Source organism: Methylobacterium sp. Leaf112 (assembly GCF_001423295.1).
In the GTDB taxonomy this organism is placed as follows: Bacteria; Pseudomonadota; Alphaproteobacteria; order Rhizobiales; family Beijerinckiaceae; genus Methylobacterium.
Window position 1 is genome coordinate 1 of sequence record NZ_LMNG01000001.1, and the last position, 450,386, is coordinate 450,386.

Here is a 450,386-nt window from a genome sequence, read left to right on the forward strand (position 1 = left end):
GACCCATAAATTTGGCTTGTCAGGAGTGTCCGTGATTCCTTTGTGACGAAGGAGGATCGGATGGACGAGTTTTGGCTGACGGACGCACAGTTTGCGAAGATTGAGCCGCACTTGCCGACAGATACGCGGGGCAAGGAGCGCGTCGATGACCGTCGGGTGATCAGCGGCATCATCCACGTGCTGAGGTCGGGCGGGCGTTGGGCGGATGCGCCGCGCGAGATCTATGGTCCGAGGAAGACGCTCTACAATCGCTTCGTGCGGTGGGCGGCCAAGGGGGTCTGGACCGATCTGTTCGAGACCCTGGCCAAGGCTGGCGGGCCACCCTCGCAGGTTCTCATCGATTCCTCGGCCGTGAAGGCGCATCGCTGCGCATCCGGCGGAAAGGGGGGGAGCACAATCAGGCCATCGGCCGTTCGCGGGGCGGGCGCACGACCAAAATCCATGCGCTCACCGACCGGTTCTGCCGCCCGCTCGCCTTCCTGCTGACGGGTGGACAGGTCGCGGATTGCAAGGCAGGAGCCTTGCTCCTCGAGCGCTCGCCCCGGTGCCGCATCCTGCTTGCCGACAAAGGCTACGACAGCGACGCCATCCGCCGGCAGATCGAGGCGACGGGAGCCGCCCCCAACATCCCGCCGAAATCCAATCGGCGCTGGAAGCCGTGCTTCTCGCCAGTCCTCTACAAAGGCCGCAACGCCATCGAGCGCATGTTCGGGCGCATCAAGGACTTCCGTCGCGTTGCCACGCGATACGACAGGCTCGCAACCAACTATCTCGCCGCCGTCTCCATCGCAGCGACCGTCAGTTATTGGTTATGAGTCCAGAGCCTANCGTCGCGTTGCCACGCGATACGACAGGCTCGCAACCAACTATCTCGCCGCCGTCTCCATCGCAGCGACCGTCAGTTATTGGTTATGAGTCCAGAGCCTAGGACGGGGGCTGCCGTCGCGCCGCCGCGCGCCTGTACACGCTCGGGGACAGGTCGTAGCGCTCTTTAAAGCGACGCGAGAAATGGGCCTGGTCCGCAAAACCGCAACCGTAGGCGATGGCCCCGATCGACACCGGAAGGCCGCCCGGATCGCTCAAGCGGGCCGCGGCCACCTCCAGGCGGCGTTGCCAGATCCAGTCGGAGATGTTGCGGCCGCGCTCGTGAAACAACTCCTGGAGTCGCCGGAGGGATACGCCCATGGCCAGCGCCAACTCCGCCGGCGTCAAGGTCTGCTCTCCGAGATGCGCCTCGACATACGCCTTCGCGCGTTGAACCAGGACCGTTCCGTAGAGGGGCTTCGGCGTTTCGAGGGCCATGCGTTCGGCGATGCTGGCCACCAGGAGATCGACACCGATGGAGGACATCCGCGCCGCCGTATCGGGCGTGAGCGTGTGTTGCTGGGTGATCAATTGCTTGAAGAAGCTGACCGCGAGGGTCGTGCTGGCCAAGCCGGCATCGATCCTGAGGGCGCTGTAGAGGATCGCGGGTCCGAGCAGGTTCTCGATGCGATCGCGATTGATCTCGACCACGAGCGACTGGGTCGGCGCTTTGAAATCCAGGCGAACCGGCTGTGATCGGTCGACGATGACGATGTCGCCCGGGTTGTGGATCAGGGACCGGTCGTTCTGCGCGCTCGCCGCTGTCCCGGACAAGCGTATCGTCGCCGAGAGGGTATGCTGCTTGCCGTGCCGCCTGATGTTCGTCGGCGTCACGTCCGTCGTCAGGGCTCCGAACGTCGATCGGGTGATGAGGACACCCCCCATGTCCGCCGCTTCGAGCGTGCCCTCGAACGGACCGTCCCCACTCTTCCGGGCCTCGCTCGGGATCAGGCGCTCGTAGGAAACGTCGCGCCAGAGGTCGAATTTGCGATGGAGCGGGACGTTCTTCGTCGTGACCAAGAGCTTCATGCCCAGGCTCCACAGCCGTTTTCCGATCCAAGACTATCCCGTGTCCCGCGCCGGGAAAACGCGGGTCGGTCGATGCTCGTGCGCCGACTGCGACGGCCTTGTTGAGCTACGAGATCGATTCGATGGAACGACGGCGGTCGGATGGATCCGCTCCCACCGTCGAGTCCCTCCGAGATCGGCAGGCTTTTTGGGGATCGGCAGGCTTTTTCGGGATCGGCAGGCTTTTTTGGGATCGGGATGCCCCTCGGGGATCGCAGCGGCTCCCGGCCGAGAGGAGCGCGCACGGAGGCTGGTCCACGCGCGTCCGGACGATGACCGTATGTCCGACCTCGCGCACCGGCAGCGTTGGTCCATCCGCTCGTGGACCGAACCGTCGGTTCTCGCCCCTGGCTGTGTCAAAACGCCGATGATGGTAGCTTTCTCCTGGTCGACCGGAGGCTGGCATGGGACGGTTTGTTGTCGGTGCCGAGCGCGATCAGACGACGCTGTTTCCGCCGTGTCTTGAAGACTGGATCGCCGAGAACAACCCGGTCCGCGTGGTCGATGCCTTCGTGGATGCGCTGGGTCTTGGTGCGCTCGGCTTCGCGGGCGTCGATGCGGCACGGACGGGACGACCGGGCTACCATCCCGCAGCCCTCCTGAAGCTCTATGTCTACGGCTATCTCAACCGGGTCCCGTCGAGCCGGCGTCCGGAGCGCGAAGCGGGCCGCAACGTCGAGGTCATGTGGCTGACGGGTCAGCTGTCGCCCGATCACAAGGCCATTGCCGAGTGCCGCCGTCAGAACGGACCGACCATCGGGCGTGCCTGTGCCCGTTTCGTCGCCTTGTGCCGCGAGATGGGCCTTCTGACGGGAACGCGCGTCGCGATCGACGGCTCGAAGTTCAAGGCGGTCAACAACCGCGACCGCAATTTCACACAAGGCAAGCTCGACCGGCGTCGCAGCAGATCGAGGAGAGCGTGTCGCGCTACCTCTCGCAGCTCGACACGGCCGATCGTCAGGATCCCACACCTGAACTGGCCGCCAAGGTGGTGCGGCTGAAGGAGAAGATCGCCCGCCTCGGGCAGGAGATGAAGCGGTTGGCCAGCCTGGAGGAGCAGGTGAAGGCGGCGCCCGACCGGCAGATCTCGCTGACCGATCCCGACGCGCGATCGATGGCAACCAGCGGGCGCGGGTCGGGCATGCCCACCGTTGCACCACGGTGGAGAAGGGTCTGACGCTGCATCGTCACTGGACGAATGCTTGCTCGGCCTGCCCGATGAAGACGGACTGTACGAATGGCAATGAGCGCCGGGTGACGCGCTGGGAGCACGAGGACGTGCTGGAGACGGTGCAGCGCCGCTTGGACGGCGACCCGCTGGCCATGCGGGTCCGGCGCGAGACGGTCGAGCATCCCTTCGGCGCGCTCAAAGCGCGAATGGGGGCCACGCACTTCCTGACCAAGACGCTGCCGCGCGTCTCGACCGAGATGGCGCTCCAGGTCCTGGCCTACAATCTGACGCGGGTTCTCAACATCATGGGAAGCCGGAAGCTCCTGGCGGCGATCCCCACCTGAGCGGGGGCTTGGATCGCTCGCCGAAGAGGCCGAGAGACCGCCCAGGAAACCTTTTCCACCAAGAACTGGCCGTCTCCCGACCGTAAGAACCTGTTCGACGCGATGAACAGCCCGTTCTCGCGAGACCGGGACGTCTCCCGATCGCAAAAGCCCCAATCCCCGAGTTTTGAAACGGCCTGGACCAGACCGAGATGAAGGATTGGACTTGTTGATCGTGAGCGACACAGCGCTTGCCCACGACACCAGCCTGGCACGGATCGCGGGGACCGGCGAACCGGAGTGAGACTACAGCGTTCGATAACGGTCTCGGCTTTGCTCGCTTCCTCGGCTGGCTACCGAGGCGCGCAGCGGTCGATGAACGCTCCCCCGGTTCGGCATGGTATCGGCGTCTCTTGGTTTCCAACGCAAAGCCTGCGCGACTTTGCTATCTTGGCTTGTGGTCGATCATGCTGGTCGACGGAGAAAGGGGAGCGAGATGCCATAAGAAAAGGCTTTGGCACGAGCGACGGCAAGGACGGGAACCTCGGTCGATTTCGCGGGGACGTGGGTGAACGAAGGGGGTTCGGAAGTCGTCCTTGTTCAGACGAACGATGCGCTTTCCGGCACATATGAGAGCGCCGTCAGCAGCGGAGGTATAAAGGCCGCCGGTACCCTCGTCGGCTATGTCGATGGAGACTTGATCGCCTTCACCGTGCACTGGGAGGCCTTTCAGGCGATCACTTCCTGGGTGGGGCAGCTTCTTCCGAACGCGCCAAGGGAGACAATCAAAACGCTTTGGCAGATGACCAAGCAGGTCGACTCCGGCGAGGAATGGGCATCGATCAACGCGGGATCGGACACTTTCACTCGCAGATGACCGTTGCCGGGATCCGGGCGGTGTTCAGGCGCCGCACATCTTATCAGGAGCCTGTTTGAGGTCCTCCGCCGGTCGTCCCCATCTGTCTCGTGTGCAAACACGACGTCCGCCTGGCGGGGTGGAGTGGAGAGCAGATGTGGGTGGACCCACATCGGACGCGTCACGAGACGTGCCTGAAGGACATATCGCCCGGCATCTGCGGACGGGTGGCGCCCGGCGAGGGTTGCCGGCTGGCTTTCCGCCTTGGCGCACGGTCTATGGCTGGTTCCGGCGCTGGACCGACAAAGGCCTGTTCGAGGCGCTGATGCGGGCTCTCGCCCGCCGCCAGCGACGGCGCTGCGGACGCCGCCCGGAGCCGCGGCCGGCGATCGTCGACACCCAAAGCGTCAAGTGCCTCGGTGTGCGCGGGCGGCGCGGCTACGATGGGGCCAAGAGTGGTGCCAAGAGTGGGGGGCAAGAGAGTGGTGCAACCGGCACGCCATGCGCCATCGCGTCGTCAAGAAGCAGCCGGACCAGAAGGGCCTCGTCGTGCGGGAGCGGCGCTGGGTGGTCGAGCGCAGCTTCGGCTGGATGAGCCATCGGGGCGGCTTGCACCGCGAGCGCGCCGGTCGGCCCGATGTCGCAACAGGGCGTCTTGCCTGCGCCGCCAGCCTCATGGCCGCCAACGCCCTCAACAATCCAGCCTGACAATAAGATCTCAAACAGGCTCAGAGGTGAAATATTCTCGTTTAAACAACCCTAGAGAAATTTTTGCGGGCGTGCGGGTGAGCTCTCGGAACATCCAAGCCCATGCGAACCGAGCCCGATGCGAACCGAGCCCGATGCGAACCGAGCCCATCGGAGACGGAAGCGGGAGCGGAGACTCCGGGCCGGTCGCGCGACGTGGGTGCCTGGCCTCGCGCCGTGGACCGGTCGGCCCCGATCCGTCGGTTCGAAATCGCCGCGCCCAGCTGCGAGAGCCGTTCCCGCCCATGCAGCGACGGCCAAGTCGCATTCGTGCCAGGCGGCGGCGATGGGGTTTCGATACTCTTGGGGCGTGAAGCGGCCGAACGCCTTGCCGATGTCTGCCTGGCGGTCGGGGACGGTGCGGGCCGCCGCGCTGCGCCGCAGGGCCTTGAGCTCGGCGAACGTCGGCTCGATCGGATCGAGGTCCGGGTTGCAGGCGGGAAGGGCGCGGATCCGTGCGCCGGCCGCCTCGCTGGCCTCACGCACGCCGACCACCTCGTGGACGTTCAGGTTGTCGAGGATGACGGTATCGCCCGGCTTCAGCACCGGAACCAGCGTGTCGGTCGTTGAGCGCGGAAGCGCGCGCCGTTCGTGGACCCGTCGAACAGGGCGATGGCGGTGGGGCCGCTGCTGCGCAAAGCGGCGGTGACGGTGACGGTGACGGTGATGGTGATGGTCTTGTCGTGATGGGATGATCGCCCCGACGGCGTCGATGGGCCGAAGTGGTGGTGGTGTGAACCACCCGAGGGCGGCGTTCGTGCCAGGGGTCGGCACCATCGGCCTGGATCTGGCCAAGAAGGTCTCATGACGGCATCGAGCATGCCTCCGCCCGTCAACGCATCACCCGTAATACCCTCGGGCGCGGCTCTAGGGACCGCCCCCGCTCCTGTCGTTGGCATGCGGATATCGTATTCAGGGCAGCCGCCAGCGTGTCCGATGCCGCAGCGCTCTCTTTCGGAGGGCGATACGGGCCTCCGCCCGACCAATATCATGACCGGACCGAGACTTCGCATGCGAGAAGCGCTTGCTTGTTGCATTCGATACCGAACCGATAGATGCAGTTTAGCCGAACCATGGCGTCGAAATACGACCCTTTGGCGGACATATGGCCATCTAAATCCTGTTTGTCTTGCAGGCTTTTTCAGAATCCCCTCGTTTGGATATTTGCTTTTATTAAGGAACGATTTAACTGCTTGCGGTAACGTTTCCGTATGACCGCTTCGACAGGTCAGCCGGAAAGTCCTTGCTCATGAGAACCTTCAGCAATCTCAGCCTGCTGACGAAGATCGCTCTTCCCTTGGCGATCATGGCCGTGGTCGCGGCCGGGCTCGTCGCCTATGCCCGCTCGGCCCTGATCTCCCTCGCCGGGCAGACCCACCAGATCGCGCAGGTCCAGGCCGCACGGCAGGCCCACATCCTGACCATGCAGGTCGCCATGACCGAGGCCGCGGTGCAGAACCGCAACACGCTGGTCGAGACCGATCTCTCCAAGATGAGCGGCTATCAGGCCAAGCAGGCCGCGGCCATCAAGGCGAGCCACGCGGCCCTGGACCGCCTGGTGGCCCTCGAGGATTCGGCGGAGCGGACGGCGGCGAACAAGAGCCTGCGCGCTGGCCTGGACGCCTACTATGCTGTCCTCGAACGGTCCACCAACCACGGCGTGAAGGGCGAGTCGGCCCAGGGGATGAAGATCTCCCAGGAGGAGGCCGCGCCGCGCCGCACGAAGCTTCGCGAGGAGGCCCAGTCCCGGAGTGGCGTCATCGAGCAGCAGCTCGCGGTGGCCTCCGGTGAGGCGGAGCGCCTCGCGGCCACGTCGACCACCCTGCTGATCGTGTCGGCCGCCTTCGGCCTGCTGGCAGCCATGGGTCTCGCCGCCGCCATCGTCGTGATGGGGGTGTCGCGTCCGATCGGCCGCATGACCGCCGCCATGGACCGGCTCGCCCGGGGCGATCTCGCCATCGCGGTCGAGGGTGTGGAGCGCAAGGACGAGATCGGCCTGCTGGCGCGCTCCCTCGAAGTGTTCAAGGTCAACGCCGTGACGGCCCGGCGCCTCGCGGCCGAGCAGGAGGTCGAGAACGCCGCCAAGATGCGCCGCGCCGAGATCCTCGACGGCCTGACCAAGCGCTTCGAATCCGACGTCTCGGTCCTGACCCAGGGCCTGGCGGGTGCGGCCACCGAGATGGAGGCCACGGCTCAGTCCATGTCCGCCACCGCCGAGCAGGCGATCCAGCAGGCGGTGTCCGTGGCGGGCGCGGCCGAGCAGACCTCCGCCAACGTCCAGACCGTGGCAGCGGCCAGCGAGGAGATGTCGGCCTCGATCCAGGAGATCGTCGGGCAGGTGAGCCAGTCCTCGACCTACGCCGACCAGGCCGTGGCGGATACCCGCCGGACCGAGGCCACCGTGCAGCGGCTCGCCGTCGTCGCCGACAGCATCACCGACGTGGTCGCCATGATCCAGACCATCGCGGGCCAGACCAACCTCCTGGCGCTCAACGCCACCATCGAGGCGGCGCGGGCCGGCGAGGCCGGACGGGGCTTTGCCGTGGTCGCCACCGAAGTGAAGGAACTCGCCGGTCAGACGGCGCGGGCCACCGAGGACATCCGCCTGAAGATCGGCGAGATCCAGGGTGCGACGGGCGAGGTCGTCAGCGACATCGGGCGCATCGGCAAGACCATCGCCGACATGTCCAGCTTCTCCTCCGGCATCGCCGCGGCGATGGAGGAACAGGGCGCCGCCACCCAGGAAATCGCCCGCAACGTGCAGGAGGCCGCCCAGGGCACCCGCAACGTGACGAACAACATCGAGCATGTCCGCATGGGCGCCGGAACCACGAGTGCGGCCGCCACCCAGGTGCTCGGCGCGGCCCGGGAACTGTCGCGCTACTCCGAGAGCCTCAGCGGGGAGGTGACGCGTTTCCTCGCGGGCGTGAAGGCGGCCTGAACCCGTCCGGCGGCCCGCACCGTAACCCGACCCCGAACGTTGAAAAGGCGGCCGATCCGGCCGCCTTTACCATGGGTCGCGGGCTCGCCGAGCCCAACCTCGCCGAGCCCAACCTGTCTGAGCCTACGCGGCCTTGCGGCCGGTCTTGCCCTTGGTCGCCTTCGGGGCGGCATCCGCGTCCTCGCCGTCCTCTCCCTCGCCGGTGTCGGCTTCGGAGTTGAGGGTCTCGGCGATCTTCGACAGGAGGGCGTCGGCCTTCTTCTCCTCCTGCAGGGTCTCGTCGAGGAGGGCGGCGGCGTCCGCGTGGCCGAGCTGGGCCGCCCAGGTCTTCAGGGTGCCGTAGCGGGCGATCTCGTAATGCTCCACCGCCTGGGCGCAGGCCGCCAGCACCGCGTCGGCGGCCGGGCTGTCGCCGAAATCGTCCATGTCCTCCTCCATCTCGGAGGTGATGCCCTGCATCGCCTCACAGGTCTTGGCGCGGGCCGGCTTGCCGATGATCTCGAACACCTGTTGCAGGCGCTCCACCTGGCCAGCGCTCTCCTCCGCATGGGTCTCGAACGCCTGGCGCAGCTCGTCGTGCTCGACCGCCTTGGCCGCCTTCTTGAGCGCCTTCACGGACTGCTTCTCGGCGTAATAGACGTCCTTCAGGGTCTCGTAGAAGGCATCGTTCAGGGTCTTCACCTTGGTCGCCATGGATCGATTCCTTGCCTGTTCGGGGGGCCGCCGAGCGTGCGCTGGACACGGTGTTCGGCGGTTCGTGGGCAGGCAACGCGTCCCTCCCACGTCGGCTCCCGGCGATATTTTCGGCCTGTGGAGGAACCGGGACGGGGCTTGGCCGCCCCCGGCGAACGATCGTGGCCTCGTGGACCCGTGAAGGCATCCCAGCCGGCCATCCCTGTGCTATGAGGCCCGGGATGGCCGGTCCGAAATACCCCCTCGCGCGCATCGCGACGAACGCAGGCGCCTTCCCTGCGCCGGTCCCCGGCGTGGTACGGACAGGTATGGCCGGACGGGCCCGGACCGCGTGCCCGGTGAGACTTCAGCCCCTGGCGAGCCCGTGACGGATCTCCCCCCGCTCGCTGCCGATCCGGACCGCCTCGCGGCCCTGGAGGCCCACGGCATCCTGGATACGCCGCCCGAGCGGGGCTTCGACGGCATCGTGCTCCTGGCCCGCACCCTGTGCGCCGCGCCCGTGGCCCTCGTCAGTCTGGTGGCCGCCGACCGGCAATGGTTCAAGGCCCGCTCCGGCTTCGCCCCCTGCGAGACCGACTTGAACGCGTCCGTCTGCGCCCATGTCCTCGGGCGCGGCGACCTTCTCGTCATCCCCGACCTGACCCTCGACCCCCGCACCCGCGACAACCCCCTCGTCACCGGCGCACCGGCGATCCGGTTCTATGCCGGCGCGCCCCTGACCACGCCCGACGGCCACACCCTCGGGTCCCTGTGCGTCATCGACGAGGTCGCGCGCCCGGAGGGACTCACGGCCGAGCAGGCCGAAGCCCTCACGGCCCTGGCCGAGCAGGTGATGAGCCAGCTCGACCTGCGCCGGGCCGTGATGGAGCGCGACGCGGCCCTGACGGGCGAGCGGCGCGGACAGGCTCAGGCGGTGGCCGACGCCGCGCGCCTCGAGGCGATGATCGCCACCCAGCAGGTCGTGGCGTCCGCGACCTCCGACCTCGACACGGTGTTCCGGGCCGTGGTCGATGCCGCCCTGTCGATCATCGACCGCGCCGACAGCGCGGTCGTCACCCTGCGCGACGGCGACGACCTCGTCTGCCGCGCCGGCGCCGGGCGGGCGGGCGGATGGATCGGCCGGCGCATGCCCATGGCGGACACGCCGTCGGGCCGGGCCTTCACGGACGAGAGGCTGTTCGTCGGCACCACCGGCGCGCCGGGGACCGACCCGGACCGCCCGCCCCCGGCCGTCGTCGCGGTCCCGGTGCAGCGCCACGGCCTCGCCGTGGGCATCCTGGAGATCCGCTCGGAAGCAGACGGTCCCTTCGGCCCGCGCGACATCCTCATGGCCCAGATGCTGGCGGGGCTCGCCGGGTCGGCCTTCGGCGACGTCGCCGAGGCCGAGACCCGGCAGGCGCTCCGCGAGGCCGAGAACCGCTACAAGGCGATCTTCGACAGCGCCATCGACTTCGCCATCGTGGCCGCCGATTCCGACGGGCGGATCACCGACTGGAACACCGGCGCCGAGCAGATCATCGGCTGGTCGGCCGACGAGGTGAAGGGCCGGCTCCTCGACACCTTCTTCACCCCCGAGGACCAACGCGACGGCGTGCCCGAGCGCGAGGCGCGCATCGCCCTCGCCGCCGGCTCGTCGTCTGACGTGCGCTGGCACCAGCGCCGCGACGGCGGGCGGTTCTGGGCGGTGGGCCGCATGATGACCCTGCGCCACGAGGACGACAGCGTCCGGGGCTTCCTCAAGATCCTGCAGGACCGCACCACGGAGCGGCGACGCGAGCAGCGCCTCGACCTCCTGAGCCGGGCCTCCGCCGCGCTGCTGGCCGCCGCGGACCCGACCGCCGAGCTCCTGCCAATCCTGGAGGAAGGGGCCGAAACCCTCGGGTTCGACCAGAGCTACACCTGGACCCTGGTGCCGAACCGCGCCGAACTGCACCTCGCCCAGGCGCTGGGCGTCGCGCCCGAGGCGCGGGCCGCCCTGAACCGCGCCCCCTTCGACGAACCGCTCTGCGGAATCGTGGCCGGGACCGGCCGGCCGCTGATCCTGTCCGGCCTGCAGGCGGACGGCACGGCGCGCTACCGCAGCGCGCGCGAGGCCGGCATCGACGCCTATGCGAGCTTTCCCATCACCGGGCGCGGGGGCCTCGCCGGCGTGATCTCGTTCGCGCGCCGCGACGCGCCCGACTTCGACCGCGAGGCGCTGCAATTCTTCGCCACCCTCGCGCGCTTCCTCTCCGTCGCCCGCGAGCGCCTCGACGACGAGGCGGCCCTGCGCGAGAGCGATGCGCGCTCGCGGCGCGCCCAGCAGGCCGGCGGCATCGGCACGTTCGAGGCGGATGTTGGCGCCGAATCCATCGTGGTCTCGGCCGAGTTCTGCCGGCTGTTCGGCCTGGCCGACGCGCGGACCTGTCCGGTCGCGGTCATCGAGGGGCTGATCCTGCCGGAGGATTCCCACCTGCGCGCGGAGGCCGCCCGCCGCGCCACCGGTACCGCCCTGCCCGAGATCGAGTATCGCATCCGCCGCGCCGACGACGGCGCGATCCGCTGGATCGCCCGGCGGGCCGAATTCGCCCGCGACGCCGCCGGCCGGGTCTCGAGCCTGTTCGGCACCGTCTCGGACGTCACCGACCAGCGCGCGGCCCGCGACCGCATCGAGGCGCTCCTCGACCTCGGCGACCGCCTGGGCGAGGCGACGAGCGCCGCCGTGGCCGTCACCATCGCGGCCGATGTCCTGGGGCGGACCCTGGGCGCCGGCCGCGCCGCCTACGGCACCCTCGATGCCGGGCGGGAAACCTTCACGGTGACGGGGGACTGGGCCGCGCCCGGTCTCTCCAGCCTCCGGGGCACCTACCCGCTGGCGGACCTACCGCGCACCGTCGAGCGGCTGCGCACCGGGCGGGCCGTCGTCTGCGCCGATGTCCTGGCGGAGGTCCGCCTCGCCGACGATGCCGCGGCCTACCGCGCCCTCGGCGTGCGCGGGCAGATCATGGTCCCGCTCCTCAAGGCCGGGGCCCTCGTCGGCCTCATCCTCGTGCACGAGGCCGCCCCCCGGGTGTGGAGCATCGAGGAGGTGGCGTTCACCCGCGGCGTCGCCGACCGGACCTACGCGGCGCTGGCCCGCCTCAAGGCCGAGGAACAGCAGGACCTCGTCAACCACGAACTCTCGCACCGCATGAAGAACCTCCTGGCGATGGTGCAGTCCATCGCCACGCAGACCCTGCGCAACGCCACCCACGTGGACGAGGCCAAGGACGTGCTCGCCGGGCGCCTCATCGCCCTCGGCCGCGCCCACGACCTCCTCATGGGGGCGGCACTCACCAGCACCCGCATCGAGCCCGTGGTCCAGGGCGCCCTGCAGGTCCATCAGGACGGGCTGGCGCGGTTCCGGGTCTCCGGCCCCAGCCTCGAGATCGGGGCGGACCGGGCCGTCTCCCTCGCGCTGATGCTGCACGAACTCGCCACCAACGCGGCGAAGTACGGCGCCCTCTCGACGGATTCCGGGCACGTGGCGGTGACCTGGGACATCCTGGAGAAGACCCCGGAGGAGACCCCGGGGGACACGACCGGGCCGGAGCTGCGCCTCGCCTGGATCGAGTCCGGCGGGCCCCCCGTAGTGCCGCCTACCCGCAAGGGCTTCGGCTCGCGCTTCATCGAACGCGGCCTCGTCTCGCAGGTCGGCGGCACCCTGTCCCTGGAGTACCGGCCCGAGGGCGTGGCCTGCATCCTCGTCGCACCGCTCGCGGCCTTCGCGGGCGAGCCGCAGGCCTGAGGGCGGCGCGCGGGTCCACGAGGCATGCGTTCCGGGGGGCTGCCTGGCTTGGCGCCGATAGTGCATCCCGTCGGCCACCGAACCACACCCCGCCGGGACCCATGACCGACCCTCACCCGTCCCGCCTGCCCGCGCTCCCCCTCTCGGCCGTCCCCGTTCGCGGGGCGCGGCGTTGAGCGAGCTCGACGATTGGGCCGAGCGCCGGCGGCTGGCCGAGCAGGGGCGCGGCGAGCGGGCCTGGTCCCTGTGGGGCCCCTACCTCGCCGAGCGCCAATGGGGCACCGTGCGCGAGGATTACAGCCGCGACGGCAACGCCTGGCGCTCCCTGCCGCACGACGAGGCGCGCTCCCGCGCCTACCGCTGGGGCGAGGATGGCCTGGCCGGGATCTGCGACGAGCGCGGGCAGCTCTGCCTGTCCCTCGCCCTGTGGAACGGGCGCGACCACATCCTGAAGGAGCGCCTGTTCGGCCTCACCAACGAGGAGGGCAACCACGGCGAGGACGTGAAGGAGGTCTACCATTACCTCGACGCGGTCCCGAGCCACGCCTACCTCAAGGTGCTCTACCGCTACCCGCAAGGGCCCTACCCGTACGACCACCTCGTGGCGGAGGGCCGGCGGCGCGGCCGCGACGAGCCCGAATACGAGATCGAGGACACGGGCATCTTCGACGGGATGCGGTTCTTCGACGTCACGGTCGAGTACGCCAAGGAGGATTTCGACGACATCCACGCGGTGATCACGGCGGTCAATCGCGGGCCCGAGGCCGCAGACCTCCACCTCGTCCCGCAGGCGTGGTTCCGCAACACCTGGTCATGGCGCGAAGGATCGCGGGGCGAGGATGCGCGTCCGCGCCTCGCGAGGGCGGCCGATGGCGGGATCCTCGCCACCCATCCGCGCCTCGGGGCCTACCGCCTCGCCTTCGACGGCGAACCGGAGGTGCTGTTCTGCGAGAACGACACCAATCTGCGCCTGCACGGCTGGAAGCCCGACGCCACCGGCCCGTTCAAGGACGGCCTGCACGCGGCGATCGTCGACGGCGACGAATCGGCGATCCGCCGTGACGGCGGGACCAAGCTCGGCCTGCACTACGCCCTGCGGCTGGAGCCCGGCGAGGCGAAGCGCGTCACTCTTCGGCTCTCGGCCGGCCGGCGCCAGCGCCCCGTCGACCACGAGGGCGCCATTCTCCACCGCCGGGTGGTGGAAGCCAACGCGTTCTACGACGGCCTGCAGGACGGCATCGCGGACGCGGATTCCCGCACGATCTTCCGGCAGGCCGCCGCTGGCCTGATCTGGTCGAAGCAGCTCTATTCCTACGATGTCCGCCTGTGGCTCCAGGGCGACCCGCTCCAGCCGACGCCGCCGCGCGAGCGCAAGGGCGAGGGCGGCCGCAACACCAACTGGCGCCACTTCGCCGGGGCCGACGTGCTCTCCATGCCCGACACCTGGGAATACCCGTGGTTCGCCGCCTGGGATCTCGCCTTCCACTGCCTGCCCCTGGCGCTGCTCGACCCGGATTTCGCCAAGAAGCAACTCCTGCTGCTCACCCGCGAATGGTACATGCACCCCAACGGCCAGCTGCCGGCCTACGAGTGGGAATTCGGCGACGCCAACCCGCCGGTCCATGCCTGGGCAAGCTTCCGGGTGTTCGAGATCGACCGCGCCCGGCGCGGCGGGCGCGGCGACATCGCCTTCCTCGAGGGCGTCTTCCACAAGCTGCTCATCAACTTCACCTGGTGGGTCAACCGCAAGGACGCCGACGGCCGCAACGTGTTCCAGGGCGGGTTCCTCGGCCTCGACAATGTCGGGGTGTTCGACCGCTCGCGCCCGCCGCCCGGCTTCGGCCGCATCCACCAGGCCGACGGCACCGCCTGGATGGCGATGTACGCCCTCAACATGATGCGCATCGCCCTCGAACTCGCGCTCCACAACGACGTGTACGAAAGCACCGCGTCGAAGTTCTTCGAGCACTTCCTCCTCATCGCCGAGGCCATGACCGACATGGGCGGCGAGGGCTTCGGCCTGTGGGACGAGGAAGACGAATTCTACTACGACGAGGTCGACATCCCGGGCGGGGGCATGCTCCCCCTGCGGGTGCGCTCCGTCGTCGGCCTCGTGCCGCTCTTCGCCGTCGAGGTGATCGAGCCGGCGATGCTCCAGCGCCTGCCGGATTTCGCCCGGCGGATGAACTGGGTGCTGGAGAACCGTCCGCACCTCGCCTGCCTCGTCTCGCGCTGGACCGAGGGCGGGGTCGGCGACCGCAAGCTCCTGTCGCTCCTGCGCGGCCACCGGATGAAGGCGCTCCTGCGGCGCATGCTCGACGAGGCCGAGTTCCTGTCGGACCACGGCATCCGCTCCCTGTCGAAGGCCCACCGCGACCGGCCCTACGCGCTCAACGAGTTCGGCGCCTCGTTCACGGTCCGCTACGACCCGGCCGATTCGACCTCGAACATCTTCGGCGGCAATTCCAACTGGCGCGGGCCCGTGTGGATGCCAATGAACTACCTCATCATCGAGGCCCTGCGCCGCTTCCACGCCTATTACGGCGACGATTTTCTGGTCGAGTACCCCACCGGGTCGGGCACCTCGCTGACCTTGGCGGCCATCGCCGACGCCCTGGAAGACCGGCTCATCGCCCTGTTCGCCAAGGATTCCGACGGGCGCCGGCCGATCTTCGGGAACCGCGAACCGATCCCGACGGCGCCGGGCGAGGACGACGCGCTCCTGTTCCACGAGTTCTTCGACGGCGACACCGGCCGGGGCCTCGGCGCCTCCCACCAGACCGGCTGGACGGCGCTCATCCTCAACCTGCTCCACCACCGGGCGGGCCGGCCGGGCGCGGGGGACGGCGCCTTGCCATAAGGGCCTTGCGCGAGGATCCCGCCGTGACGAGCCCGTGACGCCCGGAGGCGGGCGTCACGGGCCGCGGGCTCAGGCGGCCGTCGCGGCCGTCGCGGTGGGGGCGATGCCGGGGCCGGCGGGCGCGTCCGCGGGCACGCCGTCCGGTTCCATCTCGCCCTGCCACTGCGCCACCGCCGCGGTGGCGAGACCGTTGCCCAGGACGTTGGTGACCGTGCGGCCCATGTCGAGGATCTGGTCGACGCCCATGATGAGCAGGATGCCGGCCGCCGGCAGGCCGAACATCGGCACGGTGGCGGCCACCACCACCAGGGAGGCGCGCGGCACCCCGGCGATGCCCTTGCTCGTGACCATCATCACCAGCAGCATGGTGAACTGCTCGGCGACGCTGAGTTCGATGCCGTAGGCCTGGGCGATGAACAGCGCCGCCATGGCCTGGTACATCATCGAGCCGTCGAGGTTGAACGAGTAGCCGAGCGGCAGCACGAACCCGGTGACGCGGCTCTTCACGCCGAACTTCTCCAGCACCTCGATGGTGCGGGGGAAGGCGGCCTCGCTGCTGGCCGTGGAGAAGGCGACGATCATCGGCGAGCGCAGGAGGTCGAGGAGGCGCACCACGCCGCCGCCGAGCGCCAGCCAGCCGGCGCCGATCAGCACCGCCCACAGCACGGCGAGGCCGAGATAGAAGCTGCCGATGAACTTGCCGTAATCGACGAGCACGCCGAGGCCCTGCACCGTGACCACAGCGGCGATGGCGGCGAAGACCGCGAGGGGCGCCAGCTTCATCACCGTGTCGGTGACGGCGAACATCACCCGGGCGAGCCCGTCGATTAGGTGGATCATCGGCTCGGCATAGCGCCGGTCGATGACGCTGAGACCCGAGCCGAAGAAGATCGAGAACACGAGGATCTGCAGCACCTCGTTGGTGGCCATGGCCGAGACGATGCTCGTCGGGAACACGTGGGTGAGGAAGTCGCGGACGTTGAGGGAGGCGGCCTTGAGGCCGGTCTGGGCCGCAGCGTCCGGCAGGGGCAGGTTCAGGCCCGCCCCCGGCTGGAACAGGTTGGCGACGAGGAAGCCGAGGGACAGGGACACCACGGAGGCCGTGAGGAACCAGGCCATCGCGAGCGCCGCGACCCGGCCCACGGTCCGGGTGTCGCCGAAGCTCGCGATGCCCGACACGATGGTGGCGAAGACGAGCGGCGCGATGATCATCTTGATGAGGCGCAGGAAGATGTCCGTCACCAGGGTGAAGGAGCCGGCGATCTCTTTCGCCGCCTCCGGGCTCGCCGCCTGCCCGTGCAGCACCGCGCCGACGAGGATGCCGAGCGCGAGCCCGATGCCGGTGTAGAGGGTGAGCCGGCCCGATCTGGCCGCCGTGTCGCCGCTGGCTGTGCTGCTCTTCTTCATGATGTCCTCCCCCTTGGATACGTGTGCGGCCCGGCCTTCGCGGCCGGGCGCGCGTATGGGTCATGGTGTGCGGGTCATGGTGTGCGGGTCATGGCGTGACCCGGATCTCTGGATGCCTTCTCCGGCGTCGAGCCGGATCGGCTCCCTCAGAACGCAGTGATGTCCTGCGGCCGGATCAGCCGGTCGGGCTGGAGCACGGCGTCGAGGTGCTCGCGCGCCATCAGCCCCTTCTCGAGCACGAGTTCGTAGACGCCGCGCCCGGTGGCGTGGGCCTCCAGGGCGACGGCGGTGGCGTTGCGGTAGCCGATATAGGGGTTGAGCGCCGTCACGATGCCGATGGATTGCTCCACCGAGGCGCGCAGGCGCTCGCGGTTGGCGGTGACGCCCCGGATGCAGTTCACGTCGAGGGTCCGGCAGGCGGCCTCCAGGTGGGTGAGGCTGCGAAACAGGCTGTAGGCGATGATCGGCTCGAAGGCGTTGAGCTGGAGCTGTCCGGCCTCGGCCGCGAACGAGATGGTGACGTCGTTGCCGATGACCTCGAAGGCGACTTGGTTGACCACTTCGGGGATCACCGGGTTGACCTTGCCGGGCATGATCGACGAGCCGGCCTGGCGCGCCGGCAGGTTGATCTCGCCGAAGCCCGCGCGCGGGCCGCTGGAGAGCAGGCGCAGGTCGTTGCAGGTCTTGGAGAGCTTCACGGCGACCCGCTTCAGCACGCCGGAGAGCTGCACGAAGGCGCCGCAATCCTGGGTCGCCTCGACGAGGTCCTCCGCCGTGACGAGGGCGATGCCGGTGATCTCGGACAGGCGCGCGCAGACGAGGGCCGCGTAGCGCGGATGGGCGGTGATGCCGGTGCCGATGGCGGTGGCGCCCATGTTGATCTCGCGGATGAGGAGGGCGGCCTCGGCCAGCCGCGCCTCGTCCTCGCGCAGCATCAGCGCGTAGGTGCCGAACTCCTGGCCCAGCGTCATCGGCACCGCGTCCTGCAGCTGGGTGCGGCCCATCTTGAGGACATCCGAGAACTCCGCGGACTTGGCCGAGAAGCTGCCGCGCAGGTCCGCCATGGCGGCGACGAGGCGGCGGATGCCCCCGGCCGCCGCGATCTTCAGGGCGGTGGGGTACACGTCGTTGGTGCTCTGCCCCATGTTGACGTGTTCGTTGGGGTGCAGGTGGGCGTAGGCGCCGCGCGGGTGGCCCAGCAGCTCCAGGGCCCGGTTGGCGATGACCTCGTTGGCGTTCATGTTGGTGGAAGTGCCGGCCCCGCCCTGGATCAGGTCGACCACGAACTGGTCGTGCAGGGCGCCGGCGCGGATCTCCTCGCAGGCCGCCACGATGGCGTTCATTCGGGCCTCGTCCAGGAGGCCGAGTTCGCGGTTGGCCAGCGCCGCCGCCTGCTTGATGGCGGCCAGAGCCACGATGAGATCGGGGCAGGTCGCCAGGGTCTGGCCGCTGATGGGGAAGTTCTCGACGGCCCGCAGGGTGTGGATGCCGTAATAGGCCGCCTCCGGCACCGTGCGGTCGCCGAGAAGGTCATGCTCGCTGCGGGTCGATGGGCTGGTCACGGTGTTCTCCTGGCAAAGGGCGGGCGAGGGGCTGGCAAGGATCTGGGATGTGCGGCCGCGATCCGGCGCGTGGGGACGCGGCGGGTATGCGGACGCGGCGGCGGAGCCGCAGGGGCGGCGCGCCGGTGGCTTCGTGGGGATGAGGGCTTCGTGAAGTCCGATGCGGTCGGGCGCCCTTCGCCCCGAAGCGGGGCGGGCGGCGTTCGCCGATCGACAAGGGGGATAGTCCCGTCCCCCGGCGCCGGCCAATGCTAAGTTCGCGCCGAACTATTCGGCAAGTGCATAGTTTGGCTCATCCAGGGCGGCGGCGGCCCAGACCTGGTCGAGGAACGGTCGCGCCCGGCCGGCACTGCGATAGAGGCGGATCTCCATCAGCATCTCGGGGCTGACGACGCCGAGGGCGCCGTGACCGATCTCGCTCGCCACGAGGCTGCGGGGCAGCCACGCCACGCCGTGGCGGCCGAGCGCCATGGATTTCAGCGCCTCCGCCATGGAATTCTCGTTGGTGTGGGCCGGGTAGGTGGCCGGCGCGCCGCCCTTGGCCTGGGCGATGGCGGCGAGGCGCCCGAGGAACGAGCCGCGGGAGTATTGCAGCAGGGGCAGGCGCCCGTCGGCATCGGGTTCGAGGCCCGGCGCGGCGACGGCCACGAGGCTGTCGCGCCCGATGACCCGGCAGGGATGGCGCTCGGGATCGACGGGGATCGGCACGCTCGGGTGGTGGTAGGTGAGGAGCAGATCGTAGCCGCCCTCCACCAGGGCCTGGACACAGATGTTGAAATTGTCGGGCAGCACCCGGCTCGCCATGGGCCCGAGCACCCCCTGGATGCCCGTGAGCCAGCGCGGCAGCACCGACAGGCACAGGGAATGCAGAGCCGCGATGGTGACGACGGGCAGGTGCGAGCGCTCGCCCCGGGCCTGGAAATCGGCGCGGCTCTGGGAGAGCAGGCGCACCACCTCCTCGGCGGTCTCGACGAACTGGCGGCCATCCGCCGTCAGGGTGATGGGGTAGGTGCTGCGGTCCAGCAGCACCGTGCCGAGCCAGACCTCCAGGGAGCGGATACGCCGGCTGAACGCCGATTGGGTGACGCAGCGCAGTTCCGCCGAGCGGGAGAAGCTGCGCGTCTCGGACAGGCTGAGGAAATCCTCGACCCACTTCAGTTCCATGATGCGCTTTCCGCCCCGCCGCCCGGCCGCCGCCGTTGGGACGGCGACAGTCTCGCATCGCCGACGCGTCCGGGGCAATCGCGGGTCCCGCCTGGCCCAACGGGTGGACGGAAGGTGAACGTCTCGGTAACCGTTCCGGCTTAACCCCGATCGGACCCCCTCCCACGAAGGCCGAGACCCGACGATGACGAGAGACCAGCTCGCCGCCGAACTGACGCGGATCGCCAAGCTCCAGCTCAGCGACATCACCCGGGCGGTCAAGAACGGCGAGAAATCCATCGCCCTCAACGAGGTGACGGATCTGGCCCGGCGCCTTCACCTCCTGTCCGACGCCGTCGCGGGCCGCCCGGCGGTGGCGCCCGGGGCCCAGGCTCCGGCGACGCAAGCCTCCGTGGTCCAGACCCCTGTGGTTCAGACGGGCGCGGCTTCGGCGCCGGCCGCCCATCCGTGAGCGACGGGTCGGCAGGTTCCAGCGCGACAGGTTCCGGCGCGACAGGTTCAGGCTCGATCTGGCGCGACACCCGCAACGCACGGTCCCGGGCACGCCTCGACCGGGCTTTACCCGCGATCTTCCCCGTCCCGGTGCTGCAGCACGCCCTGTCGCGGCCGCTCCTGCCGCCGACGCCGCGTCTGGCCGTCGAGAGCTACTGGCGCGCCCACATCCTGCGGGCCGACCGTCTCGCCCGGGCGCTCGCCGCCCGCTCCGGCGCGCCCGAGGGCTGGACCTGGCGCCTCGGCACCGAGCCGGGCCTCGCCGCGAGCTTCCGCCTGCCGCCCTCGCCCTACCGTGAGCCCGCCCACACGCGGGGCCGCGGCCATTGCTGCCTGTGCGGCCAGCCGGTGTTCCGCTTCGGCTGGCACAAGGATCTGTGGGGAACCGGCACGCCGAACAAGAACGCGGCCTGGCATTCGGCCTGCGTCACCGCGTGGAAGCTGTGGTGCGCCCCCGCCGAGCAGGTGACGGTGCTGAAACGCCACCAGCGCCACCGCTGCACCGAATCCGGCAAGCGCCTGTTCAAGACCGCCGAGGTCGATCACCGAGTGCCGCTCTACCGGGTCTGGCGCGAGCACCGCACCGCGCCCTGGCCCGAACTCCTCGGCTACTGGGGCGCCCCCAACCTTCAGGTGGTGAACCGCGTGGTCCACGTCGCCAAATGCAGCGCCGAGGCCGGCGAGCGCGCCGCCCGCCGCCGGGCCGAGGCTGTCCCGTCCGCCTTCCCCGCCTCCGCGTTCGGCGAGACCGATTTCGCCAGGGTCGATGCCCACGTGATCCAACCGGAGGAATACGACGAACGTCCCGAGCTGACCGACGCCATGATGGAGCGGGCCGATCGATCCGATGGCCCCATTCTGGTCCGCCGGGGGCGGGCACCGAAGCCGGCTCCCAAGCGATAGGTGCGTCTTCTCAGAAGAACGCCTCCTCTCAGAAGAACGCCTGCAGCCCCGTCTGCGCCCGGCCGAGGATCAGGGCGTGGACGTCGTGGGTGCCCTCGTAGGTGTTGACCGTCTCGAGGTTCTGGGCGTGGCGCATGACGTGGTATTCGCCCATGATGCCGTTGCCGCCGTGCATGTCCCGGGCGGTGCGGGCGATGTCGAGGGCCTTGCCGCAATTGTTGCGCTTGATCAGGGAGATCATCTCCGGCGCCATCCGACCCTCGTCCATGAGGCGGCCGACGCGCAAGGACGCCTGGAGCCCGAGCGCGATCTCCGTCTGCATGTCGGCGAGTTTCTTCTGGACGAGCTGGGTCTGGGCGAGCGGCCGGCCGAACTGCTTACGTTCCAGGGTGTAGCCCCGCGCCCGGTGCCAGCAATCTTCGGCCGCGCCCATCACCCCCCAGGAGATGCCGTAGCGCGCCCGGTTGAGGCAGCCGAACGGCCCCTTCAGGCCGGAGACGTCGGGGAGCAGCGCCTCCTCGGGCACCTCGACCCCCGCCATGACGATCTCGCCCGTGGTCGAGGCGCGCAGGGAGAGCTTGCCGTGGAGCGTCGGGGTCGAGAGGCCGGCCATGCCCCGCTCCAGCACGAAGCCCCGGATGGCGCCGTCGTGCCGGTCGGATTTCGCCCAGACCACGAACACGTCGGCGAAGGGCGCGTTGGAGATCCACATCTTGGCGCCGGTGATCCGGTAGCCGCCGTCGATGGCCTCCGCCCGCGTCGTCATGCCGGCGGGGTCGGAGCCCGCATCGGGCTCGGTGAGGCCGAAGCAGCCGATCCATTCGCCGGACGCGAGCTTCGGCAGGTACTTTTGGCACTGCGCCTCGGAGCCGTAGGCGTGGATCGGGTACATCACCAGGGAGGATTGCACGCTCATCATCGAGCGGTAGCCGGAATCGACCCGCTCCACGGCCCGGGCCACGAGGCCGTAGGCGACGTAGGACGCGGCGGCGCAGCCGTACTCCTCCGGCAGGGTCAGGCCGAGGAGGCCGACGCTGCCCATGGCCCGGAACAGGTCGGGGTCGGTCCGCTCCTCGGCGTAGGCCGCGACGATGCCGGGCAGCAGACGCTCCTGCGCGAAGGTCTCGGCCGTGTCGCGGATGGCGCGCTCGTCGTCGGTCAGCTGGTCGTCGAGGAGGAAGGGATCGTCCCAGACGAATCCGGCGGCGCGCAGGGGAGTGGCGATGGGCGCGTTCATGGAAGCTTCCTCGAACCTGTTGCGGCCGGTCGTGCCGGCCGTCGTTTGGATGCGAGCATGGACCCGGAGGGTCGGTCCCGTCCAGCCGGTCAGGCCCGCCCGAGGAGCGTCAGCCAGAGCACGGTGGTGAGGGGGGCGAGGAGGGTCGAGACGAGGACGGAGGCCGCGACCAGGCCGGTCTCGGCCTTGTAGCGCACGGCGAGCAGGTAGGCGTTGATGCCCACCGGCATGGCGGCGAACAGGGTGGCGACGCCCGCATAGGCCGGCGGCATGGAGAACAGCTTGGTGGCGAGCAGCCACACCGCGAGGGGATGCACCACGAGCTTGAGGACCGCGATGACGAGGGCGCCGGGCAGGTCGAACAGCACCTTGTAGCGGGTCAGGCCGGCGCCCAGCGCCACGAGGGCGCAGGTGGAGGCGGTGGAGCCGAACCCGTCGATGAGCGAACGGGCGACGCCGGTGGGCACCACGCCGCCGAGGCGCAGGGCCATGCCGATGCCGAGGGACACGAAGATCGGGTTCTTGACGAGCACCAAGCCGAGGCCGCGCAGGCGCTGGACCAGGGTGCGGTCACCCTCGGCCTCGATGAGGAAGGTGGCGCAGCCCATCATCAGGGGGAGATGCACGGCCAGCAGCAGGAACAGCGGGAACGCGCCTTCCTCGCCATAGGCCTGCAGGATGGTCGGCACGCCGACGAAGATGGTGTTCGACTGGCTCGCGGCGAACCCGTGCAGCACCGCGCCCTGGCGGCCGATGCCCTTGCGCCGGGTGGCGATGAGGGAGCCGGCGAGCCACGACACCGCCGCCCCGCCGAAATACGCGATCCAGTACGACCACGTCACCTCGCCTGTGAGCCCCGGCCGGGTGAGGGTGCCGATGATGAGGGCCGGCACCGCGATGGCGAACACGTATTCCGAGAGGCCGTCGCTGACCCGCTCGGACAGGAGGCCGGCGAGTGCCGCGCCCCAGCCGATCACGATGATCCCGAAGACCGGGGCGATGATGCTGACGGCGTTCATGAGAGCTCGGTGGGGCATGCGGGAGCGGGACGGGCGGGAGCGGTTTCGGTGTCCCCGCATCCTTAACACGGCGCGTCGCCCGGATGGATCGCCGGGGCGCATCGGGTTCCGATTGAGCGCAACCACCCGGCGACCGGTTCCGGCGCCGGGACGCTCCGCGGGCGTTTTCCCAGGACCCTGCTCGTCCTTCGGTAAAGCCGCGGCGTCGATGCGGCGTAAAAATGAGGCGGGAGGCAAGCACGGATCCGGTCGAAGCCGTCGTCGGCCGGTCGCTCGCAGGACGGAACACGGCTGCCGGTCTGTGCTCCGGAAACCAGGGCGCGATCAAATGCCTGGCAAGGTGCCTGGCAAGACTGTTCCGGTGCGCGACGACGACAGGGATCGGGCCGGAAACGAGGTGTGCGTGCCGTGCGCGGCATATGGTTTACGAAATCTTAGCGTCTATCCGGGTCTGCCTTGTGGATGTTTCCTTAATGCCACACGAACGTCGCAAGTCCCTCCTGGGCAAGGGTTCTGTCTAAAAAATGTGCAACTGCATAAAGGATGACTTTGGCTTGGCCGGCATTCTTTGAGAACCTCCAATCAACGGAACAACCCAACAAGAAGAGACTTGATATGGCCCGCCGCAGCGCGCTCCTCGGACTGACGACCCTCCTCCTGTCGTCGACCTACCTTCAGGCGGCCGATCTGTCGGTGAAGGCCCCGGTGCCCGTCGTCCCGGCGTCGTGCAAGGCCGAGATTACGTTCCCGTCCTACGGCGGCATCATCAAGCAGAACCCCAACCCGGCCTGCCTCACCATCGGCGGCCTCGGCGACATCTACTTCGGCGGCGCGGTGACGGGCTACGCCTACACCCAGACCAACCAGTTCGCCTTCTCGGCCGTGCCCCAGATCGCCAGCGATCGCGCCGGCCGCGTCGATTTCTCGAACCTGATGGGCACCATCCAGAAGGCCGACGGCCCGTTCCAGTTCTACGCTGCGTTCGGCGCCTACACGATCCCGGGCCTCGGCCTGCCGATCCTCAGCGCCTTCGACCAGACCAACCTGCTCTACTCTCCGATCCCGATCGTGTTCGGCAAGTACGTCTTCAACGACAACTGGTCGATCCAGGGCGGTCGCATGCCGACCCTCATCGGCTCGGAGCTGCCCTTCACCTTCCAGAACCTGAACATCTCCCGCGGTCTGCTGTTCAACCAGGAGAACGTGATCAACCAGGGCGTTCAGGTGAACTACAGCGACGGCCCGTGGTCGGCCTCCTTCGCCGCCACGGACGGCTTCTATTCGGGTGAGATCAACTGGGTCACGGGCGCCATCGTCTACAAAATCGACGCCGCCAACACGATCGGCATCAACGGCGGGACGCACTTCAACAACTTCAACTCGGCCCTGCAGAACCCGCGCTTCCAGTTCGCCACGCCGCTCTCGGTGCAGAACAGCTCGATCGTCAGCGCCAACTACACCTACGCCGACGGCCCCGTCATCGTGACGCCGTACGTCCAGTATACCAACGTCGAGAGGAACGCCGTCCTCGGCCTCGGCGGTGCCGAGACCATCGGCGGCGCGATCCTCGCCAGCTACGCCTTCACCGACAACTTCGCCCTCGCCGGTCGTTTCGAGTATATCAGCCAGAGCGGCAACAGCGCGAGCCCCTTCGGCCTCGGCCAGACCACCTCCGTCCTCTACGGACCGGGCAGCTCGGCGCTCTCCTTCACCGTGACCCCGACCTTCACCTTCGACCGCTACTTCCTGCGCGGCGAGTTCTCGACGGTGCAGCTCTACGACATCACGCCCGGCCTCGGCTTCGGCCGCACCGGCCTGAAGACCTCGCAGGAGCGCTACATGATCGAGACCGGCATCACCTTCTGATCGCCGCACTTTCCGATCGCTGCCTCCGCGCGACATGCCATCGAGCCCCCTCTCCGGAGGGGGCTTTTTTCGTTGGCGAACGGCCCGGCCAAACCGACCGGCCAAGCCGCCTCATCCGTCGTGACCCGCCACTTCGATCCGCGCCTTCAGGATCTCCAGAAGCGCCCGGTCGCGGCGGGCCTCCAGCTCCGGAAGGGTCCGCCCGGCGGCCTCGGCCTCGACCCCCGCGATGATGCGCGCCTTCACGGCCGCGTCGAGGTTGGGCGTTCCGAGGCTCGCCCAGCGCCGCTCCTGGCTGGCCCCGAGATGGTCGAGGTAGTGCCGGATACCGCCCGCGCCCCCGCCGAGATGGTAGGTCATGTGCGGCCCCATGGTGGCCCAGCGCAGGCCCGGCCCGTTGCACAGGGCGGCGTCGATGTCGGTGACGCTGGCCACCCCCTCGGCCACGAGGTGCACCGCCTCGCGGTAGAGCGCCGAGGCGAGGCGGTTGGCGATGTGGCCCGGCATCTCGCGCCGCAGGATCACCGGACGGCGCCCGAGCCGCGCATAGAACGCCGCCGCCCGGGCCGCGACGGCGTCGTCCCCCGCCACGATCTCCACCAGGGGCACGAGGTGGGGCGGATGGAACGGGTGGGCGACGAGCACGCGCTCCGGGGTCGCGCACTCGGCCACGATGGCGCTGCGCAGCATCGCCGAGGTGCTCGACGCGATGAGGATGCCCGGGGCCGCATGCGCGTCGATCTCGGTGAGCACGGCGCGCTTCACCGCCAACTCCTCGGGGGCGTTCTCCTGAACGAACCGCGCATCCGCCACCGCGTCGGCCAACCGGTCGTGCGGCACGAGGCGGCCGGCACCAGTCAGCCCGAGTTCGGCGAGCTGGGCCCGCGCCCGCGCCACCGCCGGCCCGAGGCGATCCATGAAATCCGGGGCCGGATCGTAGGCCGCCACGTCGAGGCCGTGGGCGAGGAACAGGGCCGCCCAGCTCGCCCCGAGGGTGCCGCAACCGATCACGGCGACGGGGCCGTTTTCATCCGTATAGACCTCTGTCAATTCGTCGCCCTCCGCGGCTTTACTTTCGGCTTTGGGCACGCCTTATTCAATCCATCACGGTTCGTTGAAGGACCGGACGCGGGCGAGAACGACCCGCGACGTGGAGGAAACCGATGTTCATGCGCAATGCGGCGGCGCGGGCCGCCCTGCTGATCCTGGCGGCCGTCTCCGCCACCGCGGCGCGGGCCGACGACGTGGTGCGCCTCGGCAATCTGAAGTTCGCCCATTACGGCGCCGTCTCCTACATGAAGGAGCTCGCCCCGAAATTCGGCCTGAAGATCGACGAGCGCGTCTTCGCCAAGGGCGCCGACATCTACCCCGCCATGGCGGTGGACCAGATCGACATCTCGGCCTCCGGCGCAGACGGGGCGGTGGCGGCCCGCGGCAACGGGGTGAAGCTCTACGTGGTGGCGGGCTTCGCGGACGGCGGCGTCCGCATCCTCAAGCGGCCGGACCTCGACGCGGTGAAGACCCTGAAGGACGTGAAGGGCCTCAAGGTCGCCTCCGTCCGGGGTGGCACCCAGGATCTCATGCTGCTCGCCGAACTCGACAAGCACGGGATGACCTGGGGCGAGCGCCCGGGCAAGGACGTGCAGTTGATCTACTTCAACAACTACGCCGACCTGAACCAGGCGCTGGCGCAGAAATACGTCGACGTGATCTGCCAGAGCGAGCCGCAATCGACGCAAGCCATCAGCGCCGGCTACGCGACGGAGGTGGTGAAACCCTACGACACCCCCATCGGCCGGCCCGTGCGCCCCCTGGTGATGACCGAGAAGATGTACAACGAGCGCCCCGAGGTCGCCGGCCGCGTCCTCAAGCTGTTCGTGGCCGCCACCAAGGCCTTCATCGACGATCCGGCCTTGGCCGAGAAGTACGTCCGCGAGACGGTGTTCAAGGGCCAGCTCACGGCCCAGGACTTTCGCGATGGCATGGCCAACGCGAAGTACACCTACGACGTGCCGGCCGGGCACATGCAGATCACCACCGACACCATGATGAAGTACGGCCTCGGCAAGATGGTCAATCCGCCGAAATCCGACGCCGAGTGGGTGAAGACCGACCTGCTCGAGAAGGCCAAAGCCGAACTCGTGGCCCGCTGAGGCCGCCATGCACCGGCTGCGCGGCGCCATCGTTCCCATCGCCCTCCTGGTCCTGTGGGAGATCCTGAGCCGTCTCGGCGTGTTCTCCGCCGTAGTGCTGCCGCCGCCGAGTTCGGTGGCGGTCAAGTGGGTGTCCGGCATGGTCCCGGCCCTGCCGCACGATCCGGCGCAGGAGAGCTACCTCTCCTGGCTGTTCTCCGGCGAGATGCCCCACGACGCGGTGGCGAGCCTCGCCCGGGTGCTCACGGGCTTCTGCATCGGTGCCGGTCTCGCCGTGCCCGTCGGCCTGCTGCTGGGCACCAGCGACCGGCTGTTCTCCCTGTTCAACCCCTTGCTCGAGATCCTGCGGCCGATCCCGCCCATCGCGTACATTCCGCTGGCCATCGTGTGGTTCGGCCTCGGCAACCCGCCGGCCCTGTTCCTCATCGCGCTCGGCACGTTCTTTCCCGTGCTGGTCAACACCATCGCGGGGGTGCGGCAGGTGGATTCCATCTACATCCGCGCGGCCCGCAACCTCGGGGCGAAGCCGTGGACGATGTTCCGCCGGGTGATCCTGCCGGCGGCGAGCCCGTTCGTGCTCGCCGGCATGCGCATCGGCATCGGCACAGCCTTCATCGTGGTGATCGTCGCCGAGATGATCGCCGTCTCGGACGGCCTCGGCTACCGCATCCTGGAAGCGCGCGAGTACATGTGGTCCGACAAGATCATCGGCGGCATGCTCACCATCGGCATCCTGGGCCTCATCATCGACGGGGCGATGTCGCGCCTCAACGACCACCTGCTGCGCTGGCATCGCGGCCTCGAGCGCTGAACCCCCGGACCCCCAGCATGCAGGCAGAAATCGTCGTCGCCCACGCCAGCAAGGTGTTCGGCAGCGGGCCCGGGGCGGTGACCGCCCTCGAGGACATCAGCGCCACGGTGCCGGAGGGCCAGTTCCTGTGCCTGCTCGGCCCCTCGGGCTGCGGCAAGTCCACCCTGCTCAACGCCATCGCGGGCTTCGCCCCACTGAGCGGGGGCCGCATCACCCTCGGCGGCCGCCCGGTGACCGAGCCGGGGCCCGACCGGGGGATGGTGTTCCAGGAATACGCCCTGTTCCCGTGGATGAACGTGGAGGACAACGTCCGCTTCGGCCTCGACATCAAGGGCGTGCCGAAGGCCGACGCCACCGTGACGGTGGACCGCATCGTCGCGACCCTCGGCCTCTCGGACTTCCGCAAGCGCTACCCGAAGGACCTGTCGGGCGGCATGCGCCAGCGCGTCGCCATCGCGCGCATCCTCGCCCTCGATCCCCCGGTGATGCTCATGGACGAGCCGTTCGGGGCCCTCGACGCCCTGACCCGGCGCACCCTGCAGGACGAACTCCTGCGCATCTGGGCCGAGTTCGAGAAGACCATCGTGTTCGTCACCCACTCCATCGAGGAGGCGCTCTACCTCGCCGACCGCATCCTGGTGATGACCTACCGCCCCGGCCGCCTGAAGCGCGACATCGCCGTGCCCCTGCCCCGCCCCCGCGACACGGCGGCGCCCGAGTTCAACGCCCTCAAGCGCGAACTCGCCACCCTGGTGATGGAGGAGCAGACCCGCTTCACCCAGGCCGAACGCCACGGCACGACCGTCGACTGAGGCCCCCGGCGCCCGCCCCGGAGCCGACGCAAAAACTCTCCCGAAACCCGCTGGACAGGCCGCCGAACCCTCTCTATACCCCCGCTCCACAGGCGGTGCCGCGAAAGCGAACCGCCCGCTGCCCAGGTAGCTCAGTTGGTAGAGCATGCGACTGAAAATCGCAGTGTCGGCGGTTCGACTCCGTCCCTGGGCACCATTCGTTTTTCTAGAGTTCCCAAGACTTTACAGCCTTTTTCCTCTATGCCCGCATCGGGCTGTGAGGTGAGGGGCAAACGGGTGCGAAACGCGCCAGTCGCGCGGTGTTAGCGGTCCCTGTATCGGCCGCGCTTTCCCGACTTCCGAGCGTCCATCCATACAGCGCGCTGAGCTGTGTTTCGACGTGCAACTTTGACCCCCGCAAGGCGATCCCACTCGGCTCCGGCCGCTTCCGAGCGGCCACGCGGTGCAGTTGGGGCGACCGATTGCGGCACCAGTCTCAGCCCGCTCATTGCGCACTGGCCTGCGTCGTCGATGCCTGAATTTCGAGATGGCGACGGCGCCCGGACAGCTCTCGGAACGCCTCGACGGTCCAGACCAGCGCTTCGTGACGGAGGCGGTGTGCCGTGGTCGGGTCCGGCCGCCATGGGACCCAGAACAGGGCGCGTTCCTGAGCCACCAAGCCGCCGGCCTGAAGGAATTCGGACCCGCCGATGTCCTTCCTCTGGCCCCACATCGACAAGGGCCGCGGCGTCGTGCGCCACGCCCTCTACCCGGCCGAACCGTGGCTGCGTGGGTGAGCGCTGCTCGACTTCCCCGACCCACCGCGCCGTGCCGGTTCGCTTGAAGCTGTAGAGGCCACCGGCGGACATCGAGCCGACGCGTGCGGCCGCAGGGACAGGGTTCATCCGCACCGAGGAGCGGAGCCTTTCATTGCCCCGCTCGGGCGGGGCGAGGAAGCCGCCGCCCGGAGCATCCGCCACGTGAAGCCTCTTCACCTCCTCGGACGGCAAGCTGTCCCGCCCGCCGCACACAGAACCGAAGAACGCCCTTTGCTCGCCGGTGAACGGCTTTGGGCCCTCCGCGAGAGGATGGCCGCGAGCACGACGTGGGCATAGTGCCCGGGTCGTGCTGGAGCGGTGTCCGATCGGCTTGAATCGATCTGGGCTTCGAGGGCGCCGCAGATGTGATTCGAAATGGGACTTTCCGCGGAGGAGCGCCGGATGCCCCCAGCCCTGTCAGGCTCGTGTTCCTGGACGAGCCCGCGACCAACACGAAAAAGGCACTAGCACTCCCTGGACACTTGGATGTCAGGGAGCAGCCGGGAGCGGCGTCGGCATCGTGTGCACCGGACGGGCCGGATCAGAGCGGTTTTCGAGCGCATTGCGACGGGTTTGGGTGTGAGCGTTGACGGGCAAGGAATGAGCCGGTGCCGTCGCGGTTATCCGTGGACCGGGGGGACGTGTCGCGGCCTTTGTGGCCGAGGGTTGCGTCCTGCCCTCAGGCCGCGGCCCGGTTCGGGGGCAGCATGATCGCGCTCGACAAGAGCGAGCGTGTGTCCCATCCGTCGGGCAAGCAGCGAAGCCCTGCCTAGCGGTAATCGGTGGGCGCGAGGCCGTGGCGGGCGATCTTGTCGTAGAGGGTCTTGCGCGGGGTCCCGAGGGATTCGGCGGCCAGGCGCACGTCGCCGCCGGCCATGAACAGCTCCTCGCGGATGAGGCCCCGTTCGAACCGGTCGACCTGCTCGGCCAGGGTCCCGGCGGCGGCGGCCCCGGGGGGCGCGGTCTCGGCCCGACCGAGGCCCAGCGCGTGCCGCTCGGCGAAGTGGCCGAGTTCGCGCACGTTGCCGGGCCAGTCGTGGCGGCGCAGGTGGTCGCGCACGTCCGGCGTGATCGGCGGCACCTCACGGCCGAAGCGCGCCGCCGCCCGCCGCAGGAATTCCTGGAACAGCAGCATCACGTCCTCGCGTCGGTCGCGTAAGGGCGGGATCGGGATCGTGATGACGTTGAGGCGGTGGTAGAGGTCGTCGCGGAACGTGCCCTGCGCCGCCGCCTGGCCGAGGTCGACCTTGGTGGCCGCCACCACCCGCATGTCGATGGCCCGGACCTCGTTGGTGCCGAGCGGCTCCACCGACCGCTCCTGCAGGACCCGCAGGAGCTTCACCTGCAGGTTCAGCGGCATGCTCTCGATCTCGTCGAGGAACAGGGTGCCCCCTTGCGCGTGCTCGATGCGCCCGACCCGGCGCTTGAGGGCGCCGGTGAACGCCCCGGCTTCGTGGCCGAACAGCTCGCTCTCCACCACGCTGTCGGGTAGCGCCCCGCAATTCATGGCGACGAAGTTGCGCCGCGCCCGCCGGCTCCAGCGGTGCAGGGCGCTCGCCACCACCTCCTTGCCCGAGCCCGTCTCGCCGAACACGAGCACGTCGACATCGGCGTTCGCCACCTCGCGCACGAGGCTGCGCAGGCGCACCATCTCGGGCGAGATCCCGAGAAACGCCGGGTCCTCTTCCACCGCCGCGTCGAGGCGGGCGCGCAGGGCCCGGTTCTCCAGCACCAGGCGGCGCCGCTCCAGGGCGCGGCGCGCCGACGCCATGAGGGCCTCGGCCGGATAGGGCTTGGCGAGAAAGTCGTAGGCACCGTCGCGCATGGCGCCGACCGCCATGCGGATGTCGCCGTGGCCGGTGATGAGGATGACGGGGAGATCCGGATCGAGGCCGCGCAGGCGCGCGAACAGGGCGACGCCGTCGAGGTCCGGCAGGCGCACGTCGGTCACCACGAGGCCCGGCGGGTCGGCCATGATCGCGGCGAGCGCCGGCCCGGCGGCCCCGAAGGTCTCGACGATGAACCCGTCGAGTTCGAGGCTCTGGCGGTTGGCCCGGCAGACATCCGCCTCGTCGTCGATGAAGACCACCCGCTCGGGCGACGGCCGCTCCTGCGCTGGTTCGCTCAACGTCCCGCCCCCCGGTGTCCAGCCGCCTTCGGCTCCGCCCTCCCATTCGCCCGGGCGAGGTCCAGATTCGCCAAGGCGAGGTCCATGCGGAAGACGGCGCCGCCCGCCGGATCGTCGCCCGCCGTCAGGCTGCCCCCGCAATCCTCGACGATGCCGCGGGCGATGGCGAGGCCGAGGCCGAGGCCATCGGATTTCGTGGTGAAGAAGGCATCGAACACCTGCGCGCGCAAGGCCTCGGGCAGGCCCGGACCGGTGTCGTGCACCGCGATTCCGACGCGGTCGCCCTCTTGTGTCACCCGCAGGGTCACCTTCGGATCGGGGCGTCCGGCGACGGCGTCGAGGGCGTTCTGCAGCAGATTGACCAGAACCTGTTCGAGGCGCGGTCCGTCGCCGAGCACGTGGAGCCCGGCGGACGGGGCGTCGACCACCAGGGGCACGCCGGCGGCCTGGGCGCGGCCCTCCACCAGTTCGAGGCCGTTGCGCAGGATGGCGTCGAGGGCGACGGGCTCGCGCTTGGGCGAGGCGCGCCGGGCGAAGCCCTTGAGCTGGCGGGTGAGGCCGCCGATGCGGTCCGTGAGGCGGCCGATGGCGATGGTGTTCTCGGAGGCCTCCGTGGTGCGGCCGCGCTGCATCAGGATCGCGGCGTTGTCGGCGTAGGAGCGGATGGCGGCGAGCGGCTGGTTGATCTCGTGGGCCATGCTGGCGGCGAACTGGCCGAGCGCCGCGAGCCGGCCGGCCTGCGCGAGTTCGCGGCCGAGGCGCTCGCGCTCGGCTTCGGCGCGTTCGCGTTCGGCCTCCACCCGCTCGCGCTCGGCCTCGGCGCGCCGGCGCTCCTCGATCTCGAGGCGCAGCATCCGGTTGGCGTCCGTGAGTTCCTGGGTCCGCTCGCGCACGCAGCCTTCGAGTTCCTCGCGCCGGGCCGCCGCTTCGGCGAGGCGCCAGCGCTCGCGTCGCCGCCGGCCCGCCAGGGTGGTGAGCCCGAGGCAGGCGAGACCGGTGATGAGGGCGGCGATGATCCAGGCCTGTGCCCGCTCCCGCTCCAGGGCGCCGCCCGTGGGCGTAAGGGTGTGCAGGCGCCAGTCCGTTCCGGGGATCGCCGCATCGAGTGCGAGCGCCGCGCGCGCGGGCGCCGCCCCCTGGCCCACCCGCACGAGGTCGTGGGCGCCCGGGACGGGATGCAGCGGCATCTCGCCCAAGGGAGCCGCGCCGAATTCCAGGGCCTCGCGGATGCGGCGGCGCTCGGCCTCGTCGATGCGCCGCAGGGTGGAGAAGTGCCAGGTGGGATCGCTCGCGACGAGGACGATGCCCCGGGCATCGGCGACGAACACCCCGTCGCCGCCCGCCCGCCACGCGGCCTCGATCTCGTCGAACTCGATCTTGACCACCACGACGCCGCCGGCCCCGGCGATCCTGCGCGAGAGGTAGAGCCCAGCCCGGCCGCTGACGGTGCCGAGGGCGAACTGCGAGCCGGCGCCCGTGGCCACGGCCTGCCGGAAATAGGGCCGGAAGGCGTAGTCCCGGCCGATGAAGCTGCGCTCGGCCTCGGCGTTGCTCGCCGCCACGGTGATGCCGTCGGGGCGGATCACGTAGATCACCGCGGCACCCGTGGCGGCCGCAACCTGGGCGAGGCGCCGGTTCACCCGCTCGACCAGGTCCCGTGGCGGGGATTCGCCCGCGACCGCCGCCATCTCCGGGTCGGATGCGAGGGCGAGGGGCAGGGAGGCTTGCTTCTGCATCTCGGCGCGCAGGGCCGCGACCTGGAGAGCGAGGGCGGTGTGGGCCGTGCGGTGCAGATCGGACAGCGCCCAGCGCTCCGCCGCCCGTCCGGCGATCCAGGCCGCCAGTAGCATCATGGCGAGGCTCGCCGCCAGAACGAGGCTGCCGCGCCGCGCCGCATCGGGGCCGGCGAAATCGGGGCGGGCCGTCCTCATGACGTGCGGGGCGGCACGCAGGGGCGTGCGGAATCCCGCACCGGTTTCACCAGCCGCGTGCGGGTTCTCGGATCGGGCCTCGAAGAGGGCGGACGATGCATCGGAAAAATAAGCTTTCGATCAAGGTGTTAACGAAAAGTTCCATCGGTTCCGCCGCTGGCACGCCGGTTGCCATTCACTGAGGGAAGCGCAGGTCTGCATCCCTTGCAGGGCTGGGTGCCGGAGGGGAAGCCCGCCGGCCAACATCAAGATCGGACGGAACGGGGGAAGCCCCGGTCCCAACCGGCAGGATCGACAACACCAACCGGGAGAACGCCCTCATGGCCACCGTACCGCTGCCGCTCAACGCTCCGCACGACCCACCCAAGCCCAAGCCGATCTACCGGACCCTGTATTTCCAGGTCCTGGTCGCCGTGGCCATCGGCATCACGCTCGGTCACTTCTACCCGCAGGTCGGTGCGGACATGAAGCCGCTCGGCGACGCCTTCATCAAGCTCGTCAAGATGATCATCGCGCCGGTGATCTTCCTCACCGTGGTCTCCGGCATCGCCGGCATGACCAACCTCGAGAAGGTCGGCCGCGTCGGCGGCAAGGCGCTCATCTACTTCATCACCTTCTCGACCCTCGCCCTGATCGTCGGCCTGATCGTCGCGAACCTCGTCCAGCCGGGCGCGGGCATGCACATCGATCCGAAGTCGCTCGATCCCAAGGCGATCGCGATGTACGCCGACAAGGCGAAGACGCAGACGATCACCGACTTCCTCATGAACATCATCCCGTCCACGGCGGTGGGTGCGTTCGCGGGCGGCGAGATCCTTCAGGTGCTGTTCTTCTCGGTGCTGTTCGGCTTCGGCCTCGCCTTCCTGGGCGACCGCGGCAAGCCGGTGCTCGACATCATCAAGGTGCTGTCGGAAGCCATCTTCGGCGTCGTCAACATCATCATGAAGGTCGCTCCCATCGGCGCCTTCGGTGCCATGGCCTTCACCATCGGCAAGTACGGCATCGCCTCGCTCGCCAACCTCGCCTACCTCGTCGGCGCCTTCTACTTGACGTCCGCCATCTTCGTGCTCGGCGTCCTCGGCCTCGTCGCCCGCTACAACGGCTTCTCGATCATCAAGCTCATCCGCTACATCAAGGAAGAACTGCTGCTCGTGCTCGGCACCTCGTCGTCCGAGTCGGCCCTGCCCTCGCTGCTGGTGAAGATGGAGCGCGCCGGCTGCTCGAAGCCCGTCGTCGGCCTCGTGGTCCCCACCGGCTACTCGTTCAACCTCGACGGCACCAACATCTACATGACCATGGCGGCGCTCTTCATCGCGCAGGCCACGGACACGCCGCTGACCTACGGCGAGCAGGGCCTGCTGCTCCTCGTGGCGATGCTCTCCTCCAAGGGGGCCGCCGGCGTCACCGGCTCGGGCTTCATCACCCTGGCGGCGACCCTCGCGGTGGTGCCCTCGGTTCCCGTGGTCGGCATGGCGCTGATCCTCGGCGTGGACCGCTTCATGTCCGAGTGCCGTGCGCTCACCAACTTCATCGGCAACGCGGTGGCCTGCATCGTCGTCGCCCGCTGGGAAGGTGAAGTCGACGAGGTCAAGCTCGCGGCGGCGCTCGGCGGCAACCCGATGCCCCTCGACTCCGAACTCCCGGCGGCCGCGGGCCTTCAGCCCGCCGTCTGATCCCGACGCCCACATCCGGGCCTCGACCCTCCGGCGCCCCGCGCCGGAGGGTTTTTTCATGGGCGTCCCAGGCCCGAACGCTCCGAACGCCGCGCGCCCGCGTCTTCGCCACCCGGCATGGCCACGCAAGCATGGCCGCGCCGGTGTGGCGAAGCCGGCCCTCGGCCCGGGCGTGGTCGCCCGTTACGGCCAAAGCCTGTCGCCGTGCGGGGCCGATCCTCCGTTCGCGCCGTCGCGAGGTCGCCGCCGGTCTCGACGCCTGGGCGGCGGGACATTACGGCCGCCCGGGAAACCTTCGCGCCGACGCACGCGGCGTCCGTCCGGCTTCGGCTTCTCCGCCCGATCCCCGCGCACGGGATGGGATCCGAGGCAGCGCCAGCACAGGGCCGTATCGCCTCGTACTATCCTATCGTTCTACATTTTAGAACTACTTCAATATTCGGAATAGATTTGTTTTATTGTCAGATATTGGGATATCATCGGATATAGCCGAAGGATAGTTCCATTGACATACGTACTTGTATTAAATCTCATCGGAGGCAAACGGAATATTGGTTCCCGACGACGCTTGGCAGGCATGTTGTCGGGAAGCATAAGTCTCTTTTGCTTCAATTCTGCCTTGGCACAGGGACTATCCGGCAAACCGAGCCGGGCGGATCTCGGCGATACCGCCCTCGAGGAGATCCACGTGGCCGGGCAAAGCCCGAACGGGATCGGCTACCAGACGAAACGCTCCACCTTCGGCGCGGGCTCCGACACCTCGTTCCTGGATACGCCCACCAATGTCGCCGTCGTGCCGAACGCCGTCCTGCGCGACCAGCGGGTGCTGTCCCTCGACGAGGCGCTCCGGAACGTCAGCAACGTGGTGCAGACCAATAGCCTCGGGGGGACGCAGGAAGCGGTGGTCCGGCGCGGCTTCGGGTTCTCCCGCGACAGTTCCATCCTGCGTGACGGGCGCCGCACGGTTCTGCAGCAGAACTTCAGCCACGCCATCGAGCGCGTCGAAGTCCTGAAGGGGCCGGCCTCGCTGCTCTATGGCATCTCGGAGCCCGGCGGCCTCATCAACCTCGTCTCCAAGCGGCCGGAATTCACCCAACGGGGCTCCCTCGACCTGACCGGCACGAGCTTCGGCGGCGGTCTCGTCCAGACCGATCTCACCGGGCCGATCGCGGGCACCAACCTCGCCTACAGGGTCGTGGGGGACTTCCAGGACTATGAATACTGGCGCAACTTCGGCCGGATCCAGCGGCAGGTGGTGGCCCCGTCGGTCACTTGGCGTGGCGACGACACCACCGTGACGGCGGGCTACGAGTTCGCGCACTACACCATCCCGTTCGACCGGGGCACCACCTTCGATCCACGCACCGGGCGCCCCCTGCGGGTGCCGCGCGACCGCCGTTTCGACGAGCGCGTGAGCCGGGTCGACGCCACGAGCCATCTCGCTTCCATCGATGTCGACCACCGGTTCAACGACGACTGGAAGCTGCATTTCGGCTACAGTCATTCCCATCTCGGCTACGACGACAACCAGATCCGCCCGGTTTCCTACAATTCGGATACCGGTATCCTCACGCGGCGGGCGGATGCGACGCGCGGGGGCGATTTCAACGCGAACATCGCGCGCCTCGACCTGACGGGACGGTTCGATACCTTCGGGTTGCGCAACGACCTCCTGGCCGGCGTGATGCACGAGCGGATCGACTACTACCGGCGCACCACCGTGCGCGGGCCGAACGTGAGCGGCTTCAACCCGTTCAACCCGGTCTACGGTCTGCTCGGCCCCTCGGACCGGATCTCGCTCGCGGCCAGCAACAACCGCGATCGGCTCAGCAACACCAGCCTGTACGTGCAGGATTCGCTCCACCTCACCGACCGGCTGATCCTGGTGGGCGGGGTCGGCGTCCAGATCTACGATCAGCTGGCCTTCGCGGGGCACCCGGCCGTCATCTCGACGGCGATCGACGGTGTGAAGCCGGTGCCGCGCGCCGGCCTCGTCTACAAACTCGCGCCCAATCTTTCGGTCTACGGCAGCTACACGCGATCCTTCCGTCCGAACGTCACCGACCTCGACGTCACCGGTGCGCTGCTGCCGGAGGAGGGCGAAGCCTACGAGGTCGGCGTCAAGGCGGATATCGCCGAGGGGCTCACGGTCACGGGTGCGATGTTCGACGCCGAGAAGAGCAACGTGCTGATCACCCAGGTCATCGATGGCACGCGCTTCGCCTCCACCGCCGGCCGGGTCCGCTCGCGCGGCTTCGAGCTCGATTTCGCGGGTCAGATCTTCCCGGACTGGGCCGTGATCGGCAGCTACGGCTTCACCCAGGCCGTGGTCACCGAGGACCCGGTCCTCGTCGGCAGGGAATTGCAGAACACCCCGCGGGTCACGGCCTCGCTGTTCCTCACCCATCAGCTCGGTGCCGTGGCCGAGGCGACGGAGTTCGGCTCGACCCGCCTCGGCCCGGGTTTCCTCGAAGTCGGTGTCGGTACCCGCTACGTCGGCGCACGGCCGGGCGACGCCGCCAACACCTTCAGCCTGCCGAACTACGTGGTCAGCGATGCCTTCCTGGCCTACCGGACCCAGGTGAACGGCCTGCCGACCACCCTGCAGCTCAACCTGAAGAACCTCTTCGACGAAACCTACTACGCCTCCTCCGGGGCCAGCCCCTTGCTGGTGGCGGTGGGTGAGCCGTTCCAGGCCCTCGTCACCGCCCGCGTCGCCTGGTGAGATCGGCTCCGGCGTTTCGGGTCCGGTGCGGATTCGAAACGCCGCACGGACGGGTCGGACGGGCCGCGCGGCGGAACCGGCGATTCCAGGGGGGCGTTCCCGATGCGTCCCCTCCCGGCTCAACGGACCCCACCCGCATGCATCCGGCACGCCGCCTCGTCCTCTGTCTCGCCCTCACGGCTCCGGTGCCGGCCTTCGCCCAGGCCCTCCAGAACCCCGGCACCGCCACCGTCACGGCGCATGTGGTGAAGGCCGCGCCCCTGGCGGCGACGCCCGAGCGCATCGCGGCCCTCAAGTTGCCCCCGGGGTTCCGCATCGAGGCCTTCGCCACGGGCCTCGGCGCCCCGCGCGTCATCGTGGTGGCGCCGGACGGCGCCCTCTACGTCAGCGACCGGGACGCCGGCACGGTCACCCGCATCGACCTCGCCGACGGCACCAAGCGCCGTGTGGTCCTGGAGAAGGCCGACGTGCACGGCCTCGCGATCCATGACGGGCGGCTCTTCTTCGTGACGGTGAAGCAGATCTTCTCCGCCCCCCTGAAGCCCGACGGCAGCCTTGGCCCCGAGACAGCGCTGGTCTCGGACCTGCCGGACGCCGGCCAGCACCCCAACCGCACCATCCGCTTCGGGCCGGACGGGTGGCTCTATGCCAGCCTCGGCTCCACCTGCAACGAGTGCGAGGAGCGCAACCCCGAGAACGCCACCCTGGTGCGAATGCGGCCCGACGGCACCGGCCGGGAGACCGTCGCCTCGGGCCTGCGCAACACCATCGGGTTCGATTGGCAGCCCCGCACCGGCACGCTCTACGGCTGGGACGACGGCGTCGACTGGCTCGGCGACGACGCCACGCCGGAGGAGTTCAACCGGATCGAGCCGGGCAAGAAGTACGGCTGGCCCTACATCTTCGGCGACGGGATCAAGAACCTCTACCGCGAGGTCCCGAATAGCTCCCTGGAGCAATGGGACAGGGACAGCGCCCGCCCGGTCCTCACCTGGACGGCGCATGCCTCGTCCATGCAGTTCGTGTTCTACGACGGCGCGCAGTTTCCCGCCGACTACAAGGGCGACGGCTTCGTCACCATGCACGGCTCGTGGAACCGCAAGCCGCCGAGCGGGTACGAGGTCCTGCGCGTGCGCTTCGAGAACGGCGCGCCGAAATCCATCGAGCCCTTCGTGTCCGGTTTCCTGACCGAGGGCGGCCCGAGCGGCTGGCAGCGCTTCGCCCGGCCCTTCGGCCTCGCGGTGGCCGGGGACGGCAGCCTCTACCTCGGCGACGACCAGAACGGCGTGATCTACCGGATCAGCCACCCCGGTTGAGGCGCCGATCCCGTTCTACAGGCGGACGGTGCCCGCGCGGATCGCCCCGAACAGGGCCGGATCGAGGGGGCGGTAGCCGCCCTCGCGGTCGAGGTAGAGCGGATCGGCGATCCGGGCCGGGTCGAAGCCCTCGGCCGCCAGCACGGTCTTCTTCTGCTTGAAGGTCTCCGTGTGGGCGAAATCGGCCACGATCCGCAGCACCAGGGGCCGGGCATAGGCCGGCAGGCGTGCGGTCAGGGCGGCGTGCAGGGCGGCGAGGTCGAAGCCAGGCCCGATGGTCAGGGCGGCCATGCCGGCACGCCCTTCCGCACCCGGCACGGCGACGCCGTAGACGCTGGCCTCGATCACGCCGGGGCAGTGGCCCAGGGCCTCGGCCACCTCGGTGGTGGCGACGTTCTCGCCCTTCCAGCGGAAGGTGTCGCCGATCCGGTCGACGAAGTAGAAGAACCCCTGGGCGTCCCGGCGCATGAGGTCGCCGGTCCGCATCCAGGCGTCCCCGGGGGCGAGCACGTCGCGTAGGATCTTGGCGCTGGTCTCGCCCGCGCTCGTGTAGCCCTCGAAGCTGTGCTCGGCCTTGGCCGAGAGCCGGCCCAGGAGCTCGCCCGCCTCGTCGGGCCCGGCCGGCACGCAGCGCCCGGCGGCGTCGCGCAGGGGCAGTCCCGTCTCGACGTCGTGCCGCACGATGAGGGCGGGCGAGCGCCGGGCGAGGAAGGGCGGCACGCGGCCAACGGCGCCGGGCTTGCCCTCGACGTTGTAGAGCGAGACCGTCCCTTCCGTGGCCGCGTAGAATTCGAGGATGCGCGGCACGGCGAAGCGCTCCGAAAAGCGCGTCCACACGTCCGGCCGCATCCCGTTGCCGGTGCACAGACGCAGGGTGTGGCGGCCCTCGAACGGGTCGGGCGGGGCCGCCGCGAGGTAGCGGCACAATTCGCCGATATACTGGAACAGGGTGCACCGGGTCTCGACGACGTCGCGCCAGAAGCGGCTCGCCGAGAACTTCTCCCGGATCACCACCGCGCCGCCGCCGACGAGCACGCTGCCGGGCGCCACCACGCCGCCGACGCTGTGGTAGAGCGGCAGGCAATTGTACATCCGGTCGTCGGGCGTCGGGTCGACGAGGCCGGCGAACCAGTGGGTCCACATCATCACGCGGTGGTGGCTCACCCGCGCGGCCTTCGGCAGGCCGGTGGTGCCGGAGGTGTAGATGAGCAGGGCCTCGTCGCGGACGCCGACGGCGGGGGCTTCGCCGGGTTCGAGGGGGGCACCGGACAGCGTTTCGGACTCTTCCGCGAGGGACCCCGCCCCCGGTCCCTGCCACAGGATCGCGGGCGCCGCCTCCAGATGCGGCGCGGCGCTCGCCCAGGCCGCGGCCAGAGCCGTCTCGACGATGGCGAGGCGGGGGGCCGCCACCGTGACGCAATGGGCGAGGCCGCGATCGCGCAGGTTGGTGTTGAGCAGGGCGACGCGCACGCCGACGCGGGTCAGGCCGAGCCAGATCGCGAGGTAATCCGGCCGGTTGGTCATGAGCAGGGCGACGGTCTCGCCCTTGGCGAGGCCCCGGCCGAGGGCCCAGCGGGCGTAGCGGTTCTGGCGTGCCGCGAGGTCCGCGTGGCTCAGGGTCTCGTCGGTGCCGATCAGCGCCGGCGCGGCGCCGTAACGCGCGGCGAGTTCGTCGACGACGCGCGGGAAGGTGCGCTCGGGCTCGGCCTCGATGCGCGCCGTGCGGGCGAGGGCCGCGACCCAGCCGGACGTGGCCGAGGGCGGGCGGGGCGCAGGCGCAAGCGGGATGGCGGCCGACGGAGGCTGCGGCGCGGCGCCGGACCTCATCGGACAGCCCGGCTGTCGGCGCGGTGGCGGGCGACGTAGGCGACCCAGTTGCGGAACAATCGGTCCGCGTCGTCCGGCCAGGCGGGGGGGCGGAGCGGCGTGTCGGCGAGGTTCGGAAACGCCGCGAACAGGTCCGGCCGGCGTTCGGCCGCGGCCCGGCGGGCGAAAGCGTCGAGGCGGGCGGCGGCGGCGTCCGAGAAGTAGTTCTCCGGCAGGGCGGGCAGGGTGGCGCGCTGGCCGTCGAGGAAGCGGAAGACATCGCGGCGGTACTCGCGCGCGAGGCTCGCGGTGTCGTATTCGGGATGGCCCTGGAGGAACACCAGCAGGCTGCCGGCCTCGCGCACGAACAGGTCGACCCCGATGGCGTCTGAGCGCCGCAGCACGGTGTAGCCCGCCGCCACGAGCTCGTCCTCCGGCAGGTCGTTCCAGCGCGAATGCGGCACCGCGACGGAGTCCGGCAGGCCCGCGAGCAGGGGATGGGGCGTGCACGCGCACGGGTAGACGCCGGAGAGCTTGGCGGTGCGGGGGCGGCGCCGGATGCCGTCGCGGTGGAGCACCGCCGCGTGCGAGGCGAGGCAGGAGAACAGGGTCGAGACCGTGTTCTCCGCCGCCCAATCCACCACGGCGCTCAAGGGAGCGTAGAACGGCTCGTCCTCGAGATGCGGGGCGACGGGCTCGCACCCCGTCACCACGAGGGCGTCGAGCCCCGCCCCGGGGAGCGCGCGATGGGATTCGTAGTGGGCCCGCGCGTGCGCCGCCGCGAGGCCCGCGCGGGGGAGGTCGCGGAACGCGAACAGACTGAGCATCGCCTGCGGGCCGACGAGGCGCCGGAACTGCCGCTCGGTCTGGAGGAAGGCGGCGTCCGGCATGTTGTTGAGGAGGCCGATCCGCAGGGGCGGCACGGGGACCGCCCGCGACGGCATGTCCGCGCGGAGCCCCGAACCGTCGCCCGGGCGGGAGGAGGGGACTTCGGAAGGAGCGTGATCCAGCATCGCGACGGCAACTCCGGGGCGAACGGTGAGGGGCGCTCAGGCCGCGTGGGCGAGGGCGGTCGCGGCCCGGAGCGCCTGATCGAGATCGGCGGCGATGTCGTCGATGTGCTCGATGCCGACGCTGATGCGGATCATCTCGGGGAACACGCCGGCCGTGCGCTGCTCCTCCGGCGTCATCTGCCGGTGGGTGGTCGAGGCCGGGTGGCAGGCAAGCGACTTGGCGTCGCCGATGTTGACGAGGCGTTTGACCAGCCTGAGGGCGTCGTAGAACGCCTTGCCGGCCGTGAAGCCGCCGTGCAGCCCGAAGGTGAGCAGGGACGAGCCCTCGCCGCCGAGGTACTTCCGCGCCATGGCGTGGTGCGGGCTCTCGGGGAAGCCGGCGTAGTTCACCCAGGCGACGCCCGGATGGGCGCGCAGGAATTCGGCGACCTTGCGGCCGTTGGCGACGTGGCGCTCCACGCGCAGGGCCACGGTCTCGATGCCCTGGAGCAGCAGGAACGCGGAGAGCGCCGGCAGCACGGCGCCGGTGGTGCGCTGGTAGACGCTGCGGGCGCGGGCGACGAAGGCGCCCTTGCCGAAATGCGTCGCGTAGACGAGGCCGTGATAGGACACGTCCGGCACCGAGAACATCGGGAACCGCTCCGCCTGCGCCGCCCAGTCGAACCGGCCGGAATCGACGATGATGCCGCCCATGGTGGTGCCGTGGCCGCCCATGAACTTCGTCAGCGAGGCAATGACGATGTCGGCGCCGTGATCGATGGGGCGCAGGAGGATCGGCGTCGCCACGGTGTTGTCGACCACCAGGGGCACGCCCCGGGCATGCGCGACGGCGGCCAGCGCCTCGATATCGCAGATGTTGCCGGCGGGGTTGCCGATGGATTCGCAGTAGACCGCACGGGTGTCGTCGTCGATGAGCTTGGCGATCTCGGCCGGATCGTCGCTCGCGGCGAAGCGGCACTGGATGCCCTGGCGCGGCAGCACGTGGGCCAGCAGCGTGTGCGTGGTCCCGTAGAGCTGGGGCACGGAGACGATGTTGCCGCCGTGGTCGGCCAGCGTCGCGAGGGCGTAGTGCAGGGCGGCCTGGCCCGAGGCCACGGCCAAAGCCGCGTGCCCGCCCTCGAGTTCGGCCACGCGCTTCTCCAGCACGGCCACCGTCGGGTTGGCGATGCGGCTGTAGCGGTAGCCCTCCTCTTCGAGGTTGAACAGCGCCGCGCCGTGATCGGCGCTGTCGAAGCTGTAGGCCACGCTCTGGTAGATCGGGACCGCCACGGCATGCGTGGTCGGATCGTGATCGAAGCCGGCATGGACGGCGATGGTTTCACTGCGCATGGAGCGTGTCCGTCTCGGCACGATGAGCTCGGCGACCTCACAGCAAGGTGCAGGCCAAGCTTTTGCGCGTCGAATCGGGACATATCATTGACAAAGACGATGAACGGAAACGCGTCGAAGACTTGGTTAAATCTTCCTTCTCGCATGAGGCGCGTTCGCCGATCCGCGACGACCCGCCGGCCGCCGACTCGCGGGGGCCTGTCGTCCTTCCGGATTCGACCGTCCCGTGTCGGAACGGTCCCGATGGGGCGAGAGTCTTGATTTGCGACAACTGCGACCGGTCATGGTTTAAGCTTTGCGATCTCTGTTCATCCATTAAGTATCCGGCGAATGCGGACTTGCCGTGGCGTGGAACTATGGCATTTGCTTTCGCAACAGCCTCGTGACGATCACGAGTGCCGATCCGATCGTGGTGTGGGAGAGCGCGTGTGGCGACGAAACCGATCATTCCGTCCGTGACGTCCGTGGAGCTGCGGGCGGCCCCCATCGAGCCGGGCTGGATCCGGGTGGGCAACCCGCTCGCCCGCAACGCCACCCTGTCGCGCAGCGCCGACGGTCTCGCCAGCACCCTGGTCTGGGATTGCACCGCCGGCGAGTTCGAGTGGATCTACGACATCGACGAGACCATCTACTTCCTCGAAGGCTCGGCGACGATCTCGGACGGTCACAATCCGGCCAAGACCTACGGGCCGGGCGACGTGCTGTTCCTGCCCCACGGTTCGGTGTGCCACTGGCACGTCGAGACTTACGTCAAGAAGGTCGCGTTCTGCCGCCGGACCCTGCCGCGGCCCGCCGCCTTCGTGATCCGGGCGTTCGACCGCCTCGTCAGGATGATGAAGGGCTCCTCCGGCGGCTTCCAGGTCGGCCCCGCCAAGGCCGCCTGAGAACGCCGCCCCATCCCGCCTTCCCAGCCCGCCCGAGACCCCGAGCCATGACGGCGCCCGATCCCGACACCCGGACCCATTTCGAGGAGACCTGGACCTACTTCGAGGAGGCCTGGCATCCCGGCAACGTCCGCATGATGGGGCCGCGCACGCATGGGGCGTGGCTCGGGTCGACGGTGTTCGACGGCGCGCGCGCCTTCGAGGGCGTGGCGCCCGACCTCGACCTCCACCTCGAACGGGTCAACCGCTCGGCGGTGGCCCTCGGGCTGAAGCCCAAGGTCGCGGTCGAACGCTGGGACGAACTGGTGCGGGAGGGATTGGCGCGGTTCCCGCACGATGCGGAACTCTACATCCGGCCGATGTACTGGGCCGAACTCGGATTCGCCGGCGGCGTGCGCTTCGACCCCGAGTCCACCAACTGGTGCCTGTCGCTCTACCACGCGCCGATGCCGGTGCCGACGGGCGTGCGGGCGACCCTCTCGCCGTTCCGCCGGCCGTCCATCGAGGTGGCGCCGGTGGATGCCAAGGCCGGCTGCCTCTATCCCAACGGCGCGCGGGCGCTGATGGAGGCGCAGGCGCGGGGCTTCGGCAATTGCCTCATGCGGGACGGGCTCGGCAATATCGCGGAATTCGCCAACGCCAACGCGTTCCTCGCCCGGGACGGCGTGGTGCACACGCCGGTGCCCAACGGCACGTTCCTCGCCGGCATCACCCGGGCCCGGGTGATCGCGCTCCTGCGGGCGGACGGCGTCACCGTGGTGGAGCGGACCCTGTCGTACGACGATTTCCTCGCCGCCGACGAGGTGTTCACGTCGGGCAACTTCGCCAAGGTCGCCCCCGTCACCGGCCTCGACGAGGTCCGCTTCGAGCCAGGCTCCGTGTTCCGCCGCGCCCGCGCCCTCTACTGGGACTTCGCCCACGGGCGCCGGTAGGCGGCGCGCCTCACCCGGCCGCCAACGCCTTCTCGCGAATCGCCGTGAGACTCAGGCCCGGAGAGATCGCGTCCGTCGCGATCTTGAGGTGGACGATGGCCGGCTGGCCCGAGGCGAGGGCCGCCGCGAACGCCGCCGGAAAGTCCTCCGTGCGCTCCACCGTGACGCCGAACCCGCCGAACGCGCGGGCATAGGCGGCGAAGTCCGGGTTGCGCAGGTCGGTGGCCGAGACCCGGCCGGGGAAATCCCGCTCCTGGTGCATGCGGATGGTGCCGTAGCTAGCGTTGTCGCAGACGATGCAGACGAGGGGCAGGTCGTACTGCACGGCAGTGGCGAATTCCTGCCCGGTCATCAGGAAGTCGCCGTCGCCCGCCAGCGCGATCACCGTGCGGTCGGGGTAGAGCCGCTTGATCGCCACCGCCGCCGGGACGCCGTAGCCCATGGAGCCCGAGGTCGGGGCGAAATGCGTGGCCGGGCGCCGGAAGCGGTAGAAGCGGTGGATCCAGGCGGCGTAGTTGCCGGCGCCGTTGCACAGGATCGCGTCCGCGGGCAGCGTTTCGCGCAGGTGCACCATCACGGCGCCGAGGTTCACGGCGCCGGGCTGCGGCGTCGCCGCCTCGCTCCACTCGAGGTACTCCGCGTGCCCGGCCCGGGTCTGGGCCACCCAGGAAGGGGGGGCTGCGGGCGCGGCGAGGCGCGCCAGGGCGGCGGCCATCCGGGTGGGCGCGGCGTTGATGGCGAGGTGCGGGACGTAGACCCGGCCGAGTTCCTCCGGGCCCGGATGCACGTGGACGAGACGGGTGGCGGGATTCGGGATGGCGAGGAGATCGTAGCCCTGGCTCGGGACCTCGCCGAGGCGCCCGCCCACCACGATCAGAAGATCGGCCGCCCGGGCGCGCGCGACGAGTTTCGGGTTGGCCGCCAACCCGAGATCGCCCGCATAGGCGGGGTGGAGCGGATCGAACAGCGGCAGGCGGCGGTAGCTCGTGGCGACGGGCAGGTCGAACCGGTCGGCGAAGGCGTGGATGTCGCGATACGCCGCCTCGCTCCAGCGGCTGCCGCCGAGCAGCAGGAACGGGCGCTCGGCCTGGGCCAGCAGCTGCGCGAGACGCTCCATCTCCTCCGCGCCCGGCGCCGCTTCGACGGCGACCCAGGGGGCGGCGAGCGGCCCGGTCGCCGTGTCCTTCAGCATGTCCTTGGGCAGGGCGAGAACCACCGGACCGGGCCGGCCGCCGGTGGCGGCGTGGAAGGCGCGCGAGACGTATTCGGGCACACGGGCCGCGTCGTCGATCTCGGCGGCCCATTTCGCGATCGGACCGAAGGCGGCGCGGTAGTCGATCTCCTGCCACGCCTCGCGGTCGCGCAAGGCCCGCTCGATCTGGCCGACGAACAGGATCATCGGCGTCGAGTCCTGCTGGGCCACGTGGATGCCCGCCGAGGCGTTGGTGGCGCCGGGGCCGCGGGTCACGAAGCACACGCCCGGCCGGCCCGTCGCCTTGCCGTAGGCCTCCGCCATCATCGCCACGCCGCCCTCCTGGCGACAGACCGTGACCTGGATGCGCGATTCGTAGAGGGCGTCGAGGACCGGCAGGAAGCTCTCGCCCGGCACGGTGAAGACGTGGTCGACGCCGTTGACGGCGAGCTGGTCGACCAGGGCCCGGGCGGCGGACCGGGGGGACGCGTCTGAGATGGGGGTGGGCATGCGGCAATCCGGATCGCGAGCGACGGCGTCGCGTGGGGGCGGGTTCGGTGGCGGGCGCAGCCGCGACGTCGCACCGGCCGAGGTTCGGCGTGGCTCTCGTGGCGATGCCCGCGTCCGGGCGGAACGTCGGTCTCCGATCGATTTGCCGATCCTAGAGAGGCATCCTTAAAGATTTTCGCCGGTGGTGGAGCCGATGAGACCCGCGCCGAGTCCCGCGCCAAGATTCGCGCGTACGACCCGCGAGCCCACGCGAACCGTTGCATCATGATCCGAGCGTTGAAATCCGCTTTGCCGACTCGACGCGCGCCCCGTGCGGCCGGCAGCCCCGTGGGCGAGACGGCCGCGCCGCCGGTCGCGCGGGGCGGGTTCGGCGGCCGGTTCGCCGTGATCCTGTCGGGCGAGCTGATCCAGAGCCTGTTCCACTTCGCCCTGAACATCGCCCTGGTGCGGATCCTGAGCCAGCACGATTACGGGCTGTTCGCCATCGTGTTCACCGGGGGCGCCGTGGGGCTCGCCTATATCCGGGCCCTCGTCGCCGTCCCGGCGACCCTGCACATCGCCCGCAGCCTCGGCCGGCCGGCTGAGCGCGGCTACGACGTGGTGTTCGGCTCGGGCGCCCTGGCGCTCTGCCTCGGCATGGCCGCCCTGGCGCTGGCGCTCCTCATCCCCGTCATGGGGGTCGCCGGGGCGCTGGGCGCCGGCGCGTTCGTCGCCCTCTACGCGTTCCGCAGCTACCTGCGCCTCGTGCTGCTCGCCCGGAAATCCGCCCGGATCGCGGGGATGAGCGACGGAGTCTATGCGAGCGTCGGCCTGACCCTGACCCTCGCCATCCTGTACGCGGGTGATGCGTCCGCCCTCGATCACGCCTTCCTGGCCCTCGCCTTCGCCCATGCCTGCGGAATCGTGGTCTCCTACGTCGCCCTGCGTCAGCCCCTCCGGATCACCCTGCGCCGGTCCCTGTGGCGGCGCTACGTCGGCCTCTGGCGGACGCTGCTGTGGTCGCTGACCGGGGTCACCAGCATGATCGTCCAGGGCCAGGGCCTGACCCTGGCCTTCGCCGCCATCGTCGGCCCGGCGGCCTACGCGCCGATCGCCGCCACCCTGGTGCTGTTCGCCCCCCTGCGCATCCCCACCAACGCCCTGGTCAACATGGTCCTGGCGGAGGTGACCGGGCTGCTCGCCACCGGGCAGGCCAGGCAGGCCGACCGGATCGTCGTCCGCTCGACGGCGGTGATCGCGCTCGGCTGCCTCGTCTACGGCGCGGCCATGTGGTTCGCCCTGCCGCTCATCGAGCAGGTTCTCTTCAAGGGGCGGTTCGGCCAGGAGCCGATGGCCTGGATCGGGCTCGGAATCTGGGCCGTGACGACGATCTCCCTGCTCTACGCGATTCCGCGCACCTACCTCGAAGCCTCGGCCGCGTTCCGCTCCATCGCCTGGGGCGCCATCGGCGCCGCCCTGCTCGGGTTCTCCATCATGATCCCGATGCTGCTGAGCCTGCCGTCGCACACGGCGCTGCTGGGTCTGATCGCCTCCGAACTCGCCAGCTGCCTGTGGTACGTCCTCAACTTCCGCCGCCTCGCACGCCGCGCCGACGGTGCCGTGCTGGCCGCCGCCGCCATCGTGTCGGAGGCGGAGGCGCCCCGCGAGGGCGATCCGGCGGCCCCCGCGCGGACGGGGCTTCGGAACGGGCGCGCGCCCGTGCGGACCTGAACGGGTAGCCAGCGCGACGAAATGGGGTATGCCGCACGACGAATCCGGATGAGGCGCGCGGCGATTTTCCCATGTGACGCGGGCGCCGGCCCCTGAAACAGAGTGAGTCCGTCGCGCCGCGCGGCGACCGGGGGATCGCGTCTCCCGGGCCGGCGGCGGATGAACAGAGAGCGGGCGCGGTGCCCGGGCAGGAGAGCACATTGAGCAGTCCGGTCCGAGACGTCCCGCCGCTCGCCGGCGCCGCGCTGATGAAGCGGGCCATGCGGCGCCTCGCCGGCGGCGTCGTGGTGGTGACGGCGGGCTCCGGCGAGGAGCGCGTCGGCCTGACGGCGACCTCGGCGGTCTCGCTCTCCGTCGAGCCGCCGACCATGCTGGTCTGCATCAACCGGGCGGTCTCGGCGTGGCCCGTCATCGCGCGCCGGCGGCACTTCTGCATCAACATCCTGGGGGCCGGGCACCAGGCGGTGGCCGAGCGCTTCGCCGGAATCGGCGGCCTCAAGGGCGCGGCCCGCTACGCCGATGCCGATTGGGTCGCCATGCCGTCGGGGGCCTCTGGCCTCGCCGGGGCACAGGCCATCCTCGACTGCACCCTCGACGAGGTGATCGAGCGCCACAGCCACGCGATCCTGCTCGGTGCCGTGGGCGAGGTGCGGATCGCGAACGAGGACGCGGACGCGCTGGTCTACCGGCTCGGCCGCTTCGGCAGCCTGCCGCTGGCCTGATCCAGCGGGGCGCCGCCTTCGAGAACCCCGCGGAAGCACGCCACCATGCCGGCGGCCGAGGCCGCCTCGGCGAAGACGTTGGCGTAGCGCGCCCGCGCGGCCCGGGGAAAACCGACCCAGGCCTCGGGCTCGCTCACCAGGAATGCGAGGCGTTTGGCGAGGGCGGCGGCGTCGCCCGGCGGAACGAGCCAGCCGGTGACCCCGTCCTCCACCACTTCCGGCAGGCCGCCGATGTCCGAGACCACGGGCGGAATGCCGGAGGCCATGGCCTCGATGGCGACCCGGCCCAGGGATTCCGGCAGCCGCGAGGGCACGGCGACGATGTCGGCCCAGGCGAAATGCTCCGCCGGGTCCGGCGTGAACGCCAGCCGCTCGACGGTCCGCGCGAGGCCGGCTTCCGCGATGCGCGCCGCGAGGGCGTGCTCCCGCGCCTCATCCTCGAAGGCGCTGCCGACGATCCGCACCGCGATCCGGTCGCGGGTTCCCCGGGGCAAGCGCGCGAGGGCCTCGACCATGACGTCCTGGCCCTTGATCCGGCTGATCCGGCCCAGCATCAGCACGCGCAAGGGGCGGTCGCCCCGATACGTCGCGGCCTTCGGCCGGCCGGGATCGGCGATGCCGTTGTAGACCACGGTCCCCGGGCGGCCGGGCGGGGGGGCGAAGGCGGCTTGCGTCGCCCGCGAATTGAAGATGACGCCGCAGCCGGCCCACCCGATCAGTCCGCGCAGCACGGTCCGCACCAGGCCCTGCGGGATCTCGTGGACGTGGACGAGGCAGCGTCGGCGGAAGAACCGGGCCGCCAGCAGATAGTCGGTGACCACGGAGGTGTTGACGTAGGTGAGGTCGCTGCGCGCCATCCGCCGCATCGCGCGGCCAACGGCCACCGGCAGGGTCAGGAGACCCAGGGTCGCGAGCCGTGGCAGGTCGCGGCGGCGCAGGATCCACAGGGGCTCGACGTGGATGCGGCTCGCCAGGGGCTCCAGGGCGACGACGATCGGGCCGTGACGCGGCAGGACCACGTCGATGACGGCGTCCGGCCACGTCGCCCGCATCACCCGGACCGTCTCGATGAAGCTGCGGTCGGACCCGTAGAGTTCGAACCCCTGGTGAACGCACGTGATACGCATGGGGGAGCTCTTCCCGGGATGCCGAGGATCGTTTCCGACACGGATCGTTTCCGACATCGTGCGTCGCCGGAGAGATCAGGACAGACCTCGTTGGATCGGTCTCTATGGATCCTTTGTTAAAGAATGACACAGCACGGTGCCGTGAGGGCATGCCCGCGCACAGACGGCGGTCGATCGTGCAACCCCGGCACGATCCTGCAAATCCGGCAAAGGTGACATTCCATGACCACCCCGCCCGCTCCCGCGCTCCTGATACTCGGAACGCGCGGACTCCCGGCCGATCACGGTGGCTTCGAGACGTTTGCCGAGCGCCTGGCCCTGTTCCTCGTCGCGCGCGGCTGGTCCGTCGGCGTCTACTGCCAGGACGAGGTCGAGACGGTGACCGAGCGGTTCCGCAGCGAGACGTGGCGCGGCATCGAGCTCATCCACGTGCAGGTCGCCACCCGCGGCCCCAAGGCGACCCTCGACTTCGACTACCGATGCGTCCGCCACGCGGCCGAGCGCGACGCGGTCAGCCTGGTGCTGGGCTACAACGGCGCCGTGTTCCTGCCGCTCCTGCGCCTCGCCGGGCGCCGCATCATCACGAACATGGACGGCATCGAGTGGCGCCGGCCGAAATGGTCCCTGCCCGTGCGGGCCTGGTTCTGGGTCAACGAGTGGATCGCCGCCTGGTCGTCGCACCACCTCGTCGCCGACCATCCGGCCATCGCCGACCATGTCGCCACCCGCCGGTCGCGCAGTGCGATCAGCACCATCCCGTATGGGGGCGACCCCGTGACCGACGCTCCGCGCGCGCCGCTGGCCGCCTTCGGGGTCGAGCCCGGACGCTTCCTCGTCTCGATCTGCCGGATCGAACCCGACAACAACATCCTTACCATCGTCGAGGCGTTCTCGCGCAAGCGTCGGGACGCCAAGCTCGTGGTGGTCGGGGAGCTGCGCGACGACAATCCCTATCACCGGCGGATCCGGGCCGCGGCGAGCGCCGACGTGGTGTTCCCGGGGGCGATCTACGAGGCCGGGATCGTCGGTGCCCTGCGCTTCCACGCCCGGGCCTACCTGCACGGGCACACGGTGGGGGGCACCAACCCGTCCCTTGTCGAGGCCCTCTGGGCCGGCAGCGCCATCATCGCCCACGACAATCCGTTCAACCGCGTCACCGCCGGCGCGGACCAGAGCTACTTTCGCGATGCCGACGGGTGCGAGGCCGAGATCACCCGTCTCCTTGATGACGACGCGGCCCTGGACCGGGCACGGGCGGGGGCGCGCCGCCAGGCCCTGAACTTCACGTGGACGGACATTCTCGAAGCCTACGAGACCATGATCCGCCAGGTCGGCGCGCCGCATGTGCCCGTCCGCTCCGCCGAGGTCGCCGCCGCACGCCTCGGCTCCGGTGCGTCGCGGACCTCCGTCTAGGTCCGCGGGAGAATCGGGGCCGATGACCGGGCGCGTGCCGCCCACCCGGCGCGGCGTGATCGCCGCCGGACTCGCGGCTGGCGGCCTCGCCGGACACCCCATGCCGGCGGCCCTGGGGCGGGAGCCCGTGCGAGCCAGACCGGTCTCGCCCGGGCCTGCTGCGCCGAGGGAGACCCCGTCGGCGAAGCCCGTCGTCCTGCGTCGCGGAATCAACCTCTGGCCGTGGTTCTCCCTCACCCGTGAGTACCCGGCCCCGCGCACGGACTACGCCTGGCCGGCCTTCGATCCGGACCGCCCGGTCCCGACCCGGGCGGACCTCGCCGGCCTCGCGCATGCGGGCTTCGACTTCGTGCGCCTGCCCATCGATCCTGGACCGTTCCTGTTCTTCACGGGCCGGACCCGCGCCGTGTTGTTCGGCATGCTCGACGCCGCCGTCGCGATGGCCCTGGCGGAGGGACTCACCGTGGTCCTCAACCTCCACGCCAACGCGGCGACGCATCACTACACGCCGGAGGCCCTGTACGGCGGCCCCGACGCGCCCCTGCTCGACGCCTACCGCGACCTCGTGGCGGAACTCGCCCGCGCCCTCGCGCGCCACCCGCAGGGCCGGGTCGCCCTGGAGCCCGTGAACGAGCCGCCCCAGGCCTGCGGCGCGGAGGCGTGGGGGCGCATCCAGGCCGGCCTCCTCGGCGCTGCGCGGGCCGCCGCGCCCGCCCTGACCCTCGTCGCCACCGGCGCCTGCGGGAGCCTGGTCGACGGGCTCACCGCCCTCGATCCGGCCGCCCTGACGGCGTTCCGGCCCCTGCTCTACACCTTCCACTTCTACGAGCCCTACCTGTTCAGCCACCAGGGCGCGCCCTGGATGGACGAGCCGGTCTACCGCGCCCTCAACGCCGTGCCGTGGCCGGCCTCCGCCGGCCGCCTCGACGCGACCCTCGCGGCCGTTCGCCGCCGCATGGCGGGCGATGCCGCGCTCCCGGCCGCCCGCAAGGCAACGGCCTACGCCGAGACCGAACTCAAGCTCGCGGAGTACTTCGCCGCCCGGCCCGATCGCGGCTTCCTCGACCGGGGGCTCGCCCCGGTGCGGGCCTGGGCCCTGCGCCACGGCATCCCGACGGGCGAAATCCTCCTGGGCGAGTTCGGGGCCCTGCGCAGCGATCACCGCTACGTCGCCTCGGGGGCGGCCGACCGGGCGCGCTACGTCGGCGACGTGCGCCGGAGCGCAGAGGCGGCGGGCTTCCCCTGGGCGTTCTGGAACCTGTTCGACGGCATGGGCCTCGTGCAGGGCGAGACGCGGAGCCTCGATCCGGCGCTCCTCGGCGCCCTCGGCCTCCCCGCTCCACCCGCGGGGGCTCCATCCGGGGCATCGCCATCCGGGACATCGCCATCCGGGACCTCTTCGCCCTGACGCGAGCCTATCCGGCGCGGCGCGAAGCCGGCGTCGGCCGGTACAGGGCGACGAGGAGGATGGCGAACTTCGCCATCAGGGTGGTCTTGCCCCCGAGGCTCTCGTAGGTGTTCACGAGGAACACGAAGGCGATCATCGGCATGGCGATGCCTGGGCGGCATCGGCGCGCGAGCTCCACCAGGAACAGCGCGACGGCCACGGTGAGCAGGGCGGTCATGATCGCGCCCTGGTAGAGGACGATCCGCACGATGGGGTTCTCGAGCCCCAGGGCGAGGCCGTTGATGCGGCGCAGGCTGTCGATGATGGTCGGGTCCGGGCCGACCACGAGTTCGCGCCAGGACAGACGGTTGAACAGCTCGACGACGAGGACGCGGGCGTTGGCGCTGCCGCCGTCGTCGACGAAGCGCCCGATGAGGGCGTCGAAGAAGCCGAGGCCGACGAGGCCGGCCAGGGCCAGGGCGAACAGCGGCATGGCGAAGGCGGCCCCCGCGACGGCGAGCAGCGGGATGCGCCCGCGCGTCACGGCCCGGATCAGTCCGCGGCCGGCCAGGACGCCGCCGAGGGCCAGGGTGACGACGATGGCCGAGCGTCCCCCGAAGGTGACGAGGGCGACGGTCTGCAACCCGAGCATGGCGAGGCGCCGCAGGGCATCGAGCGACCCGCCGCCCGCCGCCAGGGCGATCACGTAGCAGGCCGTGAGCGTCGCGCTGGTCAGGGGGTGGCCCTGCAGGGCCACCGAGCGGGTGTCGTTCTCGAGAAGCAGGCCGTCGAGGCGGAACGGGAAGAACGGCCCGCCGACGACGAATTCGACGAGGCCGAGGCTCGCATTCGCGGCCATCAGCACGTGCACCAGGGTCTCCAGCCGGGCGAGGCTGCGCCCGTCGCAGCCGCCGAGAAGAATCAACGTCAGGCTCGGCAGCAGGAACGTGTCGATGGCGCCGGCGATGCCCGCGCCGCCGCGCAGGCTGATCTGGAGGGCGAGGGCGGTGCCCATGAGGCCGAGGAACGCGCTCGCCGGCCTGTGCTCCAGGATCGTGACCGCGTTGGCCACGGGATTGCCGGCACGCAGGAGCGTCCACGCGAGGAGCAGGACGGCGGCGTAGGTGGCCGGATGGATCTTCTGGACGGGCGAGCCGGTGAGGCCGTCGTAATTGATGCCGGCGATGGTCCAGAGCATTCCGCCCGAGAGGCAGAAGACCAGAACCGTCAGGACCGCGACGGCAGGGTCCGGAAGGGCCCGGAGGCGCGCGCGGGCGCCGGGGCTCCAGCCGGGGCTCCCGCCCCGCCCGGCGACCTCGCCGCGTAACCCCTCGCGGCTCGACATTCAGGCCCGGTCGTCGATGAGCAGGGCGCCGAAGGCCGGTCGCCCCATGGCCGCGGCGACCCGGTCGAGGTCGACGAGGTCCGCCTGCAGGGTGCGTCCGGCCCGGGCCACGACCACGAGCCGGTCCGCCGCGCCGACCACGGCGCCGAGGCGCGTGTTGGAGGAGAGGATGCCGCAATCGATCAGCACGAGATCGAAGCGCTCGCCGACCTCGTTGAGGAATGCCTCGACCTTGGCGCGGTCGAAGGTTCCCCGCGTCGCCCTGTTGCCGTTGCCGATCCCGAGCCAGCACGCGCCGGTGGCCGCATCCGTGGAGACCACGGTGTAGAGGCCCTTCTCGCCCCTCAGCACGTCGAGGAGCCCGCTCCTGCCGCGGCTTCGGCCGCCGAGATCGGCCTCGATGGTGAGGACCCGGTCTCCCTGTGCCGCCGCCGTGGCCGACAGGACTTCGATCACGGCCTTCTGCGCTGCGCCGTCTCCCGCACCGGCCGCCACGGCGACGATGAGGGCGCGCTCCATGCCGTTCTGCCCGATGCTCCTCGGAGTCATGCCTTTCGGATTCACGCTCGTCTGAACCCTACCGTGGCTGCGCAGGGTGTCGAGGGCGACGGTGGCCTCCTTCTGACAGGCAGCGGAGTCGGACGCGGGCGCGGGCGGGAACGTCGCCAGCACGGGCGCCTTCAGGAGCCGCTCGAACTGCCGGGCGGAGAGCAGCGTCGGCCGGCGGTACTCGCTCACCATCGCGACGCCGACCCCGACGCCGAGGCCGCCGACGAAACCGGCCGCCAGGAGGAAGCCGCGCAGGGGCCAGCTGCGTTCCTCCGGCGGCAGGCCCCAGGAGATCACGCGCGTGTTGGCGGTATCGATGGTGGCCTGCTCGGCGATCTCCCGGGAGCGCACGAGATAGGTGTCGTAGACCGACCGGCTCGCCTGGACCGTGCGCTCGAGTTCGCGCAGCTGCACCGCGGCCTTGCTGGTCTGGACCGATTCGCCGCGCAGGGTCTCGAGGTTGTCCGTGAGCAGGCGCTCGGCGGCCCGGGCGCGCTGGACGTCGATCTCGGCCGCCTTGGTGATCCGGGCGAGCTCGGCATCGATGAGACGCTTGACGTCCCCCATCTGGGTGCGGATGGCGGCCATGTAGGGATGGCGCTGGCCGAGCTGCGTGCGCAGGTCGCCCTCCTTGGCGGCGAGCTCGGCGTATTGCGCGCGCAGGCGCTCGACGGTGGGCGACCGGATCGCCTCCGGCAAGGTGCTGGTGTCGAAGGCCGCGCCCCGCGCCGTGGCGATGTTCTGCAGCTTGCTCTTCGCCTCGGCCGTGCGGTCGCGGGCGGCGACGAGGCGGGCGTTGCTGTCGGTCAGCTGCTGCTCGCTGACGAGGCGGCCGCTCGACGAGATCAGCCCGTTCGCCGCCTTGAACGCTTCGAGGCGCCGTTCGGCCGCGCCGACGTCGGCGCGCAGGCCCTCGAGACGGTCGCGCAGCTCGCCGGCGGCCCGCTTGGCCCCGTTGGAGCGGGCCTCGGCCTGGTCGGCGAGGTACGCGCGCGCGATGGCGTTGGCGATGTCGGCGGCCTTGTCGGGGGTCGACGCCGTCACGACGATGTCGACCACGAACACCTTGTCGGCCCGCTTCACCGCGAGCTTGCGCCGAAGCTTCTGCAGGGCGAGGGTCTTGTGGTTGCGCAGGGTCGGTTCGGAGGGGCCGAGGAGCGTATCCTTCAGGCTCTGCACGGTCCGCTGCACCAGGCCCGCCGCCGGCGCGCCGAATTCGGGATCGTCCTCCAGGCCCACCTCCGCGATGGCGCGCAGGAGCACCGCGTCGGACTCGATGACCCTGACCTGGCTCTCCACGATGGTGACGCCGCCATCCGCCGCGGCGGCGCTCTCGTTGAGGTCGTGGTTGACCACCTGCCGGTTGCGCGGATCGATGAGGAGCTGCGAATTCGCGGAGTACAGCGGCGTCGCGAGGAGGCCGTACACCAGGGCGGCGACGGTGAAGGCCGCCGTCGTCGCGAGCACGATCCAGCGGCGGCGCACCACGATGCGCCAGAGGTCGCCGATGTCGGCCGCGGTGTCCTTGCCCACGGTCTCGGGCCGGTCGGCGACGTAGGGCATCAGCACGGCCGCGCGGCCCGCGTCGCGCTCGGCCGGTCGGACGCTTGGCCACTGATGGTTCACAGGCGGAACTCCATGCATGCGTCCGCGACCCGGCCCATACTCCGCGCGAAGGAGGTCAAACGTCGGTGAAGGCCCGACCCGGAGCGGGCCCGGCTCCCGCCCGTGCCCAGAGTTAATCGATCGATGCTTAATTGATCGTCACGTCCCGCGCCCGTTTCGTCGGCGGGGCGTGAAGAATTGGGGAAGACTTCAGCCGGAAAGGGAAAGTTTACTTCGTCTCCGCAGGCTCGTCACGGGCCGCCGGCGATCCGGCCCTCGGCCCATCCCGCCGAGGATCGCCCGTACCCCGCCCGTCGATGCGCCCGGTCGCGCGGTGGACCGGGATGCCCCGGCAGCGGAAGTGACGACGATGCGAAACCTGGTGTGCCTTCGAGATCCATCGGGCCTTCGAAATTCGTCGGGCCTTCGAGACCCGATCCGCCTGCGGGATCCGTCGTGCTCGTAAGGCTCTGCCTCGACGGGCGCGGCCCCCGCGGGTGGCACGCCGCCCTGGTCGCGCGCCTCGGTGCCCGGCCGGGCTGCCGCGTCGTGGTCGATGCCCGCTCGCGCGTGGCCGCGTGGCCCGCCAACGCCGACCGGCTGTTCCGGATCGAGACCCTGTTTCACGGCCTGCCGCCGGGCGGTCCCGCCGCCCGCCTAAACGAGGCCGAGGCGGCGGCTCTGCCGTGGCTGGCCTCGGCCGACCGTGCGGCCGTGCGGCCCGACTGCGTCATCGATCTAGGCGGCGATTGCGATGCGCCCGACGGCGTCCCGGTCTGGCGCCTCCTCTACGACGGACAACCCGGCGAGGCGGCGCTTCTGGCGAGCCTGCTCGCCGGCCGCGTGCCGGTCGCGAGCCTCGTCGCGGATGGCCGCGTCCTCTGCGAGGCGCGCCTCGGCACGGAAGTGCGGGGCGTCGTCCGCACCACCTTCGAGGACGGGCTCGCCCGGACGGTGACGATGATCGCCGCCGCCTTCGTGGGGGGCGCGGCGCCGATCCCCGCCGGTTCGCCGCCGCCCGCGTCCGGGGCGGGTCTCGGCGCCCGCGACCTCGCCCGGCGCGCGGCCCGCATCGCCGTGGGCAGCGCGGTGCGGCGCCTCTATCACCTCGGCTACCGCGCCCCGCATTGGCGCATCGGCTGGCGACGCCTCGACGGACCGGACCTCGTCGCCCTGGGCCGCCACCCGGATTCGGGCTGGCACGAACTCCCCGACGACGGACGACGCTTCTATGCCGATCCCTTCCCCATCGTGCACGCGGGCCGGTGCTGGCTGTTCGTGGAGGAGTACGATCACGCCTCGGCCAAGGGCGTGATCTCCGCGGTGGCCTTCGACGAGACCGGGCCCGTCGGCACGCCCGTCCGGGTGCTGGAGACCGCCCACCACCTGTCGTATCCGTTCGTCTTCGCGCGCGACGGCGCCGTCTGGATGGTGCCCGAGTGCTGCGCCGCCGGCACCATCGACCTCTACCGCGCGACGGACTTCCCCGGCGGCTGGGTCAAGGAGGCGACCCTCGTCGCCGACGTCGCGGCGAGCGACCCGACCCTGTTCGAGCACGATGGCCGCTGGTGGCTGTTCGCCACCGTGCGCGAGGCGCCGGCGGCGGCCCCCCTCGGGCACGGCTCGTTCTCCGACGCGCTCTACCTCTGGAGCGCGCCGGATTTCCGCGGACCATGGGCGCCGCACCGGGCGAACCCGGTCCTCGTCGACACCGCCGCCGCGCGGCCCGCCGGCCGCGTCGTGGTGCATGACGGGCAGGCGGTGCGCCCGGTCCAGGATTGCAGCCGCGGTTACGGCTGGGCCCTCGGACTCATGCGGATCGACCGCCTCGACGAGGACGGCTTCGCCCAGAGCTTCCTGTCGCGGATCGAGGCGGGCCCCCTCTGGCCGGGCTCGCGGCTGCACTCGCTCAACGCCGCCGGCGGCTTCGAATTCATCGACGGCTCCGCCCGGGCCCCGCGCGTCTCGCCCCGCCGGATGGTGAAGCGCGTCCGTCCCCGGAGCGCGTGAGGCTCAGGCGGTGCTGCCGGCATCCACGGTGAGAACCGTGCCGGTGACGTTGCGGGCCTTCTCCGACATCAGGTAGGCGACGGCGTTGGCCACATCCTCCGGGTCGGCGAGGCGGCGCAGGGCGGCGCGGTTGGCCACCCGCCCGCGCTCGGCCGCGTCCATCCCCTCGGTCAGCGCCGTCTCGACGAAGCCCGGTGCCACGGCGTTCACCGTGACCCCGAGCCGGCCGACTTCCCGTGCGAGTGAGCGGGTGAAGCCGATGGAGGCGGCCTTGGTGGCGGCGTAGACCGAGAGCGCGTTGTAGCCCGTGAAGGCGATGATCGAGCTCACGTTCACGATGCGCCCGGCGCCCGCCGCCATCATCCCCCGCACCACGTATTTGGTGAGCAGCATCGGCGCCACGGTGTTGATGTGCACGAGGTCTTGGATCTCGCGGTCGGGCATGGTGGCGAGCAGCCCGGGCGTGCCGATGGCCGCGTTGTTGACGAGCCCGTAGATCGGGCCGTGCGCGGCGCGGATGCCCCGCACCAGGGGCTGCAGCGCCTCGGTCTGCCCGAGATCGCAGGCCGAGAAGTGCATCGCCCCGTCCGGGGCCGCCCGCGCCGCGGCCTCGAACGCCTCCGAGGGGCGGCGCGCGACGGCCACCACCCGGAAGCCCTCCGCCGCCAGGCCGGTGGCGATGGAAAGCCCGATGCCCCGGCTCCCGCCCGTGACGATGACGGTGCGCCGCTGGGTCGGGGTCGGTTCGGTCGGATTCGGCCCGGTCACGAGACGCCCCGCAGGAGCTTGCCGCCGGCCGAGATCGGCAGGGCGGGCACGAACTTCACGCTGACCGGGACCTTGTGCTTGGCCAGATGCGGCCGGCAATGGGCGATGATCGCCTGTTTGAGGCCGGCCGGATCGTCCGGTGCGCCGCCATCCTCCCGCAGGACGATCTCGGCCTCGACCACGGCGCCGAGGATCGGGTTCGGCCGCGGCCGGACCCGGGACATGGACACGCGGGGGTGGCTGTTGAGGATGGACTCGACCTCCTCGGGCTGAACCTTGGCGCCGCCGACGTTGATGATGCCGCTGCGCCGGCCGAGGAAGTGGTAGCGCGCGCCGCGCAATTCCACGAGATCGCCGCTGTCGACGAACCCGTCCGCGTCGGTCAGCGCGGCGGCGTCGGCGCCGAGATAGCGCCGGCCCGTGCGCTGCGAGCGGATCTGGAGGGTCCCCTCGCGCACCACGATCTCGATGCCCGTGCGCGCGCCGACGAACCCGGCGGGAAACCCCTCGCGGCCGTCCTCGACGGTGAAGCCGACGCCGCCCTCCGTCGAGGCGTAGGCGTGGGCGATGCGCGCCTCAGGAAAGGCGGCGCGCATCTGGTCGAGGATCGCCTGGTCGGCGATCTCGCCGGAGAGGCGGGCGTAGCGCGGCGCGAGGCGGTCGAGGGCCGTGCTCATGAGGGCGAGGCGCCAGTGCGAGGGCGTGCCGAGGATGTGGGTGACCCCGGCCTCGGCCACTCGCACGAGGTAGTCGCGGACCGGCTCGTCCGCCTCCGACAGGACGAGGGGCGTCGGCCCGAGGATCGCCCGCAGGAACACCTGGAGGCCGCCGTAGCGGCGGATGTCGTAGAACGTGCTCCAGACCGTGCCGGGCTCGGGCGTCGCCGCGACGTTGATCCCGCCCGCGAGGCCCTCGAGGGTGTGGACCACGAGTTTCGGCGCACCCGTGGTGCCCGAGGTGGCGAGCACCCATTCGGTCGGGCGGGGGGCCGGGAGCGGAGCGGCCAGGGCCGCCTCCGTGGCCTCCACGCAGGGCAGCCCGTTCAGCGCCACCCGGAACGGACAGGCCGCGTCCGTGACGCAGAGGTCGATCTCGGCGGTGGCGAGGATCTGTGCCGCTTCCTCTCCCGTGAGGCCCGGAGGGGCCAGCACCATCCGGCCCACCAGCCCGTCGAGGGCGAGCATCGCCAGGGCGGCGTTCATCTGGCCGCCCGTGGCGACGAGGACCGCGCGCCCGGCGAGGCGCTCCGTGAGGTCGGTCCGGGTCTGGGACGCGATCAGGGCGGGAAGCGACCGGCGCGCGGTTCGGTCCGAGAGGAACAAGCCGTCGAGGCTGCCCGCGCGCGTCAGGCGGTCACGCAGGGTCATCGGCTCAGGCCGCGGCCGCGACGGCGGCGCGCTCGTAGAGTGCCACGAGGTCGCCCAGCGTCACCGGTAGGTCGGCGACCTCCAGGGTGCTGAACGGGTCGACGCCGACGAGATCCTCCATGCGGGCGACCAGCAGGGCGAAGCACAGGGAATCGAACGGCGTGTCGAGGAGCACGAGGTCGTCGGTCAGCGGCGGCATCGCCTTGTCGTGATCGCGGGTGATGGCTTCGATTTCGGAAACGAGGGTGGAACGAACGCTCATGATGCTCTCCGGTGCGGGGATTGGGGGATGGTTCGGGCCGGATCGCCGCGCAGATGAGCGCCGAATGCGGCACCGATCTCCGCGAGGATCGGGCGCGCCGTGGGGATGAGGCGGCCGAGACCGTAGAAGTAGTGGATCATGCCCGCGTGGCAGGTGTGGACCACGGGGATGCGGGCCTCCGCGAGACGGGCCGCGTAGGCGGCGCCGTCGTCGCGCATGATGTCGTGGGACGCCGTGTGGATGTGGGCCGGGGGCAGGCCCGTCAGGTCCGGCTCGCGCCCGGGCGAGACGCGGGGATCCGCCACGACGTCCGCGACGCCGCAGGCGGCGATGTCGTGGCGCACGGTCTCGGCGTCGAGGAAGTGGCCGGTGGCGAAGGCGCGGTGGGACTCCGTCGCGCAGGTGAGATCGAGGACCGGGCAGATCAGGAGCTGACCGGCGATGGCCGCGCGGCCGCGCAACATCTGGGTCGTCCGCGCGGCGAGACCCGCGCCGGCCGAATCCCCGCCGATCCCGAGGCGGCTCGCGTCGAGGCCGAAGGCTTCCGCCGCCTGCGCCACGTGGGCGAACGCCGCCACCGCATCCTCGATGGCGGCGGGGTAGGGGTGCTCCGGGGCGAGACGATAGGCGATGGCGACGACGCGGCAATCGGCCGAGTCCGCGAGGATCCGACAGATGGCGTCGTGGGTGTCGAGGTCCCCCGACACCAGGCCGCCGCCGTGGAAGAACACGAGCCCCGGCCCCGTCTCCCCGGCGTCGCGGGGCGCGTAGGCCCGCGCGGCGCACGGCCCCGACGGGAGATCGAGCACGAGATCCCGCGCCGCGACGGCGACGGGCGTCGCGCCCGCGAGCTGGGCCAGCACCTGCTGGCCCTTGCGTCGTTCGGCGACGCCGCGCGCGCCAGTGCCGCCGAGCGCCATCATGTCGAGGAACCGCCGCACGGCGGGGTCGAGGCCCATCACGCTCGCCTTCGATCGGGTTCGGTTCAGAGCGACAGGGCCGCCCGCACGGAGACCGGCCAATCGGCGATGGCCGCGCCGTGAGTCGCGAACATCGCCACGGCGAGGCGGTCCATGCCGAAGGCGACGCAGCCCGTATGGGCCGGCTCGCCGTCGGCGTGGCGCAGATCCCAGGTCGTGCCGAAATGCTCGCGGTGATAGTTGAAGCTCATGCAGGCGGTGCCGGCGGCCTCGCCGCGCAGCGGGATCAGCAGCTCGAACTTCAGGGCGGCCTCGAGCTGGCTGAACGCCTTGATCTGGCCGAGCCGCCCGAAGAACGGGTCGCTCGCCTGCTCGATCACGTAGGGCAGGCCGAGTTCGTCGGCGATCGCCGTGGCGCGGCCGATCCAGCGCTCGCGGAATTCAGCGACCTGATCGGGCGTGCCGATGACGACGTATTCGCGCATCCGGAACGACTGGAGCCGGTCGAGGTGCGGGGAGGGCTCGCGGCGGAAGCAGTCGCAGGCGACGTCGAAGCGATAGCCCGCCGCCGGCACGGCGCCGCGCGCGGCCGCGATGGGATAGACCGGGTAGCAGGCCGCCGGGGTGAGCACGAGGTCGGCGGTCTCCAGGCCGCTGGTCCAGTCGCCGCCCTTCGCCTGGAGATCGGCCTTGGCGAGGATCTCCTGTTCGGTTCCCTCCAGGCACGAGACGCAGCCGAGCAGGTTCGGGAAGCTCTTGAGGTAGCCGTGCCGCTCCAGATGCGCCCGGCTCATCACCGGCGGGAACCGGAACACCTCGGTGTCCGCCTCGCGCTTGGACGAAATCAGCGCGGTCAGGGCCTCCACCACCGATTCGTAGGCGCCGGTCCGGGCGTAGACGCCCTGCGCGTCCATGGGCCGGAACATCGTGTCGAACAGGGCGTCGAGGGGATCCGTGGCCGGGGGCGAGGCCGGGGCGCGGCCGACATTCATGTTCATGGGACTCGACTTTCGCGAAAGGCGGATTCGGCGGGAGGGCGACGGGTCTCGACGATCAGTCGCGCAGGGAGGCGGCGACGGGCGCCATCAGGGTGGCGGTGGCGAGGTTGGCGACGATGCGGTCGTTGTGGATCATGATCGGCGCGGACAGCACGTCGCGCAGGTGCCGGCCGATGGCGAAGTCGCCGTCCTCCCGGTAGCCGGCGAGGCCGTTGGCCCGCATGGCGCTCATCACCGTCGAGACGGCGAGTTCCGAGACCTCGACCTTGAGCATCGTGATGGCGGTCTGGAAATCCAGGGCCGAGAGGGCGGCGGGATCGCCGGTGGCGGCCTCGAACCGGTCGAGGCTCTGGCCGATGAGCGCGCGGGCCTGCTTCAGGCCGGACACGGCGCGGGTGTAGTGCAGGGCGCCGGGCGGGGCGACGCCGCCGGCCCCCCGCATGGCCGTGCGGGTGAAGGCCTGGGCCTTGTCGACGGCCCCGGCCGCGATGCCCGTCCAGGCGCTCGACCACAGGATGTGGGAGACCGGCGTCATGGTCTGGCTGTGGACGTCGGCGTAGCGGGCGGCGAGCACCTGCTCGGCCCGGCCGCGGGCGAGGAGGCGGAACCCGCTGCTGCAGGTGCCGCGCATGCCGAGCGTCTGCCAGCCGCCGAGGCGTTCCAGGGTGTAATCGGCCTTCAGGAAGACGCACAGCACCTGGTCCGACGCGGCGGCCTCGTCCGTCCGGCGCGCGACGGTGACGATGCCGTCGGCCTGCGCTCCGTAGGAGATCACCGTAGCGGCGCGGTCGAGGACGATGTCCTCGCCGTCCCGCGCCACTGCGGCCGCCGAGACACGGACGTTGCCGCCGTTGTTTCCCTCGGTGGTGGAGGACGCCATGAGCAGCTGCTCGCTGGCGATGCGGCGCATCACCGCCTCGACCCAGGCCGCGCCGCGGCCGTGGCGGACGAGGCAGGCCACCTTGGTCTGGTGCATGGCGAAGATCATCGCCGTGGAGGCGCAGGCGCGTCCGAGGGTGTAGCAGATGTCGGCGAGCGCCTGCATCGAGGCGCCCTCGCCACCGAGATCGATGGGGATCGCCGCACCGAGCAGGCGGTGCGTCCGCATGGCGTCCCGGGCTTCGTCCGGAAAGCGGCCCTCGCGGTCCACCGCCTCCGCGTGGGCGGCGGCCACGGCCGCCACGGCGGCGGCCCGGGCCTGCAGATCGGCGGCCTCGCCCACGGCCCCGGCGGACATCGCTCCTTGCTGGATCGTCATGGTCATCCTCGAAAGCATTCCGCTTCCGAGCCTTCCGCCCGCAAGCATTCCGGTTCAGTCACGGCACGTGCCACGGAACCCGAGGGCCCAACGTGCTGTCCGGCACGGGATGCAGCAATATAGGGAAGACATTAAGGCGCGCTTATTTGTGGAAGCGAAATCGGAACCCTGAGGATATGATTAAAATTAACGCCAATAACGCTCGGATTCGACCGAACGTTGACCGGCGCTGGGCGGCGATCCAAAGATGCTGGACGACCGTCGCGGTTGCGTGGCCTCTGTGCGCGGACCCGGCTTCAACATGGACGCATCGTCATGAGCCCTGCTTTGGATACCATTAACTATACAGATCGGACCATGTACCTCGCCAAGGGTATCCTGGCGCAGCAGTCGCAGGCGCGGGATTTCCAGCCCGAAGACCCCCTCGTCGACGTGGGGCTCTCGTCCCTCGACCTCGTCAACCTGATGATCGCCGTCGAGGCGGAGTTCGACATCATGATCCCGCCGGCGCAGCTGAACCCGAAGAATTTCTACTCCGTCGGGTCCATCGCCCGCATGATCGAGACGGTCAGCGCCCGCGCCTGATCCCGGCGCTTCCCGGGGCCGGTCCTTCCGTCATTGCGCGAGGTCGCCGACGCTGAGGATCGCGCTCATCACCGAGATGATCAGGCCGCCGATGAGGCCGCCGATGGTAACGGTGACGAGGGGCGTCAGCAGGGCCAGCAATCGGTCGATCTGCTCGCGGGTCCGGGTCTCGTGCATCTCGGCGGCGTGGAGCAGTACGGTGCCGAGGCGGTTCACCTGCTCGCCGCTGGCGATGAGGTTGAGGGTGGAGGCGGCGTAGGGGCGCAAGCCCGCGAGGCCGGAGGCGAGGCTGCCGCCCTCGCTCAGGCGGCGCGAGGCCTGGGCCAGGGACTCGCGAAACAGGCCGTTGCGCGCCAGCGGCCGGGTGGCCGCCACAGCGTCGGGAATCTGCACCTCCGCTTCGAGGAGCGTCCCGAGCACCCGACAGATGCGGCCGAGTTCGGCGCCGACCACGATCTCCCGCACGATGGGCAGGCTCAGGGCCGTCCGCGAGCGGAAGGCCGCGAAGGCGGGATTCGCCCAGAACTTCGCCAGCAGCGCCCCCGTCACGAACACGCCGCCGAGGAGGACGGGCCACCACGCGGCCAGGGCGTCGCCGAGGGCGGACGCGGCGCGGATCGCCAGGGGCGCGGGCTTGCCGGTGCCGTCGAACAGGGGGGCCAGGGCCGGCACCAGAACGCCGATCACCATGGCCAGCGTGCCGATCGCCATGAGAATGAGGATCGCCGGGTAGACCATCGACGAGGTGAGGTGGCGGCGCACGGCGTCGCGCCGCTCCAGGGACGCCGTGAGGCTGGAGAGGACGCCCACCAGGGTGCCGGTCGCCTCGCCGGCCCGCACGGCGTCGATCATGTCGGGCGGGAAGGCCTGCGGGTGCGCGCTCATCGCCCGCGACAGCGCGGCGCCGGCCATCACCCGCTCGAGGAGATCGGACAGGACGGGGCGGAGCGCCCCGCTCGCCTGCCGCTCCACGAGGCGCAGGGCCCGGTCGACGGTGAGGCCGGCACCCAGCAGGGTCCCGAATTCCTTGAGGAAGCCGATGCGGCCGGCATCGTTGATGCGGTCGCGCCCGAACAGGTCGCGGCGCCAGAACGGAACGCCTCCGGCGGCGGCCGGCGCGATCTCGAACACCTGCAGGCCGTCGTTGCGCAGGGCGGACACCGCGCGCTCGCGGCCCTCCGCCTCGATCCGGCCCGTGCGCAGGCGCCCGTCGGGGGCGTAGGCCTTGTAGGCGAAGGCCGGCATCAGACCAGCCCCTCGAACACGCGGCCGATCTCGTCGAGGGTGGTCTCGCCGGACATCACGCGGGCGCGGGCGGTCTCCGCCAGGGTGGCCATGCCGGAGGCGCGGGCCTGCGCCACGAGGCGCTGCTCGTCGGCGCCCTCCGCGATGAGGGTGCGCAGGGGGGTGTCGAGGGTCATGATCTCGGAGACCACCATGCGGCCGCGATAGCCGGTGCCGTTGCAGGCCGCGCAGCCCCGGGCCCGCTTCAGGGTCGGGGGCGCGGCGGTGTCGAGGCCGAGCCGCAGGCAGGCCTCGGGCGAAGCCGGCTCGTCCGCCGCGCAATCGGCGCAGACCCGGCGCACGAGGCGCTGGGCGATGACGCCGTTCAGGGTCGCGGCGATGAGGAAGCGCTCGACGCCCATGTCCACGAGGCGCGTGACCGTGGCGGGGGCCGAGTTGGTGTGGAGGGTCGAGATCACGAGGTGGCCGGTGAGCGCGGCCTGCACGGCGATGCGGGCCGTCTCGCCGTCACGGATCTCCCCGACCATGACCACGTCGGGGTCCTGGCGCAGGATCGAGCGCAGGGCCGCCGCGAAGTCGAGGCCGATGCCCGGATGGGCCTGGACCTGGTTGATCCCGGCCATCCGGTACTCCACCGGGTCCTCCACGGTGACGACCTTGAGGTGCGCGCCGCTGATGGCGCGCAGGGCCGCGTAGAGGGTCGTGGTCTTGCCGCTGCCGGTGGGGCCGGTGACGAGGACGAGGCCGTTCGGCCGCGCCGTCATGGCGCCGATCTCGGCGATGGCGGCGGCGTCGAAGCCGAGGCCGGAGAAATCGTCGACCCGGCGCGAGCCGTCGAGGACGCGCATCACCACGCTCTCCCCGTGCGCGGTGGGCAGGGTCGAGACGCGGATGTCGATGTCGTGGCCGCGATCGGGCACCTGCATGCGCCCGTCCTGGGGCAGGCGCCGCTCGGCGATGTTGAGGCCGGCCAGGATCTTCACCCGCGTGGTGAGGGCGAGCTGGACGGATTTCGGCAGGCGCTCGGATTCGACGAGCACCCCGTCGACCCGGTAGCGCACCCGCACGTCCGTCTCCTCGGCCTCCACGTGGATGTCGGAGGCGCCGCGCGCGAACGCGTCGCGCACGAGGCGGGCGACGAGGCGCACGATGGGGGCTTGGCTCGCCACATCCTGCAGCCGGGCGAGGTCGTCGTCGAGGCCGGCCTCGGAATCCGGGGCGGCGTCGCCGTAGACGGCGCGATGGACGCGCTCGAAGGCGGCCGGTCCGACGATGCACAGGCGCACCCGCCGCTCGGTGAGATGCTCCAGGGCCAGCGCGATCTCGCTGTCGAACACGTCGACGGCCGCGACGACGAGCTCGTCCCCGTCGACCGCGATGGGCAACGCCCGGACGCGGGCGCAATAGTCGGCGCCGATCTCCGCCGGCAGGACGGGGGCGGCCGGCACCTCCTCGTCGCGCAGGAACGGCAGGCCCGTCGAGGCGGCGAGCGCCGAGACCAGGGTGGCCTCGTGGACGAGGCCGAGTTCGGTGAGCAGGATCGGAACCGGGCGCCGCCCCGGCAGGTCGAGGGCGGCGAACGCCCGCTCCAGGCCGGCGGCATCGAGCACCTGCATCTCGGCGAGGTCCGCGACGAACGCCCGGGCCGCATCCCGGGCCGCATCCCGGGCGTCGCGTTCGGGCGCCCGCCGGTCGGGCCGGGCGCGCCTCGGGCGGCGCTTTCCGGCCCAGATGTTCAGCATGACGAATGTCCGTTCTCGGGTGCCCCGGAGGAGGAGCCGTCGTGAGTCGCTCTTAAGCCGATAGAAACCGACGTTGGGTTAACAACGTGTCTCCCGGAGCGGCCCCTCGCTTGCGGATGCGATCGAAGGCGCGGTTCATGGAGGCGGATCTCATGGACACGGTGACGCCCTCCGCACCCCTGCGGGCCGCCGGGTCGTCCGGCCGCCTCCCGGGGATCCGGGGCCGGCTCGCCGGCTGGGCCGCCCGCGCGGGCTTCGCCGAGGTCCGGTCGGACCGGCCCACGACGGGGATCCTCCTCAGTCCCGAACCCGGCGGCCGCACCCTCCTGCTCACCGACCGGCGCGGGCCGGAGCCCCGCACCTATCGCCTCGACACGGACGCGGACGACTTCGCCGAGCGCCTGAGCGCGATCCGGGGCGGCGGCCGGGGGCTCGGCGCCAAGATCCTCCTCGATCCGGCGCAGTGCTTCGTCCGCACCCTGACCCTGCCGACGGCGTCCCTGCCGCGCATGCGCGAGGTGCTGGTGCAGGAACTCGAGGCGGCGACCCCATTCCGGGCCGAGGGCGTTTACAGCGACTGGTACGTCGAGGGCGAGGACGCCGCGACGCGGACCCTGCGCGTCCGCCACGTCGTCATCAAGCGCGCGCGGCTCGATCCGCTGCTGGCCGCCATGGGCCGGGCCGGCCTCGTGCCGGGTCCGGTCGCCGTCGGGCGCGCGGAGACGACCGCCATGCCGGTGGACCTCCTGTCGGGGGGGCGTCGGGCGATCCCGCCGCTGCTGCGCGGGCTCGGCCTCGGCGACCTCGCGCTCCTGGCCCTCGCGGGCCTGTTGCTGCTCGGCAGCCTCGTTCTCGTGCGGGACCATCGCGGCGCGACGCTGGCCGCCCTCGACGATGCGATCCTGGACGCGCGGGGAGCCCCGTCCCTGCGCCGGGCCCCGCTTCCCGCCGGCGCCGCCGCGATCCTGGCGGGTACGGCGGCTCGGCCGTCCCTCGCCCCGGTCTGGAGCGCCGTCGCCGACGCCCTGCCCGATGCGGTCTCGGCCGAAGCCCTGCGCCTCGACGCGCAGGGGTTGACCCTGACGCTGCTGGTCCGGGACGCGACCGATCCGCTGCCCCGCCTGGCGGCCCTTCCGGGCTTCGGGCCCGCCGCGGTGCTGGACGCGCCCGAGGCTTCGGGCGCGCCGCGCCGGCTGACCGTGCGGCTTCCCCACCGGGCTCCGGAGCCGATGCCATGATCGCCGCCCTGTCCGATCGCGTCTCCGGCTGGATGCCGCGCGCGCCCGTCCTCCTCGCCCTCGGGGCCCTCGCGGTCCTGGGGCTCGCCGTCGCCGGGCCGGTCTCCGAGATCCGCGAACTCGGGAACGGGATCGCCGAGGCCCGCGACCGCCTGGCCCGCACCCGTGCGGCCGCCGCCCGGCCGGTCCCGTCGACGCCCTTCTCCGGGGTCGATGCGGACGCCGTGTCCGCCGCGTTCCGTGCCCGGATCGAGACCGCCATCGCCGGCCGCGCCGTCATCCTGGAGGATGTCACCGTGGTCCCGGATCCGGATCAGGTGCGGTTGCCGTTCCTGAACGCGGCCCTGCGCGGGACGGCCGAGGGGCTGCACGGCGTCCTGGCGGAGCTGGACGGGGGGCTTCCGCGCGTGCGCACCGAGACGGCGGAGATCGCGGTCGCGAGCCCGGCCGATGCGGACGAGGAGCGGCCGACCCTCCTGCGCCTGTCGCTGACCGTGCGTGGGCTGCTCGCGCCCGCCGACGCGCCGCCCCGGCCGGAGACGGGCCGATGAGGGCGCGCCTCGCCCCCCTGGCGTCGGCGCTGGCCGCGAGCCGTCCCGTCCCCCGGGCGCTCGCGGGCCTCGCGGGCCTCGCCGTGCTGGCCGCATGGGTCTGGCCCGCCGCCACCCTAGACGCCGGGCCCGTGGCAGCGCCCGCCGCGCCGGTCCGCCTCGCCGACAGCGGCGGCGCGCTCCATCGCCCGCTCTTCGATCCCGACCGCCGGGCCTGGACCGCGCGGGGTTCCCTGGCGGACCTCAGCCCCGCGACGCCGATCCGCTCCGTGCTCCGGGTGCGCGGCATCCTCATGAGCGACGGCAGCGGACGCGCCCTCATCGAGGAGGAGGGGGCGGGCCTTCCCGTCTGGCTCGCCCCCGGCGAGGGCCGCGCCGGGTGGGTTCTCGCCGCCGTGCAGGCCGAGCGCGTCACCGTGCGCCAGGACGGCCGCACCTACGATCTCGCGTTCCTCGGGGAGCCCGCGACGCTGCAGCCGCCGCGCCGCCGGCGGGCGCTGGACCGGGCGCCGCCCGAGGCCGTCGTGCTGGCCGAACCGGCACCGGCCGCACCGTCGTGGGTCGAGCCGCCCGCCCTCCGGCTCGCCCCCGAGGCGGTGCCGGCGCGCGTGCGCACGATCCCGATCACGCCGCCCCGGCCCTGATCCGCACCGGGGGGCGCCGCTCCGCCCGATCCCGGGTCAGTCGACCATCCGGCGCAGGAAGCCGGGGGGGCCGGCCGGTGCGGCGGCCATGGGCATCGGCGCTGGCACGGGGCGCACCGGCATCATGGTCCGGAGCTGGGCCCGGAAATCCTGGCTGATCCGGTCGGCATCGACGGTGCCGCGGATCACCCGCGGGCGGATGAAGATGATGAGTTCCGTGCGGATGCGGCTGTCGATGCGGTTGCGGAAGGCCGGCCCGATCAGCGGCAGGTCGCCCAGCACCGGCAGGCTTTCGTTGGTGATCAGGGCCCGCTCCTGCACCAGGCCGCCGATGGCGAGGCTGTGCCCGTCGTGGACCGCGATGCTGGTGGCGACCCGGCGCTGGCGGATGGTCGGCGAGTTGATGGTCGAGGTGGTGGTCGGCACCACGTCGCTGACCTCCTGGTTGATGTCGAGGACGACGAGGCCGTTCTTGTTCACCCGCGGCGTGACCGAGAGGATCACGCCGGTGTCCTTCATCTCGATCTGGTTGAGGATCGGGGCGTTGCCCGCGAGCGCGCTCTGGCCCGTCTGCTTCACGATGGGCACCTGATCGCCGATCTGGAGCTTGGCCGTGCGGTTGTCGAGGACGGTGATGTTGGGCGACGAGATGACGTTGACGCGGGTGATGCCCTGCAGGGCGTTGAGCACCACGCTGAAGTCGGGGTTGTTGAACAGGTAGTTGAAGCCCGTGACGCCGCGCGTCGCCGCCGCGATGAGCCCAGCGGTGCCGCCCGTCGCGGCGCTCGCCGCACCGATGGTCGCCGCCTGGGTGAGGTTGAAGCGCGAACCCTGGTTCTTGAGGAACCACTGCACGCCGAACTGGAGCTCGTTGTTGAGGGTGACCTCGGCGATCACCGTCTCGAGGAGAACCTGGGTCGGCATCGCGTCGAGGCTGGCGAGGATGCGCAGGAGCTTGTCGTACTGAGTGCGGGTGGCCGAGATCACGAGGCTGTTGTTGGCATCGTCGGCGACGACGCCGATGATGGCCCCCGCATGCGCCGCCTGACCCGCGTAGCCGGCCCCCCCGCCGTAGCCCCCCTCGTGTCCGGCGGCACCGAAGACGCCGCCCCCGGTCGCGGGCGAGCCGCCCCAGGCTTCGCCGCCACCGCCGCCGAAACCGGCCGCAGCCGCACCGCCGCCGAAACCTCCCGCACCCGTGGCGGTGGCACCGATGCCGCCCGCTCCGGCCCCGCCCGCCTCGCCGCCGAAGCCGCCGGCTCCCGACGCACCGCCGGCCCCGGGAAAGCCCGCGCCCGCCCCTCCGAAACCGGACGCGCCGGCACCTGCCGCGCCGAAGCCCGCCGCGCCGAGACCGGCGGCGCCAAGACCCGGTGCTCCGAGCCCCGGTGCTCCGAGCCCCGGTGCCCCGAGACCCGCCCCGCCGTAACCGCCGCCTCCGCCCCCATAGGCGCCGAGCCCGCCATAGGCCGCACCGCCATAGCCCCCGCCGCCGTAGCCGCCCGCGTTCGCCCCGCCCCCCATCTCGGCGGCGATGACACCCTGCAGCACGGCGGCCAACTCCTTGGCCGAGCGATTCTGGATGCGATAGACGAAGAGCTGGCGCTCCCGGTCGGCGGCGACGGATTCGAGGCGCGCCGCCCAGTCCCGCGCGCGGTCGAGATAGGCCGCGCGGGTGCTGATCACCAGGACCGCGCCCAGCGCCTCGTTGGGAACGAACCGGATGATGTCGCCGGTGCCGGCGGTCTCGCCGCCGAAGATCTGGGTGAGGTTGCGCGCCATCGCGGCCGGATTCGCGCTGCGGACGGGCAGGATCGCCGTCGACATCCCGCGCATCCAGTCGACGTCGAACACGCTGATGGTCTGGCGCAGGGCCTCGATCTGGGCGGCGTCCCCCGACAGGATGAGGAGGTTGCGGACGCGGTCGACCCGCAGGACCACGTCGCGGGGCGCCACCGAGGAAAGGATCGCCTGCATCTCCGCGGCGGCGATCCAGCGGAGCGGCACGGCCTGGGCGCCGCCGCCGGCGGCCCCGAGCCCCTGCACCGGCACGGCGCCGGTGGCAGGCCCCGCCGGTACGATCTGCGCCGTGGTGCCCCGGCGGCGCAGGGTGAGGTTGCGGCTCGACAGCGCGCTCTCGAACATCCGCAGGAGGATCTCGCGGCGCACGGGCCCGGCCGTCTGCAGGGTGATGGTGCCGGAGGCGCGCTCGTCGAGGGTATAACCCCAGCCGAGGGCATCCGTGAGGACCGCCTTGGCGGCGACGGCGATGGGCACCTCGACGAGGTTCAGGCTGACGACGCCGGGGCGGAACTCCACCGCCTGTTCGGGTACGCCGCCGATGAACTGGTCGGTCCCCCGCCGCGACACCGACTCGGCCGGCGGAACCGGGCGGCCATAGACGGCATCGGGCTCGGCCGCCGTCGCGACGCCAAGGCCGAGGGCCGAGGCGCCGAACGCCAGGAGGAGACCGAGGGATGCCGGGATTCCCATGACCGTTCGTGCCTGCTCCCCATTCCCGGGTTGATCCTCCGGCGGTTATGGGGTGGGCTTCATTAAGAGACCGTTTACCACGATCGAACCATTCGCGGCCGAAGCTGGATTTCGTAACGATTGAATAACCACGCGCTATTCCAGAAACATCCGAACTTCGTGAAGATCTGCGATGAAGAAGGGGGGCGCGGTTCGGTGCGCATCGCCGCTCCGCCAGTCCTCGCCTGTCGGGGGCGTGATGGGTCTGGACCGCAACCGGGTCCGTTGCTCCGGGACGATGCGCCGAAGCTCTGTGTTCCCGGTGTCTGGGTCGCAGGCTGTCTTGTCGAGACCGCGCGAGATCCCCGATGCTTCGCCTTTCTTGGGAATCATGTCTGCCGCCCGGTCGTGCGCCGTCCCGTCGCGAGCGCCCGCGAGGAGCGGGTGTTCAGAACCGCGTCGTCAGGGCGGTGAGCCAGGCGGGCGAGGCGTCGACGAGGGCGGTCTCCAGGGCCTTGTCGAGGCCCGTCAGGATGGCGAGGCCGGTCGCTGCCAGGATCAGCCCAAGAACCGCCTTCAGACCCTGGCCCAGGCCCATCATCCGGCCGCGCCAGCGCAGCAGCGTCGCCCGCGACAGGGTGCCGAGGACGACGAGGGGCAGCCCGGCCCCGAGGCCGAACGTCACCATGGTCAGGGCCACGGCGGCGAGGTCGCGGCCCTGCGCCGCCAGCAGGGAGGCGGCCCCGAGGGTCGGGCCGACGCAGGGGCTCCAGACCGCGCCGAGCAACAGGCCGACGCCGAACTGTCCGCCGAGGCCCGTGGAGGACACGCCGCCGAATCGCGCCTGGACCCGGTCGCTCAACGGGCCGGCGGCGACGGCGAGGCGCGTCTGGGCGGCGGGCAGCATCAGGACGAGGCCGAAACCGACCAGCAGCAGGGCGGCGCCCTTGCGGAACACATCCGTATCGAGGCCGAGTCCGAAGCCGATGGTGGCGACGAACAGCCCGATGGCGACGAACGCGAGGGCGAGGCCGCCCGCGAGCGCCACGGGCCCGTAGCGGTGCTCCGAACTCGCCGCGCCGAGGACGAGGGGCAGCAGCGGCAGCACGCAGGGCGAGAGCACCGACAGGAGTCCGGCGAGGAAGGCGAGGCCGAGGGAGGTGCCCATGGGTCGCCTTACGCGTCTCTCACGGAACGCCCGCCGCACCGAAGCGGGATCCCGGGGCGATCGCGCGGATTGTCGGGCACGCCTAGAGTGCCTTTTCCACCAGGCCCTCGATCCATTCGGGCTGGGTCTCGCCCACCGAGCGCCCGGTCTCGGTCTCGCCCTTGAAGACGATCAGCGTGCTCTGCATGCGGGCATCGAAGCGGCGCAGCACATCCTTGCGGCTGTCGAAATCGACATCGAAGATCACGAGGTCCTTGAAGCGCGGGTCCTGTGCGAGCTTGGCGAGGATCGGCTTCTGCGTCTTGCAGATCGGGCACCACGGGGCGCTGACCTCGACGAGGATCGGCCGACCGGCCTTCTGAGCCGCCGCGAAGGCGCCGGCCTCGAAGGGCATGGGGTCGGCCTGCGCGGGCATCGCCAGGACGGCCAGGGGCAGGAAGGCGGCGAGGCCGAGGAGTGCGCGGCGCATCATCATGGGGGTGTCCTCCGCTGAGCCGTCGTCCCACGTTCCTGCGGCGCGGCCCTTGAGACAGGCTTACGGGATCGCGCCGCGCCTGTCTGCGACGGAGCACGGCGGCCCCGAAATCTTGATCGGGGTTACATTCGAGGGAGCGGCGACCCGTTCAATCCGGCTGGGGGGCATCCTGAACCTTCCGGACCCGGGCGGGCAATTCGCGCAGAAGCGCCGTGCGCCGGAACGGCGTCAGCTTTATCCAGGCGCGGATCTCCGGGATCGTCCGACCGCATCCCACGCACCAGCCGGTCCGACCGTCGAAGCGGCAGACGGCGATACAGGGATCGTTCTTGCGCATGGTACCGGCCTCCCGCCCGGGGCGATGCGTGCCCCGCGCCCGGTCATACGGCATCATGCACGGATGCGCGCGGCCCCTGCGGATCGGACCGACCACCACACGCGACCGCTGCGGTGCCAAAGCGCTCTCCGCCGAAGTGGATGCCGGTTCGGCGAAAAGAGCGCGGCATGACAAAGGCCTCGCTCGAGATGTGTCCCGACCCAACGTGGTCGGGCGCAGCTCTAGGTCTGGCCGCGGAGTTGTATCGTGATTTCGATCCGATCAATGGTAGTGTAGCGGCTGTTCGAAATCGTACACGAGGTATTAATCGAAACCTGATGGATGTGTCCGGAGATCGATCAGGACTCGAGCGATGTCTCTTACACGTCGATTTCTCGGCGACAGGCGCGGCAATATCGCGGTCATCTTCGGACTCAGCTTTCTCCCGCTGATGTTCCTGGCCGGAACCGGCATCGACTACGGGCGCGCTTCGTCCATGCGCGCCCGGTTGCAGAACGCCGTCGACGGGACCGCCCTGAGCCTGTGCCAGACCGGCACGGCCACGACCAGCGCCGCCCTCGAGGATCAGGCGACGAAGCTCATCGCGTCCTACATGCCGGGGGCGACGTTGGAGACGCCGCTGGCCATCGGCGCCAATCCGCGCACGATCCTGGTCAAGGCCAGCGCCACCTACCGGACCGCCTTCGCCAGCCTCCTGCGCATCAACACCATCGATGTCGGTGCGGCGTCGCAATGCGCGACTCCCATGGCGCAGACCTTCGAGATCGCCATCGCCCTCGATACGACGGGCTCGATGGACGTGGCGGGCGGCTCGGGCACCAAGATGTCGGCGGCTCAGGACGCCGCCAAGAAGTTCATCGACTACGTCTACACCAAGCCGGCCTTCAGCCCGCAGACCCGGATCTCCATCGTTCCCTTCGCCGGAGGGGTGGCGGTGGACCCCAAGACCTACGGGTCGACGACGCCCTGGATCGATGGAGCCGCGAAGTCGGCCTATCACTGGACCAACGTCGACTTTTCCGCGGCCAGCAGCACCGTCAAGACGGCGATCAGGAGCCGGTTCGATATCTTCGATCAGCTCAGGAAACTCGATTCCAGCTGGGGTTGGGCTGGCTGCCTCGAGACGTTGCCCTACCCCCTCAACGTCCAGGATTCGGCCCCCACCTTGGACGACCCCAACAGTTATTTCGTGCCGATGTTCGCCCCGGACGAACCCGGCGGTGACACGACGGGCAAGGTGACCCTCAGTGTCCTTTCCAAGAGTCCCGACACGAAGAACAGCTACACGGGGCTTCCGCTGCAAGCGCAAACTTACATCAATAGCTATCTCGACGATAATACGAACGAGCCGAGTTGCGCCTTCAAAGCGATGACTCTGACCGAGGCGGAGATGCGTGTCTGCAAATACTACAAGCCGGTGTGGTCCGCCTCCACCTCGAAGAACGTGCTGCAACTGCCCAATGGCCCGAACAACGGTTGCACGAGCAAGCCGCTTCAAACCCTGACCAACGAGACGGGGAAGCTCAAGACCCTCATCGACAGTCTGATCGCCAGCGGCAGTACGAACATCTTCGAAGGGTTCATGTGGGCTTGGCGGACGATCTCCCCAACCAGCGTCTTCGGTCAGGCGACGGCCTACAGCGACACGAGCGTTCGGAAGGTCATCGTTCTCATGACCGACGGCGAGAACTCATGGTACCCGAATTCCGCGTTCGATCTCACAAACATGCATAACTCCATCTTCAGTCCGTTCAGCTACATGATCAACGCCAACGGAACCAAGGTGTCGGGAAGCCCAGGGCTGCCGAGCCGTCTCACGTCCGGGACGGGGACGCCAACGACGTTGGCTCAGGCCCGGGCCGCCCTCGATGCCCTCACGCGCGAGGCCTGCACCAACGCCAAGGCGCGCAACATCGCCGTGTTCACCATCGGCTTCAGCGTGCCGAACGATCCCATCGACCAGGCGGGCATCAATCTGCTGCGGGACTGCGCGACGGTTCCGGCCCAGGCCTACGTCGCCAACTCGTCCACCGCCCTGATCGCGGCCTTCGACGACATCGCCAAGAGCATCGGCAAACTGCGCATCGTGCGCTGACCCGGCGGGCGGACCGCGCCTCTCAGTTCGCGGTCGCCGGACAGGCGACGCCGGCGGGCAGGACGACCTCGTCGTCGGCGCCGCCGGTGACCGCCTTGCCCTGGCGGGTCGGCCAGACGACCGTGTCCTCCAGGGGGAACTCGGCGGTGCTCGCCCGGGTGAAGCTGACGTACGCGGCGCCCAGAACCGGTGTGTAGGGCGTCGTGACCTGGGCGACGACGAGGCGCATGCCGTGGCGGCTGTAGCTCGCCGGGATGGTCAGGCTCGCGGGGGCGAGGCCGACGGGCCATTTGGCGGTGGCCGGGGATGCGTCGCTCGAGCAGATCCGCACCGTCCGCGTCGTGCCCTGCATGTAGATGCCGATGGCCGCGACCCGGATGACGGCCTTCGTCGCGTCGAACGGACTGTAGACGAGCTTCGAGGCCGCCAGGATGCTGTCCATGGTCGTGCGCGTCATGGGTGAGGTCGTGTCGCCGAGGGACGTGAGGTCGGCAACGGTCCGGGTCAGCAGGGTGGTGCGCCGCTGGGCCATGGTGCCGCGGGCCAGCTCGGCGCTGCCGACATAAACCAGCAGCAGCACCGGGGCGATGAGGGCGAACTCGACGGCCGCCACGCCGTCCCGGGCCCGCCGGAAGCGGCCGAAGGCGCCCGGGGCCGGCCAGTCGGTGGCGGGAAGAGACGCGCCGGAAACGCGGCTCGGGGGCAGGGGGCTGCGCAGCATCCTCGGGCCTAGAACGGTTCCGTGCGAAAGACCTGGACGGAGTGCAGCAGGCGCGAGCCGTCCGCGAAACTCTGGGTGATGGGGAACATCAGTGTGAAGCTCGGGTACTTCACGGCCGCCTGCACCACCACGATGGTGCTCGCCTGGGCGTTCGCGTAGGCCGTGCCGAACCCCGTCGACCAGTCCCGGGTCGACGGATCGACGGGATTGGTGCTCGTACCCGCGGTCATGGATGCGTAGACCCGCACCTCCAGCTTCACGTCCGCGCACCGGAACAGGGTCAGGCGCTCGGCCCCGTTCACCTGGCACAGCTTCTGGCGCAGGTTCTCCAAGATCGTCGCCGGGTCGGTGACGCCGGAATTAGCACTCTGGAACTGTCCCGTCTGGATCGTGCGCGTCGCGTCCGCGAGGGCGTCGTCGAGGGTCTGGCTCGCCCAGAACATCATCGACATGTCGATGATGCCGGTGATCAGGGCGAGGAACGGAAACGCCAGGATGGCGAACTCCACCGCCGTGGCACCCGCGCGGGCATGCCGGAACCGGCTGACCAGCGTATGCGGCGTGAGGGCCCGGCTGGGAAGGTGAGGCGAGGGGACCATGGGGCGACGGGGCTTCGGGCTCGCACCGCGATCCGGTGCGCACGCTCTTCCTGCCCTCCTGCTCCTTTCGAACCCCTTGCATTCCGCGCCTGCCGGGCAGCATCGCACAAGGTTGTCTGCGCGAAGCGCGGCCCGCCCGCTGGAAACGGAGGGAGACGACCCGGATCACGACGTCGTCGCGCTCCGCATCCGGTGCGGATCTTACGCCGATCATCATGAAATCGTCGGTCCGAACGTGTCAGGTCGGCCGTACCGGGGACCGATCGCGGGCCTCGAGACCGCGCAACACCTTGTCGAGGGTGAGAGGGTAGTCGCGAATACGGACGCCGGTGGCATTGTAGACGGCGTTGGCGAGGGCCGCCCCGGCGCCGCAGATGCCGAGTTCGCCCAGCCCCTTGCTCTTCAGCGGGTTGGCCTTGTCGTCGAGTTCGGGGAGAAACACCGCGTCGATGGCGGGAATGTCCGCATGGGCCGGCACGTGATACTCGGCGAGATCGTGGTTGACGAAGTGGCCCGTGCGCGAGTCGATCACCACCTCCTCCATCAGGGCGGCGCCGACGCCGAACACCATCCCGCCGATGGCCTGCGAGCGCGCGGTTTTCCGGTTGAGGATGCGCCCCCCGGTGAACACGCCGAGCATCCGGCGCAGGCGCACCTCGCCCGTATCGGCATCGACGCCGACTTCGGCGAAATGCGCGCCGTAGGAATATTGCGAGAACGCCTCGGTCATGGCGCCGGGCTTGATCTCCCCCGTGGCCTCGATGTCCCCGGCGCGTCCGGCGATGTCGGCCAGGCTCTCCGAACGGTTTCCGGAGACGACGCGCCCGTCCGCGAAGCGCGCTTCCTCCGGGCCGAGTTCGGCCGCCGCGACGATCTTCGCCCGCAGAGCCTCGCAGGCGACGTAGAGGGCCGACCCGGCGCTGCCCGCGCCGAACGAGCCGCCGGAACCGGCGGCTTTCGGAAGGCGCGTGTCGCCGAGTTCGACGTGAACCCGCTCCACCGGCAGGCCGAGCATATCGCCGGCGATCTGTGCCAGGATCGTGTAGGTGCCGGTGCCGATATCGGTCATCGCCATGCGGACCGTGACGGAGCCGTCGCCTTCGAGGCGGATGGCGGCCGACGAGGGCCTGAGCGGGTTGAGGCGGGCGGCCGCCGACACGCCCAGGCCGACGAGCCACTGCCCCTCCCGCGTCGTGCCGGCCGCGCGACGCTTGTCCCATCCGAAGCGCGCGGCGCCTTCGCGCAGGCACGGCACGAGTTGGCGGGTGGAGAACGGCACCCCCTTCTCCGGGTCCTGGGTCGGCTCGTTGCGGATGCGCAGCTCGATGGGATCGATGCGAAGGCGCTCGGCGAGTTCGTCCATGGCGCATTCCAGCGCCAGCATGCCCACCGCCTCGCCCGGCGCCCGCATGGCCGAGGCGAGCGGCAAGTTGAGGGTGGCGAGCCGGTGCTTCGTCATCCGGTTCGACGCGGCGTAGAGGGAGCGCGTGGCATTGGCCGAGGTCTCGTAGAACCCGTCACCCGGCGTGGTGTCCGACCAGGATTCGTGCCCGATGGCAACTAGCCGGCCGTCCGGTTCGGCGCCGAGGCGCAGGCGCTGGATCGTGTCCGAGCGCCGGGTGGTGACGTGGAATTCCTGCTGGCGCGTGAGGGCCACCTTCACCGGCCGGCCCACCGCCTTCGAGCCGAGGGCGGCGAAGATCGCGTCGGCTTGGGGCTGGAGCTTGCCGCCGAAACCGCCGCCGATGTAGCGGCTCACCAGTCGCACGTTCTCCGGCGGCAGGCCGAACACCGATGCGAGGGAGGCCTGGCCGCGGTTCAGCATCTGGTTCGACGTGAACAGGGTGACGTGGTCGCCCTCCCACGACGCGATGGTGGCATGCGGCTCCATCATCGCGTGGGTCTGGACCGGTGTGGTGTATTCGACGTCGACTTGCACGGGCGCTCCCGCAAAGGCGCCCTCGAAATCGCCCAGCGCCGAATCCGGCGGACTCTGCAGCTGCTTCGGGATCACGGCACCCGCTATGCCGGCCCGCAGGCTATAGGCGCCGGTCTCCCGCGCGTACTCGGCCCTGATCGTAGCGGCGGCGGCGCGCGCCTGCTCGAAGGTCTCGGCCACCACGAAAGCGATGGGTTGGCCATGATGCCGGATCTCGGGTCCGGCCAGGACCGGAGCAACCTGCTCCTTCTTCTCGCCCTGGGGCGGCACGTTCTCGTGGGTCATCACGTGGAGCACGCCCGGCATTGCCTCGGCCGCCCGCACGTCGAGCCGGCGGATCCGACCCTTGGCGATGCCGGCCTCCACGAGGGCGCCGTAGGCCGGGTTCTTCAATTCGCGCGTCTCGTAGGCGTAGGGCGCCGCGCCCGTCACCTTCAGACGACCCTCGATCCGGTCGATGGGCTTGCCCAGCAGGCCGTCGGGCCTGTCGTCGAGGGGCGTGTGGCCGATCGGCTGGTTCATGTCCATCGGACGATTCCTGACTCTTCTGGGATTGGGCGTCGCGGGAGGCTCGAAGGGTCTTAAGCCCTGAGCGCCTCGGCCACGACGGCGCGCAGGGTCCGGCGGGTGAGCGGGATCTTGAAGTCGTTGCCGCCCTGGCCCTTGGCCCCCGCCAGGACCGCATCGGCGGCCGCGTCCGGATCGCCGTTGGAGGCGACGAGGGCCGCCTCGGCCGCCGGGCCCCGCCAGGGCTTGTGAGCGAGGCCGCCGAAGGCGAGGCGGGCGGCGCGGATCCGGCCATCGGCGTTCTTGTCGATCACCGCCGCCACGGAGATCACCGCGAAGGCGTAGGAGGCCCGGTCGCGGACCTTGCGGTAGAGATGCGTGCCGGCCACGGGCTTGCCGAGGGTCACGGCGGTGACGAGCTCGCCCGGCCGCAGCGCCGTCTCGATCTCGGGCGTGTCGCCGGGCAGGCGATGGAAGTCGGCGAGCGGGATCGTCCGCTCCGTGCCCTTGGCGTCGACGGTCTCGACAGTTGCGTCGAGGGCCCGCATCGCCACCGCCATGTCGGACGGGTTGGTGGCGATGCAGGCCTCGCTCGCGCCGAGCACGGCATGGATGCGGGTGAAGCCGCCGATGGCGGCGCAGCCGGAACCGGGAGCCCGTTTGTTGCAGGCCTGCGCGGTGTCGTAGAAGTACGGGCACCGGGTCCGCTGGAGCAGATTGCCGGCGGTGGTCGCCTTGTTGCGCAACTGCCCGGAGGCACCGGCCAGCAGCGCCCGCGACAGCACCGCGTAATCCCTGCGGATGCGGGGATGGGCGGCGAGATCGGCATTGCGCACCAGGGCGCCGACGCGCACGCCGCCGTCACCGGTCTCCGTGACCTCCGCGAGGCCGAGCCGGTTCACGTCGACGAGGTGAGCCGGTGTCTCGACCTGCAGCTTCATCAGATCGAGCAGGTTGGTGCCGCCGGCGATGAAGCGGGTGTTCGGTTGCGCGGCCGCCATCTCGGCCGCTTCCGCCACGGTCTTCGGTCGGGCGTACGTGAAGGCTTTCATCGGCGCGGTACCCGTTCTGGTGGGGTCCTGTGGACAAGATACCCGTCCGTCCGAATCCCGAAGGGACAGCAAGGGGATGGGACGGGACGGTGTTTCCCGTGAAACACTCCGTTAACTCAGCCGCTGCGGCCTCCGGCGTCGACGATGGCCGCGACGATGTTCGGGTAGGCGCTGCACCGGCACAGATTGCCGCTCATGCGCTCGCGAATCTCGGCCTCGGTGAGTTGCGGGGCGGCCAGGAGGTCGGCGCTGGCGTGGCTCGGCCATCCGGCCTCGACTTCGGTCAGCATGCCCTTGGCCGAGCAGATCTGTCCCGGCGTACAGTAGCCGCACTGGTAGCCGTCATGATCGAGGAAGGCCGCCTGGAGCGGGTGCAGGGTGTCGCCCTTGGCCAACCCCTCGATGGTCTCGATGGCGTCGCCTTCGTGCATGGCGGCCAGGGTCAGGCAGGCATTGATGCGGCGTCCGTCGACCAGCACCGTACAGGCCCCGCACTGGCCGTGATCGCAGCCTTTCTTGGTCCCGGTGAGATCGAGGTGCTCGCGCAGGGCGTCGAGGAGGGTGGTGCGGGTGTCGAGGACGAGGTCGCGCGCCTCGCCGTTGATGGTCAGGCGCACCGGCAGAGTCTGCGGGGCCGGGTCGCCGGGGGCCGGCGCGAGGGCGGCGAGACCCGGCCGGACGGTGCCGAACCCGGCGACCCCGAAGGCCGCGAGGGCGGCGGCCCCCTCCATGACCCTGCGGCGGCTCGGTCCAAGCCCTGAGCCAAGCCCTGAGCCAAGTCCTTCCCCGAGCCCCGTCTCAAGTCCTGTCCCATGCGGGACGGGCCGACGTGACCCGATCTCGCGGGCGGTCTCGTCGCTCATGCGCTGGTCCCCTGCATTCTCGCGATCGATCGCCCGGCCAATCCGAAGCCCGCACGGACAAGGGGGCGACCAGTCTGGAACCGATACGAAGTCTGGAACCGAACGCGCCGGGGGCGCCGTCCGATCCCGTTCCGCCGGCGCCAGTTGAAATAGGGCCGGGGCGCCCGCGCGGATCGGAATATGGGGACCGAGGATTCCGGACGTCCCGGCCCGGCGACCGGCCTCACCGGACACCCGACCCTACGCCACCCTGCCGAATGGGCGCGAAAAAGCCCGTTCGCGCAGGCGGGCGACGCCGGCGTACGCCCTCGGCGTCTCAGAACGACAGCTTCATGCCCGCCACCACCGTGCGCGGCGCGCCGGCATAGACCGAACCGGTGATGCCCGCGAGGACACCGGCACCGTTGAGACCGCCGGTCCCGGCGTTCAGGCTGTTCGCGAGGTTCTGGACCGACGACGCGTAGGTGCGGTCCAGAAGGTTGCGTGCCTCGACGTAGAGGTTGAGACGCCGGGCGTAGCCGCCGGTCAGGTCGGTAACGTAGTGGACGTTGGCGTTGACGAGGGCGTAGCCCGGGGCTTTGAGCAGGTTGGCGTTGTCGACGAAGAAATCGTCCTGCGCCACCACCTCGACGAAGCCGCCGAGTCCCGAGAGGGGGCCGCCGACCTGCTCGTAGCCGAGGCGGGCGAGGAGCTGGTGGGCGGGCACGCCCGGGATGAGCTTGCCGGCCCGGTCGAACCGCGCGGTGAAGCTTCCCCCGCTCAGCTGCTCGACGTAGCGGGTGTAGAACTGATCGTCGAAGGTGTAGGCGAGGGTGGCGCGCCAGCCCGGGCTGAAGGCCCAGTCCGCCGCGACCTCGATGCCGCGGTGCTCGGAGGCCGGGGCGTTGAAGGTGTAGGCCAGAAGCCCGGCGCCGGGCGATTGCGAGACCAGTTCGTTGCGGAAGAACTCATAGAAGCCGGTGAGGCTGAAGCGCAGGCCCTCCCACGGGGTCCAGTCGGCGCCGAGATCGAAGCCGAGGTTCTGCTGGGTCTGCAGCTGGGTGTTGTTGCCCGGCACTCCGGCCGGCGTCACGAACAGGCTGCCGGCGGCCGGGGCGGTGTAGCCCGTGGCGGCCCGGCCGCGGAACGCCCATTCGGCGCTCGGCCGGTAGACCAGGGCGAGCTCCGGCGCGACGTTGAGGAAGCTGCGGTCGGCCAGGGCCGGACTCGTGGTCCGCCCGGCCGCCGAGTAGGCGTAGGCGAGGTTGCGCCCGGTGATCCAGGTGTTCTCGGCGCTGATCCCGACCACGCCGGTCCAGGTGTCCGACAGGGCGACCTCCGTCCGCGCCCGGCCGCCGAGGTTCGACTGGACGGCGAACTGATCGCCGATGAGGGCGCCGAGCGTCGGCCCCGCGAACGGTGTCAGGTTGAAGGTGGTGGCGTGGGAATCGAGGGCGCTGAAGGAGAGCGCCGCGTAGCTCACCGCCGGCAGACCGAACAGCTCCGAGCGGTGGGTGATGTCGCTCATCGCGTTGTAGGACGGCACGCTGCCGCGCCCGGAGCTCGTGAAGAACGCTTGGTTGATGTTGCGTTCGTCGAAGCCGACCTGGGTCCGCCACGTGGTCTGGGCGTCGATGTCGTGCTCCCAGCGCGCGGCCACGATGGTGCGCCGGTCCTTGCGCTCCAGCCCGACCTCCGTCGCCGTCACGGGGGAGGTGGCGCCGAAGGCGCCGTTGCGGAAGAAGCTGTAGGTGGTGCAGCCCGAAGCCGCAGTGGCGGACGAGGCGCAGCCGCGCTGGTACGGGTTGATCCGGTACTGGTTCAGGGAGGCGCGCGCGGCGATGTCGGCGTGGAGCTCGTTGTTGATCACCTTCAGGGTGAAGCGGTTGTCGGGCGTCGGGGTGTAGCTCGCCAGCAGGTTGACGGTCTGCGTGTCGTAGGACGAATGGTCCTGGTAGCCGTTGGCGCGGACGTCGCTGGCGAACAGGCTGATCTCCACCGGGCCGCTGACGCCGCCGACGGTGAAGTAGTGGCTGAGATATCCGAAGCTGCCGGCATCGACGCCGACCTCGTAGCCCAAGATCTTCCCGTCCGAGATCTCCCGTCCCGTGCGGGTGCGGAACGCCAGCGCTCCGCCCGTGGCGTAATTGCCGAACAGCGCCGATTGCGGACCCCGGAACACGTCGATGCGGGAATAGGCGCGCGGGTCGACGAGATCGAACCGCGAGAAACCGTCCGGCTGGGTCAGCACGAAACCGTCCTCGAGGACGACCATGTTGCGGGTGACCCCGGTGGAGCGGGCGTTGTTGCCGCGTACGGAGATGATCACGTCGCGGGCGCCGTTGCCCTGGCGCACGGTGACGCCGGGGCTGTCGAGCAGCACCGAGCCGATGTTCGTCGCCGGTCGGTTGGCGATGGTGCTGTCCCGCCCGACGGCGGTGACGATCTGGCCGACGGGATTCTCGATGACGCTCGCGGCCGAACCCGGCAGGGCGGCGACGCCGAATCCGGTGCGTCCGGTCGGCCGCCCGGTGCCGTCGCCGACGACGGAGACCTCGTCGAGGGTGACGCTGGGCGCGACCTGCGCCTGCGCGGCGGCGGGAACGGATGCGGCGGGCAGGCAGGCGGCGGGCAGGCCCGCGGCGGGGAGGAGGAGGGCGGCGAGGCGCCGTCGTGCGGGAGAGAACAGCAACATGGGAAAACGCGTCCGATCGGTCGAAGGGGGAGGGGCGACGGGATCAGGACGGGAGGGGCGGGGCCCGGGGCTGGCCGGCGGGCCGGGGCCGGCGGAGGGAGGGGATCGGGGGCGGTGTCGCCCAGGCGACCGCGTGCCACCGGGCGGTGCGGGCCACCCGTGGGCCGGTCGGGACGAGGGGCGCGAGGGCGATGCCGGTGCAGAACGGGCAGGCCGCACAGGGGCCCGGCATCCCGTCCTCCGCCGCGACGGCGGCTTCGATGCCATGGCCGCAGATGATCGCGTGGGCCAGGGGATCGGGCGGGGGCAGGCGCAGGGCCGCCCCCGGCGCCAGGGCCTGCAGCCAGAGGGCCAGAACGAGAAGGACGGTTCCGAGGCGGTCCCGGAGGGCGCGGGAAGACACGGGCGACGCGCCCGGTAAGCGTCGGCTTCAGGCCGCGATCCGCCCGGCGAGGGCACGGCCGCCGCAATCGAGGAGGATCATCGCCAGGATCGCCGCGCCCGTGAGCGGGAACAGGGCGCCGAGGCCGAGAACCAGGAGCGTGACCCCGGCGACGACGCGGGGCGCACGCGGCCAGGGCGGGATGCCGAGACTCCCCGAGGGTCGGCGCTTCCACCACATCACCCCGGCGGTGACGCTCAGGAGGAGGCCGGCGAGGCAGACAGCGAGCATGAGGAGCTGGTTGAGCCGGCCGAAGGTCTCGCCCTTGTGCAGGCCGATGCCCCACTGGATCGCCCGGCCGACGATGCCGATCTCGGAAAAGCGCACGTCGACGAGGGCCTGGCCGGTGTACTGGTCGAGGGAGATCATGCGCTGGCGGGTGACGTCGCGCGGGTAGGCGGCGGCGGCGTAGACGCCGGTCTCGCCCACCGGCAGGGCGAGTTCGTAGCCCGCCGGCATGCCGCGCTCCACGAGGATCGCCGCCGCCCGGTCGAGGCCGATGGACTGGCCGGGGGCCGGCCGCGACAGGGGCACGGGCGCGTCCTCAAGGGCCCAGCCGGCGGTGGTGAGGGCGTCGCCCATGGGGACCGTCGACACCGGCACCCGCGCCCAGAGGGCGCTCGGCTGGCCGAGGCCGGCGGCGTTGGACAGCGCCCGCAGCTGCTGGCCCCAGACGATGGACCAGGGCAGGCCGGTGAGCGCCAGGAACAGCAGGCCGCCTCCGGCCACAAAGCCCGTCACCGCGTGGAGATCGCGCCACCACACCCGGCGGCGCGGCGTACCCCGGACGCCGACGACCCCGCCGGACTGGCCGCGCGGCCACCACAGGTAGGTGCCGGTGATCACGAGCACGACCAGGAAGCCCGCCACCACCTCGACGATCCCGTTGGCCACCGGCCCGAAATACGACAGGCTGTGCAGGCGCCGGATCACCGCCATCACGTCGCCATCCGCCGCGACGTGGCCGACGATGTCGCCGTTGCGCGGGTCGAGGGAGACCAGGGTCCTGGCCCCGTCCTTCACCAGGGTGACCACCGCCGGGGATGTCGGGCCGGCCGGGTCGAGGTAGGTGAGGGGGGTGGCGTCCGGCACCGCCTGGCTCGCCACGTAGACGAGGCGGTCCGGGCCCAGCGACACTCCGTCCGAGGCCGGGACGACGAAGCGCCGGGTGAACAGGGCGACGTTGATCTCGTCCTTGAACAGGTAGAGCGCCCCCGTGGTCGAGAGCAGGATCAGGAACGGCAGGCAGATCAGCCCGGCATAGAAGTGCCAGCGCCACACGGCGCGGTAGACCGCCTCGCGGGAGAGGCGAATGGGCGCGGCGAACGGCGCGGCGGCGGCGGTGAGGGAGGAGGGCATGGTCGTCCTTGACGGTCGCGAGCGCTCGGGGCCGCGCCTCGCGGGCACGGCCGATCCATCGAACCCGTCCGGTCTGGCGGACGGTCGGTCGGGGATCGGGGCGCCGGCCGCACCGAAGCTCGGCGGCGGACGAAGGGCGCCCTCAGGCGACGGGCGGTGCCCGCGGTTGTGCGTCTCGTTCGGGGGGCGCCCGGGGCTGCGCGGCCGCGTGCGGGCGCCACGCCACGGCGACGCGGCGCCGGCTTGGCCAGACGACGCCGGTGGGCACGAGTGACGGCAGGTCGAGGCTCGCCACGGCCTGGGCCGCCGTACAGCAGGACACGTGCACGTGGACGGGAGCGGGCGCGTCCGGCCCGGCCTCGCCCGCCTCGTGCAGGCACAGGGCGGGGTCCACCCCGGGGGGCGACAGGGGCACGGCGGTCCCCAGGATGGCCTGCAGGCACAGGGCGTAGAGCGCGATCACGGCGATGATCGCGCGGCGGCTCGCTCCCCTGGGCCGATCTGCCTGCATGGAAGCGGGTAAAGGCGAGGCCCGCCGCCCCGTCAATGCCTGTCCGGGGAGCGGAGGCCGGGCGCGACGTTTTTCATCGGGGCTGTGGCCCGCACGCGTCGGGTCGGGCGGGACCAAACCGGCCCAGCGGCGTTGGGGCCAGGATGACTCAGACGATGACCCAGACCCCGAACCTTCCCGCACCCCTGACCGATGGCGAACCGCGCCTCGGCTTCTGCTGCAAGTTCATCCTCGAAGCCCCGCCGGAGAGCTTCAAGACCCTGAAGGCCGCCCGCGAGGCGGCCCTGGAGATGAACCTCAGCCACGTCACCATGGCCAACCTCACGCGCCTCGCGCCTGCGGACCGCCGAGCGAAGCTGGAGGATCTGGCCCGCCACAACCTCGGCGCCCTGGAGCGGCAGATCGCCTGGGTCGCCGCGCGTCCGCCCCTCGAGCGGCTGCTGCGCATGGCGAGCAACGTGCTCCCCGGCTACACGCACCCGGTGGCGAGCGACATCTACGCCGAGCCGGGCCTGCGCGCCCTGATCGAGCCGGGGCTCGCCCGCATCGGCGATCTCGCCCGGGCAGCCGGCGTGCGCCTCAGCTTCCATCCCGGTCAGTTCTGCGTCATCGCCTCGCGCAACCCGTCCGCGCAGGCGAACGGCATCGCCGAGTTCGAGTATCACGCCGAGGTGATGGCGCTGATGGGGTACGGCTCCGGGTGGCACCCGCATGGGGCGCACATCAACATCCATGTCGGCGCCCGCGACCCCGGCGTCGAGGGGTTCCGTGCCAGTCTGCCCCTGCTCTCGCAAACGGCGCGCGACCTCATCACCGTCGAAAACGACGAGAATGCCTTCGGCCTCGACACGGTGCTGCAACTCGCCGACGTCGTGCCGGTGGTGCTCGACCTCCATCACCACTGGGTCGAGAGTGGCGGCGCCTACATCGAGCCCGAGGATCCGCGCATCGCGCGGGTGCGCGATTCGTGGCGCGGCGTGCGCCCCATCGCGCATATCAGCGTCTCGCGGGAGAATCTCCTGGCGGGCACCGACCCCGAGGCCGCACCCGATTTCGTCGCGCTCTCGGCTGCGGGTCATTCCCGCCGCGACCTCGCGGCCCATTCGGACATGATGTGGAACCGCGCCGTCAACGCCCTCGTCGGCCGGCACCTCGCCTGGGCGGATTTCGAGATCGAGGCGAAATCGAAGAATCTCGCCTCCGGTCAGATCGCCGCGCAGGTCGCCCCCGGCCTCGCTTCCGCGACGAAGGCGGCGGCCTGAGCCCCATCGAGTGAGTTCCGTGGAGCAGGAGCTGCGCGAGCCCCCGGTCCTGCCGGGCGAGGTGACGCGGGACGAGGTCCGCATCGGCTGGCTGCGCCAGCAGATCGGTCGCCTGCGCAAGCGTATGCCCTTGCGCCGGCGCCTCGTCGGCGGGGCCGCGCACGGGCTGATGTCGGCGTCCGCCGCCCTCATCGCCTACATGCCGACCCAGGCGCTGAACCTCCGCGAGGGATTCTGGAGCGCCATCACGGCCATCGCGGTGGTGCAGACGGAGTTCCGCGCCACCCGCACCATGGCCCGCGACCAGTTCCTGGGCGCAGCCACGGGCGGCCTCATCGGTCTTGGCGTGCTCAGTACCGTGGGTCAGGACCTCGTCGCCTACGCGGTCGCCGTCATCCTCTCGCTCACCGCGTGCTGGCTCCTCAACGTCGCGAGCGCCGGGCGCCTCGCCGGCATCACCGCCACCATCATCCTGCTCGTGCCCCATGTCGGCACCGCCCAGCAGATGTTCGGCTCACGCCTCCTCGAGGTCGGTTGGGGCGTTACCGTCGCCATCGCGGTGGGCTGGGTGGCGACACGGATGATGCGCCATCCCGAGGATGGGGCCTGACCGCAAAGGATTGGTTTACCATTCCGGCACAGGATCGCGCCGTGCCGGCTCCCGATGCTGCCGGCGGCCGGCGGCTGCTCCTTCGAGCGCCCAGGCCTCACGGAGAGCGCTCACCATGATGTCCCGCGCGGAACGCACGCCTCTCACCGATTGGTGGTGGACCGTCGATCGCGGCCTGCTGGCGGGCCTCGGCGCCCTCATGGTGGCCGGCCTCGTCTTCCTCATGGGCGGCGGTCCGCCGGTGGCCGAGAAGATCGGCCTGCCGACCTTCCACTTCCTCAACCGGCAGGCGCTCTATCTCGCGCCGACCCTGCTGATCATCGTGGCCGTGTCGTTCCTGTCCCTGCGCCACATCCGGCGCGTGGCCCTGGCGACGTGGCTCATGGGCGTGGTCCTGTGCGTGCTCGCCGGCAAGTTCGGGCCGGAGATCAAGGGCGCGCATCGCTGGATCCAGTTCGGCCCCTTCGGCCTGCAGCCGTCGGAATTCGTCAAGCCCGCCTTCGTGGTGGTGGCCGCCTGGGCCTTCTCGGAGGGCGCTCAGCGCCGCGACATGCCGGGCGGCCTGCTGGCGATCCTGCTCCTGCCCATCACCATCGTGCCCCTCGTGCTCCAGCCGGATTTCGGCCAGACCATGCTCATCACCATCGTGTGGTGCGCGCTGTTCTTCGTGGCCGGCCTGCACTGGTTCTGGGTCGCGGGCCTCGGCATCGCCGGACTGCTCGGCGTCGGCGTCGCCTACCGCTTCCTGTACCACGTGCGCGAGCGCATCGACCGGTTCATGAACACCGAGTCCGGCGACAACTTCCAGGGCTTCTGGGCGCACGAATCGTTCAACGCCGGCGGCTGGCTCGGCGTCGGGCCGGGCGAGGGCCTGGCCAAGCGCCACCTGCCCGACGCGCACACCGACTTCCTGTTCTCGGTGATCGGCGAGGAGTTCGGCGTCCTCGTCTGCCTCGGCCTCGTGTCGCTGTTCGCCTACCTGGTCATGCGCGGCCTGAAACTCGCCCGGCGCACGGACGACACCTTTTCTCGCCTGGCGATCACGGGTCTGGTCACCCTGTTCGGGCTCCAGGCCTGCATCAACATGGCGGTGAACGTCCAGCTGATGCCCGCCAAGGGCATGACCCTGCCGTTCGTCTCCTACGGCGGCTCGTCGATGCTGTCCCTGGCCCTCGGAATGGGCTTCCTCGTCGCCTTGACCCGCAAGCGCCCGCGCACCACCACCCTGAGCCAGAAGCCGCCGGGGACCGCCCCGGCGACCGTCGCCGGAGTGATGCGTTGACCGTCGCCACCGCTACCATCCTCCTGTGTGCCGGCGGCACGGGCGGGCACCTGTTTCCGGCCGAGAGCCTCGCCCACGTCCTGCGCGCGCGCGGGATGCGGGTGGTGCTCGCCACCGACGCGCGGGTCGATTCCATCGCTACGGGGTTTCCGGCCTCCGAGATCGTCACCATCGCGTCGGCCACGCCTTCGGGCCGGTCCCCGGTGAAGCGCGGCCTCGCCCTCCTCACCCTGGGGCGCGGCTTCGGCGTCGCCGCGCGGCAGATCAAGCGCCTCGATCCCGCCGCCATCGTGGGCTTCGGCGGCTACCCCACGGTGCCGCCCATGCTCGCCGGGCAGATCCTGCGGGTGCCGACAGTTCTGCACGAGCAGAACGCCGTCATGGGCCGGGCCAACGCCTTCCTGGCCCGCGGCGCGCGGGCCATCGCCACGGGCTTCCGGGAGGTCCGCGGCGTGCCCCTCAAGGCGCTGGCGCCCCGCACCCACACGGGCAATCCCCTGCGCCCGGCGGTGATCGCGGCCGCGGCCACGCCCTATCCCTCCGTCGGGCCAGGCGACCCCCTCCACCTCCTCGTCTTCGGCGGCAGCCAGGGCGCGCGGGTGATGGGCGAGGTGGTGCCCAAAGCCATCGCGATCCTGCCGGCGGACCTGCGTGCCCGCCTCCACCTCGTCCAGCAGGTGCGGGCCGAGGATCTCACGGCGGTGCAGAACCTCTATCTCGGCCTCGGCCTCGGCGGTTTCGAGGCGGCGCCCTTCTTCAAGGACCTGCCGGCCCGCATGGCCGCCGCCCACCTCGTCGTCGGGCGGTCCGGCGCCTCCACGGTCTCGGAACTCGCCGCCATCGGCCGGCCGTCGATCCTGGTGCCGCTCCCCGGGGCGCTGGATCAGGATCAGGCCGCCAACGCCGCGACCCTGGCCTCCATCGGCGCGGCCCTGGCGATTCCCCAGAGCCAGTTCACGCCCGATCGCCTCGCGGCCGAACTCGTGGACCGCTTCACGGAGGGCGGGAAATTGACCGCGGCGGCGGCAGCGGCCAAAAGCGCGGGCATCCACGACGCCGCCGAACGCCTCGCCGACATCGTCGTCGCCACGGCCGCCCGCACCTGATCTTCCCCTCCATGGGCGCCGCCTCGGGTGCGCCCGGCCTGGACTGGTTCATCCCATGAAGCTGCCCGACAAGCTCGGCCCCATCCACTTCATCGGCATCGGCGGCATCGGCATGTCCGGCATCGCCGAGGTGATGATGAACCTCGGCTACACCGTCCAGGGCTCCGACGCCTCGGACAACGCCAACGTCCGACGTTTGGCCGAGAAAGGCATCCGCACCTTCGTCGGCCACAGCGCCTCGAACGTGGAGGACGCCGCCCTCGTGGTCGTCTCCACGGCGATCCAGCGCGACAACCCCGAACTCGTCGCCGCCCGCGAGCGCCGCCTGCCGGTGGTGCGCCGGGCCGAGATGCTGGCCGAGCTCATGCGCTTCAAGTCGTGCGTCGCCATCGCGGGCACCCACGGCAAGACCACCACGACGTCCCTGGTCGCGACCCTGCTCGACGCCGGCAACATGGACCCCACGGTCATCAACGGCGGCATCATCAACGCCTACGGCACCAACGCCCGCATGGGCGAGGGCGAGTGGATGGTGGTGGAGGCCGACGAATCCGACGGCACCTTCCTCAAGCTGCCGGCCGATGTCGCCATCGTCACCAACATCGACCCCGAGCACCTCGACCATTTCGGCTCGTTCGACGCGGTCAAGGACGCGTTCCGGCGCTTCATCGACAACATCCCGTTCTACGGCTTCGCCGTGATGTGCATCGACCACCCGGTGGTGCAGGACCTCGTCGGGCACATCGAGGACCGCCGTATCATCACCTACGGCGAGAACCCGCAGGCCGATGTGCGCCTCATCGACATCGACCTGCGTGGCGGCCAGAGCAAGTTTCGGGTGATGATCCGCGACCGGCGGCCGGGCTTCCGCATCGAGATGGAGGACCTCGTCCTGCCGATGCCGGGCAAGCACAACGCCCTCAACGCCACGGCGGCGCTCGCCGTCGCGCACGAGCTCGGCGTCGAGCCGGAGGCGATCCGCAAGGCGCTCGCCGGCTTCGGCGGGGTCAAGCGCCGCTTCACCAAGACCGGCGAGTGGAACGGCGCCCTGATCTTCGACGATTACGGACACCATCCCGTGGAGATCAAGGCGGTGCTCAAGGCCGCCCGCGCCTCCACGGACGGCAACGTGGTGGCCATCGTCCAGCCCCACCGCTACACCCGGCTGGCCTCCCTGTTCGACGATTTCTGCACCTGCTTCAACGACGCCGACACGGTGATCGTCGCCCCCGTCTACGCCGCCGGGGAACCCTCCATCGAAGGCATGGACCGCGACGGCCTCGTCGCGGGCCTCAAATCGCGCGGCCACCGCGATGCCATCGCCCTGGACCGCTCCGAGGATCTCGCCGGCATCGTCGCCGGGCGGGCGAAGGCGGGCGACTACGTCGTGTGCCTGGGCGCGGGCAACATCACCCAATGGGCCTACGCCCTGCCGGGCGAGCTGGCGGCGCTCGGGGGGGTGGCGGGGTGACAGACGCTCACGCGGCCTTGGCGTCCGGCAGAAGATCGTCCGGATCGACGCCGAGCACTGCGGCGAGAGATCGGTAGTCCGTGGTGTCGCCCGCGTATGCGCCTTGCTCCATCGCCGCGAGATCAGGCTCCGTGATGCCGGCCCGTTCGGCCAGCGCCGCCGCAGCCATGCCGCGGCGCTCGCGCCAGAAAACGAGGGGCGTCGGCGCCGCGCGCAGGGCATCGAGGTCGGCCTCGCGTAACAGCTCGTCGGCGCCTGTATCGAGCCGCGTCCGCGAAGCGGCGAGGTTGCGTGTATCCGACGCGTCCTCGGCCAGGGCGACGAGGCGTTCGAACTCGGCTTCGGGAAGAATGACGATCGCTTCGCCGGCCGGCGTTCTCGTGCGGACGGTGGTCATGTCGCTGGTCCTAATCGTAGATCGACCCACGCGGTCCGACATCATGCACAATGACCCGATCGGGCTCGCTCGTGAAAATCACCCGCCAATCGCCGACGCGGCGGCGACAGCCGTCCTGACCTTTCAGGGCCTTGATGTTGTTGACCAGGGCGTCCGGATCTTCGGCGAGTTGGCGCAGTTTGGCGCGGATCAGGGCCTCCGTCGTCGCCGGCATCCGGCTCAGGGCACAGGCCGCCGGGCGGGTGAAAACGATCGCCCTGTCCATGCCCCCACCCGCCCATCGGCTCTGCAATTTCTAATTGATTATGCCGAAAGGCACCAGCACCCATGACCGCCTTCCCCGATCTCACCCCCGCCTTCCCCGATCTCACCCCCGCCATCCGCGCGGCCGCGCCCGCCCTGCGCGGGCGCCTCATCGCCAACCAGCCCCTGTCCGACCTGACCTGGTTCCGGGTCGGCGGGCCGGCGCAGGTGCTGTTCACCCCGGCCGATGCGGAGGATCTCGCCGCCCTGCTGGCCGGCCTCGACCCGGAGATCCCCGTCACGGTGATCGGCCTCGGCTCGAACCTCATCGTGCGCGACGGCGGCGTGCCGGGCGTGGTGGTGCGCCTCGGCGGCAAGGCCTTCGGGTCGGTCGCGATCGACGGCGATCACCTGCGCGTCGGTACCGCCGTGCCCGACATGCGCCTCGCCAAGGCGGCGGCGGAAGCCGGCCTCGACGGGCTCGCGTTTTTCCGCGGCATCCCCGGCTCCATCGGCGGGGCGCTCCGCATGAATGCCGGGGCCCATGGCGGCGAGACCACGGACGTGCTGATCGTTGCCGAGGGCGTCGACCGGAAGGGCGACCGGCGGACGTTCGGCCACGCCGAGATGGGGTTCGCCTACCGCCACAGCGGGGCCCCCGACGACGTGATCTTCACCCATGCCGTGTTCCGGGGCCGTCCGGGTGATCGCGAAAGCATCGAGGCCGAGATGGATCGGGTCACGGCGGCGCGCGAGGCCGCCCAGCCCATCCGCGAGCGCACCGGCGGCTCGACCTTCAAGAACCCGCCCGGCGGCAAGGCCTGGCAGCTCGTCGACGCCGCCGGCTGCCGGGGCCTGCGGGTCGGCGGTGCCGAGGTCTCGCCCATGCACTGCAACTTCCTGATCAACCGCGATGGCGCCACGGCGGCCGACATCGAGGGCCTCGGCGAGGAGGTGCGCCGGCGCGTGCGCGAGACCAGCGGCGTCGACCTACATTGGGAGATCAAGCGCATCGGCCTCGACGCCTCTGCTGTAAGTCGGTAAGTCGTAAGGACGCTTCTGGAGTACAGCCATGGCCCACGCCGTTCGAACCGCCTATTCCAAGGTTTCCGTGAAAAGCCAGACGGTCCTGCCCGCCGAGGTTCGCGCCAAGCTCGGGATCGCGCCCGGAGACCGCCTTCGCTATGTGCTGACGGCCGATGGGATCCGGATCGAGAAGGCGCAGCCGGAGGTTGAGGACCCGTTCGTGACCTTCACGGAATGGGCGAGCCCCATCGACGACGAAGACTATGCCAACCTCTGACCGTCAGGCGCTCGTCGCCGGCACCGTCATTGTCGTGCCTTTTCCATACTCCGATCGTCTCGCGGAAAAGCGCCGCCCGGCCGTCGTTATCTCCGGTCCCGCCGTGGCCGAGGCCGGCTTCGTTTGGATCGCCATGATCACCAGCGCACGCCATGCGAACAGGGCGGGAGACCTTCCGATTTCGGACCTCGAAGCTGCCGGTCTCGAAACCGCTTCGATGGTGCGCCCGTCCAAGATTGCCTGCATCGAGCCGTCGCGCATCCTGCGCCGGATCGGCGCCTTGCCGGTCCATGCCGCCGAGGCGGTCTTTGACGCCGTCCGCAGTCGGATTGGTCCCGTCTGATCCCTTGTCCTGTCCGCATCCGCCTTCCGGAGCCTCCCATGTCCCAGCACGTCGCCGTCCTCATGGGCGGGTGGTCCTCCGAGCGCCCGGTCTCGCTCAATTCCGGCAACGCCTGCGCCGAGGCCCTGGAGGGCCGCGGCTACCGGGTGACCCGCGTCGATGTCGGACCGGACATCGCCACGGTGCTCACCCACCTCAAGCCCGACGTCGCCTTCAACGCCCTGCACGGGCCGGCGGGCGAGGACGGCACGATCCAGGGCCTGCTGGAGCTGCTGCGCATTCCCTACACCCACTCGGGCGTGCTCGCCTCGGCGCTCGCCATGCACAAGGAACGTGCCAAAACGATCATGCGGGCGGCCGGTGTGAGCGTTCCCGAGGGCCGCGTCGTTAACCGTCATGCAGCCGCGAAGTCACACCTGCTGACGCCGCCCTACGTGCTCAAGCCGGTGGCCGAGGGCTCGTCCATGGGCGTCGTCATCGTGCGCGACGCGAGCGCCCCGCCGCCCCGGGACGTCGGCCGGGCGGATTGGGGCTACGGCGATGATATCCTTATCGAAACCTACGTCGCCGGACGCGAGCTGACCTGCGCGGTGATGGGCGACAAGGCCCTCGGGGTGATCGAGATCAAGACCGCCTCGGGGGACTGGTACGACTACGATGCGAAGTACGCCGAAGGGGGGTCGATCCACGTCCTCCCGGCAGAAATTAAACCAAATCTTTACCAGCGTGTCCAAGAGTTGTCGTTAACGGCGCATCAAGCACTCGGGTGCCGGGGCATCAGCCGTGCGGACCTCCGCTTCGACGACACACCGGGTGGAACCGGTGCCCTCGTCGTCCTGGAGGTCAACACGCAACCCGGCATGACGAAGACGAGCCTTGTGCCGGAGATCGCAGCCCACGCTGGTCATAGTTTCGGTGAGCTCGTCCAATGGATGGTGGAGGACGCAACGTTGGGCCGCTGAGCGGGTCGGGTCATTCCGGCGGCGCAGGCTTCGCCCCGGCCCGCGCCCTGCGCGACGCCGTGACCGCACGCCTGCGGCGCCTGGGTCCGGGCCGCCGCTCGCGCCTCGCTCTGCCCATCGAGCGGCGCATCCCGCGCCACCTCGGCACCCTGGCCATGTCCGTGTCCTTCGCCGCCCTGGCGCTGACGGGCTTCGTCGCCAGCGGCCGCTACGAGCGCTTCGTCCTCGAGAACGGCCGCCCCTTCGACATTCTCGCGCGCCTGGCCGGCTTCGGCGTCGAGCGCGTCACCATCGCGGGGATCGCTCGCCTCTATGAGCGCGAAGTGCTCCAGGCCGCCGGCATCGACGGCCACTCGTCGGTGGTGTTCCTCGACGTCAACGAGGTCCGCGACCGGCTGATGCAGGTGCCCCTCATCGCCAGCGCCTCCGTGCGCAAGGTGTACCCGAACGAGATCGTCATCACCCAGGTCGAGCGCGAGCCCGCCGCCCTGTGGCAGCGCAACGGAATCATCTCGGTCATCGCCGCCGACGGCAAGGTGATCGACGAGATGCGGGACGACCGCTACGCCGCGCTCCCCCTCGTGGTGGGGGAGGGCGCCAACGAGCGCCTCAAGGATTACCTCGCCCTCATCGAGGCCGCCGGCACCCTCGCCGAGCGGGTTAAGGCCGGAACCTACGTCTCCGGCCGGCGCTGGACGCTCAAGCTCGACGGCGTCGACATCCGCCTGCCCGAGACCGGGGCGGCGGACGCGCTCGCCCGCCTCGTTCGCCTCGAGCGCGACGCCCGCATCCTCGAGAAGGACATCATCGCGGTGGACCTGCGCATGCCCGACCGGGTGGTGGTGCGGCTCACCGAGGAAGCCGCCGCCGCCCGCGCGGAATCCCAGAAGAAGCCCAAGGCCAAGGGAGCCGCCACGTGACCCGCGACATGAGCCGCACGATCCGTCCGGCGCATCCCGCGTCCACGCCGACTGTCCCCGCGTTCCCGGCCCGGTAGCACCATGCACCACCAGCACGGCCTCACCCCGCGGCTCAAGCCGCTCTCCGCCCGGCGGAGCACCACCCTCTCGGTGCTCGACATCGGGACGAGCAAGATCGTCTGCCTCATCGCCGAGCTTCAGCCGGCCGAGGCGCTCTCGACCCTGCGCGGTCGCACCCACTTCGCCCGCATCATCGGCATCGGCCACCAGCGCTCGCAGGGGCTGAAGGGCGGCGCCATCGTCGATCTCGAAGCCGCCGAGGGCGCCATCCGCCAGGCGGTCCACGCCGCCGAGCGCATGGCCAAGGTCGAGGTGCAGTCCGTCATCGTCAACATGTCGGGCGGCCGCATCGGCTCCCAGCATTTCGAGGCCCGCATCAACACCCGCACGGGCACCGTCACGGGGACGGACGTGGAGCGCGTGCTGGAGACGGCCTCCGCCCACGGCGTCAGCCCCGGCCGGGCCGTGCTCCACGCCCTGCCCACGGGCTACGCCATCGACGGCCAGGGCGCGGTCATCGACCCGTCGGGCATGATGGGCGACGCGCTGGGCGTCGATCTCCACGTGGTCACCGGCGAGGCCGCCGCCGCCCGCAACCTCATGCTGGCGGTGGAGCATTGCCACCTCGGCGTCGAGGCGGTCATCGCCACCCCCTACGCCGCGGGCCTGTCGGCGCTCGTCGACGACGAGGCCGAGATGGGCGTCTGCGTCGTCGACATGGGCGGCGGCACCACCAGCGTCGGCGTGTTCTCCGGCGGCCACCTCGTCCATGTCGACGCCATCGCGGTCGGCGGCCACCACGTCACCATGGACATCGCCCGCGGCCTCTCCACCCGGGTCGCGGCCGCCGAGCGCCTGAAGACCCTCTACGGCTCGGCGCTTCCCACGGCGTCGGACGACCGCGACATGATCGCGATCCACGGGGTCGGCGAGGACGAGGGCGACGCCCCCACCCACGTGCCGCGCTCGCAGCTCGTGCGGATCATCCGCCCGCGCGTCGAGGAGGTCCTCGAACTCGTGCGGGACCGCCTGCGCAACGCAGGCTTCTCGGCCCAGGCCGGGCGCCGGGTGGTGCTCACGGGCGGGGCGAGCCAGCTCGTCGGCCTGCCGGAAGTCGCCCGCCGGGTGATGGAGGGGCAGGTCCGCATCGGCCGGCCGCTCGGCATCCGCGGCCTCCCCGAGGCCGCCAAGGGACCCGCCTTCTCGGCGGCGGTGGGGCTCCTGGTCTACCCGCAGGTGGCCCACGCGGAGCACTTCGAACCCCGTGGGCACGGCGCCTTCGCGGGCACCGGAACGGACGGCTACTTCTCGCGCGTCGGACGCTGGCTCCGCGAGAGTTTCTAGAGGAACGACCGCCGTCGCGCCCCAAACCCCCGGCATCGGGGGTGGGCGCGAACGGCCAGACGAGAATCGGCGCCTCCCTCCATCGAGGCGTCAAATGAAACGTGAAAGGCACGAGAGGCTCGACACCCATGGCCATCAGTCTGCAGGCACCTGACATCCGGGAACTGAAGCCCCGCATCACCGTCTTCGGCGTCGGTGGAGCCGGCGGCAACGCCGTCAACAACATGATCGAATCCGGCCTGCTCGGCTGCGAGTTCGTCGTCGCCAACACGGATGCCCAGGCCCTCACCTCCTCCAAGGCCGAGCGCGTGATCCAGATGGGTCTCGGCGTGACGCAGGGGCTCGGCGCCGGCTCGCACCCGGAGGTCGGCTCGGCCGCCGCCGACGAGGTCATCGACGAGATCCGCGACCAGCTGTCCGGCGCCCACATGTGCTTCATCACCGCCGGCATGGGCGGCGGCACCGGCACCGGTGCGGCCCCCGTCATCGCCCGCGCGGCCCGCGACATGGGCATCCTCACCGTCGGCGTCGTCACCAAGCCCTTCCAGTTCGAGGGCGTGCGCCGGATGCGCACGGCGGAGGCCGGCATCCAGGAGCTCCAGGCCGCCGTCGACACGCTCATCGTGATCCCGAACCAGAACCTGTTCCGGGTCGCCAACGAGAAGACCACCTTCGCCGACGCCTTCGCCATGGCCGACCAGGTGCTCTACTCGGGCGTCGCCTGCATCACCGACCTCATGGTCAAGGAAGGCCTCATCAACCTCGACTTCGCCGACGTCCGCGCGATCATGCGCGGCATGGGCAAGGCCATGATGGGCACCGGCGAGGCCTCCGGTGAGAACCGCGCCAACCGGGCGGCGGAAGCGGCCATCGCCAACCCGCTCCTCGACGACGTGTCGATGAAGGGCGCCCGCGGCCTGCTGATCTCCATCACGGGCGGCAACGACCTCACCCTCTACGAGCTCGACGAGGCCGCCACCCGCATCCGCGAGGAGGTCGACTCGGACGCCAACATCATCCTCGGCGCCACCTTCGACGAGAGCCTCGACGGCATCATCCGCGTCTCCGTGGTCGCCACCGGCATCGAGCCGGCCCTGATCACGGCCCATTCGCAGAACAACCCCGAGATCCAGCAGACCGAGCAGCGGATCGCCGAGGTGGCCGAGCGGCTTCGGGCGGAAGCGAGGGCCCGGGCGGCGCAGCCCGCCACCACCTTTCGCGCCCCCGGACAAGACCAGCCCCTGACCGCTCCCGCGGCCGCCCCGGTCGTCGCCCCCGTCGCTCCGGCGCCGGTCCAGGCTCCGCGCCCCGCCCTGCCGGAGGCCATGGCCCCCGTCGAGCCGGTACGGATGGAGATGGCCCCCGTCATCCGCGACGAGGTCGTGCTGACCCAGACCCAGCCCCGCGCCGCCATGGCGTACGAGCCGGCCCCTCTGCCGCTGCCGGAGCCGGCTCCCCTCCAGGCCGCCGGCCCGTTCGTGCCGCCGCGCCCGGCCGTTGCCGTCGCCCGCGCGCCGCGCATGCCGCAGATCCAGGACCTGCCGATGCCGGCCCAGGCCCAGCTCCGCGCCAGCCGCGGCGAAGAGCCGGCGGAGCCCGCCGCCGATACCAAGCGGATGACGCTCCTGCGCCGCCTCGCCACCGTCGGCTTCGGCGGACGCCGCGAGGAGGCCGAGGCCGCCCCCGTGCCGGTGCCGGTGCGCGCTCCGGCCAGCCCGGTGCCGCAGGCCCCCGCCGATTACGCCAAGCGGGCGCCCGCGCCCGTCGCCCAGGGCTACCGCCCGGCCCAGGGCAACCTCGACCCGCAGGGCCGGGTACAGGCCCCGCAGGCCCGGATGATGGACGACGATCAGCTCGAGATCCCGGCCTTCCTCCGTCGCCAGGCCAACTGAACGCCCCGGACGGGGCCCATCTCCGTCCGGCCTGATGTGTTTTTGCAACGCACCCGGGGTCTTGCGACCTCGGGTGACGTGTGTGGTCAAGCGATTGATTGCGCAGAGGTTTTTCGATCGCTCTCCAAACGCTGCATTGTAACACAGCGTAAGAATCCGTGATTTGGTCCCGGTTTGGGGCGGGGCTATACGAATTTTGGAACGAAAAGCGCGGCGGTTTCGCCGCCCGCGCTCGCGGGGCTTCAAGCAGCGGACGGATCACGGGAACGACTTGCCTCCCTCGAAGGAGGCCTGCGTTCGATCACGGCCGAGGGCTATGGAATGCGAACGAACCATCAAACGACACTCAAGGCACCGGCCACCCTCAGGGGGATCGGCGTGCATTCCGGGAACCCGGCGGAGATCACCCTCCACCCCGTGCCGGCGAACCACGGAATCGCGTTCCTCCGCACCGGCATGCCCACCGGCAACGATCGCCTCATCAAAGCCCACCACGCCTGCGTGTCCGCCACCGAACTCTGCACCGTCATCGGCGATGTCCAGACGGGCGCCGTGGCCACCATCGAGCACCTGATGTCCGCCCTCTACGGGCTCGGGCTCGACAACGTCCTCGTCGAGATCGACGGCCCCGAGATGCCGATCCTCGACGGCAGCGCCCGTCCCTTCGTGCAGGCCATCGACGCCGTCGGCCTCACCACCTGCGGCGCCGCCCGGCGCTGGATCAAGGTGCTGCGCCCCGTCCGCATCGAGGTGGACCGCGCCTTCGCCGAGCTCCGCCCCATCGACCGCGGCTTCCGCCTCGACGTGGAGATCGATTTCGAGAACCCGGTGATCGGCCGCAGCCGCAAGGCCATGGACCTCACCCCCTCCGCCTATCGCCGCGAGATCGCGGGCGCGCGCACCTTCGGGATGATGCGCGACGTCGAACGCTACTGGAAGGCCGGGTTTGCCCTGGGCGCCTCCCTCGAGAACACCGTCGCGGTGGGCGAGACGGCGGTCGTGAACCCCGAGGGCCTGCGCTACGCCGACGAGTTCGTCCGCCACAAGTTCCTCGACGCCGTCGGAGACCTCGCGCTTGCCGGCCTGCCGCTCCAGGGCGCCTACCGCTCCTATTGCGGCGGCCACCGCATGAACGTCGGCGTGCTGACCGCCCTGTTCTCCGACCGGGCCAACTACGCCATCGTCGAAGCCGCCAGCCCGCGCCGCGAGACCAGCCTCGCCGAATTCGGCAACAGCCTCGGCCTCGCCGCCTTCGCGGGCGAACTCTGACAGCGGGACCTGTAGCGGGCCTGCAACATCCGGTCCGCAAATCGGTGGGCTCAGGGCACAGGCCGGGCCGGCCGCCGTTTTCACGCCCAAATCGCGCGCCACGGTGAATCGTCCGTGAAACGGGGCAAGGTCCGCTGGGCAACGCAGCCGGACCGTGGCATCACGCCGTCAGCCACGCGACCGACACCTGTGATGGCTTGACGACGCGCGTCCCGAGCGGGCCGCCTGTTGGGGGAAGTACCTGAATGCGCCTCACTCATCCGAACCGCGGTGCGATGGCGGCCGTGCTTCTCACGCTCTGCGGCGTGGGCCTCGGCGGCTGCGACGCCCTCGATTCGATCAACCCCTTCGCCGAGAAGTACAAGCCGGAAGTCGTGCCGGATGTTCCCGCCGACAAGCTCTACAGCGACGGCCTGGCGCGGATGGAGGACAAGGACTACGAGGGCGCCTCGAAGAAATTCGGCGAGCTCGACAAGGCCTACAGCTATTCCGACTGGTCGCGCCGCGCGCTGCTGATGACGGCCTACTCGAACTACGAGGGCCAGAAGTACGACGACGCTATCTCGGCCTCGAAGCGCTACCTCCAGCGCCACCCGGCGAGCAAGGACGCGGCCTACGCCCAGTACCTGATGGCGATGTCGCACTACAAGCAGATCCCCGACGTGACCCGCGATCAGGATCGCTCGGAGAAGGCGCTCGCCGGACTGCAGGAGCTCGTCCAGAAGTATCCGACCTCGGAATACGCGACCGACGCCAAGGCCAAGATCCAGATCACCCGCGACCAGCTCGCCGGCAAGGAGATGGAGGTCGGCCGCTTCTACCTCGAGCGTCGCAACTTCCCCGCCGCCATCAACCGCTTCCGCGATGTGGTGAGCAAGTACCAGACGACCCGCCACGCGGAGGAAGCGCTGGAGCGCCTCGTCGAGGCCTATATGGCGCTCGGCATCACCGCCGAGGCGCAGACAGCCGCCGCCGTGCTGGGCCACAACTTCCCCGACAGCCCCTGGTACAAGGACGCCTTCGCGCTCCTGCAGAACGGCGGCCTGGAGCCGCGCGAGGAAAAGTCCTCGTGGCTGAGCAAAGTCTATCGCGGCGTCGTCGGCCGGACCGCCGAAGCGCAGTGATCCGGCCTGGCGGCCCCACCCGGGGCCGTCGTTCTGCGGAGCGCGTGCGTCCCCGCCGCCGGAGGCGGGTGATTTCGTCCCGCCCCGAATCCCGCTAAGAGATCCTCACACATGGCTCCCGCACCCGTCGCTGCGGGGGAGAATGCCTCCAGGGCGTTTCGTGAGGCACCCAGACGTGGCCACCGTTTTCAACAGGGCCGAATCCGCGGCATGCTGAGCCAGCTCGCGATCCGCGACATCGTCCTCATCGACAAGCTCGACCTGAACTTTCGCGAGGGCCTCAGCGTCCTGACCGGCGAGACGGGGGCGGGCAAGTCGATCTTGCTCGACGCCTTCGCCCTGGCGCTCGGCGGGCGCGGCGACGGCCGGCTCGTGCGCCACGGCGAGGCGCAGGGCGCCGTGACCGCCGTGTTCGACATCGGCCTCGACCACCCCGCCCGGGCGCTGGCCGCGCAGGCCGACCTCGACACCGAGGGCGATCTCATCCTGCGCCGCATCCAGATGGCCGACGGCCGCACCCGGGCCTTCGTCAACGACCAGCCCGTGGGCGTGCAGGTCCTGCGCGCCATCGGCCTCGCCCTCGTGGAGATTCACGGCCAGCACGACGATCGCGCGCTCGCCGATCCGGGGACGCATCGCGCCATCCTCGACGCCTTCGGTGGCCTCCAGGCGCCCCTCGGTCAGGTGAGCGACGCCGCCAAGCGCGTGCGCGCCGCCCGCGCCAGCCTCGCCGAGCACCGGGCCCGGGTGGAGGCCGCGCGCAAGGAGGTCGACTTCCTGCGCCACGCCGTGGACGAGCTGGAGACCCTCGATCCGAAGGCCGGGGAGGAGACGGCCCTGGCCGAGCGCCGCACGGTGATGCAGCAGGGCGAGAAGGTCGCCCGTGAACTCAACGAGGCCATCGAGGCGTCGGGTGGTCCGGGCGTCGCCCACCTCTCCTCCGCCCTGCGCAAGCTCGAGCGTCGGGCCGGACAGTTGCCCGCCCTGGTCGAGCCCTGCGTCGCCGCCCTCGATGCCGCCCTGACGGCCCTCGACGAGGCCCATACGGTTCTGGACGCCGCCTTGCGCGAGGCCGAGTTCGACCCGCGCGAGTTGGAGCGGGTCGAGGAGCGGCTGTTCGCGCTCCGCGCCGCATCGCGAAAGTACGACGTGCCCGTGGACGATCTCGCGGCGCTGCGCGAGCGCTACGCGTCGGACGTCGCTGCCATCGATGCCGGCGAGGAGGCCCTCGGCGGCCTGGAAAAGACCCTGGCGGGGGCCGAGGCCGCCTACGCCAAGGCGGCGACGAAGCTCACCGAAGGGCGCCGCAGGGCGGCCAAGGCCCTCGACGCGGCGGTGAAGGGCGAGTTGCCGCCGCTCAAGCTCGAACGCGCCCGCTTCATCACCGAGATCAGCACCGACCCGGACTCGCGGGATGCCGCGGGCTACGACCGCGTCGAGTTCTGGGCGCAGACCAATCCCGGTACCCGGCCCGGGCCGATGATGAAGGTCGCGTCCGGCGGCGAGCTGTCGCGCTTCATGCTCGCCCTCAAGGTCGTGCTCGCCGACAAGGGCTCGGCGCCGACCCTGATCTTCGACGAGATCGACACCGGCGTCGGCGGGGCCGTGGCCGACGCCATCGGCGCCCGCCTGGGGCGCCTCGCCACCCGGGTTCAGGTGGTGGCCGTCACCCACGCGCCTCAGGTGGCCGCCCGGGCCGAGACCCATTTCCTCATCGCCAAGGACCCGGTGAAGGGCAGCGACCGCGTCGCCACCCGGGTCGCGTCCCTGGCCGCCCCGGCCCGGCGCGAGGAGATCGCCCGGATGCTCGCCGGCGCCACCGTGACCGACGAGGCCCGCGCCGCGGCCGCCCGCCTGCTTCAATCGGCGGATGCGTGATGCACCTGGGACACGGACAGCGTTAAGATTTTGTTTACCATGATCGCGGACTCTCACGTGGTGACGGGCACGCGCCTGATTCGGCGTCGGCGTTGAACATCGCTCGAGACGAGGGACTGCGACGTGGACCAGAGAATCACCGGAATGGGCATGGACCACGAACACGACGGGGACGCGCATCCCACGCTGACCGACGAGACGCGCTACCGCCTCGGCAACGCCCTGCGCTCCCTCTACGAGGAGACCTGCGACACGCTGCCGATCCCCGACAGCCAGATCGACCTCCTGCTGCGACTGCGCCACAAGGAGCGCGACCGCCGCCGGATGGACTGAACGCCCCCGGACTGCGCGGGCCTACCAGCGCCGCGCGCCCGGCTGTCGCCGATATTCCGCCGCCCGGATCAGGGTGAGCACCCGATCGAGGTCGAGCAGGGCTTCGCGCTCCTCGGTGCCGGCCTGCGCGATCGCCTCCGCATTCGTACCGAATTGCTGCTGCTGCTGAACGAGGACGAGCCTGCGCTCGAGGGCCTCGCGCTGCACGTGGAGGTCGAGGAACGCGCCCTCGCCCGGATCGCCCACCGGATCGCCGCCCGACGGCGCCTCTTCGCGGTCCGCTTCGTTCATCGCCATCGTTTCCCCCGAGCCGCATCGTGCCACCACACGGCGCCAAGACACGGTGCTGAGCGCAGGTGTTGCCAACGCACGAAGTCCAAGGACCGTGCCATTCGGCCGCGCCACCGCGGGGAATGGGCGGGCGCTGTCATCCGTATGTCACGTCGTGGTCATAGAGCCGCACCATCGGGCGGCTAACGGGTCGTGGCGGATCGAGGGCGCGCGGATCGCGCGGGCCCTTCGGTCCCCCCTCCCGCTCGACAGACACGGAGAGCCTCGTGAAACCCTTCGCCTACGCGCTTGCCCTCGGGCTCGCGACCGCCCAGCTCGCCACCTCCGCCCTGGCTGCCGACATCACGGGTGCTGGCGCAACCTTCCCGTTCCCGGTCTATTCCAAGTGGGCCGAGGCCTACCGCAAGGAAAGCGGCATGGGCCTGAACTACCAGTCCATCGGCTCGGGCGGCGGCATCAAGCAGATCCAGGCCAAGACCGTCGATTTCGGCGCCACCGACGCGCCCCTGAAGGGACCGGCCCTCGAGAAGGACGGCCTCGTCCAGTTCCCCACCGTGATGGGCGGCGTCGTCCCCGTGGTGAACATCCCGGGCATCGAGCCGGGCAAGCTCAAGCTCACCGGCGAGATCGTCGCCGACATCTATGCCGGCAAGATCGCCAAGTGGTCGGATGCCCGCATCGCCAAGCTCAACGAAGGCGTGAAGCTCCCCGACGCCAACATCACCCCGGTCTACCGCTCGGATGCGTCCGGCACGACCAACATCTTCACCACCTACCTCTCCCAGGTCTCCGAGCCCTGGAAGAAGGAGTTCGGTGCCGCCACCACGGTGAGCTGGCCCGTGGGCCAGGGCGGCAAGGGCAACGAGGGCGTCACCGCCACCGTCAAGCAGGTCCCCAACGCCATCGGCTACGTCGAGTCCGCCTACGCCAAGCAGAACAAGCTCAGCCACACCCTGCTCCAGAACAAGGCCGGCAAGTTCCCGCAGCCCGACGACAAGGCGTTCCAGGCCGCAGCCGCCAGCGCCGACTGGAAGTCCGCCCCCGGTTTCGGCATCTCGCTGACCGACCAGGCCGGCGAGGACGCCTGGCCGATCACCGCCGCGACCTTCATCCTCGTCTACCGCGAGCCGGCCGACGCGGCCAAGACCGCGGACGTGCTCAAGTTCTTCGACTGGGCCTACAAGAACGGCGACAAGCTCGCCGTCGACCTCGACTACGTGCCGCTGCCCGACAACGTCGTCGGCCTGATCCACGAGGCCTGGAAGACCATCAAGACCAAGGATGGCAAGCCCGTCTACAACGACTGAGCCCTCCTCCACGGAGGATAGGTGATCCATCGACGGGCCCGGTGCATGCGCCGGGCCCGTCCCATGGGCGAAAGTGGGCCCGGCGACGGTGGGCTCGCGTCGGGGCACGCCGCGCTGTAGACGCCGCAGAGAGAAGAGACGATTTCGGATGGGCGCCTTGACTGAACAGATCTCCCTGACGCGGACCGCCGCTCCGGCCCGGCGCAAGCCCGGCGGCCTCGGCGACACCCTGTTTCGGACCGCCTCCTACGCCTCGGCGATCCTCGTCCTCCTCGTTCTCTTCGGCATCCTCGCCTCCATCGCGTATGGCGGCTGGCCGGCCTTCGCCGAGTTCGGCCCCGGCTTCATCACCTCGAGCGCCTGGAACATCGGCCAGGAGCAATACGGTGCCTTCGTCGCCATCGTGGGCACCCTGGCCTCGGCGATCCTCGCTCTCCTCATCGGCGTGCCGCTGTCCCTCGGCATCGCCATCTACCTGACGCAGCTCTGCCCCGGCTGGGCGCGCAAGCCCGTGGCGATGACCATCGAGCTCCTCGCCTCGGTGCCGAGCATCATCTACGGCATGTGGGGCCTGTTCATCTTCGCGCCCCTGTTCGCCCGCTTCGTGCAGATGCCGGTGTCGAACCTCGTGGAGGGGATGCCCATCGTCGGCACCCTGTTCTACGCCCGCGTGCCCTCGGGCGTCGGCATCCTCACCGCCGGCATCATCCTCGCCATCATGATCGTGCCGTTCGTGGCCTCGATCACCCGCGACATGCTCGACCAGATCCCGACGGTGCTGCGCGAGAGCGCCTACGGCATCGGCTGCACCACCTGGGAGGTGGTGCGCCACGTCCTCGTGCCCCAGGCCTCGGTCTCGATCATCGGCGCGATCATGCTCGGCCTCGGCCGCGCCCTCGGCGAGACCATGGCGGTGACCTTCGTCATCGGCAACGCCAACCGCCTCTCGGCCTCGGTGTTCGATCCGGGCTCCACCATCGCGTCCCGCATCGCCAACGAGTTCAACGAGGCCGACGGCCTGCAGCTGAACTCCCTGATGGCGCTCGGCTGCATCCTGTTCGTCATCACCTTCCTCGTCCTGATCGTCGCCCGCCTGCTCGTCCGGCGCGTGAAGGTCGCTTGAGTCCGGCCGGAGACACCACCATGGACGCGCTCAACACCGTCACCGCCGCGCCGCCCCTCCAGGCGAGCCGGGTCCGCTCGGGACGCCGGGTCGCCGACAAGCTGCTCATCGGCGCCAGCACGGTCGCGACCCTCATCGGCATCCTCGTGCTCGGCTCGATCCTGGCCATGCTGATCATCGAGGGCGTGAAGGGGTTCTCGCCGCTCCTCTTCACCGAGCCGACGCCCGGGCCCGGCTCCGAGGGCGGCGGCATCGCCAACGCGATCCTCGGCAGTCTGGTGATGACCTTCCTGGGCATCCTGGTCGCGACGCCGGTGGGCGTCATGGCCGGCACCTTCCTCGCGGAGTACGGCCGCAACTCGAAGCTCGCCGACCTCATCCGCTTCCTCAACGACATCCTGCTCTCGGCACCCTCCATCCTCATCGGCCTGTTCGTCTACACCCTGATGGTGCGGCCCATGGGGAGCTACTCGGGCTGGGCCGGCGCCGTGGCGCTCGCCATCATCGCCACCCCGGTCATCGTCCGCACCACCGAGGACATGCTGCGCCTCGTGCCCTCGACCCTGCGCGAGGCCGGCGCGGCGCTCGGGGCCCCGCCCTCCAAGGTGATCACCGCCATCACGTGGCGCGGGGCCTCCGCCGGCATCGTCACCGGCATCATCCTGGCGCTCGCCCGCATCGCCGGCGAGACCGCGCCGCTCCTGTTCACGGCGCTCAACAACAACAGCTGGTTCTCACCCAACCTCATGGGCGGCGTGCCGAACCTGCCGGTGATGATCTACCAGTTCGCCCTCTCGCCCTACGGCAACTGGCAGCAACTCGCCTGGGCCGGCGCCCTCCTGATCACCGTCACGATCCTCGCCCTCTCGATCGTGGCCCGCTTCGTCATCAAGAGCGAGCGCGCGCGCTGATCCGCGCCCCGTTCGCCCCGCCCCCGTTCGACCTGAAGGACCCGCAACCGATGAACGCCGCCAACGGGATCACCTCCGCGCAGCTCACCGGCCGCCACAAGGCGGACGAGAGTTCCCCCGTCCGCATCGCCGTGAAGGATCTGAACTTCTACTACGGCACCTTCCACGGCCTGAAATCCGTGAACCTCAACTTCCACGACCGGCAGGTCACCGCACTCATCGGTCCGTCGGGCTGCGGGAAATCGACCCTGCTGCGCACCTTCAACCGCATCTACAGCCTCTACCCCGACCAGCGCGCCGAAGGGGAGATCCTGCTCGACGGCCAGAACGTCCTCGACGCCAGGGTCGACCTGAACGAGCTGCGCTCGCGCATCGGCATGGTGTTCCAGAAGCCGACGCCGTTCCCGATGTCGATCTACGACAACGTCGCCTTCGGCCTGCGCCTCTACGAGAAGCTGCCGAAAGCCGACCTCGACGTGCGCGTGGAGGAGTCCCTGCGCAAGGCTGCCCTGTGGGACGAGGTGAAGGACAAGCTCAAGCAGTCCGGCATGGGCCTCTCGGGCGGCCAGCAGCAGCGCCTGTGCATCGCCCGCACGGTGGCGCAGCGCCCCGAGGTGATCCTGTTCGACGAGCCGACCTCGGCCCTCGACCCGATCTCGACGGGCCGCATCGAAGAGCTCATCGAGCAGCTGCGGTCCGAATTCACCATCGTCATCGTCACGCACAACATGCAGCAGGCGGCGCGCATCTCGCAGTTCACGGCGTTCATGTATCTCGGCGAACTCGTCGAGTTCGGTCCGACCACGCGGATCTTCATGAACCCCGAGAAGCGCCAGACCCAGGACTACATCACCGGCCGCTTCGGCTGATTTCTTGGGAGAGGGGGCGGCCCCTCCGCCGCAGCCCGCCCCACCCCGCCCTGTGGCAGGTTTCCCCGAACGAGACCTGACCGAGGAGTGCGACATGCCCGACCACATCGTCAGTTCCTACGACACCGACCTCGAAGACCTGCGCCGGTCCATCTCCGAGATGGGCGGCATCGCCGAGAAGATGATGACGGAGGCGAGCGACGCCCTCGTGCGCCGCGACGTGCCCCTGGCCCAGGCGGTCATCGCCGCCGATCACCGCCTCGACACCCTGCAGCGCGAGATCGAGGAGCGCTCGATCCTGCTCATCGCCCGGCGCCAGCCCATGGCCATCGACCTGCGCGAGACCGTGTCGGCGATCCGGGTCTCGAACGACCTCGAGCGCATCGGCGATCTCGCCAAGAACGTCGCCAAGCGCGTGGTGGCGATCGCGGACCAGATCCAGCCGCAAAAGATCGTCATCGGCGTCCAGCACATGAGCGACCTGGTGCAGGAGCAGCTCAAGGACGTCCTCGACGCCTATGCCAGCCGCGACACCAAGGCGGCCCTCGACGTGTGGGAGCGCGACGACGCCATCGACGCCCTGTACAACTCGCTGTTTCGCGAGCTCCTGACCTACATGATGGAGGATCCGCGCAACATCTCGTTCTGTACGCACCTGCTGTTCGTCGCCAAGAACATCGAGCGTATCGGCGACCACACCACCAACATCGCCGAGACGATTCACTACCTCGTCACCGGCGCCAACAGCCTGGCGGAGAGCGATCGTCCCAAGAACGACGCCTCGAACTACGCCACGGTGGACATGCCGCCCCTCGGCCTGACCACGGGGGCCTGAGGGGAGCCCTCGTCGAGGGCGCGAAAGACCAAGGGTTCGAGCCCTGCCCGCCCCGCCATGGGTCGGGCAGGGTTCCGGGCCGCATGAGCGGGCGGTTGTGATGAGTACGCGGATCCTCATCGTCGAGGACGAGGAGGCCCTGACCCTCCTGTTGCGCTATAATCTCGAGGCCGAAGGGTTCGAGGTCGATTCCGCCGCGCGCGGCGACGAGGCCGACCTGCGGATGCAGGAGCAGGTGCCCGACCTCGTGCTGCTCGACTGGATGCTGCCCGGCCTGTCGGGGATCGAGCTGTGCCGCCGGATCCGGGCGCGCCGGGAGACCGAGCGCCTGCCGGTGATCATGCTGACGGCCCGGGGCGAGGAGGGCGACCGCATCCGTGGCCTCGGCACCGGGGCCGACGACTATATCGTCAAGCCGTTCTCCGTGCCGGAACTGCTCGCCCGCGTGCGCGCGCTCCTGCGCCGGGCCAAGCCGGCCCACGTGGCCAACCTGCTGGTGGCCGGCGACATCGAGCTCGACCGTCTCAGCCACCGCATCCGCCGCGAGGGCCGCGAGATCCATCTCGGTCCGACGGAGTTCAAGCTCCTCGAATTCCTCATGCGCAGTCCCGGGCGCGTGTTCTCGCGCGAGCAGCTGCTCGACGGCGTCTGGGGGCACGACGTCTACATCGACGAGCGTACCGTGGACGTGCACGTCGGGCGTTTGCGCAAGGCCCTGAACCGGCCCCGGCAGAGCGACCCGATCCGCACGGTCCGGGGCTCGGGCTACTCGTTCGACGAGATGTTCGCCGGCACCGAGTGACGCGCCGGCCGCAAGCGCGGAGCGTGACCCGCTCGGATTCCCGGCGGCACGACGATCGCGATCGCCTCAGCGAAATCCGCCGACCCTGCGGTCGCGCTTGCGCTCGGCCGCCGGCTGGTAGGCGATCTGGGCGTGGTGGGTGCAGTAGGGCAGGCCGGTGATGGCGCGGTCGCCGCAATAGTGGAAATCGGGCGACGTCGGGTCCCCGAGGGGCCAGCGACACATGGATTCGCGCAGATCCATGATCGTGACCCTGCGCGAGGCCGCCAAGCCCACGGCCTCGATCCGGGCCACGGGCACCGGCGCGGCGCGCGTATCCGCGGGAGCGGGCTGCATCGCGACGACGGATCCGGCCTCGACCGCCGCGGTTCCGGACGGTTCGCTGTCCCGGCCCACGGTCCCGAGCATGGGGGCATCGATGCCGAGCCCTTGGATTTCGGTGTCCCGATGCCCGGTCTCGTGGTCCGCGGATTCCGGTTGTCCGGGCTCCTGGCCCGCGCCCTCGCGGGCCGGCTTCTTGCGGGGGAGGGTGTCGGGCCCTTTCGCCACGCGGCCGGACAGGCCGAGACGATGGACCTTGCCGATGACGGCGTTGCGGGTCACGCCACCGAGTTGCGTGGCGACCTGGCTCGCGCTCAGGCCGTCCTGCCACAGGCGACGCAGGAGATCGACGCGCTCGTCCGACCAGCTCGGAACCGTTTCGGTCATCGCCCCCTCCGACATCGTGCACCGATCACCGCATGTATCACGGGCGCGAAGGACCGGCGGCGGAGCTCCGCAGCGTAAGGTCCCGGGACCGGACAGGTGACGTTCGCCTCGGGCTCTCTTCGGCGACGGTCGAACCGTACAGGAGCGCCCGAGTCCGAGGCAAGAGCGGCCTTGACCGCGTCCGGGCGGGCGACGGGGTTTTCACCGTCAAAGCCAAGTTGGCAAACCCAGGTTTGCAAGGACGAGTTCGCAAAGCCGTGCCCGGCTCTCTCCGCCGCGAGGGACTCGCATTGCCGGTGGGTGACGGGCGGCCTATCTGACGGGCAGTCCATGCGTGCCGAACGGTGCGCCGGTCCGACCCCGCCAACCCCCCGGCAGGAGACTTCATGCGTCTGTCCCGCGCCACGGCCTGCCTCATCCTGTCCGCCAGCGGGGCGTCGGCCGCCGAGCCCGTGCCCCTCGCCAGCCACCGCGCGGTCTACGACCTGTCGCTCGCCCAGAGCGGCGGCACCCGGGCGGTGGAGAGCGCGCGCGGGCGCATCGTCATCGATTTCTCGGGCGACGCCTGCAAGGGCTACACGATGCAGACCCGGCAGGTGACGGTGCTGGAAAGCGGCGAGACCGGCAGCCGCACCTCGGACCTGCGCAACACCACCTTCGAGAGCGCCGACGGGCGCAGCTACCGCTTCAAGGTCAGCACTTTGCTCAACGGCACGCCCGGCCAATCCGTGGACGGCACCGCCGAGACGGTGGCCGATGCCCTCAAGGTTCGCCTGAAGGAGCCCAAGCGCGACGGGTTCCAGGCGAGCGGAGAGGTGCTGTTCCCGACGGTCCACATGCGCCGCCTCATCGCGGCGGCGCGCGAGGGCCGGACGACCCTCTCGGTGAAGGTCTACGACGGCACCGACGACGGCCGGAAGGTCTACGACACCCTGGCGGTGATCGGGCGCCCGGCCACGACCGCTTCCGTCAAGGAAGGGGCGCCTCAGGAGGAAGCCGCGGGCGAGGGCGCCGCGAAGCCGAAAGCCGACCGCGACAAGCCCCTGCGCGAGGGGGAGATGGCGGGCATGACCCACTGGCCGGTGACCCTGAGCTACTTCACCGCCGGCGAAGGCGAGCGCACGCCGATCTACGTGCTGACCTTCGACCTCTACGAGAACGGCGTCAGCGGCAACCTGCGCCTCGATTACGGGGAATTCGCCGTGGCGGGCAATCTCAGCCGCCTCGACAAGCTCCCGGCCGCCACCGACTGCAAGTCCTAGAGCACTCTCCGCCGAAGTGGATGCCGGTTCGGCGCAAAAGAGCGCGGCAAAGCGAAGGCCTCGCGATGTGGCCCGACCCAACGCGGTCGGGCGCAGCGCGAGGGCATCGGCTCCCGGAGCGGCGTCGATCCGCCGGCAGGGCGGATGATGCGGAGGCGCCCCTCTCACCGCGACGGGAGTGGCCCGTCCACCGCTCCGATCGATCGGTCGGGCGGACCTGCCTCGAATGGGCGGACGCGGGGCTCCGTCAGACGTCGTCGCCCCGCGTCCCCTGATCCGAAAATCCGTCGTCGAACTCCATGGGCGAGAGTCGGCCCCAGGCCGCCGCGATCCGCTCGGGCGGCACCGCCAGGGCCTCCGCCGCGGCCATCAGGGTGGCTTCGTCGCCCATGACGTGGTCGAGGAGCCCGGCCAGGAATCCGGCATCCTGCGCGCTCGCCCGCAGGGTGTCGGGGGTCACGCCGGTGGCGTTGAGGAAGGGGTAGAGCCGCTCGTCGTCCGTGGCCATCCAGGCGAGGATCGCCAGGGCGAGGCGCTCGGCCGAATCACGGTCATTGGCGGATTTGCGTTTCGTCAACATGTATCCGTTACATCTCATTGCGCGGGCCATGCCTCGAAGAACAATGAGCCGCTCGAACGCCGGGAACAATGGGCCATGACAAAGACGGTGCTCATCGTCGAGGACAACGAGCTGAACATGAAGCTCTTCAACGACCTGTTGGAAGGGCACGGCTACGCAACGCTCAAGACCGCCAACGGGATCGAGGCCATCGAACTCGCCCGCGCCCACCGGCCCGATCTCATCCTGATGGACATCCAGCTTCCCGAGGTCTCCGGCCTCGAAGTCACGAAGTGGCTGAAGGAGGACGACGACCTCAAGTCGATCCCGGTCATCGCCATCACGGCCTTCGCCATGAAGGGCGACGAGGAGCGCATCCGCGAGGGGGGCTGCGAGGCCTACCTGTCGAAGCCGATCTCGGTCGCCAAGTTCCTCGCCACCGTCCGTCAATATCTCGGTGACGGCAAGTCGTCGTGACCCGGCATATCCGTCTGATCGGGCGTGTCCCCTTCGATCCGAACGCGTGAGGACAGATGTCGGCCCGGATCCTGATCGTCGATGATCTCTTCCCCAACGTGAAGCTCCTGGAGACCAAGCTCTCCCTGGAGTATTTCGACGTGCTGGCGGCCATGAACGGCCCGGATGCCTTGGCGATCTGCGCCAAGGGTCTGTGCGACCTCGTCCTCCTCGACGTGATGATGCCCGGCATGGACGGGTTCGAGGTGTGTCGCCGGCTCAAGAACGACCCCAACACCGCCCATCTGCCCGTGGTGATGGTCACCGCCCTCGACCAGCCCTCCGACCGCCTGCGCGGCCTCGATGCCGGCGCCGACGACTTCCTGACCAAGCCCATCGACGACATCGCCCTGTTCGCCCGCGTGCGCAGCCTCGTGCGGCTGAAGGCGGTGACGGACGAGCTGCGCAGCCGCGCCCTGGCCTCCCGGGATTTCGGCATGGGCGACCCCCTGGCGCTCGCCACCGCCGAGACCGGGCAGAACGCCACGATCCTGCTGGTGGAGGACCGCGCGAGTTCCGCCGACCGCCTCGCGACGGCGCTCGGCCAGCACCACAGCGTCACCGTCGAGGCCGATCCGCACAAGGCCCTGGTGCTGGCCACCGAGGGCGGTTTCGACCTCGCCCTCGTCAGCCTCGATCTCGCCGATTTCGATGGCCTGCGCCTGTGCAGCCAGCTACGGTCCCTCGACCGGACCCGGGCCATGCCGGTGGTGATGATCGCCGAGCCGCACGACAAGGCGCGCGTGGTGCGGGGCCTCGATTTCGGCGTGCACGACTACCTCATGCGCCCCGTCGACCGGAACGAGCTCGTGGCCCGCGTCCGCACGCAGGTGCGCCGCCGCCGCTTCTCCGACACCCTGCGGGGCGCCGTCCAGGCCTCCATGGAACTGGCGATCATGGACGGGCTCACGGGCCTGCACAACCGGCGCTACCTCGACAGTCATCTCGGTGCCCTGTTCGCCGAGGCAGCGCTGCGCGGCCGCCCGGTGGCGACGCTTATGCTCGACATCGACCGGTTCAAGACCATTAACGACACCTGGGGCCACGAGGCCGGCGACGAGGTGCTGCGCGCCTTCGCCGATCGCATCCGCACGCACACGCGGGGCATCGACATCGTCTCCCGCTACGGCGGCGAGGAGGTGGTGATCATCCTGCCCGACGCCGAGGCACCCGAGGCTCACGCCATCGCCGAGCGCATCCGCGAGCGGATCGAGGCCGTGCCGTTCTCGATCCAGCGCGACACCCGGGCCATCGGCGTCACCGTGTCCATCGGCGTGTCCTGGCGCCGGCCCGAGGACGTGGGACCGGCCGACATGCTCAAGCGCGCGGACCTCGCCCTCTACCGGGCCAAGAATGCCGGCCGCAACCGCGTCGAGGCGGCGGCGGCCTGAGCCTCAGCCCGTCTCGGCCCCGCCTTCCTGCAGCCACCCCTCGCGCAACCAGGTCACGGCGCCCCCGAGACCGGCGACCCACCAGGCCTGCCATGCGCCGTGCTCGACGAAGGCGACCGCCGCCGCCGCGCCGAGGAGGCCGAGCGCCGTCACCGCCTGGAAGCGGGGCATCGCCGCGATGGCGCGGAGCGTCAGGAACAGGAGGGCCGCCATCAGTCCGGCTCCGATGACCCCGAGTTCGGCCCAGACCTGCAGGAAACTGTTGTGCGGATGGCCCACCGCCAGCATCCGGTGCCATTCCGGCGCGATGCCGTCGGCCGCGGGCGTCCAGGCGAAGCGCCCGGCCGTGCCGTAGCCGGCCCCGCGCCACGGATCGGCGGCCACCGCCGCGCCGAAGCTCCGCGCGATGGCGACGCGCGCCCGCGAACTGCTCTGGACGAGGCGCTCATGGGCCGCCTCCGGCATCAGGCGATGGAGGAGATCGCCCTCCACGGGGCTGAGCGCCACCGCCAGCGCCAAAGCGACCCCGGCGAGGCCGAGGCCGGCACGCCGGGGCAGGCCCCACGCCGCCAGGGCCATGCCGGTGCCGGCGAGGAGCCCGAGGGCGGCGGCGCCGCTCACGGAGCGCAGGATCGCGACGGCGGACACGACCCCGATGAGACCGGCCGTCAGCCGGTGCCCCCTGCGCAGGAGCAGGGCGACGAAGGGGCCGGCGACCAGCAGGATCGTCAGGGCCGGGCGGTTGTAGATGAAGTAGGCCACCCGCGTGCCCAGCGCCTTGCGGAGAGCGAGGTCGGTCGCGAGGTCCGCCACGAGAACGAGCCCGGCGAGGCTCAGCATCCAGGCGGCGGCCATGGCCGTCCCGGGCGGCATCCTGCCCGGTGCGAGGCGGGCCAGCAGGTAGGCGGCCAGGAGGGTGGGCCCGAACTCGCCGGTCGTGCGCCAGGACAGGGCGGGAAACGGGCTCCAGGCGATGGAGACGAGGCACCAGCCGAGGAAGGCGAGGGCTGTGAGCCCCGCTCCCGTGCGCAAGGGGGCCGCGAGGGTGGTCCAGGCGGCGCGCCGATCCTCGATCAGGGTGGCGGCGAGAAAGAGGAGCGCGGCAAGCCCGATCACCGCCGGGCTCGAGCGGTTGGCCGCCACCATCGCCAGGGGGAGGGCGGCCAGGGCGAGGGCTCCGGTGCCGCGCAGGCGCTCGCCGAGGGACATGCGCGGGGACATGCGCGGGAAGAAGCCTGATCGCACCGCGGCGCCGAGGCGCCTTACTGAAGCTGGTGGCCGCGCTTCACCATCTCGGCCCGCACGCGCACCATGACGTATTCGGAGACCTCCTGGGTCCAGCCCTGCATGGCCTGGACGATGCCGTCGAGAACCTGGGGCTGGGTCTCGACGTAGCGCTTGCCGGCGGGCGACCGGAAGAAGGTGGCGATGTCGGAGAGTTCGGCCTCGGTGAGGCGGGTGGCGTAGATGCGCGCCGCAGTGTCGATCATCGCCTGCTTCTGCAACTCCATCTCGGGCTGGAGACCGACCAGCACCTCGTCGAGGTCCTTGCCGAGTTCGGGCCGCGTCACGGCGTTCTGCCGGATCTGCTCGCTGAAGGCCGGGATGATGGAATCGAACGAACGGGCGATGCCCGAACTCAGCATCACCTCGCGGGCCAGCGCCATGTGCGACGGGGCGAAGGCCGGGGCCTGGTTGTTCGCCGCCGGGGGCGCGGGCTTGGCCGGCGTGGCCTTCTGCGGGGCGGCCGGCTTCTGCGGCGCCTGGGCGTGGACCGCCGGGGCGATCAGGAGCGCGGCGCCCGCCAGTGCGGCGCGCAGGGCGTGGGAGCTGGAGGCCAGGGGGCGAAACATGGAGGAGGCTCCGGGAAGTCTTCGACGATGCGGGTCGGGCGAGGGATCGGGCGAGGGATCGGGGATGGGTCAGACGGCGCCGAGGCAGGTCACGTGCGCCGTGCCGTCCCGCGCCTCGGCCAGGATCGCCCCCGTGGCGAGGCCGAGGAACAGGCCGTGCTCGACCACGCCGGGCACCGCCCACAGGGCGGCCGAGAGGGCCTCGGGATCGGGGATGCGCTCGAGATGCGCGTCGAGGATGTGATGGCCGCCATCGGTGCGGAGCGGTGCCCCGTCCGCGCCCGTGCGCAGGACGATCGCGCCCGCGCAACCGGCGGCCGCGACGGCCGCCTCCACCGCGCGCCGCGTGGCGCCGAGGCCGAACGGGTTGACCTCGATGGGCAGCGGGAAGGCGCCGAGCGTCGCGACGCGCTTGGCCGCGTCGGCGATCACCACCATGCGCCGGCTCGCGAAGGCGACGATCTTCTCGCGCAGGAGGGCGGCGCCGCCGCCCTTGATCAGGCGCATGTGCCCGTCGATCTCGTCGGCCCCGTCGATGGTGAGATCGAGCTCCGGCAGCTCCTCGAGGGTGGCGAGCCGGATGCCGGCGGCCTCCGCCGCGACCCGCGTCGCCTCGGAGGTCGGCACGCCGACGACGTCGAGGCCGGCGCGGACGCGGACGCCGAGCAGCTCGATGAATGCGTTGGCGGTGCTGCCGGTGCCGATCCCCAAGCGCATCCCGTCCGTCACGAGGGCGACGGCCCGCTCGGCGGCGGCGCGCCGCAGGTCGGGCCCGCTCATGCCGAACGTCCGGGGGCCGGTCGTTCGGCGGCGACGGGACGGCTCGGGACGGCAGGGCGCATGGAACGGGCTCGGGGCTTCGGGCGTCGGCAGGCCCTAGCACGGCTGACCGCGCCGTCAAACGCGACGCGGCCGGGCGCGATCAAGGGCGCGCGGAACCGCCTTGGGGGGGCGTCACGCTCGGGCTCGCCCGGCCGGGGACGGGGCTCGCCGCTTCCTCCGGTCCGGTGGGATTGGCCTGCGCCGTGCAGACCACGGCCTCCTTCTGGAGCTGGACGTAGCAGATGCTCATCTCGCCCGTGCGATAATTGACCCGGAACACCCCCGCCTCGCGGGTGTGGCGGGAGGCGACGAGGCCGTATTCGGAAGGCACCTGGGCGCTCGCACCCTCGCCGGCGCCGTAGCACACGGTGAGGCCAACGCTGCCGACCGCGCCCTCGCGCAGGCCGTACTGGCACGAGGTGACTTCGCCCGTGACCTTGTCGACCCGGTAGACCCGGTTGAGGTCGATCTGCGGCGCGGGCACGAACTCGTAGGAGCTCGCCCAGGCCGTCGTCGTCAGGAGGGCCAGCAGCCCCACCGCGCGGAAAAGGTGTGAGGCCTGTTGGGTCAGACGCATGTGGGTCAGACGCATGGGTGTCCCGATGTCTCGGTTTTGAGGATCGCGCGAGCGATAGCGCTGCCTTGCGGCGCAACCGTGGCCCCGCGGCGGGCGTCTTGCCCATACCGCGCGGCCCCGATAGCGCTTGGCGCCGATCTCCAACGCCGAGCCCTCGCAGAAAGCCAGCCCATGTCCGCGCCGAGCCGATCCCCGTCCAGCCTGCCGCCCATCGCGGTGTTCGACCTCGACGGCACCTTGGCCGAGACGGCGGGCGACCTCGTCGGAACCCTCAACGCCATCCTGGCGCAGGAGGGCCTGAAGACCCTCGACCTCGCGCAGGCCCGCGACATGATCGGCGCCGGCGCCAAGGCGTTGATCCGGCGCGGGTTCGAGGCATCCGGCACGGACCTCGACGACGACCGCCTGGAAGCCCTGTTCGTGGCGTTCCTCGATCATTACGGCCGCCACCTGTGCGACCATTCCCACCTGTTCCCGGGCGTGACGGAGGCCCTCGACACCCTCGCGGCCCGGGGCTTCACCCTCGCCGTGTGCACCAACAAGGTCGAGGCCCACGCCCTGACGCTCCTCGAACTCCTCGGGGTGTCGGGGCGCTTCTCCGCCATCTGCGGCCGGGACACGTTCGCGCATTACAAGCCGGACCCGCGCCATATCACCCTCACCATCGAACGCGCGGGCGGGGACCCCGCCCGTGCCGTGATGGTGGGCGATTCGCGCGCGGACATCGACGCGGCCAAGGCCGCCGGTATCCCGGTGATCGCGGTGCCGTTCGGCTACACCGACCTGCCCGTCGAGGCCTTCGGCCCTGACCGGGTGATCGCGCATTTCGATGAGCTGGTGGCGGCCGTGGAGGCGCTTGTGCCGGCGGCGCGGGGATGATCCGAGCCCGAATGGCCCCAGGCAAACCTGTTCATCCCGAGGGGCCGCCTCGGGATGAGGACCCGAGATGGATCCGGCCCGGACAGCCGATCACGCACGGCATGGCGGCGAAATCCGGTGGATGGTGTGTGTTCGATGGAGGAAATGGTGGGCGGTACAGGGATCGAACCTGTGACCTTCCCCGTGTGAAGGGGACGCTCTACCGCTGAGCCAACCGCCCGCTGCCATTCTTGCCAGTTCGCGTGGTCGGCTCTCGCGAGCAGACCAAGGGTCGAAGCGAACGGCGTTCCGTGGGCGATGCCGCCGGAACCGAGGGCGTTCTAGGGCGCGGCCCCCCGGCCCGTCAAGGCGGGAATTTCGCCGGGTGAGGTTTTCACGGACGGGCCGCCACGGCGGCCTCGCGCCGGCTGCCGAGGCGCATCAGGACGATGACGGGCACGAGGCCGACGAGGACGATGAGGAGGGCCGCGACCGTGCCGTCCTCGTAGGTGCCGCGCGCGGCCTCGCCGTAGAGGTGAGTCGCCAGGGTCTCCACGTTGAGGGGGCGCAGGAGAAGGGTCGCGGGCAGTTCCTTCACGCAATCGACGAAGACGAGGAGTGCCCCGCTGAGCACCGCCGGCCAGGCCAGGGGCCACTGCACCCGGGCGAGGGTCGCGGCGGGTCCGCGCCCGAGCATCCGCCCGGCGTCGGGCAGGCTGCGCGGAATGCGGCCGAGCCCGGCCTCGCAGGTGCCGACGCTGACGGCGAGGAAGCGGATGAGGTAGGCGATCACCAGGGCGCCGCCGGTGCCGAGGCCGATGAGGGCGGGGGCGGCGCCGAACAGGCGCGTCAGCCCTTCCGACAGGATCGTGTCGGCCAGGGCCAGGGGGCCGAGCAGCCCGATGGCCAGGATGGCGCCCGGCAGGGCGTAGCCGAGGCCCGTCAGCCGGACCATGCCGCGCCCGAGGCGGCCGGGCAGCAGGCGGGGGGCGGCCGCGACGAGGAAACCGATGCCGGCGGCGAGCCCCGTGGCGAGGCTCGCGTACAGCACGGTGTTGCCGATTTCGGGCAGGATAGTTGCGGGCCAGCCGGTGCGGGCGACCCGCGCCACGGCCGCGTGGACGAGATAGCTCGCCGGAAGCAGGAAGCCGATGGCGACCGGCACGAGGCCGAGCGCGAGGGCCGCCCAGCCGCGCCAGCCGTGGAGGGGCCGGCGAGCGAGGTCGCGCGGGCGCTGGGCGGTGCCGGCGAACCCCCGTCCCCGCCGGGCCCAGCGCTCGATCGCCACGAGGCCCAGGACGGCGACCAGCATCACCAGGGCGATCTGGGCGGCGCCGGGCAGATCGGAGCGGTTCACCCAGGTGGCGTAGACCTGCACCGTCAGGGTGCGGACGCCGAGGAACTCGGCCGCACCGATGTCGTTCAGCGCCTCCATGAGGGCGAGGCTGGCGCCGAGCGCGATGGCCGGGCGCGCCAGCGGCAGGGCGACGCGCAGGAACACCGCGGCGGGGGGGCGCCCGAGCATCCGCCCGGCCTCGATGAGGTTGGCCGCCTGCATGAGGAACAGGGCCCGGGTCGGCAGATAGACGTAGGGGTAGAGCACGAAGCCCAGCAGCAGGATGCAGCCCGGCAGGGAGCGCAGTTCCGGCAGGACGAAGTCGCGGGGCCGGGCGTAGCCGAGCCATTCCCGCAGGGCCGTCTGCACCGGGCCGATCGGGTGCATGAGGTCGAGATAGGCGTAGGCGACGATGTAGGTCGGCACCGCCATGGGCAGGAGCAGGCCGGCTTCGAGCCAGCGCCGCCCGGGGAAGGCGTAGGCCGAGACGAGCCAGGCCGCGCCGGTGCCGAGCACCACCACGAGTACGCCGACGCCGGCGAGCAGCAGGCCGGTATCGACCAGGGCCCGGGGCAGCACGTGGGCGAGGAGGTGCGGCCACAGGGTGCCGTCGCCCCGGGCCGCCGCGAGGACGAGGGACGCGATGGGGCTGAGGACCAGGGCGGCCAGCGCCAGGGCGGCCGCGGCCCAGCCGAGGGTCCGGGGCCACGCCCGCGCCACCCGTCCGGTGGGGCTTGGCACCGCCAATGCCCCGACGTCGATCGCCGGCGCGGCCCCTTTCATGGCTGCTGGACCAAGGATTGCCCGATCAGTTGTCGAAGCCGACCTTGTCGAGGAGCAGGCTCGCCGCCTTGCGGTTGCGGGCGATCTCGGCGAGCGGCGTCGTGTCGATGGTCAGGGGTCCCAAAGCCGCGAGCAGGGGGTCGACGGGGGCGCCGGCCTTGACCGGGTACTCGTAGTTGCCCTGCGCGTAGAGCCCCTGCGCCTCGTCGGAGACGAGGTATTCGAGGAGCTTGACCGCCTCGTCGCGGTTCGGCGCGGACTTCGCCACCACGGCGCCCGATACGTTGACGTGGGTGCCGCCGCCGAGGAACGTCGGCATCAGCACGGCGATGCCGTCGCCCCAGGCCTTCTGCTCCGGGCCGCCTTTGCCCGAGCGCATCAGGCCGACGTAATAGGAGTTGGCGAGCCCGATCTTGCAGGTGTCGGCGAGGATGTCGCGGGCCACGTCGCGGTCGCCGCCGGCGGGCTTGCGGGCGAGGTTGGCCTTCACGCCCTTGAGCCAGGTCTCCGTCGCTTCGGCCCCGTGCCGGACGAGATAATGGGCGACGAGGGCCGTGTTGTAGGGGTGCTGGCCGGAGCGCAGGCACAGGCCGCCCTTCCAGCTCGGATCGGCGAGGGACTCGTAGGTGAGGCCCTTGGTGTCCTTCAGGTCCTTGGCCGCATAGGCCACGCGCGCCCGCATGGAGAGGGCGAACCAGCGCCCGTCCGCATCCCGCAGGGCCGGCGGGATCGCCGCCTCCAGGGCGGGCGAGCGCACGGGCTGCGCGAGGTCGCGGTCCACGAGTTCGATGAGGTTGCCGATGTCGACGGTCATCAGCACGTCGGCCTTACCGCGCGCGCCTTCGGCCGCCACGCGCTCGGCGAGGCCCTTCTCCACGAACACCGTGTTGACGGTGGTTCCCGTGCGGGCCGTGTAGGCGTCCAGCAACGGCTTGATCAGGCCGGGTTCGCGGGTGGTGTAGAGGTTGACCTCCGCCGCCCGCGCCGACCCGAGGGCCGCCCACGCGACGAGACCCGCCACAGCGAACCGCTTGACCGCACAGACCATGATCCCGTCCCTCTCCAGACTATTGCGGGACGAGGTTCAGACGGATCGCGACTCAAAAGGCAAGCACGATGTCTTTGATTTAAAACAGTTAAAAACTAGAGTTCTCCGGTCTCTGCAGGCGCTGTGCTGGAAAAACCCAAGCTCAGGGTTTTAATCCGGGCTCCCTGCAAAAAGAAAAGCCTGTCCCTCGTCGCAGGCCAGCCCCACGGCCTCGCCCGGCCGGCGCCCGTCGGTGCCGGATACCGGAAGGGCCAGCGGATCGGCAAAGCCCTCGGCCTCGACCGTGAGCCAGGCGGCGGCACCGAGGAAGCGCCGGGCCGCGATCCGGCCGGGCACGCCGGCTCCCGCCCGCCCGAGATGGATCGCCTCCGGGCGCCAGCAGGCGACGACGGGGCTGCCCTCGCACAGGTCCGGCGCCGGGCAGCGGCCGAAGGGCGTGGCCACGGAGCCGTCGCGGCAGGTGCCCGGAACCTCGACGAGGTCCCCGAAGAAGCGCGCGGCGAAGCGCGATGCCGGTCGGCGATAGAGGTCGTCCCCCGTGCCCACCTGGACGATGCGCCCGCCCCGCATCAGGGCGATGCGATCGGCGAACCCCAGGGCTTCTTCCGGATCGTGGGTCACCAGGATCGCCGTGGTGCCGGTCTCGCGCAGGAGGGCGAGGGTATCGGCGCGGACCCGGTCCCGGGTGCGCCGGTCGAGGTTCGAGAACGGTTCGTCGAGGAGCAGGATGCGCGGCCCGGGGGCCAGGGCGCGGGCCAGCGCCACCCGCTGGCTCTCGCCGCCCGACAGGGTGCCGGGATAGCTCGCCGCGCGGTGGGCGAGGCCAACCTGCTCCAGGCGCGCCGTCGCGATGGCGCGGGCCGCCTTGCCGGGCTGGGCGTGGAGGCCGAACCGCACGTTCTCGGCGGCCGTCAGGTGCGGGAACAGGGCGTAGTCCTGGAACATCAACCCGACGCCGCGGGCCTCGGCCGGCACGTCTCCCACATCGGTGCCGTCGAGGCGGATCGTGCCCCGCTCGGGCTGCTCCAGCCCGGCGATGGCGCGAAGCAGCGTGCTCTTGCCGCAACCGGAATCACCCAGCAGGGCGACGATCTCGCCGGGCCGCACGGCGAGATCGATGCCGTCGAGGGCGCGCACGGCCCCGAAGCGCAGGCCGACATCCCGGAGTTCGAGGCGGGGTGGGATGCCGCGGCCTGGGTCGGACTGGGTCATGGGCATCCTTAGGGCGTCCTCGCGTCGGGGACGAGAAATCGCCCGTTCCGGACGAAGTGCAAGGCCTGCCCGATGACGCGGCCGTTCCACATCATCAGGCCGTGGGTCGTGTGGAGGGTCACGTGGGCGCTCATTCCGGCCACGCGGGTGCGGTGGACGCTCACCCGCCCGTCATTGGGGCGGGGCAGCATCAGCCAGGACTCGACGGGGTAGAGCGTGCGGTCCCCCGCGATGACGCCCAGGGGATAGTCGACGGTCCCGAGGAGCGCCGTCAGGGACGCGTCCCGCCGCGTCGTCAATTCTGCGCCGGCCGGGCCGAAGAAACGCCGGTAGGCGGCTATGCCGTGGAGGCGGTCGGCGACCTCGCTCCCGCCGTTGGGCGGCGCCAGCATCACCACGCGTCCGAGATTGTCCGGACGATGGCGGGTCAGGAGCGCGCGGGCGACGAGGCCGCCCATGGAATGGGTGACGACGTGCAGGCGGGCGACCCGCGCGGCGAAGGCCGCAACGGTCGGGGCGACGCGCGCCGCGAGGTCCGCGAGGGCGGCCGTGCGGGCCGGATAGTCGAGGTTGAGCGTCACATAGCCCTGTGCCTGGAAGGCGCGCTCCATCCGGGCCAGGGACGCGGCCCGGCGTCCGATGCCGTGCAGGAGCAGGACGCCTTCCGGCGCGGCGGTCTCCGGGATCGTCCCTGGCTCTGGATGGCGCATCGGGGTCTCACGGCACGGCGTCGGGCGGCGGATTCGTCGGGTGGTCGGACGATGGAATGGTCGAGGCATGCCAGTCGCGCAATCGCCGGATCATGCTTATATTCCGGGTATGTTCCAGCACAGCCCGCGCCGATGCCCAGCGTCGCCGAGATCCTGATCCCGCTGGCGCTCGACAGCGCCTACAGCTACGCGGTGCCCGCCGGCCTCACCCTGACGGTGGGCGACGTGGTGCAGATTCCCCTCGGCCCCCGCGAGACCGTGGGCGTGGTCTGGGGCGTGCGCCAGAGTCCGTCGGGCTCGAACCTGCGCCCGGTGACGGGCCGTCTCGACGTGCCGCCCCTGTCCGGTCCGTTGCGCGAACTCGTCGACTGGCTCGCCCGCTACACCCTGGCGCCCAAGGGCTCGGCCCTCGCCATGGCCCTGCGTCTGCCGGACGAGGCCGCGCAGAGCGAGACCGTCCGCATCGGCGTGCGCGCCTCCGGCAAGCCGCCCGCCCGCCCGACGGCGGCGCGCTTGAAGGTGCTGGCGGTGGCCGCCGACGGAATCATGCGGGGCAAGAGCGCGCTCGCCAAGGAGGCCGGCGTCTCCCTCAGCGTCGTCGACGGCCTCATCGACGACGGCGCCCTGGAAGCGACGGCCCTCGCGCCCGAGCCCGTGGCTCTGCCGCCCGACCCGGACCACGCCCGGGTGCCCCTGTCGGAGGCGCAAGGTGAGGCCGTGCGCGAGCTGATCGCGATGATGAACCCGGCGCCTCCGCCCGGGGAACCGCTCGAGGCGTTTCTGTTGACGGATGCGGGACAGGGTGCCGTCCCCGCCGCCGCCCCGCCGCCGTCATCCCCTGAGCCAGAGACCGCGCCGTTTCGCGCGCCCACGATTCTCCTCGAAGGCGTCACGGGCTCGGGCAAGACCGAGGTGTACTTCGAGGCCGTGGCCGATTGCGTCCGGCGCGGGCGCCAGGCCCTCATCCTGATGCCCGAGATCGCACTGACGGCGCAGTTCCTCGACCGGTTCGCCGAGCGCTTCGGCGTGCGTCCGGCCACCTGGCATTCGGGCATCGGGGGGAAGCGCCGTGAGCGCATCCGCGCCGGGGTGGCGGCCGGCGAGATCGCCGTGGTGGTCGGCGCCCGCTCGGCCCTGTTCCTGCCGTTCGCCAAACTCGGGATCGTCGTCGTCGACGAGGAGCACGAGGCCGCCTACAAGCAGGAGGACGGGGTGCATTACCACGCCCGCGACATGGCGGTGGTGCGCGGGCGCATCGAGAACTGTCCCGTGGTGCTGGCCTCGGCCACGCCCTCCATCGAGACGCGGGTCAACGCCGAGCGCGGGCGCTACCGCCACATCGTCCTGCCCGAACGCTTCGGTGGCCGGCGCCTGCCTGACATCGCCGCCATCGACATGCGCTCCGACAAGCCCGAGCGCGGTAGCTTCATCGCGCCCGCCCTCATCGCGGCCGTGCGCGAGACCGTGGCCGCGGGCGACCAGGCTCTGCTGTTCCTCAACCGCCGGGGCTATGCGCCCCTCACCCTGTGCCGGGCCTGCGGCCACCGCTACCAGTGCCGCAACTGCTCGACCTGGCTGGTGGAGCATCGCTTCCGCAAGGCGCTCGTGTGCCATCAATGCGGCTACGCCGAGCGCCGCCCGGATTCCTGCTCGGAATGCGGCACCTTCGATAACCTCACCCCCTGCGGCCCCGGCGTCGAGCGCATCGCCGAGGAAGTCACGGCCCTGTTTCCCGACAAGCGCATCATCGTCCTGTCGAGCGATTTTCCCGGTGGTGCCGAACGGCTGCGCGCCGAACTCCAGACCGTGGCCGAGGGTGGCTGCGACATCGTCATCGGCACGCAGCTCGTGGCCAAGGGCCACAATTTCCCGCACCTCACCCTGGTGGGCGTGCTCGATGCCGATATCGGCCTGACCTCTGGCGACCCGCGCGCGGCCGAGCGCACCTTCCAGCTGCTCCAGCAGGTCACCGGCCGGGCCGGGCGCGGGGAGAAGCCGGGGCGCGCCCTGGTCCAGACCTTCCAGCCCGAGCACCCGGTGATCGCGGCCCTGCTGTCGGGGGATGCGGCGCGGTTCTACGAGGAGGAGATCGCCGCCCGCGAGGCCGCCGGCCTGCCGCCCTTCGGGCGTCTCGCCGCCCTCATCGTCTCGGCCAACGAGCGCGAGGTGGCCGAAGCCCACGGGCAGGCCCTGGCGCGGGCATCCGAACCGCCCGATGGCGTGATGGTGCTGGGACCGGCCGAGGCACCGCTCGCCCTGGTTCGCGGCCGCTATCGCTTCCGCCTGCTCGTGAAGACCGAACGGTCCGTCGACCTGCAGAGTTACCTGCGCGACTGGATCGCGCGCGGGCCCAAGGTTCGCGGCAACGTGAAGGTCGCCATCGACGTGGACCCGCAGAGTTTCCTATAACGCGGGTCCGTCGTTCGCTCGGCGTCGCGTTCGACCCCCGAAGGAGTGCTGCACGTGCTGACCTATACGAAGAAGCCGGATTCGAACGTCGCCGAGATCGTGGTCGACGGCCAGATCACCGATGCGGACATGAACACCGTCATCACCGCCATGCAGGCGGACCTCGACAAGGGCGGCAAGCTCAAGCTTCTCGAGGATATCCGTGAGTTCAAGGGCATGGAGCCGGCGGCGTTCTTCAAAGACCCGCGTTTCGGCCTCGCCATGATGAAGGGCGTCAGCCATGTGGCGCTGGTCACCGACGCGTCGTGGCTGCGCATGATCGCCGACACCTTCGGCAAGGTTTCTCCGGCCACGATCAAGACCTTCGACCGCGCCCATATCGACGAGGCGCGCACCTGGCTCGCCGGCAACTAAAGATCAATCCGCCTGGGCGGTGCGCGTCGTGTGACGCCGCGCCGTCCAGCGGCCGGAGCACAGGGAGGAAACCTTCCAGGTGCCGCCGCCGGAGCTCGCCTGAAGCCGGCCCGAGACCGCACCCGTGGCGGTGCCGTTGGTGACGCTGAGGCCGACGGTCCCGTCCGGTCCGACACGGCCGCTCATGCTGGCGTTCTGCCCCGAGACGAGGCGGACCTGGCCTTCCTGCACCGAGACGGAGTAGCTGTAGCGGCTGTCGCAGACCATGCCGGATTCGGTCACCAGATCCACGGACCACGCACCGTTGAAGTTGCCGGCCTCACGGGCCTGACCGGGCAGCGGCGCGAGGGCGACGAGGCCGGTCCCGAGGGTCAACAGTGCGACGAGTCTGGTCATGCGTCATCCTTTGGCGAAAGGCTCGGCCAGCCCCGGCCGCGGTTGGCGCGAGGGTTCCAAGCAGACGATCAATCGAGAGTGATCGTAGGATACGCACGCAAGCGGCAGGATTATGACGGGCTGTACCGTTTCAAGGTGAGTGGCATGTCACACGCGGCCTGAACCCGCGATGACTGGCGCGGGACGGCGAATTACCTTGGCGGTATTTGGGGGGGGTGTGAGGGGGCGAGCCGGTTGTTGGTTCGGCCCTGCCTCACGCCAATGCCGTCGGGGGTACGGTCAGCGGTTGTAATACGCTTGCAGCGCGGCCCGGTCTTTGGTCAGGGGCACCGCCAGAAGAGCGAGCACCCGGGCCTTGTCGGGGGTCAGGTCGTCGGCGAAGACCGCCCCGGCCTTGAGCAGGGTGTTGCCGCCACCCTTGAAGCCGTACACCGGCAGGGCTCGGCCGTTGTAGACCTTGGTGGCCACGATCACCGGCACGCCCTTGGCGATGGCGTACTGGATCGCGTCGTGCATCGCCGCATTCACGTTGCCGAAGCCGTAGGCCTCCACCACGATGGCCTCGGCGCCGCCATCGGCCGATTGACGCACCTGCGTGCCGTCCGCCCCCGCATACATCGACACGAGATCGATGCGCGGCATGCGCTCGGGGATCGCCAAGGTCTGGCGGCGCAGGGACTTGCGCGAAAAGATCACCCTGTCCTCGTCGACGTAGCCGAGGGTGCCGGCATCGCCCGAGTTGAAGGTCTCGACGTTGCTCGTATGGGTCTTGCGCACCTCGCGGGCGGCATTGATGCGGTGGTTGAGGGTCACCGTGACGCCCATGTCGACGGCGTCGGGCGACAGGATCTGCCGGACGGCGTTGAGGAGGTTGCGGCTGCCGTCCGCGTCGGCATCCGAGGCGTTCCGCTGGGCCCCCACCATCACCACGGGCTTGGTGCTGCGCAGGGTGAGGTCGAGGAAGTATGCGGTCTGGTCGAGGGTGTCGGTGCCGTGCAGGACTACGGCGCCGACGATGTCGGGCCGGGCGAGCAGCTCGTCCACCTTGGCGGACAGGCCGGGCCAGAGCTCCGGGCCCATGTAGTCGCTCGGGACGTTGCTGAACTCGGTCACCTCGATCCGGGCGATCTCGCCGAGTTTCGGCACGGCGCCGACGAGGTCGGCTCCCGACAGGGCCGGCACCGGCGCCCCGGTCGCCGGATCGTTCTTCATCGCGATGGTGCCGCCGGTGGCGACGATGGCGACCAGGGGGCGCTCGGCGGCTGTGGCGGTCATGCTGGCGGTCAGGGTCCAGGCGAGGAGAGCCAGGACGGCGCGACGGAGGAAAGCAGGTTTCGTCATGGCACGCCCGGGCTTCGAGGAAGGGGAGGGGTCAGTCGGTCAGGGGCCGCGCCTCTTCGGGCAGCATGATCGGGATGCCGTCGCGGATCGGGTAGGCGAGCTTGGCCGATCGGCTGATCAGCTCCTGCCGGGCGAAGTCGTAATCCAGGGTGTCCTTGGTCAGGGGACAGACCAGGAGTTCGAGGAGCTTCGGGTCGACACGGGTCGCCTCGACCGGGCTCTGGGTGTCATCGGCCATGGGCGTTCATCCTCTATGGAACGGTCACTGAAGGGTGGGCTCGGTGCCCGAGCCCCGCACCAACTCCATTTCGGTCACGGCGATCAAGACCTCGGCGCGTGTCTTGAGGTCGGGCGCTTCCAGCATCGCCTGCTTCTCGCGGGCGCCGAACGGGCTCATCATGCAGAGCGCGTTGACCAGCGCCTCGTTGGGCGCCTCCTCGATCCCAGCCCAATCGACCTTGAGGTCGTTGACCTCGACGAAATCCTTGAGGGCCTTGAGGACGCCCTCGCGGTCCACCGCGTCCTCACCGGCACGCGGCTCGAAATCGGCGGCGAAGTCGTCGTAGGACACCTGACAGCGGCGGTAGCGCGAAGCCACGGCCATCTCGCTCTCCACCCGGAACCGGGCGATGCCCGTGAGCGAGATGAGGTAGCGCCCGTCGCCGGTCTCGGCGAATTGGGTGATGCGCCCGGCGCAGCCGACCCGGAATAGCTTCGGCGTCATCGGCGATGTCCCGCTCTCGATGTCGGGCTGAATCATGCCGATGATCCGGTCCGTGCGCAGGGCGTCGTCCACCATCGCGAGGTAGCGCGGCTCGAAGATGTTGAGCGGCATCTGCCCGCGGGGCAGCAACAAGGCGCCTGGCAGGGGAAACACCGGGATCACCCCGGGGCAGTCGCCCGGTCCCTTATAGCCCGCATGCGTGCTCATCGCGTCGCCCCGTCGGTTCGTTGCCTTACGCGAAAATCCGGCCTCACGCGAAACCTTGGCTCGATGCCGAGTGTCGGCCTCACGCGAAGACCAGGGTCGACAACCGGCGCCGGCCCCGGATCGAGGCCTTGTCCATCAGGCCCCAGGCCTCGAAGAAGGTGAGCAGCTGCTTGCGCGCCGCGCCCTCGTTCCAGGTCCGGTCCCGCCGCTCGATCTCGATGAGCTGATCCACGGCCTCGTCGCGCTTGTTGAGGCCGTTGAGGCCGAGCGCGAGGTCGAACCGGGCTTGATGATCGTTGGGGTCGGCGTCGATGCGGCTCTGGAAGGCGCCGAGATCGCCGAGTTCGGCGGCCTTCTCGGCGAGTTCCACGGCCGCCCGAACCCCCACCAGCGCCGGGTCGGTCGCCTTGTCGGCCGGCGCCAGGGCGAGGACTTCCTTCGCCTTGTCGATGGCGCCGAGGTCGAGCTGGAGCTTGGCCAGGGCCGCGATGGCGGTGACGTTGCCGGGGTCCTCGGTGAGGATGGCGGCATAGAGCTGGGCGGCGCCGGCGGTGTCCCCGACACCCAGCATCGCGTCGGCCTCGGCCAGGGCCTCCTCGATGGGGGAGGGGCCTGCCGGGCCGGCCAGGCGCTCGATGAACTCCTTGATCTGAGCCTCGGGCACGGCGCCCATGAAGCCGTCCACCGGCTGGCCCTTGTCGAAGGCGATGACGGCGGGGATCGACTGGATGCCGAGCTGGCCGGCGATGGAGGGGTGCTCGTCGATGTTCATCTTGACGAGCTTGACGGCCCCGGCCGAGGCCTGGACCACCTTCTCCAGCACGGGGGCGAGCTGCTTGCAGGGGCCGCACCAGGGCGCCCAGAAATCCACCAGCACGGGCTGCTGCATGGATTCGGCGACGACATCCTGGCGGAAGCTCGCCGTGGTCACGTCCTTGGTCGGTTCGCCCGCCTGGGGCGCGTCGTTCAGCATCGGTTCCTCGAAACGTCGTCTAGGATGTTCGGTCGTGAGCCGGGTCTGTCCATCCGGACGCCCGTCCGTCAAGAGATGGTCGCGCACGGGTGCCGGAACCAGTCCCGAGCGCGTCCTACTGTGCCGGGGCGCCGGGGGGCGCTTTGGTGTCGGTGACGAAGGTGCCCGCGTAGGCGCCCTTGGCGGCGTTGGCCTCGCAGGTGATCGCGGTCTTGCCCGGCGTCGGCGTGCTGAACGAACAGGCGCCCACGGCTACGAGGGGCCCCTGGACCACACCGTCCTTCGTCGTCTCGCTCGGGATCACGAGGTTGATGGGCTGGAGCGGATCGGTCTCTTCCGTACGCTCCTGCTGGGCACCGTTGCCGCTGAAGCTGAGGGCGCGTCCCTCGGCCGCGAAGTCGAAGCTCGTGCGGCTGCGCGAGACCGTGTTCATCAGCGTGCCCTTGCACGTCGATGTCAGGTCCTGCCCGGCGATCACGAGTTTCTCGCAGCGGCCCTCGAGCTTGACCGCCGTCTGCGCCAGGGCGGGGCCGGCGAGGAGGACGGGTGCGAGGACGAAGGCGAGTCGGAAGATCGGAAAGTGCGTCATGGGGCAGATGTATGGTGGCGTCCCGATCTGTCGAGGGGCGATGGGTCGAGAGGACCTCGCCACCACGAACGGTCCGTCAGGCGGCCTGCGGTGCCGCTTGCCCCGGCGGCGCCTCCTTCTGGAAGGCGCGGATGTCGAAGGCATCGTCCGGCACGCGGGTGAGGAAGCGCTCCGCCATCTCGAACAGCAGCAGGTCCGGTCGCACGGATTCGACGTAGCCCCAGTCGAGGCTCGACGACCACACGAAATGCACCTCGCGAAACGTCTCGGCGAGGAGGCCCGTCAGCATGATCGGCGCGAAATGGGCGTAGGAATCGCCGAACAGCACCACCGTGCGCGGGTCCGCGCCGGGGGTGTCGTTGCGATAGATCACGTGGGCGCCGACATGCAGATCGGGGGCGCGTCCCGCCGCCTCGTAGGCCTCCACCAGGGGACTGGCGTAGTGGCGCCGCGCGTCGCGGTCGATGACCCCGTGGCTCGCCGTCTCCTCGGGCAGGCCCGGAAGCTTGTCGCCGAGATCGCGCACCCGGGTCGTCTCGAAGCGCGGCCGGTCGAAGAGATCGGGCGGCGGCACCGCACCGCAGGCGCGCAGCAGGGTGCGATAGGCGAAGAGGCAGCCGTCGTAGTTCCAGTGGGTGTCCGTGCGGTAGTAGAGCGGCACGGGGCCATCGCGGGCCGCCCGCATCGGCCCGAGCAGATCGACGAACGCCGCGTCGTTTCGCAGCCGCTCGGCCAGGCGCCGGGCCGGCGAGCGCTTCGGATCGAACCCGAGCCCGTCCGTGCGGTCGTCGTAGACGGACAGCTTCTCCGGCACGAGGGTGTGGACGTAGCGGATACCGAGGGAGCGCGCCCGGGCGGCGCGCGCTTCGATGAGCTTCGCCCAGGCGCGCAGGCGCCACCAGCGCGACGGGGTCGCGCGGTACTGCGCGAGCACGCCGTTGCTGCCCCCGATCAGGAAGAGCCAGCCGTCCCGGCCCACATGAACGATCTCCCGGTGTTTTCGCCGCATGCGCGGTCCTTAGACGCCGAAGGGGCCGCTGAACAGGGAGGCCCTGGACCCGGGGCTAGGCCTGCGCCATCTGCCGTTTCCATGACGCGAACCCCCGCCACGTCCGATCCCCTGATCCTGACCCTGGAGATGGATGCGCAGACCTTCGCGCATTTCGACGGCCTGCGCCGACGGCATTTCCCCGCCGCCCTCAACCACATCCCGGCTCACGTCACCCTGTTCCATCACCTGCCCGGGCTCGACGAGGCGGGCATCACCGAGACGGTGGTGGCCCTCGCCCGGACGCAGGCGCCGCCGGAGGTGGCCGTGACGGGACTGCGCTTCCTCGGGCGCGGGGTCGCCTATGGGCTCGATGCGCCCGGCCTCTCCGCGTTCCGGGGACGCCTCGCCCATGAGTTCGCGTCCGTCCTCACCGCCCAGGATGCCCAGGGCTGGCGCCCGCACGTGACCATCCAGAACAAGGTGACGGCCGGTGTCGCCCGCGCGCTGCTGGCCGAGCGCGAGGCCGCCTTCGCGCCCTTCACCTTCACGGCGCCGGGCCTCGTGCTATGGCGCTATCTCGGCGGTCCGTGGGAACGCCGCGCCGCCTTCGCGTTTGGAGAGAACCGGTGAGCCAGCACAGGACGACGGCGCGATGAAATCCCTCACGGCCTTCGGGCGCATCGACCCGTTGATCGGCCGGGCCAACGCCCTGCGGCTGGCGCTGCGCCTCAACGAGGTCGGGGCCGTCGTGGCGCTCCTGGCCGTGAGCCTGCTCGGCTACGGCTTCTTTGCTTTGGCGAGCGAAGTCGGCGAGGGCTCCACCGCGGCCCTCGACCGCAAGATCCTGCTGTCCCTGCGCAATCCGGCTGATCTCTCCGACCCCATCGGGCCGCGCTGGCTCGAGGAGACCATGCGGGACATCACGGGACTGGGCAGCATCTTCACCATCGTGTTCGTCACGGTGGCGGCCGTGGCCTACCTCGCCATGACCGGGCGGCGCCGGATCGCCGTCTTCGTGGTCGCCGCCATCGGCGGGGGCGAGCTCGCCTCCACGGTGCTGAAGCTGTTCTACCACCGGCCCCGGCCGGACCTCGTGCCCCATGGCATGGAGGTGTTCACCGCGAGTTTTCCGAGCGGCCACGCGATGATGTCGGCCATCGCCTACCTCACCCTCGCGGCCCTCGTCGCCCGGGTCGATCGCCAGCGCGGCGTCAAGGTGCTGGTGATGCTGGTCGGCGTGTCCATGACCCTGCTCGTCGGCTTCAGCCGGGTCTATCTCGGCGTCCACTGGCCGAGCGACGTGCTCGCCGGCTGGTGCGTCGGCGCGGCCTGGGCAGCCCTGTGCTGGTTCATCGCCCTGCAACTCCAGCGCCGCGGCGAGGTCGAGGCTCCGGGCACGGCGTCGGCACCCCGTTAACGCTGCGGACGGAACGGCGACGAGGGCACGCATCAATTGTGGCGCGGTTGTGGTTGTATGGTCGCGCAACCCATGGAGATCCGCTTGACCGAACCCCGAGAACGCCGACGGGACCCGCGCCAGCGAAGCCTCCTCGGTGCCAGCCTTCAGGTCGGCCCCGGTGAATCGATCACCACCTGCCTCGTGCGCAACGTCGGTCCGGAGGGAGCCAAGCTCATCGTGAGCGCGGCCGTGCCGGTGCCCGCCACCTTCCCGGTCACCATCGACGTCCGTCGCGAGACCCGGACGGCGCATCTCGTCTGGCGCGAGGGCGACGCCATGGGGATCAGCTTCGCGCCCGAGAAGTCCGCCGGCGTCACGGTTCCCCTTGATCTGGTGCGGGAGCTGCGTGCGGTCCGGGCGGAGAATTCCAGCCTGCGGGGACGCCTCGCCGCCGCCGGCCTGGACGACTGACCGCCGAAACATCCACACGCAGGAACACGCGCTGCCGCATGGCGTTCCCGGACAGTCATCGACCTGTCCGAGGCTTTCAGCGGCGTGAATTCATGAGCGACGACTTTCCCGTTTCCCGACGAAACCTTCTGCGCGCCGGCGGCCTGACGGTCACGGGGGCGGCCCTCGGCCTCGGCACCGGGGCTGCGGGCGCGCAAGGACTGCCCGGTCCATCCGTGCCAGCCGATACGGGCGCAGTGCAGGGCGGCAAGGTGATGTTTCCGAACTGGCGCGGCGCCGGCGATCGGGTGCCGCCACCGCCGCCCGCGCCCCTCCCCCCGGCTCAGCGGGTGGGCTTCGCCGTGGTCGGCCTCGGGCGCCTCAGCCTGGAGGAAATCCTGCCGGCCTTCGGGGAGACGAAGCGCGCGCGCCTCGCGGCCGTGATGTCGGGCACGCCAGCCAAGGCCCGCCTCGTCGCCGAACAGTACGGCGTACCGGCCGATGCGGTCTACGGCTACGACGGGTGGGAGCGCTTGGCGCAGAACCCGAACGTGAGGGCCGTCTACATCGTCACGCCCAACGGCCTGCACCGCGATCACGTCGTGGCCGCCGCGAAGGCGGGCAAGCACGTGCTGTGCGAGAAGCCGATGGCGAATTCCTCGGCCGAGGCACGCGAGATGATCGAGGCCTGCGCCAAGGCCAACCTCAAGCTCATGATCGCCTATCGCTGCCAGTACGAGCCCTACAACCGTGAGGTGACGCGCCTCGCCCGCTCCGGCGAGTTCGGCAAGCCGCGCCTGATCCAGGCCTTCAACGGGCAGACCACGGGACTGCCCGAGCAGTGGCGCCTGCGCAAAGCCCTGGCGGGTGGGGGGGCCTTGCCGGATATCGGTCTCTACTGCCTCAACGGCGTGCGGGCGCTGACCGGCGAGGAGCCGGTCTCGGTGGAGGCGAGCGTCTATTCCCCACCGGGCGATCCGAAGTTCGCCGAGGTGGAGGAAACCGTCTCGTTCACCTTGCGGTTTCCCTCCGGCCTCATCGCCCAATGCATGACCGGCTACGGCATCCACGAGTCGCGCCGGCTCCAGCTCCATACGGAACGGGCCGACATCGACCTGCGCAACGCCTTCGCGTATCGCGGCCAGCACCTCGTGGTGTCGCACCCGGACGGCGCCGTGGAATCGCAGGATTCGCGGATGCTGACGGCGAAGAACCAGTTCGCCCTCGAGATCGACCACATGGCCCGGTGCATCCTCGAGGACCGGCGCCCGCGTACCCCCGGCGAGGAGGGCCTTCAGGACCACGTCCTCATGGAGGCGATCTACGAAGCCGCGCGATCGGGTCGTCCCGTCACCGTCGGGCCTCCCCCGGGAAGCGCTGGCGGCCTCGATGTCACGCGTGGCCCGGAACTCGACGACGCCGGCTGAGGAGCCCTCCGGATCGTCATGAAAGCAGGGTAAGGTCGGTTTCGAACACCGACCCGAAAGATCGCCCATCTCCCGCCTTCGCCTCGCCCTCTGCCTGCTCGGTCTCGCGAGCCTTCGCGGCGCCCAGGCACAGAGCCCGGCCGAGGAGCTGGCGCGAATCGCGGCCGAACCCATCGCCATCGGGTCGTCCCGGGGGGCCGGCGGCGATCCGCAGACCTCGGTCGCGCAGTCGGTCACCTCGTCCCGGCCCTCGGCGAACCTCGACACGTCCATCGAGGATCAGCTCGGTCCCTCCGGCGATCCGTTCGGCCTGCGGGCCTTCCTCAAGACCCGCGGCATCACCTACAGCCTGACCTACATCGGCGAAGGCCTGGGTAATGCGACCGGGGGATTGCGGCGGCGCGCGATCCTCGAAGGCCTCCTCGACCTCGAGATCGATGTCGATCTCGGGCCCCTCGTCGGCTGGCAGGGGGCGCTCCTGCACACCAACCTGTTCCAGATCCACGGTGCGGGCCTGTCGCGCGGCACCCTCGACAACATCATCACGGTCAGCGGCATCGAGGCCCTGCCGTCCTCGCGCGTCTACGAACTCTCCTTCGAGCAGAAGCTGTTCGACGACCGGTTCTCGCTGCGGTTCGGGCAACTCGCCGCCGACACGGAATTCGCCGTGACCCAGACCGGCACCGTGTTCGTCAATTCCACCTTCGGCTGGCCCAACAACATGGCCGTGGTGATCCCGAGCGGCGGCCCGATCTATCCCCTGGCGGTCCCGGGCGTCCGGGCGAAAGTCGTGCCCAACGCGAATTTCTCGCTGCAGGTCGGCGTGTTCGACGGCGATCCGGCCGGTCCCGCCCGCTCCGGCGCCGGTCCCGACCCGCAGCGGCGCAACCGCACCGGCACCAACTTTCGTACCAACGACCCCGCCCTCGTCATCGCCGAGGCCGCCTACGCCTACAACATCGAACCCGGCAGCACCGGCGAGGCCGGAACCGTGACGCTCGGCGGCTGGCACCATTTCGGGCGCTTCGACAGCCTGCGCTTCGACGGGAACCGCGTTCCCCTGGCCTCACCCGACAGCACCGGCATCGCCCGCCGGTTCCGGGGCGACAGCGGCCTCTACGGCATCATCGACCAGACGATCTACCGGGAACCCGACGACCCCAACGACGGCGCCAGCGTGTTCGTTCGCGTGGCCGGCGGGCCCTCGGACCGAAACCTCATCGACCTCTATGTCGATGCCGGCATCGCCTACAAGGGATTGGTGCCGGGACGCTCCGACGACACCGTCGGCATCGCCTTCGCGCTCTCACGGGTGTCGCGCACGGCACGGGCCTTCGACACCGATACGATCCTGGCCACCGGTGCCCCGGGTCCGCGCCGCAGCAGCGAGGCGGTGCTGGAGGCGACCTATCAGGCGGTCCTCGGCCCCGGCGTGACCGTGCAGCCGGATGTGCAGTACATCTTCCGGCCGAGCGGCGGCATCGCCAACCCGCGCGATCCCGATGCCGGGCGCATCCGCAACGCTGCGGTGTTCGGCCTGCGGACGACGATCCGATATTAGGGGTATCGGTCCTGAAGGGGGCGCCGGTTTTCGGAGCGAACCCGATGGCCGGTCGGATTTCCCGTTCGTCCGCGCCCGCGACGGATCAGTTGGGCCTGCGTTCCGCCTCGACCTTCTTGGCCAGGGCCCGCCCCACCTCGTACAGGGCCTCGCGCAGGCCCGGGAGGGCCGCCTTCGCGCCGTCGTTCTCGATGAGCGCGTTGGCGATGAGGAGATGGTCGGCGATGGTTTCGAGGTGGTCGCTCGCCGTGGTCATCGGGTGCGGCGGCGGGGGCACGAAACGGCCGATGTTGCCGAACGCCGCCGGTGTCTCCGCCCCGTCCAACGACAATTCGGTCATCGACCCGAGGTAGCCCAGAAACGTGCGGCCCGGCGGGCCGAACGAGGGAACACCGCCGGCGCCGATCCAGCGTGCGCCACCATCCGTGGAGCGCAGGCGGAACTGGATGCAGAACTCGGACGCCGTCTCGACCGCCTGCACCAGGACCCGCCTGACGATCGGACGGTCATGGTCGTGGAGGCACGACAGCCAGCCCTCGTTCAGGGCGGCGGCGATGGGCTGGCCCGTGAGTTTGGTCCATTCCGGGCTGACATGGCTCAATGCGCCAACCGGATCGATCGCGAAGATCACTGAGCGGCTCCTGCCTCAATTCAGCATCATCGCGGATGTATCGCGTATGCGATCGCGGGCCTGCGGCCCGCGCGGTTATGTCTTTTGATAGATGGCGTCGTCCATCGCAATGGTTCCATGGTGCGACTTATGGTCGAGAAACAGCGCCGGGCGGATCGGGACGAGAGAATTCGTGCGCGCGTCGGGCAGATCGCCGACGCACTCAACGTCCCGACGGAGTATTTCTACGCGGATACCACGGCACAGAGCAGTGCCGCGGAGGCGAACGAATGCTTGCGGCTGTGGTTTCAGATCGAAACGCCGGAGCGCCGCCGCCGGGCCCTCGCCCTCCTGCGCGCCCTAGCGGAAGGCGAAGATCTGGCGGAAGGCGAAGATCTGGCGGAAAGCGAAGAGCCGTAGGGCCGTCCGTGCGGCGCTGCCGCGTCATCCTTCGAAAACGCTCGGCCGCAGACGTTGAGGCTGTGCCTACTCGGCCGCCGGGGTGTTGAGCGCCAGCAGGCGGGCCGTGCGGGTGCGGGCCGCCGTCCGCGCGGCGTCCGGCTCGCGCCCTTCCAGGGTCCGTCGCGCATCGTTGACCGCGGCATGGACGGCGTCGATGGCGAGGATCAGGGCGCTGATCGTCCGGGTGTCGATGTTGCGGGCCCGGGCGTGCTGGACCACGTCGGCCACCAGGCTGTCGGTCTCGAGAACGAGACCGTCGAGGTCTTCCCGCGTGCGCGCCGACCGCACCTCGCGCAGGAGATCGAGAAGCCGATCCAGGACCACATCGATGCGCTCGCGCTGCTCACGGGCGAGGCGCTGACCGAGCCAGGCGATACCCGAGCCGATGGTGCCGCCGAAGAAGGCGAGGAGGTAGATGTAATCCTCGTAGCGCTCGAACAGGGTCTGCTGCTCGCGCTCGAAATAGTCCACCGCGCCCGGATGGTTGGGCAGGCGCGCGCTGGTGGCGGCGACGCTCGAATCGAAATCCGGGGCCTTCATCAGCTTGGCGATGGGAGCTTGCGGGGCGAGCTTCGAGCGCCACTCGAACAGGTGCTGGGTGACGGAGGCGACGGTGATGCGGCTGACGCTGCCCCGGGCCATCAGCCGGTAGGACGCCCCGACGGTCTTCACGTCCTCCTCCGGGCGCTTCGGACGCCCGCCGAAGGTGCCGGCCGGGATCGTCACGGATTGCAGTTCGGGCATCCGTTGGATGATGGCCTCGCCGTCGGGCACCGAGACGAACGTCACCTGCTTGTCCGCCGCGGCCGCCTCGACCGCCCGTACGGTGGAGATGGCGGCCTTCGACGCCGGGGCGGCGATCACCGCGACGGCGTCGACGCGACCCTCCTGCAGGGCGCTCGTCACGTCCGCCGGCTTCAACGGCACCAGGGCGACGCGGGCGGGGCCCATGACCCTGTCCGGTCCGGCGTCGCCGATCGGCTCCGCGGTGAAGTCGTAGAAGCCGAGCAGATTGGTCACGAACGGCACGTCGGCCTGATGCCGTTCGACGATGCCGAGGCGCTTGCGCGACAAATCGGGAAAGCTCTCGATGGCCGCCGCCGCGGGGGCGACGATGAGCAGCGCCTCGTCGTGCAGGATCGCCAGGGTCAGGCCATTCTCGGGCAGCAGTACGTCCGGGCGCACCACTGCGAGGTCGGCCTCGCTGCGCTGGAGGGCTTCGGCGGAATCGCGCACGTCGTCATAGGGGATGACCTTGAGGCGGACATCCTCGTGGCCACGGGCCAGCGCACGGGCGTAGGTCTGGAGCAGGTTCGCCTCGGCACCGTCACGCGGACCGACGGCCACGGTGAGCGTCGTCGGACGCGACAGGTACACCACCGCTCCGGCCAGGGCCGCGAGGCCGAGGGCCAGCACGACGAGGAGCCATTCGCGTCTCAGGAGGAATGCCGGCATAGCATGCTCGAGCCCTCGACCATCCTTGCGATCCGGGTCGGATCCTTATTGGGAGTCTGAACCGGAAACCTGTCCGAAGCGTAAAGAACCGATGAATGCCTCAAACGTTGCAAATCCCAAGCCGGGGAGGGGCAAACCCTTCCCTGGGAAGCGAGCCTTTTTTGAGAGCAGGCCCTTTTTGAGAGCAAGCCTTCCATGACAAGCCTTCCATGAAAGGAGCGTCGCCTTTCGACAGGTCGAGCCGGGACACGCCGGCGGTCGTCAAGCCGACCCGGCCCGTGAGCGCGGCCTATCTGGAACGGGCCGCCCTACATTACCTCGAGCGCTACAGCGCCTCGGTGGCGATGCTGCGGCGGACCCTCCAGCGGCGGGTGGACAAGCGCTGCCGTCTGCGCGACGAGGACCCCTCCGTCCACGCCGAGACCATCGACGCCGTGGTCGCCCGGGCCGTCAGCGCCGGCCTCGTCGACGATGCTCGCTTCACCGCCGGCCGGATGGCGGCCCTGCGCCGACGCGGCACTTCGGCCCGAGCCCTCTCGGCCAAGCTCGCCGCCAAGGGGGTGCCGCGCGGCCTCGTCGACGAGGCCATGGCGGCGGAGCGCGACGAGGCCGAAGCCGAGGGGACCGACACCGAGGAGGCCGCCGCCAACGCCTATGCCAAGCGCCGGCGGTTCGGACCCTGGCGCCGGCCCGGCACCCGCGAGGCCCACCGCGACCGCGATCTCGCCGCCATGGCCCGGGCGGGCTTCCCCTACGGACTCGCTCGCCGCATCGTCGAGGCGGAGCTGGAGCCGGACGTGGATTCCTGAGGCTGCGACGATCCGGCAGCGCACACGATCGTGTTTCGTCGAAGAAAAAATTGAACGAACCGCGAACGGAGCGCATCTCTCTTCCATGGACGAAGCCCTCGCGAAGAAGCTGCGCATCCTCGCCGATGCCGCCAAGTACGACGCCTCGTGCTCCTCTTCCGGGGCGCCCAAGCGCACGGCCGGCAAGGGTGAACTCGGTTCGACCACGGGGGCGGGCATCTGCCACGCCTACACGCCGGACGGGCGCTGCATCTCGCTCCTGAAAATCCTGCTGACGAACTACTGCCTGTTCGACTGCGCCTATTGCGTCAACCGGCGCTCGTCCAACGTCGCCCGGGCGAAATTCACCGTCGAGGAGGTCGTGACCCTCACGGTGGAGTTCTACAAGCGCAACTACATCGAGGGCCTGTTCCTCTCGTCCGGCATCATCAAGTCGCCCGACCACACCATGGAATTGCTGACCAGGGTGGCGAAATCGCTCCGGCGCGACCACGGCTTTCGCGGCTACATCCACCTGAAATCGATCCCGGAAGCGAGTCCCTGGCTGATCGAGGAAGCGGGCCTCTACGCCGACCGGCTTTCCATCAACGTCGAACTCCCGACCGAGGTGAGCCTGGAGCGGCTGGCGCCGGAGAAGAACGGTCTGGTCATCCAAAACGCCATCCAGCAGATCGGCGAACGGATCGTCGAGGCGAAGGCCGAAAAGCGCCGGTTCTCGCCGGCCGGACAATCGACACAGGTCATCGTCGGCGCCGACGCCACCACCGACGAGGCGCTGATGCGCAAGAGCGCGCATCTGTACGGGTCGTTCAACCTGAAGCGGGTCTATTACTCGGCCTTCAGCCCGATTCCGGATGGCTCGACCATCCTGCCGTTGAAGTCGCCCCCGCTCCAGCGCGAGCACAGGCTCTACCAGGGCGATTGGCTGCTGCGGTATTACGGCTTCACCCCCGACGACGTCGCCGATGCCACCGAGGACGGCATGTTCGCCCTCGACGTCGACCCGAAACTCGCCTGGGCCCTCAAGCACCGCGCGCACTTCCCCCTCGACGTGAACCGGGCCGATCGGGAATGGCTCTTGCGGGTGCCGGGTCTCGGGGCGCGCGCCGTGGACAAGATCATTCGGGCGCGGCGCCACACGCGCCTGCGCCTGGAGGACGTCGCCCGCCTCACCTCCGGCCTCAAGCGCGCCCGGCCGTTCCTCATCACGGAGGATTATCGCCCAAGCGGTGGGCTCACCGATCGCCTCGACCTGCGCGCGCGGCTCGCGGAACCGCCGAAGCAGTTGAGCCTGTTCTGACGATGGATCCGGGCGACCTGTTCGGAGCCGGCCCACGGGCGGTGTCCCTCGCGGCCGGCGCGGATGTCACGGGATTCCGCAATGCCGTCCGGCGCCTCGTCGCCGGCGATGTCCCACCCGAACGCGTGGTCTGGTCCGTCGGGGAGGCGCCCGGCCTGTTCGGGGCAACGGACGAATCGGGCGAGACGCCGCCGCTGGCCCTGCCGCGCGGGGTCGCCGACCTCGTAACCCGGGTGGTGCCGCATCGCGACCCCGAGCGGTACGCCCTGCTCTACACCCTCGTCTGGCGTGTCCTCCACGGCGAGCGCCGCCTGCTCGAAGTGTCGAGCGACCCCCTGGTTCATCGCCTGGAGCGCATGGCCAAGGCCATCGCCCGCGACCTGCACAAGATGCACGCCTTCCTGCGCTTCCGCCTTGTGGAGGGTGAGGGGCCGGAGCGCTTCGTCGCCTGGTTCGAGCCCGATCACCATATCCTGCAGGCCGCAGCCCCGTTCTTCGTCGGCCGCTTCCGCAGTCTGCACTGGACGATTCTCACCCCCGAGGGGTCTGCCCTGTGGGACACCTCCGCGCTCACCTTCGGCCCACCGGGACGGCGGGAAGACGCGCCGACACGCGACGGATTCGAAGCGGGCTGGCGCGATTACTATGAGAGCACCTTCAATCCCGCCCGCACCAACCTGGCCGCCATGCGGGCGGAGATGCCGAAGAAGTACTGGCGCAACATGCCGGAGACCGCCGCGATTCCGGGCCTCGTCCGAGCGGCGGCGTCGCGCACGGATTCGATGATCGAGCGCGCGCCCCAGAAGGCGATCAAGCGCGATCCCGTCCGGGCGGTGGCAGCCATGGCGGATCAGGCTCCGGAATCCCTCGACGCCCTGAACGCCATCATCCGGCGCTCCGAGCCCCTGGTGCCGGGGGCGACCCAAGCGGTTCTGGGCGAAGGACGGGTGGGCGCGGCCATCGCCTTCGTGGGCGAGCAGCCCGGCGATCACGAGGACCGACAGGGGCGCCCCTTCGTGGGACCCGCGGGCCAGCTCCTGTCGAAGGCCATGGCGGAAGCCGGCCTCGTGCGTGGGGACGCCTACCTCACCAATGCGGTCAAGCACTTCAAGTTCGAGGAGCGTGGAAAGCGGCGCATCCACCAGAACCCCACCGCCGGCGAGGTCAGCCACTACCGCTGGTGGCTGGAACGCGAGCTCGACTTCGTCGCGCCCCGCCTCGTCGTCGCCCTCGGCGCCACCGCCGTCCTGGCGCTCGCCGGTCGGGCGATCCCCGTCACCCGGGCGCGGGGCCCGGCGGAATTCGGCAAGGGCTACGCCGGGTTCATCACCGTCCACCCGTCCTACCTGTTGCGCCTGCCGGACGGGGCGAAGGACGAGGCCTATGCGGCCTTCGTCCAGGATCTGCGCCGCGTCGGCGAACTCGCGACGCGGCTGGCGGCCTGACGGTTCTTCAACGCCGTCGCGTCAATCCGAACAACGCGAACCCCGCGAGCGCCGCGAGGCCGAGGGCGAGACCACGGTTGCCGTTGACCGCCGTCGCCACGGAATCGCCGGCGCGGCGCAGGTCGTCGGCGAGCGGCGAACCCGTGAGGATGCGCTCCGCCCGAGCCTTGTTCTCGGGCCGCGTGTTGATGGCGACGGAGAAGTCGTCGTCGTGGCGGATGATGTCGATGCTGTTGCGGGCGAACCCTGCCCGCGCGAGACGGTCGCGCGCCGAACGAGCCTGGTTCAGGGAAGGAAAGGCAACCGAGGCGAGCACGCTGTCCGACATGAAATCTCCATCTCCGCTTGGGTTTGAGCCAAACACGGCGGCGCGAGGGGGAGTTCCGTTTCGCCGCCTTAAGGCCTCCGCAACCCGGGGCGCTTAGGCCCGCGTCGACCCCCCAGGACGGCCCTGACAGGAGATGCCCGCTTGCGCGATCCCTTCGTTCCCGACGCGCTGGCCGAGCGCCTGCGGGCCAAGCGCCGCAACACCCGGCCGGTGGAAGCGCTCACCTGCGAGCCGGCCAAACCCGTCTTCGCCGAGCTGCTGGACGGGCGCGGCCACGGCACCGGGCAGTTCGTGCGCCTGTCGCAGGGCATGGTCGAGCGCATCACCCGGGTGGTGCGCGGCACCGATTAGCCGGCCCTTGCGCCCGCCCGGTGTTCCGCATCCGTGCGAACCGCCGTAGAGACCCGGCGATGGAGCTCAGACCCTACCAGCGCGCCAGCCTCGACGCCCTCTACGCGTCCTGGCGCACCGAGACCGGCGACGGCCTGATCGTCCTGCCCACGGGCGCCGGCAAGGCCTTCGTTATCGCGGCCCTGGTGCGGGAAACGATTGCCCGCGAGGCCGGCGCGCGGATCGCCGTCGTCACCCACACCCGCGAGCTCATCGCTCAGAACCACCGCGAACTCCTCGCGTACTGGCCCGAGGCCCCGGCCGGGATCTACTCGGCGGGGCTCGGCCGGCGCGAGACGGCGACGCAGATCCTGTTCTGCGGCATCCAATCGGTCTGGAACCAGACCGATTCCATCGGCGTCTTCGACCTCGTGGTGGTGGACGAGGCCCACCTGATTCCGCGCGCCGCCGAGACCCGCTACGGCCGCTTCCTCGCCGCCCTGCGGGCCGCCCGGCCCGATCTGCGCGTCGTCGGCCTCACCGCCACGCCCTACCGCCTCGACAGCGGCCGCCTCGACGAGGGCGCCGGCCGCTTGTTCGAGCGCATCGTCTACGAGGCCAATGTCGGCGACCTCATCCACCAGGGTTACCTGTCGCCCCTGATCTGCAAGGCCACCGCCACAGCGCTCGATGTCTCCGGCGTGGGCAAGCGTGGCGGCGACTACATCCCGAGCGCCCTGGAGGCGGCGGTGAACCAGGACTGGATCACCCGCGCGGCCGTGGAGGAGATGGCCGGCTACGGCCGGGACAGGAAGGCCTGGCTCGCCTTCTGCGCCGGTGTGGCCCATGCCGAGGCCGTGCGCGACGCCGTGCGGGCGCAAGGGGTCTCCTGCGAGATGGTGACGGGCGAGACGGCCAAGCGCGAGCGCGACCGGATCGTGCGCGACTTCCGCGCGGGCCGCGTGCGCTGCCTGACCTCCGTCGGCGTGCTCGCGACGGGGTTCAACGTGCCGCGCGTCGACCTCATCGCCCTCCTGCGCCCGACCCAGAGCACCGGGCTCTACGTCCAGCAGGTCGGCCGGGCGCTGCGCACCACGCCGGGCAAGACCGATGCCTTGATCCTCGACTATGCCGGGCTGGTGCGGATGCACGGCCCCGTCGACATCGTCACCGCCCGCAGCGCCGCGCTGATCAAGGGCCGCGAAGGGGAGGTGCGGGCGAAAGCCTGTCCGGGCTGCGGCGCGCTGATCCCCCTCAACGCCAGCACCTGCGAGGGATGCTGGGTCGAGCCGGAGGACGAGGCCGACGACGGGCCGAGCCATGAGGCGGCGGCCGAGGACGAGCACCCGATCCTATCGCGGGCCGTGCCGGTGTGGCGCGGCATCCGGGGCTGGCAGCTTGCCCGCCACATCGCGTCGGGCAGCCTCGACGTGGTGTTCCGCACGGAGGACGGGCTGACCCACCGGGTCCGGATCGGCCTCGAACAGACCGGCTATCCCCGCGAGAAGGCGGTGCAGTGGTGGCGCCAGTTCGGCGGCGGCCGCGATGTCCCCATGAGCGTCTCCGAAGCCCTCGACCGGGCCGACGACCTCACCCGCCCCGCCGCGATTCTCATTCGCACCAACGGCCGCCTGTCCGAGAGCGTGAGCTACCGCTTCGCCGATGGGCGCACCTTCGTCGATACGCGGCGCCTCGACGGAGCCGGCGCCTGATTGCCCGGGGTCGGCGATTTCGCGGAACACGCATGGCCCCGCCACGGTTGCACCGTTCGGCTCCCCGGGGAGTCTCAGCGAGGACCACTATGCGAGATCCGTCGGCGAAAGGTGTCGGCGCCCTGTTGAGCGACAGTGTGCGCCATGCGGCCGACCTCGTCGGCGGCGAGTTCGAGCTCCTGCGCCGGGAGACCGACGGCAACATCCGGGCGATCCTGGGCCTCATCGCCACGTTCGGCATGGCGTCGCTCCTCGTGCTCGCCGCCCTGATGCTCTTCGTCGTCTTCCTGGTGAAGGCGGCCGGCGCCCTGCTCGGCTCGGAGGTCACCGGGGCCCTCGTCGTCGGGGGGCCCTTCGCCCTCGCCACCGTCGTCCTGACCGTGCTGGGAATCAGGCGCATGTCCCGCGACAACCTCGCGCCGCGCCGGTTCGAACGGCAGGTCGCCCGCGACGCCCGCATGGCGACGCGCCCGCGCGGCTGACACGCGCGCTGGGTACGTGAGCGCTCGCCTTGAATCACGGCGCCGGGGGCGGTACCGCTCCCGGCCGATGCACGGATTCGAGCGACAGGGTTGACCGCCATGACCGAGATTCGCCCCCGCCGCAGCGTCCTGTCCATGCCGGGTTCGAATGCGCGAGCCCTCGAGAAGGCGGCCCGGCTTCCCACGGACGTGGTGATGATCGACCTCGAGGACGCGGTGGCGCCCGAGGCGAAGGAGGCGTCCCGTCAGGCCGTCGCCGAGGCGGTCGGGTCGGGGCGTTTCGGCCGGCGCGAAGTGGTGGTCCGGATCAATCCCCTCGACACCCCCTGGGGCGAGGCGGATCTCGCCGCCATCGCGCCCGCCGGCCCCGACGCGATCCTGGTGCCGAAGGTCACCCACTCCGATGCCCTCGTGGCCGTCGGCTCCCGCCTGCGCCGCCTCGGGGCGCCCGAGCGTACCCGCGTGTGGGCGATGATCGAGAGCCCCATGGCACTCCTGCACATCGGCGAGATCGCCAGTTCCGCCCGCGACGTCGACACCCGGCTCGCCTGCCTCATCGTCGGCCCCAACGACCTCGCCAAGGCGAGCCGTGTCCGCCTCGGCGTGCCGGGGCGTCCGGCCCTGCTGCCGTGGCTGATGACCGTGATCGCCGCCGCCCGCGCCTACGAGATCGACGTCATCGACGGGATCTACAACGCGTTCCGCGACGCCGACGGCTTTCTGGCCGAGTGCGAGCAGGGCCGCGATTGCGGCTTCGACGGCAAGATGCTGATCCATCCCGACCAGATCGCGCCCGCCAACGCGGTGTTCGGGCCGACGGATGCGGCCGTGACCGAGGCCCGCGCCATCATGGCGGTCTTCGCCGATCCGGCGAATGCCCGGCGCGGCGTGGTGGCGTTCGAGGGGCGGATGATCGAGCGCCTGCACGCCGTCGAGGCGGCGCGGGTCGTCGCCATGGCGGAGGCCATCGCGGCGCGGGCGGCGTGACGCCCGCGCCCGAACTCGCCGTCGATCTGCGTCTGCTCGACCCGCGCCTGACCGGCTGGGGGTTTCCCCATTGGGGATCCGCCGGGGCCGCCGGCCTCGACCTGCATGCCTGCCTCGACGCGCCCTTGACCCTGGAGCCGCAGGGGCCGGCCGTGCTGATCCCGGCGGGGTTCGCCGTGGCGATCCGCGACCCGTCCTGGTGCGCGCTGATCTATCCGCGCTCCGGTCTCGGCCACCGCGACGGGCTCGTGCTCGGCAACGGCGTCGGGGTGATCGACGCCGATTACACAGGCCCGCTGATGATCTCGGCCTGGAACCGCAACCCGGCACCGGGCCCGGCCCTGACCATCGCTCCCGGCGACCGCATCGCCCAACTCGTCTTCACCCGCATCGTCCGCCCGGCCTTCACCCTCGTGTCCGGCCCGGTGGAGACCGGGTCCGGGCGCGGCGCGGGCGGCTTCGGTTCGACGGGCGTGGGGGTCGGACGGACCCAAACGCCCTGAGCGGTGTTCACCCCTCGAACAAGCATCGAGCGAGGGACCCTCATGGCATTCGTATCGCAGACGGTGATGGAAGAGGGATTGGCCGCCAAGCGTGCCGGCCTGTCGGACGACGCCAACCCGTACCCGGCCGGTTCGCAGAACAGCGCCGACTGGCTCGAAGGCTATACCGCCGACGAAGCGGAGCAGAACGTCGACCGGATCGAGTCGGAGGCCTGACGCGCGCGACTCGGCGGCGAGCCCCCGGGCTCCCTCACAGCCGCTGTTGGCCCGCGGGCAGGCCCGCCTGCGTGACTTCGATGCGGATCGTCGCCCGGCGGACTTCCCCCTCCGTGGTCTCGACTTCGATCTGGACCTCGTCGAACCCGGTGAACTGGGCGTTGGCCTGGTAGACCACGACCTGCCCGGACACCTTCTGGTCCGGGCAGCGGTTTTTCTTGCCCGTGGCGATGCTGGCCGTGGTGGCGATGACCCGGCCGTGCTTGGGCAGGCCCGGCACCCGCAGGGTCGGCGCGGCGCCCAGGCTGCAATCGCGCTTCAACGGATTGAGCACCGCGATCTGCACCGGCTTGCCGGCGGCGACGCTCACCTGGGGCTTCACGGAATCGGGATTGTCGGCGCCCTGGCCGAAGGCCGCCGGTGCGGCGAGGAGGGCGGCAGCGAGGACGAGGCGCTGGGTGCGACGGGCGGCGATGCCGGGCATTCGGGTCTCCGGTCGAGCCCCCCGGGAGGCGGGGCGGCGGGAGCTGACCCTATCGCGGGCCGGGCTTCGATTGAACCCGCGCGGCGGCCCTCGCCCAAACAGAGGCGCTCAGCGCCGCAGCATGGCGATCCAGGAGGAAACCGGATCGACCACATAGGCGGCCATGGAGGACGCCCATTCCCGTGCCCGTGCCACGATGGTCCGATTGCCGTCCCCGCCCGCGCGCTCGGCCATGAGGGCGGCGACGTAGGCGTCCTCCCGCTCCTTGCAGGCATCGAGGGCGTTGCGCTGTGCGCCGGCCTTGCCCTGGAGCGCAGGCTGCTCGGCGAAGGAGTCGCGCACGCAGGTCGTCCATGCCCGCTCCAGGGCCGCCACGTCGGGCGCGGCCAGAACCGTGCCGAGGGGCAGGACGAGGGGCGGGCCAAGGGCCAGACCGAGGACGAGTCGCGCGGGGATTCGCATGGGCCCGATATCGCCGATCCGACCGATCCTTGACAAGGGAAGCCCCGGCCCCGCAACCGTCACGCCGCGCGATACGTTGCGGTGCTGCGATACCCGAGCCGCGAAGCTTCATGGGAGCCGGACCCGAGGATGCACCTGCCAGCGATGCCCATCCGGCGCGAGCTGGTCTTCCTCGCCCTCACGGTGCTCCTCGTGCTCGCGGCGGCGGGCGCCTTCTACCTGTCGCGCGCCACCACGCTGACGGTGGCCGTGGCGCCGAGCGACGGCACCGAACCCGCGCTGATCCGGGCCTATGCGGACGCCCTGAAGGTGAGCCGCAAGGAGATCCGCCTGAAGGTCGTCCCCTTCGACGACGTGCGCGACTCCGCCGCCGCCCTGCAGACGGGGAAGGCGGATCTGGCCGTGGTGCGCCCCGACGTCGCCTTGCCGGAGAACGGCCTCACCCTGGCGATCCTGCGCGATCAGGCGATGATCATCGCCTCGCCCGAGCCCTCCGGCATCACGGCCTTCGACGACCTCGACCGCAAGCGCCTCGCCATCCTGGCCCACCGCGACGCCGACCACACCCTGATCAAGGCCCTGGTGGAGCATTACGGCCTCACCCTCCTCGACGGCGCCCCGGACGGCCCGGTGCCCGCCCGCCACGTCGCCCTGGTGCAGCTCGACGAGGCGGACCTGGCCCAGGCCTTCGCGAAGAAACGGATCGACGCCGTCGTCTCCGTCATCGCCCCGGCGGCACCGACGGCCTTGCGCATCGTCGGAATCGTCCAGGCCGCGAGCCGCACCCGCAAGGTCGCCTTCGTCGATGTCGCCGACGGCACCGCCATCATCGAGCGCATGCCCCGGCTCCAGGCGGTGACGATCCCGGCGGGGCTGTTCGGCGGCGCCCCGAAGGTGCCCGCCGACGATGTCCGCACCATCGGGGCGTCCTACCGCCTCATGGCCCGGGCCGGCCTGTCGCGCACGGTGGCGGCGGACGTGACCCAGCACCTGTTCGAGTTGCGCAGCGGCCTGTCCAACGCCACGGCGGCGGCCGATTACATGCTGGCGCCGAGCTACGAGACCACGGCCGCCGCCACCAGCGCCCGCCTGCCGATCCATCCCGGCGCCATCGATTTCTTCGAGCGCGAGCAGCAGGGCTTCATCGAGCGCTACGAGACCTGGATTTACCTCGTCGCCTTCCTGGGCGGCGGCTTCGGCTCGGCCCTGGCCTGGATCCGCCAGCGCCTGTCGCGGGTGCGCCGCGAGCGCGTCGAGGAGGCCACCGACCGGCTCCTGGCCATCCGGGCCGAGGCGCGGGAGACCACCGACCGCGCCGGCCTCGATGCCCTCGCGGCCGAGATCGACGATCTCGCCGGGGAAATCGCCCGGCACGCCCTCGAGCGCCCGACGGAGGCCCGCACCATGAGCGCCGCCGCCATCGCCATCGACGCCGCCCGCTCGACGGTGCGGCGCACGACCCTCAGGGGCGACGGCCGGTCCGGACGACCGGACGCATCGGAGCCGCCCGCCACTGCCCTGTCCGCCCCCGAAATCGCCTGATCGCGGCGGCGATCCGGCATCCCTCGCCGCGCGCCGCCGGCTTGGAGTGCCTCACAGAACTCGCGTTCATCGTCGGTTCGCACTCCGAGCACGACGGCGCAACGGGCGTTTTGTAAGAGATACTGAAGGCGCTCCGAATACTTGGACTTTCACGAGAAAGATCACGGTCCGGTCTCAGAAATCGCGCGGGATTCCATCTGGCACCATCGTGAACGCGCGCCACCCACCCAGTCTGGAACGGGTCTCGACTGAGCCGGTTGTGCGCAGAGACCATCCGGAGACCTTCGCATGCCCGACAGCCCCGTCCGTTACAGCGCCGATGTCGAGGACGTGAAACCCGATGAGGGGCAGACGATCGAGGGGCTGTGCCGGACCTTCGATACGATTCTGGAGCGGACCGCCGAGGATTACGGGCACGCCGTGCGGTCCGTGCATGCCAAGGCGCACGGCATCTTGGAGGGGACGATGACCATCGCGGCCGGGTTGCCCCCGGAACTGGCGCAGGGCCTGTTCGCGGTGCCGGGCGAGCACCGGGTCTACCTGCGCCTGTCCACGAATGCCGGCGATCTCCTGCCCGACGCCGTCTCGCTGCCGCGCGGCCTCGCCCTCAAGGTGCTGGATGCCCCCGGCGCGCGTCTGGAAGGGGCCGAGGGGACGAGCCAGGACTTCATCATGGTCAACGCCCCGAGCTTCCAGGCCAAGACCGCCGAGGCGTTCCATGGCAGCCTCAAGCTGCTGGCCAAGACGACGGACCGGGCGGAATCCCTGAAGGTCGCGGCCTCGACGGTGCTGCGCGGCGTCAACAAGGCGCTGCAGGCGGTGGGCGTGGAGAGCACGACCCTCGGGTCGCTGGGCGGGGCGCCGAACGTCGATCCCCTGGGCGAGACCTATTACAGCGTCACGCCGTTCCGGTACGGCGACCACATCGCCAAGTTCTCCCTCGCCCCCATGGCCCCGGCGCTCCGGGCCCTGACCGGCCGGGAGATCGATGCCTCCGGCCGCCCCGACGCGATCCGCGAGACCGTCCGATCCGAGATGCGGGGTATCGAGGCCGTGTGGGCGTTCCGCGTTCAACTCTGCCGCGACTTGGAACGCCAGCCCGTCGAGGACCCGACCGTGGTTTGGAACGAGGAAGAGGCGCCGTTCCACACCGTCGCGACCATCACGGTCCGCCCGCAGGACAGCTGGGACGCGGGCCGTGTCGCGGCGGTCGACGAAGGCATGCGCTTCGGCGTCTGGACCGGACTCGCCGCGCATCGGCCGCTGGGCAACATCAACCGCGCGCGCAACGCGCCCTACCGGCACTCGGCCGATTTCCGCCAGCGTTTCAACGGATGCCCCATCCACGAACCGACCGGACAAGGGCCGATCGGACAAGTCCGGGACGGGGTGGTCTGACCCATGGCCGACGCTCAGCCAGCCGGAGCCGGCTTGCCGCCCCGCGTAAAGGTCGTCGCGTTCGACATCATCGGCACGGTGTTCAGCATGGCGCCGATGCGGACCGCGCTGACGGGACTCGGGCTTCCCGCCCTCGCCCTCGACTTCCTCTACACCGCCGCCTTGCGGGATACGTTCGCCTTGGGTGTGACGGGGGCCTTCGCACCCTTCCGGTCCGTCATGGCCGGCTGCCTCGACGAACTGCTCGCCATGCAGGGCGTGACGGCGTCGGCGGAGCAGAAGAAGGCGGTGCTCGGCCTGATGAAGACCCTGCCGCCGCACGACGACGCACGGGCGGCGTTCGAAGTGCTCGCCGGGGCCGGCCTGCGTATCGTCGCCCTCAGCAACGGGGCCGCCGAGACCACCCAGGGGCTCCTCGATGCGGCGGGCCTGGCCGGGCTCGTCGAACGGGTCCTGTCCGTCGAGGCGGTCGGTCTCGCGAAGCCCCGCCCGGAAGTATACCGCTATGCCGTCCGGGAGGCCGGTGTCGCCCCGGGTGAGATGGCCCTGGTGGCGACCCATCCCTGGGACATCCACGGTGCGAAGGCCGTCGGGCTCGTCGGCGGATACGTCGCGCGTGGGCGTCCGTTCTCGCCGGTGCTGCAGGCACCGGACGTGACCGGCGAGACGCTGCTGGACGTCGCCCGACAGCTCGCCGCGCGGTAGACCCACGCGACACGGTGGCCTTCATACCGCCGTGTCGGGGGAAGCCGGTCCCGGCGGGCCGGTTTCCCGTCATGGAGCGATCAGGCGCCGCCCCACTGCATGGTCAGTCCGCCATCGACCACGAGGGTGTGACCCGTGACGTAGTCGGAGTCGTGGGACGCCAGATAGAGGACAGCCTTTGCGATCTCGTCGGGTTGGCCGGCGCGGTGCCACGGAATCCGCTCCAGGGATGCCTCCAGCTTCTTCGGATCCTCGAACCGGTCGCTCGTCATCGGGGTCTCGATCAGGCCGGGCGCGACGTTGTTGACGTTGATCTTGTCCTCGGCGAGCTCCCGCGACAGGCTGCGGCAGAAGGAGCCGATGCCGGCCTTCGACATGCCGTAGGGCGCGCTCCCCGGCGTCGGCAGGTGCTGGGCCACGGACGAGACGGTCACGATCTTGCCCCGTCCGCCCTGGGCGCGGCGCACCGCGATAAAAGCCTTGGCGCAGAAGACCGGCCCCATCAGGTTGACCCGCAGGATCTGCTCCAGCTTCGCTTCCTCCATCTCCGCCACGGGCATGCCGCTCATGGCCTGACCGGCATTGTTGACGAGGATGTCGAGGACACCGAGTTCGCGTGCCACCTGCGCGAAGGTCGCCTCGACGGAGGCCGCGTTGCCGACATCGTCCTGAATGACGAGGCAGCGCCGCCCCTGCGCCTCTACGCAACGGGCGGTCTCCCGCGCGCCCTCCGCATCCGTGTTGTACGTGATGGCGACGTCCGCGCCTTCGCGGGCGAACAACTCCGCCGTCGCTTGGCCGATGCCCGAATCGGCCCCGGTGATGAGGGCACGCTTGCCTTGCAGCTTCATGATGATCCCGTGTTTCGCTGATGCGGGATCAATCGGCGCTTCCGAATGTCGGTTCCTGCGACGGAGAGTCAGGCGCCATCCTCCGGACTCGCGAAGCCGTCGAGGAACGGCCGCGCTGCCGCCTCCGCCGCGTCCTCGACGGCCCGGTAGCGCGCGACCACATGGGCCCCGAGGTCGGAGAGATGCGCGCCGCCGCCCGCCCTGCCGCCCGCCCGTGTCGCGACGACGGGCCGCCCGAAGCCGTGGTTCATGGCCTCCACCAGCACCCACGCCCGTCGATACGACATGCCCAGCGCCCGGCCCGCCGCCGAGATCGACCCGTGCTCCGCGATCGCCTCGAGGAGCTGGACCTTGCCGGGCCCGATGCGGTGACCGTCTCCGAGATCGATGCGGATGCTCAGGCGCGCCATCGTGGTCTTTCTCGTTCAGGCGCATCCTTCGTCCGATCCACTCGGACAGGGAGCCCCGGGACGAGAGCCTGTCGCCTTCGCTATGTTCCGCTGTATATATCGAAGGTGGCCACACACGACACGCTCGGCGGCTCGAACGTTTGAGCATTCCTCAGGACAGAACCCGCATGCGCGCCACCCTCCGTGCCCTCGTCTTCGCCGGCCTGATCGTGGCGGCCCCCGCCGCGCGGGCCGCCGAGACCGCAACGATCTTCGCGGCCGCGAGCCTGAAGAACGCCCTCGACGCGGCCGGCAAGGCGTTCACGGCGGAGAACGGCGTCGCCCTGAAGACGAGCTACGCCGCGTCGTCGGCCCTGGCCCGGCAGATCGAGCAGGGTGCGCCCGCGGACCTCTTCGCCTCGGCCGACCTCGAATGGATGGACTACCTCGAGAAGAAGTCGCTCGTGCGCCCCGGAACCCGGGTGAATCTGCTCGGCAACCGCATCGTGGTCATCGCGCCGAAGGACGCGACGATCACCGCCGTGCCGTTCACCCCGGCGGGCTTCGACGCGGCGCTGGGCCCCGACGGGCGGCTCGCCACGGGCGAGGTGACCTCCGTACCCATCGGCAAGTACGCCAAGGCGGCCTTCGAGACGCTCGGCCTCTGGAGCGCCCTGCGGCCGCGTCTGGCTCAGGCCGACAACGTGCGCGCCGCCCTCCTGCTCGTCTCGCGCGGCGAGGCTCCGTTGGGCGTCGTCTACGAAAGCGATGCGAGGTCCGATCCCGGCGTGAAGGTGGTGGGTGTGTTTCCGGCGGACTCGCACCCGCCGGTCGTGTATCCGTTCGCCGTCACCGCCGAGGCAAAGGGGGACGGCGCGGCCCGCTTCCTCACCTTCCTCCGAAGTGCGGCGGCCCGGCCCTATTTCGAGGCCCAGGGCTTCCAGATCCTCGGCCCCACTCCACCCCGCCAATGAGACCAACGATGAAGATCAGCGCGCGCAACACCCTCAAGGGCAAAGTCGTTTCCGTCGAGAAGGGCGCCACCACCGCCCACGTGAAGATCGAGGTCGCCGACGGCACGATCATCACATCCTCGATCACCAACGAGGCCGTGGACTCCCTGGGCCTCACGGTCGGAGCCCAGGCCTACGCCGTGGTCAAGGCGTCGGACGTGATGATCGCCGTCGACTGAGCGAGCGTCCGGGGCGCGGCCCCTACTCGAAGTCGCCCGGCTGCGGCGGGGCGACGGGGGTGAACAGGCTGCGATCCGGCTTGAGGTCGAGGAGCGGTGTGCCATCGAGGCAGTCGAGACCGCGCACGGTCAGCACCGGCCCCTCGACGGAGACGAGCCGCGCGATGGACGTCCCGATGGGGTTGGGGCGCACCGGCGAGCGCAGGGAGAAGGTACCGCGCGCGATCCCGTCGCTCGCCGGGCACTGGCGGACGAGGTCCCGCCGCGAGGCGTCGAGCCAGTACAGCACCTCGATCCGCGCGTAGGCCGACAGCCCGTCGAGGGCGGCGACCCAGGGCTCGAACACCTCGATCCGGCACAGGGGGCCGTCGGCCCGCCCCTGACGCGGGCAGGCGAGGCGGTCGGTCCAGGGCGTGGAGATCCGCCCGATATAGACGAGGCCCGCATCGGTGGCGGCGGGCGGGGCCACGGCGATTTCGTTGGGGCGGATCTCGTTCAGGCGCACCATCGGCAAGGCCTCTCGCAATCAGGACAGGATCGGGGAGCAGACGGAGCGGCCGTATCCGGGCAGCGGCACCACCGCGACGGCGACGCCGTAGAGGCGCTCCAGGCTCGCGGGCGTGATCGTCTCGGCCGGGCCCCCGAGGGCGGCGAGGCGCCCTTCGTGCAGGAGCGCGACGCGGTCGGCGCAGAGGAAGGCGTGGTCGGGGTCGTGGGTCGACAGGATCACGGAGATCCCGCCGCGTGCGAGCCGCCGGACCTGATCGAGGACGCGGGTCTGATTGCCGAAATCGAGGCTCGCGGTGGGCTCGTCCATGACGAGGAGGCGGGGCTCCCCGGCGAGCGCCCGGGCGATGAGTACCATCTGGCGCTCGCCGCCGCTGATCTCCGTGTAGATGCGGTCGGCAAGATGCGTGACGCCCAGCGTCGCCAGCGCCCGTTCGGCGTGCTCGCGGTCGACCCGGCCCGGGCCGGCGAAGGGGCCGAGCCGGCTGGCGCGCCCCATGAGGACGACGTCGCGGACCGAGAACGGGAACAGCGCGCCGTGCGCCTGGGGCACGTAGCCGAGGCTGCGGGCGAGCCGGGCCCGCGACCAGCCCGCCACGTCGGCGCCGTCGAGCAGGATTCGCCCGGCCTGCTTCGGCAGCAGCCCCAGGAGGGTCTTGAACAGGGTGGTCTTGCCGCCGCCGTTGGGGCCGAGCAGGCACAACACCTCGCCGGCCGCGAGGGTGAAGGTCACGCCGGACCCGATCCTCCGGGCTCCGTAGCCGAACGCGAGATTCTCGACGCCGAACATCGTCAGGCCCAGCCCCGCCGGCCGCTGGCGAGGAGCCAGAGGAAGAACGGCGCACCGATGAGCGCCGTGAGGATTCCGAGGGGCACTTCCACGGAGGCGAGGGTGCGGGCGACGATGTCGACGGCGAGCAGATACCCGGCGCCGAGCATCAGGGAGGCCGGCAGCAGGCGCCGGAAATCCGGCCCCACCAGGAGACGGGCGACGTGGGGCACGAGGAGCCCGATCCAGCCGATGACCCCCGTCACCGAGACCGCCGCCGCCGTCACCAGGGTCGCGGCCATGATGAGGAGCGGGCGCAGGGCCCGGGTCTCGACGCCCAGCGCCCGGGCCTCCTCCTCGCCGAGACTCATCAGGTTCATGCGCCAGCGTAGGAGCACCAGGGGCACGAGGCCGAGGACGATGGCCGGCAGGATGGCGCCGACATCGCCGAGCGTCACCGACGCGAGGCTGCCGAGCAGCCAGTAGGTGATGGCCGGCAGCTGGTTGTAGGGGTCGGCCAGGACCTTGATGAGGGAGATCGCCGCCCCCAGCACCGCCCCGATGGCGACGCCGGCGAGCACCAGGGTCAGCACCGGATCGTGCCGGCGCACCGCGGCGCCGACGGCATAGACGCAGGCCACGGCGCCGAGGCCGCCCGCGAAGGCGAGACCCTGGATCGCCGCCACGGGGAGCGACAGGAAGATGCCGAGCACCGCCCCGAGGCTGGCGCCGGCCGAGACCCCGAGGATGTCGGGCGACACCAGGGGATTGCGGAACAGACCCTGGTAGGTCGCCCCGGCCGCCGCGAGGGCCGCTCCGACCACCAGGGCGGCGGCGACACGCGGCAGGCGCACCCGCAGCACCACCGTCTCGACGGTCGCGTCGGCGCCGGACGGCCAGCCGAACAGCTTGGCGGCGAGCACGGCGAACACGTCGCCCGGCGGAACGGCGTAGCGGCCGAGCCCGAGCGCCACGATGGCGAGGGCGGATAGGGCGAGGACCGGCAGTGCCCATCCGGCGAGGACGAGGGCCCGCCGTCGTCGCGCCCCCCGCAGGGCCATGGCCTCCGCCGTCACGGCGCCGCGGCGCCGTCGAGGAGGGCATCGACCTGCGCGGGCGTGAGGTCGACATGATAGAACCGCCGATAGAAGTCGCGCGTGACCTCGGTCAGGGGCTCCGGGAACAGGTCGGGATAGAGCGCGCCCGCGAGCCAGCGTACGCCGATGAGGCGATTGGCCCCGGGCGGCGCGTCGAACCAGCCGAAGGGCAGGGTCGGCGCCTGAAGGACGCGACGCTCGCGCACGGCCTTCACCCCGGCCCAGAGCGGATCGGTGGCGATGGCCTTTCGGAAGGCCGGGTCCTGGGTCACGATCACGTCCGGGTTCCAGGCCAGGACCTGCTCCGGCGAGACGGTGGCGAGGCCGGTCTGTCCCGTCGCCACGGCGACGTTGCGGGCGCCGACGACGTCGAGCAGTTCGGCGTTGAGGGCTCCGGCCGGCGCCGTCTCGAGGCCCCTGGGACCGCGCGCGTAGTAGACGCGGGGGCGCCGGGCTTCGGGAAGCGTGGCGACCGTGTCGGCCACCGCCTTCAGGGTCGCGTCGGCAGAGGCGGCCAGACCTTCGGCCGCGGACGGGTCGCCGATGAGGTCGCCGAGTTGCCGATAGGTCGCGGCGGTCTTCGCGAAGGTGCCGTCGAGGATCACGTAGGGAATGCCGGTCTGCGCCTGCACCCGGTCAGCGAGGGAAGCGTAGGTCGGCCCCGTGCTGCCGACATCGACGATGAGATCGGGCTTCAACGCCAGCACGGCCTCGACGTTGGCGGTGCCGCCGCGCCCGGTGAGGCGCCCGGTGGCGGGCAGATCCCGCGTCTCGGGTGCCAGGAACGGACGCTCCGCCGGGGTCGGCGCGCGCACCCAGCCGACCATCCGGCCCGGCGCGAGGCTGTAGAGCATCACCGAGGCCGGCGGGCCGGCGGCGAGGATGCGGGCCACCCGTTCGGGAATCTCGACGACCCGTCCCGCCGCGTCGGTGAACGGGCGCGCCGAGGCGGGGAAAACCGCGAGGCCGCCCATGAGGAGGGCACCCGCGAGAACACGGACCCGCGTCCGCAAGTGTCTGACAACGTCCATCGGTTCAGTCGCCCTTCGCACGCCGGTAGCCGACCGTCCGATCCGCACCCTCCGCCACGGCCTCGGCGACCCGGTCGAGGAGGGCGTCGGGCAGCGAGGCGCTGCAGGCGAGGTAGTAGCATTCCCAGCCGAGGGAGAGGAACGCGAGGCCGAACCGCTCGGCCGCCGCTCGGGCCCCGAGGCCGGCATCGGCGGCCCCGGAGGCGATGACCGCGGCCACCGCCTGATGCGTGAACTCCTCCGTGGCGTAGCCCTGGATGTCCGATGGTTCGATCCCGTGCTCGGCGAGGAGGCGATCGAACCACACCCGCGTCCCCGACCCCCTCTGCCGGTTGATGGTCCGCGCCCGCAGGCGCGCGAGGTCGGCGAACCCCTGGATGCCGAGGGGATTGCCGGCGGCGAGCATCACGCCCTGCTCCCGCTCGAACAGGGGGCGGACGCGGATCCCGGGCGTGTCGCCGAGGTCGGCGAAGGCGGGGCCGGCGAGGGCGAGCCCGCCCGGACCGCAATGGAATCCGGCAGCGTCGGCGCGGCCCTCGGCGAGGCGGGCGACGGCATCCGCGCTGCCGGCGACGACGACGGCGATCCCCGGCCAATCGGCCAGCACAGTCATGAGCAGCAGGTCGTGGCTGGCGACGAGGGTAAGGGTGGGGGCCGCGTCGCCGAGGAGGCCGGCGAGGCGCGCCTGGACCGACCGGCCCTCGCGCGCCAACGGCCCCGCCAGGGCCGCGGCGGCCTCCGCGAGGGCATCGTGCAGCGCCACCCCCGTCTCCGTCAGGGTGCTGCCGTGCCCGCGCGTCTTCTGGACGATCTGGTGGCCGAGCGCGCTTTCGAGGGTGCGCAGGCGCTCCCAGGCGGCGCGATAGGACAAGCCGAGTTCCGTGGCGATGCCCTGGACCGAGCCGGTGCGCGCGATGGCCTCCACGATGGCGAGGGTCTCGGCGACGCCGAGATGCTGCTCGCCGATGCGGATCGTTCCGCCGATGCCGAGCGCGATGCTGAGCGGTTGTCCATCGGCGTCTTGCGTCATGGGAGACCGTCGCGAGTGCTGATCCGATGCCTCCGGTTTCGTGACCCGAGGCGACGGACGGATAGCACGCCGCGGGTGAAGCGGCCGAATGGACGATCGTACGTCCAGAGCCCGTTTCGTCCACCATCGCCCTCGATTCGACGGAGCGGTCGCCACCGGTCCGGACAGGGGATCCTGGATGAATGGTTCTCCATCGGAACGACGATTGCCTTCGGGTGGCTAGGCCGGCCGCGATTGCCGAATGATCCCGAACAAGATTGCCATTGTTGCCTCTAAGTCTCTGTCGAATAAGGGAAAAATGTGGCATGAACACCACTTGGTCCGCCATTCCGCTGCCAGGGAGCCCAGGATTCACGATGATGATGCGGGATGGACTTGCCCTGTCCGCGCATCCTCGCCCATGAGTGAACAACACGTCGCCAGAAGGTGACGGTTACCAATACAATCCTGGGTCGGGAAAGAATCATGCGCTCGCTGCGGTACAGCCTATTTGCTTCAGTCGCGCTGCTGCCGTGCGTTGCTCAGGCACAGAGCACGGTTTCGCTCAGCGAGATCAGCGTTGTTGCAACCACACCGGTCGGCGTCGCCGCCGGAAATGGTGCGCCCAGTATTCCGGTACTGCAGGCCCCGGGCGGAACGGCTCTCCAGGTTCCGGATACCACGCGTCTGCGTGGCGGTGCTCTGCCTCTCAACAAGATTTCCAGCACAGTCGAGACGGTCACGGCCGCTGATCTGAATTTCGACCGCGCGACCTTCAACGCCGTCGAGACCCTGGCCCGCCGCGTGCCCGGTCTCAACCTGTCGGATAGCCAGGGCAACAACAACCGCGTCGACATCAACTACCGTGGCTTCCAGGCCTCGCCGGTGACGGGCGTGCCGCAGGGCCTCGCCGTCTACCAGAACGGCGTGCGCATCAACGAAGCCTTCGGCGATACGGTCAACCTCGATCTCATCCCGCAGGTCGCCATCAACCGCATCGACGTCGTCACCGGCAACCCGGTCTTCGGCCTCAACGCGCTGGGCGGCGCGATCAACATCCAGATGAAGAACGGCTTCAACTGGCAGGGCACCGAGATCACCGCGCTCGGCGGTTCGGACGCGCGCATCGCCGGCTCCCTGCAGCACGGCAAGATGATCGGCCCATGGAGCATCTACTTCGCGGGCGACGGCCTCAACGACCGCGGCTGGCGCTTCCAGAGCCCGAGCACCATCGGCCGGGTCTACGGCGACGTCGGCTACCGGACGCTGGATTCGGAGTTCCACCTCATCGGCCAGATGGCGCGGACCTATTTCGGCGCCGCCGCCGCGACACCCACGGACTTCACCCACATCGAGCCGCGGGCGATCTTCACCTATCCGCAGACCACCACCTCCGAAGTCGGCACCATCCAGCTCACCGGCCGCGTCGATCTCTCGCCGACCTGGGACATCTCCGGTGCCGCCTACTTCCGACGCTTCAGCCAGCGCTACATCGACGGCAACGACAGCGATTTCGAGAACTGCAGCACGCGCTCGAGCTTCCGCGGCCGGCTCTGCTACGAGGACGACGGCTTCAGCCCCTCGGCCGGCCAGTCGCAGCTCGCTTTCCGTAACCAGTTCCTGATGGTGGGCCGGGGCGCCCCGAACGGCATCCCGTTCACGGCGGGCGTTCCCTACGGCACCCTCGACGTCACCAAGACCGAGGCCACGGGCTACGGCGGCACGCTCCAGGCGGCCAACCGCGACCGGGTGTTCGGCTTCAACAACAGCTTCGTGGTCGGCGGCTCCATCGACGTCGCGGATTACGGCTACAAGTCGTCGAGCACGCTGGGCGTCATCAACCCCGACCTGTCGGTGACGACGAACCCGCTGACGCCCGCCTACGGCACCGTGCCGGGCCTCGGCACCGACTTCCTGCGCACGTCGGCCGCACTCGGCATCGCGCCGAGCTCGGTGACGGGCTCGAACCTCTACATGGGCCTCTACGCCACCGACACCATCGACATCACCGACGCCCTGTCGCTGACGGCCGGCGCGCGGCTCAACTTCGCCCGCATCTCGAGCCAGGACCAGACGGGCTTCTCCCCCGACGTGACGGGCACGCACTACTTCAACAAGATCAACCCGGTGGCGGGTCTGACCTACCGCTTCGCCCCGGGCCTCAACCTCTACGGCGGCTACTCCGAGTCGAACCGCGCGCCGACGCCCCTCGAACTCGCCTGCGCCAACCCGCTCCGCCCCTGCCTGCTGCCGAACTCCCTCGTGGCCGATCCGCCGCTCAAGCAGGTCGAGGGCCAGACCTACGAGGTCGGCTTCCGCGGCGCGCTGCCGAACTTCTACGATGGCGGCCTGGTCAACTATAAGGTCGGCGCCTTCCGCACCGATCTGACCAACGACATCCTGTCGCTCGCCACCCCGGGCAACGCGGCACGCGGTTACTTCGTCAACGTGCCGGCGACCCGTCGCCAGGGCGTCGAGGTCGGCCTCGAATACGTCGCCGACTGGCTCACCGTCTACGCGAACTACGCCCTGATCGACGCGACCTTCCGCTTCAACGGCACGCTGTCCTCGCCCAACAACCCCCTGTCGGTGGACGGCGCGATCGATGTGGTCCCGGGCAACAAGGTCCCGCTGATCCCCGACCACCAGTTCAAGGTCGGCTTCGACGTCGAGGTGCTGCCGCGCTGGCGCGTCGGCATGGCAATGCAGGCCTTCTCGTCCGCCTACTATCGCGGCGACGAGTCGAACCTGAACCGCAAGCTGCCCGCGTACTACGTGCTCAACCTCAACACGAGCTACCGGGTGAACCGGAACCTCGAGCTGTTCGGCTACGTCACCAACCTGACCAACAACCGCTACACGACGTTCGGCACCTTCTTCGAGCCGGGCCTCGTGGCCAACCGCTACCCCGTCAACGACGTGCGCACGACGACGCTCGCTCAGCCGCTCTCGGTCTACGGCGGCATCCGCTACACCTTCGGCGAGGCGCCCGCGCCGATGCCGGAGCCCATCGTGCGCAAGTACTGAGCCGTCGTCAGTCACCCACGCCCGGTCATCACCAAGCATCGGTGACGACCGGGTCTCCGTCCGAAGGGCCGGCCTCGAACAGGGGGCGGCCCTTTTCGCATTCATGGGCTCTCGACGCGAATTGCCAGTTTTTCCTGTCCGTTCTGCCTGTTTTAAATAGAAATCCTGCCTGAGTACCGTGATATTCGTGTCTAAATTCCGCGTTTTAAGAAGAATGTGTGATTGATTTGCATCTCGTAAAATCAAATACCGGACACCGGCCCTCGAACACAGAACTAATTTTTGACTCTGCTCGTGCTGTCCGTAATCGTCGCTCCATTGGCAGCGCATGCGAGCGGCCGACCAATCAAAATCATAAAATCCTGGGGGATACGATGTCGAGGCAAGGTCAAGTGCTGCGCCGCTCACTGATGGTGAGCGTTCCCGTGTGGAGCATGTTGATCGCCGAGGCCTCGGCGGCGTGCCAACCGGCTTCGCCCGCCAGCGGGCAGACCGTGACCTGCACCGATGCGCAGCCGACCGGCTTCGTCGCGCCGGCCGCCGCCACCGGCCTCACGGTCAGCATCCAGCCGGGCGCCACCATCGATTCGCAGCAGACGAGCGCCGGCACGAACCCGAGCTTCACCAATGTGCGGGTGAACGGCACGAGTATCGTCAACAATGCCGGCACCGTCGGCAACACCGCGCCGCTGAACCGCGACAATTTCGGCGTGAACCTGGCGGGTGACCGCTCGACCCTGAACAACACCGGCACGATCACCCTCACGGCGCCGGCCGGCAACACCACGACCCGGGTCTACGGCGCCTATTCGAGCGCGCCGGCGGGCTCGCAGTACGAGAGCACCACGGTGACCAATTCCGGCACCATCGCGGTGACGCAGAACGGCAACGGCATCGCCCGGGGCATCTATTCCGGCGAGAACACCACGCTGTTCACGCTCAACAACACCGGCCTGATCTCGGCGACGCGCGGCACCTCCGCCACGGCGACGACGGCCGTGGTGGCGGGAGTGGATTCCGACGACGATACCGACCGTCTCGTGGTCAACAACGCCGCCGGCGGCCGGATCACCGCTACGGGCACGAACACCCGCGCGATCTCGGGCCGCGCCGCCCAGTACGAGATCAACAACAGCGGCACCCTCACCAACACCACCGCCAATGAGGCCGCCATCGCAACCTTCGCGGTGAATGCCGGTAATGCCGGCGACGCCACCACTGTCCGCGCCTACAACACCGTCATCACCAACACGGCCACTGGCGTCATCAACGGCGATGTCCGCAACTTCGACCAGGATCTCCAGACCGCCACGACGGTGGTGAACCTGCGCCGCACCGGCACCCTCACCAACGCCGGCACCATCAACGGCAACGTCGCCTTCGGCGGCGGCAACCAGACCGTGAACAACACCGGCCGCATCACCGGCGGCCTGTCGTTCCTCGACGTCGCCGCCACCGTGAACACGGTGAACCTCGGCACCGGGTCCAGCATCGGCGGCAACATCACCGCGCAGGGCCTCGGCACGAACAATCTCAACCTGTCGGGCACCGGCACCCTCACCGGCACGGTCTCGGGCTTCACCAGCCTCAACCAGACCGGCACCGGCATCGCCTGGACCACCGCCAGCGGCTCGGTCCAGAATCTCTCGGGCAACCTCACGGTGGCGGGTGGAAACCTGACCCTGGGCGCCGGCTCGACGCAGAACGTCGCCGGCCTGATCCAGGTGACGGGCTCGGGCGCGCAGCTCACCGTGAACAACACGCTCACCAACAAGACCGTGAACCTGTCGGGCTCGAACACGAGTCTGGTCAACAACGGCACCCTCGTGGGCACTGGTGCGGCGGGCCGCGCCAACACCGCCGCCACCCGCGTCTACGGCGTGCTGACGAACTCGACGGGCGCCGACTTCGCCAACGTGGCGGTCACCAACAACGGCACCATCGCGGTGACGGAGAACGGCATCGGCATCTCGCGCGGCATCTATGCGGGCGAGAACATCGCCTCCATGGCGATCACCAACGCGGGCACCATTTCGGCCACCCGCAGCGGCACCGGCACGGCCGCCGTGGCGGCCATCGATTCCGACGACGACGTCGCGGCGCTGAGCGTCACCAACCGCGCCGGCGCCACGATCAGTGGCACCGGCACCGGGGTCCGCGCCATCCAGGGCCGGGCGCAGAGCTTCACCATCGCCAATGCGGGCGCGATCACAGGCCCGGCGGGTGGTCAGGCCATCGTGGTCTACGGTGCCGGCAATGGGTTCCTCACCAACGCCGCCACGGGTGTCATCACCGGCGACGTGCGCTTCACCGACGCCGACCCGCAGGTGGCCACCACGGCCAACCGCCGCAACAGCACCACGACGAATGCCGGGCGTCTCAGTGGTAACATCCAGTACGGCTTGGGCAGCCACACTCTGACCAACACCGGCGCCATCACGGGCAATATCGCGTTCGCGGATGTCGCGGCGAGCCGGAACACCGTCAACCTCGGCACCGGCTCGACCATCGGCGGCAACATCACCGCGCAGGGGCTCGGCATCAACGCCCTGAACCTGTCGGGCACCGGAACGCTCACCGGCAACGTCGCCGGGTTCACCACCCTGCGCCAGGCCGACGGCGCCTGGACCCTGGCCTCCGGCTCGACGCAGACCTTCTCGGGCGGCGCGACGGTGGCGGGCGGCGTCCTCACGGTGAACTCCACCCTCAACGCCAACACCGGCGTGGGCACCGCCGGCACCCTGGTGGGAACCGGCCGCGTCGCCGGCACTCTGACCAACGCCGGCATCGTCGCCCCGGGCAGCACCGCCGCCCCCTTCGGCACCCTGACGGTGACGAACTTCGTCCAGCAGGCCGGCGGCACGCTCCAGACCACCCTCGGCGTCGACGGGTAGGCGTCCCGCCTCGTCGCCACCGGCACCGCGACCCTCGCCGGCACCGCCAGCGTCACGGCGGCTGCGGGCACCTACCTACCCAACGCCCTGTACACCCTGGTCAGCGCCGCCGGCGGCGTGCGGGGCAACTTCGCCAACGTCACCGACAACGGCTCGCTGCCCTTCCTGATCCGCGCGATCGCCTCCTCCGACGCCAACAACGCCTACGTGACCCTGGCCCAGCAGAGCTTCGGCCTCGTGGCGCAGACGGCGAACCAGGCCAACGTCGCCCGGGGCCTCGATGCGGCGCTCGCCAACAACCCGCAGGCGCTCCTCGTCATCGACAACCAGAGCAACGCCGGGATCGCCGCGACCCTCGACCGGGTCGCCGGCCAGGGCTACGCGTCGCTGGCCGATCCGCAGCTCCGCTCGGGTCGCGCCTTCGGCAGCCAGCTCCTGGCGCGGGCCTATGCGGCCAGCACGGAAGCCGGCCCGACGGGCTTCACCCTGCCGCCGACGGTCTACGCCGCCGACATGCCGAACCGCGCCCCCGTGCCCGCCCCCCGCTTCATCGAGACGAGCCGCGGCTACGGCCTCTGGGCCACGGGCTACGGCCTCTGGGCCACGGGCTACGGCCAGTTCGGAAGCGTCGACTCCACCGCCAACGTGGCCGGCCGCTCGGAAACCGTCGCCGGCATGGCGGGCGGCGTCGATTTCCACCCGCAGGTCGGCACGGTGCTGGGCATCGCGGCGGGCTACGGCTCCGTCGACGTCGGCCTGAACCGCACCGGCGAGCGGGCGCATACGGACAACGCCCAGGTCGGTCTCTACGGCGGCGTCTCCAGCGGCGCCCTCTACGCCAACGCCACCGTGGGCTACGCCCATGCGGAGGGCCGCGTGAACCGGTCCCTCGGCTTGGCGCAGATCCAGGCCGGTGGCGCGCAGGGCAAGGTCAGCGGTGATCAGTTCATCTCCGCGGGCGAGCTCGGCTACCGCTTCGCGGTTGCGCAAACCCCGGTGCTGTCGCCCTTCGTCGGGTTCCAGGTGAACACCTTCGATCAGGACCGGGTCCGCGAGGGCAGCGTGGGCCCCCTCAGCCTCACCATCGCCGCCAAGGACTTCCTCTCGGCCCGCACCCTGGTCGGCGGCCGCTTGGAGACGGCGACGACGGTGCTGAACGGGCGTCCGGTTTCGTTCTGGGTCAAGGCGGCCTACGTCCACGACTTCGCCGATATCAGCCGCACCATCGGGGCGTCCTTCACCCTGGTGCCGACGGTGCCGTTCGCGGTCTCCAGCCGTCGCCTCGCCCGGGACCGGGCTCTGGTCGGCCTCGGCGTGAGCACGGAACTGGCTCCGGGCTTGACCGGCTTCCTCGGCTACGACGCCGAGCTCGCCTCCTCCGATACGATCCAGGCGGTGCGCGGCGGGGTTCGCTACACGTTCTGATCGGGCGCATCGGAACGACAGGGGCCGGCTCGGACACGAGCCGGCCCCTGTTGCTTTTGTGGAACAGGATGACGCGATGCCGTGGAAGGCCGGATGGCGGTGGCTGCGGGGTGGCAAGCCTGCGCCAAACTCCCCCGACGTCACCGTCGTGCTCACCTCGTGCGGGCGCCACGACCTTCTCGAACGCACGCTGGCGAGCTTCCGGGCCTGGAACACCGATCAAGGCATCGCCGAGATCCTCGTGGTCGAGGATGGGAGGGGCGACCCCTCCGCGATCTGCCGGCGCCACGATGCGCGCCTGCTCCGTTTCGGCCGGTCGCGGGGGCAGATCGCCGCCATCGAGGCCGGCTACGCCGAGGTCCGCACGCCCTACATCTTCCACCTCGAGGACGATTGGGAATTCTATCGCGGCGGTTTCATCGAGCGCAGCCGCCGCCTGCTCGCCGCCGATCCCTCGACGATCTGCGTGTGGCTGCGGGCCTGGGACGACACCAACGGGCATCCCCTGCACTTCGTCTCCCCGGCGGGGGATTTCGGCGTGCTCGCCTTCGGCTACCGGGGCAAGTGGCACGGGTTCACGTTCAACCCCGGCCTGCGCCGCCTGTCGGACTATGCCGCGATCGGCAGCTTCAGCCGCATCCTCGTGAGCTCGCTGAAGCACGAGGGCCAGATCTCGCAGCACTACCACGCGCTCGGCTTCCGGGCGGTGATTCTCGATCGGGGCGGCTATGTCCGCCACATCGGCTGGGATCGGCGCATCCCACAGGGACCGGTGGACCCCCAGCCCGCCTGATCCCGGGATACCGAAGGGCAAGCCCTTCGGTGGGTGTCGGGCAGAGCCCGACTGTCTTCCCTGGCCTCCCTCAGGACGGCGTCCCCCGAGCCATCAGGGCCAGCACCCGCGTTGCCGCCTCTTCCGGAGTTGTGAAGGTGGTGTCGAGGAGCGGCACGTCGAGCTCGGCCGCGAGGCGCCGGTAGGTGTCGATCCGGTCCTCCGGCATCTCCGCCGCGGCATCGATGCCGCGCGCGGCCAGCCGCGCCAGGGTGGCGGGGCGGTCGGTCCAGGTCATCACGCTGAACGGGCGCGGCTCCCACCCGGCGCGGTAGGCCTTCGACAGCAATTGCGACGCCGTGAACCAGTGCCGGTCGAACACCACCGGCCCCGGGGGCGCCTCCGCCAGCGCCAGGGCGACGGCGTCGTGCGCCACGGCGTCGGCGCGGTCGTGCTGGCCGAGGCGGGCGAGATGCACCATCAGGGCGCCGACCCGGCCGGCAAACGGGTCGAGCACCGTGGCGCCGAGAGCCGCCGCCACGTGGCGCGCCACCGCCGACTTGCCCGAGCCGTCGAGCCCGTCGACGGCGAGGGCGATGCGTCCGGCCTGGTCCGCCTTCTCCTGCGCCCGCGTACGCGCCGAGGGGTAGATCCGGCCCTCGCGCCGGCCGTGTTCGAGGTAGTGCAGCGCGCCCTGCCAGGGCAGGGTGAACAGATCGGCGAGGTCGGGATGCAGGCGCAGGTAGCCGCCCGCGTCGAAATCCCCGGGCAGGGGACCATCGAGGGAGACGAGGTCGGCCATGCGCCGGGCTTCCTCCGGGGGCGCGGCGTCGGCCCGACTCCGGACCCGACTCCGGAAATGACGCGCCAGGGTATCGTCGTCTCCGAGAATGCCCTCGGCCACGGCCGCCGCGCGGGCCGCAGGATCGAGCACGATGGCGTCGTACGCGGCCCGCAGGCCGCCCGCTTCCCAGGTCGCGTACCACCGCCGCCAATGGCCGCCGACGCTTCGGTCGAACTCGGTGTTGCGGGCATAGGCCGCCCCGCCCTGGATCACCTTCGCCTCGAACTGGGCGTAGGTCCGGATCGGATAGTGGTAGATGGTGAGGCGCGGTTCGTCCGCCTGCGTCACCGGGCGGTCGTAGGTCGCCTCGTGGTTGCCCTGGCAGATGGAGACGAATCCATCCGCCCGGCACACCGCCTTGGCGCTGACGGTGCGGATGAGCTTGGAGCGGCTTCGATCCGCCACCGGCGCCAGCACGGCGAGGGTCCCGTCGGCGAGCACGTCGCGACCGCTGCCTTCCTCTGGCGGGATCATGTTGCGGCGGCGGACCATGAGCACATCGGCGGAGGCCTGCGCCAGTACCTGTTTCAGGTTGCCGCCCGCGGCGTGCCAGAACTCGTCGGCGTCGCTGTTGATGATCCAGTCGGCCTTCAGGAGATCGCGGGCGAGGCGCGCCATCCGGGTGACCCAGGCGTATTGTCGGTAATCCTGATCCTCCTCGACGAGGAGGCAGACCCGCCCCGTCGGCACGAACCGCGCGACCACGTCGAGGGTGCCGTCGGTGGATCCGTTGTCGGTGATGACGATGAAATCCACCCCTTGGGCGAGGTGGTAGGTGAGGAAGTCCGCGATGATGTCGATCTCGTTGCGGATCAGCAGCGTCATCAACAGGCGCATCGTCGCCCGCCTCCTTTTTCACGTGAAATGGTTAGCGATTTCGTCACGCATGAGGGCGCCGTAGGAGGCGTTGGCGTGGGTGACGTCGTGCGCCCAGTAATCCGGGTGGAGACAGCCGTCGGCGTCGGCGCAGGCCGCGGGTGCCGGTACGAAAGCGATGCCGAACCGGTCCGCCACCGCCCGCTGCACGTTTTGCTCCACCTGCCAGAGCTTGAGCCGCACCGTGGCGGGCGTCAGAGCGAGGTCGTGCGGATCGAGGCCGTGAGCCGCCGCGAGCTTGGCGCCGTAGGCCCCGATGCCGATGAGTTCGGCGAGGCGCGCGGCATCGGCTTTCGGCGGTGGCGCGCCGACGAGAACGACGCGGGCGGGGCCATGGGCCGCGAGCCGCTCCACGAACGCCGCGAGTCCCGCCCCGGTCTCGGCGAAGCGCGCACGCACGGCCCGCTCGGGGACGACGACGGCGTTGTCGCGCAACGGCAGGTGGGCGAGTTCGGCGACGACGAGGTCGAAGGCGGGGCTGCCCTGGAGAAGGAAGGCATCGTTGTAGCGGTTGCCCTCCCAGGCCAGCGCGATGCGCCGCCCCGATGCGTGCGCGCAAAGACGGTCCCAGTACACGGCCTGCTTCGGCCCCCCGGAGAGGCCGACGAAGCGCCGGTCCTCGGGGTCGAGGGGTAGGAGGGCGGGTGCCTCGGCGCGGTCGCCCCGTGCCACGCCGAGCGCCTTGCGGTGCGAGTGGCCGGCGATGACGATGGCGCTCACGACGTGCCCCGCCACGGCAGGATGCCGCGCTCGGTCATCAGGGCCAGGGCCCGTTCCGCCGCCGCCTCCGGCGTCGTGCGCGAGGTGTCGAGGAGCGGCACGTCGAGTTCGGCGGCCAGCCGCCGGTAGGTCTCGACGCGGTCCTGCGTCATCTCCAGGGCGTCGCGGTCCTCGCCGCGCGCGATCATGCGGGCGACGGTGGTCTCGCGGTCGGCCCAGCACAGGAGGGTGAAGGGCCGGGGCTCCCAGCCGGGGCGGTAGAGCGAGGAGAGCAGCTGCGAGGCGGTGAACCAGTGCCGGTCGAACACGATTGGCACGCCCTCGGGCACCCGGTCCATGGCCATGGCGACGGCGGCGTGAGCGACGGCATCGGCGAGCGCGTGCTGCCCCGTGCGCGCGAGCCAGACCAGGAGCGGCCCGTTGCCGTCGTAGGGATGGAGCACGCAGCCGCCGATGGCCTCGGCGACGAGGCGGGCGACCGTCGACTTGCCGGCCCCGTCGAGCCCGTCGAGCACGAGGGCGATGCGCTGGGCCTGTGCCACCTTGGTCTCGGCGCGCGTCACGTTCGAGGGATAGAGCCGGCCCTCGCGGCGTCCGTGTTCGAGGTAGTGCAGGTCGCCCTGCCACGGATGGGCGAACAGGGCCGCGAGGTCCGGGTGAAGGCCGATATAGCCCGCGCCCTCGAAATCCGGCGGCAGGGGGCCGTGCTCCGCCGCGAGCGTGGCGATCCTTGCGGCTGTCTCGGGATCGGGGGCATCGTCGGGCATGGCGGCGGTCTCGGGGCTCTGTGACCCGTGAGTGGGGGCGGGTGGTCCGGTGGGGCCGGGATGCCCGGCCATCTCCTCCTCGCATTCGGTCTCGGCGATGGCGCCGGAGAGGACGGCGCTCACGGGCGTCGCCGATGGGGCTGGGTCGGTCTCGCCCGGCGGGTCGCGGCCGCACGCGGCGAGGAACGCCCGCATCACCGCCGCGATCCCCTCCCGGCTGACGTTGCGGCGGTCGGGGGCGAAGAAGGTGTCCGGCGCCTGAGGCCCGGTGACGATCTCGTAGGCCGGAAAGTAGATCACGTCGGTCGCGCCGCGGGCGACGCTCTCGGCGGCCACGCGTAGCACCGCCTTGGCGTGGGTGGAGGCTTCCAGCACGTGGCGCCCGCCCGCCGTGGCGACGAGGGGCACCGGCGAGACCGTGAGGATGATCCTGACCGCCGGGTTGAAGGCGCGCAGGTCCGCGACGAAGGCAGCGAGGTCCTCCGTCACCTCCGCGCAGGAAAACTCGACGAACCGGTGCCGGGCCGGATCGAACCGCCCCGCCACGGTGCCGGGGCAGGCGGGAAACACCGCCCCGTCCCGGGCCGTCCAGGCCTCCGTGAGTCCGAGGGTGACGATGAGCACGCCGGCCCGCGCGAAGGCATCCCGCGTCAGCCGCAGGTGCTGGGCGGTCAAGGCTTCGAACTCGGCTTCGGTTCGGGCGGCGTAGCGCAGGCCGGGCCGGTAGGGATCGACGATCCGGTCGGGTTCGCACCAGCGATCCTCTTGCGGCGCGAACGTGCCACAGGCCCGCCGCAGGAGCTGCAGCAGTTGCCGGGCGGTGTAGACGTTGCCGTAGGCGGCGCTGTAGCGGCCGTAGCCCATGGCTTCGGGGGGAATCCGCAGCCAGTCGGCCAAGGGCTCGGTGCGGAGGTAGTGCAGGCCGGCCCGTTCCAGGAACGGAACCAGGTTGGCGGCAAAGCAGCTGCCCACGGACATGATGGCGGCGTCGTGCGGAATCAGCGGGTCGGTGGCCGGATTGACGAGGGCGTGGGGGGAGCGCTCCGCGAAGGCACGGCCCCAGAACGCCCGGTCGGGCAGCCCGCGATAGGGATGCGTCATCGCCGGGCGTCGCTCCTGCGGAATGCGAGGCGGCCGAGGCCCGTCGCCAGCACCGTCCGCACCACGGCGGCAAGGGCCGGCCTGCCGCGTCGATGGAAGGCACCGCGCCGTGCTCCCGCTTCCTCCGGTGACGGGCTTTGCCCTTGCCTTGCGCTTTGCGCAGCGGCAAGGGCGTACGCCAGCCGCCCGCGCTCGCGGTCGAGCTCCGCCGCGTAGCGGACCACCCGGTCGGTCCGGCGGCGGGATTCCTCCAAGTCCTCGGTCACCGCGGCGACCCGGCGGTCACCGTCCGCGCGGAGCGCCGCAACCTCGCCATGCAGGTGGGCGAGGGCACGGTCTCGTTCGGCGAAGGGGTCGGGCGGGCCCGTGCGCAACGGCAGCGACGTCGCTCCGAGCCACGCCCGGTTCCGGCGCGTTTCGATCCCGCTCACCGCCGTCTGGAACCGATTTTCCCGGGCGAGCGCCTCGTCCAGGGCCGCCGCGTCGAGGGTGATGCCGATGCCCTCGGCGACGGCGAGCACGAGCGGCAGCAAGGTCGGGCTGATTCCGGGGGCGGGCGACCCGCAGACCTCGACATCCGTGAATGCGTTGATCAGCCCCCGCACGAGGAGATGACCGAAGCAGAGGGCCTCGACCTCCCACTCGGCGTCGATGAAGATCGGGACGCCGCCCCGGTGCAGGAGATTGCGCGGGATCGCATCGACGGCTTCGCCCGGAAGCGGCGTTCCCAGGGTGAGGTCCGCGCCGTCGGCATAGTGCGCCCGCACGGCATCCCGCCAGACCGAGGCCCAGGCCACGATCCCGGCCACGGTCCAGCCGTCGTGGGCGAGCAAGGCCTGCAGACCCGCCTGCCACGGCACGCCGGGCACGAAGGGCTCGTCGGGGAACCGGTTGGTCACCCCATCCACCGTTCGCGGCAGATCCGCGTGGAGCGGCGCACGGGTCACGCGGATCGCATCGCCCACGCGCACGAAGCCGACCACCTTGTCGAAGGCGGGTCGGCGGCGATGGCCGAAATGCAGGGCGAGCCGCGGGTCTTCCGGAAGGGTCGACACCGACGCCGCGACCGCGAAGGCGGGGGCGAGATCGCCGAGGAGTTCGGCGCGGGCCACGGCCGCCCAGGCACGCTGGAGCGAGCGCCCGCCCGGTCCGGGGCCGTCCGGATCGAACGGCGCAGCGGCAGCGGCGAGGAGACCGGGCTCGAACGGTCCACCCGCGTCGAGACCGCGTTCGCCGACGAGGCTGAGGGCGAGGCGGCGATCGGGAAAGGGAAACCACCATGCCTGCTGCGTGAGGCCGAGGCGGGCGAGCCGGTCCCGCAGGCCGCGCCGCGTCGGTAGCGCCGAGCCGTCGGGATGCGTGCGATCCGCGAAGCCGACCGGGTCGAGGGTTGGCATCCGCCTCCGAATGGCCGGTGAGGTGGCGCAGGCTCGACGCGTTCGCCACCACCACGACGAGCTGTCCACCGGGCCGCAGGAGCCCGGCCGCTCGGTCGAGGGCCTGGGTGAGACGGTCGGCCCCGGTTCTCGAATCCGGCGGACACCGACGCGCCGAATCGGCTTCCCCTTCGCCGGGGGGGACGCCGAGGCCGTCCAAGGCCGAGGTCGTTGGATGGAGCAACACCACGGCATCGTAGCGAGACTGGTCCGCTCGCGCCTTCAGGATCGTCACCGACCGTGCGGTCTCACGGAGGGCCGCCACGAGATCGGCGGTCGCGCCCCCGGCGACGAGGACCGAACCGGTGAGGAGCGACCGAAAGGGATGGAGCACGCGCGGGTCCGTGCCGGACATGTCCGTGCGCGCCGACTGCGTCGCCTCGCGAAGATCTGCCGGAACATCCCAACTCATTTACCGATCAGAAGTATAGTCTATTGCCACTTTTACCCAATAGGCGGTTTTTTGCGATTGCATGGACAATCGAAGGACCCGGACTTATTGTTCTAGCGTTCACAAAGTCAAACCGACAGGCCCCGTTGTTCAGCCCGAGTCGCAGGATGAATTTTTACAACGGCAGGATTTTTGGTCGGCCGAAAGTGCTCGTGACGAGTACGTTCAACGATGCAATGAACACGAATACTTCGATTCGCCCCTGCTTGGCAGAAGGGTTTGCTGAGGTTCTCGGATCCGATCGCGTGATGGCGGTCCCCCTCGACCTCGCGCCGGCAGCGATCCGTGTATTCTGCCCCGATCTCGTGGTTGCGGTCGGCAGTATCGTGCCGGATGCTTCGGATTTGCGCGGTCTTCGCCGTGCCGCCGACAGTATAGGCGCCGAACTGGCTTACTGGCTTCACGACGACCCGTACGAGTTCGATTACGCGTTCAAGGCCGAACTCACCGCGGACATCATCTTCTCGAACGATTCCTGGGCGGTGCACCATTACCGGCATGGCGACGTCCACCACCTGCCTCTGGCCGCCTCGCGGACGCGGCACCTCCGTGATCTCACGCCGCTGCCCGAGCGCGAGACCATGGTGTTCTTCTGCGGTGTCGCCTACCCGAACCGCGTCGCCCTGATCCGCCGTGCGGATGCGGTGCTGTCGCGTCATCCCGTGGCGATCCTCGGGACCGGCTGGCCCTCCGACATCCGCTGCGCCACCAACCGGCGCCTCACCGCGGCCGAGATGGCGGATCACGCCGCCGACGCCCGCCTGACCCTCAACATCGGCCGCGATCTCGATATCGCCAACCGGCGCTTCGCCCTGCCGCCAGCGACGCCGGGGCCGCGCACCTTCGAGGTCGCGCTCGCCGGTTCGGCGCAGCTGTTCTTCGCCACCGGCCTGGAGATCTGCGACGCCTTCGAGCCGGGCCGGGAAATCCTCCTCGTGGACGGTGTCGCCGACATCGCCCGCGCCATCGAGCAGGCCCTGGACGACCCCGATGCGATCCAGGCCATCGCGATGCGGGCGCAGATCCGCGCCTTGCGCGACCACACCTACACGCAGCGTGCCGCCCGGATGCTCGCCCTCTGCCGCAACACGGCGGGCCTCGGCCTGTCCGGCGGATCGGAGCGGCCGCGCCTGGCCCTGGCCCGGCGCTGACGAAACACGCACACCCCATGGCGGATTTCTCGATCCTGCTCCTCGACACGGAGCCAGGCACGCACAATCATTACATCGTGCTCGCCATCGCCGACGCCCTGCGGCGCCATCCGCGGGTGGCGCGGGTGCATCTGGCGGGGCACGCCGACGCCCTGGCCACCCTCACGGACGAGGGGCTCGACACGGTGCTCGCCTTCGGCGGCGCGCGTAAGCACGCGCCCGTTCTCGGTCGCCTCGCCGCTCGGGCGCAGCTCAGCATCCTGTGGACCACGGAAGATCCCTACGAGCTCGCCGACAACGTACGCTGCTCCACGGGGTTCGACCTCGTCTTCACCAACGACAAGGCCAGCGTCGCGGCCTATGGCGGGCGCGCCCGGCACCTGCCGCTGGCGGCAGCGAGCCTGTTCCAGGACCTGCCCCGTCCTCGGCGACGACCGGGACTACCTCTACGATCTGCTGTTCGTCGGCACCGCCTGGCCGAACCGGGTCGCGAGCCTCAACGCGATCCTGGCGACCCTGTCGCGCGATCTCAGGGTCAAGCTCGCCCTCCCGTGGAACACCTTTATCGGTCCGCCCGCCCTCGACGATCCGGGCCTCGTCACCGACTGGCGCTCCGGCAACCGCGACTTCGCGCGGTTGGCCAATCGCAGCCGCGTCGTCCTCACCCTGCCACGGGTGTTCTCCGCCTCCGACCCGAACCAGGCGCAGGGCTCGACACCTCCGCCCCGACTGTTCGAGACGGCGCTCGCCGGCGGGTTCCAGGTGGTGATCTCGCCGGAACCCGAGATCCGCGACTATTACGAGCCCGATGCCGAGATCGCCCTCTGCGCCGACGACGCGGCGGGCGCGCGGATCATCGCCGAGATGCTGGACCGGCCTGCGGCGCGGATCGCGGCGGCACGCGCCGCCCGCGCCCGAACCCGGGCCGAACATCTCTACGATCACCGCGTCGCCGAGATCTTCGAAACGGCGGGCGGCCCGCACCGGCGGGCCCGGCCTGCCGAGCGGCCGGCTGCGCGCACCGTGCTGATGGTCAGCCACAACCGCACGGGCTATCGCGACGGCGGCGGCGTCGAGATTTACCAGGACGCCCTCGTGGGTCTCGCGCCGGATTACGCGATCCTGTTCCTATTTCCCGTGCTCCACGATGGACGCTGGTCCCTGCGCCTCGAAGGGCGTGGTCTCGGCCAGACCATCGAATGCGGCGAGATCGGTCTGCCCAAGCTCACCGACCCCCATGTCGAGGGCGTGTTCGAACGCATCCTGTTCGAGCAGCGCGTGGACCTCGTCCACATCCACCACCTGCTCCACCTGCCGCTCAGCCTGCCCCTGGTGGCGCGGGCCTGCGGCGTGCCGGTGATCTACCACCTCCACGACCACCACCTCATCTGCGAGCGCTGGCTCCTGCTCGATCATGCCGGCCGCTTCTGCGACGTGGTGAACCGCGGGCGCGACCAGTGCGATGCCTGCCTCATCGCATCCAGCAACTACCCGCCGGGCGCCAAGGCGCGCCGCGACGGGTTCGTCTCGCTCCTCGTCCGCGCCGTCGACCGGTTCATCACCAGCACTCCGGCGACGGGGGCCTACCTGCGGGCGTTCTACCCGGAGATCGAGGCCGACCGCGTCGTCGAGATCGCGATGCTGGCCCCCGTCGAGCCCACCCCCATCGTGCCCATGCTCCGGCCCGAGCGCGACGACGGTCCCCGGCTCACCGTCGCGGTGGTCGGCAACTTCGCCTCGCACAAGGGAGGCGACGAGATCGTCGAGCTCATGCGGATCTGCGAGGAGTACCGTATCCATTTCAAGGTGTTCGGCCGGGTCGACGCGCACCACGCCGGGCGCCTGCGCGGAATCGCGCCGGACCGGATCACCCTCTCGGGTCCCTACGAGCCGCACGCCATCCACGGCCTGCTGAGCGGTTGCGATGTCTCGCTCCATCTTTCGACGTGGCCCGAGACCTACGTCATCGCCCTGACGGAGGCGTGGCAGGCCGGTCTCGTCCCCGTGGCGACCGCCCTGGGCGCGCTCGCCGAGCGGGTGACGGACGGGGTCGACGGCTTCCTCGTCCCGCCCCACGATTCGGGGGCGGTGCGGGCAAGGCTCCTCGATCTCTACTACGACCCTGCCCGTCTCGCGCGGATGCGGAACGCGGTGCAGGCCAAGCGCTTTCCGACCGTGGCCGCGCATCTCGAAGCCGTACGACGCGTCTACGACGGGCTCGTGGCCGCGCGTCCATGCCCGCACGATCGGGTGCCGGACCGTCTGCGCGTCACCTTCGACCTGTCGCTCGCCGAGATGGGCCTGCGGGTGAACGCCCCGTCCTGGGTGTCGCGCGACATCCACTGGGACGGGACCTATGCCGCCGCCCTCGGTGCCACCGGGCGTGCGCGGCCCGCGACGCCCCTCCTCGACGATCTGCCCGCATCGGACCGGGCCCTGCCGGCCGTCGTGCTCCCCCTGACCCACGCGACCCTGGCCTTCGCCCGCGACGGCCTGCGCCTCGACGACAGGGAGATCGCGAACCCGGGCGGCCACGACCTCGTGCTGCGCCACCTCGCGGTGAAGGGCTGGCTGCACAGGCTCGACGCCGCGCCCGCCGCGCGGACCTACCTGCGGTTCACCGGACCATCGCGCACCGCCTACGCAGTCCTTCAGCCCGACGACCGCCCCGACGTGGCCGACAGCCTCGGCGATCCCGGCGCCGCGCGCTCCGGCTTCACCGGGACCATCGACGTCGCCGGCCTCGCGTTCGGGCCGCACACCCTCGACCTCGTCCAGGCCGGGCGCGACGGGCTGCTCGTGGCGCAGGGCTTCGGCCAGGTCTTCGCGGGGGGCGCGACGGAGGGGGCGCTGGTGCGGTTCGCCCGCGAGGCCACGCCGCCCGGTGCCGTCCCCGGCCCCGCCCTCCTCGACCTGCGTCAGAACCTGCCCGAGGCGGGGGGCGTCCTCTTGGCGGCGCCGGGCGACCTCTGGGGCATCGCGGGCCGGATCGAGGGTGCGGCGTCCGATCTCCCGTTGAGCCTCTGGTTGCGCGGAGCGGACGGCACCGCATGGCGCGCACGGATCGCCTCCGGGGCGGCGGGCGACGGCACGTTCCGCCTCGTCGCGGCCCTGACCGGCCTGGAGCCCGGCCGCTACGACATCGCCCTGCACGGCGGCGACGGCGTGCATCCCGGTGCCGTGCCCCGCCGTCTCGAGATCGTCGCGGGGCCGGGCCGCTACCGCCTCGACCGGACGATGCCGCCCGCCTTCCGCCGCCATTTCATCAAGCGGCTGAAGCGTGCGCCGGCCATCGAGCGGGCCGAGCGGGTAAACCTCACCGGCCTCGGCGGGAGCATCGCGTGCCGGGGTTGGGCCTTCGCACGGGGCCTCGGCGACGTGCTGTGCACCCTCGCCGTCTGGAACGACGCGGCAGGCCGCCCGCAGGTCTGCGTCTCGGCGCGCCTCGCCCGGCCTGAGGTCGCCGCGCATCTCGGCACGGCCCAGGCGCTCGGCAGCGGCTTCGAACTCGCGGTTCCGCGCGCCGCGCTTCAGGCCGGCGGCGTGCGGGTCTTCCAGTGCTACCGGCGCCGGACAGTGGAGTTCACCGGCTTCGCCGCCGCCCTGCAACGGGCCGTCGGGTGACGCGTGTGTCGGCATTCACTCATGTCGGACACCCATGTCGGAGGCGGACCGGTGACCTAGATGGGAGTGCACGCCCGTCCCCGTGAGGAGCCCGCATGCACCCATCCCGACGCGCTTTCCTGGCCGGCACAGGCCTGCTTCCCTTGGCGGTGCCGCTTCTCGGATCCGCCGCGTCACCCGCGCAGGCGGAAGCGGGCGGGCTCTTGAGCCGGCCGATCCCGTCCACGGGCGAGCGGATTCCCGTCCTTGGGATCGGCACCTCGCGCCGCTACGAGGTCGAGCCGACGCCCGACAAGGTCGCGCCCTTGCGCGAGGCGGTCCGGCGGTTCGTGGCGCTCGGCGGCTCCGTCATCGACACGGCCCCGAGCTACGGCACGGCCGAGGACGTGCTCGGCCTCATCCTCCCGCAGGATGGTTTGCGCGAGAAGGTGTTCCTGTGCAGCAAGGTCGGCACGCCGGGGCGCGAGGCCGGGCTCGCCGAAATCGAGCGTTCGTTCAAGCGCCTGAACACGCAGACCATCGACCTCGTCGCCGTCCACAACCTCATCGACACCGCCACCAACCTCGCCACCCTGCGCGACCTCAAGGCGGCCAAGCGCATCCGCTATGCGGGCGTCACCGTGTGGCGCGACAGCCAGTTCGCCGATCTCGAAGCCGTCATGAAGCGCGAGACCCTGGATTTCATCCAGGTGAACTACGCCCTCGACGATCGGCTGGCCGCACAGCGCATCCTGCCGCTCGCCGCAGAGCGCGGCATGGCCGTGATGGTCAACGTGCCGTTCGGGCGCGACCGCCTGTTCAAGGCGGTCCAGGGCCGCGAACTGCCGCCCTGGACCGCCGAGTTCGACTGCGCGAGCTGGCCGCAGTTCTTCCTGAAATACGTCCTCGGACACGAGGCCGTGACCTGCCCGATCCCCGGCATGGCTAAGGTGGCCTATGTCGAGGACAACCTCGGGGCCGCCCGGGGCCGGATGCCCGATGCGGCCCAGCGTGCCCGGATGGAGGCCTTTGTCGATGCGCTCTAAACTCGTGTCCCGCCGCGCGGCCCTCGCGCTCGCCGCCTTCGTCGCCAGCGGGAGCGCCTGGGCCCAGTCCGCCGCGCAGCCCGCACGCATCGGCATCGTCGGTGCCGGCAACATCGGCGGCACCATCGGCGGCCTATGGGCGAAGGCCGGGCACGAGGTGATGGTCTCCTCCCGCCACCCCGAGGAGCTGAAGGGCCTCGTCGAGAGCCTCGGTCCGAAGGCCCGTGCCGGGACTCCGGCCGAGGCCATCGCCTTCGGCGACGTCGTGCTGATCGCGGTGCCCTACAAGGCCTATCCGCAACTGAGCGCCGACCACGGCGCCGCTCTTCAGGGCAAGACCGTGATCGATGCCGGCAACGCGACCCAGGCCCGCGACGGCGAGGTCTACGCCGAGGTGAAGGAGAGCGGCATCGCCGCCGTCTCGGCCAAGTACCTGCGCGGCGCCCGGATCGTGCGGGCCTTCAACGCGGCGAACTATAAGGTCTTTGCCAAGAACGCGCATCGCGACGGCGCCCGCATGGCGATCCCCCTCGCGGGCGACGATGCCGGAGCCGTGGCGACCGTCGCCAAGCTGGTGACCGAGGCCGGCTTCGATCCGGTGATCGTCGGGCCCCTTTCCAAGGCGGACAGCTTCGCCATGGGGTCGCCGGGCTTCGGGCACGACCTCACCGCCGCTGAATCGGGCGCGCGCCTCGGGGTGGCGCGTTGAGCGGCCTCGGCGGGGCGGCGGAGCCCGTCCCCGCCGAGGGCCGGTCGCGTTCGTGGCTAGGGCGCCTCGTCGATGTCCGGCCGGGCGAAGTTCCGGCGCTCGCGTGGTCCTGGGCCTACATCTTCTCGATTCTTGCCGCCTACTACGTCCTGCGCCCGATTCGCGACCAGATGGGCATCGCCGGTGGGATCGAGAACCTGCCCTGGCTGTTCACCGGCACGCTCATCGGCATGCTGGCCCTGAACGTGCCCTTCGCCTGGCTGGTGAAGACCCTGCCGCGCGCCCGGTTCGTGCCCCTGACCTACCGCTTCTTCGCTGCCAACATCCTCGTCTTCGCTGTGTCACTCTACCTCGCCGGTCCTGAAGGCGACGTCTGGATCGGCCGGGCGTTCTTCATCTGGCTGTCGATCTTCAACCTGTTCGTGGTGTCGGTGTTCTGGGCCACCGTCGTCGATGTCTTCTCGACGGAGCAGGGCAAGCGCCTGTTCGGCTTCATCGCCGCCGGTGCCACCCTCGGGGCCATCGCGGGCTCGGCCACCACCGCGATCCTCGCCCGAGACGTGCCGACCTGGGCGCTCCTCATCGGAGCGGCTGTTCTGCTGGAGGTGGCGGTGTTCAGCATGCGCGGCCTCGCACGCCTGTCGGACCGTCTGCACCAGCGCCCCGTGGCCGGTGACGTGGCCCCGGCCGACGCCATCGGCGGCAGCGCGTTCGCGGGCATCACCCGCACGTTCCGCTCGCCCTACCTCCTCAACATCGGCCTGTTCCTGCTGCTGTTCTCGGTGACCTCGACGTTCCTGTATTTCGAGCAGGCCAAGATCGCGAAGGAGAGCTTCGCGAACCGCGGGGCGCAGACGGCGTTCTTCGCCAGCGTCGACCTCCTGGTGAACGCGCTGACGCTCGGGGTGCAGTTCTTCCTCACCGGCCGGATCGTCCGGCGCATCGGCGTCGGGCCGAGCCTCGCCCTCCTGCCGGCGGCCAGCGTCCTGGGTTTTGCCGCCCTTGCCGTATCGCCGACCATCTCCGCCATCGTGGTGTTCCAGGTCCTGCGGCGGGCCGGCAATTTCGCCATCGCCCGGCCGATCCGCGAGGTTCTGTTCACCGTCGTGCCGCGCGAAGATCGCTACAAGGCGAAGAACTTCCTCGACACCGTGGTCTACCGCACCGGCGACCAGATCGGAGCGTGGTCCTTCGCCGGGATCGGGGCGCTCGGCCTCGGCTCCACGGCGGTGGCCGTGACTGCGGTACCGCTCTCGATCGCATGGTTGCTCAACAGTCTCTGGCTCGGCCGCAGGCAGGAGGAGCGCCAGCGGAGGGGGGAAGATCCATCGGGTGGGGAACGTCCCTGAGCCGATCGCCCGAGCTACGAAGACGGTGGAATCGACGATTGCGGTCGTCCGAAACCGTTTCGACGCCCAGTGCGTTGCTGGCAGAACGGGAGAGCGACGCATGTCCGATCTGACCGCCTCGAACCAGAACCTGCCCGAATCGACCTACGATCAGGAACGCGGCGCGCGCGAGCGGCACTCCAAACCCGACATGGGCGGAGCGGCGGTCTCCCCGCGCGACGCAGACCATGACACCGTACGGGCGACCCCCGAGGGGCCGAGCGATCGACCCGGTACGGAAGCCGAGGACGTGTCCCGCCCGCGCGAGTAGGCTGGACACCAGGGCCCCGGCTCCGAGGTCGGGCCAGGTCGGTGACATCGCCGAAGGGGTGGGTATCGGGACGGCCTGCAGCACTCGGCCCCAGCGCAGGCCGTAGGCCGTCCACGATGTGGGACTGTACTCAGCCGAAGGAACTGAATCCCTCGAAGCTTTCGGTATGGGCGGCCGACAGGTCCGAATCCTCCGCGGGGGCCGGCGACAGGTCTTCGGCCGGAAGGTCCGGCCTGCTTTTCAAGGGGGTTGGATAGATCTCGTCAGAGACGGATGCGAGCGTCGAGGCAGAGCGATCGGGCTGCACGTCTTTGGTCATCCAGGCTCCTGGGGTGCTGCGCCGCGCTTACGGCGAAGCTTTCGATACTCCGTTCCGTCCTGGTTCGGGAACCGCCCACAGGTTGCAGGTGCCATGAACGGCGGTTCTGCGTCGGAGCCGTTCGGCCAAATTCCACCCGATGCGACTCTGGAAATGGGCGCTCATACCGGTTGATCGCTTCGTGATGCGGATTTCGGCTTCGCTCAGGCACCGCGCGGGCTGCCTGAGACTGATCTCCGAACGGATGATCCGGAGACGGTCTCAGTCCTGCTTGGCCTTCGCGATCGCCTTCGAGACGGCCTTGAGCAGATCGCCACCGGCGGCCTTCACCATCTCTTCCTCGGAGATGCCTTCGTCGTCGGCATCCTGTAGCAGCTCGTCTAGGTGGGTTTGGGGGGGCTTGTCGGGGTCGAGGTTGTCCGCAACCCAATCACGGAAGAATTCCTTGGCGATCTGACTCATCGTGCCGCTCCGTTGCGGCGGGCTGAATAGATCACCGGCCGATTCGGCGCGAGGCCTGTCGTGCGGAGGGTGAGCCTCGCGGCATGTGCAATCTGGTCGCAAACCCGCGTGTGCCGGGGAAGAAGGACAACCACAAGCCGGAAACGGTCCTGTTCGGTCCGGAGCTTGGACAACCCCGATCGTCCAAATCGAACCGCATCAGCCAACATCGCTCCCGGCGGTTTCGTGCCCGATCTCACCATCGGGAACCGTCCAGCCCCGTGCCCAGGTCTCATGCTCCTCGGAGCCCTCGGGATACGGGTTGGCGGTGAGCGGATCGCCCCGGTCGCGCGCGTGCCGACCTTCCTGGCTCACGGCGGCGGGGGAGCGTTGGGGAAAGGCCATGGTTCGGGTCCCCGAGAGAGGCGCTCAGGAATTTGCGGCGTCGTTGGGGACCGGCCTGTCCGGCTGCGCGTCGGTCTCGGCCGGCTTCGGATGATGGCCCGGCTCGGGCGGCTGCGGCGCCGGCGAGCCGGCATCCGGCGTCGCGTCCACTTGAGACGGTTTCGGCTGATCGTCTGCCATCGTCTGCTCCTGAATCGGAAGCCCTTGCCGTGCGGCAAGTCATCGTTCTCGATCTCGCTATGCTCGGTGACGGCGAGGCGGTATTCGCTTCGCCGACGCCAAGCATATTCTAAGGTTAAACCTGCATCGACTACCTTCGATCCCCCGGGGCCGCAGACATTTTTTCGGTTTCGCCCTCTGCCTCGCATCACCTGCGTTCCGGCAGAGATCGCGAACGTCGGGCGAAAAGGGCCGGCAAAGCCGGCGTCTCGCCGTAGAGAAAGAGAGCGAAGAACAGCCCCGTCATCATCACCGGGCCACGGCCCGATCCGCTCCGGTCATCCGCCCGACCGTCGCAGGGCCGTTCGTCGCTCGTCCCCTGCCCGGCGCAGCCGTGGATCGGCTGTCCCGAGGCTCGAGACGCGGCTACCCTGCCGGAGCGGTCAGGACCAGCTTGCCTTCGAAGGGAGCCTTCTGGTTGCTCGTGGTGGTGCAGGCGTAGGTTTCCGTTCCAGCCTCCATGGTCCGGATCTTCAGGACGCCTTGGCCATTCGCCTTCACGAGGTAGCCCTTTTCGCTCGACACGTGGACGAGCGAGCCGTCCGCGTGGAGAACGTGACCTTTCTCGAACTGGCCGGGTGCCGTGATGGTGACGGGCACGTTCGCCGTGCTGACGATGTGGAGCTCGACGTTCGTGTTGGCCGGAAGCTTGAGTTCGGCCGGGGCACAGACGGGCTTGTCGCCATCCATCGTGATGGTCAGCTCCCCCTGGACCGTGGTGCTGCTCGATGGGGCCGGGAGCGGCTTACCCTGGGCGAGGACCGGCCCCGCCGAGACCATGGCGGCAAGCGCACCAAATCCGATCACTGCATGACGCATGAAGCAACTCTCTATCCGTTCCTGGACTGTGATGGGGAAAGAGGGCCGAGGATCGGCGAGTTCCTGTTTGCGGCAGCGCGCCGCGGCAACCCGACGGCCCATCACCGACCTTGCGGCGGCGTTCCCTCACCGCAGATGCCCGGCCTCCCGCAGCGCCTTTTCCACTTCCTCGCAGACCCTCCGCATCCCCTCGTCGTTCCGGGGCGACGGCGGTCTCGCGGGTGCCTTCGTCGCCTTCGTTTGAGGTTGCGCGAGCCGGGTGCTCTCGCCCGCCCGATCCGCGCCAGTACCCGCGATGGCGCTCAACAATCTCGCAAGCATTCGCGCGCACTCCATCCGTACCCGTGAAAGTATTCGGATGGGATCGGATTCGTTCCACGACCCGGAGGCCGGTCCGACCATGGGCGCCTTTCGACCGATCCATTCGAAGCCCAGCACCGGTTCCGTGAAGAGACGAATGCGGCGAGGACCGTCGGCGCGTCGAATAGCGGACCAATCCGGCCGCCGGGGGCTTGGCGTCTGGCATACCAGATGCGATAGTCCCTTGCCCTTCCCAGGGCATCCTCATATGTGACCACCTTCACCCGCCCGGTTCCCAGCCCGGCGGGTTCTTCTTTTGGAGTGCCCCGTCTCGCGGGTGCCAATGTTGGAGGAACGCTTTTGCTGAACCAATTCGGCCGCATCGTCGCGGGCCTCGCCCTGTGCACGTCCCTCGCGAACGGGGCGTACGCACAGGCGGCCCCGTCCCCGGACAAGCCATCGGCCTCGGCGACGCAGGATCCGGCGACTCTGAAGGTGGCGCGCGAGGTCGTTGCCCAGATGCAGGGCGACCGTGTCACCACCCTGAACGCGATGGCCGCTCCCATGGCCGGCATGATGCAGCAGATGGGCGTGCGCGAGCCGGAGCGCGCGCAGGTGATCGTCCGCGAAGCCGTGCTTCCGATGCTGACCGCGCACTACGACGAACTCCTCGATCTCCAGGCCCGCAGCTTCGCGACGGTCCTCTCCAAGGATGATCTCCAAGCGGTGGGAGCGTTCTACGCCTCTCCGGCGGGCCGGCGCCTGGCGGCTGCCCAGCCGCAGCTCGCTCAGGCGCAAATGACCGGGACGACGCAGTGGATGCAAGCGCTGATGCCGGAGATGCAGACCAAGATCATGCAAGTCATCAAGGCGCATGGTTGGGGTCCGGGCGATAAGCCGAAATGATCCCCACGCCCGCCAAGCCCGCCCAGGCGGGTTTTTCGGGTCAGATCGCCTCCGGGTGTGACACAGCGGTCAGGAAACTTCGGGGCGTTCCGGAGTTTGTTTCGAGCTGAGCCGGCGAAGATTGTCCCTCCGTCGGCCCAATCGAAAGTTCGCCATGAGAACACTCATCCTCGCCACCGCCCTGTTCGCCGCCACCCCCGCACTCGCCCAGGTCGGCCCTCCGGGTCAGCCGGGCGCTCCCGGTGTCGTCGTGCAGAGCGAGCCGAACAGCACTGGCAACGACGCCAACATCGCCATCTCGCGCGGTGCGACCGGTGCCGACACGGCGACGACCGATTCCGCCGCCGGTGGGAACGCCTCGCGGCCCGAACAGGCGATCCCCAACGGCAGCGCCAACGGCGGCGGTCGCTAACCCGTCCATCGGTTCGGATCATCATCACCCGCCCGGCTCACGCCGCGGCGGGTTTTTTGGCTCATCGCTTCGAAGGTCGGACTCACGGACCTGGGGTGAAGGACTGATCGGAGAAAAAGTCCGAGCCCGGAAACGATCGGGGTACGGTCACGGGCGCGGTGCGGGCGACGACGCGGAACCGTCGGCCCTACCGTTCTCCTTTCCGAGGGTGTTCGCCGTGCCGTTATGATCGGAGGGACGTCCGCCGGGGTTGTCGCTCCCGCCCCTGGAGGACCCGATCGTGCGGTTGTCCGCCTTGTCGCCGTTGCTCCTGAGATCGGCGGCGGTGTTCCCGTCGCTGGTCGCCGGGGCGCCACCCGGGGTCTGCGCGTCGGCGGGCCCCGTCAGCGAGAGAATCAACGAAGTCGCGAGGGCAAGGGCCGTCCATTGGAGGGCAAGGGTCGTCCTGCGCATGAAGCGTTCCGTCGTGTGGAGAGGTTCAGGCATGAAACGCCGTCGGGCGCGCCTTTGTTCGCGGCCCGGGCGAACCGTCGCGGCTACTTCGTGGTCTCCTTCACCCCCGCTTCCGGCGCCGGAACGGTGTTCTTGGTGGCACCGCTGCCGAGAAACAGGAGGGCGATCACCACGGCCAGGGTGGCGATCGCGGCAACGAAAGCGAGGAACCAGCGGGGCATGACGATGTCCGTGGGGGAAGGGTCGGAAGGCTCACGTCCGCTTCTACAGGATCGCCGAAGGCACCGCTGCTCGTTTCGAGACCGTGATCGTCGGTTTGAGCGCGACCGTGACGGGTTCGTCCATGAGCCCGATGGGCTGGACGGATCGGGGGGGCGTGGCCGTGCGGCGAAGGCGGCGGTTCGGTCTCCGGCCCCCGGTTCGTGTCGGAACCCGCTCGGCCATCGGAACGTGATGGCGCTTCGCGTCGTTGGGAACTTTGGGAAACGCCTTCGGAGAAACCAATGAAGAATTTTTGCATGATTGCCATCGCGGCGGCCGCTGTGATCGCCACGGGATCGGCATCCATGGCTGCGCCCTGCGCCGTCGGAACGACGACGAACGCCCAGGGCCAGAACGCGTCCACCGACAAGACCTCCAAGGCGGATGGTCCTTCGGATGCGAAGGTGACTCCCGGCGCCAAGGCCGAGTCGCCCGGCACGGTCGGCGCCATGTCCAACGTCGGCGGCAACACCCAGCCCGGCGCGGGCGAGAAGAAGCCGGCCGAAGGCCAGGTCGTCAAGCCGGGCAGCAACGACTGCTGATTTCACCGGACACGTGAAGGAGCATTCCTTCATTGCTATTCAAGAACCCGCTCGGCTTCGGTCAGGGCGGGTTTTTTCTGCGTGATTGCTTCTGTTGGCTCAGGTGTACTGTCCGACGCCGATCGGATTCGGATGAAGGATCGAGGCTCGCAGGAGCGGGTTCGACGCGCGCCGGCCCGGCTGAGCCACCTGCTCGATGTGGGCGCGGTCGATGCCGGGGGCCGGAGGCGGACCACGGATTATCGCGTCCCCTGAATCCGTCTACCCCATAGATCCCTCGAACCCGAGATGATCTTCCCACCTTGCCCGCCCGGAGCGATCCGAGGCGGGTCTTTCGTCGTGCGGACGGATCAGGGGCGACCCGCGACGTCCGATCAAGACCGAGGCCTCATGGTTCGTCGGGCCTCCTCCCGGAACGGTGCCGTCCGAGGCCCGGACACGGGTCAATACAGTTGGTTCGCCCAGCGCTGGAAAACCTCGAGGGGCGATCCGCCGCCGGCCTCGCCCTGGCGGGCCTGTCGGATGCCGGCGCGGTAGCGGCCCGGAGGCTTCCGAACGCGGCTCGGAAGGCTTGGCGGCAGTGGCTCTCGCTGACGAAGCCGCAGGCGAATGCTGCGACCGACCGTCCTTCATGGGGCCGACGCAGGGCCTTGCGAAGGGTCTCCAGCCGGCGTGGCTGAACAAAGCGTGCGATTCCGCCCTCGTCGGCGAAGGCCTGATGCAGCGCACTGCGCGACAGGAGACGGCCGGATGTGTCCCACGCCGGAGGGTTGAGCTCTGGGACGGGAAGGGCTCAAGTTCCCCTGCGCTCACCCTTCGCCGATGTCGCGGGCCGGGCACACGTCACCGTGCCTGCCGGAACGCTTGGCCAGTCCGCGGTGTGGGGGGTGAGTGATTGATTGTGATGGTGCTGCTGGACAGGATTGAACTGTCGACCTCCTCATTACCAATGAGGTGCTCTACCACTGAGCTACAGCAGCGGGGTGTCCGGGGTTCGCCGCGGCGTCTCCGTCTGGACGAGCGGGGGATTAGCCCATCGTTTCCGGCTTGGCAATCGCCTGGGCGGACTCAATCGCACCGCCGGTGAACTTTCGTGTCGGCTTCCGATTTCAGCGCAACACATCCGCGTCGCGCTTGCACGCGGCACGGATGATCGCGGCGAGGCCCGGTTCGGCCACAGCGTCTGCGGCCTCGGCGGGCGAGAACCAGTGATCCTCCCGCTCGTCCTTCTCGGGCCACGATTTCAGCTGCTTGCGCACTTCGAGCGGGAAGACCTTGACCTGACACAGGACGGAATCACGGCTCTTCAGGCGCTTCTCGTAGAGATAGAAGCCGAGCGGACGCTTGCCGATGGAACCGATGAGCCCGGCCTCCTCGTAGGCCTCGCGGGCGGCCGCCTCGAAAGGCTTGCGCCCTTTCATCGGCCAGCCCTTCGGAATCACCCAGCGTCGGCTCTCCCGTGAGGTGATGAGCAGGATGGTGTAGGTTCCGTCACGCATCCGCCGGTATGGCAGTGCGCCCACCTGCCGCCGAGGCTCGCGGTCCGTGTCGGCCAAGGTCGCGTTCATCGGGGACAAACGCCCGGGAGCCTTGCGGGTTCGCCGGACGGGCGCTTTCCCGTGCTCGTCCGCCGGGCAGGAGGCGCCGGTGCTCTGGCCATGAGACCGACGAGACAGCCGACTTCGTTCGCGTCCGGTGTCCGCACCGCTGGTCCTCGAAGATCGATGATCGAACGAGGGCATAGCCGCCGTCCGCTCCCGGTTCCATGGAGATACTTATCCGGCTAAAATAGGGCGGTCCGAGACACACCGATGCCGCCGTCGCGAACGGCGCTCGGATGAGGGGAGAGACCGCGACGCCGAAGGATTCCTGGCGTGCCGCTGCCGAATGCCCGGCTTCCGCCGCATCTCCCGAGCCCGAAGACCCGGCGGAACCCCTGCGAGGGGCGGTTACCCGGCGGCGCTCAGATTCTCGATGAGGGCATTGAGGTCGGCCCGCATGGCCTGGACTTCGGGTTCGGACATGTTGAGCTGGCACATCACCGATTCCCGCACGGTCGTGGCCTCGCCCCGCAACGCCCGGCCTTGCGGGGTGAGGGCGATCTCGACCTCGCGCTCGTCCGTGCGTCGCCGGCTGCGCAGGAGGAACCCCGCCGTTTCGAGGCGCTTCAGTACTGGCGTCAGGGTCCCGGAATCGAGGCGCAACCGTCGGCCGATCTCCGAGACCGTGATGCCGTCCGTCTCCCACAGAACGAGGAGGACGAGATATTGCGGGTAGGTCAGGCCCAGGCGCTCGAGCATCGGACGATAGGATTTCGTCATGCGATGGGCCGCGGCGTAGAGGGCGTAGCAGAGCTGATTGTCGAGGAGCAGGGGATCGATCTGCGGAGGCGTTTCTGGAGCAGGAGCGTCGACCATGCCAAACCATGCCATCTGTTCCCGGGCCGTGAATGGAGCGGCTGGGACCCTGCCGAAAAACCGGGCCGGGAAACCTGTGACGAAAAATCTGTCCGGGAGAACAGGATAGCCGACCTGGGACGTTCCGGTATATGGCCGATCCACCCCCATCCGCGGTGAATACACGCATATCCCGGACCGGCCGGCGTTTTTTGCTTGTGAGGCCGCTCCCGTCACGCTTCGGCGGGCGCGGACATGCGAGCGGCCGCATCCGGCATCACCGTCGCGAGAGGACCGGAGGCCACGAGGCGCCCGCCATCGAGGACGTGGACCGTATCGGTGCCCGCGAGGCTCGTGAGGCGGTGGGCGATGAGAATGATGGTGCGGGTGCCGTTCAGGGACGCGAGGGCACCCATCACCGCCGCCTCGGTCTCGCCGTCGAGGGCGCTGGTGGCTTCGTCGAACACGATCACGTCGGGGTCGTGGTACAGGGCCCGGGCGATGCCGAGGCGCTGGCGCTGACCGCCGCTGAGGCGGATGCCGCGCTCGCCGACACCCGCATCGTAGCCCCCGTCGAGGCCCAGCGCGACCTCGTGGAAGCCGGCGAGCCGCGCGGCCCGCTCTACGGCGGCCCCGTCCACGGCTTCGGGCGAAACGCCGAGGGCGATGTTCTCCCGCACGGAGGCATCGATGAGGAACACGTCCTGGGGCACGTATCCGATGCGGTTCTGCCAGGCCGGCAGGGTCTCGGCGTCGAGGGGGACGCCGTCCACGGTGACGGACCCGGTGGTGGGCGTGAGGAGGCCGAGGATGAGCCCGACCAGGGTCGACTTGCCCGATCCCGTGCGGCCGACGAGACCGACCGTGGTGTTGACGGGGATCGTGAGATCGATGTCCCGCAGGGTCGGACGCTCGGGCGTGTAGTCGAAGCCGATGCCGGTCAGGCGGATGTCCCTCCGAAACGGCAGGCGCGTCGCCGGGCGCGGGCGCGGCGTCCGCTCGCCGGCGAGTTCGTCCACCACCATCCTGACGGCCGGGAGGTAGAACCGCAGGAGGGCAAGCGACGTGAAGATGTTCTGGAAGGCCGGCAGCATCCTGTAACCGGCGAAGGCGAACAGGCCGAGCAGCGGGAGCAGCCCGGCGGTGTCGAGTCCCTGGGAGAGGGCGAACAGCACGACCACGATGACCCCGCCGAAGGCCAGGGATTCGATGACGAAGCGTGGCAACTGGCCCGTGAGCAGGCTCGCTGCGGTGGCCTTCGCGTAGGCCCGGGCGGGCCCGTCGAACCCGGCGGCGAAGGCTTCGGCCCGGCCGTAGAGCTTGAGCTCGGTCAGCGCCCCGAAGGTCTCCTGCACCACGCGGTAGCGCCGCTCGTTGTCCGCCACGGCCCTGGCCCCGAGGCGGGCGAGGCGCACCCGCATGACGAGGTAGAGCAGCACGTAGAGGCCGCCGAAGCCGCCGCCGAGGATCAGGGCGAGGCGGGGTGCGTAGAAGATCAGGAAGGTGACAACGGCGAGCGCCGAGACGCTGCGCGAGGCGATGACCGTGGTGGGGGTGAGGACGCCGACCACGAGGCGGTCGGTTTCGCTCAGCACGTTCTTGGCGAGTTCGGCGCTGTTGGCATGGGCGAAGAACAGGCGCTCGCGGTCGACGTAGCGGGCGAGCAGGCGCCGGGCGAGGCCGTAGCCCGTGAGGTTGGTGAACAGGAGCTGCGCGAAGGTGAGGCCGGCATTCACCACGCTGGTGGTGAGGATGGCGGCCAACGCCGCCCCGCCCGTCACCATGAGGAAGGTGCGGTCGTCGGTCAGGCCGAGGCCGTCGCGCAGGGTCGCGAGATAGGGGATGCGGCTGGCGGCGGACGGGTCGCCCACGAGGGTCAGGAACGGCACCACGGAGGCGACGCCCACCACCTCGAACAGGGCGGCGCAGGCGAGGCCGAGGGCGATGAGGGCGAGCCGGCGCCGGTCGCGCGGCCGCAGGACGCGCACGAGGTCGATCAGGGCGCGCATGGCGGGGCTCCTCGGGTGAAGGCTCCGGCGGCCCTGCGGACGAGACCGTCACGATCGGGGGCGGAGCCACTCGGCCCTGCCCCTTAGAGGATTTTGACGCCCATTGAAGCCGGCCGACCGCGAATCGCAGCCGGCCGGCCCGGTCAAGGGCCCGAGCCGGCGGCCGCGCGGGTGAAGGCGTCGGCGCCGATGTCGTCGGTGCCCGTCATTCCCAAGGTCTCGATGAGACGGCCCCGGGCGCGGCTGACCCGGCTCTTCATGGTGCCCACGGCGACACCGCAGATGGCGGCGGCCTCCTCGTAGGTGAAGCTCTGGGCGCCGACCAGCACCAGGGCCTCGCGCTGGCTCAAGGGAAGGCCGTCGAGGGCGGCCTGGAACTCGCGCATCTCCACCCGGATCTCCTGCTCGGGCAGGCTGGTGAGGCGAGCCGCATGGACACCGTCGCCATCCTCCACCTCGCGCTTGCGCTTGCGCTGTTCCGAATAGAACAGGTTGCGCAGGATGGTGAACAGCCACGCGGTGAGGTTGGTGCCGCGCTGGAAGCTGTCGGCCTTGGTCCAGGCCCGCACGAGGGTGTCCTGGACGAGGTCGTCGCTGCGGTCGAGGTTGTAGGTCAGCGAGTACGCGAACGCCCGCAGGGCCGGGATGGCGCCGAGGAGGAGATCGCGCATCTCGGCGTCGGCTCCGCCCTGGGGGGAAGCCGGCCGGATCGATGGGCACGTCATTGGGACCCCTGCGAATCGGATTGCGACGACAGGCTGTCGAGGAGCGCCGTGAAGCGATCCGGCAGCGGCTGATGGAGGACGTCCCCGTAGAGCAGGCGCAGGTTGCGCCCGATCCGGCGCCGCGCTTCGCGTCCCAACGGCGGTGCCGGTTCTCGGACCGTGGGCGGCAGAGCTGGAATGATCCCCGACCCGTTATGCGGAGCTGCCGTTGCGGGAACGGCGTCGAGGCCTGAATCGCTCGCGTGTCTGGTCATCGCTGCCCATTGTCCGAGGGCGGATGCGCGGCGCCGTGCTTTCGTAAGGCATGCACCGCCGGCCCTGCGTATCGGGGCCGTATCCGAAATCCTATCGACGGCGGTGCTAACGAAGAGCGATTTAACGTGTACTGAAAAATGCATTCATTGGATCTTAAGCCCCTGAATCCGGAGGCTTGTTTCCGAACTGTTGCTGATCGAAAACACAGGCCGATCAAGCTCGGCCATAGGGAAGGCTTAAGCGGAGCGATCTGTCTGTTCGCTGAACGCGGGTCCTGCCGGCGTGACCCCGCGGTGTACGGGCAGGGAGAGGCCGGGGCTTGCGCAGGGCGGAGCGCGCTGGTAGCGCAACCTTTAGCGCCGGTTTAGCTCAGCTGGTAGAGCAACCGCCTTGTAAGCGGTAGGTCGCGAGTTCAAGTCCCGCAACCGGCACCACTTTTTCCGATCCAGATTCGACCGCCCGGCACTGGGTCGTCATTCCGGCGCACCGCACGCATTGCCGTGGCCGGCCGTTCCGGCCTATCCCACCCCATGACCGAAAAGCTGACGATCCTCGCCCTGTGCGACCTCGGACTCATCGCGGAGGCCGAGGTGGAGGCCGCCATCGCGGCCTTCATGGCCGATCCGATGGCGCTGCCCTACACGTTCAAGGAGGGCTACCGGCTCAATCTCGGCAAGGCGATACGCCGACACCCGGGTGCCAACGACTTCGTCAACCGCTCCGACGCCGGCCCGCAGCTCAAGCGTCCGTTCGTGCGCGCCGCCATCCTGCAGGCCCGGCCCGAGCGGGAATAGGTCTACGCCTCGGCCTCGCGGGTGTCCTGCCAGGCCCGGAGGCCCGCGAGGGTGACGACGTGACCGGGCCAGGCGGTGCCGGACAGCAGCGTGTGCGGCGCGTCCGGTTCGCCGAGGTCCGAAACGGCCGAGAACGCGCCGTCGAGGCGGTGGGTCCCGGTGTAGCGGCTGCGGGTGGCGATGACCGGCAGCCCGGCATCGAGGGCCGAGCGGATGCCGGCCACGGAATCCTCGAACGCGATGGCCTCGGAGGCATCGACGCCGAGGCGCGCCAGGGCGAGTTCGAACACGTCGGGCGCGGGCTTCTTGCGGGCGGCCTCGTCGCCGCAGGCGATCACGTCGAACGGGACGTCGCCCCGGGGGAAGTTCATCCGCAGCAGGGCCTCGACGTTGGGCCGGCTCGTGGTGGAGGCGACGGCGAGACGCAGGCCGGCGGCCCGGGCTTCCGCGACGAGTCGGGCGATGCCGGGGCGCAGGCCGAGGCGCCCGTCCTCTACCAGTTCGCCGTAGATCCGGGTCTTCCGATCGTGGATCTCGGCCAGGCGTGGACGAAGGGCGGGCAGATCCCCGGCATGCCGGGTCTCGACGTAATGGGCGAGACGCTCCTTGCCGCCCATCACCGCGAGCAGGTCGGCGTAGAAGGCCGAGTCCCAGGACCAGGGCAGGTCCATCTCGGCGAAGGCCTGGTTGAATGCCTGCCGGTGGAGGTCTTCCGTTTCGGCCAGCGTCCCATCGACGTCGAAGATCAGCGCCCTCAGCATGACACCGGATCGCCGCCGGCATTGGCGCGGATCGCCGCGATCCGGTCGGCGTAGCCGGCCGGGCCACCCTTGAACACGGCGTTGCCGGCCACGAACGCGTTCGCGCCGGCCCGCGCCGCGAGCCCCACGGTCTCGGGGGTGATGCCGCCATCGACCTCGATGTCGAGGGGACGGCCGGCCGCCATGGCGCGGATGCGGGCAATGGTCTCCAGGGTCGAGGGGATGAAGCTCTGGCCGCCGAAGCCCGGATTGACCGTCATCACCAGCACGAGGTCGACCATGTCGAGGAGGGGTTCCACGGCGGAAGCCGGCGTGCCGGGGTTGAGGGCGATGCCGGCGCGCTTGCCGAGGTCGCGGATGGTTTGGAGCGAACGGTGGATGTGGGGACCGGCCTCGACATGGACCGAGATGGTGTCGGCCCCGGCCTCGGCGAACGCCGCGAGGTAGGGATCGGCCGGGGCGATCATGAGGTGCACATCGAAGGGTTTCGTGCTGTGGGGCCTGAGCGCCTTCACCACGGCGGGCCCGAAGGTGAGGTTGGGCACGAAATGCCCGTCCATCACGTCGAGGTGGATCCAGTCGGCCCCGGCTTCCGAGACGGCGCGCACCTCGGCGCCGAGCTGGGCGAAATCCGCCGAGAGGATCGAGGGCGAGATGATCGGGCTGGTCACGGTTCTGTCCTCTCGGGCGCGCGGCGCCCTTCAACGCGTGCGGCGTGCGCCTCACGCCAGGCGGCGCGGTTCCTACGCCATACGGCGCTTGCGCTCGACGAGTTGCATGATGATCGGGGTCAGGATGAGCTGCATGGCGAGGTCGAGCTTGCCCCCCGGGATCACGATGGAATTCGCCCGGCTCATGAACGAGCCCTGGATCATCGAGATGAGGTAGGAGAAGTCGATCCCCTTGGGGTCCTTGAACCGGATCACCACCAGGGATTCGTCGGCGGTGGGAATCCACCGGGCGATGAACGGGTTCGAGGTGTCCACCGTTGGCACCCGCTGGAAGTTGATGTCCGTCCAGGTGAATTGCGGGCAGATGGTCTGCACGTAGTCGGGCATCCGCCGCAGGATCACGTCGGTGACGGCCTCCGTCGAGTAGCCCCGGGTCGAGCGGTCCCGGTGCAGCTTCTGGATCCATTCGAGGTTGATCACCGGCACGACGCCGATCTTGAGGTCGGCGTAGCGGGCGAGATCGACGTTGTCGTCGACGACGCAGCCGTGCAGGCCTTCGTAGAACAGGAGGTCCGAGCCCGGCGCGAAGCTCTCCCACGGGGTGAAGGTGCCGGGCCGCGTGCCGTAGAGTTCGGCGGCGGCCGCGTCGTGGACGTAATGCCGGGTGCGGCCCGTGCCCGATTCGGCGTAGGTGCGGAACACCTCCTCGAGCTCGGGCAGGAGGTTGGCGCGCGGCGCGAAGTGGCTGAGGGTCGGTTCGGCCGCCATGGCCTTGCGCATGGCGATGCGGTCCAGGGCGTGGAACGCGTCGCCCTCGATATAGACGGCGCTCACGTCCTCGCGGCGGAAGATCTGCTCGAAGGTGTTGCGCACCGAGGTCGTGCCCGACCCCGACGAGCCCGTGACCGAGATGATGGGATGACGCGACGACATGCGTTCTGGCCCAGGCGACCCCTACCGCTAGCCGCGCATCAGGCCGCGCTGCCCGAACAGGGGCGAGCGCCCGGCCGCCGGATTGCGGCCGCCATAGTACTTGGCCACGCACGCCACCTCGTCGGCCGAGCCGAAGATCAGCGGCACGCGCTCGTGGATGGCGCTCGCGCAGATGTCGAGGATGCGGCGCTCGCCGTCGATGGCGCCGGCGCCCGCCTGTTCCATGAGGAAGGCGATGGGAGCGGCCTCGTAGAGGAGGCGCAGGCGCCCCTGCGCGTAGCCCTTGCGATTGTCGCCCGGGTACAGGAACACGCCGCCGCGCAGGAGCACGCGCTGGGCGTCGGACACGAGGGAGCCGAGCCAGCGCATGTTGAAGTCCTTGTCGAGGGGGCCTTCCGCGCCGCGCAGGCAATCCTCGATATAGGCCTTCACGGGGGTGTCCCAGTGGCGGGCGTTGGAGGCGTTGATGGCGTATTCCTTGGCCGCAGCCACCACCTCCATGCGCGGGTGGGTCAGGCGGAAGGCGCCCTCCGCCCGGTCGAGGGTGTAGGTCTGCGTGCCGTGGCCGAGGGTCAGCACCAGGGAGGTGGCCGGACCGTAGGTGACGAAGCCGGCGGCGCGCTGGAGGGTGCCGGGCCCCGTGAACGAGCCGAGGGGGTTCTCGGGCGTCGAAGCCGTCGGCCAGATGCCGAAGATCGAGCCGACCGCCATGTTGACGCCGATGTTCGACGAGCCGTCGAGGGGATCGATGGCCACTGCCAGCGGTGCGCCGGGGTTGAGAAGCATCACCCCTTCGGATTCCTCCGAGGCGACTTCGGAAACGGGCGCCCCGCGCAAGGCCTCGGTGAAGCGCTCGTGGGCCAGCACGTCGAGGAATTTCTGAACGTCGCCGTCGCTGTTCTGCGCGCCCTGGGCGGCGAGGTCGCCGGCGAGGGCACCGCGCCCGATCACCGTGCTGACCTCGATGGCCGCCGTGGCGCAGGCCGCGATCACCTTGGCGACATCGGACAGCGTCGGGTCGGCGGCGACGGCCGCGGCGAGGCACGCATCGAGGCGAGACCCGATCTCCAGAGATCCCATCGACATCGGCTCACCTTCTCTCAGGATTCATCGTCCGCACGTAGGCCACCGCCCACGCCGCGTTTTCATCTCCTTGCCACGAGTGGGCCCGTGACAACCAGAGCGCCGGAGGGCGCGTCCTCATCAAAACAAGGAATTTGAAAAAACTTGCGGGCGGTTCCAAAAAAACTAAAACCGGCCCATGCGCAACCTTTCCCTGAAGCAGCTCCAGGCCGTCGCGGCCGTCGCCCGACTGGGCACGATGACCCGGGCGGCCCAGGAACTCAACGTCACCTCCGCCGCCCTCTACGCGCGCATCCGCCAGCTGGAGGAGGAGGCGGGCCTGCTGCTGTTCGACCGGACCCCCACGGGCCTCAGGCCCACGGATGCGGGTCGGGAGATGCTTTGGGCCATCGACAGCATCAACACCGTTCTGGAAACCTGTGCCGACCGGCTGGAGACCCTCAAGGGCGGCGCGGGCGGGCGGGTCGCCATGGGCGTGGTCTCCACGGCGAAGTACTTCGCCCCCGGCATCATCTCGGGCTTCGTCGGCACGCATCCGGCCGTCGAGATCAACCTCGCGGTGGGCAACCGCGGCAACATGGTCGAGGCCCTGCGCAACTACGAGATCGATTTCGCCATCATGGGCCGGCCACCGCGGGATTTCGCCATCGAAGCGGAGACCTTCGGTGTCCACCCCATCGTGGTCGTCGCGGCGCCGAGCCACCCCTTCGCCGGCCGCACCGGACTGACCCGGGAGGATCTGGCCCAGGAATCCTTCCTCGTGCGCGAGGAGGGGTCGGGCACCCGCACGGTGTTCGAGGAGTTCATGAACGGCATCATGATCAAGCGGGCGCGCCTCGGCATCGATTCGGGCTCCAACGAGACCATCAAGCAGGCGGTGATGGCGGGCTTGGGCATCGCCCTCATCTCGGCCCACACGGTGGCGGCCGAACTCGGAAGCGGCCGCCTCGTCCTCCTGGACGTTCAGGGATTGCCGATCCGGCGCGACTGGTACGCCGTGCGCCGGGCCGACAAGGTGCTCGGCCCGGCCGCCGCCGCGTGCTGGGATTACGTGGTCAAGGATGGCGGCCGCTGGCTGCCGCAACTCGCCCTGGTGCCGCGGGTCTCGGCGGTCACCGCGGAGTTCGAGGCGTGAGCGCGGGCGTGGTGGTGGTGGGTGCCGGGCAGGCCGGCTTCCAGCTCGCCGCGTCCCTGCGCGAGGCGGGCTACGCCGATCCCATCACGCTGCTGGGCGACGAACCGGATCTGCCGTATCAGCGGCCACCCCTGTCGAAGGCCTATCTCGCGGGCAAGACCGACGCGTCCGGCCTCGAACTGCGCCCGGCGGCGTATTTTTCGGATCATCGCATCCACCACCGCCCCTCCGTGCGGATCGACGCCATCGACCGGGCGGCGCGGCGCGTGCTGTGCGCCGACGGGACGGCCGTGGCCTACGATCACCTCGTCCTCGCCACGGGCGCGCGCAACCGGGCGCTGCCGGTCCCGGGCGCCGACCTGGCCGGCGTGTTCCAGCTGCGCGGACGTGCCGACGCCGACGGTCTGAAAGCGGCCCTCGCCGATGCCCGTTCGGTCGCCGTCGTCGGAGCGGGATTCATCGGGCTCGAATTCGCGGGCATCTGCGCCGCGCGCGGCCTGTCCGTCACCGTTCTCGAATCGGCGGAGCGGCCGATGGCCCGGGCCGTCTCGGCCGAGACGGCGTCGTTCTTCACCCGCGCCCACGGGAATGCCGGCATCCGCTTCCTGTTCGGGGCGGGCGTCACCGCCATCGAGGGGGAGAAGGGTGCCGAGACCGTGCGCCTGCGCGACGGCTCATCCCTCGCGGCCGATCTCGTTCTCGTCGGCATCGGCGTGATCCCGAACCAGGCGTTGGCCGAGGCGGCCGGACTCGCCGTCGGGGACGGCGTCCACGTCGATGCGTTCCTCGCCACCGACGATCCCGCCGTCTCCGCCATCGGCGATTGCGCCCGCGCTCCGAGCCGCTTCGCCGATGGCGCGTCCGTCCGGATCGAATCGGTGCAGAACGCCCTCGATCAGGGTCGGTGCCTCGCCGCGCGCCTCGTCGGCCGGCCCGCCGCCTACGACGCAGTGCCGTGGTTCTGGAGCGACCAGGGTCCGCACAAGCTGCAGATCGCGGGCTTGTCCGCTCCGTCCGACGCGGCCGTGGCGCGGCCCGTGGCGTCGGGGCTCTGCGTGTTCCGCTTTCGCGAAGGCCGGTTGTCCGCCGTCGAGACCGTGGATCGCCCCGGCGACCACATGGCCGCGCGGCGCATCCTTGCGCAGGGTCGGACCTTGAGCCCCACCGCGGCCGCCGATCCCGCCCACGATCTCAAGGCGCTGGCGACGGGGCGGTGACGTCTTAAGCAGGGTCTCGTTGGCAAGCCAACGAGACCCTGCTTGGCTTCTTGATCTGTCGCAGGTTTTCGACGCGAAACCGGTGACCACTTTTGCGAAACCTGCTTAGCGGTCGTTCTCGGTTGTGAGCGCACCGAGGCGGGTGCCCTCGTCGCCGCCCCGGTCGCTCAGGCGGACGCCGGCCGAGCCGTCCTCCGTGAACACGACGCCCGCCGCCATCAGGGCGCTGCGCAGGGCCTCGATCTGTCCCGAGGCGAGGTCGCTCCCGCCCGATTCGAAGGATTCGATGGTCTCCTCGCCGAACCCGACTTTCCCGGCGAGATCGCCCCGAGACCAGTCGAGCAGCGCACGGGCCGCGCGCGACTGCGCCGCGCTCATGGTGTTCGGGTTCATGCCGCTCGCTCCGCCCTCGTCCGATCCCGCCACCGTGCATCCCTCGTTCGCCGTCAGGCCGTCTCGCCTGACCCGACAACGGAGGATGAGCGCCTTCGTTCAACGCAAACCGCTGCGATGGTCCGTGGACGGCTGGAAATCACCCTTCACGGGGTCTTGACCATATTTGTGCTGGAATCTTATCCGATTGGCCCTGGCGCAGGCTCGCTCCGTCGACGGTCCCGCGCGCTCCGCCGCTGCGAATCGTCCCGCGTGAACGAGTGAATTTTCGTCCACCGACGCGACGCGTGCGCGCTTGAACTGAGAAAGGGCCGAGGATGAGAGCGATCCTGATCGCCGCGATGGCCGGTGCCATTGCGGCCAGCGCGGTGACCACCGCCACGCAGGTGCGGGCCCAGATGGGCGGCAACGTCACCGGCTTCGGCAAGGACGCGCGCGAGAAGCCTGAGAAGAAGCAGTATGTGCCCGCCGCCAAGGCGCAGGAGAAGATCTTCCCCCTCGACGCGACCTGGACGGCCGTGAGCCTCAACGGCAAGGCGTTCAGCGGCAACGACCGGCCGAGCTTCATCGTCGACAAGCAGTACCGTGCCCGCGGCTACGGCGGCTGCAACACCTTCGCGGCGACCGCCTTCCCGCTGAAGGAGCAGCACCTCGCCGTCGGCCCCCTCGCGCTGACGAAAAAGCCCTGCGACAAGGGCCTGGGCGCCAGCGAGCAGGATTTCTTCATCGCCCTGCGGACGGCGGCACAGTGGGACCTCGTCGGGTCGCAACTCGTGATCAAGAGTCAGAAAGGCGAGCTGCGCTTCGACCGCGCTCTCTGATCGACGCCGGTTCCTCTGTTCTCGTGGCGTTAAGCCTGCGTTGAGGACGATCCGGACTCTGCGGCTCGAGTTTACCCCTCGTTCAACGCCCCCGGCGCCTGCTGATCCCCATGGCAGGCACGGGGAATTCGATGGGAACGCGGCTGGAATGGACGACGGGAAGCCGCGGATTGCGGGCAGGTGCGCGTGAGGACACGCGCTACACCTTCCTGTCCGGGCCGCATCCCAGTGCCCTCGTCATCGCTTCCGCGAGCGGAGCCTTCGCCACCCTTGCCGTTCTGTGCGTCGCCCTCCTGCGGGCCTGATGCGGGGACGACCATGATGCCGGGCGCCTGATCCCTTGCGCCCCGCGTGTCACGTTATCTCCGGCCTGCGCACGGGCGGGGCCGAGACCATGCTGGTCGCCCTGTGCGGGGGCCTCTTGGCCCGGGGCATGCCGCAGCACGTGGTGAGCCTGACCGGCGACGGCCCCAACGCCGCCGCCCTGGAGCGCCTCGGTGTGACCGTCCATCGCCTCGCCCCGCGCGGGGCCGCCGGCTCCGCCGTCGCGCTGCTGCGCCTCGCGCGGCTGATCCGGTCCCTGCGTCCCGCGGTGGTGCAGGGCTGGCTCTATCACGGCGACCTGTTCGCCGCCGGCGCACACCGCCTCGCCGGGGCGCCGCGGGACGCGCTCCTCGCCTGGGGCCTGCGCAATTCCGACATCGACCATGCCCGCTACGGCCGCTTGCTCGCCATCGGCCGGCGCCTATCGGGTTGGCCCGGCCTCGTCGTGTCGAACAGCCGGGCGGGGGTGGATTTCCATCTGGCCGAAGGCTACCGCCCGCGCCGCCTCGCCGTCATTCCCAACGGCATCGACACCGTGCGCTTCCGGCCCGATCCCGCCGCACGGGCCGCCCTGCGCCGCGAACTCGGCTTGTCCGACGAGGCGGTGGTGGCGATTCACGCGGCCCGCCTCGATCCGATGAAGGACCACGCCACCCTCCTGGCCGCCGCGGCGTGCCGGCCGGAGGTCCACTTTCTCCTGGCCGGGGAGGGGACGCTCGGCCTCGACCTGCCGGCCAATGCCCGCGCCCTCGGCCGGCGCGACGACCTCTGGCGAATTCAGGCGGCGGGCGACATCGCCGTGTCGTCGTCGGCTTTCGGTGAGGGCTTCTCCAACGCCGTGGCCGAGGGCATGGCCGCCGGGCTGGTACCGGTCGCCACTTCCGTCGGGGATGCCGGCGCGATCCTGGGTGGCCTCGGGTGCCTCGTGCCGCCGCGTGATCCGGCCGCCCTGGCGGAAGCCCTCCGGGCGATGGCGACCCTGCCCGCACCCGCCCGCCGGGCCGCAGGCCTCGCCGCGCGGGCGCGGATCGAGACGGCCTACGGGGTGGGCGCGATGGCGGAGCGCTTCCTCGCCGCCTGGATCGCAGCGGGCGCGGTGATCGGTGGAGGTGGTCCTCGAACGGGTGGCGGGGAATGAAATTCCAACTTTGGCGGAATGGGCAGCACAAAGATTCTAAGTCGCCCACGGAAGCCCGTTGACGGAGAAGATTTCCCTTTGCCCGCAGGCTGTTGGCGATTGCCTCGCCCCCGCCGACGCGATATCCCCCGGCGCGAGACCGAAACGCCCGCGACAGGAGATCACCATGGCCGAGTCCGTCCACGCCGCCACCCGCACGCCCGGCCACGGCCATATCTTCGGATCCATCACCGAAACCATCGGCAACACGCCCCTGGTGCGCCTCAACCGCATCACCAAGGAGCGCGGCATCGATGCCGAGATCCTGCTCAAGCTCGAGTTCTTCAACCCCATCGCCAGCGTCAAGGACCGTATCGGCGTCAACATGATCGACGCCCTGGAGGCGTCCGGCAAGCTCAAGCCCGGCGGCACCCTGGTCGAGCCGACCTCCGGCAACACCGGCATCGCGCTGGCGTTCGTAGCGGCGGCGCGCGGCTACCGCCTCATCCTCGTCATGCCCGAGACCATGTCCCTGGAGCGCCGCAAGATGCTGGCGTTCCTCGGTGCGGAACTCGCCCTCACCCCCGGCCCGCAGGGCATGAAGGGCGCGATCGCGAAGGCCGAGGAACTCATCAACGAGATCCCGGGCGCGATCATGCCGCAGCAATTCTCGAACCCGGCCAATCCGGAGATCCACCGCAAGACCACGGCCGAGGAGATCTGGAACGACACCCAGGGCCAGCTCGATGCCTTCGTGGCGGGTGTCGGCACCGGCGGCACCATCACGGGCGTCGGCTCGGTCCTCAAGCCCCGTCTGCCCGGCCTCAAGGTCGTGGCGGTGGAGCCGACGGATTCGCCGGTGATCTCCGGCGGCCAGCCCGGCCCCCACAAGATCCAGGGCATCGGCGCCGGCTTCATCCCGGACAACCTCGACCGGTCCGTCGTCGACGAGGTGATCACCGTCTCGAACCAGACCGCCTTCGATACGGCGCGGCTGCTGGCCAAGCTCGAAGGGATCCCCGGCGGCATTTCCACCGGTGGCAACGTCGCCGCGGCCCTCGAACTCGCCGCCCGCCCGGAGTTCAAGGGCAAGCGCATCGTCACCGTCGCCTGCTCCTTCGCCGAGCGCTACATCTCCTCGGCTCTGTTCGAGGGCATCTGAGACCGCCCGTGGGACACGGCCTTTCCCGTGTCCCACCCGCCGGTTTCGGCGAAGCCGTGAGTCCAGGCCACCGACCCCTCGACCAGAACGGTGTGATCCCTTGGCCTCCACGGTGCTCTATCATCTTCGGCGCGGTGCCCGCCGACCGTGGGTGCGGGTCGCCCTGTTCAGCGTGGCGGGCGTGGGCGCGGCCCTCGCCTCGGCCCTGCTCGCCCCCCTGATCCCGCCCGATCTCGGGAACTCCATCGGCGCCAACGCCGTCGACCAGATCCTGTCGCTGCTCGCCACCAGCATGCTGCCGGTGGCGACGTTCTCCCTGGCCACCATGGTCCAGGCCTATGGCGGCGCCACCAACACGGCGACTCCGCGGGCCGTGACGTTGCTCATGGAGGACACCCGCGCCCAGACGGCGGTGGGCAGCTTCATCGGCGCGTTCGTCTACGGCGTCGTCGGTCTCATCGCCCTCAAGGCCCATATCTACGGCGAGCAGGGCCGCGTGATCCTGTTCGGCCTCACCCTCGTCGTCCTCGTACTGGTGGTGGTGACGCTGGTGCGCTGGATCGACACCCTGTCGCATCTCGGCCGCGTCGGGGAGACCATCGACGCCATCGAGGTCGCCGCGAGCGACGCCATCCGGCGGCGGGCGGACGCGCCCTATCTCGGCGGCCTGCCCTGGTGTCCGGCGCCCGCAGGCGCGACCCGGATCGTGGCGGCGCGCGCGGGCTACGTCCAGCATGTCGACGCCGCCGGCCTTCAGGCCGCCGCCGAGGCGAAGGGCCTCGTTGTTCACGTCGCGGCTTTGCCGGGCCGTTTCGTCCATGCCGGTCGCCTGCTGGCAGAGATCGCCGCCCCGACCCATGAACCCGTCGACGACGCGACGCAGGCGCGTCTCGTCGCTGCTTTCGTCATAGGGGCACGCCGCACCTTCGACGACGATCCCCGCTTCGGCGTCATCGTCCTCACGGAGGTGGCCTCCCGGGGCCTGTCGAGCGCCATCAACGATCCCGGCACCGTCGTGGACGTGCTCGGGGCCCTGGTGCGCGTGCTCGCCCTTTGGAGCGAGCGGAGGGCCATGGCCCCGGCCGCGCCCCTCCATCCGCGCCTGCGCGTGCCCGGCATCACCACGGACGAGTTGTTCGAGGACGCGTTCGCCCCCATCGCCCGCGATGGGGCCGGTACGGTGACGGTCGGCCTGCGCCTGCAGAAGGCGCTGTCCGCCCTGTACGCGATGGGTGACGCGGAGTTCGCCCGCGCGGCGCGGCATCACGCCGACCTCGCCCTCGTGCGGGCGGAAGCGGTTCTGTCCATCCCGGCCGATCTGGCGGTCCTGCGGGCGGCCCGCGACGATCTCGGTCGTCCGGATTGAAGCAACCGGGCGCCCCCAGGCGCCGTTGTTCCCGTAACCACGGAGGACACCCATGACCGACGAGCCACGCGAGCGCCCCTCGCTGAAGGATTTCGACGCTTACGCCGATCGCAACGGCCAGGATCTCGGCCAGGACGACGCCCGCGACATCGGCCTTCCCTCCCGGACGCAGGCGGACTTGAGGGGCGATCCGTCCGGCGAGGCGGAGACCGCGCGTATCGCCTCGGGCACGCCCGGCTCCGATGCCACCGACGAGACTGAGGCCGAGACGCCCCCGGAGAATCTGCGCCGCCTCGGCGATGCCGCGCAGAAGTCCGGTGGCCCCGAGGGTGCCGCCGCCGAGGCCATCGATCGGGCGACCGCCCCGGTCGGCACCGACGCGAAGGCCTAGAATCATGGTGGAGAAGTCCAATCCCACCGACGCCGCCACCCGCAAGCCGGACGACGACGTCGGCACCCCCGGCGAGCCGGCCGTAGGCGGTGGCGGTCACACCGCCGATCAATCCGCCATCACCGACCAGACCCCCGGCGGCCTCGCGGACGGGCAACGCAAGGATGACTGGGACCAGGGGGGTGCCCCGGGCCGCAATACGACCCCTGTCGGCGGATCCTCGGACGGACAATCCGACCGCAGGCGCTCCTGAACCACACGGGTTCCCGCCGAGCATCGAGCGTGTCCGCCTGTGGTGGGCCCGTTCGATGGGCCGGCGTGGACCCGACTCGCCGGATATGCCAAACGAGCGCCCGGGCGAAACTCATTCGCACGGCTCGAGCAGGACTTCATGCGGCGCTTCTCCAGGACGATCGCGGATTTCTCCAAGTCCCGTGCGGCGCGACCTTCGCCCAAGACGATCCGTCTCTTCGACAAGCTCTTGGATCGGACGTTCTACCTCGCCGACAATCCGGACGTCGCGGCGCAGGGCACCGATCCCATGCGCCACTTCATCGAGCACGGCGAGGCCGAGGGGCGAAGCCTTCATCCGCTGTTCGATCCGGTCTGGTACCGGGAGACCAACCCGACAGCCGGTCCGCTTCCCCTGCGGCACTTCCTGTCCGGCCAGGGGGGCGATCCGCATCCGCTCTTCGACGGCCGGTGGTACCGCCAGACCTATCCGGACGTGGTCGGCTCGAACCTCGATGCCTTCCTCCACTACATCGAGCACGGTGCCCGCGAGGGCCGCGATCCGCATCCGCTGTTCGATACCGCCTGGTATGTTGCACGCCAACCCGAGGCCCGCCGCGCGCCCCTCGTCCATTACCTCTCCGGGCAGGGGACCTGGCCGCATCCGCTGTTCGACGACGTCTGGTACCGACAGGCGCATGCGAAGTCCCTCGCCAGCGGTCTGAACCCCCTTGTCCAGTACGTCGCCGGGGGATGGCGCGAGCACAATCCGAACCCGTTCTTCCACCTCTACTGGTATTCCGATCAAGTGCCCGAACTGGCCGGGCGTGCGAGCAATCCGCTGATCCACTATGTGCGGACCGGTGAAGCCGCCGGCCTCCAGCCGCATCCGCTGTTCGATCCCGAGTGGTACCGCGCGCAATGCGCCGGAGCCGCCCTGCCCGGCGAGCCCCTGGCCTCGCCCCTGGCCGATTTTCTCCACCGGGGTGGTCCCGCCGGCTTGAGTTCGCACCGGCTCATCGATCCGGCCTGGTATTATTCCGTCAATTCCGACGTGGCTGAACAGAACGTTCCGGCGGCGCGTCACTACCTCGCCTATGGCTGGGTCGAGGGCCGCAATCCGCATCCGCTGTTCGACATCCATTACTATCGGCGCACGAACCAGGACGTCGCCGATGCCGGCCTGGAGCCCCTGACGCACTACGTCGCCAATGGATTTCGCGAGGGCCGCAGCCCGCACCCGCTGTTCGATACCCGCTTCTACGGGCGTCACAGCCCCGACGTGATCGAGGCCGGACGCGATCCCCTGACCCATTACCTCACCTACGGCGCCGCCGAGGGACGCGACCCGAACGGGTTTTTCGATTCCCTCTGGTACACGCGCCAGCACGAGAGCCGGCTCGAGAACGGCAGCCTCAACCCTCTGATCCACTACCTCTCGGCCGGCGCCCGCGAGAACCGCGATCCCGGCCCGCTCTTCGACCGCGAATTCTACCTCGCGCATAACCAGGACGTCCTGCACGCCGGCATCGATCCGCTCCTGCACTACATGACCGGTGGTCATGTCGAGGGCCGCCAGACCCGGCCGCCCGACCGCTGGAGCGAGATCTGCTCGGTCACGGACATTCCGAGCGAGATCCGTCGCGACCCGCCGCCTCTGGCCGACCGCGATGTCTGCTTCTTCGTGACCTACACCCCCGACGGACGGGTCCACGACCACACCCTGACGTATCTCTCCGCCCTCAAGGCCGAGGGGCTGACGGTGGTGGTGATCGTGGCGACGGACGGCCTGTCGCGCGCCCTGCCGCCGGACCTCGACGCCATGGACGGTCTGCTCGTCCGGATCAATCACGGCTGGGATTTCGCCGCCTGGGCGGCAGCCATCGCGACCTTCCCCGATGTGTGGAAGGCCCGTTCCCTCATCCTGACCAACGACAGCATCTACGGGCCGGTCGATCGCGGCGATTTCGCCCGGGTGATCGCCCGCGTGCGCACCAGCGAGGCCGATCTCGTCGGCCTCACCGACAGCTACCAGGCCCGCCCGCACCTGATGAGCTACTTCATCGGGCTCACCCGCACCGGCCTCGCCGCACCCGGCATCCGGCGCCACTGGGCGAACGTGAAGAGCATCCGCGACAAGCTCGAGGTCATCAAGGCCTACGAGATGACGCCGCTGGCCCATTGGGACGAGGAAGAGGTCGCCGTCGAAATCCTGTTCCCGACGGACGACGACGAGGACCTTCCCGTCAACCCGACCCTCGTGCGCTGGCGCGAACTCCTCGCGCGCGGCTTTCCGTTCCTGAAGGTCCAGCTCCTGCGGGACACCCTCGAACAGGCCGACCCCACGGGTTGGGAAACCACCCTCGACGGCAACCCGACCCTGCGCGGAGCCATCGAGCGGCACCTCGCCGTCGTCGCCCCGACGGCCATGATCCCCCCGAAGGGTGTCGCTGTCCCCGGACCGGATGTCGACGCCGGCAGCATCCTCGAGGACGAGCCCGAAGCGGTGGCCGCGCCCGAGGCGAAGCCCGGGCCGACCCTGCGCCCGGTGCCGGCGCCGCGTCGGCGCTTCAAGCGCAACGTCGCGGGCCAGACCTTCTACGGCGCCACGCAGAGCATGCGGCCGCGCGAGGCCACGGATCTGGCCCTCGAAGTCCCGTTCGCCTACGGCCCCGCGGCGGCGGCCGGCCCCGTGGCGGTGATCCTCCACGTCTTCTATCCGGAGATGATGCCCGAGCTGCTCGGGCGGATCGCCAACATTCCCGTGCGGGCCGACCTCTACGTCTCGACGGACACCCCCGAGAAGCAGGCCGCCATCGAGGCATCGTCCGCCGCCTACGCGAATGGGTCCGTCGAGGTCCGGGTGTTCCCCAACATCGGCCGCGACATCGCCCCGACGCTCATCGGATTTCGCGACGTCTTCACGCGCTACGACACCTTCCTCCACATCCATTCGAAGAAGTCGCCCCACGATCCGCGCTTCGCCGAGTGGCGGGACTACCTCCTCGACAACCTGCTCGGCTCGCCCGAAGTCGTCGCCTCGGTCCTGCGCCTGCTGGCCGAGGGTGATGTCGGCGTAGTGTTCTCGCAGCATTTCGGCGAGGTGCGCCCCCTCCTGAACTGGGGTTACGATTTCGACTTGGCAAAGGACCTCCTGGCCAGGGCCGGCGTGACCCTGCGCAAGGACTACGTCCTCGATTTTCCGTCGAGCTCGTTCTTCTGGGGCCGCACCGCCGCCCTGAAGCCCCTTCTCGACATCGGGCTCGACTGGTCGGACTTCCCGGCGGAAGCCGGGCAGATCGACGGAACCCTGGCGCATGCCATCGAGCGCTCGCTGCTTTACTTCGCCGAGGCCGCCGGCTTCCGCTGGACCAAGGTGGCACGCGCCGGCACCGGCACGGACGAGACCCTGGTTCCCGTGCCCACGGAGGCCGACGTGGCGACGGGCCTGACCCGGGTCTATCGTCCCCTGCTCGGCAACCCCCTGCGGCCGAGCCAGCAGCGGCACCTGTTTCCCGACGTGACGCCCGTGGCGACCCGGTCCGATCCGAGCTCTCGCCCGCGCCTCAACCTCGTGCTGCCGACCCTGCACCCGAAGCACATCTTCGGAGGCATCACCACGGCCCTGCGCACCTTCGAGGGGCTGGCGGCCGCACTCGGCGACGGCTTCGACCGCCGGATCATCTGCGGCTACGTCCCCATCGACCTCGAAACCATGGCGGGCATGCCCGATTACCGCCTCGTCTCCCTCGGCTCGCCCTACGACGCGTTCCCGCGCACCGTCGTCGACGTCAACGATGTCGACAGCGGCGAATTGCCGATCCGGGCCGGCGACATCTTCATGCCCACCGCCTGGTGGACCGCCACCAGCAGTTATCTGTTCCAGGAAGCACAGGGCCGCTACCACGGCCGCGAACTGCCGGTGCTGTACCTGATCCAGGACCACGAGCCGGGCTTCTACGGCTGGTCGTCGAACTACTCGATGTCGCGGGCCACCTACGCCAACCCCGACAAGACCATCGCGCTCATCAATTCGGAAGAGCTGGCGAACTACATGCTGCGGCACTACGCACTGACCGATGCCAGCATCGTGCGCTACGCCGCCAATGCGAAGATCCGCGGCGCCTTGAGCGTGAAGAAGCGCGAGCGCATCATCCTCGTCTACGGGCGTCCCTCGACCCCGCGCAACTGCTTCGAGACCCTGTGCGCCGGCCTCTCGCTCTGGCAGCAGGCCGAACCGACGTTGGCGGCGAAATGGCGGATCGTCTCGGCGGGCGAGGATTACGATCCCGCACGGGCCGGCGGCGTCTACAACCTCGAGGTCTGCGGCAAGCTCTCCCTGGAGGATTACGCCGACATCCTCAGCCGCGCCTCCGTCGGCGTGTCCCTGATGGTGTCGCCGCATCCGAGCTATCCGCCCCTGGAGATGGCCCATGCGGGCCTGCGCACGATCACCAACGCGTACGAGTGCAAGAATCTGAGTGAGCGCAGTCCCAATCTCACGTCCCTCGATTCGCTCACGCCCGACACCCTGGCGCAAGCGCTCACCGCCCTGACGCGGGAAGCCGAGGCGGAGATCGGCCGTGTCCGGCCGTTCTGCGAAATCGCTGCCCTGCCCTGCCCCCTGCCGGATTACGACCCGGCGGTCCTGGCAGAACGCCTGCAGGGTCTCGTCGGGGCGCCGGCGGAGGCGTGACGGCTTTCGGCTGACCGTCGAACCCCGGAAGATCGGGGGCCCCGCCCAGGGTGGCCCTGCGCAACGGTTCGTCGGCGCTCGCGATGCCTTCGAACCGGAGGCGAATGGCGGAGGCGCCGATCGCGGCACCCTCGGGGCCGTTATCCGGGGACCGGGGAGGGGACCACAGCCCGGATGGGAGGCCGCTTGGCAGCCCTGTCATTCTATGACCATGTGCGCGGGGTCGGGGGACGGGTCTCCCCGCACAGGGGAGGCGGCTTGAATGGCGATCGACGGGATCCAGGTTCTGGTCCGGACCGTGACCGGCCATGAGGCCGCGATCCTCGAATCCTGGCTCGGTCTCCTGAAATCGGGCGGCTCCCTCCAGACCGGGCGCATCCGCGAGGTCGAACTCCAGGCCCAGGCCCGTACCGTGTTCGGGCAGTTGCGCGACGCCCTGGCGTCCGGAGAGAGCGATGGGCACGCGGCCCCCTACGAGACCCTGCGGGAGACCCTCGCGGACATCTCGCGCTCCCGGGCGATCCAGGGCTTCACGCCCACCGACACGGCCAATTTCGTGCTCTCCCTGAAGGAGCCGATCCTCACCGCCCTGGATGCGGCCAACGCCGGCGACATGGCATCCCTCGTCGCCGGCACGCGGGCGGCCAACCGGCTCCTCGACGGCCTCGGCCTCTACACCATGGAAGTGTTCCAGACCGGTCGCGAGGAGGTCATCGGCCGACAGAGCCAGGAGATCGCCGAACTCTCGACGCCCGTGGTCCAACTCTGGGACGGCATCCTCGCCCTGCCGCTCATCGGCACCCTCGACAGCGCCCGCACGGGCGTCGTCATGGAGAACCTGCTGCAGGCCATCGTCGACGAGGAGGCGGAGATCGCCATCATCGACATCACCGGCGTGCCCACCGTCGACACCCTGGTGGCCCAGCACCTCCTCAAGGCCATCGCCGCCGCCCGCCTCATGGGTGCCGACTGCATCATCTCGGGCATCCGCCCGCAGATCGCCCAGACCATGGTGCATCTCGGCGTCGAGCTGAACGTCGTCTCGAAGGCGACCCTCGCCGACGCCTTCGCCCTCGCACTCCGGCGCACCGGCCGCACCGTGGTGCGCCGCGCCGCGCCCGCGCCCGTCGCGGCCGACGACCGGCGCTGACGGTCCATGGACCGGATTCCGATCCTCAAGCTCGGTGGCGCCCTCATCGTCACCATCCAGGTCGACATGCACGACCGTCTCGCCATGGCCCTCGAGGAGGACCTGACGAGCCGGATCGCGGCCACGGGCGCGCGCGGCGTGCTCATCGAGATCTCGGCCCTCGAGATCGTCGATTCGTTCATCGGGCGCATGCTCGACAACATCGCCGCCATCTCCCGGGTGCTCGATGCCGAGACCGTGGTGGTGGGCATGCGTCCGGCCGTCGCCATCACCCTGGTCGAGCTCGGATTGACCCTGACGGGGATCAAGACGGCCCTGAACGTCGAGCGCGGCATGGCCCTGATCCAGGCCCGCCTCGACGAGGACGGCGACCTGGGGAACGCGCGTGCCTCCCGCGAAGATTGAACTCCTCCCCATCCGCTCCGGCGACGACGTGGTCCGGGTCCGTCAGGCGACGCGCGCCCGCGCCATCGAGATCGGCCTCAGCCTCGTCGATCAGACCAAGATCATCACCGCCGCGAGCGAACTCGCCCGCAACACCCTCGATTACGGCGGCGGCGGCGAGGTTACCGTCGAAGTGGTGCAGGCGGGCGCGCGCCGGGGCGTGCGCCTGACCTTCGAGGACAGGGGGCCGGGCATTCCCGACATCGCCCGGGCGCTCACCGACCACTACACCACCGGCGGCGGCCTCGGCCTCGGCCTCGGTGGAGCCAAACGCCTGTCCAACGAGTTCCATATCGAATCGACGCCCGGCGTCGGCACCCGCGTGGTGATCGCGCGCTGGAAATGAGCATGATCTCCGTTGCCGTCACCGAGTCGAGCCAGGTGGCCGACGCGCGCCGCCGTGCCGTGGCCTGCGCGCACGACCTCGGCTTCGACGAGACGGCGAGCGGACGCGTGGCCATCGTCGTCACCGAACTCGCCACCAACCTCGTCAAGTACGGCAGCGCCGGCGAGATGCTGCTCGGCCCGTTCCAGGACGAGAGCGGGACCGGTGTCGAAGTCATCGCCCTCGACAAGGGGCCGGGCTTCGCCAACCTCGACGAGGCCCTGCGCGACGGGCATTCCACCGGTGGCAGCCCCGGCACGGGTCTCGGCGCCGTACGCCGCCAGTCGCAATCCTTCGACATCGCCGCTTGGCCGGGGCGGGGCACCGGCCTCGTCGCGCGAATTCAGGCGGATGCCCGTGCGACCCCTGCCCAGCCGTCCCACGGCGCCGTGGCCGTGCCCCTGCGCGGCGAGGAGGTGAACGGCGACGCCCATTGCTTCCTCGGCGCGGGGGTGGGCGAGGAGGTGGGCTGGACCCTCCTCGTCGCCGATGGCCTCGGGCACGGGCCGCAGGCGGCACAGGCCTCCACGGAGGCGGTACGCCTGTTCCGCAAGAATCCCGAGGCCGCGCCGGGCGAAATCCTGACCATCGTCCATGCGGGCCTGCGCCACACGCGCGGCGGAGCTGTGACGATCGCCCGCTACGAGCCCAACCGGGGTGTGGTGACGGTCGCCGGCATCGGCAACGTCACCGGCGCGGTGGTGAGCGGCGCAACCGTCCGGCGCACGGTGTCGCTCGCCGGCACCGCCGGGCACGTCGCCCGCCGCATCCAGGAATTCGAGTATCCGTTCCAGGCCGACGACCTTTTCGTGCTGTGCTCGGACGGCCTCGTGACGGGCTGGTCCCTCGACGGCTATCCGGGGCTCAACGGCGCCCATCCGAGCCTCATCGCCGGCATCCTCTATCGCGATTTCGCGAGGGGGCGGGACGACGCCACCGTCGTGGTGGTCCGGGGCATCACGCCATGACGCTCGCCCTCGTCTCGATGCGGATCGAGGGCGAGGACGATGTGACGGCCGTACGTCAACGGGCCCGCCACCTCGCGGAGCATCTCGGCTTCGGCGTGCAGGATCAGACCCGCATCGCCACGGCTGTGTCGGAGATCGCCCGCAACGCCTACGGCTACGCGAAGGGTGGCCGGGTCGAGTTCCGCCTGGACCTCATCGGGGGAAGCCAGGCCTTCGTCATCCGCATCGCCGACCAGGGGCCGGGAATCGCCGATCCCGCCGCCATCCTGGAGGGGCGCTATCGGTCGCGTACCGGGCTCGGCCTCGGCCTGATGGGCGCGCGCCGGCTCATGGACCTGTTCGACCTCGAAACCGAACCGGGCCGGGGCACCCGCGTCACCCTGGGCAAACGCCTGCCGGCGGGCCTGCCCGCCCTGACCGCACCGCAGGCGGCGGCCATGGTCGACGCCGTCGCCCGGGCCCAGCCCGACGATCCCCATGCGGCCATCCGCGAGCAGAATCAGGCCCTCCTGCGCAGCCTCGCCGAGATCGCCGAGCGCGAGGAGGAGGCCCAGCGCCTCAACGCCGAACTCGCCGAGACCAACCGCGGCGTTGTCGCCCTCTACGCCGAACTCGAAACCCAGGCCGGTCAGCTGCGCGAGGCGGGCGCCACCCTGGAGGCGCAGGTCGCCGCCCGCACGGCGGAACTGGCCGAGGCCAATGCACGCCTGCGCGCGGAAGCCGCCGAGCGCGAGCGGATGGAGGAGGATCTTCGCCAGTCGCAGAAGATGGAGGCGGTCGGCCAACTCACGGGCGGCATCGCCCACGATTTCAACAACCTGCTCACCGGCATCGTCGGCTCCCTCGACCTGATGCAGAGCCGGATGGCCCAGGGACGCCACGAGAACCTACAGCGCTACATCGAAGCCGCCATGTCCTCGGCCAACCGGGCGGCGGCCCTCACCCACCGCCTCCTCGCCTTTGCCCGGCGCCAGCCCCTCGACCCGCGCGCGACCGACGCGAACGCCCTCATCGTCGGCATGTCCGACCTGCTGCGCCGGACCATCAGCGAGTCCATCGACCTGCGGATCGAGACCGATCCCGGTCTCTGGCCGACCCTGTGCGATCCGAACCAGCTCGAAAACGCGATCCTCAACCTCGCCATCAATGCCCGCGACGCCATGCCGAATGGCGGCACCCTGTCGATCCGCACGAGCAATGCGCGTTGGGACGAGGCCGAATCCGGCAAGCCCGGCGATCGCTCCGAGTATGTCCGCATCCGCGTCGCCGATACCGGGACCGGCATGACGCCGGAGGTGATCGCCCGGGCCTTCGACCCATTCTTCACGACGAAGCCCCTCGGGCAGGGCACGGGCCTCGGCCTGTCGATGATCTACGGCTTCGCCCGCCAGTCCGATGGCCATACCCGCATCGAGAGCGTGGTCGGGCAGGGGACGGCCATCACCCTCTATCTGCCGCGCCACCGGGGCGAACTCGACGAGACCGTCCCGGACGCGACGGTGACGACGCGCCCGCGCGGCGACGGACAGACCGTGATGGTGGTCGAGGACGAGCCCGTGGTGCGCGACGTCATCATGGAGGTGCTCCACGACCTCGGCTACCGGGCGATCCAGGCCGTGGACGGACCCTCGGGCCTGCGCGCCCTGTCCGTGGCGGGCCGCATCGACCTCCTCGTCACCGATGTCGGTCTGCCGGGCCTCAACGGGCGCCAGCTCGCCGATCAGGCCCGCCTGGCCCGTCCCGATCTCAAGGTCCTGTTCATCACCGGCTACGCCGAGAGCGCGGCCGTCTCGGCGGGCTTCCTCGAACCCGGCATGGCGATGATCACCAAGCCGTTCTCGGTGGACACCCTGATGACCCGCATCCAGGCGATGATCCGCGATCCCGTGGTGTGACGGGCGGGCTCCCTGCGATGGAAGGCGTCATCCCTCCGTCGCATCCTCCTTGTGCGGTCGCAGTTCCGGCACACCGTGGTCGATCCCGGCCTCGACGGGGGCCGAACGGCTCTCGACGCGGGTGCTGTCCACGAAGATGCGGGCTTCGCCCTCCTTCAGGCCGAGGCTGCGCAGGGCGTAGAGGGTCATGCCGAAGGCGAGTTCGCGTTCGGCCATGAGCACGAGGCCCACCCCCCGCTCCTCGAAATGGCGCCGCTCCGTGTCGCTGTGGGTGCGCACCAGGGTATCGATCCCCGGGCTCATCTCGCGGGCGAGTTCCACGAGGCGCCGCGCCGTGTGCGGCTCGGGCGTCGCGATGACGATGATCCGCGCCGCCTCGATATCGGCCGCGTGCAGGATCCCGGGCGCCGTGGCGTCGCCGAACACCGCCTCGATGCCGTCCTTGCGCAGGTCGAGGACCCGGCGGCGGTCGCGGTCGACGACGATGTAGGGCAAGTCCCAGGCCTTGAGCGCCTTGCCGATGGTGCTGCCGACGCGGCCGTAGCCGACGACGATGGCGTGACCGCGCCGGGAAGCGGTCTCGAGGGAGACGGCCAACGCGTCCACGCCGCGCCGCTCGAAGCGCGCGGCCAGCTTCGGCCGGGCGGCGACGGACCGTCCGACCCAGTCCGTCAGGGCGAAGAACAGCGGGTTCAGGGTGATGGACAGGATCGCGCCGCCGAGAATGAGATCGCGTCCCTCCGTCGGCAGGAGTTTCAGCGACAGGCCGAGGCTGACGAGGATGAACGAGAACTCGCCGATCTGGGCGAGACTCGCCGCGATGGTGAGCGCCGTACCGAGGGGATGCTTGAAGGCCAGTACGATGGCCACCGCCGCCGCGGATTTGCCCACCAGGATCACGCCGAGCACCGCCAGCACCGACAGGGGCTCGCGGATGAGGATGCCGGGATCGAACAGCATTCCGACGGACACGAAGAACAGCACCGCGAAGGCATCCTGCAGGGGCAGGGAATCGGCCGCCGCCTGATGGCTGAGATCGGATTCGGCGAGCACCATGCCGGCGAAGAAGGCGCCCAGCGCGAACGAGACGCCGAACAGCTCCGCCGAACCGAAGGCGATGCCGAGCGCCAGCGCCAGGACCGCGAGGGTGAACAGTTCGCGCGAGCCCGTGCGCGCCGCCTGATCGAGGAGCCAGGGCACCACCCGGCGGCCGCCCACCAGCATCACCACCGCGAACACCGCGACCTTGGCGAGGGTCAGACCCAGGGTGAGCCAGATGTTGCCGTCGCCGACGTGGTGCGCGCCGCCCGCACCCTCGCCGCCAAGGGACGGCGCCAGCGCCGGCAGCAGCACGAGGGCCAGCACCATCGCCAGATCTTCGACGATGAGCCAGCCCACGGCGATGCGGCCCTTGTCGCTGTCGAGGAGGCGTCGTTCCTCCAGGGCACGCAGGAGCACCACGGTGCTGGCGACCGACAGGGCGAGGCCGAAGACGAGGCCGGCCCCGACGCCCCATCCCCAGGCCCAAGCCAAGCCTCCGCCCATGGCGGTCGCCGCCGCGATCTGCACGATGGCGCCCGGCAGGGCGATGGTGCGGACCGCCATCAGGTCCTTGATCGAGAAATGCAGGCCGACGCCGAACATCAGCAGGATCACGCCGATCTCGGCGAGTTGGCCGGCAAGCGCGCTGTTGCCGACGAAACCCGGCGTGTAGGGGCCGACGAGGACACCGGCCAGCAGGTAGCCGACGAGGGGCGGCAGCCGAAGGCGCTGCGCCAGCATCCCGCACACGAAGGCGAGCACGAGGCCTAGGGCAATGATGGCGATCAGCTCGGTCGCATGCGGCACGGGGCGTCGGTCTCCAGTCGAGGTTGCGCGGGATCGGGCTACCGGTCGCCCCTTCGCCCGTGTCGCGGGCAGGGGCAAGCATCGTTCCAGCCTCCTAACGACGCGGATCGTTAAAATCCGTGCCGTGAGTCACCCTGGAAGAAGGATCGGGCATCCTGGATGCGCCGATGGATATTGAATTCACGTTCGCGTGAAACTTCGGTGACTCCTGGCCGGTTGTCGAGGGGGTAGCGTGCCGCGTCGCGGGCCAGCGCCTGGAAGGACGAAGGTATGGCAGAGCGCAACGACGCCGAGATTTCCGACGGCACGGCCCCGAACGGTCCGACGATGGTCTGGACCCTGGCCCTGGCGACGGCGCTTCTCGGCTTGGTGGCGCTTCCGCGTCGGACCGGACGGGAGGCCCGAACGGAGCGCTCGGAGCCCACCCGCGAGCCTTCGCCGTCCCATGCGGGGGCCGACGCCAAATCCGTCGCCCGGGCCGAGCCGGAGCGGGGACGCGGAGCCTCGAAACCGTCCGAGATTCCCGCCAAGGGCTGGAAGGACATCGCCCTGCGGGTCTTCCACGACATCTCCGAGAACGCCATCGTGTCGGTGGCGGCGGGCGTGACGTTCTACGTCCTCTTGGCGATCTTCCCGGCGGTGGCGGCCCTCGTGTCCTGCTACGGCCTCGTCGCCGATGTCGCGACCATCAACGATCATCTCCAGAACCTGCAGGGCATCGTGCCGTCCGGCGCCCTCGACATCGTCGGCGACCAGGTCAAGCGCATCGCCGAGAAGGGCGACACCACCCTCGGAATCACGTTCTTCACCGGCATCGCCCTCTCGCTGTGGAGCGCCAATGGCGGGATGAAGGCGGTCTTCGCCGCCCTCAACGTCGTCTACGAGGAGCGTGAGACCCGCAACTTCGTCTGGCTCAACCTGCGCTCCCTCGCCTTCACCGCCGGCGCCCTGCTGTTCGTGGTCCTGGCGCTGGTGGGCATCGTCGTGGTGCCGGCGGTGATCGGCATCGTCGGCCTCAGCACCGAGGCCTGGTACATCGCCCTCCTGCGCTGGCCGGTGCTGCTGCTCGCCGTGCTGGGTGGCCTGGCGCTGCTCTATCGCTACGGCCCGAGCCGGGATGCGCCGCGCTGGCGCTGGGTGACCTGGGGCAGCGCCCTCGCGGGGGTCGCGTGGCTCGTCACGTCCCTCGGTTTCTCCTGGTACGTCGCCAACTTCGGCAAGTACAACGAGACCTACGGCTCGCTCGGGGCCGCCATCGGCTTCATGACCTGGATCTGGATCTCCACCACCATCGTGCTCGTGGGCGCCGAGATCAACGCCGAGATGGAGCACCAGACGGAAGTGGACACCACGGTGGGGGCGGAGCAGCCGCTCGGCACCCGCGACGCGCGGATGGCCGATACGGTGGGCGCAGCGCGCTGAGGGGCTTCGAGGTGCTTCAGCCGATCCTGGATTTCAGCTAAGGTCCTTTTCATGGACCGTGCAGCCGCCATTGATATTCTACGAAGCCACGAGGGCAAGCTGCGGAAACGCGGTGTTCGGCACGCTGCTTTGTTTGGCTCAGTCGCACGGGGCGATGCCACGGCAACGAGCGACGTGGATGTCATGATCGTGCTCGACCGTGAGACCGTGCGTGATGTGTACGACTATGTCGGCGTCGTCCATTTCATCGAAGACATGTTCCCCGTCACCGTCGATGTCGCCAATCGCGAGACTTTCAAGGAGCGTGTGCGCCAAAACGCTGAACGCGACGCAATCGATGCTTTCTGAGCGCGAGCATTCTGCGTGCAGCGATATCATTGCGAATGTCGAGAAAGGTCGCCGCTTCACTCGCGGGATGACATACGAGACGTTCGCTGCCGATGAGCGCACGGTCTACGCAGGGGTGTGTTGTCTCAAAATCATCGCTGAAGCGAGCCGGCGCCTCACGGCGGAAACCAAAGAGCGGCACCCGCATGTTCCTTGGCGTGTGGTCGCCAATGCGGGAAACGCCTATCGGCAAGGCTACCATCGCGTCGAACTCGACATGGTGTGATTCACGCTCACGGAGCGCCTGGACGAACTCGTGGCAGTCTGCCGTATCGAACTCGCGTCGACACCTCCTCAGGGTCGGCAAACTCACGAATCCCTCTCTCGAACCTGCGTGGCCGATGACCGCTGTCTCCTCCGAAAAGCCCGTCGGCCCCGGCGATCAGATCATCCTCGTCGATGGCTCGTCGTTCATCTTCCGCGCCTACTTCCAGTCGATCAACCAGGACCAGAAGTACAACACCCGCCCCTCCGACGGCCTGCCCACGGGCGCGGTGCGATTGTTCTGCACCAAGATCGCCCAGTTCGTGCAGGAAGGGGCGGCGGGCGTGATGCCGACCCACCTCGCCATCGTGTTCGACAAGTCGGAAGGCTCGTTCCGCAAGGAACTCTATCCCGACTACAAGGGCCACCGGCCGGACGCGCCCGACGACCTCAAGCGCCAGATGCCGCTCATGCGCGATGCCGTGCGGGCCTTCGGCCTCCAGCCCATCGAGCTCATCCGCTACGAGGCCGACGACCTCATCGCCACCTATTCGCGTCAGGCCGAGGCGCGGGGGGCCGGCGTCATCATCGTCTCGTCCGACAAGGACCTGATGCAGCTCGTGGGCCCCCTGGTGCGGTTCTACGATTTCGAGTCGGGCACCAAGGGCAAGGCCGGGCACCGCCCCGAGCGCAACCTCGACCGCGACGCCATCATCGCCAAGTGGGAGGGGCTGACCCCCGAGCAGATCGGCGACGCCCTGGCGCTCATCGGCGACACCTCGGACAACGTGCCGGGCGTGCCCGGCATCGGCCTGAAGACGGCCGCCGCGCTGATCAAGGAATACGGGAGCCTCGACGCGCTGCTGGAGCGGGCGGGCGAGATCAAGCAGCCCAAGCGCCGCGAGACCCTGCTGGCCAGCATCGATCAGGCCCGGCTCTCGCGAAGGCTCGTGGCCCTCGAAGAGAACGTGCCGGTTCCGATCCCGTTGGACGACCTGCGCCTGCCGAAGCCCGATCCGCAGAAGCTCGTCGGCTTCCTGAAGGCCATGGAGTTCAACACCCTGACGCGGCGCATCGCCCAGATGCTCCACGTCGACCCGGAGGCGGTGCAGCCCGATCCGGCCCTGCTGCCCCAGCGGGCCGAGGCCGAGGACGCGCCCTTCGCGGCGCAGGCCCTCGGCGACCCGGTGCCCCTGGCCCCCGGGGAGGGGCCTGAGATCGACCCCTTCGCCGATCTCGGTCTGCCCGATGTCGCGCCGAAAGCCCGCCGATCCTCCGAGGCGACGCCCGCCGACCTCGTGGCGGCGCGCGCGGCGGAGTCCGTCAAGCCGTTCGACACCGCCGCCTACGAGACCATCGGCCTCGTCGAGCAGCTCGACGCCTGGATCGCCGAGGCCGAGGAGGCGGGAATCGTCGCCGTCGACACGGAGACCGACGCCCTCGACGCCATCAATTCCAATCTCGTCGGCATCTCGCTCTGCGTCGCGCCGGGGCGCGCGGCCTACATCCCCCTGCGCCACCTCGATCCCGTCACGGCGAGCGAGGGCGATCTGTTCGGCGACGCCAAGGCCGCCACCGACGTGTTCCAGCCCGCCGCCGGGCAGATCGATCTCAAGGTGGTGATCGCCCGCCTGAAGCCGCTCCTCGAGAATCCGGGCGTGCTCAAGGTCGGCCAGAACCTCAAATACGATCTGTCCGTGCTCACCCGCTACGGCATCGACGTGGCGCCGTTCGACGACACCATGCTGATCTCCTACGTGCTCGATGCCGGCAAGGGCGGCCACGGCATGGACGAGCTCGCCCGCCGGCATCTCGGCCACCAGCCCATCACCTTCACGGACGTGGCCGGGACCGGCAGGGCGAAGATCACCTTCGACCGGGTGCCCCTCGACAAGGCCACCGCCTACGCGGCCGAGGACGCCGACGTGACCTTGCGCCTGTGGCGGATGATGAAGCCGCGCCTCGTCGCCGAGAAGCGCGTCACCGTCTACGAGACCCTGGAGCGCCCCCTGGTGTCGGTGGTCGCCCGCATGGAAGCGCAGGGCATCCGCGTCGACCGCAACATGCTGAGCCGCCTGTCGGGCGACTTCTCTCAGATCCTCGTGCGCCTCGAGGAGGAGATTCAGGAGGATGCGGGCGAGAAATTCCAGGTGTCGTCGCCGAAGCAGATCGGCGACATCCTGTTCGGCAAGATGGGCCTGCCCGGAGCCAAGAAGACGCCGAACGGCCAATGGGCGACGCCCGCGACCCTGCTCGAGGAACTGGCCCAGGCCGGCCACGAGTTGCCCAAGAAGATCCTGGAATGGCGCCAGCTCGCCAAGCTGAAATCCACCTACACGGATTCGCTGCAGCAGCATGCCGACCGCGAGACCGACCGGGTCCACACCTCGTTCTCGCTCGCCGCCACCACCACGGGCCGGCTGTCGTCGTCGGACCCGAACCTGCAGAACATCCCGATCCGCACGGAGGAGGGGCGCCGCATCCGCCGCGCCTTCGTGGCGGCCGAGGGCAACCGCCTGATCTCGGCCGATTACAGCCAGATCGAACTGCGCCTCCTCGCGCACATCGCCGATATCCCGCAACTGCGCCAGGCGTTCGCGGATGGCATCGACATTCACGCGGCCACCGCCAGCGCCATGTTCGGCGTGCCGCTGTCCGAGATGACGCCGGACCTGCGACGCCGCGCCAAGACCATCAACTTCGGCATCATCTACGGCATCTCGGCCTTCGGGCTCGCCGACCGCCTCGGCATCGGCCGCGAGGAGGCCGGCGCCTTCATCAAGCAGTATTTCGAGCGCTTCCCCGGCATCCGCGACTACATCGACACCACCAAGCGCCTGTGCCGGGATCTGGGCTACGTCACCACCCTGTTCGGGCGGGTGTGCCACTATCCGCAGATCCGCTCCAACAACCCCAACGAGCGGGCGAGCGTCGAGCGCCAGGCCATCAACGCCCCGATCCAGGGCTCGGCCGCCGACATCATCCGCCGGGCGATGATCCGCATGGAGGACGCGCTCAAGGCGGAGAAGCTCAACGTGCGCATGCTGCTGCAGGTGCACGACGAACTGGTGTTCGAGGCGCCGGAGGACGAAGTCGAGAGGGCCTTGCCAGTCATCTCTCGGATCATGGTCGAGGCACCGGCGCCCGCTTTAACGTTGAAGGTGCCTTTGGTGGTGGAGGCGCGGGCGGCGTTGAACTGGGAGGAGGCGCACTGAGCTACCGCAAAAGGTCCTCAGCCTTCGAAGGTTATGTCCGAACCGATCAGCAGGTGGCGGGCATTCTTCGGAACCGGGAAACCGTAGCCATCGCCGGCCTGCTCCCATGCGAGATGGCCGGCGCGATGATGAGGGCTCCGATAGGGATCGAAGCCGATTCGTTGCAGGGCCAAGTGCAGGGCCTGAACTTCGTCGACCCCCGTGGCGAAGCTGCTCACTCGGCCGTCGGGCCAGTGGATGTCGTAACGGCAGGTCCAGGCGCATTCGTCGGGTTCGGGGCCGCCGAGTTCAATCACGACATCGGTCGTAATGTTATCCTTGATCAGTCTCAGCGTTCTCGACGCAACGATCATCGGCGACTCCCGAGTTTCAGAACGGCCATCCGCCCTGTCCATCGGCCGAGGATACGAGGAAAGGCCCGGACATGTCCGCTTCGACGCCCGGATCTCGCAGCCCTCTCGCTCTGGGGCATGCGCGCATAACGTGAAGCTTGGTGCGCTGCAGCACAGCCATGCACTCCAAGCGGGAACACCCCCGTTAAGAAAGCGTTGCCGGCGGACGACACGTTGCATCACCACAAGCGCCATCAAGGCGCGTGAGGACATTCTCCGCCATGATCAACACCAAGCTTCTCGCCGCCCTCGGCGTCTCCTTTGCCGCCCTCGCCACCCCGGCGCTGGCCCAGGAGCCCCTGTCGTTCCGCGTGGCGCCGCAATACGACGCCAACTCCGTCGAGGCCCGCGACACCTCGGCCTTCCGCTCCGCCGCTCTGAAGTCGGATGCGGTCAGCATCGAGTCGAGCCGCATCGCCCTGGAGCGCTCGCGCAACCCGAACGTACGCAACTACGCCAAGAACGTGCTGGTCGAGCGCGAGGCCACCACCAAGGCGTTGCTGCCCGAGGGTACCTCGCTGACTGCCGGCGGCACCGTCGTCTCCGACAGCCAGCCCTTCGAGACCCGCCTCGACAACCCCGTCGGCGTGGTACTCGCCCCGGTGACCATCTCGGCCTCCATCGCCCAGAAGATCGTCGGCGGCGTGCTCGGCGGCGTCGGCCTCGTCGACAACAGCCCCGGTGAGCCCGGCCGCCGCGTCGCCATCGGCCCCGAGGGCCAGGCCCGCATCGACAGCCTGAAGAACGCCCGCAGCGCCCGCGAGTTCGACCGCACCTACGCCCGCCAGCAGGCCCGCTCGGACGCCCGGACGCTGGGCCTGTACGAGGCCTATTCGCGCAACGGCGACAACGCCCAGGGCCGCGAGTTCGCCAATCAGGCGCTTCCCTACATCGCCAACCAGCACGGCCACTCGGCGGTCTTGGCCGATCGCATCGGCGGCTGATCCGCACCGCGTCTCCTAACGAAAGGGCCGCCCCGATGGGGCGGCCCTTTCTCGTTTCAGATGGCGGCGGCCGGGTCTCCGCCGAGGGGATTGCCCTCGTCCTCGTTGCGAGGGTCGGCCCTGCGGCGAGACCCGCGATCGAGGAGCGAGCGGCCGAGCGCCCGGAACGGCGCGGTCAGCCGCCGCGCATCGTCGGCGCGCTCCATGAAGCGCTCGCCGTTGCGGATCTCCTTGTCGAGCTTCGCCATGGTGCGGGCCAGCGCCGGGTCGTCGTCGTCGAGCCAGACGTCCACCGTCCGGGCGAAGGCGATGACCACGCCCTGAAGCTTGAGGCGCCCGAGCGGCCCCTCGGTGTTGATGCCGGCCGCCGCCAGCATGAAGCGGTGCGAGTTCAGCGCGACCCCATTGAGGGCCAGCATCGAGAGCGGATCGCCGCGCAGGGACTGGGAGATGCGCCGAAGGGCGTCCTTGTAGGGCGTCATCGCATCGAGGCGGCGCATGAGCACGTCGAACAGCCGCTCGCGGGTCGGCTCCTCGGCGAGATCGGTGCTGTCGCCCTCCAGAACCTTGCGGTCGATGATCCTGGCGAGTCCACCCAGGACCGCCCCCTTGGACGGAAACAGGTCGCGGAACTCGGCGAGACTCAAGCCCGCCTCGCGGGCGATGTCGCCGACCTCGATGTCGTTCCAGGGCTGCTCGGCGGCGAGCCGCATCAGGGCTTCGACGGCCGCCTCGCGGGGCGAGGATTTCGGCGCGGCCGGGGCCGTGTCGGCAGCGTCGCTCTCGGCGGCATGACGCGGGGAAGATTTGGGCATGGATGGTCCTCGGGGAGTGCGATCCTCGTTCGTGTCCCCTTCCATGTAGGGTAGCGGCGGCGGGCTCGTTAGGGCAAAGACCCTACCCGGACAATTCGCCCGCGCGGTGCCGTCCCGCCGCCACCGCCTCGCGCAGGAGGTCGGGCACGCCGCCGTCCCGCATGAGCACCGCCAGGGCGGCGGCCGTGGTGCCGCCCGGCGAGGTCACGTCCTGGCGCAGGAGCCCGGCGTCGCGGTCCGTGGCGTCGAGCAGCGCGCCGGCCCCCGCGACCGTGGCGCGGGCAAGGCGCGCCGCCATGTCGGCTGGCAAACCGGCGGCGACGCCCGCCTGCGCCATCGCCTCGGCCAGCAGGAACACGTAGGCCGGGCCCGAGCCCGAAACGGCGGTGAGCGCGTCGAGGAGGCCTTCGTCGTCGAGCCATTCCACCGAACCGACGCTGGCCAGCAGGGCCTCGGCCTCGACGCGCCGGGACGGCTCCGTGCCGGCACTCGCCACGGCGCCGGTGGCCCCCCGGCCGATGCTGGCCGGCAGGTTCGGCATGGCCCGCACGATGGCCCGCACCCGCGGCAAGCGTGCCTGCAGGTCGGCGATGGTCTTGCCCGCGAGGATCGAGATCACGAGGGTGCGCGCACCGGCGAGCCCCGCCAGCATCGGTGCGGCGGTGTCCAGGCCCTGCGGTTTCATCGCCAGTACCAGGGCGTCCGAGGCCGGCACGGTGGCGGGGTTGAGGGCGAGCCCCCGCGTCGCGCACAGGGCCTCGACCTCGGGGGAGGGATGGGGATCGAGAACCGTGGTGCGCGCCGCATCGAGTCCGCCGGCGAGCCAGCCGGCGAGCATCGCGCCACCCATCTTGCCGGCGCCGACCAGGGTGAGGGAGGCGGGAAGCCGGTTCACGCCTCGCCTTCGGTCTCGAACAGCACGGCGTCGAGGGATTCCCGCGCGGACTTGCCGGCCCAGATCACGAACTGGAACGCCTGATAGTAGCGCTCGCACGCATCCACGGCCGATTTCAGCATCATGGTGCATTGGTTCTGGGTCGGGGTGGAGCCGCCGGTGAGCAGGAGCGAGTGGCGGAACATCACCACGCTGTCCGTGGACCACAGGTCGAAATGCCCGACCCAGAGCTGCTCGTTGATGAGCGACACCAGCCGGAGCACCTCCGTGCGGCGGCGCTCGGGCACCTTGAGGTCGAAGGCGCAGGCCACGTGCAGGGCCTCCACGTCCTCGATCCAGGTGAAGGCGACGTGATAGTCGGCCCAGCGCCCGGCGACCGACACCGACATCTCGTCGGTCTCGGCCCGGTCGAAGATCCAGTCGCGCAGCGACGCGAGGCGCTCGACGATGTCGAGGGGGTGCTCGTGCCGGTCGTGATCTTCGATGTGGAGTTGGGTCATGGCGGTCCAGTTTGGCGATCCGGCACGGATCGTCGGCGTGTTGTGAAGCGGTCTGACGCCCCCGCGTCGCCGTCTTCCGCGATCGGCCAAGCTCATCCCGCGGCGGATGCGTTCGGCGTCAGTCGAGAACGGAACAGGGTGGTTCGAAGCAGGGGCGAATCAGGTCATAGGTCACTATAGACCGTGCCGGACTCGGCTTTCAAAGCGCGCCCGGAAGCCGGTGAACAGGAAAGCGACTGTCCACCGTTCCTTCCTGTGCACAAGCGCCGCGCCCTCCGCAGGAGGGGACGCCGGGTTTTCCGGGTCGACCTCAGAGGATCTCGGTCGCGCCCGCCGCCGGCTCGGAGCCGCGTTCGGCTTCCAGGGCGGCGACGCGATGGGCGAGGGCATCGTTCTGGCTGCGCAGGGCGGCGACCATGTCGCGCAGGACGTCGAGTTCCTCCCGGGAGGCGATGTCCATGTCGCGGATCAGGCGTTCGAACTGCGCCTTGACCACCGTCTCGGCTTCGCGGCGCACCCCTTGGGCGGCACCGGCGGCGTCGGTCATCAGGCGGGCGAAATCGTCGAACAGGCGGTTGGTGCCGGGCCGGTCGGAGCTTTGCATCGGTCGTCTCCCAAAGGGGGCCGCGCTCCGCATCCACGAGCGTCACGAAACCGGCGTCCTATCGCAACGACATAAGAATCGGCACGGTGTCCGGCAATCCGTCGCCGGCAATCCGTCACCGCGATGCGCTGGCCGCGAAACAGCCGGTTACAAATCCGTGGGCGCCCGGCCCTTCGCCATGCGGGTGCGAGCCGCCATAATCGATGCAGTACACTCCGAGGCTCAACGACCCGCGTCATGACCCAGCCGGCGACCCCTCACATCCTCGTGGTCGAGGACGACCGCGAGATCAGCGCCCTGGTGGCGCGCTATCTCCGGGCCAACGCGTGCCGTGTCACGATCGCGGGAGACGGTCCCGCCATGGACCGGGCGCTGGCGGAGGCCCGCGTCGATCTCGTGGTCCTCGACCTGATGCTGCCGGGCGAGGACGGTCTGAGCCTGTGCCGCCGCCTGCGCACCACCTCGAACGTCCCGATCCTGATGCTCACCGCCAAGGCCGAGGAGATCGACAGGATCGTCGGCCTCGAGATCGGTGCCGACGACTACCTCGGCAAGCCGTTCAACCCCCGCGAACTCCTGGCCCGCATCCGTGCCATCCTGCGGCGGGGCTCGGCGGGGGAGGGCGAGGACGAGGGCGGTGTGCGCCGCCTGCACTTCCTCGACTGGACCCTCGACGTGTCGTTGCGCCAGTTGCACAGTCCCGAGGGCGCCCGCATCGCCGTCACGGGCGCGGAATTCGATCTTCTCCACGCCCTGTGCCTGCGGCCGGGCCGCGTGCTCTCGCGCGACCAGCTCCTCGACCTGACGCAGGGACGCGCCGCCGGCCCGTTCGAGCGCAGCATCGACGTCCTCATCAGCCGCATCCGCCAGAAGATCGAGCGCGATCCGCGCAGCCCCGAGATCATCCGCACCATCCGCTCGGGGGGCTACCTGTTCACGCCGGAGGTCACGCGCACATGAGGGCTTTCGCCAGACGCCACCTCGCCGCCCTGTGGCCCGGCAGCGTCGCCGGTCAGATCGCGCTCCTCATCGTCGCCGCCATGGTGGTGACCCACGCGGTGGCGACCCTCGCGTTCTTCACCCTGCGCGAGCCGTGGCGGCCCGACGATCACCCCGGCGTCGCCGCCACCCGGATCGCGACCCTGGCGCGCCTCCTCGACGCCACGGCGCCGAACGCGCGCGACGCCCTCCTGCGCGGTGCCGCCAGGACCCTGCCGACCCTGCGCATCGCCCCGTGGCCGGCTTCGGCGCCCGAGGGGACGGCGAGCGAGGCCCTGGCGTCGCACACGGTGGTGCAGCGGGTGCGCGACGGATTCGGACGGCCGCTGGCCATCGCCGATCTCGACGCCGCCGACACCCCGCCCGGCATCCGGGTCGGGATCACGACGCCGGAGGGGGCGCGCTTCTCGGCCCTCGTGCCCGACGACGACCGGCCGCCGATCCGGCAGGGGGCCATCGTGGTCACTTTCCTGTTCCTCGCCGTGGTGCTGTCGCTGATCACCATATGGGCGGCGCGCGCGCTGACCCGGCCGCTCGCCCGCCTCGCCCAGGCCGCGGAGGCGTTCGGCACGCGCATGAACGTGGTGGCCTTGCCGGAGAACGGGCCCCAGGAGGTCATCGCCGTCGCCCAGGCCCTCGACCGTATGCGCGCCCGGGTGCGCCGCCTCGTCGACGACCGCACCCAGATGCTGGCGGCCATCAGCCACGATCTGCGCACGCCGATCACGCGCCTGCGCCTGCGCGCCGAATTCATCGAGGACGACCACGCCCGGACCATGACCCTGCGCGACCTCGACCAGATGAACGGCCTGGTCGAGGCGGCCCTGTCCTTCGTGCGTGACGGCCAGACCGGCGAGGGGCGCGCCGTGACGCTCATCGACGTCGCCTCCCTGGTCCAGACCGTCAGCGACGCATTCGCCGATATCGGCGCCGATGTCCGCGTCGCGGCCAGCCGCCACGTTCTCGTGCGGGGCCGGCCGGAGGAACTGCAGCGTGCGGTGACGAACCTCGTCGACAACGCGGTGAAGTACGGCGGCGGCGCGCGTCTGGGCATCGTCCAGACCGAGCATCGGGTGCGGGTGGACGTCAGCGACGACGGTCCCGGCATCCCCGACGCCGAGCGCGAGGCGATGCTGCAGCCCTTCGTGCGCGGGGACCGGGCACGCAACCTCGACACGGCGAGCGGGTTCGGCCTCGGCCTGTCCATCGTGGTCGCCATCGCGGAGGCCCATGACGGGCGCCTGACCCTGATCAACCGCAGCCCGCGCGGTCTCACCGCCCGCCTCGAACTGCCCCTCGCAGCCGGGGCGGTCCGGCCCGGCTCCGACCGGATCGCGGCAGAATAGGCAGCAACAAAATGGCGGTGCGGCCCGGGAACAGTGGCAGCCTTAAAGATTCCAGGTGTTCAGTCCCGCGGTGCGACGGCCCCAGTTTAGCTGATCTGGCTGCATACGGGGAGGCGTCAGGGGACGGGTTCTTCACGGCTGCGCCACGACCACGCACGCGGTCAGAACAGCGCTACGGCGATCGAAAGCTTCGCTTGAAGATCCTGCCGCACAGCGTGGACTGAACTCCAAGTCGGTCGCGAAGTGGCGCAGACGTACCTTCGTGCATGACGCTGCGATGGGACCGAAGACGCCGCGCTCGACCGTGCTCACGACCGGAGAGGAGGCGATCACCTTTGCCTTCCGCCGGTACACCATCCTGGCCGACAACCTGCCGAGCCTGGGCAGACGATCCAAGCCACATCGTTCAGGGCCCGTGCGATCACCCGGCGCCGCGGGACGGTCCTATCCCGATCCTGGAACGCCCGCGTCGGCCGCCATGGAGCAGGAGAGGTCGCTCGACGACAGGGCCTCGGCCACGAACCGGTCGAACGAGGCCACGCAGCGCGGCGTCAGGTGATGGAACACGCCGGCTGTCCCCGAGCGCTCCACCAGGCCCGCGCCCTCGGCATCGCGCAGGACGTTGCGGACATGGGAACGGGACATGCCGAACCGCGCCTCGAGGTCGGAGAACGAGAGTTCGCGCACCGGCCTGTCCGGCCCCGTGGCGCCGAGCTCGACGAACTTCATCAGGATGTGGATCGCGCATTCGACAACACCGGCGCCCTCAAGGCGTCGTCGAACGCCATCGGCGGCAGCGCGACGGTCAGCCTGACGGGCGTGAGCGACACGGCCAAGCTCGGCCTCGGCAGCACCACGACGATCAACCTCATCGGCAGCGCCAAGACGGCCACCGCCGCCGGTCTCGTCGGCGAGATCCAGAAGGCCATCGACAACGACACCGGTCTCAACGGAAAGGTGAAGGTCAGCCTGGGGAGCGACAATAAGCTCGCCTTCTCGACGGTGGCCTCCGGTGCGGACCAGAAGCTGACGATCAAGGCCGCCGGGACCGCCAATATCGGCCTGGGGCTCAACACGGCCGGCGCCCTCAAGGGCAGCGGCACCGACAAGGGCGGAAGCCTGGGCGCCAGCTCGGTGCGCTCGACCCTTGCGACGCAGTTCAACAACCTGCTGACCCAAATCACCCAGCAGGCCAAGGATTCGAGCTACAACGGCGTCAACCTGCTGTTCCGCAACTGTAGCAACCCCTCCGAGAATACCCTTCACGTCAGCTTCAACGAGAAGAACACCTCGGCCCTCGACATCCAGGGCGTGAAGTTCGACGCGGAGGGCCTCGGCCTCACGGCGACGACGGGCAGCTTCCAGACGGACGAGGAGATCAACGCCGTCATCGAAAAGCTCACGAGCGCCACCACCACCCTGCGGACCCAGTCCTCCACGTTCGGCGCCAACCTCTCGGTGGTGCAGAACCGGCAGGATTTCACCAAGAACCTGACCAACATCCTCGACACGGGGGCGGCCAACCTCACCAACGCCGATCTCAACGAGGAGGCGGCCAACTCCCAGGCGCTCTCGACCCGCAACTCCCTGGCGGTCTCGGCCCTGTCGCTCGCCAATCAGGCGCAGCAGGGCATCCTTCAGCTCCTGCGGTAAGCCACGGCGATCCCGAAAGAGAGGAACCGCCCGTCTCCCGGAGAGGCGGGCGGAAGGCGGTCGAGGCCGGCGCGGCGAGGGGCTGGATGCCGCGGGTCCTCGGACCCGACCGGCTCCAGCGACGACAGACCTCAGGGCAGCTGCAACCCCCGGGAGGGACGTCGGGACCGGGCCGGTCCCGACGTACGACTGCACACACGTGGCGGCGGGCGCCGCGTTACGAATCCTTCAGTCATGCACGGCTTATGGAGAGGGGCGAGCGCGCCGACGCGCCGTGCTCGGCTCAGACGAGGAACGACATGGCGGCCGAACTCGCGATCGCGGAGATTGCGGACGATGCGGATTGGGATCGGCGGGTCTGGGCTCGGCCGAGGGCAAACATCTACTGCGCCACACCTTGGGGATCCTACAAGGCGCGGCGCGGCCTGACGGTCCGGCGCGCGGTCGTGACCGCCGATGGCGAGGAACTCGCGTTCGTGCAATGGCAGGAGCGTCACAAGGGACCGGTCCGTTTCGTCCATGTCCAGGGTGGACCGTTGCTGACCGGTGCGGGCGAACGCCGTGCGGAAGCGGTGTTTCGGAGCTTCGTCGCGCATCTCGATCTCGGGCGGCTCGATCTCCTCGCCATCGACTACGAGGGGTTCGAGAGCCAGGATGCGACGCTCGCGCTCCTGATGCTCGGTTTCGCCCCCGTCGTCCAAGCGTGCGACCACACGTTCGAACTCGACTTGGACCAGGACCTCGAAACGATCCGGGCGGCGATGGACCCGCGCTGGCGGGGGCATCTGCGCAAGGCCGAGCGGAACGCCGACCTGACGACGCACTTCCTCGAGGAGCGCACGGAACGCCTGGCGGCGTTCGACGACTTCACGGCGATGTACGCGCGGCTGCGGCAGCGCAAGGGATTCGCCACCACCCTCCAGACCGACGCCTATCGCGAGGTCGCGGCCAGCGACCCGCGCGTCCTCATCCTCGACGTGCGCGAGAAGGGGGAGCGCGTCCTCGTACGGATCGCCCACCTTTCGGCCGAGCGCTGCACCGACTTCTACGCGGCCTCGAACGATCGTGCCCGCGCCACGAGCGCTGCCAGTCTCGCGGTCTGGCGCCTCGTCGAGCGGGCCAAGGCGGAGACGTGCCACGTGTTCGATTTCGGCGGGATCGATCCGGCTTCGAACCGGGCCGTCTTCGACTTCAAGCGCGGTCTCGGGGCGACGGTCGTGCAGCACGATCCGCTCTGGATCCACGCGAAATCGCCGGCGGTCCAGAAGGCTGCCGGCCTCCTGCTGTCGCTGCGCTGAACGCCGCGTGCCGCATGGCCGTCGGGGGCGCGGCCGCATGGCCCTCGGAGCCGCACCTTCGCCGAATGCCCGGAACGACGCATCGTACCGCGGTTCAGGACATCCGGGCGGCGGTTTGGCTCAGCGCGGAGTGGCGATAGTCGCGCGGGCTCAAACCGTATCGATCGCGAAAGCGGCGCGAGAAATGGGCTTGGCTCGCGAAGCCGCATCCATGGGCCAACTCGCCCAGTTGCACGTGTAGGCAGGCCGGATCGGACAGGCGCTGCGCCGCCCGCTCCAGCCGCTGGTGCCAGATCCAGGCCGTGACGTTGCGCCCGTGCTCGCGGAACAGCGCCTGGAGTTGACGCAACGAAACACCCACCGCCACGGCGACCTGCAACACGTCGAGGCCCGGGTCGCCGAGATGGGTCGCCACATAGGCCTTGGCCCGTTGGACCGTCAGCGTCCCGTGCAGGGCCTTGGGCGTCTCCAGCGCCATGCGCTCGGCGAGGCTCGCGGCCACGAGGTCGATGCCGATGGACGTCATGCGTTCGGCCGCATGCGGCGTCAGCCGATGCCCCACGCTCATGAGATTGCGAAAGTAGGACCGGGCGAGAATCGTGACCGGCCGGCTGCCATCCATCGTCAGACCCGCGAAATGGCGCGCCGCGCCCAGCTGGTTCTCCAGGCGGTCCCGGGGGATCTCGATGGCCAGCACGTCCGAACGATTTCCGTGCTCGATCCTCCAGGGCGAGTTCGTGTCGCGTATGGAGAGATCGCCGGGTCTGTCGGTCGTGGAATGCCCATTCTGTTCCGAACTGACGGTGCCGGACAGCACCAGGCTCAGGAATAGCTTGTCGGTCCTGTTGTTCTGGTGCCGGATCGTTCGTGAGTTCGTCGCGCACTTGAGGTTGCTCAAGCCGAACTGCGTGAAGGACATTCCGCCGACGCTGGTGCCTTCGATCACCGCATCGAACGCCTGGTCGTTCAGACGACTCTGGTCCATGGGAACGAGACGATCTTCGCAGATCTCTCGCCAGAGGCCGAAGCGGTCCTGAGACTTCACGTCGTTTGTCGAGAATATCCTCTCCAAATTCATGATCCTGCTGCACGCGTGCGGGGAACCCGCCGAGGACTGTCATGCCCTCCCCGATCGGAATGGCGCTTCGCCCCCGGGACGGCACACCCGATCGTGTATTCGCATCGGCGACTGCGGGCAATGCGAACCCGTCCGGTGGCGACAATCTTAACATGGATCAGCATCGAACGGGAAGGCGACCCCCTCGGCTGCGTTCGCCGGGATCCTCGCGACCCGGTCCGCGGGATCGCGGCGATCGATGGGTTTCGGACCAAGTGCGAGACTTCGGACCGGGACGCCGAACGCGGGATTCGGTTAACCCCGCGGCCAAGCTGTCGGGTTTCGATTCAAACGAACGGTTCTTCGCCGCGTTGTTCGTCTGCGCTGTCCCGAAATCGATGCCGGTTGCGCAGCGGCTCATGAGTGAAATTCCGCGATGATCCATCAGCTTGTCTATTACAGCCGTAACGCCGTTCTTGGTAACGACCGTGCCATGCTGACGAATCTGCGAGAGATCGTGTCGGCCTCCCAGCGAAACAACAGCCGCGATGGGATCACAGGATTCCTGATTTTCGACAAGACATGGTTCATCCAGGTCCTTGAAGGGGAACAGGCGCAGGTGAGTGCGACCTACACCCGCATTGCCCGCGACCCGCGGCATATGACGGCCACGATCATGGATGCCCGCAATGTTCAGGGCCGGTCCTTCCCGAACTGGACCATGGGCGGCGCCATGCGGACGCCCGAAGTGGAAGAAGTCTATCTCGGGCACGGCATCGGCAGTGCCATCGATCCGACCCGCCTGAAGAGTGCGACGATCATCGGGCTGGCCCTCGATCTCCAGGCCTTCGACGCCGCAAAACGTCAGAACCAGCGCCTCGCGAGCTGACGATCCGCCTGCGGGCGGCCCGTGCCGTAATCGGGCGCCGCCGTTTTCTCGGGTCATGTCGGTCGCGGCGTACAGTGCACCGATCGCTGCCACCGATACCGAAATCTCCCCTCGTTTCAGGGCGAACCCAACCGCATGCGGCCGAGCTTGCGTCTGGGTGGGGTGCGCTCGGCGACGATCGCTCATCGTTCGGATGATGCATCGTACCGGCAATCGGTGGCACCGGATCCCGGGGGAGGGAAATATAGTAATAATAATATAAATTTAGTGATTTGATGATCTTTTGAGTGGGAGGTTCATAGGCTGGATCTTGAGAGATAAGCGAAGGTCCGTGATTTTAAGGACGGCAATTCAAACGTAGCGCTCGAGTTTTTCAGGAATGCGTCTTGGCGTATCGGGACGCGCGACCGCTTTGATCCTTGTGCTCGTCTTTGCCGGTTTCGCCGCCTGTTCCGCGTACATCTACCGCTCGCAATCCGCGGCTTTGCGCGCCGATGTGCAGACCAACATGTCCGCCTTGAGCACGACCGCTGCACGTGCTGTCGGCAACTGGCTTAGCGGCAAGCTCGACCTGACCCGGCTGATGGCCCAGCAGGTGACCATCGCGGGCACCGGTTCGAATACGGACGATATCCTGAATGCGCCGATCGCCCGCGAAGCTTTCGTGCTGATCTTCTTCGGGCGCGCCGACGGCTACTACACGAAGATGCCGAAGAGTGAGATCGCAGCCGGCTACGATCCCCGCCAGCACCCCTGGTACAAGGGCGTGGTCGAGGCCAACGGTCCCGCGCTGACGGAGCCTTACGTCTCTTCGACCTCGAAGCAGCTCACGATCACGGCTTCGGCGCCGGCCGCCAGTGGAACGGGCGGCCTCATCGGCGTGGCCGGCAGCGATTTCGACCTCGGGGCCCTCTCCAAGATGATCAACGAGGTCGAGACCGACGGGCATGGCTACGCCTACCTCGTCTCCGGCGCCGGCAAGATCCTGATCCACCCGCGCGCTGAACTGATCGGCAAGCCGCTGTCCGAGCTGCTCGGCGGTTCCCCGCCGAAGATCGGCGGGTTGCCCGTCGAGACGCGCGAGGGCGAGCGGGCGACGCTCACGGTGTTCGCGCGCGTGCCGAACCTGCCCGCCGCCCTCGATTGGTACGTGGCCCTGTCCGTGGACAGCGCCAAGGCCTTCGCGCCGGTGATGCACCTGTTCGAGATCATGGTCGTCGCGACCCTGGCCGTGCTGCTCGTCCTCGCCATCGTCGTCAGCCGGATGATGGCCGTCACCGTCGCACGTCCGCTGAAGCGCCTGGTGGCCGCCCTGGAGCAGATGGCCCAGGGAGCCGTGGACGCCAAGATCGCCGAAGCCGGCCGGCATGACGAGATCGGTGCCGTCGGGCGCGCGGTCGAGGGGATCCGCGGGATGGTGGCGCGCAAGGCACTCGAAGAGGCCGAGCGGAAGCAGCTCACCGAGGAGGTCGCCGCGGCCGAGCGCAAGCGCACGATGATCGCCCTGGCGGATGGCTTCGAGGCGGCGGTCGGCGGGATCGTCGGTCTGGTGTCCTCCTCGGCCACCGAACTCCAGGCAACGGCACAGAGCATGACGGCGACGGCGTCGGAGACGGCCGTGAGATCGACGGGCGTCGCGGCCGCCGCCGAGGAGACCGCCACCAACGTCAACACGGTCGCGGTTGCGGCCGAGGAGCTCGGCGCATCGGTGCAGGAGATCGCGCGGCAGGTGGCGGGTTCGGCGAATCTCGCCCAGACGGCGGTTCTCGAAGCCGAACAGAGCGCGCATCTGGTCCAGGAACTGCACGAGGCGGTGTCGCAGATCGATGCCGTGGTCGGGTTGATCTCGACGATCGCAGGCCAGACCAACCTTCTCGCCCTCAACGCCACCATCGAAGCGGCGCGGGCCGGCGCCGCGGGCAAAGGATTCTCCGTGGTCGCCGCCGAGGTGAAGGCCCTGGCCGACCAGACCGCCCGGGCGACCGGGGAGATCACGGGCCACATTCGGCGTATTCAGAGCTCGACCGGTCAGGCCGCCTCGGCGATCGACGGCATCGGCACGCGCATCCGCGAGATCGACGGCCTGGCGACATCCATCGCGTCGGCGGTCGAGGAGCAGGAGGCGGCGACGCAGGAGATCGCCCACAACGTCGTGCAGGTCGCCAGGGGTACGAGCGAGGTGACGGACAACTTCGCCAGTGTGGCGCGCGCATCGGAGGATACCGGGGCCGCCGCGAGCCAGGTGCTCGCATCGGCGTCCGAGCTGTCGCGGCAGTCGGAACACCTGGCCGCGGAGGTCGGCCGGTTCGTCGCACGGGTGCGCGCCGCCTGAGATCGGGGCGAGGGATTCGGGGCCGCGAGCAGACCCCCGGACACGGGCGAGCGCCGGCGGGATCGGGCTTTCCGCATCGGCCCTTCACCGCGATCCGCGCAGGCGCTCAGGGCTGCCGCTCGGTCGTCCGCCGCCAGCGGCCCGGGCTCATCGCCTCCTCACGGGCGAAGACCCGGGTAAAATGGCTCTGATCGGCAAAGCCGCAGGCAAGGGCGATCTCCGCCAGGGACCGGTCCTGCGCGCGCATCATCACCTTGGCGCGGGCGACGCGCTGGCGCACCAGCCATGCATGCGGAGATGTCCCTACGGACTGCCGGAAGGCGCGCGTGAAGTGACTTACCGACAGGCCGCACGCCGCCGCCACTGCTCGCAGGCACGGAGCAGCGCCGAGTTCGGCGCGAATGCGCTCCTGCGCGAGCCGAACCTGCCAGGGCGCCAGGCCGCCTCGGGTGCGTGTGGGGACGTGTCCGGCCTCCGCATGGACACCGAGCAGGTGAGCCGCCAGGGCGCGGGCGAGCTGGATGCGGAAGATGGCGGCGCCGCGGTCCGGGCGATCGAGGGTCGCCACGGCGCTCGCCGCGAGGTCGTGAATGGTGGGGTCCACCAGGGTCCGGCCATGTACCGGTTTCAGGGCCTCCATGGGGTCGAGATCGCGGAGGCCCATGCTGTCGGCCACGTCCGCCAGAACCCTGCTCGACAGCCAGACCTGGACGGTTCCGGCGCGATCCCGGCAGACGGACCGGGCGCGGATGTCGAGGAGGATCACGGCGCTCGGACAGATCCGCTCGGGCGCCCCGTGATCGGCGCCGCCCCCGTACGGGCTGCCCGGATGGTCCGCCAGCGGCACCTGGAGCACCAGCCCGTCGCGCGGTAGGGTTGGACGACGGTGCGCTCCCGTCGGCGCCTTCGTTCGCCAATCGACGAAGGCGATGCCGTCGGTCCCCCTGTCCGGCCGTCCGCCCTGCCGGATCCGGGACCGGTCCCCGCTCCGGGGCGGTGCGTCCAGGACAATCGGAGTGCCGCGCGAGCGTCGGCCGGGGGTTGGGTCCGTCGGGGCGATGGTCGCACTCCGCATGCTGCCGGAATCTCCTCACGAGCCTCTGGTCGAACTCGTTCTGCGTGGGGAAAGCGTACCTTGTCTCTCGGCATCCTGCTCGGCCATGTCCTCCGGGCCGGTTGCATCCGACAGCCGAGATGATGAGCCTGGCAGGGGCACGCGCGATGCCGCATTCCTTCAAGTCGCGCGCCGATTCGGCAAGCCGTTTTACCCCCGAGCCCCCATAGCTCCGGTCGGCGGTCGCGAGGGATCGCGTCGGTTTCGCCGTCGCCCGGCGGAGCCGAACGGAGGGACACCGAGCCATGCCGATCGGAGGCACACCCATCCCCGGAAAACGCCTCGCCGCCGCCCGGCTCCGGACCTTCAGGTCTATCGTCGCGCAGGTCCCCGCGAGCCTCGACCGGGTGTCGAGCCATGCCTTTGTCTGCAACGTCGTCGCGATGACGGCCGCGCTTCGGCACCCGCCTGCATTCCGGCTCGAACGGATGCACACCGGGACCCGCGTGACGACCATCGAGATCGCCGAGGATTACGGCGACGCGTCTAGCCTGGGAATCGACGACGCCGAAACGATGTTCGGGGCTTCCGAAGATCACCGAGATGGTCTCAACTGCATCACGCGTGCCCGTAACGGCCACGACGTTCGCTTCCTTTAGGACAGGACACTCTCCATGGCCTATGTCACCACTGCCGACGGTGTCGAGATCTTCTACAAGGATTGGGGCCCCAGGAGCGCCCAGCCGATCGTGTTCCACCACGGCTGGCCGCTCTCGTCGGACGACTGGGACACGCAGATGCTGTTCTTCCTCCAACGGGGCTACCGCGTCGTCGCCCATGACCGGCGCGGCCATGGCCGCTCGGCGCAGGTCGATGGCGGCCACGACATGGATCACTACGCCGCCGATGCCTTCGCGGTGGTCAAGGCACTGGATCTGCGAAACGCCGTGCATATCGGCCATTCCACCGGCGGCGGCGAGGTGGCCCGCTACGTGGCACGGTACGGAGAGCCCGCCGGCCGCGTCGCCAAGGCGGTGCTGGTCTCCGCCGTACCGCCGCTCATGCTGAAGACGGACGCCAACCCCGAAGGCCTGCCGATCTCGGTGTTCGACGGTTTTCGCGAGGCCACCGCCGCGAACCGCGCGCAGTTCTTCCTCGACGTTCCGACCGGACCTTTCTACGGCTTCAACCGCGCGGGCGCGACCGCACAGCCGGGCGTGATCCAGAATTGGTGGCGCCAGGGCATGATGGGCAGCGCCAAGGCCCATTACGAGGGCATCAAGGCGTTCTCCGAGACCGACCAGACCGCGGACCTTCAGGCGATCTCCGTCCCGACCCTGGTGCTGCACGGCGAGGACGATCAGATCGTCCCGATCGCCGACGCGGCGCTGAAGTCGATCGGGCTGCTGAAGCACGGCACCCTGAAGACCTACCCGGGGTTCTCGCACGGGATGCTCACGGTGAACCACGACGTCGTCAATCCCGATCTCCTGGCCTTCGTGAAGGGCTGAGCGCGATCGTCGCGGGGGTCGTCTCACGCGCCCCTGAACCGTCCTCGGCGCGGGCGCGCCGGTCCGCATCCTCGTCGGGACGCCGGAGCAAGCGAGCCGGTCGTGACCGAACATCACAGACAGGAGATCACCCCATGAGCTGGCACGGTGCCGACGATCCGATCCCGGGCGATCATTTCACCTGCGACGCGATCAAGACCCTGATCGTCCCGCGCTCGCGCGACCTCGGTTCGTTCGCCGTGCGCAGGGCCCTGCCGTCCACCGAGTGTCGGATGGTCGGGCCGTTCATCTTCTTCGACCAGATGGGGCCGTCCGAGTTCCTGCTCGGCCAGGGCATGGACGTGCGGCCCCATCCCCATATCGGCCTGTCCACCGTGACCTACCTGTTCGAGGGCGAGATCATGCACCGGGACAGCCTCGGGACCGAACTGCCCATCCGCCCGGGCGAATTGAACTGGATGACGGCGGGCCGGGGCATCACCCATTCGGAGCGGACGGGACGTGACCTCCGGAAGACCGGTTCGACGCTGTTCGGGCTCCAGAGCTGGGTCGCCCTCAGCGGCCGCGACGAGGAGACCGCCCCCGCGTTCGAGCATTACGAGGCCGGGGCGCTGCCGGTCCTGACCGGAGAGGGCAAGACCGTCCGGCTCATCGCCGGCGAGGCCTTCGGTGCGAGATCCCCGGTACGGACCTCAAGCCCCATGGTCTACGCAGACGTGGCCCTGGAGGCCGGCGCGGTCCTGCCCCTCGACCCGACCTACGACGAGCGGGCGATCTACACGGTCTCGGGCGCCATCGAGATCGCCGGCGACGGCTTCGGGCCGGGCCAGCTTCTCGTCTTTCGACCCGGCGACCGCATCAGCGTGCGGGCGACCGAGGCCGCCCGTTTCATGGTGCTGGGCGGCGAACCCATGGATGGGCCGCGCCACCTCTGGTGGAACTTCGTCTCGTCGCGTCCCGAGCGAATCGAGCAGGCTAAGGAGGATTGGCGCCAGGCCCGCTTCGACACGGTTCCGGGTGAATCCGAGTTCATCCCCCTGCCTGAAACCCCCGCGCCCGTCCGCTACCCTTGAGCGTGCCTGCGCGGCCGGCCATGCCCGGTCCGAATCCCCCGTCACCGAGATCGAGACTCCATGGCTGCTGAAGCATCCGGCGCTGCCGGCGAACTCGTCCAGGTCGTCGCGCTCCTGGCGGCGGGCGTGATCGCCGTCCCGCTGTTCAAGCGCATCGGTCTCGGCTCCGTCCTCGGTTACCTCGTGGCGGGGTTGTGCATCGGCCCGTTCGGCCTCGGCCTGTTCACGGACGCGCACGCGATCCTGCACGTGGCCGAACTCGGCGTGGTGATGTTCCTGTTCCTCATCGGCCTGGAGATGGAGCCGTCGCGGCTCTGGGGCATGCGGCGCGAGATCTTCGGCCTCGGGCTGGCGCAGGTCGGAGCCTGCATCGCAGCCCTGACCCTCGTCGGCCTCGCCCTGGGCTTGTCCCCGGCCGTGGCGTTCGTGGCCGGGACCGGCTTCGTGCTGACGTCGACGGCCATCGTCATGCAGCTCCTCGAAGAGCGCGGGTCCCTTTCGACCCCGAAGGGACAGCGCATCGTCGCGATCCTGCTGCTGGAGGATCTCGCCATCGTGCCCCTCCTCGCCATCGTCGCGTTCCTCGCGCCGGGCGGCGCAGCGGCGAGTACGGCCGACCGGGCCTACGCCATCGGCCTCGCGCTCCTGTCCGTGGCCGCCCTGGTCGCGGCGGGACGCTGGCTGCTCAATCCGATGTTCCGCCTGCTGGCGGCGTCGAAGGCGCGGGAGGTGATGACCGCGGCGGCGCTGCTCGTCGTGCTCGGCTCGGCGCTGGCCATGCAGTTCGGCGGACTGTCCATGGCCATGGGCGCGTTCCTGGCCGGGGTGCTGCTCTCGGAATCGAGTTTCCGGCATCAGCTGGAGGCCGATGTCGAGCCGTTCCGCGGCATCCTGCTCGGCCTGTTCTTCCTCGGCGTCGGCATGTCCCTCGATCTCACCGTGATCGGGGCGAACTGGGCGCTCATCCTGACGGGCGTCGCCGCCTACATGGTGGTGAAGAGCGTCGTCATCTACGGGATCGCGCGTCTCCTGCGGGCGTCCCACGCCGAGGGCGTCGAGCGGGCGGCCCTGATGGCGCAGGGCGGCGAGTTCGCCTTCGTGCTGTACGCCGCCGCCGCGGGCGTCGGGATCATCGACGGCACCACCAACGCGATCCTGACCGCGACCGTCATCCTCTCCATGGCGCTCACCCCCCTGATGGTGATCGCCTACGACCGCCTCGGACCGAAAGCGTCCGTATCGACGGACGGCGTCGAGGTTCCGGAGAACCTCGTCGGCAGCGCCCTGATCATCGGGTTCGGGCGCTTCGGGCAGGTCGTCAGCCAGCCGTTGATCTCGCGGGGGTGCTCCGTCTCCATCATCGACACCGATCCCGCGCAGATCCGCGTGGCCGAGGCGTTCGGGTTCAAGGTCTATTACGGCGATGGGACACGCCTCGACATCCTGCATGCGGCGGGCGCCGCGACCGCGCGGACGATCCTGATCTGCATCGACGACCGCGACGCCGCCAAGCGGATCGCCGCGATCGCGCGGGCCGAATTCCCCCTGGTTCCGGTCCTTGCCCGGGCCCGGGATCGCGAGCACGCCATCGCGCTCATCCAGGCGGGCGTCGCGTATCAGCTCCGGGAGACGTTCGAATCGGCCCTGGCTTTCGGCGAGCAGGCCCTGCTCACCATCGGCGACGATCCGGACGCCGCGCACGCGGTCATGGCCGAAGTCCGCCGCCGGGACGTGGAGCGCCTCGACCTGGAAACGGTGGGCGGCCTCTACGCCGGACGCGACCTGATCCAGGGGAACTCGCACCACGCGCCGAAGGCCCCCGGCGATTCTCCGTAAGGGATGCGCGCGAGGAACAGGGCTCGTTCGCCGCGTCGGCATACCTCCTCGCTGGGACGAGGCGCCGTCGCATGGCCGGCGCCACGTGCCGAGATCCGCCGCCGCCGTCACCGGGCGCTTTGCCCGGGAAGCCGAGGGGCGGAATCGTCAGGGCCGCCCGCCGAGACTCCCGGCGCGCGCCGAGACCCGGGTCAGCGCCATCGCCATCGCCACGCCGAACCCCCCTCCGGCGCCCTTCACGAGGAAGTCGCCCATCCGGCCATGCCGTGTCGCCTCGATCATCTGGAGAGCCTCCAGCCCGGCTCCCGCCAGGGTGACTAGAGCCAGGACCTCCCAGCGTCGCTGCGGGTATCCGTAGGCGAACAGGAAGCCGAGGGCGGCGAACGCGCCGAACCGCTCCACGCCGACGGGCGCGCCGCTCACCGGCCGCAGCCCGATGGGGGCCAGGGTCGCGAAGATCAGAGCGGCCAGGAGAAGCCATGCGAGGGGCCGGGCGAGGTTCGTCATGGCAGCCGGTGTGCAGGGCCAGCTTGGCGGCACTGAGGCGGATATGACGGTTCGGTGAAGGGCACGGGTTCGCGACGCCGGAGCAAGGGGTTGAAGGTCTTGGTGGAGGGAATGCCGGTCGGTCCGAGACAGAGACCGGACGATGCGGGAAAGCCTCGTTGCCGTTTCCGGGAAGCTCACTTCGGTGCAGGGATGCGGAAGAGGCGTTTGGTCGTAGCCCATCGAAACGCACGGATCGTGAATTTTCCCTATGGAACTGCGTCATCTGCGCTACTTCGTGGCCGTGGCCGAACATCTCAGCTTCACGGCGGCTGCCGAGAGTCTCGGCGTCGCGCAGCCGCCGTTGAGCCAGCAGATCAAGGATCTCGAGGCCGAGATCGGGACCGAGCTGTTCGAGCGCACGACGCGCCGCGTCTCCTTGACGCCCGCCGGCCAGGACTTCCGAATCGAAGCCCTCGCCATTCTGGCGAAGGCCGGCGAGGCCATGGGCCGGGCGCGGGCCATCGGCGCCGGCACGGCCGGCATCATCAATGTGGGGCTGACGGGCTCGATGCTGGCCGGGCCCCTGGGCGCCTCGATCCGCGTGTTCGCGGAACGCTATCCCGACGTCGATCTGCGGATCCACGAGATGTCGCCCGACCGGCAGATCGCGGCCCTGAGGACCGGGCGGACCGATGTCAGCTTCCTGCGCTGCCCGCCGCGGGACCTGGATCTCGTCAGCGAACTGGCCTGGGAGGAGACCGTCCGCCTCGTCCTGCCGAGGGGGCATCGGCTCGCGACGGAGACGATCGCCCTGGCGGACCTCGCGGCGGAGAACTTCGTCTTCCTGCGGCTCCAAGATTCGCTGTTCGCCAAGTACCTCTGGACCTGCTGCGTTGAGGCGGGCTTCACGCCCCGGATCTCGCATCAGGTGGTCGAGGCCGCGTCCCTGACCAGTCTCGTGGCGGCGGGGCTGGGCCTCGCCATCATTCCGGAATTCGTCGCGCGGCTGGCGCACCGGGACGTCGTCTATCGACCGATCGCCGGACGGCCGATCCGGGCCAACGTGCACGCCCTGTGGACGAAGGCACGGGCGCCCCTGATCGAGAACTTCATCGCCCTGGTGCGTCTCGGCAGCGTGCGGTTCGCGGAGGAGATCCGGACCGGCGCGCGGTGAGTGCGGTCACCCCTGCGCTCACCGGTGACGTTCGCGCGTGCGCGGGGAATCCTATCGGGCGGGTGAAGCGGCGAACGGGATCGATCCGGGCGGGATCGGGCCCGGTGGAACGGGACCGGTGGGCAGAGCGGGCGCGACCTTCGGCGGCGCAACCTTGGGCGTCGCCCTCCTCACCAGTCCCGCCTGGGGCGACACGATTCCGGCGGCGGCCGGCTTGATGGTTCGGCCCGTCGGGCGCGGCGTGATCGAGCCCGTGGTCGCCACCTCGGGCATCGGTACCGCCGGGCTGTCGATGCCGTAGATGTCGTCGCGGAAATGCGCGCGGCCGTCCGGCGTCGCGTAGCCCGTGAGGTACACGAAGGTCACGGGGATCTGTTTCGGCAGCTTGATGTCGAGGCGCTCGTTGGTGGCGATGTGGCTCTCGATCTCCATGGGGCCCCAGGTCGAGGCGCCGCCGTTCGGGCCGGGGGTGCCCTCGAGCAGCCAGCCGGCCAGTTCCTTCACCTGCGCCACCCGCACGCAGCCGTGGGAGTGGAACCGCACCTCGCGGGCGAACAGGGATTTCGAGGGCGTGTCGTGCATGTAGACCGCCTGTTTGTTCGGCATGTCGATGCGGACCTGGCCGAGGGAATTGTCGAGGCCGGAATCCTGCCGCAGGGTGTAGTTCGCCGCCTTCTCGCTGGCCCAGTCTAGGGTGGTCGGATCGACCTCCACGCCGCCGGGGCCGAGGATGCGGATGCGCTCGCGGGCGAGGTACCCGGGGTCTTTCCGCATCTTCGGGATGATCTCTTTCTTGATGATCGAGACCGGCAGGGTCCAGGTCGGGTTGAGGTTCACGTCGGTGATGCGGGCCTCGATGCGCGGCGTCGCCTTGTCGGGCTTGCCGACCACGGCGACGTACCGGCGCACCACGACGCCGCGCTCCACCGCCTCGACGGTGGCGGAGGGGATGTTCACCACCACGTAGCGGTCGCCGAAGGCGAAGGTCGACCCGATCTGCCGGGCGGCCGACGCGGCGAGCTGGCGCTGGCGGGTGGCCGCCGGCACGTTGAGCGCCGCCACGGTCTGGCGGCCGATGAGGCCGGTCTCGGGCAGGCCGTGCCGGGCCTGGAAGCTCTTCACCGCCGCCACTAGGGGCGCATCGAGGAGGTCCGAGGCCGGCGCGTCGGCGGGCAGATCGCCGACCAGCGCGAGGTGCTTCCGGAGGGCGAGAATCGCCGGATCGCGGGCCCCGGCCTTGACCACGAGGCCCGGCGGCAGGCTCGCCCACCCGCCGGCATCCGCCATGGCCTGATAGCGATCGGCCATCTTCAGGGTGTCGAGGAAGGTGGCGGGGCTGAGCGTGGGCACCGGATCGGCCGAGACGCGGGCGACCACGAGGGGTGGCAACTCGCGCGACTTCTTGGGCGCCGCCTCCTTCGAAGCCGCCTCCTTGGCCAGGGTCCCGGCATCCGGCGTGCCCACCGGTACGATGGCCTGCACGGCCGGCGTGGCCGGGGCCGAAGCCGCCAGGGGATCGAGGCGCGGGGCCTCGTTCGTCGAGGCTTCGCTCTTGGGAGTCTCGCTTCTGGCCGGCTCGGCCTTGATCCTGGGCTTCGCGAGCGGCTTCGACGGAACGGGTTTCGGCGGCACGGGCGCGTCCTGCGCCATCGCCCCCGTGGCGGCGGCGAGGGCCGACAGGCTTGCGCACAGGGCGGTAACGAAGAGAACGTGGCGCGAAAGCATCGCGGATCCCCGAAGCGACTATCGTCCACGACCATGCGGCGCGAGGGTTACCAATCCCCTGCCGTGCCGGCCGCGCCCGTGACGCCTCCACCCACCCGCCCTACCTCATGGGCGAAACCGCACATGGGGAGACGGGCATGCAGGCGAGCGACGCTCGGGTCGGCCGGGGTTCAGGGGAGCATCCGGCCCTTCGCGCGGGCGGCACCGCCGTCGTCACCGGAGCGGCGAGCGGGATCGGCCTCGCCGCCGCCACGCGCTTCGCCGCCGCCGGCATGGCCGTGTGGCTCGCGGATCTGCCCGGTGACGCCCTCGAGGGCGCGCGCGCCACGGTGGCGGCGGCCGCCCCGGGGAGCGCCCCGATCCGGGCGCTCGCGACGGATGTGGGCGACCGGCACGCCGTGGAGGCCCTGCGGGACGTGGCCTCGGCCGAGGGACCGCCGGCCCTCGTCCTGCTCAACGCGGGCATCGAGGCGGGCGGCACCCTGTTCTCGGACGCCGACACCTGGCGGCGCATCCTCGACACCAACCTGTGGGGCGTGATCAACGGCCTCCACGCCTTCGCGCCGGCGATGATCGACGGGCCCGAGCCCGGCGCCATCGTGGTTACCGGCTCGAAGCAGGGCATCACCACGCCGCCCGGCAACACGCCCTACAACGTGTCGAAGGCGGGCGTGAAGGCGGTGACGGAGGCCCTCGCGCACGACCTGCGGAACCGCACGGGCGCGCAGGTCAGCGCCCATCTGCTCATCCCGGGCTTCGTCTATACGGGCCTGACCCGGGCCCGCGGCGTGGCCGAGAAGCCGGCGGGCGCCTGGACGCCGGAGGAGACCGTGGATTTCCTCCTCGCCGGGATGGCGCGCAGCGACTTCTACATCCTGTGTCCGGACAACGAGACCACCCGCGCGCAGGACGAGAAGCGCATCGCCTGGGCCGCCGGCGACCTCATCGAAAACCGCCCGGCCCTGTCGCGCTGGCACCCGGATTTCTCGGAGGCGTTCGCGGCATTCATGAAGACGTAGGCCCCCGGACATCGGGGAGCGCCCGCTGGCGAAGCTCTTGCTTGCGGTCTAAGCCTTGCGCCACGCTCCGTGGGTGGCCGGGCAGGCCCGGCCCCGCGGACCCCGTGCGAACCGAACCCGGGAGCCGCCCTTGGCCACCATCATCCCCGTCGCCTCCTTCGATTGCGTCGTGTTCGGCGCCACCGGCGACCTGACCACGCGCAAGCTCCTGCCGGCGCTCTACTATCGGTTCAAGGACGGGCAGATCCCCGGCACCAGCCGGATCATCGGCGCCTCGCGCTCGGAGATGAGCGCCGAGGCGTTCCGCGAGCGGGCGCGCGACGCCATCAAGCGCTTCGTACCGGCCGCCGATGTAGCCGAGGACAGGCTGTCCGCGTTCCTCGACCACCTCGACTACGTCGCCGTGGACGGGGCCGGCGACGACGGCTGGGAGGATCTCGCCGCCAAGCTCGCCGAGCGGCCCGATCAGGTGCGGCCCTACTACCTCGCCACCTCGCCCGACCTCTACGGCTCCATCTGCCGGAACCTCGCCGCCCATGGGCTCATCGGCGAGAAGTCGCGGGTGGTGCTGGAAAAGCCCATCGGCAAGGACCTCAAATCGGCCCGCGCCATCAACGACGCCGTCGGCGAGGTGTTTCCCGAGGAGCAGATCTTCCGCATCGACCACTACCTTGGCAAGGAGACGGTCCAGAACCTGCTGGCCCTGCGCTTCGCCAACACCATCTTCGAGCGCCTGTGGACGGCCGACGTCATCGATCACGTCCAGATCACGGTGGGCGAGACCGTCGGCGTCGAGGGGCGGGCCGGGTACTACGACACCTCGGGCGCCCTGCGCGACATGGTGCAGAACCACATGCTCCAGCTCCTCTGCCTCATGGCGATGGAGAGCCCGCTGTCGCTCGACGCCAACTCCGTGCGCGACGAGAAGCTCAAGGTGCTGCGCGCCCTCAAACCCATCACCCCCCACGACGTGCAGACCGTGACCGTGCGCGGGCAGTACGGGGCCGGCGCCGTGGCGGGCCAGCCGGTGGAGAGCTACCGCACGGATCTCGGCGGCGACGCCCAGAGCCGGACGGAGACCTTCGTCGCCCTGAAGCTCGAGGTGCAGTCCTGGCGCTGGGCCGGGGTGCCGTTCTACCTCCGCACCGGCAAGCGGCTGCCCCAGAAGCTGTCCGAGATCGTGGTGCAGTTCCGCGCCTCGCCGTTCTCGATCTTCCCCACGGAGGCGTTCGGGCGCGAGCCCAACCGCCTCGTCATCCGGCTCCAGCCGGAGGAGGGGATCAAGCTCGAGGTGATGACGAAGGATCCCGGTCCCGGCGGCATGCGCCTCAGGCCCACCAACCTCGACATCTCCTTCGAAGAAACCTTCAAGCAGCGCTACCCGGATGCCTACGAGCGCCTGCTCATGGACGTGGTGCGCGGCAACGCCACCCTGTTCATGCGCCGCGACGAGGTCGAGGTCGCCTGGGCCTGGGCCGATTCCCTGCTCAAGGCCTGGGCCGACCGGCCCGAGCCGCCCCGTCCCTATCCGGCCGGAAGCTGGGGGCCGACGGCCGCCATCGCCCTGATCGAGCGAGACGGGCGCACGTGGCACGAAGAAGTGCGATGAAGAGATAGGAGAGCACCCCTATTTGAACCGCCTGTCCCTCGACACTTGGACAGGCGGCTCCTAAAATGGGAAGTATAGGCCTTTCGACTTTTAGAATTGCTGACTGATGAACAAGATCGAGCCGGGCATCGGCATCAACCGGCGTTATCTGCACGACGAGGTCGTCGATCGGATGCGCGATCTCATCCGCTCCGGTGAACTCGAGCCGCGCGCTCGTATCAACGAGAGCGAATTGACCGAGCGCTTCGGCATCTCGCGCACCCCCTTGCGCGAGGCCATCAAGATCCTGGCGACGGAAGGTCTGCTCGAACTCCTCCCCAATCGCGGTGCGCGGGTGGCGAGCCTGTCGCAGTCCGAGATCGAGGAGATGATCGAGGTCATCGCCGGCCTGGAGGCCACGGCCGCCGATCTCGCCTGCCGCACCATCACCGACGAGGAGATCGCCGGCATTGAGGGCGATCACCGCGCCATGGTGGCCGCCTGGAAGGCCGGGGAGGAGGGGGCGTATTTCGGTCTCAACCGCGCGATCCACGAGGCGATCATGGCGGCGAGCCGCAACGCGATCCTGGGTGGCCTCTACGCCAGCCTGTCGGGGCGTATCCAGCGCTCGCGCTACGCCGTGCACCAGACGGCGGAGCAATGGGCGCGGGCGGTGTCCGAGCACGAGCGGATGATCGAACTCCTGCATGCCCGCGACGGCGAGGCCCTGGCCCGGCTCGTGCGGGCTCATATCCGCGCCAAGACCCCGGTCATCGCCGAGAATTTCGGCGCGACCTGAGCCCCGCTGCGCCGATCACGCGGCGTCGTTGATCGCCCGCAGACTCGCGACGAGATCCGAGAATCGGTCGCCCTGCACGATCACGTGGGCGCGCAGCCGCTCCGCCGCGCCCGTCTCGTCGCCCGCCACGATGGCGGCCACGATGGCTTCGTGTTCGGCGAGCGACTGCCCGAGGCGGTGACGCGCCCGAAGCTGCATCCGACGGAACGGCGCGAGGCGCCGATGCAGCAGCCGGGCCTGCTCGGCGAGGAACCCGTTGCGGCAGGCCTGATAGACCACCGTGTGGAACACGTAGTTCTCGTCGTAATAGCGCTCCGGATCCTGGGCCTCGGCCGCCGCCGCGCAGGCCGCGAGGGCCGCTTTGAGGGCCGCCTCGTCGGCCGGGATCAGGCGGCGCGCGGCGAGGCGTCCGCACGCGGCTTCGATCTCCGCCATGGTCTCGAACATGGCGATGAGAAGCTGCGGGTCGGGGGCGCTGACCAGCGCGCCGCGGCGCGGCTTGATCTCCACGAGTCCCGTCATCGCCAGCTGCAGCAGGGCCTCGCGGATCGGCGTGCGCGACACGCCGAAGCGTTCCGCCAGTTCCGTCTCGTCGAGGCGGGCGCCGATGGCGAGGCGGCCGTCGACGATCTCCGTCTCGATGGTCTGGCGCAGGCGAAGGGACTGGTTCATGCGCTCGGGTTCCATCGGTCCGGTTCCTTCGCCGTGGGCCTGCCCTTCGCCGGGACGGTTACTGCTGTCTACCTTATGCAACCCGGTTGACAAAATATACAAGGCGTCGTTCTCTGGTATAAAGAGCGGGCAGCGCAGTATAAATGCTGCACCGCAAAATGGGCGGGCGGCCAGCTTGCCGAAGGAGGAAGACGCCATGACGTTGACACGCCGCACCCTCGTCGCCGCCGGTCTCGCCGCGCCCGCCATCCTATCCCTCGGCTCGCGGGCCCGGGCGGCGACCACCCTGAAGATCTCGCACCAGTTCCCCGGCGGCACCATCGACGAGGGCGACTTTCGCGACCGCGCGTGCCGCAAGTTCGCCGCGGCCCTGGCCGAGCGCTCGAAGGGCGCCCTGGAGCTCCAGGTCTATCCGGGCTCGTCCCTGATGAAGACGAACGCCCAGTTCGGCGCCATCCGCAAGGGCGCCCTCGACATGACCCTTTACCCGAGCCCCTACGCCGGCGGCGAGGTGCCGGAGATGAACATCGGCCTGATGCCGGGCCTCGTCACCTCCTACGCGCAGGCCACGGCCTGGAAGACCGCCCCCGTCGGCCGCAAGCTGACCGAGATCCTCGAATCCAAGGGCGTCGTGGTGGTCTCCTGGGTGTGGCAGGCCGGCGGCGTCGCCAGCCGCGACCGGCCGCTCTTCACGCCCAGCGACGCCAAGGGCCTCAAGGTCCGGGGCGGCTCGCGCGAGATGGACCTGATGATGAAGGCGGCGGGCGCCGCCACACTCTCGATCCCGTCGAACGAATCCTACGCCGCCATGCAGACCGGCGCGTGCGATGCCGTCATCACCTCCTCCACCAGCTTGATCTCGTTCCGCCTGGAGGAACTCTCGAAATCCCTCACCTCGGGGGCTCAGCACACCTATTGGCTCATGTGGGAGCCGATCATGATGTCCAAGATCGTGTTCGACCGCCTGCCGAAGGACCAGCAGGACCTCATCATGACCATCGGCTCCGAGCTGGAGGCCTTCGGCCAGAAGGGCGCCAAGGACGACGACACCCGAGTCGAGCAGGTGTTCGCCAAGGCCGGCGCCAAGGTGCAGCAGCTCGACGAGAAGACCCTCGGCCAGTGGCGCGACATCGCCAAGGACACCGCGTGGAAGGACTTCGCGGGCAAATCCGCGAGCTGCGCCGAGCTCCTCAAGCTGGCGGAGCAGGTGTCGTGAGCCACGCCTTCGACGCGGCCTCCGCCGCCTCCGAATCCGTACGGGCCGCGCCCGAACCTCGCGTCCCCGGGCTGCTCGGGGCCATCGACCGCGGGATGAAAGCGATCAACGGCGTGGTGATGATCTTCGGCGGGCTCGCCCTCGTCGGGGCCTGTCTCGTCCTCAGCTACAGCGTGTTCGTGCGCTACTGGCTGAAGGAGCCCACCGACTGGCAGGACGAGATGGCGGTGTTCCTCATCGTCGGCGCGACCTTCTTCTCGGCGGCCGCCGTCCAGGCCAAGCGCGGCCACGTCGCCATCGAGGCGCTGAGCGGCCTGCTCTCGCCGCGGGTCAACCGCGCTCGCCTGCTCATGGCCGATATCATCAGCATCGTGTTCGTGACGTTCTTCGCCTGGAAGAGCTGGAGCCTGTTCCACGAAGCCTGGGTCGACGGGCAGGTCTCCCAATCGACCTGGGGGCCGCCGCTCTGGATTCCCTACGCCCTCATGGCTTTAGGTATGAGCTTCCTATCCCTGCAGTTCCTCCTGCAGATCGCCGAGGCCCTGAACTACGGCCCCCGTTCCGCCGGCTGGGCGAACCCGAAGGTCGGCCTCGGGGCCGACCTGAACGCTGATCCCCTCAAGACGAGCCCCCACCCATGAGCGTCGCGGCCATCGGCTTCCTCTACGCGGGTGCCACCCTCAGCGCGATGCTGGCCGGCATCCCCATCGCCTTCGCGCTGGGCTTCGTGGCGCTCGCGTTCATGTACTTCTTCATGCCGGGCGCCTCCCTCGATACGGTGGCGCAGAACGTCTACGAGGAGATGGCCTCCATCACCCTCCTGTCGATCCCGCTCTTCATCCTGAAGGGCGCGGCCATCGGCCGTTCACGAGCCGGCCAGGACCTCTACTCGGCCATGCACGCCTGGATGCACCGCATCCCCGGGGGGCTGGGCATCGCCAACGTCTTCGCCTGCGCGCTGTTCGCCGCCATGGCGGGGTCCTCGCCCGCCACCTGCTCGGCCATCGGCTCGGCGGGCATCCCGGAGATGAGGAAGCGCGGCTACTCGCCGGGCTTCGCCGCCGGCATCATCGCCGCCGGCGGCACCCTCGGCATCCTGCTGCCGCCCTCCATCACCATGATCCTCTATGCGGTGGCGGCCGAACAGTCGCTCGGGCGCCTGTTCCTCGCCGGCATCGGGCCGGGCCTGCTGCTGGTCGGCCTGTTCGCCGCCTGGTCGGTCTATCGCTTCCGGGCCGAATACGCGGCCGCGAAGGACGCCTTCGAGCGCAACGGCACCGCCTCGCCGATCCTCGCCGAGGACACCTACAGCATGCGCGAGCGCTTCTCGACGCTGCCGCGGGTGCTGCCCTTCGTGGTGCTCCTCACCGGCGTCATGGTCGCCCTCTACGGCGGCTACTCCACGCCCTCCGAGACGGCGGGCCTCGGCGGTCTCCTGGCGCTCGGCCTCATCGCGGTCATCTACGGCGTCTGGCGCCCGAAGGACGTGAACCCGATCCTCGCCGCCACCTTGCGGGAATCGACCATGCTGATGCTCATCATCGGCATGTCGCTCCTTTACGCCTACGTGATGAGCTACCTCCACATCTCGCAATCGGCGGCCAACGCCATCGTGGCGCTGCAGCTCTCGCCCTGGGTGCTCCTGGTGACGATCCTGGGCCTCGTGATCCTGCTCGGCTTCTTCCTGCCGCCGGTCTCGATCATCCTGATGACGGCGCCGATCATCCTGCCGCCCCTGAAGGCCGCCGGGTTCGACCTCGTCTGGTTCGGCGTCGTCATGACCATCACCATGGAGATGGGTTTGATCCACCCGCCGGTGGGCCTCAACATCTTCGTCATCAAGAACATCGCCCCCGACATCCCGCTGAAGGACATCATCTGGGGCACGCTGCCCTTCGTGATGCTAATGGCGGTGGCGATCCTGATCCTCTGCCTCGTCCCCGGCATCGCCCTGTGGCTGCCGAACTGGCTGCTGCCCTCCACGCGATAGGGCGAACCAGCCTCGAAACGGCTGGGCGGCCCGGACCTCTGGTTCAGGCCGTTCGCTTGCGTCTGATCACAGATCGACCCCATTGTATCACGACAAAATTGTCGTTACATTTTTGCAAGTCGATTCGCTTCGCATGGGACGCGGCCAAGGCCGAAAGCAATCTGCGTAAGCATCGCATCAGCTTCGAGGTTGCGTCCCGCGTCTTTGCCGATCCTTACGCATCGAGTTCGCAGGATCGGATCGAGGACGGTGAGTATCGCTGACAGACGATCGGCCTCGTGGATGGCGTCATGATGGTGCTGGTCGCTCACACGATCTTCGACGCTGACGATGGAACGGAGATCGTTCGCATCATTTCGGCTAGACATGCCGACCGGCAGGAGCGCAAGCGCTATGAAAGAGACCGATCCCGTCATCTTTGAACTCGACCTGCACCGGCCCGCCGCCCTCACGCCGGAACAACGCGCGGAGTTGGAGACGCTCGCCGCGACGCCGGATTCCGAGATCGACTACAGCGATATCCCGCCGCTGACGGAGGCGTTCTTCGCCAACGCCCAGCGCAATCCGTTCTACCGTCCGATCAAGGCTCAGGTCACCGTTCGCCTCGACGCGGACGTGCTCGCTTGGCTCAAGACGGGCGGGCGCGGCTACCAGACGAAGCTGAACGCGATTCTTCGGCGTGCCATGCTCCAGGACGCTCCGCCGAAGTGACCGGTTCTCACCGCCCCCGCCAATCCGGCGCCCGCTTGCCCAGGAACGCTTCCATTCCCTCGCGAAAATCGGCGCTCGTGTAGCAGAGGCGGATGAGGTCGTCGCCGGGGCGCTCGCCGGCCGTGTCGTCGGCGTCCTGAAGCCGGCGCAGGCCCTCCTTGGTGGCGTAGAGGGTGAGGGGCGCGTGGCCGGCGACGAGGGTGGCGAGTTCGGTGGCGCGGACCGCGAGGGCATCTGCATCCGCCACCACCTCGCCGACGAGGCCGATGGCCAGCGCCTCCTCGGCCCCGACGAGGCGGGCGGTGAAGATCATGTCCTTGACCCGGGCCGGGCCGACGAGCCCGGAGAGGCGCTTCAGGTTGGCGAGCGACAGGCAGTTGCCCAGCGTCCGCGCGATGGGAAAGCCGAAGCGCGCGTCGCGGGTGGCGACCCGCAGGTCGCAGGCCGCCGCGATGGCCGCCCCGCCGCCCGTGCAGGCCCCCGCGATCGCCGCGATGACGGGCACCCGCAGGCGCTCGAGGGCACCCATCACCCGATCCATGAACCGCTCGTAGTCCAGGGCGTCCTGGGCCGAGGCGAAGCCGCGGAACTGGGCGATGTCGGTACCGGCCGCGAACGCCTTCTCGCCCGCGCCCGTGATCACCAGCACCCGCACGGACGGGTCGGCCTCGATCCGCGCGCAGCGGTCGATGATCCCCTGATACATCGCGAAGGTGAGGGCGTTGCGGGCCTGGGGCCGGTTGAGGACGATGCGGGCGATGCCGGCCCCGTCCTGCGTGAACAGGAGCTCGTCGGTGTCGCGCGCAGGGCTGGTCATGGCGGGTCCGGGGTCGCGTGGAATTCCAGCCCCGGGTCTGCCCATCCCGGCGGCCCGGATCAACCCGGGGAGCGGCCGTCTCAGAACAGGCTCGGCACGAACATCTCCGGCGGGACCGGCTGGCGGGCGTAGTCGTCGTGGCGCTCGCGCTCGGGCAGCTGGACGGTCGGGTGCGCCACCGCGCCGTAGGGGATCTGCGACAGGAGGTGGGCGATGCAGTTGAGCCGGGCCTTCTTCTTGTCCACGGCCTCGACCACCCACCACGGCGCCTCGGGGATGTGGGTGCGGGCGAGCATCACTTCCTTGGCCTTGGTGTAATCCTCCCACAGGCGGCGCGACTGCACATCCATCGGCGAGAGCTTCCACTGCTTCAGCGGATCGTGGATCCGCATGGTGAAGCGCAGCTCCTGCTCCTCGTCGGTGATCGAGAACCAGTATTTCAGCACGATGATCCCTGAGCGCACCAGCATGCGCTCGAATTCCGGCACGGAGCGGAAGAACTCCTCCACCTCGTCGGGCGTGCAGAAGCCCATCACGCGCTCGACGCCGGCGCGATTGTACCAGGAGCGGTCGAACAGCACGATCTCGCCGCCGGCGGGCAAGTGGGTCACGTAGCGCTGGAAGTACCATTGCGTGCGCTCGCGCTCGCTCGGGGCCGGCAGGGCGGCGACGCGGCAGACGCGGGGGTTGAGGCGTTGGGTGATGCGCTTGATCGCCCCGCCCTTGCCGGCGGAATCCCGGCCCTCGAAGATCACGACGACGCGCAGCTTCTGAGCCTGCACCCAATCCTGCAGGCGCACCAGCTCGTGTTGGAGCCGGAACAGCTCGCGGAAATAGCGTCGGCGGTCCATCTGCGGCGCGCGTGGACCGTCCCCGACGGCATCGGCGAGGCGTTCGAGACGCTCCTCCTCCATCTCCATTTCGAGTTCTTCGTCGAAATCGTCGGCGACTTCGCGGCGGATCGCCTCGATGTCGAAGGTGCCTGCCCGTTGCCCCTGATCCATTGCCGCCGTCCCGCCCGTCGCTCGAATCCCGATCGCTGGCGTTAGAGCAGGCGCGTGTGACAGTGCTGCTACGGGCGATCGGTGCGCCATCGGTCTATGGGTGATGCCGCCGGCCGCCGGCGCCGAACCCGGCCGTGTCGCCCTCGAAAAGCCGCCGCCCCTCCGCAACTGTCATCGAAGCGTCACGTCCCGTCGCGAACGGTGCGCGCCAAACACCACGGAGCCTTTTCCCGCATGGACTTCTTCCGCCGCTTCACCGTGCTGATGTGCGCGCCGAACTTCGATCCGGACGATCTCGAGGGCGTGCGCGTCCAGCAAATCCTCACCTCCATCGAGAAGCTCGGCTTCGAGGTAGTGCGGGCGCGGCGCGTCGAAGATGCGGCCATCGCGGTCCAGACCGACGCCGCCATCGGCTGCATGGTGGTGGATTGGGGCAAGCGCGGGCTGGACGGCAAGGCGGCGGCGCTCATCAACCTCATGCGGAAACGCGGGCTGGAAATGCCCATCGTGATCATGGTCCGCCGCAAGCGTCTGGAAGACATCCCCGTCGAGGTGCTGGACTTCATCGACGGCTACATCTTCCTTGCCGAAGAAACCCCCGAATACATCGCCCGCGGCCTCGTCAGCCGGGTGAAGCAATACGCCGAGACCCTGAAAACGCCGTTCTTCGGCGCGCTGGTCGACTACGCCGAGCAGGGCAATCAGCTCTGGACCTGTCCCGGCCACAACGGCGGCATCTTCTACAACCGCTCGCCCATCGGCCGCATCTTCGTCGAGCACCTCGGCGAGGCGATCTTTCGCGACGACCTCGACAATTCTGTCCTCGATCTCGGCGACCTCCTCGTCCACGAGGGGCCCGCCCTGAAGGCGCAGAAGGAAGCCGCCGTCATCTTCGGGGCGGAGAAGACCTACTTCGTCCTCAATGGCACCTCGGCCTCGAACAAGATCGTGCTGTCGGCCCTGGTGGCGGAGGGCGACCTCGTGCTGTTCGACCGCAACAACCACAAGGCCGCGCATCACGGCGCCCTGTTCCTCGGCGGCGCCGTACCGGTGTTCCTCGAGACCGATCGCAACTGCTTCGGGTTGATCGGCCCCATGTACGCCGAGGCCCTGGACGAGACGGCGATCCGCGAAAAGATCCGCACCAATCCCCTGGTGAAGGACCCCGACGCGTGGAAGCGCGAGCGCCCGTTCCGCGTGGCGGTGGTCGAGCAATGCACCTACGACGGCACGATCTACAATGCGCAGATGATCCTCGATCGGATCGGGCACCTCTGCGACTACATCCTGTTCGACGAGGCCTGGGCGGGCTTCATGAAGTTCCACCCGCTCTTCGCCGGGCGCTTCGCCATGGGCCTGAAGGGGCTGGACGAGACCTCGCCGGGCATCATCGCCACGCAATCGACCCACAAGCAGCTGGCGAGCTTCTCCCAGGCCTCGCAGATCCACACCAAGGACAGCCACATCCGCGGCCAGACCCGCCGCATCGAGCACCGGCGCTTCAACGAGACCTTCCTCGTCCACGCCTCGACCTCGCCGTTCTATCCCCTGTTCGCCTCCCTCGATGTGGGCGCGCAGATGATGAAGGGCCGCTCCGGCGTCGTCCTCTGGGACGACACCATTCGGCTCGGCATCGAGTGGCGCAAGAAGGTCCGGGCCATCCGCCGCGAGTTCGAGGAGAAGGAGGGCGATCCCCTCCGCCGCTGGTTCTTCGACCCCTTCGTGCCCGACACCGTGAAGGGCCCGGATGGCAAGGTGCCGTGGGAGAGCATCTCCACCGACGAACTCGCCAGCAACGCCAAGTACTGGGAATTGACTCCGGGCGCGGCCTGGCACGGCTTCACGCACGTGGTGCCCGATTATGCCATGACCGACCCGAACAAGCTCACGGTGCTCACCCCGGGCTTCGACCGGCGTACAGGTGAATACGCCGAGCACGGCGTGCCCGCGCCCATCGTCGCCCAGTACCTGCGTGAGAACCGCATCGTGCCGGAGAAGAACGACCTCAACTCGCTGCTCTTCCTGCTGACGCCGGGCGTCGAATCCTCCAAGGCCGGCACGCTGATCTCGGGCCTGGTCGCCTTCAAGCGCCTGCACGACGACAACGTGCCGCTCGAAGAGGCGATGCCCGAGTTCGTCCGGCGCCGGCCCAACCGCTACAAGGGCGTGCGCCTGCGCGATCTCTGCGCCGATTTCCACGCCTTCCACCGTGAGGCCGGCACCAGCGCCCTCCAGCGCAAGCAGTTCGAGCCGGGGCACCTGCCCGAGATGGTGATGACGCCCAAGGAAGCGGTGCAGCAGCTCACCCGCAACAACGTCGATTACGTGCCCATCGCGGAGGCGGAAGGGCGCGTGGCGACGACCTTGCTTCTGGTCTACCCGCCGGGCATCGGCACGGTGCTGCCGGGCGAGCGATTGGACGAGCGGGCGAAACCCATGCTGGACTATTTCAAGATGTTCGAGCGCTCCGCGAACCTGTTCCCCGGGTTCGAGGCCGAGATCCAGGGCGTGTTCCGCAACGTGGATCCGGACGGCACCATCCGGTTCCACACGTATGTCATGCGCGAGACCCGCTGATGCCGGCGCTGGCCGGCGACCCCGACCTCGTCATCCGACCCTCGTCGGATGCCGACGTGGCGGACATGGTGGACATCTACGCCCACCACATCCGGCGCGGGGTCGGCGATGTCGGCGATTTCGAGGAGGATCCGCTCCATCCGGACGACCTCAAGAAGCGCCGCAAGGCCATGCGCAAGAAGCGCCTGCCGCACCTCGTCGCCGACCGCGACGGGGTGGTGGCCGGCTACGCCTACGCGGTGCCGTTCCGCAAGCGGCCGGCCTACCGCTACACCCTCAAGCACTCGATCTACGTCCACCACGAGCACCTGCACGCCGGCATCGGCCGGCGCCTGCTGCCGGCCCTCATCGAGGCCTGCGCGGCCGGCGGCTACCGCCAGATGATCGGCTACATCGACGCGAAGAACGAGGCCTCGTTGCGCCTGCACGAGGCCTGCGGGTTCGTGCGCGTCGGGCTGCTGCCGGCGGTGGGCTACAAGTACGGCCGCTGGAGCGACAGCGTCATGGTACAGTGCGCCCTGGGCTCCGGCGCCACCGACCAGCCCGGCACCTGGACGCGTCCCGTCGAGGTGGTGGTGGCCGGCCACGACTGGATCGGCAAATAGCCGGTCACCGAGGAGCCTACTCGGCGTCCCGCCAACCGCTGCCATGCCACAGCCGCACGGTCACGGTGGCGGCGCCGTCCGCGATGACGATGCGGTTGTAGGCGTTGGGTTCGGAGCCGCGCAGGCGGGTCGAGGTGGCCGAACCCGCTTGGACCGCGAGCAGATGCCCGCGTCGGCCCCGCATGACGCCCCGGTCCACCGTGTCGTTCGCAGCACCCGAGGCGTCGGCTTCGGCGAACCGGGCGTAGTGCCGGTGGAGGTGGCCGGCGAGGGTCAGTCCGACGCCCTGGCGCCGGAACGCGGCGAGCGCCAAGTCGGCGCGGCCGACGAGGCGGGCTTCCTCGTCCCAGGGCGGCGGCATGAACGGGTGATGTCCCACCACAATCCGGAACACGTGCGCCGGCATGGCGGCGAGCCGCGCCTCGGCCTGCACGATCTGGCGCCGCCGGATCTTGCCCTGCGACCAGTCGGCCTCGGGCGCCCAGGTCCGCACTGTGTTGAGGCAGACGATGCCGATCTCGTCGTCGAGATGGGTCGGCTCCGTGCTGGGCGCGATGTAGCGGCGGTAGCGCGCGAACGGCCGGAGGAAGCGCTGCACGAGGTGGAACGGCGAGATGTCGTGGTTGCCCGGCACGGCGATCCACGGCGCGTCGAGGCGTGCCAGGAAGGCCCGGGCCGCCGCGTACTCCAGCTTGCGCGCACGCATGGTGAAATCCCCCGACGCGATGACGAGGTCGGGACGATCGCGGTTGAGTTCTGTGATGAGCCCCTCGACCACGGCCGGGTTCGTTCGGCCGAAATGCAGGTCCGAGATGTGGGCGAGGCGCCGCAACGCCGGTTTATTGCTGGGCGCGGTTGATGATCGCCTGGAGCGCGCGAGCCACGGGCTCGGTGACGGTCTTGCGGTACTTGCGGTGAACCAGCTGGCCGTTGTGGTAGATGTCGTGCTCCACGTAGAGCTTCTCGCCGTCCCAGCGGACGATGTTGTCCGTCTCGGTGGTCTCCTCGACGCCGAGATCCTCGCGGAAGGTCACGCCACCGGCTTGCGCAAACATGGTCGGTCCTGGGCTCGATACGGCTGGCGTCGCCGCGGTGTCAGTGTAGGCACCCGCCGCGCCCGACGCTACCCGTCCCGCATCCTCAACGCACCGTGACCTGATCCTTGATCCGCTCGTAGGTCGCCCGGCTCAGGACGCGCTTCGACAGGAGCTGATCGACGGACGCGTAGGGCCGCTTCTGCACGATGGAGCGGCCGATCATGCCCCCGCCCTTGAGGCCGTTGAGCTCGGCGACGCTCGCGGTGTTGAGATCGGCGATGGCCATGGCGCGCGGGCCGGCATTGTCGGACGCGCTGGCGACCTCCCCTTCGCCCGCGGCGATCGAGGGCTCGAACGTCAGGGGGGCGGACGGGGCGGATCTGGCGGGCACGGACGGCGTCGGGGGCGTGGGCGTCGGTGCGAGGGAAGGGGGCATCGGAGCGGCGGATGCGACAGGGGCCTGCGGTATCGGCTGGACGGGCGCCGGGGGGGCTGTCGGAACGGGCGCAGGGTCGGCACGGCGCACGGTGCGCGGTGGATCCACCGGCACGGCCGCGGGCCCCGGATCGGGGTCGACGGTCGCGGGCGACCAGTAGCGCTGGACGATTCCAGCCAGCCCGGCCGCCACGATCAGGAGAACCACGACCCGCAGGAAGGCTGAACCGCTGAGCATTCGGTGGCGGCCTCGGATACGAGAAACGATCCCTCGTTTATCATGGGTTACAGGTCGATGCCCCGGCGCGGACGCGACGGGCGGCAATCTCCTGTCGATAAAAGCCCCTTTTGCCACCCGTCCGATCGCACGGGGATCGTCCGATCTCTCAAGGCACCGGCGCCACGGCCTGCGACAGCCCGGCACCGCCGGCCGGGATCGACGCATGGGCCCGGCCCCGCCATGGTCCGCGCCGATGCCAGCACCCCGTCCCGACCCCGCTCCCTCCACCGCGCCGCCGGACGGTGCCCTCGCCGAGCGCTTCGGCGCCCTGCGCCATCTGCCGGCCCTCGCCCGCCTCGTCTACGCCGCGAGCCCGCGCCTGCTGCCGGCGAGCCTCGCCCTGCGGCTCGCCCGGGCGAGCCTGCCCGTGTCGATGCTCTACGTGGCGAAACTCATCCTCGACGCCATCGTGGCCGAACATGCCCGACCGCACCCGATCGGCCTCGGCATCGACGCCTGGATGGCCGATCCGGCCTTGAGGCACCTCGCCGGACTCGTCGTCCTCGAATTCGGACTGGCGATCCTGTCCGATCTTCTGGGCCGTGCCAGCACCCTCGTCGACGGCCTTGTCGCCGATCGCTACGGCAACGCCGCCAGCCTCCGGCTCATGCGCCACGCCGCCGACCTCGATCTCGCCCAGTTCGAGGATGCGGCCCAGCAGGACCGCCTGGAGCGGGCGCGCCGGCAGGTCACCGGCCGCTCGAACCTGCTGTTCCAGCTCTTCGGCCAGGGGCAGGACCTCATCACCCTCGCGGCCTTCGCCATCGGGTTGGCGGCCTATGCGCCCTGGCTCATCCTCCTCGTGGCCCTGGCCCTGGTGCCGGCCTTCCTCAACGAGACGTACTTCAACCGCCAGGGCTACCGCCTCGCCTGGACACGCACGCCGGAGCGGCGACAGATCGATTACCTGCGGACGCTGGGTGCCAGCGTCGAGTCGGCCAAGGAAGTGAAGCTGTTCGGCCTCAACGGCTACATCGCCGAGCGTTACGGTGCCCTCGCGGAAAAGCTCATCGCCGACAACCGGGACCTGGCCCTGCGCCGCGCCGCCTGGGGCGGCGGCTTCGCGGCCCTCGGCAGTCTCGCCTATTACGCAGCCTATGCCACCCTGGTCTGGCGTACGGCGGCCGGACAGTTCTCCATCGGGGATCTCGCGTTCCTGGCCGGATCGTTCCAGCGCCTGCGCTCCCTCATCGAGGGCCTGCTGCAGGGGGTCTCGCAGATCGCTTCCGGGGCACAGTACCTCGACGACCTGTTCGCGTTCTTCGCCCTCGTGCCGTCCGTCCGCTCGCCGGCCTCGCCGATTCCACTCCCGAACCGTATGGTCGAGGGAATCGTCTTCGAGGATGTGGGCTTCCGCTATCCGGGCACGGATGTCTGGGCGGTGCGCCACCTCGGGTTCCATCTTCGCGCCGGCGAGGTCCTGGCGCTCGTCGGCGAGAACGGCGCCGGCAAGACGACCATCGTCAAGCTGCTGACCCGGCTCTACGACCCGACCGAGGGCCGGGTTCTCCTCGATGGACGCCCTCTCCCGGACTACGATCTCGACGCGCTGCGCGCCCGCATCGGCGTGATCTTCCAGGATTTCGTGCGCTTCAACCTCACCGCCGGCCAGAACGTCGCGGTGGGCCGGATCGAGGCCCGCGCCGACGAGGCGCGCATCGCCCGTGCGGCGCGGCGCAGTCTGGCCGACGCCGTGATCGCACGCCTGCCGCTGGCCTACGACCAGCCGCTCGGCAAGCTGTTCGCCGAAGGCGTCGACCTCTCCGGCGGCCAGTGGCAGAAGATCGCGCTCAGCCGCGCCTACATGCGCGAGGCCGAGATCCTCATCCTCGACGAGCCCACGGCAGCCCTCGACGCACGGGCCGAGTTCGAGGTGTTCCAGCGTTTTCGCGACCTCAGCCACGGGCGCACGGCGGTGATCATTTCCCACCGCTTCTCCACGGTCCGCATGGCCGACCGCATCCTGGTTCTGGATGGTGGCCGGGTCCTCGAAGCCGGCACCCATGCCGAGCTGCAGGCCACGGGCGGCCGATACGCCGAACTGTTCGAGCTGCAGGCGGCCGGCTATCGCTGACGCCGTCCCGCGCCCGCGTCAGTCCCGCAGGCTGTCCATCTGCGCCCGGTAGTCCGGGGCCAGGTTCAGGCCCAGGGGCGCGTCCATGGTGGGTGGCGGATTGCGCACGCAGGCTTCCAGATACGCGATGGTATCGAGGATCACCGCTTCGCTGAAGGGTTTGGCGATCACACCGACCGCTCCCTCGAAATCCTCGGAGAAGCGCCGGGCGTTGGCGGTGACGAACACGAGCATGGCATCGGATTCGTCCCGCAGGGTCCGGACGATATCGAGGCCGGACGAGCCCCCGCGCAATTGCAGATCGACGAACACGATGTCGGGCTGGGTTTCACGCGCCAGGCGGATCGCGCCCTGTGCCGTGTCGGCGGTCCCGACGACCGCGTGACCGCAATCCTCGAGGAGAAATTCGAGCTGCATCGCGACGAGGGCTTCGTCTTCCGCGATCAGGACCCGAAGGGGTTCGCTCACGCTGTCTCCCTGCTGGTGGCGGTCTCGAGCGGCAGGCGGATGTCGATCCAAGTTCCGGGCCGCGCTCCGGTATTGGCAGGCTGCCAAGCGATACTCGCGTTCAACTGACGTGCCAAGCTTTCGATGAGGCGTTTGCCGAAGGAACGATTGCCCAGGACTTCGCGCGGCATCCCGACCCCGTCGTCGGAGATTCCGACGATGAAATGATCGCCGTCGGGTTTCACCACGATGGACAGGAGGCCCTGCGCTTCGCCCGGAAAAGCGTGCTTCAGGGCGTTGGTGATGAGCTCGTTCATGATCAGGGCGATGGGGGGCGCCTTCTCGACCGGGACCTCAACCGCTTCGAGGTCGAAATGCAGGCCGATGCCGGCCCGGCCCGAACCGCGGACGAGATCGGAGGCGAGCTCGCGGGCGAATTCGGCAACATCGAAGCGACGCACGTCCTGTGATTGGTACAGCCGCTTGTGGACCGTCCCGAGGGCTTCGATCCGGGTCAGCATCGTCTTCATCGCCTCGCGCGCCGCCGGATCGACGATGGCACGGGTTTGCATGGTCAGGAGCGAGGCGATCATCTGAAGATTGTTCTTCACGCGGTGGTCGACCTCGTGGACCAGCATGGTCTTCGCCGCCAGCGCCTCGGTCAGATCCTGTGTCCGCTTGCCGACCTCGCGCTCGAAATGTTCCTTCTCGTGCTGGATGCGCTTCTGGGCATCGACGCGTTCGGTGATGTCGAGCTGCGAGGCGAAGAAGTAGAGCAGTTCGCCCGCCTCGTTGATGACCGGGCTCATGTAAAGGGCGTTCCAGAACGTCGTCCCGTCCTTGCGGTAGTTCAGGATGTCGATGGAGATGTCGCGCCGCGCATCGACGGCCTCGCGGATCTGGCGAACGGCGTTGGGATCGGTGTCGGCGCCCTGCAGGAATCGGCAGTTGGTGCCCATGATTTCGTCTCGGCGATAACCCGAGAGCCTGAGGAAGGCGTCGTTGACGAACACGATGGGATTGTCGCCCCGGCGCGGATCGGTGACGATCATCGCCATGCGCGTCGCGCGAATGGCGGCGGCGAAGGGATCGCCCTTGCCGTGCTCGACCATCAGGTCGTCCGTGAGGTGCCAGGCGTCGTCCCGTTCCATCGTCCTGCCTTCTGCTGGAAGCCCGGGACCCCCGGGCGATCCTGTTCGTGCCGCTCGTTCTCGCTGTGCACCCGCTTGGTGTCCCCGCTTGCCGAAAGTCCCGGCGCGCGGAGCCGCAGGGTTTGCGCCTCGGGCGATGGCGCCGAACGGGTTTTCGTGACGGGTTTTCGTGGAGGCGCCAGTCCGATCCGGTTCGTAACCGTGACCGTGCACCGCTTTAAATTCGGGACGCGGGTGAAAGTTCAATCCGTCCAGTAACCTGAAGCGGCGACCACGCCTCAGGCCGCCGGCGACCGGATGTGTCCCCGATACCACGCCTCGACGGAGAAGCGAGACGGGCCGGAACACCCCAACGGCCAAGCTGGTTCTCGTGCTACGTAGATCCGGTGGGATCGGGCGGTTAGGAAATATCGATGTCTCGTCGTCTCGGGTGGTCGCGCGGCGTCTTCGCCCTTCTCCTTGCCGGTCAGCTCGGCGCCTGCGGCTCCACGCCCCGCGTTTCCTACACGGCGAGCGAGGCCGCCGCCGCCACGGTGCCGGGCATGGACCTGTCCGTGCGCGCCTACGCGGACGCGTCCGAGACGACCTTCACGGAGATGGCCGCCCGGCCCGAGAACAAGAAGGTGCCGTTCGCCTATCTCGCCCTGTCGGGCGGCGGTGGCGACGGGGCCTACGGCGCCGGAATTCTCAACGGCTGGACGGAATCCGGCAAGCGCCCGGAATTCTCCCTCGTCTCGGGTGTCTCCACCGGAGCGCTCATCGCACCCTTCGCCTTCGTCGGCCCCGAATACGACGCGGTCCTCAAGGATATCTACACGAGCGGCGTCGCCTCCACCCTGGTTCAGTCGCCGAGCGTCGCCAATGTTCTGTTCGGCTCCGGCCTGTTCGGCGATGGGCGCCTGCGCGACCTCGTCCGCCGTTACGTGACGCCGGACCTGCTGGCCTCTATCGCCGCCCAGCACGCCAAGGGCCGCCGCCTCCTCGTGGTGACCACCAACCTCGATTCCCAGCGCGCCGTGATCTGGAACATGGGCGCCATCGCGACCAATGGCGGACCCACCGCCCTCGACCTGTTCTCGGACGTGCTCACGGCCTCCGCCAGCATCCCGGCGGTGTTCCCGCCCCAGCTCCTCGACGTGCAGGCCGAAGGCCGTGCGTTCCAGGAAATGCATGTGGACGGCTCGGTGGTGACGCCGGTGTTCACCCTGCCGCAATCGTTCCTGCTGCGCGACGGGCGCTTCAAGGCCGGCGCGAAATCCGACATCTACGTGATCATCAACGGTCGTCTGGAGCCGGAATTCGACCTCGCGCAGAACAACACCCTGTCCATCGTCGAGCGCTCGTTCACCACGGCGAGCCGTGCCCGCAGCCGGGCCACCATGGCCACGACCTACGCCTTCACCCGGTCCAACGGCATCGGCTTCAACCTCACCTACATCGACGAATCGGCGCCCAACACCACCGCGGCCCGGGGCTTCGACACGGGCTACATGCGCAGCCTCTACGAGAGCGGCTTCCAGGCCGGGCGCACCGGCACGTTCTGGCGCAAGAACGTGCCGACCGCGCCCCTGCTGAAGACCGTCGCGGAAGCCCGCTGAGGCGGCACCACGCATCACGAGGGCCACCTCTGTTGGGGTCGGCCCGGGTCTCCGGAGCCAAGAACGAGGGCCACCCCTGCGGGGGTGGGTCTCGTGTCTCATGCTGCAATGCGATAGGAAGCCGGTTCCCCGTGGGTCGCTCGTGAGCCCGCGCCCCCTCGGCGAACCGTGACCTCCGCATGATCCAGATCGAAGACCTCACCTTCAGCGCCTGGGGCCGGCGCTTCTTCGACCGCGCGAGCGTCGCCATCCCACCGGGCTCCAAGGTCGGGCTGGTGGGACGCAACGGGGTCGGCAAATCGACCCTGTTCAAGATCATCCTCGGCGAGTTCCAGCCCGATGGCGGCGCGATCCTGCTGCCGAAGACCGCCCGTGTGGCGAGCGTCGACCAGGAGCACCCGGCGACGCCCATCAGCCTCATCGACACGATCCTCGCCGCCGACACGGAGCGCGAGGCCCTGAACGCCGAGCTCGAGACCGCCGAGCCCGAGCGCATGGGCGAGATCTACGGCCGCCTCATCGAGATCGACGCCGACCGGGCGCCCGCGCGCGCCGGCGAGATCCTGGCCGGCCTTGGCTTCTCCGTGGCCGACCTCGAACGCCCCATGGCCGAGTTCTCCGGCGGCTGGCGCATGCGGGTGGCCCTCGCCGCCGCACTGTTCGCCGAGCCGGACATGCTGCTCCTCGATGAGCCGACCAACTACCTCGATCTCGAAGGTGCCCTGTGGCTGGAGGCGCGGCTGAAGCGCTATCCGCACTCGGCGCTCATCATCAGCCACGACCGCGAACTCTTGAACAATTCCGTCGACGCGATCCTGCACGTGGCCGGCGAGAAACTCGAACTCTACACGGGCGGCTACGACGACTTCGAGAAGCGCCGGGCGGAGAAGGCCCGCCTCCAGGCCTCGACCAAGGTGAAGCAGGAGGCCGAGCGCGCCCACCTGCAGAGCTTCGTCGATCGCTTCAAGGCCTCGGCCTCCAAGGCCGCACAGGCCCAGTCGCGGATGAAGCGTCTGGCCAAGATGGAGCCCATCGCCACCACCATCGAGGAGCACGTGGCCCCGTTCCACCTGCCGTCGCCGAAGCGGCCCCTGGCGCCGCCCCTCATGCACCTCACCGGCGCCAGCATCGGCTACGGCGACGACGCGCCGATCCTGCGCGACCTCAACCTAACCCTCGACGTCGACGACCGCATCGGGTTGCTCGGCGTCAACGGGGCGGGCAAATCCACCTTCGCCAAGATGGCGGCCGGTGCCTTGTCCGTCCGCGACGGCCGGATGGTGCGCGAGGGGCGCGTGCAGGTCGGCTGGTTCCACCAGCACCAGATCGAGGCCCTCGATCCGAAGGACACGCCGCTCGCCATCATCCGCCGCGAGCGACCCGACGACAGTGAATCCGCCCGCCGCGCCAAGCTGGCGAGCTTCGGGCTTCCCTTCGACAAGCAGGAGACCACCGTGGACGCCCTGTCGGGCGGCGAGCGGGCGCGCCTGCTCCTGAACCTCGTGGCCATGCAGGCGCCGCACCTGCTCATCCTCGACGAGCCGACCAACCACCTCGACATCGACAGCCGCCGGGCGCTCCTCGATGCGCTCAACGATTACGGCGGGGCGGTGATCCTCATCACCCACGATCGCTCGCTGATGGAGCTCGTGGCGGACCGCCTATGGCTGGCGGCGGACAACACCGTGACGCCGTTCGCCGGGGATATGGACGATTACGCGAAGTTCGTTCTCGACCGCACCCGCGCGGGCCAGCGCGCGCCGGGGCAGGGGCGGGAGAAGAAGGGCAAGCGCCGGGCGGCGTGAAACTGACGCTTCTTCGACCTCGAACTTCATCCTGAGGTGCCGCGAAGCGGCCTCGAAGGAGGACTCCAGGGAACGCGGCGCCTTCTGAAACCCTTCTTCGAGGCCTCCGCTTCGCTCCAATGCATCAGGATGAGGAGGCGGGAGGGGAACACTGAAACGCCGCCATCCAGAGGGACGGCGGCGCTTTAAAATTCCTACTTGCGCAGCAGCTTGGTGACGAGGCGTCCGATCGGGCTGCTCGACTCGTAGTTGCGCTCGTCGCGAACCACGGGGCGGTCCTCGTTGCCGAGGATCTTGGTGACGAGGCGTCCGATGAGGCTCATGGCTGGCTCCGGGTGTCGAGGGGAGCGCCGGCGATAACGGCGCAGCTTGACCCATCAACACGCAGGTCCCGATACCTGTTCCCATGGGACGCGCGCCGTGACGGCATCGGCCTTGCTGGCGAAGGCCGAAACACGCGAGGCCGGATGACCGACAAGCTGCTCCACGCCGGCGCGAGCCTGGCCTTTCTCCTCGCCGTCGGGATCCTGTTCTCGACCGACCGCCGGGCGATCCGCCCCCGGGTGGTGCTCTCGGCCCTCGCCCTTCAGGTGACGCTCGGGGCCCTCGTGCTGTTCGTGCCCTGGGGACGGGCCGGGCTCGCGGCGGCGGCCGGCTTCGTCCAGACCGTGCTCGGCTATGGCGACCGCGGCACCGCGTTCCTGTTCGGCGGCCTCGTCGAACCCAGGATGTTCGAACTGTTCGGCGGCAGCGGCTTCATCCTCGCCTTACGCATCCTACCGCAGATCCTCTACGTCTCCGCCCTCATCGCGGTCCTGTACCATTTCGGCGTGATGCAGGCGGCGGCCCGTGCCGTCGGGTCGGTGCTGCGGCGCGTGCTCGGCACCTCGCCCATCGAGACGTTCTCGGCCGTCATCACCATCGCCATCGGCCAGAGCGAGATCGCCATCGCGCTGCGACCCTTCCTCATGGCGCTGACCTCGGCCGAACTCTTCGCCGTGATGTCGAGCGGGGCGGCCTCGACCGCCGGTACCATCCTGGCCGGCTACGCGGCGCTCGGCGTACCCATGGAGTACCTCTTGGCGGCGAGCGTCATGGCGATTCCGGGCGGCCTGCTCTACGCCAAGATCCTGGTGCCGACGACGGAGCCGACCCGCATCGTCTCCACCCACGTCACCTTCGGCGAGACCCGGGCCGTCAACGTCATCGAGGCGGCGGCCGACGGCACCCAGAAGGGGCTGGGGGTGGCCGTGTCCGTGGGGGCGATGCTCATCGCGTTCACGGGCCTCATCGCCCTGCTGAACGGCTTCGCCGGCTGGGCCGGCGGCGTGTTCGGATGGCCCGGCCTCAGCCTGGAGGGCGTGCTCGGCGCCGCCTTCGCGCCCCTGGCCTGGCTTCTGGGGGTGCCCTGGAGCGAGGCCGGCTTCGTCGGAGGTGCGCTCGGCCAGAAGATCGCCTTCAACGAGTTCCTGGCCTACGCCCGGATCTCGCCCGTCCTCAAGGACGGCAGCCTCGATCCCCGCACGGGCGCGATCCTGTGCTTTGCCCTGTGCGGGTTCGCCAACCTCACCTCGGTGGCGATCCAACTCGCGAGCCTGTCGAGCCTGGCGCCCGAGCGTCGTCCCGAGATCGCCCGGTTCGGCCTGCGGGCGATCCTGGCCGGGACCCTGTCCAACCTCACGAGCGCGGCCCTGGCGGGCCTGTTCATCGGAGGGTGAAACGCGAAATTTCCGTCTGAAATGCGAAGCGCGCGCGGAGGGCTGCACCCCGCGCGCGCTTCGAATTGTCGAGCCTGGCTCAAGCCGCCTTGCGGGCCACCAGGGGGACGGGCAGTTCGATGTCGACGCCGAGGGTCGAGACGTCCTTGCCCCGGTCCAGGCGGATCTGGACCTTGTCCTGTTCGACGATGACGTGCTTGGCGATCACCGCGAGGATCTCCTCGCGAAGAATCATCACGAGGTCGGAGCCGCCGGCATTCCCGCGCTCATGCGCGAGGATGAGCTGCAGGCGGTCCCGCGCCACCGGCGCGGACCCCCGCCGGTTGAACATCTTGCGAAGGCTCATGCCGCCCTCCGGGTGAACAGCTTGTTGAGAAGGGACTTCTTGTCCGACGGGATCGCCATCGGCACCGTATCGCCCTTGAGGCGGCGGACCGCGTCGATGTAGGCCCGCGACGGGGCGCAGAGCGGGTTGTTGAGGGTCACCGGGCAGCCGACGTTGGAGGCGCGCAGGACTTCCATGCTCTCGGGGATGATGGCCAGCAGCGGGATCGAGAGGATCTCGAGCACGTCGTCGATCTTGAGCATGTCGCCCCGGTCGGCCCGGGCGGCGTCGTAGCGGGTGAGGATGAGGTGCTTCTCCATGGTCTCGCCGCGCTCGGCCTTGAGGGTCTTCGAATCGAGGAGCCCGATGATCCGATCCGAATCGCGCACCGAGGAGACTTCCGGATTGGTCACCACCACGGCGAGATCGGCGTGGCGCATGGCCAGCGTCGCGCCGCGCTCGATGCCGGCAGGCGAATCGCAGATCACCCAGTCGAACTTTTCGCGCAGCTCGTTCATGACGCGGGCGACGCCCTCGTCCGTGAGCGCGTCCTTGTCGCGGGTCTGCGAGGCGGGCAGCAGGGAGAGGTTCTCCAGGCGCTTGTCGCGGATGAGGGCCTGGTTGAGCTTGGCGTCGCCGTTGACCACGTTGATGAGGTCGTAGACCACGCGGCGCTCGGCGCCCATCACGAGGTCGAGGTTGCGCAGGCCGACGTCGAAATCGACCACCGCCACGCTCTGGCCCGCCTGCGCGAGCGCCGCACCGAGGGCCGCCGTCGTCGTCGTCTTGCCGACGCCGCCCTTGCCTGATGTCACGACCAGAATCTTGGCCATACGAGCTGTCTCCCTCAATCCAAGGATGCGAATTTGATGGCGCCGCCATCGAGCCAGATCTGCACGGCCTGGCCGCGCAGGTGGGTGCCCATGTCCTCGGCCGTGCGGACGAGGCGGTCGATGCCGAGGAGTTCGGGCTCGAACTTGCGGCAGCAGATGCGGGCGCGGGGGTTGCGGGCGGCGCCGGCGATGGCGCGCCCCCGCAGGGCGCCGTAGACGTGGATGGACCCGCCGGCGAGGATCTCGGCCCCCGAGGAGACCGAGCCCATCACGGTGACGTCACCGGTGGGGTGGACGATGGACTGGCCCGACCGCACGGACCCTTCGATGGTCAGCGAAGTCGTGGCCGGCTCCGGAGGCGCCGGCGGCTCCTCCGGCACGGTCGGGATCTCGACGGTCGAGACCCCGCGGCCCGCGCCGAGCCAGGGCGGGCGCCCCGGACCGATGAGGGGCAGTTCCGAGCCCTCGATGCCGAGGATGCGGATGCGGCGGCTGCCGAGATCGGCGAGCAGCCGGTCGAGGCCGGGGGCGTCCGGCGCGAGTGCCGCGACGTCGAGGATCAGGGCGCGCCCGTCGAACAGCGTCGGCGAGCGCTTCAGGGCCTCGTCCAGATCGGCGAACCAATCGGGAAGCGGCAGCTCCGGGGCCAGGACGAGCGCCTTGAAGGCACGGCCACGAAGCTCAACGGATCGGCGGGGAGTGGGGGCGCTGGTCACGGCGTCTCGCGATTCCTTACCAGACCATTGATGCCCGGTATGGTTACCGCTTCGTTAACGAGCCGTGTTCAAAGGATTAAAGATTGCCCCTGTCCCGGGATACCGTGATCCCCGGAGCACAGGACGGGCCCGGTGAAAGAAACAGGCTGGGCCGAAGCGGGGCGCCTGGCCGAGGCTCCCTCAGTCGAGAGCCGCCACCTTGATGGTGTCGCCCTCGAGCCGCACCTGCGCGGGCAGGCCGCGCTGGACGGGCCCGAGGTCGTCGGCCGTGCGGTAGAGGCCGTCGATGGCGATGAGTTCTGGCTCGAACTTGCGGCAGGTGATGCGCGCCTCCGGGTTCCCCGCCGCCCCCGCGATGGCCCGCCCCCGCAGGGCGCCGTAGACGTGAAGCGAGCCGCCCGCGATGATCTCGGCGCCGGACGCCACAGAGCCCATCACGGTGATGTCGCCGTCGAGATGCAGCACCGTCTGGCCGGAGCGCACGGGCGCGTCGAGGATCAGGGAGCGGGCCGGCGCCGGTGACGAGGCCACCGACATCCGGGCCTCGGGCGCCTCGGCCTCCGGAGCCGCAACCTCCTCCACGGGGCGTCCGCCGGCCAGGGGCGGCGGCAGGCCGTCGCCGAGGAGACCGTGCGCCGCGCCCTCGATGCCCATCACGGTGACGTTGCGGCCGGAGAGGTCCGCCACGAGGGCCCGCAATCCCTCCCGGTCGAGGCCGGCGCCCGAAATTTCGAGGATCACCGGCCGCCCGACGAAGAAGGCCGGCGAGCGCCGGGCGAGGGCGTCGAGTTCCTCCAGCCATTCGGCCACCGGCGGCACCGGCGCGAGGACGAGGGCCATGAACGAACGGCCGCGAAAGCGGATCGGGGGGCGGGCGGGGTTCGACGGACTGACAGCGGAACTTGCGGACACGACATCTCTCTTCCGAGGGGAGGGGCCGCGGCCCGTTGTGAACGGAAGCCCCGAAATGGTTCTTGGCCGGCGGAGTGGTTCTCGGCCGACATGTTAACCCGGAGCGAGTCTCCGAGTGGACCTCCATTCGGACCGTCAACACGATTTGAAACGGCTTATTCCACGGCTGCGCTCTCGGTCAGAAGGAGGGCTGCGGGAGGTTTCGACAAGGACACCGATATTCAGCAAAGCAACTTTGGAATGGTTCCATAACATACTGATTGCCCGCGTAAGTGGGAGATCGGTATAGCGGAGCGCATCCAATCTGAGACGGCGGTGCGTAGCCTCGGGGCGATGGTCCCGGCCTTGCCGTCCGTGCGACCGCCGATCGAAAGTGCCGCCGATGCCGGACGAAACCGCCCTGCGAAACCCCGGTCGAGGCCTTGGCTGGCGTGTGCGTGCCGCCGTCGCCGGCCGCGTCGTGCTCGCCACCTTCGGCGGTTACGCCATTGCGGCGCTGTCCACCGCGTTCCTGTCCCTCGTGCTCCCTATGGTCCGCTCCGAGGCCGTGGCGACGGCGACCCTGCTCAGCTTCGCCGTCATGGTCGGCGCCGTGGTCTGGGTGTTCGCCGCCCGGACCCTCGTCCGGGCCGCCCTCGGCCTCGCCATTCCGGGCATCCTGCTGGGCGGCGGCCTGTGGCTCGCCCTCGCCCTCGTGGATACGGCGTCGCCGGCATGAAGCAGGGGTTCCGCCAATCCATGGCGTGGCTGCACACCTGGGCCGGTCTCGTGACCGGCTGGGTGATGTTCGCCGTCTTCGTGACCGGCACGGCGACCTACTACCGGACCGACATCTCCCTGTGGATGCGCCCCGAGCTGCGGGCCGCCGCCGTCGAGCCGGGAATCGCGGCCGAGCGCGGCGCAGCCTACCTTAAGGTCCACGCGCCGAAGGCCGTGTCGTGGTTCGTGTCCGTGCCGCAGGAGGATCGGCCCCTCATCGGGGTGTACTGGCTCGACAGCTTCGAGGCGCCGATCCAGCAGGCGACCCTGGACGCCGAGACCGGCGCGCCGACCACCGCGCGGGCGACGCAGGGCGGCGATTTTCTCTACCGCGTCCACTACGAACTGCAGATGATGCCCGAGGTCGGGCGCTGGATCGTCGGGGCCAGCGCCATGGTGCTGCTCGTCGCCCTGGTCTCCGGCATCGTCACCCACCGGCGGATCTTCGCGGACTTCTTCACCTTCCGGCGGGACCGATCGGCCCAGCGCGGCTGGCTCGACGCCCACAACTTCACGGGTGTGCTCGCCCTGCCGTTCCACCTCATGATCACCTACACGGGCATCGTCACCCTGGCGTTCACCCTCATGCCCTGGGGCGTCGCCTCCGCCTACAAGGGCGACGCCATGCGGTTCTTCGTGGAGACCGGGCAGACTCCGGCCTGGCGCGCCGCCGCCGGGCGCCCCGCCGAGGCCCTCCCCCTGGCACCCCTGATGGCGCGGGCGCAGGCGGAGGTGTCCGAACCCCTTGAAATGGTCATCGTCAACAATCCGGGCGACGCCGCCTCTACGGTGGCGGCTGTCTTCGAAGAGCCCAAGGGCCTCGCCCACCGCCACCCGCAGGTAGTGTTCGAGGCGGTCTCGGGCGCGGTGATCGCGCGCCTCGGGACCTTGAAGCCCGTCGCCCACGTCTTCACGAGTTTCCTCGGCCTGCACGAGGCGCATTTCGCCGGGCCCGCCCTGCGGGTGCTGTTCTTCCTGTGCGGCGTCATGGGCTCGGCCACCATCGCCACGGGCCTCGTCCTGTGGGCGGTGGCGCGAGCGCCGAAACCCGGCACCGCGCCGGACTTCGGCCTGCGCTTCGTGCGCGGCCTCAACCTCGGTACCATCCTGGGCCTGCCCATCGGAATCGCGGCGTTCTTCCTCGCCAACCGGCTCCTGCCCGTGGCCCTGGAGGCGCGCGCTACCTGGGAGGGCGGGGTGTTTTTCGGTGCCTGGGGGCTCGCTGCCGTCGTCGGTCTCCTGCGCCCCCACGACCGGACCTGGCGTGAGATGGGCACGGCCGCCGCCCTCCTGTTCCTCGCGATCCCCCTCGTGAGCGCCCTCACCACGGACCGAGGCTTCGACTTCATCGGGTTCGACGCCGCGATGATCGCCATCGGCCTCGCCCTGGCCTGGGGCGCCCGCAAGGTCTCGCGGTATCGCGGTCCGGCCCGCACCCGCCCGGCCACCGCCCCCGAATCCCTGGCTCGCGCATGACCCCGTCCTCCGTCGCCCTCAATCTCGCCCTCAGCTTCGCGGGGCTCGCCGCCCTCTGCCTCGCCATGGACCGCCACCACCGGGCGATTTTCCACGGCGCCCCTTCGCGGGCACGGGCGCGGGCCCTGCGCTGGACCGGCTGGTGCGGGATCGCCGCCTCCTTCGCCGCCGCCGTGATCACGGCGGACTGGAATTTCGGACCGGTGCAGTGGATCGGGTCGCTCACGGGGGCGGCGCTGATCCTCGTCGGCCTGGTCTCGTACCGGCCGCGCTGGATCCGCCCGGCGGCCCTGGCCGCCCTGCCGCTCGCCGCCGCCGCGGCTTTCCTTACCTGAAGTGTCCTGCCTCACCTGAAGCGTCCTGCCTCGCCCGAGGCGCCGGGGCGTCCTATCGTCGGCCGATCCGACAGGAGTGCCGATGCCCCTCGACCCCGCCCTCACCGCGCGCATCGCCGCCTCCGTCGCGGCGGGATTCCCCGAGCAGGTCGCCCACACCCAGGCCCTGGTGAGGTTCGGGTCCGTCCGGGGCCATGAGGGCGCAATCCAGGATTTCGTGTTCGATGCCTATGCGGCGCGCGGCTACGCGCCGGAGCGCCTCGCCCTCGACGGACCGGCGCTGGCGGCCCATCCGGGCGCCGGACGGGTGACGGAGGCGCAGTCGCGCGCGCCCCTGGTGATCGCGACGCATCGGCCCCGCGACCCCGTCGGCCGCTCCCTCATCCTCCAGGCCCATGTCGACGTGGTGCCGACCGGCCCCGCCGATCTGTGGACCCACGCGCCGTTCGATCCGGTCATCGACGGCGACTGGCTGTATGGGCGCGGCGCCGCCGACATGAAGGCCGGTCACGCCGCCAACCTGTTCGCCCTCGATGCCCTGCACCGCATCGGCCTCCAGCCCGCCGCACCGGTCATCCTGCAATCCGTGGTCGAGGAGGAATCCACCGGCAACGGCGCCCTGATGATCCACTTGGCGGGATACCGCGCCGACGCCGTGCTGATTCCCGAACCCGAGGACGAGAAGCTCGTGCGCGCCAATGTCGGCGTGCTGTGGTTCACCGTGGCGGTGCAGGGCCGCCCGACCCACGTGCGCGCGATGGGCGCCGGCGCCAACGCCATCGATGCCGCCTACCGGGTCGTCGGAGCCCTGCGCGCCCTGGAGGCACGCTGGAACGCCGACAAGGCTGGCCGGCCCCATTTCGACGGCGCGGCGGACGCCATCAACCTCAATGTAGGGCGGATCGAGGGCGGCGACTGGGCTTCCTCGGTGCCGGCCTGGTGCCGGATCGCCTGCCGCATCGGCCTGTATCCGGGCGTGGCGGCGGCGGACGCCGCCCGTGCCGTCGCGGACGCGGTGGCGGCGTTCGCCCGCACCGACTCGTTCCTCGCCGCCGCCCCGCCCGTCGTCACCTTCGACGGCTTCTTCGCCGAGGGCTACGTCCTCGAACCGGGCTCGGAGGCCGAGGCGGTGCTGGCCGCAGCGCACGCGGGTGCCACGGGCGAGCCGCTCCAAAGCTTCATGTCCCCGAGCTACCTCGATACCCGGGTCCACGCCCTCTACGACCGGGTGCCGGCCCTGTGCTACGGCCCCATCAGCCACGATATTCACGGCTGCGACGAGCGCGTGAGCCTCGCCTCCGTCCGGCGCGTCACCACGGCGATCGCGCTGTTCGTCGCCGAATGGTGCGGCGTCGAGGCGATCGCGGCGGACTGATCCGGCCGACCGCCGCCGGGTGACGGCCCCGTCCGCGACGCCATGTGGACGGGTGGGTCTGCGTCCGATCGGACCCCTTTTGCCGGTCCCGCGCGCACGCTACCACTCTCGCCCGTGACACAGTTCCGCTTCATCCCCCGTCTGGTACGCCGCGCGACGCGCTTGTTCCCTCTCGCCATCGGGCTCCTGCCCCTGGCGACGCCGGGTGCGGCCCAGGCCCCCGACCCGGCCTGCTTCCCCACCGCCGGGGGCGCCCTGGAGATCTGCCGGGGCGGCGAGGCCGAGGGCGTGTTCTTCGCGCCCCGGGCCTGCGAATCGGCCTCGAACGTGCAGATCGTCCGCACCGCCGGACGCACCGGGCGGCTACAAGCCATCTACCAGGCCGAGGCGCCCATGGGTGGACGGCGCGGGGGCGAAACCTGCCCGGCGCGCCGCGTCGTCAGCCCCCTCGATGGCGGAGCCGTCCGGTCGGGCGCGATGCCCGAGCAACTCGCTACGGTCATGCCGCCGACGGAGGCGCGCCTGTGGGAACTGGCCCGCGTGGTCCGCCGCGAGCCGCGGAGCCGCCGGCGCGGACGCGAGCAGGCTCCGGTCATCGTCGAGGCGGCGCCCGAGGGGATCGCCGCGCGCCATCCCATGGTGGTGGCCGGACGCGATTGGAGCGGGGACGACTACTCCTACGTCTTCCTCCTCACCACCGTCCCGGGTCCGAGCGGAAATCGCCACGCCCTGATGCAGGCCCGCACCGCGGATTTCGAGCGCTTCGACATCCGTGGGCGAGCCGAGGACGGGGTCGCCTGGGTGCCGTTCACCCCGGAGGGCGGCAAGCGGCGCCGATCCCGGCGCGGCGGCGCCGCGCCGGCCCCCAGCGCCGTGCTCGACGAGACCGGCGCGCCCGTCGTCGGCCATTGCCCGGGCGAGGGCTTCGACCGGAACGACCTCGTCGGCTCCATCAGCGTGGTCGATCGGGTCTACCACTACTTCTACACCGATGTGCTGCCCTCCGATTGCGACGCTCCCATCGCCCGGCGCCGCCTCGGCCTCTACCTGCGCACGAGCCGGGACCTGACGGCCGACCGGCCGTGGTCGTCGGCCCGCCTCGTCGCCGAGCCCTTGCCGGGCCAGGCCCTGGTGCGCGTGGCCAAGGCCAAGGGCATGGACCGATGGGCCGTGGCCTACAGCTGCAACCGGCCGGCCAACACCATGGACGGCCCGGTGGCGGATCTCTGCGTCCAGTACACGGCCGACCTCGCCATCGGATCGCTCGCCGGCCTGACGTGGTATTCCGAGCCCGTGGCGATCATGCGCTCCCCGGCCTATCTCGGCCTGCGTTCGGGCGGCGACGGCAGCGGCCGCTACGGACGAGCGCAGCATTTCTGGATGACCGACCGCTACGGCAACCTCGACACCCCGGGGAGCTATCCGGCGAAGGCCGGCTTCATCACCTGGCTCGACCGTCTCGCCCCGGGCTACGACGAACCGGGTCCGTCCTCGGTCTTCGGCCGGCCGGTCTACTGGGGCACGTGGTCCGTGCGGCCGGCGGAGGCGCGGTGAGCCTGCCCCGAGTCCGGCTCCGCGTCCGGCGGGGAGCCGCCATGCCCAGGCTCGGAGCTCCGCCCCCTTGCCGGAACGCCCGACACCTTCTATTGCGACGCGATAGCTCGATCCCGTGACCCGGCGCAGCCGGCCGCATTCCTGCGGCCCGTCGCGTGACGGGCTCTTCTCGCTTCCGGATACCCTATGAAGCTTCGCAACATCGCCATCATCGCCCACGTCGACCACGGCAAGACGACGCTCGTCGACAAGCTGCTGTCGCAGTCGGGATCGTTCCGCGAGAACCAGCGCGTCGAAGAGCGCGCCATGGATTCCAACGACCTCGAGAAGGAGCGCGGCATCACGATCCTGGCCAAGGCGACTTCGGTCGTCTGGAAGGACACCCGCGTCAACGTCGTCGACACCCCCGGCCACGCCGATTTCGGCGGTGAGGTCGAGCGCATCCTCTCCATGGTCGATGGTGTGATCGTGCTGGTGGATGCCGCCGAAGGCCCGATGCCGCAGACCAAGTTCGTGGTCGGCAAGGCCCTCAAGATCGGCCTCAAGCCCATCGTGGCGATCAACAAGGTCGACCGCCCCGACGCCCGCATCACCGAGGTGGTGAACGAGGTGTTCGACCTCTTCGCGGCCCTCGACGCCACCGACGACCAGCTCGACTTCCCGATCCTGTACGGCTCGGGCCGCGCCGGCTGGATGGCGACCTCGCCCGACGGTTCGCAGGAGGACGGCCTCGCGCCCCTGTTCGACCTCGTGCTCGCCCACGTGCCCCAGGCCAAGGTCGAGGAAGGCGCGTTCCGGATGCTCGGCACCCTGCTCGAGGCCAACCCGTTCCTCGGCCGCATCATCACCGGCCGCATCGCGTCCGGCACGGTCAAGCCGAACCAGGCCATCAAGGTCATGGACCGCACGGGCAAGCTCGTGGAGACCGGCCGCGTCTCGAAGATCCTGGCGTTTCGCGGCCTTGAGCGTTCGCCCATCGAGATCGGTGAGGCGGGCGACATCGTCTCCATCGCGGGCCTCGTGAAGGGCACCGTCGCCGACACGTTCTGCGATCCGCAGGTCGAGACCCCGATCCAGGCCCAGCCGATCGATCCGCCCACCGTCACCATGTCCTTCATCGTCAACGATTCGCCCCTCGCCGGCACCGAGGGCGACAAGGTCACGAGCCGCATGATCCGCGACCGCCTGTTCAAGGAGGCCGAGGGCAACGTCACGCTCAAGATCGAGGAGGCCGAGGACAAGGATTCGTTCTACGTCTCGGGTCGCGGCGAATTGCAGCTCGCCATCCTCATCGAGACCATGCGCCGCGAGGGCTTCGAGATCGCCGTGTCGCGTCCCCGCGTGGTGCTGTCGAAGGACGAGGACGGCGGCGTGCTGGAGCCCGTCGAGGAGGTCGTGATCGACGTCGACGAGGAGTATTCCGGCGTCGTCGTGCAGAAGATGTCCGAGCGCAAGGCCGAGATGATCGAAATGCGGCCGTCGGGTGGTTCCCGCCTGCGCCTCGTGTTCCACGCGCCCACCCGTGGCCTCATCGGCTATCAGGGCGAGCTCATGACCGACACGCGCGGCACCGCGATCATGAACCGCCTGTTCAAGGCCTACGAGCCCTACAAGGGCGAGATGATGGGCCGCCGCAACGGCGTGCTGATCTCCAACGACAAGGGCGAGGCCGTGGCCTACGCCATGTGGAACCTGGAGGATCGCGGCCCGATGATGATCGAGCCCGGCGCCAAGGTCTATCAGGGCATGATCATCGGCGAGCACAACCGCGAGAACGACCTCGAGGTGAACGTGCTCAAGGGCAAGAAGCTCACCAACATCCGCACCACCTCGAAGGACGAGGCCGTGCGCCTGACCCCGCCGATCCGCATGACCCTGGAGCGCTCGCTCGCCTGGATTCAGGACGACGAGTTGATGGAAGTCACGCCGAAGTCGATCCGCCTGCGCAAGACCTACCTCGACCCCAACGAGCGCAAGCGCTTCGAGCGCTCGGGTGGCGCCGCGTAACGCGCCGCACCATTGGACTGGGGAAAAGGCCGGGCATTTGCCCGGCCTTTTCTTTTTTGCGAAACTCGCGCGCGGACCACATCGGGTGTGCCGATGTCCGGGCGACATCGAAACGCCGCAGCGGAGGTTTCGAAGTGAACCACCCCAAGCTGTCGGCGCTGCTCGTCGGCGCCTTGACCGCGATCGGTACCTTCGCCGCTGGCCTCCTGGCGTTCAGTCTCGGCATTCGCTGGCTTGCGACGGCCGACGGGGAGAAGGCCGCGTTCATGATCTGGATCTTTTCGCCCGTTCTGATCCTAGCCCTTCTAGGGAGTGCTGGGCTGGGCCTCTGGCAATCGCATCACCGTTATCGCCGCAGTCTGAATGGGCGCCATTGCGGATCGAAAAGTCCGGCGGGGTCGTGATGAGATCGACTTCGGATCGCGCGAGCGCGACCGGCTCCCCCGCCTGGAAGGTGTGGGGACACCCGTTTCACCACGTCACCGAACTCATCCGGCGGCGACCATGTCATTCGGCCTTCGCCCGCTCCCGCAAAAGATACTTCTGCACCTTGCCCGTCGCGGTCTTGGGCAAGTCCCCGAACACGATGTGGCGCGGCAGCTTGTAGCCGGCCAGCCGCTCGCGGCACCAGGCGATGAGGGCGTCGGCCTCGAGGGTAGCGCCGGGTTTGAGTTCGACGAAGGCCATGGGGGTCTCGCCCCATTTCGGGTCCGGCCGGGCGACCACGGCGGCGGAGGCGATCGCCGGGTGGCGGAACAGGGCGTCCTCGACCTCGATGGAGGAGATGTTCTCGCCGCCCGAGATGATGATGTCCTTCGCGCGGTCCTTGAGCTGGATGTAGCCGTCGGGGTGCTTCACCCCTAGGTCGCCCGAGCGGAACCAGCCGCCCTTGAAAGCGGCCTCGGTGGCGGACGGGTTCTTGAGGTAGCCGCGCATCACCACGTTGCCGCGGAACATCGCCTCGCCCATGGTCGTCCCGTCGGCCGGTACGGACTCGCAGGTTTCGGGATCGCGGATGTCGAACCCTTCGAGCACGGGGTAGCGCACGCCCTGGCGCGCCATCTTCTCGGCCCGCGCATCGGCATCGAGGGCGTCCCAGTCCCGGTGCCAAGCGTTCACCACCGCCGGTCCGTAGGTCTCCGTCAGCCCGTAGAGGTGGGTCACGTCGAAGCCGGCCGCCCCCATGGCGGCCAGCACCGCCTGGGGCGGGGGCGCGGCGGCGGTGAGGAAGGCGACCCGGTGGGGGAGGGGGCGGCGCTCGCCGTCGGAGGCTCCGAGGAGGAGCTGCATGACGATGGGCGCGCCGCACAGATGGGTGACGCCGTGCTCGGCGATCGCCGCGTAGAGCGCCCCGGCCCGCACCTGCCTGAGGCAGACATGGGTGCCGGCCACCACCGAGAGGGTCCAGGGGAAGCACCAGCCGTTGCAGTGAAACATCGGCAGGGTCCAGAGATAGACCGGATGCTGCCCGAGGTTGCCGGTGATGACGTTGCCGAGCGACAGCAGGGCCGCGCCGCGATGGTGATAGACCACCCCCTTGGGGTCGCCCGTGGTGCCGGAAGTGTAGTTCAGCGCGATCGCGTCCCACTCGTCCGCCGGCATCGCCCAATCCGCCGCCGGATCGCCCTCGGCCAGAAGCGCCTCGTAACCGAGGCTGCCGACGGCCGAGCCGTCGCCGGTGAAGACCGGATCGTCGACATCGATGACGAGGGGTTTAACCGTCGCCTGCGCCAGGGCGCGCGCGACCACCGTGGAGAATTCCCGGTCGATGACGAGGATCTTCGCTTCGCCGTGATCGAGGCAGAAGGCGAGGCCGGCGGCGTCGAGGCGGGTGTTCAGGGTGTTGAGCACGGCGCCGGTCATCGGCACCCCGTAATGGCACTCGATCATCTCGGGCGTGTTGGCGAGCAGCACCGCCACGGTGTCGCCCCGGCCGATGCCGCGTGCGGCCAGGGCCGCGGCGAGGCGTCGGCTGCGCGCGTAGAGGTCGGCGTAGGTCCGGCGCAGGGGCCCATGGATCACCGCGACGTGGTCGGGAAACACCCGCGCCGCGCGATCGAGGTAGCTCAGGGGCGTGAGCGGCTGATGGTTGGCCGGGTTCTTGTCCAGATCCCGGTCATAGATCGAGGGTCCGGCGGCCGAGGCCGAATCGGAGGCGTTCATGGCGTGTCTCCCTTTCGGGATACCGTACCGGTCGGCCTTCGGCCGACAAGTGGCCCCCGGCCGGCAAAGGTCCTTCGGTCGACAAGGGGCCCCGGCCGGCAAGGGACGCCCCGCAAAGGGCGCGTCAGCCGCCGCCGGGATCGGTCTCGTCGTCCGGCGTGCCGCCGCCCTGGGGGCCCGCGCCGGGCTTGCCGTCGGTCTTCTCGTTGGGGTCCATCACCGCGTCCGGGGCCGCGTTGGCGGGCTTACCCTGAGGGCCCTTCCGGGTGTCTTTCGCGGCATCCTGAGACGTGTCGTCGTGATCGTCGGCCATGGGCGTCCTCCTCGGTGTTCGCTCCTAACGCGCCGCACCGAAGGCGGTGCCCGGCGCCTCGGCCTCGGCGAGGCGAAGGATGGTGGCGCGCAGCCAGCGATGGGCCGGGTCGTCGTCGTAGGAGGCGTGCCACAGCATCGAGATCGCCACATCCTCCAGCTCCACGGGGGCCGGGCTGACGCTGAGCCCGAGTGCCCCGGCGAAGAAGGTGGCGAGGCGCGCGTGCATGGTGGTGATCACCGGGGCGCTGCGCACGAGGAACGGCACGGCGAGGAAGCGCGGCGTCGTCACCGCCAGGGTCCGGCTCATCCCGAGTTTCGCCAGGGCGTCGTCCACCACCCCGTGGGCGGTCTCCTTGAGGCTGGTGAGGACGTGGGGGAAGCGGACGTAATCGGCGAGCGAGATCGGGGGCGTGATGCCGACGAGGTCGGCGTTGAACATGCAGAGGTAGTTGTCGCGGTAGAGCAGGCGGCGCTTGTGATGCGTCTGCCCCTCCGTGAAGAAGCCGATGCCGAGGTCGACCCGGTCGGCGTCGAGCTCCTGCAGGATGCGGATGCGGTCGATGGAGCGCAGCAGCAGGCTGATCCCGGGCGCCTCCGCCCTCAGGTAGGCGAGCAGCCGGGGCCCGAGCAGCACCTCCGCGCTGTCGGGCAGGCCGATGGTGAAGGTGCGCGTGACCGTGCGCGGGTCGAACACCGCGTCGCGTCGGACCAGGGACTGCACCTGCCGCAGCAGGGTGCGGACGGGCTCGGCGAGCGCCAGGGCGCGCGGCGTCGGGCGCATCCCCTCGGGCGCCCGGGTCAGGAGTTCGTCGCCGAACAGCACCCTTAGGCGCGCCAGCGAAGAGCTCATGGCGGATTGGCCGATGCCGATGCGTGCGGCCGCGCGGGTGACGCCGCGCTCGGACAGGAGGGCGTCGAGGGCCACCAGGAGGTTGAGGTCGATCCGTGATAGATCGACATGGTCAATAGTCATTATCGATGCGTTCTGTTTGATCCATGGTGCACCGCGCTGCATATCGGGTCCAGACGCAAGGGCACACCGCTCCTTGCCCACACCGCGAGACCCGACACCATGACGTACCGGATCTTCACCGCCGCCGCCGCCCTCGCCGCCGCCCTCGCGGGCACCGCTTCGGCCGAGACCATCAAGCCGCTCGATGGCGGCAGCATCAACCTCGGCGAACTCGCCGGCGTGGCCTATTACACCGCCGAGCCCAAGGGCTACCGGGTCGTCGTGACCCTGGCCCGCACGGATGCCGCCCGCGCCGTCCGCTTCGAGACCGTCCTGGCCTCCGGCCAGAGCGTGACCCTCTCGACGCCGCAGGAACGCGGCGCGGCCGCCGAGGCCGTCGAGATCAGCCGCACCGGCGACACCGTCGCCGTGTCCCGGCCGCGCCCGGCTCCGACCCGGGAAGCGGCGGCCCTCGACTGAAGGGTCTCGCCGTTGCCGCCCTTCGCTCTCCCGGCCCGTCCCGGCCGGGAGAGTTTTTCGTCGATCCGGTGACAAGTCGGGCGTGCTGCACCTCGAATGGTGCCCATCGCTGTCTTTTTCACCTGGGCGCGGGTGGTTGCACGGGCCACAATAGCGGGAACACCGTCACCGACCCAGGACCGATTCATGCGACGCACCGCACCGGCCACCCTTCTGGCGCTCCTCATGGCGGGAAGCCTGCCCGTCGCCGCCCTGGAAGGCCCGGCTCCGGCCGCGCCCGGCACCACCGCCCCGGCGGCTGTGACGGCAAAACCACGCGTCGTCATCGTCGCCACCGGCGGGACCATCGCGGGGGCGGGGGCGGATGCGGCCAACAGCGCCACCTACCAGGCCGCCAAGGTGCCGGTGGACAAGCTCATCGCCGCCGTGCCGGCCATCGCGGGCGTGGCCGACGTGCGCGGCGAGCAGGCGTTCCAGATCGCCTCCGAGAGCTTCACCAACGCCCAACTCATCCAGCTCGCCAAGCAGATCTCGGCCCTGGTCAAGCGCGACGACGTCGACGGGGTGGTCGTCACCCACGGCACCGACACGGTGGAGGAAACGGCCTACTTCCTCGACCTCGTGGTGAAGACCGACAAGCCCATCGTGATGGTGGCTTCCATGCGCCCCTCCACGGCGATCTCGGCGGACGGGGCCCTCAACCTCCTCGACGCCGTCGTGGTGGCGAGCGCCAAGGAGGCGCGCGCCAAGGGCGTGCTGCTGACCATGAACGACGAGATCCAGGCCGGCCGCGACAGCACCAAGCGTGTCAACATCAAGCCCTCCGCCTTCTTCAGCCAATGGGGACCGCTGGGCATGGTGGTCGAGGGCAAGACCTACTGGTTCCGCGCCCCGGTGAAGCGCCACGGCACCACCTCCGAGTTCAATATCGACGGGATCGACAGCCTGCCCGAGGTCGCCATCGTGTACGGCTCCGGCAACATGCACCCGGAGCCCTACACCTCGGCGGTCGCGGGCGGCGCCAAGGCGATCATCCACGCCGGCACCGGCAACGGCTCGGTCGCCGGGTACCTCGTCGACACCCTGAAGGACCTCCGCGCGAAGGGCGTGCAGATCATCCGCTCGTCGCGCGTCGGCGACGGCTTCGTCCTGCGCAACGCCGAGCAGCCCGACGACAAGTACGACTGGGTGGTGGCCCACGACCTCAACCCGCAGAAGGCCAAGATCCTGGCCGCGGTGGCGCTGACGAAAACGCAGGACACGAAGGAGCTGCAGCGGATCTTCTGGGAGTATTGAGTGGCGGATGACCGGCGGTCGAGGGACGGCGGCGGACGTGCCGCTCGACACCCGTCCCCCCGATCCCGGAGGCGGATATGGGTCTTCCGTCTCACGACGCCTGTTTTAAGATGCCAACCGGATGAGGCTTGGCGCTATCGACCTTGCGGTTTGCAACCCGCCCCACGGGCCGCTCCGTCCGCGCTCCGAATGCACCAACTCGACGCCTTCTGCCATGCTTCGGCTAGGGTTCGGGCGATGCTCGGTTCGCAAGTCCGAAGCGCTCCGTCCTGTTCCAGCTAGTTCCAGGGTACGCGCCTCGTCCATCACGAGCTGTGCTGCGAACCGACTCCACAGGTACGAACCGGCCGGATTGAGTGGTCGACCCGAAGCCGCATCGGGCTTTCGCGGATTCCGATCGGCGTCCAGCAGGCCGTCGACCCGGATTGCCCTTGCTAGGCGACGGCTCGGGAGAAGCCACGTCGCGCCCTCACGCCCTGGCGCGTCAGGCAGCCTTCACAATCAGGCAGCCTTGACGGTTTGGAGGAACCGGTTGACCTCGCCTCCGAGTTGATTGGCTTCCTGCGCCAGTTCCGAGGCCGAGGCGAGGGCCCGGGCCGCCGCCTCGCCGGTCTCGCCGGCCGAGTGGGCGACGCCGCCGATGACGGCCGTGATTGCCCCGGTACCGGTGGCTGCCTCAGCCACATTGCGAATGATCTCCTGGGTCGCCGATCCCTGCCGGTCTACCGCCGAAGCGATGGCGTCCGCCGTCCGGCTCATCGTGCGGATCTGCGCAACGATCGCCTCGATGGCCGTCACCGCCTCACCGGTCGTGCCTTGAATCGCGTTGATCTGCTGCGTGATGTCCTCGGTCGCCCGGGCGGTCTGGTTGGCGAGCTCCTTGACCTCTGCCGCCACGACCGCAAAGCCCCGTCCGGCTTCACCGGCGCGCGCCGCTTCGATGGTTGCGTTGAGGGCCAGGAGGTTTGTTTGGCCGGCAATGCCGGAAATCATTCCGACGACGTCTCCGATCCGGGCTGCGCCCGTGCTCAAAGCATGAACCAGGTGACCGGTGGCGTTGGCTTGACCCACCGCGCCCTGTGCCACCCGCGCCGATTCCGCCACCTGGCGACCGATCTCCTGAACGGAAGCGCCGAGTTCCTCGGCGGCACCGGCCACTTGGCTGACGTTGTGCGCGGCCCTCTCGGCGGCGCCGACCACGGACATGGCCCGGTCCGTCGTGCCCTCCGCCGTCCCCCGCATGACTCGGGCGGTGTCCTGCATCGCCGCCGCCGCTTGCGTGACCCGGCCCAGGATGCCGCTCACCGTGGATTCAAAGTAGTGGGCGGTCTGCTGCATGGCGGCCCGGCGCTGCGTATCCGCTCCGGCCCGCATCAGGACGGTCTCCGATTCCAGTGCCCGCATCCGCTCCATTTGCTCCCGGATCGCGCCCTCGGCGGCAGCTTGTGCGGCGAACACCGTCGCGATGGTGCGCGCGATCCAGGCCAGCACGCACGTCTCGAAGATTAGCATGACAGCATGGAGTACCACGCGTGCCGTGTCCGAGTTCTTGGCTCCACCGGGAAAGATCAGCGCCGGCATCGCGATGTTCACCGCGAGATGGTGACCGGCGATGGCGGCGGCGCAAACGACAAGAACGGTCCAGTCGCACCACGCGACCAGCACTGCCAGGCAGACGAAGAAGTACATGTGCAGGTCGATCTGCCAGAGATGCCCCGTCAGCGCAGAGATCAGGATCGCTGCCATTTGAACGAGCGATAGGCTGCAGACCAGGCGGGTGGCCAAGCCTGTCGGCGAGTTCCACCACACCAAGGTGCTGAGTCCAGCCAGGAGGCCGGCGACCACGAGGGGTACCGTCGGCGCATTTCCAGCGACCCAGGCGCTGAATGCGATGACCGGGAGATGCATCCAGAGGAGGGTGATGAGATATCGGCCGAAAATTTGCCGGAGAGAATCCAGGTTCGTCATCGCGGGCCGGGGTCCATTGCGCTGGTCAGATTCGGGAGGATGGCGTGCAGGCTGTGGCAAACTGGGCGTCTATGACGAGCCAAGCTCCGGAGGCGTAGAGGCGAGCGACAAAATCGGTCGACCCGGCCCGCACCACGAGGACATTGTCCCAGCCGCCGAGACGCAGAATGGTGCCTCCAGCCCGTGCCACGATGGCTGCTGTGTCGCGCCCAGGCGGACCAATCACAGCCACGGTGTCCGAGGTCGGGACCGCCATGACGCTGACCGGGAGAACCAGGATCGCGAGCGCCGTGCCCCAGAGGAGGAGCAACCCTGCGCGATTGGATGATGTAACTTGTGTCACTGGCGAAACCGGATCGATTGAATATGATCTGTGTTAGTAGGGACTATGTTCTAAAAAACTGTTACGGATTGTTTTTATTGTCGAATTGTATTTGTTTATATCTCTAGTAAATACGAATATATGCAAGACTAAGTCATTGCATTTGATGTCTTGTTTTTGTGACGATCGATTCCACCGGAGGTTATGCTACAGGTGCCCTCGAAATAAATAACAACCGAAATTTATCGAGCCTTGATCGTATTGCGGGACCTGTTGCGAGACTTGGAATCTGACGATATCGAATTATGGCCGGACCAGGCGCGAGGCCGCGGTATTTGCCGCCTAGCATCATGCGCACTGCGTGCCGTCTCCCATTTCGCGAGTTTCTCATCGTGCTTTCCGCCATCGCGCGTCGGTTTCCGCAGCGTGATAGAAACGTCTGGCTGATACGAAGAAGCGGGACTCGTCGTACAGTTCGTCCCTGGATACCTGCACGACCCGCTGAACTATCTCGCATTCGACGACCTGCACGGACGAGCGAGGCGTCGCATTCGATCGCCGCACTGTGAACCGCTTGGTTGTGGTCGTTGCCCCGTCGACCAATGCGCCACGACGGCAAATCTGCGTCCTCAGGCCTGCATCGGCGGTGCGGCTGCCGAATGGGGACGGGCGGAATGCTATTCCTAACTGGCGATCGAAGGGGCAGCCTGCCTCTGCCGACAACGGCGACGTCGGTCTCTCATGTCAGCCAATACCGCTCCGGCTTGAGCGCCGGAGGGGCCGGCTCGCCGAGCGCGTCGAGGACGACGCCGTCGAGGGTGTGGAGGAGCGCGTCCAACGGCAGATCGTTGGGCTCCGTGCCGAACGGCTCCTCGAGTTCGTCGCCGAGGGCATCGAGGCCGAAGAACGTGTAGGCGACGAGGGCCACGGCGAGCGGCGTCGCCCAGCCGAGGGAGGCCGCGAGGCCGAACGGCAGCAGCAGGCAATAGAGCCACGCCGTGCGGTACAGGAGCAGGGTGTAGGCGAACGGCAACGGCGTACCGTGAATGCGCTCGCACACGACCTGCGCCTGTGAGAGGGCGGCGATCCGCTGTTCGAGGAGGCCGAACAGCACGTCCGTGAGGGCGCCGGTTCGGTAGGCCCCGGCCAGATCGGCGGTGAGGCGCACCAGCACAGCATCGGCCGCGCTCGGCCCCCGGACGAGGGCGTCGGCCTCGCCGGGCGGAAGCCAGGGGCTCGCGGCCGCGACCTCGTTTCCGCCCCGCACCTGGGCATGGAGGGCGTGGGCGAACCCCGAAATCCGCCGCAGGACCCGTCGCCGCAGATCCTGGTGCTCCGGCTCGGGCAGGAGTGCGGCCAGCAGGCGGGCGATCCCCCGCGTCTCGACGATGAGCGAGCCCCAGGCCCGGCGCGCCTCCCACCAGCGATCGTAGCAGGCGCCGTTGCGAAAGCTCAGGAAGATCGAGAGGGCCAACCCGATGAGGGTGAACGGCCCGACCCCGGCGGTGATGGGGAAGGCTGCGGGCCAGCGCATCTCCGCCGCCACTACGGCGAGCGCCACGGCGGTGATGCCCAGAACTTTCGGTGCCACCTGCGGCAGGATCGAGCCGCGCAGGGTGAACAGGATCGTCAGAAGACCCGGACGCGAGCGGACGATCATTCTTTTGGGTGCTTCGGTGTTCGAGCGCGAGACCCCTCCCCCCGCTGCGGGGGAGGGTGGCCCGCGTGAGCGGGTCGGGAGAGGGGAGCGCTGCCCTCTGCGAAAAGGTCGCGCCGCCCCTCTTGCGGGACTTCGTCCCGGTCCGCCCGCTCCGCAGGCACCCTCTCCCGCAGGCGGGAGGGGGGTTTTTACGCCGCCGACGCGATGGCCGTGGAGGCGCGGCGGACCTTCTTGTCGAGGCCGTCCACGAAGGCGTGGGCGTCCTCCTTGCGCTCGAACACGTGCGGGGCGAGCCCGCGCCGGTTGAGGGCTTCTTCCATCTTGAGGCGCAGGAAGGCGCTCGTGGCGTAGCGGGTGGTGGTCGCGTAGTAGTTCGCCGCCAAGTATTGGATCATGCTCGCGTAGTCGTCGTAGAGGTTCTCGTTGATGCGGAACCCGTCGTGGTTGACCACGGAGTTGACCCGCTGGCCGGCCTTCTTGCAGGCGCCGACCAGAACCTTGCGCAGATCGTCGATGTCGCTCTTCACGCGGGCATGCCAGCCCTCGAGGTTGACGAACAGGATGTTGCGCTCGGAATCGTAGCTGACGCGCTCCGACAGGTTGAGGTTCAGGAGATCGGCGAGGAGCTCCATCGGCTCGTCGCGGAACAGGCGCGCATCCATGAGCGCCGGCTGCTTGATGATGGGCGTGAAGCCCATATGGGGCAGGATGTCCCGCTCGATGTCGATGCCCGGCGCCACCTCGATGAGTTCCAGGCCTTCGTCGGTGAGCTGGAACACGCAGCGCTCGGTCACGTAGATCACCGGCTGCGAACGCATCTGCGCGTAGGAGCCGCTGAAGGTGATCTGCTCCACCTGGGGCAGGAACTTCTGCGCGCGCCCCTCGGTGACGATGCGGAGCTTGCCGTCCTCGATCACCGTCTCCAGGCCGCCCACCGTGAACGTGCCGGCGAAGACGACGCAGCGGGCGTTCTGCGAGATGTTGATGAAGCCGCCGCAGCCGTTGAGGCGGCCGCCGAACATGCTCGTGTTGACGTTGCCGTGCTGGTCGCACTCGGCCAGCCCGAGGCAGGTCATGTCGAGGCCGCCGCCGTCGTAGAAGTCGAACATCTGGTTCTGGTCGATGACGCAGTCGGCATTCGTCGCCGCGCCGAAGCTCGACCCGCTGGCCAGCACGCCGCCCACCGCCCCGGCCTCCGTGGTGAGGGTGATGTAGGGGGTCACCTTTTCCTCGTTGGCCACCGCCGAGATGCCCTCCGGCGCGCCGACGCCGAGATTGACCACGCCGTTGGGCGGCAGCTCGAAGGCGGCGCGCCGGGCGATGATCTTGCGGGCATCGAGCGCCATCTTCTTCATGCCGGTCACCGGCACGCGGATCTGGCCGGCGAGCGCCGCATCGTGCTGCACGCCGTAGTTCATCCGGTGCATCTCGGGCTCGGCCAACACCACGCAGTCGACGAGGATGCCGGGTACCCGCACGTCCTTCGGCAGCAGGAAGCCGTCGTCGACGATGCGCTCGACCTGGGCGATGACGATGCCGCCGTTGTTGCGCGCCGCCATGGCCTGGGCGAGGCAGTCGAGGGTGAGCGCCTCCTTCTCGAAGGAGATGTTGCCGGCGGGATCGGCCGAGGTGCCGCGGATGAAGGCGACGTCGATCTTGGTGGCGGTGTAGAACAGCCACTCCTCGCCATCGACGTCCACCACCTTGACGATCTCGTCCTGCGTTAGGGTGTTGACGCGGCCGCCGCCGTGCCGCGGATCGACGTAGGTGTGGAGGCCGACCTTGGAGAACAGTCCCGGCTGGCCGGCGGCGCAGGCGCGGTAGAGCTGCGAGATCACGCCCTGGGGCAGGTTGTAGCCGGTGATCTTGTTCTCCTGGGCCGCCTTGGCGACCTTCGGCATCCGGCCGAAATTCGCCGCGATGACGCGTTTGAGCAGGCCCTCGTGGTGGAGACGCCCGGTCCCGAGGCCTTTGCTGTCGCCGGCACCAGCGGTCATGATCAGGGTGAGGTCGCGCGGGGCGCCGGTCTCGACGAAGCGCTTCTCCAGGGCGGCGTGCAGCGCCTCCGGAATGCAGCTCTGAACGAAGCCCGTTGTGGTCACGACATCGTTCTGCCGGATGAGCGCGATGGCCTCTTCCGCCGAGATGACCTTATTTTTCTTCATTGCCCCGTTCTCCTCCCCGTGCCTCCACTGTCGATGTCAGGCGGCAGGATCTATTGTGCCGGTTTCGGTGTCGTGGAAGTCTTGTTGGCTGAGCCAAGCGTAGAGGCCGCCCCTCGACTTCGCAAGAGTGTCACGGATCGTGGTGCGGTGCGTTTAAGCGCTGTTGCGCTGCACATATGCATTGTGCCCGAACTATCCCCGGGACCTGTTTCCAGGCCCTGGAGGGGCTCGGGACGGGTATCGCGGCTGGCCATGACTGGCGAAGTCGCTGATCGTCCGAAGATTATACATTATTACGCGCCGGATTGGCCTCCGAGAAGCCGGTCCTTGTCCACGCTCAGGGCCGTGGCGATCTCGGCCAGGGCGCGATGCTCGACGGCGCTGATGCCGGCCTGATCGGCGACATCGGCGGCAATGAGGAACACCGCCTCGCGCTGGCCCGCCTCGCGCCCGACGAGCCCCGCGACGTGCTGGAGGTTCTCCGCGCGGCCCGCCCGGGTGCGCGCTCGCTCCAGGGCCTCGAACAGTTCGGCTTCGAGCTTCAGCGTGTCGTAGCCCTTCTCGAGGATCGGGTTGGCCCGCATGCCCGCGAGTGCCGTCTCGACCTCCTCTTCGTCGATCTCGCTGTCGGCCAGGATGACGTTGGCGGCGGCCGAGACCGCCGCCTCCATCAGCACCCGGTCGCCGACATAGGCGGCGACGTTCTGCGTGAAGCGTCCGACGAGGTCCTGGATCAGTCCCATGATGCTCCCTGTTTCGGTTTGGCGTTTCGACTTCGTTTCGGCTTGGCGTCACGCCTTGGCGGTACCGGGTGCGGCGCGACCGCAACAGACGGCCGGACGGTGACGGGGCGCCACCCCACTTAACAAAAAATTAACCATTTTCTTAACAAAACGATACCACCAAACGGCGCCGCGTCGCGGCGGATGTGTCGAGGATAGTCCAGGTTTCGTCCGGGTTATCCAAGTGTCCGTCGACGCCGTGCGAAGTGCGATTCAAGATCAAACCGAAATCGAAGCAGATCGGGTGCACGGCTGTGCTTGGCCGGGCGAACCCGCATGCGTGGAGCGAGACGGCGTCATGTACATCGTGGTCGATGAGCGTAGCTGCGTGGCGAGCGAGACCGTTGCGGGCTTCGGCGCCCAGGGCGTCACCGCCCACAGCCTCGCGGCGGACGCGTTCCAGGCCTGGCTCGACACCGCCCCGGCCGGAGACCTCGCCGCCGTGCAGGGTTTCGTGCTCGGAGAATCCGCGAACCGGACCCGCAGCACCGCGGCGATCCGCAGCCTGTCGCACGCCCCGATCATCGCCCTCAACGAGACCCGCTCCCTGGAGCAGACCCTCGACCTGTTCACCGCCGGCATCGACGACGTGGTGCGCCGCCCGGTCCATGTCCGCGAGATCCTCGCCCGTGCCGAAGCCATCCGCCGGCGGATGGGCCGGGGCGAGGGGCAGGGCGCGGCCCAGGACAAGGCCGGCCGCCTCAAGATCCACACCGACGGCCGTGATCCCGAGATCGACGGCACCAGCCTGACGCTGCCCCGGCGCGAGCGCCACATCCTCGAATATTTCGCGCGCAACCGCGGCCGCCAGCTCACCCGCGCCCAGATCTTCAACGCCGTCTACGCCGACCACGGCAGCGACGTGGAGGAGAGCGTCGTCGAGGGCCACATCAGCAAGCTGCGTAAGAAGCTGCGCATGCGCCTGGGCTATGATCCCATCGAGGCCAAGCGCCTGGCGGGGTACACCTTCGTCGGCTGACGGCGCTTTCTGTATCCGCTCAAACGAAAGAACCCGCGCTCTCGAAGGAGAACGCGGGTTCTTTCGTTCGAGCGCGACCGTCCCCGGAGCGGAGCCCGGGGACGATGCTCGATCTTACCGGAACAGCGAGAGCACGCCCTGGCTGGAGGAGTTCGCGATGCTGAGCGACTGAACGGCCAGCTGCTGCTGGGTCTGAAGGGCCCGGAGCTTGGTGGACTCCTCTTCGATGTCGGCGTCGACCAGGATGCCGATGGTGCGGTCGTTGGCCTTCATGAGCGTATCGACGAAGCTCTTCTGACCGTCGATCTGGGTCTTGCTGGCACCGAGCTTCGTGCCCGAGTCGGTCACGGACGCGATGGCTTTGTCGACCTGTGTGATGATCGCACTGAGGCTGGTGTCACCCGCCGTGCCGACGAGGCCCGAAATGTTGATGGAGGCGATGGAGAACCCGGTACCCACGTTCACGGTATCGAGGATGCCCTGTCCGCTGGTCGTGGACGCGGCCGTGCCTTCGCCCTTTCGGGCGTCCGTCGCAGCAACGCCGGTGCCGAAACCGATCCCGAGTTTCACGCCCGCCGTGATTCCGCCATCGTTCACGGCAGCCAGGTTGAGGATGGTGAGCTTGGCGTTGGTGCCCGTGCCGGTCGCAGTGGTCTGGAAGGTCAGCCGGCCACCGGAATCGAGGGAGGCCTTGACCTTGCCGGCGAGCGGCGTCACCGCCGTGTCGGCCGCGATCTGGTTGTTGATGGCTGAAATCAACTCTTCCGTCGTCACCTTCGCGAGGTTGGATACGGCCGAGGCAAGGGTGGATTGATCGAGGCGGATGGTCGCCGTGTTGCCGTCGTCGAGGGTCAGGCTGAAGATTTCCTGGTTCTGTCCGCTGAAGTTGGCAGTCCCACGCGTTGCAACGGGATCCGCCGGACGAAATGCGGCGGTGCCGGTGAGGGACGTCGATCCAACGACGCTACCGGCGGTGCCCGTCGATACGACCGTTGAACTCGTCACATCGTAGAGCTTGATTGCCTCGACATCGATGTTGACCTTCGAGAAGTTGATCGTTCCGGTCGTGTCACGCGAGAAACCCGCGATCACGGAACGCTCGTCCTGATAGGATGCGGCGCTGGAATCCACCGAGAGCCAGTTCTGGCCGCTCGACACCGATGAGTCGGCCGTACCCTTCATCTGATTCTGAATGGCGGCGACTTCGGTCTGGACCTTGGTCCGATCCACGCCGGGCTGGAGGGCGGTCTGCAACTTGGCGCGCAGGTTCTGCAGGTTGGAAAGGACACTGTTCAGGCCGTTATAGGCGGTGTCCACCGCCGACGAACCGAGACCGAGGGAGTCCTTCACGGCGCTGAGGGAGGCGTTGTCGGTGCGCACCGTGGTGGCGATGGACCAATAGGCTGCGTTGTCGGAAGCGTTCGACACGCGCTGGCCGGTGGAGACCCGGTTGCTCGTCATGTCGATCTGCGAATTGATGCTCTTCAGGGTCGTCAACGCCGTCATCGCGGCGTTGTTGGTCAGCAGGCTGGTCATGGCGGGTGTGATCCGGGACTGAAATTCTACGGGAGTTTCTGTAATTCGGCAGTCGGCCGACCTGTCGTGAAAAGCGCCCGAAGATAAAGGTCTTCGTTCTCAAGTCACGATTCATTACATTCCGGGTTTTCGCCGGACCAGTGGGGCGACGTCATGTCTATGAACCAGATCGGTTCATCCACTGCACTCGCATCGAACTCGTGCCGGTTCCGTGGGGAGAACCGTTTGTCGATGGATGCATTCTGCGGGGAGCGCGTTAGCAAGCGCTTAAGCGCACCGGCCCGGCCCTGTGCCCGAATGCACCGTCTCACACCAAATCCGGTCGATCGCTTCGCGAAGCGGATTTGGGCTTCGCTCAGGCGCCGTGCGGGCTGCCTGAGACTGTCCCCGAATGGATCATCCGGAAAACAGTCTCAGGGGGCGGGATCGCCTGCCGGTGCGAACCGCACGCCCGCGACCTCGCCCCGCTGCCAGCGCAGGCGAACCGACACTGTCCTGAGGTCGTGGGCGGCGATGACGAGATCGAAGCTGGCCGGCAGAGGGATGGGTCGCGACAGCACGATCTTGGCGCCCGCCGGTGAAAGATCGCGCACCACGCAGGGCAGGAGCGTGTCCGGCCCGAGGACGATCCGGCCCTGCTGCATCACCCGGTGGCGTCGGGGCGAGCGCGGCCGTACGGTCCCGGCCCGACCCTCCGCCTCGCGCTGTCCGTCCGTCATTCGCCCTGACCCCCACACCGCTCGCTGCGGCTATCACCCATCATCGTTAACGACTCGGCCGCATGCGCCCGGGGAGCCCGGCCGGATTAACCTTTCGTAAACCATATCCACGCAACGTTCGGGGCTCAGGAACTCCTTCGCTCCAGGCGCCATGCCCGTTCGCCTCACACCCGTGCCCGCCCATCGCCGTCCGCTCGCTGGGGCCCAGGCCCTGCGGCGCGCCCGCGACGCGGCGTTCGAGCGGGCGGCCATCGGGGTCTGCCTCGTGCTCGCCGCGGCGTCGAGCGGGTTCGCCGTCTACACCATCACCAGCGGCACCCACGACTACGCCGTGCAACGCTTCCTCCCGGCCTCCATCGGCACCTTCGCCTGGAAGAAGCCCGTCGCCCCCGTGCGGACCGCCGTCCTCGATCTCGACCCGACCACCACCGGCGCGCTGCCCGACCGGGCCGCCGGCCCCGAACTCGGCCGTTCCGACCCCGCGGACCGGGCCGGGCCCGGCGTCGCGGCGCGCGGCTACGTCCTGCGCCGGGTCTCCGGCGACGGGGCCTGGGTCGAAGGTCCGAACGGCCTGAGACAGATCGTGCCCGGCGCGGTCCTGCCCGGCGCCGGCCGGGTCATCTCGATCCAGCCGACGGGGGCCGGCTGGGTCGTCGTCACCTCCGAGACCATCATCGGGCCGACACGGCTCTGACCCTCGCCCCTCATCCAGGCCGGATCAACCGATGATCGCCCGCGCCGCCCCTATCCTCGTGCGCGCGCCCCGGGCCGCCGACCGGGAGACCTTCGCGTGCTGAGCACCTTCACCAACTACACCCTGATCACCAAGGACCTGACGGCCTCCCTGGCCCGCAAGGCCGCAGCGCCCGAGGTCGCGCGCGAGACGGCGTATTTCCAGGCCAACATCGGCAGCGTGACCTCCATCGACGCCTTTCTCGGCGACCGCCGCCTCTACTCCTACGCCATGAAGGCGTTCGGCCTCGAGGACATGACCTACGCCAAGGCGTTCATGCGCAAGGTCCTCACCGAGGGAACGGACACGCGGGCGAGCTTCGCCAACCGCCTCGCCGACGACCGCTACGTCGCCTTCGCGCGCGCCTTCGACTTCGCACAAGGGGCCTCCGCCACCGGCCGCGCGGGTACGATCACCGAAGCGGGCCCAACCGCCGCCGGCACCGCACAGCTGAACGGTGCCCTCGACCTGTCCGGAACCTTCGACTTTTCCGGCACCAACGCGGTCTCGTTCCAGCTCTCCACCCGTGTCGATGCCGCGACGACGAAGTCGGCCACCATCGTCCTGTCGAACAAGACCCTGGCGTCCGTCGTCCAGAACCTGTCCCAGGTCACGGCCGAGGAGATCGCCGCCGCCATCAACGGGCAGATCGCCGCCTCGGGGGACGGCAACCTCGCGGGCAAGGTTCAGGCGGGCATCGGTGTCCGCAGGAACCTGTTCTTCGAGACCACGGCCTACGCCAACCTGGGCGCGGATGGCGTCGCGGGCGGCACCGGCCTCGCGGCCGACACCCTCTACGAGGCCGGCGGCACCAACCGGACGCTCGCGATCCGCAACGTCGCCCCGTCGGGGGCCGGGCAGACCCCTCTGGACATCGGCTTCGGCACCGATCTGCCCATGGACGCGAAAGCCAAGAGTGTCACCGAGGCCTACCTGCGCCAGACCCTTGAGAGCGATGCCGGCGCCGAGGACACCGGCGTGCGCCTCGCCCTCTACTTCGCCCGCATGGCGGGGGGCGCCACCAGCGGCTACGCGATCCTCGGCGACTCGGCCCTGTCTCAGGTGGTCAAGACCGTGCTCGGCCTGCCCGCCGGCGGAACCTCGTCCGAGGCCCTCGCCCGGCAGGCCGAACTCATCGAGAGCAAGGTCGATCTCGCGAGCTTCCGGGACCCACAGAAGCTCGATCAGTTCATCAAGCGCTTCACCGCGATCTGGGATGCGCAGAACAACACCGCTTCCGATCCGATCCTCGCGCTGTTCGGGAACGCCTGAGCCATGCAGAACGCCCTCTACGTCGCGCTCTCGGGCCAGATCGCCGTCGAGAAGCGCATGAATGCGGTGGCCAACAACGTGGCCAACCTCGCGACCTCCGGCTACCGCGCCGAGGACACCAAGTTCTCGGCCCTCCTCGCCCAGGCGAGCAAGGGCGCGATCGCCTTCGCCTCCTCGGGCGACACCTACCTCCAGACCAAGTCCGGCCCGGTGACCAAGACCGATTCCCCCCTCGACGTGGCGATCCAGGGCGATGCCTGGCTCAGCGTCGGCGGCGCGAGCGGGCCGGTCTATACCCGCGATGGCCGCCTGACGATGGACGCCACGGGGCGCCTGCGCAACGTCAGCGGCCTGCCGGTCCTCGACGCGGGCGGTGGCCCGATCCTCCTCGATCCCCAGCAGGGACCGCCGACCATCGGCCGCGACGGCAGCGTCTCGCAGGGCGTGAACCAGGTCGGCTCCATCGGCCTGTTCACCCTCGACCCCAAGGGCACCCTGCGGCGGGCGGAATCGAACGGCGTGGCTTCGAGCCTTCCGGCCCGGCCCGTCCAGGATTTCACCCGCACCGGCATGGTCCAGGGCTTCGTCGAGGGTTCGAACGTCAACCCGATCCTCGAGATGACGAAGCTCATCACCATCCAGCGCGCCTTCGAGAGCGCGGCCAACCTCACCGCCGAGACCGAATCCTCGTTCCAGGGCTCCATCCGTTCCTTGAGCCCGCAGGGCTAAGGTGATGCAGGGCGAACCCACCGAAGCCGCTGCCGGCCCGGACGTCATCGACCGGCTTGCCGCCGCCCTCGCCTCCGGGCGCGAGGCCCTGCCCCTGGTCCGGGTCGCGGGTCCGATCCAGGAAGTCACCGCGACCGCCGCCCGGGTCGGCGGCGTCGCCCCCTTCCTCAAGCTCGGCGACCGGATGGGTTTCCGGGTCGGCGGCTGCGAGCAGGTCGGCGAGGTGGTCCGCATCGATGCCGGCGGCGTCACTCTGAAGCCGTTCGAGGCCCGCATCGAGGCGGGGATCGGCACACCGGCCTATCGCCTCGGCGATCCGACCCTGCGGCCCCATGCGGGCTGGAAGGGCCGGGTCATCGACGCGCTGGGGCGCCCCATCGACGGGCGTGGCACGCTCGTGCCGGGACCGCGCGCGGTGCCCATCGACGCTGCCCCGCCGCCCGCCATGGCGCGCGGCCGGGTCGAGGCGCCGCTTCGCACCGGCGTGCGGGCCCTCGATCTGTTCACCCCCCTGTGCCTCGGGCAGCGCATCGGCATCTTCGCGGGCTCGGGCGTCGGCAAATCCACGCTGCTCGCGATGCTCGCCGGCGCCACCGGCTTCGACAGCGTCGTCGTCGCCCTGGTGGGCGAGCGCGGCCGCGAGGTGCGCGAGTTCCTCGAAGGCCCAATGGCAGGCAACCTCGACAAGGCCGTGGTGGTCGTCTCCACCGGCGACGAGAGCCCGATGATGCGGCGCCAGGCGCCCAAGGTCGCCATGGCCATCGCCGAGGCATTTCGCGATGCCGGCGACTCCGTGCTGCTCATCGTCGATTCCGTGACCCGCTACGCCCATGCGGCCCGCGACGTCGCCCTGGCGGCGGGCGAGCCGGCGGTGGCCCGGGGCTACCCGCCGAGCGTCTTCTCGGACTTGCCGCGCCTCCTCGAACGGGCCGGCCCCGGCCGCGATGGTTCCGGCTCCATCACCGGCATCTTCTCCGTGCTGGTGGACGGCGACGACCACAACGACCCCGTCGCCGACTCGATCCGCGGCACCCTCGACGGTCACGTGGTCCTCGACCGGGCCATCGCCGAGCAGGGCCGCTACCCAGCCGTCGATCTCCTCGGCTCGATCTCGCGCCTCGCCACCGCCGTGTGGACGCCCGAGCAACGCGAACTCGTGCGTCGCCTCAAGGCGATGATGGCGCGGTTCGAGGAGACCCGCGACCTCAGGCTCATGGGCGGCTACCGCGCCGGCGAGGACGCCGAACTCGATCAGGCCATCCTCCTCGTGCCGCGCATCTACGAGGCCCTGCGCCAGGAGCCCGGCATGGCCCCGAGCGCGGACGCCTTCCTCGAACTCGCCCAATCCCTGCGGAGCTGACGCCCAAGGACGCGACCAGCCCCGCGCAAGCCATCCTGCCTTTAGTGCCGTCCAGCACGGCCCGCCGTTTCACCGAGGTCATCCCATGAGTCTCATCAGCGTCCTGCGCACCGGCGTCTCCGGCATGAACGCGCAGTCGAGCCGCATCTCGACGGTGGCCGAGAACATCCAGAACGCCGGCACCACGGGCTACAAGCGCACCGGCACCGAGTTCTCGTCCCTCATCCTCGATTCCAGCAGCACCGGCGATTACAATTCCGGCGCCGTCGAGACGGTGATCCGCCGCTCGGTCTCGGCGCAGGGCCCCGTCTCCTTCACCACCTCGAAGACCGATCTCGCCATCCAGGGCAACGGCTTCTTCGTGGTTCGCGACAGCAACAACGCCACGTCGCTGACCCGCTCGGGCAACTTCGTCGAGGACGGACCGACGGGAAACCTCGTCAATTCCGGCGGCTTCACCCTCATGGGTTACGCGGTGGGCGAGAACGGCGAGGCGACGCCGGCCCTCAACAGCACCGCCAACATGGTGCCGGTCAACGTCTCCACCCTCGGGATGAGGGCCACGGCGACCAAGGCGGCGACGATCAGCGGCAACCTACCAGCCGACGCGGCCCCCCTGGCCGCCCCCTTGTCGGATAAGGTCTACACCAAGAAGACCTCCATGGTGACCTACGATCAGCTTGGCAACAAGGTCACGCTCGACATCGTCCTCGGCAAGACCGCAACGGCCAACCAATGGCAGGCGCAGGTCTACATTCCGGGCAACGACACGGCCCTCGCGACCGTGACCCTGGGCTTCGATGCCAACGGCCAGATCTCCGATCCGGCGGCCGTCACGGCGGCGGTCTCCCGGTTGGCCGCCGCCAACGGCACGTCGATCAACCTCGATATGTCGAAGATCACCCAGCTCGCCGGCAGCTACGATCTCAAGGGCACCGCAGACGGCAAGGCGCCCTCGGCGGTGACGGGCTCGGACTTCGCTTCGGACGGCTCCGTCTATGCCCTCTACGAGGACGGCAGCCGCGCCCTCGCCTTCAAGGTGCCGCTGGCCAACGTCGCGAGCCCCGACAACCTCGAGCCGCGCGCCGGCAACATCTACCTGCCCACCAGCACCTCCGGCGACCTCCAGATCGGCTTCGCCGGCCTTTCCGGGCTCGGTTCCATCAAGTCGAGCGCCCTGGAGCAGTCCAACGTCGACGTCTCGTCCGAACTCACGGCCATGATCGAATCCCAGAGCGTCTACACGGCGAACTCGAAGGTGTTCATGACCGGCAACGAGCTCCTCGAGACCCTGATGAACCTCAAGCGCTGACGCGTCGGCCGGCACCATCGCGGCGGCCGACCCCGCGCCGATCCCTGGACGTCCCGGCCTCTCCGTCCGCATCGCCTCCGACACGCCCGCTCCCTCAGGAACCCCACGATGGGCCTCTCCCTGGCGCTCAACAGCGCCCGCACTTCCCTGGCGGCCTCCGCCGCGCAGATCGCCGTCACCGCGCGCAACACCGCCGGGGCGAACGATCCGTACTATGCGCGCCGGATCGCGACGGTTGTCACGGCGGGGGGCGGAAGCGCCGTCAACGTCCTGCGGGCCGCCGACGCGGCCCTGTTCGGCCGCAAGATGCTCGCGACCTCCGAGGCCGCCGGCAGCCAGGCCGTGCTCGATGGTCTCCAGACCCTGAGCCAGACCATCGGCGACACCGATTCGACAACGTCGCCGGCCGCCCGCCTCGGTGCTCTCAACGCCGCCCTGCAGGTGGCGGCCAACAAGCCCGATTCCGTCGAGTTGGCACGCAACGCCGTCGAGGCCGCCCGCGATCTCGCCGGGAGCCTCAACACGGCCGCTGCGGCCGTCCAGACCGTGCGCCAGCAGGCCGATACGGCCATGGCGACCTCCGTGGTGCGGATCAACGATCTGCTCGTCTCCTACGAGGCGGCGAATCAGACCGTCACCCGCGGCACCGCCATCGGCGCCGACGTCACCGATGCCCTCGACGACCGCGACCGCATCCTCACCCAGCTCTCCGAGGAAATCGGCATCACCACGGCCGTCCGCGCGGGCAACGACGTGGCGATCTACACCGACAGCGGCGTGCCCCTGTTCGAGCGCGGCGCACGCAAGGTGACCTTCGAACCGACCGCTGCGTTCAGTGCCGGTTCGACGGGCAATGCCGTCATGATCGATGGCGTGCCCGTCACCGGGGCCGCCTCGCCGATGCCCGCCCGCTCGGGCCGGATCGTCGGCCTCGCCACCCTGCGCGACGACGTCGCCGTGCGTTACGAGACCCAGCTCGACGCCCTCGCGGGCGGGCTCGTCACCGCCTTCGCCGAACCCCGCACGAACGGCACGGGACCGGCCGCCCTGATGGGCCTGTTCACGGACGGATCCGCGGGGGTCCCGGCCCGGTTGCCCGTCGCCGAGACGGGGCTCGCCGCCAAGATCCGCATCAATGCCGCCGTCGATCCCCGCATGGCCGGCAGCGCCCTCGACACCCTCCGCGACGGCGGGATGAACGGGGCCGACTACCGCAGCAACACCGGTGCCGCCGCTTATGCCGACCGCCTGCGCGGCCTGGTGTCCGCGCTCGGCGCCGACCGCACCTTCGATGCCGCCACCGGCCTGCGCACCAGCGACAGCCTGCTGTCCTTCGCCACGGGGTCGGCCGGTTGGCTCGAAGGCCAGCGCAAGTCGGCCGCGTCCCTGGCCGATTACGAATTGACCCTGCTGGCGCGCACGAGCGACGCCCTGTCCAACGCGGTGGGGGTGAACACCGACGACGAGACGGCGAGGGCGCTCGAACTCGAACGGTCCTACACCGCCTCGGCCAAGCTGCTGACCCTGGTGAACGACCTTCTCAAGACCCTGATGGATGCGGTGCGATAATCGCCATGCGGATGAATGCCACCTCGAGCTTGAGTCTCTGGAACGCACCGCGCACCGGCGCCCAGCGAATGCAGACGGAGATCGCACAGGGCACCAAGGAGCTCGCCACGGGCCGTCACGCCGATGTCGGCCTCGAACTCGGCAGCCGGACCGGCCTGGCCCTCGGACTGCGCCAGCAGAAATCGGAGCTTCAGGCGCTGCAGGACGGCAATGCCGGGGCGACCCTGCGTCTGAGCACGACCCAGGCGGCGCTCCAGCAGATCCAGGCGGCCGCGGATTCGACCCTCAAGACCCTCATCGGCGTACCGGTGGCGGACCGCGCGGCCGTGGTGAAGGACATGGCCGCGAGCCAGCTCGCGGCGCTGACCGCCGTGCTGAACACCGCCGCCGACGGCCAATCCGTCTTCGGGGGGACCAACACGGGGGCGTCGCCCATGACTGCCTACGGAGCCGGATCGGCGGCGAAGTCGGCCGTCGATGCGGCCTTCACCCTTGCGGGCGGCACGTCCATGAGTGCCGCAGGGATGGAGGCCTTCCTCGCGGAGGGCGGCCCCCTCGACACCCTGTTCGGCAACGGCGCCTGGAAGGCCAACTGGTCGAAGGCGTCGGATACCACCCTCGACAGCCGCATCTCCCTCAGCGAGACCGTGGAGACGTCCGCGACGGCCAATGCGCCCGCCATCCGCCGGCTCGCCATGGCCTACGTCGTCGCGTCGGGCCTCGACCTGTCGCGCCTGCCGGCCGACGTGCAGGCCGTCGCGACCGATCGGGTCGCGGGCCTACTCGGCGAGGCGAGTAAGGGGCTGGTGTCGATCCAGGCCAATCTCGGTCGCGCGCAGGCGCGGATCTCCGATGCGAACACCCGTCTCGATGCGCAGAAGGCGCTCCTCGACAAACAGGTGCAGGCGATGGAGGGGATCGATACCGCCGAGACCAAGACGCGGATCGACCAGCTGACGACCCAGATGCAGATTTCCTACTCCCTAACCGCCCAGCTGCGTCAGCTGAGCCTGGTCTCCTACCTCTGAGGCGACCCTTTCCCGGCGCGGCGGCCTGGCCGGTGCGCGGGACACGACAGCCCCGAAACGCGACAGCGGCGCGGCGGGCCCGGACACAACGAGGCGGATTGCCATGTACCAGTTTTCCTACGCCGAGATTCTGGAAGACGCCCCCGAGATCGGCCGCGAACGCGAGCGCGCCGCCTTCGACCGGGCGCTCGATCTCATGCGCATCGCCGATCATCCGGCGGCGGCCGTGGCCGACCGGACGGCGGCGGCCGAGTTCATCCAGAAACTCTGGGCGGTCCTCATCGACGACCTCACCAGCCCCGAGAACGCCCTGCCCGAGGCCCTGCGCGCCGACCTCGTGTCCCTCGGCCTGTGGAGCATGCGCGAGTCCAATGCCGTCCTCAGCACGCCCACCCATGGCTTCTCCGCGCTGATCGAGGTCAACGCCTCGATCCGCAACGGCCTGCGGTGAGGTCCGGCATGCGCCTGTCCCTGCGCGCCGGCGAGCGGGTCTTCATCAACGGCGCCGTCCTGCGCGTCGACCGCAAGGTCTCCCTCGAACTTCTCAACGATGCGACGTTCCTGCTGGAGACCCACGTGCTCCAGCCCGAAGAGGCGACGACGCCCCTGCGCCAGCTCTACTTCGCGGCCCAGACCATGGTGATGGAGCCCGCCAACGCCGCGCGCGCACGCGACCTCTACCGGACGCTCCAGGCCGGCATCCTCGAGGCCGTGACCGAGCCGGACATCCGCGACGGTCTCGCGGCGGCGGGCGCCTGCGTCGAGGCCGACCGTCTCATCGAGGCGCTCAAGCTGATCCGCGGCCTGTACAGGGCGGAGGCGGCCCTGCTCGCCGAAGCCACCGGCATCGCCGGGCCTGAGCTCTCCGCCCCACCCGCGCGCGGCCCCGGCCGCGCGCCATCTCTTCCCCGCACGGCCTGAAGGCCCTCACCCCGGAGACCCGCTCGTCATGGCCGTCGGAAGCAGCACCAGCACCCCCCCCACACAGACGGCCACGGCCGCCACCGCGGCCAAATCCGCGAGCGGCGTCGCTGCCTCGATGAACGCGGACACGTTCCTGACCCTGCTCATGGCGCAGCTGAAGAACCAGGATCCGACGAAGCCGATGGATTCCACCGCCTATGTCGGTGAGCTCGCCACGTTCTCGCAGGTCGAGCAGGCGACGAAGACCAACTCCAAGCTCGATTCCCTGCTGTCCTCGAGCTTCCTCTCGCAGGCGGACCAGATCATCGGCCGCACCATCACGTCCGCCGACGGCAACACCACCGGCGAGGTCCAGTCCGTGAAGATCACGAGCGAAGGCGCGCTCGCCCGCCTCACCAACGGCAAGGACGTCCTGCTCGCCGAGGGCATCTCGCTCTCGCAGTGAGGCCCACTCACCCCACGGGTGAAATCCGTGTAGGACCGACAACGGGCGGGACGCGGCAGCGACCCATCAGGGATCACCACGCGAGAAAGGTCAGCGGATGAACGAGGTCGATGCCCTCGAACTCGTGCGCGCCGCGATCTGGACGGTGATCGTCGGCGCCGGCCCGGCGATCGGCGCGGCGATGCTCATCGGCATCGCCATCGCGCTACTGCAGGCGCTCACACAGATCCAGGAGGTCACCCTGACCTTCGTACCGAAGATCGTGGTGATCCTGCTCGTGCTCCTCATCACCTCGTCGTTCATCGGCGGCCAGATCTCGACCTTCGCCGAGGCCACCTACGGGCGCATCGTCACGGGGTTCTGACGGGCGTCGCCGGTGCCCCCCGGCGGTCTTCGCGGGCCGCTGGGCGAATGCCGGTCCGGCGTCAGGAATTGTAGGTCACCAGGGCGACCACCCACGACCCATGTTCATGCACGAGGGTATGGGCGTCGGTGTCGTTCGCCGTGGCGCGATCCGGATCGGACTTCTCGATCTTGTAGACGTCGTAGCTCGCGGACTTGCTCGCGGGACCGACGTGACCGAAGCCGCGGGGAGCCCGTCGGAATTGGCGGTCGAACAGACAGACCGCGTCGACGGGCGAATCGACATCGCCGGCCTGACCAAACCGAGCCGTGTCGCCGTAGACCTGTCCCGTCGCCTTTTCGATCGCGATGAAGCGCGCCATTCCAATCCTCAATTGTGACCCTGCGGCCGAGGTGGTGCTACGGAGCGCCCGCTGCAAGCGCGAGGCCTCAATTGATCGGAGAGCCATCCGGCCGCGCCGAGTGGGGGAAGCCCCAGCACAAAGCGCTCGGGAGGAGGCGGAACGCGTGCTTCGCTTTCCTGCGGCACGGCGTTCCTACGACACGGCCTTCAGCTTGTCGGCCATGGCCTGCACCTTGTCCCGGCGCGACGAGAACGTCATCGTGAAGAACACGCGGTCGACACCGAGTTCGGCAAGGCGGGCCTCGCAGGCTTCGGCGAGTGCGCAGATCTCGCTCAGTTCACCCTCGATGTTGGTGCCGTTGGCATGCATCTCGGCGGTGAGCGGGCTGGCGTCGATGATCGCCTTGATTTCCCGCACGTAGGGCGAGACCGACGGGCCGACCCCCATGGGAACGATGCACAGATCCGCCACGACCTTCATGTGACGACTTTCATGGGCTTGTCTCCCGTGCGCCCGACCTTCGGGCGAGGCGCCCTTCTATCACGGCCGGCCGTGCCCGGGGCGATGAAGCGGCACGCCCCCATCCCCACGCAAGCTTGAACCGCGACAAGGCCCCGTTCATTCACGGGGTAGGCATCCGCCATGGCGGCAAGCGACGCGATCGTCATCGAGCGCAAGTCCCAGCGGGATATCGGCTTTGCCGCCGGGATCATCGCCATCCTGGCGATCCTGTTCCTGCCGGTGCCGGCGATCCTCCTCGACATCGGGCTTGCCTTCTCCATCGCCCTGTCGGTGCTGATCCTGATGGTGGCCCTCTGGATCAAGAAGCCGCTCGAATTCTCGGCCTTCCCCACGGTGCTGCTCATCGCGACCCTGCTGCGCCTCGCGCTCGGCATCGCCACCACGCGACTGATCCTGGCCAACGGCCAGCACGGGGTCTCGGCTGCCGGTCACGTCATCCAGGGCTTCTCGCAGTTCGTGATGAGCGGCGACTTCGTCATCGGCATCGTGGTGTTCCTCATCCTGATCACGGTGAACTTCCTCGTCATCACCAAGGGTGCCACCCGCATCGCCGAGGTCGGGGCGCGCTTCACCCTCGACGCCATCCCCGGCAAGCAGATGGCCATCGACGCCGATCTCAACGCCGGCCTCATCGACGACAAGGAGGCGCAGGGGCGCCGCCGCGAACTCGAGGAGGAGAGCGCGTTCTTCGGCTCCATGGACGGCGCGTCGAAGTTCGTGCGCGGCGAGGCCATCGCCTCGCTCATCACCATCGCGGTCAACGTCTTCGGCGGCATCATCATCGGCACCACCCGCCACGGCATGCCGCTGGGCCAGGCGGCCGACGTGTTCACCAAGCTCTCGGTCGGCGACGGGCTCGTCTCGCAGATCCCGGCCCTGATCGTCTCGCTGGCGGCGGGCCTCCTCGTCTCGAAGGGCGGGACCCGGGGCACCGCTGAGCAGGCGGTAATGGGCCAGCTCGGCGCCTATCCGCGCGCGCTCGCCGTCGCCGCCGCCCTGATGTTCCTGTTCGCCCTGGTGCCGGGCCTGCCCTTCCTGCCGTTCATGGTCCTGTCGGGGCTGATGGCGTTCACCGCCTACGCCATCCCGAAGAAGATCGCCGCGCAGAAGGCCGTGGTCGATGCCCGGACACTCGCCGTCGAGGACCAGAAGCAGCTCGCCGCCCGGGAATCCCTGTCCGTCAAGGAATCGCTCAAGACCCCCGAGATCGAGCTCTGCCTCGGGCGCCAGATCTCGGCCCAGTTCGCCACCTCGCAATCCGAGCTGTCGCATCGGGTCGCGAAGATGCGCCGCAAGTTCGCCCGCCAGTACGGCTTCGTCGTCCCCGACATCAAGCTCACGGACAGCATTGCGCTGGCTCCGAAATCCTACCAGATCCTCATCCACGGCACCGTGGCGGCGACCCAGGAGATCCGCCCAGGCCAACTCCTCGTCGTCGTCGGCGACGGACCCGTCCCGGATGTGCCGAGCGACGAAGTCCGTGAGCCGGCCTTCGGCATGAAGGCCCGCTGGGTGCTCGATTCCTACGGGGCCGAAGTACGGCGCGGCGGCTTCGAGCCCATCGACGGCGCGTCCGTGCTCCTCACCCACCTGTCCGAGGTCATCCGCAACAATCTGCCCCAGCTCCTGTCCTACAAGGACATGCGCGGCCTCCTCGACCGCCTCGACCCCGAGTACAAGCGTCTCCTCGACGAGATCTGCCCGTCGCAGATCTCGTATTCGGGCCTCCAGGCGGTGCTGAAGCTCCTGCTCTCCGAGCGGGTCTCGATCCGCAACCTCCACCTCATTCTCGAGGCGGTCGCCGAGATCACGCCGCACGCCCGCCGCGCCGAACAGATCGCCGAGCACGTGCGCATGCGCATCGCCCAGCAGATCTGCGGCGATCTCGCCGAGAACGGGACGCTCGCGGTGCTGCGGCTCGGCAGCGCCTGGGACCTCTCGTTCCACCAGAGCCTCAAGCGCGACGCCAAGGGCGAGGTCGTCGAGTTCGACATCGATCCGCGCCTCGTCGAGCAGTTCGGCACGGAAGCCGGTGAGGCGATCCGCAAGCACATGCGCGAGACCCGCAGCTTCGCCCTCGTCACCGCGCCGGATGCCCGCCCCTACGTGCGGATGATCATCGAGCGGCTCTACCCGACGCTCGCCGTGCTCTCGCACCTCGAGATCGCCCGGGGGGTGGAGATCCGGTCCCTCGGGACGATCTCGTAAGGCCGCCGCGCGTGGTCGCCGGGGCACCCGAGGGCATTCTGGCCGCCTTCCTGATCTTCTGCCGGGTCGGCGGGTGCCTCCTCGTGGTGCCGGGCTTCTCCAGCCCGCGCGTGCCCGGGCAGGTCCGCCTGCTCATCGCCCTCACGGCGTCGCTGGCCATGACGCCCCTGATCCAGCCGCTGTTCCAGGGCCGGCTGGCGGCACAGGACCCGGCCACCACCCTGGCCTGGATCGCCAGCGAGACCATGACGGGGCTCGTAATCGGCTTTCTCGGACGGATCTTCTTCACGGTGCTGGAAACGGCGATGAATGCCGCCGCCACCATGGTGGGGTTCGGCGGCATGCCGGGCTCCGTGGCCGAGGGGACCGATCCGGTGCCGGCGGTCGAGGCCCTGATCATGATGGCGGCCACCGCCCTGCTGTTCGCCGCAGACCTGCATTGGGAGCTGTTTCGCGGATTGGTCGATTCTTACGCTCGCATCCCGCCGGGCGAGGGCATCGGCACCCAGGCCGCCCTGGTGCGGATCGTCGATCAGATCGGCACCGCCTTCGTGCTGGCGTTGCGCATCACCGCGCCGTTCATCGTCTACGCCGTGGCGGTGAACCTGACCGCCGGCTTCATCAACAAGCTTGTGCCGCAGATCCCGGTCTACTTCATCGCGACGCCGTTCATCATGTTCGGCGGATTGCTGCTGCTCTACTACCTCTCGAACGAGTTCATGACGCAGTTCCTCATGGGTTACGTCGACTACCTGCGACGGGGTTAGGGCATGGCCGTCACCACCCGCCAGCGCCTGGAGCGCGCGCGCCGGCTCCTCACCGTGCAGGAGCAGATGCGGGGGATCGCCGAGCGCGACCTCGCCGCGACTCGGCGCGACCTCGCCCGCGTCGAGGCCGACCGCGCGGCGATGCTCACGACGCTTGCCGGCGAGACCATGCACGGCCTGTTCCTCGATGCCGCCGCGCGCCGGCTCAGGGCCCTGGCCGGGGAGGCGACGCAACTCGACGCCACCGTCACCCATCGGGCCGGGCTCGTGCGCGAGCGGGGCCTCGCCGAGAAGCGCGTCGGGCGCCAGGTCGAGGCGCTGGCCGAAACCCGCGCCCGCGAGCGCGAACGGGCCGACATGCTGGAACAGCTCGACCTGCTGGCCGCCCGTGGCGGCGCCTCGTGAGCCTTCCCGACGCAAGCCTTCCCGACGCAAGCCTTCCCGACGCAAGCCTCCCGAAAGCCACGGGGCCTATCCCCTATCGCCGACGGGCCATTCCCTTCGAAGCGTCGCGGCAGCCATGAGCATCTCCACTCCCACCGACATCGTTCTCGACGTGGCCCGGGCCGCCGATCCGGCGCGCTACCAGGAGGCGACGGCCAAGCTGTCTGCGCCGGGCGCCACCGATCCGGCCGCCTTCAACGACGCGTACCGCATGGCCGGCACGTCCGTGCACATGCCCCTCGACGCGCGCTCGACCCTCACGGCGCTCCAAACCGACAACGTGATCTCGGGCGCGGGCAAAATCGGCGATCCCTACAAGCAGTTCGAGGCCTTCGTCCTGCGCCAATTCGTCGAGACCATGATGCCGTCGAAGGCCGCGTCGGTGTTCGGCAAGGGCAATGCCGGCGGCATCTGGAAGTCGATGCTCGCCGATCAGATCGGCACCCAGGTCGCCAAGGCCGGCGGCCTCGGCATCGCCAAGATGCTGGAGGCCGCGCGTCCCCTGGAGAAGACGTCGCTGGACAAGACCGCCCCGGACAAGATCCGCCCGGCCGGCTCGGTCGATCAAGCGACGGGCGCGTGAAAGGACCGACCATGCTGATCGCATCCCTGAAGCGGCTCGAAGCCGTCGTCGCGGCCGAGACGGAAGCGCTCCTGACCCACCGTCCGTTCGATCAGGAAGCGGTGAACCTGCGCAAGAGTCAGAGCCTCCTCGAACTCACCCGCCTAACCCGGGGCCTCGACCCGGACCAAATCGCGCCCGAGGTCGCCGACCAGCTCGCGCGCCTGAGCCGGGCGTTGAACCGCAACCAGGGCGTCGTCGGCCAGCACCTGCGCGCCGTCGAGGAGATCTCGGAGATCGTCACCCAGGCGATCCGGGATTCGGAATCCGACGGCACCTATTCCGGCCACCTGCGCCGTTGATCCCCTATCGGCACCAGGCGTAAGCGCATGAAGACTGTCCTGACCGGCCTGTGGATCTGCGCCGTCACCATCCTGTCCTGCTACGGGGCGGTGACCTGGGGCAGCGGTCTGTTCGCCAAGAAGGAGGAGCCGTATCTCGAGGGTCTACAGTACCAGAAGCTGCCGCCGATCAATGTTCCCATGGTGGCGGACGGCAAGGTGCAGGGTTACATCGTCGCGGTTCTTGTCTTCACTGCCGATGCGCGGTTGATGCACACTCTTCCGGTGCCACCCAACGCCTTCGTGGTCGACGAGACCTTTCGGCAGATCTACGCCGACCCGCAGATCGATTTCAAACGCCTGTCGCGTTACAACGTCACCCAGCGCCTCGCGGAGGTCCGCAAGGCGGTCAACGCGCGACTCGGCGCCGACGTGGTGAAGGATGTTCTCGTCGAGGAGTTCAACTTCGTCGCCAAGCGCGAAGTCCGCTCGTGACGCGAAGGTCTCCCCGGCCCTGGAGGCCGGAGAGACCAAAAACTACTTCAGGCGGGCGGCGGCCCAGGCGATGTGATCGGCCATGAAGGTCGAGATGAAGTAGTACGAGTGATCGTAGCCCTCGCGCATGTTGAGGGTCAGGGCGATCCCGGCCGACTTGCAGGCCTCGTCGAGCAGCCAGGGGCGAAGGCCGTCGTCGAGGAAGCTGTCGGCCGTACCCTGATCGACCAGGAACTCCGGGAAGCGGTGGCCGTCCTCGATCAGTGCCGTGGCGTCGTGGGCGCGCCATGCGGCGGTGTCGGTTCCGAGGTACTTCTCGAAGGCCGGCTTCGACCATCCGGCCGTGGAGGGCTGGGCGATCGGGGCGAAAGCCGAGCAGGACTTGAAGCGGTCGGGATAGGTCAACGCGATGGTCAGCGCCCCGTGGCCGCCCATGGAGTGGCCGAAGATGCCCTGGCGGGTCATGTCGGCGGGGAATTCCTTGGCGATGAGGGCGGGCAGCTCCTCGGTGACGTAGCTCCACATCCGGTAGTTCGTGGCGTAGGGCGCCTGGGTGGCGTCAACGTAGAACCCGGCGCCGGAGCCGAACTGCCAGTTGCCGTCCTCGTCGGGGATGCCGGCGCCGCGCGGGCTGGTGTCGGGCGCCACGATGATCACGCCGTGCTCGGCCGCCGCCTTGCGGTACTCGCCCTTGTCCATGACGTTGGCGTGGGTGCAGGTGAGGCCCGACAGGTACCACAGCACCGGCACCGGACCGTTCTCGGCCTGGGGCGGCACGAACACCGCGAAGGTCATCGGACAGCCGGTGGTCGTCGCATCGTGCTTGTAGACGCCCTGCGTGCCGCCGTGGGCGCGGGCCTTCGAGATGGTTTCCATGTGTGCTCTCCTGCTGGGGGCATGGATTTTGCTGGGGGCATGGATTTTCCCTCCCCACAAAGGGGGAGGGAGGCAGTGTCAGCCAAGATCCGTCTTAGTAAACCACCACCGACCGGATCGACTTGCCCTCGTGCATGAGGTCGAAGCCGTGGTTGATGTCTTCGAGCGGCATGGTGTGGGTGATCAGATCGTCGATGTTGATCTTGCCCTCCATGTACCAGTCGACGATCTTCGGCACATCGGTGCGGCCGCGCGCGCCGCCGAAGGCCGAGCCCTTCCAGACGCGGCCGGTGACGAGCTGGAACGGACGGGTCGAGATCTCCTTGCCGGCCTCCGCCACGCCGATGACGATCGACTCGCCCCAGCCGCGGTGGCAGCATTCGAGGGCCTGGCGCATGACGTTGACGTTGCCGGTGCAGTCGAACGAGAAATCGGCGCCGCCGCCCGTGGCGTCGAGGATCGCCGCGACGACGTGATCGTTGCCGACCTCCTTCGGATTGATGAAGTGGGTCATGCCGAACTTGCGGGCCATCTCCTGCTTGTCCGGATTGATGTCGACGCCGATGATCTTGTCGGCACCGACCATCCGGGCGGCCTGGAGTACGTTGAGGCCGATGCCGCCGAGGCCGAACACCACCACGTTGGCGCCGGGCCAGACCTTGGCGGTGTAGATCACCGCGCCGATGCCGGTGGTGACGCCGCAGCCGATGTAGCAGATCTTGTCGAAGGGGGCGTCTTCGCGGATCTTCGCCAGGGCGATGGCGGGGAGGACCGTGAAGTTCGAGAAGGTCGAGCAGCCCATGTAGTGGAACACGGAGTTCGAGCCGCCCGGGCTGCCGCCGGTGGAGACGCAGGAGAAGCGCGAGGTGCCGTCCGGCATCACGCCCTGGCCCTGCGTCGCGCGGATCGCGGTGCAGAGGTTGGTGCGCTGCGACAGGCAGGACTTACAGCTGCGACATTCGGGCGTGTAGAGCGGGATGACGTGGTCGCCGACCTTGAGGTCCGTGACGCCGGCGCCGACTTCGCGGACGATGCCCGCGCCCTCGTGGCCGAGGATCGCCGGGAATTTGCCCTCGGAATCGAGGCCCGACAGGGTGTAGGCGTCGGTGTGGCAGATGCCCGTGGCCATGAGTTCGACGAGAACCTCGCCGGCCTTGGGTCCTTCGATATCGATCGTCTCGATGGTGAGGGGCTTCTTGGCCTCCCACGCCACCGCTGCGCGCGTCTTCATACGGATGCTTCTCTTGTGCTTGGCGATCACGGGCGGCGCCGAACTGCCGACTCTTCGGCTCGCGGCATCTTGACGATGGCGATCCGAACGGCCCGAAAATCTGGGTCGTGTGATGATGGTTATGGCGCGGATATGCAACGCCTTGACCGCGCCGTGTCGCGCGGACCTGCCTTGCGCCGTTTGCTCGGGATCAGCGTCCCGCGAGCAGGCCCGACACCGCCGCCTCGGTCACGAGGCGGGCGAGGCGCGCTTCCCCGGATGCATCGGACCCGAGGATGACGCCGCCGCAGGCCCCGGTCCGGCCCGCGATGGCGTAGCGCAGGACGCTCGCCGGTCGGAGCGGCCCGCCGCCGTCCGAGACGAAGCCGCGCAGACCGCCCGGGTGTTCGTTGCAGCCGATGGCGAGGGACAAGCCCGCCGTCCGGCCCGTCAGCGCCACGGGCACGACGGAGAGTCGGGCGCGGCCGGACTGCGCCATGGCCCGGCGCGGGCCGGCCAGGGCCGCGACGATGTCGGGGCCGAAATGGACGAGGCCCTCGAACGTCACCGGCCCGTCACCGGCCGTGAACCGGTCGAGCACGGCGAGGCCCGAAAGGTCGTCGAGGAGGACGAAGACGCGGCGGTGATCGTAGGCCGGCCCGTGCACGGTGGTGGCGATGGCGCAGGCCTGGGCGCCGTCGAGGCGGATGGCCCCGGCGAGCCGGGCCGCGCCGGCCCCGGGTTCACACCCGTCCGGCCAGGCGACGTTGTGGCCATGGGCCGACAGGATGTGGTGGCGTGCCGGCCCGGTCTCGATCTGTGCCGAGCTCCCGGCCTCGACGACCCAGCGCACGCCCTCGCTGGCATGGACGAAGGAGGTGCAGTCGCGGTGCCCCTGACCGGTGGAGGTCTGGCCCGTGAACGTGCAGGCGAAGTGGGACCAGCCCCGTCCGGGGGCATCCGAGCGGGCCGCGATCATGTCCGTCCCGGCATCCGACGGCAGGGGCGGGGCACTCGCGGCGGGGCGACCGCGCGGGTCGCGGCGCTCGGCCACCAAGGTGCTTCCGGAGCGTGCCACGAGGCGCCCGATCCAGCCCGCCGCATCGCCGTTGGCGGGCGTATCGCCGAAGGGCGGCAGGCGTCCCCCCGGATCGAGGAGGCCCGCGAGGCCCGGCAGGACCTTGGCGACCCGGCCTGAGAGAAACCCCGCGAGGCCGTCGTCACCCACGCTCCGGGCGAGCACCCGCAGGAGGGTCGCGAGTTCGAGGCGCTGGTGGAGGGACGGCGCCGCGAAACGCCCCTCGGCGTCGAGCTGGCTCTCCACGCCGGCGCGCAGGCCCGCCTCGGCGAGGCCGAGCCAATGGGCGGCCAGGGGCAGGCGCGGCAGGGCGCGGGCGACGCCGTGCAGCACCGCCGCCGCCTGAATCTGGTGCAGCGAGCGCCCGAAGGTGTTCTGGCCGACGATCTCGGCAAGGGCGAAGCCATGGCGCACCACCTCGCCCGTCAGCACCAGGGCGGCGGCACTGCCCGGCGTGCCCGCACGCCCGAGGAGATGGACGAGGGTTTCGGTGCGGGTCGCAAGGGCCGAGGGGTGCAGGGCGAGGCCGTCGGCGGGCGACCCCCACGGGTTGGCCCGCGACCACGACACGGCGAGGCCGAGGGCCGTGGCCGCTCCCCCGGGCGTCCCCGCCAGGGCGACGAGCCAGCCGAGACCCTGGTATTCGATCCGCCATGCCACCGACCGGAAGGGGTCTTCGCTCCAGTCGGGTCGCTCGGGCACCGTCCACGCCGTCTGCGAACCGAGGCGCAGGACCCGGTCGAGGCCCGTGCGCGGGGCACCTTCACCGCGCTGGAGATCTCGCGCCAGGGCGAGCACCTGCGGGATCGCGGCCGCCTCCGGGCCCGGGCACCAGCCGGCGATGGAGGCGACGGGCAGGTCGAGGCGCTCGGCGATGCGGGCGAGGAAGTCCGGCGCGTCGAGGGCATCGTCGCCGCACAGGTTCTCCAGGCGCAGGCGATCCTCAAGGGCGATCTCGGGAGCGGCGAGCAGTTCCGCGTCCGGGCTCCCGGCGTCCCAGGTGGCAAACCCCACTTCGACCCGCTCCGCACCCGGCACGGGGGCGAGTTCCAGGGTGAAGCGCCGGGCCTGCTGGTGCGCGGAGAGATCAACGAGGGCCCCGAGGGACGGCACCGAGATCGTGCCCGGATAGGGCGGTTCCAGCGCGGCGCCGGCGGCGTCCCGGTAGACCACGCGCGCCAGGGCCGCGTGGCTCCGCGGGACGGCCGTGAAGATCTGTCCCCGCAGGACGAGACCGCAGCCCGGCACCAGGGCATGGACGATCCAGTCCGGCTCCGGCGCGAGGCGGCGACGCACGCGCGGGGAAGGGGAGGGGCCGCCCTGGGCCAGGGTGGCCTCCGCCACCGTGAACGGGCTTGTGTTGCGCCAAGAGCGGATGGTGACGGTGATCGCGGCGGCGGGGGCCGGCAGCAGGAAGGCCAGCCGGCAGATGCCGGCGCGCAGGGCCCGGGCCTCCGCCGGCAGGTAGGCCGGTCCGGGAATCCAGGTGCCGTGCGGGTCGAGGAGGGTCCGGTCGAGGCCCGGCACGTGGTCGAAATCGAGGCTCGATCCGTCGGGGGCCAGGCAATCGATCCCCACGAGGGCGAAATCCAGGGCGCCCGCGGCGGCTTCCTCCGCGTCCCAGCCGAGCCGGAAACGCAGGCTGCACCACGCGTCGCCGGTGAGGTCGGGGAAACCGAACACCACCCGCGAAAACCGGTTCTTGGCCGGAATCCAGTGCTCGTCCTCGCCGGGGCCGACGGTCGCGCCCGCGGCATGGCGGGACGCCTGCGGGCGTCGGGCGTCGGGACCGCTCAAGCGGATCGACCGGGGACGCGGGGCGGAAACGGGACCGGCATGGGACGCCTGATGAGAGGGCTCGGCGCGTGGGCGCAGCACGATCGAAGGGAGGGTGGCACTGAGGCGCAGCCGATGACCCTGTCAAGCCGCAGGCCGGGCCACGTCGCGCGTCAGCCTGGGACAAGATTGGTTCCCTAGGAAGCGGATATCGAATGCATTCGGAGCGCGCGGTGACAGGCGTCTATCTTTTCGACCTCGCCTCGCAGCAGGCCCGGTATCTCGGCGTGCGGCAGGCGACCATCGCCAGCAACGTGGCGAACGCCAACACACCCGAATACAAGGCCCGCGATGTCGTGCCCTTCGCCGACGTGATGGCCCGCACCGGCGCCGCCGGTCTCGCGATGACGGCGAGCACCCACGTCGCCTCGGAAGAGGGACGCATCCCCACGAAGCCCGTCACGGCGGCGGACGCCTGGGATGCCCTGAGCACCGGCAGTTCCGTGAGCCTCGAGCAGGAGATGCTCAAGGCCGGCGAGGTCAGCCGCGACCACGGGCTCAACATGGGGATCGTCAAGGCATTCGACCGGATGCTGAAGGCGGCGGTGCGCAGCTGATGATCGATCCCCTCGCCGCCTCGACCCGTTTCGCCAGTGCCGGCATGGAGGCGCAGTCCTTGCGCCTTCGCATCGCCGCCGAGAACGTCGCCAACGCCCAGTCGGTGGGCGATTCCCCCGGCGCCGACCCCTATTCGCGCAAGACCGTCAGCTTCTCCGCCGCCATGGACCGCGCCGCCGGCGGGTCCAGCGTCAAGCTGCGCAGCATCGGTACCGACACCAGCCCGTTCCGCATCGAGCGCGATCCGGGGAGCCCGGCGGCGGATGCCGAGGGCAACGTCAAGCTGCCCAACGTCAACGCCCTGATCGAGATGGCCGACATCCGCGAGGCCAACCGCTCCTACGAAGCCAACGTGCAGGTGATCAAGCAGGCTCGCGCCATGGTCTCCAGCATCATCGACCTCCTGAGAACGTGAGTTTGCGCCGATGATCGAAGCCCTCGCCTCGCTTTCGGCCTTCGACAGGGCCGCCGGCCTTTCCGGCCCCAGCGCCGCCGCCCCGTTGCGGCCGGCGAGTTTCGCCACCATGCCGGCAGCGTCCACGGGCGGCGCCCTGCCGGGGGCCGATTTCGGCGACGTCATGGCCCAGCTCGCCGCCGGGGTCCGCACCTCGCTGCGCACCGGCGAGGCCACGGCCATCTCGGGGATCCAGGGCAAGGCCTCGACGCAACAGGTCGTGGAGGCGGTGATGTCCGCCGAGCAGAGCCTGCAGACCGCCATCGCCGTACGCGACAAGGTCGTCGCCGCCTATCTCGAACTCAGCCGCATGGCGATCTGAGGTCGGCGCAGCGCCTCACGACAAGAACCGGTTCCCCTTGTTCGGGCTGAGGCTCGAAGGACTCCCAAAACCATGAGAGCACTCGCCATCGCCGCGACGGGCATGAACGCCCAGCAGATGAACCTCGAGGTCATCGCGAACAACATCGCCAACCTGAACACCACCGGGTTCAAGGGCGCGCGGGCCGAGTTCACCGATCTGCTCTATCAGGCCGAGCGCCAGCAGGGCGTCCCGAACCAGGCCGGCCAGGAGCCGGTGCCCGAGGGCGCGATGCTCGGCCTCGGCGTGCGCACGGCCGCCATCCGCAACCTGCACCGGCAGGGGCCGCTCGCCAACACCGCCAATCAGCTCGACATGGCCATCAACGGGCGCGGCTACTTCCAGATCACCAACCCCAACGGCGAGATCAACTACACCCGGGCGGGCTCGTTCAACCGCAACAACACCGGGCAGCTCGTGACCCTCGAGGGCTACACCGTCGAGCCCGCCATCACGATCCCGGCCAACGCCGTCGACGTGGTGATCAACGGGTCCGGTCAGGTCTTCGCCAAGATCGACGGTCAGGTCCAGGCCCAGAACATCGGCCAGCTCTCGCTCGCCAACTTCGCCAACGAATCCGGCCTCGAACCCCTCGGAAACGGCCTCTATCGCGAGACCGCCGCTTCGGGTGCCGCCGTGGTGGGGGTCGCGGGCGACCTGAGCTTCGGCAAGATCCAGCAGGGATACCTCGAGAGCTCCAACGTCGATCCGGTGAAGGAGATCACCAACATGATCACCGCCCAGCGCGCGTTCGAGATGAATTCCAAGGTGATCCAAGCCGCCGACGAAATGGCCGGCACGGTCTCGAAGGGCATCCGCTGAGTCAGCGGGCGCCGCCCATCCCGAACCCACCCCGATTCCGACGCCATCGAACCCGGCCGGCGCCGGCGGACCGCCCGCACCCCGCGCGCCCGCCGCCCGGCCCTTCACAGCGAGGCACGACCACCATGGGCCATACGACTTTCGGCGGCGGATTCGCGGGTGGCCTCACGGGCCTGGCCCTGGCGCTCGCCTGCGCCGTCCCGTTCGGCCCCGTCTCGTCCCGGGCCACCGAACTGCTCCTGCCGGTGCCCACCGTGACGATCTACGCCGGCGACGTGATCAAGCCGGGCATGCTGCGCCTCCAGGCCTACCCCGAGAGCTTCAAGGCGCGTACCGCCGTCATCGACGCGCCCATGGCCATCGCCGGTCGTACGGCGCGGCGGATGCTGCTGCCGGGCGAGCCCGTGCCCGTCAACGCCGTCGAGGATCCCCGCCTCGTGAGCCGCAACGTGGCGACGCAGATCGTGTTCGAGGAGCAGGGCCTGCTCATCACCGCCGTCGGTTCGCCCCTCCAGAACGGGGGACTCGGCGAGACCATCCGGGTGCGCAACGCCGATACGGGACGCATCGTCCTCGGCACGGTGATGGCCGACGGACGCATCCGCACCGGCTCCGGCCAGTGATGCGCCTCTGGTTCCTCGCCCTGGCGCTTGTCCTGGCCGCGCTGCCGGCGCAGGCCATGGGCACGCGCATCAAGGACATCGCCAACCTCAAGGGCGTGCGCGACAACCAGCTCGTGGGCTACGGCCTCGTCACCGGCCTGCAGGGCACGGGCGACACCCTGCGCAACGCCCAGTTCACCGAGCAATCCCTGCAATCCATGCTCGACCGCATGGGCATCAACGTCCGCGATGCGCGCCTGCGCACCCGCAACGTCGCCGCCGTGATGGTGACGGCCGACCTGCCGCCCTACACCGGCACCGGCTCGCGCATCGACGTCACCGTGACCTCCCTCGGCGACGCCACCTCCCTCAAGGGCGGCACCCTGCTGATGACGCCCCTCATGGGCGGCGACAGCCTGACCTACGCCGCCGCCCAGGGACCGCTCGCCGTGTCGGGCTTCGCCGTGGGCGGCGCGGCAGAGACCATCACGCAGGGCGTGCCCACCGCCGGGCGCATCCCCAACGGTGCGATGATCGAGCGCGAGGTGCCGGGCACCTTCCGCGACCTGCCCGAACTCGTGTTCGAACTGAAGAACCCCGACTTCAAGACCGCCACGATGGTGGCCGACGCCATCAACGCCTACGCCCTGCAGCGTTTCCGCCGCCGGGTGGCCACCGCCCGCGACCAGCGCGCCATCGCGCTCATCCGGCCGCCGCAGGTGACGCAGACCCGGTTCATCGCCGAGATCGGCGATGTCACCGTCCAGCCCGATGCGCCGGCCCGCGTCGTGGTGGATCAGCGCACCGGCACGGTGGTGATCGGACGCAACGTGCAGATCTCCACCGTGGCCGTGACGCACGGCAACCTGACCGTACGGGTGACGGAAACCCCCGAGGTGGCCCAGCCGGCCCCGTTCTCCAACGGCGTCACGGCCGTGGTTCCGCGCACGGAGGTCGCCGTCAACGAGCAGTCCGGCCGCATGGCGATCATCGGCGGGTCCGATCTCCAGACCCTGGTGCGGGGCCTCAACAACGTCGGCCTGAAACCCAGCGACATCATCTCGATCCTCCAGGCGGTGAAGACCTCCGGTGCCCTGCAGGCGGAGCTCGTGGTTCAATGAGTTCGACGAAGGCTCTGCGAATCGCCGGCGAGGCGGCCCGGATGGTCGTCCCGGGCCACGCGCGGACGGTTCCGTCCCGGGGGCTTGCCCCGATGGCCGTGCGGATGCTGGTTTGCCTGGGGCTGCTTGCCGTGGCCTCCCTCGCTCTCGGTCCCGTGCGCGCCCAGGGCAGCAAGCCTGAAGGTGGCAAGCCTGCGGTGTCCGGCCTCAATCCCGGCCCGTTTCCGAAGTCGGCTCCGGGCAAGTCCAAACTCGCCGACACCAAACCGATCGACACCAAGCTGGTCGAGTCGAAGCCGGCCGAGGTGGCGCCCGACGCCGTGCGGCTTCCCGAGGTCGCTCAGGTGGCCGAGGTCCGGTTGCCCGAAGCCCCGGCCGCGCCGGAGCCGGCCAGATCCGCGTCCGCCAATGCCCCCCCCGCCAAGCCGTCGCCCTACTGCGCCAGCATCGCGGACGCGGCGGCCGATGCCCGCTTCGCCTGGCAGAAGGAGCAGCTCGCGATCCTGGAAAAGCAGGTCGACGAGCGCATCCGGCGCCTCGAGGAGAAACGCGCCGAGTACGAATCCTGGCTCGCGCGCCGTAACGAGTTCCTCGCCAAGGCCGATACCGGCGTGGTGGCGATCTACCAGAAGATGCGCCCCGACGCCGCCGCCCTCCAGCTCGCGAACATGCCCGACGAGGGCGCGGCCGCGATCCTGACGAAGCTCAACGCCCGCACCGCGAGCGCGATCCTGAGCGAGATGGAGGCGGCCCGCGCCGCCCAGCTCGCCCGGATGATGACCGATGCGGGCAAGAAAGCCCGTGAAAGCGAGAAATCCTGATGCCTGCCACCCGTCTGCGCGCCGGCTTCGTCCTGGCGCTCCTCGCGCCTGGGCTCGGGGCCTGCAACACGCCCATGGCCCAACTCGGCCAGCCGCCCCTCCTCACTCCGATCGGCACGGGCCTGTCCCCGCCGCGCGAGGCCCTGCCCACCACCTTCGGTTCGCTCTCGCGCCGGACCTACCACTCGACTTGGTCGCCCTCGAGCGTCGACCTGTTCCAGGACCCGCGTGCGCGCAACATCGGCGACGTGATCACGGTGTCGATCCTCATCGACGACAAGGCCCAGTTCGGCAATTCGAGCGACCGCTCGCGCAGCCAGAAGTCGAGCCTCGGTTTCGATTTCGGCTACGGCGTCTCGGCGCTCAGCGACAAGGCGACGGCCGATGCGGGCATCCGCTCCGGCACGGAGACCAAGGGAGCGGGCAACATCGACCGGTCCGAGGTGCTGCGCCTGTCGGTCGCCGCCATCGTCACCGAGCAGATGCCCAACGGCAACATGGTGATCTCGGGTTCGCAGGAGGTCCGGGTCAACAACGAGGTGCGCGTGCTCAACGTCGCCGGCATCGTCCGCCCGCGCGACATCTCACGCAAGAACACCATCGACTACGACAAGATCGCCGAGGCGCGCATCTCCTACGGTGGGCGGGGGCGCATCACCGACGTGCAGGGCCCGAGCGTCGGCCAGCAGGTCTTCGAAACCCTGGCCCCGTTCTGACGCCCCCCTGAAGCGGAGACGTACGCGATGGCGGCCAAGGACGACACGAAGAAGGGCGGCGGCAAGGGCTGGATCGCCGCCCTGGCGCTGGTGAGCCTCGTCGCCATCGGCACCGGCGGAGGCTTGGGGATGTATCTCCTCTCCAAGGTCGAGAAGGCCGTCGACAGCAAGACGAAGGAGGCCGAGAGCAAGGCGGTGAAGGTGCTGAAATACACCGGTGATCTGGCCCTGCGCCCCGTCGGCTCCGTGGTGACCAACCTCGCCGATTCGGGTGATGCCTGGGTGCGCCTCGAATCCTCCGTGGTGTTCAAGACCGGCGCCGTCCCCAATCCCGATATCGCGCTGGCCGAGATCCGCGCCGACATCGTCGCGTATCTGCGCACGGTCTCCATGCGCCAGATCGAGGGAGCCAGCGGCCTCCAGCACCTGCGCGAGGACCTCAACGAGCGCGTCGCCCTGCGCACCAAGGGTCAAGTGCGTGAACTGATCGTCGAGATGCTGGTGGTGCAATAGCGGGCACCTTCCCTCCCCCTTGCGAGGAGGAGAGCCGCCAGGATCGACGCGGGCGCGACCAACGGAAAACCCCATGAGACGCATCACCACCCTGGCCTTCGCGGCCGCAGCGACCCTCGCCTTCACGGGCGTGGCCGGCGCGCAGTCGGCCACCGGCCTGCCGGCCCTCGATGCCCTGCTGCCGGCCGGCAACGGCGCCGCGAGCGGGCGCATCCTGCAGCTCGTGGCGCTCCTCACGGTGCTGTCTCTGGCGCCGGGCCTCCTCGTGATGGTGACGAGCTTCACCCGGTTCGCCATCGCGTTCTCGTTCCTGCGCTCGGGGCTCGGCCTGCAAAGCACCCCGGCCAACATCTTCCTCGTGTCGCTGTCCCTGTTCATGACGTTCTACGTCATGTCGCCGACCTTCGACCGGGCCTGGAACGAGGGGCTGCGGCCGCTGACCGAGAACAAGATCACCGAACTCGAGGCGATTCCGAAGATCGTCGAGCCGTTCCGCGAGTTCATGGTGGCGCATGTCCGCCCCAAGGACCTCCAGACCTTTACGGATCTCGCCAGCCGCACCATCCCGAAGGCCGAGGGCGGCGAGACCGTCGACCTGCGCATCCTGATCCCGGCCTTCATGATCTCCGAGTTGCGGCGCGGCTTCGAGATCGGCTTCCTCATCGCCCTGCCGTTCCTCGTCATCGACATGATCGTGTCCACGGTGGTGATGTCCATGGGCATGATGATGCTGCCGCCGACGGTGATTTCCCTGCCGTTCAAGGTGCTGTTCTTCATCCTCATCGACGGCTGGAACATGCTGGTGAGCGGGCTGGTGCGATCATTCTTTTAGGCGTTCCCCCGAAAGGTTCCCGTCCGGCATCGCATTTCGATGATGCGGCGCAATCTCCGCGCAAGGCAGCATCGTGAAAAGGGCTCCATCAGATCGCTGGTCTGAAGCGGAGCAGCCCACCGAATGTCCGGTCTCCAACACGCCGAACGCCTCTGGAACAACATCCTCGCCCTCGGGGGACGGCGGATCGCCGCCCTCTCGCTCATCGGCGTGGTGGTCTTCCTCGCTGTCGGTCTCGGGGCGTACTACCTCAGCCGCCCGGCCCAGGAGACGCTCTACACCGGCCTCAGCCGTGAGGATGTCGGGCGCATCGGCAGCGTCCTGAAGGACGCCAACATCCCGTTCGACGTGAGCGCCGACGGCGCCGCCGTCCTCGTCTCCTACGGCAACACCGCCACGGCCCGCATGCTGCTGGCCGAGAAGGGCCTGCCGCAGAGCGCGAAGTCCGGTTACGAGCTGTTCAACGATCTCGGCTCCCTTGGCATGACCTCGTTCATGCAGGAGGTCACCCGCGTCCGCGCCCTGGAGGGCGAGATCGCCCGCACCATCCAGGGCATGAAGGGCGTGAAGGCCGCCCGCGTCCACATCGTCCTGCCCGACCGCGGTTCGTTCCGCCGCGACCAGCAGCCGCCCTCGGCCTCCGTCGTGGTCCGGACCGAGCCCGCCGACGACGTCAGCGGCGCCCAGTCCATCCGCCACCTCGTCGCCTCGGCGGTGCCCGGCATGAAGCCCGACCGCGTCACCGTGATCGGCTCCGGCGGCTCGCTGCTCCTGTCGGGCGACGACACCAACGCCCAGCCGACCGGCAAGATGGCGACCCTCGAGAAGACCATCGGGCACGAGGTTCAGGACAACATCCGCCGGACCCTGACCCCCTACCTCGGCGTCGGCAATTTCGAGGTGAGCGTCGCCGCCCGCCTCAACACCGACAAGACCGTCAAGAACGAGACGATCTTCAACCCGGACCAGCGCGTCGAGCGCTCGACCCGGGCCGTGCGCGAGACCGAGAACGCCCAGAACCGCAACGCCGCCAAGACCACCTCGGCGGCCCAGAACCTGCCCGACGCCCGCACCCGCTCGGACGGCAACGACTCCTCCAGCAACGAGACCCAGAAGCGCGAGGATCTCACCAACTACGAGATTTCCTCGCAGACGATTCAGACGGTGAGCGACGGCTACGCCATCCGCCAGATCTCCGTCGCGGTCCTCGTCAACCGCGCGCGCCTCGCTTCCCTCGCCGGCCCAGACGCCACCAAGGCCCAGATCGACGCCCAGGTCGCCGAGATCGAGCAGCTCGTCGGCTCGGCCGCCGGCTTCAACAAGGAGCGCGGCGACAACGTCAAGGTCGCGGCCGTCGGCTTCGTCAACGACGGCCAGCCCCTGGAGGCCGTGCCGCCGCTGGGGATCATGGACGTGCTGATGCGCCAGTCGGCCACCCTCATCAACGCCGGCACCATCCTGCTGGTGGCCGGCCTGCTGATCTGGTTCGGCCTGCGCCCGGCCATGCGCGCCATCCTCGAAATCCCCGCCGCCCAGCAGGAAGAGGTTCTGGCGTTGGCCGCCGCGACGGCCGCCGCCAACGGCAACGCGGCCCTTGCCGACGGAACCGCGCCGGGGCTGGCCCTCGGGAACAGCGCCGTCGGCGCCGGCGATGTGCCGAGCCTCGCCGCGCCCGCCGGTGGTGTCGCCGGCATGATCGAGGACCTCGCCGACAAGCTCGCCCGCTCGCCGCAGAAGCGACTGGAGCAGATGATCGAGACCGACGAAGCCCAGGCCGCCGAGATCCTGAAGCGCTGGCTCCTGCGTGAGGCCGCGTGATGGCCCCCGCGATCGCCCGCCTGCTCCCCGACTTCTCCGTCCCCGCGACCGCGTCCCGCCCTCCGGCCGCACCCCGTGCGTCGGCGAATTCCGACGCGTCCGAAGGTCTTGCCGTTCTTCTGCGCGTGCCCTCGCCGGCCGTCCCCGCTCCCCCGCCGGAGGACCGGGCCGCGCTTCTCAAGGACGCCGAAGCCCGTGGCCGGGCCGAGGGGCGCACCCAGGCGCAGGCCGAATCCGCCGCCGCCCTGGCCTTCGCGCAGGCCGATTTCGACGCCCGCCTCGCGGCGGCCCGCGTGGATTGGTGCGCGGCCGAGAGCGATCGCCTCGCTGCCGGATTCTCCGCCGCGATCCATGCCCTCGGGGGCCAGCTCACCGACCGCGTCGGAAATCTGCTGGTGCCGGTGCTGACGGCCGGCCTCCGGCGCCAGGCCGTGGACGAACTCGCCCTGACCCTCGCCCACCTGCTCGGCGATCCGCGCCACGCCCCCGTGCGGATCGGTGGACCGGCCGACCTCCTCGACGCCCTCGCGGGCAAGCTCGGCGCGGTGGAATCGACCGTGGCCTTCAGCCCCTCCGAGACCGTCGAGGTCACGATCCAGTCGGACCAGACTTTGATCGAAACGCAGCTCGGCGCCTGGGCCGGACTGCTCACTGCCGCCGTCGAAGGAGCCTAGTGCGATGGCTGACGATCACCACGAGATCATCATCATCAAGCGCCACGCCGACCACGACGAGGGTCACCACGGCGGCGCCTGGAAGATCGCGCTCGCCGACTTCATGACGGCCATGATGGCCCTGTTCCTGGTGCTGTGGCTCATCGGCTCCACCACCAAGGAGACGAAGACCGCCATCGCCCAGTACTTCAATCCCGTGAAGCTCGCCGACGTCACCTTCGATCGCAAGGGCGTGCGTGATCCCACCAACACCCCCGGCGAGCCGTCCCCCGAGGACGGCAAGGCCGAGGAGGCGGGTGGCAAGGGGGATGGCAAGGCAGAGGGCAAGGGCGACGGCAAGGGCGCCGATGCGGCCCCGGGCAGCCGTGTCCGCGAGTCCGCCCTGTTCCAGGACCCCTACGCGGTCCTGGCCAAGCTCGCGGCGGAGGCCGAAGCCGAATTCTCCAGCGCCGACACCGTCGCCTCCGAGACCGGCGAGCCCGGCATCCGGGGCGGCGAGGCCGCGCGCGATCCGTTCGATCCGCTCTACTGGCAGGTCGCCCCCGTGGCGAAGGCACGGACGGAGCAGCCGGGCTCCGCCGCCACGGTCAGCCCCCTGCCGCAGGAGGGCCGCCTCGACGCGCGTGCCGCGACTGCGCCGGCCAAGGGCACCGCATCGACCGGCGCGCCGAAGCCCGCGCCGATCCAGCTCGCCTCGGCCCTGCCCGAGGACGGCGAGATCCGTTTGCCCGCCCCCCTGCCGATGACCCCGAAGCCCGCCGAGGCCGCCGCGTCGAAGCCCGCCGAGGCCGCCGCGCCGAAGCCCACCAAGGAGAACCGGGAGAAGGAAAACCGGGAGGCGAACGCGGTCAAGGCCGCGGCGGACGCCGCCGAGACGGCAGCCGTCGCCGCCCTCAAGGCCGAGATCGCCAAGGCGGTGCAGACCCAGGGCAACGCCCCGGCGCCCCGTGTCGAGGTCCGGCGTACGGGCGAGGGCATCCTCATCAGCCTCACGGACGATGTGAGTTTCAGCATGTTCGGCGTCGGCTCGGCCGAGCCCCAGGCCAAGGTCGTGCGCGCCCTCGAACAGGTGGCCCGCATCCTCAAGGACCGGCCCGGCCAGGTGATCGTGCGCGGCCACACCGACGGGCGCCCGTTCCGCTCCGAGACCTACGACAACTGGCGCCTGTCCTCGGCTCGGGCCCAGATGGCCTCCTACATGCTCGTGCGCGGCGGCCTCGCCGATGCGCGCCTGGAGCGGATCGAGGGCTACGCCGACCGCCAGCCGCGCAACCCCGCCGACCCGAAGGCGGCCGAGAACCGCCGCATCGAGATTCTTCTGCGCGGGCGACCCGAGTGACATCGGTGCCGAAGGATCGCCGGGGCTCTCATAGTCGCGACGGGCTCCCTCTCCTGGAAGGAGAGGGTTGGGGTGAGGTGCGTGGCTTCTCCGGAAAGGTCGCACACCTCACCCTGTCCCTCTCCTGGAAGGTGTGGGGACCCGCGCCCGGATCGACCTGGTGGGCGAACGCGAAGCTGCGGTCGCGCCTCGCCATCGTTGCCTTGGCCATGGGCCTGTTCGCGCAGCCCCTTGCGTACGCCGCCGATTCCCACGGCGGTGGCGGACACGGCGCGGCGCCGGCCGCCCCCATCGATCCCCTGCCGGTCAAGCCCTACACCGTGCCCGTCGAGATGGTGCGGACCCTGCAATTGCTGCAGGATCGGATCGCCCAAGGGTCGGGGCCGGCGCATACGGGCCAGCGCGCCCTCCTGGCCCATGCCGAGGAGCGGATGCGCGCCCTCGAACCGGAGGCCTGGGCCGATCCGGTCAACATCCGCGCGGCCGTCACCTTCGCCCTCGGTGGCGGCGGCCCGGCGCTCCTGCGCCACATCCTCGCCTCGTCCAAGGTTCCGGCGGACAGCACGCCCCTGGTGCTCGGCTCCCTCGCCTTCCTCGAAGGGCGCGAGAAGGAAGCCCGAACGCTCCTGACGAAGATCGACGCCGCCTCCGTGCCCGTGGGCCTCGGGGCGCAGCTCGCCCTGACCCAGTCGGCCCTGGTGGTGCGCGACGACCCCGCCCAGTCGATCCGCCTCCTCGACCTCGCCCGTCTGCTGGCACCCGGCACCCTGGTGGAGGAGGGGGCGCTCCGCCGCGAGATCTTCGTCCTGGCGCAGGGCAACGACCTCGTGAAATTCGAGGCCCTGGCGATCCAGTATCTCCGCCGGTTCCGCCACTCGGTCTATGCCGGCAACTTCCGCCAGCGTTTCGCCGCCGCCCTGACCCGCCTCGATTTCGGGGCCGAAACCGGCCGTTTCGCCCGCCTGCAGGCGATGCTCGACGAGATCGAGCCCGAGGGGCGACGCGACCTCTACCTCCTCGTGGCCCGCGCCGCCCTCGACCAGGGCAAGAACGCCACCGCGATCTTCGCCGCCGAGCGCACCGTGACCCTGACCGAGCCGGGCTCCGTCGCGGCGATCCGGGCACGCCTCTACCGGGCCGCCGCCCTCGTGGTGGTGGACGGCCGGTTCGAGGAGAGCGTCGAGACCCTGCGGATGACCGACCGCAGCGTCCTCGCGGCGGCCGACCGCGACCTCCTCGACGCGGCGCTCGCCACCGCGCGGGAGATCCGCGACGTGCCGGGCGTCCCGGACGCGCCGCCGCCTGCGCCGGAGCCGTCCCGGCTCGCTGCCCGCGAACTTCCGACCACGCCCGCCATCGCCCGTGCCCAGGGGGCGATCGGCCAGATCGACGACCTGATGAGGAAGAGCGGCCGATGAACACGTTCGCTGCGATGAAGCCGGCGCCTCGTCCGGCCGAGGCCGTCGCAATCCGAAGCGGGGCGGAAGCCGTCGAGGCGTCGGCGGACGGCGTCGCCGAAGCGTTCGGTGCCGTCCTCGGCGCGCTCCAGGAGGGCCGTCCCGCCAAGGAGACGGCCGGTCGCGCGGATAGGGCCGGCGACGAGGCGGCGTCCGGCGCGGGCCCGGCTCCGGCTGAACCGGCCAACCCCCTCCTCGGCCTCGTTGTCGCCGTCGATACGGGCACCGTTCCGCAACCGCCGGCGACCACCATGGACCCGGCGGCCCTCCAGGCGCTCCTCGCGCGGGCGGTACCGGGCGCCGTCCCTGCTCCCGTCCTCGCCCCCGCCGTGGCGCCCCGCGCGACCGCTGGGTCCGACCAGGCCGTGTCCGCGCAAGGCGCGGCCGTCCCGGTGGGCGTGGCGGACCTCGCCGCCGGGATCGCTCTGGCGGCCGGGGGGAGTGGGCAGAGCCGGAGCGGCCCGGTCCAGACCGCCCCGATGCAGGATGATCCCACCCGGGCGGTCTCGGTGGAGGTCGAGGCCGTGTCGCGGACCGTTGCCGAATCCCGTCCCCAGGTGACGATCCTCCAGCAGGAGACGCATTTCGCGCCGGTGAGGCCGAGGCTCGTCGCCGGGCAGGCCGCCGCGCTCCCTGCGTCGGCGGGCCAAGCCGGCGCCATCCCGGCGCCCGTCGCCCCCGCGCCGATCCTCCCGACCCTCGCCGCCGCCATGACGGACGCCGTGCCCGCGCGCGAGGCGGCATTGCCCCTCGGCGCCGCCGTCGGCGCTGGTGTGGCCGCCGTTTCCGCACCGACAAGCGCCCCGGCTGCCGCACCGTCCGCCATCGACCCTACGGTGCCCCAAGCCGTTGCCCCGGTGCCCCAAGCCGGTGCTCCGGTGCCACCGGCCGGATCGCTGCCCGCGCCGTCGGCCGAGCCATCCGGCAAGCCGCGCCGGGCCGAGGCCGCACCGGCCACGACGGAGACCGCGACGGTGGCCTCGCCGACGGTCCAGCGCCTCGCCGGCCAAGCGCTTCCCGTCGAGGCCGCCCAATCGACGGCGGGAGACGTTCTCACCGCCGAGGCCGGTCCGCGCGAGACCATCGCGCCCGTCGCCACGGCGCCGGCGGGCACCCTGCCGTCCGCCGCCCTCGGCGAGCCGGTCCGTCAGGTCGCCGAGGCCGTGGCCGCCGAACTGGCCCGTCCGGCGGCCACGGCCACAACCGCCGCCGCGACGCCCGGCACCGAGGGACCCCTGCGGCTCCTCACCATCCAGCTCCGGCCGATGGATCTCGGCACCGTCCTCGTGCGGATGCGCCTGCGCGACGGCCAGCTCGAGATGAGTCTCCATGCCAGCCGCGAGGAGACGGCCGCCCTCCTGCGCCAGGACGGCGCCCTCCTCACCGACCTGCTGCGCAACTCCGGCTACCAGCCGGACACCATCACCATCGCGTCGAACGGTGCCGGCGCTCCGTCCCAGGGCGAGGGCGGTCGTCCCGGTGCGGGGACGTCGTTCCAGCCGGGTGGCCAGGGCGGCCAGGCGCAGGGGGGCGCCAACCCCGACCAGGCCCCCCGGCGCGGGGGCGACACGCATGCGGATGAGCGAGCAGACCTGACCCATGAGCGGACCCATGAGACGATTTCTTCCGGCCCTGACCGCAGCGGCCTGTACCTTTAGGGGGATCTCGGCTGCGGTCGGGACCGCCCAGGCGGGTGTTCCCCCGGTGGCGAGCACGATCTGCGAGCGTGAGATGGCGGGCGCGGCGGCGAAGCACGGCGTGCCCCTCGGCGTGCTCTATGCCGTGGGCCTGACGGAGAGCGGCAACCGCGGCTCGCTCCAGCCCTATGCCATGAACATCGCCGGCAAGGCGTACTTTGGCACCAACGCGGCCGATGTGGTGGCGCGCCTCGGCGAGGCTCAACGCAACGGCGTGAAACTCGTCGATCTCGGCTGCATGCAGATCAACCACCATTACCACCGGGCGAAGTTCACGTCCCTGGAGGGGATGATCGACCCGGCGCAGAACGTCGAATACGCCACGCGCTTCCTGAAGGAGCTGAAGGCGCGCGAAGGCAGCTGGACCCTGGCGGTGGCCCGCTACCATGCCGGGCCCAACAACAATCCCGCCCAGAAGACCTATGTCTGCCGGGTGATCGCCAACATGGTGGCGTCGGGCTTCGGCGGTTGGACGCCGGGGGCCAAGACCTTCTGTCAGTGAGCGGCGCGTGGCGGCGTCGGCGGGCTACCCGACGAAGGTGTAGCCCATGAAGCGCTTGGCCTCGATGGGGTCGAAGCCGAGCCGGGCGGAGAGCTTCTTGCGCAGCTTGCTCACGTGCCCCTCGATGACGCTCTCCTCGACGCCGTTGCTGTAGACGCCGTAGACTACGTTGTAGATCTGCGTCTTCGTCATCCGCTTGCCCCGATTGCGCACGAGGCATTCGAGGATGTGCCGCTCGCGACGCGGCAGGGCCAGGACTTCGCCGTCCACCTCCGGATCGCGGCCGTCGAAGAACACCTTGAGGCGTTCCGTGGGGGCGGGCACGTCGCGAGGCGGAAGGGGAGCGCCGCCGTTGACCCGGCGCCAGATCGCCTCCGACCGGGCCAGGATCTCGCGGACATGGACGGGTTTGGGCAGCACGTCGTCGATGCCCGCCTCGAACAGCAGCAGCGTCTGGTCGAGGGACCGCACGTCGCTTAGCGCGATGATCGGTGCGCGCGAGAGCCGGCGGATGGTGCCGGCACACTTGGCCCTGTCCTCGAAATCACCCAGCAGGAAACCCTGGATCGCTTCACGGTCCAGGCGCGAGGACGCCTGGAACCAATTGGCGAACTCGTCCGGTGCCAGACCGAGGGACGAGATGCCCTCCCGGTCGAAACTGGCCTTGTACCCGGCGTTCACCGATTGCCGGGTGTCGACCAAGATATACATCCATCGCCTCCGACGTCGTGATGGTCAGCCCGCCGGGCTGCCATTCTCCCCCAGTGCTCCGGTGACGTCGTTGACCGGAGCGACTTGTGATCGTTCTGCCTTGGCTGGCTTGCGATCGAAGAAAGATCGCAGAGCCTATTAATCCTTGCCGAGTCTCCGCTTCTGTAGTTGCGAAGTTATCGGCGATCTTCGCTCTAAAGGCTCGATGGAGATAGAGTATTTTCAATATTGCCCGGCACGAGCCGCTTTATCCAGGTCTGCGTACGATCTGTGGTTGTTCGGTACGATGTCGTCCAAAGCTTTGCGTCATCCACCGATTCGCGTCTGCCGGATCATCCATGTCTGGCGCGCCAGGACAGGTCAATGCCCGATCCCCATAGGTCAGAGTTCCATCACCCGGCATCCATGGGCGTGGGCTCCGATCAAGTCTTGGTGGAATCCTAAAAAACGACGATCTCGGAGACCGTGTGCCCCGTCGCCGAGCGCAATCAGCCTGCCACCGGGGCGAGCCGAGCCTCGGCCAGGGCGCTCGCGAAGCCATTGAGGCAGAAGCCCGGTCCCTCGTCGGCCAGAATGCGCTGGATCGCCACACCAACGTAGACGCCGTCGAGGACGAGCTTGAAGAACACCGTCACGGGGGCGGTGACGAACTCCATGTCGAGGACGACGGTGAGGGAGCGTCCCCAGTCGAAGCGCACGTCGGCTCCGTCGGCATAGGCGATGGTCGCTTCCTTGAAGAACGGCTCGGCCGAGGAAGCGACGAGGTCGGCGATGTTGCCGTGGCGCTCGCCCTGCACCCATCCGATCAGGATGCCGCCGTCGAGGAGGCACAGTTCCGCGATGAAGTCCCGGATCGCCGTGGCGAACACGCGCTCGGCCGCCGCGAGCACGTCCGCGGTGTTGCCCTGGTGGGGGCTGGGCACGGTGTCCGGCAGGGGGTCCAGCATGGGCAAAACGCTCATCAGCGGGCTTTCGAGAACAGGAAGAACAGGACCTGGGCCACGGCGCTATAGAACTCCGCCGGGATCATCCGATCGATTTCGACACTGTCGTACAGGGACCTTGCGAGAGGCTTGTCTTCCACCACCGGAACGCCGTTCGCCTCGGCGATTTCGCGGATGCGCAGGGCGAGGAGGTCCTTGCCTTTGGCGAGAACCAGGGGGGCCGGCTGCTCGTCGCGATTGTAGCGGAGCGCAATGGCGTAGTGGGTCGGATTCGCGATCACCAGGGTGGCGTTCTTGACGTTGGCGAGCATGCGCTTGCGCGAACGGTCCTGGGCCATGGAGCGCAGGCGCCCCTTGACCAGGGGATCGCCCTCGGCCTGCTTGTGCTCGTCCTTAAGATCCTGCTTCGACATCCGGATCGAGCGCTGCCAGCGCAGGCGCGACCACACGAGGTCGGCCGCCACGATGACGATGGTGGCGATGCTGACCACCGACACGAGGCGGATCGCCACGGTGAGGATCAGTTCGGGGATCTGGCTCGGGTCGGAGAACATGGCATTCACGGCTTTGTTGCCCTCCGAGCGCAGGAGCAGCAGGGCGACGATGGTGACGCTCAAGAATTTAAAGAGCGATTTCAGGAACTCGACCTGACCGGCCTTTCCGAAGATCCGTCCCCAGCCCTTGGCCAGCGAGATCCTGGACCATTGCGGCCGGATGCGCTCGCCGACCACGCTCGGCACGTTCTGCACCAGGGAGGCGACGAGGCTGCACCCGCCGATGATTGCCAGGATCGGGAGCAGGAATTTGGCCGCCGACAGGGCGGTGCCCTCGAGGATGCGCGCGGCGTCCTGGCTGTTCTCCAGGGCGAAATCGCGCGGGTGGTCGATGAACGTCATGAGATCGCGCACCAGGGGGGCGGTCCCGTCGCGCACCACGAGGCTCAAGGCGATGAGCATCCCGAGGATCGAGGCGAACACGGGCGCTTCGCGGGAGAACGGGACGTCGCCCTTCTCGACGGCGTCGCGCACCCGTTTCTCGGTGGCGTCCTCGGTCTTGCTCTCCTGATCGTCAGACATGCACGGGGCCGCGCAACGCGGGCGCGGTCCGGTCGGCGATGCCCAGACCCGTCATGCGGTGCGGCGCCTCAGCGGACGAGGGGCTCAACCTCGCCTCCGGCATTGATCTCGATGTCGCCGCGCCCGGCCATCTCCATGGCGAGATCCGTGATCGAGCGCCGGGCTTCCAGCACGTCCTTCTGCGCGGCCGGCTCGCCACCGTTGAGTTCGTGCTCGACCATGCGCTTCACGCGCGCCGACAGGGCGCTCAGAACCACGGTGCGGAACTCGGCGTCCGTGCCCTTGAGGGCCATGACGAGGCGGTCGTTCGGCACGGCATCGAACAGGGTGGTGCGCGCGCGCGGCGCCAGCTTGACGATGTCGTCGAAGGTGAAGAGCAGGCCCTTGAGGATCTCCACGGATTTCGGCCTGGATTCTCCGAGACTCGTCAGCACCTCGTCGATCTGCGTGCGCTCCATCTTGTTGATGATGTCGGCCATCTTGGCGTGGGTGTCGGCCCCCGAATTGCGCGAGCCGTTGATGAGGAAGTCGTCGTGCAGCGCGCGCTGGACCGCTTGCATGATCTCGTCGACCACGGGCTTGAACGTCAGCATCCGGCGCATCACCGTGTTGCGCAGGGGCTGGGGCAGGTGGGCCATCACCTTGGCGGCGGTGGCGGGCTTGATCCGGGACAGGATCAGGGCCGCCGTCTGCGGATGCTCCTTGACGAGGGTGCTCGCGAGCACGGTCTCGGAGACCTCCGACATCCGCTCCCAGACGGACCGGGTGGAATCACCGCGCACATCGGCGAGGATCTCGGCGAGCTGGGCCGCGGGAATCAGACCGGTGAGGAGCTTCTCCACCTCCTGCACGGTGCCGACGAGGCTGCCGCCGTTGGAGAACTCGCCCGAGAACGCATCCACGATGGTGTCGAGCTGACCGGCGCTGACGGAGCCGAGCTGCATCGCCGAGCGGGTGATGCGCTTGATCTCGTCGGCCTCGAAATATTTCAGCAGGCGGCCGGCCGCCGGCTTGCCCATGGCGAGCAGCAGGGCCGCGACCTCGTCCACGGGGGCGAGCTGGCGCGGAAGGCCCGGCGGCGCTTGCGGAATCGGCACGCTGCCCACGCTCATCGGCTCAGCCATTCTGTCCGGAATCCGCCGGGCCGACGATCTCCGTCAGGGAGACGCCGAAACGGGAATTGTCCTCCTCGACCACGACGATCTCGCCACGCGCGACCACGCGGCCGTTCACGGTGACGTCGACGGGCTCGCCGACCCGGTGGTCGAGGGAGACGATGGCGCCGCGCCCGAGCTTCATCAGGTCGGCCACCGGCATGGTCGCCGAGCCGAGGACCACCTGGATCAGCACCGGGATGCGCAGGATCGAGTCGATGTTGCGGTTGTCGCCGATGCGCGCCTCGGCGGCCGGGGCCGGAGACGCCGCCGTCACGGTGGGAAATACGGGGGCGGCGCCCGCCGGGGCGGTCTCCGCGTCGTCGAAGGGGCTGTTGCTCATCGTCCGCTCGTGGAGGGGTGACGTCGTGCGTCAGGATCGGAGGCGTCGGGGATCAGAGTCGGTCGAAGGCGCGAGATGGTCAACCGCCCGGGACCCGCGCCTGCCGGGCGAGGTCGTTCGCAAGGGCCCGGCGGCCGTTCTCGAGGGCGGTGAGGGTCGTGCGCGCCTCCTCGATCTTGCCGTCGAGGGCCTCGAGGATCGCCCGCCCCTCCGTGCTGAAGCCGCGCACGGCTTCGCCCGCCTGGCTCAGGGCGTGACCCGACTGGGTGAGGATACGGCCGTACTCGGCCTGGGTCCGGTCGAGGCGCTTGAGCTTGAGATACATCGGCACCACGCAGGCGCTCGTCGCGATGAGCGCGAGGAGCAGGATGGTGTCAACCAGAGGCGTCATGGCACGAGGCCTTCCTTCTCGGGGGCGATGGCTTCGTCGATGCGCAGGACGTAGGAGCCTTGCGCCTGCCCCATATGGCACCAGAACAGCGGCCTGTCGTTGCCCTCGAGCTTCACCCGCGTGGTCGGGGTGGCGTCGAGCCCGATGACCTGGCCGACCTTGAGTGCGGAGATCTCGCCGAGGGTCAGGGTGCGCTCCTCCAGCACGGCGCGGAGCGTCACTTCCGCCTTCTGCACCTCGGCCGCGATCTGCTGGCTCCAGATGGGATCGCGCGCCACCGATTCCCCGGTGAGCACCTTGGACAGGCTCGGGCGCATGGGGTTGATCACCGATTGCGGGATGATGAGGAACATCTCGCCGCTGCGGTTGAGCGCCTGGAGCAGGAACTTCGCTTCCACCGCCTTGTTGCCGCGCCCGCCGATGACGGCGAACTCCATACGGGTCTCGGTCCGTTCCAGGCGGAACGGTGTGGCGGCCACGAGGGAGAACGAGGATTCGAGCGCCTTGCCGACCTGCTCCAGTACGATCTGGGCGATGCGGGTCTCGATGCCGGAGAACGGGCGCTCGTCCTCCACCGGCGGCTCGCCGCCATCGGACCCCAGCAGCACCTCCACCATGGTGAAGACGAAGTCGCGGTCGAGGCCGACGAGGATGTGGCTGTCCCAGTCGGGCGCGTGGAAGAGGCCCGCGATGGCGTTGTTGTCGTAGGCATCGAGCAATTCGCCGATGCGGCCGCTCTGGATGCCGCCGAGGGAAAAGTGCACCGGCGAGGCGACGAGGTGCTTGAGGTTGTCCGAGCAGCCCGTGGTCAGGCGGTCGAACACCACGCTGAGCATCGGCAGGCGGTCGAGGGACAGGCCGCCCGCCTCGATGAGGCGTGCGCGGATGTCGGTGTTCGGCGGTTTCTGGCCGGAGGGGTCCTCCGCTGGGGGGACCGGGGGCGTATCCATGGTCAGGCAGCCTCGCGCTGGGCACCGCCGTTCACGGTGGCGTTCTCGACCTCGTCGATGGTGGGGCGGTCGCTGAGCGAGATGCCCTTGCGGCCGTGCTCGACGGCGATCTGCGGCACGGCCCCGCTCATGTACGCGAGCAGGCTCTGTTTGACGATGATGTAGACGTGGGCCTGCTTCTCGCGGATCACCTTGATCTTCGTCGCGAACGGCGCGAGCACGCCGTAGGACATGAACACGCCGAAGAAGGTGCCGACGAGCGCGGCGCCGATGAGGCCGCCGAGGATCTGGGGCGACTGGTCCAGCGCCCCCATCGCCTTCACGATGCCGAGCACCGCCGCGACGATGCCCAGCGCCGGCATCGCCTCCGCCACCATGGTGACGGCGCCGTAGGGCTTGAGCCGGTCCTTGCGGTAGCCGTTGATCTCTTCGTCCATCAGGGCCTCGATCTCGTGGGCGCGGGCATTGCCGATGAGGATCAGGCGAGCGTAGTCGCAGATGAACAGGACGAGGTCGGCGTTCTTGGCGATGGCCGGATAGGCCTTGAACAGGTCGGAATTCGCCGGGTCGTCGAGGTGGGGCTCGACCTCGTTGCGGGGCTTGGCCTTCAGCTCGCGCATGAGGGCGTGGAGGAGGCCGAGAAGCTCGAGGTAGTCCTTGCGCTTGGGCACCTTGCCGGTGAGGGCGTCCATGCTCGCCTTGCCGGAATCCACCACCGTCTTCATCGGGTTGGCCATGACGAAGGCGCCGGCCCCCATGCCGCCGATGATCACGAACTCCCAGGGCTGCCAGAGCACTTCGAGGTGCCCGCCCATGGCGACGAACCCGCCGAGCATGCAGCCGATTCCGATGACGAGGCCGATGACAATGCCCAAGGTCTCTGGCCTCCGCCGGTGTGAACGCGTGTCACGTCCTGAGCGGCGGAGGTACGGCGGCAGGCTTGTGCGGGGCTGGGACCCCTCAACGCGCGGGCGGCACGCGTTCCCGACCCTTGGCCGCCGTCGGGAACAGCACCGTACCGGCCACGAGCCCGAGGAGTGCGGCGAGCCCGAGCCGGCCCCAGCCCGCGGGTTTCCCGCCGCGCGGCTTCGCCCGTGCTCGCGCGCCGGGCGAGGCGGTGTGGGGGCGTTGCCGGTCGTGGGCTTCGTCGAGGCTGCTCATGGGGATCAACGCCTTGGCGGCGGCCGCGTTGCCACGCCGCATGGGGCCGGCCTATAAACGCCGCCCATTCCCGATGCCGCGTGCCGTCGAGGAGGCCCGGCCTCCTCCGGCGCCGCTCCCTTTCGCGAGAGTCGATCACCCCATGGCCGGCCATTCCCAGTTCAAGAACATCATGCACCGCAAGGGCCGCGTCGATGCGGTCCGGTCCAAGATCTTCGGCAAGCTCGCCCGCGAGATCACGGTGGCGGCCAAGCTCGGCCTGCCGGACCCCGCCATGAATGCGCGCCTGCGCGCCGCCATCATCGCGGCCCGCGCCGAGAACGTGCCGAAGGACAACATCGAGCGCGCCATCAAGAAGGCACAGAGCGCCGATTCCGAGAATTACGACGAGATCCGCTACGAGGGCTACGGCCCCGGCGGCGCCGCCCTCATCGTCGAGGCGCAGACGGACAACCGCAACCGCACCGCCTCCGACGTGCGCTCGGCCTTCACCAAGTCCGGCGGCAGCCTCGCCGAGACCGGCGCCGTCTCGTTCATGTTCGATCATGTCGGCGTGGTGGAATTCGACGCCGGAGTGGCGGATGCCGACACCATGCTGGAGGCCGCCATTGAGGCCGGCGCCGACGACGTGCGATCGGATGCAGACGGTCACGAGGTCACCTGCGCCCAGGACGCCTACGGCGAGGTCTCCAAGGCCCTCGAGGCGCGCTTCGGCGAGCCCCGCCGCACGGCGCTGGTCTGGAAGGCCCAGAACACCATCGAGGTCGACGACGAGACCGGCGAGAAGCTCCTGCGTCTCGTGGAGGTGATCGAGGATCAGGACGACGTCCAGAACGTGTTCGTGAACTTCGCCCTGTCGGAAGCCCTGATGGAGAAGCTGGCGGGCTGAACGGTCCCGTCTCGTCGCAGGGGCGGTTTCCGGGTTGGCAGTTTCCGGGTTGGCAGTTTCCGGATTGGCAGTTTCCGGATTGGCAGTTTCCGGATTGGCAGTTTCATTGCGTCGCGGTGAGACTGCCCCTTGAGCCCGCGTGAGACGCTCCGTGCCGCAAACGCCCAGCCCCGACCTGCACGCTGTCGTGCGGGAGATCGCCGAGGAGATGCGGGTCCGGCCCGACCGGGGCGAGGTGGCGACCTACATTCCCGAACTCGCCCGCGTCGACGCCGGCGCCTTCGGCCTCGTCGTCATCGATGCCGACGGCACCGTCGCGTCCGGCGGCGACGCCGACGTGGCGTTCTCGATCCAGAGCATCTCGAAGGTGTTCACCCTGACCCTGGCCCTCGGCATGGTCGGGGACCGCCTGTGGCGCCGGGTCGGGCGCGAGCCTTCGGGCAGCCCGTTCAACTCCATCGTCCAGTTGGAGCGCGAGCGTGGAATTCCGCGCAATCCCTTCATCAATGCGGGCGCCATCGCGGTCACCGACGTGATCCTGTCGGGACATCAGCCGCGGGAGGCCTTGGGCGAGATCCTGCGTTTCATGCAGTTCCTGGCCGAAGATCCGAGCATCGCCATCGACGAGGCCGTGGCGGCTTCCGAGCTACGCACGGGTTTCCGCAACGTAGCGCTCGCCAATTACATGAAATCCTTCGGCGTCCTCGACAACCCAGTGGATTTCACCCTCGGCGTCTACTTCCATCACTGCGCCATCAGCATGACTTGCCGACAGCTCGCCACGGCGGGGCGCTTCCTCGTGCATTCGGGGCGGACACCCTCGACGGGTCATTCCGTCGTTTCGGCCGAACGGGCGCGCCGCATCAATGCGGTGATGCTCACCTGCGGGCATTACGACGGTTCGGGCGAGTTCGCCTACCGCGTCGGCCTGCCCGGCAAGAGCGGGGTCGGCGGCGGCATCCTGGCCGTGGCGCCGGGGCGTGCCTCCATCGCCGTGTGGTCGCCCGGCCTCGACGCCTCGGGCAATTCCCACCTCGGCCGGATCGCCCTCGAAGCGCTCACCAAGCGCCTCGGCTGGTCGATCTTCGGCGTCTGATCGGGCACTACGGTGTCCGGGTCTGGTCCGTGTCCGGTCAGGCCTTGCGGGAACGGTCCGAATCCAGCAGCGCGGCTTCGTGATAACCGCAATCGACGTACGTGGCAGGCGACTGCATCGGCTTGGCATCGACAGGCGAGCGGCCAGAATCCCGGCGCTCCGTTCCGAGGCGTCCCCCGACGGGGAAGGCATAGATCTTCGCGGTTTCACGGGTGGCGGAGGGCGTCATGGAATGGGATCTCCTTCGGAGCGAGGCTGGTGGCGCCGCTCGATCACTGTTCGCAATATAGCCCCTTCGCCGCGGAATTGCGCGGCCTGTCGCGAATAAAAGCATTGTTTGCCGGAAATATGCGCAACGGCAGGATTGCAAAAACAGCGAGCAATATTGTTCGACCAAAGCTCACGGCGGGTCCGGTCTAGATTTTCGCGGACCTGTCAGCTCGCGTTACTGGCGAATGATTGCCCAAGAACATGGCATGGACACGGTATGATGAATAAATTAGCAATCTGAATAAAATTTGTGCAGAAGCTGCCCGTCCCTGAGAGAAGCAAAGGCGGGGCGGGCTTCACGTCGCTCGTGTTGCTGCGAACGTGAATTGGCATAGCAAATGCTTTTGCGAGGGCGGCAGTTCCCTGGGGCGGCCGACGGTCCGCGCTTGCCGGTGGTCCGCACCGCGAACGGAAGAGAAACTTCACGATGACGAAGTACAAGCTCGAGTACATCTGGCTGGACGGCTATACGCCCGTCCCCAACCTGCGCGGCAAAACGCAGATCAAGGAATTCGACGGCTTCCCGACCCTCGAGCAGCTTCCCATGTGGGGCTTCGACGGCAGTTCGACCATGCAGGCCGAGGGCGGATCCTCCGACTGCATGCTGAAGCCCGTGCGCCACTTCCCCGACACGACCCGCAAGAACGGCGTCCTGGTGATGTGCGAAGTGATGATGCCCGACGGCGTCACCCCGCACGCCTCCAACAAGCGCGCCACCATCCTGGACGACGACGGCGCCTGGTTCGGCTTCGAGCAGGAGTACTTCTTCTACAAGGACGGCCGTCCGCTCGGCTTCCCCACCGCCGGCTACCCCGCGCCCCAGGGCCCGTACTATTGCGGCGTCGGCTACAAGGAAGTCGGCTCCATCGCCCGCAAGATCGTCGAGGAACACCTCGACCTCTGCCTCGACGCCGGCATCAACCACGAGGGCATCAACGCCGAGGTGGCCAAGGGCCAGTGGGAGTTCCAGATCTTCGGCAAAGGCTCCAAGAAGGCCGCCGACGAGATGTGGGTCGCCCGCTACATTCTCCAGCGCCTGTGCGAGAGCTACGAGATCGACGTCGAGTACCATTGTAAGCCGCTGGGTGCGACCGACTGGAACGGCTCGGGCATGCATGCCAACTTCTCGACGGAGCACCTGCGGACCGTGGGCGGCAAGGCCTACTTCGAGGCGCTCATGGCCGCCTTCAAGGACAACCTCGACGACCACATCGCCGTCTACGGCCCCGACAACCACATGCGCCTGACGGGCAAGCACGAAACCGCGGCCATCAACGAGTTCAGCTACGGCGTCGCCGACCGCGGCGCCTCGATCCGCGTGCCGCACAGCTTCGTCAACAACGCGTACAAGGGCTACCTGGAGGACCGCCGTCCCAACAGCCAGGGGGACCCCTACCAGATCGCGTCGCAGATCCTGAAGACCGTGGCCTCCGTGCCCACGGCCGCCGGGGTTTCCGCCGCCGCCTGACGCCTGCCCGATCCCGGGACGCCTTTCCCGTCCCTCATGCCGAGAACGGCGCGGCCCTCACCGGGGTCGCGCCGTTTCCATGTTCGAAGGGGCGCCGGCCGTGCGCCGATGGATCGGCCGGTCCGGGTTTGGAGAAACCCCTCGTTCACGGTATGTGCCTAACGCTCGACGCTGGCGCCCTCCGCGCCCCAGGGCTCCGACGCAATGACCGCTCCCGTCCGCATCCTCGGTATCGATCCCGGACTGCGCCGCACCGGCTGGGGCGTGATCACCGTCACGGGCACGAAGCTCGCCTATGTCGATTGCGGCGTGGTGACCTCGGACGGTGAGCTTCCACTGGCCCTTCGCTTGCGCGAACTGCACGAAGGCATCACCCGTGTGGTGCGGGGCTTCGCGCCCGACGAGGTCGCCGTGGAGGAGACCTTCGTCAACAAGGACGCCCAGGCGACGCTGAAGCTCGGCCATGCCCGCGCCGTCGCCCTGCTGGTGCCGGCGCTCGCCGGCCTGCCCGTGTCCGAATACGCCGCCAACCTCGTGAAGAAGACGGTCTGCGGCGCCGGCCATGCCGACAAGGTCCAGATCCAGGCGATGGTGAAGTTCCTGATGCCGAAGGCCGAGTTCAAGACCGCGGATGCCGCCGACGCCCTCGCCATCGCCGTCACCCACGCCAACCATCGCGCCTCGCACGCCCTGAAGAGCCGGCATGCCCCCGTGCTCGGCATGAGCGCGCTTGCGGCCTCCCGCATCGCCGCGGCCTTGGCCAAGGCGGGTTGATCGCCGTTCGCCGTCCGGTTCGTATCGCGTCGGGAACCGCGAATCCTGGGGGGAAAGACCCGCCGGGGAAAGAGTCGCTACAATTCTTCCTATCCCACGAGAGCGATCGAAAGACTCGCGATCCCACGATGCCCGAGGGCGGCACAAGTGAGATCGATGAGCCAACAGCACGCAAAACCCCATCATCACAAGGTGGTCGTTCCGGCCCTGTGCTGGGGGCGGGGACGCTCCGAGTTCTATGCGGTGACGGATATCGTCTCCCCGGACGGCATTCGTTTTCGTTCCGCCACAAAGCCCCTCGTCGACGAAGAACTGACCTGCAACATCCGCCATATCGGCACCGTCGAAACCCGCGTGGTCGGTATCGGCGATCGGGCCTTCATCGTGCGCGTTCTCGCGCGAATGCAGGCTATGGCGAGCGTCGCGCGCGAATTACGCCAGCTGTCCGAGCAACAGGAGGCGCCCGTCCCCGTGCGCGTCCATCCCCGCGTGACGCCCCTGGAAACGGACGTGACCATCGAGCTCACCGATGGCCGGGTCCTGCCGGCCAAGCTCCTCAACGTCTCGGCATCCGGCGTCGCCTTCACCCTCGATGCGCAGATCGACATCGGCGCATCCATCACCATCGGCCGGACGGCGGCCCGCGTCGCCCGCCATTTCGACCACGGCATCGGTGCGGTGTTCGACCGGGCGTTCGCGCCCCAGGCCGTCGACCGGCACATCACCCTGTGAGCCCCGCCGGCCTCGTCCGGTACCCGGTTCGGCCGAAATTCAGGGCACGGCCTTGAACTCGCCTTCCAGGCGCAGGGTCACCTCGTCGCCCACCATCGGCAGGTAGGCGGTGATGCCGAACTCCGAGCGCTTGATCACCGCCCTTCCGTCGAAGCCGACGGTGTAGAGCTTGTCGACGGGGTGAAGCCCGGCCTGGTTGAACGTAGCGTCGAACGAGACCGGCTTGGCGACGCCCTTCAGGGTCAGGGTGCCGTTGACCCGCGCCGTGGTCGGGCTCGTGGGCTCCACGGACGTGCTCACGAAGGTCGCGGTCGGAAATTTCTGCGTGTCGAAGAAGTCCGCGCTCTTCAGATGCGTGTCGAGCCGGTCGTTGAGGCCGGTGATGCTGGGCGTTCCCACCGTGACGCTGAGGCGGCTCTTCTCCGGCGCCTTCGCGTCGAGGCTCGCGTCGGCCGCCACGTCGGTGATCTGGCCGTAATAGGTCGAGAAGCCGAGATGGCTCAGGGACCACGTGATCTTGCCGTGGGCCGGATCGAGCTTGTAGCCCCCCGGTCGCACCTGCGTCGGGTCGGTGGTCGGCGAAGGGGGCGCCGGGTCCTGCGCATGGGCGAGCCCCGGCAGCGCCAGGACGAGAACGGTGGTACTGCGCAGCACGACGGCGCGCAGGCCCGTTCGCACAGCGATGATGACGGATCCGTGCTTCATGTCGCCCCTCCAATTCCCCGGCCGCCCGGCCCTGTCCCGGGCATCGCGCCGACCCCTCTGATAAGAGACTTCGCATGATCGGCAAGCTGAAGGGCCTCGTGGATTCCTACGGAGAGGATTTCGTGATCCTCGATGTCCAGGGCGTCGGCTACGTGGTGCATTGCTCGGCGCGCACGCTGCAGCGGATGCCCGCCATCGGCGAGGCCGCGCAACTCGCCATCGACACCCATGTTCGCGAGGACATGATCCGCCTCTACGGATTCCGCTCGGACCCGGAACGCGAGTGGTTCCGCCTGCTCCAGACCGTGCAGGGCGTCGGCTCGAAGGTGGCGCTGGGCCTGCTCTCCGTGCTGGAGCCGGAGGCCCTGGCCTCCGCCATTGCGCTCGGGGACAAGACGGCGGTGGCCCGCGCGCCCGGCGTCGGCCCGCGCCTCGCTGCCCGGCTGGTGGCCGAACTCAAGGACAAGGCCCCGGCCTTCGCCCCCATCGATCCATCCGTCATCGCCCTCAACGGTGCCGTTCAGGACCGCTCCGCACCCCAGCCCGTGGCCGATGCCGTCTCGGCCCTGGTCAACCTCGGCTACGCGCCGGTTCAGGCCTCGGCTGCCATCGCGGCCGTGCTGGCGGGCGCCGGCGAGGGCGCCGAGGCCAAGACCTTGATTCGATTGGGCCTTCGCGAACTTGCTCGCTGAGACGGAGTGGCGAAGGCCCGAGGCCGGATCGAAACCTCGTGAAAAGATGGCTGGCGCGCAACGTAATTGTCCGCTTGACGATGGCCGCCGGAATTGCCAGATCTTCCTTCAAGTACTAAGGTGTTGAAAACAAAGCAGTTTCCAATAATTCTAATGTAGCGTCCAACATGGTGGCCGGGTTGAGATTTTCCCGCCACCCTCCCCAACGGCACGATGCCCAGCGCGAGTTTCGGTCCCGCATGATCGTCTGTTCCTGCAACGTCCTGTCCGACAACGCGGTCCGTGCCTGCCTCCATCGCGGCCCGGATTGCCCCCGCACGCCGGCCCAGGTCCAGGCCTGCCTCGGCTGCAGTCCGAAATGCGGGCGCTGCGCCCGCACCATCCGCTCGATCATGCAGAACGCCCTGCAAGCCGCCCTCGAGGAGGCCGGCCATGCGTGTTCGACGACTTGCGCAACCGGCTGTAGTTTGGTCAAGCTCCAAACTGCGGAGGAAGGGATCGCCGCCTGAGCGCCTGTGCGAGGCGCCACGTTCCCTTCCGGCACTGATATGCCTCAAGGGAGAATGGGCGGATGAAGGGTGATGCGAAGGTCGTCGAGTACCTCAATCGGGGGCTGCGCAGCGAACTGACGGCGGTGAGCCAGTACTGGCTCCATTTCCGCATGCTCAACGACTGGGGCTACATCGACCTGGCCAAGTTCTGGCGCAAGGAATCCATTGAAGAGATGCAGCATGCCGATCGCTTCGTCGATCGTATCCTGTTCCTCGACGGCTTTCCCAACCTGCAGGAACTCGATCCCCTGCGGATCGGCCAGAACGTGCAGGAGATCATCGAGTGTGATCTCGCCGCCGAGACCGAGGCGCGCGCCCTCTATCTCGAGGCCGCCAAGTACTGCGATTCGATCAACGACCGGGTGTCGAAGCGCCTGTTCGAGGATCTGGCCGAGGACGAGGAAGGCCATATCGACTTTTTGGAGACCCAGCTCGAGCTGATCTCCCAGGTCGGCCTGCCGCTCTACGCGCAGAAGCACATCGGCGGCCTGGAAGCCATCGCGCCGGAAGCCGAGTGATCTGACGACACGCCGCGGCGCCCAGGGCGCCGCGGTCCTGTTCAAGCCTCAAATACACCCCAATAGGCTTCGCTCAAGGGCAGGGACGCTTGGATCGCGAAGAGTTCGAGCGTCGCGTCAAGTCCATCGATGACCCGAAAGCCGTTCCAGGCCCCGCCGACCCGGTCGTAAACTTCGATGTGCGGTCGGTCGCGTGCCACGAGGACGTAATGCTGCAGAGCCGGAAGCTGCTGGTAGATTCGCCACTTTTCAAGGCGGTCGCGTGCCTCGGTGCCGGGGGAGAGCACTTCAATCAGCACCGTGGGATTGTCGACCGAAGTGGCGCCTGCTTGGATTCCGCCGCAGACCACGAGAACGTCAGGCAACAACGCGGCGTCGAGGGGGCGGCTCTTTAGATAGAACGTCTCGGCAAACGTCTGGCAGGATGAGCCTTTCGCACGAAAGCCCTGGTGAAGGTGGCTTGCGATGTTCTGCACGATCCGACCGTGCTCCCAGCGTGCGCCGACCATCATGCGGACCACGCGCCCGCCGATCAGCTCCCAGCGCTCGTTGCGCGGCTTATCGGCCAGCAACTCCTCGAAGTCGTCGAAACCCATCATCTCGAAGTTCGCGAAGGCGTTGCCCATCGTGCGCTTCCCTGGCAGCCACTCGCCGACGCCACGAATGTAGCGCGATCCGCGCCGGTGTGCGACATCGGCCGGGAGAACAGATGCCGGACGCCAGGCCCCGCCGGGCCCCACCGAGAGCCCGTGTGAGCAAGCTTCCCAAATCTCCGAAATCGCCGACCCTCCACCCGCTGCCGGACTCGCTCCTCACACCCGAGCGCCGCGAGGACGATCTCGAATCGTCCATCCGCCCCTTGAGTCTGGCCGAGTTCATCGGCCAGCGCGCGGCGCGCGCCAACATGAGCGTCTTCATCGAATCGGCGAAGAAGACCGGTTCGGCCCTCGATCACGTGCTGTTCGTCGGCCCGCCGGGCCTGGGCAAGACCACCCTGGCGCAGATCGTGGCGCGCGAGCTCGGGGTGAATTTCCGCTCCACCTCCGGGCCGGTCATCGCCAAGGCGGGGGATCTCGCGGCCCAGCTGACGAATCTGGAAGAGCGCGACGTGCTCTTCATCGACGAGATCCACCGCCTCAACCCGGCGGTGGAGGAGATCCTCTATCCCGCCATGGAAGATTACCAGCTCGATCTCATCATCGGCGAGGGGCCGGCGGCGCGCTCGGTGAAGATCGAACTGCCGAAGTTCACCCTCGTGGGGGCGACGACCCGCGCCGGCCTGCTGACCACCCCCTTGCGCGACCGCTTCGGCATCCCGATCCGCCTCGAATTCTACGACGTCGACGAACTCGAACTCATCGTCCGGCGCGGGGCCCGCGTGCTCGGCCTCGGCATGTCGGAGGAGGGCGCCAACGAGATCGCCAAGCGCGCACGCGGCACGCCCCGCATCGCCGGACGCCTGCTGCGCCGCGTGCGCGACTTCGCCATCGTGGCCGACGCGCCCACCGTGACGCGGGCCATCGCCGACAGGGCGCTGCAGCTCCTCGACGTCGACCCCGCCGGCCTCGACGTCATGGACCGCAAATACCTGACGATGATCGCCAGATCCTTCAACGGCGGCCCCGTGGGCATCGAGACCATCGCGGCGGCCCTGTCCGAGCCGCGCGACGCCATCGAGGACATCATCGAGCCCTACCTGATCCAGAAGGGTTTTGTGCAGCGAACCCCGCGCGGGCGCATGCTGACGCCGCACGCGTTCCGCCACATGGGCTTCCCCGAGCCCCGCCGCGATCCGGGCTCGCAGTTCGGCTTGTTTCCCACAGATCCGGAGGCGTGAAAGAGCCGCTTCGCGCGTCGTCACAGGAGACCCGCCCCTTGAGCGAAATCGATCTCTCCGGCGTCCATCGCCTGCCCGTGCGGGTCTATTACGAGGACACCGATTTCTCCGGCTTCGTCTATCACGCGAGTTATCTGCGCTTCATGGAGCGCGGGCGCACGGAACTGTTGCGGATTCTGGCGGGCGATCAGTCGGACCTGCACCGGGATGCCGCCGGCCTGCACTTCGTCGTGCGCCGGATGGTTCTCGACTTCGCGCGGCCCGCGCGGATGGACGACCTCCTCGACGTGCGGACCTGGACCGCCGCCATGAAGGGCGCCTCCATGCATCTGGCCCAAGAGGTCCGACGCGGGGACGATCTCCTGGTCACGGCCGAAGTGGTGGTGGCCTGCGTGCGGGACGCCCGCGCGATCCGGCTGCCGGACGGACTGCGCGCGGCATTCGGTCGTGCAGCCGGACCTGCTTCCTCAACCAATCCTTAACCCTGACGGGCGCTTAAACTGTCTGACGCAAGGGCACGGTCGCACCGCAACCACGGCGCGGCACGGCCCTTACTTTCGACAGATTCGCGGACCATTGAGCGTTGAAATACCTCAAGGTTCCGGTTGACGCGCGACGACCGGCCACCGGTCCGGCGGCGGTCCCGCCCTGGGGTTTTTCAAGGATCGTGTCATGAACCCAGCCGATGCCATGCAGGCCATGCCGGCCCCCGACATGACCCTGCTGGGCCTGTTCCTGCAGGCCCATTTCGTGGTCAAGGTCGTGATGGTGGGTCTGCTGGGCGCCTCAGTCTGGTGCTGGTCGATCATCGTCGACAAGACCCTGCTGTTCCGCCGGACCAAGGCCGAGATGGATGCCTTCGAGGAGGCGTTCTGGTCCGGGCGTTCCCTCGAGGAGCTCTACCGCTCGTTCAACGACAAGCCGGCCGTCGGGCAGGGCGCCCTGTTCGTGGCCGCCATGCGCGAGTGGAAGCGCTCGTTCGAGGGCTCCGGCCGCCAGATCCAGAGCCTGTCCCAGCGCATCGACAAGGTCCTCGACGTCACCATCCAGCGCGAGGTCGAGCGTCTCGAATCGCGCCTGCTGTTCCTCGCCTCCATCGGCTCGGCCGGCCCGTATATCGGCCTGTTCGGCACGGTCTGGGGCATCATGACGGCGTTCACCTCCATCGCTGCGTCGAAGAACACCTCGCTCGCCGTGGTGGCGCCCGGCATCGCCGAGGCCCTGTTCGCCACCGCCATCGGTCTGTTCGCGGCCATCCCCGCCGTGCTCGCCTACAACAAGCTGCAATCGACGGTGTCGAAGCAGCAGTCGCGGCTCGAGGGCTTCGCCGACGAGTTCTCGGCCATCCTTTCCCGCCAGATCGACGAGCGCCTGTCGCTCGTCGCCTGACCCCAGCAGAACCGAGGGACGATCATGGGCATGGCCCACGGCGCGGCACAGGGCGGGGGCGGACGGCGGCGGCGCGGCCGGCGCCAGGGCGCCATCAACGAGATCAACATGACGCCGTTCATCGACGTCGTCCTCGTGCTGCTCATCGTGTTCATGGTGGCGGCGCCGATGATGACGGTCGGCGTGCCCCTGGACCTGCCGCAATCCAAGGCGAGCCCGCTCAACTCCGACACCAAGCCGGTGACGCTCTCCATCCGCCAGACCGGACAGGTGTTCCTCGGCGAGGACGAACTCGGCGACGAAAGCATCGTCCCCAAGCTCACCGAGGCCTCGAAGTCCGGCTTCGAGGAGCGCGTCTTCGTGCGCGGCGACAAGCGGGTCGATTACGGCCGGGTCGCCCAGGTGATGGCGATCGTGACCGGCGGCGGCTTCAAGAAGGTCGCCCTCGTCACCGAGCCCGATCAGAAGTAGCGGGCGCGCAGTCGTGAAGCTTCCCTTCAAGCGCAACGAACCGGGCATGTGGATCTCGGCGGGGGTTCACGTCGCCGTGCTGACGGCGGCGATGCTCACCGTCGCGGCCCCGGCCTTGCCCGATGCGCAGGAGGGCGTGCCCGTCGAGGTGATGACCGAGCAGCAATATTCCGAGCTCACCAAGGGCGAGACCAACGCCGACAAGCCCCAGCCGGACGCCAAGCCGCGGGCCGACCGCAAGGCGGACAAGGCCGAGGAACGCGAGCCCGAGAACGCCAAGGTCGATGCCCCGGCCCCCCCGAAGCGCCCCGCCGACATGAAGGTCGCGAGCGCCGAGGAGATGCCGCTGCGCGTCAACGAGCCCGACCCCGACAAAGAGGCCAAGGCGGCAGAAGCCAAGGCTGCGGAGGCGAAGGCCGCGAAGGCGGAAGCGGCCAAGGCCGAAGCCGCCCGCGCCGCCAAGGCCGAGGCTGCGGCGGAGGCAAAAGCCGCCGCCGAAGCGAAAGCCGCCGCGACCGCCAAGGCGGAGGCGAAGGCGGCCGCCGTGAAGCGCGAGCAACTCGCCCAGCTCATCGAGAAGGAAGAGGCCGAGGCCGCCGCCGCCGCCAAGGCGGAGGCAGCCAAGGCCGAAGCCGCCAAAGCCAGGAAGGCCGAGGCCAAGGCCCGCGCCGAAGCGGAGGCCAAGGCCGAGAAGGCGGAAGCCGAAGCCAAGGCGAAGGCCGAAGCGAAGAAGGCCGAAGCCGAGCACCAGAAGGAAGTTGCCGAGGCGAAGGCTGAAGCCGAGGCAGCGGCCAAGGCGGACGCGGCCGCGAAGGCCAAAGCGGAGGCCGCCGCCAAGGCGAAAGCCAAAGCCTTGGCGGATGCGAAGGGCAAGGCCGATGCCGAGGCCAAGGCGAAGAAGCAGGCCGAGCTCGCCGAAAAGTTCAGCGCCGGCGATATTCGCCAACTGCTGGCCTCCAAGGCGCCGTCGCAATCCACCGGCGCCACCGGCCGCGACGTGCAGCGCACGGCCTCCCTCGGGGCGGCCTCGGGCAATTCGCAGCGCTTGTCGCCGTCCCTGCGCGAGGCCCTCGTCGGCATGCTCCAGCAACAGATCGAGCGTTGCTACGTCGCCCCCCCCGGTGCGGCGCAGGGCGTGATCCTGCCGATGCTCGACATCCGCCTGAATCCGGACGGCGGCCTGACGACGGAACCCAAGATCATGCGCGGCGGTGCCAACGCCGTCGATCGCTCCATCGCGGAGGCGGCCCAGCGTGCCGTGCGCCGCTGTGCGCCCTACAAGATCCCCGCCCAGTACGCGCCGTATTACAACGACTGGAAGGCGATCAACGCGGAATTCGAGTTTTCGCGGGTCTGATGCGCCGGCCTCCATCCGCCGATCCGGGCCGTTCCTCGGTGCCGTGAGCCCGCCCGCGCGACATCGCCCTCGCGCATGGCGGTCCCGGCGCCGCCCCGGACAGACACTCCCAGAACTTCGGACATCCCCATGCTCTCAATCCCGCTTCCGCGCCTGGCGCCCCTCCTCGCCGCCCTGGCGTTCGTGCTGTTCGGCTTGACCGGGCCGGCGCGCGCGCAGCTCAACCTGCGCATCGGCGGCGGCGCGTTCCAGCCGATGCCCATCGCGGTGACCGACTTCTCCGGCGATCCGAGCCTCGGACTCCTCGTCTCCAGCGTTGTGACGAACAATCTGCGCCGCTCCGGGTATTTCGTGCCCGTCGAAAAAGCGAAGTTTCCCGAGAGCCCCGGCTTCGATGCGGTGCCGGGCTTCGACAAGTGGCGCACGGCCGGCGTGCAGGCCCTGGTGACGGGCCGGGTCTCGCGCGATCCCTCGGGCAAGCTCAAGGTCGAGTTCCGCCTGTGGGACGTGACTTCGGGCCAGCAGATGACGGGCCAGCAATACGGCGCCGACACCGCCAATGCCCGGCGCACGGGGCACCTGATCTCGGACGCGGTCTACACCAAGATCACCGGCCTCGGCCCCTGGTTCGACAGCCGCATCGCCTTCGTGGACGAGTCCGGCTCGAAGGAGAACCGCCGCAAGCGCCTGATGGTCATGGATCAGGACGGCGCCAACGTGCGTGCGCTGACCAACGGCGACACGGCCGTGGTGGCCCCGCGCTACTCGCCCGCGACCCAGGACATCGCCTTCATGACCCAGGCGACGGGCCAGCCGCCGCGCATCCAGGTGATCAACCTCGAAACCGGCAGCCGCCAGGCGGTGGGCAAGGCCGGCTCCATGAGCACGAGCCCGCGCTTCTCGCCCGACGGCCGACGCTTGGTCATGAGCGTTCAGGAGGGTGGCAACGCCGACATCGTGGTGATGGATCTCGGCTCAAAGGCACAGACGCCGATCACCAACGGCAACGCCATCGATACCTCGCCGACCTTCTCGCCGGACGGCAGCCAGATCGTCTTCGAATCCGATCGCGGCGGCTCGCAGCAGGTCTACGTCATGAGCGCCACGGGCGGAAACCCGACCCGGATCTCGTTCGGCGAAGGTTCGGCGTCGCAGCCGGCCTGGTCGCCACGGGGCGACCTCATCGCCTTCACCCGCCAGCGCAAGGGCGGCTTCGCCATCTGCGTGATGAAGCCGGACGGCTCGGGCGAGCGCGTGCTCACGGAAGGCTTCCACAACGAAGGCCCGACCTTCGCGCCCAACGGCCAGTACGTGCTGTTCTTCCGCGATCCCGGCGGCCAGGGCGGCGGCAAGCTCTACATGGTCGACATCACCGGCAAGGTGGAGCAACCGGTGCCGACGCCGTCCTACGCGTCCGATCCGACGTGGTCGCCGCTGCTGGCGGGCAAGTAGGACCGGGCAAATCAGGGCTACCAGTCCGGCTCGAGGCGGGGCGGCGCCAAGGCCGTATCCCGTCTCGTGGCGGCGGTCAGCAGCGTGGCCTGCTCGCGCAGGGCGCGCGGCAGGGCGGCCAGGGCTGGATCGTCGAAGCGCAGGTGCGGGAGGCGGCTGGTCACGAGACCCGCGATGAGTTTCGCCTGTGCCTGATCGCGCAGCCGCTTGACTGGCTCGCGGTCCTCGCGGCCCGCGAGCCAGAGCTTGTGGAGGGCGAACGCCCGTGGGTCGGGAACCACCATGGTCAGGGGGTAGCCGCGTGCGTCGATGACCGTTGCCGTGGCCTTTGGACAGCTCACAAGCCAGCCCAACCCCTCGATCTCCGCCGCTTCGAGGTCCGTCGCCTCGGTCCCGATCCGGCTTCGCAGTGGCTTGGCCATCCGATCCTTCATCGCCGGCATGATGAGATCGACGAGGTAGCCGTCCCGGTTGACCGCCCGGACCCCGCTCCGCCCCAGGACCTCGAACGAGCGATCGACCTTTCGCAGGAGGCCCACCACACCCGTGGCCGAGACCTCGGGCGCGAGGAGCCGGAGGGAACGCCGCGCGTCGAACAGGAGATCGACATCCGCCGTCGCGAGATGCGCACCGGCGATCTGCACGCCTGCCAGCCGTTCGTAGGCGAACAGGGCATTCGTCCCCACGACCTCGATACCGGCCCCGATGAGCCCGGCTTGGTCCAGGGCGCGAAGGATACGCGCCGCGATCACGGGCAGGCGCCCGAGGTTCAGGGCGCGATTGACCGGCGCCATGGCGTCGAGACGTGCGGTGAGGCCCGCGATCCGCTCCTGTAGCTGCGCCCGTCCCTCATGGAACCCGGTGGCCATCGCCTCCGTCTCGGGTGTGCGCGGCCCGAGGGATTTCCAGGCCTCGTACCGCTTCCGGTAAAGGTAGTCGCGCCCACCCACGGTCTTCCACGACATCGAGCCCCTGTACCGTCGCGCCCACTCGCCCCGCGCCATCGCGAAGCTTGAGAACACTTGGTCGACATCGATGGTCTGCCGTGCCTGATCGCCATTCAAGTCACTGAGGGACATCGGATTATCCCTAAAGCAGGCGTTTACTGCCGCCAGAGGGATAATGACGCAACCCAAGCCGAGAAGCGACTGATTTTGCAGCGATTATCCATATTCCGACGAGAATGGTACGCGGGAGGGATAATCGGCGCCTCACTCCACCGGCAGCAGCCGGTCCCGCGCCTTGAGCGCCGGGAAGATCCGCCCCCAGGCGGCGGCCACAAGCAGCGTCGCGAGGCCGCCGAGCACCACCGCCGGGACGGCACCGATGAGGGCGGCCAGGGTTCCCGATTCGAACTCGCCGAGTTCGTTGGAGGCGCCGATGAAGACGGTGTTCACCGCCGAGACCCGGCCGCGCATGGCGTCGGGCGTCTCGCCCTGGACGAAGGTCTGGCGGACATAGACGCTGATCATGTCGGCGGCCCCCGTCACGAACAGGCAGGCCATGGACAGGGGAAGAGAAGTCGAGAGACCGAAGCCGATCGTGGCGAGGCCGAACACCCCGACGGCCTGGAGCATGCGGAGCCCGGCATGGCGCTGGAGCGGCCGGTAGGCGAGATAGACGGCCACCAGCACGGCCCCGGCCGCCGGCATGCTGCGGAGCGCCCCGAGGCCGAGGGGGCCGACATGCAGCACCTCGGCGGCGAAGATCGGCAGGAGGGCGGTGGCGCCGCCGAGTAGCACCGCCACGAGATCGAGGCTGATGGCGCCGAGCACCACCGGGTGGTCGCGGATGTAGGTGAGGCCGGCCGACAGGGTCGCCCAGGTCACCGGCGGACGCTCGGTGACGGGCGCGGGGCGGAAGCGGATGGCCGCGATGAGGGCGCTGGCGAGGGCGAAACTGAACGCGGCCGTGCCGAACACCACGGCCGGGCCGAGGACGTAGAGGAGGCCACCCAGTGCCGGCCCGAGGATCGACGCGCTCTGCCACAGCGAGGCGTTCCAGGCGATGGCCGAACCGAACAGGGGGCGCGGCACCAGGGTCGGCAGCAGGGCCTGGAGGGCCGGGTTGGCGAAGGCGCGGCCGGTGCCGATGACCACCACGAGGGCGTAGATCGGCCAGATCGCGCCCGTGCCGTAATGGGCGAAGGCCAGGAGCCCGAGATCGGCCGCCGCGAGGGTGGCGTAGGCCAGGGACGCCACGAGGCGGCGGTCGTAGGTGTCGGCGACATGCCCCGTGACCAGGGCCGAGAGCATGGCGGGCAGAAAGCTCGCCAGCCCCACGAGGCCGAGCGCCAGGGCCGAATGGGTCAGGTCGTAGACGAACCAGCCCACCGCGACGGCCTGCATCTGGAAGGCGAGGCCGGTGAGGAAGCGGGCGGCGCCGTACAGGCGAAAGTCGCCGTTGCGGAACACGCTCCAGCGCGGCGCGGAAGGTTCGGTCATCGGGTCCGTCGGATCGTCGTCGGGTCGCTCAGCGCTCCTGTGGGGCCAAGGCGGCGCTGCGGGGCAGGGCGGGCAGGATCGCGAGAGCGTCCAGCACCGTCCCGGCCGTCAGGATTTGTGGGAGGACCACGGGGGCGGTCTTGCTCGCATAGAGGAGGTAGAGCGGCACGCCGCTTCGGCCGTGACGGGCGAGGAACGCGGTGATCTCGGGGTTCTGATTGGTCCAGTCGCCCTTGAGGTAGACCACGCCGCGCGCCGACAGCGCGTCGCGCACGGCTTGCGTCCCCAAGGCCGTGCGTTCGTTGACCTGACACGAGATGCACCACGCCGCCGTCATGTTGACGAAGACGGGTCGGCCCTCCGCCAGCAGCGCGTCGAGCCGCGCCTGGGTGAACGCCTCCGTGCCGTCCGCGCGCGCGACCGCGCCGGCGCGGTCGTGGGACAGGTTCAGGGTGAGGAGAGCGAGACCCGCGAGGGTGGCCAACGCCGTGCCCCGCGCGATCCAGCTCCAGGCCGGGCGGGCGCCGTGCCCGCGCTCCCAAACCCACGCGGCGAAGCCCACGAGCACGAGGCCGAACAGGGCGGCGAGCAGCCCGGACGGTCCGACCTGCTGCGCCAGCACCCAGATCAGCCACGCCGCCGTGGCGTAGATCGGGAAAGCCAGGACGCCCTTCAGAACATCCATCCAGGCACCGGGGCGCGGCAGGGCGCGCAGGGCGGCGGGCCATGCAGTCAGGACGAGGAAGGGCAAGGCGAGGCCGAAGCCGAGGCTCGCGAACACCGCCAGACCCACGGCCGGGGCCTGCGTCAGGGCGAACCCCACGGCCGACCCCATGAAGGGCGCCGTGCAGGGGGTCGCCACCACTGTGGCCAGTACGCCGGTGAAGAACGAGCCCTGCAACCCCGCGCGGCGGGTCAGGCCGTCGCCGAGCCCGGCGATGCCGCCGCCGAGATGAACGACCCCGGACAGGCTCAGACCCATGCCGAACAGGAGATAGGCGAGGGCTGCCACCACCACGGGCGATTGTAGCTGGAAGCCCCAGCCGATGCCGGCGCCCGCGCCCTTCAGGCCGATGAGCAGACCCGCGAGACCGAGAAACGCCGCGAGCACCCCGGCCGTGTAGGCGACGCCGTGCAGGCGGACCCGGGCCGGGGGTTCCCCGGAATGTCGCACGAGGCTCAGGATCTTGATGGACAACACCGGGAACACGCACGGCATCAGGTTGAGCACGAGGCCGCCCAGGAATGCGAGGCCGACGGCGCTCCACAGGGTCAGGCCGTCCTCCTCCTGCGGAATCGGCGGGGCGGCCAGGGCGTCCGTGGCGGGGGCGGCGATGGCGGGCGCCTCGCCGACGGCATAGGCGCGCCGGATGGGTCCCTCGGGCGTCGTCTCGTCGAAGGTGAGGACGCCGGGAAGCGTCGCCGGCGCCGCGTCGTCGGGATTGCCCCGAACCAGCGCGAGCCGAAGGCCGGCGGAGTCGATCCGCAGGTCCTGCGCGGCCGCGTTCTCGATGGCGGTCTCCGCATAGGGAAAGAACGCCACCCTCGAGACGGAATCGGGTGCGAGGCTCGGCGCCTCCATCGTCAGGGTCAGGCGATCCTTCGCGGCGATGGTCCGCACCGGCCAGGGCGACGGCACCGGCAGGGCGGCGCGGGCCTGCGCGAACAGCGCGCGGGTCTGCGGATTGGTGCCGGTGCTGGTTCCGGCCTGCGCCACCGGAAGGGCGAGGCGCAGGTCCGCCGTGCCCGGCACGCATTCTCGTTCGCAGACGAGGTAGCTCAGATGGGCCTTAAGGGTCACGGGCTTGCCCGGCGCCAGGGCCTCGGGCGGCGTCACCTGCGCCAGCAGGACGGTCTCGCCCTCGTAGCCGAAGTTCATCAGGTGGGCGACGGGGATGCGGTGGGGTGCCGGCCAGTCGAGGGCCCCGGCCGCGAAACCCGCGGGCAATGACCAGCCGACCTCGGGCGGCAGGCCCGAATCCCCGGGGTTGCGCCAGTAGACGTGCCAGTTCGGCCGCATCACCATGCGGATGCCGACGGTGAAGGGCTCGCCGGGGCGGATCGCGGCGGGTTCGGCCACGAGGCTCGCGGTGACGAGGTCGGACGGGAGCTTGAGCCCCTGGGCGGACGCGCCGACGAGGCCGGACAGGCTGAGCGCCAGCAAGGCGAGGAACCGGATCATGACGTCCCTGTGCGTCGCCCGTGACGATGGGGCGTCGCCCGTCGCTATAGCACGCCGCGCCCGGGGCCGAGCGCATCGACTTGCCGCGCCCCATCGGGCAGGATTTTGCCAGTGATGAATGGCGCGCGTCGCCGCGCGATCCGGGAGATCTCCATGAGCCTCAAGAGCAAGACCGCAATCGTGACCGGCTCCACGAGCGGCATCGGCCTCGCCATCGCGCGGGGCTTCGCCCGGGAAGGCGCCGACGTGGTGCTGAACGGGTTCGGGTCGCCGGACGCCATCGAGACGGCCCGGGCCGGGATCGAATCCGAGTTCGGCGTGCGGGCGATCCACTCGGCCGCCGACATGACCAAGCCCGACGAGATCGCCGGCATGATCACCCTCGCGGAGGAGACCTTCGGGGCCGTCGACATCCTCGTCAACAACGCCGGCGTTCAGTACGTCTCGCCCATCGAGGACTTTCCGCCGGAGAAGTGGGAGCTCATCATCGCGCTCAATCTCTCCTCGGCGTTCTACACCATGCGGGCCGCCATTCCGGGCATGAAGAAGCGGGGCTGGGGGCGGATCATCAACACCGCCTCGGCCCATTCCCTCGTGGCCTCGCCGTTCAAGTCGGCCTACGTGGCGGCCAAGCACGGCATCGCCGGCCTCACCAAGAGCGCGGGCCTGGAACTCGCCACCCACGGCATCACGGTGAACTGCATCTCGCCGGGCTATGTCTGGACCCCCCTGGTGGAGAGCCAGATCCCCGACACCATGAAGGCGCGCGGGCTGACCGAGGAGCAGGTCATCAACGACGTGCTGCTCAAGGCCCAGCCGACCAAGGAATTCGTCACCGTCGATCAGGTCGCGGCGCTCGCGGTGTTCCTGTGCTCGGACGCGGCGAGCCAGATGACGGGCGCCAACCTCGCCATGGATGGCGGCTGGACGGCGCAGTAGGACGCTCCGGGTCGCGCCGCCCCGGTGGGGCGGCGCGTTGGACTCTTCAGCGGCGGTGGAGCAGCAGGGCGAGGCCGTAGCCGACGGCGCCCGCGAGCAGGAGCGCGATGAAGGGATTCTCCTCCACCCGCGTCTCGACGGCCCTGGTGCCATCGCGGAAATAGGCGCCGCCACGATCCTGAATGCGCTCGTAGGCGTCGCCGGCGTAGTCGCTGACGTTGTCGGCGACGTCGCGCACGGTGTCCTTGGCCTGGCCGTAGGCGTCCTGGGCGCGCCCCTGCGCCTCGCGGTAGCGCCCCTCGACGGAGTCGCGCTGTGACCCGAGGGCGTCGCCCACGGCCCCCTGCACGCGGCCGCCGAGATCCTTGGCGGTTCCGACGATGCGATCCGTGTCCACCATGATGCGTCTCCTCGTTGAGCTTCGATGCGGGTTCGATGCCGCCGGGGCGTGGCACGCCCGCATCCGACGTTCACAGAACGCCCGAGATCCGATTGGGCACCGCATCGATCGGATTTTCTCGGTGCTTCCCGCCGACAGGGTGAACCGACCGTCCCGCGAGGAGTCCGCGGGCCACCGTCACCAGGGCGGCCGCCAGGGTCTCGACGGCCGGTGCGCGCCGCAACCCGAGACGCCCGGTCGGCGGTAGGGGCGGAACGTGGACGAAGAGCACCGGGATGTTCTCGGCCAGCGCCCGGTAATACGCGGCGTTGCAGAGGTAGCGGCCGGCATCATGGGACGGGATCGCCCGGATGCCGTTGCGGCGCAGGGCCACGAGGGCCTGCGCGGCGACGTGCGCGCGGCGCTCTGACGGTCCGTCCGCCGACAGGGCGAGACATCGCGCAAGGGCCCCCGATGCGTCCGGGAATAGCCGGCTCGCCCGGTTTCGCGCCCGAAACTCGACCCGGACCCGCGTGGCGCGGCGCGCCACGCCCAGCATCAGCACGGCGGCCGGTGGCTCCGTGAGGGCGGGAACCAGATGGGTCGGAATGGCCCCATAGGTGGTGGGTAGGACGAGGAGGCGGACATCGCCGCCCGCGAGGCCGTGGCGGCGGGCGAGGGCGACGAGGCGGCGCGCCACCACGGCGCTCGGGTTCACGGGCACGCCGGGGAACGGCCCGAACCCGGTGACGAGGAGGTGGCCCCGGCTCAAAGGCCGATGAGGGTGGCGATGGCCTCGGCCCCGGCGGCGGGGGAGGATTCGCCGCGCGACACCCCGGCCTCGGCCTCGGCCGTCTGACGGCGGACTTCGGCGGACCCGACGAGGCGCTGGTGCAGGCGCTCGTGGACCAGCGCCCACATCCACTTCACGTCCTGGGCGCGGCGCTTCTTGGCGATCTCGCCCGTGGCCGTGAGCTTGTTGCGGTGGTCGACGACGCGGTCCCACATCCCGTCGAGCCCCTTGTTGTTGAGGCCCGAGACGGTGACCACGGGGGGCGTCCAGGTCGAACTCGGGGCGCTGAGGATGTGGAGGGCGGCGCGATATTCCGAGGCGGCCGCACTGGCCCGGCGCTCGCCCTCGCCGTCGTCGGCCTTGTTGACGGCGATCATGTCGGCGAGTTCGATGATGCCCTTCTTGATTCCCTGCAACTCGTCGCCGGCGCCCGGCAGCATGAGGACGAGGAAGAAGTCGGTGAGATCGGCCACCGCCGTCTCCGACTGGCCGACGCCCACGGTCTCGACCAGGATCACGTCGAACCCCGCCGCCTCGCAGAGCAGCATGGTCTCGCGGGTCTTGGCCGCGACGCCCCCGAGGGTTCCCGACGAGGGGGAGGGGCGGATGAAGGCGTTGGGATCCAGTGCCAGGCGCGCCATGCGGGTCTTGTCGCCGAGGATCGAGCCGCCCGTGCGCGTCGAGGACGGATCGACGGCCAGCACCGCCACCTTGTGGCCGGCGGCCGTGAGATTGGCGCCCAGCGCGTCGATGGTCGTCGACTTGCCCACCCCCGGCACTCCGGTGATCCCGACCCGGATCGCGCGGCCGGTCTGGGGTAGCACCGCAGCGATGAGGTCCCGCGCCACGGCGCGATGGTCGGCGCGCTTCGATTCCGCCAGGGTGATGGCGCGGGCGAGGGCAGCCCGGTCGCCGGCCAGCAACCGGTTGCGCAGGGCGTCGATGTCGAGGGCGGGCGGCGGGGATGAGGAGAGGGCCATGCCCACTTCTTGCCGGGCCGACCGGCATTCGTCGAGGGGGCGTGCCGCCTATTGCGCGACGCGCCCGCCTTTGTCCGCGTCGATGTTCGGTGTGGGACTGGGGCCACAGGCGCGCCTATGCCCGCAATCCACACGGCCCACGGCCACGTTCGCGCCGCGCCATGGTCACGATCGTCCGCGACAGGTTAGCACCGCACGACGGCCGGGTTTCCCGGCCCTCCACCGCCCAGGGTTGTCAGACCGCATGAACCGAACCATTCGGCCGACCCGACGCAGCCTCGTCCGCCTCGCTACCCTCCTGGGGCTCGCCAGCCTGGCGCCGGGCCTGTCCGGCTGCGTCACCGAGGACCTCGCCACCGGCTCGTCCGCCCCCGAGCGGCAGTCGAACATCGATGTCAGCCCCGTGCTTCTCGTCGCCACCACCCGCAAGCCGGTGGGCAGTCCCCCGAAGAGCCCGTATTTCAGCTCCGAGCGCGGCCGGGGCCTGAGCTTCGCCGAGGTGCGTCTGTCCGCACCCGACCGCTCGCTCATCGGCAAGGTCTCCTCCGTGGTCACCGGGGATTGGGGGGTCGCGGCGGTGCCGCAGATCGAGACCGGGCCGGGCGCGGCCGGTGCCTTCGCCCAGGCCGCGTTCGGGCGCGACGTGCTCATTTACGTCCACGGCTACCGCGAGAGCTTCCAGTCCGCGGCCCTCAGCGCAGCCAAGCTCTCCGACGGTATCCGCTTCCGCGGCGCCTCCGCGCTGTTCACTTGGCCCTCCGCCGCCGCGACCTTCGATTACGGCTACGATCGCGAGAGCGCCCTGTGGTCGCGCGACGCCTTCGAGGATCTGCTCAAGGCCTTGGCGAACTCGCCGTCGGGCGGCCGAATCAACATCGTCGCCCATTCCATGGGCACGCTCCTGACCCTCGAGACCCTGCGGATGCTGCGGGCCGAGGCCGGCGAGGCGGCCATGGCCCGCATCGGCGCCGTGGTGCTGGCTGCACCCGACATCGACATCGACCTGTTCACCTCCGCCATCGAGCGCATGGGACCGGACGTGAAGAAGGTCACGGTGATCTCCTCCACCAACGACAGGGCGCTGGAGCTCTCCGGCGCCATCGCGGGTGGTATCGTCCGCGCCGGCGCGGCCGACCGCGAGCGCCTGGAGGCGCTCGGCGTGCGCGTCGCCGACGCCTCCGATTACGGCGGCGGCCTGATCAACCACGACCTGTTCCTGTCGAACCCGGAGGTTCAGGGCGTGGTCAAGCGTGCCATCAGTCGAGGTGCTGGCGGAGGCAGCTGAGCCCAGGGGCCCGTTCGGCGCGGGATGGCGGTCGGCGTGGGGCTTGGCGCGCAGGCCGTTGCCCCCTACACGGTCGGCGGCCCCGTAAGGCTGAATCGATCCCAGGGCGGCGTCCTCCGACGCCGTGCGGCCGGCGCGCCCCGCGCAACGACGTTCGAGAGGAATTCGCGATGTTCACACTCGAGATCGATGGCGTGGCCATCGCGGTCATCAACGGTTCCGAGGAGGTCGCCCGCGATCTCTTCACCTGCGACGGCTTCAAGGACGACATCCAGGCCATGAAGAGCGACGGCAAGGTGCTGTGGAACGGCACCTCTCCGCTCAAGATCCGCGCCGCCACCGAGGAGGAGACGGAGATCTTCGAGGACGCCCTGGCCGAGGATGACTCGGAAGAGGACGAGCCCTTCGAGCCGGATGCCCGCCACGCCGAGGCCGCTTCGAACGACGACGCGGAAGAGGATGACGAGGACGGTGAGGACGACGCCGACATCGTCTTCCTCGTGGATATCGACGAGGATGCGGGTCTCGACTCCTGAGGGTTTCGGCAACAACTCCAACGTGGCCGTGCCCGATTCAGGGCACGGCTCATGGGTCCTGGCCGTCAGGCTCGCCCGACGCGAACGGGCACGCGCCTCGCCGATACCCCTCTTCGGGGGACGGCTCCGCTCAGGTCCGCAGGCCGGCGGCGATGTTGTGATTGATGCTGATGAGCGCGGAAAGCTTCTCGGCGCTCGGCTCGATCAGCGTATCGATCATGCGGCGGAACACGAACACCGACAATTGCGCGATGCTGGTCTTGATCGGCTCGGGCAGCGGGCTCTCGGGTGCCGTCGCCGCGCCCGCGATGATCGTCCAGACCTTTTGATTGAAGTTGAGCGCTTCGGGGAGGCCGCCCTTCTGGTTTTCCCAGTCGGCTTGAACGGCCTGGAGGCGCGATGCGGCCTTGATCAGGACGGCGGCTTCCGCCTCGCGCGGCGATAGGGCCGTCTGTGACACCTTCGCGTAGGCACTGGCCCCGTACGACATCCTGCGTTCTCCCCGACTGCCGCGATTCGAGCCGTCCGCGACCGACGAGACCGTATGGGGTTCATTCTTAAGAGACTGTAATCCGGTCTTCGCCGCAATCATGCCGAGAAGCTTGACCAGGAAGGGCCGGTGATCGCGGGCCGGCCTCTGTCCGCGCGGCGATCGCGGGATTTCCGACCCATGATGAATTTTGTTTTCGGTACGGTGGCGGGGGCGCTGCTGGCCGGCATCCTCACCGTCGTCGCCGTGCGCCAGCCCGGCGTTCAGAGCAGGCTCGGGCTGTTTCCGGTGTCCACGGCCCCGATGCTGCCGGCTGCCCGGCCACCCGGACCATCACCGGATGCCCGCGCCAGGGAAGAAGCGGCCTGCCGCAACGGGCCGGCCGAAGTCGGCAAGGCCGACATGCTGTTCAACCGCAAGCGCTTCTGGCTCGTGGCGCCTTGATCCCGGCAGACGCCGGACAGGCCTGCCTTGGAGAAGCGTTCACTTACACGCTGCTCAGCAGAAACATCACCATGGTGGTCGCGACGGTGGTGCTGAGGAAGCCGCACAGGGCTGCCGCGAAGGACGGGCCCGTGGCATCGATCATGGCATTGGAGCCGAGGACGGAATTGGCGTTGGACTGGGTGGCCGAGGCGTTCATGGGCGTGGACCTTCAGGGCAGCGAATCGCGCGCCGCTTGTTCAGACTTGTGAAACGAATGGTTCCGGGCGTGTGTGCGTGGGCGCACGCGCTCAGTCGCAGCGATTGACCTTCTTGGCGATGCGAAGGTTCCGCGCCTCGGTCCGCAGATCGATGGCGGTGACGGCCGCACCGCAATCCTCGAACGCATCCCGGGCATCGGCGTAGCGATCGCCGATTTCGTCGAGGGTATCGCAGACGCGGTCGTGGCTGCCGACGCGGGCTTCCTGCCGGGCCTGGAACCGCAGGGCGTTGGCTTCCTCGACCTTTCGCTGGCCCTCGAAGCAGGCTGGCGCGGCCAGAGCCGGCACGACGGCCACGACGGTGAGTCCGATGGCGAGAAGCGGTGAAAACAGAGCGTGACGCATGGGATACCTCGGCGGCAGACGTCTCGAGGAACAGGACGGGTGCAAGGTGACGCTCAGGCTGATCCAAAGTTATGGATCGATCCGAAGTCTTGGATCCGGCCCGCCGGTCATCCTGCGTTCATGCCCCAAGAACCCCCGATCTACGGCGAAGGTTCCGCTTTTCGGCTGCTCACTTTCCGGGCGCGGCGCGAGGCGAGAATTGTTGGAAGATCCACCGGCGTGAAGCCCTGCGCATCGACGCCCACGTCGTACTGCTTCGGGATCGGTGTCAGCTTGGCGTGCGAATGCCCGTGGAGGTCGAGGGCGCCCCGGCCCATGCCGTTCCAGGTTCGGAACGCATAATGGCACAGCACCAGGGGCCGTTCGTCCACGACGATCTCGGCATAATGGCCGACACTGGCCCAGCCCGGCGCATGCAGCGTTTCCGGCCCGTCGTTGTTGCCGACGATGAGGTGCTTCGTACCCTTGAGCGAGGTGAGGATTTCGGAGATTCGGCCCGGCGCGGGTCGCAGGGCGACATCGCCGAGATGCCAGACCGTGTCGCCGGGCGCGACGACGGCGTTCCAATTGGCGATGAGCGCCGCGTCGTGGACCGCAAGGTCGGGGTAGGGGCGCCGGTCGATCCGCAGCACGCGCGGATCGGAAAAGTGCGTGTCGCTGGTGAACCAGACGGTCATGCCGGAACGTCGCTCCGAGAAAGGCAGGGCGGTCTTCGGAAGCGAGGCGGGATCACGCCGTCCGACCCCGGCCTCAGCGACCGGGGCTGAACCGCAGGGGCACGGTGACCGCGAGGCTGCTGATCGTGACGCCTGCCGGGGCCGCCGGCAGGGACCCGCGTACGGTCGCGAGCGCCGCACTGTCGATGGCGCCGACACCACTGCTGCTCGACAGTCCCGAACTCAGCACCTGCCCGGAACGCGACACGGTGAACCGAACCACGGCAACGCCGCCGCTGGTGCCCGCCGCCGCACTGGCGTTCATGCGACCGCGGATCGCCGAGCTGAGGGCGCCCTGCCAAGCGCGGAGCGCGTTCGCATCGTTGCCGCCGGCGGCCGCACCCGCGCTGCTCTGACGCGAGGCCGAGGCCGAGTTCTGGCGTGCGCTGCCCTCGCTCGCAGCGGCGGCGGCGCGGCGTGCGGCCTCACGGGCCGCCTTGGCCTTCGCCTCGGCCCGAGCCTCCTGCAGCGCTTCGCGGCGCTCCTCCTGTTCGGCCTTGAGCCGTGCCTCGCGGTCGGCCTTGCGCTTGGCCTCACGCCGCGCCTCGAGGATCTTGGCTTGATCCGGCTTCGGTTTCACCACTTCGACGGGCTTCGGCAGCTCCTGGGCCACGGTGGGTGGAGGGGGTGCCAGGGCCGGCGCGGTCTCGGCCGTGGACGCGATCACCTGATCCTCCGGCGGCGGCTCGTTCGCCACCTCGACGGGCGGCGTCGGAGTCGCTTCCGGCGGCTCGGCCATGGTCGTCGCCTCGGGCGCGATCATCGCTGTATCGGGCGGCGGCGGTGCCGTCGCCTCGGGCGGTGTCAGCTCCGTGGTCTCCAGCGGCTTCTCCTGTTGGACCGTCTCGGGCGTCTGCACCGGATTGGCTTCGGGCGGCGCCGACACGGAGGCGGCCTGCTCGGCCGGGGCTTGGGTGTCGGCCTCCGTCATCTGCGGCGCGAGGTCGATGGTGACGATATTCTCGCCCGGGGGCGCCTTGGGCTCCGGCTGGAACAGAGTGAGGGCGATCAACCCGGCCGCGTGCAGGCCGAGGGCGACGAGGAAGGCTGCGGCGAGACCTGACGGGCCGCGCCGATCCGGATCTCCGGTCGATGCGAGGACGCTCATGGGGCTATCGGGCCGTTCCGGTCGCGGGTACTGCGGCGGCCGGCGCAGACGGCAGGGCGCCACCGGGCGATTGGGCGATGAGCGAGACCTTGGTGAAGCCCGCCTGGCCGACGAGGCCCATCACTTCCATGATCTTGCCGTAGGGTACCTCGCGATCGCCACGCACCAGCATCACCTGGGAGGGGTCCTCGGCGGCCAGGGCCCGCAGGCGGGGCAGGATGCCCTCGGGGGTCAGCTCCTCCTTCGCGAGGTAGGGCTTGCCCTCCTTGTCGATGGAGATCTCCAGGGGCTTCTTGGCCTGAGCCACCTTCTGCGCCGTGGTCTTGGGGAGCTGTACAGGCACACCCGTGGTCATGAGCGGGGCGGCGACCATGAAGATGATCAGCAGCACCAGCATCACGTCGACGAGGGGCGTGACGTTCATCTCGGACATCGGCGCGCCGTCGATGCCGTCGTCGTCGTCACCGCCGCCGGAGCGGATCGATCCCATGGCCATGCGTCGCCCTCCGGGGCTTCGGGCGGGCGGCCGGCAGCCCGGCGCCGCGTTCCCGCGAAATCGAAATTCGTCCGGAAACGGGATGGCCCCATGGATCGGGGGCCGCCGGTCTTCCGGGGTTCAAGGCCGGCCCGCCCGCGCGAGGCGGACATTGGTCGGTGATACGGGTCGGCGATACGGGTCGGTGATACGGTTCGGCTATTCGGCGGCGGCGGCGCGGCTGTGAACCGTCCGGTCGCGGGCCAGACGGTTGCCGAGGGTGCCGATGGAGGAGACGAAGCTCGCCTGGACTCGTCCGATGTCGTTGATGAGCTTGTTGTAGGCCATCACCGCCGGGATCGCGACGACGAGGCCGATGGCGGTGGCGAACAGCGCCTCGGCGATGCCGGGTGCCACCACGGCGAGCGACGTATCCTGGCTCTTCGCGATGGACGAGAACGAGTTCATGATGCCCCACACCGTGCCGAACAGCCCGATGAAGGGCGCGGTGGAACCGGAGGTCGCGAGGAGCGGCAGGCCCGTCTGCATCGCCTTCAACCGCGTGGTGAGGGTCGCGCGCATGGCGCGCTCGATGCGGTCGCGGCGCTCGGCGCGCGTCTCGCTGCTATCCTGATCGCGCCACGCCTCGATGGCGGCCGCCGTGATCTGCGCGTCCATCCCCTTGCCGGATGCTTCCAGGGCGCCGCCCGAGCGCACCAGGGTGTCGAAGGCCTTCGCCTGGCGCTTGGCCGCGGCGATGCGGACGATCTTCTCGAACACCACCGTCCAGCAGGCGATGGAGGCGACCACGAGCAGGATCATCACCGATTTGACGATCGGGTCGGCCTGGAGAAACAGGCCGAGGAACGACATGTCGTGGGAGACGCCTGCGGGCGCGGCGGTCGGATCCATGGGGATGTCTCTCGGTTCGGTTTCGGATCAGCGGACGAAGGGCGCGGCAGTCTTGCTGTCGGTTTCGATGCGTTCGAGGCAGGTCTCGCGGCTGGCGTCGCCGCCCTCGCAGGCCAGGACATCGTTGAGGAGCACCCGGCCGATCTTCGGGCAGGCCAGGGCCGGGAAGTCGAACAGGCGGACCATGGTCTTGCGCTCCTGCACGGGGCCGAGCTCGACGGCGAGGCGCTTCTGCGCGACACCGTCCGTGTCGAAGGCGAACAGATCGACCTTCAGGGATTTCAGGGCCGCGCCCCGGCTGTTGTCGACGAGAAGGTAGGTCCGGCAGGATTCGCCTGCGGGCTCCAGGCGGTTCAGTTCTAGCTTGAGCGAAGCGGGCTTGGTGTCCGTGCTCTTGGCTTCCTGTGCCACCGCGTAACCCGTCCAGCCGGCCAGGATGGCGGTGCCGAGACAGGCCGCCCGAACCGCATTCCGGACCTGTTCCCTGACCATGCAGTGCACTCGATCCATCACGGTTCCGTTTCCTCGAACGATGGGCGGCACCGCCGCGCCGGACTTAAACCTTGGGATGACCCGCGATTCGCAGCGTGTTTCCGCCGGGAACGTCATGGTCGGCAATCATGACCCGGTGATCGGTCGGCGCCGCTCAAGTCGTCGCTTCCCAAAGGGAACGCGAACCGGCGCGGCACGGCCAAGAGCCCCGCAATCCGTCGGTCGATTGGCCGTGGCAATATCCGAATTCGCGGTGCCAGATCAAGCGCAGTGCGGAATATCAGAGTAATTCCAAACTGTTACCTGACCGAATACAGGACCACGCTGGAAAATTGCCGATTGATCCTGGTTGTAGTTTCCTGATTTGCCCGGCGAACATCGCCGGGTCTTCTCTCGGTCAGCTCGTAGGACGATCGTGGTCGGGTTCGATCGGCGAGTTCGACGGGAAGGCCCGCGCAAGGGACCGTCCTGGATGTTCGGAGCCAAGCCCTTGATGGGGCTGCCCTTGATGAGGCTTGGTGCCGCCTCCATATCGGGTTCACCGGCGAACGATCGTCGGCGGGGGGTGCTGCCGCAGGCGGGCTTCCCGAACACCGCAGACGTGCCTCTCCACGAAGTGCCTCCTCCATCGTCCCAGGGGCTTCGCTTGAAGGACATCCATCCGTGACCACGCGGCCTTCCCCGTTCGGACATCCGTTCCTCCTCGGTTTCGATGAGATCGAACAGGCCCTCGACAGGGTGTCGAAGGCCGCCAACGATGGATATCCGCCCTACAACATCGAGCGGGTGGCCCGCAGCGACCGGGAGCCCGAGCGGCTTCGCATCACCCTCGCGGTCGCGGGCTTCACCCGCGATCAGCTCGACGTGATGCTGGAAGAGAACCAGCTCGTGGTCCGCGGCCGGCAGATCGACGAGAAATCGCGTCAGTTCCTCCATCGCGGCATCGCTGCGCGCCAGTTCCAGCGGGCCTTCCTGCTGGCGGACGGCATGGAGGTGATGGGGGCCGACCTGTCGAACGGTCTGCTGTCCATCGACCTGACCCGACCCGAGCCGGACCGGGTCGTGCGCAAGATCGCCATCGCATCCCGCGACGACGTCTGACGGGACGCCCGTTTTTCATCCGGGTCGGGCCAGACCCGACCCCGCTCTGCCAGAAGGAGAGCCGACCATGACCGCATTCAGCCAGAATCCCATCACCGGCGCAGATCTCGATCCGGCGGAGTTCAACGCCGCCGACCTCGCTGCCCTGGGCGAGGGTCACATCGCCTACGTCCGCGCCATGAGTTCCGACGAGGTCACGCGCCTGTTTCCGCAGGCGCCGGAGTTGACCCCCGGCCTCGACCTCTTCGCCCTGCTCTCGGCCAGCGGGGCGCCGATCCTGCTCGCCGATTCCCGTGACGCCGTGGTGGCCAATGCCATGGCCAACGATCTCCACACCGTCAGTCTGCACTGATTTCTTTGTTCGGGTAGATCTCCGTCACTGCCGCCAGGAGCCGGGCGAGATCTTGGGGGCGCGACAGGCGGTGGTCGCCATCCGCCACGAGGGTCAGCACCGTGTCGGCCCGAGGCAGGCGCTCGACGATGCGCAGGGCATGGGACCAGGGGACATCCGGGTCGTCCATGCCCTGCAGGATACGAACCGGGCAGCCCGGGTCGAATTCTCCCCCGAGCATTGCGTGCCGGCGCCCGTCCTCGATGAGGGCACGGGTGATCGGCACCGGGACGGGGTCATATGCGCTCGGTCGCGCCCAGAAACCGTCCCGCTCGATGGTGGCACGGATTTCCGGCGTGAACCGCTTCCACATCAGGTCTTCGGTGAAATCCAGGGCCGGGGCGATGAGCACCAGTCCCGAGGGGGCGTCCTCGCCTCGCGCGGCCCGTTCCCGGGCGGCGAGACAAGCGATCCAGCCACCCATGGACGAGCCGATGAGAAGCGGCCGCTGCGGCGCGCAGGCGAAGATCACCGCGACCGCGTCCTCGACCCAGGTCGAGATGGTGCTGGACGCGAAATCGCCCTCCGATTCGCCATGACCCGTATAATCGAACCGCACCAGGGCGCGTCCCGTTCGCCGCGCCCATCCATCGAGCGCTTCGGCCTTGGTGGCCCGCATGTCGGAGCGGAAGCCTCCGAGCCACACCATGGGCGGTCCCTCTCCGGGTCGATGGAGCACGGCGATGCGTCGTGCCGCGTCCCCGCTTCCGACATCGAGGAAAGTCGGCGCCTCGTCGTTCGGCTGCGGCATCGGCTTATCCCCGTTATCCAAGAACCATCGTGTTGCGTGCTCTGCATTTGCCTTTCGTTTACCGGGCCGTAAAGCACGCCGCCCATGCTGACGCCCATGACCGAAGCCCGCGACGGACGTTTCCGCCCCCGCCCCGAACCCTCAGGTCCCGTCATCGGGCCGGCCTGCGGAGCCGCGTCATGAATGGCGATCCGCGCGGCGGCACCTTCCCGGGGGAGGGTGCGCCGCTCTCGGGCAGAACCATCCTGCAGATCATCCCGGCCCTCGATGCGGGCGGGGCCGAGCGCACCACCGTGGACGTGGCCGCGGCCCTCGCGGCTGCGGGTGCGCGCGCCCTCGTCGCCACGGAGGGCGGTCGGCTGGTGGGGGAATTGCAGGCCAAGGGCGGCATCTGGCTGCCGTTTCCGGCCGCCGCGAAGAACCCCGTCGCCATGGCGCTGAACATCGGGCGCCTCGCTCGGCTGTGTCGGCGCGAGGGCGTTCAGATCATCCATGCCCGATCGCGGGCGCCGGCCTGGGTCGCACTCGGCGCGGCACGTCGCCTGAAACTGCCCTTCGTCACGACCTACCACGGCAGCTATTCCGGCCGCACCGGGGTGAAGGTGCTGTACAATTCGGTGATGGCGCGCGGCGACGTCGTCATCGCCAACTCGCACTACACCGCCGACCTGATCCGCACGCTTCATCCGGATCAGGCGGGCGACCGCGTCCGGGTGATCCACCGGGGGACGGATCTCGCGCTGTTCACGCCGGGCGCCGTGGCGCCGGCTCGGGTCGAAGCCCTGCGCCGGGCCTGGGGCGTGGCGCCGCACGAGCGCGTGGTGCTGCTCGCCGCGCGCCTCACGGCCTGGAAGGGTCAGCGCGTGCTCATCGAGGCGGCCGCCCTCATGCGCGACCGCGGCGTCGCCGATGTCGCCATCGTGCTCGCGGGCGACCCGCAGGGGCGTGTCGCCTACGAGCGCGAGCTCGACGCCCTCATCGCCGCGCGCGGCCTGCAGGGCATCGTCCACCGGGTCGGGCACTGCACGGACATGCCGGCGGCGTTCCGCGCCGCTTCCGTCGTGGCGGTTCCCTCCGTCGAGCCCGAGGCGTTCGGCCGCTCGGCCGTGGAAGCTCAGGCGCTGGGCACGCCCGTGGTGGTCTCGGATCTCGGCGCCGTACCGGAGACCGTCCTGGCGCCACCGGAAGTCCCGGCCGGCCAGCGCACGGGCTGGCGGGTGGCACCGGGCAACGCCTCGGCCCTGGCCGATGCCCTGGCCGATGCGTTGTCCATGGGCGCCTCGGCGCGGGACGCGATGACCCGGCGCGGCCGGGCGCACGTGGAGGCACACTTCTCCCTCGAGGGCATGGTCGGCGACACCCTCGACGTCTATGTCGACCTCCTCGCCAATTGCCCGTGAAGCGCCCGTGATCGTCCCGGATCTCCCGGGGCGTGAACCAAACCCGGCCGCCCGAGTTGACTTGAAGAAAAGTTCAGCCAAGGTGTCGGACCGGAATCCGGAGCGATTGGTGGCCAGGATCGACCCCATGGGGTTGGGGTTCGCAGGCTGCCGTTTCGTCGTTTCATCAGGAGATTGAAGCCATTCGTAGACCTATGAGAGCTATGCCGGCCCCGCAGAAGGACGGGCCGCGCGCCAACCGGGACATCCGCGGCGTTCGCGAAGTGCAGCTCATCGACGACACCGGTCAGAACCGGGGTGTGGTCGCCTTCTTCGACGCCCTCGCGTTGGCCGAGGAAGCCGGCCTCGACCTCGTCGAGATCGCGCCCAACTCCGTTCCTCCCGTCTGTAAGCTCCTCGATTACGGCCGCTTCCGCTTCAACGAGCAGAAGAAGCAGAATGAGGCCCGCAAGAAGCAGAAGACGGTCGAGGTCAAGGAGATCAAGCTGCGGCCCGGCATCGACAAGCACGACTACGACACCAAGATGAAGGCCGTGGTTCGGTTCTTCGAGGAAGGTGACAAGGTCAAGGTGACCCTGCGCTTCCGCGGCCGCGAGATGGCGCACCAGGACATCGGCCTGCGCCTGCTCGAGCGGGTGAAGAACGAGACCCAGGAGATCGCCAAGGTGGAGAGCGAGCCGATGCTCGAAGGCCGCCAGATGATCATGATCCTGGCTCCGCGCTGACGCGCGAGGCCCGTTCGGATTCGACGATCCGCGCCGCTTTCCCCTGGGGAGGCGGCGTTTTTCATGATCGCTTCCCAATCGGACGCAGAGGTCCCCCTCCCCGCCGGGGGAGGGAGATGAGTGTCCCTACTTGACCACCGAGACCTGCGCGTCGCCCGTCCGCCGCAGCACATTCACCGTCACGTCGCCGCCGTAGCGCTGGAAGCGCAGGTCCACCCGCGAGGTGCCGAGCTTCAGGTTGAAGATCGACACCCCGTCGAGGAAGGCCGGCAGGGTCGGGTTCTTCAGGCGGATGCGGTTGCGATCGTGCTGGAGTTCGAGGCCGATGCAGGCGGCGAGGAACGCGAAGGGGGCCGCCGCCGCCCAGGCCTGGGGCGAGCACGCCACCGGGTAGGAGACCGGCCCGCGCTGGTGCCGGCGCATGAAGCCGCAGAACAGCTCCGGCAGACGCTTCTGGTCCTGGTAGAGGGCGGTGTCGAACATGCCCTCGAAGATCCGCGAGGCTTCCGGCTTCAGGTCGTAGCGGGCGAGCCCCATGGCCACGAGGGCGTTGTCGTGCGGCCAGATCGAGCCATTGTGGTACGACATCGGATTGTAGCGCGCCTCGCCGCGCGCGATGGTCCGCACACCCCAGCCATTGAACCCATCCTTCGACAGGAGGTTGGCGGCGACACTCGCGGCGCGCTCCGGCAGGGCGATGCCGGTGAAGAGGGCGTGCCCGGCATTCGAGGACCGCACGGCGCATTGGCGCTTCTCGCCATCGAGCGCGAGGGCGTAGGTGCCGATCGCTTCGCACCAGAACGCCTTGTCGAAATCCGCCCGCAGCTTGGCGGCTTCGGCCGTCAGTCGCTCGGCCAGGGCATCGTGGCCGAGCAGGGTGGCGAGCGTCGCCATGCCGTTCTTGGCGGCATAGACGTAGCCCTGGACCTCGCACAGGGCGATGGGACCCTTGGCGAGGTTCCCGTCCGTGTGGAAGATCGAATCGTGGCTGTCCTTCCAGCCCTGGTTCTCGAGGCCCTTGTCGGTGTCGCGGGCGTATTCGACGAAGCCGTCGCCGTCGCGGTCGCCGTACTGGTTCATCCAGTCTAGGGCGAGTTCGAGGGCCGGCCAGATCCGCTCGATGGTTTCCCGGTCGCCGGTGACGGCGTAGTATTCCGAGGCCAGCATCACGAACAGCGGCGTGCCGTCGATGGTGCCGTAATAGTGCCGGAACGGCACCTCCCCGAGCATCGCCATCTCGCCGCGCCGGGTCTCGTGCAGAACCTTTCCGGGCTGGGCGTCGGCGGCGGGATCGATGGCCTTGGCCTGGGTCGAGGCGAGGTAGCGCAGGACGCCCTTGCCGAAGTTCGGATCGATCCACAGGGCCATCATCGCCGTGATGATGCCGTCGCGGCCGAACACCGTGGAGTACCAGGGGATGCCGGCGAAGGGGTAGATCCCCTCCGGCGTGCGGCTGGCCAGCATGTAGAGATCGGCGGTGGCGCGGCAGGCGGCCTCGTTGAACTGGTCGTTCGACGAGATGATCGTGGTGATGCCGGCCGTGAGCTGCCGCAGGTCGCGGCGCGAATCGCGATACGCACGGGCGAAGATCACGCCCTCGGCCAAGCCCTTGGGGTGGCGGGCCGTGGCCGACGAGCCGGCGGCGTGCGACAGGCCTGCCGCGGCATCCTCGCCCACCTTCTCGGCGGCCGGTGCACTGGTGTAGGCCCGGTGCGATTCGAAAACCGTGCGGATGAAGAGCGAGGCGCGTCCACCCGGGGGCAGGGAAACCTCGAAGGTGACCTTTCCCGGCTCGATGTGCTTCGGTTTTGGGCCGAAATGCAGGCTCGTGGTCCGCACCACCTCGTCGAGGCCGGCATAGCGGAACTGCACTTCCGACTCGCTCGCCACCTGAACGCTGCGCTTGCCCCGCACCGGGCGGTCCATGCCACGGACCTCGAAGAGATCGCGGAAATCCGCGTCGAAGCTCACGCCGATTTTCAGGGTCCAGTGGCGCGAATCGTAGTTGCGCAAACCGATCCGGTCATAGCACGCGCCCTTGAACAGAAACTTTGTGCGCTCGATGGCGATGAGCTCGCGCGGGATCGTGGTCTCGTCGTGGGCGTCGAGGCGGATGTCGGGCGTCGTCATGTCGACGCTGAGCGCGCCGTTGTCGTCCTGCATCACCGAGGACAGGAGCAGGGGGCGCTGATCCTCGATAGTGAAGTGCAAGCGCGAGAGGTAGCGCGTGTCCTGGAAGTACAGGCCCTCGGGGCCGGGCAGCACGCCGATGTCGCCGTAGCTGTCCAGCACCGCGAAGGCCTCGCCGTACTTCAGGGAGCGCAGCGGGCGCTCGACCAGGGAGGTGTGGGCCTCGATATGGTACTGGGGCAGGACCGCGTCGGCATCCTGAAAACCATGGTTCAGCGGCCCGTCCGTCGTGCCGGGTGCCTGTTCGGGAGTCGCCGTGAAACTGTCAGCCGCCATGCCCGAGCGTCTCCGGATGGGTGAGGATTCGCGAATCGTCTGATCGCGATGGGTCTGGAATCGAAAGGCCGCCCGTCGCGGTATGCGACGCGGGCGGCCCTCAGAGAGGAGAGTTAGTGCGGCAATCGTACGACGCCAACCCGGAAAAGGCTCTGCAAGCCCGATGCCGGGTCCGCCTCAGGCCGGCATGGCGGCCACCGAGATCGACGGCAGGGACGAGCCGTTGAGATCGCCGTAGCGGGGCGAGAAGGCCGCCGCGTGGGGCATCTTGATCACGTCGGCCTGATGGGCGAGCAGGCTCTCGTAGGCGGCGACGTACTTGCGGACCATGCACTCGGCGGTGAACTGGGTCTCGAAGTGGCGGCGCACGCCGGCTCGGCTCATGGTCTTGACCGTGTCGACGGCCGCAACGGCATCGTCCATCGAGTCGCACAGCACGCCCGAGATCCCGTCGGCGATCACCTCCGGCACGGAGCCGTTGCGGAACGCGATGACCGGGGTGCCGGCCGACATCGCTTCGATCATCACCAGGCCGAAGGGCTCCGGCCAGTCGATGGGGAAGGCCAGGGCCAGGGCGTTGCCGAGAAAATCCTTCTTCTGTTCCTCGTTGATCTCACCGATGAACTCGACGAGCGGGTGGTGGATCATCGGCTCGATGACCTCGTCCCAATAATCCTGGTCGGCCTTGTCGACCTTCGCGGCGATCTTCAGTTTCACGCCGGAGCGGATCGCCATCTCGATGGCGCGGTCGGGGCGCTTCTCGGGGGAAATGCGACCGAGAAAGGCGAGATAACCGCCCTTGGCCTCGGGGTAGAACGGGCAGTTCTGGGCCGGCAGGCCATGGTGGATGGTGGACGCCCAGTTCACGTTCTTCGGCATCGGCTCGCGCTGATTGTCGGAGATCGACACCAGGGGCATGCCCGTGAAGGTACGGTAGACCGGCATGAAGTCCGGCACGTCGAGGCGGCCGTGCATCGTGGTGATGCACTTGTGGTTCAGATCCTCGAACATCGGATATTGCAGGAGGTCGATGTGGAAGTGCAGCACATCGAACTCGTGGGCGCGCTTGTGGACGTGATGCAGCATGGCGAGATGGCTCGCCGTGTGGTCGCGGTAGCCGAGGAGGCGCAGGCCTTCCGGCGTGCACGCCGCGAGCTTGGCCGAGGTCTCCGAATCACCACTGGCGAACAGCGTCACGTCGTGACCCTGACGGACGAGCTCTTCCGTGATCCAGGATACGACGCGCTCGGTGCCGCCGTAGAACTTCGGGGGGACCGCCTCCGAGAGCGGAGCAATCTGGGCAATGCGCACGAAGCGTCTCCTGTGAGGTCGAATATGCGCCGACCTAACGCGATCCGGCCTGAGTGGGACATGAATGAAACCCACGGCCAAGGTTATGGTTCCTCCGGGAGCCCCGGCACCATCGCTGTTTTGCGATGCCGCATGGATGTCCCCGCAATCCCGGGCGCGGGGGGCTGTGCGGATCGGTCATGTTGCCGGTTCGTCCCGTAGTCCTAACTCAATGACATGTGCGAATTTGTGCAATGCGAGCCGCCCTTGTTTCACCTCCGGGGGTCGTCTAAGCCTCCGGCCAGCGCAGTCTGGCATTGGAGCAATTCCATCCGGCGGGACGCTCCCGGGGCAGTACGGCCTTCGGCGCACACGAGAGGTCCCGCATGACCGGCCTGATGGCGGATTACCTGCCCCTCATCGTCTTCATCGGCGTGTCGCTGTTCATCGCGGCAGCCCTGCTGGTGGCGCCCTTCCTCGTCGCCTACAACAGTCCCGATCCGGAGAAGCTCTCGGCCTACGAGTGCGGCTTCAACGCTTTCGACGATGCGCGCATGAAGTTCGATGTGCGCTTCTACCTTGTGGCCATCCTGTTCATCATCTTCGATCTCGAAGTCGCATTCCTGTTCCCGTGGGCGATCACCTTCGGTGAACTCGGATGGTTCGGCATGTGGTCGATGATGGCCTTCCTCGGCGTTCTGACCGTCGGCTTCGTCTACGAGTGGCGCAAGGGCGCCCTTGAGTGGGACTAGCGCCCACGAATCGTCGTCGCGTCGCCGAACCGTCCGAAGCCTGATCCCGAGAAACCGATGGCCTTCAGCCCCGACCTCTCCCGCGCCCCGGCGATCGCACCGGCTCCCAAGGGGATCATCGATCCCAACACCGGGCGCCCCATCGGCGCGGACGATCCGACATTCCTGTCGATCAGTAGCGAACTCGCCGACCGCGGCTTCCTCATCACCTCGACGGACGACCTCATCAACTGGGCCCGGACGGGCTCGCTGATGTGGATGACGTTCGGGCTCGCCTGCTGCGCCGTCGAGATGATGCAGATGTCGATGCCGCGCTACGATTGCGAGCGCTTCGGCTTCGCCCCGCGCGGCTCTCCGCGCCAGTCCGACGTGATGATCGTCGCCGGCACGCTCACCAACAAGATGGCACCCGCTCTGCGCAAGGTCTACGACCAGATGCCAGAGCCGCGCTACGTCATCTCCATGGGGTCGTGCGCCAATGGTGGTGGATATTACCACTATTCGTACTCGGTAGTGCGCGGTTGCGACCGTGTGGTGCCCGTCGACATCTACGTGCCGGGCTGTCCGCCGACCGCCGAGGCGCTTCTCTACGGTGTGCTGCTTCTGCAGAAGAAGATCCGCCGCACCGGCACCATCGAGCGCTGAGGGGCTGATGAGCAACGGCATCACCATCCGCGCGCACACCGCCGCCGCTTCGGGCGCGGATGCGCTTCAGGCGCTCAGCGACCATGTCGGCGCCGCCCTCGGCCCGGCCGTGGTCGCCCGGACCATCGCGTTCGGCGAGCTGACCCTCGAGGTGCAGGCGAGCGACATCGTCTACGCGCTGACCTACCTGCGCGACGATCCCGCCTGCGCCTTCCGTTGCTTCATCGACATCTGCGGTGCGGATTATCCGAGCCGCGCCAAGCGGTTCGACGTGGTCTACCACCTGCTGTCCCTGCGCCATAACGCCCGCATCCGGGTCAAGGTGCAGACCGACGAGCAGACCTCGGTCCCATCCGTCATCGACGTGTTCCCGGCGGCCAACTGGTTCGAGCGGGAGACCTACGACCTCTACGGCATCCTGTTCTCGGGCCACCCGGATCTGCGCCGGCTGCTGACCGATTACGGGTTCGAGGGGCACCCCCTGCGCAAGGACTTCCCGCTCACGGGCTTCGTCGAGGTCCGCTACGACCAGGATGAAGCCCGCGTGGTCTACGAGCCTGTGAAGCTGACGCAGGAATTCCGGAACTTCGACTTCCTCTCGCCGTGGGAGGGCACCGAGTACGTGCTCCCGGGCGACGAGAAGAAATCGGCTTGAGCGGCGGAGCGAGGCCATGACCGAGCACAACATCCGCAATTTCGCGATCAATTTCGGGCCGCAGCACCCGGCGGCGCACGGCGTGCTGCGCCTCGTGCTCGAACTCGACGGTGAGATCGTGGAGCGTGTCGATCCGCATATCGGCCTGCTGCATCGCGGCACCGAGAAGCTCATCGAGCACAAGACCTACCTGCAGGCGACGCCGTATTTCGACCGGCTCGACTACGTCTCGCCCATGAACCAGGAGCACGCCTTCTGCCTCGGCATCGAGAAGCTGCTTGGGCTTCAGGTGCCGCGCCGGGCGCAACTCATCCGGGTGCTGTTCTGCGAGATCGGCCGCATCCTCTCTCACCTCCTCAACGTCACCACGCAGGCGATGGACGTCGGCGCCCTCACGCCGCCGCTCTGGGGCTTCGAGGAGCGCGAGAAGCTGATGATCTTCTACGAGCGCGCGTCTGGCGCTCGCCTCCACGCAAACTACTTCCGGCCCGGCGGCGTCCATCAGGACCTGCCGCCCGCCCTCATCGACGACATCGAAGCGTTCATCGATCCTTTCCTTCAGGTGGTCGACGACCTCGACAACCTCGTCATGGGCAACCGCATCTTCAAGCAGCGCAACGTCGACATCGGCATCGTCACCGTGGACGAGGCCATGGCCTGGGGCTTCTCGGGCGTGATGGTGCGCGGCTCGGGCATCCCGTGGGACCTGCGCAAGTCTCAGCCCTACGAGTGCTACGAGGAGATGGAGTTCGACATCCCCGTGGGGAAGAACGGCGACACCTACGATCGCCAGGTCATCCGCATGGAGGAGATGCGCGAATCGGCGAAGATCATGCGGCAATGCTGCGTGAAGCTGCGCGAGCCCGCCGGGCAGGGCCCCATCGCGGCGACCGACGGCAAGTTCGCGCCGCCACCCCGCCGCGAGATGAAGCGCTCGATGGAAGCGCTGATCCACCACTTCAAGCTCTACACCGAGGGCTTCCACGTCCCGGCCGGCGAAGTCTACGCGGCCGTCGAGGCGCCCAAGGGCGAGTTCGGCGTCTATCTCGTCGCCGACGGCACCAACAAGCCCTACCGCTGCAAGATCCGCGCTCCGGGCTTCGCCCATCTCCAGGCCATGGACTGGATGTGCCGCGGCCACATGCTGGCCGATGTATCCTGCGTGCTCGGCACGCTCGACATCGTGTTCGGCGAGGTGGACCGGTGATGGGACGCAAGGTTTCGAACTGATGGCTAACCGCAGACTCGCCCCCGCCGCCGAGCAGCCCCAAAGCTTCGCGTTCTCGTCGGAGAACGCCGAATGGGCCAAGGGCCAAATCGAGAAGTACCCCGAGGGCCGTCAGGCTTCGGCGGTGATCCCGCTGCTGTGGAAGGCGCAGGAGCAGAATGGCGGCTGGTTGCCGCGCGCCGCCATTGAATCGGTGGCCGATGAACTCGGCATGCCGCATATCCGCGTGCTCGAAGTCGCGACCTTCTACACGATGTTCGCCCTGGAGCCGGTGGGCCGGTTCTGGATCCAGCTCTGCGGGACCGTGCCGTGCGATTCCTGTGGGGCGCGCGAGTTGAAGGATTACCTCCAGGCCCGCCTCGGCGCGCCGGGCCATGTCAGCGCCGACGGCAACTTCTCCTGGCTCGAGGTCGAGTGCCTGGGGGCCTGCTGCAACGCGCCGATGGCGCAGATCAACCAGGATTACTACGAAGACCTGACGCCCGACCTGCTAGGCGCGCTCATGGACGACCTTGCTGCTGGCCGCCCCGTGAAGATCGGCTCGCAGGTCGGACGGACCTCGTCCGAGCCCAAGGGTGGGGCCGATACCCTCGTGGACGCGACCCTGTTCGACGGCTCGCGGGTCGGCGCCTGGCGTCAGCGCTTCGAGGACAAGAAGGCCGAGGAGAGCAGCGAGCCCTCGGGCAAGGCCGAGGCGGCTTCCTCCGAGCAGCGCGCCGCCGCCGATCCGAAGCCCGCCCGTCCGGATGCCGGACGCGCCGTCGAGGGCCGGTCCACCGATGCGCCGGCCCAGCGCTCGGCGTCCGGGGAGAAGCCGGTGAAGTCCGGCGACGAGGCCGAGGCGGCCGACCCCGCCGAATCCACGGCCCGGCCGGGTAAACCGGCACCGACGCCGGCCGAGTCCATGGCGCGGGCCGAGGCGGCCGGCGCCGAGTCTGGAACGCAGTCCGACTTGCCGCGGGATGAGCCGCCACCCCAGCCCGAGGCGTCGGGGGCGAGCGAAGGCGTGAGCACGGACGGGCCGAAGACGGCTCCGGCCGAGACGTCCGGGGACAAGCGCCCGGCTCCGAAGAGCGAGGGGAACTAGCATGCTCTCCGATCAGGATCGCATCTTCACCAATATCTACGGCCTGCATTCGCCGGGTCTCGACGAGGCCAAAAAGCGGGGCGCCTGGGACGGCACCAAGTTCCTGCTCGAGATGGGCCGCGACTGGATCATCGAGGAGATGAAGCAGTCGGGCTTGCGCGGGCGCGGCGGCGCCGGCTTCCCCACCGGCCTCAAGTGGTCGTTCATGCCGAAGAAGTCGGACGGGCGGCCGCACTACCTCGTCGTCAACGCCGACGAGTCGGAGCCCGGCACCTGCAAGGACCGGGAGATCATGCGGCACGATCCGCATCTTCTCATCGAGGGTTGCCTGCTGGCCTCGTTCGCGATGGCGGCGCATGCCTGCTACATCTACATCCGTGGCGAATACGTCGCCGAGAAACATGCCCTGCAGAAGGCCGTCGACGAGGCCTACGCGGCACGGCTCGTCGGCAAGGACAACGTCCACGGTTACCCGTTCGACATCTACGTCCACCACGGTGCGGGCGCCTACATCTGCGGCGAAGAGACGGCGCTGCTCGAGAGCCTCGAAGGCAAGAAGGGCATGCCGCGCCTGAAGCCGCCGTTCCCGGCCAATATGGGCCTCTACGGCTGCCCGACGACGGTGAACAACGTCGAGTCCATCGCGGTGGCCGGCACCATTCTGCGTCGGGGCGGGGCGTGGTTCGCTGGACTCGGTGGCAAGAACAACACCGGCACCAAGCTGTTCTGCGTCTCGGGCCACGTCAACAAGCCCTGCAACGTCGAGGAAGAACTCGGGATCACCTTCCGCGAACTCATCGACAAGCATTGCGGCGGCATGCGCGGCGGCTGGGACAACCTGCTGTGCTCGATTCCCGGCGGATCCTCGGTGCCCCTGGTACCGGCCGAGCAGATCATCGACGCCAAGATGGACTTCGACACCCTGAAGAACCTCGGCTCCGGTCTCGGCACGGCGGCGGTCATCGTGCTGGACCGCTCCACCGACATCGTCTCGGCCATCGCCCGCATCGCCTACTTCTACAAGCACGAGTCCTGCGGCCAGTGCACGCCGTGTCGCGAGGGCACCGGCTGGATGTGGCGGGTGATGCTGCGCATGGCCGAGGGTCGAGCCCAGCGCCGCGAGATCGACATGTTGCTCGATGTCACGAAGCAGATCGAGGGCCACACCATCTGCGCGCTCGGCGACGCGGCGGCCTGGCCGATCCAGGGCCTGATCCGGCACTTCCGGCCCGAAATCGAGAAACGCATCGATCGCTACAGCGCCAACCCGCATTCCGACCCGGTGCCGATGGCGGCGGAGTGATCCGTAGCCCACGCCAACCCGAATTCGAACCCGAGACCCACGCATGACCAAGATCGTCGTCGACGGCACCGAGGTCGATGTTCCGGCGGACTACACGCTTCTCCAGGCGTGCGAGATCGCGGGCGCGGAGATCCCGCGTTTCTGCTTCCACGAGCGGCTGTCCATCGCTGGCAATTGCCGGATGTGTCTCGTCGAGCTCAAGGGTGCGCCGAAGCCCGTGGCCTCCTGCGCCTACGCGGTGAAGGATTGCCGGCCCGGACCCAACGGCGAGCCGCCGGAGGTCCTGACGCGGTCGGGCACGACCAAGAAGGCCCGCGAGGGGGTGATGGAGTTCCTCCTCATCAACCACCCCCTCGATTGCCCGATCTGTGACCAGGGCGGCCATTGCGACCTGCAGGATCAGGCGATGGCCTACGGCGTCGATTCGACCCGCTACGGCGAGAACAAACGCGCGGTGGAAGAGAAGTACATCGGTCCGCTGGTCCGCACGGCCATGAACCGCTGCATCCACTGCACCCGCTGCGTCCGCTTCCTCGCCGAAGTCGCCGGTGTGCCGGATCTCGGCGCCATCGGGCGCGGCGAGGACATGGAGATCACGAGCTACCTCGAATCCGCCATGGGCTCCGAGCTCCAGGGCAACGTCGCCGACCTGTGCCCCGTGGGTGCGCTGGTCCACAAGCCGCAGAGCTACGAGGTCCGGCCCTGGGAGCTGTCGAAGACCGAGTCCATCGACGTGATGGACGCGGTGGGCTGCGCCATCCGCGTCGACGCCAAGGGCCGCGAGGTCATGCAGATCGAGCCGCGCATCAACGAGGCGGTCAACGAAGAGTGGATCTCGGACAAGACCCGCCATGCCGTCGACGGCCTGCGCATGCAGCGCCTCGACCGGCCCTACGTCCGTGAGAACGGCCGCCTGCGTCCGGCTTCCTGGGGCGAGGCCTTCGCGGCCATTGCCGCTAGGGTGAAGGGTACGGACGCCAAGCGCATCGGCGCCATCGTGGGCGATCTCGCAGGCGTCGAGGAGATCTTCGCGCTCAAGAGCCTGATGACCGCCCTCGGCGTGACCAACCTCGACAGCCGGCAGGCCGGCGAGACGCTCGATCCGGCCTGGGGCCGGGCCGCCTACACCCTGGGTACGACGATCCCGGGCATCGAAGACGCCGATGCCATCCTCCTGGTCGGGACGAACCCTCGTCTCGAAGCCTCCCTCCTCAACGTCCGCATCCGCAAGCGCTGGCGCATGGCGCCGCTCGCCGTTGGCCTCATCGGCGAAGCGGTGGACCTGACCTATCCGCACACCTATCTGGGCGCCGGGCCGGAGACCCTGGCGGAAGTCGCCTCCGGACGGCACAGTTTCGCCGAGGTAGTGAAGGCCGCGAACCGGCCCCTCGTCATCGTCGGCATGGGCGCCCTGTCTCGGCCGGACGGCGCGGCGATCCTTGCCGCCGCTGCGGCGCTCGCCAAGGACATCGGCGCCGTGACGCCGGACTGGAACGGCTTCGGCGTGCTTCACACGGCCGCCGCCCGCGTCGGCGCCCTCGATCTCGGCTTCGTGCCGGGGGAGGGCGGGCTCGACCTCGCGGCCATGATTCAGAGCAGTGCCCTCGACGTACTGTTCAATCTCGGCGCCGACGAGGTCGAGGTCGGCCCCGGTGCCTTCGTGGTCTACCAGGGCACCCACGGCGACCGCGGCGCCACCCGGGCCGATGTGGTTCTGCCGGGAGCGGCCTACTCCGAAAAGAGCGCGACCTATGTCAACCTCGAAGGCCGTGTGCAGATGACCAACCGCGCCGGCTTCCCGCCCGGCGACGCGCGCGAGGATTGGGCGATCCTGCGGGCATTGTCCGACGTGCTCGGCCAACGCCTGCCGTTCGATTCGCTGGGTGCCCTGCGCCGGACGCTCTACGGGGCGTATCCGCACCTCGCCGCCCTCGATACGGTGGCGCCGAGCGACGCCGTGTCGGCGGTCGAAGCCCTGGCCGGCCTCGGCGGTACGCCCGACCGAGCGGCTTTCGCGCCGGCCGTGCCGGACTTCTATCTCACCAACGCGATCGCCCGCGCCTCGCGGGTGCTCGCCGAATGTTCGAGCCTCGCCCGCGTGCGCGGCCTCGAAGCCGCCGAATAGGGATTTTCTCCGATGACCTTCTGGGAAATCCTCGGCGCCGTTCTGTTCATGGCCTTCAAGAGCTTCGTGCTCCTGGCGTTGCTTCTCGTCTTCATCGCCTACGCGTTGCTCGCCGACCGCAAGATCTGGGCGGCGGTGCAGTTGCGGCGCGGCCCCAACGTGGTCGGCCCGTGGGGCCTGTTCCAGTCCTTCGCCGATCTGCTCAAGTTCGTCCTGAAGGAGCCGGTCATTCCGGCCGGCGCCAACAAGGGCCTGTTCCTGCTGGCGCCGCTGGTGTTCGCGACCCTGGCACTCGCCGCCTGGGCGGTGATTCCCTTGGCCGAGGGCTGGGCGCTGGCCGACCTCAATGTCGGCATCACCTACATCTTCGCCATCTCGTCGCTCGGCGTCTACGGCGTCCTCATGGGCGGCTGGGCCTCGAACTCGAAATACGCATTCCTGGGTGCGCTGCGCTCGGCGGCGCAGATGATCTCCTACGAGGTGTCTCTCGGCTTCGTCATCATCTGCGTGCTGCTCTGCGCCGGCTCGCTCAACCTCTCGCGCATCGTCATGGCGCAGGACACGTCGCTCGGCATCCTCGGCTGGTACTGGCTGTGGCTGTTCCCGATGTTCATCGTGTTCTTCATCTCGGCTTTGGCCGAGACCAACCGCCCGCCCTTCGATCTGCCGGAGGCCGAATCCGAGCTCGTGGCCGGCTACATGGTCGAGTATTCCTCGACGCCGTACCTGCTGTTCATGCTCGGCGAGTACGTGGCGATCATGACCATGTGCGCGCTCGGCACGGTGCTGTTCCTCGGCGGTTGGCTCTCGCCGATCCCGTTCGCGCCCTTCACCTGGGTGCCGGGCCTGATCTGGTTCGCCCTGAAGGCCAGCTTCCTGTTCTTCATGATCGCCATGGTGAAGGCCATGGTGCCCCGCTACCGCTACGATCAGCTCATGCGGCTCGGGTGGAAGGTGTTCCTTCCCCTCTCGCTCGTCTCGGTCGTCGTCGTCGCCTTCGTGCTCAAGCTGACCGGCCTCGCGCCGGGCGCCTGACATCATCCAATGGGAGATCCGAGCCATGAAGCTCGATCAGGTCGCCAAGGGCCTTCTGCTCAGGGAGTTCGTGACGGGGTTCGCCCTCGCCATGCGCTACTTCTTCAAGCCGAAGGCCACCATCAACTACCCCTTCGAGATGGGGCACCGGGGGCCGCGCTTCCGGGGCGAGCACGCCCTGCGCCGGTATCCCAACGGCGAGGAGCGCTGCATCGCCTGCAAGCTGTGCGAGGCGATCTGTCCGGCCCAGGCCATCACCATCGAGGCCGGCCCGCGCCGCAACGACGGCACCCGCCGCACCACGCGCTACGACATCGACATGGTGAAGTGCATCTATTGCGGCATGTGTCAGGAGGCGTGCCCGGTGGATGCCATTGTCGAGGGGCCGAACCTCGAATTCTCCGTGGAGACCCGCGAGGAGCTGCTCTACGACAAGGACAAGCTCCTCCTGAACGGCGACCGCTGGGAGCGCGAGATCGCGCGCAACCTCGCCGTGGACGCGCCTTACCGGTAAAGCCGGCGGCTCCGCGGTTGTGCACCGCAGGGCCGGGTTCTATAGACGGGCGGCCTGTCCTGGCCCTGCGAGCGGCTTGCACGGGCCATGGACGAATCAACGGCAGAAGGGGCTGTCCTCGGGACGGCTGATCTCCACAATCGCATGAGTGCAGCCGCAGCCTTCTTCTACCTGTTCGCCGGCGTGACCGTCGCTTCGGGCTTCATGGTGATCGCCTCGCGCAATCCCGTCGCCTCGGTGCTGTACCTCATCCTCGCCTTCGTGAACGCCGCCGGCCTCTTCGTCATGATGGGCGCCGAGTTCCTCGCGATGATCCTCGTCGTGGTTTATGTCGGTGCCGTCGCGGTGCTGTTCCTGTTCGTCGTGATGATGCTCGACGTGGACTTCGCCCAGCTGCGACAGGGCTTTCAGCGCTACCTGCCCATCGGCGCGCTCATCGGGGCGATCTTCCTGATCGAGCTGATCCTCGTCGTCGGCTCCTGGAGCATCGATCCCGATCTGCTGCAGGCGCCCCTGGGGCCGCTCGCCAGCACCGAGGGCGTCACCAACACCCAGGCCCTCGGTCGGGTGCTCTACACCGATTACGTCTTCTACTTCCAGCTCGCCGGCATGATCCTCCTGACGGCGATGATCGGTGCCATCGTGCTCACCCTGCGCGACCGGCCCGGCGTCAAGCGCCAGAACATCTCCGTGCAGAACGCCCGCACGCAGGCCGATGCGGTGGAGACCCGCAAGGTGCCCTCGCGCCAGGGCGTGGAAGTCTGATGGCGGATTCCGGGAGACCCATCCGATGATCGGCCTGAGCCACTACCTCACCGTCGCGGCGATCCTGTTCACCCTCGGGGTGCTCGGGATCTTCATCAACCGCAAGAACGTCATCGTCATCCTGATGTCCGTGGAGCTCATCCTCCTCGCGGTGAACATCAACCTCGTGGCGTTCTCGACCCATCTGAACGACATCACCGGCCAGGTCTTCGCCCTGTTCGTGCTCACCGTGGCGGCGGCCGAGGCAGCCATCGGACTCGCCATCCTCGTCGTGTTCTTCCGCAACCGCGGCTCCATCGCGGTCGAGGACGTGAACATGATGAAGGGTTGAGCACGCCGATCAGATCCAGACCCGATCGAACGGGGCTCAAACGGGCCGCGGGCGGTGACACGAAGACAGGGCTCGTTCGCGAGGCTCCGCGCGTAGCGCGGGACTAGCCACGACCCAGGAGGCCGGACAAGCCAGCGATGTATCACGCGATCGTCTTCTTCCCGCTCATCGGCGCCCTGCTCGCCGGCCTGTTCGGCCGTCAGCTCGGCCCCAAAGTGTGCGAAGCCATCACCACCGGGCTTCTCGCCTTCTCGGCGCTGCTCTCCTGGGGCGTGTTTCTCGAGATCCCGGGGACGGAACACGCCACGCGGGTTCAGGTCGCGACGTGGTTCACCGCGGGTGACCTCGTGGTCGACTGGGCGTTCCGGATCGACACCCTCACGGCCGTGATGCTGGTGGTGGTCACCTCGGTCTCGACCCTCGTCCACCTCTACTCCATCGGCTACATGGCCGAGGACCCGCATCGGCCGCGCTTCTTCGCCTACCTGTCGCTCTTCACCTTCGCCATGCTCATGCTGGTGACGGCCGACAACCTCGTGCAGATGTTCTTCGGCTGGGAGGGCGTCGGCCTCGCCTCCTACCTCCTCATCGGATTCTGGTACGAGAAGCCCTCGGCCAATGCCGCCGCCATGAAGGCCTTCATCGTCAACCGCGTCGGCGATTTCGGCTTCTCGCTCGGCATCTTCCTCGTGTTCGTCCTCACGGGCTCCGTCGCCTTCGACGGCATCTTCGCCCGGGCGCCCGAGATCAAGGACGCGACCTTCCACTTCCTCGGCTACGACTGGAGTGCCTGGACCCTCGCCTGCCTGCTCCTGTTCATGGGGGCCATGGGCAAGTCGGCGCAGTTCCTGCTCCACACCTGGCTGCCCGACGCCATGGAGGGGCCGACGCCGGTCTCCGCCCTCATCCACGCCGCCACCATGGTGACGGCCGGCGTGTTCATGGTCGCGCGCCTGTCGCCGATCTTCGAGCTGGCCCCGAACGCCCTCGTGGTCGTCACGGTGATCGGCGGTATCACGGCGTTCTTCGCCGCCACGGTCGGCCTCGTGCAGAACGACATCAAGCGGGTGATCGCGTACTCGACCTGCTCGCAGCTCGGCTACATGTTCGTGGCGCTCGGCGTCGGCGCCTACTCGGCCGCCGTGTTCCACCTCTTCACCCACGCCTTCTTCAAGGCGCTGCTGTTCCTCGGCGCCGGCTCGGTCATCCACGCGATGCACCACGAGCAGGACATGCGGAACATGGGGAATCTCCGCCGCTACATCCCGTTCACCACCGCGATGATGACCATCGGGACGCTGGCGCTCATCGGCTTCCCGTTCACCGCCGGGTACTATTCCAAGGATGCCATCATCGAGGCGGCCTACGCCTCGACCCGGCCGGGTCACACCCTGGCGTTCTTCGCCACCGTCATCGCCGCCCTGATGACCTCGTTCTATTCCTGGCGCCTGTTCTTCATGACCTTCGAGGGACCGGCGCGTTGGGCCGGACACAGGGCCGCGCATCACGGCGATCATCACGCGGTGGCGCATGCGGGGACATCCGCTCAGGCCGACGGGGCGCCGGGCCACCACGAGGGTGTCGCTCACGACGACAAGGGCCACGACGTGGAGCCCGCCTCGCACAGCGCCATCGAGCACCACGACCATGCGCACACGCCGCATGAGAGCCCGCTGGTGATGACGATCCCGCTCGCCCTCCTGGCCTTCGGTGCCCTGTTCGCCGGCCTGATCTTCAAGAACCGCTTCATCGGCGAGGGCATGGACAAGTTCTGGGGGCATTCCCTCGGCCACGGTCCCGACAACCACATCATGCACGACATCCACTCGGTGCCGGCCCTGGTGGCCTACTCGCCAGCCATCATGATGCTCATCGGTTTCGTCCTGGCGTTCTGGATGTACATCCGCCGGCCCGAACTGCCCGGCCAGCTCGCCGCCCAGCAGCCGAGCCTGTACCGGTTCCTGCTCAACAAGTGGTACTTCGACGAGCTCTACGATCGGATCTTCGTTCGACCGGCCAAGGATTTCGGCAAGTTCCTCTGGAAGGAGGGCGATGGCCGGGTCATCGACGGCATGGGTCCCGACGGGATCGCCACCCGCGTGATGGACGTCACCCGCGGCGTCGTCCGGCTCCAGACCGGCTACGTCTACCACTACGCCTTCGTCATGCTCGTCGGTGTCGCCGGCTTTATCAGCTGGTACATGCTCACCGGCCTGCCCAAGGTCGCACATTGATGGTCGCGAAGAAGCACGGGAGCGCCCGCTAGATGTTCGGCCTCGGAATCCTCTCCGGCCTCCTGATCGTGCCCCTGTGCGGCGCGGCTTTCATCCTCACCCTTGGGGACGACACGGAGGCCTCGAAGCGCAACGCCCGCTGGGCGGCCCTCGCCACCACGCTCCTCACTTTCCTCCTGTCCCTGGTGGCCTGGAGCCGGTTCGACGCGACCACGTCGAGCTTCCAGCTCATCGAGACCCATGCGTGGCTGACCGAGTCGATCCGGTTCAAGCTCGGCGTCGACGGCTTCTCGATGCCGCTGATCCTGCTGACCACGTTCCTGATGCCGTTCTGCATCGGCGCCTCGTGGCTCTCCATCGATAAGCGGGTGAAGGAGTACTACGTCGCCTTCCTCGTCCTTGAGACAACGATGATCGGCGTGTTCCAGGCCCTCGATCTGGTGCTGTTCTATCTGTTCTTCGAGGCAGGCCTGATCCCGATGTTCCTCATCATCGGCATCTGGGGCGGCAAGCGGCGCATCTACGCCAGCTTCAAGTTCTTCCTCTACACCCTGCTCGGGTCCGTGCTGATGCTGCTCGCCATCATGGCGATGTACTGGCACGCCGGCACCACCGACATCCCGACCCTGCTGCACACCCGCTTCCCCACGGGGATGCAGACCTGGCTGTGGCTCGCCTTCTTCGCCTCCTTCGCGGTGAAGATGCCCATGTGGCCGGTCCACACCTGGCTGCCCGACGCGCACGTGGAGGCGCCAACCGCCGGCTCGGTGATCCTGGCGGGCATCCTGCTCAAGATGGGCGGCTACGGCTTCATCCGCATCTCCCTGCCGATGTTCCCCGACGCATCCCTCGCTTTCGCCCCGATGGTGTTCGCGCTCTCGGTCGTCGCGATCATCTTCACGTCGCTGATCGCGATGATGCAGACGGACATCAAGAAGCTCATCGCCTACTCGTCCGTGGCGCATATGGGCTTCGTGACCCTCGGCCTGTTCACCCTCAACGAGCAGGGCATTCAGGGCGCCCTGTTCCTGATGATCTCCCACGGCATCGTCTCGGGCGCGCTCTTTCTCTGCGTCGGCGTGGTCTACGACCGGATGCACACCCGCGAGATCGCCGCCTATGGCGGCCTCGTGAAGCGCATGCCCCTCTACGCGGCGGCCATGATGGTGTTCACCATGGCCAACGTCGGCCTGCCCGGCACCTCGGGCTTCGTCGGAGAGTTCCTCGCCATGATGGGCGCCTTCAAGGCCAACCCCACCGTGGCGTTCTTCTCGGTGTTCGGCATCATCCTGTCGGCGGGCTACGCCCTGTGGCTCTACGCCCGGGTGATCTACGGCAAGCTCGAGAAGCCCAACCTCCAGGGGATTTTCGATCTCGATCTGCGTGAGAAGATCATCATCGCGCCGCTCGTCGCCCTGACGATCTATTACGGGGTCCATCCGGCCCCGATCCTCGACACCTTCGCCCCCTCGACGGAGGCCTTGATGCAGAGCATGAAGACCGCGCTCTCGAACACGCAGACGGCGGCCGCCCTCCCGCCCGTCGCGCGCTGAAAGCTTCGATCCGATGACCGTCGCCCAATCCGTCCTGCCCGCGCTCTGGCCCGCCCTGCCGGAATTGATCCTCGGCGTCGGCGTCCTCGTCCTCGTCCTCTACGGGTCGTTCCGGGGCGAGCGCTCGGCCGAGGGTGTCAATGTCGGCGCCCTGCTGCTGCTGGTCTTGGCCCTGTTCGTGGTCATGTCCCAGCCGGGCACCAAGGTGACGACGCTGAACGGCTCGTTCATCGTCGACGGCTTCTCGAAGGTGATGAAGGCCCTGATCCTGCTGGGCTCCGCCGCCTCGATCCTGCTGTCGCGCGACTACTTCCAGCGCGAGCGCATCGACCGGTTCGAGTTTCCGATCCTCATCGTACTCTCCACCCTCGGCATGATGGTCATGGCGTCGGCCAACGACCTGATCTCGCTCTATCTCGGCCTCGAACTGCAGTCGCTCGCGGCCTACGTCATCGCGGCCTTCCACCGCGACAACCTGAAATCCACCGAAGCCGGCCTGAAGTACTTCGTCCTCGGCGCGCTCTCGTCGGGCATGCTGCTTTACGGCTCGTCCCTGGTCTACGGCTTCACCGGCACGGTTTCGTTCCCCGGCATCGTCGCGGCCCTGAACGACACCACCGTCGGCTTCGGTCTCGTTCTCGGCATCGTGTTCGTGGCCGCCGGCGTCGCGTTCAAGCTCGCGGCCGTGCCGTTCCACATGTGGACGCCGGACGTCTACGAGGGCTCGCCGACGCCCGTCACCGCGTTCTTCGCCTCGGCCCCGAAGATGGCCGCCATGGCCATGACCGTGCGGATCTTCATCGGCGCCTTCCCGGACGTGACGGCGGTCTGGCAGCAGATCATCGTGTTCGTCGCCATCGCCTCCATGGCGCTCGGTTCGTTCGCCGCCATCGGACAGCGCTCCATCAAGCGGCTGATGGCGTATTCCTCCATCGGCAACGTCGGCTACGCCCTCGTCGGCCTGGCGGCGAGTTCGCAGGCGGGCATCAGCGGCGTGGTGATCTACATGATCATCTATCTCGCCATGACGCTGGGCGCCTTCGCCGTGATCCTGTCGCTCCGCCGGGGTGGACAGATGTTCGAGACGGTCGACGACCTGTCCGGCCTGTCGCGCACCCACCCGGTTCTGGCCTTCTGTCTCGCCGCGATGATGTTCTCCCTCGCGGGGATTCCGCCGCTCGCCGGGTTCTTCGCGAAGTTCTACGTCTTCGCTGCGGCCATCGAGGCCAACCTCGTGGCGCTCGCCATCATCGGCGTCGTCACCAGCGTGGTCGGGGCGTTCTATTATCTCCGCCTCGTCAAGGTGATGTACTTCGATGAGCCGTTGGCACCCTACGATCCCATGGCGCCCGGCCTGCGCATCGTGCTCGGCCTCTCCAGCGCCGTGGTGATCCTGTTCGTGCTGCTGCCGGCGCCCCTCGTGGGGGCCGCGGGGGCGGCCGCGAAGTCGCTGTTCGCCGGGTCCTGAGGCGCGAGCCTTGAGCGGCTACCACCTCGGAGCCCTGGCGCGGGCGGCCGGACACCGGCTGCACGTTCACGACTGCCTCGGCTCCACCAACACCGAGGCCTTGGAGCGGGCGCGCGACGGCGAGGCCGGCCCCCTCTGGGTGGTCGCCCATCGCCAGACCGCAGGGCGCGGCCGGCGCGGAAACAACTGGGCCTCCTTGCCCGGCAACCTCACCGCCAGTGTGCTCTGGCCGGTGCAGGACGTCGATCCAGCTGTGGTGCCGACCCTGGGTTTCGTCGCCGGCGTCGGGCTGATGGCAGCCTTTCGCCAAGCCGGCGTTGGCAGCATCGCCTTGAAATGGCCCAACGACATCCTGGCCTCCGGGGCCAAGCTCGCCGGCCTCCTCCTCGAGGCCGAGACGCTCCCTGGTGGGCGGCGCTGCGTGGTCATGGGCTTCGGCGTCAACGTCGCTGCGGCACCGGAGGGCTTGCCTTATCCGGCTACGTGCCTCAGGCAGATGCGGCATGCCACGCGCGCCGAGGATCTGTTCGTCGAACTGACGGATGGGATCGTCGACGCCGCGCGAGTATGGGATCGTGGCCGGGGATTCTCAGAAATCCGCGAACGCTGGATCGCCGACGCTGCCGGACTCGGCGCGAGGGTGACCGTTCGGACCGGCGACACCCGCGTGGACGGAATTTTCGAGACGATCGACGGGGCCGGGCGGCTCGTTGTCCGATCGGAGGATGGAACGCGACGGACCGTGACGGCGGGCGAGGTGCATCTGGGTACGGCCGCGACGGCGGCTTGAGGTTCAAGTGAAAATGACGACAGGGCAAGACGAACTCGTCTTCGTGCCGCTCGGCGGCGTGGGCGAGATCGGCATGAACGCGGCGTTGTACGGCTTCGGGCCGGCCAAGCGCCGCAAATGGATCATGGTCGATTGCGGCATGGGCTTTGCCGGGGAAGAGGGCTTTCCCGGCATCGACCTGATGTTCCCGGACCTGAGCTTCATCGAGGAGCGCAAGGACGATCTCCTCGGGATCTTCATCACCCATGCGCACGAGGACCATATCGGCGCCATCGGTGAGCTGTGGCCCAAGCTCAAGGCGCCGGTCTACGCCACGCGCTTCGCCAAGAATCTGCTGGAAGCCCGTCGCCTCAGCGAGCCGGGTGCTCCGAAGGTGGTGCTCAAGGAGATCCAGGCCGGACGCCGCGTCCAGCTCGGCCCCTTCGACATCGAGTACATCCCCGTCTCGCACTCGATCCCCGAGTCGAACGCGGTGGCCATCCGCACGCCCCATGGCCTGCTGCTCCACACCGGCGACTGGAAGCTCGACCCGACCCCGATCCTCGGCGACGTCACCTCCGAGGCGACGTTCCGGGCGTTGGGCGACGAGGGCATCCTCGCCATGATCAGCGATTCGACCAACGTGGTGCGCGAGGGGCGCTCCCCGAGCGAGGCCGAGGTCGCCGCCACCCTGCGCGAGCTGATCTCCGAGGCACCCCACCGCGTCGCGGTGACAACCTTCGCGTCCAACGTTGCCCGGATGCGGGCCGTCGCCGAGGCCGCTCAGGCTTGCGGCCGCGAGGTCGTGGCCGTCGGTCGTGCCATGGATCGGGTCATCGGCGTAGCCCGCGAATGCGGATTCCTCGACGGCCTGCCCGAGTTCCGCTCGGCCGACGCCTATGGGTATCTCCCACGCGACAAGGTGGTGTGCCTGCTCACGGGTTCGCAGGGCGAAGAGCGCGCGGCCCTGGCCCGTGTCTCGCGCGACGACCATCCCGACGTGACCCTGGCCGCCGGCGATCGGGTGATCTTCTCCTCCCGTGCGATCCCGGGCAACGAGCGGGCCGTGGGTGCGATCATCAACGATCTCATCAACGCCGGTATCGAGGTGGTCACCGACCGGACCAAGCTCGTCCATGTCTCGGGCCATCCCCGGCGCGACGAGATGGCCGAGATGTACGCCTGGACCCGGCCGCAGACGGCGATCCCCGTCCACGGGGAGGCCCTGCACCTCGACGAGCACGCGCGATTCGCACGGGCCCAGGGCGTGCCGAACATCGTCAAGGCCCGCAACGGCAGCGTCGTGCGCCTCGCGCCCGGCACGCCGGAGATCGTCGATCACGTCAAGGCCGGCCGTCTGTTCAAGGATGGCAACATCCTCATCGACGCCAAGGACCGGGCGATTCCCGAGCGGCGCAAGCTGGCGCAGGCCGGCCTCGTCTCCGTCGCCATCGCCATCGACGAACAGGGCGAAGTCCTGGGCGAACCCGCCATCGACATCATCGGCCTGCCCAATCGCGGCCGGACCGGTCAGCCCATGCTGGACGTGGTGATCGAGTGCGTCTCCCGCACCCTCGGCGGTCTGTCGAAGGCTAAGCGTAAGGACGCCGAGGCCGTCGAGAAGGCCGTCGACCGGGCGATCCGCTCGGGCGTCAACGAAGTCTGGGGCAAGAAGCCCGCCTGCCACATCCAGGTGGTCGAAGTCTGAGCCTCACGCCCCTCTCTCCCCGCGCGGAGAGAGGGGCGCGCGCCAGCGGATTCATCACGGAGGGAGCAAACATGATCGGACGCCTCAACCACGTCGCCATCGCCGTGCGCGATCTCGATGCCGCCTGCGCCATCTATCGCGATACCCTCGGCGCCACGGTCACCGAGCCGCTGCCGCAGCCCGAGCACGGCGTCACGGTCGTGTTCGTCAACCTGCCCAACAGCAAGGTCGAGCTCATGGCCCCCCTGGGCGAGGGCTCGCCCATCGAGGGCTTCGTCGAGCGCAATCCGAACGGCGGCGTCCACCACGTCTGCTACGAGGTCGACGACATCCTGGCGGCCCGCGACAAGCTCAAGGCACAGGGCGCCCGCGTGCTCGGCACCGGCGAGCCCAAGATCGGCGCCCATGGCAAGCCGGTGCTGTTTCTCCACCCCAAAGACTTCCTCGGGACCCTCGTCGAGCTGGAGCAGGTCTGACCCGCATGGGCGCCGTTCTCAACGCCGTCGCCGCCTCGACTTTGCGGACGCTGGCGGCCATGCTGCTGGTCGTCGGCCTCGTGGTCGTCGTGGCGGTGAGCCAGTTCAAGCTGACGGTGATCGGCGCCTTCGCACTCTACTTCGTCGTGTGGTGGACGCTGTTGTTCGCGATCCTGCCGATCCGAAACCAGGCGGAGACCGATCCGGCCCGGGTCGTGCCGGGCCAGGATCCCGGCGCTCCAGCCTCCCCGCGCCTGCGCGAGAAGGCGCTCTGGACCACACTGCTCGCCAGCGTGGTGTTCCTGATCGCGATCCCGGTCTTCGAGCTGGCCGGGCTGTAGTCGCATCGGCGGCGCGTCCGGAAGGCGGGCATAAAAAAAGCAAGGCCTGAGCCTTGCTTTTGAAAAGACGGTCGATGGCGCAGCCTATTTATCTCACGCATCTTGACGGCGTGGCGGCTGATTTTTCCTCCCAAGACTCGGGCACGTCGCGGCCACTCGAGGGCTTTGCGACCAGCACCGGGCGCTTATAGGAATAAGAATTCCCATTGTCACGTCTCCGGGGATGGAGTTCGGCGTTTTTCTACCGGAAACGCACCAAACTGTTATCCGCCGCACCGAGGCGGCCACCGGCGGGGATCACAGCGGCCTGCGGTGTCGCCCGGCTGCGCTTGTATTTTCCCGGTGCAATGTGTTGTGTGCCCCGGCGTGCCTGACATCGGGGCACGCTGGTCCAGGGCCTTCCATGCGTCTCTCCCGCTATTTCCTCCCCACCTTGCGCGAGACGCCCAAGGAGGCCGAGATCGTCTCGCACCGGCTCATGCTGCGGGCCGGCCTCGTGCGCCAGGAATCCGCGGGCATCTACGCTTGGCTGCCGCTGGGCCTGCGAGTACTCAACCGCGTCTGCGCCGTGATCCGCGAAGAGCAGGACCGGGCGGGCGCCATCGAGCTCCTGATGCCGTCCATCCAGTCGGCGGACCTCTGGAAGGAATCCGGGCGCTACGAGGCCTACGGCAAGGAGATGCTTCGCATCTCCGACCGTCACGACCGCGAGATGCTGTTCGGCCCCACCGCCGAGGAGGTCGTCACCGAGATTTTTCGCGGGAGCGTGAAATCCTACAAGGACCTGCCGAAGAATCTCTACCAGATCTCGTGGAAGTTCCGCGACGAGGTGCGGCCCCGCTTCGGCACCATGCGTTCGCGCGAGTTCCTGATGAAGGATGCCTACTCGTTCGATATCGACCAGGCGGCGGCGCGCCACGCCTACAACCGCATGTTCGTGGCGTACCTGCGCACCTTCGCGGGCCTCGGGCTGAAGGCGATCCCCATGCGGGCCGATACCGGCCCCATCGGCGGCGACCTCAGCCACGAGTTCATCATCCTGGCGCAGACGGGCGAGAGCGAGGTGTTCTGCGACCGCCAGTACCTCGACTTCGAGACTCCGCCGGTCACCACGGACTTCGAGGATGTCGCCGGCCTCCAGGGCACCGTTGACCGCTGGACCTCGCACTACGCCGCCACCAGCGAGATGCACGAGCCGGCTGCCTTCGCGGAGGTGTCGCAGGACAACCAGATGGCCGCGCGCGGCATCGAGGTCGGGCACATCTTCTACTTCGGCACCAAGTATTCCGAGCCCATGGGCGCCAGGGTCACCGGTCCCGACGGGGTCGAGCGCCCGGTTCATATGGGTTCCTACGGCATCGGCCCGAGCCGGCTCGTGGCCGCCATCATCGAGGCCTCCCACGACGAGGCCGGCATCGTCTGGCCGGATTCCGTGGCACCGTTCGACGTGGCGCTCATCAACCTCAAGACCGGTGACGCGGCCACCGACGCGGCCTGCACGGAGATCCAGGGCACCCTGGAGGCCGCCGGCCTCACGGTGCTCTACGACGACCGCGACGAGCGTCCGGGCGCCAAGTTCGCCACGGCCGACCTCATCGGCCTGCCCTGGCAGGTCATCGTCGGGCCGCGCGGTCTCGCCGAGGGCAAGGTCGAGATCAAGCGTCGGGCCGGCGGCGAGCGCGAGACCATCGCGCCCATCGATCTCCTCTCCCGCCTGAAGCGGGTCTGACCCCGCCATGGCAGCGGCGTTGATGGACCGGCTGAAGGGAGCCGGCGCCCTGTTCCGGCGCGGCAGCACGCCACCGTTCGCCGGGTTCGAGTGGATCCTCGCCGGGCGCTACCTGCGCGCGCGGCGGCGCGGCGGCGGCGTGTCCGTGGTGGCGTTCTTCTCGGTGCTGGGCATCGCCCTCGGCGTCGCGACGCTCATCATCGTTCTGTCGGTGATGAACGGCTTCCGGACGGAATTGCTGTCGAAGATCGTCGGCATCAACGGGCACGTCTTCGTCACGCCGATCGATCGCCTCTTCACCGATTTCGAGGACCTCTCCGACCGTCTGGCGAAGGTCGCGGGGGTGCGCGCCGCGATCCCCCTCGTCGAGGGGCAGGCCTTCGCCTCCTCGCCGTATGGGGGCAGCGGCGTCCTCGTGCGCGGCATCCGGGCGGACGACCTCGACAAGATCGGCTCCATCGCCAAGAACATCCGGGGCGGCACCCTGGCGGGATTCGAGGACGGCACCGGCGTCGCCATCGGCCGGCGTCTGGCCGAGGCTCTCGGGCTGCAGGCGGGCGACAACATCACCCTGTCGACGCCCAAGGGCGCGACGACGCCGTTCGGCACGGCGCCGCGCACCAAGTCCTACGTGGTCAAGGCGATCTTCGAGATCGGCATGACCGAGTTCGACGCCACCTTCGTGTTCATGCCGCTCGCCGAATCGCAGGCCTTCTTCAACCGCGACAACGACGTCAGTCTCATCGAGGTGTACCTCGACAACGCCGACGGGGTGGCGGCCATGCGGCCCGACCTCGAGATGGCGGCAGAGCGTCCGGTGCTCCTCACCGACTGGCGCCAGCGCAACCGCACCTTCTTCGGGGCGCTGGAGGTGGAGCGGAACGTGATGTTCCTCATCCTCAGCCTCATCGTGGTGGTGGCGACCCTGAACATCGTCTCGGGGCTGATCCTCCTCGTGCGCGACAAGTCGAGCGACATCGCCATCCTGCGCACCATGGGGGCCACGCCCGGTACGGTGATGCGGGTGTTCCTCATCAACGGGGCGTTGATCGGCGTTGTCGGAACCCTCAGCGGCCTCGGCCTCGGCATCCTCATCACCCTCAACATCAAGCCGATCCAGCGCGTGCTGTTTCCCTCCGCCTGGGACCCCACCGTGCGGTTCCTCGCCGAGATTCCGGCGGAGATGAATTCGAGCGAGATCACCGTGGTGGTCGTCACCTCCATCGTCCTGTCGCTCGTCGCGACCCTGTATCCCTCTTGGCGCGCCGCCCGGCTCGATCCGGTGCAGGCCCTGCGCTACGGCTGAGCGAAAGCTTTAGGATTCCCATGACCACGACAGCCGATGCGTCCGGCGTGCAGCCGGTCCCGGCCCTGTTCTTCGCCAAGGTGGAGCGGCGCTACACCCAAGGGGCCGGGGCCCTCGATATCCTGCGCGGCGCCGATTTCGCGATTTGGCCCGGCGAACTCGTCGCGCTGGTCGCCCCCTCGGGCGCCGGCAAATCGACCCTGCTGCATATCGCCGGCCTGCTCGAGCGGCCCGATGCCGGCGAAGTCTTCCTCGGCGGCCGGCCCACCGCCGCCATGGCGGATTCCGAGCGCACCCGCATCCGCCGGGAGGAGATGGGCTTCGTCTATCAGTTCCACCATCTCCTGCCCGAGTTCTCCGCCCTGGAGAACGTGGTGATGCCCCAGCTCATCCGCGGCCTGTCGGGCAAGGAGGCCAAGGCCCGGGCCACCGAACTCCTCAGCTTTCTCGGCCTCAAGGATCGCCTGATCCATCGCCCGGCCGAACTCTCCGGCGGCGAGCAGCAGCGCGTCGCCATCGCCCGCGCGGTCGCCAACGGGCCGCGCCTGCTCCTCGCCGACGAGCCGACCGGCAACCTCGACCCGCACACCGCCGCGCACGTCTTCGGCATCCTCGTCTCGCTCGTGCGTGCGTCCGGCCTCGCCGCCCTGGTGGCCACCCACAACATGGAGCTCGCCGCCCGCATGGACCGGCGCGTGACGATCCGCGACGGCTTGATCGAGCCGCTGGACTGATACGGTTTCCGGATGATCGATACCGGCACGGTCTCAGGCAGCCCGCGCGGCACCTGAGCGAAGCCCCAATCCGTAATCGCGAAGCGATCGACTGGTATGAGGCGGCGGCGCCGATCGTCCGTCGCGCGCGCCTTCGGTCAGCCGGTGATGCGAAACCGTCCGCCCCAGGCCTACTCGGCGGCGACGCGAAGGTGGGCCGCCTGATCCGACGCGTTCTCGGTCCCGTCGCGCCAGCCCGCGCGGACCGGGGCGAGCGCCACCTGGTTCCGGCCGTTGTGCTTGGCGCGGTACAGGGCCGTGTCGGCGGCCTTGACGAGGTCGGCACTGTTGCTGGACGTGCTCGGCACGGAGGAGACTCCGAGGGAGGCGGAGATCTTCGCCCCGTGCGCGCCCGACAGATCCTCGATCCGGGCGCGGATCTGCTCTGCCTTCAGGGCCGCATCCGGCAGGTCGCAATCCGGCAGGAACACGATCATTTCCTCGCCGCCGTAGCGGCACGCCACGTCGGTCTCCCGCAGGGCGCCGACGATGGCGGCCGCGGCCTCGCGCAGCACGGCGTCGCCCGTGGCGTGGCCGTGCTCGTCGTTGAGGCGCTTGAAGTGGTCGAGGTCGATCATGATCACCGAGACCTTCCGGCCCTCGCGTTCGGCGAGGCGGACGTAGCGGTCGAGGCTGTCCTCCATGTAGCGCCGGTTGTAGAGGCCGGTCAGCGGGTCGCGCAGGGCCTGATTGCGCAGCTTTTCCCGCAGCGCGATGTTCGAGAGCGCCAACGACATGGCGTCCCCGAGGGCCGAACTGAGCGGCAGGATGGCGGCGAGGCGCTGCTCCGCGTCCGAGCCCTCGGCGAAGACCTGGAGCAGGCCGAGATTCTCGCCCCGCGCGACCATGGGGATTTCGAGGGCCGCGAAGCCGGAGGCGTGATGCTCGCAACACAGCGCCCTGGCGCCACTGCGGTTGATGTGCGGCTTCCCGCGCTTCATCGCCCAGCACTGATTGATGGTGATCGATTCGGGCAGGGGCTCTCCGGCGTCGCAGGCCCAGGAGGTCGACAGGATGAGACGGTCGCGGGAATTGTTGAACACGTAGAGCGCGCCGCCGAACCCGCCGATGAGTTCGCCGGCCGTGGCCCGCAAGACCGCATTGGCGTCGTGGTGGTCGGTCGCGCTCTGGAGCATGTCCGTCATCTCGAACAGGTGCCCGACCTGCGTGCGCGAGGCGTCCATCGCCTGGATCGCCGCCGCCCGGGCCTGCGCCTCCCGCGCGCCGGAGCGGAAGGCGAAGATCATCATGCCGGCGATCACGAGCTGGGACAGGAGCACCACGCTCTTGCCGATCTCGATCCGCGTCTCGTGGTCGGCGAAGTGGGAGTTCCAATCCGCCAGGAAGCTCTCGAAGGCATGGCGCATCTTCCCCATCAGGGCGGCGCTCCTGCGGTCCCCGAGGAGGCCCTGGGCTTCGTCCAGCTTCCCGGCGCGCACGCGTTCGAGGGCGTCGGTCCAGATCGCCTCGAGGGATTTCAGGGTGGCGTCCGCCGACAATCCGGTTCCGTCCGGCGCCTTGAGGAAGCGGTCGAGCCGCGCGAGGTGGGAATCGCGCCGGCTGTGGAGTGCCTCGAAGGCACGGCTGTACTCGCCGTACTTGCCATCCCGTTCCCCGATCGCCCGATTGAGAACGTAGGCCTCCGCATCCATCAGGGCTTCCTGCGCGATGCGCATCTGCCGTCCGCCTTCCCGCAGGTCGATGAGCGCCTGCTGGTGCGCGTTGGTGTAGAAGAAGCCCGAGAGCACGATCGTGATCATGACCACGACGAGGCCGACCTGCGCCAGGAGGCGCCGCCGGGCGTTGCCGCGCCGTTCGAGGGGACCGGCGGTCCCTCGTGCGTGTTCGTTGACGGCCATGTTTCCAACCGGCTCCGCGCCCGAGTCCATCGATACCTCGCCGCACTGGGGCATGGATCCGCTTTCTTCCGGTGAAAGAAGATGGCTAAGAAAATCCGTATTTCGGTCGATACGGTCTTCCCCGCTTCGTCCGCCGCGTGACCCGGCGCACCCCTGGCCCCGGAACGTGCTGCACCGCGGCAAGTTGACGTGCGATCCCGCGCGGTGGGCCGCGTGCGGGGCACCGGAGATTGGGACGATGAGCACTGACGCCGCACACGACACGCCGCCGCCGAGCGACAGCCCGACCGCGCCGCCCTGCACCCTCGTCATCTTCGGCGCCTCGGGCGACCTCACCAAGCGCCTGCTGATGCCGGCCCTGTACAATCTCTCGGCCGGCAAGCTGCTCGACGACGGCTTCAAGATCATCGGCGTCGACCACAACAGCAACACCGACGAGGGCTGGCGCGAGAGCCTCTCGCAGACCATGCAATCCTTCACCACCGACAGGACGTCCGAGTTCCACCCCGACCACATCGACGAGACCGCCTGGGGCTTCGTGCGCGACCGCCTGCATTTCCGGCACGGCGATTTCGCCGAGGCCGGGACCTTCCGGGATCTCGCCGGGGTGCTCACCGGCAACGTGGTGTTCTACCTCGCGGTCTCGGCCCGGTTCTTCGGTCCCATCGTCGAGCAGCTCGGGGCGGCCGGGCTCCTGAAACAGGCGGATGGCGCCTTCCGCCGGGTGGTGGTGGAAAAGCCGTTCGGCAGCGATCTGGCGTCGGCCAAGGCCCTGAACGCGACGCTGCTGGCCCAGGGCGACGAGACCCAGTTCTTCCGCATCGACCATTTCCTCGGTAAGGAGACCGTGCAGAGCATCCTGGCCCTGCGCTTCGCCAACGGCCTGCTGGAGCCGGTCTGGCGCGCCGAACACGTCGCCGCCATCGAGATCACCGCCGCGGAGACCATCGGGGTGGAGGAGCGCGGTGCGTTCTACGAGCCCACCGGCGCCCTGCGGGACATGGTGCCGAACCACCTGTTCCAGCTGCTGTGCATGGTCGCCATGGAGGCGCCCGACAGCCTCGCGGCCGAGGCCGTCCGCGACGCCAAGAGCCGGCTCCTCGAAGCCATCCGGCCGATCCCGCCCGAGGACGCCGTGCGGGGCCAATACACGGCCGGCACCGAACTCGGCAAAGCCGTGATCGGCTACCGCGACGAGCCGAATGTGGCGGCGGAGTCCGGCACCGAAACCTACGTCGCCCTGAAGCTCACCATCGATACCCCGCGCTGGACCGGCGTGCCGTTCTACCTGCGCACGGGCAAGCGCATGACCGACCGGGCCACCGAGATCGCCGTGCACTTCAAGAGGCCGGCGCACTCGCCGTTCTCTACGACCTCCGGGATGGTGCCCGATATCCTGCGCCTGCGCATCGATCCCGAGCAGGGCATGAGCCTCGGCCTCAACGCCAAGCGGCCGGGCCCCGAGATGCGCCTCGGCCGGGTGGTCGCCACCTTCGATTACGGCGATTTCTTCCACGAGACCCCGAGCGTCGGCTACGAGACCTTGCTGTACGATTGCATGACCGGGGACGCGACCCTGTTCCAGCGCGCCGACGGGATCGAGGCCGCCTGGACGGCCGTCGAACCCCTGCTGGCGGCGTGGCGGGACTCGCCCGTGGCGTTCTACGCCGCCGGCAGCGACGGGCCGGATGAGGCCACGGCTTTGCTCGCCCGCGACGGCCATTCCTGGCTACCGCTCGGCGAGGCTTGAGCGCACCCCGCCCGGGCCGACCTTACTCGGTCCGATCTTGCCCGGTCCGGGTTTGCGTCGGCCCACCTCGCGCACCGGCGTCAGCTCCGACAGCTGGTCGTGGTGGAGCAGCACGACGTTCGTCGCCGCCGCGAGCTTGCGCGCGGCCGGGGTGAAGCCGGCATTCGACACCACCGCCGCCATGTCGCCCGACCAGTAGCGCAGGGCGGCGGCGATCTCCTGCACGGCGCCGTTGCCCACCGGCTTGCCGTAGCGCTTGCACTGGACGACGAGGCGTACGCCCGCGCGCTCCGCGACGATGTCGGCGCCCTGGTCGCCGCTGGCCTGGGTCGCTCGCGCGTTCCAGCCGGCCTCCCGCAGGCGCTCGGCGCAGAAGCGCTCGTAGGCGATGCCCTCCTCCGGCGCATCGGCCTCGTCGGGCAGCGGATACGCCGCGGCGGCGCGCTCGATGGTGGCCAGGATCGTCTCCCAGAGGGCGTCGCCCTCCTCGCCGTAGCCCCTCGCATCGAGGGCGGGTAGAATCGTCCGTTCGGCGAAGTATTCGCGTTCGCGTACCCATCCGTCATCGATCCGATTGCCGTAGGCATCGACGAAGCACTCCTGGCGCCTGCGTAGAGCCAGCGTCGCGGCGTGCTGTCGGGCAAGGTTTCGGATGAGGCGGCGGATGCGCCGGGGGCGGTCGAGGCGGTGCAGCCCGATGGCCGCGAGGCAGAGGCCCGTGGCAACCAGGGCCGGTGCGCCGTAGACGAACGCGGCGGCGCCCCCGGCGAGGCCGGTCCAGAACAAGCGTGCGACGAGGCGCGAGCGGCCCGGCATGGAGGGTTCCCGATACGGGCCGCCGGGCCATCGGGGCCGGGCTCACGGCCGCGCCGGAGAACCCTGGCACGCGCCCGTTGCGCGATCTCTAACGCCCCCTGGGCGCCGACGTTTTGGAGTGGATAACACGGGGCCGGCCCCGGTTCGCCTGGGACAAGCCCTCGGCCCGGATCGCATTCGCACCGGGCCGGCGCGTCACGCCACGCGGTCGCGCAAGGTTTCGCCGGATGCCCTGCCGGCGATGCTTTGCCCTGCCGGGGATACTTGAGCGGCGTCGAACGGGGCGGATGGCCCGGTCCGACGCCGTCGGGGCTCACGCGTCCGCGGCGACCTTCGGACGACGGCCGCGGGCCACGGCGGGCTTGGCCTCCGTGGCCTTGGCTTCGGTCGACTTGACGTCGGCGGGCTTGGCTTCGGCGGCGGCGGCGATCTGCTTGCGACGCTGCTGGCCCAGGCCCATGTTCTTCGCCAGTTCCGAACGGGCGGCCGCATAGTTCGGCGCCACCATTGGATAGTCGCTCGGAAGGTTCCACTTGGCACGGTACTGGTCCGGCGTCATGTCGTAGCGCGTGCGCAGGTGGCGCTTGAGCGACTTGAACTTCTTCCCGTCTTCCAGGCAGACGAGATAATCGGGCGTGATCGAGCGCTTGACCGAGACGGCGGGGGTGAGCGGCTCGCTCTTCTCTTCCGCAGCGGGGGCCGTGAGGCGCCCGAGGGTCGCGTGAACGGACGCGATGAGGCTCGGGAGCTCGACGGCCGGCACCGAATTGTTGCTCACGAACGCGGAAACGATGTCCGCCGCGAGTTCGATGTAATCCGGCATTGTCTCGTCATCCACCTTCATCATCCACCCCCATTGATACAGTGCCCGGAATTTTCGGCGACCAGGCAATCTTTAGCGCCGTGGTCACGTGAGCAATCAAAAATCCGTGACTAGGAAGCTACTATGACGCCGTAAGTCGAAGCGCAAGAGGCATAGGAATGTTCGCTGGTAATGCGAACTTTAACTACCTAAGCGAACCGCGACGATGGAACGGTGTTCAACAACCGTAACTGGGTTCGAAAAAATCCAAGACGGCTGCTTGGGTACGAAATTGTATTCATTTCAGTTGGTGCCGGTTCGTCGTCGATTCGGCCGATCAGCACTCGAAGATCGAACAAGTCTGTACGTTTTTTACCAAAACAGACCGCTCGGGCCCCCGAACCACCGAAACCGTGGGTTCGCCCCCGATCTCGGCCGGGTCCGGACGGGCGGAGCGCGAGACCGCCGCCCGGGCCGGGTCAGCGCGGGGCCGGCCCGTCCTGCGCCCGCAGGCCGTAGGTCTTGAAGCGCTCCACCGTCCGGGCGATCTCGTCGTCGGGCAGGATCACGGGCGCCCCCACCTGCAGGGCGATGGCGTATTGCCGGCACAGGGCCTCCATCTCCACGGCGAGCCACAGGGCCTTGGCGAGGTCCGGCCCCGTGGCGATCATGCCGTGGTTGGCGAGCAGGCAGCCTCCGCGTCCCTCCAGGGCTTCGAGGGCGAGGGCGGAGAGTGCGTCGGTGCCGTAGGGGGCGTAGGGGGCGCACCGGATCGTCGGCCCGCCCACCGCCGCGATCATGTAATGCACCGCCGGAATCGTGCGTCCGCACAGGGCGAAGGCGGTGCAGTAATCCGGGTGGGCGTGCACCACGGCGTGGACGTCCGGCCGCCGGGCCAGGATATCGCGATGGAAGCGCCATTCCGAGGACGGGGCGAAGCGGTGGTCGTGGGTGCCCGCGAAGGTCATCGGCACGATGCTCTCCGGGGTCAGCGCCTCGGCCGGGACGCCGGAGGGGCTGACGAGGAAGCCGTCGCCGTGCCGCACGGAGACGTTGCCGGAGGTGCCCTGGCTCAGCCCGAGGGTGAGCAGGTCGCGCATGGCCGCGACGACGCCGCGGGCCGCTTCAATCCGGTCCGGCTCCATCCGGTCCGGCTTCATCCCGTCCGGCTGGGCGGCGCGAGCGTTGTCCGGAGTAGGAAGTCGGCCGTCGTCGGAAGGCGTCACTTGCGAAGGTGTCACTTGCGAAGGTGTCTCTTGCATCGAAACGTCTCCAGGGGTTGGGTCCGGGGGCGGTGATCCGAGCCGGGATCGGACGCGGGATGCGCGCGGGGCGATCGGCCGGCCGAAATCCGTCGGGTCGCTCGGCGGCCCACGAAACTGAGGTGATTCATGAGTACCACTCCATGAGTACCACTCGATGAGTACCTACCGCTTCGACGCCCTGCTGGCGCCCCGCAGCATCGCGGTGGTGGGCCTCGCCGGGCCCGGTGCGGCCCTCGGCGCCGCCGTTCTGGAGAACCTCGCCCGCGCCGGGAGCAAGAGGCCGATCTGGGCCGTCAATCCGCAGAGCCCCCTCTCTGGGGAATGCCTGATCTGCATTCATAACATATGTGAAACCGCCCAGGCTCCCGACCTCGTGGTGGTCACCGCCCCGGCGGGCGAACTCGTCGCCTGGGTCGGGGCCGCCGGACGCCGGGGCGCCGCCGCCGCCCTCATCCTCACGCCCGACGTGCCCCTCGACCTGTGCGCGGCCGTGCGCGCCGAGGCGCGGCTCCACGGCCTGCGCCTGCTCGGCCCCGGCAGCATCGGCCTCGCCGTGCCGCGCGAACGCCTCGACGCCAGCCTGCTGGCGCAGGCGCCGAAGGCCGGCGACCTCGCCCTCGTCTCGCAATCCGGCACGGTGGCGGCCGGCATCGTCGCCTGGGCGGCGCGCCGCGACGTCGGGTTCTCGGCGGTGCTGTCGCTCGGCACCGCCTGCGACATCGACATCGCCGATTGCCTCGACCACCTCGCCGCCTGCTTCCACACCCGCGCGATCCTGCTCTCCCTCGACACGATTCCCGATGCGCGGAAATTCATGTCGGCGGCCCGCGCCGCCGCTCGCGCCAAGCCCGTCGTGGTTCTGCGTGCCGGGCGCCACCGGGCGCCGACCCGCCACGTCGTCACCCACACGGGCGCGCTCGCCCGGCCCGACGCCGTCTACGAGGCCGCGTTCCGCCGCGCCGGCCTCCTCAGCGTCGACAGTCTCGATGCGATGTTCGCCGCCGTGGAGACCCTCGGGCGCCAGCGCCCGTTCCCCGGCCACCGCCTCGCCATCCTGGGCAACGGCCGCGGTATCGCCGCGCTCGCCGCCGACCGCCTCGCCGACCGGGGCGGGACGCTCGCGGCTGGCAACCCCGTCGAACTCGGCATCGCCGCCGGACCCGAGGCCTACGCCGCCGCCCTCGAGCCCCTGCTCACGGCGCCCGGCCACGATGCGGTGCTGGCGGTGCACGTGCCCACCGCCCGCTCGGGCAGCGCCGCCACCGCGACGGCGCTCGCCGAGACCGTCGCGCGGGTGCGCAGGAGTAGCCAGGGGTCGGGCGGCCAGCGCAAGAAGCCGGTCTTCGTCGCCCTCATCGGCGACGACCCCGCGGCCGCCGCGGTGCTGGCGGCCGCGAACATCCCGGGCTTCGCCACGGAGGCCGACGCCGTCGACGGGTTCCTCAACCTCGTGCGCTACCGCGAGGCGCAAGGCGACCTCATGCGCACGCCGGATTCCCTGCCGCGCGATTTCTCGCCCGATGTGGACGCCGCCCGCGCCATCGTCGCCCGTGCGGTGGCGGGCGGCCAGACCTGGCTCGACCCTGTCGACGTCGCCGCCCTGCTCGCCGCCTACCGCATCGCCAGCGTGCCCCTGACGCTCGCCCCCGACGCGGACGCCGCCGCCACCGCCGCCTGGGAGATCATCGCGGCGGGCGGCGCTGTGGCCCTCAAGGTGGTCTCCCCCGACATCGTCCACAAATCCGATGTCGGCGGGGTCCGCCTCGATCTCACGAGCGAGGCGGATGTCCGAGCGGCGGCCGCCGACATCCTCCGGCGCGCGCGGCGCTTGCGTCCCGAGGCCCGCATCTCCGGGTTCGCCGTGCAGCCCATGATAAGACGCGGCCAGCAGCGCGAACTCATCGCCGGCCTCGCCGAGGACCCGACCTTCGGCCCCGTGGTGGTGTTCGGCCGGGGCGGTACCGCCGTCGAGGTCATAGACGACCGGGCGCTCGCCCTGCCGCCCCTGGATCTGCGCCTCGCCTCTGAACTCATCGACCGCACCCGCGTCGCCCGACGGTTGGCGGCCTACCGCGACGTGCCGGCGGTGGACCGCCACGCCGTCGCCCTGGTGCTGGTGAAGCTCGCCCAGCTCGCCGCCGATTGCCCGGAGGTCCGCGAGCTCGACATCAACCCCCTGCTGGCCGACGCGACCGGCGCCCTGGCGCTGGACGCCCGCGTGATGGTGGCCCCGGCGCCCCCCGGCCGCGGCGCCGCGCATCCGCGCTTCGCCATCCGCCCCTATCCGGTGGAGTGGGAGCGCCGCCTCACCCTCAAGGGCGAGGCCATCGCCGTGCGCCCCGTGCGGCCCGAGGACGAGGCCCTGTTCCTCACCTTCTTCCAGTCGGTGAGCGCCGAGGACCTGCGCCTGCGCTTCTTCGCCCCCGTGCGCGACTTCAACCACGCCTTCCTGGCGAAGCTGACCCAGCTCGACTATTCCCGCGCCATCGCCTTCGTGGCCGTCGACGCCGCCGGCACCATGCTGGGCGCCGTCCGCCTCCACGCCGACGCCAACCACGACAGCGGCGAATACGCCATCCTCATCCGCGGCGACCGCAAGGGCACCGGTTTGGGCCACGCGCTGATGAGTTTGATGATCGACTGGGCCAAGGCCGAGGGAATTTCGCGGGTGGAGGGGACGGTTCTCAGGGAGAACCGTCCGATGCTGGCGGTGTGCAAGCAGTTGGGCTTCACCACCCGGCCGGATCGGGAGGATGCAGGAGTGGTGAAGGTGTCTTTGGCGCTGGAACGGTAGGGCAGCAACGATCGGCCTATCCGCAGGAGGGGCTGTTGCAGGTGGCGAGCGGAAGTTAACCCCTTGCTGTGTAGCGGACGTTCCGTCTCCGACCCTTGTCGGTCATACGGCCATCTATGAGTACTTCTTGACAGCAGCCATCCATCCGTCAGAGCTTCCGGCGGTTGCGCTGTTAGTTTTAGCTACGCCGACGGGATGTTCTTTCAAAAAAACGCATGACGATTATAGCTTCCGAGTCATAGAGCGATTTTTTCGCTGTAACACTTACGCAACACGACCCCTGCAAGATGAAATAGATTATAACGCTTCTAGGCCCAAGCTCAGGCATATTTGAATTACTCTAAACTAGTCCTGTGTGATCGGCGCCTAGTGAGCTTGACCGCGTATGTTTCTAAATCGTAACGGGCACAATTAACCTAAGCTGGTTGGCGTCCGTGAGAGTGCCGAGAAAAATGACTAAAAGAAGCACGACGCTGGCCGCGTCCGCTGCCTTCGTGCTTGTCGCGCAATCGGGTTCGTTGGTCAGTTTTGGGCCCACTTCAGCCGTAGCCCAGCTTGCCGCAGATGCTTCACAAGAGGTGCAGCTCGACGAGCTTTCGGTGGCCGGCACCGGAGGGCCCGCGGGCGGAATAGCACGCAAGGTCGATGGCTATCTTGCACGGGACAGCGTCAGCGCGACCCGCACTGACACGCCGATACGGGAGGTGCCCCAGACGGTCGTCATTGTGCCGGATCGGGTTTTGCAGGACGCCGCCGCGACGCGGGTCGACACCGCCCTCGATCTTGCCGGCGTCGGCCGGGCCAACAACTTCGCGGGCCTTGGCCTGACGGAGTTTACCATCCGTGGCTTCAGCACGGGTGAGTACTACCGCAATGGCTTCCCGATCAACCGGGGCTACCCGCCCTCGCCGGACGTGGTCTCCATTGAGCGGATCGAGGTGCTGAAGGGCCCGTCCGCCTTCCTATACGGACGCGGCGATCCCGGCGGCACCTTCAACATCGTGACCAAGCAGCCTTTGGCCGAGCGCGCCCTCGCGATCGGCACGCAGTTCGGCAGCTTCAACCAGAAGCGCAGCACCTTCGATGCCACTGGCGCCCTCGACGAAGAAGGCCGGGTGCTCGCTCGCGTTACAGGCGCCGTTGAGGACAACGGTAGTTTCCGCGACTTCGTACACAGCGACCGCTTCTACCTCGCTCCCGTCATCGCCTGGAAGCCCACCGCTGACACCACGATCACTTTGGAGGGCGAGTTCGTCAGCACGGCAGCGACCTTCGACCGGGGCGTCGTACCAATCAATGGCAACATCCGCGCCCTGCCACGCAACCGCTTCATCGGCGAGCCTGGCATCCCGCCGGTGCGCAACGACAACGCCCTCGGCCAGCTGCGCATTGAGCACAAGCTCGATCAGGACTGGGTGGTCACTGCCGGCGTCCAGGCGCTGGGTGGGAGCCTCGTCGGTGACGGCGTGGGCGCCATGAATGTCCTCAGTGATGGGCGTACCTTGCGCCGAACCTTCGAGCATCGCGACTTGAGCTGGTCGGACCTCGACCTGCAGCTCAACCTCGCGGGCAAGTTCGAGACCGGCCCCTTTCGCCATACTCTGCTGATGGGCTTCGAGTACGACACGTACAACTATCGCGAGATCTTCAACCGCTCGAACGCGAACCTCTTCCCCTTCACCCTCGACCTTTTCGCGCCCCGCTACGGGCAATCCGCCCGGCCGCCTCTCGCCTCGATCACGAACTTTCTGCAGAACACCGAGAGCTTCGGTGGCTACGTTCAGGACCAGATCGACCTCACCCCACGCCTCCATGCCCTTCTGGGCGTGCGCGTGGAGAACCTAAGCCTCGTTTCCACCGACTACCGCACCGGCCGCACCACGAGCCTGCAGGACACTGTAGCGACCCCGCGCTTCGGCCTCACCTACGATCTCACCGATGAGGTCTCGATCTACGGCAGCTACGGCCGTTCCTTCCTGCCGAATACCGGCACGGATCGCTCGGGACGCCCCTTCGCTTTCCAACAAGGCGAGGGCTACGAGGTCGGAGCCAAGTTCAGCCTGCTCGACGGGCAACTGAGCGCCACGGCGGCTCTGTTCGACATCCGGCGCACCAACGTCCTCACGGCCGATGCAGTCGATTCAAACTTCAGCGTGGCGGCGGGCGAGGTGCGCAGCCGGGGCTTCGACCTAACCGTCGCTGGGTATCTGGCACCCGGCTGGCGGGTAATCGGCACCTACACCCATGCGGATGCCGCCGTGAGCCGCGACAACACGCTGCCCGTGGGTACGCGGATCGCCAACATCCCTGCCGACACCCTCGCCCTGCAGAGCGTCTACGAGTTCCAAGGGGCAGAGTTGCGGGGACTCGGTCTTGGTGGCGGCGTGACTTATGTCGGTCAGCGCGTGGCCGGCACCGCCCTATCGACCTTTCGTCTGCCGGACTACACGGTCTTAAGCCTGATCTCCTACTATTGGATCACTCCACAGGTGCGGGTCTATGTCAACGTCGACAACCTACTCGATACGAACTACTACGACCGCGCCTTCCAAAACCGCTACGCTACACCGGGTACGCCGCGCACAATTATGGGTGGTGTCGCAGCACGCTTTTAACCTCTATCGTTGCCAACAAGGTGATTCTGCAACGGATCACCCATCTGTTGGGCGTCTACGACCGCTGTAACGCTTGAATTGCCGGTAAGCGGACCAGCTGAAATCCACCCGACCCGGTTGTAGGTCTTCGTCCACCAAGCTGCTCAGAAGTGGTGCCAGCGAGGATCGGCAAAGTGTCGAAAGCTGTCCATTGCCGTCTCAGGCTGTTCGAATCCGGGATCTTGGCCTGCTTACGAGAGCTGGCAAATCTGCGAGAGCTGGCAAATCTGTATTCTTCATCTGCTCATGAGTCGGGTCGGCCTGTTTGTCGGGTAGGGGTGCTCCGGTTCAGTCTCGCCAATCGCGTGCGGTGCCATCCAACGCGAAGCGGAAAAGTCATCTCCGAGCAAATGCTGCAGTGCTCGTTGAACGATCGGTGCCGTACGATTTTTACAATTCTGCTTCGCCGGCCCGAGCCTCCTGATTTTGTAGAAGCATGATCCTCCTGAAAAAGGATCAGATTTGCTAAATCCCGAACAAGCGCGTACAAACTCAAAACCAGCTCAAAACCAGAGTTTGTCGCGCCTCGATCCGGAGACGGGTCGGGGAGATCAAAGTCTGTCGATTGGGTTGGTCGGGAGGTGGCCGCGCACGATCGCGTGGACCTCTGACATATAAGCCCGCAAGGGCGAAGGAATACGATGGCTGTCGGTACTGTTAAGTGGTTCAACGAGCAAAAGGGTTTCGGGTTCATCCAGCCGGATGACGGCGGCAACGACGTGTTCGTGCACATCTCGGCCGTCGAGCGCGCCGGCATGCGCGGCCTCGCCGAGGGCCAGAAGGTTTCCTACGAGATGGAGACCGACAAGCGCAGCGGCAAGCAGTCCGCCGGTAACCTCCAGACCGCGTGAGCCACTTCGGGTCCGGGGTGCCGCACCGAACGCCCGCTCCGCGCCAGTTCTCCGTCTCGGTGGAACGGCGCAGGGTGAGCCCGGTGCAAGCCAGCCCGGCCTGACGTCGCAAAGGGCCGCTCCCCATTCGGGGAGCGGCTTCTTACGTTGTGGAAGACCAAATCTTTTGCCGGCACCCGGCCGGCGCAAATCCAGGATCCTGTGTGAGCCAATTCAACGAAAATTCCATGACCGACCGCCTCAAGGCGGCCAACGAGGCCCGTCAGGCGGCCCTCGCGCGCTTCCGCGATCGCCCGCCCGCCGATGATCCCGCCGTCTTGGCCCGCAAGGCCGAGCGCGAGCAGATCGTCCGCGACCGCGAGATCCGGACCCGAGCCCGCGACGAAGCCCGCGCCGCCGCGGAAGCCCAGCGCGTCGCCGAAGCCGATGCCGAGCGCGAGCGTCTCGCCGCCGAGGCCATCCGCGCCGCCGAAGAGAAGGTCGAGCAGGCCGCCGCCGCCCGCCTCGAGCAGAAAGCCCTGCGCGATGCCCGTTACGCGGCCCGTAAGGCCAAGGCGCGGAAGTAACACCGGCGCAGCCCGGGTGTGCGCCGCGTGCCGACCGTTCCACACCGGGGATGGAACGGCGCGCGCTGCACCCCATGCGCCGGGTTTTTCGGCGCGGACCGCCCCACGAGACGACGCGCGGCGCGCGCTTTCGCGCCGGCTCACCACGGAGTCACCCATGTCCCATAAGTTCAAGCTCGGCCAGCGCGTGCGCCGCGCCCGCCTCGGCTACGCCGACGCCAAGACCGACACGGGGGACATCTTCGAGATCGTCCGCCTCGTCCCCGAGGACCAGACCGGCGAGCCGTTCTACCGCATCAAGTCCGGCACCGGCGAGCGCGCAGTCCGGGAAGGCGAAATCGCCCTAGCCGGTTGATCGCGTTGGGGTTTTCGCTCTCGGCAAACCCCTAGAGGACACCCTCGCGGATCGCCCCCGGATCGGCCAGGGCATGCAGCATCCGCGCCGCGTTGTGGGCGAACCGCAGGGTCACGGCCTTCCGCCGCGCCCCGCTGAGCGGGTGCTCCTCCGGGTCGCGCAGGATCGCGGCCCCGAACGCGTCAGCGACGATGAGCCCGGCCTCGTCCGGCGTCAGTGTCGTCGAGAGCGTTTCGGGAATCGCGAAGTAGAACCGGTCGCAATACTCCCGGTACTCCGGCCATTTCCGGTCCGCCCTGAAGTCGGCGACGCTCGATTTGATCTCGATGATCGTCAAGCGCCCCGCCGGACACAGGGCGATAACATCGGCGCGCCGACCGTTGGCCAGCGAGAACTCCGGAATCGTCACGTGCCCCAGCTCCGAATACAGCCGACGCACGCCCCGTTGCACCTGGAGTGCCGTCGCCGACTGGCGGCGGTCGACGGGGAGAACGGCTCCGTTGGGAAGGATCGCGTGGGCTAGGGCAGCGGACATGGATGTTCCGATTCGGGACTGGCCCCTAAGAACCAGTCCGCGCCCGGCTTGTCACCTGCGACCCCTGAGCACGTACCGGCTTAAGCCTTGAAATAGCTCAACAATCCGGCGCCCGGCGCCAGCATCACGAAGGCCCAGACCAGGGCCGACAGCACGTTCGCCACCTGGAACGGCAGGCGTTTGACCCCGAAGATGCCGGCGATCAGCGGCACCACCGCCCGCGCCGGCCCGAAGAACCGCCCGATGGCGACGCCCCCGGCCCCCCATTTGCGGCAGAATTCCTCGCCCTTCGCCACCAGGGCGGGGTAGCGCGTGAGCGGCCACATCTGCTTGGCCCCCTCCTTGTAATAATGGCCGAATTCGTAGGAAATCCAATCGCCTAGCGCCGCCCCGAGCGCCGCCGCCAGCATCACCGGCACGAACGGAATCCCCACCGTCCCCATGAGCGCGCCGATGCCGAGCAGCAGCACGGTGGCGGGCACCAGCAGCGACAGGAACGCCAGGGACTCGCAGAACGCCAGCACCCCGACGATGAGCGGCGTCCAGCCCTGATGGGCCTCGACGAAGGCGAGGGTCGAGGTCTTGATGGCGTCGAAGTCCATGGGTCGTCCGAGGGTGCGAGGTCGTGAATAACGAGCTAAGGGAAGGCTTTATGGAGGACCGGCCCGCTTGAACATCCTCTCGATCCAGTCTCACGTCGCCTACGGCCACGTCGGTAACGCATCCGCGGTGTTTCCGATGCAGCGCCTCGGCGTCGAGGTCTGGGCGATCCACACGGTCCAGTTCTCCAACCACACCGGCTACGGCGCCTGGCGCGGCCGGGTGTTCGACGGCCCGGCCATCGAGGACCTCGTCGCCGGCATCGCGGAGCGCGGCGTGCTCCACACCTGCGACGGCGTGCTGTCGGGCTACATGGGCTCGGCCGATATCGGCACCAGTATCGTGCACGCGGTGGCCGCCGTCCGCGCCGCCAACCCCCGCGCCCTCTACGCCTGCGACCCCGTGATGGGCGACACGAACCGGGGCATCTACGTCCGCCCGGGAATCCCGGAATTCATGCGCGATCAGGCACTTAGACTCGCCGACATCGCCACGCCGAACCAGTTCGAGCTCGACCATCTCTCCGGCCTGCCGTCCCGCACCCTCGATGAGGTCAAGGCGGCGGTGGCGGTCCTCCACGGCCTCGGCCCCCGGGTGGTGCTCGTCACCTCCCTCGCCACCGAGGCGACGCCGCCGAACTCCATCGACCTCCTGGCCGGGGAGGGCGGGCAGTTCTGGCTCCTGCGCACGCCGCGCCTCCACCTCGACGTCAACGGCGCGGGCGACGCCATCGCGGCGCTGTTCCTCGTGCACTACGCCCGCACGGGCTCGGCCGCCCTGGCGCTCGGCATGGCCGGCGCTTCGATCTACGGCCTCCTGCGGCGCACGGCGGAGGCGGGCTCGCGCGAGATCCTCACCGTGGCGGCGCAGGACGAGTTCGTCGCGCCGAGCGAGACGTTTCCGGTCGAGCCGGTCTAGGTTTCAAGTCCTTGAGAGGTAGGGAAAAATGGCCCGACGCTTCGTGACGCTCGACGTGTTCACAGACACTGCGCTCGCCGGCAATCCCCTCGCGGTGGTGCTCGACGCGGACGGGCTCGACGGCCCCGCCATGCAGGCCATCGCGGGCGAGTTCAACCTGTCCGAGACGGTGTTCGTGCTGCCCCCCGACAATCCCCGCCACCGGGCACGCCTGCGCATCTTCACCCCGAAGGCCGAGTTGCCCTTCGCCGGCCACCCGACCCTCGGCGCCGCCGTGCTCCTCGCCCTTCGGGACGAGCGCGCCACGCTGACCGACGCGCTGGCCTTCGGCCTGGAGGAGGGGATCGGCACCCTGTCGTGCCTCGTCGAAAGCGGTGCAGGCCGCGGGCAGGTGCGCTTCCGCATGCCGGTCCTGCCGGACTTCGTCGGCGACGGCCCCGAGCCGGACGTTCTGGCCGCGGCCCTCGGCCTCGCACCCGCCGCCATCGGCTTCGGGCGTCATGCCCCGAGCCGGCATTCGCTCGGCCCCGACTTCCTGTTCGTGCCCGTCGGGTCGCCCGAGGATCTGGCCAGTGCCCGGCTCGATCCGGCGGCCTCGGCCACCCTCGGGGACCCTGCGGCCCTCTACCTCTACACGCCCGACCCCGATGCGCCTGGCCGGCAGTTCCAGGCTCGGATGTTCGCCCCCCACCTCGGCGTGCCGGAGGACCCGGCCACGGGCTCGGCGGCGGCCGCCTTCGCCGGCGTGATGATGCAGTTCGAAGCCATGGGGGACGGAACCCACGATCTCGTGCTGCATCAGGGCGTCGCCATGGGCCGCCCGAGCCGGATCCACGTCCAGCTCGGCATCGAATCCGGTGCGCTTCAGGCCATCGAAGTCGGTGGATCGGCGGTGATCGTCATGGAGGGAACGCTCCATGTCTGAACGCCCCGTCCAATCCGGCGGCTTCACCTTCGCGCGCCTCGAAAGCCTCGAGGCGCGCCTCGTGTCCTACGACTGGGCCTGGGCCCGGGACAATTCCGACGCCATCGCGGCGCACTGGGCCGAGCGACAGGCGGCGAAGCCGGCCCTGTTCGATGGGCCCGTGCTCCTCGGCTGCGCCTGCACTGTCACCGACGGCGCCTGCACTATCGATCTGTTCGAGGCGGCGTTCTCGGAGTTCCTGGCCTTTCGCGACGGCGGATCACCCGATCCCTCCGTCACCAACGCGTTCGCCGCCATCGTGCCGTGGTCGCGCGACGGCGCCGCCGTGCTCGGCGTCATGGGGCGCGACTCCGCCAATGCCGGACAGATCTACTTTCCGTGCGGGACGCCCGACCCCTCGGACGTGCGCGCGGGCCGCCACGTCGATCTCGCGGGGAGCGCGACCCGGGAATTCTTGGAGGAGACGGGCCTGCGCGTCCCATCCGATGCGCCGGCGAACTGGGTGCTGGTCAGCGGCGAGCGACAGCACGCGTTCCTGCATCCGGTGGACTTCCCCGAGGAGGCCTCGGCCCTCATCGCCCGCATGGAAGCGCACCGGGCGGCGGAGGCCGAGCCGGAACTCGCGGGCTTTGTCGCGGTGCGCTCCCGCGCCGACCTCGACGCGGACCGGATGCCGGGCTTCGTGCGAGCCTACCTCGCCGCGTCCTGCCGGTAGCCGTAGCGTGCCTTGGCGGCCGCGAGCAGGCCGAGGGCTTCGCGCTCCTGGCCGCCCTGGCACGTCTCGGCCGCCCGGCGCAAGTCGGCGCTGAAGCGCTCGCCCACGGGCGCGTTGAGGTTGCCCGTCGCGACATCGCTGTCGACCACGGCCTGGGTGCGGGCGATGGCGGGCCCACACCCGTTGCCCTGCGGCAGGGGAGGGGCGAGCACGGCCGCGGGGGCCGCCGCCACGACGGGCGGCGCCGAAGCGCTGGGCTTGCAGGCACCGACGAGGGAGACGGCGATGAGCGTTGCGAATGCGCGACTCGCGCGGTGCAGTATCACGACGGCTTCCCCCGAATGGCACGGCTTGCCCTGAATGGCACAGCTTGAAGTCGCCTGGGTTGTGCCCCCGGGAAAACGGCCGGTCAATCGGAGGAGCGGCCCACGCGCCGTCGCGGTACGATTCCGCGACGGCGCACCTGTGGATGCCGCAAGGCGACGCCCTCGGGGCGCTGCGAAGCCGCTACTTCGACTTGTCGGCGATGGCCTTCAGCCCGGACTCGTAGATGCCCGTGATGGCATCGACGGCGACGGCGTCGGGAGCGCCCTTGGCCTTGAAGCTGCCCGTCCAGGTCACCGTGGCGCCGCTGGCCTTCGGGGCGACGGAGAGGGTCGAGCTGTAATCGCTCACGGGCAGGGGGCCCGAAACGATGGCGTAGGTGTAGGCCATCTTGGCGTCGTCGCGGGCGGTCTGCGACTCGACGATGGTGCCACCGCCCTTCAGGCTGAGGGTGCGCAGGGTTTTGCCGCCGTCCGTGGACAGGGCACATTTCTCGATGGCGGGGTGCCATTGGCCGATGCCGCAGAAGTCGCCGATCACCGACCACACCTTGGCGGGAGCAGTCTGGACATCGACGGTCTTCGTCACGTCGAGGGCGAAGCTCGGCAGAGTTCCGGCGAGAAGCGCGCAGACGGGCAGGGCGAGCGTGATCGTGAGGCGGCGTGACATGGCGGCGTTTCCCATCCGGGTTTTCTTGATGTTCATCTCGCGTGGAACGGTTTCATTGGTTCCACGCGGTTTGAAAGCTAGGCTTGAGTCGCCACAAGGCAATGACCGGGGATCGTCTTCGGGGCCGAGAACTGTTGTCGGACCACTCGCTCGGGGTGTTCCGTAGGCCGATCTCCGCCCTGCCTGACGCTTCCGATGCCCCGCTGCTTGTCAATCCGTTTGGCGAGGGCTAGGGAAACCGCATTCGCAATCGTCCGGCGCGTCCAGCGAGCACGGTTGCCCCTCGGGAGAGACGAGCCTTGGCCAGCGCCGGCTCCATGGTCAGCCGCACCGGCGCCGCGCACGCGGCCATGCGGTCCCGTGCGCGTGTTCCCGCGCTTCTTACCCTCGGTCTGCTGCTTATCCGCCCCTGAGGGCCGTCCGGGCATGCGCCTGGGCTCTCAGGGGACGCGTACTTACCCGTATTCGGGCTCCGCCACGACGCGCGAGCCGTTTCCAGGCGCCGTGTCCTCAGGGCTTCGCGCGCCGTGACAGGATCAATCCCATGGCCAGTTCCAGCACACCGACGCAGAAAGACCGCGTTCTCATCTTCGACACGACTCTGCGCGACGGCGAGCAATGCCCCGGCGCGACCATGACCCTCGACGAGAAGCTGGCCGTGGCCGACCTCCTCGATGCCATGGGCGTCGACATCATCGAGGCCGGCTTTCCCATCGCCTCGCATGGTGATTTCGAGGCCGTGGCCGAGATCGCCCGCCGGGCCAAGCGTGCCACCATCGCGGGCCTCGCCCGGGCAATCCCCGCCGACATCGCCCGCGCCGGCGAGGCCGTCCGCCATGCCAGGCGCGGACGCATCCACACCTTCGTCTCGACGTCCCCGATCCACCTCGCCCACCAGATGCGCAAGAGCCAGGACGAGGTGGTCGAGATCATCCTGAAGACCGTGGCCCAGGCCCGCGACCTCGTCGAGGACGTGGAATGGTCGGCCATGGACGCGACCCGCACGCCCATCGACTACCTGTGCCGCTGCGTCGAGTCGGCGATCCGCTCGGGCGCCACCACCATCAACCTGCCCGACACCGTGGGCTACGCGACACCCGACGAGTACCGGACCATGTTCCGAAGCGTGCGCGAGCGGGTACCGAACTCCGATAAGGCGATCTTCTCGGTGCATTGCCACGACGACCTCGGCCTCGCCATCGCCAACTCGCTGGCCGGCATCGAGGGCGGCGCCCGGCAGGTGGAATGCACGATCAACGGCATCGGCGAGCGCGCCGGCAACGCGGCCCTGGAAGAGATCGTCATGGCCATCCGCACCCGCGGCGACGTGATGCCCTATGAGACCGGCATCGAGACCACGATGCTGACCCGGGCGTCCAAGCTCGTCTCCCACGCGACGAACTTTCCCGTTCAGTACAACAAGGCCATCGTCGGCCGGAACGCCTTCGCCCACGAGAGCGGCATCCATCAGGACGGGATGCTCAAGCACACCGAGACCTACGAGATCATGACGCCGGCCTCGGTCGGCGTGGCCAAGACCTCCCTGGTGATGGGGAAGCACTCCGGCCGCGCCGCCTTCCGCTCGAAGCTGGAGGAACTCGGCATCACCCTGAGCGACAACCGCCTGCAGGACGCCTTCGAGCGCTTCAAGGCCTTGGCCGACCGCAAGAAGCACGTCTACGACGAGGACATCGAGGCCCTGGTCGACGAGAATCTCGCCACGGCCCACGACCGCATCCGCCTCGTCTCCCTCTCGGTGATCGCGGGCACGCATGGGCCGCAGCGCGCCACCCTGAAGCTCGCCATCGACGACCGGGTGATCACCGAGGAGGCCGAGGGCAACGGCCCCGTGGACGCGGTGTTCAACGCCATCCAGGCCCTGGTGCCGCACGTGGCCGACCTCGAACTCTACAAGGTCGATGCCGTCACCGAGGGCACCGACGCCCAAGCGGAGGTCTCCGTGCGTCTCAAGAGCGGCGACCGCAGCGTCACGGCCCGAGGCGCCGATCCCGACACCCTGGTGGCCTCGGCCCGCGCCTATCTCTCGGCCCTGAATAAGCTCGAGGCCTCGGCCGTGCGCCTCCACGCCCAGTCTCCGATGACGACCTCGTAAGGCCCCCTCGGCCGGATTTAGAAAATCGACCCCAGGGGGTGGACACCCCTGGGGGGCTTTGGTATCAGCCACCTCGTCGCGGCGGACTTGGTGGGCCGCAGCGACCGCCGCAAGGCGAGGGTGCATAGCTCAGTTGGTAGAGCAGCTGACTCTTAATCAGCGGGTCCAAGGTTCGAACCCTTGTGCACCCACCAATACAATAGATGATAATGGCCGCTGTTGTGTGGTCGATCAATCGATAATCATCAGACTTATTATGCCCGATAATTTGAGTGGGCCGCTGTTTTCCGGGGTGGGAAAATCCGGTCGGATTGTTGTCCGTGCTCGTGCCCAAGCGTAAATCCAGGCGACTCTGTTCACGGCCCATCGTCGTCGCGATGGCGCAGTTCCGTCATCGGAACATGCATTCGATCGCGTTCCGCCGTCTTTCCATCCTGTCTCACGTGGTGAGACCCGCGATTGGCGGGGTCTGAAGCTCGCGCCGAGAACGCGTTCGTTCCGCTACCTCCGTGGATGTCGGTGTCGTGCGGCTCGGCACAGTCGTTCGACAATCCACGACCAAGCTCCGGACGTCGGAAGGCGAGAACCTGCGGGTTTCCTCCATCCTTCGTGAAATCCTCAGAACGGCTACGGTAGATTTCAATCCAACTGCAGCCCCTGTGCGGCGAGCAGGTTTGGAACCTCCCCCCAAACGACCGGATTGACTTCTGTACCGATGACGGTGCCAAACCTGCGGAGGTATTCATGGCGCAACAGGTCGAGGTCGATGCGAATGCTCTGATCGATGCCCCACTGGGAGTCGACGGCACGCACGAAATCACGTCGGACCTTGCCTATCAACGCCATGCGATCGTGAACGTGATCTTCTACGGTCCCGTCGGGGCGGGTGATCGGGCCTGGACCCTCATCGACGCCGGGATCGGTGGCTCCAAATCGGCCATCATGAAGGTTGCGGCCGAGCGGTTCGGCCCAAACGCCCGTCCGGCGGCGATCGTGCTGACCCATGGCCATTTCGATCATGTCGGGGTCGTCGAGGATCTCGCACGCGATTGGGACGTGCCGGTTTTCGCTCATCCGCACGAGCATCCCTATCTCGATGGTTCCGCATCGTACCCTCCGCCCGATCCGACCGTCGGTGGAGGTCTCATGTCCCGTCTGTCACCCCTCTATCCAAGGACGCCGGTCAATGTTTCCGCCCAGCTTCGCAGTTTGCCGGAGGATGGCTCCGTGCCGTCCATGCCGGGCTGGCGCTGGGTTCACGTTCCGGGACACTCCGTCGGTCAGATTGCCCTCTGGCGCGAATCCGACGCAACCTTGATTGCGGCCGATGCCTTCGTGACGACCGCCCAGGAATCGGCTTACGCGGTCGCGTTCCAAGAGCCCGAGCTTCACGGTCCGCCCATGTACTTCACGGTCGATTGGGATGCTGCCCGGCGCTCGGTCGAGATCCTGGCGGCCCTCGAACCGCAAAGGGCCATCACGGGTCACGGGCGTCCCCTGGAGGGGCAGGTCTTACGGGATGCCCTTCATGCCCTCGCCAGCAACTTTTCGCAGGTCGCCGTGCCGAAACAGGGGCGTTACGTCGATACCCCGGTCCGTTCGCAGGATGGATCGGCCTACGAGACATCGTAGTTCTTCAACCGCCCGAGATTACGGGTACCGAACCATCCCGCGTTCTGACGGCTTTGTCGACCGGGTTCAGCGATGCGATCCTGGGCCCACGCAAGTCCGGCACGGTCAACTCGATATCGTCCAGCACCCGATTGGCTGCGTCGACGAGGCGGTCAGCCGCTCTGCCGATCAGGGGCCGAAGCGCTTCGGCCAAGCGCGTGAGAAGGGTCTGCTCGACGCCAGGATGGATCCGCACATTCGCCTGCTTGGCGTAAGCTGCAAAAACACGCTCCGCCATATCACGTGCGTTGCGATCGACATCCGGGGTATCTGGCACGGGAGACTCCTGGTTTCGAGCCAGAATTGGCTTCGATCCGGCACAGATAGGTTTCGAAAGGCATGCCGCCAGGGCTTCCTCAGGAGCCGAACGAAGACGTGACGACGAGGTACCTGCCTCACGGGGGCGGCCGGGAATGCGGCGATACGGACAGGAACGGCGACTTCGAGGGTTGCGTTGACCGCCCGACCTCTCATTCCCAACGGGATCTTTCCATGCTTCGCGCCCTCACCACGGCCTGCCTGATCGTTGCCTCATCCTGCGCGCTCGCGCCGCTCGCGCAGGCTCAGGATTCGACGACCAAGACAACCAACAGCGTCGTTCGCGAACACATGGAGGTCGTCGGCTCCGACAAGGGGCATGTCGGCACCGTGGACAAGTATGACGGCAAGGACATCAAGCTCACGAAGAGCGATTCCGCCGCCGGTGGACAGCATCATCTGATTCCATCGTCCTGGGTCGGTACGCTGAACGGGAACACCGTCATCCTGAACAAGACTGCTCGTGAGGCGATGGCCGAGTGGAAGGTGTCGGATCGCCCGGAGGGCGACGCGAAGAACTAACGGACGCGAAGAACTAACGATCGGGTTCTTTCTCCCATGTGACAACCCCGTCGCTCGCCCTTTCATGCGAGCTGGCGGGGCGCCTTGTTCATGTCAGATGCTCGGAGCCACCTTGTATGGTTTGCGAGAATCACGGCTCCTCGGCGCCGGACCGGATCATCTGGCAGGCTGCTGTAGCCAATTAATTAGGAAGGATGCTCCAAGTTTAGAGATCCATCTGTTCTATACGAGATCTATATTCAGAATGAAATTGCTAATTTAACATCGGTACAGATTTATATTCAAATATAAAATCGGCAATAAGGCTTATTCAATGGAAATCACGGCTCCGGTAGACCCTCCGATCGGGTGGCGCGGAGAAGTCCGTGGTTTCGGGCGGAAGCTTGAAACCGCCCTCGCGCAGGCTGCGGAGTTCGGCGGTGAGGTCGCGGAAGCGTTCGGCGAGGAGATGGACCACGAGGCCCTGGCGCTGGATGCGGCCGCGCACGGCGAGGAAGCGTGCACCCATGGCGACGGCGCGATGAGCCTCGAACACCTTCGCCCACACGATGACGTTGGCGATGCCGGTTTCGTCCTCGAGGGTGAGGAAAACCGTCCCATGGGCCGTGCCGGGCCGCTGGCGGGTGAGCACGAGCCCCGCCACGGTGACGCGGGCGTTGTTGGGCACCCGCATCGCGTCGTGGTGGTCGCGGGCGGGAATCGCACCGATCCGGGCGAGCCGCGCCCGGAAGAACGCCACCGGATGACCCTTCAGCGAGAGCCCGGTGGTGACGTAATCTGCGGCCACGTGCTCGGATTCGGCCATGGCAGGCAGGGCCAAGGCGGGCTCGGCCCGAAACAGTCCGTCATCGGCATGAAAGGCGAACAGCGGTAGCGGCGCTTCCAGCAGGTGCGCGCGCCGGTCCGTCGCGGTCCAGGCGGCGGCCTTTCTGGAGCTTGTACCCTCCAGGGTCCGTACCGCCCAGAGGGCCGCGCGCCGATCGAGGTCGAGGGAGCGGAAGGCATCGGCTTCGGCCAGGCGTTCCAGGGCGTTGCGCGGCAGGACGAGGGCCGCCTGCAATCCCTCGATGCTGGCGTAGCCGTTGCCGCGAAGGGCCACGAGACGGCGCATGGCGACCTCTGGCACGCCGCTGATCTGGCGCAGGCCGAGCCGCACGGCGAGCCGTCGGGGAACCTCCGGGGGTGGGGGCTCCGAAGCAGGTTCCAGGGTGCAGTCCCAGTCGCTCGCGTTCACGTCGACCCCGCGCACCTCGACCCCGTGGGCGCGGGCGTCGCGGACGAGTTGGGCCGGCTGGTAGAAGCCCATGGGCTGGGCGTTGAGGATCGCGGCGAGGAAGACGTCGGGGTGCCGGCACTTCATCCAGGCCGAGGCGTAGACGAGGAGCGCGAAGCTCGCCGCGTGGCTCTCGGGAAAGCCGTAGGTGGAGAACCCCTCGATCTGCTTGAAGCAGCGTTCGGTGAAGTCGCGCGGGTAGCCGCGCGCCACCATGCCCTCCACGAACTTGGTGCGGAAGTTCACGATCTCGCCGTTGTGCCGGAAGGTCGCCATGGCCCGGCGCAGGCCGTCGGCTTCGGACGGCAGGAACCCCGCCGCCGTGATGGCGATCTGCATGGCGTGCTCCTGGAACAGGGGGACGCCGTAGGTTCGCTTGAGCACGCTCTCGAGTTCGTTCGCCGGACCTTGGCTCGGATGGGGCGAGGGGTAGACGACCGGCTCCAGGTTCTGCCGCCGGCGCAGATACGGATGCACCATGTCGCCCTGGATCGGGCCGGGGCGGACGATGGCGACCTGCACCACGAGGTCGTAGAATTCGGCCGGTTTCAGGCGCGGCAGCATCGACATCTGCGCCCGGCTCTCGACCTGGAACACGCCGACGGAGTCGGCCTTCGACAGCATGGCGTAGACGGCCGGGTCGGCAGGCGGGAGGTCGGAGAGGGTCGGGTAGTCGTGGCCGTAGTCGCGGGCGAGGAAGTCGAGGCCGCGCTTGAGGCAGCTCAGCATGCCCAGCGCCAGGATATCGACCTTCATCAGGCCGAGCACGTCGATGTCGTCCTTGTCCCACTCGATGAAGGTGCGGTCCGCCATGGCGGCGTTGCCCACCGGCACGGTCTCGTCGAGGCGCCCGCGCGTGAGCACGAACCCGCCGACATGCTGCGACAGGTGGCGCGGGAAGCCGATGAGGGCGTGGGCGAGATCCAGCGCCTGCCGGATCGCCGGGTTCTTCGGGTCGAGGCCGGCCTGCTCGATATGGGCGTCGGGCAGGGCGGCGCCCCACGAGCCCCACACGGTGTCGGCCATCAGCCCGGTGATGTCCGGGGTGAGGCCCAGCACCTTGCCGACCTCGCGGATGGCGCTCCGCGGCCGGTAGTGGATCACCGTGGCGCAGATGGCGGCGCGGTCGCGGCCGTAGCGCGTGTAGAGGTATTGGATCACCTCCTCGCGCCGCTCGTGCTCGAAATCGACGTCGATGTCGGGCGGCTCCGCCCTGTTCTCCGAGATGAAGCGCGCGAACAGCAGGCGGATCTCGGTGGGGTCCACCGCCGTGATGCCGAGGCAGTAGCACACCACGGAATTGGCGGCCGAGCCCCGGCCCTGGCACAGGATGCCTCGGCTGCGCGCGAACTCGACGATGTCGAACAGGGTGAGGAAGTAGCGCGCGTAATCCATTTTCGCGATGAGGCGGAGTTCCTCCGCGATCGTCACGGCGATGTTCTCCGGAATTCCATCCGGGTAGCGCCATCGGGCGCGCTCGTGGACCTTGTCCGTGAGGTAGGCCTGCGGGGTCCAGCCCGGCGGCACCGGTTCGTCGGGATACTCGTAACGGAGCTGATCGAGGGAGAAGCCGCAGGCCTGCGCGATCTCCACCGTCCGCGCGATGGCATCCGGATGCTCGGCGAACAGCCGCGCCATGGCGGCGGGGGCCTTGAGGTGCCGCTCGGCGTTGGCCTCCAGCCGGTAGCCGGCCTCGCGCAGGGTGCAGCCGGCGCGGATGCAGGCGAGGATGTCTTGCAGGGGGCGCCGGCCGGGCACGTGGTAGAGGGCGTCCGATACCGCCACCAGGGGCGCGCCGAGGCGGTTTCCCCACTCGGCGAGGCGGCCGAGGCGCCGGCGCTCGTCGCCGCGATGGCGGTGGCTGCCAGCGAGAAACGTCCGCCCCGGCGCCGCCTCCGCCAGGGCGGCGAGGCGGTCCGCGAAGGCGCCGCGCGGGACCTCCGGCGGCATATCGTCCGACGGCATGGCGATGAACATCTGCCCCGCGCTTGTCCCCAGCATCTCGGCGAAGGAGAAGTGGCAGGCGCCCTTCTCCGCCCGGCGGTTGCCCAGGGTGAGGAGGCGGCACAGGCGGCCATAGGCGTCTCGGTCCATGGGGTAGGTGACCGCCTCGAACCCGCATTCCGTCACCAGGCGCACGCCCACCAGGGTGCGGACGGAGGGTTCCCCGGCCTTGGCCCGGCGCAGGCCCTCCGCATAGGCGCGCACCACGCCCGAAAAGGTGTTGCGGTCGGCGATCCCGATGGCGACGAAGCCGAATTCGGCCGCCCGCGCCACCATCTCCTCCGGGTGCGAGGCCCCGCGCAGGAAGGAGAAGTTCGTGGTGATCGCGAGCTCGGCGTAGGGCGGCGTCATGCTCCCGCCCGGCGGGGAGGCGGCTTCACGCGAACATCCCGTGGACGAACCAGCCGACCGTCTGGGCCCGGGCAAGCGTCTGAGCTGGAGGAAGCGTTTGTGTTGGGGAAGCCGCCTGCCGGTAGACCCACAGGCGGCGACCGGCCTCGTCCTCGACCACGTAATAGTCGCGGGTCGGGGTGGCGCCCGACCACCATTCCCCGGCGATGCGCTCGGGGCCCTCCGCATGGGCGACCCGGTGCAGGCGTCGGCGCCAGCGGAAGCGCTGGGGCGGCCCATCGGGGGCGAGAACGTCCTCGGCCGCTTCGCTGCGGGTGAGGAGAACGAGGGGCCGGGGCAACCCCGCGCCGGCCTGGGCCGGACGGTGCAGGGCGATGCGGGTCACCCGCCACGGCTCGGCCGTCTCGGCCCGCTCGGGCACGTGGCTCTCGTGATGCGCGAGGCGCAGGATGCCGCGCCCGAGGCGCTGGTGCAGGGCGTCGGCGAGACCCGCCGCGCCCGTCGCCGCGCGGCCATCCCCCGAGAGATCGCCCTGACGCGCGGTGACCGGGCCGGTGCCGACCACATCGAGGCGCACGGTCTCGAAGCCGAAGCCGGCATCGAGGGCCGCCCCGAGGCGGTCGAGGCGGAGGTCGAGGAGCCGTCCCACCAGCACCGGACAGCGGGTCGGCTCGCTCAAGGCGAGGTCGAGGGTCCGGATCACGCCGTCGACCCGGTGCAGGGTGAGGCGCAGGGCCCGTGCGCCGAGGCCGGCGGCCTCCAGGCGCGGGGCGACGGTCTCCATGAGGCGCGTCGCCGTCGCCACGATGGTGTCCTGATGGCCGATGGGGTCGAGGAAGCCGCGCGCGGCGCCGAACGCCAGCGGTTCGTCGAGGGGGGCCAGGGGGTCGGGCCGGTGCCCGAGGGCCTGGTCGAGGCGCCGGATGAGGGTATCGCCGAACCGCCGGACCAGGGGCGCCCGGGGGGCGTCGACGAGGTCGCCGATCCGGCGCAGGCCGAGGCGGCCGAGGGCCGCGGCCACCTCGGGGTCGATGCGCAGGGCGAGGACGGGCAGGCCGCGCAGGGCGTCGACTTCGCCGCCGGTGGGTACGAAGCCGCCGGCCCCGTGGCGGGCCAGGGCGAAGGCGCAGCCGGGATTGCCCGCGAGGGCGAGGCGCGCCGGCAGACCGTTGGCGCCGAGGCGCCGGGCGAGGTCGGCCATCAACCCGGCCTCGCCACCGTAGAGGTGGCTCGCCCCCGCGACGTCGAGGAAGAACCCGTCGCGGCCCTCGGCCTCGCCGAAGGCCGCGACGCTCGGGGTGTAGCGCTTGGCCCACAGGCACAGGCGATCGAGGGCCGCCGCGTCGGCCTCCGGATCTGCCGGATGGACCGCGAGCGGTGTGTTCAGGCGGGCGCGGGCGCGGGCCAGGGGCTCGCCGGGGCGCAGTCCCAGGGCCCGGGCCCGGGCATCGACGGCGGTGAGGCGCAGGCCCGTCGCTTCCCCGGCGGCGACGACGAGGGGGGACGCATCGTCGTGCGAGCATGCGCGGTGGGGAGACCCATCATGGCCGCCCTGCGCGAGGCCCGCATGCGCCCGCCTCAGGCGGGTGACCGGCCAATGCTCCAGCCAGACCGAAACGATGCGTGGCATGATCCCACTCCAGAAGCCAATCCCCCGTCCGTCCGTTGCGGCAGCGGTCGAGCCGCACCCGCCAGCACGGCCGCTCGATGCAGCCGAACCGGTCGCGCAGGGCCTTGCCGGCGGCGATCCGCCACCGGGTCGCGGCCACGTTGGGGCTCTCCGCCCCCGCCGGGCGTAGGACCACGAGGAGGCCGTCCGTGCGGGCCCCGGCCAGATGCAGCCGCCGGCTCTGGATCAGGGGGATGCCGGCATCGACGAGGCCCGCCACCGCCGCAAGACCGCCCCCGGCGGCGGCTTGCCCCCCGTTGCCTGCGGCTGGGCCACCGTTGCCGCCGGCCCGCAGGGCCTCCTCCAGGGCGCGGTAGACGTCGCGGTCGCTGCCCGCCTCGAACAGGAGCAGCCGGTTCGGGTCGAGGCCGAGGCCAGCGAGGCCGTGGCCGTAGGGCATCGGATGCCCCTTCGCGATGACGAGGAGCGCCTCGCCCCGGACGGCGGCGAGGCGCCGGGCGACGAGGGCGAGGGCGAAGCCCAGGGCCGCCGGCTCGTCGCCCTCGGCCGCGGGGGCGACCTCGTGGAGCTGGCCGAGGCCGAGGCCACCGCCAGGCAGGTGCCCGTCGACGGCGTGGACCCCGAAGGACAGGGTCTTTCGCGGGGCGTCCCGACCATGGTGAAGGGCCACGCGCGCCCGCAGGGATGCGAGCCGTGCGGGAACGTCGGTCGCATCCCCATCCGCCCGGTGGGACGCATCCGGGGATTGGGAATGGGGGTGGGGGCGTTGCGACATCCGGGTGGCTCCATGGCCTGATGATAAGAACAAAACAGGAACATATTCAACCGATTTCCCGTGGCCTTGCCCTCGGCCTGCGACTTCTCGGCGTTCCGTCCCTGTCGCCAGAGGTTTGGCCTGTGGAGGGCTGTGGATGCGTGTGGACGGAGCGCCCAACGTGGTGGGAGCGCGCGATCGCGCCTGCGGTCGACTACGTAGCTTGACCCTGGGGAACGGGCAGGGCAGCAATCCAGGCCGCCGCGCGCGAGACGCGGGCTCAGCCGGGAGAGAATGCATGCGCGTCGATCGCGTCCTCGTGGTCCTGTCGGGCCTGTTCGTGTGCGCCGGACCGATCTCGGCCCAAGCCCAAGCCCAGGCTCGGCAGGCCCAGGCTCAGCAGGTCAAGCCGCAAGCCCGCCGGGCGCAGGCCCCGTCCCAGCCGATCCAGGTCTACGACGCGCGCTTCGAGAACGGCGACCTGCGGATCTCCGGCAGCGTGCGCAAGGCCGGCACCACCGTGATCCTCGACGAGGACATCTCCGTCATCGCCGACAGCCGGGGCCGCTTCGTCTTCCGCCTGCCCCACATGCCGAACAATTGCGTCGCGACCCTTAAGGCGGGCGAGGACGAGCGCGAGGTGGTGGTGGGCAATTGCGGTCCGGCGGGCCAGCCTGGGCCGAAGGGAGAGGCGGGTGCCAAGGGGGAGCCCGGCGCAAAGGGGGAGGCCGGCGCAAAGGGCGAGGACGGCGCCACCGGACCTCAGGGCGTCGCCGGCCTTCAAGGCTCACCCGGTCCTCAAGGCGTTCCGGGCGCCAAGGGCGAGACGGGTCCGAAAGGCGAAGCGGGTCCCAAGGGTGACACGGGTCCCAAGGGAGAGATTGGTCCCAAGGGCGACACGGGTCCGAAGGGCGAAGCCGGCACCAGGGGCGCTGCCGGTCCGCAGGGCCCGGCCGGCGTCGCGGCTCCAGTGGCCGCGTCGTCGCCCCTGCGGGCGGTGCGTCAGGAATCCTGCCCGGCGAGCGGTTGCGCCGTGACCTGCGAGACCGGCGAGACCCTGGTCTCGGCCTATTGCCTGCCGACCGGCATCCCGACCATGAGCAAGGGCACCGGCGCGGCCTGCCCCTCCGAAAGCCAGGGGCTGGTGGCCGTCTGCGGCCGCCTCTGATCCGCCGCCGCGTCCCCGCGAATGCGGAGAGGCAGCCGGATTCCCATCACGGGCGCGCCATCCAGGCGCGCATCCCCTCCGCCGCCGCCCGGCCGCTGGCGAAGGCGCCCTGGAGCAGGTAGCCCCCCGTGGGGGCGTCCCAGTCGAGCATCTCGCCGGCCACGAACGTGCCGGGCCGGGCGTTCAGCATGAAACGGTCATCGACCTGCCCGAACGGCACGCCGCCGACGGACGAGATCGCCCGTTCGATGGGGCGCGGGGCCAGGAGACGCAGGGGCGCGGCCTTGATCAGGGCCGCGAGGGCCGCCGCATCGCCGGGGAGCGCCGGGCCCGCCGCTTCGCGCAGGAACCCGGCCGCCACGGGGGACAGCCCGGCGGCCTTGCGCAGGCGGTTGGCGAGCGATTCGCCGGGTCTGGTGTTGCCCAGAGCCTGCGCCACGGCGGCTTCCGCTAGGTCGGGACGCAGGTCGAGGCTGATGGCGCCGCCCATCCCCTCGGCGAGGGCCGACCGGATCGCCTGGGAGGCCGCATAGAGGGCACCGCCCTCGATGCCTTCCGCTGTGATCATCGCCTCGCCGCGAACCCGGTGTTCGCCCACGCTCAGGGCGATGCGCTTGAGGGGCTGGCCGGCGAAGCGATCGGCGAACACAGGCGACCAGGCGACGCAGAAGCCGACATTCGAGGCCCGGAGCGGCGTCACCGGAATGCCCTGGCCCTCCAGCACGGGCACCCAGGCCCCGTCCGAGCCGAGGCGCGGCCAGCTCGCGCCGCCGAGCGCCAGCAGCAGGGCGGCGGGACGAGCCGCGACCCGCCCCTCCGGCGTCTCGAACAGCACCGCCCCCGTCTCCGACCATCCGACGAAGCGGTGCCGGGTGCGGAGCGTGACGCCGAGGCCGTCGAGGCGCGCGAGCCAGGCCCGGAGCAGGGGCGAGGCCTTGAAGCTCTCGGGAAACACCCGGCCGCTCGACCCGACGAAGGTCGGCTGGCCGAGATCGGCGCACCATGCCCGCAGGGCCTCCGGCGGAAAGCTCCCGACGGCTCCGGCCAGGGTCCCGTCCTGCGGCTGATAGCGGGCGAGGAAGGCGGGCAGGGGTTCGGAATGGGTGAGGTTGAGGCCGCCCCGCCCGGCGATGAGAAGCTTTCGCGCGGGCGACGGCATCCGGTCGTAGACGGTCACGGCATGGCCGGCCCGCGCCAGAACCTCCGCCGCCATCAGCCCGGCCGGGCCGCCGCCGATCACCGCCGGGCCGCTCTCGTGGTGTTCCGTCATCCGAACTCCGGTGGATCCCGCGCCGCTCGCCCCCGGCAAGCCCGTGGCGCGGGGGCCCTGTCAAGCGCCGCCCTCGATTCGCGTCGCCCTTGATTCGCATGCACCCTGGCCCCAACTCCGGCCCATCGGCTGCGGGCCCCTCTGGCGGGATGCTCTATGATGCGTTCCGTGATGTCGGAGCCGATGCTTTCTCTTCCCCAAGAAGCATCGACGGTCCGCACATGGAACTTCTCACCTACGAATGGCTCGGCAAGCCGGTCTGGATGTGGCTCGGCTTCCACGCCCTGGTCGCGGGTCTGCTCGCCTTCGATCTCGGGCTCCTGCACAAGGACAAGAACCACGAGATCGGCGTGAAGGAGAGCCTACTCCTCACGGCGTTCTACTTCAGCCTCGGCCTCGTCTTCGGCGGCTGGGTGTGGTGGTACCTCGGGCCGCAGGCGGGGCAGGAATACGTCGCCGGCCTCGTGGTCGAGAAGTCGCTGTCCATGGACAACGTCTTCGTCATCGCCGTCATCCTCACGGCCCTCAACATCCCGCGCGCGGCCCAGCACCGGGTGCTGGTCTGGGGCATCCTCGCCGCCGTGCTCCTGCGCGGTCTGATGATCGGGCTCGGCGCCGCCCTGGTGCACCAGGCCGCCTGGGTGCTGTCGATCTTCGCCGCCTTCCTCATCTTCGCCGGGCTCAAGATGCTGTTCTCGAAGGAGGAGGAGCCCGGCGACATCAACGAGAACCGGGCCGTGCGCTATCTGCAAAAGGTCCTGCGCATCACGCCCGAACTGCACGGCCAGCGCTTCGTGGTGCGCAAACCCGATCCGAAGACCGGCAAGCTCGCCCTGTGGCTGACGCCGATGGCCCTGGCCCTCATCCTCGTCAACGGCGCCGACGTGATCTTCGCCGTCGACAGCGTGCCGGCGATCTTCGCCATCACCACCGACACCTTCGTGGTCTACACATCCAACATCTTCGCCATCCTGGGCCTTCGTGCGCTCTATTTCGCCCTGGCCGCGATGGTGGACCGCTTCGCCTACCTCAAGACGGCGCTCGCCTTCATCCTGATCTTCATCGGCACCAAGATCGTGGTCGCCGACACGTTCGACCTCGTCCACGTGCCGGCCTGGGTGTCGCTCGCCGTCACCGTGGTGCTGCTGGTGGCCGGAGTCAGCTACAGCCTGTGGCGCACGCGGGGTGAGGTCCGCCCCGACGCTTCGGAAGCGGACAAGGCCCCGCACCACGCCTGAGGGGAGGGGGCTCTCCCCCCTCCTTCAACTCCGGCCCGGCAGGGCTGCGATGAGATCGCGCAGGGTGGTGATGGTGGAGGCGTCGGCGACCCCGTCGACCCGGGCGGGGCGGAAGTGGCGCTGGAACGCGGTGACCACCGCTCCGGTGCGGGCGTCGAAGACGCCGGTCACCGGCAGGTCGTAGCCGTAGAGGGCGAACATCGCCTGAAGCGCCTCGATGGGCTGGCCGGAATCGCCCTGGGAGAAGAAGCGCCCGTCGCGGATCGGCGTCGGCGTCACCCAATGGCCGATGCCGGCCCGCGCGAGGCGGTCCCACGGAAAGTGCTCGCCGGGGTCCTCCTTGCGTTCGGGCGCGATGTCGGAATGGGCCAGCACCCGGTGGCTGGGCACGTTCCAGCGCCCGGTCAGGTCGCCGCAGAGCGCGATCACCGCCGCGATCTGCGCCTCCGGATAAGCCGGCAATCCGCCCGCATGGCCGCCGTTGACGATCTCGATGCCGAGCGACCGGGAATTGACGTCGGTGATGCCCGCCCAGGCGGCCTGCCCGGCATGCCAGGCCCGGCGGCCCTCCGGCACCATCTGCACCACGCGGCCATCCTCCAGCACCACGTAATGCGCCGAGACCTCCGCCACCGGATTGGCGAGGCGCTGCAGGGCGGCCGCCGCACTCTCCATCCCGGTGTAGTGCAGGATCAGCAGGTCGACGGGGCCGCTCCGCCGCTCGCCGTGGTTGGGCGAGGGGTGGACGGAGGTGGCGAGGGGGCTCTCGGCCGTCGGCTTCATCGCAAACCTCGCTCGGCGGCGATCCGGTCGTAGGCCGCGTTGATGGCGGCCAAGCGCCGGGTGGCGATGGTCACGGCCTCCGGCGGCAGGCCGCGCGCCATGGCCCGGTCGGGGTGATTTTCGATGGCCAGGGCGCGGTGGGCCGCCTTGAGGGCGGCGTCGTCCACCCCGTGGTCGAGCCCGAGCACCGCGTAGGGATCGTCCGACAGGCTGACGTGGCGTGCGGCGATGCGGCGGAAGGCCGGCTCGTCGAAGCCGAAGGTCTCGGCCACGGCGCGCAGGTAGCGCTCCTCGGCCTCGTGGATCGCCCCATCGGCCTTGGCGATGTGGAACAGGCCGTCGAGGACGTCCTCGAGCAGGCCGGGTTCGTCTTGGAAGGTGGTGGCGAGCTGGCGCGCATAGGCCTCGAAGCCATTGGACGTGCCCTTGGCGAGATCGAACAGGCGCTGAACCCCGGCGCGCTCGCGTTCGCCCACCTGCACCACCTGGGCGAACGCCTCGATTTCGGAGGGCGTCACCACGCCGTCGGACTTCGCCATCTTGGCGGCGAGGGCCACGAGGCCCGTGGTGAACACCACGTCGCGGGGCGTGGTACCGAACGGAGCGCCCTCGCGGTCGACGAGGAAATGGCCGGCGACCCCGCCGACGAGACCGCCGATCGGTCCGCCGACGGCGAGGCCAAGACCCGCACCCCCGAGCTTGCCCCAGATGCCGATGCTCATCGTTGGAGACTCGGGTGGGATCTCGGAGCGGACCTCGTGGCCGGGCGCGGCAGGGCAGGGGCGGGGGGCGGGGGCATCGGCGGCCGGGTGGGAGAGGGATCGTGAGGCGCCCTTATACCGGAGGGGTCCAGCGATGCGAGGGGTGACGACAAACGAAGGAAGGGCCGGAGCGTATGCCCCGGCCCTTCCCGAACTCCGCGGTCCGCCGCGCCCGGAGGCGCGGCATCCCATGGATAAAACTCAGCGGCAGTACACGTCGCCGTAGGCGTCGCGGTAGGTGCCGTAGGGGCAGCGCGGGGCGGTGGAGGCGCCCACGATGGCGCCGCCGGCGCCGCCGATGGCCGCACCCGCGAGCGCGCCGCCGGCCCGGCCGGTCGCCGCGCCGCCAATGGCCGCACCCGCGAGCGCACCGAGGCCGGCGCCGCCGAGGGCGCGATCCTCGGGGGTGTTGCAGGCACCGAGCGAGAGGGCGAGGGCCCCGGCGAGGGTGGCGGCGATGAGCTTCTTCATGGTGCGAGACTCCCGTAGGCGTGGTGGTGTCCGGTCTTGGGCCGGTCCGAAGCGAGGCTTGAGCTTAGCTATTCCGCTCAAGGAATGCACGTCCTACGGCTAAGGTTCCCGCCGACATGGGCTGCGGTCGAAGTTTCCGCATTCGGGCCGATGGTTCGCGGCGCTTTCCGTTCGAGCCCGAAATCCGGTAGGGGTGTGGCCTGTCCGAGAGGTTCCCATGCTGCGCGCCACCACCCTGATCCGCAAAGCCGCCGTCCGCGCCGACGCCGTCGTCGATCGCGTCACCCTCGATCATGGCGCCCGTCAGGCCCTGCCCGCGACCCTGACGGGCGTCGGTGGCCTCGGCTTCACGCCGGCGCTGGCCAAGGCGGCCGGCCTCGAGGACGGCGACGCCCTACGGCTGGAGGACGGACGCCTGATCCTCGTGGAGGCGGCCCCCGAAGCCCTGCTGGAGGTTCGCGCCACCAACCCCGCCCGTCTCCTGCGCCTCGCCTGGCAGCTCGGCGGCAGCCACGTTCCGGCGGAGATCGCCGCGGAGGTGCTCTACGTCCCGGCTTCGGCCGCCGAACTCGTGCGCGTCCAGGGCTGCACCGGAACCCCCGTGACCCGCGCCTTCAAGCCGGAGCGCGAGGCCCACGACCACAGCCAGTGCGGACACGATCACGGCCATGATCACACGCACGCGCATTCCCACGGCGAGGCGGGCCAAGCGCATGGGCAAACGCATGGGCATGACCACGGCCACAGTCATGATCACGCCCACAAGGATCACGGCCACGGGCCCGACTGCAAGCACGATCACTGACCGTCCGCCGCGGTGAAGCCGCGCTCGACTCCCATGGCGATGCGATGATTTCCGACGACCTGCGCTTCTCCATCGCGCCCATGATGGATTGGACCGACCGGTACTGCCGGGCGTTCCACCGCACCCTGTCGCGGCGTGCCCGGCTCTACACCGAGATGGTCACCACCGGGGCGGTGCTGCACGGCCCGCGCGACCGCCTGCTCGGCTTTGCCGCCATGGAGCATCCCGTGGCGGTGCAACTCGGCGGCTCGAACCCGGCCGATCTCGCCGCCTCCGCGCGGATCGCCGAGGATTTCGGCTACGACGAGGTCAACCTCAACGTGGGCTGCCCGTCCGACCGGGTGCAGGACGGCCGCTTCGGCGCCTGCCTCATGCGCGAGCCCGCATTGGTGGCGGAGTGCGTCGCCGCCATGAAGGCGGCGGTCTCGGTCCCCGTCACGGTCAAGTGCCGCATCGGCGTCGACGACCAGGACACCGAGATCGCCCTCGACGCCCTCGCGGAGGCGGTGATCGCGGCCGGCATCGACGGCCTCGTGGTGCATGCCCGCAAGGCCTGGCTCCAGGGCCTGTCGCCGAAGGAGAACCGCGACGTGCCGCCACTCGACTACGATCGGGTGGCGCGGCTGAAGCGGGCGCATCCGGGGCTGCCCGTCGCCATCAACGGCGGCATCGCCACCATCGCGGACGCCAAGGCGCAGCTCGCGCATGTGGACGGCGTGATGATCGGGCGTGCCGCCTACACCGATCCGGCGATCCTCCTCGACATCGATCCGGTGCTGTTCGGAGAGGCGGCCCCAGTGGCCGACGCCTTCGCCGCCGTTGAGGCGTTCGTGCCGGTGTTGGCCGACTTCCTCCAGGACGGCGTGCGCCTGCACGGGGTGACCCGGCACATGCTCGGCCTGTTCAACGGCCGCCCCGGTGCCCGGGCCTACCGCCGGCATCTTTCGACCCGTGGCCTCGACACGGAGGCCGGCGTCGAGATCCTTCGGGAGGCCGTCGCCCTGGTGGCGCGGGCGGAGGCCGAGCGGGATCAGGCGGCTTAGGAACCGCGCAGGATCAGCCGGTCACCGCGCACCTCGAAGCCGGACAGGCGGTCGAGGAAGCTCATGCCCAGGAGATTGTCGCGTAGGGCCCCCGGGCGGCTGACCAGGGCCGGAACCCGGCGCTCGACGATGGTGCCGACCCGCAGCGATTCGAGGAAGACCGGGGCCGCGACCGTGGTGCCGTTGGCGGTGGAGACCCGCACGGCGAACTCCGACGCCGTCGGGCGGATGCCCAGGGCTGCCGCCGTCTCGGCCGTGAGCACCACCGCGCTCGCGCCCGTGTCGAACTGGAAGCCATGGGACTGGCCGTTGATCTCGGCGCGCACGTGGAAATCGCCGTCCGCCCGGCGGGTGATGGTCACGCTGCCGTCGGTCCCGACCACGGCGCTGCCCGGCCGGACGGCGCCCAGGATCCGCGCGCCGACGGTTCGGGCGTCGTCGCGGTAGGCGTAACCGGCGACGAGGGCGAGGGCGAGGACGCCCCAGATCAGTGCCGCGCGGAGGTTCGCCCCGAGATTGCCCCGGAACTGGTGCCAGAACCCGGCGACGATGACGGCCAGCAGGCTGCCGCTGACGGCGAGACTCGCCAACTGGTCTGGCTCCAGGCCGACGACGCTCTGATTGTCGTGCGAGAACACCAGCACGGCGAGCACGATTCCGAGGGCGGCGAGCGCCAGACCGAGGACGCTCATGGGGTCGCTCGGGTCGGTACGTCTCGATCCGGTGCAGCCCGGTTCGGGTAGGCCTGGCGCAGGCGCTCGGGCAGCCCGGCCATCACCGCCCGCCGCTGGGGCTCGGACAGCGACCCCCACAGGGCGATCTCGTTGCGCGTGCGCCCACACCCCTCGCACAGGCCCGAGACCGCGTCGAGCAGGCAGAGCTTGGTGCAGGGACTGGAGGGTTTCGCGGCGGCCTGAATCATCCCGGCGTTCATGCCAGCCGGTGCGCCCCGGGATCAAGCCCGGTTGGGTCCGCGCGGAGCCTCACGCCGGCACCATGGCCACGAGGCCCAGGAGGGCGGCGATCTCGGCCACCAGCTGGCAGGCGCCGATGACGTCGCCCGTCTGACCGCCGATCCGGCGCCGGGCCAGCGCCGTCACCGCCAGGGCGCCCAGGCCGGACAGAAGCAGCATGAGCAGAACGCCGCCGACGGGCAGGCCGAGGAGTCCGCCGAGGAGCGCCAGGGTAAGGGCGAGGGCACCCGCTACCGCGACGGCGGGGGGCCCCGGCCGGCCGACGCTGGCGGCGGCACCGTCGCGGCGGGCGGGGACGAGGAGCACCATCGGGGCGAGGGCGGCGGTGCGCGACAGGGCGGCGGCGAGCACGAGGGCGAGGGCCGCGCCGCTCCCCGTCCGGTCGAGGAGGGTGGCGAGCGCCCCGATCCGCAGGGCGAGGGCGAGGACGAGGGCGACGCCCCCATACGCACCGATGCGGCTGTCGCGCATGATCTCGAGACGCCGCTCCCGGGTGGTGCCGCCGCCGAACCCGTCGGCGACGTCGGCCAGACCATCCTCGTGCAGGGCGCCGGTGATCAGGACACCCGTGGCCACCGCCAGGGTCGCGGCGAGGAACGGCCCGAGGCCGAGCCCCCAGGCCGCCAGCAGCACGAGACCACCGGGCAGGGCCAGGACGAGACCGGCCAGGGGCAGCATCCGGGGCACGCGGGTGAAATCCGGAGCGGCATGCGGGTCGCCCTCGCCGGGCAGGGCCGGCACCGGCAGGCGGGAGTAGAAGCGCAGGCACGCGGCCCCGTCGTAGGCGAGGAGGGCCCCCGGGAAGGCCGGCTCGTCCCGCGCATCCTCGCCCATCGCCACGTCGTCCCGCCTTCACCGCCACCCGCCCCGCCGTTATAGCTCCGGGCACAGGCGGCCCGCCATCCCGGCGCAGCGTCCGCCACCGGATCCGCGCCATGACCCAAGGGCCATCCCCCGAGCAGACCCCGTTCGGCGACATCCGCCGGCTCCTCGACGCCCTGCCGGGCCCGGACCGGGACGCCGTCGCCATGGTGGCCGAGCGCGACGCCACCCTGACGAAGCCCGCCGGGTCCCTGGGGCGCCTGGAGCATCTCGTGAGCTGGCTCGCCGCCTGGCAGGGCAAGGGCCAGCCGAGCCTCGACCGGCCCCTGGTCTGCGTCTTCGCCGGAAGCCACGGCGTCGCGGCGCGGGGCGTCTCGGCCTATCCCACCGCGGTGAACCGCCAGATGCTCGAGAACTTCGCCGCGGGCGGCGGCGCCATCAACCAGATTTGTGCCGCCTACGGCCTCGGCTTCAAGGTGTTCGACCTCGCCATCGACCTGCCGACCGGCGACATCACCACGGAGGCCGCCTTCGACGAGAAGGCCTGCGTCGCCACCATGGCGTTCGGCATGGAGGCGGTGGCCGCCGGGACCGATTGCCTCGCGGTCGGCGAGATGGGCATCGGCAACACCACCGTGGCGGCGGCGATCTACGCCGCCCTCTACGGCGGCGAGCCCGCCCACTGGGTCGGGCGCGGCACGGGGGTGGACGAGGCGGGCCTCGCCCGCAAGGTCGCGGCGGTGGAGGCGGCCCTCACCCACCATGCGGGCCATCTCGACGATCCCCTCGAGGTGCTGGCCCGCCTCGGCGGCCGGGAGATCGCCGCCATCGCGGGGGCGATCCTCGCCGCGCGCCTGCAGCGGGTGCCCGTGGTCCTCGACGGCTACGTCGCCACGGCGGCGGCGGCGATCCTGCACGCCCTCGACCCGTCGCTCCTCGACCATTGCCTCGCCGGTCACGTCTCGGCCGAGGGCGCCCATGCGGACGTGCTGGAACGCCTCGGCCTCGTGCCGCTCCTGGCCCTCGGGATGCGGCTCGGCGAAGGATCGGGCGCGGCCCTGGCCGTCGGCCTCCTCAAGGGCGCGCTCGCCTGCCACCGCGACATGGCGACGTTCTCCCAGGCCGGCGTGTCGGAGCGCTCGGCCGGTTAAGCGAGCAGGCGGTCGAGGCGCATCCGGGTGATCAGGGCGATCTCGTCGAGGGCGCTCGCCGCCTCGTCCACTGGGTCCCGAAGCACGCGCGTTTCGAAGATCCGAAGGATCTCGGCCCGGTCGCGGCCCCGCACGGCGACGATGAACGGGAACCCGAATCGCTCGCGGTAGGCGGCGTTCAGGCGGTCGAAGGCGTCCGCGTCGGCGGGTGGCATGCGGTCGAGGGCGGCGCTGCCCTGCTCGCTCGCCGAATCGGCCGTCATGCTGCGCGCCCGCGCCTCCGGGCCGGCGAGTTCCGGGTGACCGTCGAGGAAGGCGCTGCGCGCCGCCGCCGGGGCCGCCCGCACCACGGCCATCATCGCCCCGTGCAGGTCCGCGACGCTCGCGAAGGGCCGGGCCGGGAACGCTCCCTCGGCCACCCAGGCGGCATGCTCGAACACGCCGCCCAACAGGGCTACGAAGGCCTCACGGTCGAGGTGATTCAGGGTGGCGAGGTCGGTCATGCGGCGTCAGCTTCCCCGATAGGTCGCGCAGTTGCCGGGCGTGCACAGCATCGGCACGTGATAGTGCTGCTTCACGTCGAACACCGAAAAGCGCACCACCGGGTTGTCCACGAAGATGTCGGCCTCGGTCACGCCGGGCTTGGCTTTCAGATAGGCGTCGATGTGGAATTCGAGCTGGTACTGGCCCGCCCTGGCTTCGTCGCCGGGCAGGATCGGCTTGTCCGTGCGCCCGTCCGCGTTGGTGACGACGGATTTGACGAGGCGCCACGCATCGCCCTCCCTCACCGAGAAATCGATGCGCACGCCCGGTGCCGGGCGGCCGCGATCGGCGTCGAGGACGTGTGTGGTGATGCCGGCCATGGGGTGTCGTGTCTCCGGGAGGGCGTCGCGTGTGTGGGGTCAGCTGCCGCGGTAGTAGGAATAGCCCCACGGCGTGAACAGCACCGGCAGGTGGTAGCGCTGGCTCGCGTCGCGGATCACGAAGCGCACGGGCACGAGGCCGAGGAAATTCGGGCTCGGGAGGGTGGCGCCGGTCTTGGCGAAATACGCCTCGAAATGCATGAGCAGCTCGTAATGGCCGACCTTCAGGGCATCCTCCGACAGGAGCGGTTCCGGCGTGCGGCCGTTGGCGGCCGTGGTGACGGTCTTGATCGGCCGGTAGGCGTCGCCCTCGCGGATGGAGAGGTCGCAGACCATGCCGGCGCCGGGCGTGCCGTGGAAATTGTCGATGGCGTGCAGGGTCAGGCGTGGCCCGAGCCCGGCCTGGGTCACCGGCGCCGTCGTCAGGGCGCCGGGCTGGGACGGGCTCGCCGGGGGCGGATTCGCCTGCGCCAGGGCACCCGGAACGGCGGCCAGGGCGGCCCCGCCGATCCCAGCGCCGACGAGGCTTCGGCGCGTCAGGGCAAATCCGTCAAATTCATGTCCGGCGACGTCACGTCGATCCGTTCTATGTCGATCCATGGAAGGCTCCTTGGGTGGGTCCGGCTCACGCCACCGCGATGCGCGGCTCCGGGGCGGGCGTCTCCGGGGCGGGCGTCTCCGGGGCAGGCGGCTCGGGCGGGACGAAACTGAAGATGAGGACGAGGGCGAAGCCCTCGACGGCGGCGACGATCCACAGGCCGGTGGAGACCGAGCCGGTGAGTTCGCGCAGGAATCCCATGGCGGCGGGCGCGCCGAAGCCCGCGAGATTGGCCACCGAATTGATCAGCGCGATGCCGGCGGCGGCGGCCGAGCCCGCCAGGAACCGGCCGGGGATCTGCCAGAACACCGGGATCGCGCTCATGGTGCCGACGATGGCCACGGTGAGGGCGACGACGGACAGGGCCGGGCTCACGGGTACGAGGAATCCGAGGAGCGCGATGGCCGCGGCGCCGACGAGGGCCGGGACGCCGCAATGCAGCCGCGCCTCGCCGGAGCGGTCGGAATGAAGGCCGTTGAGGATCATGCCGGCGCCGCCGCACAGGTAGGCGCCCGACAGGATCCAGCCGATGGTGAGCGGATCGGTGAAGCCGGCCTCCCGCACCACGCTCGGGCCGAAGAAGGTCAGCGCCGAGTTGGCGGTGACGATGCTAAAGAAGATCGCGATGCACTGCCAGACGCGGGCGTCCTTCAGGGAGGCCAGGATGCGGTGCTCGCGGGGCCCGAGGGCCGCCGCGTCGCGGGCCAGATCCGCCACCACCAGGGCCCGCTGCGTGTCCGTGAGCCACAGGGCCTTCGCGGGCCGGTCGGTCAGATAGAACAGGGTGACGAAGCCGGCGAGGATCGATGGGATGCCCTCGATGAGGAACACCCACTGCCAGCCGGCCCACCCGTTCACGCCGTCCATGCCGGTCATGATCGCACCGGCGAGCGGCCCGCCGATGACGCCGGCCAGCGCCGAGGCCGACATGAACAGGCCGAACACCCGGGCGCGTCGCTCCGTCGGATACCAGTAGGTCAGGAACAGGATCACGCCCGGATAGAACCCGGCCTCGAACACGCCGAGCAGGAAGCGCAGCGCGTAGAACCCGGCCGGCGTCGTCACGAACATCATCGCCACGCAGCACGCCCCCCACAGGAAGGTGATGCGGGCGATGGTCCGGCGGGCGCCGATGTGTTCCAGGAGCAGGTTGCTCGGCACCTCGCAGAGGAAGTAGCCGAGGAAAAAGATGCCCGCGCCGATGCCGTAGACCGTCTCGCTGAACTTCAGGTCGGCGAGCATCTGCAGCTTGGCGAAACCGATGTTCACCCGGTCGATCCACGACAGGATCCACAGACCCATCAGGAACGGCAGGAGCCGCCAGGTGATCCGGCGGTAGGCCGCGTCGAGGTCGGTAGGGAGGCCGACGTACGGGGGGAGGGCGGTCCGGGCTGTCTGGCTCATGGTCCCCGTCCCCCGCGGCCCGATTCGGCCCAGCCGATCGTCGCGGCGGCATCCTTCGGGACGAAGCAACATACGGACCAGGGACGGCGCCTGGAAAGGGGAGGTCCGCGCTCCGGCTCCCGTCTGGGCCTCAGGCCGCCCGCGCCGCCGAGCGTCCGCGCTTGGCGTCCGCCGTGGCCTTGTCCGAATCCTGGCTCACGAGATCCTGGATCGGCAGGTCCCCGCCCCGCAGGTCCCCGCCCGGCAGGTCCAGCGCCGGGAGGGTATCCATGACCCGGCTCGCCGGGAAGGTGACCACCACCTCGGTGCCCTCGCGCGGCTTCGACTGCAGCAGGAAGTTGCCGCCGTGGAGATCGACGAGACCCTTCACGATGGGCAGGCCGAGGCCCGAGCCCTGCTCCGCCGTCTTGATGGCGAGGGACCCGCGCCCGAACGACGACATCACCGTGCCGAGCTCGTCCTCCGGAATGCCCGGTCCGCTGTCCTTCACGCTCACGTATTGCCCGCCGGACGAGGTCCAGCCGACCTTGATGGTGATCTCGCCGCCCGGCGGGGTGAACTTCACCGCGTTCGACAGGAGGTTGAGGATGATCTGGCGCAGGGCCCGCTCGTCCGCCCACAGGCGCGGCAGGCTGTCGTCGATGAACTCGTGGAAGGTCTGGCCCTTGCTGCGTGCGCGCAGGCCGACCATGTGGCGGCACTCGTCCACGGCGAAGCCGAGCTGGATCGCCTCCTCGTTGAGCTCGTAGCGCCCGGCCTCGATGCGGGAGAGATCGAGGATCTCGTTGATCAGGTTGAGGAGGTGCAGGCCGCTGTCGTGGATGTCGGCGGCGTATTCCTTGTAGGACGGCGCGACGTGGGCGCCGAACACCTCGTTCTTCATCACCTCCGAGAAGCCCAGGATGGCGTTGAGCGGCGTGCGCAGCTCGTGGCTCATGGTGGCGAGGAACCGGCTTTTCGCGAGGTTGGCTTCCTCGGCCCGGCGCCGCGCCTCGTCGGAATTAGCCTTGGCCTGCTCGAGTTCGCCGAAGATCGCGTCCTTCTCGGCCTGGGATTTCAGCGCCCCCACCGTCGAGGCGTAGAGTCGCCGGGCCAGCCCCATGAAGAACACCTGCGCACCCACCACCATGGTGACCAGCATCGCCGTGTCCATGTCGTGCGAGAACACGAGGAGCGACAGGGCGGCGATGTTGAGGGGAATGAGGGCGGCCACCGCGGCCGCCGGCAGGGTCGCGGCGAGCATCGTCGACACCGCCGCGACGATGAGGAGGCCGAACAGAACGAAGGTGCGGGCCCCCGGCGTGGTGCCGACGAGGATCATCAGGGCCCAGGACGTGCTCTGTACGACCTCGCACACCATGAAGTAGCGCCGCCACACCGCGACGGAGACCGCCTCCGGGTCCTGCGCCAGGAAGCGCCGGGTGGCGAACATCGACAGGGCGACGGCCGCCAGGAGACAGGCCGCCCACACGGCCGCCACGGGGGGCGGCACCCAGAGGGCGGAGCCCCCCGCGATGGCGAGGCCCAGCAATGCCAGGGGAATGACCGCGCCGGCCCGGTACTGGGCATAGACGCGCACCAGCTCGTAATCGAAGGCGCGTTCCAGCCCGCTCGTCGAGGTCAGCTTCTCGCGGGCCGAGCGCATTTCGCGCGCGACCTCGCGGCGGCGCACCGCCTCCGGGGCGGCCGGGCCGCGCCCACGCTGAATCATCTCCGCTGTCAGGTCGGGCATTACCGTCTTGAGGATCGCGCGAAGGGGCGCTCGCACCCCATGGGGGACCGCGAGCATGTCGGAACACGACCCCTGCGAGACTGACCCGGATATGTTAAGAACGGCCTGCCGCGATCCGCGGCATTGTCTCGATTCCGGACGCTTCGGCGGCGTGACCGGTCGTCGGCGTGGACAAGTCCTGTGTGGTGGCGCACACGAATCGCGCCGTCAGCGGTCTAGCATCGTTCCAAATTACGAATTCGGAGCACGACCCATGGTGAAGCTGACCGTCAACGGCGTCGCCCATAGCGTCGAGGCCGATCCCGAGACTCCGCTCCTCTGGGTGCTGCGCGACCACCTCGACAAGACCGGGACCAAGTATGGCTGCGGCATCGCGCAGTGCGGCGCCTGCACGGTCCACCTCGACGGCCAGCCCGTCCGCGCCTGCCAGACCCGGATCGGCGACATCGGCGAGGGCAAGGTCACCACCATCGAGGGCGTGTCCGGCAAGGTCGCCGAGGCCGTCCGCACCGCCTGGCGCGGCCTCGACGTGGTCCAGTGCGGCTACTGCCAGTCGGGCCAGATGATGTCGGCCATCGGCCTCCTCTCGGGCAACGCGAAGCCGACGGATGCCGATATCGACGGGGCCATGGACGGAAACGTCTGCCGTTGCGGCACCTACCAGCGCATTCGCGCGGCGATCCACGAGGCGGCGCGCAGCCTCGCCTGATCGTCCCCCTGCCCGAATCCTGAAGACCCGTCCGAATTGGAGTCCGCCATGCTGAAGGTCCGTCAGGCCCTGGAGACCGTCCCCTCCCGCCGCGCCTTCCTGGGCGGGGCCACCGTCGCGACGGGGGCGATCCTGCTCGGCTTCACCCTCGGCGGCCCGCGCCAGGCCCGCGCCGCGGGCGGTCCCGACCTCACAGGCGGTCCGGCGAAACCGAACGCCTTCGTGCGGATCGCCGCCGACGACACCGTCACGGTGATGATCAAGCACCTCGACATGGGCCAGGGCAACACCACGGGCCTCGCCACCATCCTGGCCGACGAACTCGACGCGGATTGGGCCACCGTCCGTACGGCCTTCGCCCCGGCGGATGCGGCCCTCTACAGCAACCTGCTCATGGGCCCCGTGCAGGGCACGGGCGGCTCCACGGCCATCGCCAATTCCTGGCTCCAGCTGCGCCGGGCGGGTGCGGCCGCCCGCGCCATGCTGGTGGCCGCCGCCGCCGAACGCTGGAAGGTCCCGGCCGGCGAGATCACGGTCTCGAAGGGGCTGGTGCGCCACGCCGCCTCCAACCGGCAGGCCCGCTTCGGCGAACTCGCCGAGGCGGCCGCGGCGCAGCCCGTGCCGCAGGAGCCGACCCTCAAGCGTCCGGACCAGTGGACGCTCATCGGCACCAAGGTGCCGCGCCTCGATTCGGCCGCCAAGACCGACGGCAGCGCCACCTATTCCATGGATATCCGGCGCCCCGGCCAGGTCACGGCCGTGGTGCTGCACGCGCCGCGCTTCGGCGGCGTGGTGGCGACGGTGAACAGCAAGGCGGCGCAGGCCATGCCGGGCGTCCTCGACGTGGTGACGATCCCCACCGGCGTCGCGGTGATCGCCAAGGACACGTGGTCGGCCATCAAGGGCCGCGAGGTGCTGGACGTGACCTGGGACGATTCGGGCGCCGAGACCCGCTCGTCCGACGCGATCCTGGCCGAGTACCGCGAGCGTCTCAAGAGTCCCGGCATCGTCGCCTCGGAGCGTGGCGACGCCGGCGGCGCCATCGGCAAGGCCGCGAAGGTGCTGGAGGCGGAGTTCACCTTCCCCTACCTCGCCCACGCCTCCATGGAACCCCTCAACGCCACCATCGAGCGGGCCCCGGACGGCACCTACGACGTCTTCGCCGGCTGCCAGATCCAGACCATCGAGCAGGCCGTGGTGGCCGCCACCCTCGGGGTGACCACCGACAAGGTCCGCCTCCACACCCAATGGGCCGGCGGCTCGTTCGGCCGGCGCGCGACGCCGAGCGCCGACTACTTCGCCGAGACGGCCGCCATCGTGAAGGCGACGGGGGGCAAGGCCCCGGTCCATCTCGTCTGGACCCGCGAGGACGACATGGCCGGCGGCTACTACCGGCCGATGGTGGTGCACAAGCTCAGGGCCGGCCTCGACGCCGCCGGGGCGGTGGTCGGCTGGGAACACCGCATGATCGGCAAGTCGATCATGATCGGCTCGCCCTTCGAGGCGATGCTGGTGAAGAACGGCGTCGATTCGACCTCCATCGAGGGCGCGTCCGACACGCCCTACGCGTTGCCGGCCTACCGGTTCGAGGTCAACAACGCCCGCGAGGGCGTACCGGTGCTGTGGTGGCGCTCGGTGGGCCACACCCACACGGCGCACGCCATGGAGGTGTTCATCGACGAGTTGGCTCACGCCGCCGGGGCCGATCCCGTCGCCTACCGCCTCGCGATGCTGAAGGGCGCCCCGCGCCTCTCCGGCGTCCTGGCGCTCGCCGCCGAGAAGGCCGGCTGGTCGAACCGGCCTTCGGGCAAGGGGCACGGATTCGGCGTCGCGGCCCACGAATCCTTCGGCTCCTATGTCGCCATGGTGGCCGACGTCACCGCCGACGAAGCCAAGCTGAAGGTCAACCGCATCGTCGCCGCCGTCGATGTCGGTATCGCCGTCAACCCGGACATCATCCGGGCCCAGGTCGAGGGTGCGGTCGGCTTCGCGCTCTCGTCGGTCCTGCGCAACCGGATCACCCTCAAGGACGGGGTGGTGCAGGAGCGCAACTTCGACACCTATGAGCCGACCCGCATGAGCGAGATGCCGGTGGTCGAGGTTCACATCATGCCGTCCACCACGGCGCCCACGGGCATCGGCGAGCCCGGCGTGCCGGTCATCGCCCCGGCGATCTCCAACGCCGTCTTCGCCGCCACGGGGCGGCGCCTGCGATCCCTGCCGCTGGATCTCGGCGGGCTCAAGGGCGTCTGACCACCGTCGTCGGAAGTCACGGGCGCAAGGCCCGTGACGTCAATCATGGATTGTCAATCTCTCGCTCGTAGACCGGACGGACAACGACCGGTTTCGAGCGATCAGATGCTGTCCTGGGTTCCGTCGATCTTCAAGCGGTTTACTGGCGTTCAGCAGCCGTCCCGGCCGCGCAGCATGGACACTGCGCTCTTGCCGGCGATCCTGCGCATCGGCAACCGCACCTATGCCTGCGACATCGTCGGTCAGGTCAGCGACAAGACCCTGGTGAACCTGCGCCGGGACGTGGTCATCGGTCCGAACGAAGCCATCGACATCAAGCTCGATCGCGACCGCACCTATCGCCGGTTCAACGTGCGGTGGAAACACGGTCTCCAGATCAGCGTCCAGCCGATTACGTCCTGGGCCGCACCGAAGGCGCAGACCTCCTGAGCCGGGACCCCTCGGATTTCGTGAGCTAGACGCGGCCGGCCGAGCCGATGAAGGTCACGCCGGATCGATCGCGAAAGCCATGCCGAGGCCCGGTCCCTGATCCGCATAATCGACGAGGGCGTAGCCGCGCTCGGCCAGTGCCGCCTCCAGGATATCGTGGTGCTTGCGGAACATCTGGCCGATGGCCAGCGGCGTCAGGCGCGGGTTGCCGCGTCGCAGTTCGTCCACGCCGACGTGCAGCGGCGCGCCGCCCCGGTCCGCGATGCGCACCAAGGCGGCGGCCAGATCCGCCGCCTTGGTCTCCGACGCCGATTTCGCCTTGAACGCCATATCGTCTCCCGTCCCGGCGCGCCTGAGGCCCCCCGCGCGGACGTGGTCCGCTCCAGGAATCCTCGCCAGAGATCCGACAACGACCTTGGACCGGGAAGGGATTCCAATCCAGGGTGCTGCCGGTCATGCACGCTAGTTGGGGTGGAACACCACCTTCACGCAGCCATCCTTCTTGTCGCGGAAGGTCTTGTACAGGTCGGGCCCGTCGGCGAGATTCGTGGAGCGGTGCGTGATCATCGACGTCATGTCGATCTTGCCCGCCTGGATCAGCTTGGTCAGCGGTTCGAGGTAGCGCTTCACGTGGGTCTGGCCGCTCTTCATGGTCAGGCCCTTCTGCACGATCATCCCCATGTTGATCGGGATCGGCCCGCCATAGACGCCCGGCACCGAGACGATGCCGCACGGGCGCACGGCCTTGATCGCCTCCATGAGGGCGTAGGGCCGCTCCGTCGAGGTGAGTTTCTCCTGGATGGTGTTGACGATGGAGGCGAGGCCGTGCCCGGCGCTGGCCTCCATGCCGACGCAGTCGATGACGGCGTCGGCCCCCTCGCCCTTGCTGATCTCCTTGATGCGCTCGAACACGTCGTCGTTGGCGTAGTCGATGATGTCAGTGGCCCCGTAGGTCCGGGCGAGGGCGAGGCGCTCCGGCACCGTGTCGATGGCGATGATGCGCTCGGCGCCCATGATCTTGGCCGACTGGATCGCGAACAGGCCCACCGGACCGGCGCCCCAGACGGCGATGATCTCGCCACCCTTGATCTCGCAATGCTCGGCGCCCTGCCAGCCTGTGGGCAGGATGTCGGTGAGGAACAGGAGCGATTCGTCGTCGACGCCCTCCGGCGCCAGCATGGGGGCGACGTCCGCCATGGGCACCCGGACGTATTCGGCCTGGCCGCCGGAATAGCCGCCGGTGAGGTGCGAGTAGCCGAACAGGCCGGCGGTGGGGTAACCGAACTGGGCCGCCGCCATGGCGCCGTTACGGTTCGAGCGCTGGCATACCGAGTAATTGCCGAGGCGGCACTGGCGGCACTCGCCGCAATTGATGTTGAACGGCACGACGATACGGTCGCCCTTTTTGAACTTGGTGAAGCCGGCGCCGACCTCGACGACCTCACCCATGAACTCGTGGCCCAGCACGTCGCCGCTCTCCATGGTCGGCATCTGACCGTCCATGAGGTGGAGGTCCGAGCCGCAGATGGCGCACGAGGTCACCTTGATGATGACGTCGCGTGCGTCCTCGATCCTCGGGTCCGGCACCGTATCGCACCGGATGTCGCCCTTGCCATGCCAACACAGTGCCTTCATCCGGAACGTCCTCTGCGATGTCGCGTGGCAGTCCGAGCGATCCGATCCCAGAGATTCAGATCGAAATCTTGATCCGATCGGTCGGCCACTACCGATGATGCTTCGATACCGGATTCAAGACGCTTGGCCGGGGATATGTTCCGATTTTCAGGTCCGCAGGAACGTCGCAAGATCGTTCGGCCGGTGCTCGCCTTGAATCCGCACGAGCGCCCGCGGTCCACCCTCTCGGGACCCTGAAGGTCGGCTCCGGGATCGCCGCCGCCGCGGCCGGATCACCGACCCTCATCCGCAGCTGCCACCTCGGCATCGGCAGAGTTCGGCATCGGCAGAGTTCGGCATCGGCGGATTTCGGCATCGGCGGATTTCGGCATCGGGGGGAATGAGGGAAATCGGGTCGATGCGTCGTTCGCCATCGGCCCAGGCCGGAAGCCGTCGTCTCGCCCCTGTCCAGGGCCGAGGCGCGCCCCTATCTCCGGACCATCATGCAACCTGTTCCGGATTTCGACGCGACGGCCGCGTCCCTGCGCGCCTGCCGGATCTGCCGCGACGCGCCGGTCTATGGGCCGCCCTTGCCCCAGGAGCCGCGCCCCATCGTCCAGGGCCGTTCCAGCGCGCGCCTCTGCATCGCCAGCCAGGCGCCGGGCAACCGGGCCGACAAGAGCGGCGTCCCGTTCATGGACCCCTCCGGGATTCGCCTGCGCGACTGGCTCAGCCTCGACGAGGCCGCGTTCTACGATGCGTCGCGCCTCGCCATCGTGCCCATGGGTGCGTGCTTTCCGGGCTACGACGCCAAGGGTGGGGACCGCCCGCCCCGGCGCGAATGCGCCGAGCGCTGGCGGGTCGAGCTGTTCGCGGGGCTGCCCAACCTCGACCTGATCCTCGTCATCGGCCAGTACGCGCAGGTGTGGCACCTCGGGCGGTCGAAGGGCGGGCTCACCGAGACCGTCCGGGGCTGGCGCGCCATCCTTGAGGCCCCGCGCCGGCCGCGCGTGCTGCCCCTGCCGCACCCGTCCTGGCGCAACAGCGGCTGGCTGAAGGCCAATCCGTGGTTCGAGGCCGAGCTGCTGCCGGTTCTGCGGGCGGAGGTGACCGCCGCGATGGCGCCGCGTTGACACCGGGCCCCCGACGCGGGATGGCCGCCCGACGCTTCCAGGCCGAAGGACCCGACGATGCCCGCCATGCCCGATCCGCGCGACCGCCTCATCGTCGCCCTCGACGTCGCGACGGTGGCTGAGGCGGAAGCACTGGTGGAGCGCATCGGCGACGCCGCGACCTTCTACAAGATCGGCTACCGCCTCGCCTATGCGGGCGGGCTCGCCCTGGTGCCCCGTCTCGCCGCCGCCGGCCTCAAGGTGTTCCTCGACCTGAAGCTCCACGACATCGGCAACACCGTGGAGGAGGGCGTGCGGGCGCTGTCCGACCTCGGGCCGACCTTCCTCACGGTGCATGCCTATCCGCAGACCATGCGGGCGGCGGTGCGGGGACGCGGCACCGGCGGCCTGCGGATCCTGGCCGTCACCGTGCTGACCTCCTACGACGAGGCCGATGCGCAGGAGGCCGGCTACGCGCTGCCCGTCGCCGACCTCGTGGCGCAGCGCGCACGCCAGGCAGACGAGGCCGGGATCGACGGCATCGTCTGCAGCGCCGTCGAGGCGGTCTCTGTCCGGGGCGTGGTCGGGCCTTCGCGCCTCATCGTCACCCCCGGCATCCGCCCGGCCGGCAGCGGCCTCGGCGACCAGAAGCGGGTGATGACGCCCGGCGAGGCCCGACGCGCCGGTATCGACCATGTGGTGGTCGGGCGCCCGATCACTGGCGCCGCCGATCCCCGCGCCGTCGCGCAGGCCATCGTCGCCGACATGGCGTGATGCGGGATCAGGCGGGCGCGCGCAGGCTTCTCAGCAGAAAGGCGATCATCGCCTCGACGGGGGGAACCCCGGCATCGGGGTAGCGACTGACGAGGGTGGGATGGCAGTAGCGCAGCACCGCCGTATGCAGGCAGGCGGCGGCGGTCGCTGGATCGTCCACCGCGAATTCACCCGCCGTGATCCCGTCGCGCACCAGGGTCTCGATCATCGAGCCGATCCGCTCGATATGGTGGGCGCAGACATCCCAGCTTTCGGCGACGGCGGCCTCGACCATCTCGTGCATGCGCGGGTTGGCGTCGCAGCGCTCGACGCAGGCCCGGTGCAGGACCAGAATCACGCTCGTGAGCCGTGCGCTTGCACTTTGCCCGGGCCCCTGCGCCGCGATGGCCACGCGCTGCTCGGTCTCGTCCATGAGACGCTTGATCACGGCCTCGTGGATCGCCTTCTTCGAATCGAAGAAACGATACACGTTGGCCGGACTCATCCGCAGGGCGCGCGCGATGTCGGCGACGGTGGTCTTCTGGTAGCCGATCTCCCGGAACGCCTTTTCGGCGGTTTCCAGAATGCGGCACCGGGTCATCGGCGCCGCTTCGTGCGGAAGAGCGAGGTCGTCGGGGAGGGCGGTCACGGGTGCCGCTGCGGTGGTCATGGCATCACGCTAGGGGGCGGCCCAGGCAAGGTCAAAGGCTCAAAGAGCCCTCGACGCACGTGACGCGGGGAGTGTGCCTTACGAGCCGAACTGCGATCCGAGCTGCTCCAGATATTCGGCCAGATCGACTCCGCCGACGCGCTTGCCGTAATCGAACCGCATGCCCTGCTGAATGTCGACACTGCTCGACTTGGTCGTCAGGGTAAAAGGCTTGACGCAGATCCAGGCGCCGTCGTGGCGATGTTGGAAGAAATTCAGGATCTCGTGCTTGGCCATGGCCGGGTTCCCCTCTGTCTGGGGAATCAACGGCCATCAACCGCAACGGTTCACTCGGGGCCCGAATTTCGACATGTTTCGAAAAAAGGTGGCCGATGCGGTCGCGTTCCTGACCGTCGTTCACACGGATCGGAGCGGCGTCACCCGAATCATCTCGGCTCGCCCTGCCTCGCAACGGGAAAGGAAACGCTATGATGAAGCGCTACGCGCGTCCGATGACCTCCGTTGAGATCGCGGCCGTACCGGACGCCGAGATCGATTTCAGCGATGTGCCGGAACTCGATGAGGCGTTCTGGACAAACGCCAAGCTCGTCGAGCCGGATCGGACGCAATCCGTCACGCTCCGGGTCAAGACATCGGTCCTCGATGCCTACAAGCAGCAGGGGCGAGGCTACCAGACGCGCATGAACGCCGTTCTGGAAAGTTATGCCCGTGCGACGCTCAAACATGAGTGAGGGAGCGAGACATCCCCGCTCCCTCGCCGCAACTCAGGCCGCGCTCTTCAGCGGGCCGATCTTCTCGTGGAAATCCGGGCCGTTGACCGTCTTCGTCACGTAGCCGTCGCGGATGAGGTAGTCGCCGAAGCGCTCGCCGGGCCGCTTGTTATTCGCGTAGGCCGCGAACAGGGGATCGAGGATCGTCTTGATCTCGGAGGCGGTGACGTCCTCGCCGTAGAGCTTGCCCAGGCGCGAGCCGTCGAAGGCCGCCCCGAGATAGAGGTGGTAGCGCTCGGGACCGCGACCCACGAGACCGATCTCGGCGATGAACGGCCGGGCGCAGCCGTTGGGGCAGCCGGTCATCCGGATGGTGATCTCGTCGTCCTGCAATCCGTGGGACGCGAGGCTGGTCTCGAGCTCGGTCATCAGGTCGGGCAGGTAGCGCTCGCTCTCGGCCAGCGCGAGGCCGCAGGTCGGCAGCGCCACGCAGGCCATGGAGTTGCGGCGGAGCGCACTGGCGCCCTTCATCATGCCGTGCTGATCGACCAGGGCCTCGATCTCGGCACGCTTCTCGGACGGCACGTTGGCGATGATGACGTTCTGGTTGCCGGTGAGGCGGAAGTCGCCCTCGTGAATCTCGGCGATGCGGCGCAGGCCCGTGAGCAGCTGCGGGCCGTTCTCGTAATCCTTGATCCGCCCGGAAGCGACGTAGAGCGTCAGGTGGTGGCGGCCGTCGTCGCCCTCGGTCCAGCCGTAGCGGTCGCCGTTGCCCGTGAAGGTGAAGGGCTTCGGATCGGCCAGCGGCTTGCCGACGCGCTTCTCCACCTCGGCCCGGAAGGCGGCCAGCCCGTAGCGCTCGATGGTGTACTTCAGGCGGGCGTTCTTGCGGACCTTGCGGTTGCCCCAGTCGCGCTGCACCGTCATCACGGCCTCAGCCGCCTTCAGGGCGTCCTCGGGCGCGACGAAGCACATCACATCGGCGGTGCGCGGGAACGTGTCGGTCTCGCCGTGGGTCATGCCCATGCCGCCGCCGACCGTGACGTTCCAGCCCGTGACCTTCCCCTTCTTGTCGAGGATCGCGATGAAGCCGAGGTCGTGGGCGAAGATGTCGACCTCGTTCGAGGGCGGCACCGCGATCACGGTCTTGAACTTCCGTGGCAAGTAGGTCTTGCCGTAGACGGGTTCGATCTCGGCCGCGTCCTCGCCGCCGACCACGCGCTCGCCGTCGAGCCAGATCTCGCGCCAGGCGCTGGTCTTCGGCAGCAGGGAATCCGAGATGTTCTTGGCGAGATCGTACGCGACCTTGTGGGCGCCAGACTGCGCCGGGTTCGTCGCCGACATGACGTTGCGGTTGACGTCGCCGCAGGCCGCGATGGTGTCGAGCAGCGTCGCGTCGATGGCCGCCATCGTGCGCTTGAGGTTCGACTTGATGACCCCGTGATACTGGAAGGTCTGGCGCGTCGTCGCCCGCAAGGCCCCGCCCGCATAGACCGTGGCGATCTCGTCCAGCGCCAGCCACTGCTTCGGTGTGACGACGCCACCGGCGATGCGCAGGCGGATCATGAAGCTGAAGGCCTTCTCGAGCTTCTTCTTGGTCCGTTCCGCGCGGATGTCGCGGTCGTCCTGCATGTACATCCCGTGGAACTTCACGAGCTGACCGTCATCCTCCGAGATGGCGCCGGTGGCGTGCTTCAGGAGCCCGTCGGCCAGGGTCCCGCGCAGGTAGCCGGACGCGATCTTGAGGTGCTCGTTGTGCGCGAGGCCGGCCGACCGGGCGGCTTCCGCCTCGGTGATGGGACGGTCGGTCGGCGGGGTCTCGTAGAGGCGGGGAGGGGTCTGCTCGGCCATGGCGGAATTCCGATACAATCAGTGTCGATCGCGAGGCTCGCATCGCTCGCGGATCGCTCAGTGGAGTCGTGCTCTCGGATGCTGTCCGCCGCGTCATTCCAGGGCGCCGTAGGCGAACCCGGAATCCAAAAAACACAAGTCGCGGTTCAGTCGGCTCCGTCGGCGGTTCTGGGTTCCGGGCTCGCTATCGCGCCCGGAACGACGGTGTGATCCTCAGTAGACGTCCTGCTGGTAGCGGTGGGCGCGCTCCAGGGCCGCGACCGCCGCCTCGGCATCGGCCGGGGTGAGGGCCTTCACTTGCTGATAGGCGCGCACGACGGCGCTGCGCACGTCCTTGGCCATGCGGTTGGCATCGCCGCAGACGTAGAAGCTGGCGCCGCCGTCGAGCCACGCCACCAACTCCTTGGCGTGATGGTCGATGCGGTCCTGGACGTAGATCTTCTCCGGCTGGTCGCGGGAGAAGGCGACGTCGATCTGCGTGAGCGACCCGTCTTCCAGGGCGTCCTGCCATTCGAGTTGATAGAGGAAGTCGTGGGTGAAGTGGCGGTCGCCGAAAAATAGCCACGAGCGTCCGGGAGCTTCCACGGCGCGGCGCTCCTGCACGAAGGCGCGGAACGGCGCCACGCCGGTGCCGGGGCCGACCATGATGATGTCGGTGGCGGGGTCCTGCGGCAGGCGGAAGTGGCGGTTCGGCTTCAGCTTCACCCGCAGCTTGGCGCCGTTCTTCACCCGGTCGGCCACGTGGGTCGAGGCGACGCCGGAGCGGGCCCGGCCATGGGTCTCGTAGCGCACGGCGGCGATGACGAGGTGGACCTCGTCGCCGACTTCCTTGCGCGATGAGGCGATGGAGTAGGCCCGCGGCGGCAGGGGCCGGGTGATGGTGGCGAGGTGTTCGGCCGTCACCTTAGCCGGGAAGCTCTGGATGAGGTCGATGAGGTGGCGGCCCTCGATCCAGGCCTTGGCCTCGCCGCTGTCGAT

Annotated in this window: 430 protein-coding genes, 5 tRNA genes and 5 pseudogenes (1 of these 440 running past the window's edge); 248 read left to right on the top strand and 192 right to left on the bottom strand. The window is 69.5% G+C overall.

The genetic code is table 11. The annotated features are described in order from the left end of the window. Window positions 1–60: 60 nt before the first annotated feature. A protein-coding gene (locus tag ASF52_RS21765) for an IS5 family transposase (protein WP_156629927.1) occupies window positions 61–815 on the top strand; the annotation gives its coding sequence in 2 pieces (ribosomal slippage) (window positions 61–390 and window positions 393–815; 753 coding nt in all). A gap of 109 nt (window positions 816–924) precedes the next feature. On the opposite strand, the gene ASF52_RS00015 is transcribed toward ASF52_RS21765, so the two are convergent. Then, window positions 925–1,893 (bottom strand): helix-turn-helix domain-containing protein, encoded by a 969-nt coding sequence (locus ASF52_RS00015; RefSeq protein WP_056165668.1) that lies wholly within the window; start codon window positions 1,891–1,893, stop codon window positions 925–927. A 443-nt stretch (window positions 1,894–2,336) separates the two neighbouring features. On the opposite strand from ASF52_RS00015, the pseudogene ASF52_RS00020 reads away from it, so the two are divergent. From ASF52_RS00020 to ASF52_RS22315, 4 genes and pseudogenes are all read left to right on the top strand, one after another. Continuing rightward, window positions 2,337–3,447: pseudogene (locus tag ASF52_RS00020) on the top strand (transposase). A 493-nt stretch (window positions 3,448–3,940) separates the two neighbouring features. Next, the gene (locus ASF52_RS00025; protein WP_056165671.1) at window positions 3,941–4,303 is read left to right on the top strand and encodes an avidin/streptavidin family protein; all 363 of its coding nucleotides are present in this window, start codon (window positions 3,941–3,943) and stop codon (window positions 4,301–4,303) included. A 136-nt stretch (window positions 4,304–4,439) separates the two neighbouring features. Beyond that, the gene (locus ASF52_RS23660; protein WP_443136638.1) at window positions 4,440–4,877 is read left to right on the top strand and encodes a transposase; all 438 of its coding nucleotides are present in this window, start codon (window positions 4,440–4,442) and stop codon (window positions 4,875–4,877) included. Continuing rightward, a complete protein-coding gene (locus tag ASF52_RS22315) occupies window positions 4,784–4,990 on the top strand; it encodes a transposase (RefSeq protein ID WP_056165674.1) in 207 nt (68 codons plus the stop codon). The genes ASF52_RS23660 and ASF52_RS22315 overlap by 94 nt, the downstream gene beginning before the upstream one ends. 288 nt (window positions 4,991–5,278) lie before the next feature. On the opposite strand, the pseudogene ASF52_RS23075 reads toward ASF52_RS22315, so the two are convergent. Next, window positions 5,279–5,688: pseudogene (locus tag ASF52_RS23075) on the bottom strand (transposase); the annotation flags it as partial. Window positions 5,689–6,278: 590 nt separating this feature from the next. On the opposite strand from ASF52_RS23075, the gene ASF52_RS00040 reads away from it, so the two are divergent. Further along, window positions 6,279–7,970 carry a methyl-accepting chemotaxis protein gene (locus ASF52_RS00040; protein ID WP_056165677.1) on the top strand — a complete coding sequence of 564 codons (1,692 nt, stop codon included), beginning with the start codon at window positions 6,279–6,281 and terminating at the stop codon, window positions 7,968–7,970. A gap of 123 nt (window positions 7,971–8,093) precedes the next feature. Here the strand turns inward: ASF52_RS00040 and ASF52_RS00045 are convergent, their stop codons facing one another. Further along, window positions 8,094–8,663, bottom strand: coding sequence for a YciE/YciF ferroxidase family protein (locus ASF52_RS00045; protein WP_056165681.1), 570 nt, complete (start codon window positions 8,661–8,663; stop codon window positions 8,094–8,096). Window positions 8,664–9,027: 364 nt separating this feature from the next. On the opposite strand from ASF52_RS00045, the gene ASF52_RS00050 reads away from it, so the two are divergent. Together ASF52_RS00050 and ASF52_RS00055 are read left to right on the top strand one after the other, a co-directional pair. Further along, window positions 9,028–12,429, top strand: coding sequence for a GAF domain-containing protein (locus tag ASF52_RS00050; RefSeq protein WP_056165684.1), 3,402 nt, complete (start codon window positions 9,028–9,030; stop codon window positions 12,427–12,429). A 172-nt stretch (window positions 12,430–12,601) separates the two neighbouring features. After that, window positions 12,602–15,289 (top strand): MGH1-like glycoside hydrolase domain-containing protein, encoded by a 2,688-nt coding sequence (locus ASF52_RS00055; protein WP_056165687.1) that lies wholly within the window; start codon window positions 12,602–12,604, stop codon window positions 15,287–15,289. Window positions 15,290–15,358: 69 nt separating this feature from the next. Here the strand turns inward: ASF52_RS00055 and ASF52_RS00060 are convergent, their stop codons facing one another. The 3 genes from ASF52_RS00060 to ASF52_RS00070 form a co-directional block, all read right to left on the bottom strand. Then, a complete protein-coding gene (locus ASF52_RS00060) occupies window positions 15,359–16,696 on the bottom strand; it encodes a dicarboxylate/amino acid:cation symporter (protein ID WP_056165690.1) in 1,338 nt (445 codons plus the stop codon). 146 nt (window positions 16,697–16,842) lie between these two features. Next, entirely contained in the window at window positions 16,843–18,258 is a 1,416-nt protein-coding gene (aspA, locus tag ASF52_RS00065; protein WP_056165705.1) for an aspartate ammonia-lyase, read from the bottom strand. Between the two features lie 267 nt (window positions 18,259–18,525). Beyond that, window positions 18,526–19,422, bottom strand: a complete 897-nt coding sequence (locus ASF52_RS00070) for a LysR family transcriptional regulator (RefSeq protein WP_056165707.1) — start codon at window positions 19,420–19,422, stop codon at window positions 18,526–18,528. 184 nt (window positions 19,423–19,606) lie between these two features. On the opposite strand from ASF52_RS00070, the gene ASF52_RS00075 reads away from it, so the two are divergent. After that, window positions 19,607–19,873: a hypothetical protein gene (locus tag ASF52_RS00075; protein ID WP_056165710.1), complete on the top strand. Its 267-nt coding sequence runs from the start codon at window positions 19,607–19,609 to the stop codon at window positions 19,871–19,873. Window positions 19,874–19,929: 56 nt separating this feature from the next. Continuing rightward, window positions 19,930–20,619, top strand: a pseudogene (locus ASF52_RS00080) (hypothetical protein); the annotation flags it as partial. A gap of 226 nt (window positions 20,620–20,845) precedes the next feature. Here ASF52_RS00080 and ASF52_RS00085 read toward each other — a convergent pair. Further along, entirely contained in the window at window positions 20,846–22,054 is a 1,209-nt protein-coding gene (locus tag ASF52_RS00085) for an acyl-CoA dehydrogenase (protein ID WP_056165713.1), read from the bottom strand. 89 nt (window positions 22,055–22,143) lie between these two features. Further along, complete coding sequence (locus ASF52_RS00090) at window positions 22,144–23,073, bottom strand: AEC family transporter (RefSeq protein ID WP_056165715.1); 930 nt, start codon at window positions 23,071–23,073, stop codon at window positions 22,144–22,146. A gap of 615 nt (window positions 23,074–23,688) precedes the next feature. On the opposite strand from ASF52_RS00090, the gene ASF52_RS00095 reads away from it, so the two are divergent. Next, window positions 23,689–24,939, top strand: a complete 1,251-nt coding sequence (locus ASF52_RS00095; protein WP_056165719.1) for an outer membrane beta-barrel protein — start codon at window positions 23,689–23,691, stop codon at window positions 24,937–24,939. 111 nt (window positions 24,940–25,050) lie between these two features. On the opposite strand, the gene ASF52_RS00100 is transcribed toward ASF52_RS00095, so the two are convergent. Beyond that, the gene (locus ASF52_RS00100; protein WP_244473644.1) at window positions 25,051–26,028 is read right to left on the bottom strand and encodes a 3-hydroxyacyl-CoA dehydrogenase NAD-binding domain-containing protein; all 978 of its coding nucleotides are present in this window, start codon (window positions 26,026–26,028) and stop codon (window positions 25,051–25,053) included. A gap of 80 nt (window positions 26,029–26,108) precedes the next feature. Between ASF52_RS00100 and ASF52_RS00105 the strand changes: the two genes are divergently transcribed. The 4 genes from ASF52_RS00105 to ASF52_RS00120 all read left to right on the top strand — a co-directional run bounded on the left by ASF52_RS00105 (window position 26,109) and on the right by ASF52_RS00120 (window position 28,911). After that, window positions 26,109–27,092 (top strand): ABC transporter substrate-binding protein, encoded by a 984-nt coding sequence (locus tag ASF52_RS00105; RefSeq protein WP_056166860.1) that lies wholly within the window; start codon window positions 26,109–26,111, stop codon window positions 27,090–27,092. A gap of 7 nt (window positions 27,093–27,099) precedes the next feature. Then, a complete protein-coding gene (locus tag ASF52_RS00110; protein WP_056165722.1) occupies window positions 27,100–27,903 on the top strand; it encodes an ABC transporter permease in 804 nt (267 codons plus the stop codon). 17 nt (window positions 27,904–27,920) lie between these two features. Continuing rightward, window positions 27,921–28,715, top strand: coding sequence for an ABC transporter ATP-binding protein (locus ASF52_RS00115; RefSeq protein ID WP_056165725.1), 795 nt, complete (start codon window positions 27,921–27,923; stop codon window positions 28,713–28,715). A gap of 120 nt (window positions 28,716–28,835) precedes the next feature. After that, window positions 28,836–28,911 (top strand) — tRNA-Phe (locus ASF52_RS00120). 288 nt (window positions 28,912–29,199) lie between these two features. Here the strand turns inward: ASF52_RS00120 and ASF52_RS23665 are convergent. The 4 genes and pseudogenes from ASF52_RS23665 to ASF52_RS00130 all read right to left on the bottom strand — a co-directional run bounded on the left by ASF52_RS23665 (window position 29,200) and on the right by ASF52_RS00130 (window position 33,571). Beyond that, on the bottom strand, window positions 29,200–29,427 hold the full coding sequence (locus ASF52_RS23665) for a head-tail adaptor protein (RefSeq protein ID WP_082515130.1): 228 nt from the start codon (window positions 29,425–29,427) through the stop codon (window positions 29,200–29,202). Window positions 29,428–29,434: 7 nt separating this feature from the next. Next, window positions 29,435–29,875 (bottom strand): annotated as a pseudogene (locus ASF52_RS23670) (phage major capsid protein); the annotation flags it as partial. Window positions 29,876–30,281: 406 nt separating this feature from the next. Continuing rightward, the gene (locus ASF52_RS00125; RefSeq protein WP_056165728.1) at window positions 30,282–31,640 is read right to left on the bottom strand and encodes a sigma-54-dependent transcriptional regulator; all 1,359 of its coding nucleotides are present in this window, start codon (window positions 31,638–31,640) and stop codon (window positions 30,282–30,284) included. Beyond that, window positions 31,637–33,571 carry a sensor histidine kinase gene (locus ASF52_RS00130; RefSeq protein WP_056165730.1) on the bottom strand — a complete coding sequence of 645 codons (1,935 nt, stop codon included), beginning with the start codon at window positions 33,569–33,571 and terminating at the stop codon, window positions 31,637–31,639. The genes ASF52_RS00125 and ASF52_RS00130 overlap by 4 nt, the downstream gene beginning before the upstream one ends. A 320-nt stretch (window positions 33,572–33,891) precedes the next feature. On the opposite strand from ASF52_RS00130, the gene ASF52_RS00135 reads away from it, so the two are divergent. The 3 genes from ASF52_RS00135 to ASF52_RS00145 all read left to right on the top strand — a co-directional run bounded on the left by ASF52_RS00135 (window position 33,892) and on the right by ASF52_RS00145 (window position 39,285). Continuing rightward, the gene (locus ASF52_RS00135; protein ID WP_056165733.1) at window positions 33,892–35,244 is read left to right on the top strand and encodes a dicarboxylate/amino acid:cation symporter; all 1,353 of its coding nucleotides are present in this window, start codon (window positions 33,892–33,894) and stop codon (window positions 35,242–35,244) included. 619 nt (window positions 35,245–35,863) lie between these two features. Beyond that, window positions 35,864–37,969: a TonB-dependent siderophore receptor gene (locus ASF52_RS00140; RefSeq protein ID WP_244473645.1), complete on the top strand. Its 2,106-nt coding sequence runs from the start codon at window positions 35,864–35,866 to the stop codon at window positions 37,967–37,969. Between the two features lie 137 nt (window positions 37,970–38,106). After that, window positions 38,107–39,285, top strand: coding sequence for a PQQ-dependent sugar dehydrogenase (locus ASF52_RS00145; RefSeq protein WP_056165739.1), 1,179 nt, complete (start codon window positions 38,107–38,109; stop codon window positions 39,283–39,285). A gap of 15 nt (window positions 39,286–39,300) precedes the next feature. Here the strand turns inward: ASF52_RS00145 and ASF52_RS00150 are convergent, their stop codons facing one another. From ASF52_RS00150 to ASF52_RS00160, 3 genes are read right to left on the bottom strand one after another with little or no spacing between them, the layout of a single operon-like run. Continuing rightward, on the bottom strand, window positions 39,301–41,112 hold the full coding sequence (locus tag ASF52_RS00150) for a long-chain-acyl-CoA synthetase (RefSeq protein ID WP_082515131.1): 1,812 nt from the start codon (window positions 41,110–41,112) through the stop codon (window positions 39,301–39,303). Next, window positions 41,109–42,104 (bottom strand): homoserine O-succinyltransferase MetA, encoded by a 996-nt coding sequence (gene metA, locus ASF52_RS00155; protein ID WP_056165740.1) that lies wholly within the window; start codon window positions 42,102–42,104, stop codon window positions 41,109–41,111. The genes ASF52_RS00150 and metA overlap by 4 nt, the downstream gene beginning before the upstream one ends. 36 nt (window positions 42,105–42,140) lie before the next feature. Beyond that, window positions 42,141–43,433: an O-acetylhomoserine aminocarboxypropyltransferase/cysteine synthase family protein gene (locus ASF52_RS00160; protein WP_056165743.1), complete on the bottom strand. Its 1,293-nt coding sequence runs from the start codon at window positions 43,431–43,433 to the stop codon at window positions 42,141–42,143. Between the two features lie 428 nt (window positions 43,434–43,861). Here ASF52_RS00160 and ASF52_RS00165 point away from each other — a divergent pair, with 428 nt between their 5' ends. Next, a complete protein-coding gene (locus ASF52_RS00165) occupies window positions 43,862–44,317 on the top strand; it encodes a cupin domain-containing protein (RefSeq protein WP_056165745.1) in 456 nt (151 codons plus the stop codon). Window positions 44,318–44,364: 47 nt separating this feature from the next. Further along, a complete protein-coding gene (locus ASF52_RS00170; RefSeq protein WP_056165748.1) occupies window positions 44,365–45,249 on the top strand; it encodes a branched-chain amino acid aminotransferase in 885 nt (294 codons plus the stop codon). Between the two features lie 10 nt (window positions 45,250–45,259). Here the strand turns inward: ASF52_RS00170 and ASF52_RS00175 are convergent, their stop codons facing one another. Next, window positions 45,260–46,951, bottom strand: coding sequence for a thiamine pyrophosphate-binding protein (locus ASF52_RS00175; RefSeq protein WP_056165751.1), 1,692 nt, complete (start codon window positions 46,949–46,951; stop codon window positions 45,260–45,262). Between the two features lie 264 nt (window positions 46,952–47,215). Between ASF52_RS00175 and ASF52_RS00180 the strand changes: the two genes are divergently transcribed. Together ASF52_RS00180 and ASF52_RS00185 are read left to right on the top strand one after the other, a co-directional pair. Further along, the gene (locus tag ASF52_RS00180; RefSeq protein WP_200937370.1) at window positions 47,216–48,661 is read left to right on the top strand and encodes a hypothetical protein; all 1,446 of its coding nucleotides are present in this window, start codon (window positions 47,216–47,218) and stop codon (window positions 48,659–48,661) included. A 248-nt stretch (window positions 48,662–48,909) separates the two neighbouring features. Beyond that, window positions 48,910–49,383, top strand: a complete 474-nt coding sequence (locus ASF52_RS00185) for a flavin reductase family protein (protein WP_056165752.1) — start codon at window positions 48,910–48,912, stop codon at window positions 49,381–49,383. On the opposite strand, the gene ASF52_RS00190 is transcribed toward ASF52_RS00185, so the two are convergent. Beyond that, window positions 49,344–50,510, bottom strand: coding sequence for a glycosyltransferase (locus ASF52_RS00190; protein WP_056165754.1), 1,167 nt, complete (start codon window positions 50,508–50,510; stop codon window positions 49,344–49,346). The genes ASF52_RS00185 and ASF52_RS00190 overlap by 40 nt on opposite strands. A gap of 222 nt (window positions 50,511–50,732) precedes the next feature. Between ASF52_RS00190 and ASF52_RS00195 the strand changes: the two genes are divergently transcribed. Further along, window positions 50,733–51,923: a DUF1972 domain-containing protein gene (locus tag ASF52_RS00195; protein ID WP_056165756.1), complete on the top strand. Its 1,191-nt coding sequence runs from the start codon at window positions 50,733–50,735 to the stop codon at window positions 51,921–51,923. 22 nt (window positions 51,924–51,945) lie between these two features. After that, entirely contained in the window at window positions 51,946–53,331 is a 1,386-nt protein-coding gene (locus tag ASF52_RS00200; protein ID WP_244473646.1) for a glycoside hydrolase family 5 protein, read from the top strand. A gap of 7 nt (window positions 53,332–53,338) precedes the next feature. Here the strand turns inward: ASF52_RS00200 and ASF52_RS00205 are convergent, their stop codons facing one another. After that, a complete protein-coding gene (locus ASF52_RS00205; RefSeq protein WP_210166781.1) occupies window positions 53,339–54,655 on the bottom strand; it encodes a VpsF family polysaccharide biosynthesis protein in 1,317 nt (438 codons plus the stop codon). Next, window positions 54,656–56,830 carry a GumC family protein gene (locus ASF52_RS00210; RefSeq protein ID WP_244473099.1) on the bottom strand — a complete coding sequence of 725 codons (2,175 nt, stop codon included), beginning with the start codon at window positions 56,828–56,830 and terminating at the stop codon, window positions 54,656–54,658. It lies immediately after the preceding gene. 435 nt (window positions 56,831–57,265) lie between these two features. On the opposite strand from ASF52_RS00210, the gene ASF52_RS00215 reads away from it, so the two are divergent. Beyond that, on the top strand, window positions 57,266–58,819 hold the full coding sequence (locus ASF52_RS00215; protein WP_056165758.1) for a glucosamine inositolphosphorylceramide transferase family protein: 1,554 nt from the start codon (window positions 57,266–57,268) through the stop codon (window positions 58,817–58,819). 3 nt (window positions 58,820–58,822) lie between these two features. On the opposite strand, the gene ASF52_RS00220 is transcribed toward ASF52_RS00215, so the two are convergent. The 6 genes from ASF52_RS00220 to ASF52_RS00245 are packed head-to-tail and all read right to left on the bottom strand — an operon-like array spanning window position 58,823 to window position 64,392. Further along, window positions 58,823–59,587 carry an SDR family NAD(P)-dependent oxidoreductase gene (locus ASF52_RS00220; RefSeq protein ID WP_056165761.1) on the bottom strand — a complete coding sequence of 255 codons (765 nt, stop codon included), beginning with the start codon at window positions 59,585–59,587 and terminating at the stop codon, window positions 58,823–58,825. After that, window positions 59,584–60,954 carry an ANL family adenylate-forming protein gene (locus ASF52_RS00225; protein WP_056165765.1) on the bottom strand — a complete coding sequence of 457 codons (1,371 nt, stop codon included), beginning with the start codon at window positions 60,952–60,954 and terminating at the stop codon, window positions 59,584–59,586. The genes ASF52_RS00220 and ASF52_RS00225 overlap by 4 nt, the downstream gene beginning before the upstream one ends. A 4-nt stretch (window positions 60,955–60,958) precedes the next feature. Then, the gene (locus ASF52_RS00230) at window positions 60,959–61,216 is read right to left on the bottom strand and encodes a hypothetical protein (RefSeq protein WP_056165768.1); all 258 of its coding nucleotides are present in this window, start codon (window positions 61,214–61,216) and stop codon (window positions 60,959–60,961) included. Continuing rightward, complete coding sequence (locus ASF52_RS00235) at window positions 61,213–62,175, bottom strand: alpha/beta hydrolase (RefSeq protein ID WP_056165770.1); 963 nt, start codon at window positions 62,173–62,175, stop codon at window positions 61,213–61,215. Before ASF52_RS00235 ends, ASF52_RS00230 begins: the two co-directional genes overlap by 4 nt. 26 nt (window positions 62,176–62,201) lie before the next feature. Continuing rightward, on the bottom strand, window positions 62,202–63,134 hold the full coding sequence (locus tag ASF52_RS00240; RefSeq protein WP_082483687.1) for an amino acid--[acyl-carrier-protein] ligase: 933 nt from the start codon (window positions 63,132–63,134) through the stop codon (window positions 62,202–62,204). Between the two features lie 55 nt (window positions 63,135–63,189). Next, entirely contained in the window at window positions 63,190–64,392 is a 1,203-nt protein-coding gene (locus ASF52_RS00245) for an acyl-CoA dehydrogenase family protein (RefSeq protein WP_056166880.1), read from the bottom strand. Between the two features lie 357 nt (window positions 64,393–64,749). Here ASF52_RS00245 and ASF52_RS00250 point away from each other — a divergent pair, with 357 nt between their 5' ends. Further along, on the top strand, window positions 64,750–64,977 hold the full coding sequence (locus tag ASF52_RS00250) for a phosphopantetheine-binding protein (protein ID WP_443136639.1): 228 nt from the start codon (window positions 64,750–64,752) through the stop codon (window positions 64,975–64,977). A 30-nt stretch (window positions 64,978–65,007) separates the two neighbouring features. Here the strand turns inward: ASF52_RS00250 and ASF52_RS00255 are convergent, their stop codons facing one another. Continuing rightward, window positions 65,008–66,222 (bottom strand): type II secretion system F family protein, encoded by a 1,215-nt coding sequence (locus ASF52_RS00255; RefSeq protein ID WP_056165776.1) that lies wholly within the window; start codon window positions 66,220–66,222, stop codon window positions 65,008–65,010. Next, window positions 66,222–67,964, bottom strand: a complete 1,743-nt coding sequence (locus ASF52_RS00260) for a GspE/PulE family protein (RefSeq protein ID WP_056165779.1) — start codon at window positions 67,962–67,964, stop codon at window positions 66,222–66,224. Before ASF52_RS00260 ends, ASF52_RS00255 begins: the two co-directional genes overlap by 1 nt. A gap of 110 nt (window positions 67,965–68,074) precedes the next feature. On the opposite strand from ASF52_RS00260, the gene ASF52_RS00265 reads away from it, so the two are divergent. Genes ASF52_RS00265 through ASF52_RS00275 form a run of 3 tightly spaced genes read left to right on the top strand, consistent with a single transcriptional unit; the run spans window position 68,075 to window position 70,397 of the window. Then, a complete protein-coding gene (locus tag ASF52_RS00265; protein ID WP_156629928.1) occupies window positions 68,075–69,202 on the top strand; it encodes a hypothetical protein in 1,128 nt (375 codons plus the stop codon). Beyond that, the gene (locus ASF52_RS00270) at window positions 69,199–69,753 is read left to right on the top strand and encodes a GspMb/PilO family protein (RefSeq protein ID WP_056165785.1); all 555 of its coding nucleotides are present in this window, start codon (window positions 69,199–69,201) and stop codon (window positions 69,751–69,753) included. The genes ASF52_RS00265 and ASF52_RS00270 overlap by 4 nt, the downstream gene beginning before the upstream one ends. Continuing rightward, window positions 69,750–70,397: a hypothetical protein gene (locus ASF52_RS00275; RefSeq protein ID WP_056165787.1), complete on the top strand. Its 648-nt coding sequence runs from the start codon at window positions 69,750–69,752 to the stop codon at window positions 70,395–70,397. Before ASF52_RS00270 ends, ASF52_RS00275 begins: the two co-directional genes overlap by 4 nt. 36 nt (window positions 70,398–70,433) lie before the next feature. Here ASF52_RS00275 and gspD read toward each other — a convergent pair whose 3' ends face one another. The 4 genes from gspD to ASF52_RS00295 all read right to left on the bottom strand — a co-directional run bounded on the left by gspD (window position 70,434) and on the right by ASF52_RS00295 (window position 74,849). Then, window positions 70,434–72,890 carry a type II secretion system secretin GspD gene (gspD, locus tag ASF52_RS00280; RefSeq protein WP_056165790.1) on the bottom strand — a complete coding sequence of 819 codons (2,457 nt, stop codon included), beginning with the start codon at window positions 72,888–72,890 and terminating at the stop codon, window positions 70,434–70,436. A gap of 427 nt (window positions 72,891–73,317) precedes the next feature. Further along, window positions 73,318–74,037 (bottom strand): cytochrome c biogenesis CcdA family protein, encoded by a 720-nt coding sequence (locus ASF52_RS00285; protein WP_056165793.1) that lies wholly within the window; start codon window positions 74,035–74,037, stop codon window positions 73,318–73,320. Window positions 74,038–74,119: 82 nt separating this feature from the next. Then, on the bottom strand, window positions 74,120–74,512 hold the full coding sequence (locus ASF52_RS00290) for a thioredoxin family protein (protein ID WP_056165796.1): 393 nt from the start codon (window positions 74,510–74,512) through the stop codon (window positions 74,120–74,122). A gap of 148 nt (window positions 74,513–74,660) precedes the next feature. Then, a complete protein-coding gene (locus ASF52_RS00295) occupies window positions 74,661–74,849 on the bottom strand; it encodes a DUF1289 domain-containing protein (RefSeq protein WP_056166883.1) in 189 nt (62 codons plus the stop codon). A gap of 352 nt (window positions 74,850–75,201) precedes the next feature. Here ASF52_RS00295 and ASF52_RS00300 point away from each other — a divergent pair, with 352 nt between their 5' ends. Next, a complete protein-coding gene (locus ASF52_RS00300; RefSeq protein ID WP_056165799.1) occupies window positions 75,202–76,944 on the top strand; it encodes a pilus assembly protein in 1,743 nt (580 codons plus the stop codon). Between the two features lie 22 nt (window positions 76,945–76,966). Here the strand turns inward: ASF52_RS00300 and ASF52_RS00305 are convergent, their stop codons facing one another. From ASF52_RS00305 to ASF52_RS00345, 9 genes are all read right to left on the bottom strand, one after another. Continuing rightward, complete coding sequence (locus ASF52_RS00305) at window positions 76,967–77,665, bottom strand: TadE/TadG family type IV pilus assembly protein (protein ID WP_056165802.1); 699 nt, start codon at window positions 77,663–77,665, stop codon at window positions 76,967–76,969. 8 nt (window positions 77,666–77,673) lie between these two features. Further along, complete coding sequence (locus ASF52_RS00310) at window positions 77,674–78,264, bottom strand: TadE/TadG family type IV pilus assembly protein (protein WP_082515132.1); 591 nt, start codon at window positions 78,262–78,264, stop codon at window positions 77,674–77,676. Window positions 78,265–78,502: 238 nt separating this feature from the next. Next, on the bottom strand, window positions 78,503–80,731 hold the full coding sequence (locus ASF52_RS00315; protein WP_056165804.1) for a xanthine dehydrogenase family protein molybdopterin-binding subunit: 2,229 nt from the start codon (window positions 80,729–80,731) through the stop codon (window positions 78,503–78,505). Between the two features lie 53 nt (window positions 80,732–80,784). After that, complete coding sequence (locus ASF52_RS00320) at window positions 80,785–81,762, bottom strand: FAD binding domain-containing protein (protein ID WP_056165808.1); 978 nt, start codon at window positions 81,760–81,762, stop codon at window positions 80,785–80,787. Between the two features lie 116 nt (window positions 81,763–81,878). Next, the gene (locus tag ASF52_RS00325) at window positions 81,879–82,493 is read right to left on the bottom strand and encodes a 2Fe-2S iron-sulfur cluster-binding protein (RefSeq protein ID WP_056165811.1); all 615 of its coding nucleotides are present in this window, start codon (window positions 82,491–82,493) and stop codon (window positions 81,879–81,881) included. A 448-nt stretch (window positions 82,494–82,941) separates the two neighbouring features. Continuing rightward, a complete protein-coding gene (locus tag ASF52_RS00330) occupies window positions 82,942–85,299 on the bottom strand; it encodes a TonB-dependent receptor family protein (RefSeq protein ID WP_082515134.1) in 2,358 nt (785 codons plus the stop codon). Window positions 85,300–85,342: 43 nt separating this feature from the next. Beyond that, window positions 85,343–85,702, bottom strand: coding sequence for a hypothetical protein (locus tag ASF52_RS00335; RefSeq protein WP_056165814.1), 360 nt, complete (start codon window positions 85,700–85,702; stop codon window positions 85,343–85,345). Window positions 85,703–85,729: 27 nt separating this feature from the next. Next, window positions 85,730–87,100 (bottom strand): PepSY-associated TM helix domain-containing protein, encoded by a 1,371-nt coding sequence (locus tag ASF52_RS00340; protein WP_056165817.1) that lies wholly within the window; start codon window positions 87,098–87,100, stop codon window positions 85,730–85,732. A gap of 142 nt (window positions 87,101–87,242) precedes the next feature. Next, a complete protein-coding gene (locus ASF52_RS00345) occupies window positions 87,243–87,563 on the bottom strand; it encodes a hypothetical protein (protein WP_244473647.1) in 321 nt (106 codons plus the stop codon). 203 nt (window positions 87,564–87,766) lie between these two features. Here ASF52_RS00345 and ASF52_RS00350 point away from each other — a divergent pair, with 203 nt between their 5' ends. The 5 genes from ASF52_RS00350 (at window position 87,767) to murC (ending at window position 93,342) form a co-directional block, all read left to right on the top strand. Beyond that, window positions 87,767–88,873 (top strand): UV damage endonuclease UvsE, encoded by a 1,107-nt coding sequence (locus ASF52_RS00350; protein WP_056165824.1) that lies wholly within the window; start codon window positions 87,767–87,769, stop codon window positions 88,871–88,873. Between the two features lie 10 nt (window positions 88,874–88,883). Then, window positions 88,884–89,483, top strand: a complete 600-nt coding sequence (locus ASF52_RS00355; RefSeq protein WP_244473648.1) for an FUSC family protein — start codon at window positions 88,884–88,886, stop codon at window positions 89,481–89,483. A gap of 115 nt (window positions 89,484–89,598) precedes the next feature. Beyond that, window positions 89,599–90,765, top strand: coding sequence for an FtsW/RodA/SpoVE family cell cycle protein (locus ASF52_RS00360; RefSeq protein ID WP_056165829.1), 1,167 nt, complete (start codon window positions 89,599–89,601; stop codon window positions 90,763–90,765). After that, complete coding sequence (locus ASF52_RS00365; RefSeq protein WP_056165831.1) at window positions 90,762–91,871, top strand: UDP-N-acetylglucosamine--N-acetylmuramyl-(pentapeptide) pyrophosphoryl-undecaprenol N-acetylglucosamine transferase; 1,110 nt, start codon at window positions 90,762–90,764, stop codon at window positions 91,869–91,871. The genes ASF52_RS00360 and ASF52_RS00365 overlap by 4 nt, the downstream gene beginning before the upstream one ends. A gap of 55 nt (window positions 91,872–91,926) precedes the next feature. Further along, window positions 91,927–93,342 (top strand): UDP-N-acetylmuramate--L-alanine ligase, encoded by a 1,416-nt coding sequence (gene murC, locus ASF52_RS00370; RefSeq protein WP_056165835.1) that lies wholly within the window; start codon window positions 91,927–91,929, stop codon window positions 93,340–93,342. 7 nt (window positions 93,343–93,349) lie between these two features. On the opposite strand, the gene ASF52_RS00375 is transcribed toward murC, so the two are convergent. Beyond that, the gene (locus tag ASF52_RS00375; protein WP_056165838.1) at window positions 93,350–93,739 is read right to left on the bottom strand and encodes a helix-turn-helix domain-containing protein; all 390 of its coding nucleotides are present in this window, start codon (window positions 93,737–93,739) and stop codon (window positions 93,350–93,352) included. 10 nt (window positions 93,740–93,749) lie between these two features. After that, on the bottom strand, window positions 93,750–94,004 hold the full coding sequence (locus tag ASF52_RS00380; RefSeq protein WP_082478769.1) for a type II toxin-antitoxin system RelE family toxin: 255 nt from the start codon (window positions 94,002–94,004) through the stop codon (window positions 93,750–93,752). A 62-nt stretch (window positions 94,005–94,066) separates the two neighbouring features. Between ASF52_RS00380 and murB the strand changes: the two genes are divergently transcribed. From murB to ASF52_RS00435, 11 genes are all read left to right on the top strand, one after another. Beyond that, a complete protein-coding gene (gene murB, locus ASF52_RS00385) occupies window positions 94,067–95,026 on the top strand; it encodes a UDP-N-acetylmuramate dehydrogenase (RefSeq protein ID WP_056165841.1) in 960 nt (319 codons plus the stop codon). Between the two features lie 28 nt (window positions 95,027–95,054). Beyond that, window positions 95,055–95,285, top strand: coding sequence for an AbrB/MazE/SpoVT family DNA-binding domain-containing protein (locus ASF52_RS00390; protein ID WP_056165843.1), 231 nt, complete (start codon window positions 95,055–95,057; stop codon window positions 95,283–95,285). Beyond that, on the top strand, window positions 95,272–95,628 hold the full coding sequence (locus ASF52_RS00395; protein WP_056165846.1) for a type II toxin-antitoxin system PemK/MazF family toxin: 357 nt from the start codon (window positions 95,272–95,274) through the stop codon (window positions 95,626–95,628). Before ASF52_RS00390 ends, ASF52_RS00395 begins: the two co-directional genes overlap by 14 nt. Window positions 95,629–95,666: 38 nt before the next feature. After that, entirely contained in the window at window positions 95,667–96,590 is a 924-nt protein-coding gene (locus ASF52_RS00400) for a D-alanine--D-alanine ligase (protein WP_056165848.1), read from the top strand. Further along, window positions 96,557–97,510, top strand: coding sequence for a cell division protein FtsQ/DivIB (locus ASF52_RS00405; protein ID WP_056165850.1), 954 nt, complete (start codon window positions 96,557–96,559; stop codon window positions 97,508–97,510). The genes ASF52_RS00400 and ASF52_RS00405 overlap by 34 nt, the downstream gene beginning before the upstream one ends. A gap of 81 nt (window positions 97,511–97,591) precedes the next feature. Further along, complete coding sequence (gene ftsA / locus ASF52_RS00410) at window positions 97,592–98,914, top strand: cell division protein FtsA (RefSeq protein WP_056165854.1); 1,323 nt, start codon at window positions 97,592–97,594, stop codon at window positions 98,912–98,914. A 128-nt stretch (window positions 98,915–99,042) separates the two neighbouring features. Next, window positions 99,043–100,806 carry a cell division protein FtsZ gene (gene ftsZ / locus ASF52_RS00415; protein ID WP_056165857.1) on the top strand — a complete coding sequence of 588 codons (1,764 nt, stop codon included), beginning with the start codon at window positions 99,043–99,045 and terminating at the stop codon, window positions 100,804–100,806. 321 nt (window positions 100,807–101,127) lie between these two features. After that, complete coding sequence (gene lpxC / locus ASF52_RS00420; protein WP_056165860.1) at window positions 101,128–102,075, top strand: UDP-3-O-acyl-N-acetylglucosamine deacetylase; 948 nt, start codon at window positions 101,128–101,130, stop codon at window positions 102,073–102,075. A gap of 245 nt (window positions 102,076–102,320) precedes the next feature. Further along, the gene (locus ASF52_RS00425; protein ID WP_056165863.1) at window positions 102,321–103,199 is read left to right on the top strand and encodes an outer membrane protein assembly factor BamD; all 879 of its coding nucleotides are present in this window, start codon (window positions 102,321–102,323) and stop codon (window positions 103,197–103,199) included. Between the two features lie 210 nt (window positions 103,200–103,409). Beyond that, a complete protein-coding gene (recN, locus tag ASF52_RS00430) occupies window positions 103,410–105,077 on the top strand; it encodes a DNA repair protein RecN (RefSeq protein WP_056165866.1) in 1,668 nt (555 codons plus the stop codon). A gap of 150 nt (window positions 105,078–105,227) precedes the next feature. Next, a complete protein-coding gene (locus ASF52_RS00435; RefSeq protein ID WP_244473096.1) occupies window positions 105,228–105,410 on the top strand; it encodes a hypothetical protein in 183 nt (60 codons plus the stop codon). 21 nt (window positions 105,411–105,431) lie between these two features. Here the strand turns inward: ASF52_RS00435 and ASF52_RS00440 are convergent, their stop codons facing one another. Beyond that, window positions 105,432–105,701 carry a hypothetical protein gene (locus ASF52_RS00440; RefSeq protein ID WP_200918677.1) on the bottom strand — a complete coding sequence of 90 codons (270 nt, stop codon included), beginning with the start codon at window positions 105,699–105,701 and terminating at the stop codon, window positions 105,432–105,434. Between the two features lie 266 nt (window positions 105,702–105,967). Between ASF52_RS00440 and pstS the strand changes: the two genes are divergently transcribed. From pstS to phoB, 6 genes are all read left to right on the top strand, one after another. Then, a complete protein-coding gene (gene pstS, locus ASF52_RS00445; protein ID WP_056165875.1) occupies window positions 105,968–107,008 on the top strand; it encodes a phosphate ABC transporter substrate-binding protein PstS in 1,041 nt (346 codons plus the stop codon). Between the two features lie 148 nt (window positions 107,009–107,156). Next, window positions 107,157–108,131: a phosphate ABC transporter permease subunit PstC gene (pstC, locus tag ASF52_RS00450; protein WP_056165877.1), complete on the top strand. Its 975-nt coding sequence runs from the start codon at window positions 107,157–107,159 to the stop codon at window positions 108,129–108,131. A 20-nt stretch (window positions 108,132–108,151) separates the two neighbouring features. Beyond that, window positions 108,152–109,042 (top strand): phosphate ABC transporter permease PstA, encoded by an 891-nt coding sequence (gene pstA / locus ASF52_RS00455; protein WP_056165880.1) that lies wholly within the window; start codon window positions 108,152–108,154, stop codon window positions 109,040–109,042. A gap of 50 nt (window positions 109,043–109,092) precedes the next feature. Further along, entirely contained in the window at window positions 109,093–109,911 is an 819-nt protein-coding gene (gene pstB / locus ASF52_RS00460; protein ID WP_056165883.1) for a phosphate ABC transporter ATP-binding protein PstB, read from the top strand. Between the two features lie 94 nt (window positions 109,912–110,005). Beyond that, window positions 110,006–110,746, top strand: coding sequence for a phosphate signaling complex protein PhoU (phoU, locus tag ASF52_RS00465; protein WP_056165889.1), 741 nt, complete (start codon window positions 110,006–110,008; stop codon window positions 110,744–110,746). A 100-nt stretch (window positions 110,747–110,846) separates the two neighbouring features. Continuing rightward, window positions 110,847–111,548 carry a phosphate regulon transcriptional regulator PhoB gene (gene phoB, locus ASF52_RS00470; RefSeq protein WP_056165894.1) on the top strand — a complete coding sequence of 234 codons (702 nt, stop codon included), beginning with the start codon at window positions 110,847–110,849 and terminating at the stop codon, window positions 111,546–111,548. Window positions 111,549–111,614: 66 nt separating this feature from the next. Here the strand turns inward: phoB and ASF52_RS00475 are convergent, their stop codons facing one another. Further along, window positions 111,615–112,256, bottom strand: coding sequence for a GcrA family cell cycle regulator (locus tag ASF52_RS00475; RefSeq protein WP_056165897.1), 642 nt, complete (start codon window positions 112,254–112,256; stop codon window positions 111,615–111,617). Window positions 112,257–112,642: 386 nt separating this feature from the next. Between ASF52_RS00475 and ASF52_RS00480 the strand changes: the two genes are divergently transcribed. Next, window positions 112,643–113,518: a cell envelope integrity EipB family protein gene (locus tag ASF52_RS00480; protein WP_056165900.1), complete on the top strand. Its 876-nt coding sequence runs from the start codon at window positions 112,643–112,645 to the stop codon at window positions 113,516–113,518. A 247-nt stretch (window positions 113,519–113,765) separates the two neighbouring features. On the opposite strand, the gene ASF52_RS00485 is transcribed toward ASF52_RS00480, so the two are convergent. After that, window positions 113,766–114,098, bottom strand: coding sequence for a DUF3572 domain-containing protein (locus ASF52_RS00485; RefSeq protein ID WP_056165903.1), 333 nt, complete (start codon window positions 114,096–114,098; stop codon window positions 113,766–113,768). Between the two features lie 75 nt (window positions 114,099–114,173). On the opposite strand from ASF52_RS00485, the gene ASF52_RS00490 reads away from it, so the two are divergent. Together ASF52_RS00490 and ASF52_RS00495 are read left to right on the top strand one after the other, a co-directional pair. Continuing rightward, a complete protein-coding gene (locus ASF52_RS00490; protein ID WP_056165906.1) occupies window positions 114,174–114,554 on the top strand; it encodes a response regulator in 381 nt (126 codons plus the stop codon). 56 nt (window positions 114,555–114,610) lie between these two features. Beyond that, window positions 114,611–115,984 carry a PleD family two-component system response regulator gene (locus ASF52_RS00495; protein ID WP_056165909.1) on the top strand — a complete coding sequence of 458 codons (1,374 nt, stop codon included), beginning with the start codon at window positions 114,611–114,613 and terminating at the stop codon, window positions 115,982–115,984. A 3-nt stretch (window positions 115,985–115,987) separates the two neighbouring features. Here the strand turns inward: ASF52_RS00495 and ASF52_RS00500 are convergent, their stop codons facing one another. The 4 genes from ASF52_RS00500 to ASF52_RS00515 form a co-directional block, all read right to left on the bottom strand. Continuing rightward, window positions 115,988–117,205, bottom strand: a complete 1,218-nt coding sequence (locus ASF52_RS00500; protein ID WP_056165913.1) for an O-antigen ligase family protein — start codon at window positions 117,203–117,205, stop codon at window positions 115,988–115,990. A gap of 41 nt (window positions 117,206–117,246) precedes the next feature. Then, window positions 117,247–117,837 carry a DUF2059 domain-containing protein gene (locus tag ASF52_RS00505; protein ID WP_056165916.1) on the bottom strand — a complete coding sequence of 197 codons (591 nt, stop codon included), beginning with the start codon at window positions 117,835–117,837 and terminating at the stop codon, window positions 117,247–117,249. Between the two features lie 69 nt (window positions 117,838–117,906). Further along, a complete protein-coding gene (rpiA, locus tag ASF52_RS00510) occupies window positions 117,907–118,617 on the bottom strand; it encodes a ribose-5-phosphate isomerase RpiA (RefSeq protein WP_056165918.1) in 711 nt (236 codons plus the stop codon). Window positions 118,618–118,759: 142 nt separating this feature from the next. Further along, window positions 118,760–119,236: a hypothetical protein gene (locus ASF52_RS00515; protein WP_056166893.1), complete on the bottom strand. Its 477-nt coding sequence runs from the start codon at window positions 119,234–119,236 to the stop codon at window positions 118,760–118,762. A gap of 171 nt (window positions 119,237–119,407) precedes the next feature. Between ASF52_RS00515 and ASF52_RS00520 the strand changes: the two genes are divergently transcribed. Next, window positions 119,408–120,115 carry an HAD family hydrolase gene (locus ASF52_RS00520; protein WP_056165921.1) on the top strand — a complete coding sequence of 236 codons (708 nt, stop codon included), beginning with the start codon at window positions 119,408–119,410 and terminating at the stop codon, window positions 120,113–120,115. 145 nt (window positions 120,116–120,260) lie between these two features. Here ASF52_RS00520 and ASF52_RS00525 read toward each other — a convergent pair. The 5 genes from ASF52_RS00525 to ASF52_RS00545 form a co-directional block, all read right to left on the bottom strand. Continuing rightward, a tRNA-Val gene (locus tag ASF52_RS00525) sits at window positions 120,261–120,335 on the bottom strand. Window positions 120,336–120,488: 153 nt separating this feature from the next. Then, window positions 120,489–122,213: an ABC transporter permease gene (locus ASF52_RS00530; protein WP_082515136.1), complete on the bottom strand. Its 1,725-nt coding sequence runs from the start codon at window positions 122,211–122,213 to the stop codon at window positions 120,489–120,491. 25 nt (window positions 122,214–122,238) lie between these two features. Further along, a complete protein-coding gene (locus ASF52_RS00535; protein WP_056165924.1) occupies window positions 122,239–123,261 on the bottom strand; it encodes an extracellular solute-binding protein in 1,023 nt (340 codons plus the stop codon). 150 nt (window positions 123,262–123,411) lie between these two features. Beyond that, entirely contained in the window at window positions 123,412–124,473 is a 1,062-nt protein-coding gene (locus tag ASF52_RS00540) for an ABC transporter ATP-binding protein (RefSeq protein WP_056166899.1), read from the bottom strand. Window positions 124,474–124,481: 8 nt separating this feature from the next. Beyond that, window positions 124,482–125,183 (bottom strand): esterase/lipase family protein, encoded by a 702-nt coding sequence (locus tag ASF52_RS00545; RefSeq protein WP_056165927.1) that lies wholly within the window; start codon window positions 125,181–125,183, stop codon window positions 124,482–124,484. A gap of 132 nt (window positions 125,184–125,315) precedes the next feature. Between ASF52_RS00545 and ASF52_RS00550 the strand changes: the two genes are divergently transcribed. Next, the gene (locus ASF52_RS00550) at window positions 125,316–127,592 is read left to right on the top strand and encodes a primosomal protein N' (RefSeq protein ID WP_056165929.1); all 2,277 of its coding nucleotides are present in this window, start codon (window positions 125,316–125,318) and stop codon (window positions 127,590–127,592) included. Between the two features lie 54 nt (window positions 127,593–127,646). Continuing rightward, on the top strand, window positions 127,647–128,006 hold the full coding sequence (locus ASF52_RS00555; RefSeq protein WP_056166902.1) for an STAS/SEC14 domain-containing protein: 360 nt from the start codon (window positions 127,647–127,649) through the stop codon (window positions 128,004–128,006). Between the two features lie 3 nt (window positions 128,007–128,009). On the opposite strand, the gene ASF52_RS00560 is transcribed toward ASF52_RS00555, so the two are convergent. From ASF52_RS00560 to ASF52_RS00590, 7 genes are all read right to left on the bottom strand, one after another. After that, window positions 128,010–128,402, bottom strand: coding sequence for a hypothetical protein (locus tag ASF52_RS00560; RefSeq protein WP_056165932.1), 393 nt, complete (start codon window positions 128,400–128,402; stop codon window positions 128,010–128,012). Between the two features lie 279 nt (window positions 128,403–128,681). Further along, on the bottom strand, window positions 128,682–129,743 hold the full coding sequence (locus tag ASF52_RS00565) for an asparaginase (RefSeq protein WP_056165935.1): 1,062 nt from the start codon (window positions 129,741–129,743) through the stop codon (window positions 128,682–128,684). A gap of 31 nt (window positions 129,744–129,774) precedes the next feature. Next, window positions 129,775–129,981, bottom strand: coding sequence for a Trm112 family protein (locus ASF52_RS00570; protein ID WP_056165938.1), 207 nt, complete (start codon window positions 129,979–129,981; stop codon window positions 129,775–129,777). A 24-nt stretch (window positions 129,982–130,005) separates the two neighbouring features. Further along, window positions 130,006–130,674: an LON peptidase substrate-binding domain-containing protein gene (locus ASF52_RS00575; protein ID WP_056165941.1), complete on the bottom strand. Its 669-nt coding sequence runs from the start codon at window positions 130,672–130,674 to the stop codon at window positions 130,006–130,008. Window positions 130,675–130,753: 79 nt separating this feature from the next. Continuing rightward, complete coding sequence (trxA, locus tag ASF52_RS00580; RefSeq protein WP_056165943.1) at window positions 130,754–131,647, bottom strand: thioredoxin; 894 nt, start codon at window positions 131,645–131,647, stop codon at window positions 130,754–130,756. Window positions 131,648–131,762: 115 nt separating this feature from the next. Then, a complete protein-coding gene (locus tag ASF52_RS00585) occupies window positions 131,763–132,236 on the bottom strand; it encodes a hypothetical protein (protein ID WP_056165946.1) in 474 nt (157 codons plus the stop codon). A gap of 76 nt (window positions 132,237–132,312) precedes the next feature. Further along, a complete protein-coding gene (locus ASF52_RS00590; RefSeq protein ID WP_056165948.1) occupies window positions 132,313–133,245 on the bottom strand; it encodes an alginate O-acetyltransferase AlgX-related protein in 933 nt (310 codons plus the stop codon). 81 nt (window positions 133,246–133,326) lie between these two features. Between ASF52_RS00590 and ASF52_RS00595 the strand changes: the two genes are divergently transcribed. The 5 genes from ASF52_RS00595 to ASF52_RS00615 all read left to right on the top strand — a co-directional run bounded on the left by ASF52_RS00595 (window position 133,327) and on the right by ASF52_RS00615 (window position 138,064). Beyond that, a complete protein-coding gene (locus tag ASF52_RS00595) occupies window positions 133,327–133,857 on the top strand; it encodes a 2'-5' RNA ligase family protein (protein ID WP_056165951.1) in 531 nt (176 codons plus the stop codon). 22 nt (window positions 133,858–133,879) lie between these two features. Further along, window positions 133,880–134,644 carry a phosphatase PAP2 family protein gene (locus ASF52_RS00600; protein WP_056165954.1) on the top strand — a complete coding sequence of 255 codons (765 nt, stop codon included), beginning with the start codon at window positions 133,880–133,882 and terminating at the stop codon, window positions 134,642–134,644. 84 nt (window positions 134,645–134,728) lie between these two features. Beyond that, window positions 134,729–135,097, top strand: a complete 369-nt coding sequence (locus ASF52_RS00605) for a hypothetical protein (RefSeq protein ID WP_156629930.1) — start codon at window positions 134,729–134,731, stop codon at window positions 135,095–135,097. A 92-nt stretch (window positions 135,098–135,189) separates the two neighbouring features. Further along, window positions 135,190–136,503: a Gfo/Idh/MocA family protein gene (locus ASF52_RS00610; RefSeq protein ID WP_056165959.1), complete on the top strand. Its 1,314-nt coding sequence runs from the start codon at window positions 135,190–135,192 to the stop codon at window positions 136,501–136,503. A gap of 67 nt (window positions 136,504–136,570) precedes the next feature. Further along, window positions 136,571–138,064: a carbohydrate porin gene (locus ASF52_RS00615; protein ID WP_056165961.1), complete on the top strand. Its 1,494-nt coding sequence runs from the start codon at window positions 136,571–136,573 to the stop codon at window positions 138,062–138,064. An 85-nt stretch (window positions 138,065–138,149) separates the two neighbouring features. Here the strand turns inward: ASF52_RS00615 and ASF52_RS00620 are convergent, their stop codons facing one another. Further along, the gene (locus tag ASF52_RS00620) at window positions 138,150–138,695 is read right to left on the bottom strand and encodes a PAS domain-containing protein (RefSeq protein ID WP_056165964.1); all 546 of its coding nucleotides are present in this window, start codon (window positions 138,693–138,695) and stop codon (window positions 138,150–138,152) included. Between the two features lie 129 nt (window positions 138,696–138,824). On the opposite strand from ASF52_RS00620, the gene ASF52_RS00625 reads away from it, so the two are divergent. Next, complete coding sequence (locus ASF52_RS00625) at window positions 138,825–139,094, top strand: hypothetical protein (RefSeq protein ID WP_056165967.1); 270 nt, start codon at window positions 138,825–138,827, stop codon at window positions 139,092–139,094. Window positions 139,095–139,160: 66 nt separating this feature from the next. Here ASF52_RS00625 and ASF52_RS00630 read toward each other — a convergent pair whose 3' ends face one another. After that, window positions 139,161–140,591 carry a TAXI family TRAP transporter solute-binding subunit gene (locus ASF52_RS00630; RefSeq protein ID WP_056165969.1) on the bottom strand — a complete coding sequence of 477 codons (1,431 nt, stop codon included), beginning with the start codon at window positions 140,589–140,591 and terminating at the stop codon, window positions 139,161–139,163. 278 nt (window positions 140,592–140,869) lie between these two features. Between ASF52_RS00630 and ASF52_RS00635 the strand changes: the two genes are divergently transcribed. The 3 genes from ASF52_RS00635 (at window position 140,870) to ASF52_RS00645 (ending at window position 144,145) form a co-directional block, all read left to right on the top strand. After that, window positions 140,870–141,400 carry a regulatory protein RecX gene (locus tag ASF52_RS00635; RefSeq protein ID WP_056166905.1) on the top strand — a complete coding sequence of 177 codons (531 nt, stop codon included), beginning with the start codon at window positions 140,870–140,872 and terminating at the stop codon, window positions 141,398–141,400. An 85-nt stretch (window positions 141,401–141,485) separates the two neighbouring features. Beyond that, entirely contained in the window at window positions 141,486–142,700 is a 1,215-nt protein-coding gene (locus ASF52_RS00640) for a putative DNA modification/repair radical SAM protein (protein WP_056165973.1), read from the top strand. A 2-nt stretch (window positions 142,701–142,702) separates the two neighbouring features. Further along, window positions 142,703–144,145, top strand: a complete 1,443-nt coding sequence (locus ASF52_RS00645) for a UdgX family uracil-DNA binding protein (RefSeq protein ID WP_056165976.1) — start codon at window positions 142,703–142,705, stop codon at window positions 144,143–144,145. Between the two features lie 7 nt (window positions 144,146–144,152). Here the strand turns inward: ASF52_RS00645 and ASF52_RS00650 are convergent, their stop codons facing one another. After that, the gene (locus tag ASF52_RS00650; protein ID WP_056165979.1) at window positions 144,153–144,473 is read right to left on the bottom strand and encodes a hypothetical protein; all 321 of its coding nucleotides are present in this window, start codon (window positions 144,471–144,473) and stop codon (window positions 144,153–144,155) included. Window positions 144,474–144,614: 141 nt separating this feature from the next. Between ASF52_RS00650 and ASF52_RS00655 the strand changes: the two genes are divergently transcribed. The 6 genes from ASF52_RS00655 to ASF52_RS22895 all read left to right on the top strand — a co-directional run bounded on the left by ASF52_RS00655 (window position 144,615) and on the right by ASF52_RS22895 (window position 148,703). Further along, on the top strand, window positions 144,615–144,824 hold the full coding sequence (locus tag ASF52_RS00655) for a hypothetical protein (RefSeq protein WP_056165982.1): 210 nt from the start codon (window positions 144,615–144,617) through the stop codon (window positions 144,822–144,824). Between the two features lie 59 nt (window positions 144,825–144,883). After that, complete coding sequence (locus ASF52_RS00660; protein WP_056165987.1) at window positions 144,884–146,515, top strand: DEAD/DEAH box helicase; 1,632 nt, start codon at window positions 144,884–144,886, stop codon at window positions 146,513–146,515. Between the two features lie 125 nt (window positions 146,516–146,640). Further along, a complete protein-coding gene (locus ASF52_RS00665; RefSeq protein ID WP_162241003.1) occupies window positions 146,641–146,997 on the top strand; it encodes a phage holin family protein in 357 nt (118 codons plus the stop codon). A gap of 99 nt (window positions 146,998–147,096) precedes the next feature. Next, entirely contained in the window at window positions 147,097–147,984 is an 888-nt protein-coding gene (locus tag ASF52_RS00670) for an HpcH/HpaI aldolase/citrate lyase family protein (RefSeq protein ID WP_056165995.1), read from the top strand. Further along, window positions 147,981–148,487: a dUTP diphosphatase gene (gene dut, locus ASF52_RS00675; RefSeq protein WP_056165998.1), complete on the top strand. Its 507-nt coding sequence runs from the start codon at window positions 147,981–147,983 to the stop codon at window positions 148,485–148,487. The genes ASF52_RS00670 and dut overlap by 4 nt, the downstream gene beginning before the upstream one ends. Before the next feature lie 42 nt (window positions 148,488–148,529). Beyond that, on the top strand, window positions 148,530–148,703 hold the full coding sequence (locus ASF52_RS22895; protein WP_200918676.1) for a hypothetical protein: 174 nt from the start codon (window positions 148,530–148,532) through the stop codon (window positions 148,701–148,703). Between the two features lie 34 nt (window positions 148,704–148,737). Here ASF52_RS22895 and ASF52_RS00680 read toward each other — a convergent pair whose 3' ends face one another. Further along, window positions 148,738–149,187 carry a hypothetical protein gene (locus ASF52_RS00680; RefSeq protein WP_056166001.1) on the bottom strand — a complete coding sequence of 150 codons (450 nt, stop codon included), beginning with the start codon at window positions 149,185–149,187 and terminating at the stop codon, window positions 148,738–148,740. A 108-nt stretch (window positions 149,188–149,295) separates the two neighbouring features. Beyond that, a complete protein-coding gene (locus ASF52_RS00685) occupies window positions 149,296–149,649 on the bottom strand; it encodes a hypothetical protein (protein ID WP_056166004.1) in 354 nt (117 codons plus the stop codon). Window positions 149,650–149,793: 144 nt separating this feature from the next. Between ASF52_RS00685 and ASF52_RS00690 the strand changes: the two genes are divergently transcribed. From ASF52_RS00690 to ASF52_RS00700, 3 genes are all read left to right on the top strand, one after another. Beyond that, a complete protein-coding gene (locus ASF52_RS00690; protein ID WP_156467443.1) occupies window positions 149,794–151,191 on the top strand; it encodes a TAXI family TRAP transporter solute-binding subunit in 1,398 nt (465 codons plus the stop codon). A 288-nt stretch (window positions 151,192–151,479) separates the two neighbouring features. Beyond that, window positions 151,480–152,589 carry a catalase family protein gene (locus ASF52_RS00695; protein WP_056166011.1) on the top strand — a complete coding sequence of 370 codons (1,110 nt, stop codon included), beginning with the start codon at window positions 151,480–151,482 and terminating at the stop codon, window positions 152,587–152,589. A gap of 33 nt (window positions 152,590–152,622) precedes the next feature. Beyond that, window positions 152,623–153,294 carry a haloacid dehalogenase type II gene (locus tag ASF52_RS00700; protein WP_056166908.1) on the top strand — a complete coding sequence of 224 codons (672 nt, stop codon included), beginning with the start codon at window positions 152,623–152,625 and terminating at the stop codon, window positions 153,292–153,294. An 80-nt stretch (window positions 153,295–153,374) separates the two neighbouring features. On the opposite strand, the gene ASF52_RS00705 is transcribed toward ASF52_RS00700, so the two are convergent. Together ASF52_RS00705 and ASF52_RS00710 are read right to left on the bottom strand one after the other, a co-directional pair. Further along, a complete protein-coding gene (locus ASF52_RS00705; RefSeq protein ID WP_056166014.1) occupies window positions 153,375–154,145 on the bottom strand; it encodes an SDR family NAD(P)-dependent oxidoreductase in 771 nt (256 codons plus the stop codon). 68 nt (window positions 154,146–154,213) lie between these two features. Beyond that, entirely contained in the window at window positions 154,214–154,555 is a 342-nt protein-coding gene (locus ASF52_RS00710; RefSeq protein WP_056166017.1) for a winged helix-turn-helix domain-containing protein, read from the bottom strand. Between the two features lie 167 nt (window positions 154,556–154,722). Between ASF52_RS00710 and modA the strand changes: the two genes are divergently transcribed. Further along, window positions 154,723–155,508, top strand: a complete 786-nt coding sequence (gene modA, locus ASF52_RS00715) for a molybdate ABC transporter substrate-binding protein (protein ID WP_056166020.1) — start codon at window positions 154,723–154,725, stop codon at window positions 155,506–155,508. An 8-nt stretch (window positions 155,509–155,516) separates the two neighbouring features. Beyond that, window positions 155,517–155,726, top strand: a complete 210-nt coding sequence (locus tag ASF52_RS00720; protein ID WP_056166023.1) for a TOBE domain-containing protein — start codon at window positions 155,517–155,519, stop codon at window positions 155,724–155,726. Window positions 155,727–155,748: 22 nt separating this feature from the next. Here ASF52_RS00720 and tsaA read toward each other — a convergent pair whose 3' ends face one another. The 5 genes from tsaA to ASF52_RS00745 form a co-directional block, all read right to left on the bottom strand. Beyond that, on the bottom strand, window positions 155,749–156,234 hold the full coding sequence (gene tsaA, locus ASF52_RS00725) for a tRNA (N6-threonylcarbamoyladenosine(37)-N6)-methyltransferase TrmO (RefSeq protein WP_056166026.1): 486 nt from the start codon (window positions 156,232–156,234) through the stop codon (window positions 155,749–155,751). Between the two features lie 18 nt (window positions 156,235–156,252). Further along, entirely contained in the window at window positions 156,253–157,023 is a 771-nt protein-coding gene (locus tag ASF52_RS00730; protein ID WP_056166029.1) for an ABC transporter ATP-binding protein, read from the bottom strand. 2 nt (window positions 157,024–157,025) lie between these two features. Continuing rightward, complete coding sequence (locus ASF52_RS00735; protein WP_082502979.1) at window positions 157,026–158,063, bottom strand: FecCD family ABC transporter permease; 1,038 nt, start codon at window positions 158,061–158,063, stop codon at window positions 157,026–157,028. A gap of 11 nt (window positions 158,064–158,074) precedes the next feature. Beyond that, a complete protein-coding gene (locus ASF52_RS00740; protein ID WP_156629940.1) occupies window positions 158,075–159,073 on the bottom strand; it encodes an iron ABC transporter substrate-binding protein in 999 nt (332 codons plus the stop codon). Between the two features lie 61 nt (window positions 159,074–159,134). Further along, on the bottom strand, window positions 159,135–160,160 hold the full coding sequence (locus ASF52_RS00745) for a substrate-binding domain-containing protein (RefSeq protein ID WP_056166034.1): 1,026 nt from the start codon (window positions 160,158–160,160) through the stop codon (window positions 159,135–159,137). 465 nt (window positions 160,161–160,625) lie between these two features. On the opposite strand from ASF52_RS00745, the gene ASF52_RS00750 reads away from it, so the two are divergent. The 4 genes from ASF52_RS00750 (at window position 160,626) to ASF52_RS00765 (ending at window position 168,278) form a co-directional block, all read left to right on the top strand. Further along, the gene (locus ASF52_RS00750; protein ID WP_056166038.1) at window positions 160,626–163,166 is read left to right on the top strand and encodes a TonB-dependent receptor; all 2,541 of its coding nucleotides are present in this window, start codon (window positions 160,626–160,628) and stop codon (window positions 163,164–163,166) included. Window positions 163,167–163,591: 425 nt separating this feature from the next. Continuing rightward, complete coding sequence (locus ASF52_RS00755; RefSeq protein WP_156629931.1) at window positions 163,592–166,060, top strand: beta strand repeat-containing protein; 2,469 nt, start codon at window positions 163,592–163,594, stop codon at window positions 166,058–166,060. A 117-nt stretch (window positions 166,061–166,177) separates the two neighbouring features. Beyond that, entirely contained in the window at window positions 166,178–167,485 is a 1,308-nt protein-coding gene (locus tag ASF52_RS00760) for an autotransporter outer membrane beta-barrel domain-containing protein (RefSeq protein WP_056166043.1), read from the top strand. 76 nt (window positions 167,486–167,561) lie between these two features. Next, complete coding sequence (locus tag ASF52_RS00765; protein ID WP_056166046.1) at window positions 167,562–168,278, top strand: glycosyltransferase; 717 nt, start codon at window positions 167,562–167,564, stop codon at window positions 168,276–168,278. Window positions 168,279–168,348: 70 nt separating this feature from the next. Here the strand turns inward: ASF52_RS00765 and ASF52_RS21785 are convergent, their stop codons facing one another. The 4 genes from ASF52_RS21785 to ASF52_RS00785 are packed head-to-tail and all read right to left on the bottom strand — an operon-like array spanning window position 168,349 to window position 173,962. Continuing rightward, the gene (locus tag ASF52_RS21785) at window positions 168,349–169,938 is read right to left on the bottom strand and encodes a glycosyltransferase family 2 protein (RefSeq protein WP_082515139.1); all 1,590 of its coding nucleotides are present in this window, start codon (window positions 169,936–169,938) and stop codon (window positions 168,349–168,351) included. Between the two features lie 18 nt (window positions 169,939–169,956). Next, window positions 169,957–170,697, bottom strand: a complete 741-nt coding sequence (locus ASF52_RS00775) for a hypothetical protein (RefSeq protein ID WP_210166782.1) — start codon at window positions 170,695–170,697, stop codon at window positions 169,957–169,959. Beyond that, a complete protein-coding gene (locus tag ASF52_RS00780) occupies window positions 170,694–172,565 on the bottom strand; it encodes a GSCFA domain-containing protein (protein ID WP_056166050.1) in 1,872 nt (623 codons plus the stop codon). The genes ASF52_RS00775 and ASF52_RS00780 overlap by 4 nt, the downstream gene beginning before the upstream one ends. Continuing rightward, window positions 172,562–173,962: a hypothetical protein gene (locus tag ASF52_RS00785; protein WP_056166053.1), complete on the bottom strand. Its 1,401-nt coding sequence runs from the start codon at window positions 173,960–173,962 to the stop codon at window positions 172,562–172,564. Before ASF52_RS00785 ends, ASF52_RS00780 begins: the two co-directional genes overlap by 4 nt. 738 nt (window positions 173,963–174,700) lie before the next feature. Between ASF52_RS00785 and ASF52_RS00790 the strand changes: the two genes are divergently transcribed. The 6 genes from ASF52_RS00790 (at window position 174,701) to ASF52_RS00815 (ending at window position 182,620) form a co-directional block, all read left to right on the top strand. Continuing rightward, complete coding sequence (locus ASF52_RS00790) at window positions 174,701–175,603, top strand: CgeB family protein (protein WP_244473649.1); 903 nt, start codon at window positions 174,701–174,703, stop codon at window positions 175,601–175,603. A 360-nt stretch (window positions 175,604–175,963) separates the two neighbouring features. Further along, the gene (locus tag ASF52_RS00795) at window positions 175,964–179,227 is read left to right on the top strand and encodes a glycosyltransferase family protein (RefSeq protein ID WP_056166060.1); all 3,264 of its coding nucleotides are present in this window, start codon (window positions 175,964–175,966) and stop codon (window positions 179,225–179,227) included. Window positions 179,228–179,322: 95 nt separating this feature from the next. Beyond that, window positions 179,323–180,252 carry an aldo/keto reductase gene (locus tag ASF52_RS00800; protein ID WP_056166063.1) on the top strand — a complete coding sequence of 310 codons (930 nt, stop codon included), beginning with the start codon at window positions 179,323–179,325 and terminating at the stop codon, window positions 180,250–180,252. Continuing rightward, window positions 180,242–180,961: an NADPH-dependent F420 reductase gene (locus tag ASF52_RS00805; RefSeq protein ID WP_056166066.1), complete on the top strand. Its 720-nt coding sequence runs from the start codon at window positions 180,242–180,244 to the stop codon at window positions 180,959–180,961. The genes ASF52_RS00800 and ASF52_RS00805 overlap by 11 nt, the downstream gene beginning before the upstream one ends. Then, complete coding sequence (locus tag ASF52_RS00810) at window positions 180,958–182,310, top strand: NTP/NDP exchange transporter (RefSeq protein WP_056166069.1); 1,353 nt, start codon at window positions 180,958–180,960, stop codon at window positions 182,308–182,310. Before ASF52_RS00805 ends, ASF52_RS00810 begins: the two co-directional genes overlap by 4 nt. Before the next feature lie 100 nt (window positions 182,311–182,410). Continuing rightward, window positions 182,411–182,620, top strand: coding sequence for a hypothetical protein (locus tag ASF52_RS00815; protein ID WP_056166072.1), 210 nt, complete (start codon window positions 182,411–182,413; stop codon window positions 182,618–182,620). Window positions 182,621–182,750: 130 nt separating this feature from the next. Here ASF52_RS00815 and ASF52_RS00820 read toward each other — a convergent pair whose 3' ends face one another. The 5 genes from ASF52_RS00820 to ASF52_RS00835 form a co-directional block, all read right to left on the bottom strand. Then, window positions 182,751–182,939, bottom strand: a complete 189-nt coding sequence (locus ASF52_RS00820; protein WP_056166075.1) for a hypothetical protein — start codon at window positions 182,937–182,939, stop codon at window positions 182,751–182,753. 261 nt (window positions 182,940–183,200) lie between these two features. Then, complete coding sequence (locus ASF52_RS00825; protein ID WP_056166078.1) at window positions 183,201–183,401, bottom strand: hypothetical protein; 201 nt, start codon at window positions 183,399–183,401, stop codon at window positions 183,201–183,203. Between the two features lie 198 nt (window positions 183,402–183,599). After that, window positions 183,600–183,785: a ribosome modulation factor gene (locus tag ASF52_RS00830; RefSeq protein ID WP_056166081.1), complete on the bottom strand. Its 186-nt coding sequence runs from the start codon at window positions 183,783–183,785 to the stop codon at window positions 183,600–183,602. Window positions 183,786–183,809: 24 nt separating this feature from the next. Continuing rightward, window positions 183,810–183,965: a hypothetical protein gene (locus tag ASF52_RS22325; RefSeq protein ID WP_156467429.1), complete on the bottom strand. Its 156-nt coding sequence runs from the start codon at window positions 183,963–183,965 to the stop codon at window positions 183,810–183,812. Window positions 183,966–184,370: 405 nt separating this feature from the next. Continuing rightward, window positions 184,371–184,823 (bottom strand): hypothetical protein, encoded by a 453-nt coding sequence (locus ASF52_RS00835; protein WP_056166083.1) that lies wholly within the window; start codon window positions 184,821–184,823, stop codon window positions 184,371–184,373. A gap of 570 nt (window positions 184,824–185,393) precedes the next feature. On the opposite strand from ASF52_RS00835, the gene ASF52_RS00845 reads away from it, so the two are divergent. Together ASF52_RS00845 and ASF52_RS00850 are read left to right on the top strand one after the other, a co-directional pair. Then, entirely contained in the window at window positions 185,394–186,029 is a 636-nt protein-coding gene (locus tag ASF52_RS00845) for a DUF2059 domain-containing protein (RefSeq protein ID WP_244473017.1), read from the top strand. A gap of 154 nt (window positions 186,030–186,183) precedes the next feature. Then, complete coding sequence (locus ASF52_RS00850) at window positions 186,184–186,441, top strand: hypothetical protein (RefSeq protein WP_056166089.1); 258 nt, start codon at window positions 186,184–186,186, stop codon at window positions 186,439–186,441. A gap of 536 nt (window positions 186,442–186,977) precedes the next feature. Here ASF52_RS00850 and ASF52_RS22330 read toward each other — a convergent pair. Then, entirely contained in the window at window positions 186,978–187,115 is a 138-nt protein-coding gene (locus ASF52_RS22330) for a hypothetical protein (protein WP_156368979.1), read from the bottom strand. Window positions 187,116–187,460: 345 nt separating this feature from the next. On the opposite strand from ASF52_RS22330, the gene ASF52_RS00860 reads away from it, so the two are divergent. Then, on the top strand, window positions 187,461–187,697 hold the full coding sequence (locus ASF52_RS00860; protein WP_156467428.1) for a hypothetical protein: 237 nt from the start codon (window positions 187,461–187,463) through the stop codon (window positions 187,695–187,697). Window positions 187,698–188,602: 905 nt separating this feature from the next. Here ASF52_RS00860 and ASF52_RS00865 read toward each other — a convergent pair. The 6 genes from ASF52_RS00865 to ASF52_RS23080 form a co-directional block, all read right to left on the bottom strand. After that, a tRNA-Thr gene (locus ASF52_RS00865) sits at window positions 188,603–188,677 on the bottom strand. A gap of 129 nt (window positions 188,678–188,806) precedes the next feature. After that, the gene (locus ASF52_RS00870) at window positions 188,807–189,265 is read right to left on the bottom strand and encodes an NUDIX hydrolase (protein WP_056166097.1); all 459 of its coding nucleotides are present in this window, start codon (window positions 189,263–189,265) and stop codon (window positions 188,807–188,809) included. Between the two features lie 381 nt (window positions 189,266–189,646). After that, the gene (locus tag ASF52_RS00875) at window positions 189,647–190,114 is read right to left on the bottom strand and encodes a MarR family winged helix-turn-helix transcriptional regulator (RefSeq protein ID WP_056166100.1); all 468 of its coding nucleotides are present in this window, start codon (window positions 190,112–190,114) and stop codon (window positions 189,647–189,649) included. Between the two features lie 212 nt (window positions 190,115–190,326). Then, a complete protein-coding gene (locus ASF52_RS00880; protein WP_056166103.1) occupies window positions 190,327–192,102 on the bottom strand; it encodes an ABC transporter ATP-binding protein in 1,776 nt (591 codons plus the stop codon). Between the two features lie 143 nt (window positions 192,103–192,245). Continuing rightward, window positions 192,246–192,773, bottom strand: a complete 528-nt coding sequence (locus tag ASF52_RS00885) for a sigma-70 family RNA polymerase sigma factor (protein ID WP_443136640.1) — start codon at window positions 192,771–192,773, stop codon at window positions 192,246–192,248. A gap of 50 nt (window positions 192,774–192,823) precedes the next feature. Next, the gene (locus ASF52_RS23080) at window positions 192,824–192,964 is read right to left on the bottom strand and encodes a NepR family anti-sigma factor (RefSeq protein ID WP_244473650.1); all 141 of its coding nucleotides are present in this window, start codon (window positions 192,962–192,964) and stop codon (window positions 192,824–192,826) included. A 476-nt stretch (window positions 192,965–193,440) separates the two neighbouring features. Between ASF52_RS23080 and ASF52_RS00890 the strand changes: the two genes are divergently transcribed. Further along, window positions 193,441–193,516, top strand: a tRNA-Thr gene (locus ASF52_RS00890). Window positions 193,517–193,612: 96 nt separating this feature from the next. Continuing rightward, window positions 193,613–193,876, top strand: a complete 264-nt coding sequence (locus ASF52_RS00895; RefSeq protein WP_056166109.1) for a hypothetical protein — start codon at window positions 193,613–193,615, stop codon at window positions 193,874–193,876. Between the two features lie 2 nt (window positions 193,877–193,878). Here ASF52_RS00895 and ASF52_RS00900 read toward each other — a convergent pair whose 3' ends face one another. From ASF52_RS00900 to ASF52_RS00915, 4 genes are all read right to left on the bottom strand, one after another. Next, a complete protein-coding gene (locus tag ASF52_RS00900; protein WP_056166112.1) occupies window positions 193,879–194,637 on the bottom strand; it encodes an HAD-IA family hydrolase in 759 nt (252 codons plus the stop codon). After that, on the bottom strand, window positions 194,631–195,308 hold the full coding sequence (rpe, locus tag ASF52_RS00905; protein ID WP_056166115.1) for a ribulose-phosphate 3-epimerase: 678 nt from the start codon (window positions 195,306–195,308) through the stop codon (window positions 194,631–194,633). Before rpe ends, ASF52_RS00900 begins: the two co-directional genes overlap by 7 nt. Window positions 195,309–195,380: 72 nt before the next feature. Further along, on the bottom strand, window positions 195,381–196,241 hold the full coding sequence (locus ASF52_RS00910; protein WP_056166118.1) for a phosphoribulokinase: 861 nt from the start codon (window positions 196,239–196,241) through the stop codon (window positions 195,381–195,383). A 27-nt stretch (window positions 196,242–196,268) separates the two neighbouring features. Continuing rightward, window positions 196,269–197,327 carry a class 1 fructose-bisphosphatase gene (locus tag ASF52_RS00915; RefSeq protein ID WP_056166121.1) on the bottom strand — a complete coding sequence of 353 codons (1,059 nt, stop codon included), beginning with the start codon at window positions 197,325–197,327 and terminating at the stop codon, window positions 196,269–196,271. A gap of 175 nt (window positions 197,328–197,502) precedes the next feature. Between ASF52_RS00915 and ASF52_RS00920 the strand changes: the two genes are divergently transcribed. Then, the gene (locus ASF52_RS00920) at window positions 197,503–198,459 is read left to right on the top strand and encodes a LysR family transcriptional regulator (protein ID WP_056166124.1); all 957 of its coding nucleotides are present in this window, start codon (window positions 197,503–197,505) and stop codon (window positions 198,457–198,459) included. Next, entirely contained in the window at window positions 198,456–199,676 is a 1,221-nt protein-coding gene (locus tag ASF52_RS00925) for an NAD(P)/FAD-dependent oxidoreductase (protein ID WP_056166127.1), read from the top strand. The genes ASF52_RS00920 and ASF52_RS00925 overlap by 4 nt, the downstream gene beginning before the upstream one ends. A gap of 105 nt (window positions 199,677–199,781) precedes the next feature. Here the strand turns inward: ASF52_RS00925 and ASF52_RS00930 are convergent, their stop codons facing one another. Further along, complete coding sequence (locus ASF52_RS00930) at window positions 199,782–200,054, bottom strand: hypothetical protein (protein WP_056166918.1); 273 nt, start codon at window positions 200,052–200,054, stop codon at window positions 199,782–199,784. Window positions 200,055–200,386: 332 nt separating this feature from the next. Between ASF52_RS00930 and ASF52_RS00935 the strand changes: the two genes are divergently transcribed. The 13 genes from ASF52_RS00935 (at window position 200,387) to ASF52_RS23675 (ending at window position 215,019) form a co-directional block, all read left to right on the top strand. Then, a complete protein-coding gene (locus ASF52_RS00935) occupies window positions 200,387–200,890 on the top strand; it encodes an META domain-containing protein (protein WP_056166130.1) in 504 nt (167 codons plus the stop codon). Window positions 200,891–201,060: 170 nt separating this feature from the next. Further along, window positions 201,061–201,195 (top strand): hypothetical protein, encoded by a 135-nt coding sequence (locus ASF52_RS23415; RefSeq protein WP_274533772.1) that lies wholly within the window; start codon window positions 201,061–201,063, stop codon window positions 201,193–201,195. A gap of 35 nt (window positions 201,196–201,230) precedes the next feature. After that, window positions 201,231–202,352, top strand: coding sequence for a glycosyltransferase (locus ASF52_RS00940; protein WP_156629932.1), 1,122 nt, complete (start codon window positions 201,231–201,233; stop codon window positions 202,350–202,352). 166 nt (window positions 202,353–202,518) lie between these two features. Continuing rightward, window positions 202,519–203,493: a cysteine synthase A gene (gene cysK / locus ASF52_RS00945; protein ID WP_056166134.1), complete on the top strand. Its 975-nt coding sequence runs from the start codon at window positions 202,519–202,521 to the stop codon at window positions 203,491–203,493. Between the two features lie 100 nt (window positions 203,494–203,593). After that, complete coding sequence (locus ASF52_RS00950; RefSeq protein ID WP_056166137.1) at window positions 203,594–204,859, top strand: DUF2254 domain-containing protein; 1,266 nt, start codon at window positions 203,594–203,596, stop codon at window positions 204,857–204,859. A 52-nt stretch (window positions 204,860–204,911) separates the two neighbouring features. Further along, window positions 204,912–205,250, top strand: coding sequence for a hypothetical protein (locus tag ASF52_RS00955; RefSeq protein ID WP_056166140.1), 339 nt, complete (start codon window positions 204,912–204,914; stop codon window positions 205,248–205,250). Window positions 205,251–205,254: 4 nt separating this feature from the next. Further along, window positions 205,255–205,503 carry a hypothetical protein gene (locus ASF52_RS00960; RefSeq protein WP_056166142.1) on the top strand — a complete coding sequence of 83 codons (249 nt, stop codon included), beginning with the start codon at window positions 205,255–205,257 and terminating at the stop codon, window positions 205,501–205,503. A 138-nt stretch (window positions 205,504–205,641) separates the two neighbouring features. Further along, window positions 205,642–210,177 carry a rhamnosyltransferase WsaF family glycosyltransferase gene (locus ASF52_RS00965; RefSeq protein WP_056166145.1) on the top strand — a complete coding sequence of 1,512 codons (4,536 nt, stop codon included), beginning with the start codon at window positions 205,642–205,644 and terminating at the stop codon, window positions 210,175–210,177. 262 nt (window positions 210,178–210,439) lie between these two features. Beyond that, the gene (locus tag ASF52_RS00970; RefSeq protein WP_056166149.1) at window positions 210,440–211,327 is read left to right on the top strand and encodes an STAS domain-containing protein; all 888 of its coding nucleotides are present in this window, start codon (window positions 210,440–210,442) and stop codon (window positions 211,325–211,327) included. A 6-nt stretch (window positions 211,328–211,333) separates the two neighbouring features. Continuing rightward, the gene (locus ASF52_RS00975) at window positions 211,334–211,732 is read left to right on the top strand and encodes an STAS domain-containing protein (protein WP_056166151.1); all 399 of its coding nucleotides are present in this window, start codon (window positions 211,334–211,336) and stop codon (window positions 211,730–211,732) included. Further along, complete coding sequence (locus ASF52_RS00980; protein WP_056166155.1) at window positions 211,713–212,117, top strand: anti-sigma regulatory factor; 405 nt, start codon at window positions 211,713–211,715, stop codon at window positions 212,115–212,117. Before ASF52_RS00975 ends, ASF52_RS00980 begins: the two co-directional genes overlap by 20 nt. A 2-nt stretch (window positions 212,118–212,119) precedes the next feature. Beyond that, window positions 212,120–213,124, top strand: a complete 1,005-nt coding sequence (locus tag ASF52_RS00985) for an ATP-binding SpoIIE family protein phosphatase (RefSeq protein WP_056166158.1) — start codon at window positions 212,120–212,122, stop codon at window positions 213,122–213,124. Further along, entirely contained in the window at window positions 213,121–215,019 is a 1,899-nt protein-coding gene (locus tag ASF52_RS23675; protein ID WP_056166161.1) for an ATP-binding protein, read from the top strand. Before ASF52_RS00985 ends, ASF52_RS23675 begins: the two co-directional genes overlap by 4 nt. A 27-nt stretch (window positions 215,020–215,046) precedes the next feature. Here ASF52_RS23675 and ybaL read toward each other — a convergent pair whose 3' ends face one another. Further along, window positions 215,047–216,867: a YbaL family putative K(+) efflux transporter gene (gene ybaL, locus ASF52_RS00995; protein ID WP_056166163.1), complete on the bottom strand. Its 1,821-nt coding sequence runs from the start codon at window positions 216,865–216,867 to the stop codon at window positions 215,047–215,049. 270 nt (window positions 216,868–217,137) lie between these two features. Here ybaL and ASF52_RS01000 point away from each other — a divergent pair, with 270 nt between their 5' ends. The 4 genes from ASF52_RS01000 to polA all read left to right on the top strand — a co-directional run bounded on the left by ASF52_RS01000 (window position 217,138) and on the right by polA (window position 222,095). Continuing rightward, on the top strand, window positions 217,138–218,289 hold the full coding sequence (locus ASF52_RS01000) for a YihY/virulence factor BrkB family protein (RefSeq protein WP_056166166.1): 1,152 nt from the start codon (window positions 217,138–217,140) through the stop codon (window positions 218,287–218,289). Between the two features lie 51 nt (window positions 218,290–218,340). After that, window positions 218,341–218,637 carry a nucleotidyltransferase family protein gene (locus ASF52_RS01005; RefSeq protein WP_056166169.1) on the top strand — a complete coding sequence of 99 codons (297 nt, stop codon included), beginning with the start codon at window positions 218,341–218,343 and terminating at the stop codon, window positions 218,635–218,637. Beyond that, window positions 218,627–218,902 carry a HepT-like ribonuclease domain-containing protein gene (locus tag ASF52_RS21790; protein WP_082515140.1) on the top strand — a complete coding sequence of 92 codons (276 nt, stop codon included), beginning with the start codon at window positions 218,627–218,629 and terminating at the stop codon, window positions 218,900–218,902. Before ASF52_RS01005 ends, ASF52_RS21790 begins: the two co-directional genes overlap by 11 nt. A gap of 115 nt (window positions 218,903–219,017) precedes the next feature. Beyond that, entirely contained in the window at window positions 219,018–222,095 is a 3,078-nt protein-coding gene (gene polA, locus ASF52_RS01010) for a DNA polymerase I (protein WP_056166173.1), read from the top strand. A gap of 17 nt (window positions 222,096–222,112) precedes the next feature. Here the strand turns inward: polA and ASF52_RS01015 are convergent, their stop codons facing one another. After that, on the bottom strand, window positions 222,113–222,448 hold the full coding sequence (locus ASF52_RS01015) for a DUF6968 family protein (protein WP_056166175.1): 336 nt from the start codon (window positions 222,446–222,448) through the stop codon (window positions 222,113–222,115). A 260-nt stretch (window positions 222,449–222,708) separates the two neighbouring features. Here ASF52_RS01015 and ASF52_RS01020 point away from each other — a divergent pair, with 260 nt between their 5' ends. After that, window positions 222,709–223,431 carry a DUF4142 domain-containing protein gene (locus ASF52_RS01020; RefSeq protein ID WP_056166177.1) on the top strand — a complete coding sequence of 241 codons (723 nt, stop codon included), beginning with the start codon at window positions 222,709–222,711 and terminating at the stop codon, window positions 223,429–223,431. A 56-nt stretch (window positions 223,432–223,487) separates the two neighbouring features. Here the strand turns inward: ASF52_RS01020 and ASF52_RS01025 are convergent, their stop codons facing one another. From ASF52_RS01025 to ASF52_RS01040, 4 genes are all read right to left on the bottom strand, one after another. Beyond that, on the bottom strand, window positions 223,488–224,246 hold the full coding sequence (locus ASF52_RS01025; RefSeq protein ID WP_056166181.1) for a hypothetical protein: 759 nt from the start codon (window positions 224,244–224,246) through the stop codon (window positions 223,488–223,490). An 82-nt stretch (window positions 224,247–224,328) separates the two neighbouring features. Beyond that, window positions 224,329–225,141 carry a pyrroline-5-carboxylate reductase gene (gene proC / locus ASF52_RS01030; RefSeq protein WP_056166185.1) on the bottom strand — a complete coding sequence of 271 codons (813 nt, stop codon included), beginning with the start codon at window positions 225,139–225,141 and terminating at the stop codon, window positions 224,329–224,331. Further along, complete coding sequence (locus ASF52_RS01035; RefSeq protein ID WP_056088634.1) at window positions 225,138–225,641, bottom strand: YbjN domain-containing protein; 504 nt, start codon at window positions 225,639–225,641, stop codon at window positions 225,138–225,140. The genes proC and ASF52_RS01035 overlap by 4 nt, the downstream gene beginning before the upstream one ends. A 310-nt stretch (window positions 225,642–225,951) precedes the next feature. After that, the gene (locus ASF52_RS01040) at window positions 225,952–226,245 is read right to left on the bottom strand and encodes an accessory factor UbiK family protein (RefSeq protein WP_056166187.1); all 294 of its coding nucleotides are present in this window, start codon (window positions 226,243–226,245) and stop codon (window positions 225,952–225,954) included. Between the two features lie 237 nt (window positions 226,246–226,482). Between ASF52_RS01040 and ASF52_RS01045 the strand changes: the two genes are divergently transcribed. Together ASF52_RS01045 and ASF52_RS01050 are read left to right on the top strand one after the other, a co-directional pair. Further along, entirely contained in the window at window positions 226,483–227,205 is a 723-nt protein-coding gene (locus ASF52_RS01045) for a response regulator (protein ID WP_056166190.1), read from the top strand. Continuing rightward, window positions 227,202–228,590 carry an ATP-binding protein gene (locus ASF52_RS01050; protein WP_056166193.1) on the top strand — a complete coding sequence of 463 codons (1,389 nt, stop codon included), beginning with the start codon at window positions 227,202–227,204 and terminating at the stop codon, window positions 228,588–228,590. The genes ASF52_RS01045 and ASF52_RS01050 overlap by 4 nt, the downstream gene beginning before the upstream one ends. Before the next feature lie 444 nt (window positions 228,591–229,034). Here the strand turns inward: ASF52_RS01050 and ASF52_RS23090 are convergent, their stop codons facing one another. Then, window positions 229,035–229,319, bottom strand: a complete 285-nt coding sequence (locus tag ASF52_RS23090; RefSeq protein WP_056166196.1) for a MarR family transcriptional regulator — start codon at window positions 229,317–229,319, stop codon at window positions 229,035–229,037. A 6-nt stretch (window positions 229,320–229,325) separates the two neighbouring features. On the opposite strand from ASF52_RS23090, the gene ASF52_RS01060 reads away from it, so the two are divergent. Next, window positions 229,326–230,243, top strand: a complete 918-nt coding sequence (locus ASF52_RS01060) for a flagellin (RefSeq protein WP_056166199.1) — start codon at window positions 229,326–229,328, stop codon at window positions 230,241–230,243. 299 nt (window positions 230,244–230,542) lie between these two features. Continuing rightward, the gene (locus ASF52_RS01065) at window positions 230,543–231,541 is read left to right on the top strand and encodes a lipid II:glycine glycyltransferase FemX (protein ID WP_056166201.1); all 999 of its coding nucleotides are present in this window, start codon (window positions 230,543–230,545) and stop codon (window positions 231,539–231,541) included. A gap of 94 nt (window positions 231,542–231,635) precedes the next feature. On the opposite strand, the gene ASF52_RS01070 is transcribed toward ASF52_RS01065, so the two are convergent. Further along, a complete protein-coding gene (locus tag ASF52_RS01070; protein WP_082515143.1) occupies window positions 231,636–232,619 on the bottom strand; it encodes a helix-turn-helix domain-containing protein in 984 nt (327 codons plus the stop codon). A gap of 415 nt (window positions 232,620–233,034) precedes the next feature. Between ASF52_RS01070 and ASF52_RS01075 the strand changes: the two genes are divergently transcribed. Together ASF52_RS01075 and ASF52_RS01080 are read left to right on the top strand one after the other, a co-directional pair. Beyond that, window positions 233,035–233,487, top strand: coding sequence for a BLUF domain-containing protein (locus ASF52_RS01075; protein ID WP_056166206.1), 453 nt, complete (start codon window positions 233,035–233,037; stop codon window positions 233,485–233,487). A 379-nt stretch (window positions 233,488–233,866) separates the two neighbouring features. Then, window positions 233,867–235,819 (top strand): methyl-accepting chemotaxis protein, encoded by a 1,953-nt coding sequence (locus tag ASF52_RS01080; protein ID WP_082515144.1) that lies wholly within the window; start codon window positions 233,867–233,869, stop codon window positions 235,817–235,819. A gap of 106 nt (window positions 235,820–235,925) precedes the next feature. On the opposite strand, the gene ASF52_RS01085 is transcribed toward ASF52_RS01080, so the two are convergent. Beyond that, window positions 235,926–236,675 (bottom strand): helix-turn-helix transcriptional regulator, encoded by a 750-nt coding sequence (locus ASF52_RS01085; protein ID WP_162241005.1) that lies wholly within the window; start codon window positions 236,673–236,675, stop codon window positions 235,926–235,928. Between the two features lie 503 nt (window positions 236,676–237,178). Here ASF52_RS01085 and ASF52_RS01090 point away from each other — a divergent pair. The 4 genes from ASF52_RS01090 (at window position 237,179) to ASF52_RS01105 (ending at window position 241,293) form a co-directional block, all read left to right on the top strand. Then, on the top strand, window positions 237,179–237,532 hold the full coding sequence (locus ASF52_RS01090) for a hypothetical protein (RefSeq protein ID WP_056166217.1): 354 nt from the start codon (window positions 237,179–237,181) through the stop codon (window positions 237,530–237,532). A gap of 15 nt (window positions 237,533–237,547) precedes the next feature. Next, the gene (locus ASF52_RS01095; RefSeq protein ID WP_056166220.1) at window positions 237,548–238,384 is read left to right on the top strand and encodes an alpha/beta fold hydrolase; all 837 of its coding nucleotides are present in this window, start codon (window positions 237,548–237,550) and stop codon (window positions 238,382–238,384) included. Between the two features lie 134 nt (window positions 238,385–238,518). Continuing rightward, the gene (locus tag ASF52_RS01100) at window positions 238,519–239,457 is read left to right on the top strand and encodes a pirin family protein (protein WP_056166222.1); all 939 of its coding nucleotides are present in this window, start codon (window positions 238,519–238,521) and stop codon (window positions 239,455–239,457) included. A 60-nt stretch (window positions 239,458–239,517) separates the two neighbouring features. Continuing rightward, window positions 239,518–241,293 carry a monovalent cation:proton antiporter-2 (CPA2) family protein gene (locus tag ASF52_RS01105; protein ID WP_056166225.1) on the top strand — a complete coding sequence of 592 codons (1,776 nt, stop codon included), beginning with the start codon at window positions 239,518–239,520 and terminating at the stop codon, window positions 241,291–241,293. Window positions 241,294–241,440: 147 nt separating this feature from the next. Here the strand turns inward: ASF52_RS01105 and ASF52_RS01110 are convergent, their stop codons facing one another. Continuing rightward, window positions 241,441–241,800: a VanZ family protein gene (locus ASF52_RS01110; RefSeq protein WP_056166227.1), complete on the bottom strand. Its 360-nt coding sequence runs from the start codon at window positions 241,798–241,800 to the stop codon at window positions 241,441–241,443. A gap of 250 nt (window positions 241,801–242,050) precedes the next feature. Between ASF52_RS01110 and ASF52_RS01115 the strand changes: the two genes are divergently transcribed. Further along, window positions 242,051–242,956: a LysR family transcriptional regulator gene (locus ASF52_RS01115; RefSeq protein WP_056166228.1), complete on the top strand. Its 906-nt coding sequence runs from the start codon at window positions 242,051–242,053 to the stop codon at window positions 242,954–242,956. Window positions 242,957–243,007: 51 nt separating this feature from the next. On the opposite strand, the gene ASF52_RS01120 is transcribed toward ASF52_RS01115, so the two are convergent. Beyond that, window positions 243,008–244,681, bottom strand: a complete 1,674-nt coding sequence (locus ASF52_RS01120) for a L,D-transpeptidase family protein (protein ID WP_056166230.1) — start codon at window positions 244,679–244,681, stop codon at window positions 243,008–243,010. 137 nt (window positions 244,682–244,818) lie between these two features. Between ASF52_RS01120 and ASF52_RS01125 the strand changes: the two genes are divergently transcribed. The 3 genes from ASF52_RS01125 to ASF52_RS01135 all read left to right on the top strand — a co-directional run bounded on the left by ASF52_RS01125 (window position 244,819) and on the right by ASF52_RS01135 (window position 248,087). Further along, window positions 244,819–245,700, top strand: a complete 882-nt coding sequence (locus ASF52_RS01125) for an SDR family NAD(P)-dependent oxidoreductase (RefSeq protein WP_056166231.1) — start codon at window positions 244,819–244,821, stop codon at window positions 245,698–245,700. Window positions 245,701–245,830: 130 nt separating this feature from the next. After that, window positions 245,831–247,309 (top strand): glucose-6-phosphate dehydrogenase, encoded by a 1,479-nt coding sequence (gene zwf / locus ASF52_RS01130; RefSeq protein ID WP_056166233.1) that lies wholly within the window; start codon window positions 245,831–245,833, stop codon window positions 247,307–247,309. Window positions 247,310–247,415: 106 nt separating this feature from the next. Further along, on the top strand, window positions 247,416–248,087 hold the full coding sequence (locus ASF52_RS01135; protein WP_056166234.1) for a GntR family transcriptional regulator: 672 nt from the start codon (window positions 247,416–247,418) through the stop codon (window positions 248,085–248,087). A gap of 15 nt (window positions 248,088–248,102) precedes the next feature. On the opposite strand, the gene ASF52_RS01140 is transcribed toward ASF52_RS01135, so the two are convergent. Then, on the bottom strand, window positions 248,103–248,759 hold the full coding sequence (locus tag ASF52_RS01140) for a GntR family transcriptional regulator (protein ID WP_056166922.1): 657 nt from the start codon (window positions 248,757–248,759) through the stop codon (window positions 248,103–248,105). Between the two features lie 196 nt (window positions 248,760–248,955). On the opposite strand from ASF52_RS01140, the gene dctP reads away from it, so the two are divergent. The 4 genes from dctP to ASF52_RS01160 all read left to right on the top strand — a co-directional run bounded on the left by dctP (window position 248,956) and on the right by ASF52_RS01160 (window position 252,676). Further along, complete coding sequence (gene dctP / locus ASF52_RS01145) at window positions 248,956–249,975, top strand: TRAP transporter substrate-binding protein DctP (protein ID WP_056166236.1); 1,020 nt, start codon at window positions 248,956–248,958, stop codon at window positions 249,973–249,975. Continuing rightward, window positions 249,972–250,616: a TRAP transporter small permease gene (locus ASF52_RS01150; RefSeq protein WP_056166240.1), complete on the top strand. Its 645-nt coding sequence runs from the start codon at window positions 249,972–249,974 to the stop codon at window positions 250,614–250,616. Before dctP ends, ASF52_RS01150 begins: the two co-directional genes overlap by 4 nt. Continuing rightward, on the top strand, window positions 250,613–251,965 hold the full coding sequence (locus tag ASF52_RS01155) for a TRAP transporter large permease (protein ID WP_056166245.1): 1,353 nt from the start codon (window positions 250,613–250,615) through the stop codon (window positions 251,963–251,965). The genes ASF52_RS01150 and ASF52_RS01155 overlap by 4 nt, the downstream gene beginning before the upstream one ends. A 393-nt stretch (window positions 251,966–252,358) precedes the next feature. Next, window positions 252,359–252,676, top strand: a complete 318-nt coding sequence (locus ASF52_RS01160) for a BrnA antitoxin family protein (RefSeq protein ID WP_056166247.1) — start codon at window positions 252,359–252,361, stop codon at window positions 252,674–252,676. A 7-nt stretch (window positions 252,677–252,683) separates the two neighbouring features. Here ASF52_RS01160 and ASF52_RS01165 read toward each other — a convergent pair whose 3' ends face one another. Further along, the gene (locus tag ASF52_RS01165; RefSeq protein ID WP_056166253.1) at window positions 252,684–253,493 is read right to left on the bottom strand and encodes an enoyl-CoA hydratase/isomerase family protein; all 810 of its coding nucleotides are present in this window, start codon (window positions 253,491–253,493) and stop codon (window positions 252,684–252,686) included. 80 nt (window positions 253,494–253,573) lie between these two features. Then, complete coding sequence (gene ppk2 / locus ASF52_RS01170; RefSeq protein WP_056166255.1) at window positions 253,574–254,497, bottom strand: polyphosphate kinase 2; 924 nt, start codon at window positions 254,495–254,497, stop codon at window positions 253,574–253,576. A gap of 234 nt (window positions 254,498–254,731) precedes the next feature. On the opposite strand from ppk2, the gene ASF52_RS01175 reads away from it, so the two are divergent. After that, entirely contained in the window at window positions 254,732–257,074 is a 2,343-nt protein-coding gene (locus ASF52_RS01175) for an Orn/Lys/Arg decarboxylase N-terminal domain-containing protein (protein ID WP_056166256.1), read from the top strand. After that, the gene (locus ASF52_RS01180) at window positions 257,074–257,679 is read left to right on the top strand and encodes a GNAT family N-acetyltransferase (protein ID WP_056166260.1); all 606 of its coding nucleotides are present in this window, start codon (window positions 257,074–257,076) and stop codon (window positions 257,677–257,679) included. Before ASF52_RS01175 ends, ASF52_RS01180 begins: the two co-directional genes overlap by 1 nt. Before the next feature lie 16 nt (window positions 257,680–257,695). Here ASF52_RS01180 and ASF52_RS01185 read toward each other — a convergent pair whose 3' ends face one another. The 3 genes from ASF52_RS01185 to ASF52_RS01195 form a co-directional block, all read right to left on the bottom strand. Next, the gene (locus ASF52_RS01185) at window positions 257,696–258,511 is read right to left on the bottom strand and encodes a metallophosphoesterase family protein (protein WP_056166262.1); all 816 of its coding nucleotides are present in this window, start codon (window positions 258,509–258,511) and stop codon (window positions 257,696–257,698) included. A 7-nt stretch (window positions 258,512–258,518) separates the two neighbouring features. Next, window positions 258,519–258,734, bottom strand: a complete 216-nt coding sequence (locus ASF52_RS01190) for a hypothetical protein (RefSeq protein WP_056166264.1) — start codon at window positions 258,732–258,734, stop codon at window positions 258,519–258,521. Window positions 258,735–258,819: 85 nt separating this feature from the next. After that, window positions 258,820–259,389 carry a helix-hairpin-helix domain-containing protein gene (locus ASF52_RS01195; protein WP_056166267.1) on the bottom strand — a complete coding sequence of 190 codons (570 nt, stop codon included), beginning with the start codon at window positions 259,387–259,389 and terminating at the stop codon, window positions 258,820–258,822. 235 nt (window positions 259,390–259,624) lie between these two features. Between ASF52_RS01195 and ASF52_RS01200 the strand changes: the two genes are divergently transcribed. Then, the gene (locus tag ASF52_RS01200; protein ID WP_056166925.1) at window positions 259,625–261,505 is read left to right on the top strand and encodes an ABC transporter ATP-binding protein; all 1,881 of its coding nucleotides are present in this window, start codon (window positions 259,625–259,627) and stop codon (window positions 261,503–261,505) included. An 18-nt stretch (window positions 261,506–261,523) separates the two neighbouring features. Here the strand turns inward: ASF52_RS01200 and ASF52_RS01205 are convergent, their stop codons facing one another. Both ASF52_RS01205 and ASF52_RS01210 read right to left on the bottom strand, forming a co-directional pair. Beyond that, window positions 261,524–261,973, bottom strand: a complete 450-nt coding sequence (locus ASF52_RS01205) for a response regulator (protein ID WP_056166270.1) — start codon at window positions 261,971–261,973, stop codon at window positions 261,524–261,526. Then, window positions 261,970–263,451 (bottom strand): histidine kinase dimerization/phosphoacceptor domain -containing protein, encoded by a 1,482-nt coding sequence (locus tag ASF52_RS01210; protein WP_274533773.1) that lies wholly within the window; start codon window positions 263,449–263,451, stop codon window positions 261,970–261,972. The genes ASF52_RS01205 and ASF52_RS01210 overlap by 4 nt, the downstream gene beginning before the upstream one ends. Before the next feature lie 65 nt (window positions 263,452–263,516). On the opposite strand from ASF52_RS01210, the gene ASF52_RS01215 reads away from it, so the two are divergent. Continuing rightward, window positions 263,517–264,701: a patatin-like phospholipase family protein gene (locus ASF52_RS01215; RefSeq protein WP_056166278.1), complete on the top strand. Its 1,185-nt coding sequence runs from the start codon at window positions 263,517–263,519 to the stop codon at window positions 264,699–264,701. Between the two features lie 179 nt (window positions 264,702–264,880). Continuing rightward, complete coding sequence (locus tag ASF52_RS01220) at window positions 264,881–266,506, top strand: ABC-F family ATP-binding cassette domain-containing protein (protein WP_056166280.1); 1,626 nt, start codon at window positions 264,881–264,883, stop codon at window positions 266,504–266,506. A 194-nt stretch (window positions 266,507–266,700) separates the two neighbouring features. Here the strand turns inward: ASF52_RS01220 and ASF52_RS01225 are convergent, their stop codons facing one another. Then, window positions 266,701–266,829 (bottom strand): hypothetical protein, encoded by a 129-nt coding sequence (locus ASF52_RS01225; protein ID WP_056087800.1) that lies wholly within the window; start codon window positions 266,827–266,829, stop codon window positions 266,701–266,703. A 144-nt stretch (window positions 266,830–266,973) separates the two neighbouring features. Here ASF52_RS01225 and ASF52_RS01230 point away from each other — a divergent pair, with 144 nt between their 5' ends. Further along, window positions 266,974–268,224 (top strand): NupC/NupG family nucleoside CNT transporter, encoded by a 1,251-nt coding sequence (locus ASF52_RS01230; protein ID WP_056166283.1) that lies wholly within the window; start codon window positions 266,974–266,976, stop codon window positions 268,222–268,224. A gap of 79 nt (window positions 268,225–268,303) precedes the next feature. On the opposite strand, the gene minE is transcribed toward ASF52_RS01230, so the two are convergent. The 4 genes from minE to minC (ASF52_RS01250) form a co-directional block, all read right to left on the bottom strand. Then, window positions 268,304–268,570: a cell division topological specificity factor MinE gene (gene minE, locus ASF52_RS01235; protein WP_056087796.1), complete on the bottom strand. Its 267-nt coding sequence runs from the start codon at window positions 268,568–268,570 to the stop codon at window positions 268,304–268,306. Beyond that, window positions 268,567–269,382, bottom strand: a complete 816-nt coding sequence (gene minD / locus ASF52_RS01240) for a septum site-determining protein MinD (protein WP_056166289.1) — start codon at window positions 269,380–269,382, stop codon at window positions 268,567–268,569. The genes minE and minD overlap by 4 nt, the downstream gene beginning before the upstream one ends. Window positions 269,383–269,396: 14 nt before the next feature. Further along, window positions 269,397–270,098, bottom strand: coding sequence for a septum site-determining protein MinC (gene minC / locus ASF52_RS01245; RefSeq protein ID WP_056166291.1), 702 nt, complete (start codon window positions 270,096–270,098; stop codon window positions 269,397–269,399). A 180-nt stretch (window positions 270,099–270,278) separates the two neighbouring features. Further along, a complete protein-coding gene (gene minC / locus ASF52_RS01250; RefSeq protein ID WP_056166294.1) occupies window positions 270,279–270,938 on the bottom strand; it encodes a septum site-determining protein MinC in 660 nt (219 codons plus the stop codon). 454 nt (window positions 270,939–271,392) lie between these two features. On the opposite strand from minC (ASF52_RS01250), the gene ASF52_RS01255 reads away from it, so the two are divergent. From ASF52_RS01255 to ASF52_RS01285, 7 genes are all read left to right on the top strand, one after another. Beyond that, the gene (locus ASF52_RS01255) at window positions 271,393–271,728 is read left to right on the top strand and encodes a hypothetical protein (protein WP_056166297.1); all 336 of its coding nucleotides are present in this window, start codon (window positions 271,393–271,395) and stop codon (window positions 271,726–271,728) included. Further along, window positions 271,725–273,245 (top strand): PepSY-associated TM helix domain-containing protein, encoded by a 1,521-nt coding sequence (locus ASF52_RS01260; RefSeq protein WP_056166300.1) that lies wholly within the window; start codon window positions 271,725–271,727, stop codon window positions 273,243–273,245. Before ASF52_RS01255 ends, ASF52_RS01260 begins: the two co-directional genes overlap by 4 nt. Beyond that, window positions 273,242–273,580: a DUF3325 domain-containing protein gene (locus ASF52_RS01265; protein ID WP_056166302.1), complete on the top strand. Its 339-nt coding sequence runs from the start codon at window positions 273,242–273,244 to the stop codon at window positions 273,578–273,580. Before ASF52_RS01260 ends, ASF52_RS01265 begins: the two co-directional genes overlap by 4 nt. Window positions 273,581–273,662: 82 nt before the next feature. Next, on the top strand, window positions 273,663–274,955 hold the full coding sequence (locus ASF52_RS01270; protein WP_056166305.1) for an ArgE/DapE family deacylase: 1,293 nt from the start codon (window positions 273,663–273,665) through the stop codon (window positions 274,953–274,955). Between the two features lie 162 nt (window positions 274,956–275,117). Then, complete coding sequence (locus ASF52_RS01275) at window positions 275,118–276,509, top strand: hypothetical protein (RefSeq protein ID WP_056166313.1); 1,392 nt, start codon at window positions 275,118–275,120, stop codon at window positions 276,507–276,509. A gap of 186 nt (window positions 276,510–276,695) precedes the next feature. Continuing rightward, window positions 276,696–278,516 (top strand): translational GTPase TypA, encoded by a 1,821-nt coding sequence (gene typA, locus ASF52_RS01280; protein WP_056166316.1) that lies wholly within the window; start codon window positions 276,696–276,698, stop codon window positions 278,514–278,516. Window positions 278,517–278,650: 134 nt separating this feature from the next. Beyond that, window positions 278,651–278,920 carry a hypothetical protein gene (locus ASF52_RS01285; protein WP_056166319.1) on the top strand — a complete coding sequence of 90 codons (270 nt, stop codon included), beginning with the start codon at window positions 278,651–278,653 and terminating at the stop codon, window positions 278,918–278,920. Between the two features lie 103 nt (window positions 278,921–279,023). Here the strand turns inward: ASF52_RS01285 and ASF52_RS01290 are convergent, their stop codons facing one another. The 3 genes from ASF52_RS01290 to ASF52_RS01300 form a co-directional block, all read right to left on the bottom strand. Further along, a complete protein-coding gene (locus ASF52_RS01290) occupies window positions 279,024–280,679 on the bottom strand; it encodes an acyl-CoA synthetase (protein ID WP_056166321.1) in 1,656 nt (551 codons plus the stop codon). Between the two features lie 124 nt (window positions 280,680–280,803). After that, window positions 280,804–280,992 (bottom strand): hypothetical protein, encoded by a 189-nt coding sequence (locus tag ASF52_RS01295; RefSeq protein ID WP_056166324.1) that lies wholly within the window; start codon window positions 280,990–280,992, stop codon window positions 280,804–280,806. Window positions 280,993–281,016: 24 nt separating this feature from the next. Next, window positions 281,017–281,967: a LysR family transcriptional regulator gene (locus ASF52_RS01300; RefSeq protein WP_056166326.1), complete on the bottom strand. Its 951-nt coding sequence runs from the start codon at window positions 281,965–281,967 to the stop codon at window positions 281,017–281,019. A gap of 99 nt (window positions 281,968–282,066) precedes the next feature. On the opposite strand from ASF52_RS01300, the gene ASF52_RS01305 reads away from it, so the two are divergent. Continuing rightward, the gene (locus ASF52_RS01305) at window positions 282,067–282,426 is read left to right on the top strand and encodes a hypothetical protein (protein ID WP_056166328.1); all 360 of its coding nucleotides are present in this window, start codon (window positions 282,067–282,069) and stop codon (window positions 282,424–282,426) included. A gap of 186 nt (window positions 282,427–282,612) precedes the next feature. Further along, window positions 282,613–283,722, top strand: a complete 1,110-nt coding sequence (locus ASF52_RS01310; protein ID WP_056166331.1) for an asparaginase — start codon at window positions 282,613–282,615, stop codon at window positions 283,720–283,722. Window positions 283,723–284,223: 501 nt separating this feature from the next. Here ASF52_RS01310 and ASF52_RS01315 read toward each other — a convergent pair. The 4 genes from ASF52_RS01315 to ASF52_RS01335 all read right to left on the bottom strand — a co-directional run bounded on the left by ASF52_RS01315 (window position 284,224) and on the right by ASF52_RS01335 (window position 290,580). After that, on the bottom strand, window positions 284,224–285,690 hold the full coding sequence (locus ASF52_RS01315) for a methyl-accepting chemotaxis protein (protein WP_056166334.1): 1,467 nt from the start codon (window positions 285,688–285,690) through the stop codon (window positions 284,224–284,226). A gap of 1,061 nt (window positions 285,691–286,751) precedes the next feature. Further along, window positions 286,752–287,672, bottom strand: coding sequence for a bestrophin family protein (locus tag ASF52_RS01325; protein ID WP_056166341.1), 921 nt, complete (start codon window positions 287,670–287,672; stop codon window positions 286,752–286,754). Window positions 287,673–287,860: 188 nt separating this feature from the next. Further along, window positions 287,861–289,837, bottom strand: a complete 1,977-nt coding sequence (locus ASF52_RS01330; protein WP_056166344.1) for an acyl CoA:acetate/3-ketoacid CoA transferase — start codon at window positions 289,835–289,837, stop codon at window positions 287,861–287,863. Window positions 289,838–290,130: 293 nt separating this feature from the next. Continuing rightward, window positions 290,131–290,580: a tellurite resistance TerB family protein gene (locus tag ASF52_RS01335; protein ID WP_056166346.1), complete on the bottom strand. Its 450-nt coding sequence runs from the start codon at window positions 290,578–290,580 to the stop codon at window positions 290,131–290,133. A gap of 337 nt (window positions 290,581–290,917) precedes the next feature. Here ASF52_RS01335 and ASF52_RS01340 point away from each other — a divergent pair, with 337 nt between their 5' ends. Next, the gene (locus ASF52_RS01340; protein WP_056166348.1) at window positions 290,918–291,598 is read left to right on the top strand and encodes a response regulator transcription factor; all 681 of its coding nucleotides are present in this window, start codon (window positions 290,918–290,920) and stop codon (window positions 291,596–291,598) included. Between the two features lie 114 nt (window positions 291,599–291,712). On the opposite strand, the gene ASF52_RS01345 is transcribed toward ASF52_RS01340, so the two are convergent. Together ASF52_RS01345 and ASF52_RS01350 are read right to left on the bottom strand one after the other, a co-directional pair. Then, complete coding sequence (locus ASF52_RS01345; RefSeq protein ID WP_056166351.1) at window positions 291,713–293,134, bottom strand: flagellin N-terminal helical domain-containing protein; 1,422 nt, start codon at window positions 293,132–293,134, stop codon at window positions 291,713–291,715. Between the two features lie 413 nt (window positions 293,135–293,547). Next, entirely contained in the window at window positions 293,548–293,853 is a 306-nt protein-coding gene (locus tag ASF52_RS01350; RefSeq protein WP_056166354.1) for a PilZ domain-containing protein, read from the bottom strand. 151 nt (window positions 293,854–294,004) lie between these two features. Here ASF52_RS01350 and ASF52_RS01355 point away from each other — a divergent pair, with 151 nt between their 5' ends. From ASF52_RS01355 to ASF52_RS01405, 11 genes are all read left to right on the top strand, one after another. Continuing rightward, window positions 294,005–294,547 (top strand): hypothetical protein, encoded by a 543-nt coding sequence (locus ASF52_RS01355; protein ID WP_244473653.1) that lies wholly within the window; start codon window positions 294,005–294,007, stop codon window positions 294,545–294,547. A gap of 96 nt (window positions 294,548–294,643) precedes the next feature. After that, window positions 294,644–295,858 (top strand): DUF1217 domain-containing protein, encoded by a 1,215-nt coding sequence (locus tag ASF52_RS01360; RefSeq protein WP_056166358.1) that lies wholly within the window; start codon window positions 294,644–294,646, stop codon window positions 295,856–295,858. 3 nt (window positions 295,859–295,861) lie between these two features. Next, complete coding sequence (gene flgF / locus ASF52_RS01365) at window positions 295,862–296,587, top strand: flagellar basal-body rod protein FlgF (protein ID WP_056166361.1); 726 nt, start codon at window positions 295,862–295,864, stop codon at window positions 296,585–296,587. A gap of 4 nt (window positions 296,588–296,591) precedes the next feature. Next, a complete protein-coding gene (gene fliI / locus ASF52_RS01370; RefSeq protein ID WP_056166364.1) occupies window positions 296,592–297,947 on the top strand; it encodes a flagellar protein export ATPase FliI in 1,356 nt (451 codons plus the stop codon). 85 nt (window positions 297,948–298,032) lie between these two features. Beyond that, entirely contained in the window at window positions 298,033–299,259 is a 1,227-nt protein-coding gene (locus ASF52_RS01375) for a flagellar hook protein FlgE (RefSeq protein WP_056166366.1), read from the top strand. A gap of 108 nt (window positions 299,260–299,367) precedes the next feature. Next, window positions 299,368–300,828, top strand: coding sequence for a flagellar hook-associated protein FlgK (flgK, locus tag ASF52_RS01380; protein WP_056166369.1), 1,461 nt, complete (start codon window positions 299,368–299,370; stop codon window positions 300,826–300,828). Between the two features lie 5 nt (window positions 300,829–300,833). Then, complete coding sequence (locus ASF52_RS01385) at window positions 300,834–301,856, top strand: flagellar hook-associated family protein (RefSeq protein ID WP_056166372.1); 1,023 nt, start codon at window positions 300,834–300,836, stop codon at window positions 301,854–301,856. A 103-nt stretch (window positions 301,857–301,959) separates the two neighbouring features. Then, a complete protein-coding gene (flaF, locus tag ASF52_RS01390) occupies window positions 301,960–302,307 on the top strand; it encodes a flagellar biosynthesis regulator FlaF (protein WP_056166375.1) in 348 nt (115 codons plus the stop codon). Window positions 302,308–302,315: 8 nt separating this feature from the next. Further along, window positions 302,316–302,777: a flagellar biosynthesis repressor FlbT gene (gene flbT / locus ASF52_RS01395; protein WP_056166377.1), complete on the top strand. Its 462-nt coding sequence runs from the start codon at window positions 302,316–302,318 to the stop codon at window positions 302,775–302,777. Between the two features lie 28 nt (window positions 302,778–302,805). Further along, entirely contained in the window at window positions 302,806–303,225 is a 420-nt protein-coding gene (gene flgD / locus ASF52_RS01400; RefSeq protein ID WP_056166380.1) for a flagellar hook assembly protein FlgD, read from the top strand. Window positions 303,226–303,322: 97 nt separating this feature from the next. Continuing rightward, complete coding sequence (locus tag ASF52_RS01405) at window positions 303,323–303,589, top strand: flagellar biosynthetic protein FliQ (protein WP_056166382.1); 267 nt, start codon at window positions 303,323–303,325, stop codon at window positions 303,587–303,589. Between the two features lie 61 nt (window positions 303,590–303,650). Here ASF52_RS01405 and ASF52_RS01410 read toward each other — a convergent pair whose 3' ends face one another. Both ASF52_RS01410 and ASF52_RS01415 read right to left on the bottom strand, forming a co-directional pair. After that, on the bottom strand, window positions 303,651–303,950 hold the full coding sequence (locus ASF52_RS01410) for a hypothetical protein (protein ID WP_056166384.1): 300 nt from the start codon (window positions 303,948–303,950) through the stop codon (window positions 303,651–303,653). A gap of 174 nt (window positions 303,951–304,124) precedes the next feature. Next, window positions 304,125–304,412, bottom strand: coding sequence for an MTH1187 family thiamine-binding protein (locus ASF52_RS01415; RefSeq protein WP_056166388.1), 288 nt, complete (start codon window positions 304,410–304,412; stop codon window positions 304,125–304,127). 162 nt (window positions 304,413–304,574) lie between these two features. Between ASF52_RS01415 and flhA the strand changes: the two genes are divergently transcribed. The 6 genes from flhA (at window position 304,575) to ASF52_RS01445 (ending at window position 309,271) form a co-directional block, all read left to right on the top strand. Beyond that, window positions 304,575–306,662 (top strand): flagellar biosynthesis protein FlhA, encoded by a 2,088-nt coding sequence (gene flhA / locus ASF52_RS01420; protein WP_056166391.1) that lies wholly within the window; start codon window positions 304,575–304,577, stop codon window positions 306,660–306,662. 11 nt (window positions 306,663–306,673) lie between these two features. Next, window positions 306,674–307,429 carry a flagellar biosynthesis protein FliR gene (fliR, locus tag ASF52_RS01425; RefSeq protein ID WP_056166392.1) on the top strand — a complete coding sequence of 252 codons (756 nt, stop codon included), beginning with the start codon at window positions 306,674–306,676 and terminating at the stop codon, window positions 307,427–307,429. 3 nt (window positions 307,430–307,432) lie between these two features. Continuing rightward, window positions 307,433–307,834: a hypothetical protein gene (locus ASF52_RS01430; protein WP_056166395.1), complete on the top strand. Its 402-nt coding sequence runs from the start codon at window positions 307,433–307,435 to the stop codon at window positions 307,832–307,834. A gap of 115 nt (window positions 307,835–307,949) precedes the next feature. Continuing rightward, window positions 307,950–308,456, top strand: coding sequence for a rod-binding protein (locus tag ASF52_RS01435; RefSeq protein ID WP_082478754.1), 507 nt, complete (start codon window positions 307,950–307,952; stop codon window positions 308,454–308,456). Between the two features lie 11 nt (window positions 308,457–308,467). Continuing rightward, entirely contained in the window at window positions 308,468–308,797 is a 330-nt protein-coding gene (locus tag ASF52_RS01440; protein ID WP_056166399.1) for a hypothetical protein, read from the top strand. Between the two features lie 27 nt (window positions 308,798–308,824). After that, window positions 308,825–309,271: a hypothetical protein gene (locus ASF52_RS01445; protein WP_056166402.1), complete on the top strand. Its 447-nt coding sequence runs from the start codon at window positions 308,825–308,827 to the stop codon at window positions 309,269–309,271. Between the two features lie 42 nt (window positions 309,272–309,313). Here the strand turns inward: ASF52_RS01445 and fghA are convergent, their stop codons facing one another. The 3 genes from fghA to ASF52_RS01460 all read right to left on the bottom strand — a co-directional run bounded on the left by fghA (window position 309,314) and on the right by ASF52_RS01460 (window position 314,232). Then, window positions 309,314–310,147, bottom strand: a complete 834-nt coding sequence (gene fghA, locus ASF52_RS01450) for an S-formylglutathione hydrolase (RefSeq protein ID WP_056166405.1) — start codon at window positions 310,145–310,147, stop codon at window positions 309,314–309,316. Window positions 310,148–310,241: 94 nt separating this feature from the next. Further along, on the bottom strand, window positions 310,242–311,378 hold the full coding sequence (locus ASF52_RS01455; protein WP_056166932.1) for an S-(hydroxymethyl)glutathione dehydrogenase/class III alcohol dehydrogenase: 1,137 nt from the start codon (window positions 311,376–311,378) through the stop codon (window positions 310,242–310,244). Between the two features lie 190 nt (window positions 311,379–311,568). Then, on the bottom strand, window positions 311,569–314,232 hold the full coding sequence (locus tag ASF52_RS01460) for a heparinase II/III domain-containing protein (RefSeq protein WP_056166407.1): 2,664 nt from the start codon (window positions 314,230–314,232) through the stop codon (window positions 311,569–311,571). Window positions 314,233–314,426: 194 nt separating this feature from the next. Here ASF52_RS01460 and flgB point away from each other — a divergent pair, with 194 nt between their 5' ends. From flgB to ASF52_RS01540, 16 genes and pseudogenes are all read left to right on the top strand, one after another. Continuing rightward, window positions 314,427–314,828, top strand: coding sequence for a flagellar basal body rod protein FlgB (gene flgB / locus ASF52_RS01465; protein ID WP_082478753.1), 402 nt, complete (start codon window positions 314,427–314,429; stop codon window positions 314,826–314,828). After that, window positions 314,828–315,244 carry a flagellar basal body rod protein FlgC gene (gene flgC / locus ASF52_RS01470; RefSeq protein ID WP_056166410.1) on the top strand — a complete coding sequence of 139 codons (417 nt, stop codon included), beginning with the start codon at window positions 314,828–314,830 and terminating at the stop codon, window positions 315,242–315,244. The genes flgB and flgC overlap by 1 nt, the downstream gene beginning before the upstream one ends. A gap of 10 nt (window positions 315,245–315,254) precedes the next feature. Continuing rightward, window positions 315,255–315,605, top strand: coding sequence for a flagellar hook-basal body complex protein FliE (locus tag ASF52_RS01475; protein ID WP_056166413.1), 351 nt, complete (start codon window positions 315,255–315,257; stop codon window positions 315,603–315,605). A gap of 72 nt (window positions 315,606–315,677) precedes the next feature. Then, window positions 315,678–316,466 (top strand): flagellar basal-body rod protein FlgG, encoded by a 789-nt coding sequence (gene flgG / locus ASF52_RS01480; RefSeq protein ID WP_056166416.1) that lies wholly within the window; start codon window positions 315,678–315,680, stop codon window positions 316,464–316,466. 125 nt (window positions 316,467–316,591) lie between these two features. Beyond that, the gene (gene flgA / locus ASF52_RS01485) at window positions 316,592–317,089 is read left to right on the top strand and encodes a flagellar basal body P-ring formation chaperone FlgA (RefSeq protein WP_082483590.1); all 498 of its coding nucleotides are present in this window, start codon (window positions 316,592–316,594) and stop codon (window positions 317,087–317,089) included. Further along, window positions 317,089–318,189 (top strand): flagellar basal body P-ring protein FlgI, encoded by a 1,101-nt coding sequence (flgI, locus tag ASF52_RS01490; RefSeq protein WP_056166419.1) that lies wholly within the window; start codon window positions 317,089–317,091, stop codon window positions 318,187–318,189. Before flgA ends, flgI begins: the two co-directional genes overlap by 1 nt. Before the next feature lie 428 nt (window positions 318,190–318,617). Further along, window positions 318,618–319,010, top strand: a pseudogene (locus ASF52_RS23585) (MotE family protein); the annotation flags it as partial. Further along, entirely contained in the window at window positions 319,010–319,726 is a 717-nt protein-coding gene (gene flgH, locus ASF52_RS01500; protein WP_056166424.1) for a flagellar basal body L-ring protein FlgH, read from the top strand. The pseudogene ASF52_RS23585 and the gene flgH, both read left to right, overlap by 1 nt. 27 nt (window positions 319,727–319,753) lie before the next feature. Continuing rightward, on the top strand, window positions 319,754–320,239 hold the full coding sequence (locus ASF52_RS01505; protein WP_056166427.1) for a flagellar basal body-associated FliL family protein: 486 nt from the start codon (window positions 319,754–319,756) through the stop codon (window positions 320,237–320,239). A 73-nt stretch (window positions 320,240–320,312) separates the two neighbouring features. Further along, entirely contained in the window at window positions 320,313–321,071 is a 759-nt protein-coding gene (gene fliP, locus ASF52_RS01510) for a flagellar type III secretion system pore protein FliP (RefSeq protein WP_056166428.1), read from the top strand. A gap of 123 nt (window positions 321,072–321,194) precedes the next feature. Further along, window positions 321,195–322,889 carry a flagellar basal-body MS-ring/collar protein FliF gene (gene fliF, locus ASF52_RS01515; RefSeq protein WP_056166431.1) on the top strand — a complete coding sequence of 565 codons (1,695 nt, stop codon included), beginning with the start codon at window positions 321,195–321,197 and terminating at the stop codon, window positions 322,887–322,889. Next, window positions 322,889–323,563 (top strand): hypothetical protein, encoded by a 675-nt coding sequence (locus ASF52_RS01520; RefSeq protein WP_056166436.1) that lies wholly within the window; start codon window positions 322,889–322,891, stop codon window positions 323,561–323,563. Before fliF ends, ASF52_RS01520 begins: the two co-directional genes overlap by 1 nt. Window positions 323,564–323,567: 4 nt before the next feature. Next, window positions 323,568–324,902, top strand: coding sequence for a MotB family protein (locus tag ASF52_RS01525; RefSeq protein ID WP_056166439.1), 1,335 nt, complete (start codon window positions 323,568–323,570; stop codon window positions 324,900–324,902). A gap of 77 nt (window positions 324,903–324,979) precedes the next feature. After that, window positions 324,980–326,320, top strand: a complete 1,341-nt coding sequence (locus ASF52_RS01530) for a chemotaxis protein MotC (protein ID WP_244473655.1) — start codon at window positions 324,980–324,982, stop codon at window positions 326,318–326,320. Beyond that, window positions 326,317–328,017: a flagellar hook-length control protein FliK gene (fliK, locus tag ASF52_RS01535; protein WP_056166442.1), complete on the top strand. Its 1,701-nt coding sequence runs from the start codon at window positions 326,317–326,319 to the stop codon at window positions 328,015–328,017. The genes ASF52_RS01530 and fliK overlap by 4 nt, the downstream gene beginning before the upstream one ends. Continuing rightward, window positions 327,971–328,558 (top strand): lytic transglycosylase domain-containing protein, encoded by a 588-nt coding sequence (locus ASF52_RS01540; RefSeq protein WP_082478751.1) that lies wholly within the window; start codon window positions 327,971–327,973, stop codon window positions 328,556–328,558. The genes fliK and ASF52_RS01540 overlap by 47 nt, the downstream gene beginning before the upstream one ends. 24 nt (window positions 328,559–328,582) lie before the next feature. Here the strand turns inward: ASF52_RS01540 and ASF52_RS01545 are convergent, their stop codons facing one another. The 9 genes from ASF52_RS01545 to ASF52_RS01585 form a co-directional block, all read right to left on the bottom strand. After that, window positions 328,583–329,269 (bottom strand): response regulator transcription factor, encoded by a 687-nt coding sequence (locus tag ASF52_RS01545; protein WP_056166448.1) that lies wholly within the window; start codon window positions 329,267–329,269, stop codon window positions 328,583–328,585. Window positions 329,270–329,757: 488 nt separating this feature from the next. Continuing rightward, on the bottom strand, window positions 329,758–330,231 hold the full coding sequence (locus ASF52_RS01550) for a hypothetical protein (protein WP_244473656.1): 474 nt from the start codon (window positions 330,229–330,231) through the stop codon (window positions 329,758–329,760). After that, window positions 330,231–331,289, bottom strand: a complete 1,059-nt coding sequence (flhB, locus tag ASF52_RS01555) for a flagellar biosynthesis protein FlhB (protein WP_056166451.1) — start codon at window positions 331,287–331,289, stop codon at window positions 330,231–330,233. Before flhB ends, ASF52_RS01550 begins: the two co-directional genes overlap by 1 nt. A gap of 68 nt (window positions 331,290–331,357) precedes the next feature. Beyond that, window positions 331,358–332,413, bottom strand: a complete 1,056-nt coding sequence (locus tag ASF52_RS01560) for a flagellar motor switch protein FliG (RefSeq protein WP_156368828.1) — start codon at window positions 332,411–332,413, stop codon at window positions 331,358–331,360. Further along, entirely contained in the window at window positions 332,406–332,786 is a 381-nt protein-coding gene (fliN, locus tag ASF52_RS01565; RefSeq protein WP_056166453.1) for a flagellar motor switch protein FliN, read from the bottom strand. The genes ASF52_RS01560 and fliN overlap by 8 nt, the downstream gene beginning before the upstream one ends. 79 nt (window positions 332,787–332,865) lie before the next feature. Then, window positions 332,866–333,177 carry a hypothetical protein gene (locus tag ASF52_RS01570; protein WP_056166456.1) on the bottom strand — a complete coding sequence of 104 codons (312 nt, stop codon included), beginning with the start codon at window positions 333,175–333,177 and terminating at the stop codon, window positions 332,866–332,868. Beyond that, complete coding sequence (locus ASF52_RS01575; protein WP_056166459.1) at window positions 333,174–334,127, bottom strand: flagellar motor switch protein FliM; 954 nt, start codon at window positions 334,125–334,127, stop codon at window positions 333,174–333,176. The genes ASF52_RS01570 and ASF52_RS01575 overlap by 4 nt, the downstream gene beginning before the upstream one ends. Window positions 334,128–334,129: 2 nt before the next feature. Continuing rightward, window positions 334,130–335,002 carry a flagellar motor stator protein MotA gene (motA, locus tag ASF52_RS01580; RefSeq protein ID WP_056166462.1) on the bottom strand — a complete coding sequence of 291 codons (873 nt, stop codon included), beginning with the start codon at window positions 335,000–335,002 and terminating at the stop codon, window positions 334,130–334,132. A gap of 85 nt (window positions 335,003–335,087) precedes the next feature. After that, window positions 335,088–335,330 carry a hypothetical protein gene (locus ASF52_RS01585; RefSeq protein ID WP_056166465.1) on the bottom strand — a complete coding sequence of 81 codons (243 nt, stop codon included), beginning with the start codon at window positions 335,328–335,330 and terminating at the stop codon, window positions 335,088–335,090. A gap of 100 nt (window positions 335,331–335,430) precedes the next feature. Between ASF52_RS01585 and ASF52_RS01590 the strand changes: the two genes are divergently transcribed. Then, window positions 335,431–336,177, top strand: coding sequence for a YebC/PmpR family DNA-binding transcriptional regulator (locus tag ASF52_RS01590; protein WP_056166467.1), 747 nt, complete (start codon window positions 335,431–335,433; stop codon window positions 336,175–336,177). Between the two features lie 151 nt (window positions 336,178–336,328). Continuing rightward, the gene (locus ASF52_RS01595; protein WP_274533774.1) at window positions 336,329–337,273 is read left to right on the top strand and encodes a glutaminase; all 945 of its coding nucleotides are present in this window, start codon (window positions 336,329–336,331) and stop codon (window positions 337,271–337,273) included. A 37-nt stretch (window positions 337,274–337,310) separates the two neighbouring features. Here ASF52_RS01595 and ASF52_RS22345 read toward each other — a convergent pair whose 3' ends face one another. Then, complete coding sequence (locus ASF52_RS22345; protein ID WP_056166471.1) at window positions 337,311–337,502, bottom strand: DUF2735 domain-containing protein; 192 nt, start codon at window positions 337,500–337,502, stop codon at window positions 337,311–337,313. A gap of 29 nt (window positions 337,503–337,531) precedes the next feature. On the opposite strand from ASF52_RS22345, the gene ASF52_RS22350 reads away from it, so the two are divergent. The 4 genes from ASF52_RS22350 (at window position 337,532) to ASF52_RS01615 (ending at window position 340,517) form a co-directional block, all read left to right on the top strand. Continuing rightward, the gene (locus ASF52_RS22350) at window positions 337,532–337,693 is read left to right on the top strand and encodes a hypothetical protein (RefSeq protein WP_156629933.1); all 162 of its coding nucleotides are present in this window, start codon (window positions 337,532–337,534) and stop codon (window positions 337,691–337,693) included. Window positions 337,694–337,970: 277 nt separating this feature from the next. Beyond that, a complete protein-coding gene (locus ASF52_RS01605) occupies window positions 337,971–339,011 on the top strand; it encodes a glutamine synthetase beta-grasp domain-containing protein (protein ID WP_056166474.1) in 1,041 nt (346 codons plus the stop codon). A 204-nt stretch (window positions 339,012–339,215) separates the two neighbouring features. Continuing rightward, window positions 339,216–339,785: a crossover junction endodeoxyribonuclease RuvC gene (gene ruvC / locus ASF52_RS01610; RefSeq protein WP_056166479.1), complete on the top strand. Its 570-nt coding sequence runs from the start codon at window positions 339,216–339,218 to the stop codon at window positions 339,783–339,785. A gap of 156 nt (window positions 339,786–339,941) precedes the next feature. After that, on the top strand, window positions 339,942–340,517 hold the full coding sequence (locus tag ASF52_RS01615; protein ID WP_056166482.1) for a PilZ domain-containing protein: 576 nt from the start codon (window positions 339,942–339,944) through the stop codon (window positions 340,515–340,517). Window positions 340,518–340,556: 39 nt separating this feature from the next. Here the strand turns inward: ASF52_RS01615 and ASF52_RS01620 are convergent, their stop codons facing one another. Further along, window positions 340,557–341,222, bottom strand: coding sequence for a YceI family protein (locus tag ASF52_RS01620; protein ID WP_082478748.1), 666 nt, complete (start codon window positions 341,220–341,222; stop codon window positions 340,557–340,559). Window positions 341,223–341,296: 74 nt separating this feature from the next. Between ASF52_RS01620 and ruvA the strand changes: the two genes are divergently transcribed. The 3 genes from ruvA to bfr all read left to right on the top strand — a co-directional run bounded on the left by ruvA (window position 341,297) and on the right by bfr (window position 342,983). After that, a complete protein-coding gene (gene ruvA, locus ASF52_RS01625; protein ID WP_056166485.1) occupies window positions 341,297–341,914 on the top strand; it encodes a Holliday junction branch migration protein RuvA in 618 nt (205 codons plus the stop codon). 239 nt (window positions 341,915–342,153) lie between these two features. Beyond that, on the top strand, window positions 342,154–342,423 hold the full coding sequence (locus ASF52_RS01630; RefSeq protein WP_056089217.1) for a (2Fe-2S)-binding protein: 270 nt from the start codon (window positions 342,154–342,156) through the stop codon (window positions 342,421–342,423). Window positions 342,424–342,485: 62 nt separating this feature from the next. Next, window positions 342,486–342,983: a bacterioferritin gene (gene bfr / locus ASF52_RS01635; RefSeq protein ID WP_056166488.1), complete on the top strand. Its 498-nt coding sequence runs from the start codon at window positions 342,486–342,488 to the stop codon at window positions 342,981–342,983. Between the two features lie 41 nt (window positions 342,984–343,024). Here bfr and ASF52_RS01640 read toward each other — a convergent pair whose 3' ends face one another. After that, a complete protein-coding gene (locus tag ASF52_RS01640) occupies window positions 343,025–343,609 on the bottom strand; it encodes a Uma2 family endonuclease (RefSeq protein WP_056166492.1) in 585 nt (194 codons plus the stop codon). A gap of 125 nt (window positions 343,610–343,734) precedes the next feature. Between ASF52_RS01640 and ruvB the strand changes: the two genes are divergently transcribed. From ruvB to tolB, 6 genes are all read left to right on the top strand, one after another. After that, the gene (ruvB, locus tag ASF52_RS01645) at window positions 343,735–344,820 is read left to right on the top strand and encodes a Holliday junction branch migration DNA helicase RuvB (protein WP_200937371.1); all 1,086 of its coding nucleotides are present in this window, start codon (window positions 343,735–343,737) and stop codon (window positions 344,818–344,820) included. A gap of 38 nt (window positions 344,821–344,858) precedes the next feature. Next, on the top strand, window positions 344,859–345,302 hold the full coding sequence (gene ybgC / locus ASF52_RS01650; protein WP_056166494.1) for a tol-pal system-associated acyl-CoA thioesterase: 444 nt from the start codon (window positions 344,859–344,861) through the stop codon (window positions 345,300–345,302). A 190-nt stretch (window positions 345,303–345,492) separates the two neighbouring features. Further along, window positions 345,493–346,209: a protein TolQ gene (tolQ, locus tag ASF52_RS01655; RefSeq protein WP_056089202.1), complete on the top strand. Its 717-nt coding sequence runs from the start codon at window positions 345,493–345,495 to the stop codon at window positions 346,207–346,209. A 24-nt stretch (window positions 346,210–346,233) separates the two neighbouring features. Further along, window positions 346,234–346,680 (top strand): ExbD/TolR family protein, encoded by a 447-nt coding sequence (locus ASF52_RS01660; RefSeq protein ID WP_056166497.1) that lies wholly within the window; start codon window positions 346,234–346,236, stop codon window positions 346,678–346,680. Window positions 346,681–346,726: 46 nt separating this feature from the next. Continuing rightward, entirely contained in the window at window positions 346,727–348,037 is a 1,311-nt protein-coding gene (gene tolA / locus ASF52_RS01665) for a cell envelope integrity protein TolA (RefSeq protein ID WP_056166964.1), read from the top strand. Window positions 348,038–348,166: 129 nt separating this feature from the next. Continuing rightward, window positions 348,167–349,489: a Tol-Pal system beta propeller repeat protein TolB gene (gene tolB / locus ASF52_RS01670; protein WP_082478747.1), complete on the top strand. Its 1,323-nt coding sequence runs from the start codon at window positions 348,167–348,169 to the stop codon at window positions 349,487–349,489. 17 nt (window positions 349,490–349,506) lie between these two features. Here tolB and ASF52_RS01675 read toward each other — a convergent pair whose 3' ends face one another. The 3 genes from ASF52_RS01675 to ASF52_RS01685 form a co-directional block, all read right to left on the bottom strand. Beyond that, complete coding sequence (locus tag ASF52_RS01675) at window positions 349,507–350,568, bottom strand: GSU2403 family nucleotidyltransferase fold protein (protein ID WP_056166500.1); 1,062 nt, start codon at window positions 350,566–350,568, stop codon at window positions 349,507–349,509. 132 nt (window positions 350,569–350,700) lie between these two features. Further along, window positions 350,701–351,933: an MFS transporter gene (locus ASF52_RS01680; protein ID WP_056166503.1), complete on the bottom strand. Its 1,233-nt coding sequence runs from the start codon at window positions 351,931–351,933 to the stop codon at window positions 350,701–350,703. Between the two features lie 28 nt (window positions 351,934–351,961). Then, entirely contained in the window at window positions 351,962–354,115 is a 2,154-nt protein-coding gene (locus ASF52_RS01685) for a protein-disulfide reductase DsbD family protein (RefSeq protein WP_056166507.1), read from the bottom strand. 153 nt (window positions 354,116–354,268) lie between these two features. Between ASF52_RS01685 and ASF52_RS01690 the strand changes: the two genes are divergently transcribed. After that, a complete protein-coding gene (locus ASF52_RS01690; RefSeq protein ID WP_056166969.1) occupies window positions 354,269–355,054 on the top strand; it encodes a 3-hydroxybutyrate dehydrogenase in 786 nt (261 codons plus the stop codon). Between the two features lie 46 nt (window positions 355,055–355,100). Here the strand turns inward: ASF52_RS01690 and ASF52_RS01695 are convergent, their stop codons facing one another. From ASF52_RS01695 to meaB, 3 genes are all read right to left on the bottom strand, one after another. Next, a complete protein-coding gene (locus ASF52_RS01695; RefSeq protein WP_056166510.1) occupies window positions 355,101–355,454 on the bottom strand; it encodes a CsbD family protein in 354 nt (117 codons plus the stop codon). Between the two features lie 70 nt (window positions 355,455–355,524). Then, the gene (locus ASF52_RS01700; protein ID WP_082515146.1) at window positions 355,525–356,205 is read right to left on the bottom strand and encodes a pyroglutamyl-peptidase I family protein; all 681 of its coding nucleotides are present in this window, start codon (window positions 356,203–356,205) and stop codon (window positions 355,525–355,527) included. Further along, on the bottom strand, window positions 356,202–357,206 hold the full coding sequence (gene meaB / locus ASF52_RS01705) for a methylmalonyl Co-A mutase-associated GTPase MeaB (protein ID WP_056166512.1): 1,005 nt from the start codon (window positions 357,204–357,206) through the stop codon (window positions 356,202–356,204). The genes ASF52_RS01700 and meaB overlap by 4 nt, the downstream gene beginning before the upstream one ends. A 244-nt stretch (window positions 357,207–357,450) precedes the next feature. On the opposite strand from meaB, the gene ASF52_RS01710 reads away from it, so the two are divergent. Both ASF52_RS01710 and ASF52_RS01715 read left to right on the top strand, forming a co-directional pair. Continuing rightward, entirely contained in the window at window positions 357,451–358,491 is a 1,041-nt protein-coding gene (locus ASF52_RS01710; RefSeq protein WP_244472865.1) for an alpha/beta hydrolase, read from the top strand. Window positions 358,492–358,661: 170 nt separating this feature from the next. Then, a complete protein-coding gene (locus tag ASF52_RS01715) occupies window positions 358,662–359,027 on the top strand; it encodes a hypothetical protein (RefSeq protein ID WP_056166514.1) in 366 nt (121 codons plus the stop codon). 130 nt (window positions 359,028–359,157) lie between these two features. On the opposite strand, the gene flaF (ASF52_RS01720) is transcribed toward ASF52_RS01715, so the two are convergent. After that, window positions 359,158–359,619 carry a flagellar biosynthesis regulator FlaF gene (gene flaF, locus ASF52_RS01720; protein WP_244472864.1) on the bottom strand — a complete coding sequence of 154 codons (462 nt, stop codon included), beginning with the start codon at window positions 359,617–359,619 and terminating at the stop codon, window positions 359,158–359,160. A gap of 78 nt (window positions 359,620–359,697) precedes the next feature. Here flaF (ASF52_RS01720) and ASF52_RS01725 point away from each other — a divergent pair, with 78 nt between their 5' ends. Further along, window positions 359,698–359,961 (top strand): hypothetical protein, encoded by a 264-nt coding sequence (locus ASF52_RS01725; protein WP_056166518.1) that lies wholly within the window; start codon window positions 359,698–359,700, stop codon window positions 359,959–359,961. Window positions 359,962–360,004: 43 nt separating this feature from the next. On the opposite strand, the gene ASF52_RS22355 is transcribed toward ASF52_RS01725, so the two are convergent. From ASF52_RS22355 to ASF52_RS01755, 7 genes are all read right to left on the bottom strand, one after another. Beyond that, entirely contained in the window at window positions 360,005–360,160 is a 156-nt protein-coding gene (locus ASF52_RS22355) for a hypothetical protein (RefSeq protein WP_156629934.1), read from the bottom strand. A 91-nt stretch (window positions 360,161–360,251) separates the two neighbouring features. Next, entirely contained in the window at window positions 360,252–360,566 is a 315-nt protein-coding gene (locus ASF52_RS01730; RefSeq protein ID WP_056166520.1) for a hypothetical protein, read from the bottom strand. 140 nt (window positions 360,567–360,706) lie between these two features. After that, complete coding sequence (locus ASF52_RS01735) at window positions 360,707–361,243, bottom strand: metallophosphoesterase (protein ID WP_056166522.1); 537 nt, start codon at window positions 361,241–361,243, stop codon at window positions 360,707–360,709. 73 nt (window positions 361,244–361,316) lie between these two features. Then, a complete protein-coding gene (locus tag ASF52_RS01740; RefSeq protein WP_056166524.1) occupies window positions 361,317–362,390 on the bottom strand; it encodes an energy transducer TonB family protein in 1,074 nt (357 codons plus the stop codon). Between the two features lie 4 nt (window positions 362,391–362,394). Next, entirely contained in the window at window positions 362,395–362,886 is a 492-nt protein-coding gene (tolR, locus tag ASF52_RS01745) for a protein TolR (RefSeq protein WP_056166527.1), read from the bottom strand. A gap of 198 nt (window positions 362,887–363,084) precedes the next feature. Continuing rightward, window positions 363,085–363,777, bottom strand: coding sequence for a MotA/TolQ/ExbB proton channel family protein (locus ASF52_RS01750; RefSeq protein ID WP_056166530.1), 693 nt, complete (start codon window positions 363,775–363,777; stop codon window positions 363,085–363,087). Window positions 363,778–363,804: 27 nt separating this feature from the next. After that, window positions 363,805–364,269, bottom strand: coding sequence for a Tat pathway signal protein (locus ASF52_RS01755; RefSeq protein WP_244473658.1), 465 nt, complete (start codon window positions 364,267–364,269; stop codon window positions 363,805–363,807). A gap of 663 nt (window positions 364,270–364,932) precedes the next feature. Here ASF52_RS01755 and ASF52_RS01760 point away from each other — a divergent pair. Continuing rightward, entirely contained in the window at window positions 364,933–365,370 is a 438-nt protein-coding gene (locus ASF52_RS01760) for an Hsp20 family protein (protein WP_056166536.1), read from the top strand. A gap of 67 nt (window positions 365,371–365,437) precedes the next feature. Continuing rightward, on the top strand, window positions 365,438–365,722 hold the full coding sequence (locus ASF52_RS01765) for a DUF1150 family protein (protein WP_056089138.1): 285 nt from the start codon (window positions 365,438–365,440) through the stop codon (window positions 365,720–365,722). On the opposite strand, the gene ASF52_RS01770 is transcribed toward ASF52_RS01765, so the two are convergent. Continuing rightward, a complete protein-coding gene (locus ASF52_RS01770; RefSeq protein WP_056166537.1) occupies window positions 365,709–366,512 on the bottom strand; it encodes an alpha/beta hydrolase in 804 nt (267 codons plus the stop codon). The genes ASF52_RS01765 and ASF52_RS01770 overlap by 14 nt on opposite strands. 179 nt (window positions 366,513–366,691) lie before the next feature. Between ASF52_RS01770 and ASF52_RS01775 the strand changes: the two genes are divergently transcribed. Together ASF52_RS01775 and infC are read left to right on the top strand one after the other, a co-directional pair. Beyond that, window positions 366,692–367,912, top strand: a complete 1,221-nt coding sequence (locus ASF52_RS01775; RefSeq protein WP_056166540.1) for a glycosyltransferase family 4 protein — start codon at window positions 366,692–366,694, stop codon at window positions 367,910–367,912. Between the two features lie 203 nt (window positions 367,913–368,115). Further along, window positions 368,116–368,637 (top strand): translation initiation factor IF-3, encoded by a 522-nt coding sequence (gene infC / locus ASF52_RS01780; protein ID WP_238223988.1) that lies wholly within the window; start codon window positions 368,116–368,118, stop codon window positions 368,635–368,637. Between the two features lie 126 nt (window positions 368,638–368,763). Here the strand turns inward: infC and ASF52_RS01785 are convergent, their stop codons facing one another. Together ASF52_RS01785 and ASF52_RS01790 are read right to left on the bottom strand one after the other, a co-directional pair. After that, window positions 368,764–371,103, bottom strand: coding sequence for an amylo-alpha-1,6-glucosidase (locus ASF52_RS01785; RefSeq protein ID WP_056166543.1), 2,340 nt, complete (start codon window positions 371,101–371,103; stop codon window positions 368,764–368,766). Window positions 371,104–371,280: 177 nt separating this feature from the next. After that, window positions 371,281–372,414, bottom strand: a complete 1,134-nt coding sequence (locus tag ASF52_RS01790) for a glycosyltransferase family 4 protein (protein WP_056166546.1) — start codon at window positions 372,412–372,414, stop codon at window positions 371,281–371,283. Between the two features lie 365 nt (window positions 372,415–372,779). On the opposite strand from ASF52_RS01790, the gene ASF52_RS01795 reads away from it, so the two are divergent. The 21 genes from ASF52_RS01795 (at window position 372,780) to ASF52_RS01895 (ending at window position 395,151) form a co-directional block, all read left to right on the top strand. Then, window positions 372,780–373,145 carry an NADH-quinone oxidoreductase subunit A gene (locus ASF52_RS01795; RefSeq protein ID WP_056089121.1) on the top strand — a complete coding sequence of 122 codons (366 nt, stop codon included), beginning with the start codon at window positions 372,780–372,782 and terminating at the stop codon, window positions 373,143–373,145. A 57-nt stretch (window positions 373,146–373,202) separates the two neighbouring features. Beyond that, window positions 373,203–373,790, top strand: a complete 588-nt coding sequence (locus tag ASF52_RS01800; protein ID WP_056166548.1) for a NuoB/complex I 20 kDa subunit family protein — start codon at window positions 373,203–373,205, stop codon at window positions 373,788–373,790. A 7-nt stretch (window positions 373,791–373,797) separates the two neighbouring features. Then, window positions 373,798–374,445, top strand: a complete 648-nt coding sequence (locus ASF52_RS01805; protein WP_056166550.1) for an NADH-quinone oxidoreductase subunit C — start codon at window positions 373,798–373,800, stop codon at window positions 374,443–374,445. Window positions 374,446–374,461: 16 nt separating this feature from the next. Next, window positions 374,462–375,652 (top strand): NADH-quinone oxidoreductase subunit D, encoded by a 1,191-nt coding sequence (locus ASF52_RS01810; RefSeq protein WP_056166553.1) that lies wholly within the window; start codon window positions 374,462–374,464, stop codon window positions 375,650–375,652. A gap of 22 nt (window positions 375,653–375,674) precedes the next feature. Further along, complete coding sequence (gene nuoE, locus ASF52_RS01815) at window positions 375,675–376,760, top strand: NADH-quinone oxidoreductase subunit NuoE (RefSeq protein WP_056166556.1); 1,086 nt, start codon at window positions 375,675–375,677, stop codon at window positions 376,758–376,760. Window position 376,761: 1 nt separating this feature from the next. After that, window positions 376,762–378,063, top strand: coding sequence for an NADH-quinone oxidoreductase subunit NuoF (nuoF, locus tag ASF52_RS01820; protein ID WP_056166559.1), 1,302 nt, complete (start codon window positions 376,762–376,764; stop codon window positions 378,061–378,063). A 43-nt stretch (window positions 378,064–378,106) separates the two neighbouring features. After that, window positions 378,107–380,188, top strand: coding sequence for an NADH-quinone oxidoreductase subunit NuoG (gene nuoG / locus ASF52_RS01825; RefSeq protein WP_056166562.1), 2,082 nt, complete (start codon window positions 378,107–378,109; stop codon window positions 380,186–380,188). 12 nt (window positions 380,189–380,200) lie between these two features. Further along, the gene (gene nuoH / locus ASF52_RS01830) at window positions 380,201–381,223 is read left to right on the top strand and encodes an NADH-quinone oxidoreductase subunit NuoH (RefSeq protein ID WP_056166565.1); all 1,023 of its coding nucleotides are present in this window, start codon (window positions 380,201–380,203) and stop codon (window positions 381,221–381,223) included. 25 nt (window positions 381,224–381,248) lie between these two features. Beyond that, entirely contained in the window at window positions 381,249–381,737 is a 489-nt protein-coding gene (nuoI, locus tag ASF52_RS01835; protein ID WP_056166568.1) for an NADH-quinone oxidoreductase subunit NuoI, read from the top strand. Window positions 381,738–381,881: 144 nt separating this feature from the next. Continuing rightward, window positions 381,882–382,502: an NADH-quinone oxidoreductase subunit J gene (locus tag ASF52_RS01840; RefSeq protein WP_056166570.1), complete on the top strand. Its 621-nt coding sequence runs from the start codon at window positions 381,882–381,884 to the stop codon at window positions 382,500–382,502. A 25-nt stretch (window positions 382,503–382,527) separates the two neighbouring features. Further along, window positions 382,528–382,833 (top strand): NADH-quinone oxidoreductase subunit NuoK, encoded by a 306-nt coding sequence (gene nuoK, locus ASF52_RS01845; RefSeq protein WP_056089088.1) that lies wholly within the window; start codon window positions 382,528–382,530, stop codon window positions 382,831–382,833. Between the two features lie 137 nt (window positions 382,834–382,970). After that, the gene (gene nuoL, locus ASF52_RS01850) at window positions 382,971–385,067 is read left to right on the top strand and encodes an NADH-quinone oxidoreductase subunit L (RefSeq protein WP_056166573.1); all 2,097 of its coding nucleotides are present in this window, start codon (window positions 382,971–382,973) and stop codon (window positions 385,065–385,067) included. Between the two features lie 32 nt (window positions 385,068–385,099). Next, window positions 385,100–386,620 (top strand): NADH-quinone oxidoreductase subunit M, encoded by a 1,521-nt coding sequence (locus ASF52_RS01855; RefSeq protein ID WP_056166576.1) that lies wholly within the window; start codon window positions 385,100–385,102, stop codon window positions 386,618–386,620. A gap of 13 nt (window positions 386,621–386,633) precedes the next feature. After that, window positions 386,634–388,088: an NADH-quinone oxidoreductase subunit NuoN gene (nuoN, locus tag ASF52_RS01860; protein WP_056166579.1), complete on the top strand. Its 1,455-nt coding sequence runs from the start codon at window positions 386,634–386,636 to the stop codon at window positions 388,086–388,088. Window positions 388,089–388,098: 10 nt separating this feature from the next. Continuing rightward, window positions 388,099–388,878 (top strand): biotin--[acetyl-CoA-carboxylase] ligase, encoded by a 780-nt coding sequence (locus ASF52_RS01865; protein WP_056166582.1) that lies wholly within the window; start codon window positions 388,099–388,101, stop codon window positions 388,876–388,878. Between the two features lie 13 nt (window positions 388,879–388,891). Then, window positions 388,892–390,565: a ribonuclease J gene (locus tag ASF52_RS01870; RefSeq protein ID WP_056166585.1), complete on the top strand. Its 1,674-nt coding sequence runs from the start codon at window positions 388,892–388,894 to the stop codon at window positions 390,563–390,565. Window positions 390,566–390,636: 71 nt separating this feature from the next. Next, window positions 390,637–391,041 carry a methylmalonyl-CoA epimerase gene (gene mce / locus ASF52_RS01875; RefSeq protein ID WP_056166588.1) on the top strand — a complete coding sequence of 135 codons (405 nt, stop codon included), beginning with the start codon at window positions 390,637–390,639 and terminating at the stop codon, window positions 391,039–391,041. A 5-nt stretch (window positions 391,042–391,046) separates the two neighbouring features. Further along, on the top strand, window positions 391,047–391,382 hold the full coding sequence (locus ASF52_RS01880; RefSeq protein WP_156368825.1) for a DUF1467 family protein: 336 nt from the start codon (window positions 391,047–391,049) through the stop codon (window positions 391,380–391,382). A 403-nt stretch (window positions 391,383–391,785) separates the two neighbouring features. Beyond that, a complete protein-coding gene (gene proS / locus ASF52_RS01885; protein ID WP_056166593.1) occupies window positions 391,786–393,111 on the top strand; it encodes a proline--tRNA ligase in 1,326 nt (441 codons plus the stop codon). Window positions 393,112–393,118: 7 nt separating this feature from the next. Beyond that, the gene (locus ASF52_RS01890; protein ID WP_056166606.1) at window positions 393,119–394,417 is read left to right on the top strand and encodes a lipoprotein-releasing ABC transporter permease subunit; all 1,299 of its coding nucleotides are present in this window, start codon (window positions 393,119–393,121) and stop codon (window positions 394,415–394,417) included. 20 nt (window positions 394,418–394,437) lie between these two features. After that, on the top strand, window positions 394,438–395,151 hold the full coding sequence (locus ASF52_RS01895) for an ABC transporter ATP-binding protein (RefSeq protein ID WP_056166610.1): 714 nt from the start codon (window positions 394,438–394,440) through the stop codon (window positions 395,149–395,151). Window positions 395,152–395,321: 170 nt separating this feature from the next. Here the strand turns inward: ASF52_RS01895 and ASF52_RS01900 are convergent, their stop codons facing one another. Next, window positions 395,322–397,049, bottom strand: coding sequence for a GGDEF domain-containing protein (locus tag ASF52_RS01900; protein ID WP_056166612.1), 1,728 nt, complete (start codon window positions 397,047–397,049; stop codon window positions 395,322–395,324). Between the two features lie 238 nt (window positions 397,050–397,287). On the opposite strand from ASF52_RS01900, the gene zwf (ASF52_RS01905) reads away from it, so the two are divergent. Beyond that, window positions 397,288–398,799, top strand: a complete 1,512-nt coding sequence (gene zwf, locus ASF52_RS01905) for a glucose-6-phosphate dehydrogenase (protein WP_056166616.1) — start codon at window positions 397,288–397,290, stop codon at window positions 398,797–398,799. Here zwf (ASF52_RS01905) and ASF52_RS01910 read toward each other — a convergent pair. The 3 genes from ASF52_RS01910 to ASF52_RS01920 form a co-directional block, all read right to left on the bottom strand. Beyond that, entirely contained in the window at window positions 398,779–399,615 is an 837-nt protein-coding gene (locus tag ASF52_RS01910; protein WP_082515147.1) for a restriction endonuclease, read from the bottom strand. The two genes, zwf (ASF52_RS01905) and ASF52_RS01910, sit on opposite strands and share 21 nt — an antisense overlap. Window positions 399,616–399,928: 313 nt before the next feature. Continuing rightward, on the bottom strand, window positions 399,929–400,459 hold the full coding sequence (locus ASF52_RS01915; RefSeq protein WP_056166975.1) for a MucR family transcriptional regulator: 531 nt from the start codon (window positions 400,457–400,459) through the stop codon (window positions 399,929–399,931). 437 nt (window positions 400,460–400,896) lie between these two features. After that, window positions 400,897–401,577 carry a class II aldolase/adducin family protein gene (locus ASF52_RS01920; RefSeq protein ID WP_244473659.1) on the bottom strand — a complete coding sequence of 227 codons (681 nt, stop codon included), beginning with the start codon at window positions 401,575–401,577 and terminating at the stop codon, window positions 400,897–400,899. Between the two features lie 259 nt (window positions 401,578–401,836). On the opposite strand from ASF52_RS01920, the gene ASF52_RS01925 reads away from it, so the two are divergent. The 5 genes from ASF52_RS01925 (at window position 401,837) to ASF52_RS01945 (ending at window position 408,902) form a co-directional block, all read left to right on the top strand. Next, window positions 401,837–404,476 carry a bifunctional acetate--CoA ligase family protein/GNAT family N-acetyltransferase gene (locus tag ASF52_RS01925; RefSeq protein WP_056166622.1) on the top strand — a complete coding sequence of 880 codons (2,640 nt, stop codon included), beginning with the start codon at window positions 401,837–401,839 and terminating at the stop codon, window positions 404,474–404,476. A gap of 452 nt (window positions 404,477–404,928) precedes the next feature. After that, a complete protein-coding gene (locus ASF52_RS01930; protein WP_200937372.1) occupies window positions 404,929–407,091 on the top strand; it encodes a TonB-dependent siderophore receptor in 2,163 nt (720 codons plus the stop codon). Window positions 407,092–407,771: 680 nt separating this feature from the next. Further along, a complete protein-coding gene (locus tag ASF52_RS01935; protein WP_056088410.1) occupies window positions 407,772–407,981 on the top strand; it encodes a cold-shock protein in 210 nt (69 codons plus the stop codon). A 203-nt stretch (window positions 407,982–408,184) separates the two neighbouring features. Continuing rightward, the gene (locus tag ASF52_RS01940) at window positions 408,185–408,547 is read left to right on the top strand and encodes a DUF6481 family protein (RefSeq protein WP_274533775.1); all 363 of its coding nucleotides are present in this window, start codon (window positions 408,185–408,187) and stop codon (window positions 408,545–408,547) included. 157 nt (window positions 408,548–408,704) lie between these two features. Continuing rightward, a complete protein-coding gene (locus tag ASF52_RS01945; RefSeq protein WP_056166631.1) occupies window positions 408,705–408,902 on the top strand; it encodes a hypothetical protein in 198 nt (65 codons plus the stop codon). 31 nt (window positions 408,903–408,933) lie between these two features. Here ASF52_RS01945 and ASF52_RS01950 read toward each other — a convergent pair whose 3' ends face one another. Beyond that, window positions 408,934–409,437 (bottom strand): MmcB family DNA repair protein, encoded by a 504-nt coding sequence (locus ASF52_RS01950; protein WP_056166634.1) that lies wholly within the window; start codon window positions 409,435–409,437, stop codon window positions 408,934–408,936. 80 nt (window positions 409,438–409,517) lie between these two features. After that, window positions 409,518–410,039: a DedA family protein gene (locus ASF52_RS01955; RefSeq protein WP_056166635.1), complete on the bottom strand. Its 522-nt coding sequence runs from the start codon at window positions 410,037–410,039 to the stop codon at window positions 409,518–409,520. 67 nt (window positions 410,040–410,106) lie between these two features. On the opposite strand from ASF52_RS01955, the gene pdxY reads away from it, so the two are divergent. Genes pdxY through ASF52_RS01970 form a run of 3 tightly spaced genes read left to right on the top strand, consistent with a single transcriptional unit; the run spans window position 410,107 to window position 412,595 of the window. Further along, complete coding sequence (pdxY, locus tag ASF52_RS01960; RefSeq protein WP_056166639.1) at window positions 410,107–410,955, top strand: pyridoxal kinase PdxY; 849 nt, start codon at window positions 410,107–410,109, stop codon at window positions 410,953–410,955. Window positions 410,956–410,983: 28 nt separating this feature from the next. Then, entirely contained in the window at window positions 410,984–411,880 is an 897-nt protein-coding gene (locus ASF52_RS01965; RefSeq protein ID WP_056166642.1) for a PhzF family phenazine biosynthesis protein, read from the top strand. Next, window positions 411,873–412,595 carry an NUDIX hydrolase gene (locus ASF52_RS01970; protein WP_056166647.1) on the top strand — a complete coding sequence of 241 codons (723 nt, stop codon included), beginning with the start codon at window positions 411,873–411,875 and terminating at the stop codon, window positions 412,593–412,595. The genes ASF52_RS01965 and ASF52_RS01970 overlap by 8 nt, the downstream gene beginning before the upstream one ends. Here the strand turns inward: ASF52_RS01970 and ASF52_RS01975 are convergent. Continuing rightward, entirely contained in the window at window positions 412,571–412,921 is a 351-nt protein-coding gene (locus tag ASF52_RS01975; protein ID WP_443136641.1) for a hypothetical protein, read from the bottom strand. The two genes, ASF52_RS01970 and ASF52_RS01975, sit on opposite strands and share 25 nt — an antisense overlap. Window positions 412,922–413,102: 181 nt before the next feature. After that, complete coding sequence (locus ASF52_RS01980) at window positions 413,103–413,588, bottom strand: SRPBCC family protein (protein WP_056166980.1); 486 nt, start codon at window positions 413,586–413,588, stop codon at window positions 413,103–413,105. 544 nt (window positions 413,589–414,132) lie between these two features. On the opposite strand from ASF52_RS01980, the gene ASF52_RS01985 reads away from it, so the two are divergent. The 3 genes from ASF52_RS01985 to ASF52_RS01995 all read left to right on the top strand — a co-directional run bounded on the left by ASF52_RS01985 (window position 414,133) and on the right by ASF52_RS01995 (window position 417,333). Then, window positions 414,133–415,701 (top strand): 2-isopropylmalate synthase, encoded by a 1,569-nt coding sequence (locus tag ASF52_RS01985; RefSeq protein ID WP_056166650.1) that lies wholly within the window; start codon window positions 414,133–414,135, stop codon window positions 415,699–415,701. A gap of 118 nt (window positions 415,702–415,819) precedes the next feature. Then, a tRNA-Lys gene (locus ASF52_RS01990) sits at window positions 415,820–415,895 on the top strand. 550 nt (window positions 415,896–416,445) lie between these two features. Next, on the top strand, window positions 416,446–417,333 hold the full coding sequence (locus ASF52_RS01995) for an MBL fold metallo-hydrolase (protein WP_056166652.1): 888 nt from the start codon (window positions 416,446–416,448) through the stop codon (window positions 417,331–417,333). Between the two features lie 4 nt (window positions 417,334–417,337). Here the strand turns inward: ASF52_RS01995 and ASF52_RS02000 are convergent, their stop codons facing one another. Beyond that, window positions 417,338–417,649 (bottom strand): hypothetical protein, encoded by a 312-nt coding sequence (locus tag ASF52_RS02000; protein WP_244473660.1) that lies wholly within the window; start codon window positions 417,647–417,649, stop codon window positions 417,338–417,340. A gap of 215 nt (window positions 417,650–417,864) precedes the next feature. On the opposite strand from ASF52_RS02000, the gene ASF52_RS21810 reads away from it, so the two are divergent. Then, window positions 417,865–418,212, top strand: a complete 348-nt coding sequence (locus ASF52_RS21810; RefSeq protein WP_200937373.1) for a DUF2171 domain-containing protein — start codon at window positions 417,865–417,867, stop codon at window positions 418,210–418,212. 310 nt (window positions 418,213–418,522) lie between these two features. Here the strand turns inward: ASF52_RS21810 and ASF52_RS02010 are convergent, their stop codons facing one another. From ASF52_RS02010 to ASF52_RS02020, 3 genes are read right to left on the bottom strand one after another with little or no spacing between them, the layout of a single operon-like run. Continuing rightward, window positions 418,523–421,840, bottom strand: a complete 3,318-nt coding sequence (locus tag ASF52_RS02010; protein WP_056166660.1) for an error-prone DNA polymerase — start codon at window positions 421,838–421,840, stop codon at window positions 418,523–418,525. 25 nt (window positions 421,841–421,865) lie between these two features. Then, window positions 421,866–423,470 (bottom strand): Y-family DNA polymerase, encoded by a 1,605-nt coding sequence (locus ASF52_RS02015; protein WP_056166663.1) that lies wholly within the window; start codon window positions 423,468–423,470, stop codon window positions 421,866–421,868. After that, a complete protein-coding gene (locus ASF52_RS02020; RefSeq protein WP_056166665.1) occupies window positions 423,382–424,245 on the bottom strand; it encodes an ImuA family protein in 864 nt (287 codons plus the stop codon). The genes ASF52_RS02015 and ASF52_RS02020 overlap by 89 nt, the downstream gene beginning before the upstream one ends. 277 nt (window positions 424,246–424,522) lie before the next feature. On the opposite strand from ASF52_RS02020, the gene ASF52_RS02025 reads away from it, so the two are divergent. Continuing rightward, window positions 424,523–425,392 carry a collagen-like protein gene (locus ASF52_RS02025; RefSeq protein ID WP_056166667.1) on the top strand — a complete coding sequence of 290 codons (870 nt, stop codon included), beginning with the start codon at window positions 424,523–424,525 and terminating at the stop codon, window positions 425,390–425,392. Between the two features lie 46 nt (window positions 425,393–425,438). Here the strand turns inward: ASF52_RS02025 and ASF52_RS02030 are convergent, their stop codons facing one another. Then, complete coding sequence (locus tag ASF52_RS02030) at window positions 425,439–426,662, bottom strand: NAD(P)/FAD-dependent oxidoreductase (RefSeq protein WP_056166670.1); 1,224 nt, start codon at window positions 426,660–426,662, stop codon at window positions 425,439–425,441. 221 nt (window positions 426,663–426,883) lie between these two features. Here ASF52_RS02030 and ASF52_RS02035 point away from each other — a divergent pair, with 221 nt between their 5' ends. Further along, entirely contained in the window at window positions 426,884–427,900 is a 1,017-nt protein-coding gene (locus ASF52_RS02035) for a TerC family protein (protein ID WP_056166673.1), read from the top strand. Between the two features lie 24 nt (window positions 427,901–427,924). Here ASF52_RS02035 and ASF52_RS02040 read toward each other — a convergent pair whose 3' ends face one another. The 3 genes from ASF52_RS02040 to ASF52_RS02050 all read right to left on the bottom strand — a co-directional run bounded on the left by ASF52_RS02040 (window position 427,925) and on the right by ASF52_RS02050 (window position 429,915). Next, entirely contained in the window at window positions 427,925–428,683 is a 759-nt protein-coding gene (locus tag ASF52_RS02040) for an N-acetylmuramoyl-L-alanine amidase (RefSeq protein WP_056166676.1), read from the bottom strand. Next, a complete protein-coding gene (locus ASF52_RS02045) occupies window positions 428,680–429,405 on the bottom strand; it encodes a molecular chaperone DjiA (protein ID WP_056166682.1) in 726 nt (241 codons plus the stop codon). Before ASF52_RS02045 ends, ASF52_RS02040 begins: the two co-directional genes overlap by 4 nt. A gap of 240 nt (window positions 429,406–429,645) precedes the next feature. Then, on the bottom strand, window positions 429,646–429,915 hold the full coding sequence (locus ASF52_RS02050; RefSeq protein WP_056088870.1) for a hypothetical protein: 270 nt from the start codon (window positions 429,913–429,915) through the stop codon (window positions 429,646–429,648). Between the two features lie 217 nt (window positions 429,916–430,132). Between ASF52_RS02050 and ASF52_RS02055 the strand changes: the two genes are divergently transcribed. Both ASF52_RS02055 and dusA read left to right on the top strand, forming a co-directional pair. Next, on the top strand, window positions 430,133–430,720 hold the full coding sequence (locus tag ASF52_RS02055) for an urease accessory protein UreE (RefSeq protein ID WP_056166685.1): 588 nt from the start codon (window positions 430,133–430,135) through the stop codon (window positions 430,718–430,720). Window positions 430,721–430,764: 44 nt separating this feature from the next. After that, a complete protein-coding gene (gene dusA / locus ASF52_RS02060; RefSeq protein WP_082515149.1) occupies window positions 430,765–431,763 on the top strand; it encodes a tRNA dihydrouridine(20/20a) synthase DusA in 999 nt (332 codons plus the stop codon). Here dusA and ASF52_RS02065 read toward each other — a convergent pair. The 3 genes from ASF52_RS02065 to ASF52_RS02075 form a co-directional block, all read right to left on the bottom strand. Then, window positions 431,760–432,455, bottom strand: coding sequence for a retropepsin-like aspartic protease family protein (locus ASF52_RS02065; protein WP_056166687.1), 696 nt, complete (start codon window positions 432,453–432,455; stop codon window positions 431,760–431,762). The genes dusA and ASF52_RS02065 overlap by 4 nt on opposite strands. After that, complete coding sequence (locus ASF52_RS02070) at window positions 432,452–432,685, bottom strand: DUF1289 domain-containing protein (protein WP_056166988.1); 234 nt, start codon at window positions 432,683–432,685, stop codon at window positions 432,452–432,454. The genes ASF52_RS02065 and ASF52_RS02070 overlap by 4 nt, the downstream gene beginning before the upstream one ends. Window positions 432,686–432,746: 61 nt before the next feature. Then, on the bottom strand, window positions 432,747–433,571 hold the full coding sequence (locus ASF52_RS02075; RefSeq protein WP_056166690.1) for an adenosylcobinamide-GDP ribazoletransferase: 825 nt from the start codon (window positions 433,569–433,571) through the stop codon (window positions 432,747–432,749). Between the two features lie 101 nt (window positions 433,572–433,672). Here ASF52_RS02075 and cobT point away from each other — a divergent pair, with 101 nt between their 5' ends. Continuing rightward, entirely contained in the window at window positions 433,673–434,710 is a 1,038-nt protein-coding gene (gene cobT / locus ASF52_RS02080) for a nicotinate-nucleotide--dimethylbenzimidazole phosphoribosyltransferase (protein WP_056166692.1), read from the top strand. On the opposite strand, the gene uraD is transcribed toward cobT, so the two are convergent. From uraD to ASF52_RS02105, 5 genes are all read right to left on the bottom strand, one after another. Then, the gene (gene uraD, locus ASF52_RS02085) at window positions 434,707–435,213 is read right to left on the bottom strand and encodes a 2-oxo-4-hydroxy-4-carboxy-5-ureidoimidazoline decarboxylase (protein ID WP_056166695.1); all 507 of its coding nucleotides are present in this window, start codon (window positions 435,211–435,213) and stop codon (window positions 434,707–434,709) included. The genes cobT and uraD overlap by 4 nt on opposite strands. Before the next feature lie 6 nt (window positions 435,214–435,219). Beyond that, a complete protein-coding gene (gene uraH, locus ASF52_RS02090) occupies window positions 435,220–435,573 on the bottom strand; it encodes a hydroxyisourate hydrolase (RefSeq protein WP_056166698.1) in 354 nt (117 codons plus the stop codon). Between the two features lie 39 nt (window positions 435,574–435,612). Then, the gene (gene uraH, locus ASF52_RS02095) at window positions 435,613–436,173 is read right to left on the bottom strand and encodes a hydroxyisourate hydrolase (RefSeq protein WP_082502423.1); all 561 of its coding nucleotides are present in this window, start codon (window positions 436,171–436,173) and stop codon (window positions 435,613–435,615) included. Between the two features lie 25 nt (window positions 436,174–436,198). After that, window positions 436,199–437,575, bottom strand: coding sequence for an MFS transporter (locus ASF52_RS02100; RefSeq protein ID WP_056166702.1), 1,377 nt, complete (start codon window positions 437,573–437,575; stop codon window positions 436,199–436,201). Window positions 437,576–437,705: 130 nt separating this feature from the next. After that, window positions 437,706–439,307: a sensor histidine kinase gene (locus ASF52_RS02105; protein ID WP_056166705.1), complete on the bottom strand. Its 1,602-nt coding sequence runs from the start codon at window positions 439,305–439,307 to the stop codon at window positions 437,706–437,708. 253 nt (window positions 439,308–439,560) lie between these two features. On the opposite strand from ASF52_RS02105, the gene ASF52_RS02110 reads away from it, so the two are divergent. From ASF52_RS02110 to ASF52_RS02120, 3 genes are all read left to right on the top strand, one after another. Further along, window positions 439,561–440,016, top strand: coding sequence for a (2Fe-2S)-binding protein (locus ASF52_RS02110; RefSeq protein WP_056166708.1), 456 nt, complete (start codon window positions 439,561–439,563; stop codon window positions 440,014–440,016). Window positions 440,017–440,064: 48 nt separating this feature from the next. Further along, a complete protein-coding gene (locus tag ASF52_RS02115; RefSeq protein WP_056166712.1) occupies window positions 440,065–442,269 on the top strand; it encodes a xanthine dehydrogenase family protein molybdopterin-binding subunit in 2,205 nt (734 codons plus the stop codon). Window positions 442,270–442,374: 105 nt separating this feature from the next. Further along, window positions 442,375–442,698 (top strand): hypothetical protein, encoded by a 324-nt coding sequence (locus ASF52_RS02120; RefSeq protein WP_056166715.1) that lies wholly within the window; start codon window positions 442,375–442,377, stop codon window positions 442,696–442,698. Window positions 442,699–442,752: 54 nt separating this feature from the next. On the opposite strand, the gene ASF52_RS02125 is transcribed toward ASF52_RS02120, so the two are convergent. After that, entirely contained in the window at window positions 442,753–443,028 is a 276-nt protein-coding gene (locus ASF52_RS02125) for a hypothetical protein (RefSeq protein WP_056166716.1), read from the bottom strand. 132 nt (window positions 443,029–443,160) lie between these two features. After that, complete coding sequence (locus ASF52_RS02130; RefSeq protein ID WP_056166719.1) at window positions 443,161–444,333, bottom strand: zinc-dependent alcohol dehydrogenase; 1,173 nt, start codon at window positions 444,331–444,333, stop codon at window positions 443,161–443,163. Window positions 444,334–444,815: 482 nt separating this feature from the next. Here ASF52_RS02130 and ASF52_RS02135 point away from each other — a divergent pair, with 482 nt between their 5' ends. Both ASF52_RS02135 and pyrF read left to right on the top strand, forming a co-directional pair. Further along, window positions 444,816–445,445 carry a uracil-DNA glycosylase family protein gene (locus ASF52_RS02135; RefSeq protein WP_056166723.1) on the top strand — a complete coding sequence of 210 codons (630 nt, stop codon included), beginning with the start codon at window positions 444,816–444,818 and terminating at the stop codon, window positions 445,443–445,445. 57 nt (window positions 445,446–445,502) lie between these two features. Next, window positions 445,503–446,198: an orotidine-5'-phosphate decarboxylase gene (gene pyrF, locus ASF52_RS02140; protein WP_056166725.1), complete on the top strand. Its 696-nt coding sequence runs from the start codon at window positions 445,503–445,505 to the stop codon at window positions 446,196–446,198. A gap of 7 nt (window positions 446,199–446,205) precedes the next feature. Here the strand turns inward: pyrF and ASF52_RS02145 are convergent, their stop codons facing one another. Further along, on the bottom strand, window positions 446,206–446,847 hold the full coding sequence (locus ASF52_RS02145) for a TetR/AcrR family transcriptional regulator (protein ID WP_082483599.1): 642 nt from the start codon (window positions 446,845–446,847) through the stop codon (window positions 446,206–446,208). 78 nt (window positions 446,848–446,925) lie between these two features. Further along, a complete protein-coding gene (locus tag ASF52_RS02150) occupies window positions 446,926–447,123 on the bottom strand; it encodes a hypothetical protein (protein WP_056166727.1) in 198 nt (65 codons plus the stop codon). 194 nt (window positions 447,124–447,317) lie between these two features. On the opposite strand from ASF52_RS02150, the gene ASF52_RS02155 reads away from it, so the two are divergent. Continuing rightward, window positions 447,318–447,578 (top strand): BrnA antitoxin family protein, encoded by a 261-nt coding sequence (locus tag ASF52_RS02155; protein ID WP_244473661.1) that lies wholly within the window; start codon window positions 447,318–447,320, stop codon window positions 447,576–447,578. A gap of 33 nt (window positions 447,579–447,611) precedes the next feature. On the opposite strand, the gene ASF52_RS02160 is transcribed toward ASF52_RS02155, so the two are convergent. Together ASF52_RS02160 and ASF52_RS02165 are read right to left on the bottom strand one after the other, a co-directional pair. Next, on the bottom strand, window positions 447,612–449,408 hold the full coding sequence (locus ASF52_RS02160; RefSeq protein WP_056166734.1) for an NADPH-dependent assimilatory sulfite reductase hemoprotein subunit: 1,797 nt from the start codon (window positions 449,406–449,408) through the stop codon (window positions 447,612–447,614). Between the two features lie 213 nt (window positions 449,409–449,621). Next, window positions 449,622–450,386, bottom strand: partial view of a diflavin oxidoreductase gene (locus ASF52_RS02165; RefSeq protein ID WP_056166737.1) — the end only. 1,008 nt of this gene lie beyond the right edge of the window; only the last 765 of its 1,773 coding nucleotides appear in the window; the start codon falls outside the window, past its right edge — the gene reads right to left on this strand; the stop codon is at window positions 449,622–449,624.

Coding starts and splice junctions, on each gene's coding strand:
- ASF52_RS00015 (WP_056165668.1), bottom strand. CDS start 1,893: ATGAAGCTCTTGGTCACGACGAAGAACGTCCCGCTCCATCGCAAATTC.
- ASF52_RS22315 (WP_056165674.1), top strand. CDS start 4,784: ATGCGCCATCGCGTCGTCAAGAAGCAGCCGGACCAGAAGGGCCTCGTC.
- ASF52_RS00040 (WP_056165677.1), top strand. CDS start 6,279: ATGAGAACCTTCAGCAATCTCAGCCTGCTGACGAAGATCGCTCTTCCC.
- ASF52_RS00045 (WP_056165681.1), bottom strand. CDS start 8,663: ATGGCGACCAAGGTGAAGACCCTGAACGATGCCTTCTACGAGACCCTG.
- ASF52_RS00060 (WP_056165690.1), bottom strand. CDS start 16,696: ATGAAGAAGAGCAGCACAGCCAGCGGCGACACGGCGGCCAGATCGGGC.
- ASF52_RS00070 (WP_056165707.1), bottom strand. CDS start 19,422: ATGGAACTGAAGTGGGTCGAGGATTTCCTCAGCCTGTCCGAGACGCGC.
- ASF52_RS00075 (WP_056165710.1), top strand. CDS start 19,607: ATGACGAGAGACCAGCTCGCCGCCGAACTGACGCGGATCGCCAAGCTC.
- ASF52_RS00085 (WP_056165713.1), bottom strand. CDS start 22,054: ATGAACGCGCCCATCGCCACTCCCCTGCGCGCCGCCGGATTCGTCTGG.
- ASF52_RS00090 (WP_056165715.1), bottom strand. CDS start 23,073: ATGAACGCCGTCAGCATCATCGCCCCGGTCTTCGGGATCATCGTGATC.
- ASF52_RS00095 (WP_056165719.1), top strand. CDS start 23,689: ATGGCCCGCCGCAGCGCGCTCCTCGGACTGACGACCCTCCTCCTGTCG.
- ASF52_RS00105 (WP_056166860.1), top strand. CDS start 26,109: ATGCGCAATGCGGCGGCGCGGGCCGCCCTGCTGATCCTGGCGGCCGTC.
- ASF52_RS00110 (WP_056165722.1), top strand. CDS start 27,100: ATGCACCGGCTGCGCGGCGCCATCGTTCCCATCGCCCTCCTGGTCCTG.
- ASF52_RS00115 (WP_056165725.1), top strand. CDS start 27,921: ATGCAGGCAGAAATCGTCGTCGCCCACGCCAGCAAGGTGTTCGGCAGC.
- ASF52_RS23665 (WP_082515130.1), bottom strand. CDS start 29,427: ATGTGGGGCCAGAGGAAGGACATCGGCGGGTCCGAATTCCTTCAGGCC.
- ASF52_RS00130 (WP_056165730.1), bottom strand. CDS start 33,571: ATGAGGACGGCCCGCCCCGATTTCGCCGGCCCCGATGCGGCGCGGCGC.
- ASF52_RS00135 (WP_056165733.1), top strand. CDS start 33,892: ATGGCCACCGTACCGCTGCCGCTCAACGCTCCGCACGACCCACCCAAG.
- ASF52_RS00145 (WP_056165739.1), top strand. CDS start 38,107: ATGCATCCGGCACGCCGCCTCGTCCTCTGTCTCGCCCTCACGGCTCCG.
- ASF52_RS00150 (WP_082515131.1), bottom strand. CDS start 41,112: ATGAGGTCCGGCGCCGCGCCGCAGCCTCCGTCGGCCGCCATCCCGCTT.
- metA (WP_056165740.1), bottom strand. CDS start 42,104: ATGCTGGATCACGCTCCTTCCGAAGTCCCCTCCTCCCGCCCGGGCGAC.
- ASF52_RS00160 (WP_056165743.1), bottom strand. CDS start 43,433: ATGCGCAGTGAAACCATCGCCGTCCATGCCGGCTTCGATCACGATCCG.
- ASF52_RS00170 (WP_056165748.1), top strand. CDS start 44,365: ATGACGGCGCCCGATCCCGACACCCGGACCCATTTCGAGGAGACCTGG.
- ASF52_RS00175 (WP_056165751.1), bottom strand. CDS start 46,951: ATGCCCACCCCCATCTCAGACGCGTCCCCCCGGTCCGCCGCCCGGGCC.
- ASF52_RS00180 (WP_200937370.1), top strand. CDS start 47,216: ATGATCCGAGCGTTGAAATCCGCTTTGCCGACTCGACGCGCGCCCCGT.
- ASF52_RS00185 (WP_056165752.1), top strand. CDS start 48,910: ATGAAGCGGGCCATGCGGCGCCTCGCCGGCGGCGTCGTGGTGGTGACG.
- ASF52_RS00190 (WP_056165754.1), bottom strand. CDS start 50,510: ATGCGTATCACGTGCGTTCACCAGGGGTTCGAACTCTACGGGTCCGAC.
- ASF52_RS00195 (WP_056165756.1), top strand. CDS start 50,733: ATGACCACCCCGCCCGCTCCCGCGCTCCTGATACTCGGAACGCGCGGA.
- ASF52_RS00200 (WP_244473646.1), top strand. CDS start 51,946: ATGACCGGGCGCGTGCCGCCCACCCGGCGCGGCGTGATCGCCGCCGGA.
- ASF52_RS00205 (WP_210166781.1), bottom strand. CDS start 54,655: ATGTCGAGCCGCGAGGGGTTACGCGGCGAGGTCGCCGGGCGGGGCGGG.
- ASF52_RS00225 (WP_056165765.1), bottom strand. CDS start 60,954: ATGACCCTGCGTGACCGCCTGACGCGCGCGGGCAGCCTCGACGGCTTG.
- ASF52_RS00230 (WP_056165768.1), bottom strand. CDS start 61,216: ATGAGCGTTCGTTCCACCCTCGTTTCCGAAATCGAAGCCATCACCCGC.
- ASF52_RS00235 (WP_056165770.1), bottom strand. CDS start 62,175: ATGGGCCTCGACCCCGCCGTGCGGCGGTTCCTCGACATGATGGCGCTC.
- ASF52_RS00240 (WP_082483687.1), bottom strand. CDS start 63,134: ATGAACATGAATGTCGGCCGCGCCCCGGCCTCGCCCCCGGCCACGGAT.
- ASF52_RS00245 (WP_056166880.1), bottom strand. CDS start 64,392: ATGACGATCCAGCAAGGAGCGATGTCCGCCGGGGCCGTGGGCGAGGCC.
- ASF52_RS00250 (WP_443136639.1), top strand. CDS start 64,750: ATGTACCTCGCCAAGGGTATCCTGGCGCAGCAGTCGCAGGCGCGGGAT.
- ASF52_RS00255 (WP_056165776.1), bottom strand. CDS start 66,222: ATGCCGGCCTTCGCCTACAAGGCCTACGCCCCCGACGGGCGCCTGCGC.
- ASF52_RS00260 (WP_056165779.1), bottom strand. CDS start 67,964: ATGCTGAACATCTGGGCCGGAAAGCGCCGCCCGAGGCGCGCCCGGCCC.
- ASF52_RS00270 (WP_056165785.1), top strand. CDS start 69,199: ATGATCGCCGCCCTGTCCGATCGCGTCTCCGGCTGGATGCCGCGCGCG.
- ASF52_RS00275 (WP_056165787.1), top strand. CDS start 69,750: ATGAGGGCGCGCCTCGCCCCCCTGGCGTCGGCGCTGGCCGCGAGCCGT.
- gspD (WP_056165790.1), bottom strand. CDS start 72,890: ATGGGAATCCCGGCATCCCTCGGTCTCCTCCTGGCGTTCGGCGCCTCG.
- ASF52_RS00285 (WP_056165793.1), bottom strand. CDS start 74,037: ATGGGCACCTCCCTCGGCCTCGCCTTCCTCGCCGGACTCCTGTCGGTG.
- ASF52_RS00290 (WP_056165796.1), bottom strand. CDS start 74,512: ATGATGATGCGCCGCGCACTCCTCGGCCTCGCCGCCTTCCTGCCCCTG.
- ASF52_RS00295 (WP_056166883.1), bottom strand. CDS start 74,849: ATGCGCAAGAACGATCCCTGTATCGCCGTCTGCCGCTTCGACGGTCGG.
- ASF52_RS00300 (WP_056165799.1), top strand. CDS start 75,202: ATGTCTCTTACACGTCGATTTCTCGGCGACAGGCGCGGCAATATCGCG.
- ASF52_RS00305 (WP_056165802.1), bottom strand. CDS start 77,665: ATGCTGCGCAGCCCCCTGCCCCCGAGCCGCGTTTCCGGCGCGTCTCTT.
- ASF52_RS00310 (WP_082515132.1), bottom strand. CDS start 78,264: ATGGTCCCCTCGCCTCACCTTCCCAGCCGGGCCCTCACGCCGCATACG.
- ASF52_RS00315 (WP_056165804.1), bottom strand. CDS start 80,731: ATGGACATGAACCAGCCGATCGGCCACACGCCCCTCGACGACAGGCCC.
- ASF52_RS00320 (WP_056165808.1), bottom strand. CDS start 81,762: ATGAAAGCCTTCACGTACGCCCGACCGAAGACCGTGGCGGAAGCGGCC.
- ASF52_RS00325 (WP_056165811.1), bottom strand. CDS start 82,493: ATGGAGGGGGCCGCCGCCCTCGCGGCCTTCGGGGTCGCCGGGTTCGGC.
- ASF52_RS00330 (WP_082515134.1), bottom strand. CDS start 85,299: ATGTTGCTGTTCTCTCCCGCACGACGGCGCCTCGCCGCCCTCCTCCTC.
- ASF52_RS00340 (WP_056165817.1), bottom strand. CDS start 87,100: ATGCCCTCCTCCCTCACCGCCGCCGCCGCGCCGTTCGCCGCGCCCATT.
- ASF52_RS00350 (WP_056165824.1), top strand. CDS start 87,767: ATGACCCAGACCCCGAACCTTCCCGCACCCCTGACCGATGGCGAACCG.
- ASF52_RS00360 (WP_056165829.1), top strand. CDS start 89,599: ATGATGTCCCGCGCGGAACGCACGCCTCTCACCGATTGGTGGTGGACC.
- murC (WP_056165835.1), top strand. CDS start 91,927: ATGAAGCTGCCCGACAAGCTCGGCCCCATCCACTTCATCGGCATCGGC.
- ASF52_RS00375 (WP_056165838.1), bottom strand. CDS start 93,739: ATGACCACCGTCCGCACGAGAACGCCGGCCGGCGAAGCGATCGTCATT.
- ASF52_RS00380 (WP_082478769.1), bottom strand. CDS start 94,004: ATGGACAGGGCGATCGTTTTCACCCGCCCGGCGGCCTGTGCCCTGAGC.
- murB (WP_056165841.1), top strand. CDS start 94,067: ATGACCGCCTTCCCCGATCTCACCCCCGCCTTCCCCGATCTCACCCCC.
- ASF52_RS00390 (WP_056165843.1), top strand. CDS start 95,055: ATGGCCCACGCCGTTCGAACCGCCTATTCCAAGGTTTCCGTGAAAAGC.
- ASF52_RS00395 (WP_056165846.1), top strand. CDS start 95,272: ATGCCAACCTCTGACCGTCAGGCGCTCGTCGCCGGCACCGTCATTGTC.
- ASF52_RS00400 (WP_056165848.1), top strand. CDS start 95,667: ATGTCCCAGCACGTCGCCGTCCTCATGGGCGGGTGGTCCTCCGAGCGC.
- ASF52_RS00405 (WP_056165850.1), top strand. CDS start 96,557: ATGGATGGTGGAGGACGCAACGTTGGGCCGCTGAGCGGGTCGGGTCAT.
- ftsA (WP_056165854.1), top strand. CDS start 97,592: ATGCACCACCAGCACGGCCTCACCCCGCGGCTCAAGCCGCTCTCCGCC.
- ftsZ (WP_056165857.1), top strand. CDS start 99,043: ATGGCCATCAGTCTGCAGGCACCTGACATCCGGGAACTGAAGCCCCGC.
- lpxC (WP_056165860.1), top strand. CDS start 101,128: ATGCGAACGAACCATCAAACGACACTCAAGGCACCGGCCACCCTCAGG.
- ASF52_RS00425 (WP_056165863.1), top strand. CDS start 102,321: ATGCGCCTCACTCATCCGAACCGCGGTGCGATGGCGGCCGTGCTTCTC.
- recN (WP_056165866.1), top strand. CDS start 103,410: ATGCTGAGCCAGCTCGCGATCCGCGACATCGTCCTCATCGACAAGCTC.
- ASF52_RS00435 (WP_244473096.1), top strand. CDS start 105,228: ATGGACCACGAACACGACGGGGACGCGCATCCCACGCTGACCGACGAG.
- ASF52_RS00440 (WP_200918677.1), bottom strand. CDS start 105,701: ATGAACGAAGCGGACCGCGAAGAGGCGCCGTCGGGCGGCGATCCGGTG.
- pstC (WP_056165877.1), top strand. CDS start 107,157: ATGGGCGCCTTGACTGAACAGATCTCCCTGACGCGGACCGCCGCTCCG.
- pstA (WP_056165880.1), top strand. CDS start 108,152: ATGGACGCGCTCAACACCGTCACCGCCGCGCCGCCCCTCCAGGCGAGC.
- pstB (WP_056165883.1), top strand. CDS start 109,093: ATGAACGCCGCCAACGGGATCACCTCCGCGCAGCTCACCGGCCGCCAC.
- phoU (WP_056165889.1), top strand. CDS start 110,006: ATGCCCGACCACATCGTCAGTTCCTACGACACCGACCTCGAAGACCTG.
- phoB (WP_056165894.1), top strand. CDS start 110,847: ATGAGTACGCGGATCCTCATCGTCGAGGACGAGGAGGCCCTGACCCTC.
- ASF52_RS00475 (WP_056165897.1), bottom strand. CDS start 112,256: ATGACCGAAACGGTTCCGAGCTGGTCGGACGAGCGCGTCGATCTCCTG.
- ASF52_RS00480 (WP_056165900.1), top strand. CDS start 112,643: ATGCGTCTGTCCCGCGCCACGGCCTGCCTCATCCTGTCCGCCAGCGGG.
- ASF52_RS00485 (WP_056165903.1), bottom strand. CDS start 114,098: ATGTTGACGAAACGCAAATCCGCCAATGACCGTGATTCGGCCGAGCGC.
- ASF52_RS00490 (WP_056165906.1), top strand. CDS start 114,174: ATGACAAAGACGGTGCTCATCGTCGAGGACAACGAGCTGAACATGAAG.
- ASF52_RS00495 (WP_056165909.1), top strand. CDS start 114,611: ATGTCGGCCCGGATCCTGATCGTCGATGATCTCTTCCCCAACGTGAAG.
- ASF52_RS00500 (WP_056165913.1), bottom strand. CDS start 117,205: ATGTCCCCGCGCATGTCCCTCGGCGAGCGCCTGCGCGGCACCGGAGCC.
- ASF52_RS00505 (WP_056165916.1), bottom strand. CDS start 117,837: ATGTTTCGCCCCCTGGCCTCCAGCTCCCACGCCCTGCGCGCCGCACTG.
- rpiA (WP_056165918.1), bottom strand. CDS start 118,617: ATGAGCGGGCCCGACCTGCGGCGCGCCGCCGCCGAGCGGGCCGTCGCC.
- ASF52_RS00515 (WP_056166893.1), bottom strand. CDS start 119,236: ATGCGTCTGACCCAACAGGCCTCACACCTTTTCCGCGCGGTGGGGCTG.
- ASF52_RS00520 (WP_056165921.1), top strand. CDS start 119,408: ATGTCCGCGCCGAGCCGATCCCCGTCCAGCCTGCCGCCCATCGCGGTG.
- ASF52_RS00530 (WP_082515136.1), bottom strand. CDS start 122,213: ATGAAAGGGGCCGCGCCGGCGATCGACGTCGGGGCATTGGCGGTGCCA.
- ASF52_RS00535 (WP_056165924.1), bottom strand. CDS start 123,261: ATGGTCTGTGCGGTCAAGCGGTTCGCTGTGGCGGGTCTCGTCGCGTGG.
- ASF52_RS00540 (WP_056166899.1), bottom strand. CDS start 124,473: ATGACCCAGTCCGACCCAGGCCGCGGCATCCCACCCCGCCTCGAACTC.
- ASF52_RS00545 (WP_056165927.1), bottom strand. CDS start 125,183: ATGCGCCATCCAGAGCCAGGGACGATCCCGGAGACCGCCGCGCCGGAA.
- ASF52_RS00550 (WP_056165929.1), top strand. CDS start 125,316: ATGCCCAGCGTCGCCGAGATCCTGATCCCGCTGGCGCTCGACAGCGCC.
- ASF52_RS00560 (WP_056165932.1), bottom strand. CDS start 128,402: ATGACCAGACTCGTCGCACTGTTGACCCTCGGGACCGGCCTCGTCGCC.
- ASF52_RS00565 (WP_056165935.1), bottom strand. CDS start 129,743: ATGACGAAACCTGCTTTCCTCCGTCGCGCCGTCCTGGCTCTCCTCGCC.
- ASF52_RS00570 (WP_056165938.1), bottom strand. CDS start 129,981: ATGGCCGATGACACCCAGAGCCCGGTCGAGGCGACCCGTGTCGACCCG.
- ASF52_RS00575 (WP_056165941.1), bottom strand. CDS start 130,674: ATGAGCACGCATGCGGGCTATAAGGGACCGGGCGACTGCCCCGGGGTG.
- trxA (WP_056165943.1), bottom strand. CDS start 131,647: ATGCTGAACGACGCGCCCCAGGCGGGCGAACCGACCAAGGACGTGACC.
- ASF52_RS00585 (WP_056165946.1), bottom strand. CDS start 132,236: ATGACGCACTTTCCGATCTTCCGACTCGCCTTCGTCCTCGCACCCGTC.
- ASF52_RS00590 (WP_056165948.1), bottom strand. CDS start 133,245: ATGCGGCGAAAACACCGGGAGATCGTTCATGTGGGCCGGGACGGCTGG.
- ASF52_RS00595 (WP_056165951.1), top strand. CDS start 133,327: ATGACGCGAACCCCCGCCACGTCCGATCCCCTGATCCTGACCCTGGAG.
- ASF52_RS00600 (WP_056165954.1), top strand. CDS start 133,880: ATGAAATCCCTCACGGCCTTCGGGCGCATCGACCCGTTGATCGGCCGG.
- ASF52_RS00610 (WP_056165959.1), top strand. CDS start 135,190: ATGAGCGACGACTTTCCCGTTTCCCGACGAAACCTTCTGCGCGCCGGC.
- ASF52_RS00625 (WP_056165967.1), top strand. CDS start 138,825: ATGGTCGAGAAACAGCGCCGGGCGGATCGGGACGAGAGAATTCGTGCG.
- ASF52_RS00630 (WP_056165969.1), bottom strand. CDS start 140,591: ATGCCGGCATTCCTCCTGAGACGCGAATGGCTCCTCGTCGTGCTGGCC.
- ASF52_RS00640 (WP_056165973.1), top strand. CDS start 141,486: ATGGACGAAGCCCTCGCGAAGAAGCTGCGCATCCTCGCCGATGCCGCC.
- ASF52_RS00645 (WP_056165976.1), top strand. CDS start 142,703: ATGGATCCGGGCGACCTGTTCGGAGCCGGCCCACGGGCGGTGTCCCTC.
- ASF52_RS00650 (WP_056165979.1), bottom strand. CDS start 144,473: ATGTCGGACAGCGTGCTCGCCTCGGTTGCCTTTCCTTCCCTGAACCAG.
- ASF52_RS00660 (WP_056165987.1), top strand. CDS start 144,884: ATGGAGCTCAGACCCTACCAGCGCGCCAGCCTCGACGCCCTCTACGCG.
- ASF52_RS00670 (WP_056165995.1), top strand. CDS start 147,097: ATGACCGAGATTCGCCCCCGCCGCAGCGTCCTGTCCATGCCGGGTTCG.
- ASF52_RS22895 (WP_200918676.1), top strand. CDS start 148,530: ATGGCATTCGTATCGCAGACGGTGATGGAAGAGGGATTGGCCGCCAAG.
- ASF52_RS00680 (WP_056166001.1), bottom strand. CDS start 149,187: ATGCCCGGCATCGCCGCCCGTCGCACCCAGCGCCTCGTCCTCGCTGCC.
- ASF52_RS00685 (WP_056166004.1), bottom strand. CDS start 149,649: ATGCGAATCCCCGCGCGACTCGTCCTCGGTCTGGCCCTTGGCCCGCCC.
- ASF52_RS00690 (WP_156467443.1), top strand. CDS start 149,794: ATGCCCATCCGGCGCGAGCTGGTCTTCCTCGCCCTCACGGTGCTCCTC.
- ASF52_RS00695 (WP_056166011.1), top strand. CDS start 151,480: ATGCCCGACAGCCCCGTCCGTTACAGCGCCGATGTCGAGGACGTGAAA.
- ASF52_RS00705 (WP_056166014.1), bottom strand. CDS start 154,145: ATGAAGCTGCAAGGCAAGCGTGCCCTCATCACCGGGGCCGATTCGGGC.
- ASF52_RS00710 (WP_056166017.1), bottom strand. CDS start 154,555: ATGGCGCGCCTGAGCATCCGCATCGATCTCGGAGACGGTCACCGCATC.
- modA (WP_056166020.1), top strand. CDS start 154,723: ATGCGCGCCACCCTCCGTGCCCTCGTCTTCGCCGGCCTGATCGTGGCG.
- ASF52_RS00720 (WP_056166023.1), top strand. CDS start 155,517: ATGAAGATCAGCGCGCGCAACACCCTCAAGGGCAAAGTCGTTTCCGTC.
- tsaA (WP_056166026.1), bottom strand. CDS start 156,234: ATGGTGCGCCTGAACGAGATCCGCCCCAACGAAATCGCCGTGGCCCCG.
- ASF52_RS00730 (WP_056166029.1), bottom strand. CDS start 157,023: ATGTTCGGCGTCGAGAATCTCGCGTTCGGCTACGGAGCCCGGAGGATC.
- ASF52_RS00735 (WP_082502979.1), bottom strand. CDS start 158,063: ATGGCCCTGCGGGGGGCGCGACGACGGCGGGCCCTCGTCCTCGCCGGA.
- ASF52_RS00740 (WP_156629940.1), bottom strand. CDS start 159,073: ATGGGCGGCCTCGCGGTTTTCCCCGCCTCGGCGCGCCCGTTCACCGAC.
- ASF52_RS00745 (WP_056166034.1), bottom strand. CDS start 160,160: ATGACGCAAGACGCCGATGGACAACCGCTCAGCATCGCGCTCGGCATC.
- ASF52_RS00750 (WP_056166038.1), top strand. CDS start 160,626: ATGCGCTCGCTGCGGTACAGCCTATTTGCTTCAGTCGCGCTGCTGCCG.
- ASF52_RS00765 (WP_056166046.1), top strand. CDS start 167,562: ATGCCGTGGAAGGCCGGATGGCGGTGGCTGCGGGGTGGCAAGCCTGCG.
- ASF52_RS21785 (WP_082515139.1), bottom strand. CDS start 169,938: ATGCGCCTGTTGATGACGCTGCTGATCCGCAACGAGATCGACATCATC.
- ASF52_RS00780 (WP_056166050.1), bottom strand. CDS start 172,565: ATGACGCATCCCTATCGCGGGCTGCCCGACCGGGCGTTCTGGGGCCGT.
- ASF52_RS00785 (WP_056166053.1), bottom strand. CDS start 173,962: ATGCCAACCCTCGACCCGGTCGGCTTCGCGGATCGCACGCATCCCGAC.
- ASF52_RS00790 (WP_244473649.1), top strand. CDS start 174,701: ATGGCGGTCCCCCTCGACCTCGCGCCGGCAGCGATCCGTGTATTCTGC.
- ASF52_RS00795 (WP_056166060.1), top strand. CDS start 175,964: ATGGCGGGCGCGCCCGGCACCTGCCGCTGGCGGCAGCGAGCCTGTTCC.
- ASF52_RS00800 (WP_056166063.1), top strand. CDS start 179,323: ATGCACCCATCCCGACGCGCTTTCCTGGCCGGCACAGGCCTGCTTCCC.
- ASF52_RS00805 (WP_056166066.1), top strand. CDS start 180,242: ATGCGCTCTAAACTCGTGTCCCGCCGCGCGGCCCTCGCGCTCGCCGCC.
- ASF52_RS00815 (WP_056166072.1), top strand. CDS start 182,411: ATGTCCGATCTGACCGCCTCGAACCAGAACCTGCCCGAATCGACCTAC.
- ASF52_RS00820 (WP_056166075.1), bottom strand. CDS start 182,939: ATGACCAAAGACGTGCAGCCCGATCGCTCTGCCTCGACGCTCGCATCC.
- ASF52_RS00825 (WP_056166078.1), bottom strand. CDS start 183,401: ATGAGTCAGATCGCCAAGGAATTCTTCCGTGATTGGGTTGCGGACAAC.
- ASF52_RS00830 (WP_056166081.1), bottom strand. CDS start 183,785: ATGGCCTTTCCCCAACGCTCCCCCGCCGCCGTGAGCCAGGAAGGTCGG.
- ASF52_RS22325 (WP_156467429.1), bottom strand. CDS start 183,965: ATGGCAGACGATCAGCCGAAACCGTCTCAAGTGGACGCGACGCCGGAT.
- ASF52_RS00835 (WP_056166083.1), bottom strand. CDS start 184,823: ATGCGTCATGCAGTGATCGGATTTGGTGCGCTTGCCGCCATGGTCTCG.
- ASF52_RS00850 (WP_056166089.1), top strand. CDS start 186,184: ATGAGAACACTCATCCTCGCCACCGCCCTGTTCGCCGCCACCCCCGCA.
- ASF52_RS22330 (WP_156368979.1), bottom strand. CDS start 187,115: ATGCCCCGCTGGTTCCTCGCTTTCGTTGCCGCGATCGCCACCCTGGCC.
- ASF52_RS00860 (WP_156467428.1), top strand. CDS start 187,461: ATGGCTGCGCCCTGCGCCGTCGGAACGACGACGAACGCCCAGGGCCAG.
- ASF52_RS00870 (WP_056166097.1), bottom strand. CDS start 189,265: ATGAACGCGACCTTGGCCGACACGGACCGCGAGCCTCGGCGGCAGGTG.
- ASF52_RS00875 (WP_056166100.1), bottom strand. CDS start 190,114: ATGGTCGACGCTCCTGCTCCAGAAACGCCTCCGCAGATCGATCCCCTG.
- ASF52_RS00880 (WP_056166103.1), bottom strand. CDS start 192,102: ATGCGCGCCCTGATCGACCTCGTGCGCGTCCTGCGGCCGCGCGACCGG.
- ASF52_RS00885 (WP_443136640.1), bottom strand. CDS start 192,773: ATGCGCGATCTCCTCCTCGGCGCCATCCCGGCCCTGCGGGCGTTCGCG.
- ASF52_RS00895 (WP_056166109.1), top strand. CDS start 193,613: ATGACCGAAAAGCTGACGATCCTCGCCCTGTGCGACCTCGGACTCATC.
- ASF52_RS00900 (WP_056166112.1), bottom strand. CDS start 194,637: ATGCTGAGGGCGCTGATCTTCGACGTCGATGGGACGCTGGCCGAAACG.
- ASF52_RS00910 (WP_056166118.1), bottom strand. CDS start 196,241: ATGTCGTCGCGTCATCCCATCATCTCGGTCACGGGCTCGTCGGGGTCG.
- ASF52_RS00915 (WP_056166121.1), bottom strand. CDS start 197,327: ATGTCGATGGGATCTCTGGAGATCGGGTCTCGCCTCGATGCGTGCCTC.
- ASF52_RS00920 (WP_056166124.1), top strand. CDS start 197,503: ATGCGCAACCTTTCCCTGAAGCAGCTCCAGGCCGTCGCGGCCGTCGCC.
- ASF52_RS00930 (WP_056166918.1), bottom strand. CDS start 200,054: ATGAGCGCGGCGCAGTCGCGCGCGGCCCGTGCGCTGCTCGACTGGTCT.
- ASF52_RS00935 (WP_056166130.1), top strand. CDS start 200,387: ATGAGAGCGATCCTGATCGCCGCGATGGCCGGTGCCATTGCGGCCAGC.
- cysK (WP_056166134.1), top strand. CDS start 202,519: ATGGCCGAGTCCGTCCACGCCGCCACCCGCACGCCCGGCCACGGCCAT.
- ASF52_RS00955 (WP_056166140.1), top strand. CDS start 204,912: ATGACCGACGAGCCACGCGAGCGCCCCTCGCTGAAGGATTTCGACGCT.
- ASF52_RS00960 (WP_056166142.1), top strand. CDS start 205,255: ATGGTGGAGAAGTCCAATCCCACCGACGCCGCCACCCGCAAGCCGGAC.
- ASF52_RS00965 (WP_056166145.1), top strand. CDS start 205,642: ATGCGGCGCTTCTCCAGGACGATCGCGGATTTCTCCAAGTCCCGTGCG.
- ASF52_RS00970 (WP_056166149.1), top strand. CDS start 210,440: ATGGCGATCGACGGGATCCAGGTTCTGGTCCGGACCGTGACCGGCCAT.
- ASF52_RS00975 (WP_056166151.1), top strand. CDS start 211,334: ATGGACCGGATTCCGATCCTCAAGCTCGGTGGCGCCCTCATCGTCACC.
- ASF52_RS00985 (WP_056166158.1), top strand. CDS start 212,120: ATGATCTCCGTTGCCGTCACCGAGTCGAGCCAGGTGGCCGACGCGCGC.
- ASF52_RS23675 (WP_056166161.1), top strand. CDS start 213,121: ATGACGCTCGCCCTCGTCTCGATGCGGATCGAGGGCGAGGACGATGTG.
- ASF52_RS01000 (WP_056166166.1), top strand. CDS start 217,138: ATGGCAGAGCGCAACGACGCCGAGATTTCCGACGGCACGGCCCCGAAC.
- ASF52_RS01005 (WP_056166169.1), top strand. CDS start 218,341: ATGGACCGTGCAGCCGCCATTGATATTCTACGAAGCCACGAGGGCAAG.
- ASF52_RS21790 (WP_082515140.1), top strand. CDS start 218,627: ATGCTTTCTGAGCGCGAGCATTCTGCGTGCAGCGATATCATTGCGAAT.
- polA (WP_056166173.1), top strand. CDS start 219,018: ATGACCGCTGTCTCCTCCGAAAAGCCCGTCGGCCCCGGCGATCAGATC.
- ASF52_RS01015 (WP_056166175.1), bottom strand. CDS start 222,448: ATGATCGTTGCGTCGAGAACGCTGAGACTGATCAAGGATAACATTACG.
- ASF52_RS01020 (WP_056166177.1), top strand. CDS start 222,709: ATGATCAACACCAAGCTTCTCGCCGCCCTCGGCGTCTCCTTTGCCGCC.
- ASF52_RS01025 (WP_056166181.1), bottom strand. CDS start 224,246: ATGCCCAAATCTTCCCCGCGTCATGCCGCCGAGAGCGACGCTGCCGAC.
- ASF52_RS01035 (WP_056088634.1), bottom strand. CDS start 225,641: ATGACCCAACTCCACATCGAAGATCACGACCGGCACGAGCACCCCCTC.
- ASF52_RS01040 (WP_056166187.1), bottom strand. CDS start 226,245: ATGCAAAGCTCCGACCGGCCCGGCACCAACCGCCTGTTCGACGATTTC.
- ASF52_RS01045 (WP_056166190.1), top strand. CDS start 226,483: ATGACCCAGCCGGCGACCCCTCACATCCTCGTGGTCGAGGACGACCGC.
- ASF52_RS01050 (WP_056166193.1), top strand. CDS start 227,202: ATGAGGGCTTTCGCCAGACGCCACCTCGCCGCCCTGTGGCCCGGCAGC.
- ASF52_RS23090 (WP_056166196.1), bottom strand. CDS start 229,319: ATGAAGTTCGTCGAGCTCGGCGCCACGGGGCCGGACAGGCCGGTGCGC.
- ASF52_RS01065 (WP_056166201.1), top strand. CDS start 230,543: ATGGCGGCCGAACTCGCGATCGCGGAGATTGCGGACGATGCGGATTGG.
- ASF52_RS01070 (WP_082515143.1), bottom strand. CDS start 232,619: ATGAATTTGGAGAGGATATTCTCGACAAACGACGTGAAGTCTCAGGAC.
- ASF52_RS01075 (WP_056166206.1), top strand. CDS start 233,035: ATGATCCATCAGCTTGTCTATTACAGCCGTAACGCCGTTCTTGGTAAC.
- ASF52_RS01080 (WP_082515144.1), top strand. CDS start 233,867: ATGCGTCTTGGCGTATCGGGACGCGCGACCGCTTTGATCCTTGTGCTC.
- ASF52_RS01090 (WP_056166217.1), top strand. CDS start 237,179: ATGCCGATCGGAGGCACACCCATCCCCGGAAAACGCCTCGCCGCCGCC.
- ASF52_RS01095 (WP_056166220.1), top strand. CDS start 237,548: ATGGCCTATGTCACCACTGCCGACGGTGTCGAGATCTTCTACAAGGAT.
- ASF52_RS01100 (WP_056166222.1), top strand. CDS start 238,519: ATGAGCTGGCACGGTGCCGACGATCCGATCCCGGGCGATCATTTCACC.
- ASF52_RS01105 (WP_056166225.1), top strand. CDS start 239,518: ATGGCTGCTGAAGCATCCGGCGCTGCCGGCGAACTCGTCCAGGTCGTC.
- ASF52_RS01110 (WP_056166227.1), bottom strand. CDS start 241,800: ATGACGAACCTCGCCCGGCCCCTCGCATGGCTTCTCCTGGCCGCTCTG.
- ASF52_RS01115 (WP_056166228.1), top strand. CDS start 242,051: ATGGAACTGCGTCATCTGCGCTACTTCGTGGCCGTGGCCGAACATCTC.
- ASF52_RS01120 (WP_056166230.1), bottom strand. CDS start 244,681: ATGCTTTCGCGCCACGTTCTCTTCGTTACCGCCCTGTGCGCAAGCCTG.
- ASF52_RS01125 (WP_056166231.1), top strand. CDS start 244,819: ATGCAGGCGAGCGACGCTCGGGTCGGCCGGGGTTCAGGGGAGCATCCG.
- ASF52_RS01135 (WP_056166234.1), top strand. CDS start 247,416: ATGAACAAGATCGAGCCGGGCATCGGCATCAACCGGCGTTATCTGCAC.
- ASF52_RS01140 (WP_056166922.1), bottom strand. CDS start 248,759: ATGAACCAGTCCCTTCGCCTGCGCCAGACCATCGAGACGGAGATCGTC.
- dctP (WP_056166236.1), top strand. CDS start 248,956: ATGACGTTGACACGCCGCACCCTCGTCGCCGCCGGTCTCGCCGCGCCC.
- ASF52_RS01155 (WP_056166245.1), top strand. CDS start 250,613: ATGAGCGTCGCGGCCATCGGCTTCCTCTACGCGGGTGCCACCCTCAGC.
- ASF52_RS01160 (WP_056166247.1), top strand. CDS start 252,359: ATGAAAGAGACCGATCCCGTCATCTTTGAACTCGACCTGCACCGGCCC.
- ASF52_RS01165 (WP_056166253.1), bottom strand. CDS start 253,493: ATGACCAGCCCTGCGCGCGACACCGACGAGCTCCTGTTCACGCAGGAC.
- ppk2 (WP_056166255.1), bottom strand. CDS start 254,497: ATGGATCAGGGGCAACGGGCAGGCACCTTCGACATCGAGGCGATCCGC.
- ASF52_RS01175 (WP_056166256.1), top strand. CDS start 254,732: ATGGACTTCTTCCGCCGCTTCACCGTGCTGATGTGCGCGCCGAACTTC.
- ASF52_RS01180 (WP_056166260.1), top strand. CDS start 257,074: ATGCCGGCGCTGGCCGGCGACCCCGACCTCGTCATCCGACCCTCGTCG.
- ASF52_RS01190 (WP_056166264.1), bottom strand. CDS start 258,734: ATGTTTGCGCAAGCCGGTGGCGTGACCTTCCGCGAGGATCTCGGCGTC.
- ASF52_RS01195 (WP_056166267.1), bottom strand. CDS start 259,389: ATGCTCAGCGGTTCAGCCTTCCTGCGGGTCGTGGTTCTCCTGATCGTG.
- ASF52_RS01200 (WP_056166925.1), top strand. CDS start 259,625: ATGCCAGCACCCCGTCCCGACCCCGCTCCCTCCACCGCGCCGCCGGAC.
- ASF52_RS01215 (WP_056166278.1), top strand. CDS start 263,517: ATGTCTCGTCGTCTCGGGTGGTCGCGCGGCGTCTTCGCCCTTCTCCTT.
- ASF52_RS01220 (WP_056166280.1), top strand. CDS start 264,881: ATGATCCAGATCGAAGACCTCACCTTCAGCGCCTGGGGCCGGCGCTTC.
- ASF52_RS01225 (WP_056087800.1), bottom strand. CDS start 266,829: ATGAGCCTCATCGGACGCCTCGTCACCAAGATCCTCGGCAACGAGGAC.
- ASF52_RS01230 (WP_056166283.1), top strand. CDS start 266,974: ATGACCGACAAGCTGCTCCACGCCGGCGCGAGCCTGGCCTTTCTCCTC.
- minE (WP_056087796.1), bottom strand. CDS start 268,570: ATGAGCCTTCGCAAGATGTTCAACCGGCGGGGGTCCGCGCCGGTGGCG.
- minD (WP_056166289.1), bottom strand. CDS start 269,382: ATGGCCAAGATTCTGGTCGTGACATCAGGCAAGGGCGGCGTCGGCAAG.
- minC (WP_056166294.1), bottom strand. CDS start 270,938: ATGGCCCTCGTCCTCGCGCCGGTGCCGCCGGTGGCCGAATGGCTGGAG.
- ASF52_RS01255 (WP_056166297.1), top strand. CDS start 271,393: ATGCCGGACGAAACCGCCCTGCGAAACCCCGGTCGAGGCCTTGGCTGG.
- ASF52_RS01260 (WP_056166300.1), top strand. CDS start 271,725: ATGAAGCAGGGGTTCCGCCAATCCATGGCGTGGCTGCACACCTGGGCC.
- ASF52_RS01265 (WP_056166302.1), top strand. CDS start 273,242: ATGACCCCGTCCTCCGTCGCCCTCAATCTCGCCCTCAGCTTCGCGGGG.
- ASF52_RS01270 (WP_056166305.1), top strand. CDS start 273,663: ATGCCCCTCGACCCCGCCCTCACCGCGCGCATCGCCGCCTCCGTCGCG.
- typA (WP_056166316.1), top strand. CDS start 276,696: ATGAAGCTTCGCAACATCGCCATCATCGCCCACGTCGACCACGGCAAG.
- ASF52_RS01290 (WP_056166321.1), bottom strand. CDS start 280,679: ATGAACGCCTCCGATTCGGCCTCGGCCGCCGGACCCTCGATCTATGAC.
- ASF52_RS01295 (WP_056166324.1), bottom strand. CDS start 280,992: ATGGCCGACGATCACGACGACACGTCTCAGGATGCCGCGAAAGACACC.
- ASF52_RS01300 (WP_056166326.1), bottom strand. CDS start 281,967: ATGACTATTGACCATGTCGATCTATCACGGATCGACCTCAACCTCCTG.
- ASF52_RS01305 (WP_056166328.1), top strand. CDS start 282,067: ATGACGTACCGGATCTTCACCGCCGCCGCCGCCCTCGCCGCCGCCCTC.
- ASF52_RS01310 (WP_056166331.1), top strand. CDS start 282,613: ATGCGACGCACCGCACCGGCCACCCTTCTGGCGCTCCTCATGGCGGGA.
- ASF52_RS01315 (WP_056166334.1), bottom strand. CDS start 285,690: ATGACGAACCTGGATTCTCTCCGGCAAATTTTCGGCCGATATCTCATC.
- ASF52_RS01325 (WP_056166341.1), bottom strand. CDS start 287,672: ATGATCGTCCGCTCGCGTCCGGGTCTTCTGACGATCCTGTTCACCCTG.
- ASF52_RS01330 (WP_056166344.1), bottom strand. CDS start 289,837: ATGAAGAAAAATAAGGTCATCTCGGCGGAAGAGGCCATCGCGCTCATC.
- ASF52_RS01335 (WP_056166346.1), bottom strand. CDS start 290,580: ATGGGACTGATCCAGGACCTCGTCGGACGCTTCACGCAGAACGTCGCC.
- ASF52_RS01340 (WP_056166348.1), top strand. CDS start 290,918: ATGTACATCGTGGTCGATGAGCGTAGCTGCGTGGCGAGCGAGACCGTT.
- ASF52_RS01345 (WP_056166351.1), bottom strand. CDS start 293,134: ATGACCAGCCTGCTGACCAACAACGCCGCGATGACGGCGTTGACGACC.
- ASF52_RS01350 (WP_056166354.1), bottom strand. CDS start 293,853: ATGACGGACGGACAGCGCGAGGCGGAGGGTCGGGCCGGGACCGTACGG.
- ASF52_RS01355 (WP_244473653.1), top strand. CDS start 294,005: ATGCCCGTTCGCCTCACACCCGTGCCCGCCCATCGCCGTCCGCTCGCT.
- flgF (WP_056166361.1), top strand. CDS start 295,862: ATGCAGAACGCCCTCTACGTCGCGCTCTCGGGCCAGATCGCCGTCGAG.
- fliI (WP_056166364.1), top strand. CDS start 296,592: ATGCAGGGCGAACCCACCGAAGCCGCTGCCGGCCCGGACGTCATCGAC.
- ASF52_RS01375 (WP_056166366.1), top strand. CDS start 298,033: ATGAGTCTCATCAGCGTCCTGCGCACCGGCGTCTCCGGCATGAACGCG.
- flgK (WP_056166369.1), top strand. CDS start 299,368: ATGGGCCTCTCCCTGGCGCTCAACAGCGCCCGCACTTCCCTGGCGGCC.
- ASF52_RS01385 (WP_056166372.1), top strand. CDS start 300,834: ATGCGGATGAATGCCACCTCGAGCTTGAGTCTCTGGAACGCACCGCGC.
- flaF (WP_056166375.1), top strand. CDS start 301,960: ATGTACCAGTTTTCCTACGCCGAGATTCTGGAAGACGCCCCCGAGATC.
- flbT (WP_056166377.1), top strand. CDS start 302,316: ATGCGCCTGTCCCTGCGCGCCGGCGAGCGGGTCTTCATCAACGGCGCC.
- flgD (WP_056166380.1), top strand. CDS start 302,806: ATGGCCGTCGGAAGCAGCACCAGCACCCCCCCCACACAGACGGCCACG.
- ASF52_RS01405 (WP_056166382.1), top strand. CDS start 303,323: ATGAACGAGGTCGATGCCCTCGAACTCGTGCGCGCCGCGATCTGGACG.
- ASF52_RS01410 (WP_056166384.1), bottom strand. CDS start 303,950: ATGGCGCGCTTCATCGCGATCGAAAAGGCGACGGGACAGGTCTACGGC.
- ASF52_RS01415 (WP_056166388.1), bottom strand. CDS start 304,412: ATGAAGGTCGTGGCGGATCTGTGCATCGTTCCCATGGGGGTCGGCCCG.
- flhA (WP_056166391.1), top strand. CDS start 304,575: ATGGCGGCAAGCGACGCGATCGTCATCGAGCGCAAGTCCCAGCGGGAT.
- ASF52_RS01430 (WP_056166395.1), top strand. CDS start 307,433: ATGGCCGTCACCACCCGCCAGCGCCTGGAGCGCGCGCGCCGGCTCCTC.
- ASF52_RS01435 (WP_082478754.1), top strand. CDS start 307,950: ATGAGCATCTCCACTCCCACCGACATCGTTCTCGACGTGGCCCGGGCC.
- ASF52_RS01440 (WP_056166399.1), top strand. CDS start 308,468: ATGCTGATCGCATCCCTGAAGCGGCTCGAAGCCGTCGTCGCGGCCGAG.
- ASF52_RS01445 (WP_056166402.1), top strand. CDS start 308,825: ATGAAGACTGTCCTGACCGGCCTGTGGATCTGCGCCGTCACCATCCTG.
- fghA (WP_056166405.1), bottom strand. CDS start 310,147: ATGGAAACCATCTCGAAGGCCCGCGCCCACGGCGGCACGCAGGGCGTC.
- ASF52_RS01455 (WP_056166932.1), bottom strand. CDS start 311,378: ATGAAGACGCGCGCAGCGGTGGCGTGGGAGGCCAAGAAGCCCCTCACC.
- flgB (WP_082478753.1), top strand. CDS start 314,427: ATGCATTCGGAGCGCGCGGTGACAGGCGTCTATCTTTTCGACCTCGCC.
- flgC (WP_056166410.1), top strand. CDS start 314,828: ATGATCGATCCCCTCGCCGCCTCGACCCGTTTCGCCAGTGCCGGCATG.
- ASF52_RS01475 (WP_056166413.1), top strand. CDS start 315,255: ATGATCGAAGCCCTCGCCTCGCTTTCGGCCTTCGACAGGGCCGCCGGC.
- flgG (WP_056166416.1), top strand. CDS start 315,678: ATGAGAGCACTCGCCATCGCCGCGACGGGCATGAACGCCCAGCAGATG.
- flgA (WP_082483590.1), top strand. CDS start 316,592: ATGGGCCATACGACTTTCGGCGGCGGATTCGCGGGTGGCCTCACGGGC.
- flgI (WP_056166419.1), top strand. CDS start 317,089: ATGCGCCTCTGGTTCCTCGCCCTGGCGCTTGTCCTGGCCGCGCTGCCG.
- flgH (WP_056166424.1), top strand. CDS start 319,010: ATGCCTGCCACCCGTCTGCGCGCCGGCTTCGTCCTGGCGCTCCTCGCG.
- ASF52_RS01505 (WP_056166427.1), top strand. CDS start 319,754: ATGGCGGCCAAGGACGACACGAAGAAGGGCGGCGGCAAGGGCTGGATC.
- fliP (WP_056166428.1), top strand. CDS start 320,313: ATGAGACGCATCACCACCCTGGCCTTCGCGGCCGCAGCGACCCTCGCC.
- fliF (WP_056166431.1), top strand. CDS start 321,195: ATGTCCGGTCTCCAACACGCCGAACGCCTCTGGAACAACATCCTCGCC.
- ASF52_RS01520 (WP_056166436.1), top strand. CDS start 322,889: ATGGCCCCCGCGATCGCCCGCCTGCTCCCCGACTTCTCCGTCCCCGCG.
- ASF52_RS01525 (WP_056166439.1), top strand. CDS start 323,568: ATGGCTGACGATCACCACGAGATCATCATCATCAAGCGCCACGCCGAC.
- fliK (WP_056166442.1), top strand. CDS start 326,317: ATGAACACGTTCGCTGCGATGAAGCCGGCGCCTCGTCCGGCCGAGGCC.
- ASF52_RS01540 (WP_082478751.1), top strand. CDS start 327,971: ATGAGACGATTTCTTCCGGCCCTGACCGCAGCGGCCTGTACCTTTAGG.
- ASF52_RS01545 (WP_056166448.1), bottom strand. CDS start 329,269: ATGTATATCTTGGTCGACACCCGGCAATCGGTGAACGCCGGGTACAAG.
- ASF52_RS01550 (WP_244473656.1), bottom strand. CDS start 330,231: ATGAGCGTTTTGCCCATGCTGGACCCCCTGCCGGACACCGTGCCCAGC.
- flhB (WP_056166451.1), bottom strand. CDS start 331,289: ATGTCTGACGATCAGGAGAGCAAGACCGAGGACGCCACCGAGAAACGG.
- ASF52_RS01560 (WP_156368828.1), bottom strand. CDS start 332,413: ATGGCTGAGCCGATGAGCGTGGGCAGCGTGCCGATTCCGCAAGCGCCG.
- fliN (WP_056166453.1), bottom strand. CDS start 332,786: ATGAGCAACAGCCCCTTCGACGACGCGGAGACCGCCCCGGCGGGCGCC.
- ASF52_RS01570 (WP_056166456.1), bottom strand. CDS start 333,177: ATGACGCCTCTGGTTGACACCATCCTGCTCCTCGCGCTCATCGCGACG.
- ASF52_RS01575 (WP_056166459.1), bottom strand. CDS start 334,127: ATGGATACGCCCCCGGTCCCCCCAGCGGAGGACCCCTCCGGCCAGAAA.
- ASF52_RS01585 (WP_056166465.1), bottom strand. CDS start 335,330: ATGCGGCGTGGCAACGCGGCCGCCGCCAAGGCGTTGATCCCCATGAGC.
- ASF52_RS01590 (WP_056166467.1), top strand. CDS start 335,431: ATGGCCGGCCATTCCCAGTTCAAGAACATCATGCACCGCAAGGGCCGC.
- ASF52_RS22345 (WP_056166471.1), bottom strand. CDS start 337,502: ATGACGCCCTCCGCCACCCGTGAAACCGCGAAGATCTATGCCTTCCCC.
- ASF52_RS01605 (WP_056166474.1), top strand. CDS start 337,971: ATGACGAAGTACAAGCTCGAGTACATCTGGCTGGACGGCTATACGCCC.
- ruvC (WP_056166479.1), top strand. CDS start 339,216: ATGACCGCTCCCGTCCGCATCCTCGGTATCGATCCCGGACTGCGCCGC.
- ASF52_RS01615 (WP_056166482.1), top strand. CDS start 339,942: ATGAGCCAACAGCACGCAAAACCCCATCATCACAAGGTGGTCGTTCCG.
- ASF52_RS01620 (WP_082478748.1), bottom strand. CDS start 341,222: ATGAAGCACGGATCCGTCATCATCGCTGTGCGAACGGGCCTGCGCGCC.
- ruvA (WP_056166485.1), top strand. CDS start 341,297: ATGATCGGCAAGCTGAAGGGCCTCGTGGATTCCTACGGAGAGGATTTC.
- ASF52_RS01630 (WP_056089217.1), top strand. CDS start 342,154: ATGATCGTCTGTTCCTGCAACGTCCTGTCCGACAACGCGGTCCGTGCC.
- bfr (WP_056166488.1), top strand. CDS start 342,486: ATGAAGGGTGATGCGAAGGTCGTCGAGTACCTCAATCGGGGGCTGCGC.
- ASF52_RS01640 (WP_056166492.1), bottom strand. CDS start 343,609: ATGGGCAACGCCTTCGCGAACTTCGAGATGATGGGTTTCGACGACTTC.
- tolQ (WP_056089202.1), top strand. CDS start 345,493: ATGAACCCAGCCGATGCCATGCAGGCCATGCCGGCCCCCGACATGACC.
- ASF52_RS01660 (WP_056166497.1), top strand. CDS start 346,234: ATGGGCATGGCCCACGGCGCGGCACAGGGCGGGGGCGGACGGCGGCGG.
- tolA (WP_056166964.1), top strand. CDS start 346,727: ATGTGGATCTCGGCGGGGGTTCACGTCGCCGTGCTGACGGCGGCGATG.
- tolB (WP_082478747.1), top strand. CDS start 348,167: ATGCTCTCAATCCCGCTTCCGCGCCTGGCGCCCCTCCTCGCCGCCCTG.
- ASF52_RS01675 (WP_056166500.1), bottom strand. CDS start 350,568: ATGTCCCTCAGTGACTTGAATGGCGATCAGGCACGGCAGACCATCGAT.
- ASF52_RS01680 (WP_056166503.1), bottom strand. CDS start 351,933: ATGACCGAACCTTCCGCGCCGCGCTGGAGCGTGTTCCGCAACGGCGAC.
- ASF52_RS01685 (WP_056166507.1), bottom strand. CDS start 354,115: ATGATCCGGTTCCTCGCCTTGCTGGCGCTCAGCCTGTCCGGCCTCGTC.
- ASF52_RS01690 (WP_056166969.1), top strand. CDS start 354,269: ATGAGCCTCAAGAGCAAGACCGCAATCGTGACCGGCTCCACGAGCGGC.
- ASF52_RS01695 (WP_056166510.1), bottom strand. CDS start 355,454: ATGGTGGACACGGATCGCATCGTCGGAACCGCCAAGGATCTCGGCGGC.
- meaB (WP_056166512.1), bottom strand. CDS start 357,206: ATGGCCCTCTCCTCATCCCCGCCGCCCGCCCTCGACATCGACGCCCTG.
- ASF52_RS01710 (WP_244472865.1), top strand. CDS start 357,451: ATGAACCGAACCATTCGGCCGACCCGACGCAGCCTCGTCCGCCTCGCT.
- ASF52_RS01715 (WP_056166514.1), top strand. CDS start 358,662: ATGTTCACACTCGAGATCGATGGCGTGGCCATCGCGGTCATCAACGGT.
- flaF (WP_244472864.1), bottom strand. CDS start 359,619: ATGATTGCGGCGAAGACCGGATTACAGTCTCTTAAGAATGAACCCCAT.
- ASF52_RS01725 (WP_056166518.1), top strand. CDS start 359,698: ATGATGAATTTTGTTTTCGGTACGGTGGCGGGGGCGCTGCTGGCCGGC.
- ASF52_RS22355 (WP_156629934.1), bottom strand. CDS start 360,160: ATGAACGCCTCGGCCACCCAGTCCAACGCCAATTCCGTCCTCGGCTCC.
- ASF52_RS01730 (WP_056166520.1), bottom strand. CDS start 360,566: ATGCGTCACGCTCTGTTTTCACCGCTTCTCGCCATCGGACTCACCGTC.
- ASF52_RS01735 (WP_056166522.1), bottom strand. CDS start 361,243: ATGACCGTCTGGTTCACCAGCGACACGCACTTTTCCGATCCGCGCGTG.
- ASF52_RS01740 (WP_056166524.1), bottom strand. CDS start 362,390: ATGAGCGTCCTCGCATCGACCGGAGATCCGGATCGGCGCGGCCCGTCA.
- tolR (WP_056166527.1), bottom strand. CDS start 362,886: ATGGCCATGGGATCGATCCGCTCCGGCGGCGGTGACGACGACGACGGC.
- ASF52_RS01750 (WP_056166530.1), bottom strand. CDS start 363,777: ATGGATCCGACCGCCGCGCCCGCAGGCGTCTCCCACGACATGTCGTTC.
- ASF52_RS01755 (WP_244473658.1), bottom strand. CDS start 364,269: ATGGTCAGGGAACAGGTCCGGAATGCGGTTCGGGCGGCCTGTCTCGGC.
- ASF52_RS01765 (WP_056089138.1), top strand. CDS start 365,438: ATGACCGCATTCAGCCAGAATCCCATCACCGGCGCAGATCTCGATCCG.
- ASF52_RS01770 (WP_056166537.1), bottom strand. CDS start 366,512: ATGCCGCAGCCGAACGACGAGGCGCCGACTTTCCTCGATGTCGGAAGC.
- ASF52_RS01775 (WP_056166540.1), top strand. CDS start 366,692: ATGAATGGCGATCCGCGCGGCGGCACCTTCCCGGGGGAGGGTGCGCCG.
- infC (WP_238223988.1), top strand. CDS start 368,116: ATGCCGGCCCCGCAGAAGGACGGGCCGCGCGCCAACCGGGACATCCGC.
- ASF52_RS01785 (WP_056166543.1), bottom strand. CDS start 371,103: ATGGCGGCTGACAGTTTCACGGCGACTCCCGAACAGGCACCCGGCACG.
- ASF52_RS01795 (WP_056089121.1), top strand. CDS start 372,780: ATGACCGGCCTGATGGCGGATTACCTGCCCCTCATCGTCTTCATCGGC.
- ASF52_RS01800 (WP_056166548.1), top strand. CDS start 373,203: ATGGCCTTCAGCCCCGACCTCTCCCGCGCCCCGGCGATCGCACCGGCT.
- ASF52_RS01805 (WP_056166550.1), top strand. CDS start 373,798: ATGAGCAACGGCATCACCATCCGCGCGCACACCGCCGCCGCTTCGGGC.
- ASF52_RS01810 (WP_056166553.1), top strand. CDS start 374,462: ATGACCGAGCACAACATCCGCAATTTCGCGATCAATTTCGGGCCGCAG.
- nuoE (WP_056166556.1), top strand. CDS start 375,675: ATGGCTAACCGCAGACTCGCCCCCGCCGCCGAGCAGCCCCAAAGCTTC.
- nuoF (WP_056166559.1), top strand. CDS start 376,762: ATGCTCTCCGATCAGGATCGCATCTTCACCAATATCTACGGCCTGCAT.
- nuoG (WP_056166562.1), top strand. CDS start 378,107: ATGACCAAGATCGTCGTCGACGGCACCGAGGTCGATGTTCCGGCGGAC.
- nuoH (WP_056166565.1), top strand. CDS start 380,201: ATGACCTTCTGGGAAATCCTCGGCGCCGTTCTGTTCATGGCCTTCAAG.
- nuoI (WP_056166568.1), top strand. CDS start 381,249: ATGAAGCTCGATCAGGTCGCCAAGGGCCTTCTGCTCAGGGAGTTCGTG.
- ASF52_RS01840 (WP_056166570.1), top strand. CDS start 381,882: ATGAGTGCAGCCGCAGCCTTCTTCTACCTGTTCGCCGGCGTGACCGTC.
- nuoK (WP_056089088.1), top strand. CDS start 382,528: ATGATCGGCCTGAGCCACTACCTCACCGTCGCGGCGATCCTGTTCACC.
- nuoL (WP_056166573.1), top strand. CDS start 382,971: ATGTATCACGCGATCGTCTTCTTCCCGCTCATCGGCGCCCTGCTCGCC.
- ASF52_RS01855 (WP_056166576.1), top strand. CDS start 385,100: ATGTTCGGCCTCGGAATCCTCTCCGGCCTCCTGATCGTGCCCCTGTGC.
- nuoN (WP_056166579.1), top strand. CDS start 386,634: ATGACCGTCGCCCAATCCGTCCTGCCCGCGCTCTGGCCCGCCCTGCCG.
- ASF52_RS01870 (WP_056166585.1), top strand. CDS start 388,892: ATGACGACAGGGCAAGACGAACTCGTCTTCGTGCCGCTCGGCGGCGTG.
- mce (WP_056166588.1), top strand. CDS start 390,637: ATGATCGGACGCCTCAACCACGTCGCCATCGCCGTGCGCGATCTCGAT.
- ASF52_RS01880 (WP_156368825.1), top strand. CDS start 391,047: ATGGGCGCCGTTCTCAACGCCGTCGCCGCCTCGACTTTGCGGACGCTG.
- proS (WP_056166593.1), top strand. CDS start 391,786: ATGCGTCTCTCCCGCTATTTCCTCCCCACCTTGCGCGAGACGCCCAAG.
- ASF52_RS01890 (WP_056166606.1), top strand. CDS start 393,119: ATGGCAGCGGCGTTGATGGACCGGCTGAAGGGAGCCGGCGCCCTGTTC.
- ASF52_RS01895 (WP_056166610.1), top strand. CDS start 394,438: ATGACCACGACAGCCGATGCGTCCGGCGTGCAGCCGGTCCCGGCCCTG.
- ASF52_RS01900 (WP_056166612.1), bottom strand. CDS start 397,049: ATGGCCGTCAACGAACACGCACGAGGGACCGCCGGTCCCCTCGAACGG.
- zwf (WP_056166616.1), top strand. CDS start 397,288: ATGAGCACTGACGCCGCACACGACACGCCGCCGCCGAGCGACAGCCCG.
- ASF52_RS01910 (WP_082515147.1), bottom strand. CDS start 399,615: ATGCCGGGCCGCTCGCGCCTCGTCGCACGCTTGTTCTGGACCGGCCTC.
- ASF52_RS01915 (WP_056166975.1), bottom strand. CDS start 400,459: ATGAAGGTGGATGACGAGACAATGCCGGATTACATCGAACTCGCGGCG.
- ASF52_RS01920 (WP_244473659.1), bottom strand. CDS start 401,577: ATGAAGCCGGACCGGATGGAGCCGGACCGGATTGAAGCGGCCCGCGGC.
- ASF52_RS01925 (WP_056166622.1), top strand. CDS start 401,837: ATGAGTACCTACCGCTTCGACGCCCTGCTGGCGCCCCGCAGCATCGCG.
- ASF52_RS01930 (WP_200937372.1), top strand. CDS start 404,929: ATGACTAAAAGAAGCACGACGCTGGCCGCGTCCGCTGCCTTCGTGCTT.
- ASF52_RS01935 (WP_056088410.1), top strand. CDS start 407,772: ATGGCTGTCGGTACTGTTAAGTGGTTCAACGAGCAAAAGGGTTTCGGG.
- ASF52_RS01945 (WP_056166631.1), top strand. CDS start 408,705: ATGTCCCATAAGTTCAAGCTCGGCCAGCGCGTGCGCCGCGCCCGCCTC.
- ASF52_RS01950 (WP_056166634.1), bottom strand. CDS start 409,437: ATGTCCGCTGCCCTAGCCCACGCGATCCTTCCCAACGGAGCCGTTCTC.
- ASF52_RS01955 (WP_056166635.1), bottom strand. CDS start 410,039: ATGGACTTCGACGCCATCAAGACCTCGACCCTCGCCTTCGTCGAGGCC.
- ASF52_RS01965 (WP_056166642.1), top strand. CDS start 410,984: ATGGCCCGACGCTTCGTGACGCTCGACGTGTTCACAGACACTGCGCTC.
- ASF52_RS01970 (WP_056166647.1), top strand. CDS start 411,873: ATGTCTGAACGCCCCGTCCAATCCGGCGGCTTCACCTTCGCGCGCCTC.
- ASF52_RS01980 (WP_056166980.1), bottom strand. CDS start 413,588: ATGTCACGCCGCCTCACGATCACGCTCGCCCTGCCCGTCTGCGCGCTT.
- ASF52_RS01985 (WP_056166650.1), top strand. CDS start 414,133: ATGGCCAGTTCCAGCACACCGACGCAGAAAGACCGCGTTCTCATCTTC.
- ASF52_RS01995 (WP_056166652.1), top strand. CDS start 416,446: ATGGCGCAACAGGTCGAGGTCGATGCGAATGCTCTGATCGATGCCCCA.
- ASF52_RS21810 (WP_200937373.1), top strand. CDS start 417,865: ATGCTTCGCGCCCTCACCACGGCCTGCCTGATCGTTGCCTCATCCTGC.
- ASF52_RS02010 (WP_056166660.1), bottom strand. CDS start 421,840: ATGACGCCGCCCTACGCCGAGCTCGCGATCACCACGAACTTCTCCTTC.
- ASF52_RS02015 (WP_056166663.1), bottom strand. CDS start 423,470: ATGCCACGCATCGTTTCGGTCTGGCTGGAGCATTGGCCGGTCACCCGC.
- ASF52_RS02020 (WP_056166665.1), bottom strand. CDS start 424,245: ATGTCGCAACGCCCCCACCCCCATTCCCAATCCCCGGATGCGTCCCAC.
- ASF52_RS02025 (WP_056166667.1), top strand. CDS start 424,523: ATGCGCGTCGATCGCGTCCTCGTGGTCCTGTCGGGCCTGTTCGTGTGC.
- ASF52_RS02030 (WP_056166670.1), bottom strand. CDS start 426,662: ATGACGGAACACCACGAGAGCGGCCCGGCGGTGATCGGCGGCGGCCCG.
- ASF52_RS02035 (WP_056166673.1), top strand. CDS start 426,884: ATGGAACTTCTCACCTACGAATGGCTCGGCAAGCCGGTCTGGATGTGG.
- ASF52_RS02040 (WP_056166676.1), bottom strand. CDS start 428,683: ATGAAGCCGACGGCCGAGAGCCCCCTCGCCACCTCCGTCCACCCCTCG.
- ASF52_RS02045 (WP_056166682.1), bottom strand. CDS start 429,405: ATGAGCATCGGCATCTGGGGCAAGCTCGGGGGTGCGGGTCTTGGCCTC.
- ASF52_RS02050 (WP_056088870.1), bottom strand. CDS start 429,915: ATGAAGAAGCTCATCGCCGCCACCCTCGCCGGGGCCCTCGCCCTCTCG.
- ASF52_RS02055 (WP_056166685.1), top strand. CDS start 430,133: ATGCTGCGCGCCACCACCCTGATCCGCAAAGCCGCCGTCCGCGCCGAC.
- dusA (WP_082515149.1), top strand. CDS start 430,765: ATGATTTCCGACGACCTGCGCTTCTCCATCGCGCCCATGATGGATTGG.
- ASF52_RS02065 (WP_056166687.1), bottom strand. CDS start 432,455: ATGAGCGTCCTCGGTCTGGCGCTCGCCGCCCTCGGAATCGTGCTCGCC.
- ASF52_RS02070 (WP_056166988.1), bottom strand. CDS start 432,685: ATGATTCAGGCCGCCGCGAAACCCTCCAGTCCCTGCACCAAGCTCTGC.
- ASF52_RS02075 (WP_056166690.1), bottom strand. CDS start 433,571: ATGGGCGAGGATGCGCGGGACGAGCCGGCCTTCCCGGGGGCCCTCCTC.
- cobT (WP_056166692.1), top strand. CDS start 433,673: ATGACCCAAGGGCCATCCCCCGAGCAGACCCCGTTCGGCGACATCCGC.
- uraD (WP_056166695.1), bottom strand. CDS start 435,213: ATGACCGACCTCGCCACCCTGAATCACCTCGACCGTGAGGCCTTCGTA.
- uraH (WP_056166698.1), bottom strand. CDS start 435,573: ATGGCCGGCATCACCACACACGTCCTCGACGCCGATCGCGGCCGCCCG.
- uraH (WP_082502423.1), bottom strand. CDS start 436,173: ATGGATCGACATAGAACGGATCGACGTGACGTCGCCGGACATGAATTT.
- ASF52_RS02100 (WP_056166702.1), bottom strand. CDS start 437,575: ATGAGCCAGACAGCCCGGACCGCCCTCCCCCCGTACGTCGGCCTCCCT.
- ASF52_RS02105 (WP_056166705.1), bottom strand. CDS start 439,307: ATGCCCGACCTGACAGCGGAGATGATTCAGCGTGGGCGCGGCCCGGCC.
- ASF52_RS02110 (WP_056166708.1), top strand. CDS start 439,561: ATGGTGAAGCTGACCGTCAACGGCGTCGCCCATAGCGTCGAGGCCGAT.
- ASF52_RS02115 (WP_056166712.1), top strand. CDS start 440,065: ATGCTGAAGGTCCGTCAGGCCCTGGAGACCGTCCCCTCCCGCCGCGCC.
- ASF52_RS02120 (WP_056166715.1), top strand. CDS start 442,375: ATGCTGTCCTGGGTTCCGTCGATCTTCAAGCGGTTTACTGGCGTTCAG.
- ASF52_RS02125 (WP_056166716.1), bottom strand. CDS start 443,028: ATGGCGTTCAAGGCGAAATCGGCGTCGGAGACCAAGGCGGCGGATCTG.
- ASF52_RS02130 (WP_056166719.1), bottom strand. CDS start 444,333: ATGAAGGCACTGTGTTGGCATGGCAAGGGCGACATCCGGTGCGATACG.
- ASF52_RS02135 (WP_056166723.1), top strand. CDS start 444,816: ATGCAACCTGTTCCGGATTTCGACGCGACGGCCGCGTCCCTGCGCGCC.
- pyrF (WP_056166725.1), top strand. CDS start 445,503: ATGCCCGCCATGCCCGATCCGCGCGACCGCCTCATCGTCGCCCTCGAC.
- ASF52_RS02145 (WP_082483599.1), bottom strand. CDS start 446,847: ATGACCACCGCAGCGGCACCCGTGACCGCCCTCCCCGACGACCTCGCT.
- ASF52_RS02150 (WP_056166727.1), bottom strand. CDS start 447,123: ATGGCCAAGCACGAGATCCTGAATTTCTTCCAACATCGCCACGACGGC.
- ASF52_RS02155 (WP_244473661.1), top strand. CDS start 447,318: ATGAAGCGCTACGCGCGTCCGATGACCTCCGTTGAGATCGCGGCCGTA.
- ASF52_RS02160 (WP_056166734.1), bottom strand. CDS start 449,408: ATGGCCGAGCAGACCCCTCCCCGCCTCTACGAGACCCCGCCGACCGAC.